General features: G+C 62.9%; 429 protein-coding genes, 4 tRNA genes and 1 pseudogene (2 of these 434 running past the window's edge). 180 read left to right on the forward strand and 254 right to left on the reverse strand.

What is annotated here, in order from left to right:
• Positions 1-107 carry the 3' portion of a VOC family protein gene (locus GJB56_RS12835; RefSeq protein WP_003945103.1) on the forward strand. The gene continues 304 nt to the left of window position 1, outside the view, so 107 of the gene's 411 nt are visible here — the last part of the coding sequence; its start codon lies beyond the left edge, outside the window; its stop codon occupies positions 105-107.
• A 72-nt stretch (positions 108-179) separates the two neighbouring features.
• On the opposite strand, the gene GJB56_RS12840 is transcribed toward GJB56_RS12835, so the two are convergent.
• Positions 180-1,154, reverse strand: a complete 975-nt coding sequence (locus GJB56_RS12840) for a sigma-70 family RNA polymerase sigma factor (protein ID WP_003945115.1) — start codon at positions 1,152-1,154, stop codon at positions 180-182.
• Between the two features lie 53 nt (positions 1,155-1,207).
• The gene (locus GJB56_RS12845) at positions 1,208-1,939 is read right to left on the reverse strand and encodes a GNAT family N-acetyltransferase (RefSeq protein ID WP_113683120.1); all 732 of its coding nucleotides are present in this window, start codon (positions 1,937-1,939) and stop codon (positions 1,208-1,210) included.
• 216 nt (positions 1,940-2,155) lie between these two features.
• On the opposite strand from GJB56_RS12845, the gene GJB56_RS12850 reads away from it, so the two are divergent.
• Complete coding sequence (locus GJB56_RS12850) at positions 2,156-2,926, forward strand: HD domain-containing protein (RefSeq protein ID WP_021344949.1); 771 nt, start codon at positions 2,156-2,158, stop codon at positions 2,924-2,926.
• Between the two features lie 508 nt (positions 2,927-3,434).
• Positions 3,435-8,918 (forward strand): ATP-binding protein, encoded by a 5,484-nt coding sequence (locus tag GJB56_RS12855; RefSeq protein ID WP_046379971.1) that lies wholly within the window; start codon positions 3,435-3,437, stop codon positions 8,916-8,918.
• A 69-nt stretch (positions 8,919-8,987) separates the two neighbouring features.
• Here the strand turns inward: GJB56_RS12855 and GJB56_RS12860 are convergent, their stop codons facing one another.
• The 3 genes from GJB56_RS12860 to GJB56_RS12870 are packed head-to-tail and all read right to left on the reverse strand — an operon-like array spanning position 8,988 to position 13,824.
• Complete coding sequence (locus tag GJB56_RS12860; RefSeq protein ID WP_021344953.1) at positions 8,988-9,269, reverse strand: hypothetical protein; 282 nt, start codon at positions 9,267-9,269, stop codon at positions 8,988-8,990.
• A gap of 11 nt (positions 9,270-9,280) precedes the next feature.
• Complete coding sequence (locus GJB56_RS12865; RefSeq protein WP_113683121.1) at positions 9,281-13,399, reverse strand: cation-translocating P-type ATPase; 4,119 nt, start codon at positions 13,397-13,399, stop codon at positions 9,281-9,283.
• Positions 13,399-13,824, reverse strand: coding sequence for a hypothetical protein (locus GJB56_RS12870; RefSeq protein ID WP_020908416.1), 426 nt, complete (start codon positions 13,822-13,824; stop codon positions 13,399-13,401). Before GJB56_RS12870 ends, GJB56_RS12865 begins: the two co-directional genes overlap by 1 nt.
• 183 nt (positions 13,825-14,007) lie before the next feature.
• On the opposite strand from GJB56_RS12870, the gene GJB56_RS12875 reads away from it, so the two are divergent.
• Entirely contained in the window at positions 14,008-14,955 is a 948-nt protein-coding gene (locus tag GJB56_RS12875; protein WP_007732210.1) for an aldo/keto reductase, read from the forward strand.
• Between the two features lie 2 nt (positions 14,956-14,957).
• Here the strand turns inward: GJB56_RS12875 and GJB56_RS12880 are convergent, their stop codons facing one another.
• Positions 14,958-15,728, reverse strand: coding sequence for a hypothetical protein (locus tag GJB56_RS12880; protein WP_019749294.1), 771 nt, complete (start codon positions 15,726-15,728; stop codon positions 14,958-14,960).
• Between the two features lie 136 nt (positions 15,729-15,864).
• Positions 15,865-17,094 (reverse strand): hypothetical protein, encoded by a 1,230-nt coding sequence (locus GJB56_RS12885; protein WP_113683122.1) that lies wholly within the window; start codon positions 17,092-17,094, stop codon positions 15,865-15,867.
• 104 nt (positions 17,095-17,198) lie between these two features.
• On the opposite strand from GJB56_RS12885, the gene GJB56_RS12890 reads away from it, so the two are divergent.
• Positions 17,199-18,545, forward strand: a complete 1,347-nt coding sequence (locus GJB56_RS12890; protein WP_113683123.1) for a DUF5691 domain-containing protein — start codon at positions 17,199-17,201, stop codon at positions 18,543-18,545.
• A gap of 57 nt (positions 18,546-18,602) precedes the next feature.
• Here the strand turns inward: GJB56_RS12890 and GJB56_RS12895 are convergent, their stop codons facing one another.
• The 5 genes from GJB56_RS12895 to GJB56_RS12915 form a co-directional block, all read right to left on the reverse strand.
• Complete coding sequence (locus GJB56_RS12895) at positions 18,603-19,733, reverse strand: acyl-CoA dehydrogenase family protein (RefSeq protein ID WP_113683124.1); 1,131 nt, start codon at positions 19,731-19,733, stop codon at positions 18,603-18,605.
• Positions 19,734-19,741: 8 nt separating this feature from the next.
• The gene (locus GJB56_RS12900) at positions 19,742-20,917 is read right to left on the reverse strand and encodes an acyl-CoA dehydrogenase family protein (protein ID WP_113683125.1); all 1,176 of its coding nucleotides are present in this window, start codon (positions 20,915-20,917) and stop codon (positions 19,742-19,744) included.
• Positions 20,918-21,024: 107 nt separating this feature from the next.
• On the reverse strand, positions 21,025-21,471 hold the full coding sequence (locus tag GJB56_RS12905; protein ID WP_020970172.1) for a hypothetical protein: 447 nt from the start codon (positions 21,469-21,471) through the stop codon (positions 21,025-21,027).
• A gap of 67 nt (positions 21,472-21,538) precedes the next feature.
• Positions 21,539-24,073, reverse strand: coding sequence for an ABC transporter permease (locus tag GJB56_RS12910; protein WP_019749299.1), 2,535 nt, complete (start codon positions 24,071-24,073; stop codon positions 21,539-21,541).
• A 4-nt stretch (positions 24,074-24,077) separates the two neighbouring features.
• Positions 24,078-24,851 (reverse strand): ABC transporter ATP-binding protein, encoded by a 774-nt coding sequence (locus GJB56_RS12915; protein ID WP_092763254.1) that lies wholly within the window; start codon positions 24,849-24,851, stop codon positions 24,078-24,080.
• Between the two features lie 260 nt (positions 24,852-25,111).
• On the opposite strand from GJB56_RS12915, the gene GJB56_RS12920 reads away from it, so the two are divergent.
• From GJB56_RS12920 to GJB56_RS12935, 4 genes are all read left to right on the forward strand, one after another.
• On the forward strand, positions 25,112-26,674 hold the full coding sequence (locus GJB56_RS12920) for a long-chain-fatty-acid--CoA ligase (protein WP_020908422.1): 1,563 nt from the start codon (positions 25,112-25,114) through the stop codon (positions 26,672-26,674).
• Positions 26,675-26,696: 22 nt separating this feature from the next.
• Positions 26,697-27,107 carry a YchJ family protein gene (locus tag GJB56_RS12925; RefSeq protein WP_113683126.1) on the forward strand — a complete coding sequence of 137 codons (411 nt, stop codon included), beginning with the start codon at positions 26,697-26,699 and terminating at the stop codon, positions 27,105-27,107.
• A gap of 56 nt (positions 27,108-27,163) precedes the next feature.
• On the forward strand, positions 27,164-27,754 hold the full coding sequence (locus GJB56_RS12930) for an AMIN-like domain-containing (lipo)protein (RefSeq protein WP_019749302.1): 591 nt from the start codon (positions 27,164-27,166) through the stop codon (positions 27,752-27,754).
• A gap of 92 nt (positions 27,755-27,846) precedes the next feature.
• Entirely contained in the window at positions 27,847-29,745 is a 1,899-nt protein-coding gene (locus GJB56_RS12935; RefSeq protein WP_113683127.1) for an ABC transporter ATP-binding protein, read from the forward strand.
• A gap of 101 nt (positions 29,746-29,846) precedes the next feature.
• On the opposite strand, the gene GJB56_RS12940 is transcribed toward GJB56_RS12935, so the two are convergent.
• Complete coding sequence (locus GJB56_RS12940; RefSeq protein ID WP_003945121.1) at positions 29,847-31,622, reverse strand: DEAD/DEAH box helicase; 1,776 nt, start codon at positions 31,620-31,622, stop codon at positions 29,847-29,849.
• A gap of 102 nt (positions 31,623-31,724) precedes the next feature.
• On the opposite strand from GJB56_RS12940, the gene GJB56_RS12945 reads away from it, so the two are divergent.
• From GJB56_RS12945 to GJB56_RS12960, 4 genes are all read left to right on the forward strand, one after another.
• Positions 31,725-32,552, forward strand: coding sequence for a carbon-nitrogen hydrolase family protein (locus GJB56_RS12945; protein WP_113683128.1), 828 nt, complete (start codon positions 31,725-31,727; stop codon positions 32,550-32,552).
• A 55-nt stretch (positions 32,553-32,607) separates the two neighbouring features.
• Complete coding sequence (locus GJB56_RS12950; RefSeq protein WP_029255786.1) at positions 32,608-33,234, forward strand: phosphoribosyltransferase; 627 nt, start codon at positions 32,608-32,610, stop codon at positions 33,232-33,234.
• Between the two features lie 126 nt (positions 33,235-33,360).
• Positions 33,361-34,059, forward strand: coding sequence for a hypothetical protein (locus tag GJB56_RS12955; RefSeq protein WP_019749306.1), 699 nt, complete (start codon positions 33,361-33,363; stop codon positions 34,057-34,059).
• A gap of 139 nt (positions 34,060-34,198) precedes the next feature.
• The gene (locus GJB56_RS12960) at positions 34,199-35,986 is read left to right on the forward strand and encodes an AMP-dependent synthetase/ligase (RefSeq protein ID WP_019749307.1); all 1,788 of its coding nucleotides are present in this window, start codon (positions 34,199-34,201) and stop codon (positions 35,984-35,986) included.
• Between the two features lie 56 nt (positions 35,987-36,042).
• Here GJB56_RS12960 and GJB56_RS12965 read toward each other — a convergent pair whose 3' ends face one another.
• From GJB56_RS12965 to GJB56_RS12975, 3 genes are all read right to left on the reverse strand, one after another.
• Positions 36,043-37,029: an NAD-dependent epimerase/dehydratase family protein gene (locus GJB56_RS12965; RefSeq protein WP_230091186.1), complete on the reverse strand. Its 987-nt coding sequence runs from the start codon at positions 37,027-37,029 to the stop codon at positions 36,043-36,045.
• Positions 37,030-37,116: 87 nt separating this feature from the next.
• On the reverse strand, positions 37,117-38,487 hold the full coding sequence (locus GJB56_RS12970) for an FAD-binding oxidoreductase (RefSeq protein WP_113683129.1): 1,371 nt from the start codon (positions 38,485-38,487) through the stop codon (positions 37,117-37,119).
• Positions 38,484-39,185, reverse strand: a complete 702-nt coding sequence (locus GJB56_RS12975; protein WP_113683130.1) for a FadR/GntR family transcriptional regulator — start codon at positions 39,183-39,185, stop codon at positions 38,484-38,486. The genes GJB56_RS12970 and GJB56_RS12975 overlap by 4 nt, the downstream gene beginning before the upstream one ends.
• Positions 39,186-39,277: 92 nt before the next feature.
• On the opposite strand from GJB56_RS12975, the gene GJB56_RS12980 reads away from it, so the two are divergent.
• Positions 39,278-39,895 carry a cysteine hydrolase family protein gene (locus GJB56_RS12980; RefSeq protein WP_020908430.1) on the forward strand — a complete coding sequence of 206 codons (618 nt, stop codon included), beginning with the start codon at positions 39,278-39,280 and terminating at the stop codon, positions 39,893-39,895.
• Positions 39,896-39,900: 5 nt separating this feature from the next.
• Here GJB56_RS12980 and GJB56_RS12985 read toward each other — a convergent pair whose 3' ends face one another.
• Positions 39,901-40,542, reverse strand: a complete 642-nt coding sequence (locus tag GJB56_RS12985) for an alpha/beta hydrolase (RefSeq protein WP_021344970.1) — start codon at positions 40,540-40,542, stop codon at positions 39,901-39,903.
• 84 nt (positions 40,543-40,626) lie between these two features.
• Between GJB56_RS12985 and GJB56_RS12990 the strand changes: the two genes are divergently transcribed.
• On the forward strand, positions 40,627-44,070 hold the full coding sequence (locus GJB56_RS12990; protein ID WP_113683326.1) for a TM0106 family RecB-like putative nuclease: 3,444 nt from the start codon (positions 40,627-40,629) through the stop codon (positions 44,068-44,070).
• 45 nt (positions 44,071-44,115) lie between these two features.
• Here GJB56_RS12990 and GJB56_RS12995 read toward each other — a convergent pair whose 3' ends face one another.
• Both GJB56_RS12995 and GJB56_RS13000 read right to left on the reverse strand, forming a co-directional pair.
• Positions 44,116-45,291 (reverse strand): amino acid deaminase/aldolase, encoded by a 1,176-nt coding sequence (locus GJB56_RS12995; RefSeq protein ID WP_113683131.1) that lies wholly within the window; start codon positions 45,289-45,291, stop codon positions 44,116-44,118.
• A 70-nt stretch (positions 45,292-45,361) separates the two neighbouring features.
• A complete protein-coding gene (locus GJB56_RS13000; RefSeq protein WP_020908434.1) occupies positions 45,362-46,009 on the reverse strand; it encodes a TetR/AcrR family transcriptional regulator in 648 nt (215 codons plus the stop codon).
• Between the two features lie 78 nt (positions 46,010-46,087).
• Between GJB56_RS13000 and GJB56_RS13005 the strand changes: the two genes are divergently transcribed.
• A complete protein-coding gene (locus tag GJB56_RS13005; RefSeq protein ID WP_019749315.1) occupies positions 46,088-47,401 on the forward strand; it encodes a D-arabinono-1,4-lactone oxidase in 1,314 nt (437 codons plus the stop codon).
• A 3-nt stretch (positions 47,402-47,404) separates the two neighbouring features.
• On the opposite strand, the gene GJB56_RS13010 is transcribed toward GJB56_RS13005, so the two are convergent.
• From GJB56_RS13010 to GJB56_RS13025, 4 genes are all read right to left on the reverse strand, one after another.
• Positions 47,405-48,370 carry an adenosine deaminase gene (locus GJB56_RS13010; protein ID WP_019749316.1) on the reverse strand — a complete coding sequence of 322 codons (966 nt, stop codon included), beginning with the start codon at positions 48,368-48,370 and terminating at the stop codon, positions 47,405-47,407.
• 7 nt (positions 48,371-48,377) lie between these two features.
• Complete coding sequence (locus GJB56_RS13015) at positions 48,378-49,139, reverse strand: crotonase/enoyl-CoA hydratase family protein (RefSeq protein WP_019749317.1); 762 nt, start codon at positions 49,137-49,139, stop codon at positions 48,378-48,380.
• A 35-nt stretch (positions 49,140-49,174) separates the two neighbouring features.
• Entirely contained in the window at positions 49,175-50,368 is a 1,194-nt protein-coding gene (locus GJB56_RS13020) for a class I adenylate-forming enzyme family protein (protein WP_113683327.1), read from the reverse strand.
• Positions 50,369-50,461: 93 nt separating this feature from the next.
• Positions 50,462-51,262, reverse strand: coding sequence for an enoyl-CoA hydratase/isomerase family protein (locus GJB56_RS13025; RefSeq protein WP_031332045.1), 801 nt, complete (start codon positions 51,260-51,262; stop codon positions 50,462-50,464).
• On the opposite strand from GJB56_RS13025, the gene GJB56_RS13030 reads away from it, so the two are divergent.
• The gene (locus tag GJB56_RS13030; protein WP_113683132.1) at positions 51,261-52,661 is read left to right on the forward strand and encodes an FAD-binding oxidoreductase; all 1,401 of its coding nucleotides are present in this window, start codon (positions 51,261-51,263) and stop codon (positions 52,659-52,661) included. The two genes, GJB56_RS13025 and GJB56_RS13030, sit on opposite strands and share 2 nt — an antisense overlap.
• Here the strand turns inward: GJB56_RS13030 and GJB56_RS13035 are convergent.
• Both GJB56_RS13035 and GJB56_RS13040 read right to left on the reverse strand, forming a co-directional pair.
• Positions 52,621-54,105 (reverse strand): DHA2 family efflux MFS transporter permease subunit, encoded by a 1,485-nt coding sequence (locus GJB56_RS13035; RefSeq protein WP_019749321.1) that lies wholly within the window; start codon positions 54,103-54,105, stop codon positions 52,621-52,623. The two genes, GJB56_RS13030 and GJB56_RS13035, sit on opposite strands and share 41 nt — an antisense overlap.
• 2 nt (positions 54,106-54,107) lie before the next feature.
• Positions 54,108-54,731, reverse strand: coding sequence for a PadR family transcriptional regulator (locus GJB56_RS13040; RefSeq protein ID WP_019749322.1), 624 nt, complete (start codon positions 54,729-54,731; stop codon positions 54,108-54,110).
• A gap of 144 nt (positions 54,732-54,875) precedes the next feature.
• Here GJB56_RS13040 and GJB56_RS13045 point away from each other — a divergent pair, with 144 nt between their 5' ends.
• Both GJB56_RS13045 and GJB56_RS13050 read left to right on the forward strand, forming a co-directional pair.
• Entirely contained in the window at positions 54,876-55,565 is a 690-nt protein-coding gene (locus tag GJB56_RS13045) for a GNAT family N-acetyltransferase (RefSeq protein ID WP_019749323.1), read from the forward strand.
• 35 nt (positions 55,566-55,600) lie between these two features.
• Entirely contained in the window at positions 55,601-56,635 is a 1,035-nt protein-coding gene (locus tag GJB56_RS13050; RefSeq protein WP_113683328.1) for a glutathione S-transferase family protein, read from the forward strand.
• Between the two features lie 10 nt (positions 56,636-56,645).
• Here the strand turns inward: GJB56_RS13050 and GJB56_RS13055 are convergent, their stop codons facing one another.
• The gene (locus tag GJB56_RS13055; protein WP_019749325.1) at positions 56,646-57,056 is read right to left on the reverse strand and encodes a VOC family protein; all 411 of its coding nucleotides are present in this window, start codon (positions 57,054-57,056) and stop codon (positions 56,646-56,648) included.
• 154 nt (positions 57,057-57,210) lie between these two features.
• Here GJB56_RS13055 and GJB56_RS13060 point away from each other — a divergent pair, with 154 nt between their 5' ends.
• From GJB56_RS13060 to GJB56_RS13080, 5 genes are all read left to right on the forward strand, one after another.
• A complete protein-coding gene (locus tag GJB56_RS13060) occupies positions 57,211-57,960 on the forward strand; it encodes a hypothetical protein (RefSeq protein ID WP_003945111.1) in 750 nt (249 codons plus the stop codon).
• Positions 57,961-58,028: 68 nt separating this feature from the next.
• Complete coding sequence (locus tag GJB56_RS13065) at positions 58,029-59,030, forward strand: ABC transporter ATP-binding protein (RefSeq protein ID WP_041815089.1); 1,002 nt, start codon at positions 58,029-58,031, stop codon at positions 59,028-59,030.
• Complete coding sequence (locus GJB56_RS13070; RefSeq protein WP_113683133.1) at positions 59,027-59,800, forward strand: ABC transporter permease; 774 nt, start codon at positions 59,027-59,029, stop codon at positions 59,798-59,800. The genes GJB56_RS13065 and GJB56_RS13070 overlap by 4 nt, the downstream gene beginning before the upstream one ends.
• A 36-nt stretch (positions 59,801-59,836) precedes the next feature.
• Positions 59,837-63,646, forward strand: coding sequence for an ABC transporter ATP-binding protein (locus tag GJB56_RS13075; RefSeq protein WP_113683134.1), 3,810 nt, complete (start codon positions 59,837-59,839; stop codon positions 63,644-63,646).
• Between the two features lie 175 nt (positions 63,647-63,821).
• Positions 63,822-67,583 carry a multifunctional oxoglutarate decarboxylase/oxoglutarate dehydrogenase thiamine pyrophosphate-binding subunit/dihydrolipoyllysine-residue succinyltransferase subunit gene (locus tag GJB56_RS13080; protein WP_019749330.1) on the forward strand — a complete coding sequence of 1,254 codons (3,762 nt, stop codon included), beginning with the start codon at positions 63,822-63,824 and terminating at the stop codon, positions 67,581-67,583.
• Between the two features lie 99 nt (positions 67,584-67,682).
• Here GJB56_RS13080 and GJB56_RS13085 read toward each other — a convergent pair whose 3' ends face one another.
• A complete protein-coding gene (locus tag GJB56_RS13085; RefSeq protein ID WP_007736130.1) occupies positions 67,683-68,312 on the reverse strand; it encodes a TetR/AcrR family transcriptional regulator in 630 nt (209 codons plus the stop codon).
• 71 nt (positions 68,313-68,383) lie between these two features.
• On the opposite strand from GJB56_RS13085, the gene GJB56_RS13090 reads away from it, so the two are divergent.
• The 3 genes from GJB56_RS13090 (at position 68,384) to GJB56_RS13100 (ending at position 71,790) form a co-directional block, all read left to right on the forward strand.
• Positions 68,384-69,958 (forward strand): flavin-containing monooxygenase, encoded by a 1,575-nt coding sequence (locus GJB56_RS13090; protein WP_113683135.1) that lies wholly within the window; start codon positions 68,384-68,386, stop codon positions 69,956-69,958.
• Positions 69,955-70,785, forward strand: a complete 831-nt coding sequence (locus tag GJB56_RS13095) for an SDR family NAD(P)-dependent oxidoreductase (protein WP_113683136.1) — start codon at positions 69,955-69,957, stop codon at positions 70,783-70,785. The genes GJB56_RS13090 and GJB56_RS13095 overlap by 4 nt, the downstream gene beginning before the upstream one ends.
• Before the next feature lie 63 nt (positions 70,786-70,848).
• Positions 70,849-71,790 carry an alpha/beta hydrolase fold domain-containing protein gene (locus GJB56_RS13100; RefSeq protein WP_113683137.1) on the forward strand — a complete coding sequence of 314 codons (942 nt, stop codon included), beginning with the start codon at positions 70,849-70,851 and terminating at the stop codon, positions 71,788-71,790.
• A 51-nt stretch (positions 71,791-71,841) separates the two neighbouring features.
• On the opposite strand, the gene GJB56_RS13105 is transcribed toward GJB56_RS13100, so the two are convergent.
• On the reverse strand, positions 71,842-72,726 hold the full coding sequence (locus GJB56_RS13105; RefSeq protein ID WP_113683329.1) for an ABC transporter substrate-binding protein: 885 nt from the start codon (positions 72,724-72,726) through the stop codon (positions 71,842-71,844).
• A 203-nt stretch (positions 72,727-72,929) separates the two neighbouring features.
• Here GJB56_RS13105 and GJB56_RS13110 point away from each other — a divergent pair, with 203 nt between their 5' ends.
• Genes GJB56_RS13110 through GJB56_RS13125 form a run of 4 tightly spaced genes read left to right on the forward strand, consistent with a single transcriptional unit; the run spans position 72,930 to position 76,392 of the window.
• Positions 72,930-73,868 carry an ABC transporter substrate-binding protein gene (locus GJB56_RS13110; RefSeq protein WP_020908448.1) on the forward strand — a complete coding sequence of 313 codons (939 nt, stop codon included), beginning with the start codon at positions 72,930-72,932 and terminating at the stop codon, positions 73,866-73,868.
• A gap of 4 nt (positions 73,869-73,872) precedes the next feature.
• Entirely contained in the window at positions 73,873-75,018 is a 1,146-nt protein-coding gene (locus GJB56_RS13115; RefSeq protein WP_020908449.1) for an ABC transporter ATP-binding protein, read from the forward strand.
• A 4-nt stretch (positions 75,019-75,022) separates the two neighbouring features.
• Complete coding sequence (locus GJB56_RS13120) at positions 75,023-75,706, forward strand: ABC transporter permease (protein ID WP_019749338.1); 684 nt, start codon at positions 75,023-75,025, stop codon at positions 75,704-75,706.
• Complete coding sequence (locus GJB56_RS13125) at positions 75,703-76,392, forward strand: ABC transporter permease (protein WP_069146313.1); 690 nt, start codon at positions 75,703-75,705, stop codon at positions 76,390-76,392. The genes GJB56_RS13120 and GJB56_RS13125 overlap by 4 nt, the downstream gene beginning before the upstream one ends.
• A gap of 70 nt (positions 76,393-76,462) precedes the next feature.
• On the opposite strand, the gene GJB56_RS13130 is transcribed toward GJB56_RS13125, so the two are convergent.
• From GJB56_RS13130 to GJB56_RS13145, 4 genes are all read right to left on the reverse strand, one after another.
• On the reverse strand, positions 76,463-77,656 hold the full coding sequence (locus GJB56_RS13130; protein ID WP_003945072.1) for an NAD(P)-dependent malic enzyme: 1,194 nt from the start codon (positions 77,654-77,656) through the stop codon (positions 76,463-76,465).
• A 433-nt stretch (positions 77,657-78,089) separates the two neighbouring features.
• Complete coding sequence (locus GJB56_RS13135) at positions 78,090-78,464, reverse strand: hypothetical protein (RefSeq protein ID WP_020908450.1); 375 nt, start codon at positions 78,462-78,464, stop codon at positions 78,090-78,092.
• Positions 78,465-78,467: 3 nt separating this feature from the next.
• Entirely contained in the window at positions 78,468-79,082 is a 615-nt protein-coding gene (locus GJB56_RS13140; protein ID WP_164490628.1) for a MarC family protein, read from the reverse strand.
• A complete protein-coding gene (locus GJB56_RS13145; protein WP_070797635.1) occupies positions 79,079-79,933 on the reverse strand; it encodes a PHP domain-containing protein in 855 nt (284 codons plus the stop codon). The genes GJB56_RS13140 and GJB56_RS13145 overlap by 4 nt, the downstream gene beginning before the upstream one ends.
• A gap of 158 nt (positions 79,934-80,091) precedes the next feature.
• On the opposite strand from GJB56_RS13145, the gene GJB56_RS13150 reads away from it, so the two are divergent.
• Together GJB56_RS13150 and GJB56_RS13155 are read left to right on the forward strand one after the other, a co-directional pair.
• Positions 80,092-81,162 (forward strand): magnesium and cobalt transport protein CorA, encoded by a 1,071-nt coding sequence (locus GJB56_RS13150; protein WP_019749341.1) that lies wholly within the window; start codon positions 80,092-80,094, stop codon positions 81,160-81,162.
• Between the two features lie 133 nt (positions 81,163-81,295).
• Positions 81,296-81,742 (forward strand): SRPBCC family protein, encoded by a 447-nt coding sequence (locus GJB56_RS13155; protein ID WP_007736117.1) that lies wholly within the window; start codon positions 81,296-81,298, stop codon positions 81,740-81,742.
• Between the two features lie 25 nt (positions 81,743-81,767).
• Here the strand turns inward: GJB56_RS13155 and GJB56_RS13160 are convergent, their stop codons facing one another.
• The gene (locus GJB56_RS13160) at positions 81,768-82,352 is read right to left on the reverse strand and encodes a suppressor of fused domain protein (protein ID WP_019749342.1); all 585 of its coding nucleotides are present in this window, start codon (positions 82,350-82,352) and stop codon (positions 81,768-81,770) included.
• Positions 82,353-82,423: 71 nt separating this feature from the next.
• On the opposite strand from GJB56_RS13160, the gene GJB56_RS13165 reads away from it, so the two are divergent.
• On the forward strand, positions 82,424-83,122 hold the full coding sequence (locus GJB56_RS13165) for a metallophosphoesterase family protein (RefSeq protein WP_113683138.1): 699 nt from the start codon (positions 82,424-82,426) through the stop codon (positions 83,120-83,122).
• Positions 83,112-83,975 carry a hypothetical protein gene (locus tag GJB56_RS13170; protein WP_003945080.1) on the forward strand — a complete coding sequence of 288 codons (864 nt, stop codon included), beginning with the start codon at positions 83,112-83,114 and terminating at the stop codon, positions 83,973-83,975. Before GJB56_RS13165 ends, GJB56_RS13170 begins: the two co-directional genes overlap by 11 nt.
• Here the strand turns inward: GJB56_RS13170 and GJB56_RS13175 are convergent.
• Entirely contained in the window at positions 83,968-85,074 is a 1,107-nt protein-coding gene (locus GJB56_RS13175; protein ID WP_080910906.1) for a winged helix DNA-binding domain-containing protein, read from the reverse strand. The genes GJB56_RS13170 and GJB56_RS13175 overlap by 8 nt on opposite strands.
• Positions 85,075-85,084: 10 nt before the next feature.
• Positions 85,085-86,350 carry a sensor histidine kinase gene (locus tag GJB56_RS13180; protein ID WP_031331091.1) on the reverse strand — a complete coding sequence of 422 codons (1,266 nt, stop codon included), beginning with the start codon at positions 86,348-86,350 and terminating at the stop codon, positions 85,085-85,087.
• A 126-nt stretch (positions 86,351-86,476) separates the two neighbouring features.
• Here GJB56_RS13180 and GJB56_RS13185 point away from each other — a divergent pair, with 126 nt between their 5' ends.
• The gene (locus tag GJB56_RS13185) at positions 86,477-86,713 is read left to right on the forward strand and encodes a hypothetical protein (RefSeq protein ID WP_007736112.1); all 237 of its coding nucleotides are present in this window, start codon (positions 86,477-86,479) and stop codon (positions 86,711-86,713) included.
• 3 nt (positions 86,714-86,716) lie between these two features.
• Here the strand turns inward: GJB56_RS13185 and GJB56_RS13190 are convergent, their stop codons facing one another.
• The 6 genes from GJB56_RS13190 to GJB56_RS13215 all read right to left on the reverse strand — a co-directional run bounded on the left by GJB56_RS13190 (position 86,717) and on the right by GJB56_RS13215 (position 92,812).
• Positions 86,717-87,886: an ABC transporter ATP-binding protein gene (locus GJB56_RS13190; RefSeq protein WP_019749347.1), complete on the reverse strand. Its 1,170-nt coding sequence runs from the start codon at positions 87,884-87,886 to the stop codon at positions 86,717-86,719.
• Positions 87,887-87,890: 4 nt separating this feature from the next.
• Positions 87,891-88,721: a carbohydrate ABC transporter permease gene (locus GJB56_RS13195; RefSeq protein WP_019749348.1), complete on the reverse strand. Its 831-nt coding sequence runs from the start codon at positions 88,719-88,721 to the stop codon at positions 87,891-87,893.
• 1 nt (position 88,722) lies between these two features.
• Entirely contained in the window at positions 88,723-89,604 is an 882-nt protein-coding gene (locus tag GJB56_RS13200) for a carbohydrate ABC transporter permease (RefSeq protein ID WP_044480569.1), read from the reverse strand.
• Positions 89,605-89,684: 80 nt separating this feature from the next.
• Positions 89,685-91,022, reverse strand: a complete 1,338-nt coding sequence (locus tag GJB56_RS13205; protein WP_029538448.1) for an ABC transporter substrate-binding protein — start codon at positions 91,020-91,022, stop codon at positions 89,685-89,687.
• A gap of 226 nt (positions 91,023-91,248) precedes the next feature.
• Positions 91,249-91,743 (reverse strand): general stress protein, encoded by a 495-nt coding sequence (locus GJB56_RS13210; RefSeq protein WP_003945065.1) that lies wholly within the window; start codon positions 91,741-91,743, stop codon positions 91,249-91,251.
• Positions 91,744-91,849: 106 nt separating this feature from the next.
• On the reverse strand, positions 91,850-92,812 hold the full coding sequence (locus tag GJB56_RS13215; RefSeq protein ID WP_020908461.1) for an HpcH/HpaI aldolase/citrate lyase family protein: 963 nt from the start codon (positions 92,810-92,812) through the stop codon (positions 91,850-91,852).
• 72 nt (positions 92,813-92,884) lie between these two features.
• On the opposite strand from GJB56_RS13215, the gene GJB56_RS13220 reads away from it, so the two are divergent.
• From GJB56_RS13220 to GJB56_RS13240, 5 genes are all read left to right on the forward strand, one after another.
• A complete protein-coding gene (locus tag GJB56_RS13220; RefSeq protein ID WP_019749352.1) occupies positions 92,885-94,171 on the forward strand; it encodes a magnesium transporter MgtE N-terminal domain-containing protein in 1,287 nt (428 codons plus the stop codon).
• Positions 94,168-94,710, forward strand: coding sequence for a DUF1003 domain-containing protein (locus tag GJB56_RS13225; protein ID WP_003945067.1), 543 nt, complete (start codon positions 94,168-94,170; stop codon positions 94,708-94,710). The genes GJB56_RS13220 and GJB56_RS13225 overlap by 4 nt, the downstream gene beginning before the upstream one ends.
• Positions 94,711-94,825: 115 nt before the next feature.
• Complete coding sequence (locus tag GJB56_RS13230) at positions 94,826-96,247, forward strand: lytic transglycosylase domain-containing protein (RefSeq protein WP_230091187.1); 1,422 nt, start codon at positions 94,826-94,828, stop codon at positions 96,245-96,247.
• Between the two features lie 145 nt (positions 96,248-96,392).
• On the forward strand, positions 96,393-97,256 hold the full coding sequence (locus tag GJB56_RS13235) for a lytic transglycosylase domain-containing protein (protein ID WP_003945171.1): 864 nt from the start codon (positions 96,393-96,395) through the stop codon (positions 97,254-97,256).
• Positions 97,257-97,280: 24 nt separating this feature from the next.
• On the forward strand, positions 97,281-98,417 hold the full coding sequence (locus GJB56_RS13240; protein ID WP_003945178.1) for an Mrp/NBP35 family ATP-binding protein: 1,137 nt from the start codon (positions 97,281-97,283) through the stop codon (positions 98,415-98,417).
• A gap of 62 nt (positions 98,418-98,479) precedes the next feature.
• Here the strand turns inward: GJB56_RS13240 and tatB are convergent, their stop codons facing one another.
• From tatB to sigE, 4 genes are all read right to left on the reverse strand, one after another.
• Positions 98,480-98,872, reverse strand: coding sequence for a Sec-independent protein translocase protein TatB (tatB, locus tag GJB56_RS13245; RefSeq protein WP_113683141.1), 393 nt, complete (start codon positions 98,870-98,872; stop codon positions 98,480-98,482).
• Positions 98,873-98,946: 74 nt separating this feature from the next.
• Positions 98,947-100,425, reverse strand: a complete 1,479-nt coding sequence (locus GJB56_RS13250) for a S1C family serine protease (RefSeq protein ID WP_113683142.1) — start codon at positions 100,423-100,425, stop codon at positions 98,947-98,949.
• A 97-nt stretch (positions 100,426-100,522) separates the two neighbouring features.
• Positions 100,523-100,882 (reverse strand): hypothetical protein, encoded by a 360-nt coding sequence (locus tag GJB56_RS13255; protein ID WP_020970204.1) that lies wholly within the window; start codon positions 100,880-100,882, stop codon positions 100,523-100,525.
• 52 nt (positions 100,883-100,934) lie between these two features.
• Complete coding sequence (gene sigE, locus GJB56_RS13260) at positions 100,935-101,531, reverse strand: RNA polymerase sigma factor SigE (protein WP_029255812.1); 597 nt, start codon at positions 101,529-101,531, stop codon at positions 100,935-100,937.
• Positions 101,532-101,861: 330 nt separating this feature from the next.
• Here sigE and GJB56_RS13265 point away from each other — a divergent pair, with 330 nt between their 5' ends.
• A complete protein-coding gene (locus GJB56_RS13265; RefSeq protein WP_007736091.1) occupies positions 101,862-102,497 on the forward strand; it encodes an O-methyltransferase in 636 nt (211 codons plus the stop codon).
• On the opposite strand, the gene glgC is transcribed toward GJB56_RS13265, so the two are convergent.
• The gene (gene glgC, locus GJB56_RS13270) at positions 102,494-103,708 is read right to left on the reverse strand and encodes a glucose-1-phosphate adenylyltransferase (RefSeq protein WP_003945185.1); all 1,215 of its coding nucleotides are present in this window, start codon (positions 103,706-103,708) and stop codon (positions 102,494-102,496) included. The genes GJB56_RS13265 and glgC overlap by 4 nt on opposite strands.
• 132 nt (positions 103,709-103,840) lie before the next feature.
• On the opposite strand from glgC, the gene glgA reads away from it, so the two are divergent.
• Positions 103,841-105,013, forward strand: a complete 1,173-nt coding sequence (glgA, locus tag GJB56_RS13275) for a glycogen synthase (protein ID WP_070386685.1) — start codon at positions 103,841-103,843, stop codon at positions 105,011-105,013.
• A gap of 6 nt (positions 105,014-105,019) precedes the next feature.
• On the opposite strand, the gene GJB56_RS13280 is transcribed toward glgA, so the two are convergent.
• The 10 genes from GJB56_RS13280 to dapE all read right to left on the reverse strand — a co-directional run bounded on the left by GJB56_RS13280 (position 105,020) and on the right by dapE (position 113,467).
• A complete protein-coding gene (locus GJB56_RS13280; RefSeq protein ID WP_020970207.1) occupies positions 105,020-105,859 on the reverse strand; it encodes a putative RNA methyltransferase in 840 nt (279 codons plus the stop codon).
• A gap of 115 nt (positions 105,860-105,974) precedes the next feature.
• Positions 105,975-106,142 carry a DUF3117 domain-containing protein gene (locus tag GJB56_RS13285; protein ID WP_003945169.1) on the reverse strand — a complete coding sequence of 56 codons (168 nt, stop codon included), beginning with the start codon at positions 106,140-106,142 and terminating at the stop codon, positions 105,975-105,977.
• 151 nt (positions 106,143-106,293) lie between these two features.
• A complete protein-coding gene (locus tag GJB56_RS13290; protein ID WP_019749361.1) occupies positions 106,294-106,863 on the reverse strand; it encodes a DNA-3-methyladenine glycosylase I in 570 nt (189 codons plus the stop codon).
• Positions 106,863-107,240, reverse strand: coding sequence for a DivIVA domain-containing protein (locus GJB56_RS13295; protein WP_019749362.1), 378 nt, complete (start codon positions 107,238-107,240; stop codon positions 106,863-106,865). The genes GJB56_RS13290 and GJB56_RS13295 overlap by 1 nt, the downstream gene beginning before the upstream one ends.
• A 32-nt stretch (positions 107,241-107,272) precedes the next feature.
• Positions 107,273-108,214, reverse strand: coding sequence for a glucosyl-3-phosphoglycerate synthase (locus tag GJB56_RS13300; protein ID WP_113683143.1), 942 nt, complete (start codon positions 108,212-108,214; stop codon positions 107,273-107,275).
• Positions 108,211-109,110, reverse strand: coding sequence for a dihydropteroate synthase (gene folP / locus GJB56_RS13305; protein ID WP_037249509.1), 900 nt, complete (start codon positions 109,108-109,110; stop codon positions 108,211-108,213). Before folP ends, GJB56_RS13300 begins: the two co-directional genes overlap by 4 nt.
• 30 nt (positions 109,111-109,140) lie before the next feature.
• On the reverse strand, positions 109,141-110,913 hold the full coding sequence (locus GJB56_RS13310; RefSeq protein WP_113683144.1) for a long-chain-acyl-CoA synthetase: 1,773 nt from the start codon (positions 110,911-110,913) through the stop codon (positions 109,141-109,143).
• A gap of 112 nt (positions 110,914-111,025) precedes the next feature.
• Entirely contained in the window at positions 111,026-111,583 is a 558-nt protein-coding gene (locus GJB56_RS13315) for a TIGR00730 family Rossman fold protein (RefSeq protein WP_020908470.1), read from the reverse strand.
• Positions 111,577-112,380, reverse strand: coding sequence for a TIGR00730 family Rossman fold protein (locus GJB56_RS13320; protein ID WP_003945176.1), 804 nt, complete (start codon positions 112,378-112,380; stop codon positions 111,577-111,579). The genes GJB56_RS13315 and GJB56_RS13320 overlap by 7 nt, the downstream gene beginning before the upstream one ends.
• Before the next feature lie 16 nt (positions 112,381-112,396).
• Positions 112,397-113,467, reverse strand: a complete 1,071-nt coding sequence (gene dapE / locus GJB56_RS13325; RefSeq protein ID WP_195849605.1) for a succinyl-diaminopimelate desuccinylase — start codon at positions 113,465-113,467, stop codon at positions 112,397-112,399.
• Positions 113,468-113,516: 49 nt separating this feature from the next.
• On the opposite strand from dapE, the gene dapD reads away from it, so the two are divergent.
• The gene (dapD, locus tag GJB56_RS13330; RefSeq protein WP_019749368.1) at positions 113,517-114,470 is read left to right on the forward strand and encodes a 2,3,4,5-tetrahydropyridine-2,6-dicarboxylate N-succinyltransferase; all 954 of its coding nucleotides are present in this window, start codon (positions 113,517-113,519) and stop codon (positions 114,468-114,470) included.
• The gene (locus tag GJB56_RS13335; RefSeq protein WP_020908472.1) at positions 114,470-115,852 is read left to right on the forward strand and encodes an amino acid permease; all 1,383 of its coding nucleotides are present in this window, start codon (positions 114,470-114,472) and stop codon (positions 115,850-115,852) included. The genes dapD and GJB56_RS13335 overlap by 1 nt, the downstream gene beginning before the upstream one ends.
• Positions 115,853-115,861: 9 nt before the next feature.
• Here the strand turns inward: GJB56_RS13335 and GJB56_RS13340 are convergent, their stop codons facing one another.
• Together GJB56_RS13340 and GJB56_RS13345 are read right to left on the reverse strand one after the other, a co-directional pair.
• Positions 115,862-116,620, reverse strand: a complete 759-nt coding sequence (locus tag GJB56_RS13340) for an ABC transporter permease (RefSeq protein WP_047889712.1) — start codon at positions 116,618-116,620, stop codon at positions 115,862-115,864.
• Positions 116,620-117,594, reverse strand: a complete 975-nt coding sequence (locus GJB56_RS13345) for an ABC transporter ATP-binding protein (protein WP_113683146.1) — start codon at positions 117,592-117,594, stop codon at positions 116,620-116,622. Before GJB56_RS13345 ends, GJB56_RS13340 begins: the two co-directional genes overlap by 1 nt.
• Before the next feature lie 211 nt (positions 117,595-117,805).
• Here GJB56_RS13345 and GJB56_RS13350 point away from each other — a divergent pair, with 211 nt between their 5' ends.
• Complete coding sequence (locus GJB56_RS13350; protein ID WP_230091188.1) at positions 117,806-119,026, forward strand: HNH endonuclease; 1,221 nt, start codon at positions 117,806-117,808, stop codon at positions 119,024-119,026.
• A 15-nt stretch (positions 119,027-119,041) separates the two neighbouring features.
• Here the strand turns inward: GJB56_RS13350 and GJB56_RS13355 are convergent, their stop codons facing one another.
• The 8 genes from GJB56_RS13355 to GJB56_RS13390 form a co-directional block, all read right to left on the reverse strand.
• Positions 119,042-120,643 (reverse strand): substrate-binding and VWA domain-containing protein, encoded by a 1,602-nt coding sequence (locus tag GJB56_RS13355; RefSeq protein ID WP_113683148.1) that lies wholly within the window; start codon positions 120,641-120,643, stop codon positions 119,042-119,044.
• Between the two features lie 213 nt (positions 120,644-120,856).
• Positions 120,857-122,269 carry an acyl-CoA synthetase gene (locus tag GJB56_RS13360; protein WP_113683330.1) on the reverse strand — a complete coding sequence of 471 codons (1,413 nt, stop codon included), beginning with the start codon at positions 122,267-122,269 and terminating at the stop codon, positions 120,857-120,859.
• Between the two features lie 12 nt (positions 122,270-122,281).
• A complete protein-coding gene (locus tag GJB56_RS13365; RefSeq protein ID WP_113683149.1) occupies positions 122,282-122,965 on the reverse strand; it encodes a rhomboid family intramembrane serine protease in 684 nt (227 codons plus the stop codon).
• A gap of 64 nt (positions 122,966-123,029) precedes the next feature.
• Complete coding sequence (gene dapC / locus GJB56_RS13370) at positions 123,030-124,133, reverse strand: succinyldiaminopimelate transaminase (protein WP_019744514.1); 1,104 nt, start codon at positions 124,131-124,133, stop codon at positions 123,030-123,032.
• Between the two features lie 5 nt (positions 124,134-124,138).
• Positions 124,139-124,462, reverse strand: a complete 324-nt coding sequence (gene fdxA, locus GJB56_RS13375) for a ferredoxin (RefSeq protein ID WP_003945248.1) — start codon at positions 124,460-124,462, stop codon at positions 124,139-124,141.
• A gap of 146 nt (positions 124,463-124,608) precedes the next feature.
• Positions 124,609-125,367 (reverse strand): hypothetical protein, encoded by a 759-nt coding sequence (locus tag GJB56_RS13380; RefSeq protein WP_020908480.1) that lies wholly within the window; start codon positions 125,365-125,367, stop codon positions 124,609-124,611.
• Positions 125,367-127,925, reverse strand: coding sequence for a bifunctional FO biosynthesis protein CofGH (locus GJB56_RS13385; RefSeq protein ID WP_020970220.1), 2,559 nt, complete (start codon positions 127,923-127,925; stop codon positions 125,367-125,369). The genes GJB56_RS13380 and GJB56_RS13385 overlap by 1 nt, the downstream gene beginning before the upstream one ends.
• Positions 127,926-128,043: 118 nt before the next feature.
• On the reverse strand, positions 128,044-128,232 hold the full coding sequence (locus GJB56_RS13390; protein WP_003945217.1) for a hypothetical protein: 189 nt from the start codon (positions 128,230-128,232) through the stop codon (positions 128,044-128,046).
• Between the two features lie 82 nt (positions 128,233-128,314).
• Here GJB56_RS13390 and GJB56_RS13395 point away from each other — a divergent pair, with 82 nt between their 5' ends.
• Positions 128,315-128,818: a PH domain-containing protein gene (locus tag GJB56_RS13395; RefSeq protein ID WP_020970221.1), complete on the forward strand. Its 504-nt coding sequence runs from the start codon at positions 128,315-128,317 to the stop codon at positions 128,816-128,818.
• On the forward strand, positions 128,815-130,386 hold the full coding sequence (locus tag GJB56_RS13400) for a PH domain-containing protein (RefSeq protein ID WP_113683150.1): 1,572 nt from the start codon (positions 128,815-128,817) through the stop codon (positions 130,384-130,386). The genes GJB56_RS13395 and GJB56_RS13400 overlap by 4 nt, the downstream gene beginning before the upstream one ends.
• On the opposite strand, the gene GJB56_RS13405 is transcribed toward GJB56_RS13400, so the two are convergent.
• The 6 genes from GJB56_RS13405 to typA all read right to left on the reverse strand — a co-directional run bounded on the left by GJB56_RS13405 (position 130,346) and on the right by typA (position 136,742).
• A complete protein-coding gene (locus GJB56_RS13405; protein ID WP_019744520.1) occupies positions 130,346-131,191 on the reverse strand; it encodes a uroporphyrinogen-III synthase in 846 nt (281 codons plus the stop codon). The two genes, GJB56_RS13400 and GJB56_RS13405, sit on opposite strands and share 41 nt — an antisense overlap.
• 51 nt (positions 131,192-131,242) lie before the next feature.
• Positions 131,243-131,659: a hypothetical protein gene (locus GJB56_RS13410; RefSeq protein WP_019744521.1), complete on the reverse strand. Its 417-nt coding sequence runs from the start codon at positions 131,657-131,659 to the stop codon at positions 131,243-131,245.
• A 92-nt stretch (positions 131,660-131,751) separates the two neighbouring features.
• Positions 131,752-131,910, reverse strand: a complete 159-nt coding sequence (locus GJB56_RS31390; protein ID WP_019744522.1) for a hypothetical protein — start codon at positions 131,908-131,910, stop codon at positions 131,752-131,754.
• 107 nt (positions 131,911-132,017) lie between these two features.
• Complete coding sequence (gene mshB / locus GJB56_RS13415) at positions 132,018-132,902, reverse strand: N-acetyl-1-D-myo-inositol-2-amino-2-deoxy-alpha-D-glucopyranoside deacetylase (RefSeq protein WP_113683151.1); 885 nt, start codon at positions 132,900-132,902, stop codon at positions 132,018-132,020.
• Positions 132,899-134,683: an ABC transporter family substrate-binding protein gene (locus tag GJB56_RS13420; RefSeq protein WP_019744524.1), complete on the reverse strand. Its 1,785-nt coding sequence runs from the start codon at positions 134,681-134,683 to the stop codon at positions 132,899-132,901. Before GJB56_RS13420 ends, mshB begins: the two co-directional genes overlap by 4 nt.
• A 151-nt stretch (positions 134,684-134,834) precedes the next feature.
• Positions 134,835-136,742, reverse strand: a complete 1,908-nt coding sequence (typA, locus tag GJB56_RS13425) for a translational GTPase TypA (protein ID WP_019744525.1) — start codon at positions 136,740-136,742, stop codon at positions 134,835-134,837.
• Between the two features lie 324 nt (positions 136,743-137,066).
• Here typA and GJB56_RS31395 point away from each other — a divergent pair, with 324 nt between their 5' ends.
• Complete coding sequence (locus GJB56_RS31395) at positions 137,067-137,243, forward strand: hypothetical protein (protein WP_019744526.1); 177 nt, start codon at positions 137,067-137,069, stop codon at positions 137,241-137,243.
• On the opposite strand, the gene GJB56_RS13430 is transcribed toward GJB56_RS31395, so the two are convergent.
• Entirely contained in the window at positions 137,221-137,646 is a 426-nt protein-coding gene (locus GJB56_RS13430; protein WP_113683152.1) for a (deoxy)nucleoside triphosphate pyrophosphohydrolase, read from the reverse strand. The two genes, GJB56_RS31395 and GJB56_RS13430, sit on opposite strands and share 23 nt — an antisense overlap.
• 16 nt (positions 137,647-137,662) lie before the next feature.
• On the opposite strand from GJB56_RS13430, the gene GJB56_RS13435 reads away from it, so the two are divergent.
• The 3 genes from GJB56_RS13435 (at position 137,663) to GJB56_RS13445 (ending at position 139,459) form a co-directional block, all read left to right on the forward strand.
• Entirely contained in the window at positions 137,663-137,965 is a 303-nt protein-coding gene (locus GJB56_RS13435) for a 4a-hydroxytetrahydrobiopterin dehydratase (protein WP_019744528.1), read from the forward strand.
• 270 nt (positions 137,966-138,235) lie between these two features.
• Positions 138,236-138,979 (forward strand): Rv1157c family protein, encoded by a 744-nt coding sequence (locus GJB56_RS13440; protein ID WP_029255827.1) that lies wholly within the window; start codon positions 138,236-138,238, stop codon positions 138,977-138,979.
• 78 nt (positions 138,980-139,057) lie between these two features.
• Positions 139,058-139,459 carry a hypothetical protein gene (locus GJB56_RS13445; RefSeq protein WP_021332779.1) on the forward strand — a complete coding sequence of 134 codons (402 nt, stop codon included), beginning with the start codon at positions 139,058-139,060 and terminating at the stop codon, positions 139,457-139,459.
• Here GJB56_RS13445 and GJB56_RS13450 read toward each other — a convergent pair.
• Positions 139,450-139,914, reverse strand: coding sequence for a MarR family winged helix-turn-helix transcriptional regulator (locus tag GJB56_RS13450; protein WP_024487315.1), 465 nt, complete (start codon positions 139,912-139,914; stop codon positions 139,450-139,452). The two genes, GJB56_RS13445 and GJB56_RS13450, sit on opposite strands and share 10 nt — an antisense overlap.
• Positions 139,915-139,994: 80 nt before the next feature.
• Between GJB56_RS13450 and GJB56_RS13455 the strand changes: the two genes are divergently transcribed.
• Positions 139,995-141,440, forward strand: a complete 1,446-nt coding sequence (locus tag GJB56_RS13455) for an MFS transporter (protein ID WP_019744532.1) — start codon at positions 139,995-139,997, stop codon at positions 141,438-141,440.
• Between the two features lie 235 nt (positions 141,441-141,675).
• Positions 141,676-142,176: a nuclear transport factor 2 family protein gene (locus GJB56_RS13460; protein ID WP_007726289.1), complete on the forward strand. Its 501-nt coding sequence runs from the start codon at positions 141,676-141,678 to the stop codon at positions 142,174-142,176.
• Here the strand turns inward: GJB56_RS13460 and GJB56_RS13465 are convergent.
• Positions 142,163-142,945 (reverse strand): DUF1906 domain-containing protein, encoded by a 783-nt coding sequence (locus tag GJB56_RS13465; protein WP_069146332.1) that lies wholly within the window; start codon positions 142,943-142,945, stop codon positions 142,163-142,165. The two genes, GJB56_RS13460 and GJB56_RS13465, sit on opposite strands and share 14 nt — an antisense overlap.
• Positions 142,946-143,833: 888 nt before the next feature.
• Here GJB56_RS13465 and GJB56_RS13470 point away from each other — a divergent pair.
• The gene (locus tag GJB56_RS13470) at positions 143,834-144,064 is read left to right on the forward strand and encodes a PLD nuclease N-terminal domain-containing protein (protein WP_029536799.1); all 231 of its coding nucleotides are present in this window, start codon (positions 143,834-143,836) and stop codon (positions 144,062-144,064) included.
• Here the strand turns inward: GJB56_RS13470 and GJB56_RS13475 are convergent.
• From GJB56_RS13475 to GJB56_RS31920, 8 genes are all read right to left on the reverse strand, one after another.
• Positions 144,052-144,993: an antibiotic biosynthesis monooxygenase gene (locus GJB56_RS13475; RefSeq protein WP_113683153.1), complete on the reverse strand. Its 942-nt coding sequence runs from the start codon at positions 144,991-144,993 to the stop codon at positions 144,052-144,054. The genes GJB56_RS13470 and GJB56_RS13475 overlap by 13 nt on opposite strands.
• Before the next feature lies 1 nt (position 144,994).
• Positions 144,995-146,395 carry an amidohydrolase family protein gene (locus GJB56_RS13480; protein WP_113683154.1) on the reverse strand — a complete coding sequence of 467 codons (1,401 nt, stop codon included), beginning with the start codon at positions 146,393-146,395 and terminating at the stop codon, positions 144,995-144,997.
• A gap of 69 nt (positions 146,396-146,464) precedes the next feature.
• Entirely contained in the window at positions 146,465-147,163 is a 699-nt protein-coding gene (locus GJB56_RS13485) for a CPBP family intramembrane glutamic endopeptidase (RefSeq protein WP_020908494.1), read from the reverse strand.
• 168 nt (positions 147,164-147,331) lie between these two features.
• The gene (locus tag GJB56_RS13490) at positions 147,332-148,294 is read right to left on the reverse strand and encodes an ABC transporter substrate-binding protein (RefSeq protein ID WP_230091189.1); all 963 of its coding nucleotides are present in this window, start codon (positions 148,292-148,294) and stop codon (positions 147,332-147,334) included.
• A 110-nt stretch (positions 148,295-148,404) separates the two neighbouring features.
• Positions 148,405-148,884, reverse strand: coding sequence for a VOC family protein (locus GJB56_RS13495; protein WP_042952467.1), 480 nt, complete (start codon positions 148,882-148,884; stop codon positions 148,405-148,407).
• A gap of 85 nt (positions 148,885-148,969) precedes the next feature.
• The gene (locus GJB56_RS13500; protein ID WP_230091190.1) at positions 148,970-149,956 is read right to left on the reverse strand and encodes an alpha/beta hydrolase; all 987 of its coding nucleotides are present in this window, start codon (positions 149,954-149,956) and stop codon (positions 148,970-148,972) included.
• On the reverse strand, positions 149,953-150,957 hold the full coding sequence (locus GJB56_RS13505) for an alpha/beta hydrolase (protein WP_113683157.1): 1,005 nt from the start codon (positions 150,955-150,957) through the stop codon (positions 149,953-149,955). The genes GJB56_RS13500 and GJB56_RS13505 overlap by 4 nt, the downstream gene beginning before the upstream one ends.
• A 330-nt stretch (positions 150,958-151,287) precedes the next feature.
• Complete coding sequence (locus GJB56_RS31920) at positions 151,288-151,413, reverse strand: hypothetical protein (RefSeq protein WP_019744544.1); 126 nt, start codon at positions 151,411-151,413, stop codon at positions 151,288-151,290.
• 272 nt (positions 151,414-151,685) lie between these two features.
• On the opposite strand from GJB56_RS31920, the gene GJB56_RS13510 reads away from it, so the two are divergent.
• Positions 151,686-152,807: a winged helix DNA-binding domain-containing protein gene (locus tag GJB56_RS13510; RefSeq protein WP_113683158.1), complete on the forward strand. Its 1,122-nt coding sequence runs from the start codon at positions 151,686-151,688 to the stop codon at positions 152,805-152,807.
• Positions 152,808-152,921: 114 nt separating this feature from the next.
• Entirely contained in the window at positions 152,922-154,619 is a 1,698-nt protein-coding gene (locus GJB56_RS13515; RefSeq protein WP_003945198.1) for a fumarate hydratase, read from the forward strand.
• Between the two features lie 60 nt (positions 154,620-154,679).
• Here GJB56_RS13515 and GJB56_RS13520 read toward each other — a convergent pair whose 3' ends face one another.
• The 7 genes from GJB56_RS13520 to GJB56_RS13550 all read right to left on the reverse strand — a co-directional run bounded on the left by GJB56_RS13520 (position 154,680) and on the right by GJB56_RS13550 (position 159,352).
• The gene (locus GJB56_RS13520) at positions 154,680-155,030 is read right to left on the reverse strand and encodes a hypothetical protein (RefSeq protein ID WP_020908500.1); all 351 of its coding nucleotides are present in this window, start codon (positions 155,028-155,030) and stop codon (positions 154,680-154,682) included.
• A 52-nt stretch (positions 155,031-155,082) separates the two neighbouring features.
• Complete coding sequence (locus GJB56_RS13525; RefSeq protein ID WP_113683159.1) at positions 155,083-155,646, reverse strand: mismatch-specific DNA-glycosylase; 564 nt, start codon at positions 155,644-155,646, stop codon at positions 155,083-155,085.
• Positions 155,647-155,666: 20 nt separating this feature from the next.
• Entirely contained in the window at positions 155,667-156,995 is a 1,329-nt protein-coding gene (locus tag GJB56_RS13530) for a WS/DGAT domain-containing protein (protein WP_113683160.1), read from the reverse strand.
• A 32-nt stretch (positions 156,996-157,027) separates the two neighbouring features.
• Entirely contained in the window at positions 157,028-157,522 is a 495-nt protein-coding gene (locus GJB56_RS13535) for an SRPBCC family protein (protein ID WP_019744550.1), read from the reverse strand.
• 75 nt (positions 157,523-157,597) lie between these two features.
• A complete protein-coding gene (locus GJB56_RS13540; RefSeq protein ID WP_019744551.1) occupies positions 157,598-157,963 on the reverse strand; it encodes a VOC family protein in 366 nt (121 codons plus the stop codon).
• Entirely contained in the window at positions 157,960-158,346 is a 387-nt protein-coding gene (locus GJB56_RS13545; protein WP_019744552.1) for a phage holin family protein, read from the reverse strand. The genes GJB56_RS13540 and GJB56_RS13545 overlap by 4 nt, the downstream gene beginning before the upstream one ends.
• Before the next feature lie 40 nt (positions 158,347-158,386).
• Positions 158,387-159,352: an L-lactate dehydrogenase gene (locus tag GJB56_RS13550; RefSeq protein ID WP_019744553.1), complete on the reverse strand. Its 966-nt coding sequence runs from the start codon at positions 159,350-159,352 to the stop codon at positions 158,387-158,389.
• A 107-nt stretch (positions 159,353-159,459) separates the two neighbouring features.
• On the opposite strand from GJB56_RS13550, the gene GJB56_RS13555 reads away from it, so the two are divergent.
• Both GJB56_RS13555 and GJB56_RS13560 read left to right on the forward strand, forming a co-directional pair.
• Positions 159,460-160,329, forward strand: coding sequence for a PE-PPE domain-containing protein (locus GJB56_RS13555; RefSeq protein WP_113683331.1), 870 nt, complete (start codon positions 159,460-159,462; stop codon positions 160,327-160,329).
• Between the two features lie 95 nt (positions 160,330-160,424).
• A complete protein-coding gene (locus GJB56_RS13560) occupies positions 160,425-161,489 on the forward strand; it encodes a glycerophosphodiester phosphodiesterase family protein (RefSeq protein WP_113683332.1) in 1,065 nt (354 codons plus the stop codon).
• Between the two features lie 300 nt (positions 161,490-161,789).
• Here the strand turns inward: GJB56_RS13560 and GJB56_RS13565 are convergent.
• A tRNA-His gene (locus tag GJB56_RS13565) sits at positions 161,790-161,862 on the reverse strand.
• Positions 161,863-162,049: 187 nt separating this feature from the next.
• Here GJB56_RS13565 and GJB56_RS13570 point away from each other — a divergent pair.
• Positions 162,050-163,012: a pseudouridine synthase gene (locus GJB56_RS13570; RefSeq protein ID WP_113683161.1), complete on the forward strand. Its 963-nt coding sequence runs from the start codon at positions 162,050-162,052 to the stop codon at positions 163,010-163,012.
• 16 nt (positions 163,013-163,028) lie between these two features.
• On the opposite strand, the gene ychF is transcribed toward GJB56_RS13570, so the two are convergent.
• Entirely contained in the window at positions 163,029-164,108 is a 1,080-nt protein-coding gene (gene ychF, locus GJB56_RS13575; RefSeq protein WP_019744568.1) for a redox-regulated ATPase YchF, read from the reverse strand.
• Between the two features lie 70 nt (positions 164,109-164,178).
• The gene (locus tag GJB56_RS13580; RefSeq protein WP_113683162.1) at positions 164,179-164,682 is read right to left on the reverse strand and encodes a CD225/dispanin family protein; all 504 of its coding nucleotides are present in this window, start codon (positions 164,680-164,682) and stop codon (positions 164,179-164,181) included.
• An 89-nt stretch (positions 164,683-164,771) separates the two neighbouring features.
• Between GJB56_RS13580 and GJB56_RS13585 the strand changes: the two genes are divergently transcribed.
• The 3 genes from GJB56_RS13585 (at position 164,772) to GJB56_RS13595 (ending at position 168,946) form a co-directional block, all read left to right on the forward strand.
• Positions 164,772-166,349: an FMN-binding glutamate synthase family protein gene (locus GJB56_RS13585; protein ID WP_029255844.1), complete on the forward strand. Its 1,578-nt coding sequence runs from the start codon at positions 164,772-164,774 to the stop codon at positions 166,347-166,349.
• Between the two features lie 111 nt (positions 166,350-166,460).
• Entirely contained in the window at positions 166,461-168,743 is a 2,283-nt protein-coding gene (locus GJB56_RS13590; RefSeq protein ID WP_113683163.1) for a carbon starvation CstA family protein, read from the forward strand.
• Between the two features lie 2 nt (positions 168,744-168,745).
• Positions 168,746-168,946 (forward strand): YbdD/YjiX family protein, encoded by a 201-nt coding sequence (locus tag GJB56_RS13595; protein ID WP_019744572.1) that lies wholly within the window; start codon positions 168,746-168,748, stop codon positions 168,944-168,946.
• Positions 168,947-168,952: 6 nt separating this feature from the next.
• Here GJB56_RS13595 and GJB56_RS13600 read toward each other — a convergent pair whose 3' ends face one another.
• Positions 168,953-169,357, reverse strand: coding sequence for a hypothetical protein (locus GJB56_RS13600; RefSeq protein ID WP_113683164.1), 405 nt, complete (start codon positions 169,355-169,357; stop codon positions 168,953-168,955).
• Between the two features lie 152 nt (positions 169,358-169,509).
• Here GJB56_RS13600 and GJB56_RS13605 point away from each other — a divergent pair, with 152 nt between their 5' ends.
• Positions 169,510-170,703, forward strand: coding sequence for an AI-2E family transporter (locus GJB56_RS13605; RefSeq protein WP_003945249.1), 1,194 nt, complete (start codon positions 169,510-169,512; stop codon positions 170,701-170,703).
• On the opposite strand, the gene GJB56_RS13610 is transcribed toward GJB56_RS13605, so the two are convergent.
• Positions 170,704-173,682 (reverse strand): AAA family ATPase, encoded by a 2,979-nt coding sequence (locus tag GJB56_RS13610; RefSeq protein WP_113683165.1) that lies wholly within the window; start codon positions 173,680-173,682, stop codon positions 170,704-170,706. It abuts the gene before it with no gap.
• Positions 173,679-174,854: an exonuclease SbcCD subunit D gene (locus GJB56_RS13615; RefSeq protein WP_113683333.1), complete on the reverse strand. Its 1,176-nt coding sequence runs from the start codon at positions 174,852-174,854 to the stop codon at positions 173,679-173,681. The genes GJB56_RS13610 and GJB56_RS13615 overlap by 4 nt, the downstream gene beginning before the upstream one ends.
• A 217-nt stretch (positions 174,855-175,071) precedes the next feature.
• Between GJB56_RS13615 and GJB56_RS13620 the strand changes: the two genes are divergently transcribed.
• A complete protein-coding gene (locus tag GJB56_RS13620) occupies positions 175,072-176,028 on the forward strand; it encodes a DUF6542 domain-containing protein (RefSeq protein WP_113683166.1) in 957 nt (318 codons plus the stop codon).
• A gap of 67 nt (positions 176,029-176,095) precedes the next feature.
• Here GJB56_RS13620 and GJB56_RS13625 read toward each other — a convergent pair whose 3' ends face one another.
• Positions 176,096-177,109, reverse strand: coding sequence for a 4-hydroxy-3-methylbut-2-enyl diphosphate reductase (locus GJB56_RS13625; RefSeq protein WP_003945273.1), 1,014 nt, complete (start codon positions 177,107-177,109; stop codon positions 176,096-176,098).
• A 153-nt stretch (positions 177,110-177,262) separates the two neighbouring features.
• Here GJB56_RS13625 and GJB56_RS13630 point away from each other — a divergent pair, with 153 nt between their 5' ends.
• From GJB56_RS13630 to GJB56_RS13640, 3 genes are read left to right on the forward strand one after another with little or no spacing between them, the layout of a single operon-like run.
• Complete coding sequence (locus tag GJB56_RS13630) at positions 177,263-177,862, forward strand: lipid droplet-associated protein (protein WP_113683167.1); 600 nt, start codon at positions 177,263-177,265, stop codon at positions 177,860-177,862.
• On the forward strand, positions 177,859-179,124 hold the full coding sequence (xseA, locus tag GJB56_RS13635; protein WP_113683168.1) for an exodeoxyribonuclease VII large subunit: 1,266 nt from the start codon (positions 177,859-177,861) through the stop codon (positions 179,122-179,124). Before GJB56_RS13630 ends, xseA begins: the two co-directional genes overlap by 4 nt.
• Positions 179,121-179,339 (forward strand): exodeoxyribonuclease VII small subunit, encoded by a 219-nt coding sequence (locus GJB56_RS13640; protein WP_003945276.1) that lies wholly within the window; start codon positions 179,121-179,123, stop codon positions 179,337-179,339. The genes xseA and GJB56_RS13640 overlap by 4 nt, the downstream gene beginning before the upstream one ends.
• Before the next feature lie 21 nt (positions 179,340-179,360).
• On the opposite strand, the gene GJB56_RS13645 is transcribed toward GJB56_RS13640, so the two are convergent.
• Positions 179,361-179,930 (reverse strand): DUF4245 domain-containing protein, encoded by a 570-nt coding sequence (locus tag GJB56_RS13645; RefSeq protein WP_113683169.1) that lies wholly within the window; start codon positions 179,928-179,930, stop codon positions 179,361-179,363.
• 180 nt (positions 179,931-180,110) lie between these two features.
• On the opposite strand from GJB56_RS13645, the gene glpX reads away from it, so the two are divergent.
• The gene (gene glpX / locus GJB56_RS13650; protein ID WP_019744581.1) at positions 180,111-181,145 is read left to right on the forward strand and encodes a class II fructose-bisphosphatase; all 1,035 of its coding nucleotides are present in this window, start codon (positions 180,111-180,113) and stop codon (positions 181,143-181,145) included.
• A 101-nt stretch (positions 181,146-181,246) separates the two neighbouring features.
• Positions 181,247-182,650, forward strand: a complete 1,404-nt coding sequence (locus GJB56_RS13655) for a class II fumarate hydratase (protein ID WP_019744582.1) — start codon at positions 181,247-181,249, stop codon at positions 182,648-182,650.
• Between the two features lie 49 nt (positions 182,651-182,699).
• Here the strand turns inward: GJB56_RS13655 and GJB56_RS13660 are convergent, their stop codons facing one another.
• Both GJB56_RS13660 and GJB56_RS13665 read right to left on the reverse strand, forming a co-directional pair.
• Positions 182,700-183,371, reverse strand: a complete 672-nt coding sequence (locus GJB56_RS13660; protein ID WP_230091191.1) for an NADPH-dependent F420 reductase — start codon at positions 183,369-183,371, stop codon at positions 182,700-182,702.
• Positions 183,372-183,478: 107 nt separating this feature from the next.
• Entirely contained in the window at positions 183,479-183,934 is a 456-nt protein-coding gene (locus GJB56_RS13665; protein WP_020908518.1) for a nitroreductase family deazaflavin-dependent oxidoreductase, read from the reverse strand.
• A gap of 340 nt (positions 183,935-184,274) precedes the next feature.
• Between GJB56_RS13665 and GJB56_RS13670 the strand changes: the two genes are divergently transcribed.
• From GJB56_RS13670 to GJB56_RS13690, 5 genes are all read left to right on the forward strand, one after another.
• Positions 184,275-184,841, forward strand: a complete 567-nt coding sequence (locus tag GJB56_RS13670; RefSeq protein ID WP_003945239.1) for a TetR/AcrR family transcriptional regulator — start codon at positions 184,275-184,277, stop codon at positions 184,839-184,841.
• A gap of 97 nt (positions 184,842-184,938) precedes the next feature.
• Positions 184,939-186,510, forward strand: a complete 1,572-nt coding sequence (locus GJB56_RS13675) for an MFS transporter (RefSeq protein ID WP_113683171.1) — start codon at positions 184,939-184,941, stop codon at positions 186,508-186,510.
• Positions 186,511-186,607: 97 nt separating this feature from the next.
• Positions 186,608-188,221: a serine hydrolase gene (locus GJB56_RS13680; protein WP_113683172.1), complete on the forward strand. Its 1,614-nt coding sequence runs from the start codon at positions 186,608-186,610 to the stop codon at positions 188,219-188,221.
• Between the two features lie 17 nt (positions 188,222-188,238).
• On the forward strand, positions 188,239-188,664 hold the full coding sequence (locus GJB56_RS13685) for a limonene-1,2-epoxide hydrolase family protein (protein WP_019744587.1): 426 nt from the start codon (positions 188,239-188,241) through the stop codon (positions 188,662-188,664).
• 30 nt (positions 188,665-188,694) lie between these two features.
• On the forward strand, positions 188,695-189,099 hold the full coding sequence (locus tag GJB56_RS13690; protein WP_019744588.1) for a carboxymuconolactone decarboxylase family protein: 405 nt from the start codon (positions 188,695-188,697) through the stop codon (positions 189,097-189,099).
• Positions 189,100-189,159: 60 nt separating this feature from the next.
• On the opposite strand, the gene GJB56_RS13695 is transcribed toward GJB56_RS13690, so the two are convergent.
• The 5 genes from GJB56_RS13695 to GJB56_RS13715 form a co-directional block, all read right to left on the reverse strand.
• Positions 189,160-190,527, reverse strand: a complete 1,368-nt coding sequence (locus GJB56_RS13695) for a PhoH family protein (protein ID WP_003945274.1) — start codon at positions 190,525-190,527, stop codon at positions 189,160-189,162.
• Positions 190,528-190,802: 275 nt separating this feature from the next.
• Positions 190,803-191,519 carry a helix-turn-helix transcriptional regulator gene (locus GJB56_RS13700; protein ID WP_113683173.1) on the reverse strand — a complete coding sequence of 239 codons (717 nt, stop codon included), beginning with the start codon at positions 191,517-191,519 and terminating at the stop codon, positions 190,803-190,805.
• 26 nt (positions 191,520-191,545) lie between these two features.
• Complete coding sequence (locus GJB56_RS13705; RefSeq protein ID WP_019744590.1) at positions 191,546-192,979, reverse strand: amidase; 1,434 nt, start codon at positions 192,977-192,979, stop codon at positions 191,546-191,548.
• 151 nt (positions 192,980-193,130) lie between these two features.
• Positions 193,131-194,438 carry a serine hydroxymethyltransferase gene (gene glyA, locus GJB56_RS13710; protein ID WP_003945195.1) on the reverse strand — a complete coding sequence of 436 codons (1,308 nt, stop codon included), beginning with the start codon at positions 194,436-194,438 and terminating at the stop codon, positions 193,131-193,133.
• A 76-nt stretch (positions 194,439-194,514) separates the two neighbouring features.
• A complete protein-coding gene (locus GJB56_RS13715; RefSeq protein ID WP_113683174.1) occupies positions 194,515-195,711 on the reverse strand; it encodes a DUF885 domain-containing protein in 1,197 nt (398 codons plus the stop codon).
• Between the two features lie 172 nt (positions 195,712-195,883).
• On the opposite strand from GJB56_RS13715, the gene coaA reads away from it, so the two are divergent.
• Positions 195,884-196,816, forward strand: coding sequence for a type I pantothenate kinase (coaA, locus tag GJB56_RS13720; protein ID WP_003945270.1), 933 nt, complete (start codon positions 195,884-195,886; stop codon positions 196,814-196,816).
• 6 nt (positions 196,817-196,822) lie between these two features.
• Here coaA and GJB56_RS13725 read toward each other — a convergent pair whose 3' ends face one another.
• Complete coding sequence (locus tag GJB56_RS13725; protein ID WP_003945211.1) at positions 196,823-197,590, reverse strand: isoprenyl transferase; 768 nt, start codon at positions 197,588-197,590, stop codon at positions 196,823-196,825.
• A 172-nt stretch (positions 197,591-197,762) separates the two neighbouring features.
• On the opposite strand from GJB56_RS13725, the gene trhA reads away from it, so the two are divergent.
• Positions 197,763-198,431, forward strand: coding sequence for a PAQR family membrane homeostasis protein TrhA (gene trhA / locus GJB56_RS13730; RefSeq protein ID WP_020970260.1), 669 nt, complete (start codon positions 197,763-197,765; stop codon positions 198,429-198,431).
• On the opposite strand, the gene GJB56_RS13735 is transcribed toward trhA, so the two are convergent.
• Genes GJB56_RS13735 through mca form a run of 3 tightly spaced genes read right to left on the reverse strand, consistent with a single transcriptional unit; the run spans position 198,398 to position 201,634 of the window.
• Positions 198,398-200,425, reverse strand: a complete 2,028-nt coding sequence (locus GJB56_RS13735; RefSeq protein ID WP_021332752.1) for a thioredoxin domain-containing protein — start codon at positions 200,423-200,425, stop codon at positions 198,398-198,400. The genes trhA and GJB56_RS13735 overlap by 34 nt on opposite strands.
• Before the next feature lie 19 nt (positions 200,426-200,444).
• Positions 200,445-200,759 carry a hypothetical protein gene (locus GJB56_RS13740; RefSeq protein ID WP_007726381.1) on the reverse strand — a complete coding sequence of 105 codons (315 nt, stop codon included), beginning with the start codon at positions 200,757-200,759 and terminating at the stop codon, positions 200,445-200,447.
• Positions 200,756-201,634: a mycothiol conjugate amidase Mca gene (gene mca / locus GJB56_RS13745; RefSeq protein ID WP_020908526.1), complete on the reverse strand. Its 879-nt coding sequence runs from the start codon at positions 201,632-201,634 to the stop codon at positions 200,756-200,758. Before mca ends, GJB56_RS13740 begins: the two co-directional genes overlap by 4 nt.
• A gap of 303 nt (positions 201,635-201,937) precedes the next feature.
• Here mca and GJB56_RS13750 point away from each other — a divergent pair, with 303 nt between their 5' ends.
• Together GJB56_RS13750 and greA are read left to right on the forward strand one after the other, a co-directional pair.
• Positions 201,938-202,363: a DUF4307 domain-containing protein gene (locus GJB56_RS13750; RefSeq protein ID WP_020970262.1), complete on the forward strand. Its 426-nt coding sequence runs from the start codon at positions 201,938-201,940 to the stop codon at positions 202,361-202,363.
• Between the two features lie 227 nt (positions 202,364-202,590).
• Positions 202,591-203,085, forward strand: a complete 495-nt coding sequence (greA, locus tag GJB56_RS13755) for a transcription elongation factor GreA (RefSeq protein ID WP_007726385.1) — start codon at positions 202,591-202,593, stop codon at positions 203,083-203,085.
• 86 nt (positions 203,086-203,171) lie between these two features.
• Here greA and GJB56_RS13760 read toward each other — a convergent pair whose 3' ends face one another.
• Positions 203,172-204,272, reverse strand: coding sequence for a C40 family peptidase (locus GJB56_RS13760; RefSeq protein ID WP_019744596.1), 1,101 nt, complete (start codon positions 204,270-204,272; stop codon positions 203,172-203,174).
• 205 nt (positions 204,273-204,477) lie between these two features.
• Between GJB56_RS13760 and GJB56_RS13765 the strand changes: the two genes are divergently transcribed.
• Positions 204,478-204,723, forward strand: a complete 246-nt coding sequence (locus tag GJB56_RS13765) for a hypothetical protein (RefSeq protein WP_153211881.1) — start codon at positions 204,478-204,480, stop codon at positions 204,721-204,723.
• Entirely contained in the window at positions 204,720-205,514 is a 795-nt protein-coding gene (locus tag GJB56_RS13770) for an FAD:protein FMN transferase (RefSeq protein ID WP_069146353.1), read from the forward strand. Before GJB56_RS13765 ends, GJB56_RS13770 begins: the two co-directional genes overlap by 4 nt.
• 6 nt (positions 205,515-205,520) lie before the next feature.
• Here the strand turns inward: GJB56_RS13770 and ilvA are convergent, their stop codons facing one another.
• The 3 genes from ilvA to GJB56_RS13785 form a co-directional block, all read right to left on the reverse strand.
• Positions 205,521-206,684, reverse strand: a complete 1,164-nt coding sequence (ilvA, locus tag GJB56_RS13775) for a threonine ammonia-lyase (RefSeq protein ID WP_223257899.1) — start codon at positions 206,682-206,684, stop codon at positions 205,521-205,523.
• A 135-nt stretch (positions 206,685-206,819) separates the two neighbouring features.
• Positions 206,820-207,992 carry a cystathionine gamma-synthase gene (locus tag GJB56_RS13780; protein ID WP_007728802.1) on the reverse strand — a complete coding sequence of 391 codons (1,173 nt, stop codon included), beginning with the start codon at positions 207,990-207,992 and terminating at the stop codon, positions 206,820-206,822.
• Between the two features lie 44 nt (positions 207,993-208,036).
• Positions 208,037-209,422: a cystathionine beta-synthase gene (locus GJB56_RS13785; RefSeq protein WP_003943292.1), complete on the reverse strand. Its 1,386-nt coding sequence runs from the start codon at positions 209,420-209,422 to the stop codon at positions 208,037-208,039.
• Between the two features lie 71 nt (positions 209,423-209,493).
• Here GJB56_RS13785 and GJB56_RS13790 point away from each other — a divergent pair, with 71 nt between their 5' ends.
• Together GJB56_RS13790 and GJB56_RS13795 are read left to right on the forward strand one after the other, a co-directional pair.
• A complete protein-coding gene (locus GJB56_RS13790) occupies positions 209,494-210,465 on the forward strand; it encodes an SGNH/GDSL hydrolase family protein (protein ID WP_046378939.1) in 972 nt (323 codons plus the stop codon).
• Between the two features lie 121 nt (positions 210,466-210,586).
• Positions 210,587-211,804: an acetyl-CoA C-acetyltransferase gene (locus tag GJB56_RS13795; RefSeq protein WP_019744600.1), complete on the forward strand. Its 1,218-nt coding sequence runs from the start codon at positions 210,587-210,589 to the stop codon at positions 211,802-211,804.
• Positions 211,805-211,870: 66 nt separating this feature from the next.
• Here GJB56_RS13795 and GJB56_RS13800 read toward each other — a convergent pair whose 3' ends face one another.
• From GJB56_RS13800 to GJB56_RS13835, 8 genes are all read right to left on the reverse strand, one after another.
• Entirely contained in the window at positions 211,871-212,626 is a 756-nt protein-coding gene (locus GJB56_RS13800) for an enoyl-CoA hydratase/isomerase family protein (protein ID WP_113683175.1), read from the reverse strand.
• A 128-nt stretch (positions 212,627-212,754) separates the two neighbouring features.
• Positions 212,755-213,612 carry a Bax inhibitor-1/YccA family protein gene (locus tag GJB56_RS13805; RefSeq protein ID WP_175413833.1) on the reverse strand — a complete coding sequence of 286 codons (858 nt, stop codon included), beginning with the start codon at positions 213,610-213,612 and terminating at the stop codon, positions 212,755-212,757.
• A gap of 177 nt (positions 213,613-213,789) precedes the next feature.
• Positions 213,790-214,926: a class I SAM-dependent methyltransferase gene (locus GJB56_RS13810; protein WP_019744603.1), complete on the reverse strand. Its 1,137-nt coding sequence runs from the start codon at positions 214,924-214,926 to the stop codon at positions 213,790-213,792.
• 73 nt (positions 214,927-214,999) lie between these two features.
• The gene (locus GJB56_RS13815) at positions 215,000-215,686 is read right to left on the reverse strand and encodes a nitroreductase (protein ID WP_020908534.1); all 687 of its coding nucleotides are present in this window, start codon (positions 215,684-215,686) and stop codon (positions 215,000-215,002) included.
• Between the two features lie 68 nt (positions 215,687-215,754).
• The gene (locus GJB56_RS13820) at positions 215,755-216,660 is read right to left on the reverse strand and encodes a TIGR03619 family F420-dependent LLM class oxidoreductase (RefSeq protein ID WP_113683176.1); all 906 of its coding nucleotides are present in this window, start codon (positions 216,658-216,660) and stop codon (positions 215,755-215,757) included.
• Positions 216,661-216,663: 3 nt separating this feature from the next.
• Complete coding sequence (locus GJB56_RS13825; RefSeq protein ID WP_021332745.1) at positions 216,664-217,515, reverse strand: SDR family NAD(P)-dependent oxidoreductase; 852 nt, start codon at positions 217,513-217,515, stop codon at positions 216,664-216,666.
• Positions 217,516-217,561: 46 nt separating this feature from the next.
• Positions 217,562-219,952 (reverse strand): putative bifunctional diguanylate cyclase/phosphodiesterase, encoded by a 2,391-nt coding sequence (locus GJB56_RS13830; RefSeq protein ID WP_113683177.1) that lies wholly within the window; start codon positions 219,950-219,952, stop codon positions 217,562-217,564.
• Entirely contained in the window at positions 219,945-222,248 is a 2,304-nt protein-coding gene (locus tag GJB56_RS13835) for a putative bifunctional diguanylate cyclase/phosphodiesterase (RefSeq protein WP_230091192.1), read from the reverse strand. Before GJB56_RS13835 ends, GJB56_RS13830 begins: the two co-directional genes overlap by 8 nt.
• A 297-nt stretch (positions 222,249-222,545) precedes the next feature.
• Between GJB56_RS13835 and GJB56_RS13840 the strand changes: the two genes are divergently transcribed.
• The 3 genes from GJB56_RS13840 to GJB56_RS13850 all read left to right on the forward strand — a co-directional run bounded on the left by GJB56_RS13840 (position 222,546) and on the right by GJB56_RS13850 (position 224,943).
• The gene (locus tag GJB56_RS13840; protein WP_007728823.1) at positions 222,546-223,223 is read left to right on the forward strand and encodes a TerD family protein; all 678 of its coding nucleotides are present in this window, start codon (positions 222,546-222,548) and stop codon (positions 223,221-223,223) included.
• A gap of 290 nt (positions 223,224-223,513) precedes the next feature.
• Positions 223,514-223,708, forward strand: a complete 195-nt coding sequence (locus tag GJB56_RS13845; RefSeq protein WP_113683178.1) for a hypothetical protein — start codon at positions 223,514-223,516, stop codon at positions 223,706-223,708.
• Between the two features lie 548 nt (positions 223,709-224,256).
• Entirely contained in the window at positions 224,257-224,943 is a 687-nt protein-coding gene (locus GJB56_RS13850; protein WP_113683179.1) for an ammonium transporter, read from the forward strand.
• Positions 224,944-225,038: 95 nt separating this feature from the next.
• On the opposite strand, the gene GJB56_RS13855 is transcribed toward GJB56_RS13850, so the two are convergent.
• From GJB56_RS13855 to GJB56_RS13880, 6 genes are all read right to left on the reverse strand, one after another.
• A tRNA-Leu gene (locus GJB56_RS13855) sits at positions 225,039-225,115 on the reverse strand.
• Positions 225,116-225,149: 34 nt separating this feature from the next.
• Positions 225,150-226,115, reverse strand: a complete 966-nt coding sequence (locus GJB56_RS13860) for a Ppx/GppA phosphatase family protein (RefSeq protein WP_020970277.1) — start codon at positions 226,113-226,115, stop codon at positions 225,150-225,152.
• The gene (locus GJB56_RS13865; protein WP_020908542.1) at positions 226,112-226,657 is read right to left on the reverse strand and encodes a DUF501 domain-containing protein; all 546 of its coding nucleotides are present in this window, start codon (positions 226,655-226,657) and stop codon (positions 226,112-226,114) included. Before GJB56_RS13865 ends, GJB56_RS13860 begins: the two co-directional genes overlap by 4 nt.
• Positions 226,654-227,385 (reverse strand): FtsB family cell division protein, encoded by a 732-nt coding sequence (locus tag GJB56_RS13870; RefSeq protein WP_031333701.1) that lies wholly within the window; start codon positions 227,383-227,385, stop codon positions 226,654-226,656. The genes GJB56_RS13865 and GJB56_RS13870 overlap by 4 nt, the downstream gene beginning before the upstream one ends.
• Positions 227,386-227,405: 20 nt before the next feature.
• Complete coding sequence (gene eno, locus GJB56_RS13875) at positions 227,406-228,692, reverse strand: phosphopyruvate hydratase (protein WP_019744628.1); 1,287 nt, start codon at positions 228,690-228,692, stop codon at positions 227,406-227,408.
• Between the two features lie 214 nt (positions 228,693-228,906).
• Positions 228,907-229,719, reverse strand: a complete 813-nt coding sequence (locus GJB56_RS13880) for a lytic transglycosylase domain-containing protein (RefSeq protein WP_031333703.1) — start codon at positions 229,717-229,719, stop codon at positions 228,907-228,909.
• A gap of 140 nt (positions 229,720-229,859) precedes the next feature.
• Between GJB56_RS13880 and efeU the strand changes: the two genes are divergently transcribed.
• The 3 genes from efeU to efeB are packed head-to-tail and all read left to right on the forward strand — an operon-like array spanning position 229,860 to position 233,188.
• Positions 229,860-230,762, forward strand: a complete 903-nt coding sequence (efeU, locus tag GJB56_RS13885; RefSeq protein ID WP_021345071.1) for an iron uptake transporter permease EfeU — start codon at positions 229,860-229,862, stop codon at positions 230,760-230,762.
• 14 nt (positions 230,763-230,776) lie between these two features.
• Positions 230,777-231,907, forward strand: a complete 1,131-nt coding sequence (gene efeO, locus GJB56_RS13890; RefSeq protein WP_019744631.1) for an iron uptake system protein EfeO — start codon at positions 230,777-230,779, stop codon at positions 231,905-231,907.
• The gene (gene efeB / locus GJB56_RS13895) at positions 231,908-233,188 is read left to right on the forward strand and encodes an iron uptake transporter deferrochelatase/peroxidase subunit (protein ID WP_113683180.1); all 1,281 of its coding nucleotides are present in this window, start codon (positions 231,908-231,910) and stop codon (positions 233,186-233,188) included.
• A gap of 15 nt (positions 233,189-233,203) precedes the next feature.
• On the opposite strand, the gene GJB56_RS13900 is transcribed toward efeB, so the two are convergent.
• Positions 233,204-234,490 (reverse strand): hypothetical protein, encoded by a 1,287-nt coding sequence (locus GJB56_RS13900; RefSeq protein WP_195849607.1) that lies wholly within the window; start codon positions 234,488-234,490, stop codon positions 233,204-233,206.
• Between the two features lie 141 nt (positions 234,491-234,631).
• Here GJB56_RS13900 and GJB56_RS13905 point away from each other — a divergent pair, with 141 nt between their 5' ends.
• Entirely contained in the window at positions 234,632-236,470 is a 1,839-nt protein-coding gene (locus GJB56_RS13905) for a serine aminopeptidase domain-containing protein (RefSeq protein ID WP_162793421.1), read from the forward strand.
• On the forward strand, positions 236,467-237,699 hold the full coding sequence (locus GJB56_RS13910) for a lipase family protein (RefSeq protein ID WP_113683183.1): 1,233 nt from the start codon (positions 236,467-236,469) through the stop codon (positions 237,697-237,699). The genes GJB56_RS13905 and GJB56_RS13910 overlap by 4 nt, the downstream gene beginning before the upstream one ends.
• Here GJB56_RS13910 and GJB56_RS13915 read toward each other — a convergent pair whose 3' ends face one another.
• The 7 genes from GJB56_RS13915 to GJB56_RS13945 all read right to left on the reverse strand — a co-directional run bounded on the left by GJB56_RS13915 (position 237,700) and on the right by GJB56_RS13945 (position 247,518).
• On the reverse strand, positions 237,700-239,085 hold the full coding sequence (locus GJB56_RS13915; RefSeq protein ID WP_230091193.1) for a glycoside hydrolase family 71 protein: 1,386 nt from the start codon (positions 239,083-239,085) through the stop codon (positions 237,700-237,702).
• Positions 239,086-239,338: 253 nt separating this feature from the next.
• Entirely contained in the window at positions 239,339-241,120 is a 1,782-nt protein-coding gene (locus tag GJB56_RS13920) for a polysaccharide biosynthesis tyrosine autokinase (protein ID WP_113683185.1), read from the reverse strand.
• Positions 241,117-242,532 (reverse strand): hypothetical protein, encoded by a 1,416-nt coding sequence (locus tag GJB56_RS13925; protein ID WP_113683186.1) that lies wholly within the window; start codon positions 242,530-242,532, stop codon positions 241,117-241,119. The genes GJB56_RS13920 and GJB56_RS13925 overlap by 4 nt, the downstream gene beginning before the upstream one ends.
• A complete protein-coding gene (locus GJB56_RS13930; protein WP_113683187.1) occupies positions 242,529-243,332 on the reverse strand; it encodes an SGNH/GDSL hydrolase family protein in 804 nt (267 codons plus the stop codon). The genes GJB56_RS13925 and GJB56_RS13930 overlap by 4 nt, the downstream gene beginning before the upstream one ends.
• Positions 243,329-244,765 (reverse strand): hypothetical protein, encoded by a 1,437-nt coding sequence (locus GJB56_RS13935; protein WP_029255875.1) that lies wholly within the window; start codon positions 244,763-244,765, stop codon positions 243,329-243,331. The genes GJB56_RS13930 and GJB56_RS13935 overlap by 4 nt, the downstream gene beginning before the upstream one ends.
• A complete protein-coding gene (locus GJB56_RS13940; protein ID WP_154606686.1) occupies positions 244,762-246,066 on the reverse strand; it encodes a hypothetical protein in 1,305 nt (434 codons plus the stop codon). Before GJB56_RS13940 ends, GJB56_RS13935 begins: the two co-directional genes overlap by 4 nt.
• 192 nt (positions 246,067-246,258) lie before the next feature.
• Positions 246,259-247,518 (reverse strand): hypothetical protein, encoded by a 1,260-nt coding sequence (locus GJB56_RS13945; protein ID WP_133727854.1) that lies wholly within the window; start codon positions 247,516-247,518, stop codon positions 246,259-246,261.
• A gap of 382 nt (positions 247,519-247,900) precedes the next feature.
• Here GJB56_RS13945 and GJB56_RS13950 point away from each other — a divergent pair, with 382 nt between their 5' ends.
• From GJB56_RS13950 to GJB56_RS13975, 6 genes are read left to right on the forward strand one after another with little or no spacing between them, the layout of a single operon-like run.
• Complete coding sequence (locus GJB56_RS13950) at positions 247,901-249,292, forward strand: glycosyltransferase family 4 protein (protein WP_223257898.1); 1,392 nt, start codon at positions 247,901-247,903, stop codon at positions 249,290-249,292.
• Positions 249,289-250,326: a GDP-mannose 4,6-dehydratase gene (gene gmd, locus GJB56_RS13955; protein WP_113683189.1), complete on the forward strand. Its 1,038-nt coding sequence runs from the start codon at positions 249,289-249,291 to the stop codon at positions 250,324-250,326. The genes GJB56_RS13950 and gmd overlap by 4 nt, the downstream gene beginning before the upstream one ends.
• Positions 250,323-251,303: a GDP-L-fucose synthase family protein gene (locus tag GJB56_RS13960; RefSeq protein ID WP_113683335.1), complete on the forward strand. Its 981-nt coding sequence runs from the start codon at positions 250,323-250,325 to the stop codon at positions 251,301-251,303. The genes gmd and GJB56_RS13960 overlap by 4 nt, the downstream gene beginning before the upstream one ends.
• Entirely contained in the window at positions 251,300-251,836 is a 537-nt protein-coding gene (locus GJB56_RS13965) for a putative colanic acid biosynthesis acetyltransferase (protein WP_113683190.1), read from the forward strand. The genes GJB56_RS13960 and GJB56_RS13965 overlap by 4 nt, the downstream gene beginning before the upstream one ends.
• Complete coding sequence (locus GJB56_RS13970) at positions 251,833-252,954, forward strand: glycosyltransferase (RefSeq protein WP_029255882.1); 1,122 nt, start codon at positions 251,833-251,835, stop codon at positions 252,952-252,954. Before GJB56_RS13965 ends, GJB56_RS13970 begins: the two co-directional genes overlap by 4 nt.
• Positions 252,955-252,987: 33 nt before the next feature.
• A complete protein-coding gene (locus tag GJB56_RS13975; protein ID WP_029255883.1) occupies positions 252,988-253,542 on the forward strand; it encodes a YdcF family protein in 555 nt (184 codons plus the stop codon).
• A 14-nt stretch (positions 253,543-253,556) separates the two neighbouring features.
• On the opposite strand, the gene GJB56_RS13980 is transcribed toward GJB56_RS13975, so the two are convergent.
• The 11 genes from GJB56_RS13980 to GJB56_RS14030 all read right to left on the reverse strand — a co-directional run bounded on the left by GJB56_RS13980 (position 253,557) and on the right by GJB56_RS14030 (position 268,123).
• A complete protein-coding gene (locus tag GJB56_RS13980; RefSeq protein WP_113683191.1) occupies positions 253,557-255,038 on the reverse strand; it encodes a sugar transferase in 1,482 nt (493 codons plus the stop codon).
• 320 nt (positions 255,039-255,358) lie between these two features.
• Positions 255,359-256,195 carry a MazG family protein gene (locus tag GJB56_RS13985; RefSeq protein WP_019744645.1) on the reverse strand — a complete coding sequence of 279 codons (837 nt, stop codon included), beginning with the start codon at positions 256,193-256,195 and terminating at the stop codon, positions 255,359-255,361.
• Between the two features lie 7 nt (positions 256,196-256,202).
• Complete coding sequence (mfd, locus tag GJB56_RS13990) at positions 256,203-259,829, reverse strand: transcription-repair coupling factor (protein WP_031331022.1); 3,627 nt, start codon at positions 259,827-259,829, stop codon at positions 256,203-256,205.
• 128 nt (positions 259,830-259,957) lie between these two features.
• Positions 259,958-262,543 carry a glycosyl hydrolase 2 galactose-binding domain-containing protein gene (locus GJB56_RS13995; protein ID WP_113683192.1) on the reverse strand — a complete coding sequence of 862 codons (2,586 nt, stop codon included), beginning with the start codon at positions 262,541-262,543 and terminating at the stop codon, positions 259,958-259,960.
• Positions 262,544-262,545: 2 nt separating this feature from the next.
• Positions 262,546-263,532: a DUF1839 family protein gene (locus GJB56_RS14000; RefSeq protein WP_070385479.1), complete on the reverse strand. Its 987-nt coding sequence runs from the start codon at positions 263,530-263,532 to the stop codon at positions 262,546-262,548.
• Complete coding sequence (locus GJB56_RS14005) at positions 263,532-264,488, reverse strand: amino acid--[acyl-carrier-protein] ligase (RefSeq protein WP_031333718.1); 957 nt, start codon at positions 264,486-264,488, stop codon at positions 263,532-263,534. The genes GJB56_RS14000 and GJB56_RS14005 overlap by 1 nt, the downstream gene beginning before the upstream one ends.
• Positions 264,485-265,675 carry an acyl-CoA dehydrogenase family protein gene (locus tag GJB56_RS14010; protein ID WP_042952515.1) on the reverse strand — a complete coding sequence of 397 codons (1,191 nt, stop codon included), beginning with the start codon at positions 265,673-265,675 and terminating at the stop codon, positions 264,485-264,487. The genes GJB56_RS14005 and GJB56_RS14010 overlap by 4 nt, the downstream gene beginning before the upstream one ends.
• A complete protein-coding gene (locus tag GJB56_RS14015; RefSeq protein WP_113683193.1) occupies positions 265,672-265,914 on the reverse strand; it encodes an acyl carrier protein in 243 nt (80 codons plus the stop codon). Before GJB56_RS14015 ends, GJB56_RS14010 begins: the two co-directional genes overlap by 4 nt.
• Entirely contained in the window at positions 265,907-266,353 is a 447-nt protein-coding gene (locus GJB56_RS14020; RefSeq protein WP_113683194.1) for a holo-ACP synthase, read from the reverse strand. The genes GJB56_RS14015 and GJB56_RS14020 overlap by 8 nt, the downstream gene beginning before the upstream one ends.
• Before the next feature lie 285 nt (positions 266,354-266,638).
• The gene (locus GJB56_RS14025; protein ID WP_003946317.1) at positions 266,639-267,280 is read right to left on the reverse strand and encodes a ScbR family autoregulator-binding transcription factor; all 642 of its coding nucleotides are present in this window, start codon (positions 267,278-267,280) and stop codon (positions 266,639-266,641) included.
• Positions 267,281-267,469: 189 nt separating this feature from the next.
• Positions 267,470-268,123: a TetR/AcrR family transcriptional regulator gene (locus tag GJB56_RS14030; protein WP_019744652.1), complete on the reverse strand. Its 654-nt coding sequence runs from the start codon at positions 268,121-268,123 to the stop codon at positions 267,470-267,472.
• A gap of 154 nt (positions 268,124-268,277) precedes the next feature.
• On the opposite strand from GJB56_RS14030, the gene GJB56_RS14035 reads away from it, so the two are divergent.
• The 6 genes from GJB56_RS14035 to GJB56_RS14060 all read left to right on the forward strand — a co-directional run bounded on the left by GJB56_RS14035 (position 268,278) and on the right by GJB56_RS14060 (position 274,388).
• A tRNA-Gln gene (locus GJB56_RS14035) sits at positions 268,278-268,348 on the forward strand.
• A gap of 90 nt (positions 268,349-268,438) precedes the next feature.
• On the forward strand, positions 268,439-269,893 hold the full coding sequence (gene glmU / locus GJB56_RS14040) for a bifunctional UDP-N-acetylglucosamine diphosphorylase/glucosamine-1-phosphate N-acetyltransferase GlmU (protein ID WP_113683195.1): 1,455 nt from the start codon (positions 268,439-268,441) through the stop codon (positions 269,891-269,893).
• Positions 269,894-269,965: 72 nt separating this feature from the next.
• Positions 269,966-270,946 (forward strand): ribose-phosphate diphosphokinase, encoded by a 981-nt coding sequence (locus tag GJB56_RS14045; RefSeq protein WP_020970292.1) that lies wholly within the window; start codon positions 269,966-269,968, stop codon positions 270,944-270,946.
• A 239-nt stretch (positions 270,947-271,185) separates the two neighbouring features.
• Entirely contained in the window at positions 271,186-271,842 is a 657-nt protein-coding gene (locus GJB56_RS14050; RefSeq protein ID WP_024487329.1) for a hypothetical protein, read from the forward strand.
• 78 nt (positions 271,843-271,920) lie between these two features.
• Positions 271,921-273,501 (forward strand): SLC13 family permease, encoded by a 1,581-nt coding sequence (locus GJB56_RS14055; RefSeq protein WP_113683196.1) that lies wholly within the window; start codon positions 271,921-271,923, stop codon positions 273,499-273,501.
• Positions 273,501-274,388, forward strand: coding sequence for a cyclase family protein (locus GJB56_RS14060; protein WP_113683197.1), 888 nt, complete (start codon positions 273,501-273,503; stop codon positions 274,386-274,388). The genes GJB56_RS14055 and GJB56_RS14060 overlap by 1 nt, the downstream gene beginning before the upstream one ends.
• A 3-nt stretch (positions 274,389-274,391) precedes the next feature.
• Here GJB56_RS14060 and GJB56_RS14065 read toward each other — a convergent pair whose 3' ends face one another.
• The 7 genes from GJB56_RS14065 to GJB56_RS14095 form a co-directional block, all read right to left on the reverse strand.
• Positions 274,392-275,597: a PQQ-dependent sugar dehydrogenase gene (locus GJB56_RS14065; RefSeq protein ID WP_113683198.1), complete on the reverse strand. Its 1,206-nt coding sequence runs from the start codon at positions 275,595-275,597 to the stop codon at positions 274,392-274,394.
• A 108-nt stretch (positions 275,598-275,705) separates the two neighbouring features.
• Entirely contained in the window at positions 275,706-277,247 is a 1,542-nt protein-coding gene (locus tag GJB56_RS14070; protein ID WP_113683199.1) for an HNH endonuclease signature motif containing protein, read from the reverse strand.
• Positions 277,248-277,346: 99 nt separating this feature from the next.
• The gene (egtD, locus tag GJB56_RS14075) at positions 277,347-278,318 is read right to left on the reverse strand and encodes an L-histidine N(alpha)-methyltransferase (protein ID WP_029255892.1); all 972 of its coding nucleotides are present in this window, start codon (positions 278,316-278,318) and stop codon (positions 277,347-277,349) included.
• On the reverse strand, positions 278,315-279,061 hold the full coding sequence (gene egtC, locus GJB56_RS14080) for an ergothioneine biosynthesis protein EgtC (RefSeq protein ID WP_020908572.1): 747 nt from the start codon (positions 279,059-279,061) through the stop codon (positions 278,315-278,317). Before egtC ends, egtD begins: the two co-directional genes overlap by 4 nt.
• A gap of 1 nt (position 279,062) precedes the next feature.
• A complete protein-coding gene (egtB, locus tag GJB56_RS14085) occupies positions 279,063-280,370 on the reverse strand; it encodes an ergothioneine biosynthesis protein EgtB (RefSeq protein ID WP_046378957.1) in 1,308 nt (435 codons plus the stop codon).
• Positions 280,367-281,590: an ergothioneine biosynthesis glutamate--cysteine ligase EgtA gene (gene egtA / locus GJB56_RS14090; RefSeq protein WP_113683200.1), complete on the reverse strand. Its 1,224-nt coding sequence runs from the start codon at positions 281,588-281,590 to the stop codon at positions 280,367-280,369. The genes egtB and egtA overlap by 4 nt, the downstream gene beginning before the upstream one ends.
• Positions 281,591-281,668: 78 nt before the next feature.
• Positions 281,669-282,943 (reverse strand): APC family permease, encoded by a 1,275-nt coding sequence (locus GJB56_RS14095; protein ID WP_113683201.1) that lies wholly within the window; start codon positions 282,941-282,943, stop codon positions 281,669-281,671.
• A gap of 14 nt (positions 282,944-282,957) precedes the next feature.
• Here GJB56_RS14095 and GJB56_RS14100 point away from each other — a divergent pair, with 14 nt between their 5' ends.
• Both GJB56_RS14100 and GJB56_RS14105 read left to right on the forward strand, forming a co-directional pair.
• On the forward strand, positions 282,958-284,139 hold the full coding sequence (locus GJB56_RS14100; RefSeq protein WP_113683202.1) for an aminotransferase class V-fold PLP-dependent enzyme: 1,182 nt from the start codon (positions 282,958-282,960) through the stop codon (positions 284,137-284,139).
• 82 nt (positions 284,140-284,221) lie between these two features.
• Positions 284,222-285,682, forward strand: coding sequence for an FAD-dependent oxidoreductase (locus tag GJB56_RS14105; protein WP_113683203.1), 1,461 nt, complete (start codon positions 284,222-284,224; stop codon positions 285,680-285,682).
• Here the strand turns inward: GJB56_RS14105 and GJB56_RS14110 are convergent.
• Positions 285,679-286,884: a GAF domain-containing protein gene (locus tag GJB56_RS14110; RefSeq protein ID WP_230091194.1), complete on the reverse strand. Its 1,206-nt coding sequence runs from the start codon at positions 286,882-286,884 to the stop codon at positions 285,679-285,681. The two genes, GJB56_RS14105 and GJB56_RS14110, sit on opposite strands and share 4 nt — an antisense overlap.
• 290 nt (positions 286,885-287,174) lie before the next feature.
• Between GJB56_RS14110 and GJB56_RS14115 the strand changes: the two genes are divergently transcribed.
• A complete protein-coding gene (locus GJB56_RS14115; RefSeq protein WP_020908579.1) occupies positions 287,175-287,783 on the forward strand; it encodes a 50S ribosomal protein L25/general stress protein Ctc in 609 nt (202 codons plus the stop codon).
• A 105-nt stretch (positions 287,784-287,888) separates the two neighbouring features.
• Positions 287,889-288,461 (forward strand): aminoacyl-tRNA hydrolase, encoded by a 573-nt coding sequence (gene pth / locus GJB56_RS14120; protein ID WP_003946229.1) that lies wholly within the window; start codon positions 287,889-287,891, stop codon positions 288,459-288,461.
• Between the two features lie 3 nt (positions 288,462-288,464).
• Here the strand turns inward: pth and GJB56_RS14125 are convergent, their stop codons facing one another.
• Positions 288,465-290,099 (reverse strand): fatty acyl-AMP ligase, encoded by a 1,635-nt coding sequence (locus tag GJB56_RS14125; protein WP_113683204.1) that lies wholly within the window; start codon positions 290,097-290,099, stop codon positions 288,465-288,467.
• A gap of 353 nt (positions 290,100-290,452) precedes the next feature.
• Here GJB56_RS14125 and GJB56_RS14130 point away from each other — a divergent pair, with 353 nt between their 5' ends.
• Positions 290,453-292,057, forward strand: a complete 1,605-nt coding sequence (locus GJB56_RS14130) for a peptide chain release factor 3 (RefSeq protein WP_135000451.1) — start codon at positions 290,453-290,455, stop codon at positions 292,055-292,057.
• Positions 292,057-292,707, forward strand: coding sequence for a nicotinamide riboside transporter PnuC (gene pnuC / locus GJB56_RS14135; RefSeq protein ID WP_019744670.1), 651 nt, complete (start codon positions 292,057-292,059; stop codon positions 292,705-292,707). Before GJB56_RS14130 ends, pnuC begins: the two co-directional genes overlap by 1 nt.
• 93 nt (positions 292,708-292,800) lie before the next feature.
• Here pnuC and GJB56_RS32080 read toward each other — a convergent pair whose 3' ends face one another.
• On the reverse strand, positions 292,801-292,992 hold the full coding sequence (locus tag GJB56_RS32080) for a hypothetical protein (protein WP_306490524.1): 192 nt from the start codon (positions 292,990-292,992) through the stop codon (positions 292,801-292,803).
• A 55-nt stretch (positions 292,993-293,047) separates the two neighbouring features.
• Between GJB56_RS32080 and GJB56_RS32085 the strand changes: the two genes are divergently transcribed.
• The gene (locus GJB56_RS32085; protein WP_283301934.1) at positions 293,048-293,356 is read left to right on the forward strand and encodes a hypothetical protein; all 309 of its coding nucleotides are present in this window, start codon (positions 293,048-293,050) and stop codon (positions 293,354-293,356) included.
• 15 nt (positions 293,357-293,371) lie between these two features.
• Here the strand turns inward: GJB56_RS32085 and GJB56_RS14145 are convergent, their stop codons facing one another.
• From GJB56_RS14145 to GJB56_RS14175, 7 genes are all read right to left on the reverse strand, one after another.
• Positions 293,372-294,046, reverse strand: coding sequence for a pyridoxine/pyridoxamine 5'-phosphate oxidase (locus tag GJB56_RS14145; protein WP_060939776.1), 675 nt, complete (start codon positions 294,044-294,046; stop codon positions 293,372-293,374).
• A gap of 25 nt (positions 294,047-294,071) precedes the next feature.
• Entirely contained in the window at positions 294,072-294,572 is a 501-nt protein-coding gene (locus tag GJB56_RS14150) for a nuclear transport factor 2 family protein (protein WP_020970307.1), read from the reverse strand.
• A 97-nt stretch (positions 294,573-294,669) separates the two neighbouring features.
• Complete coding sequence (locus GJB56_RS14155) at positions 294,670-295,311, reverse strand: TetR/AcrR family transcriptional regulator (RefSeq protein WP_019744674.1); 642 nt, start codon at positions 295,309-295,311, stop codon at positions 294,670-294,672.
• Between the two features lie 21 nt (positions 295,312-295,332).
• A complete protein-coding gene (locus GJB56_RS14160) occupies positions 295,333-297,069 on the reverse strand; it encodes an ABC transporter ATP-binding protein (RefSeq protein ID WP_069146389.1) in 1,737 nt (578 codons plus the stop codon).
• Positions 297,066-298,931, reverse strand: a complete 1,866-nt coding sequence (locus GJB56_RS14165; RefSeq protein ID WP_230091195.1) for an ABC transporter ATP-binding protein — start codon at positions 298,929-298,931, stop codon at positions 297,066-297,068. The genes GJB56_RS14160 and GJB56_RS14165 overlap by 4 nt, the downstream gene beginning before the upstream one ends.
• Positions 298,928-299,797 (reverse strand): ABC transporter substrate-binding protein, encoded by an 870-nt coding sequence (locus GJB56_RS14170; RefSeq protein WP_230091196.1) that lies wholly within the window; start codon positions 299,795-299,797, stop codon positions 298,928-298,930. The genes GJB56_RS14165 and GJB56_RS14170 overlap by 4 nt, the downstream gene beginning before the upstream one ends.
• Positions 299,798-299,852: 55 nt before the next feature.
• Positions 299,853-301,235, reverse strand: a complete 1,383-nt coding sequence (locus GJB56_RS14175; RefSeq protein ID WP_113683337.1) for an MFS transporter — start codon at positions 301,233-301,235, stop codon at positions 299,853-299,855.
• Between the two features lie 84 nt (positions 301,236-301,319).
• Here GJB56_RS14175 and GJB56_RS14180 point away from each other — a divergent pair, with 84 nt between their 5' ends.
• Together GJB56_RS14180 and GJB56_RS14185 are read left to right on the forward strand one after the other, a co-directional pair.
• A complete protein-coding gene (locus GJB56_RS14180) occupies positions 301,320-301,958 on the forward strand; it encodes a TetR/AcrR family transcriptional regulator (protein ID WP_047890214.1) in 639 nt (212 codons plus the stop codon).
• A gap of 71 nt (positions 301,959-302,029) precedes the next feature.
• The gene (locus tag GJB56_RS14185; protein WP_113683206.1) at positions 302,030-303,004 is read left to right on the forward strand and encodes an ABC transporter substrate-binding protein; all 975 of its coding nucleotides are present in this window, start codon (positions 302,030-302,032) and stop codon (positions 303,002-303,004) included.
• Between the two features lies 1 nt (position 303,005).
• On the opposite strand, the gene GJB56_RS14190 is transcribed toward GJB56_RS14185, so the two are convergent.
• From GJB56_RS14190 to GJB56_RS14210, 5 genes are read right to left on the reverse strand one after another with little or no spacing between them, the layout of a single operon-like run.
• A complete protein-coding gene (locus GJB56_RS14190; protein ID WP_113683207.1) occupies positions 303,006-304,046 on the reverse strand; it encodes an ABC transporter substrate-binding protein in 1,041 nt (346 codons plus the stop codon).
• A complete protein-coding gene (locus GJB56_RS14195) occupies positions 304,043-304,894 on the reverse strand; it encodes an ABC transporter ATP-binding protein (RefSeq protein WP_044479581.1) in 852 nt (283 codons plus the stop codon). The genes GJB56_RS14190 and GJB56_RS14195 overlap by 4 nt, the downstream gene beginning before the upstream one ends.
• A 23-nt stretch (positions 304,895-304,917) precedes the next feature.
• Positions 304,918-305,967 (reverse strand): iron-enterobactin ABC transporter permease, encoded by a 1,050-nt coding sequence (gene fepG / locus GJB56_RS14200; RefSeq protein ID WP_019744683.1) that lies wholly within the window; start codon positions 305,965-305,967, stop codon positions 304,918-304,920.
• Positions 305,964-307,091: a Fe(3+)-siderophore ABC transporter permease gene (locus tag GJB56_RS14205; protein WP_020970315.1), complete on the reverse strand. Its 1,128-nt coding sequence runs from the start codon at positions 307,089-307,091 to the stop codon at positions 305,964-305,966. Before GJB56_RS14205 ends, fepG begins: the two co-directional genes overlap by 4 nt.
• Complete coding sequence (locus tag GJB56_RS14210) at positions 307,088-307,975, reverse strand: siderophore-interacting protein (RefSeq protein ID WP_020970316.1); 888 nt, start codon at positions 307,973-307,975, stop codon at positions 307,088-307,090. The genes GJB56_RS14205 and GJB56_RS14210 overlap by 4 nt, the downstream gene beginning before the upstream one ends.
• A gap of 258 nt (positions 307,976-308,233) precedes the next feature.
• Between GJB56_RS14210 and GJB56_RS14215 the strand changes: the two genes are divergently transcribed.
• The gene (locus GJB56_RS14215; protein ID WP_230091197.1) at positions 308,234-309,892 is read left to right on the forward strand and encodes an ABC transporter ATP-binding protein; all 1,659 of its coding nucleotides are present in this window, start codon (positions 308,234-308,236) and stop codon (positions 309,890-309,892) included.
• A complete protein-coding gene (locus tag GJB56_RS14220; protein ID WP_113683208.1) occupies positions 309,889-311,646 on the forward strand; it encodes an ABC transporter ATP-binding protein in 1,758 nt (585 codons plus the stop codon). The genes GJB56_RS14215 and GJB56_RS14220 overlap by 4 nt, the downstream gene beginning before the upstream one ends.
• 43 nt (positions 311,647-311,689) lie before the next feature.
• Here GJB56_RS14220 and GJB56_RS14225 read toward each other — a convergent pair whose 3' ends face one another.
• Positions 311,690-312,514 carry a helix-turn-helix domain-containing protein gene (locus tag GJB56_RS14225; protein ID WP_003946247.1) on the reverse strand — a complete coding sequence of 275 codons (825 nt, stop codon included), beginning with the start codon at positions 312,512-312,514 and terminating at the stop codon, positions 311,690-311,692.
• A gap of 139 nt (positions 312,515-312,653) precedes the next feature.
• Here GJB56_RS14225 and GJB56_RS14230 point away from each other — a divergent pair, with 139 nt between their 5' ends.
• Positions 312,654-314,144 (forward strand): acetyl-CoA acetyltransferase, encoded by a 1,491-nt coding sequence (locus tag GJB56_RS14230; RefSeq protein ID WP_113683209.1) that lies wholly within the window; start codon positions 312,654-312,656, stop codon positions 314,142-314,144.
• A 66-nt stretch (positions 314,145-314,210) separates the two neighbouring features.
• On the opposite strand, the gene GJB56_RS14235 is transcribed toward GJB56_RS14230, so the two are convergent.
• Entirely contained in the window at positions 314,211-315,449 is a 1,239-nt protein-coding gene (locus GJB56_RS14235; RefSeq protein ID WP_113683210.1) for an HNH endonuclease signature motif containing protein, read from the reverse strand.
• 273 nt (positions 315,450-315,722) lie between these two features.
• Between GJB56_RS14235 and GJB56_RS14240 the strand changes: the two genes are divergently transcribed.
• Positions 315,723-316,220 carry a TetR/AcrR family transcriptional regulator gene (locus tag GJB56_RS14240; protein WP_019744692.1) on the forward strand — a complete coding sequence of 166 codons (498 nt, stop codon included), beginning with the start codon at positions 315,723-315,725 and terminating at the stop codon, positions 316,218-316,220.
• On the opposite strand, the gene GJB56_RS14245 is transcribed toward GJB56_RS14240, so the two are convergent.
• The 4 genes from GJB56_RS14245 to GJB56_RS14260 form a co-directional block, all read right to left on the reverse strand.
• Positions 316,217-318,025, reverse strand: coding sequence for an ABC-F family ATP-binding cassette domain-containing protein (locus tag GJB56_RS14245; RefSeq protein ID WP_003946255.1), 1,809 nt, complete (start codon positions 318,023-318,025; stop codon positions 316,217-316,219). The two genes, GJB56_RS14240 and GJB56_RS14245, sit on opposite strands and share 4 nt — an antisense overlap.
• A complete protein-coding gene (locus GJB56_RS14250; protein WP_113683211.1) occupies positions 318,025-318,960 on the reverse strand; it encodes a 4-(cytidine 5'-diphospho)-2-C-methyl-D-erythritol kinase in 936 nt (311 codons plus the stop codon). The genes GJB56_RS14245 and GJB56_RS14250 overlap by 1 nt, the downstream gene beginning before the upstream one ends.
• Before the next feature lie 81 nt (positions 318,961-319,041).
• Positions 319,042-319,818, reverse strand: a complete 777-nt coding sequence (locus tag GJB56_RS14255) for an ABC transporter permease (protein ID WP_019744694.1) — start codon at positions 319,816-319,818, stop codon at positions 319,042-319,044.
• A gap of 37 nt (positions 319,819-319,855) precedes the next feature.
• A complete protein-coding gene (locus tag GJB56_RS14260) occupies positions 319,856-320,851 on the reverse strand; it encodes an ABC transporter ATP-binding protein (protein ID WP_113683212.1) in 996 nt (331 codons plus the stop codon).
• 96 nt (positions 320,852-320,947) lie between these two features.
• On the opposite strand from GJB56_RS14260, the gene GJB56_RS14265 reads away from it, so the two are divergent.
• Positions 320,948-321,916, forward strand: a complete 969-nt coding sequence (locus tag GJB56_RS14265) for a helix-turn-helix transcriptional regulator (RefSeq protein WP_029255909.1) — start codon at positions 320,948-320,950, stop codon at positions 321,914-321,916.
• A 97-nt stretch (positions 321,917-322,013) separates the two neighbouring features.
• On the opposite strand, the gene GJB56_RS14270 is transcribed toward GJB56_RS14265, so the two are convergent.
• Entirely contained in the window at positions 322,014-322,217 is a 204-nt protein-coding gene (locus GJB56_RS14270) for a cold-shock protein (RefSeq protein ID WP_003946232.1), read from the reverse strand.
• Between the two features lie 314 nt (positions 322,218-322,531).
• Between GJB56_RS14270 and GJB56_RS14275 the strand changes: the two genes are divergently transcribed.
• The 3 genes from GJB56_RS14275 to GJB56_RS14285 are packed head-to-tail and all read left to right on the forward strand — an operon-like array spanning position 322,532 to position 325,924.
• Complete coding sequence (locus GJB56_RS14275; RefSeq protein WP_003946267.1) at positions 322,532-322,741, forward strand: heavy-metal-associated domain-containing protein; 210 nt, start codon at positions 322,532-322,534, stop codon at positions 322,739-322,741.
• A gap of 7 nt (positions 322,742-322,748) precedes the next feature.
• Positions 322,749-323,663 (forward strand): hypothetical protein, encoded by a 915-nt coding sequence (locus tag GJB56_RS14280; RefSeq protein ID WP_113683213.1) that lies wholly within the window; start codon positions 322,749-322,751, stop codon positions 323,661-323,663.
• The gene (locus GJB56_RS14285; protein WP_113683214.1) at positions 323,663-325,924 is read left to right on the forward strand and encodes a heavy metal translocating P-type ATPase; all 2,262 of its coding nucleotides are present in this window, start codon (positions 323,663-323,665) and stop codon (positions 325,922-325,924) included. Before GJB56_RS14280 ends, GJB56_RS14285 begins: the two co-directional genes overlap by 1 nt.
• A 58-nt stretch (positions 325,925-325,982) precedes the next feature.
• Here the strand turns inward: GJB56_RS14285 and rsmA are convergent, their stop codons facing one another.
• From rsmA to GJB56_RS14300, 3 genes are read right to left on the reverse strand one after another with little or no spacing between them, the layout of a single operon-like run.
• Positions 325,983-326,882 carry a 16S rRNA (adenine(1518)-N(6)/adenine(1519)-N(6))-dimethyltransferase RsmA gene (gene rsmA / locus GJB56_RS14290; RefSeq protein ID WP_113683215.1) on the reverse strand — a complete coding sequence of 300 codons (900 nt, stop codon included), beginning with the start codon at positions 326,880-326,882 and terminating at the stop codon, positions 325,983-325,985.
• 9 nt (positions 326,883-326,891) lie between these two features.
• Entirely contained in the window at positions 326,892-328,019 is a 1,128-nt protein-coding gene (locus GJB56_RS14295; protein WP_020908607.1) for a transglycosylase family protein, read from the reverse strand.
• A 33-nt stretch (positions 328,020-328,052) separates the two neighbouring features.
• Entirely contained in the window at positions 328,053-329,177 is a 1,125-nt protein-coding gene (locus GJB56_RS14300; RefSeq protein WP_113683216.1) for a resuscitation-promoting factor, read from the reverse strand.
• A gap of 236 nt (positions 329,178-329,413) precedes the next feature.
• Between GJB56_RS14300 and GJB56_RS14305 the strand changes: the two genes are divergently transcribed.
• Together GJB56_RS14305 and GJB56_RS14310 are read left to right on the forward strand one after the other, a co-directional pair.
• Positions 329,414-330,862 (forward strand): amino acid ABC transporter substrate-binding protein/permease, encoded by a 1,449-nt coding sequence (locus GJB56_RS14305; protein ID WP_019744701.1) that lies wholly within the window; start codon positions 329,414-329,416, stop codon positions 330,860-330,862.
• Entirely contained in the window at positions 330,859-331,626 is a 768-nt protein-coding gene (locus GJB56_RS14310) for an amino acid ABC transporter ATP-binding protein (protein WP_019744702.1), read from the forward strand. The genes GJB56_RS14305 and GJB56_RS14310 overlap by 4 nt, the downstream gene beginning before the upstream one ends.
• Positions 331,627-331,662: 36 nt before the next feature.
• Here the strand turns inward: GJB56_RS14310 and GJB56_RS14315 are convergent, their stop codons facing one another.
• Both GJB56_RS14315 and GJB56_RS14320 read right to left on the reverse strand, forming a co-directional pair.
• Positions 331,663-332,088: a DUF6578 domain-containing protein gene (locus GJB56_RS14315; protein WP_113683217.1), complete on the reverse strand. Its 426-nt coding sequence runs from the start codon at positions 332,086-332,088 to the stop codon at positions 331,663-331,665.
• A gap of 189 nt (positions 332,089-332,277) precedes the next feature.
• The gene (locus GJB56_RS14320; protein WP_113683218.1) at positions 332,278-333,105 is read right to left on the reverse strand and encodes a TatD family hydrolase; all 828 of its coding nucleotides are present in this window, start codon (positions 333,103-333,105) and stop codon (positions 332,278-332,280) included.
• 21 nt (positions 333,106-333,126) lie between these two features.
• Here GJB56_RS14320 and metG point away from each other — a divergent pair, with 21 nt between their 5' ends.
• Positions 333,127-334,725, forward strand: a complete 1,599-nt coding sequence (metG, locus tag GJB56_RS14325; protein WP_113683219.1) for a methionine--tRNA ligase — start codon at positions 333,127-333,129, stop codon at positions 334,723-334,725.
• An 81-nt stretch (positions 334,726-334,806) separates the two neighbouring features.
• Positions 334,807-336,054 carry a DUF2786 domain-containing protein gene (locus GJB56_RS14330; RefSeq protein ID WP_230091198.1) on the forward strand — a complete coding sequence of 416 codons (1,248 nt, stop codon included), beginning with the start codon at positions 334,807-334,809 and terminating at the stop codon, positions 336,052-336,054.
• Here the strand turns inward: GJB56_RS14330 and rsmI are convergent.
• Positions 336,051-336,881 (reverse strand): 16S rRNA (cytidine(1402)-2'-O)-methyltransferase, encoded by an 831-nt coding sequence (gene rsmI / locus GJB56_RS14335; RefSeq protein ID WP_113683220.1) that lies wholly within the window; start codon positions 336,879-336,881, stop codon positions 336,051-336,053. The genes GJB56_RS14330 and rsmI overlap by 4 nt on opposite strands.
• 23 nt (positions 336,882-336,904) lie before the next feature.
• On the opposite strand from rsmI, the gene GJB56_RS14340 reads away from it, so the two are divergent.
• The gene (locus tag GJB56_RS14340; RefSeq protein WP_113683221.1) at positions 336,905-338,464 is read left to right on the forward strand and encodes a dolichyl-phosphate-mannose--protein mannosyltransferase; all 1,560 of its coding nucleotides are present in this window, start codon (positions 336,905-336,907) and stop codon (positions 338,462-338,464) included.
• 54 nt (positions 338,465-338,518) lie between these two features.
• Here GJB56_RS14340 and GJB56_RS14345 read toward each other — a convergent pair whose 3' ends face one another.
• The 4 genes from GJB56_RS14345 to GJB56_RS14360 form a co-directional block, all read right to left on the reverse strand.
• Complete coding sequence (locus tag GJB56_RS14345; RefSeq protein ID WP_019744709.1) at positions 338,519-340,153, reverse strand: BCCT family transporter; 1,635 nt, start codon at positions 340,151-340,153, stop codon at positions 338,519-338,521.
• Between the two features lie 84 nt (positions 340,154-340,237).
• Positions 340,238-340,669: a DoxX family protein gene (locus tag GJB56_RS14350; protein WP_020908616.1), complete on the reverse strand. Its 432-nt coding sequence runs from the start codon at positions 340,667-340,669 to the stop codon at positions 340,238-340,240.
• A 48-nt stretch (positions 340,670-340,717) separates the two neighbouring features.
• Complete coding sequence (locus GJB56_RS14355; protein WP_020970329.1) at positions 340,718-341,077, reverse strand: GntR family transcriptional regulator; 360 nt, start codon at positions 341,075-341,077, stop codon at positions 340,718-340,720.
• 25 nt (positions 341,078-341,102) lie between these two features.
• Positions 341,103-341,786: an SDR family oxidoreductase gene (locus tag GJB56_RS14360; RefSeq protein WP_020970330.1), complete on the reverse strand. Its 684-nt coding sequence runs from the start codon at positions 341,784-341,786 to the stop codon at positions 341,103-341,105.
• Positions 341,787-341,880: 94 nt separating this feature from the next.
• On the opposite strand from GJB56_RS14360, the gene arsC reads away from it, so the two are divergent.
• Positions 341,881-342,234 carry an arsenate reductase (glutaredoxin) gene (gene arsC / locus GJB56_RS14365; RefSeq protein ID WP_020970331.1) on the forward strand — a complete coding sequence of 118 codons (354 nt, stop codon included), beginning with the start codon at positions 341,881-341,883 and terminating at the stop codon, positions 342,232-342,234.
• A gap of 10 nt (positions 342,235-342,244) precedes the next feature.
• On the opposite strand, the gene arcA is transcribed toward arsC, so the two are convergent.
• Positions 342,245-343,462, reverse strand: a complete 1,218-nt coding sequence (gene arcA, locus GJB56_RS14370; RefSeq protein ID WP_019744713.1) for an arginine deiminase — start codon at positions 343,460-343,462, stop codon at positions 342,245-342,247.
• 99 nt (positions 343,463-343,561) lie between these two features.
• Between arcA and GJB56_RS14375 the strand changes: the two genes are divergently transcribed.
• Positions 343,562-344,050 carry an FABP family protein gene (locus GJB56_RS14375; protein ID WP_019744714.1) on the forward strand — a complete coding sequence of 163 codons (489 nt, stop codon included), beginning with the start codon at positions 343,562-343,564 and terminating at the stop codon, positions 344,048-344,050.
• 5 nt (positions 344,051-344,055) lie between these two features.
• The gene (soxR, locus tag GJB56_RS14380) at positions 344,056-344,535 is read left to right on the forward strand and encodes a redox-sensitive transcriptional activator SoxR (RefSeq protein WP_113683222.1); all 480 of its coding nucleotides are present in this window, start codon (positions 344,056-344,058) and stop codon (positions 344,533-344,535) included.
• Here soxR and GJB56_RS14385 read toward each other — a convergent pair.
• The 3 genes from GJB56_RS14385 to GJB56_RS31400 form a co-directional block, all read right to left on the reverse strand.
• The gene (locus GJB56_RS14385; RefSeq protein WP_019744716.1) at positions 344,521-345,003 is read right to left on the reverse strand and encodes a DUF2505 domain-containing protein; all 483 of its coding nucleotides are present in this window, start codon (positions 345,001-345,003) and stop codon (positions 344,521-344,523) included. The genes soxR and GJB56_RS14385 overlap by 15 nt on opposite strands.
• A gap of 48 nt (positions 345,004-345,051) precedes the next feature.
• Positions 345,052-345,897 carry an SDR family oxidoreductase gene (locus GJB56_RS14390; RefSeq protein WP_019744717.1) on the reverse strand — a complete coding sequence of 282 codons (846 nt, stop codon included), beginning with the start codon at positions 345,895-345,897 and terminating at the stop codon, positions 345,052-345,054.
• 142 nt (positions 345,898-346,039) lie between these two features.
• On the reverse strand, positions 346,040-346,183 hold the full coding sequence (locus GJB56_RS31400) for a hypothetical protein (RefSeq protein ID WP_162267916.1): 144 nt from the start codon (positions 346,181-346,183) through the stop codon (positions 346,040-346,042).
• 492 nt (positions 346,184-346,675) lie between these two features.
• Here GJB56_RS31400 and GJB56_RS14395 point away from each other — a divergent pair, with 492 nt between their 5' ends.
• Complete coding sequence (locus GJB56_RS14395; protein WP_003946231.1) at positions 346,676-347,092, forward strand: helix-turn-helix domain-containing protein; 417 nt, start codon at positions 346,676-346,678, stop codon at positions 347,090-347,092.
• Between the two features lie 42 nt (positions 347,093-347,134).
• Here GJB56_RS14395 and GJB56_RS14400 read toward each other — a convergent pair whose 3' ends face one another.
• Together GJB56_RS14400 and GJB56_RS14405 are read right to left on the reverse strand one after the other, a co-directional pair.
• Positions 347,135-348,136, reverse strand: a complete 1,002-nt coding sequence (locus tag GJB56_RS14400) for a hypothetical protein (RefSeq protein ID WP_060939738.1) — start codon at positions 348,134-348,136, stop codon at positions 347,135-347,137.
• On the reverse strand, positions 348,133-348,633 hold the full coding sequence (locus GJB56_RS14405; RefSeq protein ID WP_003946241.1) for an ImmA/IrrE family metallo-endopeptidase: 501 nt from the start codon (positions 348,631-348,633) through the stop codon (positions 348,133-348,135). Before GJB56_RS14405 ends, GJB56_RS14400 begins: the two co-directional genes overlap by 4 nt.
• 178 nt (positions 348,634-348,811) lie before the next feature.
• On the opposite strand from GJB56_RS14405, the gene GJB56_RS14410 reads away from it, so the two are divergent.
• Both GJB56_RS14410 and GJB56_RS14415 read left to right on the forward strand, forming a co-directional pair.
• A complete protein-coding gene (locus GJB56_RS14410; RefSeq protein WP_154606688.1) occupies positions 348,812-349,498 on the forward strand; it encodes a hypothetical protein in 687 nt (228 codons plus the stop codon).
• Complete coding sequence (locus GJB56_RS14415; RefSeq protein WP_195849608.1) at positions 349,498-349,803, forward strand: hypothetical protein; 306 nt, start codon at positions 349,498-349,500, stop codon at positions 349,801-349,803. Before GJB56_RS14410 ends, GJB56_RS14415 begins: the two co-directional genes overlap by 1 nt.
• A gap of 292 nt (positions 349,804-350,095) precedes the next feature.
• Here GJB56_RS14415 and GJB56_RS14420 read toward each other — a convergent pair.
• The 5 genes from GJB56_RS14420 to GJB56_RS14440 all read right to left on the reverse strand — a co-directional run bounded on the left by GJB56_RS14420 (position 350,096) and on the right by GJB56_RS14440 (position 354,243).
• A tRNA-Ala gene (locus GJB56_RS14420) sits at positions 350,096-350,171 on the reverse strand.
• Positions 350,172-350,287: 116 nt separating this feature from the next.
• Positions 350,288-351,022, reverse strand: a complete 735-nt coding sequence (gene sepX, locus GJB56_RS14425) for a divisome protein SepX/GlpR (RefSeq protein WP_019744722.1) — start codon at positions 351,020-351,022, stop codon at positions 350,288-350,290.
• Positions 351,023-351,289: 267 nt separating this feature from the next.
• Entirely contained in the window at positions 351,290-351,925 is a 636-nt protein-coding gene (locus tag GJB56_RS14430) for a GNAT family N-acetyltransferase (protein ID WP_007727523.1), read from the reverse strand.
• A 21-nt stretch (positions 351,926-351,946) separates the two neighbouring features.
• A complete protein-coding gene (gene glp, locus GJB56_RS14435; RefSeq protein ID WP_003946353.1) occupies positions 351,947-353,206 on the reverse strand; it encodes a molybdotransferase-like divisome protein Glp in 1,260 nt (419 codons plus the stop codon).
• 125 nt (positions 353,207-353,331) lie between these two features.
• On the reverse strand, positions 353,332-354,243 hold the full coding sequence (locus GJB56_RS14440) for a UTP--glucose-1-phosphate uridylyltransferase (protein ID WP_019744725.1): 912 nt from the start codon (positions 354,241-354,243) through the stop codon (positions 353,332-353,334).
• 59 nt (positions 354,244-354,302) lie between these two features.
• Between GJB56_RS14440 and GJB56_RS14445 the strand changes: the two genes are divergently transcribed.
• From GJB56_RS14445 to mscL, 4 genes are all read left to right on the forward strand, one after another.
• Positions 354,303-354,881, forward strand: a complete 579-nt coding sequence (locus GJB56_RS14445; RefSeq protein ID WP_113683223.1) for a 5-formyltetrahydrofolate cyclo-ligase — start codon at positions 354,303-354,305, stop codon at positions 354,879-354,881.
• 111 nt (positions 354,882-354,992) lie between these two features.
• A complete protein-coding gene (locus tag GJB56_RS14450; RefSeq protein WP_003946378.1) occupies positions 354,993-355,304 on the forward strand; it encodes an FmdB family zinc ribbon protein in 312 nt (103 codons plus the stop codon).
• Between the two features lie 77 nt (positions 355,305-355,381).
• Positions 355,382-356,128: an SAF domain-containing protein gene (locus GJB56_RS14455; RefSeq protein ID WP_181447528.1), complete on the forward strand. Its 747-nt coding sequence runs from the start codon at positions 355,382-355,384 to the stop codon at positions 356,126-356,128.
• A gap of 99 nt (positions 356,129-356,227) precedes the next feature.
• Positions 356,228-356,650 (forward strand): large conductance mechanosensitive channel protein MscL, encoded by a 423-nt coding sequence (mscL, locus tag GJB56_RS14460; RefSeq protein WP_019744728.1) that lies wholly within the window; start codon positions 356,228-356,230, stop codon positions 356,648-356,650.
• A gap of 59 nt (positions 356,651-356,709) precedes the next feature.
• Here mscL and GJB56_RS31405 read toward each other — a convergent pair whose 3' ends face one another.
• The 9 genes from GJB56_RS31405 to mrf all read right to left on the reverse strand — a co-directional run bounded on the left by GJB56_RS31405 (position 356,710) and on the right by mrf (position 363,706).
• Positions 356,710-356,886, reverse strand: coding sequence for a hypothetical protein (locus GJB56_RS31405; RefSeq protein WP_020908628.1), 177 nt, complete (start codon positions 356,884-356,886; stop codon positions 356,710-356,712).
• A gap of 6 nt (positions 356,887-356,892) precedes the next feature.
• A complete protein-coding gene (locus GJB56_RS14465; protein ID WP_176720912.1) occupies positions 356,893-357,390 on the reverse strand; it encodes a MogA/MoaB family molybdenum cofactor biosynthesis protein in 498 nt (165 codons plus the stop codon).
• Between the two features lie 80 nt (positions 357,391-357,470).
• Positions 357,471-358,970 carry a S1C family serine protease gene (locus GJB56_RS14470; protein WP_230091199.1) on the reverse strand — a complete coding sequence of 500 codons (1,500 nt, stop codon included), beginning with the start codon at positions 358,968-358,970 and terminating at the stop codon, positions 357,471-357,473.
• A gap of 226 nt (positions 358,971-359,196) precedes the next feature.
• Positions 359,197-360,576 carry a HAMP domain-containing sensor histidine kinase gene (locus GJB56_RS14475; RefSeq protein WP_020908630.1) on the reverse strand — a complete coding sequence of 460 codons (1,380 nt, stop codon included), beginning with the start codon at positions 360,574-360,576 and terminating at the stop codon, positions 359,197-359,199.
• 65 nt (positions 360,577-360,641) lie between these two features.
• The gene (locus GJB56_RS14480; protein WP_003946387.1) at positions 360,642-361,328 is read right to left on the reverse strand and encodes a response regulator transcription factor; all 687 of its coding nucleotides are present in this window, start codon (positions 361,326-361,328) and stop codon (positions 360,642-360,644) included.
• A gap of 70 nt (positions 361,329-361,398) precedes the next feature.
• Positions 361,399-362,010, reverse strand: coding sequence for a trimeric intracellular cation channel family protein (locus tag GJB56_RS14485; RefSeq protein WP_003946409.1), 612 nt, complete (start codon positions 362,008-362,010; stop codon positions 361,399-361,401).
• 18 nt (positions 362,011-362,028) lie between these two features.
• Positions 362,029-362,202 (reverse strand): 50S ribosomal protein L32, encoded by a 174-nt coding sequence (gene rpmF, locus GJB56_RS14490; protein ID WP_007727540.1) that lies wholly within the window; start codon positions 362,200-362,202, stop codon positions 362,029-362,031.
• A complete protein-coding gene (locus tag GJB56_RS14495; RefSeq protein ID WP_003946367.1) occupies positions 362,202-362,456 on the reverse strand; it encodes a type B 50S ribosomal protein L31 in 255 nt (84 codons plus the stop codon). The genes rpmF and GJB56_RS14495 overlap by 1 nt, the downstream gene beginning before the upstream one ends.
• Positions 362,453-363,706: a ribosome hibernation factor-recruiting GTPase MRF gene (mrf, locus tag GJB56_RS14500; RefSeq protein WP_021345156.1), complete on the reverse strand. Its 1,254-nt coding sequence runs from the start codon at positions 363,704-363,706 to the stop codon at positions 362,453-362,455. The genes GJB56_RS14495 and mrf overlap by 4 nt, the downstream gene beginning before the upstream one ends.
• Positions 363,707-363,810: 104 nt before the next feature.
• Here mrf and rpmB point away from each other — a divergent pair, with 104 nt between their 5' ends.
• From rpmB to GJB56_RS14535, 7 genes are all read left to right on the forward strand, one after another.
• Positions 363,811-364,047 carry a 50S ribosomal protein L28 gene (gene rpmB, locus GJB56_RS14505; RefSeq protein ID WP_020908631.1) on the forward strand — a complete coding sequence of 79 codons (237 nt, stop codon included), beginning with the start codon at positions 363,811-363,813 and terminating at the stop codon, positions 364,045-364,047.
• A 4-nt stretch (positions 364,048-364,051) separates the two neighbouring features.
• The gene (rpmG, locus tag GJB56_RS14510; RefSeq protein ID WP_019744734.1) at positions 364,052-364,216 is read left to right on the forward strand and encodes a 50S ribosomal protein L33; all 165 of its coding nucleotides are present in this window, start codon (positions 364,052-364,054) and stop codon (positions 364,214-364,216) included.
• 2 nt (positions 364,217-364,218) lie between these two features.
• On the forward strand, positions 364,219-364,524 hold the full coding sequence (rpsN, locus tag GJB56_RS14515) for a 30S ribosomal protein S14 (protein ID WP_019744735.1): 306 nt from the start codon (positions 364,219-364,221) through the stop codon (positions 364,522-364,524).
• A gap of 9 nt (positions 364,525-364,533) precedes the next feature.
• Positions 364,534-364,791 (forward strand): 30S ribosomal protein S18, encoded by a 258-nt coding sequence (gene rpsR / locus GJB56_RS14520; protein ID WP_003946414.1) that lies wholly within the window; start codon positions 364,534-364,536, stop codon positions 364,789-364,791.
• 112 nt (positions 364,792-364,903) lie between these two features.
• A complete protein-coding gene (locus GJB56_RS14525; protein WP_019744736.1) occupies positions 364,904-365,839 on the forward strand; it encodes an AEC family transporter in 936 nt (311 codons plus the stop codon).
• 19 nt (positions 365,840-365,858) lie between these two features.
• Positions 365,859-366,323, forward strand: a complete 465-nt coding sequence (locus tag GJB56_RS14530) for a hypothetical protein (RefSeq protein ID WP_007727550.1) — start codon at positions 365,859-365,861, stop codon at positions 366,321-366,323.
• 152 nt (positions 366,324-366,475) lie between these two features.
• Entirely contained in the window at positions 366,476-367,837 is a 1,362-nt protein-coding gene (locus GJB56_RS14535) for a flavin monoamine oxidase family protein (protein ID WP_007727552.1), read from the forward strand.
• A gap of 36 nt (positions 367,838-367,873) precedes the next feature.
• Here GJB56_RS14535 and GJB56_RS14540 read toward each other — a convergent pair whose 3' ends face one another.
• Entirely contained in the window at positions 367,874-369,391 is a 1,518-nt protein-coding gene (locus tag GJB56_RS14540; RefSeq protein WP_020970344.1) for a PucR family transcriptional regulator, read from the reverse strand.
• Positions 369,392-369,560: 169 nt separating this feature from the next.
• Between GJB56_RS14540 and GJB56_RS14545 the strand changes: the two genes are divergently transcribed.
• From GJB56_RS14545 to GJB56_RS14555, 3 genes are all read left to right on the forward strand, one after another.
• Entirely contained in the window at positions 369,561-370,991 is a 1,431-nt protein-coding gene (locus GJB56_RS14545; protein WP_021345160.1) for a gamma-aminobutyraldehyde dehydrogenase, read from the forward strand.
• A gap of 90 nt (positions 370,992-371,081) precedes the next feature.
• The gene (locus GJB56_RS14550) at positions 371,082-371,981 is read left to right on the forward strand and encodes a universal stress protein (protein WP_029255928.1); all 900 of its coding nucleotides are present in this window, start codon (positions 371,082-371,084) and stop codon (positions 371,979-371,981) included.
• Positions 371,978-373,504, forward strand: coding sequence for an APC family permease (locus GJB56_RS14555; RefSeq protein WP_020970347.1), 1,527 nt, complete (start codon positions 371,978-371,980; stop codon positions 373,502-373,504). Before GJB56_RS14550 ends, GJB56_RS14555 begins: the two co-directional genes overlap by 4 nt.
• Here GJB56_RS14555 and GJB56_RS14560 read toward each other — a convergent pair.
• Entirely contained in the window at positions 373,501-374,118 is a 618-nt protein-coding gene (locus GJB56_RS14560) for a TetR/AcrR family transcriptional regulator C-terminal domain-containing protein (protein WP_019744741.1), read from the reverse strand. The genes GJB56_RS14555 and GJB56_RS14560 overlap by 4 nt on opposite strands.
• A 149-nt stretch (positions 374,119-374,267) precedes the next feature.
• Here GJB56_RS14560 and GJB56_RS14565 point away from each other — a divergent pair, with 149 nt between their 5' ends.
• Both GJB56_RS14565 and GJB56_RS14570 read left to right on the forward strand, forming a co-directional pair.
• Positions 374,268-375,215, forward strand: coding sequence for a nitrilase-related carbon-nitrogen hydrolase (locus GJB56_RS14565; protein ID WP_113683225.1), 948 nt, complete (start codon positions 374,268-374,270; stop codon positions 375,213-375,215).
• Positions 375,212-376,237, forward strand: coding sequence for an agmatine deiminase family protein (locus tag GJB56_RS14570; RefSeq protein WP_113683226.1), 1,026 nt, complete (start codon positions 375,212-375,214; stop codon positions 376,235-376,237). The genes GJB56_RS14565 and GJB56_RS14570 overlap by 4 nt, the downstream gene beginning before the upstream one ends.
• Positions 376,238-376,248: 11 nt before the next feature.
• On the opposite strand, the gene GJB56_RS14575 is transcribed toward GJB56_RS14570, so the two are convergent.
• Genes GJB56_RS14575 through GJB56_RS14585 form a run of 3 tightly spaced genes read right to left on the reverse strand, consistent with a single transcriptional unit; the run spans position 376,249 to position 380,043 of the window.
• A complete protein-coding gene (locus GJB56_RS14575) occupies positions 376,249-378,186 on the reverse strand; it encodes a VWA domain-containing protein (protein ID WP_097387065.1) in 1,938 nt (645 codons plus the stop codon).
• Between the two features lie 9 nt (positions 378,187-378,195).
• A complete protein-coding gene (locus tag GJB56_RS14580) occupies positions 378,196-379,572 on the reverse strand; it encodes an ATP-binding protein (protein WP_020908640.1) in 1,377 nt (458 codons plus the stop codon).
• Between the two features lie 54 nt (positions 379,573-379,626).
• Positions 379,627-380,043, reverse strand: a complete 417-nt coding sequence (locus GJB56_RS14585) for a VOC family protein (RefSeq protein WP_019744746.1) — start codon at positions 380,041-380,043, stop codon at positions 379,627-379,629.
• 101 nt (positions 380,044-380,144) lie between these two features.
• Between GJB56_RS14585 and GJB56_RS14590 the strand changes: the two genes are divergently transcribed.
• From GJB56_RS14590 to GJB56_RS14600, 3 genes are all read left to right on the forward strand, one after another.
• Entirely contained in the window at positions 380,145-380,717 is a 573-nt protein-coding gene (locus GJB56_RS14590; RefSeq protein ID WP_046378988.1) for a DUF4126 domain-containing protein, read from the forward strand.
• A 27-nt stretch (positions 380,718-380,744) separates the two neighbouring features.
• Positions 380,745-381,713: an alpha/beta hydrolase family protein gene (locus GJB56_RS14595; protein ID WP_113683227.1), complete on the forward strand. Its 969-nt coding sequence runs from the start codon at positions 380,745-380,747 to the stop codon at positions 381,711-381,713.
• Between the two features lie 451 nt (positions 381,714-382,164).
• Positions 382,165-382,386, forward strand: a complete 222-nt coding sequence (locus tag GJB56_RS14600; protein ID WP_003946391.1) for a hypothetical protein — start codon at positions 382,165-382,167, stop codon at positions 382,384-382,386.
• A gap of 78 nt (positions 382,387-382,464) precedes the next feature.
• Here GJB56_RS14600 and purH read toward each other — a convergent pair whose 3' ends face one another.
• From purH to GJB56_RS14620, 4 genes are all read right to left on the reverse strand, one after another.
• Positions 382,465-384,024 (reverse strand): bifunctional phosphoribosylaminoimidazolecarboxamide formyltransferase/IMP cyclohydrolase, encoded by a 1,560-nt coding sequence (purH, locus tag GJB56_RS14605; RefSeq protein ID WP_003946407.1) that lies wholly within the window; start codon positions 384,022-384,024, stop codon positions 382,465-382,467.
• Positions 384,017-384,736: a phosphoribosylglycinamide formyltransferase gene (purN, locus tag GJB56_RS14610; protein WP_019744749.1), complete on the reverse strand. Its 720-nt coding sequence runs from the start codon at positions 384,734-384,736 to the stop codon at positions 384,017-384,019. Before purN ends, purH begins: the two co-directional genes overlap by 8 nt.
• Positions 384,737-384,742: 6 nt before the next feature.
• Entirely contained in the window at positions 384,743-386,287 is a 1,545-nt protein-coding gene (locus tag GJB56_RS14615; RefSeq protein WP_019744750.1) for a cell division protein PerM, read from the reverse strand.
• 121 nt (positions 386,288-386,408) lie between these two features.
• A complete protein-coding gene (locus GJB56_RS14620; RefSeq protein ID WP_019744751.1) occupies positions 386,409-387,461 on the reverse strand; it encodes a DUF5336 domain-containing protein in 1,053 nt (350 codons plus the stop codon).
• 86 nt (positions 387,462-387,547) lie between these two features.
• On the opposite strand from GJB56_RS14620, the gene GJB56_RS14625 reads away from it, so the two are divergent.
• Entirely contained in the window at positions 387,548-388,183 is a 636-nt protein-coding gene (locus GJB56_RS14625; protein WP_019744752.1) for an IMPACT family protein, read from the forward strand.
• A gap of 41 nt (positions 388,184-388,224) precedes the next feature.
• Here the strand turns inward: GJB56_RS14625 and sucD are convergent, their stop codons facing one another.
• The 3 genes from sucD to GJB56_RS14640 form a co-directional block, all read right to left on the reverse strand.
• A complete protein-coding gene (gene sucD / locus GJB56_RS14630; RefSeq protein ID WP_003946432.1) occupies positions 388,225-389,127 on the reverse strand; it encodes a succinate--CoA ligase subunit alpha in 903 nt (300 codons plus the stop codon).
• Between the two features lie 15 nt (positions 389,128-389,142).
• The gene (gene sucC, locus GJB56_RS14635; protein ID WP_019744753.1) at positions 389,143-390,312 is read right to left on the reverse strand and encodes an ADP-forming succinate--CoA ligase subunit beta; all 1,170 of its coding nucleotides are present in this window, start codon (positions 390,310-390,312) and stop codon (positions 389,143-389,145) included.
• A 179-nt stretch (positions 390,313-390,491) separates the two neighbouring features.
• On the reverse strand, positions 390,492-392,333 hold the full coding sequence (locus tag GJB56_RS14640) for a hypothetical protein (protein ID WP_230090975.1): 1,842 nt from the start codon (positions 392,331-392,333) through the stop codon (positions 390,492-390,494).
• A 232-nt stretch (positions 392,334-392,565) separates the two neighbouring features.
• Between GJB56_RS14640 and GJB56_RS14645 the strand changes: the two genes are divergently transcribed.
• The gene (locus GJB56_RS14645) at positions 392,566-393,588 is read left to right on the forward strand and encodes a M23 family metallopeptidase (protein WP_020970357.1); all 1,023 of its coding nucleotides are present in this window, start codon (positions 392,566-392,568) and stop codon (positions 393,586-393,588) included.
• 78 nt (positions 393,589-393,666) lie between these two features.
• On the opposite strand, the gene pcrA is transcribed toward GJB56_RS14645, so the two are convergent.
• Positions 393,667-396,159 carry a DNA helicase PcrA gene (gene pcrA / locus GJB56_RS14650; protein ID WP_113683229.1) on the reverse strand — a complete coding sequence of 831 codons (2,493 nt, stop codon included), beginning with the start codon at positions 396,157-396,159 and terminating at the stop codon, positions 393,667-393,669.
• Between the two features lie 316 nt (positions 396,160-396,475).
• Here pcrA and GJB56_RS14655 point away from each other — a divergent pair, with 316 nt between their 5' ends.
• Positions 396,476-396,802 carry a chorismate mutase gene (locus tag GJB56_RS14655; protein WP_019744757.1) on the forward strand — a complete coding sequence of 109 codons (327 nt, stop codon included), beginning with the start codon at positions 396,476-396,478 and terminating at the stop codon, positions 396,800-396,802.
• A 74-nt stretch (positions 396,803-396,876) separates the two neighbouring features.
• Here GJB56_RS14655 and GJB56_RS14660 read toward each other — a convergent pair whose 3' ends face one another.
• Positions 396,877-398,331 carry an NAD-dependent succinate-semialdehyde dehydrogenase gene (locus GJB56_RS14660; RefSeq protein ID WP_024487185.1) on the reverse strand — a complete coding sequence of 485 codons (1,455 nt, stop codon included), beginning with the start codon at positions 398,329-398,331 and terminating at the stop codon, positions 396,877-396,879.
• A 92-nt stretch (positions 398,332-398,423) separates the two neighbouring features.
• On the opposite strand from GJB56_RS14660, the gene pgi reads away from it, so the two are divergent.
• Positions 398,424-400,079 carry a glucose-6-phosphate isomerase gene (pgi, locus tag GJB56_RS14665; protein ID WP_021345178.1) on the forward strand — a complete coding sequence of 552 codons (1,656 nt, stop codon included), beginning with the start codon at positions 398,424-398,426 and terminating at the stop codon, positions 400,077-400,079.
• Position 400,080: 1 nt separating this feature from the next.
• On the opposite strand, the gene GJB56_RS14670 is transcribed toward pgi, so the two are convergent.
• Positions 400,081-400,893, reverse strand: a complete 813-nt coding sequence (locus GJB56_RS14670) for an FAD:protein FMN transferase (RefSeq protein WP_020970361.1) — start codon at positions 400,891-400,893, stop codon at positions 400,081-400,083.
• Between the two features lie 891 nt (positions 400,894-401,784).
• Between GJB56_RS14670 and GJB56_RS14675 the strand changes: the two genes are divergently transcribed.
• Positions 401,785-402,228, forward strand: coding sequence for a helix-turn-helix domain-containing protein (locus tag GJB56_RS14675; RefSeq protein WP_019744761.1), 444 nt, complete (start codon positions 401,785-401,787; stop codon positions 402,226-402,228).
• A gap of 13 nt (positions 402,229-402,241) precedes the next feature.
• Here the strand turns inward: GJB56_RS14675 and GJB56_RS14680 are convergent, their stop codons facing one another.
• The 3 genes from GJB56_RS14680 to GJB56_RS32090 are packed head-to-tail and all read right to left on the reverse strand — an operon-like array spanning position 402,242 to position 404,181.
• On the reverse strand, positions 402,242-403,060 hold the full coding sequence (locus tag GJB56_RS14680; RefSeq protein ID WP_113683230.1) for an ABC transporter permease: 819 nt from the start codon (positions 403,058-403,060) through the stop codon (positions 402,242-402,244).
• Complete coding sequence (locus tag GJB56_RS14685) at positions 403,020-403,871, reverse strand: ABC transporter ATP-binding protein (RefSeq protein WP_113683231.1); 852 nt, start codon at positions 403,869-403,871, stop codon at positions 403,020-403,022. The genes GJB56_RS14680 and GJB56_RS14685 overlap by 41 nt, the downstream gene beginning before the upstream one ends.
• 1 nt (position 403,872) lies before the next feature.
• A complete protein-coding gene (locus GJB56_RS32090; protein WP_230090976.1) occupies positions 403,873-404,181 on the reverse strand; it encodes a MarR family transcriptional regulator in 309 nt (102 codons plus the stop codon).
• 292 nt (positions 404,182-404,473) lie between these two features.
• Here GJB56_RS32090 and GJB56_RS14695 point away from each other — a divergent pair, with 292 nt between their 5' ends.
• Positions 404,474-404,977 carry a COG4315 family predicted lipoprotein gene (locus GJB56_RS14695; protein WP_047888490.1) on the forward strand — a complete coding sequence of 168 codons (504 nt, stop codon included), beginning with the start codon at positions 404,474-404,476 and terminating at the stop codon, positions 404,975-404,977.
• Positions 404,978-404,980: 3 nt separating this feature from the next.
• Here the strand turns inward: GJB56_RS14695 and GJB56_RS14700 are convergent, their stop codons facing one another.
• Positions 404,981-406,303 carry an NAD(P)/FAD-dependent oxidoreductase gene (locus GJB56_RS14700; protein ID WP_065455340.1) on the reverse strand — a complete coding sequence of 441 codons (1,323 nt, stop codon included), beginning with the start codon at positions 406,301-406,303 and terminating at the stop codon, positions 404,981-404,983.
• Positions 406,303-407,055, reverse strand: coding sequence for an SDR family oxidoreductase (locus GJB56_RS14705; protein WP_019744767.1), 753 nt, complete (start codon positions 407,053-407,055; stop codon positions 406,303-406,305). Before GJB56_RS14705 ends, GJB56_RS14700 begins: the two co-directional genes overlap by 1 nt.
• A gap of 82 nt (positions 407,056-407,137) precedes the next feature.
• Between GJB56_RS14705 and GJB56_RS14710 the strand changes: the two genes are divergently transcribed.
• The 3 genes from GJB56_RS14710 to GJB56_RS14720 are packed head-to-tail and all read left to right on the forward strand — an operon-like array spanning position 407,138 to position 411,575.
• The gene (locus tag GJB56_RS14710; RefSeq protein WP_113683339.1) at positions 407,138-408,547 is read left to right on the forward strand and encodes a dihydrolipoyl dehydrogenase family protein; all 1,410 of its coding nucleotides are present in this window, start codon (positions 407,138-407,140) and stop codon (positions 408,545-408,547) included.
• 29 nt (positions 408,548-408,576) lie between these two features.
• Complete coding sequence (locus GJB56_RS14715) at positions 408,577-410,106, forward strand: carboxylesterase/lipase family protein (RefSeq protein ID WP_113683233.1); 1,530 nt, start codon at positions 408,577-408,579, stop codon at positions 410,104-410,106.
• Positions 410,103-411,575 carry a carboxylesterase/lipase family protein gene (locus GJB56_RS14720; RefSeq protein WP_113683234.1) on the forward strand — a complete coding sequence of 491 codons (1,473 nt, stop codon included), beginning with the start codon at positions 410,103-410,105 and terminating at the stop codon, positions 411,573-411,575. Before GJB56_RS14715 ends, GJB56_RS14720 begins: the two co-directional genes overlap by 4 nt.
• A 7-nt stretch (positions 411,576-411,582) precedes the next feature.
• On the opposite strand, the gene GJB56_RS14725 is transcribed toward GJB56_RS14720, so the two are convergent.
• Positions 411,583-412,008 (reverse strand): hypothetical protein, encoded by a 426-nt coding sequence (locus GJB56_RS14725; RefSeq protein ID WP_003946354.1) that lies wholly within the window; start codon positions 412,006-412,008, stop codon positions 411,583-411,585.
• Positions 412,005-412,595: a helix-turn-helix domain-containing protein gene (locus GJB56_RS14730; protein WP_019744771.1), complete on the reverse strand. Its 591-nt coding sequence runs from the start codon at positions 412,593-412,595 to the stop codon at positions 412,005-412,007. Before GJB56_RS14730 ends, GJB56_RS14725 begins: the two co-directional genes overlap by 4 nt.
• Positions 412,596-412,759: 164 nt before the next feature.
• Here GJB56_RS14730 and GJB56_RS14735 point away from each other — a divergent pair, with 164 nt between their 5' ends.
• The 6 genes from GJB56_RS14735 (at position 412,760) to GJB56_RS14760 (ending at position 418,749) form a co-directional block, all read left to right on the forward strand.
• Positions 412,760-413,545 carry an aldolase gene (locus tag GJB56_RS14735; protein WP_113683235.1) on the forward strand — a complete coding sequence of 262 codons (786 nt, stop codon included), beginning with the start codon at positions 412,760-412,762 and terminating at the stop codon, positions 413,543-413,545.
• A 33-nt stretch (positions 413,546-413,578) separates the two neighbouring features.
• The gene (locus GJB56_RS14740) at positions 413,579-414,481 is read left to right on the forward strand and encodes a dihydrodipicolinate synthase family protein (RefSeq protein WP_019744773.1); all 903 of its coding nucleotides are present in this window, start codon (positions 413,579-413,581) and stop codon (positions 414,479-414,481) included.
• Between the two features lie 59 nt (positions 414,482-414,540).
• Positions 414,541-415,401 carry an SDR family oxidoreductase gene (locus tag GJB56_RS14745; protein ID WP_113683236.1) on the forward strand — a complete coding sequence of 287 codons (861 nt, stop codon included), beginning with the start codon at positions 414,541-414,543 and terminating at the stop codon, positions 415,399-415,401.
• Entirely contained in the window at positions 415,401-417,194 is a 1,794-nt protein-coding gene (locus GJB56_RS14750; protein ID WP_113683237.1) for a DEAD/DEAH box helicase family protein, read from the forward strand. The genes GJB56_RS14745 and GJB56_RS14750 overlap by 1 nt, the downstream gene beginning before the upstream one ends.
• A 241-nt stretch (positions 417,195-417,435) precedes the next feature.
• Positions 417,436-417,912: a nitroreductase/quinone reductase family protein gene (locus GJB56_RS14755; RefSeq protein ID WP_041815139.1), complete on the forward strand. Its 477-nt coding sequence runs from the start codon at positions 417,436-417,438 to the stop codon at positions 417,910-417,912.
• A gap of 57 nt (positions 417,913-417,969) precedes the next feature.
• Positions 417,970-418,749 carry a DUF427 domain-containing protein gene (locus GJB56_RS14760; protein ID WP_029255945.1) on the forward strand — a complete coding sequence of 260 codons (780 nt, stop codon included), beginning with the start codon at positions 417,970-417,972 and terminating at the stop codon, positions 418,747-418,749.
• A gap of 47 nt (positions 418,750-418,796) precedes the next feature.
• On the opposite strand, the gene GJB56_RS14765 is transcribed toward GJB56_RS14760, so the two are convergent.
• Positions 418,797-420,029 carry an MFS transporter gene (locus tag GJB56_RS14765; RefSeq protein ID WP_113683238.1) on the reverse strand — a complete coding sequence of 411 codons (1,233 nt, stop codon included), beginning with the start codon at positions 420,027-420,029 and terminating at the stop codon, positions 418,797-418,799.
• Positions 420,030-420,101: 72 nt separating this feature from the next.
• On the opposite strand from GJB56_RS14765, the gene GJB56_RS14770 reads away from it, so the two are divergent.
• A complete protein-coding gene (locus GJB56_RS14770; RefSeq protein WP_047888496.1) occupies positions 420,102-420,977 on the forward strand; it encodes a LysR family transcriptional regulator in 876 nt (291 codons plus the stop codon).
• Here the strand turns inward: GJB56_RS14770 and GJB56_RS14775 are convergent.
• From GJB56_RS14775 to cobF, 4 genes are all read right to left on the reverse strand, one after another.
• Positions 420,970-421,836 carry an Fpg/Nei family DNA glycosylase gene (locus GJB56_RS14775; RefSeq protein ID WP_019744780.1) on the reverse strand — a complete coding sequence of 289 codons (867 nt, stop codon included), beginning with the start codon at positions 421,834-421,836 and terminating at the stop codon, positions 420,970-420,972. The two genes, GJB56_RS14770 and GJB56_RS14775, sit on opposite strands and share 8 nt — an antisense overlap.
• Before the next feature lie 40 nt (positions 421,837-421,876).
• The gene (locus GJB56_RS14780; RefSeq protein ID WP_020908671.1) at positions 421,877-423,052 is read right to left on the reverse strand and encodes a GGDEF domain-containing protein; all 1,176 of its coding nucleotides are present in this window, start codon (positions 423,050-423,052) and stop codon (positions 421,877-421,879) included.
• A 43-nt stretch (positions 423,053-423,095) separates the two neighbouring features.
• Entirely contained in the window at positions 423,096-424,262 is a 1,167-nt protein-coding gene (locus GJB56_RS14785) for a GGDEF domain-containing protein (RefSeq protein WP_020908672.1), read from the reverse strand.
• A 75-nt stretch (positions 424,263-424,337) separates the two neighbouring features.
• Entirely contained in the window at positions 424,338-425,078 is a 741-nt protein-coding gene (cobF, locus tag GJB56_RS14790) for a precorrin-6A synthase (deacetylating) (protein ID WP_060938206.1), read from the reverse strand.
• An 86-nt stretch (positions 425,079-425,164) separates the two neighbouring features.
• Here cobF and GJB56_RS14795 point away from each other — a divergent pair, with 86 nt between their 5' ends.
• The 5 genes and pseudogenes from GJB56_RS14795 to GJB56_RS14815 all read left to right on the forward strand — a co-directional run bounded on the left by GJB56_RS14795 (position 425,165) and on the right by GJB56_RS14815 (position 429,311).
• Complete coding sequence (locus tag GJB56_RS14795) at positions 425,165-425,965, forward strand: thymidylate synthase (RefSeq protein ID WP_113683239.1); 801 nt, start codon at positions 425,165-425,167, stop codon at positions 425,963-425,965.
• Between the two features lie 2 nt (positions 425,966-425,967).
• Complete coding sequence (locus GJB56_RS14800) at positions 425,968-426,459, forward strand: dihydrofolate reductase (RefSeq protein WP_113683240.1); 492 nt, start codon at positions 425,968-425,970, stop codon at positions 426,457-426,459.
• Between the two features lie 84 nt (positions 426,460-426,543).
• Entirely contained in the window at positions 426,544-426,876 is a 333-nt protein-coding gene (locus tag GJB56_RS14805; RefSeq protein ID WP_003946336.1) for a cupin domain-containing protein, read from the forward strand.
• Between the two features lie 19 nt (positions 426,877-426,895).
• On the forward strand, positions 426,896-427,591 hold the full coding sequence (locus GJB56_RS14810) for a hypothetical protein (RefSeq protein ID WP_113683241.1): 696 nt from the start codon (positions 426,896-426,898) through the stop codon (positions 427,589-427,591).
• 27 nt (positions 427,592-427,618) lie between these two features.
• A pseudogene (locus GJB56_RS14815) lies at positions 427,619-429,311 on the forward strand (GAF domain-containing protein).
• A gap of 2 nt (positions 429,312-429,313) precedes the next feature.
• Here GJB56_RS14815 and GJB56_RS14820 read toward each other — a convergent pair.
• From GJB56_RS14820 to cycA, 7 genes are all read right to left on the reverse strand, one after another.
• Positions 429,314-429,952, reverse strand: coding sequence for a response regulator (locus tag GJB56_RS14820; RefSeq protein WP_019744786.1), 639 nt, complete (start codon positions 429,950-429,952; stop codon positions 429,314-429,316).
• A 76-nt stretch (positions 429,953-430,028) separates the two neighbouring features.
• The gene (locus GJB56_RS14825; protein ID WP_029255952.1) at positions 430,029-430,922 is read right to left on the reverse strand and encodes a universal stress protein; all 894 of its coding nucleotides are present in this window, start codon (positions 430,920-430,922) and stop codon (positions 430,029-430,031) included.
• Between the two features lie 358 nt (positions 430,923-431,280).
• Positions 431,281-432,321 carry an LLM class F420-dependent oxidoreductase gene (locus GJB56_RS14830; RefSeq protein WP_007727670.1) on the reverse strand — a complete coding sequence of 347 codons (1,041 nt, stop codon included), beginning with the start codon at positions 432,319-432,321 and terminating at the stop codon, positions 431,281-431,283.
• A 175-nt stretch (positions 432,322-432,496) separates the two neighbouring features.
• Positions 432,497-433,390: a universal stress protein gene (locus GJB56_RS14835; protein WP_020970378.1), complete on the reverse strand. Its 894-nt coding sequence runs from the start codon at positions 433,388-433,390 to the stop codon at positions 432,497-432,499.
• 141 nt (positions 433,391-433,531) lie between these two features.
• Positions 433,532-435,037, reverse strand: a complete 1,506-nt coding sequence (locus GJB56_RS14840) for a glutamate-cysteine ligase family protein (protein ID WP_021345194.1) — start codon at positions 435,035-435,037, stop codon at positions 433,532-433,534.
• 125 nt (positions 435,038-435,162) lie between these two features.
• A complete protein-coding gene (locus GJB56_RS14845; protein WP_003946431.1) occupies positions 435,163-435,933 on the reverse strand; it encodes a M23 family metallopeptidase in 771 nt (256 codons plus the stop codon).
• Between the two features lie 122 nt (positions 435,934-436,055).
• On the reverse strand, positions 436,056-437,519 hold the full coding sequence (gene cycA, locus GJB56_RS14850; RefSeq protein WP_019744791.1) for a D-serine/D-alanine/glycine transporter: 1,464 nt from the start codon (positions 437,517-437,519) through the stop codon (positions 436,056-436,058).
• A 142-nt stretch (positions 437,520-437,661) separates the two neighbouring features.
• Between cycA and GJB56_RS14855 the strand changes: the two genes are divergently transcribed.
• Positions 437,662-438,378, forward strand: coding sequence for an HAD family hydrolase (locus tag GJB56_RS14855; RefSeq protein WP_020908678.1), 717 nt, complete (start codon positions 437,662-437,664; stop codon positions 438,376-438,378).
• Positions 438,379-438,385: 7 nt separating this feature from the next.
• On the opposite strand, the gene xylB is transcribed toward GJB56_RS14855, so the two are convergent.
• From xylB to GJB56_RS14870, 3 genes are all read right to left on the reverse strand, one after another.
• Positions 438,386-439,783 carry a xylulokinase gene (gene xylB, locus GJB56_RS14860; protein ID WP_113683243.1) on the reverse strand — a complete coding sequence of 466 codons (1,398 nt, stop codon included), beginning with the start codon at positions 439,781-439,783 and terminating at the stop codon, positions 438,386-438,388.
• A gap of 24 nt (positions 439,784-439,807) precedes the next feature.
• Positions 439,808-440,125 carry a WhiB family transcriptional regulator gene (locus tag GJB56_RS14865; protein ID WP_003946343.1) on the reverse strand — a complete coding sequence of 106 codons (318 nt, stop codon included), beginning with the start codon at positions 440,123-440,125 and terminating at the stop codon, positions 439,808-439,810.
• 69 nt (positions 440,126-440,194) lie between these two features.
• Positions 440,195-440,425 (reverse strand): DUF3263 domain-containing protein, encoded by a 231-nt coding sequence (locus GJB56_RS14870; RefSeq protein WP_020970382.1) that lies wholly within the window; start codon positions 440,423-440,425, stop codon positions 440,195-440,197.
• 194 nt (positions 440,426-440,619) lie between these two features.
• Between GJB56_RS14870 and GJB56_RS14875 the strand changes: the two genes are divergently transcribed.
• Positions 440,620-441,807: an ROK family transcriptional regulator gene (locus GJB56_RS14875; protein WP_021332277.1), complete on the forward strand. Its 1,188-nt coding sequence runs from the start codon at positions 440,620-440,622 to the stop codon at positions 441,805-441,807.
• A gap of 266 nt (positions 441,808-442,073) precedes the next feature.
• A complete protein-coding gene (locus GJB56_RS14880; RefSeq protein WP_113683244.1) occupies positions 442,074-443,375 on the forward strand; it encodes an MFS transporter in 1,302 nt (433 codons plus the stop codon).
• A gap of 46 nt (positions 443,376-443,421) precedes the next feature.
• On the opposite strand, the gene GJB56_RS14885 is transcribed toward GJB56_RS14880, so the two are convergent.
• The 9 genes from GJB56_RS14885 to GJB56_RS14925 form a co-directional block, all read right to left on the reverse strand.
• The gene (locus GJB56_RS14885; RefSeq protein ID WP_070795862.1) at positions 443,422-444,222 is read right to left on the reverse strand and encodes a crotonase/enoyl-CoA hydratase family protein; all 801 of its coding nucleotides are present in this window, start codon (positions 444,220-444,222) and stop codon (positions 443,422-443,424) included.
• Positions 444,223-444,287: 65 nt separating this feature from the next.
• Entirely contained in the window at positions 444,288-445,214 is a 927-nt protein-coding gene (locus GJB56_RS14890; RefSeq protein WP_230090977.1) for an LLM class F420-dependent oxidoreductase, read from the reverse strand.
• A gap of 88 nt (positions 445,215-445,302) precedes the next feature.
• Entirely contained in the window at positions 445,303-445,704 is a 402-nt protein-coding gene (locus tag GJB56_RS14895; protein ID WP_021332273.1) for a nuclear transport factor 2 family protein, read from the reverse strand.
• Positions 445,701-447,422, reverse strand: coding sequence for a class I adenylate-forming enzyme family protein (locus GJB56_RS14900; protein WP_113683246.1), 1,722 nt, complete (start codon positions 447,420-447,422; stop codon positions 445,701-445,703). Before GJB56_RS14900 ends, GJB56_RS14895 begins: the two co-directional genes overlap by 4 nt.
• A gap of 13 nt (positions 447,423-447,435) precedes the next feature.
• Positions 447,436-448,719: an ABC transporter substrate-binding protein gene (locus tag GJB56_RS14905; RefSeq protein WP_113683247.1), complete on the reverse strand. Its 1,284-nt coding sequence runs from the start codon at positions 448,717-448,719 to the stop codon at positions 447,436-447,438.
• A gap of 58 nt (positions 448,720-448,777) precedes the next feature.
• Positions 448,778-449,866 (reverse strand): branched-chain amino acid ABC transporter permease, encoded by a 1,089-nt coding sequence (locus tag GJB56_RS14910; protein WP_019744802.1) that lies wholly within the window; start codon positions 449,864-449,866, stop codon positions 448,778-448,780.
• Positions 449,863-450,759: a branched-chain amino acid ABC transporter permease gene (locus GJB56_RS14915; RefSeq protein WP_019744803.1), complete on the reverse strand. Its 897-nt coding sequence runs from the start codon at positions 450,757-450,759 to the stop codon at positions 449,863-449,865. The genes GJB56_RS14910 and GJB56_RS14915 overlap by 4 nt, the downstream gene beginning before the upstream one ends.
• 3 nt (positions 450,760-450,762) lie before the next feature.
• On the reverse strand, positions 450,763-451,476 hold the full coding sequence (locus GJB56_RS14920; RefSeq protein WP_020970388.1) for an ABC transporter ATP-binding protein: 714 nt from the start codon (positions 451,474-451,476) through the stop codon (positions 450,763-450,765).
• Positions 451,473-452,276, reverse strand: a complete 804-nt coding sequence (locus tag GJB56_RS14925; RefSeq protein ID WP_020970389.1) for an ABC transporter ATP-binding protein — start codon at positions 452,274-452,276, stop codon at positions 451,473-451,475. The genes GJB56_RS14920 and GJB56_RS14925 overlap by 4 nt, the downstream gene beginning before the upstream one ends.
• 114 nt (positions 452,277-452,390) lie before the next feature.
• On the opposite strand from GJB56_RS14925, the gene GJB56_RS14930 reads away from it, so the two are divergent.
• The 4 genes from GJB56_RS14930 to GJB56_RS14945 are packed head-to-tail and all read left to right on the forward strand — an operon-like array spanning position 452,391 to position 456,422.
• A complete protein-coding gene (locus GJB56_RS14930) occupies positions 452,391-452,978 on the forward strand; it encodes a nuclear transport factor 2 family protein (RefSeq protein ID WP_113683248.1) in 588 nt (195 codons plus the stop codon).
• Complete coding sequence (locus GJB56_RS14935) at positions 452,975-453,745, forward strand: SDR family oxidoreductase (RefSeq protein WP_020970390.1); 771 nt, start codon at positions 452,975-452,977, stop codon at positions 453,743-453,745. The genes GJB56_RS14930 and GJB56_RS14935 overlap by 4 nt, the downstream gene beginning before the upstream one ends.
• Positions 453,742-454,797, forward strand: a complete 1,056-nt coding sequence (locus GJB56_RS14940) for an NAD(P)H-dependent amine dehydrogenase family protein (RefSeq protein ID WP_019744808.1) — start codon at positions 453,742-453,744, stop codon at positions 454,795-454,797. The genes GJB56_RS14935 and GJB56_RS14940 overlap by 4 nt, the downstream gene beginning before the upstream one ends.
• The gene (locus GJB56_RS14945) at positions 454,794-456,422 is read left to right on the forward strand and encodes a long-chain-fatty-acid--CoA ligase (protein ID WP_113683249.1); all 1,629 of its coding nucleotides are present in this window, start codon (positions 454,794-454,796) and stop codon (positions 456,420-456,422) included. Before GJB56_RS14940 ends, GJB56_RS14945 begins: the two co-directional genes overlap by 4 nt.
• A 74-nt stretch (positions 456,423-456,496) precedes the next feature.
• Here the strand turns inward: GJB56_RS14945 and GJB56_RS14950 are convergent, their stop codons facing one another.
• The 3 genes from GJB56_RS14950 to GJB56_RS14960 are packed head-to-tail and all read right to left on the reverse strand — an operon-like array spanning position 456,497 to position 460,018.
• Positions 456,497-457,228 (reverse strand): hypothetical protein, encoded by a 732-nt coding sequence (locus tag GJB56_RS14950; protein ID WP_047890091.1) that lies wholly within the window; start codon positions 457,226-457,228, stop codon positions 456,497-456,499.
• Positions 457,225-458,742 (reverse strand): carotenoid oxygenase family protein, encoded by a 1,518-nt coding sequence (locus GJB56_RS14955; RefSeq protein WP_019744811.1) that lies wholly within the window; start codon positions 458,740-458,742, stop codon positions 457,225-457,227. The genes GJB56_RS14950 and GJB56_RS14955 overlap by 4 nt, the downstream gene beginning before the upstream one ends.
• A 43-nt stretch (positions 458,743-458,785) precedes the next feature.
• The gene (locus tag GJB56_RS14960; protein ID WP_021332263.1) at positions 458,786-460,018 is read right to left on the reverse strand and encodes an acetyl-CoA acetyltransferase; all 1,233 of its coding nucleotides are present in this window, start codon (positions 460,016-460,018) and stop codon (positions 458,786-458,788) included.
• Positions 460,019-460,141: 123 nt separating this feature from the next.
• On the opposite strand from GJB56_RS14960, the gene GJB56_RS14965 reads away from it, so the two are divergent.
• Positions 460,142-461,353 (forward strand): acetyl-CoA C-acyltransferase, encoded by a 1,212-nt coding sequence (locus GJB56_RS14965; protein ID WP_047890093.1) that lies wholly within the window; start codon positions 460,142-460,144, stop codon positions 461,351-461,353.
• Positions 461,350-461,373, forward strand: partial view of an SDR family NAD(P)-dependent oxidoreductase gene (locus tag GJB56_RS14970; RefSeq protein WP_021345227.1) — the start only. 900 nt of this gene lie beyond the right edge of the window; the window shows 24 of its 924 coding nt (coding positions 1-24); it begins with the start codon at positions 461,350-461,352; the stop codon falls past the right edge of the window. The genes GJB56_RS14965 and GJB56_RS14970 overlap by 4 nt, the downstream gene beginning before the upstream one ends.

Consider the following 461,373-nt stretch of genomic DNA (forward strand, 5'->3'; position numbering starts at 1 on the left):
AACCCCAGGATCACGGCTTCATGTACGGACGCGCGTTCCGCGACCTCGACAATCACGTCTGGGAGGTCATGTGGATGGACCCGGCTGCGACTGTTCCCCAGCAGTAACGCAGAACAACAGCAGTAACGAGTAGGCGCGCGGGTCCCTCCATACCGGAGGGCTCGCGCAACTCCTTGCCCCTACAGCTCTGCAGGCAATCCGAACCGTGCGAACAGACTCAGATCGAAGAAACACGTCACGTGCGAGATCCCGGACTCGGTGACATCGAGAACGTGCAACTGGAAAGCACGGTGAACCCCATCGGGCTCGCGCATATAGAGGCCGAACGCCGGCTGGCCGTTGGCGGCGGTCGGTAGCAGCCGCATCGCTCCTGGTCCGTCGGCCGGGCATTTGGTTCCGATGAGCTGCCCGATTGCCTCGGGGCCCTGGTACCAACCCTCGAACGGAGGCATCTCCCAGATGGCTTCCCGCGTGAACAGCTCAACGATTGCCTCGACGTCGTAGCTTTCGAAGCTGTGCACGTAGTCGCGGAGCAACTTCCGGGCAGCCTCGGTAGTCGGTTCCACGAGATCGTCCTCAGTGGGCCCGATGTGATTGATCTGCGCGCGAGCCCGCTGCAGCAGGCTGTTCACCGCAGTGGTTGTGGTGTCGAGGGCCTCCGCAACTTCTGACGCCTTCCACTGCAGAACGTCACGCAGAACCAGAACCGCACGTTGGCGGGCGGACAAGTGCTGCAGCGCGGCAACCAGCGCAAGCCTGACCGAATCGCGATTGACCACCATGACGGCGGGATCATTGACGTCGCCCAACGCCGAATCCGCGATCGGTTCCAACCAGGCAATCTCGTTGCGCTCGATCAAATCGTCGGCCGGGTCCGAACTAGGTGCACCAAGGCCGGTCGGCAGTGGACGCCTCGATCTCCCTTCCAACGCGGTCAGGCACGTGTTCGTCGCGATGCGATAGAGCCAGGTCCTGAGCGACGACTGGCCTTTGTAACCGTCGAACCCGCGCCAAGCCCGGATGAACGTCTCTTGGACCTGGTCTTCGGCGTCGTGAATCGACCCCATCATGCGATAGCAGTGCGCCAGCAACTCGCGGCGGTACGGATCAGCAAGAGTGAGGAAATCACTGTCCAACGCCTGATCGACTGTCATTTGTTCAGACTAGTGGCCGAGCGCCCGAAACACAGGCGTCGGCGAGAATTCGATCAGGCAGGCGCCTGCACCGCGGTCAACCGGGATCTCTTCCTAAGAACGAACCCCAGTGATTCGTAGAGTCTGATTGCATTCGTATTCGATTGCACTGCATGGAGAAACGGCAGCTCGCCGCGTTCGCGAATCCCGGCAGCGACGGCACGGATCAGCGTCGTACCCAGGCCTCGACCTCGGAAGTCGCTGTCGGTGCACACCGCACTGATTTCCGTCCATCCCGGAGGGTGCAACCGCTCCCCCGCCATGGCAACAAGTCTTCCGTCGACGCGAATGCCGTAGTAGCTCCCCATCTCGACGGTACGAGGAAGAAACGGTCCGGGCTTGGTGCGCTCGATCAACGCCAGAATTTCGGGAACGTCGCCCCTTCCGAGAAGTTCGACCGACGGATCAACGGAGACTTCGAGTGCGGAACCGTCCATTTGCACCGAGCCGAACTGATCCACAACGCGCCACCCTTCCGGCGGCTGATGATCAAATCCTCGTAAACCTACTGTGGCGCCTGGACCTACGAGTGTGCGTAGGTTCTCCCAGTCTTCGGCGTCCAACTCGGGCGGATGACCGACAAACGGAGCGACTGTCGGGTCGTATCGCGCAACTCTCCCTGCCCAGCGAGCGAATTGCGCATGATGTCCGCGAAGACCTTGTCGCACAGGATCGTCCAGTGGATGGATGTCGACATCCGTGTCAACAGTCTCGACAAACGACGCCAGGGTCGCCTCCGTGGTCATCGAACCTCTTCCTACCCAAGTCTTCCAGTGATGGAGGCGACCGAAACTCCCCGCCCACCTCGATCACAACGCTAGGAACACTTGCTGTCGTAGTCGCCGGATAGAATCAAGATGATTCTGACTTCCGCCCCACGTCCGGTGACGACCACGGTTCGAGGGCAGATTCTCATAAAGACTTTCGTCGCGACACCTACACCAAACGAAAGGCTGTTCGCCATGAGCCACTCCGACCCGATCAGATCTGCATTCGACCAGCTACCCCTGAAGGAAATGGACGCCGCGACGCTGGTCTTCGCGATCGAGAGCGCCGTCGACGAGATGGCACTCCCGGGTGAAACCTTGCGACTCGCCATGGAGGTCGCGACCCTCGCGCACCTCGATCAGTTCAGAAAGAACGGGATCAAGTCCGACGAGGATCCCTACATCGTTCATCCCCTACGAAATGTGTTGCGGCTGCTTCGGTACGGGTGCTCCGATGTCGAGATCCTGAGCGCAACCGCGCTTCACGACACGGTCGAGGACCGACCACACGCCGTCATCGCACTCCTCGGTGGCCGGACTGCGGACGACATGTCTGCATCCGAAGCGCAAGAACGTGCGTCCACACTCATCGCCTCGCACTTCGGCCATAGAATCTCCGAACTTGTTGAGGCAGTGACCAATCCAATCGACTACCCGCACGACAACACCACCGGCTACCAGGATCACGTCATCCGCGCGATCGCGGATCCCGCTGTGTTCCTCGTGAAGTTCAGCGACTTCGTCGACAACGCGGGAAGCGTGAAGTACCTGAGCGAGACCGACAGGCTGAGGCTGGTCACGAAGTACGAACCACTCGTGGAGCACTTCAAGCGGGCTTCGCTTGCTCTCGCCAACGCATTGCAGCTCCCTCCCGCAGGACTCGACGCGATCGCACAGCACATTGCAACCATCGAAGGCGATTTCTCGAATACAGTCCGAGGGGACATAGAAAATACTCGCCAGTAGTACCGATCAGTAATAATCGAGCAATCGGGAGAATTCTCCGAATACGCGATTTTGTTACCAGTCAGTATTCACTTTCTTGCCAATTTCATTACCATCGTGATCCGTGTCACAGGGTCGAATTCCATTGCACTGCAATGATTTAACGCCATACGTGTAACCGTGGTTCACGTTGACTAATATTCTTCAATTCGCCCAGGTGACATGAGCGTCGACATACTGCATTCTTAGATAAACCAGGGATTCCCTGGAAGCAGACACAATATGTTGCTGATTCGTGATTGGAGCGGTTCTGAGTCCACGCCTGCAGGGTGGCGTACAAGGCACGCCGTGCCTGAGCGCAGGGGACTCTACGAACCGGAAGGGCAATCACTTGCCGACGCGCAACCGGGGGAAACACAGCGCATCGCGGCGTAGTTCACGAACCAGGTAATCCGGGTATGTGGGACACGGTCGGCTCATATCGCAACGTACGTGACGAAGAATCTCATCAAGGACGGTGGCAGTGACAATGTTCAAACGAATCGCAGTGGTCAATCGAGGTGAGGCCGCGGTCCGGCTGATCAGGGCTGTACGCGAACTGAACGCCGAACACGACTACGGCATTCGCGTCATTGCACTGCACACCGAGGCCGAGCGCCGCGCCATGTTCGTCCGCCAGGCAGACGAGGGTGTGACCCTGCGCAGCACCGGCACCGGCAGCCCGTATCTCGACTACGCCGAACTCGAGCGAGCACTCCTCGCGGCCAAGGCCGACGCAGTCTGGGTCGGCTGGGGCTTCGTGGCCGAGGATCCCGCCTTCGCCGAGATCGTCGCGAAACTGGGCATCACGTTCATCGGCCCGAGCGCCGACGCGATGCGCCTGCTCGGCGACAAGGTTGCCGCCAAGATCCTGGCCGAGAAGGTCGGCGTACCTGTCGCCCCGTGGAGCGGCGGACCGGTCGAAACGCGCGCCGACGCTCGTCGTCATGCTCAGTCCATCGGATATCCCCTGATCATCAAGGCCCGAAGCGGCGGCGGTGGACGCGGTATCCGCAAGGTCTGGGCCGAAGACGAACTCGAAGTTGCACTCGAGCGCACGCAGGGCGAAGCAGAGCGGTCCTTCGGCGACCCCGTCGTCTTCCTCGAACGGCTTGTCACCGATGCACGCCACGTCGAGGTACAGGTCATCGCCGACAACCACGGCAATGTCTGGGCTCCGGGCGTTCGCGACTGCTCGATTCAGCGTCGCAACCAGAAGGTCATCGAAGAATCCTCCTCCCCCGTCCTGACCGAAGAACAGTCTGACCACCTCAAGAAGGTGTCCGCCGAATTGGTCAAGGCAGCCGGATACCAGGGCGCAGGCACGGTCGAATACCTCTACCAGCCCGAGAACAAGCTCTTCACGTTCCTCGAGGTCAACACCCGTCTGCAGGTCGAGCACCCGATCACCGAGGTCACCACCGGAATCGACCTCGTCAAACTGCAGATTCTGGTCGCCAGTGGTGACGAATTGGTCGGTGACTGCCCGCCCGCATTCGGCCACGCCGTCGAAGCCCGCCTCAACGCAGAGGACGCGGACAACGATTTCGCGCCGGCACCCGGCACGGTTCAGCTCCTCAAGTTCCCGCTCGGCTCCGGCATCCGGGTCGACACCGGCATCGCTGCCGGGGACGTCATTCCGCCCGACTACGACTCGATGGTCGCGAAGGTCATCGCCTGGGGCCGCAACCGCTCCGAGGCACTTGCGCGCCTGCGTACCGCCCTTCGTGAAACCACAGTCGTACTCGACGGCGGCACCACCACCAAGTCGTTCCTCCTCGATCTACTCGATCGCGACGAGGTCATCTCGGCATCCGCGGATACCGGCTGGCTCGACCGCACGGGCGCCCTCACCGGCACCACTCGTCGCGCGGACGTCGCACTGATCGCCACCGCCATCGATGCTTACGACGCCGAGGAGTCCCTCGAGCGTGCGGCCTTCCTCGCCTCGGCACGTGGCGGCCGTCCCCGCGCCAATCACGCGATCGGCCGTACCGTCGAGCTCAACTACCAAGGTCAGGCATACAAACTGACCGTCGGGCGTATCGGCCCGCACCGCTACCGCGTCGACGGAGACGCCGGCGACATCGAGGTCGACGTCGATCGTCTCGGCGACTTCGAGTCACGGCTGGTGATCGGCGATCGGCGCTTCCACGTCGTTTCCGTCGTGAGCCCGGCTCGCTATCTCGTCGAGGTCGACGGCATCAGCCACCAGATCAGCCAGGACGACGCCGGAGTGGTCCGCGCGCCGGCTCCCGCCGTCGTGGTGGCTGTACCGGTCGCGGTCGGCGACGACGTCGAAGCCGGCTCCACCCTGGTCGTGCTCGAATCCATGAAGATGGAGACCGCAGTTCGCGCACCGTACGCGGGCAAGGTGCGTGAAGTTCTCGCTACCGTCAACTCTCAGGTCGATGCCGGCGCGCCGCTCCTGCGCGTCGACCAGGTCAGCGAGGAAGCTGTCACGGAGAAGGCTCCGCGAGTCCAATTCGATCTTCCGGCAGCAACTTCCGGTTCCGACGCCCGCGACGACGCGTTGGCACAGCTCGAAGCACTGACCGCGATGATCAGTGGCTACGACGTCAGCGGTAAGCACGCAAACGCTGTTCTGGCCGAGTACGACGCACTTCGCAGCGCACTCGAATCCGAGGACCGCGAACTGGTACAGGCCGAACTGGCTGTGCTGACCACCTTCGCCGACATCTGCGAACTCTCGCGCAACAAGCCCACCTCGGGTGAGTCCGCGAAGGACGAATCCGTCCACAGCCCCCGCGAGCACTTCCACACCTTCCTGCACTCACTCGACTCCGAGCGCGAAGGTTTGCCGGCGTCGTTCCGCACGAGACTCGAACGGGCACTTCGCCACTACGACGTCACCGATCTGGAAGATCGCCAGGCCGTCGAGGAAGCGGTGTACCGACTCTTCCTGGCTCTGCAGCGCATGGAAGCCCAGATCCCGGTCATTGCAGCACTTCTCGAAGGCTGGCTCGTCGGCGACAAGGCTCCCGGTTGCTCGGCTCAGGAGCTCAACGAGGTTCTCGATCGACTCATCGTCGCGACGCAGGTCCGCTACCCCGTCATCGGCGACGTCGCCCGCAACCTTCGTTTCCGGTTCTTCGACGAGCCGCGCATCCGCAAGGTTCGCGAAGACGTCTACGACGGAGTACGCGGCAACCTCGCCTACCTCGAAGAGCAGCCGGACGCTGCCGATTTCGACGAGCGAATCGCCAACCTCGTCGCCACTCCCGAACCGCTCCTGGACCTGTTGGGTCGAAAGATCGGCCTTGGCAACCGCGATGGCGGCCCTCTGCTCGAGGTCATCACGCGTCGCTACTACAAGATTCACTCCTTCGAAGACGTCCGCGTTTTCGAGCACGTCGACCGCCGTTTCGTGACCGGTAACTTCGACCTCAAGGGCGACGGGCTACATCTAGTCTCGACGGTGGCCGAATTCGACGCTCTCGGAACGGCTCTCGACGATGTCGCCACAATCGCGCAGGATGCTCCATCCGGTCGCGGCCTGGTAGTCGACATCTACCTCGACTGGCCGAATCAGCCCGCCGACGGCGACACGCTCGTCGAGACGCTGCGCACCGAACTCTCGCGCAACGAGACGATCACCCGGTCCCGCCGCGCGACTGTGATCATCTGCAATCCGAATGGGGAGCCGGTCCGCTGGGTCACCTTCCGCCCGATCGACGGTGAACTGGTCGAGGACAACATCATCCGCGACATGCATCCGCTCACGGGTCAGCGTCTGGACATGTGGCGCCTGAAGAACTTCAACGGCAAGCGTCTGCCGGCTCCGGAGAACACCTACCTGTTCCACCTCTCCGCCAAGGAGAACCCGAAGGACGAGCGCCTGATCGCTCTCGCGGAAATCCGTGACGTGACACCGCAGCTCGACGACGAAGGCCAGATGGTTGCGCTTCCGGCCATCGAGCGCACACTTGCCGCGTGCCTCGACGGCATCCGCCGTGCGCAGTCTCAGCGCGGCGACAAGCGTCGACTGGCAGCCAACCGCGTCGTGCTCTACGTGTGGCCGGTCGCCGACGTTCCCAGCGAACGCTTCTCCGTGATCGCTCAGAACGCAGCCCGACTGACCGTCGGCGCCGGGCTCGAAGAGATCACACTCATCACCCGCCTGAAGGACCGAAAGGGCGGCGCGCCCAAGGAAGTTGCGCTGCGATTCTCCTACCGCGCAGGTGCCGGTGTGGTCATCAACAAGACCACGCCTCCCACTGAACCGCTGCTCCCCCTCGACGCGTACGCCCAGAAGGTCCAGAGTTCGCGGGCACGCGGCACGGTGTACCCGTACGAGCTGATTCCGCTCCTGACCGGCACCAAGGGCACCTTCGTCGAGCACGACTTCGACGAAGCGGGCGTCCTCTCACCTGTCGAGCGTCCGTACGGGCTCAACAAGGCCGGCATCGTCGTCGGCCTCGTGAACACTCCGACGCCGCGCTATCCCGAGGGAATGACCCGTGTCGCGCTCTTCGGTGACCCCACCAAGGCGCTCGGTACCGTGGCCGAGGCCGAATGCTCACGCGTGGTCGCTGCCATCGACCTGGCCGAGAAGTTGAACGCTCCGGTCGAGTGGTTTGCACTGTCCTCGGGTGCCACCATCTCGATGGAGAGCGGCACCGAGAACATGGACTGGGTCTCCCGTGGCCTGCGCCGGATCATCACCTTCACCCAGAACGGCGGCGAGATCAACATCGTCGTCACGGGAATCAACGTCGGCGCTCAGCCCTACTGGAACGCCGAAGCCACCATGTTGATGCACACCAAGGGCATTCTGGTGATGACCCCGGACAGCGCGATGGTGCTGACCGGCAAGCAGTCTCTCGACTACTCCGGTGGTGTGTCGGCCGAGGACAACTTCGGTATCGGTGGTTACGACCGCGTCATGGGCCCCAACGGCCAGGCGCAGTACTGGGCCCCCGACCTCACTGCGGCGTGCGAGATCCTGTTCCGTCACTACGCACACTCGTACCTCGCTCCCGGCGAACGGTTCCCACGCCGCGCAGCGACGACGGACCCAGTCGATCGCGACGTACGTAGCTTCCCGCACACCCACCCGTCGAGCGACTTCGAGACGGTCGGCGACATCTTCTCCTCGGCGAAGAACCCGGATCGCAAGAAGCCCTTCGACATTCGCACCGTGATGCGTTCGGTGGTCGACCAGGACCACTCAGTTCTCGAGCGTTGGGCCGACATGGCCGGCGCCGACACCTCGGTCGTTCTGGACGCGCACCTCGCCGGACATCCGGTCACAGTGGTGGGCATCGAATCCCGCGCGATCCCGCGTAAGGGTCACTTCCCCGCCGACGGTCCCGACACCTGGACGTCGGGAACGCTGTTCCCGAACTCGTCGAAGAAGACGGCCCGCGCGATCAATGCGGCGAGCGGCAACCGTCCGATCGTGGTGCTGGCCAACCTGTCCGGCTTCGACGGTTCACCGGAGTCACTGCGCAACATCCAGCTCGAGTACGGCGCCGAGATCGGCCGCGCCATCGTCAACTTCGACGGACCGATCGTGTTCTGCGTCGTTTCCCGCTACCACGGCGGCGCGTTCGTCGTATTCTCCGGTGCGCTCAACGACAACATGGAAGTTCTTGCTGTCGAAGGTTCGTTCGCCTCGGTACTCGGCGGCGCCCCCGCCGCCGCAGTGGTCTTCACCCGTGAGGTAAACACCCGCACCAACAACGACCCGAAGGTGCAGCAACTGGAAGCAGACTTGGCAGCAGCCAAGGACGACACGGAGAAAGCACACCTGCGCGTCGAACTGAACGCTCAGCGCATCGCCGTCCGCTCCGACAAGCTCGGCGAAGTGGCATCCGAATTCGAAGCGATCCACAACATCCAGCGGGCCCGAGAGGTCGGCTCGGTGGATGAGATCGTCCCTGCCGCAGAACTGCGTCCGCAGATCATCGCAGCAGTCGAACGCGGCATGAAGCGCGCACTCGCGCAGTAAGTTTCTCCGCACGTCGAGCGGTCCCGCGAAATGCGGGGCCGCTCGATTTGTGTCCGCACCGCGCCGGCATCAGACGCCCTCGAGCGCCTCTCCGATCTCTTCGAGGACGTGATTGTGCTGCTCTGTTGCGAGCAGATGCCCCGCCGCGATGGTGACTGCCACGGGCCACTCGATGATCTCGAACGCAACCATCAGTCCCATCACCGCAAAATAGGCGATCTGCTCGGGTCTCGGAACCGGAATGGCACCGACGATCGGTAGCTCCAACTCGAAGCTCCGTGCCGAACGGACGGATTCCACTACCGCGCGGTGATCGACGGGGTTCCTTTGGTCGACGGTGTTCTGGGACATGTCACGATTCCTCAGGATTCATCTCGGGTCGCCCGGGAGTTCGGCGACGTGTCACTTCCAGCAGCGACGCTCACAAGCGTGTCCGATTCACCGGTTTCCGCTTCTTTGATTTCCGCTTCGCTGATTTCCACGCTGTCGCGAGCGCTGACTCCCCCGGTTCGGGAGGTGTACGCGGTGCTCGTCCGCGTCGGGATCTTGCGAATCGTCGACTGACCTTCCGCGCTCTCCTCAGTTCCAGTCTCCTCAGTTGCGGCGATCCGCTCCAACACCCGCGGAGCCAGCGCCGCCAGCAGCGTCGCTGCCGACGCACAGCCCACTGCTTGTCCCCACCCAATCGGACCGAGCGGCGTGCAACCGAGAAATTGGCTCACCACCGGTGTGCTGACGAGCGTCGCCAGCGCCGCAGCGGACCCGGCAACTGTTGCGACCACCAGCGGACTGCGCGATTCGAGCAGCGTCTGCCCCAGTTGGGTGCCCACCAGGGCAACCAACGCCACCGTCGACGCTCGCCGCCGCCTGCCGCTCGTCCGGGCCAGAAGCCACGCTGCCAGCGCACCGATTGCCGTGGCAGTGCCGCGGACAGCGATCGTCTGCCACAACGCATGAGTGTCCATCTGTTCGGACTTCTCGGATCCGTTCTCGGACGGGGTGCTCACCGCAAGCGCAGCAGCGGGCAAGGCGTCCGTCATCAGATTGACCAGTAGCAACTGCCTTGCGTTGAGCGGTGATTCGCCGGACAGCGCAGAACCGATCAGAGCGAATGCGACTTCACCCGCGTTGCCTCCGAGCAAAACCCCCACCGCTGATCTGACCCGCCGCCACAATTGACTGCCCTCGTCCAATGCGTCGGTCAATCCGCCGACACGGCCGTCGAGGAGCACGATGTCTGCGGCGCCGCGCGCCGGATCGCTGTCAGTCGACGCCACCCCGATTCCCACGCTGGAAACTCGGATCGCCGCAGCATCGTTCGCGCCGTCACCGACCATGGCGCACACGCGCCCGTCAGTCTCCAACGCTTGCACGATCTCGACCTTCTGCTCGGGTGTCACGCGCGCAAAGACGCTGCTGCCGCGGACGGCGTTCCGTCGTTCTGCGCGAGAGAAGTTCTCCCAGTCCGGACCGGTGACCACGTCCTCGCGCGCCACATCCATCCCCAGTTCGGTGGCGACCGCCGCCGCTGTTGTCGGATGATCCCCGGTCAGCACGCGCACTTGCTGTCCGTTGCCTTCAAGTTCTCGAACAAGTTGCGTTGCTTCGGGTCTCAGCGTGTCCGAGAGTCCGAGAAGGCCGACCGCTTCCAACCCCTCGGAGCAACACTGTTCGAGAAATTCCGAGTCCTCCGCAGCGCGTCGCGCATCGTGTTCCGACAACTCGCGCTGTGCGACGGCAACCACCCGCAGTCCGCGTCCGGCCATGCTCTGAACGTGGCTCGCCGACACAGCATTCGGATCCCGCCCTGCCTCCGCCACGAATTCCGGTGAACCCTTCAGTGCGATCCGTCTGCCCAGTAGGGCTGCCGAGTACGGCCGCCCAGACCTGAACGGAACGAGGTTGAGCGCGTCGGCATCACCGAAAACCCGAGCCTCGTCCAGAGCTTGTTCGGCTGCATCGACGACGGCGGCGTCCGTCGAATGAAACACGCGATCGTCGCGACTTCCCAGAGCACTGCGCGCCGCAACTTCCAAAATCTCACTTTCGCCCCAACCGTCGACGCGTTCGACCGCGGCCACCCGTAGCTTGTTCTCGCTGAGGGTTCCGGTCTTGTCGAAGCAGACCACGTCGACACGGCCGAGCGCTTCGATCGAACGTGGAGCACGCACCAACACTCCTGCTGCAGTGAGCCTTCGAGCTGCCGCCTGCTGAGCCAGGGTCGCAACCAGAGGCAATCCCTCCGGCACGGCGGCCACGGCAACGGCCACGCCTCCGGTGACGGCGCGGCGCAGACCGGTACCACGAATCAGACCCGCGACTGTCACCAACGCTCCGCCGCCGATACTGGCCGGTAGAGTCGCCCTGGTGAGTTCGCGCAGTCTGTTGGTCAGGCCCACAGCAGGTCCGGATCGGGATACACCGACATCGGCGCGCCTGGTCACCGTACGAGCTCCGGTGGCCGTGACCACGCCACGACCGGAGCCGGCAAGCACTGTTGTCCCGGCATAGGCCATGCACCTTCGCTCGGCCAGGGGCATCCCCGGGGTCGGGTCGGTCTGCTTGTCGACGGGCATGGACTCTCCCGTCAACGACGACTCGTCGACTTCCAGCGATTCGGCGCTCAACAGTCGACAATCGGCGGGCACGATGTCCCCGGACTCGAGGGCCACGACGTCACCGAGTTCGAGCGCGTCTGCCGCAGTCTCGACCTCGCCAGCGTTGGTTACTCGCCGAGCTACCGGATCCTGCATCTGCAACAGTCGCTGCACTGCGCGTTCCGAGTGCAGTCGTTGAACAGCGGACATCGCGGCATTGCCGACCAAAACCGAACCGACCAGGACGGCGTCTACCGGTGAACCGAGGACTGCACTGGCCGCCGAGCCGGTTGCCAACACCGGCGTGAGTGGATCCGCCAATTCTGTTCGCAACGCCGACAATCCGTCACGGATCAACCTGAAGCGTGCGGGCACTCGCACACGAGTATCGGCGCGCTGCGGCGTATGCCGGACGGATTCGGCGAGTTCGCGAACGACAGAATCACCGTCCATCTCATGCCAGCTATCGCTCGGAGCACCGACAGGGGCGGGAGCCTGAATCACAGATCGGGACAGGGTGTATCCGGTCCACAGTCCCGCGGCCGAACCAGCCGTGACCGGCCCCGGCCCAGCCCCTCGAATTCCCGGAAGCATAATCAAGGCACCCAATGCCGAAGAACCCGAGGAGAGTTCGACGCCGCGCCTCGTCGCTGTTCGGGCAGCCGAGAGCGCATGGACGACCCGCCACGCCCCGGCCAAGTCGGTGTGGATGTCGGCACTCACGTGCTCGCCACTCGGTGGTGAAATCCCGATGCGTAGCACTGCCTGCCCCGCTATCGCCCTACTCGACACGATCGCAACTGTCCGACCCTCGGCCACCAACGCCGAGAGAGCTTCGCGCAGGCCGGCTTCGGGAGTCGATGGCGCCGGATAGAGCTCGTCGAATCCGCTTCGCAGTGATCCGAGCCCGTCGTCGTCGATCGTGGCCGCTGCGACTCCGCTCGCGCGTATCTCACCTATCAGTGATTCCGCCAACCCTTTTCGCACCGGTCTTACGACAACTTCGGCGCCGTCGATGCGGTGTCTTCCGACCCCGAGCGAGCCGGCGTCAAGCGCTTCCCTGGCATGTGCCCACACCACGACGCGGTCCGACTCGGACACCTCTCGTATGTCGGAAACCCGGAGCGCGTCGTCGAAAAGGACACTCGGATCGACGAGGACGGTATCGACACGATCGAGCATGCGTAGAGACGCGGGGTCCGAAACGGCGACGTGGTGCGTCCGCCACAGACCGTATGACAAACCAGCAGCGAACGATTCGCGCGACATCCGAAGCGGCCGCGGCGCCGAAACCTTGATGCTCGTCGCAACGGTGTCACCGCCGGCAGACACGGTAGCCAGTGCAGCCGCAGCCGCCAACTGAACCCCAGCGATCCTGTCGGCATAACGCTCCCCCGGACCACTCGGGTCACGCCTCGTGGGAGCACCGCGACCGCCAGATTCGAATGGCCACACCCGACGAGAGTTTCGCGCCGCCAGAGTTTCGCGTAGCAGCATCGTCCGCAGCCCGAAATCCACACCCAATGACGCAGGCGCATAGGTCAGAACATCCGCGAACGACGTCGCCGACTCCAAAGCGAAGTCGGTGAGCGAACGGCCAAGGCGCTGTTCGATTCGCCGACGCACCCGGGGTTGATAATTGATCGCCGACGCCGCCGCCGAGACATAGGCGGAACCCGGCATTCGCGGCGCACGAAGAATCGATCCCGCTGCTGCAGGAATCATCCCGACGCCCGCCAGCGCAAGAGTGCCAGTCCGCAGCGCCACGTCACTGACAGCGGTTCGCGGAATCGTCGAACCACCGACCAACGCCAGACCCGACAACGCCAGGCGCGGCGGCAAAGTTGCCACCGACACCGCACGCCGGGCCATCGCTGAGAACATCAGGAAGTGGATCGAGTGTGCGAAGAACTGTGAGTTCGATCCTGCGACCGACTGGCCGCCTTGTGGGAGTTTCCGCTCGATTCCTTCTTTGCCGGTTCCGTCTTGGTCGCGCGCCCAACCGCCTTGACCGCACGATCGGGCCGCGCGCTCTTGCGATCCCATTCGTGAAGTACCAGGGCCGTGCCGCCGACCGCCAAGAGCACCGGCCACTCCACCAATCCCGCCGCGCCGACGGCGGCCATCGTGAGAACCGCGGTCGGCGTCGAGGAACTACCCGCACGAATTCCGTCTCGGACGCCCTCCGCCGTTCCGCGTATCCCGCCCGTCACTCCACCGATCACTCCACCACCGACGGCTCCAGCCACCGTCGTCGTTGCGTCTGCCACACCACGAACGACCCGGGTGGCTTCGTCGACAATCATCATCGGACGCTCCTATCAGCAGTCCATCGAAGAATTCAGTATTTGAGGCCATACCCAACACCGACGGCGGCAATCACGATCCGATACATTTTTCGGCGAACCTGGCGAGGGCGCGCCATCGTCAGCGCCGTGAGAGGGTACGGTGCGGGATGCAGCGACCACCTTCATCGACGGGAGTTCCACACAGTGGCGATCATCGGAAATTCGGACCTCGACATCTTCCGACTTAGCTTGGGCGGCAACCCTTTCGGATGGACAGCAGACGAGAAGACGTCCTTCGAGATCCTCGACTCGTTCGCCGAAGCCGGTGCAAACTTCATCGACACCTCCGACTCGTACACGGCGTCGGCTCCCGGCAATTCCGGCGGGGAATCCGAAACGATCATCGGGAAATGGATCACCGATCGGGGACTGCAGAACGACATCGTCGTCGCCACCAAGGTGGGTAGCCATCCCGATTTCAAGGGACTGAAGGCCGACAACATCGCGGCCGCAGCTGAGGCGTCGCTGCAGCGCCTGCAGACGGACTGCATCGACCTGTACTACGCACATTTCGACGACCCGCAGACTCCGCTCGAGGAAACTCTCGAAGCCTTCAATGCGTTGGTCGTCGCGGGCAAGGTTCGCTATCTCGGAATCTCCAACTACAGCCCCGACCGCGTCCGGGAGTGGCTGCGGATCACCGAGGAGAACGGTTACGCCGCGCCCATCGCGCTGCAACCGCACTACAACCTGGTGCACCGCAAGTCGTACGAACCCGAACTCGCGCAGATCGCCACCGACAACAACATCAGCGTCTTCCCGTACTTCGCTCTCGCTTCCGGCTTCCTGACCGGAAAGTACAAGACCCGCGCGGACATCGAAGGCAGCTCCCGCGAACGGCTGACCGCCGGATACTTCAGCGACGCCGGACTCGACGTCGTCGCGGAACTGGCAACAATCGCGCAGGCACACGACAGCGAGATCTCGACCGTCGCGCTGGCCTGGCTGCTGACTCGACCTGGCATCACCGCACCGATCGCGAGCGTCAGCCGGCCGGAGCAGCTCCCGGCGCTACTGGACGCCCCGAATCTGGTGCTGTCGTCGAATGAACTGGACACTCTCGAACGGGTGTCGGCGGCAGTCGGCGCCTGAAATCAGGCAGTTTTGAGATGAGCGCCGAGGGCCGTGTTGTTGATCGTCCAGAACGACCAGCCGTCATGGCTCTCGGTGTCGCCTGAAATGTGACCGGTCACGGCATTGGCGGCCGCGGTCGGATCAGGGAATCGGCGGCCTTCCATCGGTCCGCGCATGATCTCGACGACCTCGGTGCTTTCGTCGAAGCGTCCGACCCAGCGGTATCCATGGCAATCAGCCGTCATCTCGAGGCGATTGTCGACAACTTCGATCTCCTCGACACCGCTGGCGCGACGCTTCTTCGCGGCGACCGGCGACGTCTTGCGCTTGGTCGCAACCGGGGCCTCCACGTAAATGCTCGGATCCTTGACCGCGGCCAGGCCCAGCGCATCCCAACGATCGTGACCGTGTACGACGCGTCCGCGCGGAATCGCGTGATGTCCGGTGCGATTGCGTCCGGGGCTGTCCATGATCCACAGGTCGACCTCGGCACGGATGTCGTCCGCGACCTCGTTGGAGGGCAGCATGAAGAACTCGTGCGGGTCTGCAGCCAGGTCGACGAATACCCAGAACTCGGAGCGCGTGTCGTCGCTCTCGAGCGACTCGTCCTGACGCCTGGCCTGCCAGTCACCGTCGAGCTTTGAACGCACTCGGACGATTCGGCTGATGCCGTCTGCGCCCGTCACCTCGACGGGATTACGACGTGAGTGCGTGAGGCGGACAGCCTTGCCCCCACGCTGCGTAGCTTCGGAAATGAACGCATTGATGCCGCGGCTTGCGGTGTCTTCCATGATCGACCTGTCTCGAGCGGGTACGCCCGCATCACCGGATCGGCATCGGGGTCGAGCAAAGAGCGAATTCTCGGCCTGTTCTTCGATCGTGCGGCCGGTCAGTACCTTCGACCTTACAGCTCCGGCGACAGCCTGACTACGGCGCCCGACGCTCGTTCCCGGAGGTCAGCAGTGCAATGTCCCCGTAAAGAGCCGCCCGGTGAGCGAACATCAGTTCTTCCACACCGTCGAATTGATCCCCGACGTAGTGCGTGTTGGCAGCCGAAAGTTCACGTGAACCAGAGCGCGCGAGGAGGTCGTCGATCCGGCTGTCGAGGCTCGCTGCATGCGCAACCGCACGCTGCGAACTCAACTGATCCTCGGCCCGTGCGACCAGGTCACCGATCCGCGCGAGCGCCGCGACGCGCTCGACCAGCTGGTCCCAGACCGTGCCGAGCGCTTCCCTTCGCGAAGCGATTCCGGCTCGCGTTCCCTCGTCGCGTGCCAGCGCAGCCGCGTCGTCCAGCTCTGCGAGTATCGAACGCAGCGCTACGGTATCGACCGCGATCTGCGTGATCTCGTCTGCCAAGTCCAGTTGATTACGTTGAATGACGAAGTGATCGGAATGCCACGCGCTGGAACTCTCGATCCGGTCGAAAAGATTCCCGGCTAGGTAAAGCAGTGCGTCGTACTCACCGGCGCGTCCTTCGGGTTCGGAATCGACCAGTCCGTCGAGGACTTCCGCGATACGTCTTCCGGCATCGGCGATGACACCGGTTCCCTGGACCTTCCCGAACTGGGCGGCGAGTTTGTCGAGTGCTGCGTTTCCACTGCTGGCCACGACACCGAGACCCACCGGCAGCTTGGCCGGAACCGGCGTGCGGGTGAGCCCGGCAAAGAGAGCCTCGCGCTGCTCGACGTCGAGATGGAGACCGTCGCGGCGATCCTTGCGGATGGCACGGACGCTGCTCGCGAAATGACGATTGGAATGCACGATCGCCGATCGCATCGACTGAACGCGCTTGTCCAGCGTCTGCACCCGCCGTTCGAGGACAACCTGAACGGGACCGATGCGTGTCGCGAGCAGTCGACGCCTGGTGCGGGCCAGCTCCTCGGTGAGATACCTCAACTCCGAAAAGCCGCCGATCTCGGGGAACGAACGTCCGACACTGCGCCGGTTCGCCAGGATCGACCGCGTCGACTCGTCCGCATAGCCGCCGGCGATCAGCAATGCGACATCATCGGACAACTCCGGCCGGTTCGACTCGACGGTCCCCGCCGCACACCACTCCCTGACTCGGGTGGAGATGAGCGTTCGCCGTTCGGTCACCGACGCCACGACAAAGACGTCGCCATTTCCGTCTGCCATCTCACGGCCATCCGTCATCTCACGCCTCCTGCTGGGTGCCGGTTACCACTGTTCCAGAATCTGCCGACACGCGCCCGACCCCTGCTCCCGAAGCCGACGCACCTCTGCCATACCGTAGGCGGGTGACCTCCCTGCGATCAGACGCGCAAGCAGGTCACTCGCGCGCACCGCGGACTCCTCCAGCGGTTCAACCACTACTTCCCGATCTCGCGATCGAACAACTCCAGTCGTTGTTGCAGGTACGTTCCTGGACTCTCGCGGAATGGTTCGCGATGGCCGACCAACGCGGATTCCTCGCGCCCGCGGCCAGTGTTCCGCTCTTCATGGAAGCCGCGCTGAAGTATCCCGAGCACCGCGAGGCGCTCCTTCGCCTCGCCGGTCGACGCGGGCAGTACCTGGCGGAGCAGAATCCCGATTGGGCCCAATTGCGGCGGATCGGGTCACGCCGGGACGAACTGTGGCTATCGCCCGATCCGAACGACCGTACGGCCTGGTTCGATTACATACGTACGGTCGACCCGGAACTGGCGAGCGAGGAGCTCGAGATCGCCTGGGACGACGAGCCCACCGCAAACCGCCTGCACTTCCTCGATCACCTCGAGGTCGGACTGGGTGAACACGATCACACCCTCCTCGAGCGTGCACTCGACGATCCAGCCGTGCGGGTTCGTGACCGTGCAATTCAACTACTACGGCAACTCCCCCGATCTCCTTTTGCCTCTCGCATGGCTACTCGAGCTAAGTCGTGGGTCCGGCTCGAGACGAAGCCGTTGCGACCGCGCCTTGCCGTCCGATTGCCGGGCTCGCTCGACGACCTCGCATTTCGTGACGGCATCGAAGACGTCCACTACAAGAACAAAGGCATCCGGCGCTGGTGGTTACGGCAAGTCGTGACCGCCACTCCACTGACGCTGTGGGAATCGATGGCCGGTTCGCCACGCGAGGCCCTCACCATCCCCATCGAGAAGCAATGGCGCACCGTGATGATCGAATCATGGACTGCTGCAACAGTTCTTCAGAAGAACACAGCGTGGGCGTCGGCATTTCTGGAGCGGGACGGGCGCACGACCGACCGGAGAATCGTCGCCATCGCGGACCCACGCGAGCGCGTCGAATACATCGTCGCCGGCCACGCGGACGAATACCTTTTGGGCGTCGACGGCAGCGCACTACTCGACGGCATCGACCGTCCATGGCCCCTGGCCGTCGCCAAAAAGTTGTTGAACGCCTTGGAGAACGAAGCGATGGAGCATGCTGCGACGGGTGAGGACTTGGGCATTCACTCGCGACACAGTCACTTTTCCACTCTGCGAAGCGTGCAGGCGCGCTTCCCTTTCGAGGCGATACCACTGCTCCGCAGCGCCGCGTCCAGAACGAGCGACCCCGGCTGGCAACAAGCGTTCACCGACAGTGCGGTCAACATCGAGCAGCGTCGACTCCGCTTGGACGTCTTACGCTCTCACCGCTGAACGACGAAGGGTCGCACTCCGCGAACGGAATGCGACCCTTCGGTTGATCGTGAAAGATCAGACGACGCTGACCATCTCGTGATCAGCCACGCCGGCGGCCAACACCCGGAGATGGTCTTCGGTGCTGCCGAGGGTGTGCTCGATGGCGACGAGGCGACTCACGTAATGACCCACCGGGTATTCGGCGGTCATACCGATACCACCGTGCATCTGGATCGCTTCCTGGCCGATGAGCCGAGCCGAGCGCCCGATCTGCAACTTCACCCGCGAAGCGATCACCGGATCCACGACGCCGTCGGCAAGGGACATCGTTGCGTACAGACTCATGCTGCGCGCCAACTCGAGCGAGACGTACAGATCGGCGGCACGATGCGTCAATGTCTGGAACTTTGCGAGCGGAACACCGAATTGCTTACGCGTCTTGAGGTATTCGGTGGTCAGACGCAGCGCCTCTTCCATTGCTCCGACAGCCTCGGCGCACAGCGCGGCCTGCTCACGGATCTGTGCGGCCTGGATCAGAGCAGAAGCGTCTCCGCCCTCACCGAGCGCTTCGGCGGGAGTATCGGTGAACTCGATCTGCGCCCCGCGCAAACCGTCGTGAGTGGCGTAGGACTTGCGTACCAAGCCCGAGGCATCACTCTTGACGAGGAACAGTCCGACGCCGCCATCCGGGAGCGCAGCGCTCACGACGAGGATGTCCGCCGTCGCGCCGTGCCCGACCGGATTCTTGATGCCGGTGACGGTCCAGCCGCCGTCGACCTGGGCCGCCGCGGTGGCCCGTTCGGTTGCCGGCCAACGGATTCCGGGTTCCTGATCGGCGAACGCGAGGAACGTGGTGCCCTCGGACACTCCGGGAAGAATCGACGAGCGCTGCTCTGCACTGCCGCCTTCGGCTATGAGCCCGCCCGGCGTCACGACCGCGTCGAGTAACGGTTCGGGTGCCAAGCGTCGACCGATCTCGGTCATGACCGCACCGATCTCCACCGGGCCCGCGTCCATGCCGCCGTCGTCCTCGGAGAACGTCAGGCCGAGCAAGCCGACCTCGGCCAACTGCTTCCAGACCTGCGGACTCCACCCTGGATCGGAGTCGATGATCGCGTTGCGCTTTTCGGCGTCGTAGCTACGCGAGAGGAGGTCCTTGGTGGTGTCGCGGAGAAGCTTCTGTTCGTCGTTCAGTTCGAAGTCCATGCCACGCCTCACAATCCGAGGATCGAGGAGGCGATGATGCTGCGCTGCACTTCGCTCGATCCGCTGTAGATGGATACCTTGCGGTAGTTCAGGTACGTCGGGGCAGTGTGCTGCGCCCAGCTCGCGGAGGCGATGTCGCTGCCCGCGTCGTACGGCAGTGAATCAGGGCCGGCCACGTCCATCAGCAATTCGACGCTCGCCTGCTGCAATTCGGAGCCACGAAGCTTGAGCAGAGACGACGCCGGGTTCGGCTGGCCGTCAGCGGAACTGGCGACCACCCGGAGCTGAGTGAGCTCGAGGGCAAGCAATTCGTTTTCGAGTTCGGCGAGGCGAGCAGCGAAGAGCGGATCTTCGAGCAGGGTCCCGCTACCGACCTTGACCTCGGCAGCGCGGGCCTTGGCCTGGGCCAGACGAACCTTCGAGAAACCGACGCGGGTGACACCGGTGCGCTCGTTGCCGAGCAGGAACTTGGCGTAGCCCCAGCCCTGGTTCTCTTCACCGACCAGGTTCTCTCCCGGAACGCGGACGTCCTCGAAGAACACTTCGTTGACCTCGTAGCCGCCGTCGATCAGCTTGATCGGGCGGACCGTGACTCCAGGCGTCTTCAGGTCGACCAGAATGAACGAGATACCTGCCTGGCGCTTGGGCGCATCGGGATTGGTACGCACGAGGCAGAAGATCCAGTCGGCGTACTGTCCCAGCGTCGTCCAGGTCTTCTGACCGTTGATGACCCAGTCGTCGCCGTCGCGGACCGCGCGGGTCTTGAGCGAAGCGAGGTCGGAGCCGGCCTCGGGTTCGGAGAATCCCTGGCACCACCAGATGTCGAGGTTCGCGGTCGCGGGAAGGAACTTCTCCTTCTGCTCCTGCGAGCCGAAGGCTGCGATGACCGGACCGACCATGTTGGCGTTGAACGCCAACGGTTCGGGGACCGACGCAAGCTGAAGTTCGTCGAGCCAGATGTTGTGCTGGACCGGGGTCCAGTCCTTGCCGCCCCACTCGACCGGCCAGTGCGGTACCGCCAGACCGTGAGCATTGAGGATCTGCTGCGCCTCGACCATACGGTCGCGCCCCAACTCCTCGCCGTGGGCGTACGCCTCCCTGATGTCCGCGGGGATTTGCGTACGGAAGAACGTCCGCATCTCGTCGCGGAACGCTAGTTCCTCGTCGGTCAATGCCAGGTTCATCGGGATTCCTTCGCACTCGAAACCGGATTCATGTTCGGTTCGACCGTACCCCGACGACCATGGAGGCGGAACAGGTACCGCGAAAGACGGCACTCAGGGCCGACCTTCTACACGGTTTTGAGGACCAACAGGTAACCCCCGCCCGCGGCGTCGATGCTCGTTTCCACGTTCAGCGACGGAGCCAAACGTGACAACCGATCGATCAGCCAGTCCGACGCTTCCTGGGCGTCGTCTTTGCCGGGGCAGCGAGCGACGGCGACGCGGCCACCCTTGCGCTCGAGTTGCTCCACGACCCCGATGATCGGAGCTGGATCCACGACGAACAGCCGATCCGGCCACTCCACAACAGGTTTGACCGCACCCTTCTTGGTGTTGCACGCGCGGTGCGCCAAGCGTTCGACGCCACCTTTGGTCTTGCCACCCTTTTTCGCGGTGTTGATGCTGTCGATACTCGGGCCGCGCGGATCGTTGACGGACATGTCGGGATCGACCGGTTCGTCACACAGCCAGCAGCGCCAGGATTCACGTTCGCCGACTTCTTGAAGGGTGCTCATGTGGCAACGGTACCGTGCGCACTTTCGGCTGCTTCCGCTACCAAAAGTGCGCACGGGGCCGAAGGCCCTACATGTCTGCAATCGCCTCCAGCGGCTTCGTCTTGGCCGCTCGGTTGGCCGGCCACAGCGCCGCCAAGACACCGACCACACCCGAGCCGATCAGCATTCCGACCACCTGACCCCACGGGATCGTGATCTTGTCGAGGCCCTGATCCGCGAGAGTGCTCACGAAGGCCCAACCGAACGCGATGCCGAGAACAACTCCGACCGCCGCGCCGTACACCGCGATGAGCACCGACTCGAGGTAGATCGTGCGTCGCATCTGTCCGCGCTGCATGCCGACAGCTCGCAGCATTCCGATTTCTCGTCGCCGCTCGACCACCGACAGTGCCAAGGTGTTGATGATGCCCAGGATTGCGATCACGACCGCGAGTGCAAGCAGTCCGTAGAGGATCGCCAACAAGGTGTTGATCTGCTGGCCCTGAGTTCCCTTGAACTCCTCACGATCCTGCACCTGGACGACGACGTACTTCTCCGTGGCCGTTTCCAGCTCGGATCGCAGCGTGGTCAGATCCGCACCCGGCTTCGCCTTCACCAGCACCACGAAGTCCGGGAGACTCTCGGCCGGCATCAGTTTCCGGTACGCCTCGTCCGAGACGATCCACGAGCCGATCAGCTGGTTGTCCTCGAACACTCCCGCGACAACGGTCTGGTACTCGACGCCGCCAGGACCGGTCAACGTCTGGGTCGAGCCGACAGTCCAGCCCTTGTCATCCGCAGTCGACTTCGAGACGAGCATGTTGTTGCCGGTCAGATCGACCGTGCCCTCGAGGATCTTGTACTCGAGCACGCCTTCGATCGGTCCGTCGAACGAAGCACCCTGCTCGTCCTCACCGTCGACCTTCGCGCGCACCCCGTGCAAGGACGTCGCGCTCTGTACGTCGGGTACCTGCCGGACCGCGTCGGCCGCACCTCGCGGCACACCGATCGCGTTGGGACCGGTCAGGATGTAGTCGGCCGAGACACCCACGTCCACAAGAGCATTGATGCTCGCCTTGGCCGAGGAACCGAACACTCCGATGACCGTCACCAGCATGAGACCGAGAGTCAGCGCGAATGCCGTTGCGGCCGTGCGGCGAGGATTACGCACCGCATTGGTACGAGCCAATCGCCCGATGGCGCCGAACGGCTTGGCGAACACGGCACCGAGCGCGCCGACGATCGGCCGCGACAGCGCCGGAGCCCCGAGAAGAACCGCGATGATCAACGAGAACGCACCGAGACCGACGATCAGCGCCGCGCCGCCGCCGGTACCGCGAGAGCCGAACACGAGCAGTGCCACACCGATCACGCCGAGAATCGCACCGATCAACGTCCGCACTCGCAGTGAGTCACCGGTAGAGGCGAACTCCTCACGCATGGCCGCTACCGGCGGGATCTTCGACGCACGACGAGCCGGGGCGTAAGCGCTGAGCGTCGTGACGACGACGCCGACCACCAACGCGACGATGATCGTGCGGGCACCCACCTGGAGCGGGCCTTCCGGCAGACCGACGTCGAATGTGTTGAGCAGACTGCGCAATCCGTAGGCGAGACCGATACCGCCGAGCAGACCGATGATGCTGCCGATGAGTCCGACCACGAGCGCCTCGGTGACCACCGAACGGCCGACCTGCGCTCGGCTCGCACCGATCGCACGCAGCAGCGCCAGCTCACGAAGACGCTGCGCCACGATCATCGAGAAGGTGTTGTAGATGATGAACGTTCCGACGAGCAGAGCAATCGCGCCGAACGCCAACAGGAAGTAGTTGATGAAGCTCAGCGCCGAGTCGACCTCGGCCTTGGTCTCCTCACGAACCTGGTCGCCGGTCTGCACCTTGAGATCGGGGAAAACCTGCTCGACGCGTTGCTGTAGTTCCGTCTGCGACACCCCGTCGCCCGCGACGTCGATGTACTCGACGTGTTGGCCGTCGGTGAAGAGTCCACGGGCCTGCTCGTCGGTGAAGAGCGCGCCGATGAACCCGCCGGTGTCACTACCCGCCCCCTCATAGATGCCGGACAACGTCACGTCCACGATTCCGCGGGCCGGTGCCAGAACCTTGGCGGAGTCCCCCACCTTCAGTCCGGCTCGCTCGGCGGCGCTGGTGTTCAGCGCGACCTGACCGGTCTGCGTCGGAGGCGCGCCCTCGACGAAGGTGTCGGGTTCGGCAATCGCCTGGCCCGGCGGTAGGTAGGACTGCCCGATACTCGGCGCGCCGCCGGTCTGAACAGCGCCGCCGTCTGCGTTGATCAGGACGATCTGTCCACTGACGGCCGGGGCTACCGCTCGGACGCCGTCGACCGCCGCAAGTTTGTCGACATCCTCCACCGGAACACCACTGGTGTTGCGTTCTTCCATCGATACCCGGACGTCGACGCCCTGGGCGGTGTTCTCGAAGATCGAATCGAAAGTCTTCTGGAGGGTGTCGGTGAAAACGAACGACCCCGCGACAAAAGCCGTGCCAAGCACCACGGAGAGAACCGTCAGCGCAAGTCGCACCTTGTGTGCCGCCAAGTTGCGCAGGGAAACCTTGCGCATCGGCGAGTTGCTTACCGAAGCCATGTGCTCAAGCCCCGGCTTCCACGTTCACGACCGCCTGCGGAGCGTCCAGACGCTTCATCCGGTCGAGGACCGAATCCGCCGTAGGCTCGCGCAATTCGTCGACGATCTTGCCGTCCGCGAGGAACACCACCCGGTCGGCATACGCCGCTGCCCGCGGATCGTGCGTCACGATCACCACGGTCTGGTTGAACTCGTCGACGGCCGCCCGCAGGATCGAGAGCACCTCCCCGGAGGACTTCGAATCGAGGTTTCCGGTCGGCTCGTCGCCGAAGATGATCTCCGGCTGACCCGCCAGGGCACGCGCACACGCCACACGCTGCTGCTGACCACCCGAGAGCTCTCCCGGCCGGTGATCGAGGCGATCCCCGAGACCCAGCTTGGTCAGGACGCTGTTCAGCCAGGTCTGGTCCGCTTTGCGTCCCGCGATGTCGAGCGGCAACGTGATGTTCTCGAGCGCCGTCAGCGTCGGCACCAGGTTGAACGCCTGGAAAACGAAACCGATGCGATCGCGTCGTAATTGGGTCATCTGTTTGTCGGAAAGCGTCGTGAGTTCCGTGTCGCCGATGAGAACGGAACCCGAACTTGCGGAATCCAGACCGGCGAGGCAATGCATCAGCGTCGACTTACCGGAACCGGACGGCCCCATGATCGCCGTGAACTCACCGCGGGCGAAATCTGCGGACACCGAACTGAGTGCGTGCACCTGGGTATCTCCGGTGCCGTAGGTCTTGGACAGGCCGACTGCGCGGGCCGCGACATCCTGGGCGTGCGAACTCATGATCGCCTTTCCTGTTCACTTCGGTACTACTTGTGGGCGTGACGGGCGCCCGTGAAAACACGGACGCCCGCAATGGTTGGTTCCATCCTGTCGGGTGTCGGGCGCGCTCGCCATCGGGGACCACCCTGATATCTGCAGCCGAGCCGGTCAGGGTCGCGGGAATGTGCTCTTTCTGCTTGTGCGCATTGACGCGAAACAGCGATACGAAGACCGGGCGCACATTAATCTTGTGACACCAATCACACGAGAGAGGCGGCCGAATGTCCGACGCCACCGCTGGAATCATTTTCGATCGGCTAGAGCACTGGGCGACGGTCAAGCCTGATCAAGCAGCGATGACCTTCCAAGGGACCGAATACACGTGGGCCCAGTGGCGAGACCGCATCTTGCGTATCGCCGCCGCCCTCGCTGAATCCGGCATCGGCGCCGGCGACACTGTCGCGTTCGTCGACAAGAATCATCTGTCCTGCCTCGAAGTCACCTACGCCGCCTCACTGCTCGGCGCCGCGAATGTCATTCCCAACTGGCGACTTTCGGGCGAAGAGCTGGATTACGTCCTCGCGGACTGTGGCGCTCGCATTCTGTTTGTCGGCAGCGAACTACTCCCCCAGATCGTCGCCATGCGCGACCGCTTGACGGCCGTCGAATCGATCTTCGCCGTCGGCGGGGAACACGACGAGTTCGAACCGTGGATCGACGAGGTCACACCGCTGCACTCCCGCCCCGAGGTGAGCCCCGATGCCACCGCTCTGGTTCTCTACAGTTCCGGGACGACCGGTCGGCCCAAAGGCGTACAGCTCACGCATCGAAACCTGTTCGCGCACAGCAACAATGTGCTCGAAATCCTGCCGGCCCACGAGGATCACCGATTCTTGATCGCGATGCCGATGTTTCACGTCGGCGGAACGTGCTACGCCATCATGGCAATTCACACCGGTGGGCGCTGTTACTTCACGAGAGAAGCCGACGGACCGTCGATCTTCGCCGGTCTCGCCGCCGGAGCCAACATCGCCTTTCTCGTCCCACCGGTCATTGCCGGAGTCCTGGCCGCAGGCGAGCAGGCCGTCGCCGCCTTCAAGGCATTCAAACGCATTACCTACGGCGCCGCCCCCATGCCCCTTCCGTTGTTGCGAGCAGCACTCGCGGCTTGGCCGGACACCGAATTCGTCCAGGTCTACGGCATGACCGAAATGGCAGGTGTCATTACCGCGTTGATGCCGGACGTTCACCGCGACGAGTCGCAGGTCGAGCGCATGGCATCAGCAGGCACGGCGATCCCCGGCGTCGAGATGCGTGTGGTGGACCCCGTCACGCTCGAGGACGTGCCCACCGGAACGACCGGCGAACTGTGGTGGCGATCCGAACAGTGCACCCCCGGATACCTGGGCAAGCCCGAGGCGACGGCCGAAACGATTACCGCAGATGGGTGGCTGCGTAGCGGCGACATGGGCCGCGCCGACTCCGACGGCTTCGTCTTCATCGAGGACCGCCTCAAGGACATGATCATCACCGGCGGCGAGAACGTCTACTCCCCCGAGATCGAACGAGTACTGGTGGAGCATCCGGCAATCGCCGAGGTCGCGGTCATCGGCGTTCCCGACGACCGTTGGGGTGAAACCGTCAAGGCAGTCGTGGTTCTCACTGCCGAAGCGCAGATCGACGAAGCCGAACTGATCACCTACACACAGGAACGCCTCGCAAAGTTCAAGTGCCCGACCAGTATCGACGTCGTCGAGATCCTTCCCCGCAATCCCACCGGAAAGATCCTCAAGCGCGACCTCCGCAAACCGTACTGGGACAACCGCGAACACAAACTGGTCTGAGTTCGCGTGCTGTAATGGGGCGGTGACTTCGCGCCGCCCCACCACACCCAATCCGACCGATCCGTGCCCGTGCGGCAGCGGCAACGCGTTGGCCGAATGCTGCGGAAAGTACATCAGCGGCGAAGCGCACGCACCGACTGCCGAAACCCTGATGCGTTCGCGTTACACGGCCTTCGCTGTGATGGACGACGAATATCTCACGCAGACTTGGCATCCCGACCATCGCCCCACCGAACTCGATCTCGACCCCGACCAGACATGGCTCCGGTTGGAGATCCTGGACACCGAACGGGGCGGGCTGTTCGATTCCGACGGCGTCGTGGAATTTCGCGCTCACTACGCATTCGGGCGCGAGCGGGGAATGCTCCACGAACGCAGTCGATTTGCGCGAACAGAAGGCAAGTGGCTCTACGTCGACGGCGATATCGGTTAGGTAACTCCGGGCACCGCCGCCGCGGATCCCGATAACGCGAGCCCTACGATCGAGTCATGACAACGAACCGGACGAGATCATTTGCCGCTGTCGCTGCCATCGCAGTGGGCGTGAGCCTGACTGCCTGTTCGCAGGACGCGGAGACCACTCCCACGGCAGCCACCTCGGCCGTCACCTCGACCTCGAGTGCAGCAGCGTCGACCACAGAACCAGTCCCGACGGACAGCTCCGACAAGACGTCGGCTGCGGGCACCGAATCCAAGCTCACCGTCGTCGACATCCGAGTGGGCGAGCACGACGGATTCGATCGCGTCGTCTACGAAATGGGCGGAACCGGCACACCCGGATGGCGCGTCAAGTACGTCGACGCGGCGACACAGGAAGGCAGCGGTAAGCCCGTGGACATCAAGGGTGCCGCAGTGATCCAGGTCCTGATCGACGGTTCCGCCTATCCCTTCGACAGCGGAGTCGAGCAGTACTCCGGCCCCAACCCGGTCCCCGGCGTCGGCGGAGTCGTGACCGAGGTCAACGGGTCCAACGTCTTCGAGGGAGTCACCCAGTCGTTCATCGGCGTGACCGAGAAGCAGCCGTTCACGGTCACGACGCTCAGCGACCCTCCGCGAGTGGTGGTCGACGTGGCCCGCTGAGGCCGCACTTGACCTGAAGTTTGGTTGAGGTTCTACCTTCGTGTCGTACCGGCCACGTAATCTTCGTGGCCGGCGACCGGAGGGGCGAAGTCATGAGTATGGAAGTCACCGCGTGGAACGCGATGTACAACGCGATGCACGCGCAAGAAGATCGGCGCCCGTTCTCGAAGGCGACACTGAAGCGGATCGCGACGTTCGCAGTTCCACAGAAACGCAACCTCAGCTGGTACCTCGTACTCAGTGTCGTCACTGCTGCGCTTGCCGTGGCAACACCCGTCCTGGCCGGGCGTGTGGTCAACGCGATAGTCGGCGGCGACGCCGTCGACGTGGTCGTCAAACTTGCCGCCCTGATCGCACTGGTAGCACTTCTCGAAGCCGCTCTGGGCCTGTTGACCCGGTGGCTCTCGGCCAGCATCGGCGAAGACCTGATCCTGCATCTGCGCACCACCGTCTTCGATCACGTCCAGAAGATGCCCATCGCGTTCTTCACCAGAACTCGAACCGGAGCACTGGTCAGCCGTCTCAACAACGACGTCATCGGCGCTCAGCGCGCCTTCAGCGACACCTTGTCCGGAGTGGTCAGCAACCTGGTCACCCTGGTGATCACGCTGATCGTCATGCTCGGGATCTCCTGGCAGATCACCGTCCTCGCGCTGCTACTTCTCCCGATCTTCGTCATCCCCGCACGGCGCATGGGCGCAAAACTTGCAGCACTCAATCGTGAAGCAGCCAACCATAATTCGCTCATGAGCACCCAGATGACGGAGCGGTTCTCCGCTCCCGGCGCGACTCTGGTCAAGCTGTTCGGCCGCCCGTCGCAAGAGTCGGCGGAGTTCGCGGTTCGCGCCAGGCGTGTGCGCAACATCGGAGTCCGGACCGCAATGCTGCAGTCCGTCTTCGTCACAGCGCTGACGCTGGTCTCGGCCCTTGCTCTTGCCCTCGTCTACGGACTCGGCGGCTTCTACGCGCTGCGCGGACAGTTGGACGCAGGCGCCGTCGTGGCGATGGCATTGTTGTTGACGCGGCTGTACTCGCCGTTGACCGCACTGGCCAGCGCCCGGGTCGATGTCATGAGCGCCCTGGTCAGCTTCGAGCGGGTATTCGAGATTCTCGATCTGGCGCCGCTCATCACCGAGAAGCCCGATGCACGCACGGTGCCGCAGGGCCCGGTGTCCGTCGAGTTCAAGAACGTCACTTTTGCTTACCCGTCTGCCGACAAGGTGTCACTAGCTTCTCTGGAGGAAGTCGCGATCCTCGACACCCGCGGCGGCGAGGACGTGTTGCACAACCTGTCTTTCCGCACGGAAGCAGGGCAGATGGTCGCCCTGGTCGGCACGTCCGGCGCCGGAAAGTCGACCGTGGCGCAGATGATTCCGCGCCTCTACGACATCGACTCCGGTTCGGTCGAGTTGGGCGGCGTCGACGTCCGCGACCTCAGTGCCGATTCCATCCGCGAGACCGTCGGCATGGTCACGCAGGACGGGCACCTGTTCCACGAGAGCCTTCGATCCAACCTGCTCCTTGCGCGACCGGATGCCACCGAAGAAGATCTGCGCGAGGTTCTGGAGCGAGCACGGCTCACCGACCTGGTTGCGTCGCTGCCCGACGGACTGGAGACCGTGGTGGGTGAACGCGGTTACCGCCTCTCGGGCGGCGAGCGTCAACGCCTGACCATCGCACGACTGCTCCTGGCCCAGCCTCGCGTCGTCATCCTGGACGAGGCCACCGCGCATCTCGACTCGACGTCGGAAGCCGCGGTTCAGGAAGCACTCGGCGAAGCACTCGCCGGGCGGACTGCGGTGGTGATCGCTCACCGGTTGTCGACGATCCGTTCCGCCGACCTGATCCTTGTCGTCGAAGCAGGCCAGATCGTCGAGCGCGGCAACCATGAGGAACTGCTCGCGCGCGGTGGCCGCTACGCCGAGTTGTACCGCACGCAGTTCGACACCAACGCCCGGAAGAACGGCGCCCTCGCACCGACGCCGATCTGATACCGCGCGGCGCCTTGCCCTCCACACAGAAAACAGGCGCTGTCCTCCTCGCGGAGGGCAGCGCCTGTTTCAGTCTTTATGTCAGTCGTTGAAGCTGTAGGTCAGTCGTTGTAGCGATCGCGTCCGCCACCGCGGCGGTCGTCACGTCCACCGCGATCGTCCCGGCCACCACGGTCGCCACGGCCACTCGGACGTCCCTGCGGCGGGCCGAAATCAGGCTGCAACTGGATCAGGACGCCGGAGATGCGTGTGCGACGCAAAGCTTCGAGAGTCTCGTTGGAGAGGTCGGCCGGCAGCTCGACGATGCTGTGATCCGGGCGAATGCTGATGTGCCCGAAGTCGCTTCGACGAAGTCCACCCTCGTTGGCGATGGCACCGACGATGGCACCCGGAACGACGCGGTGACGCTTGCCGACTGCAATGCGGTATGCGGCCAACTCCTGGCCCTCGGGTCCACGCGAGCGAGGAGCCGGGCCGTCGTCGAAACGACGAGGGGGACGCGGTTCACGCGGCTCGCGCTCACGACGCGGCGGTGCCGGCGGCTCGGGAGAAAGCAAGAATGCTTCGCCGTCGCGCGACTGCAATGCCAGAGCGGCAGCAATGTCGATGAGCGGAACATCGTGTTCCTGGTCGTAGTCCTCGATCATCTTGCGGAACATCGCGAGATTCTCCGAGGCCAGGCTCTCGGTGATGGAGTCACCGAACTTGGCCACGCGCTGGGCGTTGACGTCGTCGACACTGGGAAGCTGCATCTCCGCAAGCGGCTGACGCGTCGCCTTCTCGATGGACTTGAGCAGATGACGCTCACGCGGAGCGACGAACAGCAACGCGTCACCCTGACGACCGGCGCGGCCGGTACGACCGATGCGGTGAACGTACGACTCCGTGTCATGCGGGATGTCGTAGTTGACGACGTGGGAGATTCGATCGACGTCGAGGCCTCGAGCGGCAACGTCGGTCGCGACAAGGATGTCGAGGGCGCCGTTCTTGAGCTGACCGATGGTCCGCTCACGCTGTGCCTGGACGATGTCGCCGTTGATCGCGGCGGCCGAGTGCCCGCGGGCCCGCAGCTTCTCCGCCAGGTCTTCGGTGGCCTGCTTGGTACGGACGAAGATGATCATCGCCTCGAATGCCTCGACCTCGAGGACTCGGGTCAGTGCATCGAGCTTGCGCTGATGAGCAACCTGAATGTAGCGCTGCGTGATGTTCGAGGCGGTCGACGTCTTGGACTTGACGGTGATCTCGACCGGATTGTTCAGGTACTGCTTCGAGATCCGGCGAATCGAGCCGGGCATCGTTGCGGAGAACAGGGCGACCTGCTTGTCGCCGGGGGTGTCGCGGAGGATGCGCTCGACGTCCTCCTGGAACCCCATCTTGAGCATCTCGTCGGCCTCGTCGAGAACGAGGTACTTGAGATTGGTCAGATCCAGGGTGCCCTTTTCGAGATGGTCGATGACACGACCCGGGGTACCGACGACGACGTGTGCGCCGCGGCGCAGGCCCGACAGCTGGACGCCGTAGCTCTGGCCACCGTAGATCGGCAGCACGTTGAGTCCGGGGATGTGCGCGGAGTACTTGCCGAATGCCTCGGCAACCTGAAGCGCCAGCTCACGCGTGGGAGCAAGCACCAGCGCCTGGGTCTGCTTGATCGACGTGTCGATCCGCGACAGGACTGGAACTGCGAAAGCTGCGGTCTTGCCGGTACCGGTCTGTGCGAGACCGACGACGTCCTTGCCTTCGAGCAGCGGCGGAATGGTGGCAGCCTGAATGGGCGAGGGCGACTCGTAGCCCACGTCTGACAGTGCCTTCAGTACCCGATCATCGATGTCGAGGTCGGCAAATGTTGGGGGTTCGGGGTCACGCTCAATATCACTCATTTGACCAGCAGTTTAGCGGATAGAGTATAGACACGACGACATACCGGGGGTGCATTTACGACAGATCCACCCTCCCAGCGGGTTTCGCCTAGCGTATGGAGCATGACCGAAGCCACCGTTGCCACCCCCGCCCAGACCGTTGTCGCGATTGCCCAATTCGCCCCGGGGACGGACAAGAAAGCCAACCTCGAATCACTGCGATCACTGGCTTCCGAGGCAGCAGCACGGGGCGCGAAAGTTGTCGTGGCGCCGGAATACTCGATGTTCACCGCACCGAAGACGGATGAACGACTGATCGAGTCCGCGGAGGACCTGGACGGCGAATTCGGTTCGGCACTGGCGGCGGTCGCCGCGGAGTTCGGAATCTTCCTCGTAGCGGGAATGAACGAGCGGATCGACGACGTGAGCAGAATCTCCAACACCCTCGTCGCGATGGACCCGAACGGCGAACTGGTGGCGACCTACCGGAAGCTGCATCTCTACGACGCATTCGGTTACCAGGAGTCGGCCGTGATCCGTGCCGGCGACATCACGGAACCGCAGACTTTCGGGTGCGACGGCCTGACCTTCGGCCTACAGACCTGCTACGACCTGCGCTTCCCGGAAGTCACCCGGCGCATCGTCGACGTCGGCGCGGACATCCTGCTCCTGCCCGCCCAGTGGGTGCCCGGGCCACTCAAGGAAGACCACTGGACCACTCTCGTACGCGCCCGGGCCATCGAGAACACGATGTACATCGCAGCGGCTGACCAGAGCGCGCGCGGCGGCGCGGGTGCCAGCATGATCGTCGACCCGATGGGCGTCGTGATGTGTTCACTGGGCGAGCAGGTCGGGGTTGCCGCCGCGACTGTTTCGGCCGCTCGCATCGCCGAAGTACGCGAGAAGAATCCCGCTCTCGCGCTGCGGAGGTTTACTGTCTCGTCGCGGTGACCTGCAGCGGGTAGCGTCGAACAGGTCGGGGTTCGAGCTTCTCGAGGACAACGCAGTGACCCAGTATCGGGATCGATCTTCCGCCGGCAAATTTCTGGCCGGGCGGCTCGAGTCTTTGCGTCTCGACAAGCCTGTCGTTCTCGGACTCCCACGCGGCGGAGTACCGGTCGCAGCCGAGGTGGCTGCGGCACTGAACGCTCCGCTGGACATCGTGGTGGTGCGCAAGCTCGGCAGTCCGTACAACCCGGAACTGGCGATGGGCGCCATCGGTGAGGGTGGCGTGCGGGTCCTCAATCACGACGTCATCGCAGCGGTTCGCGTCTCGAAAAGTGAACTCGCCGCCGTCGAACGCGACGAACGAACCGAATTGGAACGGCGAGCGCGGCTCCTGCGCGAGGGACGGACCCCGGTTTCCCTCCACGGACGCACAGCAGTGATCGTCGACGACGGAATGGCCACGGGTGCGAGTGCAGCCGTTGCCTGCCGCTGCGCGCGCACCGCGGGTGCTGCCTCCGTCATCGTCGCTGTCCCAGTTGCCTCCCCTGAAGCAATGAGAGTGATCGCGTGCTCAGCCGATCGGGTCGTCTGCCCCTTCGTTCCTGCCCTGCTGGGCGGCGTCGGTGCTGCATTCGAGGACTTTCATCAACTCAGCGACGACGAAGTGCTGACCTTCCTCGCCTGAGAGGACACCCCTCCAGCCTGAGCGCAGTCCAAGAGATCTCTGAGAATTTGTGATGTGTGCAACATTTCGCTCCTCGGTGCCGATAGCCCAAATGGAACAAAAAGAATTCGGCTTTCTGGAGGAACCGTGACCATCTCGACCGATACCGTCGACGCCGTCGCAGCTGCGTGCCGTGACCGCCTGGGCGACCCTTCCGCCTGGGTTGCGTCAGACGCTTATCGACAGAGCCTCGCCCTGTGCATCATCGAATCCGTTCAGTCCACGTCGGGTCACAGCGAAGTGACCGTCGTAGATCGCTACCTGGCCTACCGGAAAGCCCGCGAAGACAAACCCGTCACGGACGGCGCACGCGAACTACTCCGCACCTTCGAGGAAGCCGGGAGTTCGGACCAGTGGGCAGGCAAGATCGGCTCGTACAAGCGTCGCTACACGGCGACGGGTGTCCCGATCGAGGCACGTCACATCCAACAGGTCGCCGAGAAACTCCATCACTTGCGGATCAACAGCGTCGAGGACCTGCTCTCTGCTGCCGATTCCGACAACGCTCTCGATGCGGTTCACCTTGCCTGGGTGGACGCCTGCGGAGACGGTTCCGAAGTGACCTGGGCACACCTGTTGATGTTGGCCGGAATTCCACACACCGATCTGGGTACCGCTGCCGACACGTTCATCAGCGCAACACTCGGCACCACCGAGTTGCCAGGAGACACCTCGGAGATCCTTGCAGCTACTGCAGAGCAACTCGGAGTGGATCCGGACCGATTGGACTACGCAATTCGCCGGTGGTTGTCCGTGCACGGCCGCATGCTCCAACACGTCGCCTGAGTACCTGTAAACAGGCGGTCACACTAAACTGCAGGTCAGCGCCCGACCAGTTCTACCGAATAGTAACGACAGTGCAAAATGACGACTAATGTGATGCAATGCACATCAGAAATGTCAGTAGTCACTGGAGGGGTCAATAGTGCGCGAGTTCTCAGTTCCACAGTCGTTCTCAATTCCGGAGAACGTATCCATGGCCGACTCCGTGTTCCGTCACGCCGAAGAAGACCCCACATTCGTGCCGTTCAAGAGGCCGTCGAACGGTGGATGGGTCGACGTCACTGCAGCTGAATTCGCGAAGCAGGTCTCCGCAGTTGCCAAGGGCCTGATCGCTTCGGGCGTCGAGCTCGGCGACCGCGTCGCTATCCTGTCAGCAACTCGCTACGAGTGGGTCGTTCTCGACTACGCCATCTGGACTGCCGGCGGATGCACCGTCGCGATCTACGAGACCTCCTCCCCTGATCAGGCGCAGTGGATCCTCGAGGATTCCGCGACAACACTTCTGGTCGTCGAAACGGCCAAGCACGCGGAGACTCACAAGGAAGTCACCGACGGTGCAGAAGCCCTCCGCGAGGTTCTGGTCATCGAGTCAGGTGCTATCGACGAGCTGTCCAGTCGCGGTTCGGCAATCACCGACGAAGAACTGCACACTCGTCGTCACCAGGTCACCGCTGCCTCGCCCGCGACCCTGATCTACACCTCCGGAACCACCGGACGCCCCAAGGGCGTCCAGCTGACGCACTCCAACTTCTACGCCGAGTCCAACGCCTGCCGCCTGGCGATGCCGGAGTCGATGGTCCCCGGCAAGAAGACGCTGATGTTCCTGCCGCTCGCCCACGTATTCGCGCGAGCGATCTCCTTCGGCGCTTTCGACGCCAAGGTCACCGTCGCGCACACGTCGGATCTGACGACGCTCCTCGAGCAGTTCGCCGGTTTCAAGCCGAACTTCATCCTCTCGGTACCGCGCGTGTTCGAGAAGGTGTACAACTCGGCTCGCCAGAAGGCAGTCGACGGCGGTAAGGGCAGCATCTTCGACAAGGCTGCCGCCACTGCCATCGAATACAGCGAGTCCCTCGAAAAGGGTGGCCCCGGGCTGGCACTCAAGCTCAAGCATGCGGTATTCGACAAGCTCGTCTACTCGAAGTTGCGCGCAGCTCTGGGCGGCGAGTGCGAGCGTGCAGTCTCCGGTGGCGCAGCCCTCGGCGCGCGTCTCGGCCACTACTTCCGCGGCGTCGGCATCCCGATCTACGAGGGCTACGGACTCACCGAGACCAGCGCCGCAATCACCGTCAACACCTCGAGCGCGCAGCGCGTCGGCACCGTCGGCAAGCCGATCAACGGCCATGCAGCACGGATCGCCGAGGACGGCGAACTCCTCCTGCAGGGCCCGGTCGTCTTCGCCGGCTACTGGCACAACGACAAGGCGACGGCCGAATCGATCGTCGACGGCTGGTTCCACACCGGCGACCTCGGATCGATCGACAACGAGGGCTACGTCTCCATCACCGGGCGCAAGAAGGAAATCATCGTCACGGCCGGAGGCAAGAACGTTGCACCGGCAGGCCTCGAGGATTCCCTGCGTGCGCACGCTCTGATCAGCCAGTGCCTCGTCGTCGGCGACGGTCAGCCGTTCATCGGTGCACTGATCACCCTCGATCCGGAGACTCTGCCCGGTTGGGTCGAGCGCAACGGCCTGCCCGCCGGCACCGCTATCGCAGATCTGGTGAAGAACGCCGACCTGATCGCCGAGATCGACTCGGCCGTTGCCGACGCGAACAAGAAGGTCTCCAACCCCGAGCAGATCAAGAAGTACACGATCCTCGAGGTCGACTTCACCCAGGAGACCGGTGAATTGACGCCGACGCTCAAGCTCAAGCGCAACATCATTCACGAAGCTCACAAGACCAAGATCAGCGATCTGTACGCCTGATCGATCGTCTTTCACGAGTCTGGCCCGGTTCGAATGCGAACCGGGCCAGACTCGTTTCACTCTCCGGCGGAGAGTAGTTCCTTTTCGATCTCGGATGGAAGGCCGTGCACCGCACGATCCTCCCGCTGGGTCGGCAGAGTTTCCCGTTGCATCCATTCCCAGGTATCGCGCACGGTGTCTTCGACGGGACGGCACCGCAACCCTGCCCGCGCCGCCTTGGCAGTGTCGGCTTCGAGGAAACCCGCGAACTCGCCCTCTTGCGGGACCCAACACGGCAGTTGTGTCCACGGTTGCGCTCCCTCTGCTGCAAGTCGGTCCTCGTCGATCCACACCAACTCCGCACCCGAACCGGTGGCGTCCACGCACGCCTCGAGGAGCCCGGAGGTAGTGGTGTGCCCGGACGCACTGATGACGTCGTACGTCCCGCTGATTTCGGCCGCCAGTCCGGACAGGACAAACAACGCGATGTCGCGGGCATCGACGTACTGCAACGGTCTGGTCGGCGCTCCGGGAGCAACGACGCGTCCGCCCTCAGCGATGCGCTGCAACCACCACGGCAACCGCCCGATGTCCTCGTGCGGGCCGAGGATCAACCCTGCCCTCGCGAGCAGCGCGTCCGGGAAGGATTCCAGGACAGCGAGTTCGGCCCCGCGTTTGGCGGACGCGTAATCGCTGTAGTCATCGGACGTCGCAGATGCGGCAACCACCGGCGAGCCCTCGTCCACGTGCAAGCCCCATTGGTAGACGGATCCACTGGAGATGTATGCGTACCGGTCGACGTGACCGTGCAAGACGCGTGCATTCTCACCGACCACTCGGGGGCTACCCGACCAGGTGTCGACGACAAAATCCCATCGACGATCACCGAGCGCCTCAACCATCGCCCGCTGATCGGTGCGATCCGCGAACAGAACCTCCGCGGCAGGTGGTGGCGCTCCGGTGAGCCCCCGATGGAGCACTGTCACTTCCCAGCCCCGTGCCAGGGCGTCGTCGACGAGGGCACGGCCGAGGAACCGTGTTCCTCCGAGCATCAGCAGCTTCATGACGGCCATCGTCACTCGAAAAGCGTCGTGCAGCAACAAGTTCGTCTGGTAGCGCAATTTCCGACGAGTGAGGGTCGGAAGAAGCGCTCAGATACCCCGTCCGGGATTGAGAATGCTCTTCGGATCGAATGCGGCCTTCACCGCAAGCATCAACTGGCGTTCGGTCTGGCCGACCATGTCTGCCATGTACGGCGCTTTGAGAACCCCGATACCGTGTTCACCGCTGATCGTTCCGCCCAATGCCAGTGCGCCGGCAACGATATCGTCGAAAGCTCCGCGCGCACGATCCTGCGCTCCCGTTTCGGCAGCGTCGAACACGATGGTCGGGTGGAGATTGCCGTCGGCGGCGTGGCCGAAGGTTCCGATCGTGACACCGTGGCGATCGGCCGCTTCACGAATGCATCCCAACATGGACGGCAACGCCGGCACCGGCACCGCGACGTCGTCGAGAAGTACCGTGCCCAACGCCTCGAGAGCTGGCAACGCCATCCGGCGGGCGGCAGTGAACTCTTCACCTTCCACCGGATCGTCGGTGTGGAAAACCTCTCGAGCCCCGGCACTTTCGCACGCCGCGGCGCAGTCCGCTGCCTCGGCGGCCGCCGACCTACCGTCGCACTGGATGAGCAGCATCGCCCCGGCCGATTCGTCCAGCCCCATCTTCGTCAGCCGATTGACCGCGCCCATGGTGACGTCGTCCATCAACTCCATCTGACACGGTTCGGCCACTGCCGACACGGCGAGGACGGCATCGATCGCGGACTCCGCGGAATCGAAGAAGGCGACGACGGTGGTCGCGGCAGTGGGCGCCGTACGCAACCGCATCGTGGCTTCGACGATGACCGCGAGCGTTCCCTCCGAGCCCACGAGCAGATGTGTCAGGTCCAGCCCCGCAACATTTTTGCGCGTCCGTGCACCGGTACGGATCACACGCCCGTCGGCGAGTACCGCCGTCAGGGCCGCGACGTGATCACCGGTGACGCCGTACTTGGCACAACAGATGCCGCCTGCATTTGTCGCCAGATTGCCGCCGATACTCGAGATGGACCGGCTTCCCGGATCCGGTACGTACCAAAGACCCTGCTGTGCAGCAGCTTCCGCCAGGTCACCATTGATCACTCCGGGCTCCACCGTGGCGGTGCGCGCGGCAGGATCGATCTCGAGAATGCGATCCATGCCCGCGACGCTCAAGACGATGCACCCGTCGAGCGCATTGGCAGCGCCGGCCAACCCGGTACCTGCCCCTCGTGTCACCACCGGAACGGAGAGTTCGTGCGCCACCGTCATAACCGCGACGACGTCGTCGACCGTCTTCGCCTTGAGCAGCGCGGCGGGCCTTCCGGCTGCAGTGAGCAGTGATTGATCCCGGACGTACGCGCCCATTCGGTCGGGATCGGTTGTCGCCCTGTCCCCCACCGCTTTCTGCAAGCGTTCACCCAACAGATCGATACTCGTGGTCATTCCGTTCGTCCTTCGTAGAATCCGCGCACATGGCGCTCGACCAAATCGGCGGCCTCGTCAGCTGCGCCGCGCTCGATCGCGTCGGCGATACCCTCGTGCTCGGCCAGCAGTGCGCCGAGCGTGGCCGCCGAGTTCTCGCGCGAGTCGAGTTCGCTCAGCAGGTAGCCGGCGATGCTGTCGCGGAGAACCGTCATGACCAACCCGAACGCCTTGTTTCCGCCCGCTCCGGCGAGCGCAACGTGAAAGTCGACGTCGGCGTCGTGGAATGCGACCGAGTCGTCGGCCCGGGTTGCGATGCGCATTCGCTCGATCGCAGCCCGGGCGCCCTCTGGCACGGCGGTGACGGTTCGTAGCGCAGCAGCTTCGAGCAGCACTCGCAATTCGACAAGATCGCCGAGCGGAACCGCGCCCACTTGCAGTGCCGTACTGAGAGCGGTGGCCGCAGAATCGGCGGTGTGCTCGTGCGTCACCCGAGGCCTGGCAGTAGAGGTGGTGTCCGCGCCGGTCAACAATCCCTGTGCTTGCAGGACACGAAGTGCCTCGCGCACCGTCGATCGACCCACCGAGAAGGTCTGCGCGAGTTCCTGTTCGGTCGGCAACGCCTCGCCGACGGGAAGCGAGCCGTCGAGTATGGCAGCACGGATTCTTCCCGACACGGCAAGGCTGAGCGGCATGCGCGACAACGGAGTCGTATCCATGCCGCGACGCTACCACCCCTTGCCTGCTTGTCTGACAAACTGTTTAATTGAGGAGATTCGTGACCCGGACCACAACAGACAAGGTGTCGACCATGACCGACAAGCTCGAATTGGATCCAGCAACCACAGCCGTCGTGCTCATCGAGTACCAGAACGACTTCACCACCGAGGGCGGTGTTCTTCACGAGGCCGTCGCTCCGGTCATGGAATCGAACGGACTCCTCGCGAACACCACTGCGCTGGTCGATGCGGCTCGGGCGGCAGGTGTCACCGTGATGCACGCACCGATCACCTTCGCCGAGGGGTACAACGAAATCACCTCGCATCCGTACGGCATCCTCAAGGGCGTCGTCGACGGCAAGGCTTTCGTGAAGGGTTCCTGGGGAGCTGCGATCGTCGACGAACTCGCCCCGAAAGACGGCGACATCGTCATCGAGGGCAAGCGTGGACTCGACACTTTTGCCAGCACAAACCTCGATTTCATTCTGCGCAGCAAAGGAATTCGCACGATCCTTCTCGGCGGCTTCCTGACCAACTGCTGCGTCGAATCGACCATGCGCACCGGATACGAGAACGGTTACCGGGTCATCACACTCACCGATTGCGTGGCAGGCACTTCGGTCGCCGAACACGAGAACGCGATCACCTACGACTACCCGATGTTCTCGCACCCCGTCACGTCGAAAGAGGTGCTCGGCGCGCTCTCCTGAGAGGACTACCTGGAATGCGCGAGAAGGAATTCACGGCTGACGTTGGTGACACTGGCGTGAACCTTCTCGTGCAGCAGGTCGTGACCGGCGTCCTCGAACTCGCGCATCTCGACGTTGCGCAGCGTCCGCGCCCAGTCCCGGACGGGATCAACCGGGGCGATCCGGTCGTCGGTACCGTGAACGACCAGGACTGGGATGCCCGCGTCGGAGAGTTCCGCCCACCCGTGTTGCTCCACCGCGCTGCGCGGGATGCCGCACAACACGGCGGACGCGAATTCGTGATCGCGATGAGCCAGCACCGTCAGCGCAGTCACGGCACCTAACGAATGACCCATCACCGCCTGCGGAACTTCGGGCAGTTCCGCCAAGGCGATGTCAGCCAGCGCGGCTGCATCGGCAGCAAGATCGGAGAGCGGAGCCCCGACTCCCGGATCACCCTCCGACAAACCGTGCCCGGTGTGATCGATCGCCCACACGTCGATCCCCGACGCCGTCATTGCGCCCGCGAAACGGTGATACTGCCCGCTGTGCTGACCGAGGCCGTGCAGAAAGACCAAAGACACAGTGGGCACTGCGCCCCCTGCCGCCGGCCAATGCCGAAAGTGCACCTGACCGGTTCGTCCGTCGAAGAAGGGCATGGTCGTCATTCTGCACTCTCCTACGGGTATCCGCGGGCGGTGGGCGATTACTGGCGGGGTTGCCTTGTCGGTGAGCGATGGCACAATCTCCGTGTGTTCCTACTCGATGATCAGATCGTCTACAGCGCCAGTGACCTCTCGGCCGCGGCCTCGTGCGAGTTCGCACTGTTGCGGCAACTCGACGCCCGCACCGGTCTGATCTCAGCCGAGGCGGCCGAGGCGGATCCGATGCTCGAGCGGACGTCGAGCCTCGGCGACTCGCACGAGCGCGAACAGCTTCAGAAGTTCATCGATCAACACGGAGACGGCGTCGTCGTCATGCCGCGACCGGAACACTCACGCGCAGGCCTGACCGCTGCCACGTTGGCCACCGTCGAGGCAGCACGATCGGGCGCGCCAGTCATCTATCAGGGAACCTTTTTCGACGGCCGATTCCTCGGGTTCTGCGATTTCCTCGTCCGCGAAGGCAACACCTACGCGGTCTACGACAGCAAGCTCTCCCGGCACGCCAAGGTATCGGCACTTCTACAACTCGCCGCATACGCGGATGCGTTGGAGCGCAATGCAATTGCCGCCTCCGATCAGGTTCATCTACTGCTCGGCGACGGCAGCACGTCGTCGCACGACATCGGAGACATCGCGCCGGTATTCGCAGCACGCAGAGCTGAACTCGAACGCGTCCTCGACGAGCACCGTGCTGAGGGGAAACCGACACAGTGGCTCGACGATCGGTACCTGCGTTGTGGTCGATGCAACACCTGCAGCGTCGAAGTCGAAAGTCATCGGGACCTGCTGCTGGTTGCGGGCGTCCGCGGCAATCAGCGTGAACAACTGATCGTCTCGGGGATCACGACAATTGACGAACTCGCCGCGAGCACCGGACCTGTCGAGGGAATTCGACGGGAAACACTCGACAAACTCCGTGCACAGGCCGCGGTTCAACTTCGTCAGGAACAATCCGGCGACGCCGAATTCGAGGTCTACGAACCCTCGGCGCTCGGCGGACTACCCGTCCCCGACGACGGCGACATCTTCTTCGACTTCGAGGGCGATCCCCTCTGGGCCGAGGACGGATCCACCGACTGGGGGTTGGAATACCTTTTCGGTGTGGTCGAAGGACCGGCGGACGACTACGTGTTCAAGCCGTTCTGGGCACACGATCGCGACGGTGAACGCCAGGCACTCCTCGACTTCCTCGACTACGTCACCGCGCGCCGAGAAGCTCACCCCGGCATGCACATCTATCACTACGCCGCGTACGAGAAATCGGCGCTGTTGCGCTTGGCCGCACGTCACGGTGTCGGCGAGCAAACGGTGGACACGCTGCTCAGCGAGAACGTGCTCGTGGACCTGTACCCGATCGTCCGCGCCTGCCTGCGGATCGGACAACGCTCGTACAGCATCAAGAAACTCGAGCCGCTCTACATGGGTGAGCACGGCCGCGACGGCGACGTGACCAATGCCGCCGCTTCGGTTGTCGCTTATGCCGACTACTGCCAATTGCGCGACGGAGGACAAGCCGACCAGGCCAGGGAACTTCTTCAGGGCATCTCCGACTACAACGAGTACGACTGCGAATCCACTCTGCGCCTGCGTGATTGGCTTGCCGAGCGCGCCGCAGAACACGGCGTCGAACTTCGTGAGCCGACCGGGCAGATCAAGATTCCACTCGAGGAGCTCACCGAATCGGAGATCGCGCTCCGCGAATTCGCAGGACACAAGGCAGGTTCGGCGCGTACCCCCGATCAGCAGGCAGCTGCTCTACTGGCTGCTGCGGTGGGGTACCACAATCGTGAGCGGAAGCCGTACTGGTGGGCCCACTTCGACCGATTGGTCACACCGATCGAAGACCTGGTGGACATCCGCGACGTCATGGTGGTCGAACAGTCCGAAATCGAGGCGGACTGGCACAAGAGCACCCCACGTCAGAAGAAGTTCCGTCGACACATTCAGCTGACCGGAAGTTTCGGCACCGGAACGTCTTTGAGCCCGGGCAGTGATCTGTTCGCTCTCTACGCAACCCCCTCCCCCGATGCTGTTGCAAGCGAGAACCCCACCCAACGCGGCACCAGCAGCGTCAAGGTCACGGCCGTGGTCAAGTCCGAAGGACTCGACGTGGTCACCGTCGAAGAACTGCTCGGCGGTGACGAATACCTCGATGCTCCAGTCGCATTGGCACCTGGTCGTCCGATTCCCACCGGACGCATGGAGAAGTCCATCGCCGCTGCCGCATCCGGCGCCAGCGAGATCCTGCCCGAACTGCCACCCGTAGCAGCGGTCGACATTCTCCGGCGCAGCACCCCGAGGACACGCTCGGGTTCACCGCTCCCGCCCGTCGGCACCGACAACAACTACGCGGACGCCATCACCGCCGCACTTCTCGACCTCGATGATTCCTACGTGGCAGTACAGGGTCCCCCTGGTACGGGCAAGACCTACACGGGTGCTCGTGTCGTCAAGACACTGATCGAACAACATCAGTGGCGAATCGGAGTCGTGGCTCAGTCACATTCGGTGGTCGAGAACATGCTCGGCGGCATTCTGAAGGCCGGCGTGGACCCTGCACTGGTCGCGAAGAAGGGCAGCCGCAGCAAGACCGCAGAATGGCAGGACATCGCATCCGAAGAATATGCGGGATTCATCGCCGAGGCCGAAGGCGTCGGCTGCGTCATCGGCGGCACTGCGTGGGACTTCGCGAACACCGATCGTGTTCCGGCGGGCAGCTTGGACCTGCTCGTGGTCGACGAGGCGGGCCAGTTCGCGCTCGCCAACACCATTGCCGTCGCGATTTCCGCGCGAAACCTGTTGCTGCTGGGCGATCCGCAGCAGTTGCCGCAGGTGAGCCAAGGTACTCACCCCGAACCTGTCGACGAATCGGCGCTCGGTTGGCTCGCCGAGGGACACGGCGCACTGCCACCCGAACTCGGCTACTTCCTCGAGAAGACTTGGCGGATGCACCCGGATCTGTGTGCGCCCGTGTCCGCACTGTCGTACGAGGGCAAGCTCCATTCTCAGGAAACCGTGAGTGCGGCAAGGAAACTCGACGGACTCGCTGCCGGAGTGCACACAGTGTTCGTCGATCACCGCGGCAATTCCACGTACTCCCCGGAAGAGTCCCAGGAAATCGTTCGCCAGATCCAGGGCCTTCTCGGTACGCCATGGACCGATCCGAGCGAGTTCGAGGGAACCCGGCCCCTGGAGCAGTCGGACATCCTCGTGGTCGCGGCATACAACGCCCAGGTCGGTACCGTCGAGCGCGATCTCACCGAAGCCGGTCTCACGGAGGTCGAGGTCGGGACCGTCGACAAGTTCCAGGGCCGCGAGGCCGCGGTGGCAATCGTGTCGATGGCCGCATCTGCCGTCGAGGACGTCCCGCGAGGAATGTCGTTCCTCCTGTCGCGGAACCGCCTCAATGTTGCTGTCTCCCGCGGCAAGTGGTGCGCGATCATCGTCCGATCACACGCGTTGACGCAGTACATGCCGAGCACGCCCGCAGGATTGGTGGAGCTCGGCGCGTTCATGAGGTTGACGAGCTAGCCGAATGTTTTCACACCCAAAGCCTGTCCTACCCGAAACACTGTCCTACCCGAAACACTGCCCTTCGCCGCGGTAGGTGGGAACCGAGGTTCGGGTGCCGTCGGCTTCGACCACATACACGCGGTCGAAGCGCTCGCACAGCTCGCCGGCCTTGGCGTGACGGAACCATACGCGGTCGCCGATCGCGATGTTTCCGGCTTCCTTCCCGGTGACCGGTGTCTGGACTTCGCCGGCTCCTTCGTTGCGGAGCAGTCTGAGGCCAGCGGGCCAGACCGGTGACGGAACGCGGGTGGCTCCGGCAGGTCCCGACGCGATGTATCCGCCGCCGAAAAGGGTCGTGACGGACGGCGTCGGCTTGCGCACGGCCGACAGTGCGAAGAACAGCGCCGGATCGGGACGGAAGGCACGGTAGCGGTCGAACAGGGTCGGTACGTACAGTCCGGAGCCTGCTGTTACCTCGGTCACCACAGGATCGGCCGAGCTGACCTCCAGCGACCCCGTACCGCCGCTGTTGACGATCTCGAGTGCACCCACGGCATCGGTGACGGCCGCGACCACAGCGCCCCTTCTGGACGCCAGTTCGCGGGCAGAGGCCTTCTTGACCCAACCGATCGGAGCGCTGGTGTCCGGGAGGCCGGCGATCTGGGCTTCGTAGAACATCACTCCGACGACGGAGAATCCGCGCTGACGAGCACGCGCCGCGAGTGCGGCGACCGCGGCAGGTTCGCGCAGCGGCGAGCGTCGTACGCCTAGATGGATCGGACCGATCCGCAGTGACGCATCGACGTCGAGACATACCCGGACAGGCGCATCTCCCGTCGACGCCGAACGAATGAGATCCAACTGCGCATCGTCGTCGACCATCAAGGTGATCGATTGGAGGGCGGTGTCATCGGCAGCGAGATCCGCGATGGCGCCACGATCGGCGGTCGGGTATCCCATCAGGATGTCCCGTGCGCCGAGCCCGACCAGCCACAGAGCCTCGCGCAGTGAGTACGCCATGATTCCGCGGAACCCGCCGGATGCAGTCAGTGTGTCACCGAGAGTTTCAGTCAGAACCGTACGACAACGAACCGATTTGCTCGCCACTCGCACCGGGGTTCCACCGGCGCGGCGCACCAGGTCGGCTGCATTACTGCGCAGTGTGGTCAGATCCAGAGCAGCCAGAGGCGGGTCGAGTTCTCGCGTGGCAGCAGTGAGTCGATCGAGGGTCCTGGTCACAGATGATCCAATCGTCGCGGCGTGCGACCAGTCAATCACCAATCCTGGACGTATGTCCAGGATGGCGGTTCTACTGAGGCGCGACCACTGCTTTATTGGCGATTACCTGAACCATTTCTCCGAACTCGGCAATGGTCGCGTCGGAGTCGCGATCGACCAGCCATCGCAGAACAAGACCGTCGATCATTGCAAGACTCAGTCGCGCAATCGAACTCAACGGCTCCGTCCACACCGTGCCCGATATCTTGGCGCACTCTTCGAGAAACGACACCGCGAGCTCATCCATGATTCGGTACTGCTCAAATGCAACTGCCCCAGCACGTTCGGCTCCGAGATTGCGACTACGCAGTGCCTGCGCGGTAATTTCGTAGGTCAACAACTGGCGATCCGGGGTTGCTTCGATGGTCGGCCACATTCCGGTCAGGCCGATATGCAGCAATTCCCTGAGCCCCTGCACGCCACTGAGATCCGGCGCATGGCGGACCTGCGCGAACGCATACTGCATCGACGCACTGAGCTGCAGAATGAGCGTTTCACCCATTGCCGCGATCAGCGCTTCCTTGCTCTCGAAGCAGTAATGAACGACGCCGAGCGATACGCCGGCCTCCTCTGCCACCGCCCTTACCGTCACAGAACTGACACCGCGCTGTTCCGCAATAGACAAAGCGGACTCGACCAATTGTGTGCGGCGTTCGTCCGCCGGAAGCCTGTTCAGCATCCAATGATCGTAGAACGCAAATGACAAAATCTTCGCGCAATACTTGCCTGGACGACCGTCCAAGTACATTATTGCGTAATGGCTTCGGACACTTGGCAGAACTGGGCGGGCACTCAAAGTGCCGCGCCGCGTCGCTTTGCGACGCCGACAAATACCCGTGAACTTTCGTCGTTGGTCGCCGAGGCCGCGGCGCGCGGCCAACGCGTGAAGGCCGTCGGCGCCGGCCATTCGTTCACCGGTGTCGCGGTCACCGACGGTGTCCTCGTCAGCCTGGACAACTTGAGCGGAATCGACTCGATCACGCCGACCGACGACGGTGCGCTGGTCACTGTTTTTGCAGGCACTCGCCTTCATGCTCTCAACGACGCCTTGTGGCAACGCGGATATGCGATGGCCAATCTCGGCGACATCGACGTCCAGTCACTGGCCGGCGCGACGTCCACCGGCACACACGGCACCGGCGCACGATTCGGCGGTATCGCCACACAGATTCGCGGAATCGAGATCGTTCTCGCCGACGGATCCGTCGTTACCGCAAGCGCAGACGAAAACGTCGAATTGTTCGAAGCAGGCCGCCTCGGATTGGGCGCAATCGGCATCATTTCGAAGATCACTCTCGCCTGCGTCCCGCGATTCACACTTCGCGCAATCGAGGAACCCGACACGCTGTCTCACATACTGGACACCCTCGAGAGCGATCGTCTGGGCTTGGACCACTTCGAGTTCTACTGGTTTCCGCACACCGACCGTGTCCTGACGAAGAGCAATACGCGACTGCCCGGAGATACCGAACCCGATCCAGTGGGCAAGGTCCGCGCGTTCGTCGACGACGAACTCCTCTCGAACACACTCTTCGAAGGTGTCAACCGCGTTGCCACCCTGGCACCGGCCGCGATCCCGAGAATCAACAACGTGTCGTCTCGATTGCTCGGCGCCCGGGAGTTCACCGATCGCAGCTACCGAGTATTCGCGTCTTCGCGCCGGGTGAAGTTCAAGGAGATGGAATACGCGATTCCCCGCGAACACGTCACCGAGACACTCCACGAAATCGACCGCTGGATGAAGAAGTCCGGAACTAACGTCGCGTTCCCCGTCGAAGTACGTTTTGCTGCCGCCGACGACCTCTGGCTCTCGACTGCTCACGGACGCGACACCGCATACATCGCCGTACACCAGTACCACCGACGACCCGAAACCGAATACTTCGCCGCAGTGGAAGCCATCGCCCGCGCCGTCGACGGCCGGCCGCATTGGGGAAAAATGCACAACCGGACCGTCGACGACCTGCGTCCTACGTACGACCGACTCGACGACTTTGTCGCCGTGAGAGACAAGTACGACGCGAATCGTGTGTTCGACAACGAATACTTGCGTCAGGTACTCGGCGACTGACGGTCAGCGCCGCAGCAGTTCCGCTTTTCGTGCATCGCTCGCAAACGAGGCTTTGATCGAGTTCCGGGCGAGGGTGTCTCGCTCGGCCTCGGTCAGACCCAAGGCTCGGCCCAGTTCGGTGAAATTGTCGTCGACGTATCCCCCGAAGTAGGCCGGGTCGTCGGAGTTGACCGTGACGATCAAACCCATCTCGAGCATCGATCGAAGCGGATGATCCGACAGCGAATCGAACACCCGCAGACGAACGTTCGACAACGGGCAGACCGTCAGTGGAATCTCCTCGTCGACCAGACGCTCGATCAGGGCAGGATCCTCGAGTGCCCGGACTCCGTGGTCGATCCGCTCGGCGCCGAGAATGTCGAGTGCCTGCCAGATGTACTCGGGCGGTCCCTCTTCACCGGCGTGAGCGACAACGTGCAAACCCTCGGCACGCGCACGGGCGAACACGTCCTCGAACAGTGACGGTGGGTTGCCTACCTCTGCGGAGTCGAGCCCGAGCCCGACGATCGGAGCCTGCAGGCGAATTATCTCGGAGAAGATCTCCTCGGCGTCCTTGACGGGCTGATCTCGGAGGATGGCGGCGATTGCCGCGCTGCTGAGCCCGAACTCGCGCTCGCTCGATGCCACCGCATCCATGATCCCGTCCAGGACCTCGGTCAGCGGAACACCACGGACTACGTGCGCCTGTGGATTGAAGAAGAACTCGGCATGCGCGACGCCGGCCGCAGCCGCCCGGCGGAAGTACGCTCGCGTCAGGTCGGCAAAATCCTCCGCGGTGCGCAGGACGGCCATGTTGGCGAAGTAGAGATCGAGGAACGACTGCAAGTCGGTGAACTCGTACCTCGACTTTAGATCGTCGATGTCCTTGTACGGCAGATCCATTCGATTGCGCTCGGCAAGTCGGTAAATCTGTTCGGGCTCCAGAGAACCCTCGATGTGCATGTGCAGTTCTGCGACAGGTGTAGCCATGTCGGTGTTACCGCCCCTTCCAGACCGGGGCGCGCTTCTCGGCGAACGCCGTCGCACCCTCGCGTGCATCTTCGGATGCGAATACCGGCGCCATGACCTGCAACTGCTTCGCGAAAGCTTCATCGTCGGACCAACCGCCGGCCTTGACGATGATCTCCTTGGTGACCGCTACCGCGAGCGGTCCGTTGCGGGTGATTCGATCAGCCAGCTCCAGTGCGCCGTCGAGCGCCTTGCCCGGTTCGGTCAACGTGTTCACGAAGCCGTAGCGGTATGCCTCCTCGGCGGTGAAACTGTCGCCGGTCAGCGCCAGTTCCAGAGCCTTCTGGTACGGAATCCGCTTGGGCAGGCGCAACAATCCGCCGCCACCTGCAACCAGTCCTCGCTTGACCTCCGGGATACCGAACTTCGCTTCGGACGACGCCACCACCAGGTCGGTGGCAAGCACGAGTTCCGTGCCGCCTGCCAACGCGAAGCCCTCGACCGCCGAAATGATCGGCTTACGCGGTGGCCCTTCCGTGAATCCGAGACCGCGTCCCGGCACGAGGACGTTCTCGCCGGCCACGAATGCCTTCAGATCCATACCGGCACAGAAGTTTCCGCCGGCTCCTGTCAGCACGGCCAAGGACAGATCGTCGTCCGCATCGAGCTCTTCGACCGCCGCGGCCAACGCGTGACTGACCGCCGAGTTGATGGCGTTACGCGCCTCGGGCCGGTTGATGGTGATGATCAGTGTCCGCCCGCGCCGCTCGGTGAGAACCTCGTCCGCCATGATGTCCCTCTCGTTTGTCGACCACGCTCGCGTGACTACGCGACGTTGCGTTCGACAATACGGACGAAGCCATCGGGGTCGATCTGCGCGGTGTCGTGAGTGCAGAACCACCCCTGGGTGAATCTCGTCGAGGTCGCTTGCGGCGAGTTCCAATACCGACGCGTGACACTCGGTCCACGGCACAACAACTCGCCGAAACCACCTGGAGCATCCGGGCCGTACAACGCCACTTCCATTCCACCGAAAGCGATTCCGACGCTTCCGAGGTGGGTGGGCGCCGACTCGGTTGGCAGAATGAGACCAGCCCCACAGGTTTCGGTTTTACCCCACCCGATCACATGCCGAGCAGCCGGGAACAGAGTCAGCAGCTTGGATTCCTGTTCGGCCGTGATCGGCGACCCGCTGCAATCGATCCACTGCACCGACCTCGAACCGGCACGCGCCGCCGGTCCGAGCGTGAGCAACCGTGGCTCGAGCAAGTCCTCGGGCCGCCCGGTCACGATGTCGACGGTATGTACACTCTCACGCCAGAAGTCCCCGGCGAGGACCACCGTTCCACCGACCACCAACGTCGCGAGCACGTGCACGAACTGCCGCACCGACTTGAAGTCGTTGTCCACCAGCAGATTCCGCACACCTTCGACGCCGTAGTCACGCGAGTGCAGAATTCCGACGATGGCAGAAAGCACGTTCTCGTTGCTCAACTCGACGCCAAGCATCTCGCCCGAAGAATCCGCGGTGTACGCGAGGATCGCCATCTCGTCCGGGGCGGCGCCGTCGTCGATGAACGGAACACCGTGCGGGAGTTCCCCATCGAGCACCAACACCGAACCACTGTCCGCGATGACGAAGTCCGCCGCACCATCACTCAAGTGCACACCGACGGAGACCGGAACGCCGCCGGCGAGGATGACACCGAGGCACGCCTCCATCCATCTCACCCCAGCTGCGACACGAATGGCCACACGGTCACCGATCTCGACGCCTCGCGACTTCAGCCCTCCCGCGACCCGCGACGCCTCGGCCCACAGCTCCGCGAAGGTGACCTGCTCGCCGTCGACCTCCTCGACCGCGACGCGCGAGGAGAACCGATGGACGGCGATGTCCAGTAGTTCGGACAACGACGGGTCCAGTTGGCTGTACCGAAGCACCCCGTCACCGGCGCGGGTGACGCGGGCGTCGGCGAGGAGCTGATTCGAACACGGGTATTCCACAAGCGTCGACCGCATCGATACCTCCACGTCACTGACAACCCACCGGCCATTCGACTATATGACGTGGATCACAGTTCGTGGAGGTCTCTGGCGATAATCGTCGCAAACTTACTTTCCGGAGTAGACCGCTTTGCCCGGTCCGACGTCGAGGAAACTGCGGACAGCGCCGCGTAGGTCATCGGTGGCGAACAGCGCACCGGACACTCCGGGAGTCACCGAATCCGCATGAGCGATCCCGCCGGAACGCCAGGCCGCGACGATCTGCTTGGTGGCGTCGTGGGCTCGCGTGGGTCCGTCCGCCAGCCTGGTCGCCAGGGCACGCGCCGCAGCATCGACATCGTCGTGAACTGCATTGACGACGCCCCACGAGTGCAGGGTTACGGCGTCGTAGAGATCGCCGGTCATGACCAACTCCCGAGCTCGTCCGGAACCGGCACGCTCGGCCAAACGCTGCGGTCCACCCATGGACGGCGTCAGACCGACCACTGTCTCGACCAGTCCGAACTTCGCCTTGGGCGCCGCGAGGATGATGTCGCAAGCCAACGAGATCTCGAATGCAGCAGTCAGCGTCAACCCGTGCGCCGCATAGATCACCGGGCACGGCAATGCCTCGAGCGGATGGCAGATCTGGGCGAACAGTTGGCGCCACAACTCCGCGCCCTGCTCCGGGTCGAGGCCGTCGAACACATGGACGTCGACGCCGGCCGAGTTGACCTTGCCCTCGGCGCGCAGAAGCACCGCGCGCGGTGGGTTTTCGGTCAGCGTCGCAACATCGGCGATGACCGCGTCGAACATGGCCTGATCGAACAGATTGAGTGGTCCGTGTGCGAACGTCAGGACAGCTACCTCGGCACCACCATCGGTGGTGAAGCGCTCGAGACGGGTGGGATGCGATTCGGGAGCAGTCATGCCGCCACACTGCCACATCGAACCGGCCTACGATCGTCGGGTGGACGGACTGAGAAATGCGCTCGCGGACGTTGTGGGACACCGGTTCGTCGTCACCGACGCCGACGTGTTGGCGACCCGTTCCACCGATCAGACAGGGCGGTACACGGGCCGTGCCTGCGCCCTGGTCCGACCGGCCGATACAGCCGAAATCGCTGCACTGCTGAACGTGTGCCGCTCCCGCGGTGTACCGGTCACCGTTCAGGGCGGGCGAACGGGCCTGGTCGCCGGCACGGTGCCAGAACACGACGACGTCCTGCTCTCCACCGAACGCCTCGCGGCGATCGGCGACGTCGATCTTGCCGCCGGGCGGATCACCGTCGGGGCGGGAGTGACACTCGCGCAGGTACATTCCGCGGCGGCCGCCGCCGGTTTGAAGTTCGGTGTCGACATAGCCTCGCGGGACACTGCGACGATCGGCGGCATGGTGTCCACCAATGCCGGTGGCCTTCACACGGTTCGATACGGGAACATGGCCGAACAGGTGCTCGGCCTCGAGGTGGTACTCCCCGACGGAACTACTGTGCGTCGGTCACCGAAAGTGCTGTCGGACAACTCCGGATACAACCTGCCCGCACTGTGGGTCGGTAGCGAAGGAACTCTAGGGGTGGTCACTTCCGTCGACCTGAAATTACGGAAGATACCGACCTACCGCGTGACGTCGCTGACCGGTTTCGACACACTCGAAGACGTCGTCGAGGCGGGGCGAGTGTTGCGCACTCTCGACGGCGTCGACGCACTCGAATTGTTGGACGGGCGCGGTCTCGAACTGGCCGCACGCCATTTGAACGCCGCGGTTCCGACGGGGCGACCGTGGTACCTCCTCGCCGAGGTGTCCGCGGCCCACGATCCGCTGGAAGACCTGGCCGAGCTGCTCGAACGCATCGGCCCACCGCAGACCCCGGCCGTGGCGGTCGACGCCCACGGCTCGACGCGCTTGTGGGCGGCACGCGAATGCTTCGCCGAGGTGGTCGGATTGTTCGGTCCCCCACTGAAATTCGACGCGGCGCTACCGCTGGACTCGCTTGCCACCTTCACCGAGGACGCAACGGCGGTGATCGCGAGCCGAGCGCCCGAGGCAATTCCGATCCTGTTCGGACACGTCGCTGAGGGAAACATCCACCTCAACGTCCTGAACTGTCCGAACGCCGACATCGTGTATCGCAGTGTCCTCGAACTGGTTCGCGATCACGGCGGAAACGTCAGTTCCGAGCACGGGGTGGGCTCGCTCAAACGCAACTATCTGGACCTGGCCCTCTCGGCGCAGGACATAGCCACGATGTGGGCGATCAAGCGAGCCCTTGACCCGAGCGACTATCTCAATCGCGCAGTGATGTTTCCCGACGCGCTTCGGCACTGACGGCCATCGCGTCGTCGTGCGCGTCCCCGCGTAAAGGCCGGGCGAAGCACACCGACGCGACGAAACCGATGAGCAGCACACCCGCAGGTAGCCAGATCGACTCCGACATCGCCGTGCTGAACGGTTCACGGACGAACTCGGGGAGGTGACCAACGCCGGCTTCCGAACTGCCGCCGGTCAGTCCCTGAGCCGCCAATCGTGCAGTGATCAGAGCGCCGATCGCAGCGCTGCCGAGAACCGCACCCACCTGCCGGGTGGTGTTGTAGACGCCGGCGCCCGCGCCCGCCTGCATCGGAGGCAGGTTGTGTGTGGCGGTGGCCGCGAGCGGAGACCAGATGCACGCGTTGGCGAAGCCGATCAGGCCGATCGGCAGGAGCAGTTCCCAGATCGCGACGTCGGGAGACATCACCAGTGCCAGCCAGCCCAAGGCGACGGCGAACAGCAGGAAGCCGGTGCCGGCGATGTAGCGCGGATGTGTCTTGTCGACGAGCTTGCCGATGATCGGGGCGAAGATACCGGTCAGCACTGCCATCGGAACGAGCAGCAACGCCGACTGCGTCGGGGAGAGGCCACGAACTGCCTGTGTGTAGAACATCAGCGGAAGGACCATCGACGTGATCGCAAAGCCCATCGCGGTGATGGCGACATTGGCGAGTGAGAAGTTGCGATCCTTGAAGAGTTCCAGGGGAAGCAAGGGTTCGTTCTTGTTGCGCGACTGGTAGAACACGAACACCGCGAGCAACACCACACCGGCGCCGATCAGGCTCCAGACGAATCCGTTCCAGTCGTACGAACTGCCTTCCTGGATTCCGAACACCAGAAGGAACATGCCTGCGGCGCTGAGGATCACGCCGGGGATGTCGAATTTGTGCTCGCTGGTCGGCAACGACGGAACGAGCTTCCAGGCGAGCAGGAAGGCGATGACACCAACCGGGACGTTGACGATGAAGATCCATTCCCAGCCGAGATTGTCCACCAGGACGCCACCGGCAAGCGGACCCACCAGGGTGGCAACACCGGCAACGGCGCCCCACAGACCCATTGCGGCGCCACGCTTGTTCGGCGCGAACGTGCGTGTGATGACGGCCATCGTCTGAGGCGTCATCATTGCAGCACCAAGACCCTGGAAAGCCCTTGCGACGATGAGCATCTCGACGCTGCCGGACAGACCACACCACAGTGATGCGCCGGTAAACAGTACGAGGCCGATCATGTACAGGTTCTTCGGACCGAACCTGTCACCGAGTCGGCCCGTGACGAGCAGCGGCACCGCGTACGCCAGCAGGTACGCGCTGGTGACCCAGACGACCTTGTTGATGTCGGTGCCGAGGTCCTCCATGATCGCGGGGTTGGCGACAGCGACGATGGTGCTGTCCACCAGAATCATGAAGAACCCGATACACAGCGCCCACAGCGCGTGCCAGGGATTGACCTGCTTTTCCATCTTCAGTCCTTAGGTAGTGCGGACGAGCCTGCGGAGCCGGCCAGCCGGTCGAGAAGTTCTTGTGAGAGCCAGGGCATTTCGCCGCTCTCGATGTCTGTCACCAACGCGCCGATCCACTCTCTTTCGGCGACGGTCAGTGCGTGGGCGTAGTCCGCGCCCACCGTGAAGATTCGTGGTTTCTCCGCGGCCTTCACCGCTTCGTAGTCGACCTCGAATTTCGCAATCGTCTTGTCGAGGTGCGCGAGACGGATCCGAAGCATCTGACACGCAGTCGATGCGGAGAGGTTGTGCATCTCGGCAAGCGCGAGTGGCAACCGCGGATACTCCCGCACCGGAACCGCCAACATCTCGCGTAGTTGATGTTCGAGGGCATCACGGCCGCGGGCAGTGATCTCGTACGTCGTCCGCTCCGGGCGGTTGCCCTCACGATCGGTCCCGATCGAAGCCAGAAGTTCCTGCTTCTCCAACCGGGAAACCGTGTGATAGAGCGATCCCGGCTTGATTTTCACCAGCTGATCGCCCCGCCGCACCGAGGCGAGTTGGTACATCTCGTACGGGTGCATCGAACGCTCGGACAGCAGGCCCAGCACGGTGATTCCCAAAGGCGTCAGTGACACGTCACCCATGAGTCCCCCTCCCTGACAAGCCGCAGTTGCCTGACGAACCCTAATTGACCATTTCTTGACTATTCCACCCGAAATAGTCCACATGGAATATACGACCTCTGTCCGTCTCGATCAACCCGTTCGAATCGGACTAGCCTGTAGCGAGTGGACGATCATCACCTCGACATCATCCGACTTGCCTGGGCGCGTGAGCTGGGACTCGGCGACTCGGCACTGCGTCCGGCGCACACGGCCCGGGTCGTCGGCGACGACATCCACGTTCTCGATCTGGCAGGCTCCGGTGCGATCGTCGGGCCACAGTGGTTCATCGAGCGCACAGAGGGCATCTCCGTCGACGCACTACTGCAACCGACACGTCTCCTCGAGATCGCCGGCGATCACGGCGGGCGAATCACCGGTCCCGTCGATCTCGCTTTCCTCGGCGACTACACGGACGCGCCACCCGACGAGCAACTGCTGATTTCCCACGAGGTCGACGACGCCCTCGCCGTCGCTGCGCTGTGCCCACCCGACGACAGCACCACGGCCGACCTCGAGAACCGGACGCGGTGGTTCACCGCCGTCACCGATTCCACCGAGGTGCTCGGATGCGCGGCATACTCCGAATTTCAGGGATTCGTGGCAGATCTCACGACCCTGACTGCTCCTGCGCATCGCCGTCACGGAATCGGCTGCGCAGTAACGCTTCTCGCTGCGGAGGACGCTCTCGATTCCGGGTTGATCCCCCAGCTACGCACGAGTCGCGGCAGCGCGATCGCCGCGACGCTTCCACGTAAAGCCAAATTCGACGTTCTGGGGGCATACGCTCGGGTACACGTGCACCTGCCCAGTTGACACTCGAAATGACACTCGAACGAGAGGGACCGCAGATGAGTACGGAAGACGGCGCGAGCGAACCGACATTCGTCGAAGAGGGTCGTGAATTCAAACGCGACACCAACTACATCCCGACCCGGATCACCGAGGACGGTCGCGACGGTTACCCCGTCGAACCGGGGCGATACCGGTTGATCGTGGCACGTGCCTGCCCGTGGGCAAACCGCGCCATCATCGTCCGCCGCCTGCTCGGCCTCGAAGACGTACTGTCGATGGGCATCTGCGGTCCGGTTCACGACAAGCGAAGCTGGACTTTCGATCTCGACCCGGGCGGCGTCGATCCCGTACTGAAGATCCCGCGACTAGAGGACGCGTACTTCGCCCGAGATCCCGAATACCCCAGGGGAATCACGGTGCCCGCCATGGTGGAGATCGCGACGGGCAAGGTGGTCACGAACGACTACCCACAGATCACCCTCGACTTCTCGACGCAATGGAAGAAGTACCACCGCGAAGGCGCACCGGATCTGTACCCGGAGCCTCTGCGAAACGAAATCGACGAAGTGGCCGAGTACGTGTTCCGCGACGTCAACAACGGCGTCTACCGCTGCGGTTTCGCCGGTTCACAGCAGGCGTACGACGAGGCATACGACACGCTGTTCGCCCGCCTCGACTGGCTCACCGAACGTCTTGCCCGGCAACGCTTCCTGGTGGGAGACACCATCACCGAGGCCGATGTGCGCCTGTTCACCACGCTGGCGCGATTCGATCCCGTCTATCACGGCCACTTCAAGTGCAACAGAAGCAAACTCAGCGAGATGCCGGTGCTGTGGGACTACGCACGCGATCTGTTCCAGACTCCCGGATTCGGTGACACCATCGACTTCACACAGATCAAAGCGCACTACTACATCGTGCATTCCGAGATCAATCCCTCCGGAATCGTGCCCAAGGGACCGGAATTGACGCACTGGCTCGAACCGCACGGCCGCGAACAGTTGGGTGGCCGACCGTTCGGGGACGGCACACCGCCTCACCCGCCCATCCCGTCGGAAGTGGTTCCAGCAGAGCACTGGGCCACCAGATAGGTCGCGGCGGCTACTCCCCTGCGTACGTGCCGAAACTCCAGTACACACCTTCGGGATCACGGCAGGTGAACCCCCGCGAACCGTAGTCCTCGTCGCGCAATCCCTGCGTGATCGTGGCGCCCGCCGCGACAGCGCGTTCGTGGAGTGCATCAGCTGCGTCCGCGTCGTCCACGACGATGTACACCGAACCGATTCCAGGCGGCAGGCCCGCGATCGCCGAATCGGTGCGCGGCGAACCCAGCATGATGCCGCCACCGCCCGGCCAGTCGAGTTGGGCGTGGTCCACCACGTCTCCCTCGCCGTAGACGACCTTCTCCACGAAACCGAAGGTGCTCACCAGAAAGTGGATTGCAGCCCGGGCGTCGAGGTAGCGCAGTGTCGGCCAGATGGTCGTCGAACGAGATTCCGAAGTGGCGGTCATAACACTCGAACTCCTGCCTGGGAAAACTCACGAAGAAAACCGAGTCTCGTACGAGCCTATGGCCCCTGCGATCACCGCCGCTACCGAAAACTTCACCTATTCTCGAGATACGGTCCACCTCGCTTCAGAGGAGGACAACTGTGGAGGGGCAGCAATGAGCAAGTCGACGAACAACGACAGCGGGCGTATCGAGAAGGTCCTCGTTTCCGTTCTCGACAACGGAAGCCGCCTGCAAGCGCCCGCAGTAGCCAAATACGTCAACCACGTCCGTAAGGCGCACCCCGACGAGTCACCTGCTCAGATCGTCGAGCGGATGGAGAAGATGTTCATTCTCGCCGTGACCGGAAGCGGCAGTGCCGTCGGCGCCACGGCCGCGGTGCCGGGCGTCGGAACAGTCGCGTCCATCGCTGCAGTCGGTGCGGAATCGGCTTTCTTCCTCGAAGCGTCGGCGCTGCTCACATTGGCAATAGCGTCTGTCCACGGAATCTCCGTGCAGGATCATCAGCAACGACGTGCCCTGGTACTGGCAGTCGCACTCGGCGAATCCGGCATGGAGATCGTCCAGAAGGCCACCGGGATCACGGCCAAGAACTGGGGAACGGCAATCACGAGCAAGATTCCCGGACCCACGATGAGGGGAATGAACAGCACCCTCGTGCGGAAATTCGTGACCAAATACGCCGCCAAGCGCAGCGCACTGATCCTCGGCAAGCTCGTTCCCGCCGGAATCGGTGCGGTCATCGGCGGTGCGGGTAACCGAGCCATCGGCAAGGGCGTCGTCAAGAATGCGCGCGAAGCCTTTGGACCCGCACCGGCCAGGTGGACCGATCACCTGATCGTGATGCCTGCCGACGATGCCGCAGTGCTTCCCCAGACGGAGACACGCCGGGCCATCCGCAGATAGCCGTCCGGGCCGTAGGCTCGCATCACGTATTCGCCGCCGACCCGGGAGCAGCATTGACGAACACCGCAATGGGATCCTTCTCTGCCCCCATCGAGATTCGTGGGTTGACGAAGACGTTCAAGGCGGCGCGCGCGGTCAACGACCTGAGCTTCGACGTTCAGGCGGGCTCGATCACCGGGTTTCTCGGCCCGAACGGTTCGGGCAAGACGACCACGTTGCGGATGCTCCTCGGACTGGTGTCACCGACGTCGGGATCGGCCACGATCAACGGCACTCCGATGCGTTTGCTGTCCAACCCGGCCCGGACCGTCGGCGCAGTACTCGACGTCGGCAGTCTCCATCCGAAACGAACGGCGCTCGGACACCTCGAGATCTACGCGGCCGCTATCGGCACGCCGACTCAGCGCGCGGCGCAGGTGCTGGACATGGTCGGTCTGAGTTCGGTCGGAGCCCACAAGACCGGCACCTTCTCGCTCGGGATGCGCCAACGCCTGATCCTTGCCACCGCGATGCTCGGTGATCCCGAGATCCTCGTGCTCGACGAACCCGCGAACGGACTCGACCCCGAGGGCATGGCGTGGCTACGTCAGTTCCTGCAGACCTTCGCCGGTTCCGGCCGAACGGTTCTGATCTCGAGTCACGCGCTTCGTGAAGTGGAAGCGACCGTCGACAGCGTGGTCATCGTCAGCGCCGGCTCACTCGTCTACCAAGGGACCATGGACGAACTTCGTCGCTCCCAGCGCAGTCGACTTCTCGTCTCGTGTTCCAACCCAGCGCTCCTCGCCACGGCACTGGCCGCTCGGGGAATCATCGACGCCCAGATCACGCAGGACGGACGGCTCGCCGTGGGCGGCACCGACACGTCGGTGCTCCCACCGGTGGCGTCGGCGGCCGGTGTCACGATCTTCGGTGTCGCGACCGAAGGCGCAGATCTCGAGCAACTGTTCCTCGCGATGACAACACCGCAGTACGCGGTTCCCCAGGTCGGATACCACCGCCCACCCGGTCCCGGTTCCGGACCGGGCTATTACGGCCCTGCCGCATACGGACCTTCCGGAGGACACAGATGACCACGCTCGTGCGCGCGGAGACACTCAAAGTTCTCACCCTGCGCTACTGGTGGGCACTGGCTATCGCACCGGTGGTCGTGGCCGTGCTGATTGCTGCCTCGACTCGGACGTTCGTCGAAGTCGTGGCCGATTCGGCCGACACCAATTTCGACGTCGATGTCGTGTCCACCGGCGTCAGCCTCGGTGTCTCCAACACGCTTGTCCTGGTGTTCGCGGCCGTCTTCGGAGCACTCACCGCCGGATCCGAATTCGGCTACAAGACTCTCACCACGACGTTCCTCACAGCTCGTGGCCGCGACGGAGTTCTCGGCGCAAAACTTGCCGTCGTCGCGGTATTCGCCGTCGGCTACGCACTGGCGGTCGAAGTAGTCAGCATCGGCGCGATGTTGCTCTTCGGCCGGGACTTCAGCTTCACCACCGATCTCTTCGCCATCTGCGCCGCAGGCATCCTGGCGTGTGCGCTGTGGGCACTACTCGGCGCCGGGGTGGCCCTGCTCACCGGTTCGTCGATGGCCGGTGCCCTCTCGGTCATCCTGTGGTTCGTCTTCGGTGAATGGATCGTCCGCGCCGTGCTGCTCGCGATGGATCTCGGTGGGATCGGGGCCGCGCTTCCGGTGTCGGCCACGATCGGCACCATGGTCAATGCGGCACCGTCGATCAACGTCGACGCGTTTGCGTCCTGGCCGAGCGGCCCGATGATGCTGGCCGCTTGGGTAGTTCTGTTCTGCGGGCTCGGTTGGCTACGGACCAGGACCCGCGACATCACCTGAAAAAGCTGTCTGGGGCCGGGTCTACCGTGGATCTCGATGAACACGATCAACACGGACAGTCCGGTAGCTGGAGAGGTGGATCGAGCTCCGGGCTGGATCCGCCGCTTGGCCCACGCATGCTGGTTGCACCGAAGAGTTGCGATCGGCGCGCTACTCGTTACGGTCATCGCCTCTGCGATCGACATCTCGTTTCCTCTCCTGACCCGCTATGCGCTCGACGCCGCAAGCCAGGAGAACCCGGGCAAGGTGATCGGGTTCGTCGCGTCGGCGATCGCGTTGCTCGCGATCGTCCGCTTCGCGTGCCAGTACGGCCGACGGATGCTTGCCGGCCGACTCTCGCTCGACGTTCAACACGACTTGCGGCTCGCCCTGCTCGGTTCGCTGCAACGCCTCGACGGACGCGGGCAGGATCAGATCCGCACAGGCCAGGTGGTCTCCCGGTCCATCACGGATCTGCAGCTCGTCCAGGGTTTACTCGCGATGGTGCCGATGTCCGCGGGAGCGCTCCTGCAATTCGTGCTGGCGATCGGCATCATGGCGTGGCTCTCGCCGCTGTTGACTCTCGTCGCTGTCGCCGTCATCCCAGCAGTAGGGCTGGTGGTGTTCCTGATGCGACCGATGCTCTTCGCCGCAACATGGTCCGCGCAGCAGCGGGCCGCCGACCTCGCCCAACACGTCGAGGAAACTGTCACCGGCGTTCGCGTCGTCAAGGGATTCGGGCAGGAACAACGAGCCGTCGACCAGCTGGAGAAACACAGCCGCACGCTGTACTCCGAGCGCCTTCGCGCCGCGTGGTTGAACGCGAAATTCGCGCCAACCATGGCCGCCTTGCCCCAGCTCGGGCAGGTGGGAGTGATCGCTCTCGGCGGGTATCTCGCACTGCACGACAAGATCACCGTGGGAACGTTTCTCGCGTTCGCCACCTACATCGTGACGATGACCGGAGTCACCCGAACTCTGTCGTCGGTCATCGTCATGGCGCAGCTGGCGCGCGCCGCTGTAGAGCGTGTCTACGACGTCATCAACGCTCAGCCGGACATCGCCGATCCAGACCATCCGGTGGACCTGCCCGACGGTCCTCTCGGAGTCACCTTCGACGACGTGGCATTCGGATTCGACACCGAACGCGACGTCCTGACCGGGCTGAACCTCCGCATAGAACCGGGCGAGACCGTCGCCGTCGTGGGTCCGGCCGCGTCGGGCAAGACCGCGTTGTCCTTGCTTCTCCCGCGGTTCTACGCACCGACTTCGGGTGCGGTGACAGTCGATACCGCCGGCGAGACGTTCCCCATCGGCGAACTGCGCAGTGAGCAACTTCGTGCCGCCGTCAGCCTCGTCTTCGACGAGCCCTTCCTGTTCTCGGACACCATTGCCGCCAACATCGCACTTGGCCGCGAGGACGCCTCCGACGAGGACATCCGCGACGCAGCAGCACTGGCACAGGCAGATTCGTTCATCGAGGCACTCCCGGACGGATACGACACCGTTGTCGGTGAACGAGGTCTGACGCTGTCGGGCGGCCAGCGTCAGCGCATCGCACTTGCCAGGGCACTGCTCGTCGACCCACGGATCCTGGTCCTCGACGACGCGACCTCCGCAGTCGATGCGGCTACCGAAGCCGCGATCTTCGACGCGTTCCGGGCCAGACGGCGCCAGACCACGCTCATCCTCGCTCACCGGCGGTCCACCCTGACGCTCGCAGACCGGGTCGCGGTTCTCGACGGCGGACGGATCATCGACTCCGGAACCGTGGACGAACTGGAAGCGCGATGTCCGCTCTTTCGTGCTCTGTTCTCCTCGCCGCCGGAACTACCGGCCGAACTCGACGATGTCGACTCCGATGCTTTCGGACGTGACCGCAGCGAGCCGACAACCGAGCAGTTGTGGCCGCAGGCACCGGAATCCGAAGCCGACAGCACAGCCGCTACGACGCAGGGTGCGGGCGGACCGATGGCCGGAGCGCTCAGCGGAATCGCGGTGACGCCGTCCCTGCGGGCAGCAGTCGATGCTCTCCCACCCGCACGCGAAGACCCCGGAATCGCTCCTGAGAGCCTGCGCGAATCGAATCCACAGTTCTCACTCCGACAGATCTTGACGCCGGTCCGCTGGGTTCTACTGGCGGTTGTCGTGTGCCTTGCCCTGGACTCCGCAGCGGCGATCGCATTTCCCTCCCTCGTCAGATACGCGATCGACCACGGAGTCGTGACCGCGGACAGCAGCACGCTCTGGATAGCGACGGCATTCGGCGCCCTCCTGGTCGCCGCGGACTGGGTCGTCGTCGCGGTCATGACGGTGCTCACCGCCCGGGCCGGCGAACGCGTGTTGTTCGGGCTCCGCGTACGCAGCTATGCACACCTACAGCGTCTGGGTCTGGACTACTACGAACGTGAATTGTCCGGGCGCATCATGACGCGCATGACCACCGACGTCGACGCGCTGTCGTCGTTCATCCAAACCGGCATGTCGACGGCGATCGTGAGCGTCCTGACCGTCGGCGGCATTTCGATCGCACTCCTGGCGACCGACGTGACGCTCGGGCTGGTGGCGCTGGCCGTCATCCCACCGCTCGTGGTTGCGACCGTGATCTTCCGCAAGATCTCCTCGGTTGCCTACAGCCAGTCCCGCGAACGGATCTCGCTCGTCAATGCCGACTTCCAGGAGAACATCGCCGGTCTGCGAGCGGCTCAGGCCTACCGCCGCGAAGAAGGTGCGGCGCGTAGGTTCGCAGAACGCTCCGAGAGCTACCGCCGATCGCGGATGCGGTCGCAGCGAGCCATTTCGATCTACTTCCCGTTCATCTCGTTCCTGTCCGACCTCGCGTTGGCCGCAGTGGTGTTCGTCGGCGCGCACCAGATCGCCAACGGGTCGACGTCACCCGGCGTACTGATCGCGTTCGTGCTCTACCTCGGCCTGCTGTTCGGACCGATTCAGCAACTCTCACAAGTGTTCGATGGTTACCAACAGGCAAACGTCGGATTGCAACGAATCGGTGACCTTCTGCGTACTCGGAGTTCGATCGAAACAGCCGACAGCGAGGATCTGATCGCGATCTCCGGACGGCTCGACGGCGCCGTTTATCTCGACGGGGTCGGGTTCCGGTACTCGGGTGCGGACGTCGACGCCCTCTCCGATTTCGATCTGCAGATTCCGCCGGGCACGACGGTTGCCCTCGTCGGCAGAACTGGTGCCGGGAAGTCGACGGTGGTGAAGTTGCTCGCCCGCTTCTACGACCCGACGTCCGGATCCGTCGACGTGGACGGAACCGACATCCGGAACTTCCACCTCTCGCAGTACCGACGTCGCCTCGGCGTGGTCCCGCAAGAGGCGCATCTGTTCACCGGCACGGTCGCCGACAACATCGCGTACGGGAGGCCGTCGGCGTCGCGCGCGGAGATCGAGGAAGCGGCGCGTTCCGTCGGCGCACTGAATTCGATAGCCGACATGCGTGGAGGCATGAATCATCCCGTCGGCGAGCGCGGCCAGGGGCTCTCGGCGGGCCAACGCCAACTGATCGCATTGGCCCGTGCCGAACTGGTCGACCCGGACCTTCTGCTCCTCGACGAGGCGACCGCGACGCTCGATCCCGCGACCGAACGAATGGTGCTCGAAGCAAGTCGGTCGGTCACCCGGAAACGGACTTCCGTCGTCGTAGCTCACCGCCTCGCGACAGCTGCCCGAGCGGACCTCGTTGTCGTAGTTGACCGGGGACGTATCGTTGAATACGGCCCGCACGATGTTCTGCGGTATGCCGGTGGTCACTACTCGGGACTCTGGGATGCATCGCAGGCGCGTGAGGGGAATAATCTGACGTCGAGAACTGTCATCGAAGGCAACCCCGTCGCGTGACAGTCGGCACGGATTTGTACCGCCGAGAGGTAGTGCGCGATCGCAAGATCACGGACTTCCGTGAGACAGCTCACAAATTGTGTGCCGCACAATTGCTCGTCACACGCTCGGGCTAATCTCATATATATAGGCGCTCTGATCGGGTACCGAAATAGAAACGAGGCGAACACCTGCCGTGAGCAGCAGTTCTACATCCCAATTCGGACAGAACCAGTGGCTGGTTGACGAGATGTACCAACGCTTCCAGGACGATCCGTCGTCCGTGGATCCCAGTTGGCACGAATTCTTGACCGATTACTCGCCGGACTCGGCGAACACGGGAGGTGGAAACGGGACTGCCTCGAACGGCAACGCGGCTGCACCCGCCGCTGTTGTAGCTCCGCCTGCTGCTCCCAAGGCCACGCCTCCCGCCCCCAAGACCGCACCTCCTGCGCCGCCTGCCAAGGCGGCCGCACCGGCCCCCGCGAAGACGGCAGCGCCCGCCGCGAAGGCCGCCCCCGCCAAGCCTGCAGCAGCCAAGCCTGCGGCCGCTCCCGCGAAGCCCGCTCCCGCCGGCGGAGCCGAGGAAACCAAGGTTCTCCGCGGCGCCGCAGCAGCAGTCGTCAAGAACATGTCGCTCTCGCTCGAGATTCCGACAGCAACCAGCGTGCGTGCCATCCCCGCGAAGCTGATGTTCGACAACCGCATCGTCATCAACAACCACCTCGCGCGTACCCGCGGCGGCAAGATCTCGTTCACCCACCTCCTGGGTTACGCGATCGTCCAGGCAGTCAACGCGTTCCCCAACATGAACCGGCACTTCGCCGAAATCGACGGCAAGCCGAACGCGGTCACCCCCGAGCACACCAATCTCGGACTCGCGATCGACCTTCCCGGCAAGGACGGCAACCGCTCACTGGTTGTTGCCGCCATCCGGAACACCGAGTCGATGAACTTCGTCCAGTTCCACGCGGCGTACGAGGACATCGTCCGACGCGCCCGTGAAGGCAAGCTCACCGGCGAAGACTTCACCGGCGTCACCATTTCGCTGACCAACCCGGGCGGCATCGGCACGGTTCACTCCGTTCCTCGCCTGATGAAGGGCCAGGGCGCCATCATCGGTGCCGGCGCGATGGAATACCCCGCCGAGTTCCAGGGCGCCAGCGACGAGAAGCTGGCCGAGATGGGCGTCGGCAAGTTGATGACTCTCACCTCGACCTACGATCACCGCATCATCCAGGGTGCCGAGTCGGGCGATTTCCTGCGCACGATCCACAACCTGCTGATCAGCGACGAGTTCTACGACGAGATCTTCCACGCGCTCGGCAACCCGTACGAGCCGGTGCGTTGGCGCAAGGACGTGCCGGAAGGCGCTGTCGACAAGAACACCCGTGTTCTCGAACTGATCGCTGCATACCGTGACCGCGGCCACCTCATGGCCGACACGGACCCGTTGCAGTTCGTCAAGGACAAGTTCCACAGCCACCCCGACCTCGACGTCATCAGCCACGGCCTGACGTTGTGGGATCTGGACCGCGAGTTCAAGGTCGGCGGCTTCCACGGCCAAGAGAAGATGAAGCTGCGCGACGTGTTGAGCGTGCTGCGCGACGCGTACTGCCGCCACGTCGGCGTCGAGTACACGCACATCCTCGAGACGGATCAGCGTCAGTGGATCCAGGACCGCGTCGAGGGCCATCACGCCAAGCCTTCGGTCGCTCAGCAGAAGTACATCCTGAGCAAGCTCAACGCCGCCGAGGCCTTCGAGACGTTCCTGCAGACCAAGTACGTCGGCCAGAAGCGCTTCTCGCTCGAAGGCGCCGAAGCCGTCATCCCGATGATGGACGCCGTGATCGACCAGGCCGCCGAGCACCAGCTCGACGAGGTCGTCATCGGAATGCCGCACCGTGGCCGTCTCAACGTGCTTGCCAACATCGTCGGCAAGCCGTACTCCAAGATCTTCACGGAGTTCGAGGGCAACATGAACCCGGCAGCCGCTCACGGCTCCGGCGACGTGAAGTACCACCTGGGCGCCAGCGGAACGTACATCCAGATGTTCGGTGACAACGACATCGCTGTCTCCTTGACCGCCAACCCGTCTCACCTCGAGGCCGTCGACCCGGTTCTCGAAGGCCTGGTCCGCGCAAAGCAGGACATCCTCGACAAGGGCGAAGAAGGCTTCACCGTCCTGCCGCTCATGCTGCACGGTGACGCTGCATTCGCCGGTCAGGGCGTTGTCGCCGAGACGCTGAACCTCTCGCTGCTTCGCGGCTACCGCACCGGCGGCACCGTACACATCGTCGTGAACAACCAGGTCGGCTTCACCACCGCTCCGGAACATTCACGCTCGTCCGAGTACTGCACCGACGTCGCGAAGATGATCGCCGCACCGGTCTTCCACGTCAACGGCGACGACCCCGAGGCGTGCGTCTGGGTTGCTCAGCTGGCCGTCGACTTCCGTGAGAAGTTCGGCAAGGACGTCGTCATCGACCTCATCTGCTACCGCCGCCGCGGTCACAACGAGGGCGACGATCCGTCGATGACCCAGCCGGCGATGTACGACGTCATCGACACCAAGCGCAGCGTTCGTAAGAGCTACACCGAGTCCCTCATCGGCCGCGGTGACATCTCGCTCAAGGAAGCCGAAGACGCACTTCGCGACTACCAGGGCCAGCTCGAACGGGTGTTCAACGAGGTCCGTGAACTCGAGAAGTTCCAGCCCGAACCGTCCGAGTCCGTCGAACTCGACCAGACTCCCCCGGCTCGCCTGACCACGGCTGTCGCTCCCGAGGTCCTCGAGCGCATCGGTGATGCGTTCGTCAACGTCCCCGACGGCTTCACCGTTCACCCGCGCGTCAAGCCGGTTGCCGAGAAGCGCCGCGAGATGGCCCGTGAGGGACATGTCGACTGGGCGTTCGCAGAATTGCTCGCGTTCGGCTCGTTGGCCGAGCAGGGTGCCTTGATCCGCCTCGCCGGTCAGGACTCCAAGCGTGGAACGTTCACGCAGCGTCACTCGGTCCTCATCGACCGCAAGACCGGCAACGAGTACAGCCCGATCGCCAAGATCGCTGCCGACGCCGAAAACGGCGGCAAGTTCATGGTCTACGACTCCGCACTCACCGAGTACGCAGGTCTGGGCTTCGAGTACGGATACTCGGTGGGTAACCCCGACGCTCTGGTCCTGTGGGAAGCGCAGTTCGGTGACTTCGTCAACGGCGCGCAGACCATCATCGACGAGTTCATCTCTTCGGGTGAGGCCAAGTGGGGTCAGCTCTCCGACGTCGTGCTGCTCCTGCCGCACGGTCACGAGGGTCAGGGTCCGGACCACACCTCCGGTCGCATCGAGCGTTTCCTTCAGCTGTGTGCAGAAGGCTCGATGACCGTTGCGGTTCCGTCGACTCCGGCCAGCTACTTCCACCTGCTGCGTCGCCATCACCTAGACGGCATCCGCCGTCCACTGGTGGTCTTCACGCCCAAGTCGATGCTGCGTAACAAGGCTGCAGTCAGCAACGTCGAGGACTTCACGACGGGCAAGTTCCGTTCGGTCTTCGAGGAGCCTGCATTCGAGAGCGGCGAAAGCGCCCGCGAATCGGTCAAGCGGGTTCTGCTGGTCAGCGGCAAGCTGTACTGGGAGCTTCTGGCGAAGAAGCACAAGGACGAGCGTGACGACATCGCAATCGTGCGCATGGAGCAGCTCTACCCCGTGCCGAAGCGTCGTCTCAAGGAGACCCTGGACCGTTACCCGAATGCGGATCAGTTCCGTTGGGTTCAGGAAGAGCCCGCAAACCAGGGTGCGTGGCCGTTCCTCGGACTGGCTCTGCCGGATCTTCTGCCGGAGACCTTGACCGGCATCAAGCGCATCTCGCGTCGTCCGATGTCCGCTCCCTCTTCGGGATCGAGCAAGGTGCACGCGGTGGAGCAGCAGGAGATCTTGGACGAGGCGTTCCTGCCGACCAACTGAGCAGTGGCGTTCCTGCCGACCAAGTAAGCAGTGGCAGTACCCAAAGGCCGGGCCCCACATTCCGCAAGGAGTGTGGGGCCCGGCCTTTCTGCGTTCACGTCAATTCGATTGCAGCAGACCCAGATCCGGCCCGGCATCGAAGCCGACGGCGGCCAGTGCCAACGCGGGCAACGACTGAACCGTCAGGTCGATCAGTTCCTCGCGGGTGATTGCGGGCGCGCGGAGCCAACTGATGGTGGCTTCCTCGACAAACGCGATCCAACCTCGAACGGCCAACTCCACCTGAGGCGTTCGAGTCAGGCCGATCTTGGGGAGCTGATCGAGGGTTCTCTTGGCCATGATGTCGCGAGTCTGCTCGAACACCTCACGCATCTGCGGATCCCCGCTGGCGGTCCCCCGGAGCAGCGAGACGTAGGTATTGCGGTTCTCGGTCACGTAGTCGACGTACGACGCCAGCACCGATCGGAGGGTGAGCATCGGATCGTCCGACTCGCTCGGCTCCGTGCGCTGGAGCATCTGTTCACTGCTGTGTCGGACGATGGCGAGATGGAACTCGCTTTTCGACGCGAAGTAGTGGAACAGAAGCCCACGCGACACCCCCGCTTGATCGGCGATGTCCTCGACGGAAATCTGCTCGAGCGGCCGTTCGGCCAGCATGCGCGCCCCGAGGTCGATGAGTTGCGCTCGGCGTTGCGCAGGGTCGAGCCGCGTTCGCTTTACTGCGTCCATGCCCAATAGACTACTGAATATCCGTCAATAAGCTATTGACCATGACTCAATAAAGGCATATCGTTCCCTACATGAGTCTTCCAGTTACAGATACCTCAGCACCTGCCGCGGATACTCGCCACGTCGGCACACTGATCATCGGCAGCGGTTTCGCCGGTCTCGGTGCGGCGATCAAACTGGCACAGGCCGGCATCACCGACTATGTCGTTCTCGAGCGCGGCAACGACGTCGGTGGAACCTGGCGTGACAACAGCTACCCGGGCGCCGCGTGTGACGTGCCGTCGCATTTGTACTCGTACTCTTTTGCACTCAATCCGGAGTGGACGCGCTCCTTCTCCACCCAGCCCGAGATCTACAAGTACATCCAGTCGGTGGCCAACCGCCACAAGGTGCTCGACAAGCACATCTTCGACTGCGACGTTCTCTCAGCCCGATGGGACGAGTCGTCGGCTCAGTGGCACGTCAGCACCAACAAGGGTGAATTCGTCGCAAAGATCGTCGTCTCGGCCGTCGGCGCACTGTGTGAGCCTTCACTTCCGGACATCAAGGGCATCGACGGATTCAAGGGCGAGATCTTCCACTCCTCGCGCTGGAACCACGATGCCGATCTGACGGGCAAGCGCGTGGCCGTCATCGGAACCGGCGCCTCCGCCATCCAGATCGTGCCCGCTATCGGCAAGAAGGTCTCACACCTCGACGTGTACCAGCGCACGGCGCCGTGGATCCTGCCCCGCGCAGACCGCGAGTACACCAAGATCGAGCATCTCGCGTTCAAGTACCTCCCCGGCTTCCAGAAGTTGTGCCGCACCGGTATCTACTGGATGCGAGAGACGCAGGTCGTCGGCCTGGCCAAGGCGCCGGTCTTCATGAAGCCGCTGCAGTTCGCCGCCGAGCGTCACCTGAAGGCTCAGATCAAGGACAAGGATCTTCGTAAGAAGGTCATGCCCAACTTCCAGATCGGCTGCAAGCGCATGCTGATCTCGAACAACTACTTCCCCACCCTCGCCCAGGACAATGTCGACCTGGTGACCGAAGGCATCGAGGAGGTCACCGCCAGCGGGATCGTCTCGAAGACCGGCACCACCCGTGAGATCGATGCCATCGTCGTTGCGACCGGATTCCACGTCACCGACTCCCCCACCTTCGCGGGAATCTTCGGCAAGGACGGACGCTCGCTCGCCGAGGTCTTCGAAGAGACCGGCATGCAGGGATACAAGGGCGCGGCAGTTGCCAACTTCCCCAACATGTTCTTCCTGGTCGGCCCCAACACCGGCCTCGGACATTCGTCGATGGTCTTCATGATCGAGTCGCAGATCAACTACCTGGTCGACGCGATCGCCACCATCGACAAGTACGACATCGGCACCATCGAGGTGCGCAAGGACAAGCAGGACAAGTACAACAAGGACCTGCAGGCAGCTATGTCCAAGAGCGTGTGGAACAACGGCGGTTGCGCCAGCTGGTACATGGACAAGCACGGAAACAACACCACCCTGTGGCCTGGCTTCACCTTCCAGTTCCGCAATGCCACCAAGCATTTCGACCTCGCGGCATACCGCAGCGTCGCCACCTCGGATCTCGGCGCCGTCGGCACCGCGACCACTTCACAGATCGACCTCGACGACGAGAAGGCAGTAGCACAATGAGTGATTTTGCAGGCAAGGTCGTAGTCATCACCGGAGCGGGATCGGGCATCGGTCGCGCACTCGCACTGAACCTGGCCGGCCAGGGCGCCAAGTTGGCGATCTCCGACGTGGACACCGTCGGGCTCGCCGAGACAGCACGTCTGGTGGAGGCCATCGGCGCCGCGGTGAAGTCGGACCATCTCGACGTCACCCAGCGCGAGGCGGTTCTCGAGTACGCCGACGCGGTTGTCGCCCATTTCGGCAAGGTCAACCAGATCTACAACAACGCCGGAATCGCGTACCACGGCACCTTCGAGAAGTCCGAGTTCAAGGACTTCGAACGTGTCATGGACGTCGACTTCTGGGGAGTTGTCAACGGCACCAAGGCATTCCTTCCCCACGTCATCGCCTCCGGTGACGGGCACATCGTGAACGTGTCGAGCCTCTTCGGTCTGCTGTCGATGCCGGGTCAGAGCGCCTACAACTCGGCCAAGTTCGCCGTTCGCGGTTTCACCGAGTCGCTTCGCCAGGAAATGCTGATCGCCAAGCACCCGGTGAAGGTGACCTGTGTGCACCCGGGCGGAATCAAGACCGCCATCGCACGCAACGCCACCGCAGGTCCGGGCGAAGATCTTGCGGTCTTCTCCGAGTTCTTCGACCGCAAGCTCGCGCGCACCACTCCGGAGGACGCCGCCAAGACGATCGTCAACGGTGTTCGCAAGAGCAAGCCGCGAGTTCTCATCGGGATGGACGCAATCGCACTCGACGCCTGGGTTCGCCTCGTAGGATCGGGCTACCAGCGCATCGTCGCGATCGTCGCCGGCCGAATGATGCCCAAGTCCAGCTGAGTTCGTTTCACAGCGTCGTTCGTTTCACAGCGCAGTTCGCATAAAGAGTCAGGAGCCCTGCCGGTGAGCACGTTCACCCTTCCGCTGCCCGTGGTCGCATTCTTGTTGAAGCCGTACTTCCGTCTGGCTTTCAACTCGCGGCTGCCGTATCGGATTCAACGTCTGCTGCTCGAGGCCGGGGCACCGCTACAGCAGGTTCCAGCGGGCGCCGTCGTGCGCCCGCTGGAGCTGGCTTGCCGACCGGCTGAGAAGATCACCGTCGGCGCAACCGAGCGCCCCACCGCAGTTCTCTACCTGCACGGCGGGGCGTACACGCTGGGTTCGCTGGCCACACACCGTTCTCTCGCAGCTCATCTCGCCCGTGAGTCGTCCAGTGCGGTCTTCACCTTGGACTACCGTCTCGCGCCGGAGAATCCGTATCCCGCCGCTCTCGACGACGCGGTCTCAGCCTTCATGCAGTTAGTCACCGAGTTCGACTATTCGGAAGACCGCGTTGCCATTGCCGGCGATTCGGCCGGTGGCGGTTTGGCCGCGGCGACCGCTCTGCGTCTGATCGAGCGTCACGGCGTGACCCCCGGCGCGCTCGCACTGATCTCGCCGTGGGTCGATCCCGGCGATCGGGGTGCTACCAAAAAGGCCGACCTGGTGGTCAACACAGCTTGGTCCTTCGATGCCGCCGACGCTTACCTTGCCGGCGGCGACCGTACTGATCCTGGCTACGCGCCGACGCACGGCAAGCTCGACGGGTTGCCGCCCACCAGGATTCACGTCGGTTCCGAGGAGGTCCTCTACCCGCAGATCATGACGTTCACCGACAAGCTCTCCGCTGCCGGCGTCGACGTGTCCCTGGTGGAGTACGCACGACTGTGGCATGTGGCTCACGCACAGGCGTCACTGGTGAAGGAAGCAGCAGACGCCGTTGCCGACCTCGGCCAGTTCATCGCATCGAAACTGATTCGTGCCAAGGATGATTCGAGTTCAGCAGTGGGATCGAACAGTCACTGACGGGTGGCCCACTCCGTCCATGTCACTGACGGGTGGCCCACTCCGTCCATGTCACTGACGGGTGTCCCACCAGGTTCGGGCCACTTCCGGGGCTGACGTCTTGCCAGTCCGCACCTGCTCGATCATTGCGGCGAGATCAGTGGTGGACAGTTCACCCGCAACGACGCTGAGCGCCTTGACAGCCGAATCTCCCAGTGCGCCCGCCCGAAAGAGCGGAACGACATTCTGCGCAGCCAGAACGTGATTCGAATCAGCGAGCACTGTGACGGCGTCGGATTGTGCCAGCGCTGACAGCGTCGTGGTTCCGAATACCTGTGCACCGGGTACGTCTGCCGGCGTTGCCTGATCGACGCCGGCGAAGACACACTCGGCGCCCTCGGCCAACTGTTCCACTGCCCCGTCCTCGACGAATCTCGCGGAGACGAGCGGCGTCGCCGCGGCGCACGAAGGAGCAAAGGCTTCTATCGTCTTCACTCCCAACGACTGTGCGTATGCGGTGTCGAGTGCGAGGACCGCACGATCTTCGGCCATCGCATAGTCGGAGACCGAAAGACCCTCCGGCAGAGAGCGACTCAAGGCTTCGAAGACGTCGTCGGCCTTGCGGGCCGGGGATGACGGGTCGTAGTGATCGAGCAGCGCACCGGTGAACTCGGGCACCAAGGTGACTCGCGCTGCGTCCAGAGCCTCGAGTGATTGGGTTCTGCCTCCACCCACCGATTCGACGCGAGCCGACAGACCGGAGGATGAGAGCACCGTCGAATACACCTCGGCCAACACCGAACTCTCCACTGATGCGTCAGCAGCCACCACGATCTGGTCACGAGACTCCGCTCCGGCGCTCTCTACCACCGAATCACCGTTTGCGCATCCGCTGAGAATTGGCAGGACCATCAGTGCTGCAACAACAGTCGAATACTTCGTGCGTGTGCTCTTCACCGAAATCCTCACATCCAATCCCATGGATCGAAAACCGTGCCATGTCGGTACCTATCGTTACACTTGTCGGGCGATGCGCGGTAACCAGTCCTGACGCAGCCACTCGGTGGCGGCGCCGTCGAAGCCACTCGGGTGGCTTCGCCACAAGGGGATGGTTTCCGACGCCCGAAACACGGGACGCCCGAAAAACCGGAAGGACGCTCATGCGCACCTCACGATTTCGTTCCAACCGTTGGCTCGTAGCCGCGGCAACCGTTGTCTCTCTCACTGCACTGACAGCGTGCGGTAGCAGTGACGGTGACTCCAACAGCGATCCCAACGCGGTCGTCGTCGGCTCCGCCAACTTCACCGAATCCGAGACGATCGCCAACATCTACGCCGAAGCACTGCGTGTCAACGGGTTCGATGTGTCCACGTCGTTCAACGTCGGCAGCCGTGAGGCGTACATTCCGGCGCTCAAGGACGGGTCGATCAGCGTCATTCCGGATTACACGGGAAATCTCCTGCAGTACTTGGATCCCGACAGCACGGCCACCAGCTCCGCTGATGTCCTCGCCGCTCTTCCCGCAGCTCTCGGGTCGGAATTGGCAATTGCGACGCCTGCATCCGCCGAGGACAAGGACGCCGTCGTCGTCACCAAGGAAACCGCTGAGAAGTGGAACCTGAAGACGATCGCCGATCTGGCTCCGCATTCCGCCGAGGTCAAGTTCGGCGCTCCGGCCGAGTTCCAGGAACGTCCAGCCGGATTGCCCGGTTTGAAGTCCAATTACGGTCTCGACATCTCGGCAGCCAACTTCGTCCCGATCGCCGACGGCGGTGGACCGGCAACAGTGAAGGCTCTCTCGTCCGGCGACATCACGGCGGCAAACATCTTCACGACGTCTGCCTCCATCCCGGCAAACAACTTCGTGGTTCTCGAAGACCCGAAGAACAATTTCCCGGCTCAGAACGTGGTGCCGGTGCTGCGCGCGTCGAAGTCTTCCGACAAGTTGAAGACAGTCCTCGATGCGGTGTCCGCCAAGCTCACCACCGAAGAGTTGTTGGCACTCAACGTCCAGGTGTCCGGCGACACCAAGACGGAGCCTGCAGCGGCGGCCAAGGCGTGGGTGACGGCGCAGGGCCTCGACAAGCCGGTCTCGTAGTCACGTGATCACATTCGAGGGCGTCACCAAGCAGTACCCGGACGGCACCACCGCCGTCGACCGTCTCGATCTCACCATCGAGGCCGAGTCGTTCACGGTGTTCGTGGGGCCGTCCGGGTGCGGCAAGACGACGTCGATGCGCATGATCAACCGGATGATCACACCGACGTCGGGCAAGATCTTCGTCGACGGTCGTGACATCGCCCAGACCGACGCGGTGAAGCTGCGTCTCGGCATCGGGTACGTCATCCAGAACGCCGGCTTGCTTCCGCATCGCACCGTGATCGACAACGTCGCAACAGTTCCGGTACTGCGCGGTGAGTCCCGCCGCGCAGCGCGCAAAGCCGCGTTGGGGGTACTCGAACGAGTCGGTCTGGACATCTCCCTTGCCACCCGCTATCCCGGGCAACTCTCGGGTGGGCAGCAACAACGTGTGGGAGTTGCGCGAGCATTGGCTGCCGATCCGCCGATCCTGTTGATGGACGAGCCCTTCAGCGCCGTCGACCCGGTGGTGCGTGAGGATCTGCAGACCGAAATGCTCCGTCTTCAAAGCGAACTGAAGAAGACGATCGTCTTTGTCACCCACGACATCGACGAGGCAGTCAAACTCGGTGATCACATTGCCGTCTTCGGTCCCGGCGGGCGGCTTCAGCAGGTTGCGGCACCTCGCGACGTGTTGGCCGCACCGGCAACGGATTTTGTCGCCGGATTTGTCGGACGCGATCGCGGATATCGGGGATTGTCGTTCCGCGCTGCCGACGAGGTTCCGTTACACCCCGTACGCACGGCCGTCGAGAACGAATTGAAGGCTCTGCGTCTCGAATTGGGCGAGTGGGTTCTCGTGGTCACGGACAGCGGAAGTCCACAGGGATGGATCGACGTGACCGGCGTCGAAGGCCTGCGCTCGGGACGCACTCTCGCGCAGTCGACGTCGGCCGGTGGTTCGTTGTTCTCCCCCGGCGGTGATCTGCGCCAAGCACTCGATGCGGCAATCTCGTCCCCTTCCGGTATCGGCGTTGCCGTCGACGGCGAGGGAGCGGTCATCGGCGGGATCCTCGGGTCCGAAGTCGTGGCGAAATTGGCAGATCAGCGTCGACGCGAGGACGAGGAACGCAACCGAGTCGCCTTCACCGAGGGATTCGGGGCGTAGCGGCATGCGCTGGCTCATCGACAATTTCTCGACGGTCGTGGACTACTCGAAGACCCATCTGTATCTGGCGCTGCTGCCCTTGTTGATCGGTCTCCTGATTGCTGTTCCGGTCGGAACAGCGATCCGCAACGTCAGATGGCTGCGCCGAATCACGTTGACCCTGGCGAGCATTGCGTTCACGATTCCGTCGCTCGCGCTGTTCGTCACCATCCCCCAGCTGTTCGGACTCAAGACCCTTGATCCGCTCAACGTCGTGATCGCACTGAGCGTCTATGCGACGGCACTGCTCATCCGGGCCGTGCCCGAAGCACTCGATTCGGTGCCGGACAACGTCATCGACGCTTCCACCGCCGTCGGGTTCACACCGCTACGACGCGCCCTGACGGTCGAGTTGCCGTTGGCACTGCCGGTGATGATCGCGAACATCAGAGTTATTGCCGTTACCAATATTTCGCTGGTTTCGGTCGGATCGCTGATCGGAATCGGCGGGCTGGGAGTTCTGTTCAAACAGGGCTACGACCGCGACTACCCGGACCAGATCGTTGCCGGCATCATCGCGATTGTCGTGCTGGCCCTGGCGCTCGACCTGATCCTGTATCTGATCGGCCGATTCCTGACCCCGTGGACCAGAACATCGACCTCGTCGAAGGTCCCCGCCGTCGTGGCTGCCGAGGGGGAACCCGTATGAGCATCTTCACCGGAGCCTGGGACTTCATCGTCGATCCCGGAAATTGGAGCGGCGACACCGGAATCGGCACCCGCATCCTCCAGCACCTCTGGTACAGCGTTCTGGCCGTGGCGCTTTCGGCTGTGATCGCGGTGCCCATCGGATTACTCATCGGCCATCTGCGCCGCGGTGAGATCGTGGTCGTCAGTCTGGTCAACGCACTGCGGTCGCTGCCCACTCTCGGCCTGCTGACCTTCCTCGTTCTTCTCATGGGCCTGGGAGTGATGCCGCCGATTCTCGCCCTCGTCATCCTCGGCATTCCCCCACTACTCGCCGGCACGTACGCCGGAATTGCCAGCGTCGACCGCGGCGTCGTCGAGGCCGCGCGGGCGATGGGTATGACCGAACTCCAAGTGCTCTTCCGCGTCGAGATACCCAATGCGCTGCCATTGGTTCTCGGCGGACTGCGTAACGCGACACTGCAGGTGATTGCCACGGCAACGGTCGCCGCCTACGTCAACCTCGGCGGCCTCGGCCGGTACATCTTCGACGGTCTCGCGCTCTACAAGTACGACCGAGTGGTCGTCGGCGCAATCCTGGTCGCGGTTGTGGCTCTGGTCGTGGACGGCTTACTGGCGCTGGTGGTCTGGGCATCGGTTCCCGGGACCGGCAGGCTGCGCCGAACACCCGACCTCACTCGTCTGTAGATCGGTACATACGAAAAGCCCCGATCGGAACCTTGTGTGCGGGTCCCGATCGGGGCTTTCGTAGTCCCTCTTAGCTGGTCACGCCCTCAGCATGCGCTGCGGCCGCGACGGCTTCCGCTACTGCGGGTGCCACGCGAGGGTCGAGTGGGCTGGGGACGATTTTGTCCGCCGCCAACTCGTCGCCGACCACCGACAGGATTGCCTCGGCGGCAGCGAGCTTCATACCTTCGGTGATGCGACGGGCGCCGGCGTCGAGCGCGCCCTTGAACACACCGGGGAAGGCGAGAACATTGTTGATCTGGTTCGGGAAATCACTGCGACCCGTAGCCACGATCGCCGCGTACTTCGACGCGGTTTCGGGGTGAATCTCCGGGTCCGGGTTGGAGAGCGCGAACACGATCGACTCGGGAGCCATCGAAGCGATGAGCTCCTCGGGGATCTTGCCCGCCGAGACACCGAGGAACACGTCGGCACCTTCGAGAGCCTCGATGGCACCACCGTGCAGGTCGCGGGGATTGGTGCGGGCCGCGAGTTCTGCCTTCACGTCGTTGAGGTCGCTGCGCTCACCCGAGATGATGCCCTTCGAATCCAGCACGATGACGTCGCTGATTCCGGCGGCGAGCAGGATGTTCGCGCAGGCAACACCCGCAGCACCGGCGCCGGAGATGACGACCTTGAGTGTGGTGATGTCGCGGCTCTGGACCTTCACGGCGCCCTTGAGGGCAGCGAGGACCACGATGGCGGTTCCGTGCTGATCGTCGTGCATGACGGGGCAGTCGAGGGCTTCGATGACGCGCTTTTCGATCTCGAAGCAACGCGGCGCCGAAATGTCCTCGAGGTTGACCGCGCCGAAGCTCGGGCGCAGACGGATGAGCGTCTCGACGATCTCGTCGGGATCCTTGGTGTCGAGAACCAGCGGAATGGAGTTCAGTCCGGCGAAGTTCTTGAACAGTGCCGACTTGCCCTCCATGACGGGCAGCGACGCGCGGGGGCCGATGTCGCCGAGTCCGAGAACCGCGGTTCCGTCGCTGACCACGACGACGAGTCGGTTGGTCCACGTGTATCGATCGGCGAGGGTTTCGTCTGCAGCGATGGCGCGGCTCACCTGAGCAACACCCGGCGTGTAGGCGATCGAGAGGGCCCGCTGCGTATCGAGCGGCGCGGTGGTCTCGACCGAGAGCTTGCCACCGACGTGAGCGGCAAAGATTTCTTCGTCGGTCAACTCGACCTTGGGTACGTTGATGGCTTCAGTCACGAGGGACACGATGACACTCCTGATTAGTCCAGCCTCAAGCGGGGCTGGGTTACTGGGAAGTAATCCTTCGGACCGCTGCGAAACCACGTTCACAACGGTCAGAGATCATTTCTTCCGCGAACGACTACTGAGAAGAAGAGCATTCGGCGTGCGCGAGAAAGTGGGCCGCAATACATCCGAAGCGTCATGGTGTGGGGCGGGTGAGCCCTGGCGTATCCATGCAATCTAGGTTTCGGGAGAAATTCTGACGAAACCTGCACTTCGGGGCCGGGCTGTGGCGCCGCCTCGAAGTAACTCCAGTTTGCCACCAGAGTCGGATCACAATCAAATCCTCCAAGCGGTCGGATTCCTCACCACACTCGAACCCGAGCCGTCATCCCCACCGTGTCATCCCCACCGTGTCATCCCACCCAGTCATCCCCACCGTGTCATCCCCACCCAGTCATCCCCACCACTGCGTCACCAACAACAGCCCCGCCACCACGAGCACGACCACCGATCCGGCAACTGCCGCGATACCCCGCCTGCGGTCGCACCAGATCTGCGCGGCCAAAGCAACCACCGAGGCCGCAATGTGCGCGGTGATCGACGTTGTTCCCGGACCCGGGAATCCGCGGTTGCCGCCCAGATATGCCGAACCGATGATCACGAGTGTCAAGACCACGATTCCGGCCGCCACGGTGCCGCTCAGGGCGCGTAAAGCGCGAACCAGCAGCCATTGTCGTTTGTCGGCGGGATAGTCGTAATCGTCTTCGTACTGATAGTCCTGATAATCCTGGTACCGGTAGTCGTCCTCGTACCTGTCGTCGTATGTCATCTCTTACGCTCCCGCGACGAATCCGCGGACTGATTCCGCAATGAGTTGAACTGCGATGGCGGCGAGCAAAAGACCGGCGATGCGTGCCAGCAGGCTGATGCCACCCTCACCCAGTATCCGGATCAGTGCCGTCGAGAAGCGCAGGACCACGAACAGCACGAGGTGGATGGACAGAATCGCCAACGCGATCGCCAGATACGACGCCGCTTCACCATCGGCCTGGGCGACAAAGACGATGACAGCCGCAATTGCACCGGGACCGGCCATCATCGGCGTTCCCAGAGGAACGAGTGCGACGTTGACGTCGTCGGCTCCCTGCGGACGGTTGGAGGCCTTTCCGGTCAGCAGTTCGAGTGCGATGAGAAGCAGGAGTAATCCGCCTGCGCCCTGCAATGCCGGAATGCCGATGTGGAGGTAGTTGAGGATCGCCTGACCGCCGATGGCAAAGACCGAGATGACCGCAAGGGAGACGGCGGGGGCCTGCCATGCCGCTCGGTTGCGATCTTCACGGCTTTTGCGGCCGACCAGTGACAAGAACACCGGGATGACTCCGGGCGGGTCCATGATCACGAACAGCGTGATGAACACGGTGAGGTAGAGCGTGGTGTCGAGCATCAGCGCCCAAGTACCTCCACGCCGGTGGCAGCCGAGACGAGTTTGTCGAACTCGGCCTCGTCCGTGAGCTCGTCGCCGAGTCCGATCGTCTTGTTCTCGCCGTGGTAGTCCGAGGATCCGGTGACTGCCAAGCCCAGGTCGACGGCCAGGCTGCGCAGGACGCCACGATCGTCGCTGCGATGGTCCGGGTGATCGACTTCGAGACCCCCGAGACCCAGATCGGCCAGATCACGGATGTGGTCGAGCGCAAGCAATCCGCCGCGCGAACGGGCCCGTCCATGCGCAAGGACAGTTACTCCCCCGGCCGCTGCCACCAGTTCGACGGCGTACTCGAGCGGAGTGTCGTACTTGGGAACGTCGTATCGCCCTCGACTGGACAACAGGTCGGAGAAAGCCTCACTGATGCTCGACACCACTCCCGCTCGCATCAGGGCCGCTGCGACGTGCGGGCGTCCGACGGACGGACCGGCGTCAGCCAGGATCTGATCGGGATCGACGGGCAGACCGTCGCGCGCCATCATGGTCGTCATCACCCGGATACGTTCGACGCGTTCGGCGCGCAGTCGCTCACGTTCCTTGGCGAATTCGGGGTGCGTCGGATCGAACAGGTACGCCAGAAGATGAACAGCGACCGGCCAGCCACGCTCACCTCGACCTTCGCACGACATCTCCATCCCACGAACCAGGCTGACGCCGGCCGGCAAGGCGTGCGCCGCCTCGGCCCAGCCCGAAGTCGTGTCGTGATCGGTGATGGCGACGACGTCGAGTCCGGCGTCGGCTGCGGCGCGCATGAGGGCAGCCGGGGTATCGGTGCCGTCCGATGCGTTGGAGTGGGTGTGAAGGTCTATTCGCACTGTTCCAGTGTGTCAGCAATCGGCAACTTCATCGCGCTCCGGTGGGCGAGCCGGAAGCTGACGTACGATTACGCCGCAGCGGCAGCGCAATTCGATCACGTGTCGCTGCAGTGCCGTTCCCCTGCACTACAGACCGAGAAGGAGCGAGCGTGCCAACCATGCCGTCACTGCCGAATTGGTCGAACGGCAAATCGACGCAAGCCGATGCGCCCAAGATCCCCGTTCCGGCAGCCCGCGCGATCGTCGACTGCGCGGTCTACGTTGACGGCGTGCGGTTGCCGGGCAAGTACACGCACCGCGCCGCGTTGGCCGAGGTCCGTAGTCGAGACAACGCGTTCGTCTGGGTGGGCATGCATGCACCCGACGAAGGCCAGATGCAAGATGTCGCAGCAACTTTCGGACTCCACGAGTTGATGGTCGAGGATGCCGTCCATGCACACGAGCGCCCGAAACTCGAACGCTACGACGACGTCATGTTCCTGGTGCTGCGCACGGTCGTCTACGTACCGCACGAGTCCGTGGCGACGGCGAGCGAGATCGTCGAAACCGGCGAGATCATGGTGTTCGTCGGTCCCGACTTCGTGGTGACCGTCCGGCACGGGGATCACTCCGAACTGGCAAGCGTGCGCAAGTCACTCGAGCAGAATCCCGAGCGCCTCGCCATGGGCCCGTTCGCGGTGCTGCACGCGATCACCGACCACGTCGTCGACAGCTATCTCTCCGTCATTCAACTCGTCGAGCAGGACGTCGACAGCATGGAAGAGTTGGTGTTCAACCCGCGGAACACCGTTGCCGTCGAGCATATCTACCTGCTCAAACGTGAAATCGTCGAACTACGACGCTCGGTCACTCCACTCGGATTGCCACTGCTCCAGCTGACCCAGCCCGCGGGCGGCCTCGTCCCGAAGGAGATCCGGCGATACTTCCGTGACGTAAGGGATCACCACACGATCGTGGCCGAACGTATCTCGGAATACGACGAGGTGTTGAGCTCTCTGGTCGATGCCGCACTCGCGAAGATCGCGGTGCAACAGAACACCGACATGCGCAAGATCTCGGCTTGGGTCGCTATCGCCGCCGTGCCGACGGGCGTTGCCGGTATCTACGGAATGAACTTCGAGAACATGCCGGAACTCGGTTACAAGTACGGCTATCAGTCCATCCTGTTCCTCATCGCGTCGGTGTGTGTCGGCTTGTTCTTTCTCTTCCGTCGCAACAACTGGCTGTGAACCTCGCACGCTGACTCCCTGTACTTGCCACCGTCGCAGGCGGACAATGGATATGGGTACGCATTTTCATTCCGTTCCCGAAATTCATTTTGCGACAAGCAAATTCAGATCCAGGAGAGATGGAGGAACAACCATGCCTACAGTCGAGCAGTCTGTAGAGATCGCGTTGCCACCCAAGGACGTCTGGGAGTACATCGCCGTCGCCGAGAACTGGCCCAACTGGGAGAATTCGATGGTCGAGTGCAAACAGATCACCGACGGCCCGATGGGCGTGGGAAGCCGTTGGCACGGCGTCTCGAGAATCCTGGGCAAGCGCCTCGAGTGGACATCCGAATTCACCGAGTACGACCCACCGAGATCGTCGAAATCGACGTCCGTCGAAAGTCCGGTCAGCTTCTCGCAGACCACGACATGCGAAGAAGTCGGTGACGGCACTCGGGTCACCTACCGACTCGACAGCGAAAGCGGACTAGGAGGCGTATTCGGCAAGATGGCCGACCCGATCGTCACGAAAGCATTTTCACGGACGGTTCGGGTAAGTCTCGAGAACTTGGCGGACATACTCGTGCACGCCGAATGATCTGACGGACAAAGCGCCGGCGCAGCTAGAGCGAGGCAGCGGAACGGTGCGGATCGCGAATGTCGATCCCCGCCTCGGTCCACGCTTCCCGCAGCGCCTCCGCGCCGCGCAGACGCACCCAGGCGGCTTCGGTACCGGTCAGGGGGACCACGCCGAGGAAGCGCACCGGATCGAACGGCTCCGGCAGCGTCAGGTCGGCGATCCCGCTGTCACCGAGAAGCACCGCCGTGAACGCAGTGTCCTTCCACAGCGGCTCGCCCAGGTCCAACAGTGCGTCCTCGAGCAGCACGACGCCTTCGACGGACGGCGCCGCAGCCAGCACCGCGAGCGTCCTGGCCACACCCGACGCGACACCCGTGCCACCGCGCAGGGTGAGCACCAACTCGGCGCGAGGACCGCGTGTGGGGTCTGCGACCAGTTCATTGGGGTCGCCCATCGGATGACGCGAGCACCCCAGTGTGACGTAGCGGACCAGGCCGTCGGGTGATTCGAAACGCAGCACGTCCAGCGGTTCGACACCGAGGAACGTCACTGAGGCCGCGGTGGGGTCCGGCCCCTCGATACTGCTGACGAGATGGGCCCGGACGGAAGATACGACGCTGTCTGACACTCGTCCATCTAAACACCGTGCCCGCGAGGTTCGCAGCGCAGATACCTCGCGGTGGCGGTAGCGTCGTCGAAATGGTCTCCGTTCTCGCTGTCAGCGACGAGACCGTCGAATTCCTGTGGAGCAGTCAAGTTCGTTCACTCGGAGTCGACGTGATCCTCGGCGCGGGCGACCTGCCGTTTGCGTATCTGGAGTACCTGTCTGACCAACTGAATGCGCCGTGCGTGTTCGTTCCCGGAAACCACGACGTCGATCTGTCCGGATATTCGAACAAGAGATCCGGTTGGATGCGGGCGGGTATGCCGGCGCAGTGGCCCGGCCCGACCGGCGCAGTCAACGCAGACGGACGCATCGTGACCGTCGCCGGTCTGCGGATCGCGGGCCTCGGTGGTTCCATCCGATACAACACGGGTCCCAATCAGTGGTCCGAGCGCCAGCAGAGCCGACGCGCCCGCTCGCTCACCTGGCGAAACGCCTGGCAGTCGCGGCTTCCCGGCGGCCGGGCGGGCGTGGATGTGCTGCTCACCCACAGCCCCGCCCGCGGTGTCGGCGACGCCGAGGATCGGCCACATCGTGGGTTCGAATGCTTCACCCCCTTGATCCACACCCTCGATCCGACGGTCATGATTCACGGACACATCCACCCGCACGGGCGAACACCTCTCGATCTGGAGGTAGGCCGGACTATCGTGCTCAATACCGTCGGCTTCACGCTGATGGAGATTTCCCCAGGTACTCCGCCGACGATCGTGAGGCGCCGACATGGCTCGTGACACCGGATTTCCCACAGCCGACGCGGAAAACGACTTCGCTCGTCAGCGTCGACGCGCCGACGTTGCCCGTCTGGTCAGTTGGCTACGACGCGAACCGGACGACGTCAACGCGATCCTGCCGTTCGACGAGGTTGTCGCAGCGCTCGGCAAGGTTGGTGAGAAGTCTCTGGGTCTACAGGTCGTCACCATCGAATCGATAGTCGGAAGTGTCGACCGCACAGGTGATTTCGACAGGTACTTCCGTCCGACGTCCACTCATTCGCGCGCTCGTTGGGAGCGACTTGCGGTGGCGCAACGACGCGGCGAATCGGTGCCACCCGTTCAGTTGTACCGTGTCGGCTCCATGCATTTCGTGATCGACGGACACCACCGAGTGTCCATTGCGTGTGCGATGCACCAGAAGACAATCGACGCGTACGTCACCGAGATCATCACGCGCATCTCGCCGGAAGGCATCACTCAGCGCGCCGATCTGCTCATCAAGGACCATCGCCGACTCTTCCTCACTCGCGTTCCGCTGCAGGGTTCACAACGCGAAGCTGTCCAGGTCACCGACCCGTGGGAGTACGCCGAACTCAGTGAGTGCGTGGAGGCGTGGGGTTTTCGGCTCATGCAGGAAAAGGGTGAGTTCCTCGGCCGAGACACGGTCGCCCGGCGCTGGTTCGGCGAGGAGTTTCTCCCCGTCGTGCGAATGCTGAGGGGCGCAGACATGTTGCCCGAGCACACCGACGCCGAGGCGTACTTGTGGATCGCCCGGGAGCGGTACCGACTGGTGCGGCGGCACATGTGGAATGACGAGATCGTGGCCGAACTACGCGATCGAGCACCGCGAAAGCACAAGCCTGCTACGTAGCGACAGCGAACCGCACCTCTCGGGTCGGGATCTTCGGGTGCATGAACTTCAGCAACGAACGCGCTTCTTTCTCGATGGACGCGAGCGCGGTCTTCGGTTGCTGCGCAAACAGAGTCGCGCTCAACTCGACGGTCTCCTTGGCCGGCGTCACCGTCGCGAATCCCACCACCTTTCCGCGCACCAGGATGGCGGGCTTGATTATGCCGTTGACGGTGAAGACGCGAGTTCGATACTGCTCGTCCATAATTCGCGAGCGGTCGGCGTGCGAGAGCAGGATGTTGTCGAACGGAGCAAGGATTCTGACCGGCGGTGTTCCGGAGGTCGGTCGTGGCGCATCCGGCAGGTCGAACACCTCGGCCCCTTTCGCGTTGACAAAGGTGATCAAGCCCGGACGTAGCCTCTCGAAGACTTCGGCGAGTCTCGTGAGCCCCGACCACGCTTGCGCATCCTTCACGCTCGCGGGCCCGAAGGCAGCCAGATAGCGCAGCACCATCGCGTCGGGATCTGGAGTTGAACTCACCTCTGCGCCAAGCCAATTCTCCAACGTCGTCAGTGCCGGTGCTCCGGATCGTCCCCACAGACCTCGCGGTGGGACCTGCACCATCGGCAGAAGCCCTCGAACTCCGTGCGCCAGTCCTTCGGCCGCGTGGCCGGGAAAGCGCTCTGCCAGTATCGGTCTCATCTGCATCTGAGTAAGCGGCCCGTCCGCTACCAGGTCACGCCCCGCCTGCGCAAGCGCGTCGAGATCCAACCCGGTGAGCGCCGCACGCTGAGTGCTGTTGGTGTGGAGATCGCGTTCCATGATCGTCTGAACCGTGGCCCGGAAGGGACCCGCATCGGCGGCCGAGAGGGCAAAGACCGTGCCCCGCATGGCAACCAGCCGCACCACCTGGCGCTTCTCGACAAGGGTGGAGAGGTCTTCTGCCGCAAAGTTCTTCAGCCGCGCCCACAGTGCCAGGTAGGGCGGATTCGGCGCCTGGGCCTGCAGACCTGCCAGGTGCTCGATCGCATCCAACGCGCTGACCTCGGCCCGCCGCAGCAGGAACTGCCGCGCCAGAGTCGCCAGGTTGAGCTCGCGATCAGTGATCAGTGCAGCCATCGACAACTCCTCAACGATCGTGGTCAGGGGCGGTGACGATCTCGAACGGTATCTCGACTCGCGCGAGGGTTCCGGACTCTTCACCCGGTCCGACCGAGAACGAGCCACCAGCGGCAACCACACGCAGTTCGTGCGAGAGCAGTCCGATGTGCCCGGCGGCCCGTCGTTGGGCAATCCGATCGGCGCTGATCCCCCGACCGTCGTCCGAGACCACGAGCACCGCACGGTGGTCCAGTCGTGCAAGCTCGATCCGGACGTTCTGCGCGCCGGCATGTTTGACGACGTTGCCCAGAAGTTCTCGGGTGGCGCCGAACAAGACCTCGTCGGCAGACGTGCGTAAATCGTCGTTCCAGCCCGAAGTGTCGACGTCGACCACCACTCCGCCGCGTCCCTGCGCCGAGCGCGCGAGGTCCCCGATCGCGCGGGCAAGGCCAACGTGGACGAGAACTGTGGGATGCAGTTCCGAGACGGACGACCTCAGCAGCGTTGTCGCTTCACCAAGCGCTTTCCCAGCTCGCGCCAATGCGACGGGTTCCGCACTGCCTGCCAATTCGTCGAGATCCATCCGCGCCGCGAGAACGTACTGGAGCGCCCCGTCGTGCAGTTGCTCGGACAGTTCTGTGCGCTCACGCTGCTCGAGCCCCATGAGTTCGGCCAGAAGACTCGTGCGGTGGCCGACGAGGTGCCCGATGGTCAACACTCGTGATCTTTGAATCCGAGTCAATCCGATTGCGCCCGCACCCACCCCGGCCAAGGCCATGGTACTCAGCAGGATCGACGGCCACGGCTCGGAATTCGAAGTCATCGTTGCCCAACTGGAAGCAAAAAACACACCGATCGTGCAGGCAACGACGCCGACACACACGTCCGTCCGCAGTTGCGTACACGCAAGAACCGGAATCACGAAGAGCCCGTTGCTCAAGATGTCGGCGGTCCAACTCTGCTCGGCTGCGAGACCGGTCAGCAATGTCAGAGTTGCGAGCACGGCGAGGTCGACGAACAAGCCGAGCCAGATCATCGTCACCGGGCCGGTGCCGCCTCTGCGGATCCACAGCGCCACGGCTGCCGACCAGAGGGCATAGGCGCCCAGAATCGCGAAACACCATCCCGCGTCGTTCATCGGCGGGACGAAGATCAGCGTCAGGGCGATGAACAGCACCAGAGCGCCGCGCACCGTCAGTTGGAGGTACGCACCGCGGTAGGCGTGTTCGCGCATGATCCGTTCGAGGTCCGGGCCGCCGGGCAGGTGCTCGGTTCGTACCGAGGATTCGTTCATCTGTCCTCCTGTGCCGCCCATCCCAGTTCCCTGTGAATGAGCTTCGCACACGAGATTTCACAATCAACCCGCAATACCGTGAATGGCACAGCATTCACCGAACCTCGAAACCACGCAGGAGTGCGCATGATCTCGACCCGAGCAAGCAAGCGCCGCATCGCCACTCGATTTGCCGTCGCCGGCGCCCTGGCAGCGGCGCCGATCGCCGTGGTCGCCGGAACAGCGCAAGCCGCCCCGGCCTCCACCCATCACGAACAATTCGGCCGCCTGGTCCCCCTACCCGAGCCGGCCGACGCAGCGCCCGGCCCCGAACAGGTACCGCTCCCCTGGGGAGCGACGTATTCGGTCACCTTGCCCGGGTAAAGGTCACAGCAGCAGATTGGCTCCCGTACCGCCGTCGAACACTGCGATCTTGGCGGGATCGAACCACAGATCGATAGACCTGCCCTGGGCCACCGTGGACTCGGACGAGAGCCTGGCAACCAGTTGACCGCCACCAGCGACGGCCGTTCCCGAATCGGCGGCGAGTTCCTCGAGTTCACGAGAATTGACGGCGGGGCCACCAGCGAGGAAATACGCGTACTTGTCGGAACCCATCGATTCCAGCACGTCGACGTCGACGGTGAACGTCCCACCGTGTGGCTTCTGCGCTGCATCGACCAGCGCCACGTCCTCGAAATGTTCCGGCCTGATTCCGACCACCACGTCCTTGCCCGAGCCGCTGCCCGAGATCTTCGACTGCGCCGCCGCGGGCAGGCGAACATCGCCGATCGGCGTGCTGACGCCGTCCGCCGTCAACTGTCCGGGGAAGAAGTTCATGGACGGGGACCCGATGAACCCCGCCACGAACAGATTGTTCGGACGATCGTAGAGTTCCTGCGGCGCACCGATCTGTTGCACGATTCCGCCGCGCAGCACGACTACCCGATCGCCGAGCGTCATCGCCTCGGTCTGGTCGTGGGTCACGTAAATCGTTGTCGTACCGAGTCGCTGCTGCAGACGGGCGATCTCCGTCCTCATCTGAACGCGCAGTTTGGCGTCCAGGTTGGAAAGCGGCTCGTCCATGAGAAACGCCTTCGGGCTGCGCACGATTGCGCGTCCCATCGCGACACGCTGACGCTGACCGCCCGACAGGTTCGCCGGTTTGCGATCGAGATGCTGAGTGAGGTCGAGCACCCGCGCTGCGTCGTCGACCTTGGCGTTGATCTCGTCCTTGGACATCTTCGCCAAGGTCAGTGGGAACGCGATGTTCTGGCGCACCGTCATGTGCGGATACAGAGCATACGACTGGAACACCATCGCGATGTCGCGGTCCTTGGGGGCGCGTTCGTTGACGCGTTCACCCGCAATCCTCAGCTCGCCGGTCGAAATGTCTTCCAGCCCGGCAATCATGTTGAGAGTCGTGGATTTTCCACAACCGGAGGGGCCCACGAGAATGATGAATTCTCCGTCGGCGATGGTGATGTCGACATCACTGACCGCCTTGGCTCCGTCCGGGTACAGCTTGGTCACCTTGTCCAGCACGATCTCGGCCACGGGCTTATCCCTTCACTGCGCCGGAAGTAAGCCCGGCCACGATACGACGTTGGAAGAACAGAACAAAGATGATGATCGGAATGGTGATGACCATGGCGGCCGCGGCGATCGACCCGGTGGGCTCCTCGAATTGTGAAGCGCCGGTGAAGTTCGCGATGGCCGCAGGGGCGGTGATGGAGCGTTCGGTCGACGTCAACGAGATCGCGAACAACAGATCGTTCCAGCAGAAGATGAAAACCAAGATGCCCGCAGTGACGATACCGGGCGCGGCCAGTGGAGCCACCACCTTCCGGAACGCCTGACCCGGCGTCGCGCCGTCCATCTGAGCCGCCTTCTCGAGTTCCCACGGAATCTCTTTGAAGAACGCCGAGAGCGTATAGATCGCCAACGGCAACGCAAAGGTGATGTACGGCAGGATGAGTCCAGCCCAGGTGTCGAAGAGTCCGAGCCGTCGTTCGATGTCGAACAACGGGCTCACCAATGAAATCTGCGGGAACATCGCGATCAGCAGTGCAACACCCACCAGCAGCTTCTTGCCCGGAAAATCCAGGCGCGCAATGGCGTACGCTGCCATGGTCCCGATCACCACGGCGATGACCGTCGAGATGAGTCCGATACCGATGGAGTTGATCAGAGCACTGGTGAAGGCGCTGGTGTCGAAGATTCCTCGGTAGTTGTCCAGGGTCCACTTCTCCGGAATGAACTTGCCGTCCTTGATCGTTCCGGCCGGTTTGAAGGACAGGCTGGCGATCCACAGGACGGGAACCAGCGCGTACAGCAAGACCAGAAGGTTGACGACGGACCAGCTGATCTTGAGTCTGGGAGTCACGGTCATGTCAGCGTCCTTCCGTATCGGATCCGGGAGCCGAAGCACCGAAAAGTTTGATGAAGATGAACGCGATCACGGCCACACACACGAAGATCAGCACGCTGATCGCGGATCCGATGCCCAGGTTGAACGCTTTGAACAGATTGTCGTAACCCAGAATCGACACCGACCCGGTGTCGTTCGCTCCCTTCGTGAGCACGTAGATGTTGTCGAAGATGCGGAACGCGTCGAGTGTGCGGAACAGCAGAGCGACGAGGATGGCGGGCTTCATCAGCGGAAGGATGATGCGTACCAACCGGGTCCACGCGCCAGCGCCGTCCACCTGAGCCGCCTTGAGAAGGTCATCGGGCACGAGCGCCAAGCCGGCCAGCAGGAGCAGCGCCATGAACGGCGTCGTCTTCCAGACCTCGGCAAGGACGATGATCGCGAGCGACGGGATCTGGTCGGTGAGCGGCGCACTGCCGTCGGGCAGGAGATTGGCGAGGTAGCCGGTCCCCGGCGTCCACGCGTAGTACCAGCTGTATGCCGCCGCGACGGTGACGATGCCGTACGGGATGAGCACAACGGTGCGGACGAGCCCCTTACCCACGATCGTTCGGTGCATCACCAGTGCGATGGTCAGTCCGAGAACGAACTCGATGACGACCGAGACGACAGTGATCGACGTCGTCACCGCGAACGCTTGCCACCAGTAACCGTCGGTCAGCACCGACACGTAGTTGTCGAACCACACGAACTTTCGTTGATCCGGGAAGCGCAGGTCGTAGCGCTGCAAACTCAGCCAAACGGCGTAGACCACCGGATATGCGGTCACCGCGATCATGAGAATCGCGGCCGGGGCCACCAGCCAGAGACCCAGGCGACGCTCGGCCGCCTTTCCGTCCGACATCTTCGACTTCGCGGAGTGCTTCGGCTCCGGCGAGGGCGTCGCGACTGTTGTTGCAGCTCCCGAATTTTCGCTGTCGATCGTCACGGAATCAGCCCCTCGGAATTGACTGCCTTGCGTACCTGCTCGGCAAGATCGTTCACGGTCGATTCCGGATCGATGTTTCCTACAGGGTTCAGCGTGGCAGTGATGAGCGTCGAAATACTCTGATAGGCAGGAGAAACCGGACGAACCGAAGCGGTGTCCAGGCTGTCGCGAACCTCACGCCACGCCGGGTACGCCTCCTGGAACGCCGGGTCGTCGTACAGGCTCTCGAGAGTCGGCGGAACGCCACCGGCTACCGCGTTGTTGCGCTGATTCTCCTCGTTACGCAGACAGGTGAGCGCCTCGAACGCGAGGTCCGGATGCTGGCTGGTCTTGGCCACCGCTACGTTGAAGCCGCCGATCGTGACCTCGGCCGGCTTACCCTCGATCACCGAGGGATACGGAGCGGCAAGGAAATTCCGTTCTCCGTTCACCGTGAGCACCGTGTTTCCGGTGTTCTCACTGGTGACGTTGCCCTTGTCGTCGATGTACGGCAGATCGCCCTTCTCGGCGTTCTCCATGATGCCGGGCAGCACGAACGGCCAGTTGACCTGGAAGGCAGATTTGCCGCTCTCCATACCCAGTCGCGACGACGCTTCATCCCCCTGCGAGATCGAGGGATCCGCACCCTTCGCGGTAGCGACGCGCTTCATGACGGTCAGCGCCTGCTGGGCAGCATCACCGTCGGCCACCGTCACGGTTGTTCCGTCGGGCCCCACCACCGATCCGCCGGCACTGGCGAGAAGGGTGTTGAACCAGACCATCAATCCTTCGTACTGCTTGCCCTGCACACCGATCCAGCTGGGGCGCCCCTCCGCGGCCAGGCCTTCGGAGATGTCGATCATCTGATCCCAGGTTTGGGGTGGTTGCCCGTCCGGCATCAAATCCTTTCGATACCAGAGCAATTGGGTGTTGGTGTTCAATGGCGCCGCATAGAGTTGGTCCTGCCACTTCGCCGACTCCAGCGGACCCTCGAGAGTCCCGTTGCTGACCTCGGCCGCCACGTCGTCAGGAAGCGGCAATGCCCATCCGGCTTCGGCGAATTCGGCAGTCCACACCACGTCGAGCGTCATCAGATCGAGTGACTTGTCATTGCCGGTCAGACGCCGGGCCAACTGAAGTCGCTGGTCGTCGGCACCCTTGGGCAGAGTTTTCTGCTCGACCCGGTACGCGCCGTTCGACGCCGCCGAACAATTGGCGGCGGCCTCCGCATACTGCTCGGCGCCGTCGGCGGCGGTGTAGAAGGACAGCACCACGCCGTCGTCATTGTCTGATCCACACGCACTGAGCAAGGGCGCCAACAACAATGTCGCCGCGCCGAGCAGCCCCACCCTCAATTTCTTCTTCTGCCCCGCCTGCAATCTCTTGTTCTGCACAGCCGTCCTCCTCGGGCGGCGAGACGGCGCAGTCGATTCGGCTGGCCGACGCACCACACATCGGCACTTTTGCCGGAGAAGGGACCTATTTCCTTGTCCGGCAAACGGTCACGGGAAGGAGTACTGCCTCGCCCGCGTGTACATAAAGTAACCGAGATCACACAAGTTGGCAGCCCGAGCGAGAATGTCAGATGGCGAGCTTGGCGAGCAGGTCGCGCGCCGACTCCGCCGTCTTGGGCTCGCACAGTACGTCGTAACGTCCGGCGACCAACTGCATCGTCGAGGCGAAGTCCCGCTGCCCACGCGTCGCGGCGTACGGGATGGTCGTGGAGATGACACCGAAGATGATGCCGCCCACGATGCCCGCGATCAGCGGAGCGAGGAACCCGCCTGTGACGATTCCGAGCACCAGGCCGAAGAAGACACCGAGCCAGGCACCGGAGACGATGCCACCACCGATCACCTTGGCCCACGTCAACCGGCCGAGAACGCGCTCGACCTGCATCAGGTTCACGCCGACGATTGTGACGTCCTGAACCGGGAATTCTTGATCGGAGAGATAATCGACTGCGCGCTGCGCCTCGGCGTACGTGGGATACGACCCGATGGGCCATCCCGAAGGCGGTGTCGGCAACGCTCCACGGCGCGACCCATTCGACGATTGACCGAGCGGATTGGACATGGCTGGCAGCGCTCCTCTTTTCGGGCACGTCATCCACGCGGATGACGCAAGTACATCTACCCCTATTGTGCCCTTTACAGACCTGATTCGTTCGGCTATGCGAGCGTCAGGCGTGTTCGGGCGGCGTGAATTCCGACGTGCGCGTCATCCCCGCGGCGCGGCCCTTGGCCGAAATCACCAGTGCCATCTTGCGACTCGCCTCGTCGATCATCTCGTCGCCGAGCATGACGGCGCCCCGCCCTCCTCCGGCGGCCGAGGTGTGGAACGCGTACGCGTCCAAGATGAGTTCTGCACGGTCGTAATCGGATTGGCGCGGACTGAACACCTCGTTGGCCGCCTCGATCTGCGTGGGATGCAGAACCCACTTGCCGTCGAAGCCGAGCGCTGCCGTCCGCGCCGCCGACCGAGTGAAAGCCTCGACGTCGCGAATCTGGAGGTACGGACCGTCGATCGCCTGGACGCCGTGTGCACGTGCGGCCATCAAGATGGTCATCAAGATGTGGTGATACGCGTCACCGCGGTCGTAACCGTCCGGTTGCTCACCGACGACCAGAGTTCGCATGTTCAAGCTCGCCATGAAGTCGGCCGGGCCGAACACGAGTGCCTCGACGCGGGGACTCGCGGTGGCGATCGCGTCGATGTTGGTCAAGCCGATCGCGTTCTCGATCTGCGGCTCGATTCCGATCTTGCCGACCTCGAGACCGTTGGCTTTCTCGACCTGCGTCAACAACAAATCGAGTGCCTGGACGTGACTCGCGTCGGGAACCTTGGGCAGCAGAATGGCGTCCAGATGCGCTCCGGCGCGGCCGACCACCTCCACGACGTCGGCATACGTCCATTCGGTCGTCCAGTCGTTGACCCGGACGACCTTGACCTGTTTGCCCCACCCGTCCTCGGCCAACGCGTCGCCGATCGACTCTCGTGCCGCCTGCTTCGCCAACGGCGCCACCGCGTCTTCGAGGTCGAGGAAAATCTCGTCGGCGGGCAATCCCTTCGCCTTGTCGATCATCTTCCGACTGCTGCCGGGAACTGCCAATACCGATCGACGGGAACGGTTGCGTGAAGTCATTGCGGACTGCCCTTCTCGATTTTCGGTGGCGCCGTTGCAGATTTTGACGCTGGACGAATTAGCCTTGCAATCATGGCAGCAGCAGGCAAGGTATTTGCAGCCAGGCTTGCCGGCCTGGTTGTACTCGGCCCGGACGGCGAATCGATCGGTCGTGTGCGCGACGTCGTCATCACGGTCCGTATCGGACGCCAGCAACCGCGGGTTCTCGGTCTGGTGATCGAAATGTTCACGCGCAAACGCATTTTCGTTCCGATGCTCCGCGTGACAGCCATCGAGCCGAGTGCGGTCACCCTGACCACGGGCAACGTCAGTTTGCGGCGCTTCAACCAGCGGCCGGGTGAAGTACTCGCGCTGGCGCAGGTACTCGATTCGCATGTGCGCGTGGACGACCCGGAACTCGAGGAGCTTCACGGCGTCGACACGATAGTCGTCGACCTCGGGATCGAATCGACGCGAACGCGAGACTGGGTCGTCTCGAAGGTCGCCGTTCGCGGCCATCGCGGACGCCTCGGTCGACGCGCGGCGATTCACATCGTCGACTGGCAGCACGTCGCCGGCCTCACCCAGAGCGATCTCTCGCTCCCCGGCCAGGGCGTAGCTCACCTCCTTCTGCAGTACGAAGGGATGCGACCCGCCGATGTGGCCAACGCCATGCGGGAACTGCCGGAGAAGCGCCGCCACGAACTGGCCGTGGCACTCGACGACGAACGCCTCGCCGACGTCGTGCAGGAACTGCCGGCGGACGACCAGACCGATCTGCTGATGCACCTGGAAGTCGAACGTGCCGCCGATCTACTCGAAGCGATGGATCCCGACGACGCCGCCGACCTGTTGGGCGAGCTGCCCGAGACCGAAGCCGAATCACTGTTGCAGTTGATGGACCCGCAGGATTCCGAACCTGTTCGACGCCTGCTCGAGCACTCCCCGGACACTGCCGGTGGTCTGATGACGCCCGAACCGGTGGTACTGACGGCCTCGACGACCGTCGCCGAGGCCCTTGCCCGCGCCCGCAACTACGACGTGACCCCGGCGCTGTCGAGCATGGTCTTCGTCGTACGTCCGCCGACGGCGACTCCGACCGGGCGGTATCTCGGCTGCGTCCACTTGCAGAAGCTTCTCCGCGAGCCTCCCGCCAGCCTGGTGGGCGGAATACTCGACACCGACATGCCCCGGTTGGCGCCGGACGACTCGCTGGCGTCGGTCACCCGATACTTCGCGACCTACAACTTGGTGTGCGGGCCGGTCGTGGACGACGAGAACCACCTGATCGGGGCCGTGACAGTCGACGACGTGCTCGATCACCTCCTGCCGGAAGACTGGCGTGAGGACTACTCCGACGACGAGGAACTACTCCGATGAGCGAACGGGCGTCGAGCACGACCGCACGGCAACGACTGGAAACGCCTCGCGGAAGCCGCCGGTTCAATCTCGATTTCGACGTCGAAGCTGTCGGACGCGTCAGTGAACGCATCGCCCGCTTCCTCGGTACCGGGCGTTATCTCGCGATCCAGACGATCATCGTGATCGTCTGGATCCTGATCAACGTGTTCGCGGTGGCTCTGCAGTGGGACCCGTATCCGTTCATCCTGCTCAACCTCGCCTTCTCCACCCAGGCTGCCTACGCGGCGCCGCTGATCCTCCTGGCCCAGAATCGTCAGGAGAATCGCGACCGGGTCTCGCTCGAGGAGGACCGCTCACGCGCCGAGCAAACCAAAGCGGACACTGAATTCCTCGCTCGCGAACTCGCAGCGCTGCGCATCGCCGTCGGCGAGGTCGCCACCCGCGACTACCTGCGGCGGGAGCTCGAGGAGATCAAGTCGATCCTTGCCGCCGACGGCGAACCGACCCCGAAGAAGAAGCACCGTGACTCGAATACTGCGAAACAAAGTCACAACTAGCTGAGCGTTCGCTGAGTTTTGCTGCACGCACCGTGACCGATATGTAACGTAAGTCACAGCAGGATGGATTATCACGGTGGGTACTCCGAGGCGGGAGCACCAGCAAAGGGGAATCGTGCGAGTACGCGGAATGATTGCAGCATCCACACTGGTGGGGGGACTGCTTGTCGTAACAGGTCCAGCAGCCCTCACGGCCGGAAGCGCACCATCCGGCGGGTCGCAGGTCCCCATTGCCCTTGCAGGCTCCGCCTCCGTTGCGCAGCCGGACTCTGTCGACTTCCTCCCGACGCCCCGCACCGTCCGAACGCAACGATCGGCCCCACCCAGCGATAGGGTCGCCGGCGCTCCGGCAGCGCCCAACGCTGCGGCCGTCGTCCTCACTTCTCTGGGCATCCCCGAGATCGTTCTGAACGCGTACCGATCCGCCGAACTGGTGATGATGACCGAGGCGCCGGGCTGCGGCATCCCTTGGCATCTCCTGGCCGGCATCGGACGCATCGAATCCGGTCACGCCAACGGCGGCAAGACGACGTCGGTGGGTACGACGGTCACCCCGATCCTCGGCCCCGTCCTCGACGGACGGTTGGCAGGCAACGAAGTCATTCGGGACACCGACAAGGGCGCGATCGACGGAGACCCGACCCACGACCGCGCTGTCGGGCCGATGCAGTTCATTCCGGCCACCTGGGCCGGTTATGCCAGCGACGGCAACGGGGACGGAATCAAGGACCCCAACAACGTCTTCGATGCGGCGCTCTCGGCAGCGAAGTACCTCTGCAGCGGCGGACTCAACCTGCGCGATGTCGCCCAGGAGACCAAAGCTGTTCTGCGGTACAACAACTCGGCCGCCTACGCGGCAAACGTGATCATGTGGTCGACGGCATACAAGAACGGTGTCATTCCTTCCGGCCAGCTCCCGTACACCACCGGCATCAACACCGGCAGCTCGGCGATCAACGCCGCCGCCTCGGCAGACTCCGCCGCTTCGGCCGTTCTCGCCGCTGCTGCAGCTACCGACCCGGCGGCAGGCGACAAGGAATCTGCGTCGACGACTCCGACCACCACCCCCCCTCTCTTCCCAGGCCTGCCCGACATGCCCGCGCTCTCACCCGAGATCCAGGCACTGATCCCGCCGGGAGTAACGCCGACCAGCCCCACTCCGGGACCCAACGCCGCCCGGAACGCGGCTCCCGGTCCGATCATCCCGCTCCCCGCCCTCACCTCACGGGGTCTCGTCTGGCCGATTCTGACGGCTGAGGGATGGCGCTGGCCCGACGACATGTGCGTGATCCTTCCGGATCCAGCAGCACTCGACGCCTTGCAGGACGGCATCCTTCTGCCGTGCACGGTCCCAGGAATGGCAGTAGCCGCCACGGCACCCGCCACCACCGACGCAGCGCCCGCGGAATCTTCGCCGCCGGCTGCCCCGTCGCCTGAGCCCGCTCCGTCACCCGCACCGGCCCCCGCACCGGAACCGGCCCCGGCTCCGGCATTCGCGCCGTTCTTCCCGGGCCTTCCCGGCATGCCCGCTCTGTAACCAAAAAATCACGAAAGAACAGTGCATATGCCCCAAACTGCCCTTCCAGATCACGGTTGAATAACGGAAGCGCAACAAATCAGGTAGCCTCGACTCCGTCAGTTGAACGGAAAACCTCCTCGCGGAGGTTCAGGAGGCATACACAGTGGGTCGGCACAGCAAGAAGACAGATTCGCACATCCGTCGAAATTCGGTCATCGCGCTCACCGGACTCATCCCTATCGGACTCGTCACCGCAGCCAACACGGCCGGCGCCGCTCCCAAGGTTCCGTTCTTCAACACCAGCTCCGCCGAAACGGTGGACACTGCCGCGCAAGCCACGCAGGAACCGCAAGCGCAGATTCTGCCCGCCGTCGAAGCAATCGCCGAGCCCGCTCCCGCCCCCGCGCCGGAACCCGCGCCGTTGGCTCCCGTGCAGGCGACTCCCCCGCTCCCAGCCTCCATGGCCGAGGGCGCACTCGGAATCCCGAGCGTGAGCGTCGCCGCATACCAGAACGCCGAGCGGATCCTCGCCGTCGAGAAGCCCAACTGCAACATGCACTGGACACTCCTCGCCGGTATCGGCCGCGTCGAATCCGGCCACGCCAACGACGGCAAGGACGCCGACGCGAACGGCAACCTCTACAAGCCCGTGATCGGCCTGCCACTCAACGGCAGCCTTCCCGGCCAGGCCGTCATCATGGACACCGACGGCGGCGCCCTCGACGGCGACACCGTCTACGACCGCGCGGTCGGCCCGATGCAGTTCATCCCGTCCACCTGGAACCAGTACGCCGGCGACGGCAACGGTGACGGAATCGCCGACCCCCAGAACCTCTTCGACTCCGCACTGACCACCGGCAAGTACCTGTGCGACGGCGGACTCAACATGCAGGACGTAACCCAGGTTGCCTCCGCGATCCACCGCTACAACAACTCGGCCGCCTACGTTGCCAACGTTCTGGCCTGGTCGCTCGGGTACTCCACCGGCATCGTGCCCGCCGCATCGGACCTGCCGCGCATCCACTGACCTACCTGGACTTACCATGGAGTCATGTCTGTACTGACCGAGTCCGACGTTCGCTCCGCGCTCGCGCGAGTTCTGGACCCAGAGATCCGCAAACCCATCACCGAGCTGGGGATGGTCAAGGGGATCTCCCTCTCCAGTGACAACAGCGTCGACATCGGCATCTATCTCACGACCGCCGGTTGCCCGATGCGCACCGAGATCACCGAACGCGTCACCAAGGCCGTCGCCGACGTCGCCGGGGTCGGTGCGATCCGCGTCGAACTCGACGTCATGGACGACGCCCAGCGGACCGAGCTCCGCAAGTCGCTTCGCGGCGATTCCGCCGAACCCGTCATCCCGTTCGCCCAGCCGGGTTCACTCACCCGCGTCTACGCCGTAGCCTCCGGCAAGGGTGGCGTCGGAAAGTCCAGTGTGACAGTCAATCTCGCGGCAGCAATGGCCGCGCGCGGGCTGTCTGTCGGCGTACTCGACGCGGATATCTACGGTCACTCGATCCCCCGCATGCTCGGCACCGACGCCAAGCCCACTCAGGTCGAGCGCATGATCATGCCGCCGGTTGCACACGACGTGAAGATGATCTCCATCGCGCAGTTCACCCAGGGCAACACTCCTGTCGTCTGGCGCGGACCGATGCTTCACCGCGCGCTCCAGCAGTTCCTCGCCGACGTGTTCTGGGGCGATCTGGACGTGCTGCTTCTCGATCTGCCGCCAGGCACCGGTGACATCGCCATCTCGGTGGCTCAGCTCATCCCGAGCGCCGAGATCCTGGTCGTCACCACACCGCAGCAGGCCGCTGCCGAGGTCGCCGAGCGAGCGGGCGCCATCGCCCTGCAGACCCGCCAGCGCGTCGCCGGCGTCGTCGAGAACATGTCGTGGCTCGAACTTCCCGACGGCACCCGCATGGACGTCTTCGGCGAAGGCGGCGGGCAGACCGTCTCCGATCGCCTCACGAAGGCCGTCGGCGCCAAGGTTCCGCTTCTCGGACAGATTCCGCTGGACCCGTCCGTCCGCGAGGCAGGTGACGCCGGGACGCCGATCGTCCTCAGCGCTCCCGATTCACCCGCAGCCATCGCGCTCAAGGACATCGCCGACAAGTTGGCCGTCCGTCAGCGCGGGCTGGCCGGAATGTCGCTCGGTATCAATACGGTTCGCAACTTGTAAACCCCGCATGCGAAAGGGCGCCTGTCACCGATCGGTGAGAGGCGCCCTTTCGTATGTCGAATCTAGGTTGCGTCGAAGTCCACAGGAGGACGTTCGCCCGCGATGAGTGGCTTGTCCTTCGACAGCGTCTTCGGCTCCTGCACTCCGCTCTGCGGCTTCTTGTCGAAGTTGCCTGTGAAGATGGAGTCGTCGCCGTCGAGGAGGTGCTGGGTGATCACAGCGCGCGGCGTCATTCCGCGCAGCTTGTTCAGATCTGCGAGTGGTTTACGCAGATCCTCGAAATCGGTGCCCAGTTCTTCCTTGAGCTGATTGGAAGCGCCCGAAGCATATTCGCGCACCTGCCTCAGGGACTTCGTGACCCAGGAGACCGCACCAGGAAGCCGCTCAGGTCCCAAGATGACCAGAGCCGCTACGAGGAGGATCATGAACTCGCCCCAACCGATGTTGCCAAACACAGGGTCAGCCTACTGTGTGCTCGCTCGGTGCGCGCATGTCCGGATCAACCTCACAGGAAGATCGCAGGGTCCGATCAGTCGGACACAGGCGTGACCGAAATGTCGACCTGCCGTCCGTCGCGGATCAACTGGACGTTGACCGGCTGATCGACGGTCGTCGCGTTGACCGCAACCACCAGTTCGTCGGCACTCGTCACCGGTCGGTCACCGACCTTGACGATGACGTCACCCTCGACGATCCCCGCACGTTGAGCTGGGCTGCCGTCGCGGACGTTGGCCACCGCAGCACCGCTGGTCGCGTCGTTGACCGCGGTGCGGGCATTCACGCCGATGTCGGGGTGATGAACCTTGCCGTCGCGAATGATGGTCTGCGCCACCTCGGTGACCGTATCGATCGGAATCGCGAAGCCGAGCCCGACCGAACCACCGGACTCGCTGAGCATGGCCGTGTTGATACCGATGACGCGGGCTTCGTCGTCGACGAGTGCACCACCCGAGTTGCCGTGGTTGATCGCCGCATCGGTCTGGACAGCGTCGATGACGGCGTTGGTGTCGGTGCCTTCACCCGACAAACGCAGAGGCCGGTTCAGCGCACTGACGATTCCGCGGGTGACGGTCTTGCTCAATCCGAGCGGTGAGCCGACGGCGACGACGTCGTCGCCGACCTGAACATCCTCGGATTTTCCGAGCTGAGCGACCGTCAGATTGTTGGCCGACACCTTGAGCACCGCGAGGTCTGTCTTGACGTCACGTCCGACGATCTGGGCATCGGTCTTGGTTCCGTCGGAGAAGATCACCTGGATCTTCGCGTCCTGAGCGGGCGGTACGGCCGAGGAGATCACGTGGTTGTTGGTGACGATGTATCCGGCGCCGTCGATGACCACACCGGAACCCGTACTGCCCTGGTCACCGACGGCGACCTGAATCGACACCACGGAAGGCAGCACTGCGTCGGCGACCTTTGCCACCTGCGACTCCGGCTGTTCCCCGCCGCCGGATTGAACGAGCGTGACACGTGAGCTGGTGAGTGAACTGCGATCGGCGGTGATGACAGTGGCGAGCAAGCCACCGACAAGAGCGATGACAAGTGCCATGCCCGCAAGCGCGGCCAGTGCTGAGGGGGCGACCTTGCGACCGAACAACAGCTCACGCACGTCGAGCTTCTGGGCGGGAGGCAACTGCACCGGCGCCTCGGACTCTGCAGGCTTGCCCAGCGAGACCTCGGATTCAGGATCGCGCCACGGATCACGCGGGGGTTCTTCGTCGGGTGTCTTGTTCGCCGACGCCTCGGGATCGCGACCGATTGATGCGGTGGCGTCTGCGGGTCGACCGAACGCTTCGGCCAGAACCGGGTCCGGATTCCCGATCACGACGTCGGAAGACGGGGTCGATCGCGTGGCAATCGGAGTGAACGAGCCCTCGACTCCACTCGGTCGACCGAACACCTGGCGCGAGGCCGGATCGATCTGAGGTCGGTACACCGGCCGGGGGTCGAGCACCGGCGCATCTGCCGGTCGATCCGCCGAACCGCTTGCCGAAGAATCCGAGCTCACTCCGGAGTGCCCCCTCTTTCCGTCAGTCACGTTGTCCAGTATCACTGATCCGTGCCGGGAAGCTGGCGCGCGGCGTCATTTGCGCCAGCGCGCGGTGTCATTTGCGCCAGCGACGGGACAACCGCTTGCTGATGGTGGAAAAGCCTGCGGGCTGATTACCGACGGAACCGTCGGCGTTTTCCGAATTGGGTCCGGTGGTCGGACTGTTGCACGAGGGAATCTGACTGAGAAGTCCCACCAGGGACAACGGCATCGTCATCTCGCCGCTTCGACGCAGCGCACCACGTGCCTGCTGCTGAGCATCGACGGCCGCAGCGCACTCGGCGCAGATCGAGATGTGATGCGAGGCCCGCAAGTAGGCCTGCATTCGGAGTTCTCCGTCGACGTAGGCAGCGATTGCCTCGCTGGCCAGATGTTCGGTCGAACCGAACTGGCGATGTGCCCGCGCCTCCGTCATTCGTCCCTCCAGGTGATTGACCACGTCCCGCTCTGCAGCTCGAACCCGACCGTCAGAAACCGACGAGTTCGGATTCGGCTGCGCGCTGCGCTGCCAGATGATCACGAATCGCCTGTCGCCCACGATGGATACGGCTACGAACCGTTCCGAGCTTCACTCCCAGTGTGGCACCGATTTCCTCGTACGACAGACCTTCGATGTCACAGAGCACAACAGCGGCGCGAAATTCAGGTGCGAGTGAGTCGAGTGCGGCCTGCAGACCTGCGTCGAGGCGCGCGTCGTGGTAGATCTGCTCGGGGTCCGGACCGGGTGAGGGAACGCGGTCGTAGTCCTCGGGCAGCGCTTCCATACGGATGCGGTTGCGTCGGCGAACCATGTCGAGGAACAGGTTTGTGGTGATGCGGTGCAGCCAGCCCTCGAAAGTTCCGGGCTGATAATCGGAGAGCGAGCGGAACACCCGAATGAAGGTGTCCTGCGTCAAGTCCTCGGCGTCCTGGGCATCGCCTGACAACCGGTAGGCCAGGCGGTACACCCGGTCACCGTGCTGACGCACGAGTTCATCCCAAGACGGCATGGAGGACTTCTCACCAGTTGCATCGAACACAGCAGTGCCGATCAATTCGGAATCCACAGCCGATTCCGTCGTCAAAACTTCCGACTCTCGAGGGCGAGGCTCGTCGTTGACCTGGTAAATAAGTTGATCCTCCTGCTCGGGATCGCGTAGTTCGATCACCGCGTTGTCCGAATCACGAAATGCGCGATATTCGGGAGAACCAGCCGTTGCTGTGATTTGTTCCCGATCACCGAGCTGCGAAAGACCAACTTGGTAAAAATCGATACCGCCGTGCGATCTTCGATCCGGCGATGTATACACCTTTTCTCATCGCGGTGTGCACGCCATATGAGGAGCCTGAGGGATTCCTGAGAATCCTGGTGACTGCGCGCCTTGCAGCGACAATCCGAACCGCCCGATAACCTCATGAGCGTGACCCACGCCGAACAGATACTCCGCCACGTCGAGGACGTAGTTTCCGAGGACGAGATTTTGACCGCGGCGCGAGATCGAGCGCTGGATCTCGGAGCCCATCCGGTGACGCCCGCCGTCGGTGCGACGCTCGCGATGTTCGCGAGGATGCTCGACGCGAAGACGGCCGTCGAGGTGGGTACCGGAGCCGGCGTGAGCAGCCTGTGGCTTCTGCACGGAATGCGCGACGACGGCGTCCTGACCACGATCGACAGTGAACCCGAACACCAGCGGGCGGCCAAGCTGACCTTCCGCGAAAGCGGAATCGCTCCGGCACGCACTCGCCTGATCAACGGACGGGCTCTCGACGTACTTCCCCGGCTCGCAGACGGCGGCTACGACCTGGTGTTCGTCGACTGCGCCGCGATCGACCACCCCCACTACGTCCGCGAAGGTGTCCGCCTGCTGCGCTCCGGCGGTGTCATCGTTCTGCACAACGCCCTGGCCGACGGCCGCGTTGCCGACAGCTCCGCTCGCGACGCGACAACGGTTGCGGTCCGAGAAGCAGCAAAGGCCGTGACCGAGGACGAGCGACTCATTCGAGTCCTCCTCCCCCTCGGCGACGGCCTCCTCTGCGCGAGCAAGCTCTAGATCCAGACGCCCTTACCGATGGCGACGACGCCACCCTGACTGACGGCAAATCGTTCGCGGTCACGTTCGAGATCGACGCCGATGATTTCGCCGTCACCGACCACGACGTTCTTGTCGAGGATCGCGCGCCGCACGACGGCGCCCTTGCCGATGCGCACACCCGGCATCAGCACGCTGCCCTCGACGGTCGCACCGTCCTCGATCATCACGTTGGAACTGAGTACCGAATTGCGCACGGTCGCCGCGGACAGGATCGACCCCGCACCGACCACTGATTCCTGAGCGAGTCCGCCCTTCACGAACTTGGCGGGCGCGAGATTCTCGGTGGCGCCGCGGATGGGCCAGCGACGGTTGTAGAGATTGAAGATCGGGTGCACCGACACGAGGTCCATGTGAGCGTCGTAGAAGGCGTCGAGGGTACCGACGTCACGCCAGTAACCGCGGTCTCGATCGGTAGCGCCGGGAACGACGTTGTCCTTGAAGTCGTAGACCGACGCCTCACCCGCCGCGACCAAGGCGGGAATGATGTCTCCGCCCATGTCGTGGTCGGAATCGGAGTTCTCGGAATCAGCCCGGATGGCGTCCACGAGCACTTTGGTGGTGAACACATAGTTACCCATGGACGCGAACGTGGAATTTGGGTCGTCCGGTGTGCCGGGAGGATGGGCGGGCTTTTCCAGGAACTGCGTGATGCGTCCGGACTCGTCACTGTCGATGCAGCCGAAAGCGAAAGCCTCACTTCGCGGTACACGAATACCCGCGACCGTCACGCCTGCCCCGGATTCGATGTGGTGCTGCACCATCTGTTCCGGATCCATCCGGTACACGTGGTCGGCACCGAAAACCACGATGTACTCGGGGTCCTCGTCGTAAACGAGATTGAGCGACTGCAGGATTGCGTCGGCGCTGCCGGTGTACCAGCGCGGCCCGAGCCGCTGCTGGGCCGGCACCGGAGTGATGTACTCACCCGCGAACCCGGACAATCGCCACGTCTGCGAAATGTGACGGTCGAGTGAATGTGACTTGTATTGCGTCAACACACAAATACGCAGATATCCCGCGTTGACAAGGTTGCTCAACACGAAGTCGATAAGTCGATATGCACCTCCGAAGGGCACTGCGGGCTTCGCTCTGTCCGCGGTCAGCGGATACAAGCGTTTGCCCTCGCCCCCGGCGAGCACGATTCCAAGCACATGCGGCTGGCTTCTCACACCGCTAACCTATCCGCACTGGTGAACTCCCGCTAGCGAAGCAGTCCGAGAGGTCCGATCGTGTCCCCCTCCGAACGGTCGGGGATAACGCGATCGGTAGCCGGATCGACCACGGGCGGTTAGGTTTAGCGCGTGCGAGTCGCAATGATGACCAAGGAATACCCGCCGGAGATCTACGGCGGTGCAGGAGTACACGTAACCGAGCTCGTCGCTCAGATGAAGCGGTTGTGCGAGGTCGACGTGCACTGCATGGGCGCCCCGCGCGAAGGCGCGATCGTCCACTCTCCCGACCCCGCTCTCGCCGGATCCAACCCAGCCTTGACGACGCTCTCCACCGAGCTGCGGATGGCGGACGCCGCGGCCGGTGTCGACATCGTCCACTCCCACACCTGGTACACCGGACTGGCCGGGCATCTCGCGTCGGCTCTCTACGACGTGCCGCACATCCTCACCGCGCACTCACTCGAGCCCAGACGCCCGTGGAAGGCCGAACAGCTAGGCGGCGGCTATCGGATCTCGTCGTGGTCCGAACGCAACGCCGTCGAGCACGCAGACGCGATCATCGCCGTCAGTTCAGGTATGCGACTCGACGTCCTCGACGCGTACCCCGCCGTCGATCCGAGTCGCGTTCACGTAGTGCGCAACGGAATCGACACCGAGGTATGGCATCCCGGGGGATCTGCGCCGGGAGCGCCGTCCGCACTCGCGTCGATCGGCGTCGACCCCGCAAAACCCATCGTGGCCTTTGTCGGACGGATCACGAGGCAGAAGGGCGTCGGGCACCTCGTCGCGGCAGCACACCACTTCGACCCGGAGATTCAGCTCGTGCTGTGCGCCGGCGCTCCCGATACGCCGGAGATCGCCGCCGAAACGGAGAAGGCAGTGGCCGAACTCGCCAGACATCGGGGCAATGTCTACTGGGTGCGCGAGATGCTCCCGACCGAGCAGATCAGGGAAATACTCTCGGCAGCAACGGTATTCGTCTGCCCTTCGGTGTACGAGCCCCTCGGAATCGTCAATCTCGAAGCCATGGCGTGTGAGACCGCCGTGGTCGCTTCCGATGTCGGCGGTATCCCCGAGGTGGTCGCCGACGGCGTCACCGGTCGACTCGTGCACTACAACGCCTACGAGCCGAACGCATTCGAGGAATCACTCGCTGCCACCGTCAATGCCGTTGTCGCCGACCGAGAAGGCGCCGACGCGATGGGTCGTGCGGGCAGAATCCGTGCTATCGACGAGTTCTCCTGGGCCGAAATCGCCAAGCAGACGCTCGAGGTCTACGCGGACGCCGTCACGAGACGCTGATCCGCGTCAGATCTTGCGATAGGTCGAGACCGTCGCCGACGCGGTGACGGTGCTCGGCTGCGGCAGCTTCGCCACGGCGGCAGCCAGATCGGCGGGCGTCAGGTGCCTCGCCGACGGTCCCATCCCCACCAAGTCGAGGACGTCCTGGTGTGAGAGTGACATCGTGAACTCGACCTCGTCGCTGCTCACGCGCTCGAACAAGCCGGCCATTGACGATTCGAGACGTTCCACCTTGCGATCGTCGACCTTGACCATCTCGAGAATGTCGATCAGCTCGCGCAGATGCCTGTCGGTGGGCGTCAGGACCACTAGAACGCCGTCATCGGCGAGAACTCGATGGGACTGCGGACCGTTGCGTGGAGCGAACACACAGAGCACGTGGGAGAGCACTCCGTCTCGAATCGGAAGTGGTTGCCAGACGTCCGCGACGATCGAGCCGATCCTTTCGTGGATCTTCGCCGCTCGCCGTGCCGCGAACTTGGACACGTCCAAGGCTATTGCCCGAGAATCAGGCAGCGAATCCACGACGTGTGCGAGGTATTGTCCTGTGCCTGCACCGATTTCGACGATCCGCGCAGGATCCGCCCCTGCCGTCGTCGCGCAGGCCCGGGAAACGGCATCCATCAGCGGGCCGAAGTGGCCGGCGCCGAGAAGTCGTGCACGCGCGGCGATCATCTCGGCACTGTCGCCGGTGAACTTCGTGGCACCGCCACTGATCAGGCTCACGTAACCCTGGCGAGCGACGTCGAATCGATGTCCGCGATCGCACTCGGCGGCGCCGTCCACCAATTCCAGCTCTGCGGCGCACTGCGGGCAGGACAGTAGATCGACCACGGCGGCAAGCATTGATCCGTCCTTTCGGCTACCGGCGGTGCGCACACTTCAGGCCCCGTACCGAAACGGATACGGAGCCTGCGTGCAATCACGTGCTGTTGTTCGTACTGCTACAACCTGGACCCGACTAGCTGGTGACGTTCGTGAGTTCCACACCGAGCGCTGCAGCTTCATCCGGGGTCAGCTCGACGACGAGGCGTCCGCCACCCTCGAGTGGAACCCGCATGACGATTCCTCGTCCCTCTTTGGTTGCTTCGAGGGGACCGTCCCCGGTCCGGGGCTTCATGGCCGCCATCCTCTGCTCCCTCCAGATCTGCGCTGCATTGCTCTGCGCCTCGACTAACGGTGCGCCCCGCCAACAATCAGCGAGGCTCGTACCCTCCATTGTTCCCTATGGATGCAGGAACCGGGAATCTGAGTCACATTTAGGGGTGTTCAGTCGACCGTCACACCTGCGCCGGAACCCAGCAATCAGCCACGTGATCGTCGACCATTCCGGTAGCCTGCATGAGCGCATAAGCCGTGGTAGGACCCACAAACTTGAACCCGCGTCGCTTGAGTTCCTTAGCCATGGCAGTCGACTCGGGAGTGACCGCCGGAACCTCTGCAATTGATGTCAGTCGTCTGGTGCGTCGAGGCGGCGAGAACGACCAGAGTAACGAATCGAGGTCCAGATCGGGTGAATTCACGAGCACTCGGGCGTTGGAAATCGTCGCCTCGATCTTCGCGCGATTGCGGACGATCGCGGCATCTGAGAGCAATCTCTCCACATCCGCAACTCCGTACGCTGCGACCTTGTCCGGATCGAACCCGTCGAAGGCTTCGCGGAACGCCTCGCGTTTGCGCAGAATCGTGATCCAAGAAAGCCCCGATTGGAATGCTTCGAGGGCGAGCCGCTCGAACAGTTCGTCGCGCCCGTGCAGCGGACGCCCCCACTCCTCGTCGTGATAGTCGCGGTACAGCGAGTCACCGGGCGTCTCGACCACCCAGCCGCACCGAACCAGTCCGTCTGCCATCAGCCCTGGGAATCCTTCGCTTCGGATTCGGTCTCAGGCGCCTCCTGCGTTGCTTCGGCCTTGGCCGGAGCATCCGCCTTCACCAGAACCTCGGACTTCTCGTCACGGCCCAGTTGCGCACGCAGAGAATCGATTTCCAACCCGAGGCGATGCAGGGCCCAATCCACTTCACTCGCCTTGTATCCACGCAACACCTGCTGAAAACGAAGAGCGTCGACATCCGCCCCGGTGACGTCCTCTGCCGGGAGTACGGTCGCCGTCGTGCCAGGAGGCAGCGGCGGCAGCTCTTCCGAGCGCCCGAACACAGCGCTGGCGGCGAGGAAGATCATCGCGCCGACCAGTGCCATGACAATCAGGTACAGGAGGATCGTCATCATGAACCGATACTCCCATACCCGAGTGTGAGCGGTCAGACCCCCGCGGTGCGCACTATCGAATTCATCGGGGGTCGATCGAGTAGCGAAACCTCAGTGGTCTCGGGCACGAAAGAATCGCCGTCGACCAGGAATTGGGTCAACCCGGCACCCGAATCCTCGATCCCGCACCGCCGGAGCATCGTTCCGATGATCTGCCGGCTCATCACGCCGAGGTCGGCGAGCGGCCGGTTGCGATGCTTGCGCACACCGAGATTGACCTGACCGATCGCCGCCAGCCCCAACGTGTCGTACGTGTCGAGCAGAAGGCCGATCTCGACGCCGTAGCCGGGCGCAAACGGAACAGCCGACAGCAGCTCACGGGTGCCCGCGTATTCACCGCCCAATGGTTGCAGTACCGACGTGAGTTCGGGCCGCAGCGCAGCCAACATGGGCCGCGCAACCAATTCCGTGACTCGTCCGCCGCCGTTGGCGTCCTCCGTGCCGCTCACGCGCAGCGGACGGCGGTAGTAGCCCTTCACCAGATGGATGCCGTCCACCGTGAGCAGCGGCCCCAGCAGTTTGGGCACGAACGCCGGATCGGGATTGATGAGATCGGAGTCGACGAATGCGATCAGATCGCCGGTCGTTGCGGCGACCGAACGCCACAGCACCTCACCCTTGCCCGCGGTCGGCGGGATGGACGGGACTGCGCTCTCACGACTGATCACCGTCGCCCCCGCCGCGCGAGCACGCTCGGCGGTACGGTCGGTCGAACCGGAATCGAGAACGATCAACTCGTCGACCAAACCACCGAGCAACGGGTGAATGGTGTCGACCACCGCAGCAACGGTGTCCTCTTCATTGAGCGCGGGCAACACCACCGAGACGGTTCGGCCACGCTTCGCCCGTTCGAGTTCGGCGACCGTCCAACTCGGATGGTCCCAACTGTTGGCTTCTGCCCATACGCGGGTCGGGCCCGCACCGGTGATGCTCATGCCAGACCTCGAACCGTACGTACCGGGGCACGGCGTCCTTGGATCGCGGCCACCATGTCGACTACTCGACGGGTGGACGCCACCTCGTGAACACGGAACACCCGGGCGCCGCCAGCCGCGGCCATTGCTGTCGCTGCCAATGTTCCCTCCAACCTCTCGGAAAGCTCCACACCAAGAGTCTCCCCGATGAAGTCCTTATTGCTCAGCGCCATCAGCACTGGCCACCCGGTGTTTACAAGAACGTCCACTTTTCGCAACAACTCGAGCCCGTGGAAGGTGTTCTTACCGAAATCGTGAGTGGGATCGATCAGAATCGCGTCACGCGGCACTCCGAGTGCCAGGGCGCGTTCTGCCGCCGACACGACCTCGGTGACCACATCTGCGACGACGTCGTCGTAGCGGACACGGTGCGGGCGGGTGCGCGGAACCGCACCACCCGTGTGCGAGCAGACGATCCCGGCACCAGTCTCGGCGGCAACCACAACGAGTTCCGGATCCGCACCCGCCCACGTGTCGTTGATCAGGTCGGCGCCTTCGCCGCGTGCCAACCGCGCGACGCCGCTCCGCCAGGTGTCGACGCTGATGATCAGCTCGGGGTACTTGGCTCTGATCGCGGCGACGAACGGAACCACCCGCCTGACCTCCTCGTCGGCGTCGACGAGGTCACCTGGCCCGGCTTTCACTCCCCCGATGTCCACCAGATCGGCGCCCTCGTCGACGGCCCTGTCGACGGCAGCCATCGCTGCCGAATCCGAGAACGTCGCGCCCTGGTCGTAGAAGGAATCGGGAGTGCGGTTGACGATCGCCATCACCAATGCACGGTCGACCGCGACCGGACGCCCACACAGGGTGGGCGCCGGACCTGGCTGCGCGGTCGAACCGGAGAGTGAAGACATGCCACTCATACTGGCATGACGGAACTCGGTCTAGCCCTTGGGTACCGAGCCTGCCGCGACCTTTCCGACGTATTCGTCGTACGAGTCCACGTAACCACCCTCGCGGCCTTCGAGAACGTGCAGAGTGTCGGCGCCGACGTCGTAACCCTCGTTGCGCAATTCCACCTTGCGCGACTTGAAAGTGCTGGTGTGTTCGAGTGAGTCCACGATGCGGATGAACAGCGGGACCGCGTAGTTGGGGAGCTTGCCGTAGAGGTGAGCCGCGACTTCGCTGCCCTCGAAACTGTGACCGTCCCGTAGCTTCACCGCCGCCATGCCCGCGCGACCGTCGGTGCCCGGAATCTCGACGCCGTAGACAACCGCTTCCTCGACGGCCGGGTGCGAACTCAGTGCGCCCTCGACCTCCGTGGTGGCAACGTTCTCGCCCTTCCAACGGAAGGTGTCGCCGAGACGGTCGACGAAGGCGACGTGGCCCCATCCCTGCTTGCGCACCAGGTCTCCGGTATCGAACCAGGTGTCGTCGTCCTTGAATCCGCCGCGCACCAGCTTGCTGTTGCTCGCGGCTTCGTCGGTGTAACCGTCGAAAGGCGCTCGGTCGGTGACCTTCGACAGCAGGAGCCCGACCTGACCCGTGGACACCTTGCGAAGGCGACCGTCGGCTCCACGCAACGCTTTTCCGGTGTCCTCGTCGAACTCCACGACGGCGTGCGGCAACGGACAGATGCCGGCCGTCTTGTCGACGTTGAGTGCGTTGACGAACGCGATGTTGCATTCGCTGGCACCGTAGAACTCGGCGACGCGGGGAATGCCGAAGCGCTGGGTGAATTCGGCCCAGATCTCCGGGCGCAGACCGTTACCCACCATCAGCCGAACCGCATTGTCGCTGTCGGTCGGTTTGACCGGCTGGTTGAGCAGATAGCGGCACAGTTCGCCGATGTAGGTGAACGCGGTCGCCTTGTTTAGTGCGATGTCGTCCCAGAACCGCGAGGCGGAGAACTGACGACCGATCGCGATTGTCGCGCCGGACGCGAGCACCGAGGACAGCGAGACCGTCAACGCGTTGTTGTGGTAGAGCGGCAGGCAGCAGTACAGAGTGTCCGAGCCGCGCAAGCGCACACCCATCAACCCGAGGCCCGACATCGACTTCAGCCAACGGAAGTGAGTCATCAAGCTGGCCTTGGGCATTCCCGTGGTACCCGAGGTGAAGATGTAGAACGCCTTCTCCTTCGCGAGCACCTCGGCGGTGACCGCCGGGTTGGCGGCATCAGCCGTCTTCGCCAGATCCGCGAGTTCACTGACGAGAAGTTGATTCGGTCCGGTAAACCCCGCCGGCAAGGATTCGAGGGCCTCTTCGCACTCGTCGGCGACCACCAGGACGCGCGCGTCGAGCAGCGTAAGGCTGTGTGCCAGAACGTCGTCGCGCTGGTTGTAGTTCAACATGCCCGCAGCCGCGCCGAGTTTGACGGCGGCCAACGCGATCAGCAGGGCTTCGGGGGTGTTCTTTGCCAGCACTCCGACGACGTCTCCGCGATCGACTCCTCGTCCGCGGAGGACGTCGGCGAAGCGGTTCACCAGTTCGTTGGCCTCCGCGTAACTGGTCGCGTGGCCCTCGAACCGGATGAACGGGCGCGACGGGTGCGCGTGCGCGGCCTTCTGGAAGATCAACCCGATCGATTCCTTGGCCGAAGGCTTGCGGGTGAGCCCGGCGGCCCCCCGCGCCAGGATCGGCACCTCGGTGATCATCGACGGCAGTTTTGCCGCCAGATCCAGCAGGCCGACGGTCGAACGGGCTTCCGAACTCATGGCTCCCCTAACACGTATCCGGCGCCCATTCGGCCGCCCAGTCTGCGGCCACCTTACTGCACGGTAATAAAGCCCGCCATGCCCCAGGTCAGGGTTTCACGCAGGCGTCTGATCAGGATCTGACGCACGCGTCGAGCGCAGCCTCGACGTCCGTCCGCACCAACAGAGTGTCCAAAGCCTGACGCCCGACGAAGCCGGTCCCGTCGAGCTTGTTCAACCACTCGAGCAGGCCGGTGAAGTGCCCGACGGGATCGAGCATCACCACTGGCTTCTCGTGCATTCCGAGGTAGCCGGCGGTCCACGTCTCGAACAGCTCCTCCAGCGTCCCGATTCCACCCGGCAGCGTGATGAACGCGTCGGCGTGATCTTCCATCAGCTTCTTGCGCTCGCGCATGGTGTCCGTGACGATCAGCTCGTCGGCATCGACGTCGGCTACTTCCTTGTGCACCAGGGCCTTCGGAATGACGCCGACGGTCCAGGCGCCCGCCGCGCGAGCGGACTCGGCGACAGCGCCCATCATCGAGACGTTGCCACCGCCCGAGACCAACTGCCATCCGCGTCGACCGATCGCGGTTCCCACCTCGGCAGCCAATGCCAGGAACGATTCGTCCACCGGACCCGACGCGCAGTAGACGCAGATCGAGTACTTCTTGTCGGAATCGGTCACCATTCTTCTTCTTTCCCCAGATCTGCGGCCTCGTCGACGCCCTTGTCGGCGTTGAGGACGATTCGTACTGCTTCTTCCACACTGTCGGTGACGTGCAGCAAGTTCACGTCGCCCTCGGAAATCTTGCCGTCACGCTCGAGGGTGCCGCGAATCCAGTCGACGAGTCCGGACCAGTACTCGGTACCGAACAGGACGATCGGGAAGCGCGTGACCTTGTGGGTCTGCACCAGGGTCAGTGCCTCGAACAGCTCGTCGAGTGTTCCGAAGCCACCCGGCAGGCAGATGAATGCCTGGGAGTACTTCACGAACATCGTCTTGCGTGCGAAGAAGTACCGGAAGTTGATTCCGAGATCCACCCACTCGTTGAGTCCCTGCTCGAACGGCAGCTCGATGCCGAGACCGATCGAGTATCCGCCCGCCTCGCTGCAACCGCGGTTGGCAGCTTCCATGACTCCCGGTCCACCGCCGGTGATGACGGCGTATCCGGCTTCGGCCAAAGCCGTTCCCAGCTCACGGCCGGATTGGTACTCGGGATGATCGACCGTGGTGCGTGCCGAACCGAACACCGTCACCGCACGCGGGACCTCGGCGAGTGCGCCGAAACCTTCGATGAATTCGCTCTGGATACGCAGCACACGCCACGGATCGGTGTGTACCCAGTCCGTGGGCCCGCGCTTGTCGAGCAAGCGCTGATCGGTCGTGGTCTTCTCGTCTTTGCGCTTGCGTCGAAGCTGAACGGGCCCGCGGTGCTTGATCGACGAGCTCTGCTTCTTCGAAGCCGAATTCTTCTCTGGTGCCATGCGGCAAGGCTAACGGTCAGGCCGACAGATACTTCCTCAGCACGGCCGCGACGTCGGTGATCTGCTGCACCGGAACGTGCTCGTCGCGCTTGTGTGCGAGGTTCGGATCACCCGGTCCGTAGTTCACGGCAGGAATGCCGAGCGCCGAGAACCTGGACACGTCGGTCCACCCGTACTTCGCACGGAACTGACCACCGGCCGCCTCGATCAGGGCGGCAGCGGACGGGTTCGCCAAGCCAGGCAGCGCGCCGGGTGAGGAGTCGGTGACCTCGAATCCGAGGCCCAGACCGTCGAACACTTCGCGCACGTGCGACTCGGCTTGCGCCTCGCTGCGATCGGGCGCGAATCGGAAGTTGACGTCCATCTCGGCTTCGTCCGGGACGACGTTTCCGGCGACCCCGCCAGAAATCCGCACCGCCGACAAACCTTCGCGGTAGCCGCAACCGTCGATGTCGACCGAGCGCGGCTGGTAACTCGACAACCGCTCCAACGCACCGCCGAACTTGTGAATGGCGTTGTCCCCCAGCCAGGACCTGGCCGAATGTGCGCGAGTTCCCGAAGCTGTCAACCGAACCCGCATCGTGCCCTGGCACCCGGCCTCGATGAAACCGGCCGTCGGCTCACCGAGAATTGCGACGTCGGCCGCGAGCCATTCCGGGATCTCGCGTTCGATTCGTCCCAGGCCGTTGTACGTCGCGGCGATCTCTTCGCAGTCGTAGAAAACCAGGGTCAGATCGTGGGCCAGGTTCTCGATGGTGGCCGCCAGGTGCAGAAAGACCGCATCGCCCGACTTCATGTCCGCGGTCCCGCAGCCGTGCAGGATGTCGCCGTCACGCCGCGAAGGAACATTGTCCGCGATGGGCACCGTATCCAGATGTCCGGCGAGCATGACGCGACTGGGCAAACCACGCGAGGTCCGCGCCAACACGGCGTTGCCGTTGCGGATGATCTCGAAGCCCGAAGTCTGCTCACGCAGCGCATCCTCGACGGCCTGCGCGATGACGGATTCGTCGTGCGAGACGCTGGGGATGTCGACCAGGGCGGCCGTCAAGTCGATGGGGTCCGAAGCAAGATCGAGGATGCTCACACGCACCAGCCTAGGCCGGTGCACCCACCACCCAGTAATCTCTAGTCCCGTGAGCGCACAGGGAGCAACAGCAGTAGGTATCGCCAACGTGACCGCGGACGGAACCGTCCTCGACACCTGGTTCCCGGCACCGGAGCTGGGAACATTCGACAAGACCGGTACCGAGAACGTCGAGGGAACAGACATTCCTTCCGATCTTGCACTGCTGGCAGGCACTGACGACGCTCGCGAGGTCTCGCAGGTCGTCGTCCGCACCACCATCGCCGATCTCTCCAAGGCACCGGTCGACGCACACGACGTCTACCTGCGCCTCCACCTCCTCTCGCACCGTCTCGTCGCACCCCACGGCGTCAACCTCGACGGCCAGTTCGGCCTGCTCAGCAACGTCGTGTGGACCAACTTCGGCCCGTGCGCCGTCGAAGGCTTCGAGCAAGTTCGCTCACGTCTGCGCATCCGCGGCGTCGTGACCGTGTTCAGCGTCGACAAGTTCCCCCGCATGGTCGACTACGTCGTGCCGTCCGGAGTGCGTATCGGTGACGCGGACCGTGTCCGACTCGGTGCGCACCTCGCCAGCGGAACGACCGTCATGCACGAAGGCTTCGTCAACTTCAACGCCGGCACCCTCGGTAACTCCATGGTCGAAGGCCGCATCTCCGCGGGCGTCGTCGTCGACGACGGATCCGATGTTGGCGGCGGCGCCTCCATCATGGGCACCCTCTCCGGCGGCGGCAAGGAAACCATCTCCCTCGGCAAGCGCTGCCTCCTCGGCGCAAACGCCGGCCTCGGCATTTCGCTCGGCGACGACTGCGTCCTCGAAGCGGGCCTCTATGTCACCGCGGGCACCAAGGTCACCGGCCCGGACGGCACCGTCGTCAAGGCCAAGGAACTCAGCGGCAAGTCGAACCTTCTCTTCCGTCGTAACTCGGTCTCGGGTGCCGTCGAGGTCGTGCCGTGGAAGGGCACCGGCGTCGAACTGAACGCTGCTTTGCACGCCAACGACTGATGACTGACACCGACGTCTCCGACGGAACAACCACTGCTCTCGGCCACGGTCTCAAGGTCCGCCATCTGACGATGATGGGCCTGGGCTCGGCCATCGGCGCCGGCCTGTTCCTCGGAACCGGTGTCGGTATCGCCAAGGCCGGCCCGGCCGTCCTGATCTCCTACATCCTTGCGGGCGCCGTCGTGGTGTTCGTGATGCGCATGCTCGGTGAGATGGGAGCTGCGATCCCGGCGAGCGGTTCCTTCTCTCACTACGCCCGCCTGGGGATCGGCGAGTGGGCCGGCTTCGTGATGGGCTGGCTCTACTGGTTCATGCTGATCATGGTGCTGGGCGCCGAGATCACCGGAGCCTCGGCGATCGTGAACGACTGGGTGCCGTCGATCCCGCAATGGGTTGTCGCCCTGGTATTCGTGGTGTTCTTCGCCGTGGTGAACCTGGCGAAGGTCAGCAACTTCGGTGAGTTCGAGTTCTGGTTCGCCGCAATCAAAGTCACCGTCATCATCGCCTTCCTCGTCATCGGCGTCCTGCTGGTGTTCGGCATCCTCCCCGATACCGATCCGGTCGGTACGAGCAATCTGTTCGGGCAGGGCGGCTTCATGCCCAATGGGTTGTCCGGCATTGCCGCAGGACTGCTCGTCGTGGCGTTCGCCTTCGGTGGGATCGAGATCGTCACCATCGCCGCAGCCGAATCCGAGAATCCGGAACGCTCCATCGCCGTCGCTGTCCGCTCCGTGGTGTGGCGCATCAGCGTCTTCTACATCGGTGCCATCTCCATCATGGTTCTGGTGCTGCCCTGGAACGACCCCGAACTCGAGAGCGGCCCGTTTGTGGCCGTCTTGAACAAGGCGAACATTCCGGGTGTTGCCGGGTTCATGGAACTCGTCGTAGTGGTGGCGTTGCTTTCCGCCTTCAACGCCAACATCTACGGCACCTCCCGGATGGCGTTCTCACTTTCGCGCCGCGGCGACGGACCCGCTTTCATGGCGAAACTGTCGAGCACCGGAGTTCCGACCAATGCCGTTCTGCTGTCGGTGTTCTTCGGCTTCGTCAGCGTCCTGCTCAACTGGCTGCTCCCCGACGACCTGCTCGGCATCCTGCTCAACGCAGTCGGCGCCGCGCTGCTCGTCATCTGGATCTTCATCGTCGTCTCGCATCTGCGACTGCGTAAACAACTCGAAGCGTCGGGCAAGCTGACAGTTCGTATGTGGCTGTTCCCGTATCTGAGCTACGCGACCCTCGCGATGCTTGGCGTCTTCGTCGTCCTCATGCTCTTCGACGCCGATGCCCGTGCACAGTTGATCTCGACCACCGTGTTGTTCCTCGTGATCGCGGCATTGGGTTTCCTGAACGCCCGCTGGCGTAAGCAGAATCAGCCCGCCTGATCCGTGTGCCTATGCATCCCGCCTGTTCACGACGACGATGCTGAGGCCGAATACGACGAGCACGAAGAGGGCGAAGTAGACCAGGCTGCCCCAGGGTCCCCAGTGGAAGTCGACGCTACCGCCGGAACCGAGAAAGTTGTTGGCGTTCATGAACGGCAGGAACGGCATGATCTTCTCGCCGATACTTCCGAACAGGTTGAAAAGATTCTCGATCAGCAAGGGCCACAACAGCAGTAATGCGATCGCGCCTGCAGACTGCCGGAGCAACGCGCCCACTCCTACGGCTAGAACTACGCAGAAGAACGCGTAGATCGGTGTTCCGTAGACGACCCGCCAGCTATCGTCGCCGGACAGAGTCAGGAATCTTCCGGCGTCACCTGATGTGGCCTTCGTGAGAGCGAAAGCGCCGAACGACAATACGAGAGTCAGTACCGCTCCGAAACCACCGATGAGGCCCGCTTTGGCGATGAGCACCGAAGCGCGGTTCGGAACTGCCTGGAATGTTGTTCGGATTGTCCCGAAGCGATATTCGCTGGTGATCGCGAGAGCCGCCATGATCATCAGAACCAACACACCGAAGCCGGTCACTCCACTGAGCGCCCCCGACACTGTCGGCATCATTGCACCATTGGGGCTACTGAGCGACGACTTGGCGCTCAGTCCGAAAACCGTAGCGAGTCCCAACCCGAGCACGATGATGATGATCGTGCACCACAACGGTGATTTGGTCGTGGTGATCTTGATACGTTCAGCACTGAGAACAGCCATTACAGTGCACCTCCCATAGCGTGCTGTGTGTTTGCATTCTGAGTTTCGGGGGCTGCTTCGATATCGGATGCGTGGTACTGGACATCGTCTCCGGTCAACTTCATGAACGCATCCTCGAGCGACCCCTGCACAGACGCCAACTCGTACAACACGATTCCCTGCGAACCAGCCAGACCCCCGATCACATCAGTGGTCGAATCCACGACCACCAACACCGGCTCCGATCCTGAATGCTCCTCGCGGACAGTCAGTCCGTGGGCAGTCAATGCGGCATGGAGAGCGTCCAATTGTGGGCTGCGCACGCGCACCGTCGACTCCGACGAGCGATCCACGAACTCCGCGACCGTCGAATCCGAAATCAACCGACCCCGACCGATCACCACCAACTGCTCCGCCGTCAACGCCATCTCCGAGAGAAGGTGACTCGACACCAGCACCGTGCGACCCTCGGCCGCCAACCGCTGCATGAACTTACGAATCCAGACGATGCCCTCCGGATCGAGACCGTTGACCGGCTCGTCGAACAACAACACCTTCGGATCACCCAACAACGCACCCGCCAACCCGAGACGCTGCGACATACCCAACGAGAACCCGCCAGCCTTCTTGCCCGCCACCTCGGACAACCCGACCAACCCGAGCACCTCGTCGACGCGGGACTTCGGGATCCCGTTCGAAGCAGCCATCCACTGCAGATGCGCCCGCGCACTGCGATTGGGATGCACCCACTTCGCATCCAACAACGCGCCGACAGTCCGCAGCGGCGTCTTGAGCTCGCGGTACGGCTTGCCGTCGATCAACGCCGCACCCGACGTCGGCTGATCCAAACCCAGGATCATCCGCATCGTCGTCGACTTACCCGCACCGTTGGGGCCCAGAAAGCCCGTCACGATGCCCGGCTTGACCGTGAACGACAAATCGTCCACCGCTTTCGTCGGTCCGTAAACCTTGGTCAATCCCGTCAACTCGATCATGAGGACCAGTCAACCATGAAAACCGAACTGTCGGAACTTTCGGACGCCAACAGAGAAAGCCGTTGCGTGCGTTCACCGTCGGCGCTAGTATCGAATGTATGTTCGACACTACCGGGGGGTAAAAGTGACGACGAAAGTATCTGAACAGGCGATATCCAATCAGACGATATCCGAAGAGACGATCGGACAATTCCGAGCGTCACTCGTCAGCATGGATCGTTCCATCGACAACGCAGCTCGCGTGGATCTACTACGCGCACTGGAAGAGCTGAAGGCCAGTTGCGCTGGGGCCCAGGCATTGCTGGCTGCCGATCTCGACACGGTAACCCGCAAGGACCGCGGCGAACGGGGAGTTCCGCGCCCATACCAGGGCCGTGGAATCAACGCGCAGATTGCCCTCGCACGGCGAGAGTCGGCATGGTTCGGAACTCAGCATCTCAACCTGGCCCGCGCACTGAACGACGAGATGCCGCACACACTTCGACTACTCGTCCGTGGCTCCATCAGTGAGCATCAAGCGACAATTCTCATGCGTGAAACTGCGTGTCTCACAGTCCAGGATCGCGCTGCATTGGATCGCGAGTTCTGCTGCGACGCTGCAATCTTGGACGGATGTGGCACCCACCAACTGACAGAAAGAATCCGCGCACGCACTGCGGAAATAGACGCCGACAGTGTTGCCAGACGAGCACGCAAAGCCGTACGAGACAGACGTGTGACGTCTCGGCCTGCGCCCGACACGATGTGCTGGCTCAATGTCCTACTTCCCGCTGCCGCGGGTACCGTCGTATATGCCACGCTCGGCCGCGATGCAGATTCCGTACTTGCCGGCGGGGACGAGCGCACGCGAGCTCAGATCATGGCTGATCTCCTGGTGGAGCGAGTCACCGGAATCGGCCGCGCCACACCGACACCCGTCACGGTGAATCTGATTGTCTCCGACCAGTCGCTACTCGGCGACGGTTCCGACCCTGCCCACGTCCACGGGTACGGACCTGTTCCAGCAGCCATCGCACGTGAATGGATCACCTTGTCCGGCGAGGACTCCGAAACCATGACAACGGTTCGAAAGCTCTACGCACGCCCCGACACCGGCGCACTGACCGCAATGGAATCCACGGCGAGGACCTTCCCGAAAGGACTGGCGCGATTGATCGAACTTCGTGATCGAAGCTGCCGCACTCCGTGGTGCGACGCGCCGGTTCGCCACCGCGACCACATCCGCGATCACTCCAGGGGTGGCCTCACCAGCGCAGCCAACGGTGCCGGGTTGTGCGCGGCATGCAACTACGCGAAACAGGGCTCGGACTGGTCTGCCGAACCTGTACCAGGTACCCGGCACACCTTCACCACGACGACATCTACCGGGCACCGATATTCGTCTGAGGCTCCGCCACTTCCGACGCCCTGGGCCGGTCCCGACGCGGCCTGAGGTCCTCGGCGTGGCTCACGATCCTCGGTGAGCAAGTGCGTTCACAAACACCTCGGAAATCTCCGAGGGGTCTCGAGCGATGTACGTCGAACCGCCCGTCACGCGGGAGATCTCGGCGAGTGCCGCCGCATCGGCGTCATCGGTGATGCCGATGGTGACGATGATGACCGGACGCGCCGGATCCTGCTCGCGTGCAAGAACATCGAGCAGCTGTTCACGGCTGATGCTGTCGGGATCTTCGTTGGCACCGTCGGTCAAGATGATGACGCTGTTGACCGCTCGCGGATCGTACGATTCCTGCACCTTACGGAAGGCGGCCAGAGTCGTGTCATACAAACCGGTGGCGCCACGCTTGAGCTCGGTGAGACGGTTCGCCTGATCAGCCATCAACTTTCGCTGAGTCATGCCGTCGACGATGGTGTCGTAGCGCCTGATCGGCACCAATTCCTGAAAGTCCTGGGTTCCGTTCATACCTTGGGAGAACGCCCAGAGACCGGCAGCGACACTGTCCGGGAAGACCTGATTGCCGGCGAGAGCAGCAGCAGTGGTCAACTGCATGCGCGTCTTGCCGCCTGTCGCCGGGTAGTCCATCGACGCAGACACGTCGATCGCAACGAGTGTCCGGATCGGCTTGGCCATCAGAGCCCAAGCGCCCAGCGTTTGATCGGCCACCGACTGTTCGGAGACCGTCAAGGCCGTCACGTCACCAACTCCGCCTTCGACAGCCCCACCGGCGGAGGTACGGAAACCGCTGCGTGTCAGCACTTCCTGAGCAGATTCACTGTGCAACAGCTCAGCGATGGCGTCACTCTTCTTCGCTGCCGCGTAGTGCCGATCCGGTGCCGACGCACTGACCACCAGGGGGTAATCCATGATCATGGTTCCCGTCGCCGGTACTGTCGCGGAAATCTTCGACTCGGCTTTCGTGAACTCGACTACCTGCTGCTCGGTCGAAACACCGACCTTCCCGGAGCTGACCAATTCGGTGAGCATCTTCTGCCCTACCGGCTGATCTTCGGTACGAACGCTCTCTGCTTGGGCATGGGGTACGAGTGCCGCTCGAACCGATTCGGAGGTGGCCCCGGTCTCCGCAAGGGCTCCGAGAATGGGCGCCGACGCAACCCCGGTGAACAACGGATTGCCCAGCGCGAGATCGGGAACCTGAAGCGCCGTGAGCCAACTGGCAAACTGCTCGCCACCGCCGGACGCGAGGACGACAGGCGAGGTGGCGATCGAACCGCCGGCGGCAGCGACCGGTCCCTTGGCCGTCAGTGCAGCTTTGCCAACCCACGCTGTCGAATCCGGTATCCACATGTCCGGTGCGTCCACGCCCTTGCCCAAGGTTCCCGCTACGTCGCCTGGCAACGCAGAGGTGACCGTGATCCGTGAACAGCCTGTCTGCTCCGGCGACGATTCTGCGAGGATCTCCGTGACTGCAGGCGCGATCGCAGGATCTGCTGCCAGCGAGTACTCGTCGACGCTCTCGCAGGAATCGGACTGTGTTGCCTTGAAGACCACCACCCCGGTAGCGACTACCGCGACGGCAACCAACCCACCCACTGCGTAGAACCCGATCGATCGCCCGCTGTCAGGACTCGAATGCCGTCCGCCCGCCATGAAATCTGCCCTTCCGAGGCCACTCGCACTAGGACATACCGACGGCATGCGTGCGACTGGAGCTATCCCTACCGGGCGGTAGTGTAGCCAAGAACACAGAAATTCCAACTAGCGCTGAATCGTCGGAGAACCGACGAGCCCATATTCCGGGACAGTCCGACCGAAGTCACGAACCTTCAAGCGTCACAGCGACTTTTCAGCAAACCACTCTTCTCAGAAGAGCTCGCGCTTCTGGACCTTGCCCATCGCGTTACGCGGCAGAGTCTCGGCGAAGCGAACCTCACGGGGACGCTTGTGCGCCGACAACTCAGCCCCGACCAACTCGACCAATTCAGCTTCGGTGACCTCGGGGCTCCCGGGCTTACGGACTACGACGGCGATGATCCGCTGACCCAGATCGGCGTCGGGGACACCGATCACCGCAACTTCGGACACCGAAGGGTGCCCGAGGATGGCGGTCTCGATCTCGCCGGCGCCGACTCTGAATCCACCGGTTTTGATCAAGTCGAGGGATTCGCGGCCGACGATTCGGTGGAACCCACCCTCGTCGATGACGGCGACATCACCGGTCTTGAAGTAGCCGTCCTGCGTCCAGGACTCGGCGGTTGCGACTGGACGGTTCAAGTAGCCGTCGAAAAGCATCGGCCCACGTACCTGTAGACCGCCGATACTCTCGCCGTCGTGTGGCACGTCGTTGCCCTTCTCGTCACGAAGACGAGTCTCGACTCCGCGCAGCGGCACGCCGACCCACCCTGGGCGTCGCTCGCCGTCGAAACGTGTGCTCAAAGTCAGCATCGTCTCACTCATGCCGTATCGCTCGATGGGCGTCAATCCTGTTCGGTCCCGCAGCTTTTCGAAGACAGGCACAGGAAGCGGCGCACTACCGGAAACCAGAAGTCGGGCACCGGACAACGCGCGGGCAGCTTCTTCGTCTTCGGCGATACGCGACCAGACGGTGGGAACACCGAAGTAGAGGGAGCCTTTCGCCCGGGCGTAATTTTCCGGCGTCGGCTTGACGGTGTGGATCACCCGGCTGCCGATCCGGAGGGGGCCGAGGATTCCGAGGATCAGTCCGTGCACGTGGAAGAGCGGAAGCCCGTGCACGAGCGTGTCTCGCCACGTCCAGTCCCAGGCCTCGGCGAGCGCGTCGATCCCGGCTGCGATGGCCGAGCGACTGAGCAGAACGCCCTTCGGTGGGCCAGTGGTTCCGGACGTGTACAGGACGAATGCTGTGGACTGCGGTGCCGGTTCGGGATAGCTGTGCCACGAGCGAGCGTGCAACCGGACGGGAACTACCGGCAGAGTGTCGCAGTGGTCGTCCGTTTCACCGAGCCACGCCTGAGCACCCGAGTCACGCAGAATGTGCTCCCGCTCAGCCTTCCCCGAGTCCGGCGGGACCGGCACAACGGTGACACCGGCAATCAATGCCCCGACGACGGCGAGGATCGTTTTTGCTGTGGGAGTTGCCAATACGGCAACCCGATCGGCCTGCGCCACTCGTTCCGCGACCGAGGTCGCGGCACCGAGAATGGCACTCCGCGAGAGAACCGTGTCACCGATCGTCACGGCGGCGTCGAGGTCGTCACCGCGGGCGACAGCAAGGGGGTTCAGTGATCTCAGCAGCACCACGACAGCATCTCACAGCGCCGATGGTCGCAAACTTTCTCCTGCCCGACGCGCATCTATCGAGTGCGGAGGGAACAGCGTCACCAGCGCCGCCCCCAAGAGCGCCCCGGAAAGAACGGCGAATCCGTGCGCGTCATCGACCGTCACCAGGGTTGCGCCGCCGACGACAATCACGGCCGTCAGAACAATCTCAGGCATTCGCGGGCGCACCAGAACACCGATCCCCGCGGCCGCCGCTGCCAGAGCAAGTGTGGCACCGGAGTTTCCTGCGCCGGTCGACGGAAAGACTGCGGTGGTGAGCAAACCGAACAACAGTTCACCGAGCAGAAAGAGAGCCCAGCCGCGTGCGGCGCCCCAGAGCCGAAACGCAGGCGGTGCAACCACGGCCAGCGTCACGAGATTGGTGACGGTTCCTGCGACCCCTCCGTCCTGGACGAGCACGGAGGTCAGAATGCGCCACCATTGACCGTCGCGAATCAATGCGGGATCACGACGAAACATCTCGAGTAGTCCTGGTATCAGAAGCGCCTGCAGGATGGACGGCACTGCAACCATCAGCCAGAGGAGAGCTGCCGAGAGTGGGAATTCTCCGAAAACTCGACGACTTTTCAACCACACGAGCATCAGTGCAACCGAGGCAACAACGACAGCAAAAATCAGTACCGCGTCCAAGCCGCCGGTCCCTGAGGTGGTCACAGCGCGACCTTACATCGGACCGATACCGACATCAGGGAACCTGACACCTGGGAAAGCACACGGTTCAGGCGGAGAGGCGCTTTGCTGCCGCGGAGATTCGTTCGTCTGTTGCAGTGAGCGCGATCCGCACGTGCTTGCTCCCGCTCGGACCGTAGAACTCACCGGGGGCAACGAGAATCCCACGATCGGCGAACCAACTGACCGTCGCTCGACATTCCTCGCCGCGCGTCGCCCAGAGGTACAGACCCGCCTCGGAATTGTCGACGGTGAATCCGGCGCCTCGAACAGCTTCGATCAACACGCTGCGACGCTCGCGGTACCGCTCGCGCTGGATGTTCTCGTGTTGGTCGTCGCCCAAAGCTGCGGTCATCGCCGCCTGGATCGGCAGCGGCAGGATCATGCCCGCGTGCTTACGCACCTCGAGCAGTTCCGACACCAAAGCCGGATCACCGGTGACGAACCCCGCGCGATAGCTCGCGAGATTGGACGTCTTCGAAAGCGAGTGGACCGCAAGCAAACCGGTCAGATCGCCGTCGTTGACACGGGGATCGAGAATGGAGAGTGCATCCGCTTCCCACGTCAATCCGAGGTAGCACTCGTCGGAGACGACGATCGCGCCGCGCTCGCGCGCCCAGGCCACGACCTTCTGCAAGTGCTCGAGGCCGAGCACCTTGCCGGTGGGGTTCGAGGGCGAGTTCACGAAGATCATCGCCGCCGACTCGGGACCGAGCTTGTTCAAGCCGTCGGCGCGCAGGACGCGAGCGCCTGCCAGCTTCGCCGCGACCTCGTACGTCGGGTATGCCAACTCCGGAATGACCACCAGATCGTCGGCTCCGAGACCGAGCAATGTCGGCAGCCACGCGATCATTTCCTTCGTGCCGATCGCCGGCAGGACCGCTGCCGGATCGACGTCGGGAATGTTGTAACGGCGATCGAGTGACTCCGCTACGGCCTCGCGAAGTGCGAGCGTGCCGTGCGTCGTCGGATATCCGGGTATCTCGGCAACAGAGGACAAAGCCTCCTGGATCACCGGATCAACGGGATCAACCGGCGTTCCCACGGACAGGTTCACGATGCCGTCGGGATGAGAGTGCGCCTTCGCCGTGACGTCGGCGAGCGAATCCCACGGAAAATCAGGAAGCCCAGCGGCCACCGGAGTACGAGACAAGATCTCTATTCCTCACCCATGGGAGGCAGCGCCTTGATGAACGGCGTGTCGTAGTCGACCTTGCCGAGCTTGGCCGCTCCACCCGGCGAACCGAGATCGTCGAAGAAATCGACGTTGGTGCTGATGTACGCGTTCCACTGGTCCGGGACGTCGTCTTCGTAGAAGATGGCTTCGACGGGACAGACAGGCTCACACGCGCCGCAGTCGACACACTCGTCGGGGTGGATGTAAAGCATGCGTCCACCCTCGTAGATGCAGTCGACAGGGCATTCTTCGATGCACGCCTTGTCCATCACATCTACACACGGTTCAGCAATCGTGTAGGTCACTGCCGATCTCCCTGCCTTCCTGTCGTGCATCGCCGCCGCAACACGCAGTTGCAAGGGGCCGAAAATCCGATACGACTCTCACGTACCGCGGGAACAGCCTATTATCCCCCTGCCAACCGACTCTGAGCAGGCGGGGGTAACACATTTCAGCCTACTGCGGTGATGTTCCTCGACCGAATCGCGATCCACTTCTCCCCCGCGGCAGCCGCGCGGACCAAAGCGCCGCGCTCACCGAGATAATCCGCCACGACGCCGACCACCGGAATCTTGCCGAAAATCTCGTACGGTTTTGTCCGCGACGGCCGCTTGTGCAGCTCGTCCGTGATGGCACGAAAAGTCTTGGACGTGCGCCACAAGGTGCCGATGAGCGCGAACGGGCGCCAGGTCTCGTCAGCACCGCTGACCGACTTTTCGGCGAAATCCTCACCGGCGAGCAGATCTCGGGACTTGGTCTCACGCCGGCACAGCACCGACGCCAGGAGGTCCACCTGCTGATCCCGCTCCGTCACTCCGTGTTCACGGGCAACCGCAACGAGCACAACGGCCTGATTCGCAAATGCCAAGAGGTCCTGGATCGGCAGCCGATTGAGGAGGACGCCGAAGATGCCAGGGAACGCGACGGCAACGGTGTTGAGTGCACCCAACCGAGTCGTCCACCACTTCGAGCGCTGCTCGTCGGTCATCACCGACCACGCCGCCGTCCCGGGGAACTTGACGACGTCGAGGACCCAGGCCGCCGCGTCCAACACCATCGCTGCGGCATTTCGCTCGGGATCGGTCGGCTCGAAGGTCCGACGCTTGATACCGAGCGGATCACTGTAGGCGAGATCGAGAACCGGATTGATCCCCCATACCGCTCGATCGAGAACCTCGACGACCTTGCGGTCCCCCAGAACATCGGCCATCAGGCAATCGCTCCTTCGCGTCGTGCATGTGTGGTGGTTCGTTCGCGCGCCGGGCGTCCGATTCCCTCGGCGATGGCGCGCAGTTCTGCGACGGTCTTCTCGGACCCGTGTTCGGAGCCTGCCATCCGCGAGATCGTCTCCTCCATCAGCGTCCCACCGAGGTCGTTGGCTCCGCCGTTGAGCATCATCTGCGTTCCGGTGATCCCGAGCTTGACCCAGCTGGTCTGGATGTTGGGGATGCGACCGTGCAGCATGATGCGTGCCAGTGCGTGCGCAGCGCGGTTGTCCCGGTTGGTCGGCCCTGGCCGTGAAGCGCCCGCCAGGTACAGCGGCGCGCTCTGGTGAACGAACGGCAGCAGCACGAACTCCGTGAATCCACCTGTACGGTCCTGGATTCCACGAAGAACGTTCAGGTGCCCGACCCAGTGGTGCGGCTGATCGACATGCCCGTACATCATCGTCGAACTCGACCGCAGTCCCACCTCGTGGGCCGTTGTGACCACTTCGATCCACTCCGCCGTCGGCAGTTTGCCCTTGGTGAGGATCCAGCGCACCTCATCGTCGAGGATCTCCGCTGCCGTACCGGGAATGGTGTCCAGGCCCGCCTCACGCAGAGCGGTCAGCCAATCCCTGATGCTTTCACCGCTGCGCGATGCACCGTTGACGATCTCCATCGGCGAGAACGCGTGGACGTGCATCGACGGCACGCGCTTCTTGACGGCCCGGACCAGGTCGGCGTAACCGGTGACGGGAAGTTCCGGATCGATACCGCCCTGCATGCACACCTCGGTCGCGCCGGCGACGTGCGCTTCCCACGCACGGTCGGCGACCTGCTCTGCCGACAGCGTGAAGGCGTCGGCGTCGCCCTTGCGCTGCGCGAATGCACAGAACCGGCAGCCCGTGTAGCAAATGTTGGTGAAGTTGATGTTCCGGTTCACTACGTAGGTGACGTCCTCGCCGACGGCATCCTTGCGTAGCGCATCCGCCAGTGCCACAACAGCTTCCAGGCCCGGGCCCTCCGCCGTGGCAAGGGCCAGGTATTCGTCGTCGGAGCATCCGGCCGGGTCGCGTTCGGCACTGCGCAGCGCAGCCAGCAGATCGGTGTCGACGCGAATCGGAGCACTCAGCTCGAGGACCTGTTCGCGCACGGTCTCCCAGTCGCCGAACGCACTGCCCAGGTCACTGCGGGTCTCGGTGTTGCGCCCGTCCGTGTCGATCTCGGTATTGAGATCGACGCGTCCGCTCGATTCCCACGACTCGTCCGGTTCCTGCCACGGCCGACCCACCGGCTTGGTGTCGGGCAGGGCGAGGCCGGTTTTGGGGTCCGCCAGTGCCTGCACGTGGCCCGCAATGCGCGGATCGATCCACGGAGCCCCGGCCAGGACATATGCCGGCTGAGCCGCAGTGCGTTCGGTCAGGGTGAAGCCGCCTTCGGCGCTGATCTCCGCCAAGGTCTCGAGATTCGGCCACGGACGCTCCGGGTTGACGTGATCGGGGGTCAACGGTGACACCCCGCCCCAGTCGTCCACACCGGCGCCGAGCAGCGCGAGGCACTCGCTGTTCGAGACGAGATTCGGCGGACTCTGAATCCGCATCGTCGGCCCGAGCAGCAGGCGTGCGACGGCGATGGCCGCGAGAAACTCGTCGAGTCCTGCATCAGGGGTATCGCGCATCGCGGTATCAGGTTTGGCCAGGAAGTTCTGGATGATCACTTCCTGGATGTGCCCGAACGCCTTCTGCGACTTGCGTATCGCCATGATCGATTCGGCACGCTCGAGGAAGTTCTCCCCGATGCCCACAAGAATTCCCGTGGTGAACGGGATGTTCAGTCGGCCTGCGTCGGTCAGGGTGCGTAGCCGAACCGCCGGGTCCTTGTCCGGGCTGCCGTAGTGGCATTCGCCCTTGTCGGTGAACAGGCGGGTTGCGGTCGTCTCGAGCATCATGCCCATCGACGGCGCAACGGGCTTGAGCCGCGAGAGTTCCTGCCAGCTCATCACACCGGGATTCAGATGCGGGAGCAGTCCGGTCTCCTCGAGTACCCGGATCGACATCGCCCGCACGTAGTCGAGGGTGGAGTCGTAGCCGCGTTCGTCCAGCCACTGCTTTGCTTCCGGCCAGCGTGCCTCGGGGCGATCACCCAGCGTGAACAACGCTTCCTTGCAGCCCAATTCGGCGCCTGCCCTGGCAATGTCCAAAACCTCGTCCGGCTCCAGGAACATGCCGTGCCCAGCGGCACGCAGTTTCCCGGGCACCGTGACGAACGTGCAGTAGTGGCACTTGTCCTGGCACAGACGGGTCAGCGGAATGAAAACCTTCCGCGAATACGTCACGGTGTTCGGCCGACCCGCTGCCAGCAGCCCGGCATCGCGAACCTTGGCTGCCGAGGAACACAGATCGGTCAGATCGGTTCCCCGCGCCTGCAGCAGCGTTGCCGCCTCGTCGACGTTCAGGGTTGCTCCATCGCGTGCGCGACGGAGAACTCGCCGCATCGCCGACGCTGACGGGCCGGGCGACGGACTGGACGAGGCGGACGCGGAAATACCTGGCATCGGAAGCATGGTGGGTTTGCCGGAGTCATCACCAGTTCGGTTCACCTAGCGATCATGCGCCATGTGGGACGACTAGTGCCACCCGGTGCCAGAAGTAGGAGGCCTTACCGCCCCGACACGGCCTCGATCACGACGGCCGGTAGTCGTCGTCGACCGCGACCTCGACTCGTTGATCCACCACGTCAGCCACTGGCGCGTCGAGTGGAATGTCGGTCAGATCGGGTTCTTCGGGGGCGTTCGGATCTACGGGTGTCGATTGTTCGAGCGCATCTGATTCCGGAGCCTCCGGGTCGAATGTCGCATCTTGTTCGGTCATCACGTGCTCCCTTCGCAGTCGCCACACTCCACGATAGGGCCGATGTCGACAGATCGCCCCTCACTCGACCAAAGTAGTGCCCATGACTGCCCCGCAACCGCTGACCATGGCCGACCCGTTATGGCGACCCAGCGCCAAAGCCCCGAGGCTGTGGGCAATCACTGCCTCGCTGTTCTGGGTACCCGTCATCGTCGCCGAAATCGTCTGTGCCGTCTTGATACCCGGAATCCCGTCCTGGGTGGTGGGCCTGGTCTTCGCAGTCACCGTCCTATTCGCGGCCACCTACATTCTGATGGTTCCGGCGTGGCGGTATCGCGTCCACAGATGGGAAATCAGTGACACTGCGGTGTACACACGCACGGGGTGGTTCACCCAGGAACGACGGATCGCACCGATATCGCGCGTGCAGACCGTGGACACCGAACGCGGACCGATCGACCGCATGTTGGGTCTGGCAACCGTGACCGTCACTACGGCGTCGTCGGCCGGGGCTGTGAAGATCTCCGCGCTCGACCAGGAAATCGCCGACCGCACAGTGGCCCAACTGACGGAGATCGCGGGCACCAACGTGGGAGACGCAACGTGAACGAGAAGCAGTTGGGCGACCCGACCGCGATCGAAATCCCGGTCGAGGCGGAAACGGCAGCTGCCGAGGCAGCCGAGGAGGAACAGCCATGGCTCCGCCTCGACCGCCGCATGCTTCTGGTCCACCCCGTCAACGAAGTCGTCAAACTGCTCCCGGTCCTGCTCGTCTCCGTAGTTCTCGGCAGCCAATCCGGAAACCACTGGTGGGGACTCGGCGTCGTCACTCTGCTCGTCGTCTTCGGTCTGTTGCGGTACTTCACCACCACGTACCGAATCGGGCCCGTTCACGTACAACTGCGCACCGGGGTATTCCAGAAAAAGCTGCTCTCCGTCCCGCGTAGCCGCATCCGATCCGTCGACGTCGAGGCCGGGGTCATGCACCGACTGCTCGGGCTGTCGATCGTGCGCATCGGGACCGGCCAGCGCGCCGGGATCGGCCACGATTCGAACAAGTTCGAACTCAATGCCCTCTCGACTGCCCTGGTTCCGGACCTACGTGCCGCACTGTTGGCCGGCGCGCAACAGGCACGGCGACTGGAAACCCCGGGCACACCGGTCGAGAACATCGCCGAACCGGTCGACACCGAGATCGGTCACTGGGAGCCCAGTTGGGTTCGCTACGCTCCCTTTTCGTTCACCGGAATCGCCATCATCGCAGCGATCATCGGCATCTCGTTCCAATACGGCATCGGCACTGCCGTCGCGAAATCGTCGGCAGTAAGCGACAGCTTCGACTCACTCGAGAGCCTGGGCATCGCGCTGATGGTCGTCATCGCACTCGTCGTGCTGCTGGTGCTGTCGAGTGCACTCGCCTGCGTCCAGTACCTGATCGCGTTCGGCAACATGAAACTCACCGACAACGGCCGCATCCTGCATGTCAGTCACGGCCTGTTGAAAACTCGGCAAACCACACTCGACCGCGCCCGCCTCCGCGGCACGACGCTCAAGGAACCGCTTCTACTGCGATTGGCCCGCGGCGCGCGGCTCGACGCCATCATGACCGGGGTCAGCGCCGAGAAGAAGGAATCTTCGCTGCTGCTCCCGCAGGGACCACGCAGGGAAGCCGAGCGAGTGATGGCCACCGTCATCGGTGACTCACGTCAGGCGTCCGCCCCGCTGATCCCGCACGGCCCGGCCGCGCGGCGTCGCCGGTACACCAGGGCACTGTTTCTCGCGACAGTAGCGTTTCTGGTCTGCATGGCGTGCGCGGCTTCTGGTCTGGATGTACCGATCTACGCGTGGTTCGGGGTCGCCGTACTCGCCATCGCTGGCGTTGCCCTCGCCTACGACCGATACAACGGCCTCGGCCACGCAGTCCTGCCGGGATGGTTGATCACCCGAAGCGGCTCGCTCGATCGCCAGCGTCACAGCCTCGAATCCGAAGGTGTCATCGGATGGACGGTGCGCGAGACGTTCTTCCAGCGACGCGCAGGCGTGGCAACCGTCATCGCCGCGACGCCCGCAGGCACCGGAAGCTACGAGGTGATCGATCTCCCCGCCGAGAACGCGTGGGCATTGATCGAAGCCGTCACTCCGGGCGGTGGCGACGTTTGGGCAGGTCGTCGATGATGAGCCGCGCCAGCGAACCGAGACGCGATCGCTCCGGCTGGATGGTCGGAACACCGAGGAGTTCCAGCGGGGCGGCCGTCACCGGTCCGACGCAGTAGGTCGGTACCGGTCCGCGCATAGCTGCGACGAACCGCTCCAGCTCGCCCATCTCTTTTGCCGTGCTGAGCATCGAGGACACCGCGGGGGCACTGGTGAAGGTCAGCGCGTCGATTGCACCGGAACGAACTGCAGCGACCAACGCGCGGACTGGCGACTGATCCGGCGGCCGGATCCACCGATAGACCGACACCGGGGTGACAACCGCGCCGATGTCGGCGAGGGAGGCGCTCAGGTCCGTCAACGGCTCCCATTCGGTGATGGTGCCGTGCAACTGGACTGCGACGCGTAAGCCTGCCACTCCCTCGCTTCCGAGGTGCGCCAGAACTTCCTCGGACGACTCACCCGAAGGCGACCATTCCTCGCGCAGTCCGGCGCCCCGGATGGCGCCCGTCGCCTTGGGGCCGCGGGCGATGATGCGCGTCCGGGCCAGAGCTCCGAGGAACTCGTCGGTCAAACCCCACGACGCGACGGCGTCGAGCCAACCCCGAAAGCCGATTCCGGTGCTGATCACGACCAATTCCGGCGGATCGGCAATCAACGCGGACGTCTGAGTGCGCAAGTCGCGATCGTCCACCAACGGCAGCACATGGATCACCGGTGTCCGCACGATCTCCGCGCCTCGACGTTCGAGGAGCGTCGCAAATTCTTCGACACGCCGTTCTGCGGTCAAGGCGATAGTCGCGCCCGCCAGATCATCTTCAGCCACAGGCTGAGTGTCCCTTATGGATGGGTTACTTTCCTACGCGCGCGCCGAGAACTATTGCGAACTGAGGGTGGCAAGCCTGTTGATCGCTACTTTGAAGAGGAAAACCGCGGCCGGAGCGATCGCGCCGACCAGCAGCAAGAACGTCAGAGGGGACGAGAGCACCAGCACGTCGCCGCCCGGACCGCCGACCATGCACACCAAGAACCCGACGATCCAACCGGCGAGCGGCAATGCGGCCATACCCGGCGTCGTAACCGTGCGGGCGGCGATCACCAATACGAGGTTCGCGGTCGCTGCCACGAGAATGCTGATCGGAAATGCCGTCGTACCGAGATGAGTCGGCAAGAACAGGACTGACAACACCGCGCACAAGAACCCGTCGAAAATCAGGACACCGAGGATGATGGGGTCGAGCCACGACAGCGACGTTTCTGTCGAAGCGTCTGTGTTGTTCTCGGCCGTGATCATGGTTTTGATAGTGGTCTATCGACGGCCAACGCGCGAGCGCGGGGTCCCTCCCGACAAGCACCCCGGCTCGCGCCCGAAAAGCACGAAGTCGATCAGGGAACCGGCGGGAACCCGAGCAGCGTCAGCAGATGACTTTGCTGATCTGCAAATGCGTAGAGCGATCCGTAATACATGTCGTGGTAGTAACCGGCCATCGGACGCAACGAATCAACGAAGGCGACGATCTGGTTCTGCAGGTCCCAGTTGTACATTTCTTCAGCCCCCAGGCTTTGCTGTTACCGAAAGGACCACCCATCCGGTGACACGCATCACACACCACTACGGCGTCGATCGCAATGCCTGTGAGCCGACGCCCAGGTCAGCTGTGCAGCCCGCCGAACAGATCGCGCTCGCGACCGTCCTCACCCACCGGACCGAGCGTGCCGGCGGCCAATACGAAATGCTCGACCGTCAGGATCGGTTGGACCACGTTGTTCGACAACGCGAACTCGGCTCCACTCGGGGCTACCGTCACCTGAGTGGCGTGGGCGCTCAATGCCCTCGCCTTCGCATCGACGACGCCTCGAACATCGATTGCCGTCGTCACGTCTGCGTCCTCGACGCTCGGCAATTCACCGGGCTCGGGCAGACGCCAGTTCTCCGGGAACTCGGAAATCGCAGCGATGCCGCGTTCGAGTCCGCTGCGCTCGGTCACGGTCCAGTAGAACTTCGGAGTCGACCACGGCTCGCCGGTCTCGGGATATGCGGTCGTTGCTGCAGCTTCCACGGCCGCAGTCGTGATCGCGTGTGCCTGGATGTGATCCGGGTGCCCGTAGCCTCCGTTGGGGTCGTACGTGATCACGACGTGCGGCCGAATCTCACGAATGACGGCGACCACCGCGCCGACTGCCTCGTCGAGTCGAGCATTGACAAAGGCACGGCGATTGGCGGCCGAAGGTGTGCCGATCATTCCGGAATCGCGATACCGACCGGCACCGGCGAGGAAGCGAGGAGCGGCACTGCCCAAAGCCGACAAAGCAGCGCTCAATTCGGCGATCCGGTAGCCCCCGAGTTGATCGGCCTCGGCAGCCACGAGCCCTGCCCACGCGTCACCGATCACTTCGCCTTCCTCCCCCAACGTGCAGGTGAGGACCGTGACGTCGGCGCCTTCGGACGCGTAACGCGCGATGGTGCCACCGGTGGTGATCGTTTCGTCGTCCGGATGTGCGTGCACCAACAGAAGTCGCTTCGCCGACGCGGTCACTTTGCCACCCTCACCCAGTCCGTAGCGTTTCCGAATATCCCCACCTGCACCGGCCCGTCGAGGACCACGCCCTCGACTCCGGTCCCGACTGCAACCAGCGCTCGGCTCTGCACGATCGGCAAAACCGCCGCAAGATCCCACAGCTTGGGTTCCGCATCGGCGATCAACGACCCGAGATCCCCGATGCCACTGAGCGCTTCGTCGATCCGACCTTGCAACGCCGGATCACACAGCCCGGACAGGTTGCTCGGAGCCTCGACGCTTGTCGTTCGGACAGGCTCCGGAGACTGCGACGGCGTCGGTGTGGGCACCGCCGAACCTGTCGCAGGAGTGGAAGGCGCTGTCGGGCAACTGAACCGGGAGGCCAGTGAAGTTGCGGTGTCAGCGCCTGCTCGGCTCCAACCGACGATCATGTCGACGCGTCCTGTGGTCAGATCCTCGCCGTAGAGCTCCTCCGGCGGCACCGATTCGACGGTCGCCAGGATCCCCACGTCACGCAATTCGTCGGCAGCGGTGTTTGCCACGGCGATCGCGATGTCGTCGTTTTCGGGAGCGCCGATCAGCAGCGTCAACTGAGCGCCGTCCCGGACGATCGATCCGACCGTTCCAGTGCCAGTGACGATTCCGGTTGGCGGTGCTGTCAAGTAACCGGCTGCGGTCAGCTCGCCGAGCGCCTGCTCTCTGGTCGGTTTCGGCGGCGCGGTTGGCGCATATCCCGGATCCGACGGAGCGAGGATCTGAGCTTTCACCGGGGCCGACGCCGATTCACTCCCGGCCGCCACTACGGCGAGCAGGTCCGGATCGAGCAGTCCCAGAACACCTTTACGCACCCGAACGTCCGCGAAGTTCTTGCTGCGCCCATTGACGTTGATGTCGAGAGTGCGCGGAACGTAGGAGAATGCAGTACTGACACCCGGGATTGCAGAAAGCTGAATATCCGTGGCACTACCCGAATGAACTTGCGCCACTTGAGCATCGTCGGTACGCAGTGCATCCGCCAATTGCGAAGCCGTTCCTCCGCGTCGCAGAACTATCTGATCCGGATCTGAAGGCTTGCCCCAGAATCGGTCGTTGCGTTCCAGCACGATTTCGTCTCGACCACGGTCGACCGAGCGCACGTGAAAGTGGGCTCCAGACACCGGAATCCCCTCACTCAAACCGGTGCTGAAACCGCCGGGAGTGTCCTTGATCAGGTGGGATGGAAGAATATCGGTGAACAACTCTCGCCACGCCGGATACGGCGCACGCATCACGACGTTGACCGTCTTGCCACCGCCGGACGAGTTCACGTCGTCGATCATCTGATAGCCGGCGGGGTTGACCACACCGGGAACCGAGATCATCTGCTGCCAGAGGTAGCGAAAGTCCTCTGCCGCAATGGGAGCGCCGTCCGACCATTGAGCTTCGTTGCGCAGTTGGTAGCGAATAGTGAACGGAGCCTCTGACGTCACTTCAGCCGAAACGAGAAAAGAATCGTCGATCGCCCACTCCGTCGCACCAGGCTGCGTCGGCGAATTGATCGGGCGAAACGCACTGGGCAACACGAGGTTGCCGACTGCGGAGTTGACCGGCGACTGATCCGCGAGCAGGTGCGGGTTGAATCCGCCTCCTACCTCGTCGATCGCCACAGTGACCTGCTTCATCGCCGGAACAACCGGAGTCGGTGTGGGCTTGACGGTTTCGGTGCTCTCGACCGGAGGCGGCGGATCGGCCGTACACGCAGTCAGCGACAACGCCGTCACTGCCACTGCCAACGCCAGGTAGCGACGTCCTGAGGCCACAGACAATTCCTTCCGTACGGGGCCGCGTCGCCCCTTCGCACTCGACTTCCGGGCAGAACTTTCGCCCGGAAACCATGAAGGCGAATGTACCTTTCCGCCGAAAACTCGGCTGAAAGGCACATCCGCCTGTCAGGTGGTAACCGACGAAAGACTACAGAGCAGCCTTGTCGCGAGACTTGCTACGCGAACGCTCGCGAGCGCGCTCGGTTGCATTGAGATGCACCTTGCGGACGCGGACGTCCTCGGGGGTGACCTCGACGCACTCGTCGCCGGAGCAGAATTCCATGGCCGCTTCGAGCTCGAGCTTGATGGGCTTCGCGAGGGTCTCCATCACGTCTGCGGACGACTGACGCATGTTGGTCAGCTTCTTCTCGCGGGTGACATTGATGTCGAGGTCTTCCTGACGGGGGTTGATACCGACGACGTGACCCTCGTAGGTGTCTGCGCCGGGCTCGACGAAGAAGGTTCCGCGGTCAGCCAGCTGGATCATGGCGAACGGCGTCACTGTGCCGGAACGGTCCGACACGAGAGAACCGGTGTGGCGTGCACGAATCTCGCCGGCCCAGGGGCCGTACCCGTCGAAGACGGCGTTGGCGATGCCGGTTCCGCGGGTATCCGTGAGGAATTCCGTACGGAAGCCGATAAGACCACGCGAAGGAACGATGAACTCCATACGAACCCAGCCCTGACCGTGGTTCGACATCTGAACCATCTTGCCCTTGCGGTTGGCCAGAAGCTGAGTGATGGCACCGAGGTACTCCTCGGGGCTGTCGATGGTCAGCTCTTCGAAAGGCTCGTGGATCTTACCGTCGACAGTCTGAGTGACCACCTGCGGCTTTCCGACGGTCAGTTCGAAGCCTTCGCGACGCATCTGCTCGACGAGGATGGCGAGCGCGAGCTCTCCACGACCCTGGACCTCCCAGGCATCGGGACGTCCGATGTCGAGGACCTTGAGCGAGACGTTACCGACCAGCTCCTGGTCCAGGCGAGCCTTGACCATGCGCGAGGTGAGCTTGTGACCCTTGACGCGGCCGACCAGCGGTGAGGTGTTGGTACCGATCGTGACCGAGATAGCCGGCTGATCGACAGTGATGCGAGGCAGCGCAACCGGGTTGTCGAGGTCGGCGAGCGTGTCGCCGATCATGATGTCCGGGAAACCCGCAACAGCACAGATATCGCCGGCAAGCGCAACCTCGGCGGGAACACGCTCGACACCGATGGTGGTGAGCAGTTCGGTGATCTTGGTCTTGGTGATGACGGGCTCGCCGTCGACCTCGCGGCACCAGGACACGGTCTGGCCCTTGCGCAGCTCGCCGTTGTGGATGCGAACCAGCGCGAGGCGACCGAGGAATGCCGACGCGTCGAGGTTGGTGACGTGAGCCTGAAGCGGCGCGTCGACCGTGCCCTTGGGGGCCGGGACGTACTCCATCAGAACCTGGAACAGAGCGGTGAGGTCCTCGGCGTCGGGAGCCTGACCGTTCTCGGGCTGCACCGTCGAAGCCTTGCCCTCGCGGCCGGAGGCGTAGAGAACCGGCAGCCCGAGCGCAAGCTCGGCAGCTTCGGCGGCCTCGTCGGAGAGATCGGACGCGAGGTCCAGGAGCAAGTCCTGAGCCTCGGAGACAACCTCTTCGATGCGAGCATCGGGACGATCGGTCTTGTTGACAACCAAGATGACGGGCAGTGAGGCAGCAAGTGCCTTACGCAGCACGAAACGCGTCTGCGGAAGCGGGCCCTCGGACGCATCGACGAGCAGGACGACGCCGTCGACCATGGACAGACCGCGCTCGACCTCGCCACCGAAATCGGCGTGGCCCGGGGTGTCGATGACGTTGATGACGGTGACCGAACCATCCTCGTTGCGCTTGTGCACCGAGGTGTTCTTCGCGAGGATCGTGATGCCCTTCTCGCGTTCTAGGTCGCCGGAGTCCATGACGCGATCGACCAGCTCGGCGCGCTCCTCGAACGCGCCGGACTGACGAAGCATGGCGTCGACGAGGGTGGTCTTGCCGTGGTCGACGTGTGCGACGATGGCAACGTTACGGAAGCTGGTGGTGGTCACGCGATGGCTCTCCTGGCTGAGTTGATTCGGCCACGCGAAAGTCAAGTCGCACGGCTCTTCTGGTGGCCGCTGCACGAGTGTGTGATCCGAATCAGGGCACGAATCGCCTGAATAGGCACCGCGGCCTAGTAAATACTACTCGCTCCGAGCGGATACTCCTGCATTGTGCGGCCTCTATCACCGCCCCCACCAGCCAATAGTGATCTGCACCACGCTGAAGCGAGTAGGATTACGACCTGGAGAAACAAGGTGTTTAAGGGTACGCTAACCTCGTTCCAAGAGCGGGCTCTCCGCCGTAGTGAAACAGGAAAGCCGCAGCGTCACATGGGAAAAATCAAGGCAAGCAAGGTCTCGAAGCTCAAGCCGAAAAAGAAGTGCTGCCGGAAGAAGACACGGTGCATCAAGTGCCCCGTCGTCATCATGCGGATGAAGAAGCTCGAGAACGAGGGCGCATCCAAGAAGGAACTGAAAGCCGGTCTCAAGAAGGCCCGCGCGGCGTAAGCGCCCTCAACTCCTCGAGCAGCTCGGGGATCCAGGCTCGATCGTTGTCGACCAGATCCATCGACAAGAGTTCATCGGCATCGACCCATGCCAACTGAGCGTGGTCGAGCGCGACCGGTTCGCCGGACACCAACTCCGCCCGGTACGCCCGCAGGACCAACGCGGCCGACAGTTGCACATCGACGCCGATTCTTGTTCCGCATCGAACCTCTACCGCAAGCTCCTCGCGCAACTCGCGGGCCAACGCAGCCTGCGGCGTTTCGAACTCCTCGACCTTCCCGCCCGGCAGTTCCCAGCGACCGGCCAACGCCGGCGGACTCGTCCGCTGCGCGAGGAGCAGCCTTCCCCCACGGAAGATCGCACCGGCGACAACTTCGCGATCCCTTGCAGGCACATCACTCATCGCACCATGATGGAGTATGGCCACTTTGTTGTCCGACTCCGCGATCCAAAGCGCTCTCGACGAACTGCCAGCCTGGCAGCTGTCGCCAGGCTCGATCACTCGTACCGTCGATTCCGCGACTTTCCCGGATGCGATCGCGCTTCTTCAACGCATCGCGGCAGTCGCCGAGGCCGCAGATCATCATCCCGACATCGACGTTCGCTGGCGAAAGGTCACGTACACGCTTTCGACACACTCGGCGGGCGGTCTCACGGAACTGGACTTCGACCTTGCTCGTCGAATTGACGTACTCGTCGACGATTCGGTCCGTTTCGCCTGATCTCCGAGTGAACAAACCTCGCAATCTGACGTAACAGTTGCATCAACTTTCACATAGATCACTTCAGTCACAGGTATGGTCGCCGTAAATCACGATCGAGGCCGGTCATGCCATAGACTCCCCCGGTGCGTAGCTGCTCAGCAACTGAACAGCTGTACAACCCGGGGGCTCTGTACATAGAGTGACCCCTCGAGCCGTCAAACGCGGAGCTCGCCTAGGCGCCCGCGCGGTATGACTAAGGATGGGGAAACAGTGCTTCGAACCCGAGGTATGCGAAAGGCGTTCACCGCCGTCGCTATTGCCGCAGTAGCAGGACTGGCATTGCCGGCGCAGGCAATGGCCGATCCGGCAGCACCGCCCGCACCCGAAAGTGTGCCGATCGAGTTCCTCGCATCGTTTGCGCCCGCCATCATCGGCGCCGCTGCAGGTCCGGCTGACGTCGCCGGCGGCCCGCAGCAAGCGTTGCTCGACCAAGCTCGCGCGATCCTGAACTCCCCCGGCATTCCGCCCGAGATCAAAGCCACCCTCGAGAAGGTCATCACCTTCCTCGACGGCAGCGGCGGCGGCGGACCGGAAATCCCGAACGAGAACGCCCCCGTCATCGCGCAGTTCCTCTACCCGACGCTTGGCAAGGGCTGCATCTCGGCCACCGCCGATTCGGTCGGAACCGCGCTTGCTGTTCCGGGCCCGGCTCACCTGCCTCCTCCCGGCCCCGCTGCCGGTCAGGCTGGATTCGTCTTCACCGCTCTCGGAACGGCTCCCGCCGTCGACGACCAGCCGGTGCCGATGACCGTGACGTGGGTCAACATCGACAACCAGCGCAGCGCCACCCAGAACCTGACCAACGCGTCGCGCATCAACCCGGATGGTCCCGCCACCTTGTCGGCTATTGCCGATACAGGTCCGGGACGCGTCCTCTCGGTGATCAGCGGTTCGCTGACCACCCAGCCGGAAGGCGCAGATCGCATCACCTGCAGCTTCCTCCCGACCGTGGGTATGTTCGCGGTCGCTTGATCGAAGTCTCGTGAAAGGGACCCGCCGAATTTCGGCGGGTCCCTTTTGCATCTCCGATCACCGTGATAGACCCGATAGATGGGACATCTACGAGTGGACATCACGCATGGCCGTCCAGACAAGGCATCGAGCCCAGACGACCAGTCGATACGGTCTCACAAGTCGAGTCGATCGATACTGTCCATCCGATCCGAGGGGTCCATTCTCTCGATCGGATCGGCGTATTCGATCCTCTCGATCGGTAGCGTCGGCTCTTTCCTCTCCATCGGAAGCATCGGGTCTACGGCGTCGGTGCTGAGTTCGGGCTCGTTCGCCAGCCTCGGGTCGGCACTGTCCGGCCTCTCACGCTGGTCACTACTCTCCTGGCGTGGAAATCACGCAGCACCTGAGGAACATCCGAAACTTGTTGTCATTGCGCCGGAATCGGATTCGAGCGATCCGGATCGATCGCTGCGGTCCGTCTCGCACTCTCAGACCTGATTCGGTCGCGGCCAGTCGCGGCCTTCCAAGGACTCGACCGAGGTATTGAATTGCCGCAGTAGGTCACCGAGCGCGAGGCGCTGCTCCGGCGTCCACTCACGCAAGACCTTTTCGACGCCGGCCGTCGAATGTTCGCGATCTGCACGAAGTTTCGACAGACCCTGCACCGTCGGCCGAACCTTTCGCGCCAGCCCACCGTCCGGATCCTCCACTCGCTCCACCAAGCCCTGACGCCTCAGCGCGCCGATCTGCCGGTTGATGGTCGAGATATCGAGCGAGAAGGCACAGGAGAGCTCCTTGAGGCTCATCGGTTGTTGCAATTCCAGTCGTCCGAGCAGTAGATACGCGGACCGGTCCAGATGAAGTTCCGCCCGTTGAGCGAGCGCGTGATAGCGCGAGAGCAGGGTCAACTCGTACTCGATATTCACCAGTTCGGGTTCCCGATCCACACTCATATTGTGCAGAATACACACGATGTGTAGCGTGCACACTGGGGCGAACGCACCGAAACCGAACACGCCATGGCGGGAGCCGAATGTCCGTTCACGCAGATTCGTCGAGCGTCGACGAGAAATCCCCGGACAAGAAAACCACGGCCACGAACTACGCCCCTTCTGGTCCCGTACTCACTGTCCTCGGGCTGTGCGGAATCGTCGTCGCCTTGATGCAGACGCTGGTAGTCCCCATCATTCCGCAGTTGCCTCACCTGCTGAACTCCACTCCCGCCGACACCTCGTGGGCGGTCACCGCAACGCTCCTCGCCGCCGCGGTGATCACGCCGATCAGCGGGCGCCTCGGCGACATGTTCGGCAAGAAGCGAATGCTGCTCGTCAGTCTCGGGATGGTCGTTTTGGGCTCGGCCATCTGTGCGATCGCACCTTCACTGATCGTGCTCGTTGTCGGCCGCGCTCTTCAAGGAGCATCGGTCGGGGCAATTCCATTGGGCATAGCAATCATTCGTGATGTTCTTCCACCGAAGAAAGTGGCCGGAGCTATGGCGGTCATGAGCGCCACCCTCGGCGTCGGCGGTGCGATCGGACTGCCGATCGCTGCGGTGATCGCTCAGAATGCCAACTGGCACTTCCTCTTCGTCACTTCGGCAGCGTTCGGGTTGATCTGCATCGCACTGGTTGCGTTCGTGATTCCCGAATCGACGGTACGACGCCCGGGACGCTTCGACTTCGTCGGAGCGTTCGGCCTCACCGTTGGTCTGATCACTCTGTTACTCCCCATCACCAAAGGCGGAACCTGGGGATGGGGCGACCCGAAAACCCTGGGCCTCCTGGCAGTTTCCGCTCTCAGTTTCCTCGTCTGGGGATGGTGGGAACTTCGACGCAGCGCACCGCTGGTAGACCTCCGCGTATCGGCCCGGCCTCAGGTTCTCTTCACCAACTTCGCCTCGATCGCCGTCGGTTTTGCCATGTACGGCAATTCCTTGACGCTGCCCCAACTCCTCATGGCACCGACGTCCACCGGCTACGGACTCGGACTGTCCATGGTCGCAGCGGGACTCGCACTGGCCCCCGGTGGACTCGTCATGATGGCACTCTCACCCGTCTCCGCTCGCATTTCGGCGTGGCGTGGCCCACGAATCACGCTGATGCTCGGCGCCCTCGTCATCGGATTGGGTTATGCCTTTGCATATTTCACGGTGTCGAGCGTCTGGCAGGTCGCCGTGGCCGGAATGTTCATCGGCGCGGGCGTCGGGCTCTCTTACTCGGCCATGCCCGCCCTGATCATGGGAGCAGTCCCCATCACGGAATCTGCAGCCGCGAACGGACTGAACTCCTTGATGCGATCGATCGGCACGTCGACGTCTGCCGCGATCGTGAGCGTCGTTCTGGCCGGAATGACCATCACCGTCGGCACCGCAGTGATCCCCTCGTTCGAGGCGTTTCGTGCCACGTTCCTGATTTCCATCGCCGCCGCCGCTGTGACGATGGTGTTCGCCGGGTTGATTCCCAAACAGAAAGTCACGTAAGGGAATCAACCCGGCAGAGGACTCACTTCTCCGAAGAGCCTTCGATGCTGCCAGTCTGCAACTTCGACAAAAGTGTGTAGATGAAATTGATGATGATCTCCACGTGGTGCCCTCTCACATAATGGGTCCCCGACCCGTCAACGACGGTACCGCAGAACTCTTCTGCATCGAATCACCGACAATCAATTCTGCAACGTGTTCTAATCTGAAGCGACGACAAACCGAGGAGCCCTTCATGACCTGGACGCGTACCGAACTCGAAGACGCCTTCGCGGGGTACCAGAACACCGTTGTCGAGTGCACTCGTTCCGGCGATTGGAACGCCTTCGCGGACATGTTCACCGAGGACGTCGTCTACGTGGAACACGCTTTCGGAACCCTCAATGGCCGAGAAGCTGTACGCAAGTGGGTCACTCGCACGATGACAGAGTTCCCGGGGCACCGCATGACCGAATTCCCGGCCAACTGGTTCGTCGTCGACGAGCAGCGCGGATGGATCGTGTGCGAGATCGACAACCCGATGGAGGATCCGGGCGACGGATCCAAGCACGGAGCCGCCAACATCACGATCCTGCATTACGCCGGCAACGGATTGTGGTCTCGCGAAGAAGACGCCTACAACCCGATGAACTTCCTGTCGATGGCAAAAGCATGGTGCCTCGCCGCCGAAGCGGCGGGCACCCTCCCCGATGACGCCAAGGCCTGGCTCGCCAAATTCGGCGCTATGGTGCGATAGATCCTGTCGGTAACGAGGAACCAACCGGTTGGGCCGGCCCGACCGAGCCGGCCAACGACCACTGCCCGTAGTCGCGAGTGAGGATCGAGTTCAGATCCACGCCGACGCCGTCGACCTTGCGCTTGTCGATCTCGAACTGGTGCAGGTTTGCCCTCGGGTGCACATATCCTGCGGGTGAACCCCAATTGTGCTGCCAGAACCAGGTTCCGACGCCGGCGCTGATCATTGCGTCGATCACGCGCGTGTTTCCGTAGATACCGAGTGCTCCGTTGCCGACGACCGAGGCCCACCCCTCGAGGTACGGCGAGATCAGTGTAGTGATTTCGGTACTGGTCGGGTTGTCGTCGATCGACGCGTAAATCGGCCGACCGGACGGCCCACCAGCCGCAGCGTGTAGTTCGAGGCCACGGGAAGCATGACGCTTGCCTGCCTCGCGAGCCCCGCGCCAGTCCGCCGTTCCGCCCTTGCCGAATTGATAGCAGGAAACGACTTGGAGTCCGGCCGCCGTCAACGCGTCGGTTTCCCGCGCCAGTACGGGCTTGCCGACCATCCAATCGGCTCCCGGGCGCCTATCCGAGACATATCGAATGGCGCCTGCATACCCGGCGGCCTTGATTGCCTGAGCGGACGGCACACCGGCGGCGTAATCGAGCAGGGTCCCCAGCGAACCGGCATTGGCCACCGACGTCGTACCGCTCAATGCAGCGAGTCCGGCAGCTGCCGATCCAGCCGCTGCGTACTTGAAGAGGTTTCTTCGCGAGACGTGCACAAAGCTCCGATCATCGGCGTGTCCCGCTGGAAGTGGCGGGCAGGCAAGCTATCTTCTTTCGCTCGCATTCCACCACAGTCACATCAACCCCGCCATGCACTTGGCCAACAATGCTCACATTGTCACCAAATTGGACGCTAGACAGATAGTCAGACAGACAACAGTGGCCCCCGAAGACATCGTCTTCGGGGGCCACTGAGTCGGCCTAGCGGCCGGAAGCTATCAGCTGAGCGAGGTGAAGAAGCTCAGAGCGCTGAAGAGATCAGACGCGTTGCTGAAGAAGTCGTTGAGGAAGGTGAAGGCATCCGAGAATTCTGCGCTGCTCATGCGATGTGCTCCTGTCGAAGATACGGTCCAGAGGATTGCCGCCACGTGAGTGGCTGCTGGCGATAAGAGTAGAGGTCTTCCGTTACTTCCGCGACACCAAATGTGTCCGGGACGTTACATTTCGACCCCTTCGGGACACGGACATACACACAGGTGACGCCCACCGGCAGTGATCAAACTGTCACCTACGGACGATTTATTGACGTATTCCGAACATCGTTCCCGATAACAGCTATCTCGCAGCATCAAACCTGTAGGCGGACCACAAGATTGGCAAGCCTTACTTAACAGAGGGGGCGTTGCTCCCGCTAGAGCGCGTACCAGCAGATTGGCCAAATCCCTCGCGGCAATGTGGCCACGCGAGCTTAGTCCGGGCGCAAACATTCAGCCACAGTTCGAGTTAGCGAGATCTTTACGCCGAAAACGACCATCCCGACTGACCGCGGGACCGTACCTAGCGGTCATCATGGTGACGCTATTCACACCGATTTGCGGAACTCCAGGCACCGATAGCAGCCCTATCTCGACACCAATCGGACGTTCGAGGGCACAGTGGAGTTCATGAACCTCACAAAAAAGAAATCCTGGAGTGAGCTGTCACCCGCGCAGCGCCGCGTCGCCGCCCTGCTCGCAACGATTCAGTCCCTGTTGGCGATCGCAGCGTGGACCGACCTGGCGCGACGCCCTGCCAACACGGTCAACGGCAGCAAGAAGAAGTGGGCGGCGATCATCTTCGTCAACTTCTTCGGACCGCTCACCTACTTCCGCCGAGGCCGGATTCAGTCGAAGTAGTCCCAGAACTGCAGCCACTTCACGGAGGCGAAGAGCGTCAGAGTCACGACGTACACCGCAATTACCGCTGCGCCACCGCGCCAGTTGGTGCGGGGAACGGCGCCGTCGACCGGGTCGAGCCAGTGGCGGAACCACCTGGTGACCGTCGGCATCAGGAACCACGTCATCGCGCCGACGCTGACTATCTGGCTCAACCACATCGACAGCCATGGAGGCGCTCCGATCCCGTCGAGCAGCGGACCGAGAAATCGCGACAGCGTCATCACTGTCGGATAGAGAACGAGCAGGATGATCATCGCCGTTTTCCAATTCGGCGTCGCACGGGTCTGCCCGTTCTCCGTGCGCAGAATCGTGCCGAACGGTGTCGACCGCGTGGTCTCGGTGAAGTCCTCGGCCAACTCGGCTCGCAGTTTCGGCAGTGCCGCGGCCCTTTCGGGCGACGCCATCCACTCCGCCAATTGCTGCTCGGTCCGGAACCGAAGGACGGACTTCCACTGGGTGGAGTCGGTGACCGACCGCAACAACATCACCGATTCGTAGCCGGAGAATCGCGAACTGAGATCGATGAGATGGCGTTGCGTTCGCAGAAACTCGTTCTCCTTACCCACGACGACGACGTGGTCGTACACGCCGATACCGGGCGGCGGCAGAACTCCGTCGACGAGGACCAGATCACTCGTCTGTGCCAGAATTCCCGTTGCCGCAGCAGCTCTTTCGAGATCGCGGCGATCACCCGACTCCAGCCAGCGGTGAAGATCGTCGGCACTGTCGAATGTGACAGACATGCCGTGCGACACCGGTTCCGGTTGATCACTGATGCCACAGCTCAGGTAGCCGTCGAATCGACCGGCGGTCTCGGCCGCACGCTCGACCCACGCCCGGAATCCCGAACTCGTTCGGTGATACCCGGTGATGGCGGTTGCGGACACGTCAGCCCGACACCCGGCGCCCTTGCACGTATACGTGCGCAATCGCGGGCTCGCGCATCGCCATCAGGAGGCCGAAGAGCGTCTGGTCGCGGGCGAGTATCGGATCATCCGAACGCGTTCCGTGGTTGACGAGCCCGGCGAGCGGCGGCCACCCGTAGGGATCGATCACCAGGAAGTCGGCCTCTTTGCCCTCGTCGAAGTTACCGATCCGGTTCTCCATGTCCAGCGCGCGAGCACCGGCGAGTGTTCCGGTGAACAGCAGTTCGGCGGGGTGCATCGACACTCCGTCGTCGCCGGCTTCGGAGATATGAACCTTGAAGGCGTCGCCGAGGACTCGGGTGAGCAGGCACTCGTCGCCGCCGCCGAAGTCCGATCCGATCGCGATGTTGACCCCTGACGCAACGGTTCGCTTCCACGGCATGGTGCCTGAGCCGAGAAACTGCTGGGACGTCGGGCAATGTGCGATCGAGGTTCCGGTCTCGGCCATTCGTGCGAGTTCGGAGTCCTGGCAGTGCACCGAGTGCGCGAGTATCGCGCGCGGACCCAGAAAGCTCTTTCCGCCGACCTGTGAGCCGGGGAGGAACTTGCCGTCGTACGTGTCGAGATAGGTCTCGACCTCGTACTCGGCAAGTGTGGTTGCGACCTCGCCGGTTCCGGGCCGATTGTTCTCATTGAGGTGACTGTGGAAGTAGACGCCCCTGTCACGGACGGAGTCGTACAGCTCCCCCAAGTCTTTCAGCGTCCGTGTTGTCACCGCGAGGGAGAAGCGGGGAACCACTGCAACGTGAATGAGTGCGGTGTTCACGTCGCCGGTGTCGGCCGCGTGCCACTTGTCGATCTCCTCGCGGGTGAGTCTGATCGCGTCCTCTTCCGAGGTGATCAGCGCGGCAGCGGAGGCCGGGCCGGTGGTCTGAATCCCGCGGCCGCTGACCACTCGAAGGCCGCGTTTCAGAGTTTCCGAGAACAACGCGTCCTGTGCATGCGGGAAGGCCGATCCGAACACCATCGCGGCCGTGGTTCCCGTGGCGATTCGGCGAGCGCAGAAGGCCTCGGCAGCGTGCTGGGCGAACTCCGGATCAGCGAATCTCGATTCGGAGGGAAAGACGCACAGGTCGAGCCACTCGAGGAGTTGGCCGCCGCCGTACGCATCGCCGGCGTAGGTCTGAGGGAAATGAATGTGGGCATCTACGAATCCGGGCAGCAGGAAACCCGGTCGATGATCGTGAATTTCGCCGCCCGCGAGGTCTCCGGGGAGCAATTCGAATTCTCCGCAGTAGACGATCGTTCCGGCATCGTCGATCGCCAAGACGCCGTCGGGGATCGAGACGAGCGACTGCGCCGCATCCTCAACCGTCGGACGACCGGAAATGTGGAAGACATGGCCTCGATGAAGGTGCGTCACTTACTGAGCAAAGCACAAAACTACCCGGCGCCGCGCGGCGAATGCTGTCCTTTTTGTCAGATATTGGGATCAAGCAAGAGTTGCATGCCAAACAAGAGCCGCAGCCAGTGCACCTGCACCATTCAACGACCAATGCAGAGCAATCGGCGCAATCAGGCTGCCGCTGCGATGACGAAGCCAGGTGAATACGAGACCGGCCGCAGCGGTGGCGAGAACAGCTCCGAGGATGCCGGCGACCTGGCCGACGACTCCGGTACCGAGAAAGCCGGACAGCCCTTCGTTACCACTGGTCAAACCCATCGACGACGCGATGTGCCAAAGTCCGAACATCAGAGAACCGGCAGCGGCGACGCCGCGGAATCCACTGACCCGGTTCAACGTGCCGTGCAGGACGCCACGGAAAGCCAACTCTTCGGGAATGACGGTCTGCAGCGGGATCACGATCATCGACGCGATGATCGCGCCGGAAATAGTGGCGTAGCGATCCGCCATGAAGAAAGGACGTGTGAGCGGAAGCAACGCGCCGACGGCGACAACCGTCAGGACCAGGCCGACGGCGGCAAGCGCGTACTTCGAACCTCGCCGCAGGTCACGAGGGGACAGCCCCAATTCCGCCCACCCCATTCCCCGGCGCTTGGTGAGCGCCAACAGGACGAGAGCAGAGATGGGTACCGTCGCGATGCTTGCCCAGGCGGTAGTGAAATGCGCGATCAGATTGGTTCCCACCAGCACCACGATCACAACAGCGATATCCACGTATGCATGCATCCGCGGAAAACGAGGAGCGGTCGCTTCGATCTCCACTGGAGCGATCTCCACTGGGCCGCCGCTCGTTAGCTGAAAGTTCACTTTTTCCAGTGTACTGACGCATGAGAACTGCCCGCCACTGTTTGCGAACACGCTCACAGTGACGGGCAGGTCCCGAAACACCTCTGATCAGGCGCCGAGCGTGCTCGCAAACTTCGGAACGGCGTTGTCGATTGCGTAGGTCAACCCCGGTACCGAGCCACTCGAGAACGCATTGACGAGTGCCGGGTCATCGAGGATCAACAGATGTCCCTCCTGGGCCGACGGGATTGCGCGCAGCAGCGGATCGTTCGCAAACGCACTGCTGTCGAGGAAGATCGGAAACAGAACCGTGAGATCCGCGTCGAACAAGTTCAGGTTCTCGTTGGCGACCGGGATGTAGAAGTTTCCGGTGGCTTTTTCGGTGATCGCCGTCGGGATCGTGAAGCCGAGGCGCGTCATGAAGTCTGCGCGTGCGTCGCCGGGTACGTACGCGCCGTAACCGTCGGAACTGTAGGCGCCGACGGCCGCTGTCTTACCCGCAAAGCTCGGATTGGCGGCAATTGCAGCGTCGAACTTGGCGTCGAGGCCGGACAGTAGCGCCTTTCCTTCTGCTTCCTTGCCGAGAGCCTTCGCGACGAGTTCGGTCTGCTGCTCGACCGTCGTCCCGTACGCAGTGGCCAGACCCGGCGGCGGCCCGACCGTCGGCGCGATGGCGCTGAGCTTGTCGTAGGTGGCCTGGGTGTTGTCGCTTCTCGTCCACAAAATCAGGTCCGGGTCGAGAGCAATGACGTCCTCGACGCTCAGGTCCATGGTTCCGAGGATCTTCGGGTCTGTGGTGAACTCGTCCGCAATCCAGGGTCCGACGCCCTTGCCACCGAACGCCATCCAGTCCGCGACACCGACCGGCTGTGTTCCGAGGGCAAGTGCCGTCTCGGCGTCCGACCAACCGAGCGCGACGACGCGCTGCGGGTTGGCCGGGACCTCGACGTCGCCGAACATGGTCGAGACGGTTGCTCCCGCCTCCGCGGGTGCGTCAGCGCTGTCACTGCTGCAGCCGGCAAGCCCGGCGACGGCGAGCGAGGCCGCCAAGGCCGTGACTGCAATCTTCATTCGAGAGACTTTGATTCGCATGGTTACCAGCACTCCTCCAACGCTCCAGCGAGAATTAGGGAAGGCTAGCATCAGCTAACGAAGACTGTCGCCCATCGGCCAGATCGTGTTCAGGATGCGCCTGCGGCCCGTTCGAGCTCCGCGATGTCGATCTTCTTCATCTTCATCATCGCGTCCGTGGCGCGTTGTGCCTTGGCCCGATCCGGATCCTTCATCAGTTCGAGAAGACGATTCGGGACTACCTGCCAGGACAATCCGAACTTGTCCTTGGCCCATCCACACGGGCCCTCTTCCCCACCTTCGGTCAGCCTGGACCAGTAGTGATCGACCTCAGCCTGATCGACGCACGGAATCTCGAACGACACTGCTTCCGAGAACGTGAACATCGGTCCGCCGTTCAATCCGGTGAATCGCTGACCGCCGAGCTCGAAGCTGACGGTCATCACCGATCCCGCCGGCATTCCGGAAGGCGATCCCTCGACGTATCTTTCGATTCCCAGGATCTGCCCGGAACCGAACACCGAGATGTAGAAGTTCGCTGCTTCTTCTGCTTGGTTGTCGAACCACAAACAGGGAGTGATGGAAGGCATGTTCTGTCCTTGTCGATGAGGTTACGAATCAGGTGTACAGGGTTATAGACCCGGCCCGAAGCGGAAACTCATCGCAAGGAATTACTCAAGCCGACAACGCAGAGTCGAGCATCGGCCAGGAGCGAACGAGTTCGTCGCGCCAGTACGGCCAACCGTGCGTCCCCACCGGTTGAGCGCTGCGGGTGACATCGACTCCGCGATCGCGCAACACCTGCGTGATCTGGTCGGTGCACAGGTTCGATCCCAGTTCCATGACCCCGCCAACGACCAGTACCCAGCCCAGGGCAGGAGTATCGAGAGTTTCGTGCGGGCCTGGTAGTCCCGATCCCGAGGCGAGATACACCTTGGTGCCGCGCAGCTTGTCGGCATTGGCGAAAATGTCGTGCTCTTGCCAAGCCTCACTGCCTGCCGGACCCCACATCTGCTCCGAACGGGCATTCCCGTTGATGACCACAAGATCGGTCAACGCCTTGCCGAATCCTCCGACGGTTGTGTAGCAGCCGCTGTAGCCCGCGACCGCGTCGTACAACCCGGCCGAGCGTTGGGCCAGGATCAGCGCGGCCTCTGCACCCATCGAGATCCCGCCGATTGCGTTGTGCCCGTTGGTTGCGAACCTCGTGTCGATCAGTGAGGGAAGCTCTTTCGTCAGGAACGTCTCCCATTTCAGACGACCGAATTTCGGGTGGTCTTCCTGCCAATCGGTGTACATGGTGCCGGTTCCACCGATGGGGAGTACGACGTTCACGTTTTTGTCGGCAAAGAACGGGACGATATCGCCGTTAGCCGGAGCCAGCCAGTTGTTCTCTTCGATCTGCCCGGAATTGCCGTCCAGGAGATACAGCGTCCCGCGCGGTTCCGAGCGGTCGGCAGGAAGCAGTACTTTCACCTGCATGGTGCGCCCCATGGCGGGACTCGCGACGTCGAGAAGAACCAAGCGCGAAGACAGTTCGGTGACACTTGTTATCTTCGGGGTCTCGTCGGCGAGCGCGGTCGAGGGCAACGCAAGTAGTGAAATCAAGGCGAGCGCGCCGACGAGAACGACGCTTCGAAGGCTTGCTCGATGGGGCCTCACACGCCGAGCGACGCGGCGATCATCGGCCACGAGTCGTGTAAGTCGTCTTCCCAGTATCCCCATGAATGCGTTCCTGCCGGCTTGAAGTTGTAGCGAATGTTGTTCATACCCAATGCGTTCGTCCTGTCCGCAAGCTGGGTGGTGCAGTAGTGAGTTGCCGCCTCGATTCCGCCACCGAGTACAAGCTGCAACGCCAAATCTCTGACGTCGTTGTCGATCCGTGGATCGGCAAGCGTGTCGTACGGACCCGGAATCCCGGTTGCGGTAGTGATGTACATCGGGATTCGAGTTAGCTTGTCCGCGTTGACAACCGGATCGTGAGCCGGCCAACCCGGGCCATCGTACGGACCCCACATGTTCTCCGCGTTGCCACCACCCACTGCGACCACGAGTTTCACGAAGTCCTGACCGATGCCTGGACTCGTCATCGCACACCCGCTGAAGGACCCGACACTGTTGTACAGCGCGGGCGCCGCCATAGCCAGATCCAGTACCGACGTGCCTGCCATCGACAAGCCGGCAAGTGCGTTCTCGCCGGTCGTCCCGAACGTCGAATCAATGACTGGCGGTAGTTCTTCCGTCAGGAACGTGGTCCACATGTTGACCCCGTTGTTGTTGCCGGATTCCGCGAGGCCGGGGTCCGGCCGCTCCCAATCGGTGTAGTAGCTGAATGCTCCACCGAGAGGGGTGACCACGTTGACGTGCTTGTCCGCGAAGAACTTCGGTGCATCGGTCCGCACCGACCACGTCGCGTCGTCTTTTCCTCCGTCCACTCCATTGAGTAGGTAGAGCGTCGGAGCGGGCGTGGAGGTATCAGCCGGCCGCAAGACCTGCAACGGAATGTCGCGCCCCATCGACGGTGAGTACACCGAGATGTCGACGAGCCTGCTGTCCACCGACTGAGCGTGACCCGGTGCCGTGAGGAGCTGGAGCCCACATACTGCCGTGGCCAACGCCACGAAGACGCGGAAAACCGTTCGCAAAGCACGAGTCTCGATCATCCGGGTCACTCTCTTCGGCAGCGGAACCTTTCGAACGGTACCGGCTGAAAGAGGCAAACCCGACGTGATCGGAAAAACTCGATTCGGTCGACCTAGTTCCGATCGACGCGGAAAGGCTCACGCACCGAGTGCGTGAGCCTTTCTCGTCAGACGACGCTTACTTGGGCGTAACCGTGCCGCCGCTGAGCGTGGTCAGTGCGTCGACGAGACGCTGACCGAGGTTGTTGACGCTTCCGATGGCTTCACCGAGAGATCCCATGAGTTTCCTCCTGCAGTTTGTCGAAATTGAAGTAACTACACCCGGAGCGGGCGTGGCAAAGTCGCGCTGAATTAGGGGGTGGGGTCTTTGGAGATGGTCTCTACCGATCCCATGAAGGTCTTGAGCAGACCGTCAGCGCTGAACAGTGATCCCAGGCCCTGAACAACAGCGCCGAGAATTCCTTCCATTGAACCCATGTGAATCTCCTTGAGAGGTCAGAGGTCAGCTGCCGAAAAGCACCCGACAGTGCTGTGACAGCTGCGTCACATCTGTAATGTATCCGTGACGTGGGTAACAGTAATCATACGAACGACCAGTTGGCAAAGGATTCCGACAATGGGGTCATTATTTCGACTAATAAGGTCTGCTACTGAAAAAATTCCGGACAATCGGTCGAATTTCACCGATTCTGTCGTCGCATTGATCAACTGCCCCAAATCCTGCGGTTACCCATCAGTAAACTGAAATCATGTCTAGCGCAACCTCACTCACGCAGGTGGCTAATTTCCGGTGGCACCGCCATCAACTCGACCGAGCGGCTGCCGGTGACGCCGATCACAGCGATTGCAGCATTCTCGATCTCGGGATTCAGAACACCGGACCTGACGGAGCCGCCTGGGCCCTGCGGATCCGCGGCGTCCGCGGCGACGTCACTGAGCTCGCTCTCGCCTGGACGTTGCGCGGCGCTCCCCACTATTACCGTCGGGGCGACCTGCCTGCCATCGCCGTCGCCACGTCGCCGTTCAGCGAGGCTGATGCAGCCAAGCGCATCTACGACGCGAATCGGCCCCTGAAGGCCGCCGGCATCCCGACGCTGAGTGCCCTGCAAACAGTTGCTACTGCGATGCGGGACATCGTCTCGAAACCAACCGTCAAGGGCGAGATGTCCGCGCAATTGACCACGCGGGTCACCGAGCCCTATTTGAGATTCTGCCGCCCGTGCAACGCCACTCATCTGTACGAGATGCCGTTCCGGCTCGCGGCACTCCAGGCAGGCCTCGAGCTACAGCCGGGCACATCTCCGCCAGTGCTCGAACGCATTCCGGGTTGGCGCCGACGCCCGTACACAGCCTCAGGTTCAGACGCCGATCCCCGCTTCGACGTGATTCGCGGGTATCTGCGCTTCTACGGCCCCGCCACTCCTGCTCACGTCGCGTCGTTTCTCGATGCCCCGGTCAAGGACGTCAAAGCCCACTGGGCCATCGATGCCGAGGAGATCGAGGTGAACGGCGAGAAGCGGTGGATTCTCGAACAAGACCGCGAAGACTTGCTCGGCTCCCCCTCCGATTCGAGTACGCGGTTGCTCGGGCCTTTCGATCCGTATGTACAGCTCAAGGATCGGGAGACCCTGGTGCCCGATCCGGCCGCCCAGAAGACGGTGTGGCCGACCCTCGGGCGACCGGGCACGGTGGTGGTCGGCGGCACGATCACCGGACTGTGGCGACCGCGGGCGTCCGGAAAGAAGCTGAAGGTCGCGATCACCCCGTGGGGAACGTGGTCACGATCGGCCCGTGCAGCAGTGGCCGAGCAGGCCGAAATACTTGCCGAATTTCGCGGCGTCGAGCTCTCCGAACTGGTCGAAGTATCTTGATCGAGCCAGTGGCATCCGGATAATTCCAGCTCACACCCGCCCCGATTCGGAGAAGGAAACCCCCAACGATAACCTGAATGCGACCTTCGCACGCACCCTTGTTCAGGAGAGATGATGGCCGACTTCCTCTATGAGGACCTGTTGCCGATCGGTGATGACACCACCGAGTACCGATTGCTCACCACCGAAGGGGTGTCGACAGTCGAGGGACCGGACGGCCGCACCTTCCTGCAGGTCGAGCCGGAAGCGATGCGCTTGCTGACCGAAACGGCGCTGCACGACATCTCTCATTACCTGCGCACAGATCACCTGACGCAGCTCGCGAGCATCCTCGACGATCCCGAAGCGTCGAACAACGACAAGTTCGTCGCGCTCGATCTGCTCAAGAACGCCAATATCGCCGCTGCCGGCGTTCTGCCGATGTGCCAGGACACCGGAACCGCCATCGTCATGGGCAAGCGTGGACAGCATGTGCTCACCCCCGGCGACGACGAGAAGTCCATTGCCCGCGGTGTCTACGACGCCTACACGCGTCTGAACCTGCGCTACTCGCAGAACGCCCCCATCACGATGTGGGACGAGAAGAACACTGGCAACAACTTGCCCGCGCAGATCGAGCTGTACGCCGATACTGCTGCCGGACATGAGAACTCGTACAAGTTCCTCTTCATGGCCAAGGGCGGCGGCAGCGCCAACAAGTCCTACCTGTACCAGGAAACCAAAGCGATCCTGAACCCCGACTCGATGATGCAGTTCCTCGAGGCAAAGATCCGCTCGCTCGGTACCGCTGCCTGCCCGCCGTACCACCTTGCAATCGTCGTCGGCGGCACGTCGGCCGAGTTCGCGATGAAGACAGCCAAGTACGCGTCCGCGCACTACCTCGACGAGCTCCCCACCGAAGGCGCCATTACGGGCCGCGGCTTCCGCGATCACGAACTCGAGAAGAAGGTCTTCGAGCTCACGCAGAAGATCGGCATCGGCGCACAGTTCGGCGGTAAGTACTTCTGCCACGACGTCCGCGTCGTTCGACTCCCCCGCCACGGCGCTTCATTGCCCGTCGCCATTGCGGTGTCGTGCTCGGCCGATCGACAGGCGAAGGCCAAAATCACGCCGGAGGGCGTGTTCCTGGAACAGCTCGAATTCAACCCGGGCCGTTTCCTGCCCGAGGTCACGGACGCTCAGCTCGACGAAGAGACCGATGGCATTTCGGGTACCGGCAAGGGCGCTGCGGTCAAGATCGACCTCACCAAGCCCATGGCCGAGATCCTCGCCGAGCTGTCCAAGCACCCGGTGAAGACTCGTCTCTCCTTGACCGGTCCGCTCGTCGTGGCACGCGACATCGCGCACGCCAAGATCAAAGAGCGTCTCGACGCAGGCGAAGAGATGCCGCAATACCTCAAGGATCACCCGGTGTACTACGCCGGCCCCGCCAAGACACCCGACGGTATGGCGTCCGGTTCGTTCGGCCCGACCACAGCCGGCCGTATGGACTCGTACGTCGAGCAGTTCCAGGCCGCCGGTGGCTCGATGATCATGCTGGCCAAGGGAAACCGCTCCAAGCAGGTCACCGACGCCTGCAACACCCACGGCGGTTTCTACCTCGGATCCATCGGTGGACCGGCAGCACGCCTGGCACTCGACTGCATCAAGAAAGTCGACATCCTCGAGTACGCCGAACTGGGGATGGAAGCCGTCTGGAAGATCGACGTCGAGGACTTCCCCGCGTTCATCGTCGTCGACGACAAGGGCAACGACTTCTTCGCCCATACCGGTGAAGTGACCCTGACGATCGGTAAGCGTCCAGGCCTGTAGACACGTCAACAGCAAAGAGCCCCGGCGAGTTTCGATCGCCGGGGCTCTTTTGTGTCTTTGTCAGGTCCAGAGCGCGGCCACGAATACGGTCACGATCGACAAACCGCCGACGACGTGTACCAGATTCGGATTGGGCTGGCCCTTCTTCTGCTTCGCCCGGGTGATCTCGGCAAGCGCCACGATGACCAGCGAAAGCACCAACTTCACAGCGATTTTCGCGTGAATGTAGTTCTTGTCCAGGGCGCCTTCGCCCAACCCGACGATGATCAGGCCGGACACGAACTGCATCCTGGCACCCCACACCATGACCTCGGTGATCGAAGGAGCCTTGAGGACGGTGAAGTAGCTGCCGACCAGGGCAGCCATACCGAGTAGGTGAATCACTACAAAGATGTTGTATAGAACAGACATGCAAGCACCTTAACTTGTACTTTGTTCTGGCCGAACGGAACTGCGACTTCTCTCAGAGAATTCCGGCTTCGGATGCGGCGGAACGATACTTCGCTGCCAATGTGTCCACCGTCTCGTGTGCGTTGAGGCCACTGGGATTGGGCACGATCCACAGTTTTGCCCCCTCGAAATCACGGTCTTGGCGCCCGGCCTTCGCCTTCTTGTCACCGAAAGCTGTTCGATAGGCGGTGATCCCGGCGAAGGCAACGACTACTGGTTTGGTTGCGCGCACGATGTTTCGGACCCGGACTCCGCCTGTTGCGAGCTCCTGCGACGTCAATTCATCTGCGCGCGCAGTTGCCCGCACCGCCAAGTTGGTGATCCCCACTCCCCGATCGATCAGATGTTGTGTGTCAGCGTCCGACATACCCGCGGAGGGATCGATCGCATGCTCGATGATGCCTGCCCGCAGCAGTGCCGGATAGAACCGATTACCCGGCCTCGCGAAATGCGCGCCCGTCGCGGCAGTCCACAGTCCCGGATTGATACCGACGAACAACAGCCGACAATTCGGCCCGATCAGATCCTCGATCTCGGCGTCTCGGAAAGACTCCAGCTCGGCGCGCGTGAATCCCATGCTCCCAGTACATCAGGCCGTCACGACAGCGCCTCGCGCACCTCGTCGATCGCGTCGTGCATCATCTGCTCGTACACGTCGATGTCCGCGATCGAGGCCGGACTGCTGGTGATGCTGATCGTCACCGTGTCCCCGATCCCGTGTACGCCGTGGGTCAACGACATGACCGGTGACAAACTCGGGAAGCCGGCGGTGAACCGAACGACGCCGCCTCCGAGCATCAGATCCGCGTCACCGCGCGCGACGCTCGACACCACGGTGTTGCCGGTGACCTCGTCGGGCACTGCCGTGAAATCGTATTGCTGCACGCCCCAACGGACCAGCGGGCCGGGAACCGCGTTCAGCGCGAGATCCGAAGCTGCGCTGGACGGATGGGATGCCCGTGCGCGGCGCTCGTCCATCGACTCCTTGATCAGTTGGGCTCGCTCACGGAGGTCATCGAAGTCCGGAAACAGTCCGACACCTGCATTGCGGAAGTGGTTGCGCGCCGTGGGTGTACCCGCCTTGGCGATGGTCACCTCAGCTCCCAGTTCCGGCGGTACCGAGCCGTCTCGCTCGGTGAGGTAATTCGCCATCGCTAGCGAGATGGCTGTCATCGCTCCGACTGTGACGGATACGCCGTCGCCACGGAAATCTGCGCTGTCCCGCACGACCATGCGCACCAGTCGGTGAGATCCAGGCGGGATGTTGGAGCGCACCTTGGGACGGCTCGCCGCCTGCGGCGCAACAACTCCCGATTCGGTGTCCGCCTGCAGCTGTAACTGCGCTCGGTGCCCCGCCCGGCCGTCGCGGAACAGCGAAACAAGTTGACCCGGAAGGCGCAGGGCGGCGCGGCCCAGAATCTCGGCTGATCCGCTACGCCGCACGTCCGTCTTCTGCTGCGCGGGCGGTTGCGGCGAGAACAGCTGGCGAGCAATCGCCGACGCGCGTTTGCCGTCCGCCAGAGAATGAGCGACCTGCAGAACTGCGATCAGCGCCGGGCCGCTACAACGCGGCGCGCCGGTGACGCCGTGGAACAGGTGAAGCGTCCACGGGGACTCACGCGGGTCGACGTGGTTTTCGAGAAGCTTTTCGATTCCGTGAATACACGATGGCCACGAGTCATCCGGCAGCTCATGCACTCTCACCAACGAGGCATCGACCGGCATGGGATCCCAGAGCGGATAGTCGAGATGCCACGGTGATTCACGAATCCGAACATTGAGATCCGGAATGAGCGACGCTCGTTCCACCACCGAGCGTCGTAGCTCGTCGATCGACTGGCTCTGCCCGTCGAAACAGTAGAGCAGTAGTTGATCGTTGGGGATCTTCTCCGAAATCCAGAAGGTTTGGGCATCGGTGGGCGTCATCCGTAACACCGGGAGACGGTACCACCGGCTCGTCAGCCCTTTTCGGCAGCAGCTTTCAGCTGGGACAGGCCCTTCTCGAAATCCTTTCCGACGAGCTTGTCCATGCTGAAGATGAAACCGAAGATCTTGAAGAACAGATTCTTCTTTCCAGTCATCTTCCACGTCACCTGAACTTCACCGGCATTGGGAGAGGCACCGGCATTCGGAGAGATGAGAAAGGTGGTGACGTTCTGTGCCTTGAACGGCTTGAGGAAGGCCAGGTCCAAAACTACGCGTTCGTCTGGGACGGATTCGGTTATCACCATCGAACCGGAGCCTGCCTTCTTGTTTCCGGCCCAGGCGTACGAAGCCCCGACGCCCGCGTCAGGACCCGCGTACGTGCGCTGCATTGCCGGGTCGAGACCTTCCCAGGGCGACCACTGCGTCCACTGGTGGAAATCGTTGATCAACGCGAAGACGACCGATGCTTCTGCCTTGACGATCGTCGTACGTTCTACCAGGAATTCGTCGGAATTCTGCGAAGCCATCGTCGATCTCCAATTCTCGGGCGTGACAAGTGTTCGGAATTATCCACGGTCGACGAGATCGGGGCGAGTCGACACTCAGTCGCGCAGACACAGGCAGAAGTGGTGACCGACTGGGTCGCGGTAGACGCGGAAAGTCTGATGCTCCGGGATGCCGGTCACCCGCTGCGCACCCAGGCTGATCACCCAAGCCTCCGCGGGGTCGAGAGAATCGACGAGCAGATCCAGATGGATTCCGACGCCGGATGTCGGCCAGTCGACCGGAACAAAATCCGGAGCAAGCTGAAACGCGAGCCGCTCGCCGGCGGGTCCTTCGATCACGTGCCAATCATCTTCGTCCCGAACGCTTTTCCAGTCGAGGACCTGGACGTAGAAGTTGGCCAATGCAGCCGGATCCGGGCAGTCCAAGACTGAGTAGTCCATACCGATGTTCGGACGCGTCACTGAGCCTTCTTCTCCTGAACTTTCTTACGCACGAACAACAACGGAAGCACCAGCGTCGCAAGTGCTGTTACCAGCCACACGACGACTGTTCCCAGAATCCACGTCGAGACACCGGAGATCGACAGATTGGAGAAGAGCGACGCCACCAACAGAGCGACAAACGTCGACACCAATCCGATTCCGCCGAGAAATGCTGGTGCGTGGCGCTTTGCCACTGTCGCGATGAACGGCGCCAGGACCGACTGCGCTATCGCAAAGATCACGACCGCAACGATGAATCCGGATGTGGGCGCCGAGAAGCCCGAAAGAATCAACGACGCAACAAGAAGCCCGACAGCGGCAGAACCCAGGAAGATCGCGGCGCGAATCAGGAAGCTGATCATTTGTTGATCCTATATGTCGGAAATCGAGCAGAACAGATATTCACAATCCCAGAGATTCCTGCACCTCTCGCAATGTACGGGCCGAAGATCGGAGCCCCGAAGCCTCTTTTTCTGAAAGCGGTACCTCGAGGACTCGACCGGCACCCGCACGACCAACCATCGTGGGAAGGGACAGGCAAACGCGCTCGAGTCCGTGGACACCGGTCTGCAAGGTCGATACCGGAAGAACCCGTTGTTCGTCCCGCAACACGACTTCCGCGATGAATGCGCTCGACAATCCGATGGCGAGGTTGGTCGCACCCTTTCCTTCGATGATCTCGTAAGCACTCTCGACCACAGACTTCGCGACATTCGCGCGTAAGTCGGGGCCGAGGACGCCGCCCGACGGTCCCACGAACGAGGTTGCCGGCACCCCGCCGATGGTTGCGCTCGACCAGAGCGGAATCTCGGAGTCCCCATGCTCGCCGACGATGAAGGCATGGACGTTCTCGACCGCGACTCCGAGTTCGGTGGCCAGCAGGAATCGCAATCGGGCCGTGTCGAGCACCGTCCCCGATCCGAAAATTCGGCTGCGGTACGACGGTCCCGCAGCCTGGATCGCTGCGTAGGTCGCCACGTCGACCGGGTTGGTGACGAAGAGTAGAACCGCGTCCGGTGACACCGCCAATAGTTGTTCGGTCAGAGTCTGTGCAATCTTGACGTTCACCGCGGCAAGTTCGAGCCGCGACTGGCCGGGATGCTGTTTTGCGCCCGCGGTGACGACGACCAAGTCGGATCCCGCGGTGACCGAGATGTCATCACCTCCCTCGACGGTGCACGGCGGTGTGAACTGGGTGCCGTGGTTGAGATCGAGAACTTCGGCGCGGACCTTTGCACTGTTGGTGTCGTAGAGGGCGAGCGCGTCGGCTGATCCGCGTATCAAGCACGCGTACGCAATCGCAGTGCCGACGCTTCCCGCACCGACAACGGACACTTTTCGCCTGGATGAACGATTCGGCGTCGTCATGGGTAAATGGTGCTCGCTCGATAACGATTTCGCAGCACAACGGATTGCCAGTCTCTTCTCAGGGTTTGGAAGCCGACCTCTCAGAATTGACGTGGATCATCGCTGGCATGGCTGAGGTAACCGTTCTTGCAGTTGGCGGCACCGGCGAATCCCACGTCGGCGACCACGGCGACCGTGTGCGCGGACTCCTCAGTGCCGTCACCGACGAACTCGACAGTCGATTCGATTCTCGCTGGGTCGCCTATCCCGCTTCGTACGGCCCAGTCGCCGACGGCGGCCTGAGCTTTCGGCACAGCACCGCGATGGGTGTGAAGGCCCTCTCGACCGCAATCGCAGAGACAGACGGCCCAGTCATGCTGATCGGATACTCACAGGGATGCACCGTGATCCGCGCGGCTCTTCCGACATTTACTTCTCCGACGACTTCTCCGACGCTGAACGGCGCCAACATCATCGGAGTCGGACTGATCTCCGATCCACAACAACCGACCGGCGTCATCGAAGGTTGCGAGGGACACGGAGTTGCCGGCGACGGACCCGAAGTCCAGCCGTGGATTCCGGTCAAGTGGATCGGGCACCCACAGGACATGATCTGTAATGCCAGCGACGACAGCTACATTCGCGACATCGCAGACTTGACGCGCTGGATGTCCTTCTCCCAGGCACGCGTGTGGGCACAAAAAGTTTGGGAACTACTTCGTAGCAATGCTTTCCAGAATGCGCAGAAGACTCGTTTCAGTCCGAAACAATGGCGCACCGATCTACGACGCATTCGCACCGCGTTCCTCGAAGTCCTCGGCTATCTGCCGACGCGGTTGAACCTGAACCGCTTTCAGCTCGAGAACCCTCGCGGCGGTAGACACATCAGCTACGCGATCGAACCTCTCGACGAGAGCGGACTGACCGGGTGCGAGCTTCTGGCGTCGTGGATGAAGGTCCAGGCGAACGGCGTCGAGCAGCGCGTTCACGCAGCCTGACCTTTACCGTTAGTTTACCTAACGAACCCCGGCGAGCCATTCGACGCCCTTACGTTCCTTTCATGCAACTGAGCAGAATATTGTCGTGTGCCGCCGTGACCGTCGCACTCCCCCTCACCGCCCTGGCGACCCCGGCCGGCGCATCGCCAACCGGCAGTCTCGACTGGTCCGGTTCGTTCGGTAGTTCAGCACCCCAGCCGGTTTCGACGTTCGACGTCCAAGCCCACCGCGGCGGGCTCGGCCTGTACACGGAGAGCAGCCTGGCCGCGTTCTCCAATGCTCTCGAAATGGGCGTCAGCACACTGGAACTCGATACCCAGATCACCGAAGACGGGATCGCTGTCGTCACGCACGATCGTAAGATCTCGAACAAGAAATGCCTCGACACCGAGCCCGCCACTACCGGCGACCCGGAGTTCCCGTACGTCGGCAAATTCGTCAACACGCTGAGCCTGCAACAGATCAAGACCATGGACTGTGGCACGCTCCCCCTTGCCGGATACCCTGAGCAGCAAAATGTTCCGGGAGCGAAAATGCAGACACTCGAAGAAGTGCTCGCTCTGGTGAAGTCGTACAACGCACCCGGAATCAAGCTCAACATCGAGACCAAGGTGGAAGCGGGAGCGCCCCACGAGACCGCCCCGCGTGAGCAGTTCGTCTCTGTAGTCCTCGATACGATCCGGGCAGCCGGATTGTTGGACAGCGTCACCATTCAGAGCTTCGACTGGGGCTCGCTCATGCTCACCCGTCAACTCGCGCCGAGTGTGCCCGTGGTCGCGCTCACCAACGGTGACTTTCTCCAGGTAGGCAAGGACGGAGCGTCACCGTGGCTCGGCGGTCTGGACATCGATGATTTCGGTGGCGACGGCATCGCGGCGGTGGCAACCTTCGGCGCCTCCGCCTACTCCCCTGTCCAAGGAACTCCCCAGGGTGGAAAGGTCGGCGACCCCGGCTTCGCCTTGTACCCGACAGCCGACATGATCGCGAGCGCACATGCGCGTGGCATGAAGGTCATCCCGTGGACCGTCGATGATCCCGCCACCATGCACGCCCTCATAGACCTGGGTGTCGACGGAATCATCACCGATTACCCTGACCGTCTCCGCGCCGTCCTGTCCGAGCGCGGTATGCCGCTACCAGCGCCTGCGGTCAAGAAGTAACCTCCACCGCGCACCGAAGCAGGTACCTGAACAGGTACTTCGGCCGATGTCCGCGGGGTGTCGCCGGACGCATCCTGGACAGGTACTTGCTCGGGTGATCGGAGGTGAATTCTGATGATGTCTTTGAAGGATCAGTTGGACAACTGCGAATACCTACTTGCCGACGCGGAAATGGCGGGTGACTGGAATGCTGTTCGGCGATTCAGGGAATACCGGCTGAGGCTCGTTCGACAACTGTGCAGGCAAAGGGCTGCCGGTCTCTGCGCCTAGAGTCCTCACGTCAGCCGTATCTGAACTGAGTCCCTCTGGGCGGTTACGATCCGCCGTCGCCCGAGTCACAGTCGGGTGCTCTCACCAATTGAGCTACAGAAGGTATGGACCGCAGTGCTTTTCGACTGCGATCTTTCTCTGCCGAACCATACGGGCCCACATCTCGCCTGCGCTACTGATTTTCGACTCGACGATCTCTGGTGATCACCGCTCCGAGTTGGTCCCCACGTCCCCGCGGGGACGTCTCCGGCCAGGCCGCACCGAATCACCGCTGACCAGCAGTCGATGGGATGATTACCTGTGTGTCCATGTCCCCACCGCTGCCCGTCAAGAACGGGGTTGGCCCGACGCGTCTACGCATCCCGCTCTCTGGGCCATGGACGACGATCGCCGAGTACGTCGTAGCCAAGTTCGACCATCTGGACGCCGAAAACCTGTATCGGCGGTTCGATGACGGCGAGTTCGTGGGTATCGACGGCCACCCGATCTGCCGGAGCACCGAGCTCAGCGCGCACCGGTTCGTCTGGTACTACCGCGAGTTACCGGCGGAGGACCCGGTGCCGTTCCGCGAGGAGATCCTGCACCTCGACGACGATCTCGTCGTGATCGACAAACCACATTTTCTCCCGACCACCCCCAGCGGGCGTTACCTGCGCGAGTCGGCGCTCGTCCGACTGCGGGTCCGCCTCGACAACCCAGATCTGACCCCGATCCATAGACTCGACCGCGGCACCGCAGGGGTGGTGATGTTCTCGGCCCGCCCCGCGACGCGCGGCGCGTACCAGTCACTGTTCGAGAAGCGGCAGGTCACGAAGGTCTACGAGGCGGTGTCGGCGCGACCGTCCCGGTGGGGCCAGGATGCGCCAGCGCTCGACGTCCCTCTCGTTTACCGCAACCACATCGAAGCTCGACGCGGCGAGTTGCGGGTCGTCGTCGACGACAGCCGTGAACCCAACTCCGAGACCACGATCGAGGCGCGAGGGATGGGCGTGAGCGCCTCCGGACGTGCTGTGCTGCACACGGTTCTACGTCCGCAGTCCGGACGGATGCACCAGTTACGGGTGCATCTGGCAGCTCTCGGCGCCGGGATCCTGGGCGACCGGCGATACCCCGACCTGCTTCCCGACGCCCCGGACGATCATTCCCTCCCACTCCAATTGCTCGCGAGGGAACTCGAATTCACCGACCCGTTGACTGGGAGAGCGCGGCGGTTTGTGACACGTCGGACGCTCAGCGAGTTGCCCGTGGGGTGAGGACCAGAAGCCGGATTTAGACGTTGAAGCGGAACTCCACCACATCGCCGTCGGCCATGACGTATTCCTTACCCTCCATGCGGACCTTGCCTGCAGCCTTGGCTGCGGCCATGGAACCCGCCTCGACGAGGTCGTCGAAGGACACGATTTCAGCCTTGATGAAGCCGCGCTCGAAGTCGGTGTGAATGACGCCGGCAGCCTGGGGCGCGGTGTCACCCTTGTGGATGGTCCAGGCGCGAGCTTCCTTCGGACCAGCCGTCAGGTAGGTCTGCAGTCCGAGGGTGTGGAAGCCGGTGCGCGCGAGAGCGTGCAGGCCCGGCTCGGTCTGACCGATCGAGTCGAGCATTTCCTGGCGGTCTTCCTCGTCGAGCTCGAGGAGTTCCTGCTCGACCTTCGCGTCGAGGAACACAGCGTCGGCCGGTGCGACGGATGCGCGCAATTCCGCAACCTTCGCTGCGTCGGTGAGCACAGACTCGTCGGCGTTGAAGACGTACAGGAAGGGCTTGGTGGTGAGCAGGCTCAGTTCACGCAGCAGCGAGAAGTCGAGCTTGTCCTTGACGCTGAACAGCGTCGTGCCCTCGTTGAGGAAGGCCTGAGCCTTGAGTGCCTCGTCGTGGGCCGGCTTGAGCTCCTTGTTCTTGCGAGCTTCCTTGTCCAGACGCGGGAGCGCCTTCTCCAAGGTCTGCATGTCGGCGATCACGAGCTCGGTCTCGATGACTTCGATATCGGAGGCCGGGTCGACCTTGCCGTCGACGTGGATGACGTCGTCGTCGGCGAAGACGCGAACTACCTGGCAGATGGCGTCCGCTTCACGGATGTTGGCCAGGAACTTGTTGCCAAGGCCTGCGCCCTCGGACGCGCCCTTCACGATTCCCGCGATGTCGACGAACGACACGGTCGCGGGGAGGATGCGCTCGGAGCCGAAGATCTCGGCGAGCTTCTGCAGCCGCGGATCGGGCAGCTCGACCAGGCCGACGTTGGGTTCGATGGTCGCGAACGGGTAGTTCGCTGCCAACACGTCGTTGTTGGTCAGTGCATTGAAAAGGGTGGACTTGCCGACGTTGGGCAGTCCGACGATTCCGAGGGTAAGGCTCACGGTCTGTGGATTCTACGGCCTCGCGGCGACGTGACGGGTACTCGCCCCACCGTCACGTCGCGGCAGGTGATCAGTTGTAGGTATACGAATCGACGGACGACACGATCGCAACCAGGAAGATGACGTAGAACGCGATGAACAGCACCCAGCAGATGACGGCTATGAGGAGCGAGATCTGCCCGAGCTTCTTCACGCGCTCGGACGCGTACTGCGCGCCCTGGTGATCGCCCATCGCCCACTTCGGGTAGATGTCGTGGAGATGGTTGAACGCGGCGAACGCGATAGGCCAGAAGAACAGGATCGACGCGACGGCCCATCCCGCGTTGGACTTCGGCGGACCGTACTGAGGCGCCGTGTACGTGGGTGCGGCGCTGTACTGCTGGGTCGCGCTGTACTGCTGACCGGTCGGATACTGCTGTCCGGCTGAGTACTGCGGGTCGGTCGGGTACTGCTGGCCCGTCGGATACTCCTGGCCTGCTGAATATTGCTGACCGGCTGAATACTGCTGGCCCGCCGGATACTGCTGCTCCTTCGGATCCTGCGGGTCGGTCGGATATTGCGGTTCGGTCATCATTCCCCCAAAGAGTCGGATTCGGTTCTCTATCGCAGAACCTAGTGGAGACTTACCGCTGCCGTGTCACAGTGGGCGCCTACGCTCTCGAGGTGACTCGGATGCTGATCGTGCTCTTGATATGGATAGTGGGTCTCGGCACCGCCGCGCTCGCAATTGTCGCCTCGCCCGGATGGTGGGTGATCGCTGTCGTCACTCTCGCGCTGGCGGCGATGGGCACCTATGACCTCACTCAGAGGTCCCACAGCATCCTCCGTAACTATCCGGTCCTGGGGCACGCGCGATTCCTCCTCGAGAAGATTCGACCGGAGATCCAGCAGTACTTCGTCGAATCATCCACCGATGGAATGCCATTCGATCGCGAAACGCGAGATCTGGTTTACGAGCGCGCAAAGGGAACACTGGCGGAAGAGCCCTTCGGGACCGAGCGCGACGTCAATGCGATCGGCTACGAGTTCATGACGCATTCGATTCGCGCACGGACCGCCCCCGACACCGTTCCGCGAGTTCGCCTCGGCGGACGCGATTGCACGAAGCCGTACGACATCGCTCTATTGAACGTCTCCGCGATGAGCTTTGGGTCGTTGTCCGCCAACGCAATCGAGGCCCTCAACGCCGGCGCCGCCAAAGGCGGCTTCGCCCACGACACCGGCGAAGGCGCGATCAGTCCGTATCACCGCAAACACGGCGGCGATCTGATCTGGGAAATTGCCTCGGGATACTTCGGATGCCGAACCGAGGACGGCCGATTCGATCCTGACCGGTTTGCCGAGCGTGCCGGCCTCGATCAGGTGAAGGCCATTTCGATCAAGCTCTCGCAAGGTGCGAAACCCGGGTTGGGTGGCGTGCTTCCCGGAGTCAAGGTCTCACCCGAAATCGCCGAAACCCGCGGGGTACCCGTCGGCCAGACCGTGATTTCGCCACCCGCGCACACCGCGTTCAGCACTCCGGTCGAACTGGTCGATTTCATCGCGACCCTGCGAAAACTGTCGGGAGGCAAGCCAGTCGGTATGAAACTGTGCGTCGGCTCGCGTCGTGAATTCCTCGGAATCTGCAAGGCGATGATCGAACGCGGCATCACGCCCGACTTCATCATCGTGGACGGTTCCGAAGGCGGCACCGGCGCAGGTCCGGTGGAATTCGAGGACCACATGGGCATGCCGTTGACCGAAGGCCTGATGCTCGTGCACAACGCCTTGGTGGGAACCGGTCTGCGCGCTCTCGTGAAAGTCGGCGCTTCCGGAAAGGTGGCGAGCGGTTCCGACATCGTCAAACGCATCATCCAAGGCGCAGACTTCACGATGGCTGCCCGCGCAATGATGTTCGCAGTGGGCTGCATTCAGGCCCAGATGTGCCACACAAACCGCTGCCCGGTCGGCGTTGCCACTCAGGATCCGGCACGCACCCGCGCACTCGACATCCCCGACAAGAGCGAGCGCGTCTACCGCTTCCAGAAGGCAACTGTCGCCAGCGCACAACAGATGATCGCGTCGATGGGCATCGATTCGTTCGACCAACTGCAACCGGGAATGCTCAACCGCCGCGTCGACGGTCTCACCACGCGTACCTATGCCGACCTGTTCGACTGGCTGATGCCGGGCGAACTGCTCGACTCCCCGCCGCAGAGCTGGCTCACCGATTGGATCGACGCCGACGCTCACCGATTCTGACGCCGGTCGACTCCCGCGCCACAGATCGCGCGGATTCACCCGTCTGGTCCTACAGTGACAGATGGCCCGCTGTGACGGCGGCCACACTGCACTAGTGGACGGAGTTCGACGATGAGCTTGACGACTGCGCCGGAACCAAATGTCGAGTACCTGAAAACCGATCCTGACCTGCCACCTGTCGGCGTCATCGACAAAACACCCATTTCCACCACTGCGCGCGTCGTCTTCCTCGTTCTCGGACTGGTCGGCGCGGGCTCCTGGTACATGATTGCGATCGTCCGCGGTGAACACATCAGCGCCGTGTGGTTCGTGTTGGCCGCAATCTGTACCTATCTGATCGCCTACCGCTTCTATGCGCGGTTGATCGAACGCAAGATCGTCAAGCCCCGCGACGACGTCGCAACTCCCGCCGAAATCATGGAGAACGGCGCCGACTACATGCCGACCGACCGTCGGGTGCTGTTCGGTCACCACTTCGCGGCAATCGCCGGTGCCGGTCCCCTGGTCGGACCCGTCCTGGCCGCGCAGATGGGATATCTTCCGGGAACGATCTGGATCATCGTCGGCGTGGTGTTCGCCGGGGCGGTGCAGGACTTCATGGTCCTGTGGATCTCGTCGAAGCGCCGCGGGCGCAGCCTCGGTCAGATGGCCCGCGAAGAACTCGGCCTCGTCGGCGGCGTCGCCGCATTGATCGGCGTGTTCGTCATCATGATCATCCTCATCGCGGTGCTCGGACTTGTGGTCGTCAATGCGCTCGCCGAGTCCCCGTGGGGTGTGTTCTCGATCGCGATGACCATCCCCATCGCCCTGTTCATGGGCGTGTACCTGCGGTATCTGCGGCCGGGCAAGGTTTCCGAAGTCTCCCTGATCGGCGTCCTCCTACTCCTCCTGGCCATCGTCTCCGGTGGTTGGGTAGCCGATACCGGTTGGGGCGCAGACTGGTTCACACTCTCGAAGGTCACCATTGCGTGGCTGATGATCGCGTACGGATTCGCCGCTTCGGTGCTGCCGGTCTGGCTGCTCCTGGCACCGCGCGACTACTTGTCGACGTTCATGAAGGTCGGCACCATCGCATTGCTGGCCATCGGAATTCTGGTCGCACGACCCGCGCTGAACATGCCTGCAGTGACGCCGTTCGCCTCCAACGGCGAAGGCCCGGCCTTTGCCGGTTCACTGTTCCCGTTTCTGTTCATCACCATTGCCTGTGGCGCACTCTCGGGCTTCCACGCGCTGATCGCGTCCGGCACGACACCGAAGCTGCTAGAGAAGGAAAGCCAGACCAAGATGATCGGGTACGGCGGCATGCTGACCGAATCGTTTGTCGCGATCATGGCTCTGGTCACCGCCTGCATCCTCGATCAGCACCTGTACTTCGCACTCAATGCTCCCGCGGCGCTGACCGGTGGAACACCGGAAACCGCAGCCGAATACGTCAACAATCTGCCCCTCGGCACCGCCCCCATCACACCGGACGTGCTGACGCAGGCAGCCGAGGCCGTCGGGGAAGAATCGATCATCTCGAGAACCGGCGGCGCCCCGACCCTCGCGTTCGGCATGTCCGAAGTGCTCAGCGACGTCTTCGGCGGTGACTCGCTGAAATCGTTCTGGTACCACTTCGCGATCATGTTCGAGGCTCTCTTCATCCTCACCACGATCGATGCCGGCACTCGCGTCGCTCGATTCATGCTCTCGGACTCGCTCGGCAACTTCGGCGGTCCGGCAAAGAAGTTCAAGGACCCGTCGTGGCGCATCGGCGCGTGGCTGTGCTCGCTGATCGTGGTCGCTGCGTGGGGCGCAATTCTGCTCATGGGTGTCACCGATCCGCTCGGCGGAATCAACACGCTCTTCCCGCTCTTCGGCATCGCCAACCAACTTCTGGCCGCGATCGCACTGACGGTGGTCATGACGATCGTCATGAAGAAGGGCCTGTTCAAATGGGCCTGGATCCCCGGCGTGCCATTGGTGTGGGACCTGGTCGTGACTATGACCGCGTCGTACCAGAAGATCTTCTCCGACAACCCCGCGATCGGTTACTGGGCTCAGCACAACGTGTTCAAGGATGCGAAGGCCGCAGGTGAGACGGCGCACGGTTCTGCGAAGACTCCGGAGGCCATCGATGCCGTCATTCGCAACACCTTCATTCAGGGCACGTTGTCGATCATCTTCGCGTCACTGGTGATCGTCGTGGTCATCGCCGGGATCATCGTATGTGCCAAGGCAATCCGGGCCGGTGGGCTGCCGACCACCGAGTCCCCGGAGGAACCGTCGAAGATCTTCGGTCCCGCAAGCTTCATTCCGACGCCCGCGGAGAAGGAAATCCAGAAGGAATGGGACGAGCTCATCAAAGCCGGGAAAGTCCGGGCACCCGGCGCCGCGCACGGAGGTGGGCACTGACCATGACGATGACGGCAAAACTCACCACAGCGTTCCGCGGAACGCTGTGGTGGGTTCGCTCGGTGATGGGTGATCTCGACTATCAGCGCTACGTCGAGCACACCCGACGCCACCACGCCGACTCACCGGTGATCAGCGAACGAGAGTTCTGGCGCCGCCGGCACGCAGCAGCCGACGCCAACCCGGGCGCCCGCTGCTGCTGAATCCGGTCAGGGGCAGGTGGCCTTCGCGAGGTCGTAAATGTGGCCGGCCTGCTCGTCGGTGGGCTTGTTGCCGTTGTTCTCGGCCAGGTCGGTGATCTTGGACTTGACCTCCGCCTCGTCTGTGCCGTTGGCGACCTCGTTGCACGTGGTCGTCAAGATCTCCTCGATGTCTGCGTCGTCGCGGTTCTCCGCCAATGGTGCGTAAGCCCCACGGAAGGTGGCGACGAACAACGCCGTCTTGCCCTGGTCGATGGCGTTGCCCGCTGACTGCTTCGCCGTCTCGAGCGCCTGTTGCCCGCTCGTGACTGCCTCGCTGATCTTGTTCTGCGCGTTGTCCTGGTCCTCGGTGCTACACGCGGTGAGCCCGAGAACGACGATTGCTGCTGCCCCGACTGCTGCTGCGATTCTCATGACGGAAATGTTAGTCCGCCTGGCATGCTTCAAAACACAGTATTGAAGCGCAACACACGAGTTATCGCATGCAGTCGTTACGATCAGCTCAGCTAGATCACCGGATTCGCACATCGGCGAGGAGATCCCTGCGCCGACGGAAAGGACGATCAGTGAGCGAGCAAGACAAGGGGACGTCCGCAGGGGTGCGAAAGCGCGACCGCGGCGAGATCATCGGGCAAGGGGGTATGTGGCTCGCAAAGTGGTCGTTGGTGTTGGCATCGATTTCGCTGGGCGCCTGGATTTTCGGTTGGCTGATCGAAAAGCTCTGGGTCATCATCCTGCCGGTGGCTCTGGCAATCGTCGTTGCGACAGTCATGTGGCCGCCGACCCGCGGAATGATCAAGCGCGGTATGCCACCGGCCGCGGCAGCCGGCATCACCCTGGTCCTCTCGATCGGAATCTTGGCCGGTGTGATCGCAGGCATCGTTCCGTCAGTGGTCAGCCAGGCCCCCGAGCTCGCGAACAAGACCACCGAGGGCATCAATCAGGTTCAGGACTGGCTCCAGGGTCCGCCACTGAATCTGAAGGACGACCAGATCGACAACGCAGTCCATGCCGTCATCACGAAGGTGCAGGAAAGTGGAACCGCCATCGCTTCAGGCGTTTTCAGCGGTGTGAGCACGGCGAGCTCGTTGTTGGTCACGCTCGGTTTGGTCCTGATTCTCGCCTTCTTCTTCATCAAGGACGGACCGAGGTTCATCCCCTGGCTGCACGCTGTCGGCGGCGGCCGCGCCGGTCGGCATCTCGAAGAGGTCCTCACCCGCATGTGGGACACGCTCGGCGGATTCATCAGGACTCAAGCACTGGTGAGCCTGATCGACGCGGTCTTCATCGGCGCCGGATTGCTCATCCTCGGGGTCCCGCTGGCACCGGTGCTGGCAATTCTGACGTTCATCGGTGGATTCATCCCGATCGTCGGTGCGTTTGTCGCCGGCGCCCTGGCCGTGTTGGTTGCGTTGGTGGCAAACGGCCTAACCACCGCCATCATCGTGCTGATCATCATCCTGGCCGTTCAGCAGATCGAAGGAAACGTCCTTCAGCCTGTGCTGCAGAGCAAGTCGATGAAACTCCACGCCGTCATCGTGCTGCTTGCCGTGGCCGCCGGTAGCTCGCTGTACGGCATCGTCGGCGCCTTCCTCGCAGTGCCCGTCGCCGCTGTTGCAGCAGTTGTCATCCGCTACATCGGAGAGCAGATCGACGAACGCGCAAGCGACAACGAGCCGATGCCCGCCGGCGATGCCTCGGACATCCTCGAAGATCAAGACGACGACGCCGAGTCAGAGGTAGAGAATAAAAAGGCCTGATCAGCCCGCGATCACCTTCACCGAGGAGCCTGCACGTCCGCGAATGACGTGCAGGCGACTCGGGATTCGCTGCCTCATCTCGTCCACGTGACTGACGATGCCCACCACTCGTCCTCCGTCGCGAAGCTCGTCCAACACAGCCATCACCGAGTCGAGGGTGTCGGCGTCGAGGGTGCCGAATCCTTCGTCGATGAACATCGTGTCGAGAACGATTCCGCCGGACTCCGCCGCAACCACATCGGCGAGTCCGAGCGCCAAAGACAATGACGCCAAGAATGATTCACCGCCCGAGAGCGTCTTCGCCGAGCGAACGACGCCCGTGAAGTCGTCCCGGATGTCGAGTCCCAGACCGCCGCGGCGACCCCGAGATCCTGCCTCGTCACTGTGCACGAACTCGTACCGTCCCCCGGACATCCGCTGCAGACGAACCGATGCCGACACGGCGATCTCTTCCAACCGCGAAGCGAGCACATACGCTCGCAGCGACATCTTGCGACTGTTCTGACCTTTACCGGCGATCACGTCTGCGAGGGCAGCGAGTTCGTCGTGCAGTTCACGCTCAGGTGCAACCGCCTCGTAGGCCTTCTCGAGTTGTCCGCTGAACCGTTCGAGATCCGACACACGGTTCTCGGCCAGGGAAGCGGCCGCAACAGCGGAGTTCACCACCTCGGCGCACTGAAGCGCGAGGCCGCGAGGGCCGTTCACGTCGACGGTCTCGACTTCACCCACCGCAACAACCTCGGGGTCGTCGAGGACAGTCCGGGCGGCAACCTCGAGGTCACGCGCCTTGGCGAGTTCCGTTTCGATCGCCGCGATTCGGGCAGGCGATCTCACCCCTCCGATCGCAGCCTCGACCGAATCGAATCCGGCAGCGGCCGCAGCAGCGGACAGTTTGGCCGACAGTTCCGCCGATCGGGCCTGCGCACGAACGGCGTCGTCGCGCATTTCGGACGCCGCCGTGGCAGCGGATGCAAGGCCTTCGAACCGCGAGCGCCGAGCAGCGATGGTCGAATCTTCTCCCACCGCAGCAACGATCGCCGCTCGAATCTGCTCGACCGTCGCTGACAGAGTCGTCCTACGCTCGGCAAGTGCCGCCAATTCGGCTGTCAGAGAAGCGGATTCCTGTTGCAGTTCGGTGTCACGCCCATTGAGTTGCGCAAGTTTTTGTGCCAGCACTCCAACCTGACCGGCAGAGTGTGTCGCCTCGTCGACGGCGTTCCGTGCCTCGGCGCGGAGCCTGTCGAGTTCTTCGGAATCGCCGTCTCCGCCGCGCGCGATCACCCGGTCGATGTCACGTTCGACGGTTACCTGGCGATCGGCCACCTTGCTGAGGGCTTTCTCGGCCGCACGCTCGGCCGCTGACGCGGCTTCCAGATCGGGCTCGGTGACCGTGACGACATCCGACTGAGCCAGCGCAGGGTGTTCACGCGAACCACACACCTGGCATGGGTCACCAGGCGCGAGTGAACTCGCCAACTCCGCCGCCATGCCCTCGATACGCTTTTGCACCAGGTCGAGCCAGCGCCCGCGAGCACTCTGATGGGCGTCGCGCGCATCCAACACCTGCACACGAATCTTCTCGGCTTGCGCACGCAGAGAAACGATTTCATGGGCCGCCGTCGCAGCATCCGACGCTTTTACGAGTGCAGCCTCGAGGCCAGGCAGAGCCGCGTGCGCGCGTTGCGCATCCTCCAGTCGTTGGCCGGCCGAGCGCACCAGTTCTGGCAGTTGTGTGCGTTCAACCGCGATGGCATCGATGCGCTCGGACAGGGAGTCTCGCCGAACTCCGAGTTTCTCGATCTCGGCTTCTGCCGCATCGGCTCGGCGAGCGTCCTCCGCCATTGCGTCCAGGCGAACGATCTCGTCACGCCAGGTCCGGATCCGAGCTACGACGCGTTGCCGCTCATCGTCGGTGGGTGGCCACACCTCCGGCACGAAAATCTCCGGACCGTCGAGTGCGGAGTAGGTCGACATCGCTGTGGTCATCGATTCGAGTGCGGCAGCGAGGTGCAAGCCGGCAGCGTCCACATCGCCGGCGACAGCGGCCACCGGCAGTGCGCGCTTGGCGGTCTCGAGTTCAGCGCCGATCACAGCTCTTTGGGCGGCGCCCGTATTGAATGCTGCGAGCTCAGCGGTCGCACGATTACGGCGCGCTACCAGATCTGCGGTTCGCTGCGCTGCCGACAGAACCCGATTAGCCTCGGCTGCTGCATCTTTCGCGGTCACCAGCTCCGCGAGACTTGCATCGCGGGTGTCCTGAGCCTCGGCGAGGAGTTTGCGCGACCATTCCAGTGGGTGTGCCTCGGCGCCCACCTCGAGTCCCGCAGCTGTCTCGACCTTCGCGAGCAGCAGTCGCACGGATTGCTCCCTGGCCGCGAGCGCGGTCGCACTTGCCTTTCGTTTGGCGTCGAACCATGCCTCGACGGAGACAAATCGCTTGGTGTCGAACAGACGCTCGAGCAGTTTGCCTCGCTCGTCGCTTTCGGCACGCAGGAATTTGGCGAACTCACCCTGTGGCAAGAGCACCACCTGGAAGAACTGATCAGCGCTCATGCCCATGAGGCGGTTGATTTCGTCACCGATATCAGGGATGCGCGATAGGTTTTCGCCGCGGCCGTCCAACCACGTCAGTGTGGCCTTTGCATTCTCTGTGATCGAACCGGTGCCACGCTTCTTCGGGCGCGAATACTCTGGACTACGAACAAGTTTGATTCTGCGACCACTGATGGTCGCTTCGAGTTCCACGCGCGGCACCGAACCGGCAGGCGCATGATCGGACAGTAGCCGTTTGCCCTCGTTGCGCGCACCCGGAACCCGCCCGTACAGGGCAAAGGAAACCGCGTCGAGGATCGTGGTCTTGCCTGCACCGGTGTCGCCGTGCAGAAGGAACAGCCCGTCTGCACCCAATCGGTCGAAGTCGACCTCGACAGTGTCGGCAAAGGGCCCGAAAGAGCTGACTTCGAGTTTGTGAAGCCTCACGCGGTTTCACTCAGTTCTACCGTGGACTCCTCGGCGCGCGCGGCAGCGCTGAGCGCTTCGGCCATCAACGTGACCTCCCGCTCGGACGGGTCACTACGCACGGCCGAGACAAAGCCACGGGCGATCTCCATGTCGGTTCGACCCCGTACCGCGTCGCGATACTTGAGATCCGATTGTCCTTCCGGCCTTTGCCATTCGAGGTGAACGGCAAAGGGGAAACGTGCCTGGAGCTGCCTCATGGCATCGACGGGACGAACCGGATCAGTGAGCAAAGCGGAGACGTAGCACTGCTCGGAATCGGCGTACTTCGACTCGGTGAGAAGTTCCTCGAGAGTTCCCGTCACCTGGCTCAGCCCTCGAATCACCGGAAGATCGAGGCGCTGCACCGACGACAGACCGGCTGTGTCGAGTTCGATCAAAAGCGCAGCCTTGCGGTGGCTGCGCTCACCGAACGAATACGGCAACGGTGAACCTGAGTAGCGGACACTCTCCGAGAGCATCTGGGGCGAATGCAGATGCCCCAGCGCAACGTAGTCGACACCGGCAAACTCGCCCACTGCGACGGTCTCCACTCCGCCGACCGAAATGGAGCGTTCCGATTCAGACGCCTCACCGCCCACGACAAAGGCATGCGCGAGCAGTACCGACCGTGTCGACGGGTCGGTAGTCGTTCGTTCGGCGAGATCTCGCCGAACACGCGACATTGCCGCACCGAGGATGTCGGAATGAGTACGAGCCCGGGGCACGTCCAACTCGACGCGCGTGATCTCCGGCTCGAGATACGGAATCCCGTAAAACGCGACAGGCCCGAACTGATCACTGAGCATCACCGGAGTACCGATCTGGCCGACTCGGGTGATCAAGTGCAATCCGCCGGCAGCTGCAAAGGACGCCCCGGCACCGAGCCGCACCGCGGAATCGTGGTTGCCGGACGTGGCGACGATGACCGCTCCGGCCGCCCGGATTGCCTCGAAGCCTCGATTGCACACCGTGACCGCGTCGGAACTGGGAATTGAGCGGTCGTAGATGTCACCGGGCACGACCACGACGTCAACACCGTGTTCGCGGACGGAATCTGCGATGGAACCGAGCACACTCGCCTGATCGGCCAACAGATCGACGCCGTGAAAGGTGCGACCTATGTGCCAATCGGAGGTGTGCAGAATCTTCATGAATCCGACGGTAGAGCAGCCCACCGACACTGCCGATCTCCCACGCTGACGGCTTCGACGGTGTGCCCCAACCCACGAACGTCCGGTGACCCTGCACACAATCCGTCCGGTTCGTTTGGCGAAGAACCCGAAACCATCGCGCCATCGCGCCGATAAATGCGCCAGCCACGACCCGCACAAACACGGCCGACAACGCAAGAACCGCTAATGTCGTTATGTGTCTGCAACCCAACGTGCTCGCTCCGGGGTACCGCTGGACAAGCGATCGCTCATCGTGACCGTCCCCGGCCTGCCCTGGTGGGGAGTGATCCTGCTTGCTGCCGGTGTCACCGCCGTCGGCGTACTGATCGATGCAACCGGAGGCGGCGGCGAGCTCACCGCGGTGTTCTCGACGTTCTACTTCCTGGGCTGTCTCTTCGCTGTGGTTGCCGCTTCGAACAAGGCTCTTTTCACCGCGATGGCCCAACCTCCGTTGCTGCTCTTCGCTGCGGTGCCGATCGGGCACACGCTCATCGGCAAGGACAACAGCACCGCACTGCGCGACATCGCGATCAACATCGCGTACCCGTTGGTCAACCGCTTTCCGATCATGTTGGCCGCAACCGTCGTCGTGCTGATAATCGGCGGTTTCCGGTACTTCCTGCTCAATCAGCGTCCCACCGGGCCTGCGCGCTCGACCCGCTCCCGCCGCTCGGCGACCGCCACTCGAGAATCCTCTGCGGCTGCCACGCGAGAACAATCCGCGCCCGAGACCGGGCGTCGCCGCAGAGTCTCGGACGCGCCCGTCCCCGGGCCCCCGCGTCGCCGCGCCCCCGAGGTGGACGAACAGCCCGCTTACCGAAGCGCTCCCAGGCGCGAACCGATCGAAGACGATCGCCCGCTGCCGCCCCGGAGAAGCCCACTGCCACCCAGGGTCGATCGCACGCACCAACCGCCTACGCGTCGCCCTCAGCCGGACAGTAGACCGACAGCAGACGACGACTACCCGTCGTACGGTCGCCGCCGTGCGCCCGAGCCCACTCCGTCGCCCAGGCGTGAGGAGCGGATGGAGCCCTTCTTCGCTTCGGGTGACGACGTATCACCGCCGCTGCCCCCTCGGCGCCGCCCACCCGGAGTCGATCTTCCGGCGTATCCGCCGCCGCGAGTTCGGTACCGCGATCGCGAAGAGCCCTGACAGACGAGCCCAGTAGCAAAAAATGCGGGGCACCTTCCATCTGGAAGGTGCCCCGCATTTTCTTGTTCTAGGACGTGCGCGCTGCTCGCAATTCACGGGGAAGAGCGAACACCAAGGTCTCGTTGGCTGTGGTGACGGGCTGAACGTCGTTGTATCCGTGCTCGGCAAGAAGTTCGATCACGCCGCGCACGAGCACCTCGGGTACTGATGCACCCGACGTGATGCCGACGGTCTGGACACCCTCGAGCCACGCGAGATCGACCTCACGGGCGTAGTCGACCAGGTACGACGCGGCAGCGCCCGCCCCGAGTGCGACCTCGACGAGGCGAACCGAGTTGGACGAGTTCCGCGAACCCACCACGATCACGAGATCGCACTCGGGGGCCATCGCCTTGACCGCGACCTGACGGTTCTGCGTGGCGTAGCAGATGTCGTCGGACGGCGGGTCCTGCAGATTGGGGAAACGCTCACGCAGGCGCGCGACAGTCTGCATCGTCTCGTCGACGCTCAGTGTGGTCTGGGAAAGCCAGATGACCTTCGACTCGTCACGAACCGTGACCGCGTCGACCGAATCCGGGCCGTCGACGATGGTGACGTGATCGGGAGCCTCACCTGCGGTGCCCTCGACCTCCTCGTGGCCTTCGTGGCCGATGAGGAGAATGTCGTAATCGTCGCGAGCGAATCGCTTTGCTTCCTGGTGCACCTTCGTGACCAGGGGGCACGTAGCGTCGATCGTGCGCAGGTTCCGCTCGGCGGCCGAGTCGTGGACGGCCGGAGACACACCGTGCGCCGAGAACACGAGGAGTGATCCTTCCGGAACCTCGTCGGTTTCGTCGACGAAGATCACGCCTTGATCTTCGAGCGTCTCGACGACGTGGCGATTGTGGACGATCTCCTTACGCACGTAGATGGGTGCGCCGTGCTTCTCGAGCGCCTTCTCGACGGTCTCGACCGCGCGGTCGACGCCGGCGCAGTAGCCGCGAGGCTCGGCGAGGAGCACGCGCTTGGCGCTGCCCTTGCGGGTGGACGGCGAATCAGCCGAGTGCGCGATACCGAGATTGAGAGGAACAGCCGAAGACATGTGACCAGCCTACTGGCACCTCGAACGTGAGACACTCCGGCAAACGTGAACACCTCGGTTTCGGGCTCCGATCGAAGGTTCCGAAGTAAACGAGTACGGCCGTCACAGGCAAGTCGGCTACCGATTGTCGGAGCTTTGCGGCAAGCTGTGGGAATGATCCGACCACCGTTCGTGGCGCGCGTTGCCGCGGGACTCGCCGTCACCGCGATGGAAGAGGCAAAGAAGTTGCCCACCACCGCTGTCGCCCTGCCGATGACCGCCGTGAGCCAGATGCTGCAGACAAGCATGCGCGTGCAGCAGTCGATCACCTCGTTGGCGATCAAGGGCGATCAGGCATTTGCACTGATCAACTGGTCTTCCGAGGACGAACAGCCCGAGTGGGCGGTCTTCGACGAAGACGCCGACGCTCCCGCGGACTCGGCGTCTTCCACCGGGTCGACCACCGCTGACACCCCGACCAATGCCGGACGCTTCGCGCTCTACTCGCTCGAGCCGACTGCCCCCATCGAGGAGCCCGCACCCGGCGCCGAGTCCGAATCCGCGGCAGCTACGACGGACGGACCTGCCGAAGAGCCCGAGATCGTCACCGAACTCGACTACCCCAACCTCACACTCGCACAGCTCCGTGCGCGCATCCGGACGCTCAGCATCGACGAGCTGACCGCCGTCCTGGACTACGAGAATGCGACGCTCGCCCGCGCACCGTTCCAGACCATGCTCACCAACCGCATCACCACAGCCAAGGCAAAGTGACTTCCGCAACGCCCCCCGCTTCATCGCAGCGATCGTCCGGCGCCAGCAGCGCTGAACAGCCGTGGCCGGTCCGCACGGTTTCCGCCAAGGTCGCCGGCTGGATCGATCGACTCGGCAGCATCTGGGTCGAAGGTCAGATCACCCAGATCAATGCACGCCCCGGTACCCGAACGGCCTTTCTCGTTCTGCGTGATCCGTCGGCAGACATGTCGCTGTCGATCACATGCTCACCACAGTTGTTGCACAACTCTCCGGTGCCGTTGACCGAGGGCTCGCGTGTCGTGATGTTCGGCAAGCTCTCGTTCTACACCGGACGCGGAACGGTGTCGTTGCGTGTCACCGAGATTCGCGCCGTGGGTATCGGTGAGCTGCTGGCCCGCATCGAGAGACTGCGCGCCTTGCTCGCCGCGGAGGGCTTGTTCGATCCGAGACTCAAACGGCCTCTTCCGTTTCTGCCCGGCACGATCGGCCTGATCACGGGCCGAGCCAGCGCGGCCGAAAAGGATGTCGTCTCGGTCGCCCACCGTCGTTGGCCCGCAGTGGCTATCGCGGTGCGTAACACCGCGGTGCAGGGCCCGACTGCTGTTCCCCAGATCATCGAAGCGCTGAAGGAACTCGACGCCAACCCGGTAGTCGACGTCATCATCCTCGCTCGCGGCGGCGGTAGCGTCGAGGATCTCCTGCCGTTCTCCGACGAGGCGCTGTGCCGCGCCATCGTGGCCTGCACGACGCCGATCGTCAGTGCCATCGGCCACGAGCCGGACAGCCCGCTCAGTGACCACGTCGCCGACCTGCGCGCAGCCACACCCACCGACGCGGCCAAGCGCGTCGTACCCGATGCGGTTGCGGAAGCTGCTCTGGTTGCCGATCTTCGTGACCGCAGCGCTGCGGCACTGCGCAGCTGGGTCAAGCGTGAGTCTCACCTGATCGAACAGTTGCGCACTCGACCGGTCATGGCATCACCACTGCTCGCGGTGGGCCGTCGCGCCGAAGAGGTCGAAAGGCTCCAGGCCGCCGGGCGACGCGATGTGACTCGGTTGATCGACTCCGAGTCCCGAACGATCGAGCATCTGCGCGCCCGGCTCACCACTCTCGGCCCCGCCGCGACGCTGGCCCGCGGGTACGCAGTCGTGCAACGTGTTGTCGCCGACGGCGATCCGGAGGTTCTGCGCTCGGTCGAGGACGCGCCACCCGGAACCCAGATTCGAGTTCGACTTGCAGACGGCGCCGTTCGCGCCGCAGTGATGGGAAGAGAAAAATGAGCAACGCCACCGACACCGACATCAACGAACTCGGCTACGAAGCAGCCCGCGACGAATTGGTGAGCGTCGTGAAGATTCTCGAACAGGGCGGCCTGGACCTCGACGCGTCACTCTCACTGTGGGAGCGAGGCGAAGCGTTGGCCAAGCGCTGTGAAGAGCATTTGGCCGGCGCCAGGGCTCGCGTCGAAAAGGCTCTGGCCGAAGCGGACGAGTAACGTCCGCTCCGACCGGAAATCCTATGGCGTGATCGGCTGCGCTGCGCCGACCTTCTCGGCAAGAATCCGGAACTCTTCCGGCGTCGCCGCGCCCGTGAGCAACAGGCGAACATCCCCGACGTCCGTGACCCAGATCGACTCGACACCTTCGCCGCCGAAGACGTTCCACGTGTCGGCACTGACGGTCTCGACTCCGGTCGCGAATCGCTGTCCACCGGCAACGTGTGACACCAACGGGAATTCCTCGGCGTTGCTCTGTGTCAGCTGAATGTAGCGACCGCTGGTCGTGATGAATCCCACAGTGCTCGAATCTCCACCACCGTCGCCGGAGATGATTTTGCGACTGCCGGAGTTCGGGGTCCACCCGTCCGGAACACCGGGATTACGGATCGGAAATCCGAGTTCCTTCGCGTCGTAGTTCAGAGCTGCGTCCACGTCGACGCTCGGGATAGGCCCCTGCGTCGGGCCGCCAGGACTGAACGTGCACTGGCTGGCGATGCCCGCAATGATGATGCAGAACAGCACCAACGGTACGAGAGACCAGACCATGTCTTTGTTGTCTTCGAGAATGCGGGGTTTCTTCGATGCCACACCCCCAGTATCCAGGTACTGCGCAGTAGATACGATTCCCGGTCCCCTTCGAGCGAGACAAAACGTCGCAGCGGCGACCCGACAGCGCACGTAGCCGCTCCCATCTGGGACAATGACGCCTGAAGAAACCACTGCGTCGACACACCCCGTCGACCGCGACCGCGCCAGGAGGCACCGCACATGACGGCCAGCAGCACTCATCGTGAGACCCCGGACCGTAACCTCGCACTCGAATTGGTCCGAGTCACCGAAGCCGGTGCTATGGCTGCCGGCCGCTGGGTAGGCCGCGGCGACAAGGAAGGCGGCGACGGAGCAGCCGTCGACGCTATGCGTCAGCTCGTCTCCTCCGTCTCGATGCGCGGCATCGTCGTCATCGGTGAGGGCGAGAAGGACGAAGCGCCGATGCTGTTCAACGGCGAAGAGGTCGGAAACGGCGACGGCCCCGACTGTGACTTCGCCGTCGACCCGGTCGACGGCACCACCTTGATGTCCAAGGGCATGCCCAACGCGATCTCCGTTCTGGCTGTTGCCGAGCGCGGCGCGATGTTCGATCCGTCGGCCGTTTTCTACATGGAGAAGATCGCTGTCGGACCGGATGCTGCAGATGTCATCGACATCAGCGCACCGATCGCCGAGAACATCAAGCGCGTCGCCAAGGTCAAGAAGGCGTCGGTCTCCGACATCACGATCTGCATCCTGGACCGCCCGCGTCACAACCAGCTGATCCAGGACGTGCGCGACACCGGCGCCCGTATCCGTCTGATCTCCGACGGTGACGTTGCCGGCGCCATCGCCGCAGCGCGTCCCGAGTCCGGCACCGACATGCTCGTCGGCATCGGCGGAACGCCTGAGGGCATCATCGCCGCAGCAGCCATGCGCTGCATGGGTGGATCGCTGCAGGGCAAGCTCGCACCCACCGACGACGAAGAGCGCCAGAAGGCCATCGACGCCGGTCATGATCTCGATCGGATCCTGACCACCGAAGATCTCGTCTCCGGCGAGAACGTATTCTTCTGCGCCACGGGCGTCACCGATGGTGACCTGCTGCGCGGTGTCCGCTACTACGGCGGCGGCGCCAGCACGCAGTCCATCGTGATGCGTAGCAAGTCCGGCACCGTTCGCATGATCGACGCGTACCACCGTCTCGAGAAGCTGCGTGAGTACAGTTCCGTCGACTTCGACGGCGAAGAGGGCGCGGTTCCCCCGACGTTCTGATCGGCTCCGCCCCGTGAGTGGTTAGGGAGTCCCTGCACTCCTTAACCGCTCACGGGGGACGTAGTCCCCTACCCGCCCTCCAAAAGTGGCAATGTGGAGCCATGACGGAGAGCAACGATCAACAGTTCCGAATCGAACACGACACCATGGGCGAAGTTCGGGTGCCCATCGACGCGCTGTGGCGGGCACAGACCCAGCGTGCAGTCGAGAACTTCCCGATCAGCGGGCGCCCACTCGAGCGCACCCAGATCCGCGCTATGGGCTTGCTGAAAGCAGCGTGTGCGCAGGTCAACAAGGACCTCGGACTGCTCGACGCGGACAAGGCCGACGCAATCATCGCCGCCGCGAACGAGATCGCCGAAGGCAAGCACGACGATCAGTTCCCCATCGACGTCTTCCAGACCGGCTCGGGAACCAGCTCGAACATGAACGCCAACGAGGTCATCGCGTCCATCGCGAAGGCCGCCGGCGTGGACGTACACCCCAATGATCACGTCAACATGTCGCAGTCCTCCAACGACACCTTCCCCACCGCCACGCATGTCGCAGCTACCGAAGCAGCGGTCACCGATCTTGTTCCGGCACTGGAACATCTGCATGCTGCGCTTGCCACGAAGGCGTCCGAGTGGAAGACCGTCGTCAAATCCGGACGCACCCACCTGATGGACGCTGTGCCGGTCACGCTCGGTCAGGAGTTCGGCGGTTACGCACGTCAGATCGAGGCCGGCATCGAGCGCGTCAACGCAACACTCCCCCGCCTCGGCGAGTTGCCGATCGGCGGAACAGCAGTCGGCACCGGTCTCAATGCTCCGGATGGATTCGGCCCCAAAGTTGTTGCCGAGCTGGTCAAGTCGACAGGCGTCGACGCACTGACTCCGGCGAAGAACAGCTTCGAAGCACAGGCCGCGCGTGACGGACTGGTCGAAGCATCGGGCGCGCTGCGGACCATCGCAGTCTCACTGACGAAAATTGCCAACGACATTCGGTGGATGGGATCGGGTCCGCTGACCGGACTCGGCGAGATCGCACTCCCCGATCTGCAGCCGGGTAGCTCGATCATGCCCGGCAAGGTGAACCCGGTCCTGCCCGAGGCAACCACTCAGGTTGCGGCTCAGGTGATCGGAAACGACGCCGCCATCGCGTGGGGCGGCGCTGCCGGAGCGTTCGAACTCAACGTCTACATCCCGGTCATGGCACGCAACCTGCTGGAGTCGTTCACCTTGCTGGCCAACGTCTCTCGACTGTTCGCCGACAAGTGTGTCAGCGGACTGGTCGCGCACGAGGAGCACCTCAAGACACTCGCCGAATCGTCACCGTCGATCGTGACGCCCCTCAACTCGGCGATCGGTTACGAGGAAGCCGCGGCCGTCGCGAAGCAGGCGCTCAAAGAGAAGAAGACGATCCGCCAGGTCGTCATCGAGCGCGGACTCGTCCCGGACAAGCTGAGCGAGGAAGAACTCGACAAGCGTCTCGACGTTCTGGCGATGGCGAAGGTCAAGGACTGAACAAACAACAGAGTGGCGGTTTCCACTTCGGAAACCGCCACTCTTTTCCCTACACCGTAGTGGTTGCGCGCCATTCGTCGGTGCGATCGGGGCTCGCCTCGGCCAATGCCTTCAACGTCGCTTCACGATCGAAGTCCTTGCCGTACACCGGAGTTCCCGGCTGCTGACGCCAGGAATCGTCGATCGTTCCCGCATCGACAGGATCGAAGCCCAACTGATTGATCAGATCGAACACGACCTGCTTGTTCGCGTCGTCGTCGCCGGCGATGGGTAGCGCAATGCGCCCCTCTGCACCCTCGGGAAGCCCCTTCTCGAGGAGATGCTTCCACCAGATTCCGTTGAACGCCTTGAATACCGGTACACCCAGGCTCTCCTGCACCCATCCGCTTTCGGTCTGTCCGTCCTCGATGGCCGAGATCAGACCGTCACGCTGTTGCGGGTAGTAGTTGTTGGTCTCGATGACCGGGGCACCGGCGACCGCACCGCTGAGGATCCCCGCCGGTAGATCGACCACGTTCTTCTGCGGAATGCTCACGATGACCAGCTCGGCGCCCTCGGCGGCCTCGGTGCTGCGGACTGCCTTCGCGCCCGTCTCCGCTTCCAGTTCCGCAAGGGTGTCCGGTGTCCGCGAATTCGAGACGCGCACGTCGTGACCGAGCGCAGCGAGCCTACGTGTGAGCGTGCCACCGATCTGACCGGCTCCGATGATTCCGATGCGCATGACCCTGCTCCTTCGTCGTGTGCAGTGGCGATCGCGCCACCGCTGCATTCGTCAACGACGAGAACGCACCGGGTCATTCCGTACCGACTACTTCAACTCCCGTTGATTCAATCGGTTGACGGATCGAGTTCGAGCCTGATGCGAACACTGACCGGATCGGTCTGCAATCCGCGAAAGGCAGAGGCCGTCAGCGCCGATCTGAACTTCCCCGACGTGAATGTCTTCACCCGCGCCGGGACGTCGTCGTCCGGCATGATCTGGGCCTGTCCGTCCACCCACTCGCCGCGGCGACGGATCCGAACCTTCGGCGTCGCAGAGATATTGGCGCCCCAACCCCTGTCGATGCCGTGCTGCGCGATGACCCACGCCTCGTCGCCGTCGTAGGTGATCGCAACGGGCACTCGGCGGGTCAGACCGGTTCGGCGTCCAACCGTCTCGATCTCGGTCATCAACGACGGCATCAAACCGATCCGATTCAATCCGGTGACCAGCGGATTGGCGAAATACTTCCCGACTGCGACTTCGATTCTTCGTTTTCGTGCAACTGACGTCGGTACCGGCATGCCGTTTCCTCTCCTCCGGAGCTGGCGCTCGAAGTAACAGCTCTATACCGCACGATATAACCACTGATCCGGGAGTTTTGCCACCATGAATATCGATCAATACCCACTACCTGCACACAACACTTGACTGTGTCTGTCGGTTACATCTAGTCTCAGATTCGTTCCTATACCGATCGACATACTGGGAGGCAGTGATGAACACACCTCGAGACACCTCGTTGCCATGACCGGCCCGCAGACGCGTTGTCCGATCGCCGCAGCGCGTCGCAAGTGGGGAGTACCAAGAGAATCAGCGGCACCAGATGAATCGAACAGCTCTGCGATTGCATACGATGGCGGGATGGCCGACTCCGATTCCCGCACTCTGATGCTGGTCGGCGCCATCAATGCCTTCCGTGAACACGGGATCGCGACGACCTCGCTCACCGAGATCGTCGAACGCTCGGGAGCTCCCCGCGGGTCGGTGTACCACTACTTTCCCGAAGGCAAAGGACAGCTGGCCGGCGAAGCAGTTGCCTACTTCGGCCGAGGCGTCAGCGCCGCCATCAGTTCGATGATCGCTCAGTCTTCCCCACCGGAGATCATCGACGCGGTTGTCACAATATTTCGAAACAGCTTGGTAGAGAGCGATTTCACCTCCTCCTGTCCGGTCGCCGCCGCGGCGGTGGAGGGCGCGTCGACGCCGGCGGCATTAACTGCTGCGGGCGAATCCTTCACCTCGTGGGAATCGCTTCTCACATCGTTCTTCTGGCAGCAGGGACAGCCGTCCGAGACTGCAGCACAGTGGGCAACCGTCGTGATCGCGTCGATCGAAGGCGCGACTCTGATGGCAAAAGCTCAGCACACCACCGCGCCTCTCGATCGGATCGGCGCGCACCTCAAGGCTCTGGTCTCGGCCCCGAGCTGACCAACCCCTCTACTTCCAACCGCTGCTGCCGTCCGCGCAGGAGCAGAGATGGCGTACAAACATGTCTCACACACTTGCACCGGCGCCCTCGGCGCCTATGATGACCAAGTCCCGTCGATTCACTGCGCTGATCTTCATCTGCCTCGCCGAACTCCTTGTCGTGCTGGACAACACAGTGGTCAACGTCGCACTGCCGACGATGAGCGTCGACCTGTTCGCCAGCGTCAGTGACCTGCAATGGATCGTCGACGCGTACACGTTGACCTTCGCCGGGTTCCTACTCACTTTCGGCCACCTGGGTGACCGCTTCGGACGCCGCCGAGTGATGATCATCGGTCTGATCGGCGTCGGCGCGATGTCGCTCGTCGGCGCTTTGGCTTCCAACCTCGAACAGGTGATCATGGCGCGCGCTGCCATGGGTGTCTTTGCCGCAGCAGTCTTTCCGGCAACTCTGGCCATGATCACGAATATCTTCACCGACGCCAGAGAACGCGCCATCGCCATCGCTGCCTGGACCGCAATGGCCGGCTTCGCGATTGCCATCGGCCCGACGGCAGGCGGTTGGCTTCTCGAGCACTTCTCCTGGCACTCGGTGTTCTGGATGAACGTTCCGGCTGCGTTGCTGGTCATCGTCGGTGTGCTGCTGGTTGTTCCGGAATCGAAGGCGCTTCACGTCGGCCGATTCGATTTCGTCGGAACAATCTTGTCGCTCCTCGGCATCGTCATTCTGGTGTGGACCATCATCGACGCGCCACATCGCGGATGGGTGTCGCCATTCAGCATCACGGGATACCTCTCTGCGACAGTGTTGTTGGCGGCATTCGTCGCATGGGAACTGCGCACCGATGCGCCGATCCTGAACATGAATCTCTTCCGAATCCGGCGGTTTTCATTCCCCGCCTTGGCTATTGCGGTCAGCTACTTCAGCATGTTCGGGTTCTTGTTCCTGATCACGCAGTACTTCCAGGGCGTTCGCGAATACTCGCCACTCGAATTCGGCATCCACTCTTTGCCTTTCGCCGCCGCTGTTGCGGTGGGCGCTCCCGTCGCCACCTTGGCGGCACAGAAACTCGGCACGACCGCAGTGATGGTGTTCGGCCTCCTCGTCCTCAGCGGCGGCATGTTCCTGGCCGGCCAGACGACCGTCGAGACGCCCTACCTCGGACCCGTCGTGATCTCGATGGTTCTCATGGGTCTGGGCCTCGCAATTGTCCAGGGACCGGCTACCGACTCCATCATGTCCTCGGTGCCCCTCGACGAAGCCGGCGCAGGCTCGGCAGTCAACGACACGACGCGTGAACTCGGTGGGACCCTGGGCGTCGCCGTCATCGGCTCGATCGTCGCCTCGTATTACACGTCCAAGGTGGCTCCGATCGTCGACGCCATTCCCGACGCCGTGATGTCGGCACAGGAGAAGGGCTTCGCTCGTGAGTCGGTGCTCAGCGTCATCGAGATCCGCTCGCGCGACATCAGTCCGCTCTTCGAGCAGCAGAAGGACAGTCTGATCTACACGATGAAGACCGCTTGCCTGGAAGGCTTCGCCATCGCGTCGTACTTCACGGTCGGCGCAGCACTGATCACCGCGCTGCTGGTCGCGTTGTTGCTCCCCTGGAAGCCGGTCACAGAAGGCTCCATTCTCGGCAGTCTGGCGACCAAGGCCCCGAAGTAGCTACAAGGTTTCCCGATTTGTCCGTATCTCAGCCCGCCGTTCCCCGATACTGGATTGACCGAGTGGTACCGACGACAGCCCTGCTAGGGAGAATCTCGTGTCCATCACCAGTAGAAACAGCTCACGACTGTCGGCTGCGGCGGTTCCGGTAGTACTGACGGTCGCCCTACTCGCCGGATGCTCGTCCGATTCAGACACCACCTCAGCGCCCGGACCGGTCGTCAGCGACGCCAGCCCCGGTCTCGACGCCGGGGTGCCGATCCCGGACGGGCAAATCGACGACGCGGTCGGAAAGCTCGACGGCCTCGCGAACGATCTCATGGCAAGTTCGGGCGTCCCCGGCATGGCTGTGGCCGTGGTGCACGGCGGTAAGACTGTGTATGCAAAGGGATTCGGGGTTCGCGAGTTGGGTAAGAGCGCCACCGTCGATGCCGACACCGTGTTCCAACTGGCATCGGTGTCGAAATCGGTAGGAGCCACGGTGGTCGCCCACGAAGTCGGAATCGGGACCGCCGACTGGGACACTCCGGTGATCTCGAAACTGCCGGGGTTTGCGCTTGCCGATCCGTGGGTGACCGACCACCTCACGATCTCCGATCTCTACACGCATCGGTCGGGATTACCGGACCACGCCGGCGACGGACTGGAGGACCTGGGCTACAACCGGGCCCAGGTGCTCGAGAAGCTACGCCAACTACCGCTCAATCCATTCCGAATCACATACGAGTACACGAACTTCGGCGTCACAGCCGGCGCTGAGGCCGTTGCAGCTGCAGCGGGCACCGATTGGGAAACGCTATCGCAGAACACAATCTACGGCCCGCTCGGTATGACATCGACGTCTTCGCGGTTCGCCGATTACCAGGCCCGAGAAAATCGAACAGTGGGCCACATCCTCGAAGACGGAAAGTACAAGGTAGGGCCGGTTCGGGACGCCGACGCCCAATCCCCCGCCGGTGGAGTCAGCTCCTCGGCGAACGACATGGCCAAGTGGTTGGACATGGTGCTGTCCGGCGGTCAGTATCAGGGGCAGCAGGTCGTTCAGACGGATGCGCTCGTGCCCGCAGTGAACCCGGAGATCGTCTCGCGCCACGCGCAGCAGATCGGGGAACGCTCCGGCTTCTACGGCTACGGGTTCAACGTTTCCGACAGCGCCGCTGGCCGTGTCACCGCCAGCCACTCCGGCGCTTTCCTGGTCGGAGCCGGGACAAATTTCGTGACGATTCCCTCCGCTGACGTCGGCATCGTCGTTCTGACCAACGGCACGCCCACCGGCGTCGCGGAGACCTTGACCGCCGAGTTCGCCGATCTGGTGCAGTTCGGGAAGATCACCCGCGAGTGGCGCCCGCTGTACGAAGCGGCGTTTGCCTCACAAGCCGATCCCGAGGGCGAACTTGCCGGGAAGACACCGCCGGCCACTCCCGCTCCTGCCCCACCGACAAACCAATTGACCGGCGACTACGGCAACCCGTACTGGGGTCCCGCACTCGTGACGCAGCAGAACGGTGCGCTGACCTTGACGATGGGTCCCGCAGCGGTGACGTATCCGCTGACCCACTGGGACGGAAACACCTTCACGTTCCCGCTCAGCGGCGAGAACGCACCGGCCGGGACGGTCTCGAAGGCCACCTTCGACGGAAACTCGCTAACCTTGGAGTACTTCGATCACGATCATCTCGGTACCTTCATCCGGGCAACACCGGCCGAATAATCAGCCAAGGACACCCCATGAGTAGTTCGACAGCCACGGTGAACGCAATGTTCGCGGCCCTCACCGATTTCGACGTGGACGCAGCAGCCGAATTGATGACAGACGACATCGTCTGGCAGAACGTCTCGCTCCCCACACTGCGAGGCAAGAAGACCGTCGTGCGAGCGCTTCGTCTGGTCACCAAGCCTTCACTGAAATTCGAGGCCGAGATGCACCACATCGTCGGTGACGAGTCCACGGTGCTCACCGAACGCACCGACATCCTGACCGTCGGGCCGCTGCGCATCGAATTCTGGGTGTGCGGAACTTTCGAACTGCGCGACGGCAAGGTCTCCGTCTGGCGTGACTACTTCAGTCTGCGAGACGTCGCGTGGGGTGTGGTGACCGCGGTCGGCCGTGCAGTCGTCGGGAGCGGGACACGAAGTAGGCTTGCTCCGGCCTGAAATCACCTGCCGAAAGCGAGCGAACCTGCCATGCCCGAGAACACCACGCCTGACTCCTTCGACGCCGGCTTGGCTGTGCGCACCGAAGTCATGGGGGCCGATTTTGTCGACGCCGCCTTCGAGCGCACCCGCGGCACCGACAGCGAAGAACTGCAGAACTTCGTGACGGCCAACGTCTGGGGTTCGGTATGGACGCGTCCCGGACTGGATCGCCGCAGCCGCAGTCTGATCAATCTGGGGATGCTGATCGCGCTGCGCGCGGAGAACGAACTCAAAGGCCACGTACGCGGAGCACTACGAAACGGCTTGACGCGCACCGAGATCGTCGAAACCGTGATCCACGCGAGCGCGTACTGCGGCGCGCCGGCGGGGCTGGCGGCAATGCGTGTGGTGCAGGAAGTTCTCGACAACGAACTCGGACCGCTGCAAAACTGAACTACTGAAAACCCAAGAATCTCCCCGTGCAGACCGAAGTCCGCACGGGGAGATCGCTTCTCAGGAAGTAGGGCCGAACTCCTCGAGCATGTCGGTCACCAACTCGGCGATCGGCGACCGCTCACTGCGTGTGAGTGTGATGTGCGCAAAAAGCGGGTGCCCCTTGAGCTTCTCGATGACGGCCGCAACTCCGTCGTGCCTGCCCACTCGCAGGTTGTCACGCTGCGCGACGTCGTGCGTGAGAACCACCCGCGAGCCGGTTCCCAGACGAGAAAGCACTGTCAGCAGAACATTTCGTTCGAGTGACTGCGCTTCGTCGACGATCACGAACGAATCGTGCAGCGACCGACCGCGAATGTGCGTCAGCGGCAACACTTCCAGCATTCCGCGGGCGAGAACCTCTTCGAGAACCTCCGGGGAAGCCAACCCGTCGAGAGTGTCGAAAACGGCCTGAGCCCACGGGCCCATCTTCTCGCTCTCACTACCGGGAAGGTAGCCGAGTTCTTGTCCGCCAACGGCATACAGCGGACGGAAGACGACAACCTTGCGCTGGGTGCGGCGCTCGAGAACGGCTTCCAAACCTGCCGTCAGAGCCAAGGCCGACTTACCGGTGCCTGCCTTGCCGCCGAGAGAGATGATGCCGATGCTCTCGTCCATGAGGAGATCGAGCGCAATGCGCTGCTCGGCCGAGCGGCCGTGCAGTCCGAACGCCTCACGCTCACCGCGCACCAACTGGATGCGCTTGTCGGGAGTCACCCGACCGAGGGCGCTCGACGAGCCACCGAGCAGACGAAGACCCGTGTGACACGGCAGATCTCGTGCTTCGTCAAGGTCCAGGAAACCCTCGTTGAACAGCTCGTCGATGTCCGTCGAGGCGACGTCCAGCTCGGTCATGCCCGTCCATCCCGATGGCACGACGTCGTGAGCGTGGTACTCGTCGGCAGGTAGTCCCACCGCGCCTGCCTTCACACGAAGCGGTATGTCCTTACTGACGAGGACTACGTCCTTGCCCTCCGCCGCAAGGTTCAGCGCGCACGCCAGAATCCTCGAATCGTTACTGTCCGTGCGGAATCCGACGGGTAGGACCGCAGGGTCGGTGTGATTGAGTTCGACCTGCAGTGTCCCGTTCTCGGTGCCGATCGGTACCGGACGGTCGAGGCGGCTGTATTCGATCCGGAGATCGTCGAGCATGCGGAGCGATTCTCGGGCGAACCATCCCAGTTCGTGGTGGTGTCGCTTGCCTTCGAGTTCGCTGATCACGACCAGTGGCAGTACCACGTGGTGTTCGGCGAATCGAGTGACAGCCCATGGATCGGACAGTAGTACCGAGGTATCCAAGACGTACGTGCGAAGTGCATCTCCCGAATGATTCCCGGCTGATAGATCAGCCCGGGCCGAGTGGGCAGAGACGGAGCGTGATGCAGTCACGTTGGGCTCCTAGGTCTGCGCGGCACCCGCGCAAACTCAGCTCGCTGGGCCGGACGGCTCTGGTGTCAGGTGACGCTGTGTCAGCTGAAACAAGGGCCGGGCGCCGGCCCTCTCGTACTGAGTGTTTCAGTCACGATCAGAACCTCCCGCACAAGTAACTTCTGGTTACTCGTTACTGCCGACGGTACTGCGGATCGGACACTCGCGCCACGGAACGAGCCGCACATCTGGTGAACGCCAGGTAACAAAATGCCACTCGTGTGATTCAGCGTCACTCAGGACTCGATCAGACCCCACTTCGCGGCGCGCACCGCTGCCTGAACCCGCGAATTGGTTCCGGTCTTGACGAAGATGTTCTCGAGGTGGGTGGCGACGGTGCGACGGCTGACGAACAACTCCTCGGCGATCTCGACATTGCCCGCGCCCCTGGCCACCAATTGCAGTACCTGGATCTCCCGTGGGCTCAGATGGACACGATCGAGCGCCACCTGGTCCCCCACGACGCGCGAGCAGGCCACGCTGGACGCCGCCACCACCTCGCGCACGCGATCGACGACGCCGGAATCCGCGAAGCTCATGTGCAGCAATCCGGTCACCTCACGGCCGGAGAACCCCAATGCGACCGACGCGCCCTCGGCGTACCCGGACGGCCGCAGAACATCGGTAACCATCTCGACCTGCTCGAATCGTGGCACGTCCTGCCAGAACACTGGCACGCCCGAAGCCTCGCGAATGATGCCGAAGAGATTGCGATCGGCGACGAAGTCGTCGAGCAGGAACTCGAGCACCCTGGCGTCGTATCCGGAACTCGCCAGAGCCCGATGCCGTCCGCTCGACGGGTCCCGGTACGTGACCGCCGCAGCCGAGTACGCGAGTCCACGTGCGCGGAGTTCTTCGGCGCACAGGCCGAGAATGCCGTATGCCCCGGCCGCCGGCGATCGCGGCGCGAACATGTCAGGTCCAGCGCCGCGATCAGGCAGTACAGACGTCATCACACCAATCTAGCCAATCGTGTGAGCTAGGCCACCACCAGTGAATCGGCCGGCTTCCTGTCCGCCCACGGACGCACCGCTTCGAAGTTCGCGGCAGTCCGCAGAACCAGTGCGTCCTGGCGGTGGCGTGCGGCGATCTGCAGCCCCACCGGTCGACCGTCGGCGGTGAATCCGGCGGGCACGGTGATCGCGGGGTTGTTGAGCATGTTGTACGGGTAGGTGAAGAGCCAATCGAGCAACTGCTCACGCAGCGACGCGCCTTCGAGCCACGACGGCGCGAACTGACTGAGCGGGAACGTGGCCGAAGCCAAGGTCGGCGAGACCAATACGTCGTAGTCGTTCATGAACGTGGTCCACGTGTCCCACATGACGCCGCGGAATGCGTCGGCCCGCCCGACGTCGACACCGGTGAGCCGCTCGGCCTCGTGCATGATCTCGATCAGGTTGTCGTCGACCTCGCCGCGCTGGTTCTCCCAGTCGAGCAAGTCGTATTCGGAAGCGAAACCGGGAACCCAGATGCCGTTCCACATCGACTCCGACGGATTTCCCCACTGCGGGGTCGCCTCGGTGATCTGGGCACCCAATTCCTCGAATGCCGCCAGCGCGTCGAGGCACACCGCCAGCACCTCCGGATCAACATGGCCGAGGCCGAGATTCGTCGACCACGCGACGCGAAGCCCCTTCACGTCACCCTTCGCCGCTTCGACGTACGAGGTCTCCGCACGCTCGATCGAGAGCGGATCCGCATTGTCCGGCCCGGCCATGATGTCGAGCATCAGCGCGTTGTCGGCGACGGTCCTGGTGATCGGACCGTGGTACGCCCAGTTGTAGAAGCGCCCGGCCAGGATGGTCTGAGGAATCACGCCGGTGGTCGGTTTGAGCCCGACGACCCCGCAGAGCGCCGACGGGATACGCACCGATCCGGCGCCGTCACTGCCCTCGGCAAGTGGCCCGAGGCCTGCAGCCACAGCGGCCGACGCGCCGCCACTGGACCCGCCCGCGCTGTTGCCGAGCTTCCACGGGTTGTGCGTCGGCCCGTACAGGTGGTTGTCCGTGCCACCGTAGTAACCGCTTTCGGGAGTGTTCGTCTTTCCCAGGAACAGTCCGCCGGCGCCGCGCAGCCTGTCCACGACGACGGCATTTCCCGTCGCGATGTTGTCGGCCATCGGCTTCATCCCGAACGTGGTCGGCAGCCCGTCGACTGCCGTCAGATCTTTGATCGTGAACGGAACGCCGTGCAGCGGGCCGAGTTTCTCGCCCGATTCCTGTTGCCGTGAGAGTTCGGCCGCGTCGCGCGTGACCTGCTCGCGATCGAATTGCACTATCGCGTTGATCGACGGATTGACTGCGTCGACGCGCTGGATCATCGCTTCGGCAATCTCGTTGGGCGAGAGACTGTTCGACGCGACCGACGCCGCCATCTCGGTAGCGGAGAGCCAATGCAGATTCTGTTCGGTCATGGGGTTTCCTTCGCCGGAGGGGTGATGCTCTCAGGCTAGGAAGCGCCGAACTCGGCCACCATCGGTCATGTGACCGATGCCACAATCCGCGACTGGCAAAAACCCGCGGCCCGGCCCCTCGAAAGGGACCGGGCCGTCGGTGAAGGAATACCTAGACGTTCTTGCTGAGCAGGCCCCAGTTCTCGAGACCGTCGTACAGCGGAAGGTCGAGGGCGAGCTTGGCGACGCGCGCACGCAGCGCCGGCAGATCCGCGTTGCCGGCCAGAGCGGTACCGATGATGTCGGCGACCTCGGTGAACTCGGCATCGCCGAATCCGCGGGTGGCCAACGCTGCGGTACCGATACGCAGACCGGAGGTGGTCATCGGCGGGCGGGGATCGAACGGAACAGCGTTGCGGTTGACCGTGATGCCGATTTCGTGCAGAAGGTCCTCACCCTGCTGGCCGTCGAGCTGTGAGTTACGCAGGTCCACGAGAACGAGGTGGACGTCTGTGCCGCCGGTCAGGACGCTGATGCCCTGGTCTGCGACGTCCTTGTTGCCCAGACGCTCGGCAAGGATGCGCGCACCGGAAAGGGTGCGTGCCTGACGATCCTTGAACTCTTCACCGGCAGCGATCTTGAAGGTGACGGCCTTGGCCGCGATGGCGTGCATGAGCGGTCCACCCTGCTGACCCGGGAAGACAGCGGAGTTGAGCTTCTTGGCCCACTCCTTCTTCGCCAGGATCAGGCCGGAACGCGGTCCACCGAGTGTCTTGTGGACGGTCGAGGAGACGACGTCCGCGTACGGGACGGGCGACGGGTGCAGGCCTGCGGCAACCAGTCCGGCGAAGTGCGCCATGTCCACCCACAGGTACGCCCCGACCTCGTCGGCGATCGCACGGAACGCCGCGAAGTCCTGCTGACGCGGGTACGCGGACCAACCGGCAACGATGACCTTCGGCTTCTCGGCGAGGGCGATCGAGCGCACCTCGTCCATGTCGATGCGGTGATCTTCCTTGCTGACGCCGTAGGACGCGACGTCGTACAACTTGCCGGAGAAGTTCAGCTTCATGCCGTGCGTGAGGTGACCACCGTGGGCAAGGTCGAGGCCGAGCAGCTTCTCACCCGGGTTCATCAGTGCCATCAGAACAGCAGCGTTGGCCTGTGCGCCCGAGTGCGGCTGAACATTCGCGAACTCTGCACCGAAGAGTTCCTTCGCACGGTTGCGCGCCAGATCCTCGATGACGTCGACGTGCTCGCAACCGCCGTAGTAACGACGTCCCGGGTAGCCCTCGGCGTACTTGTTGGTCAGGACGCTGCCCTGAGCCTGCAGAACCGAGCGGGGAACGAAGTTCTCCGACGCGATCATCTCGAGCGTGTCGCGCTGACGAGCCAATTCACCAGCCATCGCCTCGGCGACTTCGGGGTCGAGTTCGGCGAGTGATGCAGAGTTGACGTCGGAGCCGGGCACAGCGGTCATCGAGGAATCTCCAAGCTGGATGCGGAAACGAATGCGTCCAGTCTACGAAGTTCGCTCCCGCCGTCTCCACCCGGCACTAGGCAGCACGCAGAGAGCTGGGGACCAGCGGCTCGTCGAGCAGCCTGCGGAAGCGTTCGGTGCGCTCTGCGCCCACCGGCACCTCGTCCAGCCAGCCCCCGAGCAGCCGGTATCCCTCGACATACGTGCTGGTGTACGCCCGCCACAGCGGTGAAGACAGGAACTTGAGCGATTGGCGAGCGCGTTCCGGCGTCGACAGCGACCACCGTTCGAGGAACAGTGCCACGTCGTCGAGGCTGCGCCCCTCGTCGTGCAACATCAGAGCGGCATCCTGACGAACACTCAGCAGTTGCCCCGACGCGGCGGAGAGCCGTTGCGCCTTTTCCCCGTCGAAAGACAAGCCGAGATCGGCGTAGATGTCCTGCGCCCACAAGCCCCACTCCGGACCGACGATCGCTTCCAGCGCCAGATCTGCGAGGCCTTCGGCCATGATGCACTGCGGCGTGTTGACCAGGAACAGTGTCTGCTCGAGCTGACCCGAACCGACCAGACCGGCTTCCTTACGGCAATGCTCGGTGTGATGGCCGGGGTAGGACTCGTGCGCGATCAGCCGCGGCAGGTTGGCCATGAACTGCGGCAGATCCGAATTGATCGCAACCTTGGAGCGGTAGTCACCAAGGTAGTAGTTGAAGCCGGACCACGGCTTGTCCCCCACCACTTCGTATTCGACGGTTTCCGACGCCGGAAGCCCGAACGTGCCGCGGGCCAGATCGCGCAGCGCACTCGACATTGCCTCGACGCACTCGTTCAGTCTCGCCGCGGGGATCTCGTCGGCCTTGCGATGCGCCTGCACTCGCTGCGCCAGCGGTCCCGGACCGGGCAGAACTTCACCCATCAACCGGTGCGCGTCGCTGTAGGCGTCCTCGTTTCCCTTTTCGATTCGTACGTCGAAGTACGCCTCCACCTCGTCCACGAAGCCGATGTCCTCACCCGCGAACTTGCGCCCGGAGCATTCCAGGGCGCGAAGGTGAACGTCGATGAAGTGAGCGCGCTCGGCATTCAGACCACTTCCGGCCAGCTCGCCCCGCAATTCACGTGCCGTGCGGGCAAGTTCACGCGGATCGGGCTTCGGGGCGCTCTCGATCTGCTTACGTAGCGCGGGGTCACCGGTGAACGCGTCGACGAACCCGTCTTCGAGACGGTCGAAACCCAGTCCGAGCAGCAGATATTGGCGAACAAGTGTGTCTGGATCCATAACGACCGAGCCTAGCCGCTCGCTCCGGAATGCCACCCGGCGAAAGTCCCGGACGTGGCACCGAGCACAATCCGACTATGCACTCGGATCGTGCGCACACGCGCCTGGCTTGCTCGCATAGCTGTTTCGTCCGCCGGGCCCCGGGTTCACTACATGCCGGTGAGCTGGGCTGATGGCGCGCACCAACGAATCGAGTCCCTACGTCGAGTTCGACCGCAAGCAGTGGCGGACACTGCGTAAGTCGACGCCGCTGGTGTTGACCGAGGACGAGTTGTACGGCCTGCGTGGTCTCGGCGAGCAGATCGATCTCGAAGAAGTTGCCGAGGTTTATCTCCCCCTCGCACGTCTGATCCACCTGCAGGTCGCGGCACGCCAACGGCTGTTCGCGGCCACCGCGACGTTCCTCGGTGAGAAGCATCCCGACCGTCAGGTGCCCTTCGTCATCGGTGTCGCCGGTTCGGTCGCGGTCGGAAAATCCACGACTGCTCGTGTGCTGCAAGCTCTCCTGGCCCGCTGGGACCACCATCCACGCGTCGACCTCGTCACCACGGACGGATTCCTCTATCCGACCAGGGAACTCCAGCGTCGGGGCATCATGCACCGCAAGGGTTTTCCCGAAAGTTACGATCGCCGCAAGCTGTTGCGCTTCGTCACCGAAGTCAAGTCCGGGGCGGAAGAGGTAGCGGCGCCGGTCTATTCGCATACGTCGTACGACATCATCCCGGGCCAGTACCACCTGATCCGCCAGCCTGACATCCTCATCATCGAGGGCCTCAACGTCCTGCAGACCGGCCCGCGTCTGATGGTCTCCGATCTGTTCGACTTCTCGATCTACGTCGACGCCCGCATCGAGGACATCGAAGCCTGGTACATCCAGCGGTTCCTCGCGCTACGCAACACGTCGTTCGCCGATCCGAACGCTCACTTTCACCACTACTCCGGCCTCTCCGACCGTGACGCGACTATCGCGGCGAAGGAAATCTGGAACTCGATCAATCACCCGAACCTGGTGGAGAACATTCTCCCCACCCGCCCCCGCGCAACCCTGGTGCTGCGCAAGGACGCCGATCACACGATCAACCGGCTCCGACTGCGCAAGCTCTGAGCCGGCTCAGGCGCCGAACCGGCGGTGCCGCGCCGCGTAGTCACGCAAGGCTCGAAGAAAGTCGACTCGACGGAACTCGGGCCAGTACGCCTCGGTGAACCAGATCTCGGAATAAGCGCTCTGCCACAACAGGAATCCGGAGAGCCGCTGCTCGCCGGAGGTGCGGATCACCAGATCCGGATCGGGCTGTCCCGACGTGTACAGATGACCGTCGATACCGTCGACCGTGACGGCCTGGATCAGTTCGTCTCCGCTCAGACCCGCACCGATCTTGTCCCGCAGGAGCGATTGGACGGCGTCGGCAATCTCCTGACGCCCGCCGTATCCGATCGCGACGTTGACATGTGTCCCGGTTCGGCCACTGGTCCCCGCCGCCGCTTCCCGCAAGCGCCTGGACTGCTCGGGGGGCAGAAGATCGAGAGCACCGACGATCTGCACACTCCAGTTCTTGCCGGGCCCGGAGATCTCTTCGACGACGTCGGTGATGATCTCGAGGAGCGTGTCGAGTTCTTCCGGCTCGCGGCGCAGGTTCTCGGTCGAGAGCAGGTAGATGGTTGCCATCTCGATTCCGGCGGCGTCGCACCACTCGAGCAATTCGGCAATTTTGAGCGCGCCCATGCGGTGCCCGTGACTGACATCGGTGAAGCCGTTCTCGCGAGCCCATCGCCGGTTTCCGTCACACATCACGGCTACGTGCCGTGGGTGCGCGAGACCGTCGAGATGACTGAGGAGCCGTCGCTCGTAGATGCTGTACAGCAGTCCGCGCAGATTCACCGTGACATCACCATGGTGTCAAAGACTACGCCCGGCAGTGACAGCCACATGCGAGCGCCGTCACGCTTTTTGTACGCGTCGAAAACCCGCAGGTAGGTTATGCTACTGGTGCGTAACCTACGGTACCGTAGGTTACGCAGTTCGCAACAGCACGGAACGAGAGGGGTTGCACATGACGGCATTCGGGCTCGACGAGCTTCCGGTCAAACCACGCATGCGCGGTTGGATCCATCTGTGGGCGCTCGGTGTCTCCGTCGTCGCAGGCATCGTTCTCGTCTCCGTAGCCGGCGCTCAGGTGGGCGCCAAGGCGGCTTGGGCAACCGCGATCTACAGCATCACGATCTGCGGCCTCTTCGGCATCAGCGCGACGTATCACCGCATCCAGTGGCAGACCGTCAAGGGCCGTACGTGGATGAAGCGTGCGGACCATTCGATGATCTTTCTCTTCATCGCCGGCAGCTACACACCGTTCGCCATGCTCGGCCTTCCCACCCACACCGGCAAGATCATTCTTGCGATCGTGTGGGCAGGTGCACTGGCCGGCGTTGCCCTCAAGATGCTCTGGCCCACCGCACCGAAATGGGTGGGGGTACCGCTCTACCTTCTCCTCGGCTGGGCGATCGTTCCCGTGGTCGGTGAACTGACACACCAGGTCGGTGTGGCGCCGATGGTGCTGCTGCTCGTCGGCGGAATCTTCTACAGCGTCGGCGCAATTCTGTACGCGACAAAATGGCCCAACCCGTGGCCGACGACGTTCGGGCATCACGAGTTCTTCCACGCTGCCACTGTCATTGCAGCGATCTGCCACTACATCGCGGTATGGCTCGTCGTGTTCAACTGATTCGCCAGTTCCACCACCGTCGTCACCGGCCGATCACACACGAATCCCCGACAGATGTACGCGGCTTCACCGTCGTCGACAAGGGGGCGATCTGCAAGCAGCGGTGAAGAATCCGGCGCTCCGCCGACAACCACTGCACCACCCGGGGCAAGCCGCCGGGCATCGGCCAACAGCGAACCTTCCCCGACGACGGCAACCTGTATCGGACCACGCAACGACGCTTCCGCCACTGTGAGCCAGTGTCCCGCCGACCGAGGCGCACGCTCGAGCGGCAGCGTGGCCCTCGCCAGCGCGTCCGCCGCGGCCTGGGCGTAACGAGAGGATCGATCGGCATCGGTCAACGCCGCCGCGGTCAACAGAGCCTCGGCGACGCTCGACGCACCGGACGGCGTCGCGCCGTCCAACGGGTCTCGGGGCCGTGTGACGAGGGACTCCGCGAAATCGGCCGTGTCGAACCAGCTTCCCGGCTCGGCCGGATCGGCGAAGTGGTCGAGCGTGACGTCGAGCAACTGCTGCGCCGCATCGAGCCACCGCGCGAATCCCGTTGCCTGGTAGAGAGCCAGGAGGCCGGTGGCCAACATTGCGTAATCCTCGAGCACTCCCGTCGGGGCGCCGACAGCCCCGCCGAGGGAAGCGCGACGCAAATGACCGTCCACCAGGTGAAGGTCGAGAAGAGCGCCAGCGCACTCGGCCGCCGCCGCGATCCAGTCGGGTCGATCCAGGGCAAGTCCCGCTTCCGTCAAAGCCGTGACGGTCAACCCGTTCCAGGCCGTCACCACTTTGTCGTCGCGGCCAGGCTGTGGACGCTGAGCCCGGGCGGCGCGTAGAGCGTCGGAGACCTTCTGCCAGCGCGACCAGTCGTCGGGGTCACGGAGCAATTGCAATACCGACGCACCCTCTTCGAAGGTTCCGGTATCGGTGACCCGGAACAAGTCCGCCGCCCACTGCGCGTCCTCCGCACCGAGTACCTCGACCAGCTGCGTCGGCGTCCATACGTACGTGAGGCCTTCGATGCCGTCGGTGTCGGCATCGAGAGCCGAAGCGAAGCAACCGTTCTCGGTCAGCAGATCGGAGAGCAAAAATCCTGCCGTCTCCTTGGCTATGCGGGTAGCCAGGTCCGATCCGGTCCGCCGCGCCCAGTGCGCGTAGAACCGCAGGAGCAGCGCATTGTCGTAGAGCATCTTCTCGAAGTGCGGAACCACCCACTCGGCATCGACCGAGTAGCGCGAGAATCCCCCGCCCAACTGGTCGTAGATACCGCCACGTGCCATTGCTTCGGCGGTGCGCTCGATGCCGCCGAGGATCTCGCCCGAACCCGTTCGCTCGAACTGTCGGAGCAGCCCCTCCAGTAGTGCCGACGGCGGAAACTTCGGTGCCCCACCGAATCCCCCGCGCGGGATGTCCTCGTCACCGAGGATCGATCGACCCGCCGCGTTCAGCAGCTCGGCGTCGATAGGCGCTCCGCCGTACGGAATTCCGCCAGACGCGCGCTGAAGTTCCGTGACGATCGACTGTGCCGCGTTGTCGACCTCGTCGCGCCGATTCGTGAAGGTGTCGGCTATCGCTTCGAGAAGCTGTGTGAACGACGGCATCCCGCCGCGAGGCGTCGGCGGGTAATACGTGCCGCAGTAGAACGGTGAACCGTCGGGAGTCAGAAAACAGGTCATGGGCCAGCCGCCCTGACCGGTCATCGCGACCGTCGCATTCATGTAGACGGCGTCGATGTCGGGACGCTCTTCGCGGTCCACCTTCACACAGACGAAGTTCGCGTTCATGACGGCCGCGATCTCGTCGTTCTCGAACGACTCGTGCGCCATGACGTGGCACCAGTGGCACGCCGAGTATCCGATCGAGAGAAGGATCGGCACGTTGCGCTCGCGCGCCCACTCCATCGCCTCTTCGCCCCACTGTTGCCAGTGGACCGGATTGTCGGCGTGCTGACGCAGGTAGGGGCTCGAGGACCCACCCAGGTTGTTCCGCAGCCGTGGGTCCATCGTCGCTACCTCGTTCGTCTCAGGATTCTTGCTTCGGCTTCTTCTCGGTAGAGACGTTCGGTTCCGCCGGGCTCGGAGCTGTGATCGCTCCCCGGTCGGTGCCTTCGTCTGCCTGCTGATCGAGTTCGGGATGATCCGGTTCGAACGTTTCCGGCAGCTTCTTGAGCTGGCGATTCATCGACCGAACCAAGAGGATCACACCGATGAGCAGCGCAAGAATCACCAGCAGGCCGACCGGAGACGACTTTCCGAACTCCGGACCGGATGGGTTACTCGGGGTCTGAGCAAGAAATTGTGTGGTGCCGAGAACTACCTCGGCGGACAGAGCATTCACTTTTGAGCGTCCTCTTCGAGACCTGCGAACAGGTCGGTTTCCGGAATGGACGTGGTGACCCGCGTCTTGGCGAGCTCGAATTCCTCGGTGGGCCAGATCTTCTGCTGAATATCGAGCGGCACAGCGAAGAACGAACCGTTGGGATCGATCTGCGTCGCGTGCGCACGCAGAGCGTCGTCGCGCTGGGGAAAGTAGTCGCCGCACGTGACCTGAGTGGTCACCCGGACCATCATGTCGCCGCGCTCGGTCTTCCACTTCTTGAGCCAGTCCGCCATCGGGAACGGCTCACCGCGACGCTCGTACTCCTCCTGGAAGAGTTCGAGGCGCTTACGGATGAATCCGTGCGAGTAGTAGACCTTCTTGATTTCCCACGGCTGACCGTCCTCGGGGAAGTACTCGGGATCGGCAGCGGCCTCGTAGGCAGCCATCGACACCTCGTGGCACCGGATGTGATCCGGGTGCGGGTATCCGCCGTTCTCGTCGTACGTCGTGACGACGTGGGGACGGAACTCGCGAATCACCTTGACCAGAGCGCGCGTCGACTCTTCGAGCGGAACGAGAGCGAAGCACCCTTCGGGCAGCGGAGGAAGAGGATCACCCTCGGGGAGCCCGGAATCGACGAAACCGAGCCAGCGCTGCTTCACGCCCAGGATGCGAGCGGCCTCGGCCATCTCCTCCTGGCGAACTTCGCTGATTCGATCGCGGACACCGGGAACGTCCATGGCCGGGTTGAGAATGTCGCCACGCTCACCCCCGGTGAGCGTCAGGACCATCACTTCGTGGCCTTCGGCTGCATAACGGGCGGTGGTGGCCGCACCCTTGCTCGACTCGTCGTCGGGATGGGCATGGACGGCCATGAGCCGGAATCCGCTCACGTGTTCGTTCACCTCAACTTCACCTGTAGCCGTTGCCGGCAGTTCACTTGTAGCCGTCACCGGCAGTTCACCTGTAGCCGTCACCGGCAGTCTTCGAGTCACACGCTGTGCACCGCTCGGATGACTCCGGGTGGTTGCCGTCAAACGTACCGACTGCCGACAAACCTACCGACGGCGCGACGGGACACGTCCTCTATAGTTCCACCCGAGAGTTCCTGGCGCAGCCGTGACCCCTTCGGTAATTCGGCGGGACACAGTCAGTTGCTGCACGACACGTGAACTCGAGTCTTCGAGAGCAGAGTGATGAGCAAACCGCTTCCCCAAGATCGGTACCCGAGCACAACTCGCACGGGCAGTCCCCGCAAGTGGATGGTGTGGGCTCTGACCGCACTCGTCATCGTCGTAGGCGGCGGAATCGCGTACTACGCGTACGGAAAATTTGCGGTCAAGGAAATCGAGACCGAGACCATCTCGTTCGACATCGCCAACGACTCCACGGTGAAGATTCGCTTCACCGTCACGCGCGACGACTCGTCACGTGACGCGATGTGCATCGTGCGCGCTCGCTCGAAGGACGGATCCGAAACCGGACGACGTGAGGTCTACGTCCCGTCCTCCGAGCATCAGACCCTCGAGTTCAACACCGAGGTCAAGACGTCCCAGCCGCCAGGCATGGCCGACGTCTACGGCTGTAGCTTCGACGTTCCGGAGTACCTGACCAAGAGCTGACCTCGGAACGCATCCACCCTGCCGGACGTTTGGCGCCGGACAGGGCGGGTAGTCATGCGTGATAGAATTGCCCGATACACGGTTCCGGGTGGAACCGTGTATTGCTGCATTGACGCAAGGTTTGACGGCAAGGTTGCATCCCTGGTGGTGCTTCCGAGTCGTTGTTCGCTGCTGTTGCAGCGATCGTCGAGGGAGCCCCCGGCTCCGACTACTAGGGAGTGATCGAGATGACCGAGACCCAGGTGACCTGGCTTACCCAGGAATCACATGACAGGCTCAAGAACGAACTCGACCAGCTCATCGCCAATCGCCCGGTCATCGCCGCCGAGATCAACGAGCGTCGCGAAGAGGGTGACCTGAAAGAGAACGGCGGCTACCACGCTGCCCGCGAAGAGCAGGGTCAGCAGGAAGCCCGCATTCGCCAGCTCCAGGAGCTGCTGAACAGCGCAAAGGTCGGCGAGGCCCCCACTCAGTCCGGTGTTGCACTGCCCGGATCCGTAGTCAAGGTCTACTACGACGGCGACGAGAGTGACACCGAGACGTTCCTCATCGCTACCCGCGAAGAAGGCGCACGTGACGCCAAGCTCGAGGTCTACTCCCCGAACTCACCGCTGGGCGGCGCGCTGCTCGAAGCCAAGGTCGGCGACACGCGTGAGTACAACCTGCCCAACGGCAGCACCATGAAGGTCACCCTGCTGAGCGCGGAGCCTTACCACAGCTGATCGGCTGTACCAGCTCTGAAAAGAAGCGCCACCCGACTCGGTCGGGTGGCGCTTCTTGCTCTGTCGGCGTTGCAGTTCCGGCCCACTCACACCACGCGGCGAGCCTTCATGCCGGCGAAGATCGGGCCGACCTTCACCACGTCACCGAATGTGGGTGCGTGAAGCATCTGTCCGTTCCCGACATAGATCGCCACGTGGCCGGGACCGCCTGCCTGCCAGTTGCCGAACAACAGGTCACCGGGCTGCGCCTGATCCAGCGGGATCTCGACGCCGACGCCCCACTGTGTCTCCGAGGTCCGGGGCAGAGTCACTCCGGTGGCCGCGTGGATCGCGTACGACGTCAGACCCGAGCAGTCGAACCCGCCCATCGAGGGCCCGTTGATGTTTCCGCCGCCCCACACGTACGGCAATCCGAGAAACTTCAGACCGGCCTCGACGACGCCGCCAACGGCAGCGGCGAGGTTGTTGTAGTCGAAGGGTGCGAGCATCAGAGCGAACGAGTCCTGCAACGATTTGATCTGTGCGACAAACGGAGCGGCGACCGCCTGCTCCGCGGGAACCTCGCCCGCCTTGTCGGCGGGGACGCCGCCCGCTTCGCGAACTGCGTCCGGCCCGACGTCGTAGGCAGCGAGCGCGAGGTCGACGGTATCGCCCTCGACCTCACCGGACTTCTGCCAGGACTGCGCTTGCTTCACGAGATCGCACAACCGGTATCCGGTTGTCATCACCGGATCGGCAACGCCCAGGATGTCCATCTTTCCGTCGCCGTCACCGTCCTTGCCGTATGCCGTCCACGCTGCGGTGGTGAAGCGGCCAGGCCCGCGCCCACCTTCCGGTGAGATGTCGGTATCGGGTCCGTACTTGAATCCGTTCTCGACCGAGTACAGTGAAGCGATCACCGCGGGCGTGATCTCCGAGCACAGAGCACCGGCCTTCTTGATCCACGGCGCGAACACCGCCACCGCTCCAACGGGCGCCAATGTCGCTCCCGGAAAGTTGGAGGGTACGGAAGGCACGATTCCCTCAGGTGTGTCCTGAGTTCGTGCCGGTCCGTTCCAGGCTGCAAGTGAGACTGCAGCATTCGAAGACTCGTTCTTCTCGACTTGTGCGGGCGCTCCGAGAGTTCCACTCATCACGCCCAGTGCGGTGCCGATCGACACAGCGATCGCCAGGACACCGACTGCCATCCGAACCTCCGATAAACCTCTGAAAATCTACGTACGTGGTCGTACCCGAAACTTGTCGGTGCGAACATCTACCCTTTCGAACATGCATTCGACACGGCTCAGTCTCGCGACTCCTGTAACCAATGTCTCATTTATCTCGGTGGGCGTTACGCAAATGACTACAGACACCAAGGCTTTTCTCAGGTTCGGCGTGCAAGCTGAGTGCATGAGCGACGATCGGCCACGACCCGCCCGGGGACGCACTACGGTGTATCGACCCGTTCGCCTCGCCCTCGCAGCCACGGCTGTGGCGGGAGCACTCGCAAGCGGCGGACTTTCACTCGTTTCTTCTCCCACTGCCACGGCACTCGCGCCGGACACCTCGGCTTCTCACACCAAGAATCCCGTAGCGAAGCGGCCCGTCGTGGTCGCCGGATTCGGAACCCCGGACGCCGTCTCCAACGGTTCGTGAGCACTCCGCGCTCGGCCTCCGAGTGGCTCACGTGGGGTGTGCAGGCCCGGGTCGTAGTCACCGACCCTGATGTCCTTCCCTCCGCGGCCAGCCTGGTTCGCGGATACCTCACCGCTGCCGACGCTGCCACCAATCGAGATCGTGCCGACTCCGAGATTCGTACCTATGTCAGCGCCGCGAGCAACGTCGACGGCGTCGCCGTGACTCCGATGTTCGCGCACTTCCTCGAAGACGCGTTGGCCGTCGCACGACTGACCGACGGCAAACTCACGCCGACGGCCGGGTCGGCAGACCCTCACTCCTGGTGGAAGATCCGCGTCGAGAACAACCGCGTGTACAGCCCGGACGACGTCGTTCTCGATCTGTCCGCGACGGCCCGCGCCAGTTCAGCGGACCACTGCGCGGCATCCACCGCCACGCTTCTCGGGTGCGGAGTACTGGTCGGCCTCGGCGGGGACATCGCGGTTGCCGGCCCGGCGCCGGAAGACAGCTGGCAGATTCAGGTTCAAGACCTGCCCGGCGACCCGACGTGCCAGGTAGCGCTTCCTTCCGACTGCGGGATCGCCACGGCCAGCACCGTCAAACCACTGCACCGCGAATCGACGGCGACGCCGATGTGGCGCACGGTGTCGGTGATTGCATCTTCCTGCGCCCAGGCCGCCGCATTCAGTCGGGTTGCGGTCGGCATGGGCGGTTCGGCCATCGACTGGCTACATCAACTCGACGTACCCGCCAGGCTGGTCGACCAGGAGTACCGCGTAACGGTTCTGGGCGGCTGGCCTGACGAGTAAGTCGCGTCAGTTCTGCAGTCGTACGGCGTAGCCGGCACGGTCGAAGGCGGTGAGAAGTTCCGCCTTGTTGTCCGGACCCCGCGTCTCGACGGTGAGGAAGACTTCCACTTCGTCGAGCGCGAGTTCGCCACCGGTACGGGAATGGATGACGTCGACCACGCTGGCGCCGTTCGCTCGAACCACTTCGAGCAACGAGACCAGTGCGCCCGGCCGATCGTCGATGGTGATGTGAACGCCGAGGAACCGTCCGGCCGCTCGCAGACCGTGCGAGATGACGTGCGTGAGAAGTAGCGGATCGATGTTGCCGCCGGAAAGCACGGCGCACACCGGCCCTGTCAGTCCCAGCTCCTCCGGAGAGCAGGTCATCAAGGCCGCAACGGCCGCAACGCCGGCCGGTTCGACGATGAGCTTGGCGCGTTCGAGGCACAGCAGGAGCGCTTTGGACAGCGCTTCCTCGCTGACCGTCACCACGGCATCGACATGGGCGGCAACTTCGGCGAACGGAACCTCGCCAGGGCAGCCAACGGCGATACCGTCTGCCATCGTGGACATCGACGCCAAGGCGGTCGGCTTCCCGGCTGCCAACGACGCCGGCCAGGCAGCCGCCGTCTCGGCCTGCACTCCGACGATGCGGACCTGCGGGCGTACAGCTTTGACTGCTGCGGCCACTCCGGCGATCAACCCACCGCCGCCGGTCGGGACGAGGATCGTGCCGACCTCAGGCAGTTGCTCGAGGATTTCGAGCCCCACAGTCCCCTGCCCCGCCACGACGTCCTCGTGATCGAACGGGTGGACCAGAACCGCTCCGGTCCGGTCCGCGAATTCGCGAGCGGCCACGAGCGCTTCGTCGACAGTCGAACCGTGCAGGTGGACCTGAGCTCCATATGCCTTGGTGGCCACCAACTTCGGCAGCGGCGCACCCGTCGGCATGAAGACGGTCGACTTGATTCCCAATTCTGTTGCAGACCAGGCAACTCCCTGCGCATGGTTACCGGCACTGGCCGCCACCACGCCCGCTGCCCGTTCCTCTGCGGAAAGATTGGCAATGCGGTTGTACGCACCGCGCGGTTTGAAAGAGCCGGTGCGCTGCAGGTTTTCACATTTCAAGCTCACGGCGAAGCCGGTGGTTTCGGACAACACTCGCGAGGCCACGACCGGGGTGCGTCGCATGACCGGGGCGAGCAGTTGCTGTGCAGCCTTTATCTGTTCGAGATTCACGCATGCCTCCAGAAAGTGCGCCTCCACACCCTCGTGAGGTGTGAAGGCGCACTGCAGATTCGAAGTCGAATTACTGTAGAGCGAAGATCAGGACAGCGCTTGCTCGATGTCGCCGACCAGATCGGAAGCGTCTTCGATGCCGACCGACAGGCGAACCAGATCGTCGGGAACCTCGAGAGCGGAACCGGCCGTCGAGGCGTGGGTCATCGCGCCGGGGAACTCGATGAGGGATTCGACGCCGCCGAGAGATTCTGCCAGCGTGAAGATCTCGGTGCGCGAGCACAGGTCGAGAGCTGCCGCCTTGCCGCCCTTGAGGCGGACGGAGATCATGCCGCCGAAGCGTCGCATCTGCTTGGCCGCGACCTTGTGTGACGGATGCGAAGCCAGGCCCGGGTAGATGACGCTGGCAACCGCGGGGTGGCCGTCGAGCAATTCGACGACCTTCTCCGCGTTGTCACTGTGACGCTCCATGCGCAGCGCCAGTGTCTTGATTCCGCGCAACGTCAGGAACGCGTCGAACGGGCCGGGAACGCCACCGGATCCGTTCTGCAGGAACGCAAACGCGGTATCCAGTTCTTCGTCGTTGCAGACGAGAGCGCCACCGACCACGTCGGAGTGTCCGCCGATGTACTTGGTCGTGGAGTGCAGCGCGATGTCGGCACCGAGCTGCAGCGGCTGCTGCAGGTACGGCGACGCGAAGGTGTTGTCCACCACGATCTTTGCGTTGCCCTCGTGGGCGACCTCGGCAAGGAGCTCGATGTCACCGATATTGAGCAGCGGGTTCGTGGGCGTCTCGACCCAGACCAGCTTGGTGTTGGACTTCATCGCCGCGCGCACCGCATCGACGTCGGACACCGGAGCCGGGGTGTACTCGATCCCCCACTGCGTGAACACCTTGTCGATGAGACGGAAGGTTCCGCCGTACGCGTCGTCGGGGATGACCAGGTGATCGCCCGGTCGAAGTACCGAACGGAGCAGGCAGTCGGTGGCCGCCATTCCCGAACTGAACGCTCGGCCGTAGGTTCCGGATTCGAGCGCGGCAAGGTTCGCCTCGAGCGGGCGACGGGTGGGGTTGCCCGTTCGCGCGTACTCGAAGCCACTGCGCATTCCACCGACGCCGTCTTGGGCGAAGGTGGAACTTGCGTAGATCGGCACGTTGACCGCACCGGTCAGCGGATCGGGTTCGTAACCCGCATGCACCGCTTTCGTGGAGAAACCCTGCCAGCTGATGTTGTCGGCCTTGCTGCGTTGCTCACTCATGGTCCCCAGCCTAATGGCGCCGGCACCGGCGCAGGAATCCGAACTCAGGAATCCGAACTCAGGAAACCCAGGAGATCGTGGCGCGTGATGACACCGACCGGCTTGCCGTCGTCGACGACCATGAGTGCGTCGGTGTCACCGAGCGCCTTCGTGGCAGCCGACACCGGCTCGCCGGAACCGATGAGCGGGAACGGCTTGCTCATGTGCTTCTCGACGGAATCCGCAAGGTGCGCACGGCCTTCGAATACCGCGCTCAGCAGATCTCGCTCGGACACGCTTCCGGCGACCTCGCCTGCCATGACCGGCGGTTCCGCACCGACGACGGGCATCTGGGACACGCCGTACTCGCGCAGGATCTCGATCGCGTCGCGCAGAGTCTCCGACGGGTGAGTGTGAACGAGGTCCGGCAGCTCGCCCGACTTGCCGCGCAGGACGTCGCCGACGGTGGGGACGTTGGTCTTGCCGTCGAGTGGGGTGCGCAGGAATCCGTACGACGCCATCCACTGATCGTTGAAGATCTTGGACAGGTAGCCGCGGCCACCGTCCGGGAGGAGGACGACGATCAGAGCGTCGGGGCCTTCGCGCTTGGCTACTTCGAGGGCAGCGACGACTGCCATACCGCAGGAACCGCCGACCAGCAGTCCCTCTTCGCGGGCGAGGCGACGCGTCATCTCGAAGGAATCGGCATCCGAGACGGCGATGATCTCGTCCGGGATGGACGGGTCGTATGCCGACGGCCAGAAGTCTTCGCCGACGCCTTCGACCAGGTACGGGCGACCGGTGCCGCCGGAGTAGACGGAGCCTTCGGGGTCTGCGCCGATGACCTTCACCTTGCCGCCCGAAACTTCTTTGAGGTAGCGGCCGGTGCCGGTGATGGTGCCGCCGGTGCCGACGCCCGCGACGAAGTGCGTGATCTTGCCGTCGGTGTCGGCCCAGATCTCGGGACCGGTGGTCTCGTAGTGGCTCTCCGGTCCGCCCGGGTTGGAGTACTGGTTGGGCTTCCAGGCGCCGGGGATCTCACGGGTGAGGCGGTCGGAGACGCTGTAGTAGCTGTTCGGGTTGTCCGGTGCGACGGCCGTGGGGCACACGACCACCTCGGCGCCGTAGGCACGCAGGACGTTGCGCTTGTCTTCGCTGACCTTGTCTGGGCAGACGAAAACGCACTTGTATCCACGCTTTTGCGCCACGAGTGCCAAGCCGATTCCGGTATTGCCCGAAGTCGGCTCGACGATGGTGCCGCCGGGCTTCAGTTCACCCGAAGCCTCGGCTGCGTCGATCATCTTGACGGCGATGCGGTCCTTGGAGCTACCGCCAGGGTTGAGGTATTCGACCTTGGCTGCCACCGTGCCGAAGTTTTCGCCCGTGACGGACGTGAGCTTGACGAGTGGGGTGTTGCCGATGAGGTCGACGACGTGTTCCGCGATGCGCATTCGTCCATGTTCCCAGATGAAAGAAAACGGTGCGCGCGGACGTCGGGCGAAGGTGGTGCAATCCGGCTAGATTGGCAAGTGTGAGTCGAACCGGACTGAAAGCGTCGGTGGCCACGGTGGTGGCCGGATCGAGTGCAGGCACGCTCTCCTGGTTGGGCTACAACTATCTGATGTCGCAGGCGGGGGCGGCCCGTGGGGTGATCGGTCGCAATATCGCCAAGCCACCCGAGGCGGACGGGGTGTACGCACCCGGCGCCGACAACCCGGAACTCTGGTGGCGGGCCGTGCCCTTCGATCTCCACTTGATGATCTTCGGCGATTCGTCGGCGGCCGGCGTCGGCGCGCTGACGGCGTCGGAAGTTCCGGGTGTGCAGGTCGCGAAGCTGCTTGCGAGTGAAACCGGGAAGCGAATCCGTTTGAGCACCAAGGCCATCGGCGGCGCCACCTCACGCGGGTTGAGTGGGCAGGTCGACGCCATGTTCGTCGCCGGCCCTCCCCCGGATGCTGCCGTGATCCTGATCGGCGCCAACGACGTCACGGCGAAGAACGCAATTCATGCTTCGGCAAAACGCCTCGGCGACGCGGTACGACGGCTACGCGAGAGTGGCGCCGTCGTTGTTGTCGGCACCTGCCCGGATCTGGGGGTGGTCACGGCTATCCCGCAACCACTGCGCTCCGTGGTGCGTGAATGGGGTCATCGTCTCGCGCTCGCCCAGGCGTCCGCGACCAGAAACGCCGGGGGTCATCCCGTTCCACTAGCCGACCTGCTGGCCAAGGAATTCCTGGCCTCGCCCGACACGATGTTCTCGGCTGATCGTTTCCACCCGTCGGCGGCCGGCTACGAACTCGCGGCGAAGCAGATCGTCCCGGTTCTCGCGTCGGCTCTGGGTGAGTGGCAGGGTGGCCCGCTACCCGAACTTCCCCACGTCTCGGAGGCGGCGCAAGCTCGCACCGTCGCGGCCCGACTGACGGCAGCGGCAACTCAGTGGAAAGCCTTCGCGAGACGCACCAAACCCGCAGTTCAGCGCCCCGACGTCAACTGAGTGAGACTGCGTGACCACCATCTGGGAGCGGCAACGTAAATTGTAAGTCGAAGCTGCATTCAACTTGCCCTGCTCGACGGCGTTTCAAGCCGCCCACGAGCAGTACACAAAAGGAGTTTTCATGCCCGAGGCAGTAATCGTCTCAGCAGTACGGTCGCCCATCGGCCGCGCAATGAAGGGTTCGCTCAAGGACATCCGCCCGGATGACCTCGCAACTCAGATGGTTGCCGCCGCGTTGGCAAAGATCCCCGAGCTCGACCCCACCGAGATCGACGACCTCATGCTCGGTTGCGGCCAGCCCGCCGGACAGTCGGGCTTCAACATCGCCCGCGTCGTCGCCGTTCAGCTCGGCTACGACTTCCTCCCCGGTGTGACGGTCAACCGTTACTGTTCCTCCTCGCTGCAGACCACCCGTATGGCACTGCACGCCATCCGCGCAGGCGAGGGCGACGTCTTCATCTCCGCCGGCGTCGAGTCCGTCTCCAGTTTCATCACGGGCAACGCCGACGGCCTACCCAACACCAAGAACCCGCTCTTCGACGCAGCGCAGGCTCGTAGCGCCAAGCTCGCCGAGGGTGGAGTCGCCTGGACCGATCCTCGCGAAGAAGGCCTGATCCCCGACGTGTACCTGGGCATGGGCCAGACCGCCGAGAACGTCGCTTCGGCCACCGGCATCACCCGCGAAGACCAGGACCGCTGGGCAGTTCGCAGCCAGAACCGCGCCGAGGAAGCCATCGCTCGCGGCTTCTTCGAGCGTGAAATCACGCCAGTCACCCTCGCCGACGGCACCGTCGTCTCCAAGGACGACGGCCCCCGCGCCGGCACCACCTACGAGGGCATCAGCGGCCTCAAGCCCGTCTTCCGCCCCGACGGCACCGTCACCGCCGGCAATGCCTGCCCGCTCAACGACGGCGCAGCCGCACTGGTGATCATGTCCGACACCAAGGCGAAGGCACTCGGCCTGACCCCGCTGGCTCGCATCGTCTCCACCGGCGTCTCGGGCCTGTCCCCCGAGATCATGGGCCTCGGCCCGATCCAGGCCGTCAAGAACGCCCTGAAGATCGCCGGCAAGTCGATCTCCGACATCGACCTGTTCGAGATCAACGAGGCATTCGCCGTGCAGGTCCTCGGATCCGCTCGCGAACTGGGCATCGAAGAGGACAAGCTCAACATCTCCGGTGGCGCGATCGCCCTGGGTCACCCCTTCGGTATGACCGGTGCCCGCATCACCAACACCCTGATCAACAACCTGCAGGAGCAGGACAAGACCTTCGGCGTCGAGACCATGTGTGTCGGCGGCGGACAGGGCATGGCAATGGTGATCGAGCGCCTCAGCTGATCCCCTGAGCACGTAGAAAGCGGCCGCCCGGCTTCTGCCGGGCGGCCGCTTTCGTGTGGTCGTGTTTCAGGTAGTCGTGAATTTCCGAGCAAAACTCCCCAACTCGCGAATCAACGCTCGGGCAGCGTCGTCCTCACGCTGCACAGCGGCGCGGGCTTCGTCGGCCCAACCGTGGCGGAGCAGTCGCTTGGCGGCAAGGACTGCCGGTCCGATGTTGGCGGCAATCTGCTCGGCACTCTCGCGGGCGCGTGCCTGTACCTGGTCGGCCGGTAGGGCAGCGGTCGCCAGTCCGTAGGCGGCAGCTTCGATGCCGCTGAGCCACCGGGCCGACAGGATCAGCTCGGCGGCGCGCTGCGTTCCGATCACCTTGGGCAGCAACCAACTACTGGCAGCTTCAGGAGCGGTACCCAGCGAAGTGAACGGTGCCCGCAGGCGTGCGTCCTCGGCAACGTAGACGACGTCGCAGTAAAGCAGCATGGTCAGGCCGATGCCGACGGCAGCGCCGTGCACCGCGGCGATCAAGGGCTTCGGGAACTCCACCAGCGCAACGATCAGCGGCGCGAATGCATGGCCGAAGTCTGAATTGTCGGTGCCTGGTTCGGCGAGTGCGCGTAGGTCGACGCCACTGGAAAATGCCTTGCCTGCGCCCTCGACGATCACCACGGCCACGGCTTCGTCCGACGCCGCGTCGTCAAGCGCCTTGGTCAACGCTCGAAAGCCGGCCGCATCGAAAGCGTTCAGGCGGCCCGGATTGTTGAAGGTCAGCGTTCGCACTGCTCCGGCATCCGCCACAAGCACGGGTTCGGTGGTGTTTGTCGACATTCGCTCCCCTTCGCTCCAAACCAAGCAGTTGCTAGGCATCCAAGCACCGTAACCGCCCACAGACGACAAAAGAAGGGCCCCTCGCGGGGCCCTTCTTTTGTCAGCGTCTTGCGAGTAGTACGGCGCTATCAGTCTCTGCTGAAGTAACTCAGAAGACGGAGGATCTCGATGTACAGCCACACGAGCGTGACCGTAAGACCGAGCGCTACACCCCAGGCCGCCTTCTCCGGAGCCTGTGCGCGGATCAGTTGATCAGCGGCGTCGAAGTCCAGTAGGAAGCTGAACGCTGCCAGACCAATGCACACGAGGCTGAAGATGATGGCAATCGGGCCACCGTCACGCAGTCCCAATCCCCCATCGATGAAGAAACTGGCCACGAGGTTACCGAGCGCCAGAACGACAACGCCGATCAATGCGCCGATGATCATTCGCGTCAAGCGCGGCGTAACGCGAATCGCGCCCGTCTTGTAGACGACCAGCATGCCGAAGAACACACCGAAAGTGCCGAGAACAGCTTGGGCGATCAGCGTCGAAGCCTCTGCACCGCCTGCAGCCTCGATCGGGAACGTGAACATGAACGACAGCGCGCCGAGAAAGAGGCCCTCGAATGCCGCATACGCCAACACGATAACCGGGCTGTCCATCTTGCGCCCGAACGTGGCCACCAACACCAGAACAAGGCCAACTAGTCCGCCGACAATCACGAAAGGTGTCGCGAGGCTGGGGTCGTTGTTCACAAGGAAGTACGAAATCAGCGCGGTCACTGACAGCACGCCGAGCGTGATGCCCGTCTTGGTGACGACGTCGTCGATCGTCATGGCCCGCGAGGTGGGACCGGTCTGGTACGGCTCGGCCGGAGCGTACTGCGGCTGACCGAACTGCTGGGTTGCCTGCGAGGCGCCCGCCGTCGCAGATCCGAACGAGGCGTATCCGTTGCCCTCTTGCTTGGGCAGATTGCGGAACACCGGGTTGCTGGTGGTGCGCACCGTGATCATCCCTTCATCGTGGTGGCCTACGACGGGTGCGTCGCGGGTTCGCCGTACGGATCCGAGTTTCCGACACGGTCCGTGTACCTAACTAAAAGTAAAGCACTCGTAATTTACAACGTCGAAGCGTCGGTTGTAGTTCCCGGCGCATTTCCGGAAGATCAACACTCTTCGATACTAGGACGGTTTGACCGACTTCATCACGATGAACTTCGCGTTCTTCGCCATCGCTTCGCTCGGTCCCACCGCGGCTTTCAGCGGTTCGCGATACCCCAGATGCGCGTTGTGAACAGTCCACAACTCGCCACCCGGACGCAGGACGCGACCGGCGGCTTCGAACATCTTGAGTGCTCCGCCGGTGTGCACCGCCGCGCCGACGTGGAACGGCGGGTTCAACAGAACCAGATCGGCACTCGCACTGGGCAACGAACTCACGGCGTCGTCGCGCAGGCCGCTGACCCGATCGCCGACGCCGTTAGCAGTTGCGGTCGCCAGAGCCGAAGCGACGGCTGCCGAGGACTGATCCGTTGCGATCACGTGGACATCCGCGAACTTCCGCGCGATCGCCGCCGCGAGAATGCCGCTGCCACAACCCAGATCGATCACGTCGCTCAGCGGATCGACCGCAATCTTTCCGAGGTTCTCCAGGAGCAACCGGGTGCCGATGTCCAGGCTCGCGCCGGCAAACACGGCGCCATGAGCAACGACGTCGAGGCCGAACTCGTCGAGGCGCTCGGCCATCGGGAACGTGACGACGACGTCAGCCTTCGGTTCCGACGCTTTGAGTACGCGGGACTTCTGACGCCCACGCGAGGCGCTGACGTCGGAAAACGATTCGCCGAGAACCTTGTTCATCGCCGGGGTGATGTGCTTGTCACGCCCACCGGCGTAGACACGAACCGCCGGGTCGGCGTGGAGCGCGATCAGCTGAGCGATCTCGGCAAGTTCAGCGAGGCTACGCGGCAATTGCATGAGCACGACGCGGGCGCCGCTGAGCAACTCCTCGTCCAGTCCGTGGGAGGTGAAGGCGTCACTGAAACCGAGTTCGCGCGCATTGTTCGCGAGGGCCAACTCTCCGGTGAGCGGATCCTGGTGAACCCGCACGCCGGCGATTCCGTGAACGAGCGCAACACCGGCGGTCAGCGCACCGTAGTGATCGCCGATCACGACGACGGTGCCCGCCGGTGCCGCGGCCAGAGCGTCGGCGGCCTCGTCGAGGATCAGACGATCAGCCGCGTCGACGGCAAAGAGATTGGGTGCCTCGACATCGGGGAATCGGCGCAGACGATCGAACAGTTCGGGTGTGTCGGACATGCCACCAGTCTTTCAGGTGAATCAGCTCAACACTCAATCCCTGGAAGTGCAGGTGATCAGTTCGACATCCACATCAGTTCGACATCCACTGCACGACGTTGTCGACGGTTTCGCGTTCGGTGCGGAATCCGTTCACCGGGTGGTCGGTGTCGGGGTACCCGAACGAGATCGCGCACACGACCTTGCGAGTGTCGTCGATGCCGAAGTGCTCGTGAATGAACTTGGAGCTACCCGCGAGCGCCGCCTGCGGAATGGTGGCCACCCCCAGGCTCTGGGCCGCGAGCAGGAAGCTGTTCACGTACAACCCACAGTCGACGGCGCCGTAGGTGCCCAATGCCTCGTCGGTGGTGATGATCGCGACGTGGGGAGCGCCGAAGAGCTCGAAGTTCTTCATCGTCTGTGCCGCGGAACCGGCGCGGTCACCGTGCTCGATTCCGACGCTCGAATACAGCGCCATCGCACAGTCGAACCGACGCGACTTGTAGATGCCCTGGTACTCGCGGGGGAACTCGAAGTCCGACTCCTGGGCGTTGGCCATCACGTATTCACCGAGCCCGGCGCGGAATCGCTCTGTGCCCTCCCCTTCGGTGATCGCAACCTGCCACGGTTGCGTGTTGCACCACGACGGCGTCTTCTGCGCCAGCCGAAGGATCTCCTCGATCACCTCACGTGGCACCTGACGGTCCTCGTAGGCGCGGCAGCTGATCCGGGCATCGAGCAACCCTTCCAGGCTCGTATCCACGACGATGCTCTCGGTCATGTGTTCTCTCCTCGATCAAGCTGCACTACAACACTTCGCACGATAGAACTATCGCTTCAACGCAATAGTCATCGGGTCACCTTTGCGAAGGCCGACACCAGCTCGCCGAACTCCGACATCGCCGTGTCCGGATCCGGATCAACAGCTGCGAGCGCGACCAGCACATCGGTAGCACCGGATTCGAGCAGCTGTTCGGCACCGATCATCGTCGCCGGGAGATCGATCGAACCGTCAGCCCCGCGAACAACGGTCAGTCGCCCACGGACCTGCAATTCCGCTGGATCGCGTCCGAGATCCGCCATGGCCTTCCCGATGACATCGATCCCTTCACGTAGGTCGTCGTCCGCGGCGCCCATGATCGGAATCCACCCGTCACCCCAGGTTGCGACGCGTCGTACGACGGATTTGGAGAGCGAACCGGATACCCAGATCGGGATTCCAGCGGCTGGACGGGGCGCGCAATACACGTCGTCGAACTTCAGACGAGGAGTGTCGATGCTCGCCGGCGCCGAACTCCACAGGGCCCGGCACACAGCGAGAGCGTCGTCGAGCAACGGTCCCCTCTTACCGAAGTCCATACCGACCGCGTCGTATTCGCGTTGCTGCCAACCGGTTCCGACGCCAAGGTCGAGGCGGCCACCGGACAGCAGATCGAGTGTCGCGGCAGTCTTGGCAAGTACCGCTCCCCCGCGAAGCACCGCGATGACGATTCCGGTCCCCAAGCGAATTGTCTTCGTCTGTCCGGCAACAAAAGCCAGGACGGTCAGCGGTTCGAGCCAGTTGGCGTCAGGCTCGGTGGGGAACGCCGACCACGTATATGCCGAGTTGTCCGAGCCCATCACCACATGATCGGTGACGAGGACCCGGTCGAAGCCGGCAGCTTCCGCGCTCTGACAGACCTGCACGAGTTTCCCGTAGGAGTTCTCCGAGAGAGTGGTGCCGAAATTAGGAACGTTCAGACTGAAAGTTGTCATGTGTCAAGCCTTTCGGGGCCGGTTGGTCCAGCCGCCTTCTTCGGTGGGGAACCAGCCTCCGGCAGCGTGCGAGCCGCCGTCGACGTGGATGACGGTTCCGGTGATGTATCTCGCCAGGTCTGAAGCCAGGAACAGCGCGGGGCCGGCAATGTCGACCGGCTGGCCCGGTCCACCCAGCGGCGCCCACCCCGGCCACTTGTCCCAGTCGTCGGCAGGGACGATCCTGCGATACGGCACCTGTACCGACTCGATCAGATCCGGGGCAATGGCGTTGACGCGCACTCCGGTTCGACCGATCTCCACACCAAGACTTCTGGTGAACTGCGTCAGCGCGGCCTTGTATGCCGAGTACATGGTGTGGCCCGGGATCGCTCGATGCGCCTCCACCGTCGTCAGGTTCACGATCGATCCACCGACTCCGCGATCGATCATGCCGGGAAGCAGGGCATGGGTCAGGCGCACGACGTGATCGAAATTGATGTTGCCCGCCTCGGACCAGAATCCTGGATCCGTACCGGTGAACGCTGTCGGCGGGTTCAGGAAATGACCCACATTGTTCACCAGAACGTCCGGCGCGAACTCGGTCAACGCGACGGGGACTTCCTGCGCACGCACGTCGTACTCGAGATGGTTGATCGAACCACCTGCAGCTGAGTCGAATTCGACCTCGCCCAGCGGTGCCATGTCCACAACCAGAACTGACGCGCCATGCGAGGCAAATGCTCGAACGATCGCTGCGCCGATTCCCTGGGAACCGCCTGTGACCACTGCCTTCTTACCCACCAACATCGGCCCTGGGAAGTACGCCGATCCGACCACCACGAAGACACCCTTCTGCAGTTCGATGTGAATCACTTCGGCGTACCGTCACACATCGATCGCCAAAACGGGCGCAAAGTTCTCACTCAGTGGTAGCCGCGACACCCAGCCTGCTCGGACCGCCTGGTCGCTCATTCAAATAGTCCGGAATCTCGGCTGCCCGTATCGGCATTCCCTCCAAGTACCCCTGGATCACGTTACATCCGCACTCCGTCACTATCGCGCGCTGCCTCTCCGTCTCCACGCCCTCGGCAACGGTGTCCAGCCCGAGAGATTTGGCAATCGCGATGACGGCTCGCAGGACAGCGAACCTCGAATTCGAGGGATCCGCGTCCAGCGGTGCGACGAACGCCCGATCGATCTTCAACCGATCGAGCGGCAGCCGGGCCAAGCTGGCAACCGAGGAGAACCCTGTACCGAAGTCGTCCATCGCAATCGCGATTCCGAGCGCCGAGAGCTGTACCAACACATCTCGGTCGGCGTCGTCGATGACCAGCGATTCGGTCACTTCGATCTCGAGTCGGCTGGGGTGGAGGTTCACCTCGTTCAGTGTCTGGCGTACCGATTCGACGTATCGACTCGAACGCAGTTGCACCTGAGAAACATTGACGGCAACCCGAATGTCCTCCGGCCACGTTGTCGCTGCCGTGCAGGCAGCCCGCAAAACACCTGCACCGATCGGCACGATCAAGCCAGTTTCCTCGGCGACCGAAATGAAGTCTCCCGGCGAGACGAGACCTGACGTCGGATGGTTCCACCGCAGCAGAGCCTCGAACCCGACAACAACTCCCGTCGCGGCTGAAACCTGCGGTTGATAGACCAACTCGAACTCTTCGTCGATCAACGCACGACGAAGATCCAACAGTGCTCTGGCCCTACCCGTCGCACGATCCCGCAAAGTCGCATCGAAGGCGCGAATCTGGTTCCGACCGCTCTCCTTTGCGTGGTAAAGCGCGAGGTCCGCAACAATCACCAGGTCTTCGAGGCTGTCGGCGTCGTCGGGCATCGAGCCGTACCCCAGACTGGCACGAATGCGAATCTGGTTGCCGACCAGTGAAAATGGTCGTTCGAATGAGTCGAGAATCGTTTGGAATCGTTCCTCAACCTCATCTGCACTCGCGATGTCGTCGAAGGCGGAGTCGTCGAAGGCGATGGCAAACTCGTCACCCCCCAGTCGCCCACAGATCTCGTTCGATCGCAGAACGCTGTGCAGCCTGCTCGCAACATCGCGAAGCACGTCGTCTCCGACGTGGTGTCCCAACCGGTCGTTGATCGACTTGAAGTTGTCCAGGTCCAGAATCGCCAACCACACTCTGCGTCCGTCCCGAAGCCTCGACGAGAGCTGAGAGTTGAAGCTGTACCGATTCCTGAGTCCGGTCAGCGAATCGACTTCCGCCAGTCGCAAGATATTTTGACGCTGGTGATAGGAGTGCGTGATATCGGATCCGACACCGCGCCACCCGTAGTCTGCCCCGTCGCCGCTGCCCGGGTGACCTGACATCGACCACCAGCGAGTATCGCCCCTTACGACAACTTGCATGGTGAGGTCCCGAAACGCCGTCCCGGCTTGAAAATTCGCGGTGAGAAGATCAAGGGACTTCCTGCCCGCATCTGTTCGAGATGCGCCGATCCCGATCAGGATCTCGTGCATGGTGCGGCCCCGAATCTGCGCTGCCGGTAAACCGACCTGCTCGGCAAATCGGTACGACACGGTACTGGCGATACCGCGCGAATCGGTTTCCCAGAGCCAATCCTGTGCTCCGTCTTCGAGATCGTTGAGCAACAATTCGACGAGATCTCGTTCGTCCTCGGCTACGAGTTCGGCGCGTAGCCGTCTCTCGAAGAGGTTGGCCAACAGCAAAGTTCCGCTGTAGAGCGAACCTACGAAGATGACCAGCACCCCGATCAGCACGAAACGCGATGTGCCCGGTTCCGTCCAGAACGCCCCGGCCAGCCCGACTCCCACCAGGCTGATCCAGACGACAGTGATTCCGCGAAACATCATGGTGGGAAACACGCCGACCGCGATCCCACCGATCAAGGTCGAGCTCAGTACCAATTCGTCACCAGGATCGAGCATCGGAAAGAGAACGAGAGCCAAGCATGCCAGGAGCACTCCCCAGACAATGATTTCGACTGTGAGCACCACCAATTCGGTGGTCTGGGACTCTGAGACTCCCATACGCGAGCGCCGGAGCCAATAGACACTGAACCCAGCGCTCGACAACAGCATGACACTCGACCAGGCGAAGCTGAACCATCCGGCATCCACCGGCAGGAGCACCACGATCGCTGACAACGCAACCGCTGCAGTCAGAAACGACCACGGAAGTACGCGCGCGGTGAACCGCAGGCGTCGATCGAGTAAGCGACGGCGATCGTAATCCGAGAGGTGTTGTTCCGTGCCGCTGCGACCGAGCTTGCGCACAGACGTCTCGACACGACGCCTACGGAGTGCCGCCGGGTCATCCATGTCGGCCTGCTACCGCCGCTGCGACCGCGTCGACCGACATGACCCCGCCGGCGATGTATCCCTGAACAGTCCTCACCCCTGCAGCGGCCACGGACTTCAAGTCCTCCTCACCGTCGACTCCCGAGACGACGACCTCCATTCCCAGCGCGTCGACCAGATCCACGACAGCTTCGAGAATCGGCCGTCCACCAGGCGCTGCACCCGAAATGGAGCGTTCTATCCGGACTCGAGTGAACGGAAGGCCGGACAGTGATGCGAGCGAGGAGAATCCGGCACCGAACTCGTCCACGGTCAGCGCGATTCCCATGTCCGCGATCGCGTGCAATGCAGACTTGGACTCGTCGGTGATCGCCGAGGATTCGTTGAGTTGGAGCTCGAGCTGATGTGCGCTGGCGTCCGATCGTCGAAGCGAATCCCCTATCGAGTCGACAAAGGAATCCGATTCGAGCTGACGCGTCGATACCGCGACGGCTACCCGCAGGTGATCAGGAAGACGCGACGCCGCCTCGCACGCCAGCTCGAAGACGGTCGTTCCTAGTGAATAAGCCAAACCGGTGTCGTCTGCGACGCTCATGAATTCGGCGGACGTCACAGCTCCGAGGCGGACGTTGTGCCAGACCACGCGGACCTCCACGGCCACGATCTCGCGGGAGAGCACGTCGATCCTGGGCAGCAGCTCGAGTTCGAGGTCCTTCTCCGCGACGGTGTTTCCCAGATCTTCAAGCAGGCGGGCCCGCCGATCGGCCACGGACTTCATCGAGTCTCGATATTCACGCACGGCCCCGCGCCCGGATTCCTTTGCAGCGAACAACGCGAGGTCCGCAGCGCCCATCATTTCGTCGGCGGAGGACGGCAGTTCGGCGGGGAGGTAGTACCCGATGCTGCATCCGATCTCCAACCGCGTGCCGGCCACTGTGATCGGCTCATGCAGAGTTTCGATGTAGCGGCCGAGCAGAGTACGAACTTGCGAACTGTCACCTACATCGGTGAAAAGAATCGCGAACTCGTCTCCACCCAGACGTGCGAACAACTGTGACATTCCGCCGGCTTCGGACAGGCGATCCGCGACCTCTCGCAGAACCGCGTCGCCAACGGTGTGACCCAGTGTGTCGTTGACCGATTTGAAGTTGTCGAGGTCGAGCATGGCCAACGCGAGACCACTTTCGCTTGTGTACGGATCGCGCAGCAGTCGCTCCAACTCGGTCCAGAAGCTGTGCCGATTCGGCATGCCGGTGAGTGCGTCCACCCGACCCATCCGCACGATCTCGTCACTCTGCAGTTTCACTTCCGTGACGTCGGAACCGACTCCCCGCCAGACGAACTCGTCGGGCGCGCGGCCGGGGCGCGGGCGTCCGGAGATCTGCCACCACCGGATTTCACCGTGCACTCGGACCGGAACGAGCACGTCGACGAATGCGGTCTTCGTGTGGCGGGCTTTCTGCAACTCCATGAGCGCATCGATTCCGCCGGGGATCCGTAGGGTGCCCAACTCCATGAACAGGTCCTGCCACGCCGTTCCCTGCAACTCGGTGGAGTCCAGCCCCGCTTCGACCGCGAGCCGCGTCGGGATTCGATTGAACTTGCCTTTCTGGTCCGTCTCCCACACGAAGTCCCCCGCGTTGCCTTCGAAATCCTCGAGAAGCATCTGCACAACCGATCGTTCCGACGCGGCGCTCAATTCAGCTCGGTAGCGAGATTCCAGGTTGCCCGAGACCACTATCGTGCCGCCGATCAGAGCTGCGCCGTAGGCGATCATTCCAATGAGAATTCGTTCGAACTCGGGCCCCGGTTGAAGCCAGAATGCCACCCCGAGGATGACCATATTGGACAGGATCCAGGTGACCCCCACCATCCGCAACATCGCGGTGGCCACGGCTCCGGCACCGGTGATGGATGTGGTGACCGCTATCAGGATCAGGTCGCCGGAATCGTCCAGGATCGGGTACAGAACCAGGGCGAGCGAGGAATACAGGATCCCGACTACAGCAAATTCGACGATGAGAAACGCGTAGGACATCCGGTACGTGGGTGCGATCAGGTTGAAATGAATGGCGAGACCGACGCACATCCCCACCAACCCGATCACTCCGGACAGGAATGGCCACAGACGCGGCAACGGTCCGCTGTCCGGCGGAATCACATACAACGTCAGCCCGAGTGTGACGACGAGGTGGACAGCAGCGGCCCACGGCAGCACGCCGAAGGTGACGGCTATCTGCTCACGAGTGACGTCATCGCGCTGCGCGGGCGTCAATCTTTCTCTCTGGTGGGGTTGCAGAAGAGACAGGACCGACATCACTTACCTCCCGCTCCCACGACGCAATTCGAATCGGACGTCCGACTCAGCAATTCTCTCGTAATTAGGCACTGCGGTGCCAACCATTACGTCCGACCTATTTCGGAGTCAGGTCTGCCCACAGACACAGTAATCAGCAAACTACTGGTCTGCCGGTAGTTGGTGCGGCAAGTTTGATGCCGATGGGTTGAAATCAGACATGAGGGACAATGGCCGGAGATCGCCGATCACGTCGGTGGAGATTCCTCGACGGGTAACACGATCGGACTCATTCGAGTTCAGACAAGGACTATCACGATGGCAATCGACTACACCCGACGTTCCGGCGAGTCCACTCCGTCGCAAGCACCGGTCAGCCTGAGCAAGATCACGCTCACCAAATCGGCACCGACAGTCAACCTCGCGAAGGCGGGTGAACGACAAGGCAATATGCGGGTGAACCTCAACTGGTCGCAGGGAGCACCACCGAAGAAGACCGGTTTCCTCGCCAAACTCGCCGGCGCAGGTTCTGGCGCGGTCGACCTGGACCTCGGATGCCTCTACGAACTTGCCGACGGGTCCAAGGGAGTGGTCCAAGCCTTGGGCAACAGTTTCGGTTCACTGACTTCTCCGCCCTACATCTCCCTCGACGGCGACGACCGCAGTGGTGCGAACACCGGCGGCGAGAACATGCACGTCAATCTCGGTGACCCAAGCGCTTTCCGGCGAATCCTGATCTTCGCGATGATTTACGACGGCGCCCCCAACTGGGCGGCCGTGGACGGCGTCGTCACCCTGTATCCCACCAACGGCCCCGAGGTGGAAGTGCGGCTCGATTCGGCCAGCAACCAGGAGCGGTTGTGCGCAATCGCTCTCATCCAGAGTTCAGGTCAGGGCGTGACGGTGACCCGCGAAGTTCAGTACATCAACGGCAGTCAGTCAGATCTCGATCGGGCCTACAACTGGGGAATGAAATGGGCGGCGGGACGAAAGTAGGTGTCACGGGCGGGGTGTCCCCCATCCGAATGACAATGTCCGAATCGTCCACAATGTCGCAAGTTACTGGATAGTGTCGAGAAGTGGGGTCGGACATGAGGGGTCACGCTCGACACCGATAGTGGGTCGGTGACGCTATGTGCTTGGCGACACCGACGTTCGACCGGAAAGGCCCTCGATTTCCCCCGAGATCGAGGGTCTTTTCGTATCTTGCGTCACTGTTCGGACCCCTTTTATTAGTTGATCGTTAAACTAGGCGTTCGTCCAACATGTACCGATGGAGAACGTGAATGTCCACGAATTCAGATCGACGCCCGCGCCTGCCCGTGAGAATCGCCTACCTCACCGCGGGAGTTCTCTTTGTCGCCGCCATGCTCCTGCTGGCAAGCGTCGTCAACCCTGACCGGGACCGCGATTTCTCCATGAACCACGTCCCCGCGGGGACGTCGGCGACTCCGGTCGTCGCCACCACTGACCTCGGCTAACGAAGGTACTGGTACGTAAGTGGCGCGCGTCACGAAGTGTGGGTACCTTCAACGCCAATGGTTCGCCGTAGGTCGGTATTGAGAGGGACGGCCAACCACTGCCCTGCCTGGTTGCCCCACCCAAGCAGGCAGGGCACCCCTTCAACTCCATCGACTTTTCTGCGGATCCACGCCGACACACTCTGGCGTCCGGACAGTTTCACCGCAGCGCCTGCAGTAATGGGTCCGATGCCCGCCATTCTCGGTCGAGGCACACCCGCACACCTCCCAGCCGACGAGGCACGTATTGGCCGTCAGCGGGTGTCCGTTCGGGCAGCGGTCCGGGGATCGCTCGGTTAGCCGCATCTCCACATTTTCGCACACATGTTCGATACCTTGGTACTGCACACTGCAAATTCGATTGCACCGGCCGCTTCCGGTCAGCCCGAGCGCAACTATCCCTTCTGTCACTTCGGTCTGCTTTAATACGAAGGCTTTGTCGGGGGTTTACCAATGTCCGAAGTTGTCGAGTTTCTGCGAGCACACGCAGGCGAACACGGGGTTGAACTATGGGTTTCTTCAAGAAGGCGGCTGTGACTGCTCTAGCGGTCGCTGCAGTCGGAGCATCAACAGGGATCGCATCAGCTGATCCGTCGACCGACGTGAACTACGAAGCGAAGATCGTCGACAAGTCGATCGTCACCACTATCGACGCCGGGCTGTTCAAGGTATCCGGCGACGGCCACTCCGTCGTCTTGCAGGACAGCAAGGGAGCCGACCTTGTTTCCCTGCCTCTCGCATACAACCTCGGGGATCTGCAGTTCCCCTTCGATCGCACGATCAGTGAAGACGGTAAGACCCTCACACTGACACCGATCACCGATTCGGCGAAGGCAACACCTCGACCCGAGAGTACGCCTGCGGCAAAGGAATGGACGCCGGTAGCTTCGCCCGAGGAGAATGATCGGGCGATTGCGCACTTCCAGAGTCAGCTCGGTCTCGGCACTCAGGTCGGCAGCTTGCTCGGCACCATCGTCGGCGCCGGAATCGGTTGCGCTGTCGGTGCTCCGCTGGGCTTGACCATCGTCGGACTCCCCGTCGCTGCGGCACTGTGCCTGGGTGGTCTCGCAACAGGAGCCGGAATCGGCGGTGTCGCCGGAACGATCCTCGGTGGCGGCGGCGCGGCTGTCGTAGCCGGCATCGACCTCGTCAACACACTGAATGCGCCTGCCGGAACGACCGTCTGGGCCCAGTAGCCACTTGGTGGGTCAGTCGTTGCTCCACGGAAAACCCCGCCCGTCCGTATGAGGACGAGCGGGGTTTTTCGATTCCACGGACAGGCGGATTTACTTGGTGCCCCCAGTCGGACTCGAACCGACACTTGACGGATTTTAAGTCCGTTGCCTCTGCCAATTGGGCTATGGGGGCCTTGACGCACCCGACTGGTCGGGTGCGTCGGGAATCAGACTATCGGGTGGGTCTGAGCTATCGACATCGCGATGCCGTCGAGGATGTCGTGTTCGCTGACAACCAGTTCGGTGATCCCGGCTTTGGCTTCGAATGTCTGAGCCAGCACCGTGGTGATGATCGCTCCGCCGCCGATGACGTCCACCCGCCCCGGATGCATCGGGCCGAAGGCGGCGCGATCAACCCGAGGCATGGCGGTAAGTCGCTCGCACACCTCGAAAAGTTGCTTGAACGGAATCCTCGACAGGTGCACCTTCTCGGCGTCGTACTCCGGAAGTTCCTGAGCAATCGCGGCCAGCGTCGTCATGGTTCCAGCGACACCCACCCAGGTGTGCGCCTTCTCGACGGGGACGGCCTCGAATGCCTCGGCCAATTTCGCGGTCGCAAAAGCCGTCGCCTCGGAAACCTGCTCTGCCGTAGGCGGATCCGACGGTAGGCACCGCTCAGTGACGCGCACACAGCCGATGTCGGTGGAGTACGCAGCCTGGACGCCCGACGCGTCGCCGAGGACAACTTCGGTGGACCCGCCGCCGAGATCGACTACCACAAAGGGGCCCTCGGACGGATCAAGTTCTCCCACAGCACCACCGAACGAGAGTCGCGCCTCTTCGTCGCCGGTGATCACCTCTGCTCCGGATCCGGGAATCACCGCACCGAGCACGTCCCGCGTCATCGTGAAGAAGTCTTCCCGATTCGCAGCGTCGCGAGTAGCCGACGTCGCGACCATTCGAACGGCGGTTGCTCCGGCATCGGCGATCATCGACGCGTACTCGACCAGCGCGACCCGGGTGCGCTCGATGGCCTCGGGCGCGAATGTCCCTGTCGCATCAACACCTTGACCCAGTCGCACGACGCGCATCTCGCGCCGGACATCGACCAGACGGCCGTCGGCGCCGACGTCGGCGATCAGCAGTCGAATGGAGTTGGTACCGCAATCGACTGCGGCAACACGGCGAGTCACCGGTCGGCGGTGTCGGCGTCGTCGATGCCAGGCCAGTCCGCGGGAATTGCAGTTCCGCGGAGCTTTCCGTGGCCGGCCAAGGCAACGGACTCGTCACCGAGCGGATTGACGCCGGGACCCTTGGCAAGCGAATGCGCCATCAGCACGTGCAAGCACTTGACGCGATCCGGCATCCCGCCACCGGCAAAGTCGGTTCCGAGAGATTCGATCGCGTCCCGCTCGGCAAGGTACGACTCGTATGCCCGTCGGTAGGCCGCGGCAAGTTCCGGATCCTGGGTCAGGCGTTCGGTCATTTCACGCATGACGCCGGCGGATTCCTGACGGCTCGCTTCGGCCGTCAGTCGCGGGTCGGTGAGGTAGTACAACGTCGGGAACGGTGTTCCGTCCGGAAGTTTGGGGGCAGTCTTGACGACGCCGGGCTGACCGTCCGGGCTGCGGTACGCGATCTCGATCACTCCGCGTGGCTCACGGCCCAATTGAGCGGCAACGGCGTCGAGATCCGCTTGTGAAACCTGTGGGGAATTTTCGGACGTGTTGCTCACCCGGTGGGTACTCCTTGTTCTTCTGGCTCTATCGGCGCCAACGGCATCGGGGCCGGTGTCGTCGTCTCGGGAACCACTGGCGGTTCCGAAATCGTTTGCCACAGATCGCGATACCACGGACCTGTCAGCGGTGTTTCCTTTTCCTGCTTCTTCTCGGGTTCCTTGTAGTCGCCGGGAAGCTGAACCTGAAACGGGGTCTCGCCCGGTTTGACGTACCGAAGGCGTTCTCGTGCAAGAGCTTCGATGTACGCAGGGTCGTCGAAGCGCGCGTTCTGGCCCTGCAGCTTTCGCAGTTCTTCCTCGAGCACCTGACGTTCGGCCGCCACCTGCGCGGCATCCGAACGCTGGCTGATGTACGTACGCAGCGGCACTGCCAGTGTCAGCGCCAGCATGAGCACAACCATCGCGAGCACAACGGCCCGACTGGTGGACAAGCCGAAAATGGTGTTGTCCGACTTCGGAAGCCGAGACCAGAACTTGTTGGTTCCGCTCTTCCCCCGGGCCGACCTCGACCCACGCGCCGACGCTTTCTCGGCGGAGACCCCCGGTTGCGCGGGGTCTGTCGCAGCGGAATCAACTGCTGCCGGATCGACCGAAGATGCCGGTTCCGACGCGCGTGGGCGTCGAGCGCTGTCACGACGCGCACGCGACGGTGTGTCCCCACGACGGGAACCACGACCCCCCGGACTTCCGCCGGGGGATCGTGGCTTACCGCGCTGTGCAGACACTACTGAATCTTAGATTTCGGTCAGGCCTCGAAAGCGAAGCGCGGGAACGCAACCTCGCCGGCGTAACGTGCTGCGTCGCCGAGGTTCTCCTCGATACGCAGCAGCTGGTTGTACTTGGCGACGCGCTCGCTGCGTGCCGGAGCACCGGTCTTGATCTGGCCGCTGCCGACGGCAACTGCGAGGTCGGCGATGGTGGTGTCCTCAGTCTCGCCGGAACGGTGGCTCATCATCGTCTTGTAGCCGTTGCGGTGAGCGAGATCGACGGCGTCGAGGGTCTCGGTCAGAGTGCCGATCTGGTTGACCTTCACCAGGAGTGCGTTTGCCGCACCCTTGACGATGCCTTCTTCGAGGCGCTCGGGGTTGGTGACGAAGAGGTCGTCGCCGACGAGCTGGACCTTGTTGCCGATCTGATCGGTGAGTGCGACCCAGCCGTCCCAGTCGTCTTCGTCGAGCGGATCCTCGATGGAAACGAGCGGGTAGGCGTCGATGAGCTCGGCGTAGAACGCCGCCATCTCGGCCGCGGTGCGGTTCTTGCCCTCGAACTTGTAGCCGGTGCCGTCGGTGTAGAACTCGGTGGCGGCGACGTCGAGAGCGAGCGCGACGTCGGTGCCCAGCTTGAGGCCGGTCTTGTTCACGGCGATCGTGATGAGGTCGAGTGCTTCCTTGGTGCCCGCGACGTCGGGAGCGAATCCGCCTTCGTCACCGAGACCCGTGGAGAGGCCCTTCTCCTTGAGGACCGACTTCAGGGAGTGGTAGACCTCGGCACCCCAGCGCAGCGATTCCTTGAAGCTCGGTGCGCCGATGGGAGCAACCATGAACTCCTGGACGTCGACACCGGTGTCTGCGTGCGCGCCACCGTTGAGGATGTTCATCATCGGGACAGGGAGAACGTGAGCGTTGGGGCCACCGACGTAGCGGAACAGCTCGAGGCCCGAGGACTCGGCAGCGGCGCGAGCCACGGCAAGCGAGGCACCGAGCAGAGCGTTTGCGCCCAGACGCGACTTGTCCGGGGTGCCGTCTGCGTCGAGCAGCGCCTGGTCGACCGTGCGCTGCTCGGTTGCGTCGATGCCGATGATGGCCGGAGCGATCTCGCCGAGCACAGCCTCAACGGCCTTCTCGACGCCCTTTCCGCCGTAGCGTGCGCCACCGTCGCGCAGTTCGACGGCTTCGTGCTCACCGGTGGAAGCACCGGACGGCACCGCAGCCCTGGCGAAACTTCCGTCTTCGAGCAGAACCTCGACCTCAACCGTGGGGTTGCCACGTGAATCAAGGATCTCGCGAGCTCCGACCTGCTCAATACTGGCCACTGTGTGGTTCTCCTTCGAATGGGCTTCGCATTGGGGCACGCTCTGCGTGCTTGACACTTGGGCTCCGACCCCTCCGGTCGAAAGAGGACCACGATCGCGGCTGGGCCTCTGCAGTGCCAGCACCTCTGTAGTGCCAGCACACAGCCTAACCGCACGGGCCGAAGGCTTCTTTATCGACGCGCGGTCACGGGCCCGACCTGCGGATCGATCGCCGTCAGTCCGGCCGTACCCCGACTGAATACGCCGACGCACGATCACGAACGAGCGCGAGATAGTCGCCCGAGAGGTTGTACGCCATGAGCGCCTGCTGCCACCCGGCAGCGGCAGTGAGGTCTCCCCCGCGTGCACACAGGTAACGAGCGGCGGTGAGGGCAGCGTCGTCGATGTTGTCCGGGTCCACCCGGCCGTCGCCGTTGGCGTCGACTCCCCATTTGAGCCACGTCTCAGGGATGAACTGCATGGGCCCCATCGCACGGTCGTGCACTGGATCGCCGTCCATCGCCCCGCCGTCGGTGTCGGGGATCTCGGCAACTCCCGGGCCACCGTCCAGAGGGATTCCCCGAATCGTCGGGGCGACCTGGCCGAACGCATCGACCGACGAACCGTCGTAGGTCCCGTGGCGGCTCTCGACGCTGCCGATACCGGCCAATGTCGTCCACCCGATTCCGCAGCTGGGAAGCGTCTCGGCCATGACCGCAGCGGCGTACCCGTATGCCTCGAGTGCCGTCGTCCCGATCCCGATGTCGTCCGACAATCCCGCGGCCCAGTCGGCGAGTTGATCAGCACTGCGGCCGGGGGCATTGATGTCGATCGGCGGCGTCGGAGAGCCTGTACCTGGGGGTATGCCCTCCGGAATGGCTACTTTCGGTTCGTTCGATCCACACGCCACGATGCCTGCGCCCAGCAAGGCTGTTCCGGCAGCTACTGCGGCTACGACTCTCGAGAGACGCCGGGGACTTCTGCGGGCTGCGGGAGTTCGGTACACCCTTCCATCATCCACATGCGAGCGAAGTACTCCCGAACCCATTGGTAAAGAACAGCAAAAGTACAGGTCAGGGCGTGGTTCACCACCGATTGTGGAGTATCTTCTTCTGAGTTAAGGCTGGCCTAGCCTCATAAGTTCGTCAGAAGCTGTCGCACTCACTCAGTCAGGAGTCGCCCGTGCCCGTGTCGGTACTCGCTGCCGCGAGCACACCATCAGTTGCCACCCAGTTATTCGGCAGTGGCCTGATCGGTCTGCGCGAAGGCCTCGAAGCGGGCATCGTGGTGATGATTCTCGCTGCCTACCTCGTGAAAGCTCAGCGCAGGGATGCACTCAAATGGGTGTGGCTCGGCGTCGCGATCGCCGTCGCAATGGTGGCGATCATCTTTTTCGCGATCCACTACGGAACGTCGACGGTCGACGGCCTGACCGCAGAGATCATCGCGGGCGTTGCCTCCCTGGTCGCCGTCGTCATCGTCACGATCATGGTCCTGTGGATGCGCACGGCTGCGAAGAACATTTCCGGCGATCTGAAAGCGGGGATGGAGAAGGCGTTGATCGCCGGCCCCGTCGCCATCTTGTCGCTGTCGTTCTTCGCGGTCGGTCGTGAAGGCGTCGAGACAGCGTTGCTCATGGTCGGTTACGCCGAGAACACCGCAGGCAGCTCCTGGCCGTTGGTCGGACTGCTCCTCGGAATTCTCCTGGCCGCCGTCTTGACCGTCGCCATGTACTTCGGCGCCCTCCGGCTCAACCTGACGACGTTCTTCCGGTACACGGCGATCTTCCTCATCGTCGTAGCCGCCGGAATCCTCTCGTACGGTGTTCGCGCTCTACAGACCGGAAATGTGCTTCCGGGCGGTTCGAATCTCGCGTTCAACCTGACGCCCGGCTACGACCCGTCGACCTGGTACGGCACCGTCCTCGCCGGAATCTTCAACTTCCGCCCGGATCCGACGGTCCTGCAAGCCGTCGCGTGGGTCGTCTACCTCGTAGTCGTCCTAGCGCTCTTCCTGCGTCCCCTTCCGTCGAAGCCAACCGAGCCGACGGCCCCGCCTGCGCACGACACACACGTTCCCGAAAAATCCTGAGAGGCATTGCCGACATGCGTAAATCCACCCTCGTACTGGCCACGGCTGCGGTACTTCCCTTCTCCCTCGCCGCGTGCACCGAGAAGACGACGGCGAGCGACGGCGACATCGTCGTCACGGCCACCGACGATTCGTGTGACGTCAGTGCCACCACCGGGACCACTGGCAGTTCGACGTTCCAGGTGACGAACAACGGCTCGAAGGTCACCGAGTTCTACGTCTTCGCCGAGGGTGATCGAGCGATGGGCGAAGTCGAGAACATCGGCCCCGGCCTTACCCGGCAGCTGATCGTCTCTCTCCCCGAGGCTGCGACCTATCAACTCGCGTGCAAGCCGGGCATGGTCGGAACCGGCATCCGCCAGGACTTCGTCGTCACGGGCGATTCGCAGGCGGCCACCGACGAGAGCGGACAACTCGCCGAAGCTGCCGACGGCTACCGGCGGTACATCCGCAGCCAGATCGTCGCGCTGCAGGACACCGCAGCTCAGTTCGTCGCCGCCGTCCAGTCCGGCAACGTCGACCAGGCGAAGGCACTGTTCCCGATCGCACGTACCTACTACGAGCGCATCGAGCCCGAAGCCGAGAGCTTCGGCGAACTCGATCCCAAGCTTGACCTGCGCGAAGCGGACCTGGAGCCCGGTCAGGTCTGGACGGGATTCCACCGCCTCGAGAAGGATTTGTGGGTTACCGGACTTCAGCCGGATACCAACGCAGTCGCCGATCAACTGCTCGAAGACATTCAGTATCTTGCCGACCAGGTGAACGCCGAGGACTACACGATCGATCCAACCAAGATCGCCGGCGACGCCCAAGGACTGCTCGACGAGATCTCGACTTCCAAGATCACCGGAGAGGAAGACATCTTCTCGCACACCGACCTGTGGGACTTCCAGGCCAACGTCGACGGCTCACAAGCGGCGATCGCGGCACTGAACCCGATTCTGCAGGAACGTAATCCCGAGCTCGCCCAGCGCATCGCGGACCGCTTCGCCGACCTCGACGCCGCTCTGGCGCAGTTCCGCGTCGGCGACGGATTCGTGTACTACGACACCGTCACCGAAGCGCAGCGTCAAGAACTCTCGCGTAAAATCGATGCTCTGTCCGCCGAGGTCAGCCAGGTCCAGGAAGTAGTCGCGGGACAGTAGATGACTGATTCACCAGAAGGCACACCCGCTGCGGAAAACGCAGCACCGCATGCGGTCTCACGGCGCCGACTGTTCGGCGCCGTGGGGGCCGGCGCCGTCCTGGCCGGTGCCGGTGCCGTCATCGGGCGGGTGACCGCCGACGAGAATTCCGGCACCGATCACGCAGACGTGGTGGCATTCCGCGGCGAGCATCAGGCAGGCATCACGACGCCGGCCCAGGATCGCATGCACTTCGTCGCTTTCGATGTGACGACGAAGTCGCGCGACGAACTGATCACGCTGCTGCAGACGTGGACGGCGATGGCCGAACGAATGACGGCGGGTCAGGAAGCAATCGAGGACGGAGCGACCGGCGACGGTCCGTACGCGCCACCGAGCGATACCGGTGAGGCACTCGATCTCGCGCCGTCGCAACTCACCCTGACCATCGGATTCGGACCGTCACTTTTCGACGACCGTTTCGGGCTCGCAGACAAGAAACCTGCTGCCCTGCTGGATCTCCCCCACTTCCGCGCGGACAACCTCGATCCGAATCGCAGCGGGGGCGACATCGCCATCCAAGCGTGCGCCAACGATCCCCAGGTTGCCGTCCATGCGATCCGCAACCTCGCGCGAGTCGCTTTCGGGACCGCGTCGGTCAAGTGGTCACAACTCGGGTTCGGGCGAACGTCCTCGACCTCGACGACGCAGGCGACACCACGAAATCTGTTCGGGTTCAAGGACGGAACAGCCAACATCAAGGCGGAAGATCCAAACGCACTCGCCCAGCACGTCTGGGTTGATCCCACTGACGATCAGGCCTGGATGGCAGGCGGCTCATTCCTCGTCGCCAGACGAATCCGCATGCTGATCGAGCAGTGGGATCGCGCAGTACTCAAGGAACAGGAAGCTGTCATCGGCCGCTCCAAACGCAGCGGAGCGCCACTCGGCGGCAAAGACGAGTTCGACGAACTCGATCTCGATTCCAAAATGGGCCACGACTTCGTCATCCCGGAGGATTCACACGTGCGCCTGGCCTCTGCCGAGGAACTCGGTGGGATTCAGATCTTGCGCCGCGGATACAACTTCACCGACGGCTCCGACGGCTTCGGCCACCTCGACGCGGGACTGTTCTTCGTTGCGTACTGCCGGAATCCGGTCGAGCAATTTGTTCCGATGCAGCAAAACCTTTCACGACACGATGCGCTGAACGAATACATCCAACACGTCGGTTCTGCCGTCTTCGCGTGCCCCGGCGGTCTCGCCGACGGCAAGGACTGGAGTTCCCAGTTGTTCACCTGATGCGCGTCTCCGGGTTCAGTATCTCCACGAACGCACCAAATTGACCGGTGCCCGATTCCGCTCGGTCAGTGGATCGATTGCCTTGGTCGTGGTCGGCGGCAACAACTCGGCGGTAGGTACCGGCGCGACAATCTCCGTTGTTTGGGTCAGCGGTGGTTCCGCCTGCGCAGGATCCGAGAACGGGCGCAGCACCGCCCACGCGAGGAAGCTGGTCAGTGCAACCAGCGAGAACCCAACGCCCACAAGGATTTGCATTCTCCCAAGCCCACTAGAGGGCAGCGAATCCGATTCCGTGCCTTCCTCGGTTTCACCGACACTGCGCACAACGGCCTGATCGGAAGACATGTCTACCGCATCCGTTGCGATTTCCGAGTCGGAGACGCCCGAAACCGAGACTTCCGAAACCGCGACTTCCGAAACCGCGACTTCCGAAACCGCGACTTCCGAGCTGAGGTGCTCCTGATGTAAGACCTCGGCTATCAATGCTGCACCCTTGGCCGAGGCGAGCTCGGGCTCGGCCGGCCTGATCACCGGTACCGAAAACTCCCGCTCGAGTATCTTCTCCACCAGTGAAATTCGGGCGCCTCCTCCGACGAGAACCAAAGCGTCAGGGACACACCGGGCTCGAGCCGCAACTTCTCGGATCACCATCAGCGTGTCTTCGACTTCCCGCGTGACAACCGAATCAAAACGGATGCACATGGATTCGGGAACGGGCATCACCTGCGCACGACGGGAGCCACTGGCGAGGTATTCCTTGACTTCGCGGGCGTCGAACGCTGCATCAGCGTCGAGGGTTGCATCAGCCGTGGTTGCGGAGAGTAACTCCACGACTACCCCGTCGAGTCTGTCACCAGCGAGCGCCGTCGACCGCGTGGACGCGATAGTTGTCGCGGTTCCGATCTCGATCATCGAGACAGTCACCCCGGTTCGACCGATATCGAGAACTGTCAGTAACCGAAAACCTTCGGCCGCACCCGAAGTCCGTACCAGCGCGACAACGGCCACCGCTTCCGACACCGTGACAGCACCCTCGATACCTCGGGCACGCAGTTCTGATTCGAGCGCCACGTTCTGCCGCTCGTCAGGAACCGCGATGACCATCCGTGACGTGTCCCCGCGAACCGCAGCAACTAGGTGAATCGCGGCTGTCCTCACCGGAGAGGCGTCGTATGCGTCTACCGTCCGAGTCAGGAATCGACCGCTCGCGGATCCGGTTTCCGGCTGAGAGTCGGCCCGAACAATACGAACCGATGCAGCGCCCAACGACGCACCGAACACTGGATCCATCGCTGTACGCACCCCCATATCCAACTCTTGCACTGCTTATTCGTCGCAAAACATACTTGCGGTATGTTATCCGTAGCGGGAAGTTTACCGGATCCTCGGGAAACCGGAGAACTACGCGAAACTGGCAGGCTGAATCAATGTGTGGAGAGGTCCTTGAACAAGTCGATGGCCAACATGACAAGCGCGATGTCCGCACTACACGTCCCTCATCTCACCCCGCTGGAGACCACCCCTCGACACTTCCGCCACCGCCAGACACCGACCGGGATTCGCACGATTGACACGTGGATTCCAGGCCCAGGCGATAGGGCTCTGTTCGCCTCGCTTCACCTGCCTTCGGATGGTGCCGTGCGCGGCGCCGTCGTCATATGTCCACCCCTTGCGAAGGAACATATCAGCGCTTACCGGGGACTACGCCAACTCGCCCAAGAACTTGCCGAGTACGGATTCCTCGCGCTTCGTTTCGACTATGCAGGACAGGGTGATTCATCCGGCTGCCAGGATGACCCGCTCGCAGTTGCGCAATGGCAAGCCAGCGTTGCGGCAGCCGTTGCGTACGCGCGGCGCGCGGGCATCGAGTCCGTTGCCGTCACAGGTTTGCGCGCAGGGGCACTGATCGCGGCGGCCACCGTCGATACGCTTGGCGACCTACATGCGATGGTCTTGTGGGATCCGGTCATATCCGGTCGGTCCTACGTTCGCGAACTGACTTCGCTGTACCGCGTTTCGGTCGACGACAACCCTCACCACGACGATTGCACATCCATCGTCGGCGGCGTGCTTGATTCCGCTGCGGTGAAAGACCTTTCCGGACTCGACCTCAGCACCTTCGATCCGGGTTCCTCGACGAAGGTCCTCGCCGCGATTCGCCCTGAATTCGCTGCTTCGCCCCGCACTGTTCGGATGCTCGAGCGATCCGGCGCAGAACGCATGTTCGTCGAACGCCAGAATCAGTTCGTATCCCCCAGCAGTTTCGTACTCTCGGTGCCAACGCACGACATCAAACAGATTTCGAGTTGGGTGTCACGTCAATTCGGCGAGGACAAGACTGTCGTCGATCCAGAGATCACGTCGGCGGCGCATGTCGCGACGGCTGACGACGGCGAAGAAGTCTGGGAAACCTTGGAAAGACGGTCCACCGGATCACTCTTTGCAATCTCCACCGCCTCCCGCACGACTAGAAGTCACGCTGCCACTGCGGTCTTTCACAGCACCGCGAACGAACACCGGATCGGGCCGGCCAGGCTGTGGGTCGAGTCCGCTCGAACTCTCGCAGCGCACGGCATCCGCTCGGTTCGCTTCGACAGGATGGGCACAGGAGACAGCGGAACTGTCCTCACCGACGAGAACACCCCCATCGTGTCTCCGGAAGCGCGCCGCAATGTGTTGGATCTGATTGACACCCTCGACGTACCGCCGTCCCGCCGGATGCACGTCGGAATGTGTTCCGGCGCATGGATGGGTGCCTACGTGGCAAGCCAGCGCGGCGCACGGTCCGTGGTGCTTCTCAACATCGTGAATTGGTCGATCAACAATCGACGACCACCAGTGAAGAAAGCACATGTCGATGCAATGGAGTCTGACGTTGCAAACCGAATTTTCGTCGTGGCCAGAACAATTCGCAACGCCGGACGACGAGCCCAGCGGTACGTGCCTTACCCCGTGTGGCTCGGTCTCGGCTTCCTCGGACTGGTCAACGCCCCTGAGTCGATGCTTCGCACCTTGACCCGCCGCGGGACGAAGACCGCAGTGTCCCTCGCGCCTGAAGACGAAGCGTGGTTCGAGGCGAACAGAGGCAGACAAGGTGTCACGCGTCTTTCGAGGTCGAAGAATCCCCCGCACGTCTTGTTCTCAGGCTCCGGTGATCACAATCTGTTCCATCGCAGTTCTCGAGAACGCGTCGGCCGGTTGATAGTTGCCTCTGCACTCGATGCGTTCGGAGACCGAAGACTCGCCGTGTCGAAGCACGACAAGGAGGGACTCGGAGCATGATGCGCACGTCTACCCGGGACGGAATTCGAACGTCGTCCTACGTATTCGTAGTCGTTGCAGCGACAACCGCGGCGCTTCTGACCGGTTGCGCTTCCGACACAGCGCCCGCCGAACCGGCTCCGACGTCCGCACCTCTTCCTTCGATCAGCGCCGACGCCGTCGCGGCCAGAGGCAAACTCGAAAGCACGTCCGCGTTCGACAACGTCGATCCACTGATAACCGGCGTGGGCGCGACTGCCCACCAGATCACGTACCGATCAACCTCAGGCACGGACGGAAGCTCAACGATCGTCTCTGGAGTCGTCTTCGTTCCGGAAGGCGATCCACCACCCGGCGGGCGGTCTGTTGTCACCGTCGGTCACGGCACAACGGGAGTGACTGCGGAGTGCGGACCTTCGATGCACCCGGATCTCCTGGGCTACGCGAGTACGATCGTCCCTTTGATGAAACTGGGATTCGTGGCAGTCATGACCGACTACCAAGGGTTGGGTCCGGCAGGCGGCATCACCCCGTACCTCGATCCGAACACCAGCGCGTTCAACCTGATCGACGGAGTTCGCGCGGCGCGAGAAATGGTCCCGGACACGTCCGGGAAATGGGCAGGACTCGGCGTGTCGATCGGTGGGCAAGCCACATGGGCGGCGGCAGAGTTGTCCGGTTTCTACGCGCCCGAATTGAATTTTGTCGGATCGGTAGCGCTGGCTCCGGCCGCAGATCTTTCCAAGCTCGCCGACTTGGCCCAGTCGCAGTGGCTGACGCATGAACAGCAGATCATGATGTCGTACGTAGTATCTGGGCTGACCGTCGCTCGACCCGGCACCGATCCAGGCAACTACCTACACGGTGCGCTGTCGAGTAACTCTGAGATGTGGTTGGCATGTGCGGGCCCGGCGTTGAAAGAACGCGGCGAACAAGCATCACGACTGAATCCCGCCGATACCCTGCCGAGCTCCGACGAGGCCGGAGCAGTCCTGCGCGACTGGCTCACATCGATCGCCCTTCCGCAGCGTCCGGCCGGAGGACCACTCCTGGTCATCAACGGCGACGCTGATCAGACGATCCGCCCGCAGTGGGTGCAAGAGGCCGTCGACAATGCCTGTGCGTTCGGCGATTCGGTGCAGCACATCGTCAGGGCAGGCCAAACTCACAACAATCTGGATCCGGGGTCCGAGACCGCAGTCTGGCTCCAAGCGCGCTTCAGAGGCGAGCCACCGCCGTCGGACTGCTGACTATCGTCGAAAACTCGAATCGACCAGGTACTCCATGTTCTGAACCGCAGGAGTGGATGCGACGTCGGCATGTGTCTTCGCCGAAGACACTTCCGTCCCGTTCCGAACCACGCTGACCGAGACGGCGCCGACTGCCGATGGAACCGTGCAGATGTCCATCCCTGTATCGGCCCTGCACGTGGTCGTCGTACCGCCGACCGTAACTTTCACTTCGGCACCATCGACCAAGAAGGTCAAAACCTCGATCGTGTCGCGAACCGGGGACGACCCCGCACGCAGAATCATCGGCGATACCGAGGGTAGTGCGGGTTGCGCGGACGACAGCTGGTTCCGATAGGTGACGTACGCGATATCACGTGTAATCGCCGGTGCCGTTCCGGTCTTGAACCAGTCGACAAAATATGCGTTCAGATCGAGCAGCGCACGACCGTGCCCCTCGCTCGGTGCAAACGCCGTACCTTCGCTGTAGTCGTTCCACGAAATTAGTTGCACCCATTCGCTATCCGATTCGCGCGCAATCTGCCAGGTGTTTCGGAGATTCCCAGTGTTCTGCGCTTCGTCGAAAACCGATTGGCTGGGACGCGCATCCTGGAACGAGACCGACTGCATCCATATCTTGCCGAGAGCGTGCGCTCGGTTCACCTGATCCAGTGGCGAGCCGATCCCGGTGTCCGTCACTGGATTGAAGGAAGGGTTACGTCCACCCCACGTCGACATTCCGTAGCTTATCGACGCGAATGAATCCATATTCGTGGTGGAGTTCAGGAAGAGTGGAACGAAGGCCACCTCGATCCCGTAGCGGGCCTTCATGATTTCGAGAAACTGCGACCACCACGCCGGGTCGTGTTTCTCGGCAAGAAACGGCGAAATCACCACCCGGTTGTCCGTCAATCGAAAAACCGACGGCGATGACGCGTACTGCGACAACTCGCCTGCCAGATTCGCGGGGTCCAATGTGCCGAGTTCGCCGTTCATATCCGGCATCAGCATTATTTCGAACGCAGGATCAACCGCAGCCGAAGCAGCGAGAAGTTCGGACGGAACGGACGAAGACCACAACGGGTTCGACGACTTCGTCAGAATGTCAACCGAGAACCCACTGATTCCTGCGTCGATTGCCTGCCGCACTTCATCTTCGAGATCTCGCTGCCTCCACTGTGGGTCAGCTGAAACGGGCCGTGGTTGCGGCCGGTCTCGAAGAAACCCTCCGAATGCGGCGTATGAACCTCGTTCACCGTTCGGATTGAGATACTGAGTGGCGTAATAGTCTTCGCCCGACGGTAGGTTGTCGATCGAAAGGGGATACGGCGGGAAGTAGTGCGCAAAGACCATTTTGCCGGTCGACTGTCCGTTGTCCGGAAGCTCGACGGCGGGATGTGATGACACCGCCACGTCAACCCTCGCGTTTGGGTCCACCCCACCAGAGAGCCTGAGGCCGGACGCTACGAGAAGCGCTGACGACACCAGCGCAATGCCGATTGCAACTGCACGAAATTTCCTGCCCCGCGAACCTTCGATACTCACCCGTTTCCGTTTTCGAGCATCGGCGTTCACCGAATCAGCCACCCCTTCTCACACACGGCCTTACGACGCAATGTCCGGTGAGTTGACATCCCGAACCTGGAAATCGAATTCCAATTCAATTCTGCTGCACAGAATCCGAAGCTTGCGTGGGGTGACTCGACATGGAATCGGAATCGCCGCTTTCACCAGGTGATCTTACCTGCCGCTCATCGGTCGGCAACTCGTCGCTCGACCGGTTTACCTTCGGCGCGACTTTCGTCCGGAGCATCGAGCGCGGGATCGCCACCGTGGGACTGTCCAGATCACTCCGCGTGTAGCGCTCTTCGGTCTCTGCCGGCTCCCATTCGTCGAAATCGATTCGCACACCGTCGGCAATAGATTCACCGGAATCGGCCGAATCATGCTTGTCCACTTCATTCTTCCCGGTCGAGCCCATGCCCGGTTCTGTATGGACCGAATGCGCAGCGGCTCCCCGTTCGACGGGGGGCCACGCGCCGACTCGTTCATTCGATGCATCATTAACCGGAGGCTCGCTCGGCGAAGGCTTGTCGACCACGCTCACTCGGCTGCGGCCCTTGACCGAGCCACTACGTCCGGCACCCGTCAGCACAGCACCCAACAAGTTCGCGCCGGTAGCGCGCAGAGTGGCCACTGCCCCTTCCACCTCGTCCACCGACGAAATACTCTGTGTTGAAACAAGAACCACACCGTCGACGACTGAGCCGATCACAGTCGAATCGGTATAGAGCGATAAAGGTGGGCCCACGACGATCGTGTACTCGAAATTCTCGGTGACCTCCAAAAGCACCTCGCGTGCTGAGACCGATGCGATGGCGTCACCGGAATCGGATCGTATCGAGCCGGCGGGCAGCAGGGTCAATGAGCGACCAGGTACCTGAACGAGCGCGTCCACGAGCGGAATTGCGCCGGCAAGAACGTCGGAAAAGCCGGCTGCCGGTTTCATCCCCAAGTATGAATCCAAGCTCGGCGACCTCAAGTCACCGTCCACCAACAGTACTCGACGTCCCGCTTCGGACAGGACAACCGCGAGATCGGCTGCGATGCACCCCGCAGGCTCCGAGTACCGAGGCGAGGCGATAAGGACCGAACGGATCGCGTCGGCACTCGGGCCGGCGAACTCGATACCTGTCCTGAGCTTGCGTATCGACTCGGCATAGGCGGTCGCGCCGTCGGCGGGGAATGTCAACGCGTGAGATCCCCGCGAAGCCGATTCCGGAACTGTCGCCAAAATCGGTACACCCGCAACGGCCGAGAGCATGGAAGCGCTTCGAACGGATCGATCGAGCCGCCCGAGGAGCACCCGGACGCCGACGCCGACGACCAGGCCACCGACGAGGCCGAACAGGGACGTCATCACGAGATTCGAACCCCCACTGGCATCTTCAGCGTTCGCCTCGGTGACCACCTGGACAGACGTATTCGGACGTCCACCACCGTTAGGGGTCTCCAACTGCCCGACATATTGTGCAAAATTCTTCGCATACGCATTGGCGATACCAGCCGATCCTTCGGCCGTCGAATCCGTGACAGAGACCTGCAAGAGCACAGTTTTCTCCACTGCTGCCGCCGAGACCTGCGAGGCCAACTCGTGTCCGCTCATTGGAAGACCCAGGTCGTCGATCACCTTGACCGCGAGATCGTCGCTCGAAAACAATTGGGCATAGGTCGCCGCTCGTTGTTGAGAAAACAGATCGCCCTGATAGGCACCGGCCGAGTCGGCGCTGATCGGCGAGCCGATGAACAGCACAGTTGTCGACGTGTACGAAGACGGACTCGAAATGGCCATGAAAGCACCGAGGATCAAGCCGAACATCGCGAAGACAGGTACTGCCCACCCCCGCCTCAGGATTCGCGCGGCAGAGCTGAGTGCATTCATGTGTTCGCCTTTCTTGGAGACCGCTGTGTGCGTGTGTCTCCGTCGCGCCGTGGCGTGTGACTTGCCACCGAGTCAGTTGTTTCGGGCCGACCGCCGGGCAACACTGCCCCTCGCCGCCCTCGGCGTGTGGTGGTCAGGAGGACCGAACCTTCGATTTTCGCACCTGCGATTTCCAGATCGTGAATCTTCGTCATCAAGTCCTGCCTGTTCGTCGAATGAGACTGAACGACAAGGATTATCGAACGACACACCTTGGCCAATCGGCTCGAGTCAGCGTACTGCGTCCCGCCGGAGTCGAAGACAACCACAACGTCGAACCTGGCACTCAGATCTCGCAACATGCGTCCGAACGACTCCGACTCGAAGACTCGCTCGGGAGTTTCGGTCGGCGAACCGCTCCGGAGGAGAGTCGGCTGCAGCGGTGTCGAGATCAGAACATCGTCGAGGACGCTGTCCGACATGACGATGTCGGTGACCCCCAACTCGATATGAGCACGCGAGGATCGGAAGTTGCAGTCGACGAGAACCACCGAATACCCCAGAGCGCAAGCAGCATCGGCGATACCGCCAGCTGCGAACCTGCTGATCTCCCCCTCGTCGGCAGCGGTCACGAGCACAGGTGATGCCGGCGTGCCTGACCCGATGAGATCTCGGTTGAACTGCAGTCTCTCGAAAGAACTTCTCGATGCCGACTGAGCACCTTCCTCGGCGGACAGTCCCCTGTCACCGAGGTACGGGATGGACTCGAGCACAGGTAGACCCGTCCAGGCCGCCAATTCGTCGACACCCTGAACTGCTCTCGACCTCGCAGCAGCCAAGATCACACCAGTCACTCCAACCATCGATCCGACGACCAACCCCAGAAGAAGGTTCGGAATCGTCTGCGGGCCAGACGGGCTCGTCGGTGCTGACGCCGTGACGACAGTCAGCGGCTGAACCGTCGGGATCAAAGTCCCACTCGGCGTCTCGAGCCGCCGGATCGTCTCGTTCATCTCATCCGAAGCCGCGTTCGTCAGTTGCAGCGCCCGATCTGCACTGTCGGCGGTCCCAGAGATTTCGAGCAACACGGTGTCGGGCACAACGCGAACCGAAATGCTCTCGACGTCACGAAGACCACTCTCGCCCAGACGACTTGCGACACGGGCCGAGAAGTCGGCACCTTCCGCCAGACGCGTGTACGTACCGGCTCGTTGCTGCGAGAACTCGTCACCTTGGAAAGGGCTCGAATCGGCATTGCCCAGAGTGGTCGGTGTTCCCCACCCTGGCGTGGTGAGAAAGAGTTCGGTCGAGGACTTGAAAGTGGTCGGAGTGAGCATTGTCAACAGAACGCCTACCAGCAGGCCGAGCACTGTCGAGATGCCGACGACAATCCACCTGTCACGAAGGACTTCGAAGAAACGGGACGGGTTCATCGGAGAATCCCACCATTGGGCGCGCCGTCGCGAATCACACCGGAGGCAGTCAGCGATTCCACCAGCTTCTGAGCAATCACTGCATTCCCCACTGCATTCGGATGTACACCGTCCTCGAATTTCAGTGATTCGAGGACGACGTCGGCGTACCAACCGTCTGCAACGGGATCGATCACGGTCGCGGCAACCGATTCCCCGTAACTTCGCAGCGCTGACACGAATTGCTCGTATCCTTCGTACGGCACTGGTGTGACGTATGTCGGCACGATGATCACCAGACGCGCATCCGGCCATGCATCCCGGACGGCGTCGATGTACGACGTCATGACGGGAAACAAATCCATCGGACTCATGTGCAGATCGTTTCGCCCACCGTCCACGAAAATGATGTCCGCTCGATACCGCTCGATCGACACCGGTAGTCGATTCGCGAATCGTGTTGTAGTTCCCTGATACTCCGGTGCGCCGTCGTTGGCGAAACCGGTGCTTCCCTGTGCATCGACATTGCAGTCCCACCCCATCCGGACGCAGATGATTCTCGGGTACGCCCCGAGCCCGATTCCGTTGATGCCCGCAGTGAAGCTGTCGCCGAACCACATCGATGCCGGCGCTGTGTCCGGCGGCAACTGAGGAACCGTGGTCGCTGAGGTGAGGGCGGACCGGCCGTTTTCGGCAGCCGAATTCTGACGCACGGCCAGCGTCGTCGCACAGACGACCAATACCACCAGTAGAGCAAGACCCACGAGTTCCAGCGGGCGACGGGCAGAGATTCTCGACGAGAATCGGCTCGTCCGAGTCATCGAGTCGCCTCCCGTCGTGAGACGAAGAATGCACAGCCGATGATGACGAGGAAGTACGACATCGCTTGCAGCAGTGACCCTCTGAGAAGAATGATCAGGTAGAAGGGCAGGATGCAGGCAAGAATCGTCGGCGCCCTGGACTGGCGCAGCGACATTTCGATTCTTCTGTCCTGAATCCCTGCGATCAGGCCCAGAGCAACCATTCCGGCTATCAACGCGATCCACCCACCGTTGACGAACAACTCGGACCACAACGGCGCAGAAAGGTTCTTGACCGTGTAGTTGCGGCTCTCCGCGAGCAGGATGCCCGTGTCCGTAGCTTTGCCGGGCCAGATGGTCCGCGGAATCCAGAAAAGAACAACTCCGAGTGCCTGCTTGCCATCGGTAACCCCGTGCGTATTCACAAAGTTGACGGTGTTGTTGACCTGCGCAAATGCATCGTAGTCCGGAGACGTGAGCGATTCGAGAGGCGAGCTTGTCTTGAACTGTGCCGACGTGCTGTACCTGAACGCATCGGCGAGCGGAAAGACCAGGACAAGTGCCGCCACGGCAAGCAGGGCAACCACACGGAATCGAACGCGGGTCGCGAAGAGTCCGAAAAGTGCCGCCACGGCGAGTGCTGCAGTACCGAACAGATACCTCGCACTCGAGATCGGATTGAACGTCAACAACAACACGGCTCCGAGCACGATGGCGCAGAGAAGAAACAGACGATCCGCTCCGGGATTCTGATCACGGTATTTGACCACCGCGATGAATGCGACGAGCAAGGACATCATCGCGACGGCGCCGATGATGCTGGCGACCGTGGATTGCCCCAGCGAAGCACTCGCCTGCTCCACCACGGCACTTCGGCTCGACAGAAGCGTCCCTACACCGAGTTTCTTGATGTAGTACGCGTTGGCGACCAGGGCGCAACCGGCAAGAATCAAAACCCGAACGGGATCCACACGCACGCTCGTGGCGTTTCCCCATCGCGTGTCTCTGATTCGACGCCAGACCGCACCGGAGAACACTAATCCCACCAGGAAGCCGACGATCCCCAGAAGGACGATCGAGACCGCCGTCGAGTTGAGGGACGGATCCACTCGCGGCGTCGTAGGAGGAATCTCTCGCAGGCGGAGCTGAGCAAGTGGGGCAAGACCCATGAAGACATAGGTGAAGACCCAGAACGACATCTCGACGAGCCGACGAAAGCCCTCGCCGACAATCCACGCGTAGCGCAATCCCGAAATCGTGGTGACGGCAAGTACCGCCATCCACACGCGCCCTGGGGGTGTCGGAGTGAACTCGACGACTGCGAAAGGCACGATGATCACCATGATCACCGCGGTCCAGATCGCAATCAGTGGTGGCATCAACGAGTCTCGCCGACTGACGTCGAATTCCGCGAACTCGTGAGGCTTTGTCCGCCCGCTGGAAATTGTTTTCACGTGGTCGTCCCGGCCAGTGCGCCTGTTCGTGTTCGGCGCAGGTCGCCGGGTTCGGAACGATCAACAGTGGACGGCACGATCGCAGGGCTTTCGCGGCCAGAGTGCTTCCGTTGGGCAGCAACCACCAGGCAGACTGCGACCAAGATGGATGAGAGCGCCAGTCCGATCGCGACTCCGACCGCGGTTCCAGTGAGGGCTGCAGCCGCACTGCAGATGACAATTGCCGTGAGACTCTGGACGATTCGCAGTTTGAGCAGTCGTCCACTGGCTCCTTGAGTGCGGTAAAGATTGTAAACGCCCGCTATCCAACAGATCGCCGCGTACTCGAGTCCGAGAAACGGCAGGACATGGCGCGCCTCGGCCCAGGACTCTCCGAGAACGACCCGGCCGAGTGCATCTGGAAGGAAGGGAGCGGCAAATCCGATCGTTGCCGCCATCGCGGATGTGAGCCACGCTGCATAGCGCAGTGTGCTCCACACCTGGCGCGCGGTGTGGCCGGCCCGAACGGATTCGGGAATGACGATCAGTGGTAGCGAACTGATCAGCACGGCGAACGGACCCAGAACGGTCACTGCTCCGCGCAAAGACGCGGCAGCCACCGTTCCGATGAAGGCTGTGGACACCGCGACGATCACGATTGCGGCCAGTTGGTCGATACCGCTCTCGAATCCGAACCGGATTCGATGGGTCCAGAACGACGTCCACCAGCGATACAGACCAGTCAGTCGCGGTAGCGTCTGTACGCGAATCATCAGGTAAACGAGTGCAAGCGCTCCGGCGAGGGACCACAGCCAGATCATCTCAGCGATCGAAAGTGCCTCTGGTCGAAGCCAAGTTACGACAAGCACACCGAACGCCACACTGGCCCACAACGCGTCGCTGAAGAACGCATGTTCCGGTTCTCCCATCGACATCGCGGTGAACCGCAAGGCATCCTGCGCGAGGACAACCGGTGCGGCGACGGCGTATGCAATCCCCACCTGCGGTTCGTGCAGGAAAACAGAGACTCCGAGGGCAACGATCCCGACTACGATTCCGAAGAAGGCCGCACCCGAGATCGCATGTCTGCTCTCCGTGCGAATCCTGTTGCGGCTGTATGCACTCATCAACAGCAGCGGTGTGCCCACTGCGCCTCGAACGAATCCGAGCGCAGCCGTGAGGATGGAGAAAACGAGGATCGCCAGACCGAACTCACTCACGGACGACGGGCCTGCCATCGCGAACAGAATCAACGCGTTGCTGACACTGGACAGCACCTGATCACCCGCGCTGAACAGCACGCGCAGTTTGAGACCCGCCACGTCTCTCACCTCCCCCCTTGCGCTCGCCGCATTCCAAGACTTCGATGTTCCGCGACCGAGATTTCAAGACCTAGATCAATTTGAAACCATCGGTCGGCTCAGTTCACTCAAAACAGTCTATAGGATTGTTTACTGCGAAGTAGCCGAGGAGTACGAAGCGCCTGCAGACGCACCGTGGGACGCAGGTTTCCGCTATCGCTCGCCGAAGTAAAATCCTGTTTCCATCGTGACGTCGGCACCCGACAGGCCAGCGGCAGTCTTCACCGCCGCCATCAGTGAGGCCTTCGCGACATGTCCACCGGAATGACTGAACGTGCAATCGGAGACGTTCCCAGTCGCCCGAATGTTGATCGACAGCGCGTTCGGGGCGTAGGTCTGCATGCCACCGGAGTACACGAGTCGGCCATCCAGCTTCGCATACGGTCGATCGGCTGGGAGACGAAAACACGACATACTGGTGGTCAGAGGCTGTTCCACAATCTCGTCACCTTCGCCGGACCCACCGCTGGATCCGTGCCTGTAGTCAGCTGTGCGCGCAACCACCTCGCCTACTGATCGACGGATCAGCGCCTCACCCGACCGAATTCGCGACGACAGTTCACGCGCTACGTCCGCAGGGTCATCGACCGACCAATCGGCCCGAAATGGTATGTGACTGAACGCATTCCCATCGGTGAGCCCGAGAACCGGGGAATACGAGCGAAGGTCCGCCACCACGTGATGACTCTCGTGAGCCCCACGTCGCAACGCGGCGAGTAGTGCGCAGTAGAAGTAGACCGACGGCAATTTGCGATCAGTACTGCCCTCGAGCCGGGCGAAATACCACCACGCGCGCGAATCCAATGCATCAATGCCCGACTCGTCCGGGCGAGCAACAGGACGCGGAACCTCCTTCCGCATAGCGACAATCTGCCGTATCGCGCCGAAAGATGCTTTGGGACGAGCGACGGACATCCGAAGTCCGCCCTCGACGATCCTGCGCGCAGTCAACGGCCGCCGGTCCTGACGATCGGGCGCATAGTCAGGACTCAACCCACTCAATGCCAGAAAGAGTCGTTCCGACTTCGGCATGAACACGGTCTCGTCACCGAATCGGTGCGAGTAGATCAGTCCGAGCATTCCGGCACTTACAACCAACACGATTGTCGACGGGTCGACGAGGCGACTGTTGTGGAAGAAACTCACGAAGACCTTGTTGAATTCGTCGACATCGACGGTGTCGAACTCGTCGGGGAGATCGCCTGCCACGTCGTCGAGCACCAGATGCTCGGGTTCGATTTCGGATTCATCGACTCGGCGCACCAGCACGACGCGCACACGGATGTCGTCCGCGGGATCGAAAACATTGCTGATCCACACCGAAATCGCGTCGTCGACTACTGACGGTACAACTGTCGCAAACGCCTGCTGAGTATTGCAGCAGTAGATGTTCCCCCACGGATCAGACCTCATCATTTCCCCTCTGCCGCTGAATACACAACAAACCGCAAGACGGTCAAAGTGCGATCGAACATTCACGCAGACCATTGCATGAGCACAGAATTGCACATGGTGCGAGAGCGCAGAATCTGGACCCGCCCGGACGCACACCACCCACCTCGACGCAACTATCACCAGAATCACATCCATCCAGTTATTTTTCGGCTAAATCAGTCGTCCAGACGGTTGCATGTCGGAATCCACCAGAGCGATTCGCCCATTTTGTCGAGTCCATCCAGCTGACCAGGTTGATAAACCGCCCTACTGGCGCTTAAATAGCTTGAATAAAACCGTTTGACTGTTTAACGCGCATTTTCCCAACCGGAGGTTCGTCATCAGTACACAGACCGACCAGATGCACGAGCACCCTGTCGACGATTCGGCGATTCCCGAGTTACCGACAAGTGCCACTGTCGGCTCGCTGAACATCACAATCCTCGGCATCAACTACGCGCCGGAAACCACGGGGATAGCTCCGTACATGACGGACCTTGCCGAATCGCTCGGTGAGCGCGGACACGAGGTGCACGTTGTCACCGGGTACCCGCACTATCCGGCATGGGAAATCGACGCTTCGTATCAGGGACGGTCGATAGACGAGGTCGTGAACGGCGTTCATGTTCACCGACGCCGCCACTTCGTGCCGAACCCACCGAACGCATTGGGACGAATCAAAATGGAGCTGAGTTTCGGCGCACGTGCCGCCAGCTCCGGGTGGAACACACCTGATGTGATCGTGTGTACCAGTCCGGCATTGCTGGCCACTGCGATGGTCCTCGGACGTGCTCGGCTGACGCCCAAACGTCCGGCCATCGGGGTCTGGGTCCACGACTTGTACGGACAAGGCGTCGTGGAGACCGGCGCGATGACAGGCCGCAGTGCCCGCGCAACGTCGAAGCTCGAGGCGGCTGTCGTGAAGTCCGCCGACGGAATCGCCGTCGTCCATGACCGTTTCGTCGACCACGTCGTCAACGAACTTCACGTCCCACGCGAACGAGTCACCGTCGTTCGGAACTGGACGCATGTGGCACCGATCGATGTGGACGATCTCACCGCCGCACGCACCAGATTCGGGTGGTCGCCCGACGAAACCATAGTTCTGCACACCGGAAACATGGGCGTGAAGCAAGGTTTGGAGAATGTGGTGGAGGCGGCTCGACTCGCCGACGAGCAGAATCTGCCCATCCGATTCGTTCTGGTCGGCGACGGCAATCAGCGACCGAACCTCGAAGCCGCGGCAGTGGGAGTCAATCGAATCGACTTCGTCCGTCCACTCGACGACCAGGACTTCCGTACTGCCATGGCCGCCGCTGACGTTCTACTGGTCAACGAGGCACCCGGAATCGTCGGGATGGCAGTGCCGAGCAAGTTGACGTCGTACTTCAGCAGCGGTACCCCGATCGTCGCCGCGACCGACGTGGCATCCACGACTGCTGACGAGATCCGTGCTTCCGGTGCCGGCGTCGTCACGCAGAACGGCGATCCCGCCGGCCTGCTCACCGCGGCCCTACAACTCGCGGGCGACGCGGAGACCTCCGCCAGGCTTGGCGCCGCCGGGGTCCGGTACTGCGCTACCGCGGTCGGTAAAACCGCGTCCATCGACAAATGCGAACAGTGGATCCGCGACCTGGTGGCCGGCCGGAGTCAGCACGCGAGCCACTCGGAACAACACGTCACACATCTCGACGCACATCTCGACTCGGATCCGAAGACGACGAACACAGACAAGGCAGCTGACGCTCGATGACCAAACGCGCACTCATCACAGGGATCACCGGACAGGACGGTTCCTATCTGGCAGAACTGTTGTTGGCCAAAGGTTATGAAGTACATGGATTGATCAGACGCGCATCAACTTTCAACACGTCACGCATCGATCACCTCTATCAGGACCCTCACGAACAGGGCGCACGGCTGTTCTTGCACTACGGTGACCTGTCCGACGGCGCACGACTCGTCACGCTCTTGTCGAAGATCGCACCAGACGAGGTGTACAACCTCGCTGCGCAGTCGCACGTGCGGGTCAGCTTCGACGAGCCCGAACACACCGGCAACACAACCGGAATCGGGTCTATTCGTTTGCTCGAAGCAGTCCGCATGACGGGATTGCAGTGTCGCTTCTACCAGGCTTCGAGTTCGGAAATGTTCGGAGCCAGTCCGCCTCCACAGCACGAGGACACTCCGTTCTATCCTCGGTCGCCGTACGGTGCCGCAAAGGTGTACTCGTATTGGGTCACCAGGAACTATCGCGAGGCCTACGGAATTCACGCAGTGAACGGGATCCTCTTCAATCACGAGTCACCCCGCCGCGGTGAAACATTCGTCACGAGAAAGATCACGCGTGCAGTCGCACGGATCCAGGCCGGGATCGAAGATTCGCTGTACCTGGGCAATTTGGACGCGGTAAGGGACTGGGGCTACGCACCCGAGTACGTCGAGGGTATGTGGCGGATGCTTCAAGTCGACGAACCAGATGACTACGTGTTGGCCACTGGAGGAAACTTCACGGTCCAGGATTTTGTCGTGGCCTCATTCGAACACGTTGGTCTCGACTGGCAGAAGTACGTCAAATTCGATCCTCGTTACCTTCGCCCGACAGAGGTGGACGCTCTGGTCGGCGACGCAGGCAAAGCCGAGGACAAATTGGGCTGGAAAGCGACAGTACAGACCCCAGAATTGGCTCGAATCATGATGGACGCCGACATCGCAGCATTGGCACATGCCGGCACACCGTGGATCGACACGCCACATCTCCCTGATTGGAAGATCTCGCTCTCATGATCACGACGAAATCGATTGCACCTCTTGATCGCAGCGCCCCGACATACATCGCCGGACACAAGGGGCTAGTGGGATCCGCGCTGTGGCGCAAGCTCGAGCAGAGTGGCTTCACCGACCTGATCGGCCGCACATCTGCCGAACTCGATCTGCGAAACCGCGCAGACGTGTTCGCCTTCTTCGAAGCCACCACACCGTCGTGCGTTGTCTTGGCTGCCGCGAAGGTCGGGGGAATCGTCGCGAACAACACATATCCGGTCGACTTCATCTCCGACAACCTCCAGATCCAGACCAACGTGCTCGACGCAGCGCTGCGGCACGGCGTGCGTCGATTGCTGTTCCTCGGGTCCTCGTGCATCTACCCGCGCCTGGCACCACAGCCGATCACCGAAGATCAATTACTGAACGGCCATCTCGAACCGACCAACGACGCATATGCGATCGCCAAGATTGCGGGAATCATCCAGGTCCAGGCCGTTCGCAGGCAGTTCGGGTTGCCCTGGATCTCGGCGATGCCGACAAGCCTGTACGGACCCGGCGACAACTTCTCGGAGAATGTTTCGCACGTACTTCCTGCGATGATCCGCCGTCTCGACCAAGCCAAGAAGGATGGAGTTGAATCCGTCACGAACTGGGGTTCTGGGAGCCCACGTCGAGAATTCCTCCACGTGGACGACTTGGCCGACGCACTCCTTCACCTACTCGACACCTTCGACGAGTCCGGACACATCAACGTCGGTACCGGTCACGACGAAACCATCAAAGATCTCGCAAACATTGTGGCCGAAGCAGTCGGATACGAAGGCCGAATAGACTGGGACACAAGCAAGCCCGATGGTGCACCGCGCAAACTACTCGACGTGTCCACACTGATGGCCACCGGTTGGCAACCACAGATCACAACCCGCGAGGGCATCGAGTCGACCGTTGCCTGGTATCGCGAGCACGTACGGGACTCGTCTGCAGCGGTCCGACTGTGAGCACAATCCGCACTCTGTCCGGATTCACCGGTGCCGGATACGACAAGGGACGCGGTCCGCTGGTTCAAATCTCCTGGCTCGTGATTTCCGGTGTACTGCTTTCTCATTGGTGGTGCCCCAACGGGATACGCGTTGCAGTTCTCCGGCGGTTCGGTGCAGACATCGCCGACGGGGTCCTGATTCGGCACCGCGTCCGTATCCACTGGCCGTGGAAGCTCACGGTCGGAGCAGACTCGTGGATCGGCGAGGGAACCTGGATACTCAATCTCGAACCCGTCGCGATAGGGGCGAACACGGCTATCTCGCAGGATGTCCTCCTGTGTACGGGCAGTCATGATCACCGAAGTCCCACATTCGAGTTCGACAATGCCCCCATCGTCATCGGCGACCAGGCATGGATCGCCGCCCGCGCGACGATACTCCGAGGTGTAACGATCGGGGACCACGCAATCGTCGGCGCGACGGCTTTGGTGACGTCCGATGTTTCCGCCGGAACCACGATGTTGGCGCCACGGGCCGGCACTGCACGATGAAGATACTGCAGATCGTCACTCTCTTCTCACCGGACGCCGCTTACGGAGGGCCTATCCGGGTCGCCCTCAATCAGTCGAAAGCATTGCAGGACAATGGCCATGACGTAACTATCGTCGCAGGTGAGCGTGGGTACGCGGTGCCCCCGACACGCGAGCAGGGTATCGCTCTGAAATTGTTTCCGGCGCGAACCGTGATCCCCAAGATCGGGTACGCGGGAATCGGCGCGCCGTCGATGCTTGTGTGGCTTCGCAAGCACATCCGAGAATTCGACGTCGTGCACATTCATCTCGCGCGCGACCTGGTGACCCTTCCTGCCGCCAAGTTGGCTCTTGCATACGGCATTCCAGTTTTCGCACAGACTCACGGGATGATCGACGAAACAGACAAGCTGCTGGCAAGACCGTTGGACGCTGCTCTCACGATCCCGGTCCTCAAACGCGCACGGACAGTGTTCTATCTCACCGAACGAGAACATGCAGACCTGCAGTCCGTTGTCGGAGACGGTCGCCTCAACTTGGTGGAACTCAACAACGGGATTCCGGAGGCGGAAGACCTCGAGTCGCCGCCTGTGGACAGATGCGACCCGCCCGAGGTCCTGTACCTCGCACGATTACAGGCAAGAAAGCGACCCCAGGTCTTCGTCGAAGCCGCAAAAGAGTTGTTGGACAGCGGACACACGGCGCACTTTTCGATAGTCGGACCGGATGAGGGCGAAGCAGAAGCCGTCAACCGACTGATCGACCGCTCCGGGCACAGCAGTGTCATCCGGTACGAAGGCCCACTTCCGTTCGACAAGTCTGCCGCACGATTTCGTCAAGCCGCGGTATACGTCTTGCCCTCCGTGAACGAGCCGTTCCCAATGTCCGTACTCGAAGCGATGGCCGCTGGACTGCCCGTAGTCGTCACCGACACGTGTGGCCTCGCACCACTGATTCGCGACGGTCGCTGTGGCCTCGTGATCGACAACGCCACCGAGTCACTGACTGCGGCGATCTCGTCGCTCTTGAAGGATCCCGTCGTCGCAGCAGAGATGGGCGCCCGCGCGCGAAATGTTGCTCGCGAACGACTAGGAATGCCTGCCGTTCGTGCGGTGCTCGAAACCCAGTACGGGCTCTGAGCGGCTCCCACATCTGCACTACAGGAAGTAATTGTGAAATCCACTCGCCCCAAGGTCCGTCGACGCATACTCGTTCTCAGCGGGATTGTCGGCGGACTTACTGCAATCACTGCCGCCGGCTGGCCGGTCTACGTCGATCCGGTGATCGACACACCCGAAATGGCCGACGCGATAGTTGTTCTCGGCGGTGATCACGACGGCAGAGAAGAGTACGGACTGTCCTTGGCCGAGCAGGGCTACGCGCCCCAGATCATCTTTTCGAATCCGTATCGAAGCAATGATCCGAAGATCAACGCGATATGCGAGGGAACCTACGACTTCGAGGTCAGCTGTTTCAAGCCAGATCCGTCGACCACGCGTGGTGAAGGACAGGAGATTCGGCGTCGCGCAGAGGCACAGGGATGGAAGCGCGTCATCGTTGTGACCTTCGTTCCCCATGTCTCTCGCAGTCGCTACATCATCAACCGCTGCTGGGACGGTGACATCGACGTAGTCGCGGACCCCCGACCACTTCCGGTCTGGGTCTGGGCCGCGAACTACGTGTGGCAAACCGCCGGGTATGTTCGCGCCCAGTTCCAGGAATGCTGACCGCCTCTGGCCGGTCAGTACGCTCCGTCACTCCTGAGCACTGCGGATACAGTCTTGGTGATGATCGAGATATTCTGCGCCGCAGACCAATTCTCCACGTAGGAAGAGTCCAGTCGAACAGATTCTTCCCACGAGAGGTCACTGCGACCACTTACCTGCCAGAGACCGGTGATACCAGGCTTGACCAGCAGGCGTCGGGCAACCTCGTCGTCGTACATCTCGACCTCACGCCGCAACGGCGGCCGCGGACCGACAACGCTCATCTCGCCGCGAATGACGTTGAAGAACTGTGGTAGCTCGTCGATGCTCAATCGACGAAGGATCTTGCCGACGGACGTGATTCGTGGATCCTCCCGCATCTTGAACAACACGCCTCCCGCGCCTTCGTTGTCCCCCATCAGATCGACAACCTGCTGATCGGCGCCTTCCACCATGGTACGAAACTTCAACATAGGGAACGGTTTCCCGTTGAGGCCGATGCGTTCTGCCTTGTAGAACACCGGGCCTTTCGACGTGAACTTGACCGCAGCGGCGGCGGCGACCATGACCGGCGCCACGAGGAGGATCATCAGCATCGAGAACACCGCGTCGAAAACAGCGGGCGCAAGCCGGTTGGCGCCCTGGTAGCGCGGTCGCGCAACGTGAATCAACGGGAGTCCTGCCGCCGGGCGAAACATCAAGCGAGCCTTCGACACGTCGGCTACGACCGGTGAAACCACCATGTCGACGCCCTCGGCTTCGAGGTCCCACATCAGCTTGCGTATGCCCACCTGCCCGAGGTCTTCGGTTCCGGTGACGATGACGGTGTCTGCGCCGCTTGCGCGCATCGCCTCGACCACCTCGAACTCGTTGCCCAATACCGGGACCGCTGCGCCGTCGACGACGATGTGATCGTCCAGCGCGGTCGCCCGACGCGGAATACACGCTCCCACAACGTCGTAGCCTGCCGAGGAGTCCCGCACGAAGGCTCGCGTAGTAGCAACGACGGACGCGTGTCCACCGACCAACAGCACCGAGTTGCGGCACTCCCCGCTCGCACGCTTCTTTCGAATGTCGCGTCGCCAGAGGTAGCGCCCGAGAAGCAGCGCAGCGAGCCCGACGGGCAGTGCGATCATGAGATAGCTACGCGCGATTCCTACGCCGAGAATGATCCCGGCCAAGGCGCCCACTCCGAAGACTTGGCCGGTAGCGAGCAGCACCTTCTCGTACTCGTCGCTGCCCTCGCCCAGCATCGACTGATGACGGCTGCGTCCGCGTGCGAGCGCGATCATCCACAGCCCTCCCAGCGCTGCAGACGCAATCACCTTGAGTGGTGTCAGCCACTCGATGGGATGCGGCCACATGCTGCCGATCTGTGCGAGCGCGATCACGAACAGAACCGTGATCGAATCGCTCACGGCAATCCGCTTCCGGTATGCCCGACGCCAGTCGGTGCCGACATGAGCGGAATCCTGCAATGCTGCCGACCGGCTCTCCACCTCAGCATGAACGCTCATTTGCCATCAGTCCTTCTAGTCATTCGAATGACTTCAGCGGGTCGAACGGATTCAGCGGATCGCTGATCGGTAGCCACTGCGAGCCTCCAGGTACGGCAACACCCCGCCGGTTGCCGTACCTCGCTGCTCGCAGTGCAGAAACGAACCGTCATCGGACCCCCCTACATAACTGCCGATCAAGGGCCACTTCGTGCGATAAAACGACCCAGTGTTGCTCATTTCGTACGTAAACATACCTTAGGTTTGTTTCAACTGCACTCACCGAGTCCAGGCTATTTCCCGGTTGCCAGATGATTACCGGGCAATTACGTCAAAGTGGGCTAATCCTCCACGTTTTGGAAACGTCTTCCCTCACGAATCCGAATGTCGGCGATCAGCATGTCCAGGGCGCCCAGGAGTGCAGTGTCGGCGCGTCGGCACTGTTCGATCAAAGCTTCCAGATCAGCTTCGTCGGCGCTTTCGATCACACCGGCTTTGGTGGCCCGGCTCAGTACTTTTTCGGCGAGGAGCAACGGCGGCTGCGACCGAGCGATGCCGTCCATGGACGACGCGCGCGCCTTCTCGGCAGCCTTCAAAGCGTCCCACGCCCGCTCTTGCTCAGCGATGTCGACCACTCCGGAACTGACCAGGTGCGGGCTGCGGTGCACAAGTTTCGCGATCAATGCGCCGGCCACGTCGTCCAATTCGAAAACGTCGTGAGATTGAGCGATCCGCGAGTGGAACAACACCTGGAGCAACAGATCGCCGAGTTCCTCACGGAGATCGCTCTCGTCGTCGCTTCGAATCGCGTCGAGTACCTCATAGGTCTCCTCGACGAGGTAAACCGACAGGCTCTCGTGCGTCTGGGTCGACTCCCAACCGCCGCGATTCCACAACCGGTCCATGATCGACGCCGCTTCCACCAGTCGATCGCCGTGAATGGGTTCGGCGCGAATCATCTTTACCCCAGCGGCAGACAACGCCTCGATCTTCGGCTCGGCGGTGTCCATCATCACAGTCACCGCGGCGCCGGGTGTCGTGGCCGGCAATGCGCCGCGTACCGAGTCGGGAACGTCCGGGTCGATATCGATCGCGCCGGACAGGAACGGGAGCGCCTCCAGCGGAAAGACATGCGGCCGCAGAGGATCGAGCAGTACGACGACGGGCGATTCGTTCACCGTGTGCTCACGCCTCGACCAGGACGGCACCGGCGGCGCGCCCGTCTATCGCCAGGATGAAGTCCGCGATGTACTGAAGTAGTTCGACGTCCCGCAGGCGATCCGAGCCGACTCCGCCGGTGCGAGGCAGCGGGAGTTGCACGAGCCCGGTCGTTGCCCGGTACTGCGCGCTCGGATAGATCCTCTTGAGCCTGATCTGTTTGGAATCGGGCAGTGACATCGGCGAGATCTTGAGCTGAGTTCCGGTGACGGCGACTTCCTCCAGTTGGTACTCGCGGCAGAGCAGTCGAAGCTTGGCCACCGAGATCAGCCGTCGAACCTCTTCGGGCAGTGGGCCGTAGCGATCGACCAGTTCTTCGACTACGGCAGCGATGCCGTCGGAATCAGTTGCCGCAGCGAGCTTGCGGTACCCCTCCAACCTGAGCCTGTCACTGGTGACATAGTCGGGCGGGATGTGCGCGTCCACCGGTAGGTCGATCCGGACTTCCTTCGTGCCCTCGTCCATGGTGATCGGTTTGCCGTCGGCTGCAGCCCGGAAGGCTTCGACCGCCTCACCGACCAGCCTGACATACAGATCGAACCCGACGCCCGCGACGTGGCCGGACTGCTCTGCGCCCAGAACGTTTCCGGCTCCACGGATTTCGAGGTCCTTCATCGCGACTGCCATACCGGCGCCGAGGTCCGAATTCTGCGAAATCGTTGCCAGTCGGTCGTATGCCGTTTCCGTCAACGGCTTTTCGGCCGGGTACAGGAAGTATGCGTATCCACGTTCACGACTACGCCCGACGCGTCCGCGAAGCTGATGCAACTGCGAGAGGCCAAGCGAGTCCGCACGTTCGACGATCAGTGTGTTCGCGTTCGAGATGTCCAGACCGGTTTCGATGATCGTGGTACAGACCAACACGTCGAAGTCGCGTTCCCAGAAGCCCTGCACGGTCTTTTCGAGAGTGTCCTCGTTCATCTGACCGTGCGCGACGACGACGCGAGCCTCCGGGACGAGTTCACGGATCTTCTTGGCTGCCTTGTCGATCGAGCTGACACGGTTGTGTACGTAGAAGACCTGACCGTCGCGCAGAAGTTCACGCCGGATGGCCGCGGCAACCTGCTTGTCCGCATACGCGCCGACGTAAGTGAGGATCGGATGACGTTCTTCCGGTGGTGTGAGGATCGTGGACATCTCGCGGATCCCGGCCATGCTCATCTCGAGAGTACGAGGAATCGGGGTAGCCGACATCGTCAGGACGTCGACGTGGGTGCGTAGTGCCTTGATGTGTTCCTTGTGCTCGACTCCGAATCGCTGTTCCTCGTCGACGATCACAAGCCCGAGGTCTTTCCAGCGAATACCGGTCTGCAGCAACCGGTGAGTACCGACGACGATGTCGATCTCGCCTTCGGCCATGCCGGCGATGATTTCCTTCGAGTCCTTGGCGTCGGTGAAACGGGACAGCCCTCGCACCTTCACCGGGAACGACGCCATTCGTTCCGTGAACGTCTGAAGATGTTGCTGTGCAAGCAGAGTCGTCGGGACCAGTACCGCCACCTGCTTGCCGTCCTGGACTGCCTTGAACGCGGCACGAACGGCGATCTCCGTCTTGCCGTACCCGACGTCACCGATCACCACCCGGTCCATCGGAACCGGCTTCTCCATGTCGGCCTTGACCTCACTGATGACGGTCAACTGGTCGATGGTCTCGGTGAAGGCGAATGCGTCTTCGAGTTCCTTCTGCCACGGCGTGTCCGGGCCGAACGCATGCCCCGGGGCCGCCTGACGCGCAGCGTAGAGCTGAACCAACTCACCCGCGATCTCACGAACCGCCTTGCGGGCCTTACGCTTGGTGTTTGCCCAGTCGGATCCACCGAGCTTGCTCAGCGCAGGCAACTCTCCACCGACGTACCGGGAGAGTTGATCGAGCGATTCCATCGGGACGAACAGACGATCACCCGGGTGACCACGCTTGCTCGGCGCGTACTCGATGACCAGGTATTCACGACGCGCCCCGCCGATGGTGCGTTCGACCATCTCGACGAACCGGCCGATACCGTGCTGATCGTGCACGACCATGTCCCCTGCAGACAGCGCGAGGGGATCGACCTGATTGCGGCGCTTGGCCGGCAAGCGCTTTCCGTCGCCGACCGCAGCAACGCGGTTGCCCGTCAGATCGGACTCGGTGACGATCACCATCCCCGGCGTCGAGTCGTCGCCGGCGAGTACCAGTCCGTCGTGCAGAGACCCGCGGAGCACCGCGACCTGTCCGCGGGCAGGGGTCGCTCCGCCATCGAGCATCTTGGCGGGCACTTCGGCTTCACCGAGTCGCTCGACGACTCGGCTTGCTGTGCCGGCGCCTGCCACCACGATCGCCGCGCGACCGCCCGTGCTCACATGTGCCCGGAGGCTGACGAACAGCTCGGCCAACAGGTCGTCGGAACCACGTACCTGCGGTGCCGCCTGAACCGGGATTTCCAGTTCTTCACCATTTCCCGACGCCAGCGGGCTGACCGTCCACCACGGACGGCCGGCAGCTTCGGCAGATTCGCGAACATGACGAAGCGACCGGTATGCGGAGGCACCGAGATCGACTCCCCCGCCGTTGAGGATCGACGTGTCGAGCGGTGCAGCGCCGCCGATCGACGCCGCCGTCCACGATGCTTCCAAGAATTCCTGGCCGGTGCGCACCAGGTCGGTGGCGCGGGTGCGCACCTTCTCCGGATCGCACAGAAGGATGTGTGCCCCTACCGGAAGGACATCGGAAAGTAGTTGCAGTTCACCGGGTTTGAGAACCGGGAGCAGAGCTTCCATCCCCTCGACGGGGATGCCTGCCGAGATCTTGTCCAGCATCTCGACCAACGACGCGTCAGCCTGATTCTCAGCAGCGAGTGCCGCAGCTCGATCGCGAACATCAGCTGTCAGAATCAGTTCACGACACGGCGGCGCGATCACGGAATCGACGTCGACGTCCGGTAGCGAACGCTGATCGGCGACAGAGAAGTACCGAAGCTCCGATACCTCGTCACCCCAGAATTCGATACGTACCGGATGATCCGCCGTCGGCGAGAACAGGTCGAGAATGCCGCCGCGGACCGCGAACTCACCACGCTTTCCCACCATGTCGACACGGCTGTACGCCATCTCCACCAGGCGAACCAGAACAGAATCGAAATCGATCTCGGTGCCGACGCGCAACGTGATCGGCTCGATCTCGCCAAGACCCGGCGCCATCGGCTGAACGAGAGAGCGCACCGTGGTCACGATCACCCGAAGAGGCGAGCCGTACGAGGCGTCGTCTGGTCTGGCGAGTCGGCGCAGTACCTCCACCCGTCGCCCGACGGTGTCCGCGCTCGGCGACAGTCGCTCGTGCGGCAATGTTTCCCACGACGGGAACTGCGCGACGCCTCCACCGAGCATCTCGGTGAGTTCTGACGTCAGATCGTCGGCTTCGCGACCGGTGGCCGTCACCAGCAGCACCGGAGTGCGCGCGGCAAGTGCAGCGGCGATGAATGGTCGAGCCGGCTTCGGCGCCACGATGTCCAGGGCAGGCGCACCGATCGAGTCGATCACTGGAGTGAACGCGGCGTCTGCGAGGGCGACCTCGGCGAGTCCAGCGAGCGCAGTCTGGGCAGAGGACAAGGAAGTCAACGAACGCACTCCTGAACAGTGATGACGGGTTGCGGACGCACAGCCCGAGCGCAAGATCTCCACCGAGGCAGAGTTGTGCGCCGGTTCGATTCTATCGGTGCGCGATCTCGCAGCGCAGTCCGATCCGTTCAGTTTCCCGTAACGCTCGGCTTCTTCGTCGTCCGCTTGGCCGGTGAAGATCGGGTGGCCGGTGCGCTCGGCGGTGCCACAGCCACGCTGGTGTGAGAGTTGAGCGCCCGAACCCGGCCGATTACCTTCGTTGCCTGGCTGGTTCTCCGTAGACATACAGTCCTGCGACCGTTCGGCGCGAGGTGGAACCAGGAGTCTTCGGGCTCGAAGCCCTGCAGTTCGAGGGCAACGTATTGGGCGGAAGCATCCGTCGAGACGTCGACTACCCACTCTTCGTCGCCGACGTTGCGCGCCGTGGCGACAAGTCCGACCGACCGCTCGAGGGGCCGTGCCGGACTCCCCAGGAGGTGCACCACTTCGTCCACCATCTCGCCGTCTTCGTCTTCGAGCGTGACGGTGACGGCGTCGTATGTCCGCGCCCCGAACTGAAAGACGTGAGTGAGGTCGGTGAAACGGCCGACAAGGCTGTCCACGGACCAGGTCAGACTCGAGTGCGATTCCACCTTGACCGGTAGCGCGACGTCGACTGGGACGACACCTGACCGACTGTGCGCTCGAAACCTGATCTCGCCGACGACAGGTTCGGCAGTCTCGTTGATCGCGTCGAGCCTCAGTCCGTCCATACCGTCGTCCGTGACGAGGAGCGCGATCGGTTTGGCGCTCCTACGGAGCACGAACCACGGAGCCTTGGGGCTGCCGCTCCAATCGAGGACCCCCCATCCCGGCCCGGGCTCCAGGTCTCGCAGTGCGAGTGTCAAGGCGCCGTCGCACCGAGAATCCGGGCGACGCCAATAGCCGAGCGTCGAGGCGAACGCCTCACATACGGCTGCTCGCCCCAGGTCGAGATAGCGTTCCGGGTCGGACCACCGGACTTCACGAGCGTCTTCGCCGAAAAGCGCGTGGACGTAGTGATCCCGAACATCCTCGAAATCCCACGACGATCCGTTGTCCCGCGGCACCGCGGCTTTCCATGCCGGGTGGTGCCCTGCGACGGCGAGCGAACCGAATTCGTTCTCAATCACGGCATTCGACGGTGGAATCGAAAATGCCAATGATTCGGTCGCAAAACGTACTCGCGCGCTGAGCACGTCGGCCAGTGGACGACGATAGGCACCCACCCCGAAGTAGTGAGCGACCCCGCTTCCGACATGCGTTGCCAATTGCTCTCCCCCGCGAGGCGCCGAGGGCGACGACGTCACGTATTCGAGTTCAGGTGCCACCGCCGAGATCAGCTCCGGCAGTCTCGAATGAATGAGCGGGATGTGTTGATCGACCAAGCCCAGCATGGTCGGCTGCTGTTCGGTCTCGCTGCCGCCGCAGAAGACTGCCAAAGCGGGATTTCCACGCACTCTGTGCAAGAACGCGGTGACCTCTGCTGCGACGAGTTCGAAGAATTCGTCGGTATCGGGCGGATCAAGCGTCGCCAACATCATGTCCTGCCACACGAGAATGCCCAGTCGCGCGCATTCCTCCCAGAAGTGGTCGCTCTCGTAGACCATCGTCCCCGGGATTCGAATCATGTTCAGGCCCGCCTCAGCCAGGCGTTCCAAGACACGAGTGGTGCCGGCGTCGTCTTGAAGCGAGATCGGGTCGGTCGGCACCCACACCGAACCACGGCAGTACACCCGGATGCCATTGACATTCAAACGGAATCCACCATCGGATCTGTCGGCCTCCACCGTCCGGAAGCCCACTGAACCGAGATGCTCGGAGACTCCGATCGTTTCTATCGTCACCGGATACGTGCGAGGAGCGCCATGAGTGTGCGGCCACCACAACTGCGCGTCCGGCACTTCGACGACGCCGGACACCTCGAGGAATCCGTCCGGTCCGGCAATTACAGCCAATTGTCGCGAGTGTTCGCCGACGCGCACGGTCACGTACTCCAGCGAGGCCGGCAATCCGGTGAGCCGAGCGCTGACGGCAACGTGACCGGTTGTGCCGTCAACACTCGCGTGCTTGACAGCCGAGACTACGGCGGCAACTCCCTTGTCCAACAACCGGATACCCCGCCACGGTCCCACCGGTACCGGAACGCCACTGAATACGGGAGCCATACCGAGCATCGTGGTTCGGATCCACCGAAGACCCTGTTCACGGACCATCGACGAGCGCCAACGTCCTCGAGGACGCCTCGATCTCAGAATCGCGGACAGAGAATGAAAATGAATAGCGACCTGGACGCGTTTACCAGCGCCGACTACGGCCGGAATGCTCACTTCCCCAGGCGTGAACATGGATTCAGTGGACGCGACATGGACGCCGCCGATCCAGACATCGGCAAACGCCGTCACACCGTCGAACTGGAGCAGCCACGACCCCTCACCGGTCGTGGCCACGGTAGTCACGAACCACCAGTCCGATGATGCAACAGACGATGATGAAACCGACGACGATGCAACGGACTTCGTGCGTCCGGCGTCCGTTTGCGCCGCCTGTATCGCACCAACGACTGTCCCAGGCACAGACGCTGCGACCCACTCGGTCACGGTTTCGAGGGCATCCGGATCAGATATGGATCCGGGTTCGGTTGCAGCGCATCGCCATATCGCGCCGGCCAGCAGGTCTGCTGACGAACGAGGCACTGTTAGACCAACCTCAAGTGTCGATGCGAGTCGACGCCGATTGTGTCGGCAACGACTTCCATCGCTCTCTTCCACGACACGGCCATCTCGTCGAGTTGCTCACGCGGGTCCACCGCGCGGCCCCTGGAGGCACGCGCCATCTGAAACTGCACGCTCTTGGCCCCGGACGCCACTTTGCGGAAATCTGGCGCAGCTTCGCCTGTCCCGGAGAAACCTGCAGTGTCCAAAAACTCGCTGGCGTCGGCTGCCAGCTCCGCGCTGGCACCACACTGACGAAGTAGCCCGAAGGACCAGAGGTGAAAGGCATCCATACCCGCCCCCTGCACCCATTCGAGGTCGTCGATCACCCGGCGTCCCAGCTCTCGCACGGGATTACCCGCGGCTCGAACCGCTACGTTCCGCCGAGCCACTTCGGCGATGTTTCCGGCGTTGGTCGCGTGAACCGGATTCAACCTGATCTGTTCGACGTAGGGCACGAACGAAGGAAGTGAGGAACGATCGAGATCGAAGACACCGGAGAAATCGTCGCCTCGCAGCAAGTAGTACCCGCTGTTGTGGAAGTATTCGAGCTCGCCGGCAACGCGATCGATCCGATTGGGCACGATCGTGGTCTTGGTGTGCCCCTCGTGATAACTCGTTCCGAGAGTGTCGGGAAGCCAGTATCCGTCGACTTCAACCGTCGACAGCATCCCAACCGCGAGGTTGTCCTCGACATGGATCAGCGGGGCCCGCCAGACGTTCATCTCGGCGACTTCGATTCCGTACAGCGCGTAGATGTCCTCGGCCTTGAGCTTGAGGAACGTCCACTGAGTCCCGTCGAACCGCGATGAGAAGGCACATGCCAGCGCCGGGACGGGGTCCAATCCCAGCGAATGCAACACTTCGATCCACAGATCCGTATAGCAGTTGGTCTGCGCCCACACCCGGTCGTCCTGGTGCAACGAATGGGGTTGGTAGCGATCAGGTGAAATGTCGATGAGCCGGGACATCAGATGCCCATTCGTTCGCGTACGGAGGTTGGCCACGCAGCCACATCAAGACCATGAGTCCGCAACAAGGACAACGCGATTCGCTCCATCCCGAAGCCGACGCACGAGCTGTGCGCCACCTCCCCCTCCGCCGTTCGGATGTCGAAGTTGACACCGAAATGGTCGAGATGGTTGTTCGAGGACACGATCGCCGTGCCCTCGTCGAGATCTCCGTAGAGCCGAACCGTCAGTTCCGTCTTGAGATTCTCTTCACGCTGGTTGGCTGCAAGCATCTTTCCGGCGCGTCCGAAGAAAGGATCATTGGCAATCACCGGGGTGGCGTCGAGTTCGAGCCGGCCGAGCACCTCGAGCCCCCGCTCGATCCAGTGCTCGCGATGCGCTCGCGCTGCCGCGGCGTCACCGATCGTCACGAACTCGTGCATCCGAAACGCTTGCATGCGAGCCGGATCGATCGCCGGTTCGTGCCGGAAGCAAAAACCGTAGATGTCCAGCAGCACCCCGCCTTCGGGGAGAACTCCGGTGTATCGCGCATAGGCAGGATGGCACGCTGCGGAGACGAGCATGGTCTCGGTCGGCTCGAGGTGGCGATCCCACGATTGTCCGTCGGCGCGATCGGCCAGCAGTCGCGCGTGATCGCGATTGGAACCAGCGAAGGTGTTGATGGCGCCGGTGAGGTTGGGAAACGAAGCGATGTAGTCGGTGCGCTCGAAACTGCTACGAGGGAACACCGGCGGGAACCGCAGCCGAGTCGCGGCGTCGCCTGGCCCCGCTGCAACCACCACTCGGTCGATACCGTCGACGATGTCCTCGAACACGCCGGAACGCCCGTAGAGTCCCGGTACCTCTGTCTCGACTAATAGTCCTTCGACGAGCAGTTCGCGTTGAAATGCAGCCCGAGCCCGATCCAGATCGGTCTCGCCTGTCACAGTCTCGGTTGTCACATTCTCCGTCGTCATAGCGTTCCCCGGTATCCGATAGCCATGTGCGCTGAACCTGCCATGATTCGATCGTTGTTCACCATCACCGCTGCGCCGTGCGCGTCACGAAGGTGCCGACCGAGCGAAAATTCGGTGTCCTCGCGATATCCCGAGATGCCACAGATCAGCATTGTCTGCCCCACGATTTCCACCACCGCGGTGGAGGCTGTGACTTTCAGGTTGTTCATCGCGAGCGAAAAGCCCACCGCTCCTGTCGCCTCGAAATCGGCGGCGCCTTCCGCAGCGTGGACTGCGCGGTCGTACCTGCGTGCAGAGGCGTCGACGAGATCGGCGAATTGTTGTGCCGAAGCAGCAACTTCGGCGAGCCGCAGCGCTCCGGGGGAAGTGACTCCGGGCTGCTTGCGTGCGGCGGCACGCACGTACTTGCGTGCCTTCTCGACTGCAGCGTCGGCAATTCCCAACCACACCGAGCTCCAGACGACGTGCGAGACCGGAAGCATCGTATGGGTGGAGATATCGGAATACGGTACGTCGGCGACCATCTCGGGCGTCGAGGTGGCCCGAAGGATGTAACCAAGACTGCAAGTTCCCCTGAGTCCCAGCGTGTTCCACTCGGTGGTGCGTTCGAGCGTCAGGTCTGGGGTACGACACACAACGAGAACCTGATCGTTCGGCTGACTCTCCGGGGTTCGCCGAGCCGTCACGACTATCGCGTCGGAGTGTTCGCCGTACGAAATGACAGGCGCGTTCTTGATCAACAGCAGATGACCGCCCAAGTCTTCGACCGCGCAGTAACTCCGGCTGACGTCACCACCGATTCCCAGCTCAGTGGTTGCCGATGCCAACAGCAGTTGCTTGTCGACCGTTTCTTCGACAAACCCGCGTAGCGCTTCGGTGTTGCCGTGCTTGACCAACGAGTAGATCTGCGTCTGATGCATCGCGAAAATCATTCCGCTTGCTGCACAGCGTGTTCCGATCACACGGGCGATCTGCGACACTTCCTGCAGCGAGAGTCCTTCGCCGCCTAGTTCCCTCGGCACAGCTACCGACAGCAGCCGTTCGCTTCGCATGGCGTCGACAGTTTCACGCGGAAACCTTGCCTCGGCATCGACTTCGTCGGCCCACACCGCTGCAACTTCGTCGGCCAGCCGTGTGGCCCGCTCGAGGGCTGTCCCGGTGGCGCACTGCGATTGCGGAGCGTTCATGCAGCACCCAACTCCGTCAACGCACCCTCGATCGCCTTGACGCTTGCGAAAGTACTCTTCCGCAAGAACTCGTCAGGGAACTCGATGTCGAACGAATCCTCCAGCGCCAACATGACATTCACGCTCGCGTGCGACGTCAAACCCAACTCGTAAAGATCGGCCTCTCCATCGATCGTGCTCACGTCGACTGCCAGCCGACCGTGCTCGACGAGCACTTTCCGAATTGCCTGATCAATCATCAGCGATGTCGTCCTTCTTTTCGATGCGAGTGCCCGAGCGTGTTGCGATCACCATTGCGATGGCCACGTCCGCTTCGTGCGAGATAGATACTTGAAAATCGTGCAGATCCTGGGCCCGCGCGAGTTCCGCGGCATTGCCGGACAGCGTCACCCCACAACCACCCCACTCGGCCCGAGTGATTTCGATGGAATTCCACGGGACGGGAACGTCACCCGGCCTGAGCACCTTCACAACAGCCTCTTTGGCGGCGAAGCGTGCAGCCAATCGTTGATCCCGCGCCGGCCCGGCGCACGTCTGCAATTCGTGCGGGGTGAAGGTCCGATCGAGATACCTCCGCCCGAAGAGTTCGATACTTCGAGTGACATCCACGACGTTCACTACGTCACAGCCGATCCGCGGGCCGATATCGAGCATCGGCGTCGGCGCAGTGTCACCCATCTGTTGACTCCCCATCTGGGGTCGTACACGCCGGGCAGCCCCCTATGCTGCCCGGTGCGCCGACGCCGTCACCCTGCCCTGACAAACCTTCATTCTCAGCAATTCTTCAGCTACCGGTAGAACATACCGCAATCCGAAGATGATGGGCAAGATCAGACTTCCAGATTCCCATCAACACCATAAACATACTCTTAGTTTGTTTCGAATGCAGAACAAAGAGAACAATGTCGCTACCAGGACATTTGCAGCAAACTGGCCAAGGAGCAGTGCGGAGAGTCAGTGATTTCAGTGATCGCTGGCAAGGCGGCGGGCCGCGAATTGCCTGAAGTACTCCACTTTCGATTCCGGGACCACGATCGGAAGTATCAGGTTCCACGATGCCTTCATGGAGTCCGAAAGCTCACGAACGGTCCCGGTCGCGGCTGCCATCAGCCGAACTCCGGACGCCACTTCCAACAGGAAACGAGCAATGTCAGCAGAATCCGCGTCCGAACGCAGATCACCTTCGTCTGCCGCACGGCTGGCAAGTTCACGGTAAATATCGAGCCACACGTCCAGAGTCGCCGGCCCGGAGCCCCGATAGTCCCCGATCTCGACCAACAAGCGGAACGTTGCTCTAACCATGGCGTCATGCGCACCGATGTCGACGATGACCGACGAAATACCGATCAGCGACTCGAGTGCGGGAGTGCGACGGTCCAACCAGAGCTCACATTTTGCGTCGAAACGCGCCGAACCCTCGTCGATCACCGCCCGCGCGAGTTCTTCCTTGGACCCGAAATGGAAGTACAGCGCGCCTTTGGTCACCTGCGACTCAGCGATGATCTCGCTCAAGCTGGCATTGGCATAACCCAGGCGCAAGAACACACCCGCTGCTCCGCGCAGCACCGAATCACGGGTGGCTTCTGCCCGCTCTTGCCTCACCATCGATCCGGCCTCCAATCACCACACATCGAACGAATCCTTGGTCTTACCCGTTCACAGCGTCAAAATGGAAGGCACGGTTCGGCATTCAACCCACCCTGCAAACAAATGAGACATTTGCCCATCAAACGATCGTGATACAGCGAACACAGCTTAGACCGCGATCCATCTCTGCGCGGCAGGCGCGCCTGGTTAACCCTCCAATTGTGGGTCGGCTTCCAGATTCGTCAGCCCATTCCAACACAAATTCACAAGGTGAGCGGCGACAACTTCCTTCGACGGAGTCCGTTCGTCGAGCCACCAAGTAGCCGTAGTGGACACCATGCCGACAAGCGCCTGTGCGTACATCGTTGCTAGTCCGGGGTCGAAACCGCGTCTGGAGAAGTCCCCCGCAAGCAGGTAGCCCACCTGACTGATCGCATCGTTGAGCAAGCTCGAATACGTCCCACTGGGCGCAACAACGGACGAATCGCGCACGAGTATCCGAAATCCGTCAGTGTGCTCTTCCACGTAGGTGAGCAAAGCCAACGCAACCCGCTCGACTCGAACTCTCGAGCGATTTTGCGAGAGCGAAGACGTGATCATCTCGAGGAGTCGCGACATCTCCCGGTCCACTACTACGGCGTACAGCCCCTCCTTGCCGCCGAAGTGCTCGTACACGACCGGCTTGGACACGTTTGCTCGCTGGGCGATCTCCTCGATCGACGTCGCTTCGTATCCCCGTTCGGCGAACAATGCCCGCCCGATCTCGATCAGTTGTTGCCGACGTTGGGTACCGGTCATCCGGATCCGTGTCACTCGTTCGGGAACTGGATCCCCGCCACCCGAACCGGACACCGCCGCCATTGTCTTCCTCTCGCCGACACACAAATTACTGCTGTGGACGCTCAGCCTATCGGGACTTCGGGGACCCAATCAGAGGAGCGGTTCGACCTACGGCGGGTCGGCATGCGATTATTCTTGCGCGCGTTCGGCCGCAAGGCTCGGCAATGCGTGGCAATCCGCCGTGGTGTAATGGCAGCACCTCTGATTTTGGTTCAGATAGTTCAGGTTCGAGTCCTGGCGGCGGAGCTGGTGAACAACATGCATTTTCCGAGCGGAAATGCGTGTCTTGATCGACAGCTTGATCGACAGTTTGATCGACAGAGGGAGCTCAAACCAGTGCAGACCGCCGTGATCGTTCTCGCAGCGGGTGCCGGTACACGAATGAAGTCGAAGACTCCCAAGGTCCTCCACACTCTTGCCGGACGCAGCATGCTGGCACATTCGCTTCACGCGGCAACCTCACTGAACCCCACGCACCTGGTTACCGTCGTCGGTCACGATCGTGAGCGTGTCACCGAAGCAGTCAACGCAGTCGCGGGTGAACTGGGCCGGCCCGTCACCGTCGCCGTTCAGGACGAGCAGAAGGGCACCGGGCACGCCGTCAGTTGCGGACTCGAGGGTCTGCCGGTCGACTTCGCCGGAACCGTACTCGTGACGGCCGCCGACGTGCCGCTGCTCGACGGCAAGACCATCGCAGACCTCCTCGCTCAGCACACTGCCGCTCCCGCGGCCGCGGTCACGGTGTTGACGTCGACTGCCCTCGACCCCACCGGCTACGGACGGATCCTTCGTACGACGGACGGCGAAGTCAACGCCATCGTCGAAGAGAAGGAAGCCACCGATTCGCAGCGCTCGATCACCGAGGTCAATTCAGGTGTCTACGCCTTCGACTTCGAGACTCTGCGCGATGCGCTGGCGTCTCTCGACTCCAACAACGCACAGCACGAGTTCTATCTCACTGATGTGATCATGATCGCCCGTCGCGCGGGCAAGCGTGTTCGCGCGCAGCACATCGCGGATTCGGTTCTCGTCGCGGGCGCCAACGACCGCGTGCAGCTCTCGACGCTCGCCCGCGAGATGAACCGTCGGATCCTCGAGACCTGGATGCGTGCCGGCGTCACCGTCGTCGATCCGGCGAGCACGTGGATCGATTGCGGCGTGCACATCGCACAGGACGTGACGCTCCTGCCCGGAGTTCAGTTGACCGGCACAACGTCGGTGGGCGAGGACGCCGTGATCGGCCCCGACACCACCTTGGACAACGTGAGCGTCGGGGAGCGCGCGCAAGTCGTCCGCTCCCACGGGACCGACTCCGTAATCGGAGCCGACGCGACCGTCGGTCCTTTCGCCTACCTGCGGCCGGCTACACGCCTCGGTGACCACGGGAAGATCGGCGCATACGTGGAAACGAAGAACGCGGACATCGGCGAGCATTCGAAGATTCCGCATCTTACCTACGTCGGCGACGCCACCATCGGCCATCACAGCAACATCGGGGCTTCGAGCGTCTTCGTCAATTACGACGGCGTGAACAAGAGCCGTACTGTGGTGGGGTCGCATGTGCGAACCGGTTCCGACACGATGTTCGTCGCCCCGCTCACCGTTGGTGACGGCGCATATACCGGGGCCGGAACCGTTCTGCGAAACGACGTACCGCCAGGGGCGCTTGCCGTCTCCGGTGGTTTGCAGCGCAACATCGAGGGCTGGGTCCAGAAGAATCGTCCCGGCACGCCCGCGGCCGATGCTGCAGCAGCAGCAGCTGCACAACCTGACGGCCCTGCAACAACCTGACAGCCCTGCACTACCTGACAGCACAGATCACCACCAGATCGACCGGCAAGTACAAAAGGATGGCATGAACCAGTGACTGCGAATTGGATCGACAACCAGAAGAACCTGATGTTGTTCTCGGGTCGCGCACATCCCGAGTTGGCGGAGCAGGTGGCGAAGGAACTCGACATCAGCGTCACCCCGCAGACCGCGCGCGACTTCGCGAACGGTGAGATCTTCGTTCGATTCGAAGAGTCGGTTCGCGGCTCCGACGCGTTCGTCCTGCAGAGTCATCCGGCACCGCTGAACACGTGGGTGATGGAGCAGCTCATCATGATCGACGCTCTCAAGCGTGGATCGGCCAAGCGCATCACTGCCGTTCTTCCGTTCTACCCGTACGCCCGCCAGGACAAGAAGCACCGCGGACGCGAGCCGATCTCCGCTCGCCTGATCGCTGACCTGCTCAAGACCGCCGGCGCCGATCGCATCATCACGGTCGACCTGCATACCGATCAGATCCAGGGCTTTTTCGACGGCCCCGTCGATCACATGCACGCACACAGCCAGTTGGCCAACCATATTCGCGCGGGCTACAACCTCGAGAACATCACGGTGGTCTCCCCCGACTCGGGCCGCGTTCGCGTCGCCGAGAAATGGGCCGACTCGCTCGGCGGAGCGCCGCTGGCGTTCATTCACAAGACGCGCGATCCCTTGGTACCCAACCAGGTCAAGTCCAACCGCGTCGTCGGTGATGTCGAAGGTCGCACCTGCATCCTGATCGACGACATGATCGACACCGGCGGAACCATCGCCGGCGCGGTCAAGGTACTCAAGGAGGCCGGAGCGGGTGACGTCGTCATCGCTGCAACCCACGGCGTCCTCTCCGACCCTGCTGCCGAGCGTCTGTCGACGTGTGGCGCAAAGGAAGTTGTTGTCACCAATACACTTCCGATCGACGAGTCGAAGAAGTTCCCGACGCTGACGGTGCTGTCCATCGCACCGCTGCTGGCTCGCACCATCAAGGAAGTTTTCGAGAACGGTTCTGTGACTTCGCTGTTCAACGGCAGCGCCTAGTCTCACGCTGTTCTACGGGCGCGTACCTGTGACTTCACGGTCACTGGTACGCGCCCGTCGTCGTCTTCGTGAACACCACAGAAACAGACCACCCGGTCATCATGAAACCACCTGTGGGACACACGAATACCACCGAATACGGCATTCAGCATGATCTTGATCACGCCCACGACCAGAAACCCAGGTCGATGTTGGGGCGGTGTTCACCGCGCCGCAATCTTCGCCTAGTGTGGCTCGTCGTGATCGACGCGCAAACCCTGGAATCCCGGCCCGAATCTCATTCCCTGAATTCATCAGTTCCGACGATCCGGCGGTGGCGCCCAGGATCTTGTGTCTGGTGCGGAGACGACAACTCCGTGGACATGTTCCGCAACGAACCCCGCTGTGGAAAATGTCGTGAAAACGAAGGCATCATCGACGACGCGAAGCGCTTCCTCGGTATGTACGGTCTGCGCCCGCTCGGCGGCACGCTGCAGTCCGACGACGACGAAGAGCGCGAGTACCGCGTCAACGCTCGCGAGGCTCGCCGAGTTCTGAACGAGATCCGCATGGACGTCCTTCCCGATGCGGCCGCCGTTCGCAAGGCAATTCGACCCCGTGCCGCAACGGTTGTCGCCGACACGTCACCCGCACGGGCTTCCCGCCCCGCCAGCACGGGCACAGCGACGCGCGTTGCCGCTCCGGTCAAGACGGACACCGTGGACATCGATACGCTCCAGGCTCGCGTCCTAGGGCTTCTCGATCAGCTCGGTTCGATCGACGAGCAGATCAAGGTCGCCGAACTCGCACAAGGGTTGCCGGCGCGCGCGCGACTGAGCGATCTCAACAAGCAGAAGGCCACGGTTCTTCGCACGCTGGCCGCTCTCGAGAAGGCTCGCATCGCCGCCTCCAACTAATTCCTTCGCGTCCGTCCCACGGCCCCGTCTCCCTTGCGAGACGGGGCCGTTCTGTATGAGCAGGTACCTTTACGAATCGTGAATGACATCACCATCACCTTTGTCGTGCTTGCACTGGTCGTGGCGCTGTTCGTGTTCGGCCGAATCCCGGTCGGCATCATCGCGATCGGCACTGCCCTGGCGCTCTACGCCACCGGTGTCATCACGATGGAGCAGGCGCTTGCCGGATTCGGCGATCCCACGGTGGTGTTCATCGCCGCGCTCTTCGTCGTCAGCGAAGCCCTCGACGCCACCGGTGTCACCACGTGGGCGGGCGAGAAACTACTGGCGAAAGTCGGCGAATCCCGTGTCCGCCTCTTGAGTGCGATCATGTTGCTGGTTGCCGCGTTGACCGCATTGATCAGCGTCAACGGAGCCGTAGCCGCGCTGGTGCCGATGGTGGTCGTCTTGGCAGTGCGTCTCGGTAAGTCGACGTCACAACTGCTTCTGCCGTTGGCATTTGCCGCCCATGCCGGTTCGATGCTCACCTTGACCGGATCACCGGTCAACATCATCGTTTCCGAAGCCGCCGAGGAATCCGGGGCCGGTGCTTTCGGGTTCTTCAGTTTCACCTTGGTCGGCGCGCCGCTCGTTTTGGGAACGATCGCGATCGCCGTACTTCTCGGTCCTCACGTCCTCCCCCATCGTGCGGGGACGTCAATGTCGCCTGACCTGAGCCGGCATGCCAAGACCCTCGCGAAGCAGTATCAGTTGATGGGCAAGGATGCGCCGTCCGCAGAGCCCTTGATCACCAAGCACGACGGTGTGGTCGAAGTGATAATCCCGCCGCGCTCGGAAATGATCGGCGACAGGGCTTTTCCCGGCATGGTGACCGGCAGTGGCGATCTGGTGATCCTCGCGGTCCAGCGTGCCGGTGAGGACTGCGGCCCGAAGGGCGTCAAGTTGGCGGCAGGTGACACGCTCCTCCTGCAAGGCAGCTGGGACGATCTCGACACCCACACCGCGGTCGATCCGAATGTCCTCGTGGTCGACGCACCTGGTCAGATCCGTAAGCAGGCAGCGCCGTTGGGAACTCGCGCGGTCATCGCCCTCGTCGTCGTCGCGGCGATGGTCGTGTTGCTGACCTTCGGATTGGTGCCGTCGGCGATAGCCGGACTCCTCGCGGCGTGTGCGATGGTTTTGTTACGAGTGATCAGCGTGGAGCAAGCGCATCGGTCCATCTCGTGGACCACGTTGATTCTCGTCGGCGGAATGATCCCGCTCTCGACCGCGATCCAGCAGACCGGCGCAGCCGAGAAACTCGCTCATGCCTTCGTCGACGTCGTCGGTGGTGCAAGCCCGTATGTCGTCGTCGCCGGACTCTTCGTCGTGACGGCGACGCTGGGTCAGCTGATCAGCAACACCGCGACCGCGCTGATCATCACGCCGATCGCCATCTCGGTCGCCGGCGAACTCGATATCTCGGTGCTGCCCCTTCTGATGACGGTGACTGTCGCTGCCGCAGCCTCCTTCCTGACGCCCGTCGCCACTCCTGCGAACATGATGGTGATGGGACCTGGCGGATACAAGTTCGGCGACTACTGGAAGCTCGGACTCCCGATGTTGTTGTGGTTCCTGGTAGTTGCGACGGTGTTGATCCCGGTGATCTGGAGTTTCTGATGTGCTCGCCGAAGGTGTTGTCGGAGGTCTACGAATCGATCGGACGAGAGGGCAGGAAAGTCAGCCGACGATCGATGTTCGCGGCGCTCGGCACTACTGCGCTCGGCGCGACCGTCGTGGCCGGCGCGGTGCAGCCCACTGCGTCGGCAGCGCCATCGGGTCGGACCATCGTCGATCTGACCCATGTACTGACCCCGGATTTCCCGGTGTGGCCGGGCGCGCGCTCGTTCGAGATGAGGAACCTGGCGAAGATCGCCGACGCCGGCGGGTCCATGGGCTCGCTCGGGTCCGCTGGTTTCGGCGGAAACTTCTACCTCAACGAACTCCGCCTCGAGGAACACACCGGTACGCACATCGACGCGCCCGCGCACGCCAGTGCGGACGGAATCACTGTCGAGAAGATTCCAGTCACCGACCTCGTCGTACCGATCGCGGTCGTCGATATCAGCGCCCGAGCCGCCGTCGACCCTGACGCGTTGCTCACCCGTCAGGACATCCTCGATTGGGAAGCCGTCCACGGGACAATCTCTCCTCGCAGCCTGGTGGCGATGAACTCGGGTTGGGATACCCGGGCCGGTGCCGGCGGAGCCTTCACGAATCGAGATGTACACGGCGTGCAACACACTCCGGGATTCGCCCCCGAAGCGATCGACTTCCTCGTCCGCGAGCGCGACATAGTGGCCGTGGGTTCGGACACCCTCAGCATCGACGGGGGCCGAAGCACCACCCACGGGGCTCACCGAAGCGCTTTGGGCTCAGGAAAGTACGCAGTCGAAGCCCTCGCGAACCTGTCCGCACTTCCGGCCGTCGGCGCCACGGTGATGGTGGGAGCGCCGACGCATGCGGGTGGTTCGGGTGGTCCGTGCCGGGTCATCGCCTGGTATTGAAGATCAGGGCGTTGGCGTCACCCGCAGCACCTTGTCGCCTGCTCCGTTGTCGGTGGTCACCAGGAGCGAGCCGTCCGGCGTCGGAGTCACCGAGCGCAAGCGCCCGAACTGGTTCACCAACCCGAAGGTCTGCGCGTCGACCGAGCGTCCGTCGGCACTGAGGCGGAGGAAGATCAGTTCCTTGCTCTTGAGACCACCCATTACGAGCGCACCGTCCCAGGCACCCCACGCGGCTCCGCCCGTGAAGGCAGCGCTGGCGGTAGCCAACGTGGAGCTACCCGAACGCCACACCGCCGCAATTGCTCCCGGCACTCGCACCGGATCGGTCATCGGCACGGATTCGTCGTACGTTCCGGGAAGCCGATCCGGGCGGTAGCCGTAATTTCCGCCGGGGGTAAGCAGATTGACTTCGTCGTCGACGCTTGTGCCCTGTTCAACCGAGTAGACCCGGCCGGTTCCAGGTTGCACGGCCAAGCCTTGGACGTTGCGATGCCCGAGCGTGTAGACGGGGCTGCCTGCATTCGGATTCCCCGCTGCTGGAGATCCGTCGGCGTTGATGTGCAAGACCTTGCCGCCCAACGAATTCGGATCCTGCGGAACCCTCGGCGTCGCGGTGTCACCCGTCCCGACGAACAGCGTTCCGTCCTGCGCCGCAAGAATTCGGCAACCCCCGTGACGCCCGGACGAGACCGGGATTCCTGGCAATACGGTTCCGGTTCGAGTGAGGGCGGTCCATCCGGCGTCGACGGTCCACGAGATCACTCGAACGTCCGTGACTCCCCCAGCGCTGAATCCCTGGCAGGTGTAGAGGGTGCGCGACTGAGCGAAGTCACGGGCAAGCGCGATGCCCATGAGCCCGGTTTCGGACTGAGCGTAGAGATCCGAAAGGTCAGCAGAGACTGGACCTGTCGTGTTGTCGCCTCGGCGAACGAAGAATCCGCCGGACCGTTGTCCCGTCAGGATCGCGCCGTCCGGGGCTGCCACGACGTCCCAGGGGTGATCGAGTCCGTCGACGAGTGTGGTGACCGAAAGCTGCGGGAGGGTGTTCTCGATGGGGATGTCAGGGTCGTCACCGCCCAGCGATCCGGTACTGCCGTTGCCGAAACTGCCGGGGTCGAAGGGGAAGGGTTGAGCCACGCTCTGCGTTACCGGCATCACCAGTACTGCAGTCAGGGCCACGGTCAATGCGGCGAGCTTCGGATGACGCACGCGTTCTCCTCGGGTCGGAAACCGTTCTGCGCCTCACTATAAACAGACAAACACCATTTTTCGGGCCCTCTCGCTATACCCGCAGGCCACAGGAGAAACGAAACCCCTTCAGAAGTCGGCAAACTCCGGCAAGGCGTTCGCCAGTGGGGACGCGTTGCGTCTTGATGCAGATCGTGCCTTCCGCCAACCGGGCACACTCCAGTCCAGGAGGTATTCAAGATCCGCTTCCACTCCCCTGTCCCGAAGTCCGAAACGTCGTTCCAGCGCATCGTCGTCCGTCAAATGCAGTCTCGCCGCGTCGGGCACTCTCAGTTCGGGGTCACAGAATGGGCCTACGGGCGCGGTAACCGTTCGTCGTCCTGACGGATCTTTCCACTCCAGAAGACCACCTCCGATTTGCTTCACTGTCCACCTGCCAAACGTCTTCAATCGGTGATGTTTTCGACACAGACAGGCCAAGTTCCGTTCTGCAGTAGGCCCTCCCTGAGCGGGGTTGCCGTGATCGAACGGCACCGTGTGATCGATATCGCAACTATCAGAACGCACAACACAATTCGGAAAGCGGCACGTACCGTCTCGCGTCCTTACAATCGTCGCCAACGCCGCGGACGGCTGGTACGTGGATTCACCGCGCCGCGAACCACTGTTCCTTCTCGAGCGATTATCCCTTGCCGCAGCGGGCAATATCTCCGGTGAGCGCATCGACCGACCCACGCCGAGCACCGGTCCGACTGCCCCCGCAGTCGAACAATGTTGCACCTCGGACGGTGCAAGGGTGAGGACTCTCTGCCACGTGGCGTCCGCGGCGATCGCGCGCGCAAGGTCGGCATCGATGTGGCCGTACCCCTGCAAATAGCCTGGCAGGTCGTCGAATCCGAGCAGGGTGGAAGCGTTGACACCCACAAGAATTGTCGCAATCGGGAGCGCGGAGGTCTTCGTATCATCCCTACGGGTGCAATCGCCGTCGCACTGACAATCCAACGACGTCTTTCCTTCCGCCAATGCGATCAGTGCATCGGCACGACGTTGCCCGAAAGTTCTCGGATCGGAACCACACACCTGCATCGACATCGCACGGAGCCTGGTGGCCAAAGTCTGAGCGCCGACCGCTGGAAGCATTCCGTCCAGAGTCGACATACCGTCGTGCGACGCGCACGTTCGAACGTCCCGATCCGCCTCCGCACGAACTCGCCTGGCACGCACCCCATCAGGGTCGTACCGAGCAATGAGACCTCGTGCGCGCGCCTTCAACTTGTTACCGGTTGCACGGCAGGCACCGTCCACGAGGAGTCGCTCGATCTCATCGAGCGCGTGCTCGGAAACGTTGGCGAGAGCTTCGGACAGTGCCGTCGCTTTGGCCAGATCGATGTCACCGCAAGCAAAAGCGGCCGCCACCCGCGGAAGTCGCCAGCGCAGGTCACATCCCAGTGCAATCATTTTCTGCGCGGCGTACTCCGTAATGCTCAGTATCGACGCGATCTCCACGTGCGCGAATTGACCCCGAAAAGCCTCATTGACTCCAACCGCGGCATCCTCCTCACAACGGTCCAAGTACAGCGCAGTGACCGCGTCGATCTCGAGGAAGTGGGCGCGCGCGATTTCCGCATGCTGCCGAAACAGCGCGCCCGCGGAAGTCTTCGATTCGAACATATGAGCGATTCTACGGGCGCCCACCGACAAGTTTTACGCAATCCCGGGGTATTCACCGATCCCCTAGGAGGAGACCGCATCCTCTGACAAGCGCCCACTTCACGCCCGCTGCGCGCACAACAACGCGAAGCGCTGATCCTGATCTGTCCACACCTTCCGTACCCCGAAGCCCGCGGACGCGAGCTCCGCGGCAATCCCGTCCTCGGTGAACTTCGCCGAGATCTCGGTGCGTAGCTGCTCGCCCGCTGCGAAGGTGATCTCCAGATCCAGGTCGTCGATATGCACCGAGAGTTCACGAAGTGCTTCCAACCGCATTTCGATCCACTGGTTCTCGGCATCCCAGAGCGCGACGTGACGGAAGTCTTCCAAGGGAAAGTTCGCTCCCAGTTGCTTGTTCAGGACCGCGAGAACGTTGAGGTTGAACTGGGCAGTCACGCCGGCAGCGTCGTCGTAGGCGGGCACGAGAACCGCCGGATCGATCACCAATCCCACTCCCAGGATCAGGTTCTCCCCCGGAGCGAGCACCGCTGCGATCCCCGAGAGGAACTCGGCTCGTTCTGCGGGAACGAGATTACCGAGAGTTCCGCCGAGAAAAGCGACCGCGCGCCGTCCACCACCGGGCAGATGATGCAGCGAACCGGTGAAGTCGCTGACCACTCCGAGCACGTCGATTCCGGGAAACTCGGCACCGACTTGCTGCGCCGCGCCTTCGAGGGCCGTCACCGAAACATCCTGCGGTACATACGTTCGCAGAGTTCCGCGAGCCGTCATCGCGTCGAGGAGTAACCGCGTCTTCTCCGAGGAACCTGAACCCAGTTCGATCAGGATCTCGGGTTCGGTCAACGCCGCGATCTCGTCGGCGTACTGCGTGAGCAGGCCGCGTTCGGTACGGGTGGGGTAATACTCGGGTAAGGCCGTGATCTCCTCGAACAGTTCACTTCCACGCGCGTCGTAGAACCATTTGGGCGAGAGCCACTTCGGCGTTGCGCTGAGCCCTTCCCTGGCCTCGGCTCGCAGTGCGTCGACCGATTCGGCCGGTGTCAGATAAACCTCGAGCGTAGGGGTTTTCATTTTTCTCCCATCGGGATCGGGGTGATGATCACATGGCCGGGACGCGCGCAGACGATGTGCCGGTCCGGCACCTGCTCCCAGTCCGGGGATCGATCGAACGGTTCGGAAACGATCAGGGCCCGCGACTCGTCGACCCGCGTGTACAACGTGTGGCCCCAAGCCGTGGCCCACAGTTCCTGCCCGTCGCCGAACAGGAGGTTCAATCGTGAATCCGGCGCCGCCGCAGCCACATCGTGAACGAGGCTCGTCACGGCGACCTCCGCGGGCTTCGACTTCAACCGATGCCGAAGCACTGTCCACAACAAGGCAGCATCCGTCGGGGCGGGCATCTTCAGCAGTTCGACGGCCGGAACTTCTGCCGCCAAGTCGGCAAGTGATCCAGGCCAACCGGATACCGCTCCGTTGTGACTGAAGGCGTAGGTTCCGTCGACGAACGGTGCGCAGGCACCGATCTCGACGGCCATCCCCTCCGTCGCGGAACGCACGGCGGCGAGGACGGCTCCGGAACCGATGTGGGACAACGTCTCGTCGACTGTCGGGTCCGACCAGATCGGCGAGATACTGCGGTACCGCCCCTGTCTTCCACCGTTCCACCACACCGCACCGAATCCGTCGGCATTGATGGTCCCGCCGCCACGCATCTCGCGAGGTGCCCACGACTGTCGCATCAGTGAGTTCTCGCCGTCGTGGATGAGTTCACGAACCGAACGTGGCGGCCCGAGATACCCGAGGTGCCGACACATGTCAGGGTCTACCCGAAATCGTTCTGGCGCAACGAAAACCAGAGAAGATCTGGCGCCTGATCGGATGGTCCCAGTTACGGAACGTCCCACGACAGGCAACGCTGTCGGTCCCGAACGATCCCCCTCGCAACACCTTGTAGTCGCCACCGAAGAATACCTCCGAGTACTCCCGATACGGGAAAGCCCGGAAACCCGGATACGGATGGAAACCCGAAGACGTCCACTCCCATACGTCGCCGATCAACTGCTCGACACCCGCTGCTGACGCCCCTGCTGGGTAAGAACCGACGCCGGCGGGGCCGAGATGGCGTTGACCGAGATTGGCGAGATTCTCGTCTGCGGACGCGTCCCCCCACGGGAACCGTCGTGATCTTCCGGATTCCGGATCCCAGCGCGCGGCCTTTTCCCATTCCGCCTCGGTGGGAAGCCGTTTGCCTGCCCAGCTGGCGTAGGCCTCGGCCTCGTAGTAGCTCACATGCACGACCGGCTTGTCCGGCGGAACCGGAGCCTCGACGCCGAAAGTCTCGTGCCACCAACCCGAATTGTCGTGCTCCCAGAACAGGGGTGCACGAAGTTTCGCGTCGACGCGATGCCGCCAACCGTCGCGAGACCACAGTTCCGGTCGGGAATACCCGCCGTCCTCGATGAATTCGACGAACTGCCCGTTGGTGACCGGGAATCTGTCGATCGCGAAGTCGGTGACATAGACCTGATGCGCAGTGCGCTCGTTGTCGAGTGCCCACGGTTCGTCGTCGGTCCCCATGACGAAGGGGCCGGCCGCGATGGTGACCTCGTCGAGTTCAGGCATGCGGGCCGCTTGCGGAGCGGGAGTCGCAACGAGTGCCGTGGGCCCCGAACGCAATTGGTGGGTCGCGAGCATGGTCTCGGCGTGTTGCTGCTCGTGCTGCGCGATCATCCCGAAGGCAAAACCGTCCACGTCGAGTTCTGTACGACCGAACGTGCTGGCTTCGAGCACATCCCAGACCTTCCCACGGACCGTACGTACGTATTCGCGCGCCTCGGCCGGGTTGAGCAGGGGAAGTGTGGGTCTCGACGATCTCGAATGCTTGAAAGCGTCGTACAGCTCGTCTATGTCGCTACGCACCGGATCGCGGCCACCGACATCACGCACCAACCAGAGTTCCTCTTGATTACCGATGTGCGCCAGGTCCCACACGAGTGGACTCATCAACGGGGAATGCTGAGCGATCAATTCGGTATCGTCGACGCAGTCGGTGAGCAGCGTCGACCGCTCACGCGCTCGCAGAAGTACGGCCTCGACCGCTTCCTTGGTGATCTCCCCCGTCATGTGTCGCTCTCACCGGGCACGATTGCGCGACAACACCGTTCGGCTGCGGCATCGAGAAGACGAACGAACTGCGGCTCTGGCGCGTACGACGCGGCGAGCGACATCAGAGAGGTTGCAGCCGAACGCAGTTCGACATCGTCCAATCCGTACTCCGCCGCGTCTCGCCACCGCCCGGCCGTAGATGCTGCAGCATCACTGGCCTCCCTCATCACGGCAGGCCCGGACAGCAACGCGTCGATCGCTGCTACCGGTACTCGCCACAGATCTCCCGGCTGCGCATCGATGTAGCGAACCTCCAGATGCCCGACGGCGCGAACCGGCGGGAACAGCGTAGACAGGTGATAGTCCAAGTCTGCCCAGACGGGTCGGCGTCCGATCTCGGCATCCACAGCGCCGTCTACCCAGTCTCCGAAAGTGGCACCCCGCGGAGCCGTCCAATCGTCACCCTCGTTTCGCACACACATCAGCGGAACATCGAGCGCCCAGCCGGCGTAGTCCTGCACTTCCGGGACTGCGACCGTTCGCCAGGAATCGAGTTCGAGCCACGTCCGCATGCGTTGGGACGCCCAATCTCCCTTCGGAACCCCTTGCAAGCGTGGAGAACACGCAAACGCCGCGATGAGAGCCGGGCCCATGTCCCCGAGGAGCCGCCAACGCTGGGCGATGGACTCCGGGCTGCCGCCGGCATCGATACTGATCTGTACTGCCGCGGTATTGCACATCATCAAGGTGCCGTACGGTCCTATCCCGGCGAAGCGGGATTCCATTGCGCAATAACGCGGCAGCCGGAGAATCCGGGAAGGTGGGCGGGCGACGTCGGCCGCCGCCGAACTGATTTCGATGGAGTACGGCGCGAGGAGTGTTTCGAGAGTACGACGGTCGTCGTCGAGGCAGTCACACAGTTCGCGAGCGGACGTGCGCGGCGCTGAGGAGAGTTCTATTTGTCCGCCAGGTTCTACGGTGACGAGGCTGCCACGCGGAAGCGGTGCCGCCGGTGAATCCGGGTCGATACTGGTGGGTGCATGTCGCCCGAGTGCCCTTGCCAGAGTCGCGGCTGACGGCCTCTCTCCACCGGGAACGTGGCTGGTCAGCCACTCGAGCTCAGCTCCTACCAAGCGGGGTGGCCCCTGTTTGAAGCACACACCACCGACGTAGGCCTCGGCCGCAGGACGCGAATCCACCTGCGTGGTCTGTGCTGCTGTCAACGCTGCTGTCACCATTCGACTTCCCCTTCGGGCGGTCTTCGCGGTCGCTACCGACGATAGAACGCCAACGTCCGAGATGCACCCTTTGTGGTGTTACGTGTCGTTGAATTTCTTCAGTCGTATCCACCGGTACCCACAACCGGCCAGAACAACACCTACCCCGGAAACAACCGCAATCCACGGAAGTGTGACCACCAGAACGACACAACCAGCCGCGCCGACCGCTTGCAGCCACTTCGGATACATCCGGTCCACCCCGCGCTGGCTGTACGCACTCACGTTCGCGACGAGGTAGTAGAGCAGCACTCCGAACGACGAAAAGCCGATCACCCCACGAAGATCGGTTGTCGACACCAAAACGATCACGACAGCACCGACCACAAGTTCCGCATGGTGAGGTACCTCGAACCGTGGGTGGACGGCTGAGAGGGCAACCGGCAGATCACGCTCGCGTGCCATCGCCATCGCCGTACGGCTCACCCCCGCGATCAGAGCCAGCAGCGCCCCCGCCGACGCCGCCGCGGCACCGATCACCACTACGGGAACTGCCCAGTTCCACCCGGTCGCGCCCACTGCATCGGCCAAGGGCCGTGCCGAGTTCGCCAGCCGATCAGGTCCCAACGTCACCAACAGCACCACTGCTACCAGTGCATAGAGGATGACGGCGACGGTGAGAGCAATCAGGATCGCCCGCGGAATCGTGCGGCGCGGATCGCGCACTTCCTCCCCCAGCGTCGCGATCCTGGCGTAGCCGGCGAAGGCGAAGAACAGCAGCCCCGCCGATTGCAGGATTCCGTACCACGACCCGAACGCGAGATCCGGGAGCTCGCGCACTGCACCAGGACCGACGACGGCAACCAGCAGCGCTACGCACAGTGCAGTCGCCGACACAGCGACGATCACCCTGGCCATGTGCGCCGTCCGTGTCACTCCGCGGTAGTTGACTGCAACCAGCACCGCCACCACCAATACCGCGACGGGAACACGCCAGGCGGTAGGCGCAACATACGTCGCGAAAGTCAGGGCCATTGCCGCGCAACTCGCGGTCTTCCCGATCACGAACGACCAGCCTGCGGCAAACCCCCACCAGGGTCCGAGCTGCTCACGTCCGTAGACGTAGGTCCCACCTGACGTGGGGTATCTGGCCGCAAGCTGCGCCGACGACGTCGCGTTGCAGAATGCGATGAACGCTGCAATCGCCAGGCCCACAAGCAACCCGGTACCGGCCACCGCGGCAGCGGGCGCGAACACCACGAAGACTCCGGCGCCGATCATCGCGCCGAGGCCGATCACCACGGCATCGGACGTGCCGAGTCTTCGCTCCATCGGGACAGCTTCGTTCACAGGTAGTTTGAACCACACCGACATGAACGGAAGGTGCCATGTTCGATCTCGACACGATCCGCCGCGACACTCCCGGATGCCTCGACAAGGTGTTCCTCGACAGCGCGGGATCCTCGCTCCCACCCGAGCCTGTGCTGACCACGATGATCGAGCACCTACGACGTGAAGCCGACGTCGGCGGATACGTCGCAGCTGCTCGTCAGAGCGGCGCCCTGGCTGCTGTTCCGCATTCGCTGGCCCGGGTCATCGGCGCTCAGGCAACCGATATCGCGTTGACGGACAGCGCGACCCGCGCGTGGAACGACTTCTTCGCTTCGGTTTCGCTCGGACCTGGTGATCGAATCCTCATCAGCGGAGTCGAATACGCGAGCAACGCCATCGCCGCGCTGGGTCGGGCGCGTTCGACCGGCGCCCACGTCGAGATCATCCCGAGCGATCAGTACGGACGCATCGACCTCGACGCACTCGAGAACATGCTCGACGATCGGGTTCGCCTCGTCTCCGTCGTCCACGTCCCCACCAACGGCGGCCTGATCAACCCAGTCCGCGAGGTCGTCGAATTGGCCAGAGCCCATGGCTCTCTCGTTCTGCTCGACGCGTGCCAGTCCTTCGGCCAGTTGCCCATCGACGTCACCGAACTCGGCATCGACGCCCTCAGCGCCACCGGCCGCAAGTGGCTCCGCGGGCCACGCGGAACCGGATTCCTGTACGTCCGCCCCGGACTCGTCGACGCGCTCGAACCCGCTGCGATGGACCTGCACGGAGCGGAATGGACGAGCGAGAACAGCTTCGTCCCCGCACCGGACGCAACACGATTCGAACTCTGGGAGACGAGTGTCGCTGCGCGCCTGGGTCTTGGCGCCGCCGCCGATTATCTGCTCTCGATCGGCACCGACACGGTGTGGGCACAGATCGAATCCAGAGCAGTCGCGCTGCGGCAAGGGCTGGCATCGATTCCCGGAGTCGACGTCCACGATCGAGGAACCCAGCTGAGCGGCATCGTTTCCTTCACCGTCGAAGGTATTTCCGAGCACCTCGTGCGGGATCAGCTTGCAGCACAGAACATCACCGTCACCGTCAGCGGTCGCGGGTCCACGCTCCTCGACATGGATGCACGCGGGCTCGACGCCGTGGTTCGCGCATCGCCGCACTACTTCGTCGACGAAGCAGACCTGGACGCATTCCTGGGCGCGGTCAGGAGATTACAAACCTCCCGTTGACCGGGACCACGCCTGATCCGCGGACCTCGAAACTGCAACTGTGTGGCGATCAGTAGTTTCGTCTTCCGAAAGGACGCTTCGCATGGCCGACCCGACCGTCAGACCGATCTCCGCTGCAGACATCACCACCTGGGACTACGAGGCCGACGTCGTCGTCGCGGGATACGGCATCGCCGGCGTCACCGCTGCGATCGAAGCAGCGCGTGCGGGCGCCGAGGTGCTCGTCCTGGAGCGGACGGGCGGTTGGGGCGGAGCCGCGTCACTGGCTGGTGGATTCATCTACCTGGGCGGTGGAACGCCGTTGCAGAAGGCGTGCGGGTTCGAGGACTCGGTCGAGAACATGAAGACGTTCATGAAGGCAGCGCTCGGCCCCGGAACCGACGACACGAAGATCGACGCGTACTGCGAGGGCAGCGTCGATCACTACAACTGGCTCGTCGACGCCGGGGTCCCGTTCAAGGAATCGTTCTGGGGTCAGCCCGGCTGGGAACCGCCGTACGACGACGGCCTCATGTACTCGGGCGGTGAGAACGCTGCACCGTTCAACGCGCTCGTCGATCCCGCGCCCCGCGGACACGTCCCGCAGATGAGCGAGAAGAAGACCGGCGAGCAGGGCGGCGGCTACATGCTGATGAAGCCACTCGTCGAGACGGCCGAAAAGCTCGGCGTCCGTGCAGAATACGATCTGCGTGTCCAGACTTTGGTGGTCGACGGCGATCGGGTCGTGGGAGTTGTCGCCAAGCGCTACGGCAAGGACGTCGCGATTCGTGCCCGCAAAGGCGTCGTGCTTGCGATGGGCAGTTTCGCGTACAACAACGAGATGGTGCGCTCGAACGCACCGCGTATTTTCGGCCACCCGGCGGCCTCGATCGAAGCGCACGACGGCCGCGCAATCCAGATCGGTCAGGCCTTGGGCGCCGACACCGCACACATGGACGCCACCGAGGTCGCGTTCTTCTGCGACCCACAGTTGATGGTGCGCGGCATTCTTGTCAACGGCCGTGGTCAGCGATACATCCCCGAAGACACCTACCCGGGCCGCATCGGACAGGCAACACTGTTCCAGCAGGACAACCAGGCATTCCTCGTGATCGACGAAGCTGCGTATGACGAAGGCATGAATGCCGAATCGTCCAGTGCGCAGTTGCGGGCGCAGCCGACCCTGGTGGCGGAAACCGTCGAGGAACTCGAAGCCGAGATGGGGCTTCCCGCCGGATCGCTGCAATCGACTGTCGACCTCTACAACCGTCACGCGGCTGAAGGGTCCGACCCGGTGCTCGGCAAGAAGTCCGAGTGGGTCAAGCCGATCGTCGGCCCGTTCGCGGCAATCGATCTACGTGGCCGCACAGGCGGATTCACGCTGGGAGGATTGAAGACAACCGTCGATTCCGAGGTTCTGCACGTCTCGGGTGCGCCGATCCCCGGACTGTTCGCGGCAGGCCGTTGCACGTCCGGTGTCTGCGCAGGTGGTTACGCCAGCGGAACCAGTCTCGGCGACGGCAGCTTCTTCGGACGTCGTGCCGGAATCAGCGCAGCGCGCTAGGTCACCACAACCCGCACGCCGTCGGCAAAGCGGTACGGCTGAGTCTGCAGAACCGCGCCGAGGTGTTTCCTCAATCTGGACACCTCGGCGCGCACTGCCACTACATGCTCGCGATCACCGAAGAGCACTTCGCTCAGGCCTGCGGCATCCACGCCAGCCGATCCCACGGCTGCCAGCGCACGCAAGATCTGAGCGTGACGCGGCGAAAGCGCGCGCGTCCAGTTTGCATCACCACGCACCGTCACCTGCGGCGATGCACCGAGCGACAGCTCGAGCTCGATCACCGGCCCGCCGACGCCGGTGCGCAACAGCCAGCCGTCACCGAGCGGCTCAGGCAGACACATCCCGAGACCTGGCACGATGACGGGCTTTCCCGCACTGGGTGCCGCCACCCGGTCAGGCGCGGCAATCCCGCTGGCGCCGGCCACCCAGCCGAACTCGTCGACCACCAATGCCGGACCCGTGCCCGCCGCGAACAATGGCGCCGCCCGCGAGCGCAGGCGATCGAGCTGAGCTGCATGCTCGCGCCACAGCGTCGCCTCCGCGAGGCGAACCGCGGTGCGAACCAGCGCGACAGTGGTGGGATGCACCGAGGCTGCGGACCCGCTGATGTCCACCACACCCAGGATCTCGTCTGTCCGGGGGTCGTGCACGGGCGAGCCTGTACATGACCAATTGTGATGCGTCGGCGCATAGTGCTCGGCCGAGAAGAGTTGCACCGCAGAATCTTCGATCAGCGCGGTACCGATCGCGTTGGTACCCACCGACTGCTCCGACCAGCGCGCGCCTTCGGCGAACCCGAGTGCGTCCGCCGCACGTTTGACGGTCTTCGCCCCTTCGCGCCAGAGCAGGACACCGTCGGCGTCGGCAACGACCACGATGAAGCCCGCGTCCTCGGCGACCTCGGTGAGCGTGGTTCTCAGTTCGGGCAGAACGCTGCGCAGCGCGGTACGCGAACGCCTCGACTCCAGCTCGGAGAAATCGGCGACAGCGGACGCGCCGCAATGATCGGGCGCGAGCCCACCCGCGGCCACCCGCGACCACGACCGCGCCACGACGGTCCGCGGCTGCGCCGGTGGTTCCTGCCCCGAGAGAACTGCGTCGTGCACCCGGCTCAGTAGGCGCGCATGCTGCGACAGGTCGGTACCCGGCACGACGGCACCGAGCCGACTGCCTTCGGGAGCGCTCCCCACGGTGGTCACTCCGTCAGGCTACCGCTTTCGATGTGACGCGAACCACGTCCACACGGCCAGGTCCCCACCACCTGCGATTAGCGGCGGGGAGCAAACTCCGGTAACGTATCCAAAGTTGTCTCGGCGAGGGTGAATCGCAGCAGTTCCACACGTTGCAGGTTTACCGTGATCGACGCGGCTACGGCTCAGCTCGAGCGTTTCGCTCCTGGCCGTGTGCGCGCCTGTCCGCCTTGCCGCAGGCAAAACCACACGTCAGTAAACCGAGCACGAACCCCGTGAGTTGTAGGAGCCGTTTCATCATGTCTGAAGAAAACAACCTCGTCGCCGTCGTCCGCACCGAATTCGGCAAGGGCGCAGCTCGCCGCGCACGTCGCGACGGCCAGGTCCCCACGGTTCTGTACGGCCACGGCGAAGATCCCCGCCACCTCAACGTGCCGGCTCGCGACTTCGCTCGCATCCTCCGCGCACAGGGCACCAACGCCATCCTCACCCTCGACATCGAGGGCACGGAGCAGGTTGCACTGACCAAGTCGGTCGTCGTGCACCCCATCCGCAGCTACATCGAGCACGCTGACCTCCTCGTCATCAAGAAGGGCGAGAAGGTCACCATCGACGTTCACGTCGTAGTCGTCGGTGACGCTGCTGCAGGCACCATGGTCGCGCAGGATGCATCGACCATCTCCATCGAGGCAGACGCCCTCCACATCCCCGAGCAGATCGAGGTCTCGGTCGAGGGCCTCGAAATCGGCACCCAGATCCTGGCAAGCCAGCTCGAACTGCCCGCCGGCTCCGTCCTGCAGGCTGACGCCGACACCCTGATCGTCAACGTCGTTGCTGCACCGACCGAGGCTGACCTCGAAGAGGGCGCAGAAGCTCCCGCCGCCGACGAGGCTGCAGAAGAGGCCTGATCCTCTCGGTTCCAACAGAACTCACTGCGCGCGGCGCGTCATTCCGATTCGGAGTGACGCGCCGTTCGTGCGTAGCAGGAAAAACAAGCCAGAAAGTAGCGTCCGTTGAGCACAGATACCGCCCTCGTCATCGGCCTGGGTAATCCCGGCCCGCAGTACGAGAAGACCCGGCACAACGTCGGCTTCATGGTCGCCGGCACCCTTGCCGGGCGCATGGGCGGAAAGTTCAACGTACACAAGAAGAGTGGCGCCGAAATCGTCGAAGGTCGCCTCGCCGGACGACGCGTGATTCTCGGAAAACCACGCTCGTACATGAATCTCTCGGGTGGCGCGGTCGCCGGTCTCGCGCGATTCTTCTCGGTCGATGCCGCGAACATCATCGTCGTCCACGACGAACTGGATCTCGATTTCGGGACCATCAGACTCAAACTCGGCGGCGGCGAAGGCGGACACAACGGTCTGCGGTCCATTTCGAGTTCGTTGACCACCAAGGACTACCTGCGCACGCGCGTCGGGATCGGTCGCCCGCCGGGCCGCATGGACCCGGCGGACTACGTTCTCAAGCCGTTCTCGTCCACGGAGCGAAAAGAACTCGATCTCGTGTGCGAAGAAGCTGCGGATGCAGTCGAGCTACTGCTCGAACTCGGGCTCGAAGCCGCACAGAACCGCTTGCACTGACAGTCAGTTACCCAGCAGGGCAGCCGAATTGGCGCGGCGGAGCTTTCCCGACGACGTCTTCGGAATACTGCCGGGGCCCAGAACCGCAACGGCGCGAGGCCGGACACCGACGTCGGCAACCACGGCGTGGACCACTTCGCGCTCGATGCGCTTGACCTCTTCCGGATCTTCGAAAGCGTTGGTCTCGACGGCGACCGCAAAGCTCTCACGCTTCTGGCCGGCATCGAGACGGATTGCGACGGCATTTCCCGGGCGCACACCGGCAACGCTTCCGGCCGCCCGTTCGATGTCTGTGGGGTACACGTTCCGGCCGCCCATGATGATGACGTCCTTGACTCGCCCGCACACCACGACCAGTCCTTCTTCGGTGAAGTACCCGACGTCACCGGTGTCGAGCCAACCGTCGGAGTCCTGCGCCGGCTTGTGACCTTCCACCGTGACGTAACCAGGGGTCACTGCCTTGCCGCGAACCTCGATGATTCCGACGCCGCGGGCCGGAAGCACCTGGCCGTCGCGGTCGACGATGCGTCCCTCGAGGTCAGGCACCATCTTTCCGAGTGTGGCGAGGGCACGAGCGTTGGGGCGATTGGACGGCACCGCCCGAGACATCGACTCGAGGAAGTCGGGATCGACGTAGTCGAGGATCTGACCTTGATCGGGATCCGGAATCGACACGGCGAGCGTGGTTTCCGCCATTCCGTACACGGGAGCGAGCGCGGTCGGGTTCAAACCGAAACGCGCACCGGCCTCGGCGAGGGCATCCATCGTGTCGGGATCCACCGGTTCGGCGCCGTTCCACATGTATCGGACGCTGGACAGGTCGACTGCCCCGTCTTCTGCCTGTGCGAGTCGACGAGCCAAGAGCGAATACGCGAAGTTCGGTGCGGCGGTGACAGTTCCGCCGTACTTGCCCATGAGTTCCGCCCACAGCACCGGGGTGCGCAGGAAATCCATCGGCGTGATGCTGATGACCTCGGCGCCCACCTGCATCGGAACCGTGAGGAAGCCGACCATGCCCATGTCGTGGAAGAGCGGAAGCCAGCTCACCATCACGTCGTCCTCGATGGAGAACTTGATGCGGTTGATCATCGCGTACGCATTTGTGTAGAAGTTCTCGTGCGTGATCTGCACGGCCTTGGGCGAACCGGTGGAACCTGACGTCAACTGTTGGAGTGCGATATCCGATTCGGCCGTCTCCACGGGATCGATCGACGTTCCGCCACGAAGCTCGTCCACCGTCACGACGGTGATGCCACGCTCTTCGAGGAGCGGCTTGGCCGCGTCGAATGGTGCACCCAGAATGACGGCTTTTGCGGAGATCATGTCGATCACCGTCTCGGTGTCCTGAGCCCAGATGCCCAGATCCGTTCGGGGGGTCGGCTGATGCAGCATCGTCACCGACGCACCGCGCATCCACGTCGCCTGGCAGGCAGGCGCGATGTCGACGGGCTGTCCGGCGAGAATGCCGATCGCGACGCCGCGATCGATGCCGACCTCGGCCAGGCCACCGGCCATGCGCCGAGCTTCCTGGTGGATGTCGCCCCAGGTCTGACGGAAAGCGTTGTCGGGCTCTCCCGTCACCAGGCCGCGGTCGGTGACTGCGGCGGTCGCGTACATCTCTTCGGTGAACTTGCTCAACGCAACTCCTCGGTCAGTGTCACTCTTCGATTCAGTGCAACTCTTCGCAGGACACAAATGGCTGTGTGTTCGAACACACACATACATTGATAATCAGCGATCGTTCGCCGAGTGTTACGCCGCAGTGGCTACTGCCTCGTGGTCTGCGAGTATCCTTTCTCTGTTGTGCTGCCGCACTCTCCACCTGTCCGCGCACCGGCACGTCGCCGGCACCGACGCCCACTTCGAGAGGTTCTTCGTTGACTACCCCGTCCGACTCGACCGTCCCTTCCGACTCGACTGTCCAGTCCGACACCGAAGGCCCCGATTCAACCGAGAGCGGGTCGGTCGCGGTCACGACGACGACCAAGGGCTTGTCCGCCGAGGCGGAGCGTCGCCGCACCTTCGCCGTCATCTCGCATCCTGACGCCGGTAAGTCGACACTCACCGAAGCGCTGGCACTGCACGCGAAGAAGATCTCCGAGGCAGGTGCCGTCCACGGCAAGGCCGGCCGCAAGTCGACGGTCTCGGACTGGATGGAGATGGAGAAGGCCCGCGGCATTTCCGTCAGTTCCACCGCACTGCAGTTCAACTACCACTCGTCCGAGACCCCGGACGAGCAGATCAACGTCATCAACCTCGTCGACACCCCCGGTCACTCCGACTTCTCCGAGGACACGTACCGCGTCCTGACCGCCGTCGACGCAGCCGTCATGCTCATCGACGCTGCCAAGGGCCTCGAACCGCAGACGCTCAAGTTGTTCCAGGTGTGCCGTCACCGCGGCATTCCGGTCATCACGGTCATCAACAAGTGGGACCGTCCCGGCCAGACTCCTCTCGAACTGCTCGACGAGATCAGCGAACGCATCGGCCTCACGCCCACTCCCCTGTACTGGCCCGTCGGCATCGCCGGCGACTTCCGAGGACTGTTGCGGCGCGGCGAAGACGGTGAGGCTCGCGAGTACGTCCGCTTCACCCGTACCGCAGGCGGCGCGAAGATCGCCCCCGAAGAGGTCATGGACGCCGACGCGGCGCTCGCCAAGGAAGGCTCCGAGTGGGAGACCGCGGCCGAGGAGAGTGAACTGCTCTCCGCTACCGGCCAGGACCACGATCAGGAGATGTTCCTCGCCGGTCAGACGTCCCCGGTGATCTTCGCGTCCGCGATGCTCAACTTCGGTGTCCGCCAGATCCTCGACACTCTCGTCGAATTGGCGCCGCCGCCGCGGGGCCGCGAAGACCTCAGCGGCAAGCCGCGCGAGGTCACCGATCCGTTCAGTGCGGTCGTCTTCAAGGTGCAGGCCGGTATGGACACCGCGCACCGTGACCGTCTGGCGTTCATGCGCATCGTCTCCGGCGTGTTCGAGCGCGGCATGGTTGTCACACATGCTCAAACCGGCAAGCCCTTCACGACCAAGTACGCGCAGACGGTATTCGGCCGTGAACGTTCCACCGTCGAATCCGCGTTCCCCGGCGACGTCGTCGGCCTCGTCAACGCCACCGCACTCGCACCCGGCCACACGCTGTACACCGAGAAGAAGGTTGAGTTCCCGCCGATCCCGTCGTTCGCGCCGGAACACTTCTCGATCCTGCGCGCCGAAAGCGCCGGCAAGTACAAGCAGTTCCGCCGTGCAGTCGATCAACTCGATTCCGAGGGCGTCGTCCAGATTCTCCGCAACGACATCCGCGGCGACGCCTCCCCCGTCATGGCTGCTGTCGGCCCGATGCAGTTCGAGGTCGTCGCAGCGCGCATGAAGGCCGAGTTCAACGTCGAGGCCAAGATGGAACCACTCGGCTACGCATTGGCCCGCCGTACCGACGCCGCGTCCGAGGTCGAACTGAACCGTCAGCGCGGTGTGGAGGTCTTCACCCGATCCGACGGTGTCCTGCTCGCCCTTGTCAGTGACAAGTGGCGCCTGCAGTACATCCAGAAGGAACTCCCGGATCTGACGCTCGAACCCCTCGTCGCTGCTGCGGACTGATGAGCCTGATCGAGGCGCTGTTCGACGCTGAACTGCACATCGGCAGCGCCACGATTCTCTGGCGAGAGATCATCGGAAACGCGTTCGGAATAGGCTCCGCGATCGCGGGCGCGCGACGCTCGGTATGGGCGTGGCCTGTCGGTATAGCCGGAAATGCCTTGTTGTTCACGGTCTTCATGGGCGCACTTTTCCACACGCCGCAAGAGCTCAATCTCTACGGCCAGGCCGGCCGTCAGTTGTTGTTCATCACCGTCAGCGTCTACGGGTGGACCCAGTGGCGACGTGGGGCACGTGACTCCGGTCGCGCAGTCCTGCCCCACTGGGCGACAACTCGCGAGCGAGTCGCCATGATCGCCGTCATGGCAAGCGGCACAATCGCTTTCGCCTGGATATTCGACCTTCTCGGCTCGTACGGAGCGTGGGCGGAGGCCTGGATCTTCACCGGCTCGATCCTCGCGACGTACGGGATGGCACGCGGCTGGACCGAGTTCTGGCTCATCTGGATCGGCGTCGACGCTGTCGGCGTTCCCCTTCTATTCCGGGCCGGGTACTACCCGTCGGCAATCCTCTATCTGGTCTACGCATTCTTCGTATTGTGGGGCTTTGCGATGTGGCTACGTATTCAGCGCCGGACTCCACAAGGGGTATGACCGTAAACGAACTCCTGGTATGTTTGCGTCGATTAAGCAAACCAGCGGTCTGTTTACGGGCATCAGGAGCGAAACAATGGAAGACAAGAATTCTCACGGAATAACGGGCGCCAACGGTTCCGGCAACGGATCGAGAGCCAGTAGTTCCGCGAGTAATGGTTCTGCGAGCAACCTTTCCACGGGTAACGGTTCTGCGAGCAACCTTTCCACGAGCAACGGTTCCAGCAGTGCCACCGCCACAGCGGATTTTCTGTCGACCGCACCCAAGCAATCGGATGCATTCACGTTTCCGCTTCCTGCCCGAACCACGGCCGCACACAGCAGCGGAGAGGACCTTTCAGTGCCAGCTTCAACACGCGAATCATCGAGGACACTCGAGACTCGGAGTCGCACCGTCGTACGGCGCGACGCGATGGGCGTAGCCGCCGTTCGAGTGGCCGGTCGACTCACCCACACCGAACTCATCGCGAATCAGGCCTCACCCTCGAGCACGCATTCCTCCGATCCCACGATGGATCTGGACGAGTTGCTCACGATGCTCGGCAGCTACCTGTTGTCCTCGGGGTTCGAACATCCCGAAATCCACGCCAAGCTCGGTGGACAGTCGATCGTCGTCAACCTCGTGTCGCCGGAGATCAGCGCCAGCTGAGCTCGACCCAGCTGTTCAGGGCCACAGCACTGCTCGTGTCCATGCTCGGTCCGAGCCGCGCCGGTACAACCATCGCTGATGCCGACGCCCGGAGTCTGCCTGCCAGAACTCGACAGACTCCGGCTCGAGGCACCACGCACGCCAGTCCTCCGACACGAACCCTGGGTCGTCACTGATTCTTGCTTCCGCAGCCGCCACCGAGGCGTCGTACGCCCCTAAGTCTTCGAGCACCTCGCTCTGCTTACTTGCGGTCGCCACCGCTCTCGCAGTGACGGAGCGTTCGACGAAGTCTCGGCTTCGAAGTGCGTCGTCGCCCTCGCGAACCAACCCGCGGATCCGGACCTGCTGGCCCGTCTCACGCCAGTAGAAGGCGAGCGATGCTCGCGGATTTTCTTTCAGCTCAATGCCTTTCGGCGAAGCAGCTGAACCCGAAAACCAGAACCCACCCTCGGTCACGTCCTTGAGGATGAGGAAGCGGGAATCGGGCATACCGTCACTGTCGACGGTCGCGAGCGCACATACGTGTGGCTCGACGACGCCGAAGGCCACGGCCGCACGGAGCCAGTCGAGGAACAGCTCTCCCGGCTTTTCCGGAAAATGTTCAGGCGCGGGCGGCGGAGTTCCGGTCAGTGCGGGGATACCGCGAATCCACGTCCGTACGTCAGGCAGCGAAAAATCTGCATCAACCATGAGCCGACTCTAATCGCGGGCGGCCTCAGGAGACGTTGCGAACTACCGAGTCGCCGAACGACGGTTGCTGCAGCAGCGCCCACTTGTTGGACGTCAATCGGAAACTCGGCATGTCGGCGAGCGCCACCACCGATTCCCAGGTCCGCTCGTAGCTCGTGTGGGAGATTCGCCATTCACCGTCGCTGCAGCGGGTGTATCTGTCGTGATAGAAGGCCGATCCGCGAAGAAGCATGCCGTCTTCGGGGATCACCACAGTGTCCGCGAGGCACCAGATCCCGGTTGCGGTGTCTCCGTCGACGTCGATCTCGGGTTGCCCGCACTGATGTTCAGTGATGACGTGTGATCCGAGGGTGTTCTCGAGGAAGGAGACGAACGAATCTCGGGAATCGAAACTGAGTTGTTCTCCGTAGATCGCGGTGGCGTCGACGGTCAGAGTGTCGGCGAATTCGACCCACGATTTGGTGTCCAAGGCGCGTGCGTATCGGTACTTGAGTCTTTGGATGAGAACAATCGCTTCGAGATCCATGATCCCCGCCTCCCGGTGCAGCAACCACCCGTCCTATGTGTGCACATTAGCCTGTATCACGCCGAAACGGGCATTACTCTCAAAGCTAGTAGAAATGTCAGCCGATAACACGCTTTTCCAGGCCGTCGAGCATGATCGTGATCTTCTCGTCCAACCAACCTCGCCCGTGCCACGTTGATTCGTCGCCGATCCCCTCGACCAACGACTCCGACGCATTCCAACTCTCCTGATACGCCTGGCGCGCAGAACGCGAATCCGCGGAGCTCACGGTCTTGTCCATCGCCGCCATCATTGCGAACTGCGTCATGGTCACCTCGGAGATGAAGTCCACGGCCAGGACCGCGTCATGTGGTGTGAAACCCTGCGCAGTCAACGAACCGACCAGTTTCTCCACGATCTCGATTATCGCCGGTGGCGTGCCCGGAACTGCGAGACCGACCTGGGCTAGACCTGGATAGCGCTCGAACGAGGACCACAGAACGTCGCACAAATCCGTCAGAAACTCACGCCACGGACGATCCGTGTCCGGCCATACAGTCTGACGCACAACGTGATCCGCACAAGCCCGCAGCAGCGCTTCACGGTCCGCGAAGTAGCGATAAAGTGCAGAATGGCTGACGCCCAGTCGTTTTGCCACACTCGGCATGGTCAATTCACTCAGATCACCAGCCAGGGCGGCCTCGACGATGTCCACTGTCGACAACGTCGGCGGCCGCCCCGTCTTCTTTCCGGTTTGCATTCTGCTCAGCCTGCCACCTGCTCAGCCCGCTACCAACCGCCATCCCGACGCACGGTGGCGCTGGTTCCAGAACGCGGCGTAGTTCCCACCGGCTGCGAGCAGAACTTCGTGGGTTCCCACTTCGACGATCGATCCGTCGTCACCGAGCACGATGATCTGGTCTGCGGCCACGACGGTAGACAGTTTGTGAGCGATCACGAGCAGTGTGCTTTCACTGGCGAGTTCCTGCATCGCACGCTGTACATGGGCCTCGTTCTCGGGATCGAGCGCGGCCGTCGCCTCGTCGAGCAGAACGATAGGCGCGCGTTTGAGGAGTGCGCGCGCGATGGAGACCCGCTGCCGCTCTCCACCGGACAGTGCCGTCCCGCCCTCACCGACGCGGGTGTCCCAACCCCGCGGAAGTCGCTCGACGATTTCCGCGACGCCCGCGATCCGAGCCACGTCGAAGACCTCATCGTCCGTGGCTTCGGGGCGACCGAGGCGGATGTTCGCGATCAACGTGTCGTCGAAGAGGTACACGTCCTGGAAAACCAAGGACAACTGCGACATCAGATCGGCACTCGTGAGGTCCCGCACATCGACGCCGCCGACACGTACCACCCCCGAGTCGACGTCGTAGAAGCGCGAGATCAGCCGAGTGACGGTGGTTTTGCCAGACCCTGACGGACCGACCAACGCCGTCAGCGACTTCCGCGGCACCTCGAAGGAGATGTCCCGCAGCACCTGCCCACCGTCCGCGTAGCCGAAGTCGACGGCGTCGAACTGCACGGCCGTCTCCCCCGTCGGCTGCCCGCTGGTATCGGGTTCTACCAATGGTTCCACTTCGAGGATCTCGGACATCCGACGGATTTCGTTGCGTGCCATTCTGATTGCACCGCCGAACTCGCCGATCTCACCCAGCGGCTGGATGAACCGTGCGGTCAGGCCGAGTAGCGCGATCAACGTGACAGGGTCGATGTCGCCGCCGAGCGCGAGGAATGCACCCAGGATGATCACTGCAGAGAAGACGAATTGCAGGGCGATCCCGTTGACCACGGACCCGATCACCACGAACCACAGTTGTGAACGACCCGCAGTGTGTTGCGCTTCGATCGCGTCGTCGAGCGGTTCGTACACCCCGTGTGTGCGTCCGAAAGCACGCAGGACCGGTTGGCAACGAGCGTATTCGAGCACTCGATTGTTCGATTCGACGGCTGCGGCATGTGCCCGATCGTCGGCCTTGGCAGTCATCGTCGAGGCAAATCTTGCTGCCGCGAACAGAATCGGAACGCTGACCATCAGTGCCAACCCGAGCCGCCAGTCGAAGAACAGCATGCACACGACAATGGTTGCCGGGCTGGCAATTCCGGAGATGATCGGTGTCATCAGGTGCGCAGCCGCCCCCATCACCGAGATGGTGCCCTTGCTGGCAACCTGCGATACCTGGCCGAGTCGGCCGGCACCGAACCAGCCGAGCGGCAGAGTGACGAGATGATCTCCCAGGCGCAGATGCATAGTCCTCAGCAGCGTGAGGGCCGACTCGAATCCCTTCATCGCCTGCAGGTAATGCGCAATCGAACTGATCACGGCGCACACGGCCATTGCGGCGAGCCACCGAAGGAAACTGCCCCAGTCCTGATCGAACAGTGCCTGCACCGCCGGGACCAGTAGCGCCACTGCCAAACCTTGCATCACGCCGTACAACACTGCCCACACCAAGAACTCGCGATAGCGGCCCTGATTCTGCGGGCCGAGTATCCGGAAGAGGTCGCGAATCATGAGTTGGCCTTTCCTGCTGCGTCAGACGTACCAGCGATGCTGTCGGCCCGACTGTGACTCGCCCACATCCGGGCATAGGTTGAACCACTCGCCACAAGCTGATCGTGTGTGCCCTTCTCCACGATCCGTCCGGCGTCGAGAACCACGATCTGATCGGCGCTCACGATCGAAGCCAACCGGTGCGCGATCACCAGCACGGTGCGCCCCACCGTCAAGCGCGACAACGCCTCCTGGATATCGGCTTCGGACTCCGGATCGGCGAAAGCGGTTGCTTCGTCGAGCACGAGAACAGGAGTGTCCGCGAGAATCGCACGCGCAATGGAGACCCTTTGGGCTTCACCACCCGAGAATCTGGCGTCGACCCCGACCACGGAGTCGTAGCCTCTCGGGAGCGCTTCGATTCGGTTGTCGATCTGCGCGGCTGCGGCAGCGGCCTTCACCTCGGCCGAAGTCGCCTGCGGTCGGGCAAGCCGAATGTTGTCGAGCACGGTCGCTTCGACCAGCTGCACGTCCTGCAGAACGAATCCGACGTGGCGGTACAGCTCGTCGGTCGCCACGTCCCTGACGTCGGCACCACCGATGGCCACGGATCCGGCACGCACGTCGTGGAACCTCGGAACCAGCGTTGCCAGCGTCGACTTACCCGAACCCGAAGGTCCGACCAACGCCGTCACCGTGCCCTCCGGCAGCGTCAGATCGATGTCGGTCAGAACGTCGGCGCCGTCGTCGTAGGCGAAAGAAACTCCGGAGAATCGAACTTCATTCCCCGCGGGACTTTTCGGATGATCGGTTTCCGGCAGCGCCTCGGTCGAGAACAGCGCAATCAGTCGCGCCGCAGCGGCGGCTGCCTCTCGGCGAGCCTGCATACCGAAACCGATGGTCGTCACCGACACCGGAATCACCATCGCGACAAGAGAACTGGTCAGCACATCGATGGGTGACACCCATCCGGAGTGGACGAACCACGAGCCGAGGCCAAGGTTGACCACCAGCACTACCGGTGCGCTCAATGCAATCGAGGCCAGCGCCTCGGTCCGGAGCATCGGGCGAACCCAGCCCTCGTACGAGAGTGCAAATGCCTTGGCGGCGTCGCGGTACCGGGAGTGTGACTGCTTGTCCTGACCGAAGGTCTTGACCACTGCGATACCGGTGACGAACTCGACGATGGTGTTGCTGATGGCCGCGATGCCCTCATTCATCCGGCTCATCTTGACGGCCATGTCCTTGGTCATCATCGCGTAGGCGATCATGTAGATCGGGAGCGTGGCAATCGCGACCAATCCCAGACGCCAGTCGATCGAGATCACGTAGCCGAGTCCGACGAGCGGCACTGCGATGGCTCCGGTGGTCTCGACGGCGCTGTGCGCAACCAGGTAATGGAGATCGGAGATGTCGTTCTGCGCGGCTTTGCGCACGGTTCCGGACGAGTGGGAGGTGAACCAGCCCAAGGGAAGTCGACCGAGAGTCGCTGCGATTCGACGCCGCAGCACCGCCTGCAGATTCACATCGGCGAAGTGCGTCACGATCAACGCACCGCCTCCGAAGAACGCACGCATACCCAGACCGAAGACGACCACCCACACGATCGTCCAGACACGGGACGAGTCGACGTCACCGCCCACGATCAGCGTCTTACCCAGTTCGGCGATGGCCACGTACGGCACGATGGCGGCGACCGCGGCGATCACCTGCATCACCATCGCGATGGTGGTCCGCGTGCGCACTGGAGCAAGGAGTTCGCGAAGCGCGCTCTTGTGCTCCGCCGCTTCAGCTTTGGCTTGCGAGGCTTCGGCCGCCGCTCCTTGTGATACGTCGGCCTCTTCAGATGAAATGTCTGCTTTCGTGGCCTGTGTCGTCGTCATTTCGAGAACGCCTTCCATCGGGTAACTGCGTCGGCGTCGGATGCGATGCGTCCTTGGAGCTCCGCGCCGGTGAGTGTGCGATCGGCAAGTGCCTCGAGGTCTTCGAGGATCCAGTAGACCGCGAAGGGATAACTGCCGAACCAGAGTTCGCCGCTGACGTCTGCCGTGCGCCCGGCCTGCACCGCAGGGATCTCGTTGAACAACGGATTTGCGTGTACCAGTGCGCTGTCGTAGATGTTTCCCGAGGTCACGACCATCGCGTCCGCCGCGTGCTGCCCGACCTCCTCGCCCGACACCGAAGACGTGGCAACACCTGTGTTCGGTCCGATCTTCGCGTCGAGTTCGGCTTGTGGACGCCTGAAACCGGCTTCCTCGATGATCGAGGACATCGGCGACTGTGGGATGACGGTGTAGATGCCGCCGGAGAATCCCACCAGCACGGACAACGTCTGCGGTTGCGCCTCGACCGTTCCGGATACTTCGGCAAATTTGGTCTCGAGCCTCGACACGATTTCGCGAGCTTCGGACTCTCGACCCAGAGCAGTCGCCGCGGTATTCAGAACTTCGCGCCACGGCGCCGCATAGGCGAGCACCGTCGTCGGGGCAATCTCGTTGGCCTGAGCCGTGATCGACGTCAGCGACCCGACGTCACTGAGCAGGATTCTGTCAGGATCGACTGCTGCGATCTGTTCGACGTCGGGTGACTCGAAGAACGTCGGTTTGTCGATGACCTCTACGCCCTCGCTCTGCAAGATCTCCTTCGCCGCCTGTGATTGCAGGGTGGCAAAGACCGTATCGGGCTTGACCCCGAGCGTGAGCGCGTTGAGTGCTGCGAACTCGTCCAGTGCGCCCCACTGCTGCCGCATCCTTCTCTCCCCGCTTTAGTTACACACTGTCTCGATTAGGGGAGCCTACAATAACTCAGGCCGTTTGTGCAGCCCTCGTCACCGGAAGTGCAAACGCCGGCAGACACGCGACAACACTGATGACTGCGCCCATCACGAACGCCGCCCCGAACGAATCACCGGAAATACCGATCGCCAGGACTGCTGTGGTCACCGGCGCACCCACCGCCGATCCCACGGTCCTGATCACGCTGTTGACACCACTGGCCGCTGCCATCTCCGATGGCGGGACGATCGAAGCAACCAACAGAGCACAGACCGCGAACCCCACGCCGTTCCCCAACCCGACGAGGGAGAAGAACAGCACGATCGCAACCACCGAACTCGGCCAGATTGCAAGTCCGATCGCGCCCGTCGCCATGAGTGCCAGCGCTGTCACCGCCGGTACTCGCGGCCCGTATCGCCGCGCGAGAGCCGGCGTCAAACGCCCGCCGAGAAAGACGAGTACAGCGGCAGGCAAGAGCGCCAACCCGGTCTGCACGACAGTGAATCCGCTTCCGTACGTGGACGTGTCCGGCGCCTGGAGGATCCGCGGCAGGCAGAGGTAAAAGATGTACGGCACGAATCCGAACACCAGAGTGAGTGCGCTGGTGATCATCATCGGCTTGTCCCGAAAGACTCGCATGTCGCCAATCGGCGCGTCGTGGCGGGAATCGACGGCAATCAGTGTCGCGAACGAAACTAACGCGATCACAACCAGACCCCAGAATCCGAGCGACAGAACTCCCCAGTCGGAGGCTTTGGTGATCGCCAGGAGCAGGCTCACCAACCCGAACGCCAGTGCTCCGGCACCGGCCCAGTCCGTCGGCATACCCGGCCGGCGATGCGAACCCGGAACCACGGCCACCACCGCGACCAATGCGAGCACGATCAAGATCCCGGTGATCACGAACAACCACTGCCAACTGAGATACTCGAGAATGACACCGCCGATCACCAGTGCACTTCCGGCACCGATTCCCAAAGTCCCAGCGAGCCAACCTATCCCCGAAGACAACTCGGCGCCCACTACCGTTCTCCGCAGCACTGCCATCGCGAGCGGGAAGCTCGCCATACTCACTCCCTGGACGGCCCGAACGACGAGCAGCACCCCGATGTTCGGCGCTGCCGCGGCGGCGAATGTGGCGAGGGCAAAGATGATCAGAACGATCACCAGAACTCGCTTGTCGCCGAACCGGTCACCCATTGCCCCGACGATCGGAGCCATCACCGCGGCCGCCAACAGATAGGACGTAAGAATCCACCCGGTCACCGCCACGGACGTGTCGAAATGCTCACCCAACACCGGCAACGCCGGTACCAGCATGGTCTGCATGAGCGAGTAGACGAGTACCGCTCCAGCCAGGGCTGCGATCACCCGGCTCCCGGATCGCGTGGGCGCCTCTGCCAAGGTCGTCATCGACACCTTCCTCCAATCATGAATCGAATCGGAACGGAACACTCCGTTCCGATTGAGTAAACCACGCATTGCTAGCCTGTGGGAATGGCGAAAGAGAATGCGAGCCTCCCCGGACGCGCCCGAGAAGCCGCAGACAACGACGTCACCGTGCTGCGAGCAGCGCGCGAGATTTTTGCCGAACAGGGTTGGAATGCACCGGTATCGGCGATTGCCGCACGGGCCGGAGTGGGCGTCGGCAGCATCTATCGCCGATACCGAGGCAAGGAGGAACTGGCGCAATCCCTGCGCGTCTGGGCGATCGATCACCTCGCCACCCTTGCCCGAGAGTGCGTGAGCACCGCGAAAACCGATGAAGCCGTATTGAAGACGTTCTTCTCGCGATATCTCACCGAATCGGTGGGACCGCTCATTCCGGTCCTCGGCGGCAGGTTGCCTGAACACGCCGAAGTCACTCGTGCCGCCGAAGAATTGGAGGCCGCCTTGCAATCCATGGTCGACGTCTGCGTCGACGCTCGCGAAGTCCCGCCCGGCTTCACTGCTGCAGACGTCATGCTCATGACAGTGCATCTGCGGCCGACTCTGCCGATCGAGGGCGATCGAGCCACCGAAATACACACGCGTTATCTCGATTTCATGCTCGACGGACTTCGTGGCGGAACACCTCAACCGTCGATCACTCCCCCATCCTGGAGCGAATGGCTTCAGATGTGGCAGGGCGCCTGACCCGGAGAACACCCGAACGAAACATCAGGTTAGGCTTACCTAGCTTAGTTCGCCATGTTCGGAAGGTTTTCATGAAACTCACCCGCCGGTTCGCCGGATTCGCCGCACTACCCGCCGTCGCCGCACTCCTGCTCACCGGTTGCGGAAGTAGCGACGCATCACCTTCTACCGAGACCAGGTCCGCCGACCAGTCCTGGAGTTACACAACGGGATACGGAAACACGATCACCCTCGATCACGCCCCGGAGCGGATCGTCGTCGACGCGTATTCCGCTGCTGCGCTGTGGGACTACGGTATTCGGCCGGTCGGCATCTTCGGTTACGGCGTCGGCAATCCCGACGTCACCGATCATGCCGACGAGTCGACCATGACGGTCGTCGGCCGTGAAGGCGAACTCAGCGCGGAAGCACTTGCGGCACTGGACCCCGACCTCGTCATCGGGTACGGCAACAGCGACGACCCGACGCGATGGACTTGGTGGGACGAGCCGATGGGCAACACCGTCAACAATGTTGCACCGTTTGTCGGCGTCAAGTTCTCCGGAGCCTCGACACCGGACGTGTTGAGCGAATACGCCTCACTCGCCGAAGCTCTCGGCGGGAACACCGGCGCAGCCGCAGCACGCGAGGGCAAGGAAGCATTCGAATCCGGTGCAGAGCGAATCCGAACTGCCGCGGCCAAGTTCGACGACATCGAAGTCCTCGCCCTGAACGGTGACAGCTCCGAGTTGTACGCAGGCACAACGGCGCTCGCCCAGTTCGGCTATCTGAAGGAACTCGGTGTGAAGTTCACCGGACCGGGAGGCGACAAAGGCTGGGCCGATCTAAGCTGGGAGCAGGTGCCGGATTACCCGGCGGACATCGTGTTCCAGTTCGCGAAGTCGGCAGAAGCATTCGCAGCATCACCCGTGTTCGTCAAGCTGCCCGCGGTGACCGCGAACCAGGTGATCGACTTCGACGACAAGCGTCCCAACACCTACGCCAATTACGGCGCCTGGTTCGAGCAGGTTGCACAACTACTCGACCAGGCCCGCAACGTCGCCTGAATTACTGCCCAGCAGTGATTCGCCCGGCCGCTTCCTCGAGAACGTCGAGGAAGATGGCCGCGGTGAGCGCAAATCCTTGGTTGTATCGCGCGTCGCTGGTCAACACGTTGCCCGCTTGAACTGCAGGCAACCGCTGCCACGTCGGCTGCGACTTGATCGCGTCGAGCGCTTCCTGATCGCGAGCTTGGGCGATGATCACATCCGCCGGAGCCAAGGTGTCGAGTTGCTCGAACGACAACTCGAACGAGTTCTCTGCATTGTCGTCGTCACGGAAAAGCACGTCCAGGCCGGCATCGATTGCAACACTGATCCGCAGATTCCGCTGATGCACAAGGAATCCGGTCGGCGTCTGAACACCCAACACGATCTTCTTTCCGCCCAGCTTCTCCTGCAACATGGGTCGCAGTCTCGCGAGCTTGTCGTCGTACTCCGCGATGGAAGCCTCGGCGATTGCCACACGGGCGAGTTGGCTCGCCTGCGCCATCAGCGCACCTCGCCAGTCGACCGGGTGTCCGGCGATCGGTTCGACGTCGTCGCCGACCACCAACAGTGGCGCGATCGAAGACAAGCGCTCGGTGCCGTACCAGTCACTCGTGTAACCGATCGCAGTGATCACGATCAGATCGGGTTCGAGAGCGAGCAGAGCCTCGAAATTGGTGGAGAAATCGCCGGCTACGTTGACGAAGCTCGCGTCCTCGATGGTGCGGCCGGGAAACTGGAATCCTGCCTTGGCATCGGGGAACCAGAAGTTCCCCGAACCGACGATCGGGTAGTCCATCATCATCGCGAATTCGAGGTCGACGCGTCCGTCCAGCACCACAACGCGCTTGGGGTCGCGCGGAACGTCGCCGCTGAACTCGCCCCACGTGTACGGGAGAGTGTCACTGGCCGAGTCCGACTCGGCATCGGAAGTTCCACACGCACTCAGCGCCAGTGCTGCAGCCACACCGGCTGCGCCACCGAAGAATCGGCGCCGTGAAATGCGGTCGACGATCTGAGCCCACTCCGAATCGGTGACCTGCGTATCCAGGACGAGTGTCATACCTTTGCTCCTTCGATGTTTCGCTGACGCTCGCGTCCCAGCGGAATGACAAGTGGTGTGTGGGAAACCGGATCGTCGATGATGCGGCACGCCATGCCGAACACCTCCTGCACCAGTTCTTCGGTGATGATCTCCGCGGGCGGGCCTTCGGCGACCACGGCGCCGTCCTTCATCGCGATGATGTGAGTTCCGTAGCGGCACGCGTGATTGAGATCGTGAAGCACAGCCACCAGCGTGTGCCCGTCGTTCTCGTTCAGATCGCGGCACAACTCCAGAAGCTCGATCTGATGCGCGATGTCGAGGAACGTCGTCGGCTCGTCCAGCAGCACCAACGGAGTCTGCTGCGCGAGAACCATCGCGACCCAGACACGTTGGCGCTGACCACCGGACAGTTCGTCGACCGGCCTTGCCGACAGATCCGTGACCTTGGTTGCCTCCATCGCCTTGATGACGGCGGCCTCGTCCTCTCGCGACCACTGACGGATCAGCTTCTGATGCGGATAACGTCCTCGCGCAACCAGATCGGCGACCTTGATACCGTCCGGGGCGATCGACGTCTGCGGCAGAAGCCCGAGCCGCCTCGCAACTTCCTTGGCCGGGTACGACGTGATCGCTTTGCCGTCGAGAAGAACCTTGCCGGTGGTCGGCTTGAGCAACCGGGACAACGCACGCAGAAGTGTCGACTTGCCGCAGGCGTTGGGACCGACGATGACGGTGAAGCCACCGTCGGGGATCTCGACATCGAGGTGCTCCGAGATGACGCGCTTGTCGTACCCGATCGTGACGTCCTCGGCGCGAAGCCGATTCGTCTTCTCAGCCACGACGCCCGCCGCACTTGCCTCGTTCACGCTGTTCCTCGTTCCTTCACCGATCACTGCTTACGGGCCTCTCGCGCGAGAAGCCATACAAAATAGATGCCACCGATGGAGACGGTGACGACGCCGACCGGCAACTGTGTCGGTGCAAAAGCTCGCTGCGCCACCCAGTCGCTGACCATCAACAACGCGCCACCCATTGCTGCCGACGGCAGCAGGGTCACTCCGGCACTACCGGTCAATCGCCTCACCAATTGCGGAGCCGCCAGCGAGACGAACCCGATCGGTCCGGCCGCTGCTGTCACCATGGCCGTCAGAGCGACACCCAGAACAACCAGGGAAAGCCGCGTGGGTTCGGCCCGGACGCCGAGCGCCTTGGCGGCGTCGTCGCCCATCTCGAGCATCTGCATCCGCCTGCCCAACACCAGGATCAGCGGAACGAGGATGGCCAGCACGACGACCACCGGCCACACCTGAGTCCAGCCGAGACCGTTCAACGAACCGGCACCCCACACTGCCGCGGCCATGGCGTCGTCAAGCTTCGCCTTGAGAATCATCCAGGTGTTGACCGAGCCCAACATCGCACTGATGGCGATACCGACGATGATCAACCGGAATCCCTGCACACCACGCTTGTACGCAAGGAGGTAAACAACTGCTGCGGTCGCGATTCCGCCCACCAGAGCACCGACTGCGATCTCGTAGTAAGTACCACCGATGAGGAGGATGACCACAAGAGCGCCCGTGTACGCACCGGAGTTGAAGCCGATGATGTCCGGGCTACCCAACGGGTTCCTGGTGAGCGACTGGAAGATTGCACCACTCATGCCGAGTGCCGCACCGAGCATCAGCGCCAACAGAACTCGGGGCAGACGCCATTCCACGACGACCATGTGGATACGCGCGGGCGCTTCGCCGAACAGTGCGCCGAGAACGTCCCCGATCGGCACCTGGTAGTCACCACTACCGAGGGCGATGACGCCGATCGCCAGTGCAAGCGCAACGAGGATGAGACAGACCGTGACCGTGCGGACGTCGATCCGCGCGGACCAGCCTTCTTTGGGTGAGCGCACCACCGTGGTGGGGCGCCCGAAATCGATGCTCACAGACCGCTCACCTTGCTTCGACGCACCAGCATGATCAGCACCGGAGCTCCGATGAATGCCGTGACGATGCCGACCTGAAGTTCACCCGGGCGCAGCACGATTCGGCCGACGACGTCGGAGAAGAGAAGCAGAATCGGCGAGCACACCAACGTGTACGGGAGAATCCATCGCTGATCCGGTCCGACGAACCATCTCGCGACGTGCGGAACCATCAGACCGACGAATCCGATCGGGCCGGCCGCAGCTGTCGCTGCGCCACACAGCAAGGTCACCGCGATGACACCGAGGATACGAGTGCGAGTGATGTTGGCACCGAGCGAACGTGCCAGATCGTCACCCAAGGCCACGGCGTTGAGTTGGCGCGCCAACGCGAGCGCCAGGAATAGCCCGATGAGGATGAAGGGCGCAACAGCCAGAACGATTTCCAGGGAACGTCCGCTGAGTGAGCCGGCATTCCACTGGCGCATCTGGTCGAAGGCGGTCGGGTTGAGCAAGGTGATGCCGGACGAGATGCCGCCGAGCACGGAGCCGATGGCAACACCGGCCAGCGTCAGCCGAATGGGCGTCGCACCACCTCGGCCGATCGAGCCCAGCGTGTAGACGATCGCCGTGGCTATCACCGCTCCGAGGAACGCGAACCAGATGTACGACCAGATGCTGGTCAGGCCGAAGACCGCGACGGCAACAACCATCGCAAAGCCTGCGCCGGCATTGACACCGAGAATTCCGGGGTCAGCCAAGGGATTTCGTGTCATCGCCTGGATGAGGCCACCGGCCACGCCGAGCGCCATGCCGACTATCAGACCGAGCAGAGTACGCGGCAGCCGCAGGTCACGGATGATCACGTGATCGTTCGAGTCGTCGTAGTTCACCAGCGCGTCGATCACGGTCCCGAACGGAATGGTCTTCGATCCCACCGCGATACTCAGAAGGAGCACGGCGGCGAGCACCACCAGGCACACCAGAAGACCCGCCATACGACGAGAGTTGGTCGATACCAGGCCGTCCGGTTGCTTTTGCTTCTCTTGCAGCGACTCGTCGATCAGTTCTTCGGTGTGTTTGTCGACGGCTCTCTCGTCAGCCGCACTCTGGTCGACGGCACTCTTGTCTAATCCAACGGTCACAAGCCGGCGCTCTCTAGAGTCTTCTCGACCTCGTCGCGGATCTCTTCCTCGTCGCGGTCCGATTCCCAGGCCGCATCGAGTGCCGCGCGGACACTCTCGTCGAGGGCCTCGTACTTCGCGTTCCAGACCTCGGCCTTGTACGTCCAGTAGCCGATGACCTTGTACTGCTCACCCGGCAACTTCAGTTCGTGGCGAAGGTACTTGCGGATGTCACGGAGCATCGTGCTCTCGCCTGCAACCCACACGTATCCGAGTTCGGTGGGCAGGTTCATCGCGCGAACCGCGTCCGGCAGCTTCGACGGTGCAACACCGTTGCCACTGCCGACCAGCCAGATGAACTCGACGTCGGCGTCCGAGGTGATCTGCTGCTTGTGCGACTCGTCCACCACCTCGACGATCGCCTTGGCCGACATACCGGCCGGCAACTGTTCGATCAAACGACCGAGTGCGGGGAGTCCGGTTGCGTCGGCGACGAACACCTGCCAGCGTGCGTCGGCCGGCGGCTCGTAGAGGCCACGAGACTCGCCGATCGCCAACTTGTCACCGATCTCGGCTTTCTGCGCCCAGTCGCTGGCGATTCCGCCCTCGTGAACGACGAAGTCGATTGTCATTCGGCTGGTTTCGGCATCGAACCGTCGCACGGTGTACGGCTGGCACGGGGATGGTTCCTCGCCCTCCGGGTACCGCCAACCGCGCGGTGCGTCCGGATCTTCCGCCGGTAGAACGAACTCGCCTGTAGCCGGGACCGGGAAGTGGAGGCGCAGGTATTCGTCACCGGTACCGGTGGTTTCGAAGGCGGTCAGCTCCTCCCCTCCGAACACGATACGAACCATTCCCGGGGTCACGTACTCCTTGTGAAGTACCTCGCCGAACACAAGACTCACAACAATCTCCAACATCGATGGAACATGAACCGGACCCGAACACGAGGATCAAATCCGACTTCCGGACATAGTTAACCCGCGCTAAGTAAGGTAGACCTTAATTTATTGCAGTGTTGTCGATGAGTCGATGCCTTCTCAGCTGCAACGGGGCCAACTACTATCGCAATTCGGCCAACGCAATACATATGGCCTGTTCACGACAAGTATTGGCACCGGTGTGACTTCTGACTACCGCCCACGATCCCTAGCGTGGACCCAGTGCCTTCGACACCACTTCTTTCGGCCGAGACAAACGGTCCCCCAACCGGCCCGGCGATCACGCCGCGCCAGGTAATCACTCGCGCGATCGCTTCCGAAGGTCGCGGAGCCAAGCTGGCGGCGGCGTCCGTCGGCTTCACCGGCCACCAGGTCGCGGAAGCGTTGGTGCCGGTAGTGATCGGTGCGGTGATCGACCGTGCTGTCGCGACCAGCGATGCCGCCGCACTCGGAAAGTGGATCCTCGTTCTCGGAATTCTCTTCACCGGCTTGTTGCTCAGTTGGCGCTTCGCTGCACGCATCTCCGATTCCGTCACCGAGCACGGTGCACATCGCTTGCGGATGGACATCGCGCGCCGAGGCCTCGATCCGCACGGCATGTCGCCGCGGCGCATGCCTGGCGAGGTCTACTCGATTGCAACATCCGACGCGGGTTCGGTGGCCGGATTCACCCACACGCTGAGCACAAAACTTGCGGCCGCCTGCGGAGTGCTGACCGCCGCGATCTCGCTGCTGGTGATTTCGGTGCCACTCGGCCTGCTCGTCATCCTCGGCACTCCCCCGGTGCTGGCTCTCATGCAGTTGGTCAGTCGGCCGCTCGAACGCCGAGCCGAAACCGATCAATGGCAGGGCGCCAAGGCCGGTGCCCTGGCCGCAGATCTGCTCTCCGGACTCCGAATCCTCTCCGGCATCGGCGCCGGAGATGCTGCAGCGCAGCGGTATCGGGGAGCCAGCCGGACTTCGTTGGAAGCAACCCTTCGCGCACAGAGATACCAAGCGATGTACTCCGCCGCCAATGTTGCGATCGCCGGCGCTTTCCTCGCTGTCATCGCGTACGTGGGTGGACGGATGGCAGCGTCCGGGAGCATCTCGGTCGGTGAATTCGTTGCCGTGGTTGGTCTGGCACAGTTCCTTCGCGGTCCGTTGATCGACATCATCTACTTCGGCGCCGGCCTGGCACGGGCGCGTGCTTCCGCCAACCGCGTCGCAGCACTTCTCGGGACCACCGAGGCTGTGACTCCCGCGGGTGAACCTGTGCCCCTGAATCACTCCGAGTTCCTGACGCTGCGCGACGTCGTGTTGGCCGGAGCGTCACCAGTCGATCTCGACGTCAAACGCGGCGAGATCATCGGCATCGTCACCGAGAATGCCGCATGGGCGGATGCGTTGGTCGACGCACTGGCGCGTCGAATCGAGCCTTCGAGCGGAACAATTCATCTCGGCGACAACGCCATTCACGAGCTGCACATCGACGAACTTCGCACTCACGTTCTGGCAGCACCGCACGACGCGGCACTGTTCATCGGCACAGTCGGCGACAACATCGACGCCCTCGCACCGATCGGTCGCCGCAACGACGAGGCCATCGCCGCTGCCGCCGCAGATCAAGTGATCTCGGCGCTGCCGCTCGGCCTCGCCACCCGAGTCACCGAGCAAGGGAATTCTTTGTCCGGCGGACAGCGTCAGCGCATCGCGTTGGCGAGGGCACTGGCGAGCGAAGCGCCCGTCCTGGTGCTGCACGATCCCACCACTGCCGTCGACTCCGTCACCGAAGCGCGCATTGCTCGCGGGATCGCCGAGGTACGCGGGGCGCACGCCACAATACTCCTGACCAGCAGCCCCGTGCTGCTCGATATCTGCGATCGGGTGATCGAGCTGTGAACGAACTACTCCCCACCGCAACACCGAAACAAGCTCGCCGCGCGGCACTTCGGTTGATGGGACCCCACCGGATTTCCGCGATCGCAGCAGTCGTCACCCTGACCGCCGCGACCGCGATCGGTCTGCTCACACCGCTGGTCCTCGGCGCCATGGTCGACGCCGTGACCGACGGAGACGGCGACGCTGTCTCTCGCATCGGCACACTGACTCTCGCGGTGGTCGGCATCGCGGTTGCCTCATCCCTTCTCGTCGGAGTGAGCAACTACCTGCTTGCCGGTGTCGGTGAACGTGTTGTCGCCGACCTGCGCGAAGAAGTTGTCGTCCGGGTTCTCGATCTTCCCCAGAGCGACGTCGAACGCGCCGGGCGCGGAGACCTGGTCTCCCGCATCACCGGCGACGTGCGGTTGGTGACTCGGGCCGTATCCGAAGCACTTCCGGTTTTTGCCACCGCGGCACTGACCATCGTGTTGACGCTGATCGGATTGGGTAGCCTCGATTGGAGATTCGCCGTCGCCGCGGTGATCGCGGCACCCATCCAGATCCAAGCACTGCGCTGGTACCTCTCGAGGTCGGCACCGGTCTATCGCGAGGAGCGAGAGGCGGAAGGTGCACGTGCGCAACAGCTCCTGGACTCGCTGAGCAACTCCGACACCGTCGGATCGCTTCGCCTGGCCCAGCCGCATCTCGAACAGATCGAATCTCGATCGATGGCCGCCGTCCGCCTGAGCTTGTTGACCACGCGTCTACGCACCAGATTCTTCGGCCGGCTCAACATCGCGGAGTACATCGGCCTGTCCGCTGTGCTGATCACAGGCTTCTGGCTGGTGAAAGACGGTCAGATCAGCATCGGCGCCGCCACCGCCGCCGCCCTGTTCTTCCACCGCCTCTTCGATCCGGTGGGCGCAGTTCTCAGCGTGTTCGACGAATTGCAGGAAGGCACAATCGCGTTGGCTCGCCTGGTCGGAGTCACCCTTGCGCCCGTGCCATCCGCACCGACCGATCCGCAGGAACCTGTCGACAGCTCGGCGTCTTTGGAACGCGTCACATTCTCGTACCGAAGCGGCGACGCTCCTGTTCTGCGAGACATCCACATCACCCTTCCGGCAGGAACCGTCACGGCACTCGTCGGCGCTACCGGAGCCGGAAAATCGACAGTCGCAAAACTGGTCGCGGGGACCTACGAACCGACCGAAGGCGTCGTGAAGATCGGGACGGTGCCCCGGAACGAACTGCCACCGTCGACCTCTCGGAGCGCGGTGGCCCTCGTGACTCAGGAGGTCCACGTCTTTGCCGGCACGTTGGCCGAGGATCTGCGGCTGGCCGACCCGTCGGCAACCGACAGCGACATCATCGCAGCGCTCGAAACCGTCGGCGCCTCCGATTGGCTGCGGGCACTCCCGGACGGACTCGAAACCGTGGTCGGAGACGGTGGACACCGGCTGACCGCAACACAGGCCCAACAACTTGCGTTGGCAAGAATCGAATTACTGGATCCGCCGCTGCTGATTCTCGACGAGGCGACCGCCGAAGCGGGCAGCGCCGGAGCCAAGGTCCTCGACGATGCCGCTCTGGCTCTGACCCGGGGTCGCACTGCTGTCACAGTGGCACACCGACTCTCACAGGCCGTCGACGCAGATCAGATCCTGGTGATGGACGACGGCCGCGTCGTCGAGCACGGCTCTCACGACGAGTTGGTCAACCTCGGGGGTCGGTACGCGGAACTGTGGGAAGCGTGGTCCGCGCCGCGGCGTTGACCGCGACAGTTGCACCGGGCACTTCCGCCCGGTGCAACCCAACTCAAGCGTGCAGGAGATACGGCACCGATTCGGGAGCCACGCTCCCCTTGTTCATCATGCTGCCGGGTGTCCGGCCGGTGACCCGGCGGAACACTGCGACAAAAGCACTCGGAGTTTCGTATCCGACCCGCCTACTGACAACCGAAACCGGCACGCCAGCAGCCAGGTACGTCAGTGCTGCGCGGACTCGAACCTGAATTCGCCACTGCGCAAAAGTCATTCCCGTGCCCTGAGCGAACACACGCGTCAGCGTACGGACGCTACCGCCAGCCGTCAGCGCCCATTCGGACAGCGACCGCTGGTCTGCCGGATTGGCGACCAATGCTTCGGCAACGAACAGCGCTCGCGGATCGGTCGGCATCGGAACCTCCACCGCAGCAACTTCGAGCGGCTGCAACATGTCGAAGGCCACCCGCTCGGCGCGACTGCGCGCCTCGTCGGGCATGTTCCGCCGATGCATGTGCAGGAGTACCTCACGCAGCAGAGCGCTGACACCGAACAAGCCCGGAACACCCGACGGCGCGGCGTGCGCCTCAGGCCGGAAGTACGTGCAGAAGAACTCGGTACCTGGGCCCGCCTTCACGGCATGCAACGCCCCGGCAGGCAGCCACAGTCCGGCCGAAGGCGGCACCTCCCAGGTGATGCCGTCAGCGACAACCGTGAGCATTCCACCGGAGTTTCCCCAGATCAGCTCATGTTCAGGATGACGATGCGGGGCCCACTGCCGCTGATGAGAGAGCTTCAGAGTCACCGTTGTCATCGAGTAGGGGTGATCGATGGAACGCGGCCCCACGGGCACCGAAATTCTCTCTGCCACAGCTGTCATGAAGACGAGTATAGGACTTTCGTTAGGCATACCTAAATAGGAACCCGAAAATTGTTCACTGTGACCCCAGAGTTACACATACCAGGGTCCCCGATATCGTGACTGCAACTCCCGGCTACGGGTCGGCAACGAGAGGTACATGATGGTTGACGCATCACGAATCCCGGTCATCGTCGGCGTCGGCGATCTGCGCTGGAATCCTGCCGACGGGCACCGCGAACCTCTTGACTTGATTCACGACGCCACCGTCGCCGCATTGAACGACAGTGGACGCGCTGAGCTGGGAACACAGATCGATTCCGTGTTCGCGATCAAGACGGTCAGCTGGTCGTACGACGATCTCCCCGGGCTGCTTGCCTCACGATTAGGCGCGACTCCCACTGTCACCTCTACCTCGCCGATCGGTGGCCACTGGCCGGCGGCACTCCTCGATCGGATCGGCGCGGCCATCGCTCGCGGTGAATCCTCGGCTGCTCTGCTCGTGGGCGGCGAATCGCACGCCAGCAGCACCGCGCTGCGAAAGTCCGGAGTCGCTCCCGACTCGATCGGGTGGACCGCTGCGCCCGGTGGGCCTCCCGGATTCGATCCGGCCGACCTGGGAAGCCCTGAAATGCAGCGCGCCGGTTTCATCGTGCCGACGCGCGTCTACCCGCTCTTCGAGAACTGTTTCAGTGCTGCCGACGGCCACGGCGCCCGCGAATCGCTCGCCTGGTCCGCGAAGATGTACGCCGCCTTCTCGGAACTGGCATCGAAGAATCCCGCCTCCTGGACGTCGGAGATCCGATCGGCAGACGAGATCGGTACCGTCGGACCTGGCAATCGGATGGTCTCCGAGCCGTACCCACTGATGCTCAACGCCATGCCCTTCGTCAATCAGGCTGCGGCCGTTGTCGTCTGCTCGTTGTCGACGGCCCGCGAGTTCGGGATCGATGAAAGCAAACTGGTGTACCTCTGGGGCGGCGCTGGTGCGAGTGACCCGTTGGACATCCTCAGCCGCAACAGCTTCGACAGCTCGGCCGCGATGCATGACGCCGTACATCGCACACTCGATGGTGCCGGAGTCGGCGCCGACGCACTCGACATCGTCGATGCCTACAGCTGCTTCCCGATCGTGCCCAAGCTGTTGATCCGCGAACTCGGACTTCCCGATACCGCGATCCCAAGCGTCACCGGAGGTCACTCGTTCTTCGGCGGACCGCTCAACAGCTACACCCTGCATTCCGTCGCTGAAGTCACCAGGCGAATTCGCGACGGCGCGAACCTTGCCCTCGTCCACGCCAACGGTGGATTCCTCACATACCAGCACTGCGTACTGCTGTCGGCCGCCGCTCATGCCGACGGGTACGTCGGTGACCCCGACGCACGTGCCTTGACCGCGGAAGCTCCGGAACTGATCACCGATTACCAGGGCACTGCGGAAATCGTCACTGCCTCTGTCGAATACGGTCGCACTGGCGAACCTGAGATCGGGTTCGTGATTGCAACAACGCCGGACGGCGGCCGTGTCGCCGGTCACACCGGTCCCGAGAATGCCGCCGAACTGACCCAGCTTCGCGGTGACAACCCGGCGGCGATCGGGCGGACCGTTCATATCAGCGACGAGAACGGGAAGCTCACGCTCACGTTCTGACGGTCGACAGCCGTGAGCACCGGGGCATGTTTGTGCCCCGGCGCTCACGTCTTCAGTTGTCGCGATTCACGCCGCGGTGGGCGGACTGTTCCCGCCGATCGGATGCTGGTGCGGATCAACCGACATCGGTGGGTAGAACACCGTCTTCCGATCCGGGCCGATCTCCACCCGCCACTCCGTGTGGTGCAGCGTCCGATGATGATGACCGCACAACAAGATCAGATTGTCGAGATCTGTTGGGCCACCATCGTTCCAGTGAACAATATGATGGGCATCGCACCACCCCGACGGCGTCCCGCACCCCGGAAACGCGCACCCGCCATCACGCACCGCAAGAGCCCGTCGCTGCGGAACCGTCGCCGTTCGCACTTCCTTACCGCAGTCGAGCGGAACACCATTCTCATCCAACAAGATTCGGGTGACGGTGCAGTCGCAGGCGAGCATCCGGGCGGTGTCGATACTGATCGGGCCCACCCAGTCCGTCCACGCGAACCCCAACTCCTCGGTGGACGGCAACAGGTCTTTCAGAACTTTAAGGTCCGTCATGTCTTTCGCGGACGCGGTCACCGTGATGTGCGGTTTCACGCCGCCCTCGATCGGACCCAACCCCGCCCGCTCATACCGGCGCAACAATTCACAAAACCCGTCCGCACGCCGTAATGCCGGAGTACGCGTGTCCTTGACACCGTCCTTCTCCGGCGTCGGCGCCGACAAACTCGACAACAACGTGATCAGACGGGCCCCGTTCACAGCATCCAAGTCGCCCTTCACCGTCACTCTGCCGTACAGGCCTTTAGAGGCGTAGAACTCGTTACGTTCGGAATCCTCGCCGACCGGGACGCCATCCTCGCGTTTTCCGTACTGCTTCTCGATCCTCCGGATCGCTGCCCGCACCGCATCACAATCCGCAATGTTCTTCGATGCCAGATCAAGCAGAATCCCGCGGGCCTTGTCCACGTCCGCCAGGGTCATGTTCTTCGGCGGATGCTGACAAAACGACGCCACCTGACGCGCCTTCAACGCATCCACATCACCACGGTGAAACGCATCGCCCACAACAGGTTCGAGCATCAACAACCGCGCCAACCCGACCAGCAGACTGCACTCACCGATCTCCAAATTCGTCGAACCATGCAACCACTGTGCGATCGCCCGAAAACCCTTCCCGCCGAGAACCTCACGGGAAAACATCTCCACGATCAGCAACACCATCCGCGACTGCAACTCGTGCCGGACACGCACCAGATCCAGAACCTCACACTTGAGGCCCTCACCATCCAGCTGCCACGCATCCCGACTATCCATACCGAAATCTTAATCGAACATACTTTCGATATCCAGAGACAAAGCGGACAACTTCAGGAACATGAAGACTCGAGACCTGTTGAAGTACATCAACATTCACCTAGTCGTCCAATATCACGCGATAGAAGACATACCCCGCAAAACACACAATCGCAACAACACACAGCACGAGCAGGATGTCGAAAAAGACGACCATGCTTCACCCCCAGTGAGTTCAACCCAGTTCAAGAACTTCTCCACGCGGAGAAGAACGTATCACGGTATCTTCTCTGCGTGGAGAAATCGACGCGAGAAGCACTTCTGGACGCCGGGCTCGACCTGCTGGGCCGGGTTGGGTTTCGAGCCTGGTCGATGAGAGGCGTCGAAGACGAGGCAGGCGTGCCACACGGCAGCGCACGGCACTACTTCGCAAATCAACGTGGACTGATAGTCGAGGTGGTGCGACACCTTCTGGACGGCGATCTTCCTCGCCCAGGCGAGACGCCGAAGCAACAAGTGGCCCGGTGGCTGGGGCCTGAATCCGGCCGCACCCGGGCGCGTTACGAACTGATCATCGCGTCATTCCACGATCCCGACCTCGCAGTGGAACTGGTGCGTGGTCGGGATCGGTTTGTCGACATCTTGGTCGAACGCGGCATGACATCGTCCGATGCAACGGAGTTGGTCGCAGCACTGGACGGGATCGTTCTGGACGCGCTGCTACGCGAGCAAGCACCGGAGAGCGTGGATCCAGAGCGAATCTTCAAGAAATTCGGAGCGAAGTTCCCCTAGCCGTCCAGCTCGGCGAACAGCTCCATCCACTGCTCCTCGGCGGCTTCCTTGTCCGCGATGACCTGCTTGAGTTCAGCCCCGAGCTTCTGCAGCTTGTCCGGGTCGGTGGCTGCGTCGGCGAGGGAAGCGTGCAGCTTCTTCTCGCGGTCGTCGAACTTCGCAATGGACCGCTCGAGCTTCGAAAGTTCCTTGCGTGCAGCGCGATCCGCGGCACCGTCGCGGACCTGCTTGCTCTTCGACGCACCACTCGCGGTCGAGGCCACTGACGGGTTGTCGCCATCCCCCATCGCTGCGCGTCGACGCAGGTAGTCCTCGATACCACCCGGCAGGTTGGTGAGCTTGCGATCACCGAAGAGAGCCCAGGTGGTGTCACAGATGCGCTCGATCAGGTACCGGTCGTGCGAGATGACCACCATGGTGCCCGCCCAGCCGTCGAGCAGATCCTCGAGTTGCTGAAGCGTGTCGATGTCGAGATCGTTGGTGGGCTCGTCGAGAAGCAGAACGTTGGGCTCGGCCATGAGAACACGCGTCAACTGCAGACGGCGGCGCTCACCACCGGACAGATCACCGACGGGGGTGCGCTGACGCGCCGGTGTGAAGCCCAGCCGCTCAGCCAGCTGACCGGCTGACACTTCCTTGTCCCCCAGCGTGATTCGCTCGGCTACGTCCTTGACCGCGTCGAGTACACGCATGTCGGTCGGCAGATCGTCGAGTTCCTGCTTGAGCCAACCGATGTGGACGGTCTGCCCCTGAATGCGCTTGCCTGCTGCGGGCTCGAGTTCACCGGCCAGCGTCCGCAGCAGAGTCGTCTTGCCCGAGCCGTTGACACCGACCAGGCCTACACGCTCCCCCGGAGCGAGCCGCCAGGTCAGATCCTCGACGAGTACGCGGCCGTCCGGGGTCTCCAGACGCGCGTCTTCGAGTTCGATGACAACCTTGCCGAGTCGACGCTGGGCGAAGGACGCAAGTGCCACCGCGTCACGAGGTGCCGGAACGTCGGCGATCAAGGCCTCCGCGGCCTCGATGCGGTACTTCGGCTTCGATGTACGGGCCGGCGCACCGCGGCGAAGCCATGCGAGTTCCTTGCGCGCAAGGTTGCGTCGACGCTCTTCGGAAGCGTCGGCCTGACGCGAACGCTCGGCGCGGGCGAACACCCAGTCGTTGTAGCCACCCTCGTAGCTTTCGACGCCGCCACCGACAACCTCCCAGGTGCGGGTGGCGACGGTGTCGAGGAACCAGCGATCGTGGGTCACGACGACAAGCGCGCTGCGACGCGAGACGAGGTGCTCGGCCAACCACTGAACACCTTCGACGTCTAGGTGGTTGGTCGGCTCGTCGAGCACCAGCAGATCGAGGTCCTGAACCAGAGCCGCAGCGAGAGCCACGCGGCGACGCTCACCGCCGGACAAGCCGTCGACCTTGGCGTCCAATGCGGACCGCTCGCCGCCGGCGCCCAAGTTGTCGATGCCGATACCCGAGAGCACCGAACGAATGCGCGCGTCGCCGGCCCACTCGTGCTGAGCCACTCCGAGCGGCCCCAGGACCACTTCACCGACCGTGGAGCCGGGAGGCAACACACCGCGCTGCGTCACGACGGCCATGCGCAATCCGCCGACGCGGCTCACGCGTCCCGAATCCGGCTGCTCCACACCCGCGAGGACTTCGAGCATGGTCGTCTTGCCGCCACCGTTGAGGCCGACGACACCGATGCGCTCGCCTTCCTCCACGCCCAGGGAGACCCCGTCGAGCAACGGCTTGACGCCGAAAGACTTCGACACGTTTTCCAGATTGATCAGATTCGCCATCAGTGCTGTCCCTTTGCCGCATTGTCGAGTATTCGTGCTCCGGGAACGGGTCCGCTCGCCACGCGAACGGTGCGGCACACCCCCGCTCCCGCAAGTTCTGCGCTCACTTCCACCGCGGACTGTGCGTCGGCGCAGAGAAAGGCGCACGTCGGTCCGGAGCCGGAGACGATGCCGGCCAAAGCTCCGGCTTCGACACCCGCTCGCAGCGTCCGTCGTAGATCCGGGTTGAGTGAGAGTGCTGCCGCCTGCAGATCGTTTCCGAGCAGCGGGGCGAGCACATGAGGGTCACCGGTGGTGAGCGCGTGAATCAACTCGTCAGCGTTACCCAATCGATTCGGTGTGCCTTCGGCGCGAAGCTTGTCGAGTTCCCGGAAGACAACCGGCGTGCTCAAGCCTCCCTTGGCCAGCGCCAACACCCAGTGAAAGGTGCGGCGCGTCAAGACGGGGACAAGTTGTTCACCGCGACCGGTCCCGAGGGCAGTGCCACCGTGCAGCGAGAACGGAACGTCACTCCCGAGACGTGCCGCGAAGGCGTCGAGATCAGGCCGCGAGAAGTCGAGTTTCCACAACGAATTGAGCGCAACCAACGCGGCTGCCGCGTCGGCGCTCCCGCCGGCCATACCGCCTGCGACGGGAATGCCTTTCTCGATGACGATCTCGACATTCGGGGCCACGCCACCCTCGGCCGCCAGCATCTCGGCGGCACGCCACACGAGATTGGTGCGATCGGTCGGTACGGCCGCGGCGTCGTCGCCGATCACCCGCACGGTCAAGGTGTCCGCAGGCGCCACCGTGACGGTGTCTGCCAGCGACAATGCCTGAAAAACGGTCGTCAGTTCGTGATAGCCGTCGTCTCGCAGGTCCCCGACGGCAAGGTGGAGATTCACCTTGGACGGGGCCCGGACAACTACGGGGCGAGGAACGACAGAGAGCACAAGGAACAACAATAGGCGCTGCGAACACCTGGGCGAAAACCTGCGACCGCCGCACCCCATCCGACAGCAAGCACACCCACGCTATTTCACCGCGCGCACGCCTATCCCCAGCCCGACCACAGCCACGCTGACGGCAGCGAAGATTCCTGCCAGAACGCTGCCCGACGCGAAGTCACCGGCAAAGAGAGCCCGCTCGGCGTCTACGACGTAGCCGAGCGGATTGATGTTCACGAGGACCTTCATCCAACCTGGTGCGTCGTCGAGCGGAAGCATGGTGCCCGACAGGATCAGGAGCGGGAACATCAGCGTCTGCTGAACGACCCAGAACATCCAATCCTGCTCCCGCACAGCCAGAGCGAGAGCGTACGAGAGCGCACCGAGTCCGACGCCGAACACTCCCAGCAGGACGATTCCGAGCGCGGCGCCCGCTGCATTGACGTCCAATCCGAGCGGTAGCGCAACAAGGATGATCAGAATCGCCTGCGCCGCAAGCGGAACCATCTCCTTGCATGCCCTCCCGATCAACAACGAAGAGCGTCTGAGCGGAGTCACCAACATTCGCTCGTGGGATCCCTGCTGCATCTCCATCAGAAGGTTGGAACCGGTCATCGTCGTGCCGAAGATCGCGATCATCACCAATACACCGGGGATGAACCAATTCCACACGCCGTCACCGGTACCCGGGACCCCTTTGAGCAGAGGCCCGAACAGGGCCAACAGGATCAGCGGCTGGATGAGGCTGAAGATGACGCTGACCGGGTCACGCAACATCGGTCGCAGTTCACGGCCCATCACGATCGCGCTGTCTCGAACAATGTTGCCGTGCGCGCTACGTGGGGTATCGAGTGTGATTGTCATGGCGGATTCCTGTTCGTCGTAGTTCTTCGTCGTAGTTCTAGGAAGCAACCGCGGCGGCGCTCTCGCGCAGGCTGCGGCCGGTGAGAGTGAGGAAGACGTCGTCGAGAGTCGGCCTGGTGATGTCGGCAGTGACTGCGCGGGCGCCGCGGGTATCGGCTTCACGCAGCAATACCGGTAGCGTCGAATCACCCTCGCCGGCACGGATACTCACCGAGCTTGCCTCGACCGTGACGTCACGCACAGTGACAAGTTGCTCGGCCACCGACGCCGCGATGGCGGCAGCTTCGGCACTGTCGAAGGTGAGCAGAAGATGATCCCCCGCGAGATCCGCTTTGAGTGCGGCAGCGGTGTTGTCCGCGATGACAGTGCCTTCGTCGATGACGATGACCCGCTCTGCCATCGAATCCGCTTCTTCGAGGTAGTGCGTGGTCAGCACGATCGTCGTGCCCATCTCTCGCCGCAACCGCAGGATGTGGTCCCAGAGGTTGGCCCGACTCTGCGGGTCCATGCCCGTGGTCGGCTCGTCGAGGAACAGGAGCGGTGGGCGATGGACCAGGCCCAGAGCGATATCGAGCCGCCGTCGCTGCCCGCCGGACAGCGTACTGACCTTTCGAGTACCCAACTCGGTGAGTTCGAGATCACGCAGCAATTCGTCGGCCCGGACCTGCGACTCGCCCTTGGGCATTCCGTAGCACAACCCCTGCGTCACCAACTCGTCGCGAACCCGCTGGTTGTGGCCGGCTCCGTTCCCCTGTCCGACGTATCCGAGGCTCGAGCGCACCTCGTTTCGTGCCGCAGCGATGTCGAATCCTGCGATCCGCGCAGTACCGGAAGTGGGCTCGAGCAAGGTGGTCAGCATGCGCAACGTCGTCGATTTTCCGGCACCGTTCGGCCCAAGCAAGGCAACCAACTCGCCCTCCGCTACGTCGAGAGTGACTCCCTTGACTGCTTCCACGAGTTTCTTGCCCTGGGCGAAGTGCTTGGTGAGCGCCTCCGTCTCGATCATCGGTCTGCCGTTGTTGATGCGACTCATGATGTGCCCCAATTTCTTCTCGACTGGTCGGATGAGGACCAACCTAAATTCAATTGAGGACGCATTGGGTCCTAAATGTTTGGCAGACTTCTTGCCATGAAGGAGACATCGGCTCGCCTACTGCGGTTGCTGTCACTGCTCCAGACACGTCGAGACTGGTCCGGTGCCGAACTCGCAGACAAGCTCGCGATCACCCCGCGCACAGTCAGACGTGACGTGGACCGCCTCCGCGATCTCGGCTACCCGGTCGACGCGACGGTCGGCGTCGGCGGTGGATATCGCCTGGGAGCGGGCGCGGAGATGCCCCCGCTACAGCTCGATGACGAAGAAGTGCTCGCGGTGGCGCTCTCTTTGCAGTCCGGAGCGACCGGCTCTGTGGTCGGCATCGGCGAGGCTTCGATGCGCGCGCTGGCGAAGCTGCGGCAGATCATGCCGTCGAGGCTGCGGCACCGTCTGGAGTCGCTGTCGATCGACGTCGTGCCACGCGAGCCCGCCGCGAGCGCAGTCGATGCGTCGGTACTGTCCGCCATCGCGTCCGTATGCCACAACCACGAGCGTTTGAGATTCGACTACAGCACTCACGACGGCACCCAGAGCCGACGCGAGGTGGAACCGTACAGGCTCGTGCGGTCGGGTGTTCGGTGGTATCTGGTGGCTTGGGATCTATCTCGCGAAGACTGGCGGTCGTTCCGCGTCGACCGGATGGAACCCAAGATTCCCACCGGTCCGCGGTTCACGCCGCGGGAACTACCGGCCGGTGGCGCGGCAGACTTCGTTTCGCGCGGCGTCGCCCGGGCTTATTCCTCCACGCGCGCAACAGTTCTACTGCATGCACCCATCGAGCAGATAGCACCAATGGTCAATGAGCAGTGGGGATCAGTGGAGTCCACCGACGAAGGGCGTTGCGTCATAGTGCTTTCGGGCACTACCCTACGGTCGATCGCAATGTGGCTCAGGGCTTTCGACGTCGATTTCACCGTTGTGAATCCACCCGAACTCCGCGAGGAATGCCGCGCGATCGCAGCCGAAACGGCAGTGGCCGCTCAGCGTTATCTCGGTGCGTGAGAGCACTTTTCACCCAAAATGCAACAAGACCCCAACTCCGAAGAGTTGGGGTCTTGTCAGTACGTCATGCGTCGGTTGCCCGACTCACATGGACGTCTTAGACGATGGTAACGCCGGTGGCCTGCGGGCCCTTGTTGCCCTGACCGATCTCGAACGCCACGCGCTGGTTCTCCTCGAGAGTGCGGAAGCCGCCACTCTGGATCTCGGAGTAGTGAACGAAGACGTCAGCACTGCCGTCTTCGGGAGCGATGAAGCCGAACCCCTTCTCGGAGTTGAACCACTTCACGATGCCCTCTGCCATGTAAATCTCCTCTAACACAGTGTCAACAGGCAGTCGCTTCGACCGCCCGGGTCACTTACTACGACCGTTCTGAGACAAATCCGTGGAGGATGTCCAAACGCTCGCAACCTAACCATTTGCGAGCGTGGAAACACAAACACAAACACTTACGACCAACACAAGTAGACCACACATCCGCCCTGTTGTCTTCCCTGAGGCCTTCGTCACTGCCCAACCCGTTGACAGGCATACCCCCTGGGGGTACCTTCAGTCCCAGGGAGATACCTACACCGGGTATCCGTAAAATGAGTTTTACACAAGCGAAGGGATCTGCGATGACCACCGCCGAATACACCGTTTCCGGAATGACCTGCGGACACTGCGTCGGATCCGTCAAGGAAGAGATCGGCAACATCGCGGGCGTAACCGCGGTGGATGTCGAATTGGCGAGCGGACGCGTCGTTGTCACCAGCGATGCCCCCGTCTCCGCAGCCGACGTCGTCGCAGCAGTCGACGAAGCCGGCTACGCAGTCGTACCAAGCTGAGTCAGCCGTGCGCACCTCGACAACACTTGCCACCTACGCCGTAGGGTTGGTCGCCGTCTTCGGCGCCGCCCTCGGCGTGGGGGCCGCAATCGGAAGCCCGATAGACATGTCCACTACCCAGCACAGCACCCACGAATCAACCGCTGAATCGATGCCAGGCATGGATTCGGCGACACCCGCAGGGCTCGAAGTCTCTTCCGGCGGATACACACTCACCGACGTGACCGCACCCGGTCGAGCTGGGGAGCCGGGAACCTTGACCTTCCGGATTCTCGACAGCACCAACAAGCCCGTCGTCGATTTCGACCTCCTGCACGAGAAGAAGCTCCACCTCATCGTCGTCCGAAACGACACCAGCGAATTCCGCCACGTACATCCTTCTCTCGCCGCAGACGGCACCTGGTCGATCGACTGGACCTGGCCCGTCGCCGGCACCTACCGAGTCTTCGCGGACTTCGATCCCGCCGACGGCACCCAACTGACGCTCGGCCGAAACTTCGACGTGGCAGGCGAATTCACTCCTGCGCCGCTGCCCGCGAAGAGCGCGACCGCAACCGTCGACGGATACACCGTGACTCTCGACGGTGATCTGACCACTGCCGGCGGCCCGATCACGCTGAGCGTTGCTCGCGACGGAGCCCCGGTCACCGATCTCGATCCGTACCTCGGTGCCTACGGTCATCTTGTTGCGCTTCGCACCGGCGACCTCGCCTACCTGCACGTTCACCCCGAGGGTGAACCGGGCGACGGCGTCACTTCTCCCGGTCCTGAAATTTCCTTCCACGCACAGGCGCCGAGCGAAGGCACATACCGACTGTTCCTCGACTTCCAGCACGAGGGCGTGGTTCGCACCGCCGAATTCACTGTTGATGCAGGCACTTCCGCAGCTTCAGTTCCAGACAATCACGAGGGAGGGCACTGATGACGTCACCGACTGCGGTCGACAATGCTGCCAACTCGAGCAGCGTCGAACTCGCGATCACCGGAATGACCTGCGCCTCCTGCGCGTCACGAATCGAGAAGAAGCTCAACAAGATCGACGGCGTCACAGCCACCGTCAACTACGCGACGGAAAAAGCCAAGGTCACCTTCCCGGACGGGGTACCCGTCGAAGATTTGGTCACCGCCGTCGAGAATGCCGGTTACGCTGCCGCGCTCCCGAAACCGCCCAGCGCGCCAGACACCGTCGACCCGGATGCGGAATCCCCGCAGGATCGTGATCTGCGCGAGCTTCGTACCCGCCTGATCATCTCGACTCTGCTCTCCGTGCCGGTCATCGCGATGGCGATGATTCCTGCGTTGCAGTTCGACAACTGGCAGTGGCTCTCCCTCACGCTGGCCGCACCGGTCATCGTGTGGGCGGCCCTTCCCTTCCACCGGGCTGCCTGGGTCAACCTGCGTCACGGCGCCGCAACGATGGACACGCTCATCTCGCTGGGCACCATCGCAGCGTTCGTCTGGTCGCTGTATGCACTGTTCTTCGGCACCGCGGGCGAAGCGGGAATGAAACACGCGTTCAGACTGACGGTCGACCGGATGGACGGCAGCGCCAACATCTACCTCGAGGTTGCCGCGGGCGTCATCACGTTCGTGCTCGCCGGACGCTACTTCGAGCACAAGTCGAAGCGCACGTCCGGCGCCGCACTACGCGCGCTCATGGAACTCGGTGCAAAAGACGTCGCGGTATTGCGAAACGGCATCGAAGTACGAATCCCCGCCGAAGAACTGGCAGCGGGCGACTCGTTCATCGTTCGGCCCGGCGAGAAGATCGCCACCGACGGCATCATCACCGAAGGCCGCTCAGCCGTCGACATGAGCATGTTGACCGGCGAATCCGTGCCGGAGGAGGTCGGTGTCGGAGACACCGTCGTCGGCGCCACCGTCAACGTCGGTGGAACGTTGACCGTCGAGGCCACCCGCGTCGGGAGCGACACCCAACTCGCCCAGATGGCGGCACTGGTCGAAGACGCCCAGAACGGCAAGGCCGAAGTTCAGCGCCTCGCCGATCGGATCGCCGGTATCTTCGTACCGGTCGTCATCGCGATTGCCGTTGCGACACTGGGCTACTGGCTCGGTACCGGCAACCCCATCGAGATGGCATTCACCGCTGCGGTCGCCGTCCTGATCATCGCGTGCCCGTGTGCTCTCGGATTGGCAACGCCCACAGCTCTGTTGGTGGGCACCGGCCGCGGAGCCCAGATGGGAATCCTCATCAAGGGACCCGAGGTGCTCGAATCGACGCGCGCAGTCGACACCGTCGTGCTCGACAAGACGGGAACCGTCACCACCGGTCAGATGACATTGCTGGACACCGTGGTGGGCGAAGGAACAACCGTCGACGAGGTGCTTCGGCTGGCCGGCGCCCTCGAACATCGCTCCGAGCACCCCATCGCCGCAGCGATCGCGAAGGGTGCGACCGACGCAGTGGGCGAATTGCCTGCGGTCGAGGATTTCGTGAACGTCGCCGGTCGCGGCGTGCAGGGAATGGTCGACGGTCATGCCGTTGTTGCCGGCCGAGACGCGCTGCTCGCCGACTGGTCGATGCCGTTGCCGGAAAATCTCCGTGACGCGAAAGCTGAAGCAGAGAAGGCCGGGCGCACCGCAATCGCGGTGGGCTGGGACGGCAAGGCGCACGGCGTCCTCGTGATCGCCGACGCGGTCAAGGACACGAGCGCCGAAGCAATCGCGCAGTTGAAGGCACTCGGCCTCGAACCGGTTCTGCTGACCGGTGACAACGCCACCGTTGCCCGCACCGTGGCGGATCAGGTCGGGATCAGCACCGTCTTCGCCGAGGTCATGCCGGCGGACAAGGTCGACGCCGTCAAGAAGCTGCAGGCGGAAGGACGCGTCGTAGCCATGGTCGGCGACGGCGTGAACGACGCGGCGGCCCTGGCTCAGGCCGATCTCGGTCTGGCGATGGGCACGGGCACCGACGTTGCGATCGAGGCCAGCGACATCACCCTGGTTCGAGGTGACCTGCGGTCGGCAGCCGATGCAATTCGACTGTCCCGCAAGACGCTGAAGACCATCAAGGGCAACCTGTTCTGGGCGTTCGCCTACAACACGGCAGCGATCCCGCTGGCTGCGGCCGGCCTGCTCAACCCGATGCTCGCTGGTGCCGCAATGGCATTCAGCAGTGTGTTCGTGGTGAGCAACAGCCTGAGGTTGCGGCGGTTCAAGTAAGGGGGCAAGCCCCTGTGCGCGGTTAGGGAGTCCCTGCACTCCTTAACCGCGCACGGGGCTATTTGCCTCCAGCCAGCCGAACGAAGGCTGCTGCGTCGAGCATCTCGCCACGCGTCTGTGGCTCGATGCCGGCAGCGAGGAGCCGTCGCTCGGCCTCGGCAGGCGAACCTGCCCACCCGCTGAGCGCGGCACGCAAAGTCTTGCGGCGCTGCGCGAATGCGGCATCGATCGCCGCAAAAACCTGCTTGCGGTGCTTCTCGTCCATCGGCCACGGCGGCTCCGCGTACCGGTCGATACGAACCAGACCTGATTCCACCTTCGGCACCGGCCAGAACACGTTGCGTCCGACGGCACCGGCGCGGCGAACCTCGCCGAAGAAGTTGGCCTTGACGCTGGGAACGCCGTAGATCTTGCTTCCCGGATCAGCCGCCAGGCGATCGGCAACCTCGGCTTGCACCATCACGAGTGCGGTCCGCAGACTCGGGAGCGATGCGAACAGATGCAACAGCACCGGCACCGCGACGTTGTACGGCAGGTTCGCAACCAGTGCGGTCGGCTCGCCGGGAATCTGTGAAGGCAGCACACGCATCGCGTCCGCTTCGACGACGGTCAGTCGATCGGCCAACTCCGGCGCTCGCTCGGCGACCGTCTTGGGAAGGCGAGCCGCAAGGTTGGGATCGATCTCGACCGCGATCACACGATCGACGACGTCCATCAGCGCCATCGTCAGCGAACCGAGACCCGGCCCCACCTCGAGAACGACATCGTCACGAGTGACGCCTGCCGTGGTGACGATGCGTCGCACGGTATTGGCGTCGTGAACGAAGTTCTGCCCCAACTGTTTCGTGGGCCGGACACCGAATTCCTCGGCAAGAGCGCGCACCTCGACCGGACCGAGCAGGGCTGCCTGCCCGCGCGGAGTAGCGATGGGTTCGTTCGATTGTTCGGCGTCTGACACCAGTAGAACTTATCCCAGTCCGAGGCGACCCGAGCACGACGGCCATGCGCCCCAGCCCTGAGTGCGCTGCGTTTGCGTCGCGATCGCGATCTGCTCTTCACGGGTTGCGAGGTCGGCGCGAGGCGCATACTTCAACCCGCCCTGCCGTTCCCACGTGTTCTGGTCGAACTGCACGCCGCCGTAGAAACCGTTGCCGGTGTTGATAGCCCAGTTGCCGGTGGCCTCGCACTGTGCGAGCGCGTCCCACGTCGAACCGTTCTCCACGGGCGGCACCTCGGTGCCCGGCTTCGTTCCCACGCGCACGACCTTCGGCTGCGCCGGTGTGGTGATCGTCTCCGATACCTGTGTACGTCCGGCCTCGACACCGTTGACGAGATTCACGGCGAACGTCACGTCACGCACGCCGGGAACGCCCGGATTCTCGACGATCGTGCGACTCTGGTTCATCGTCGGATCCTCGATGCGCTGATCCGGCGGATCGAGCGGCAAGGTCTCGACTTTGTTCTCGGTGCGGTTGCGCGTCACCGTGACCTCGAGGCCCTCGGTCAGCGGAGCGTCGGCGGCGGGAACCACCGTGTCCGACTGCTCGAGCGGAGTGCCGTTGGCCGTAAGGAACTCGCCCACCGTCGGTGCCGCGATACGCACGTCGGCCGCCGCGTTTGCGCCGTCGACCAGTTTTGCGACGACAGGTGTCAAGACGTCGAGCGCGGCGCCGTCGAGCGGGAGACGCTGCGAGCGCGACGCCGACACGTGCACATCCGCTGAGACATCCAACTGCTTGAGCGCGTCGTCGACGGTCAAGGCTGTGGTCCAGAGCTTCTGCGGCTGACCGTCGACCGTCAGCGTGATCTCACGAGCACGACGGAGCACCACGGTGTCGCCGTCGGACAGCGACGCGTCGGCCGCGGGAGCAACCGCATCCTTGTCACCGATCGGGTAACCCGCGTCCTCGAGAGCGCCGTCGACGTTGGTCGACATGGTGCTCAGGTGAATCTGCTCACCGTCGACGTCGAGGGTGATGGTCTTGTGCCGGACGACGGCCAGAACGCCACCCACGAGAACCGTCAGGAGAAGAGCGGCGATCGCCGAGTACAACAACGGCGACCTGGTCGAGTTGATCTTGGCGAACGGTGACATGGGTTCCTGAGTTCTGTGTGGAGTGTGGGCGCGTCAGCGCAGGCCCAATTTGCTGGTGCAGGACGGCCACGCACCCCAGCCCTGACCGGCGCGGACCTTCTCGCCGATCGCGATCTGCTGTTCACGTGATGCGAGGTCGGCGCGCGCTGCGTACTGACCGCCGCCGAATGCTTCCCAGGTGCTCTGGGTGAACTGAAGTCCTCCATAGAAACCGTTGCCGGTGTTGATGGCCCAGTTTCCGGTCGCTTCGCACTGAGCAATGGAGTCCCACGTCGACGCGTTGGACACAGCGGGCGCGGAAGTCTGCTTGGTTCCGACCTTCACCACTGCTGCGACCGGTTCCTTGATCACGGTCGCGGACAGTTCGGTTCGTCCGGCCTCGACGCCGTTGACGGTCTTGACCTCGACGGTGGCCGTGCGCTCGCCGGCAACACCCGGGTTTTCGACGACGGTCTTGTCCTTCTCGAGCTCGGGATCTTCGACCTTGTTCTCGGGCGGCGCGATCGGCTGCGTCTCGACGCGAGTGTCCGTGCGGTCGCGGGTGACCTGGATGTTCAGGCCGTTGGTAACGGGTGTGTCAGCGGTGGGAACCACCGAGTCGGCCTGCTCGAGCGGCGCATTCTTGGCCGCGAGAAGATCACCGACGGTTACGGCGGCGAGCTTGATCTCGGCCGCCGGAGCACCACCGTCGCTGACGCTGACGGTCTTCGGGCTGACGACGTCGAGCTCGGTGCGTTCGAGGGGCAGACGATGCGAGCGCGAAGCCGAGACTGCGAAGTCGTCGGAAACATCTACCTGCTTCAGTGCCTCGTCGACCGTCAATGCCGTGGTCCAGATGGTCGTCGGCTGACCGTCCACGGTCAGCGCCAACTCACGGGCACGGCGCAGTACGACGGTATCGCCGTCGGACAGCGAGGAATCGGCGCTCGGAGCGAGCGCGTCCTTGGGATCGACCGGGTATCCGGCGTCCTCGAGAGCGGTACCGACGCTGCTCGACATCGTGGACAGCGAAATCATGTCGCCGTCGACGTCGAGGGTGATCGTCTTGTGCCGAACCACGGCGAGCGCACCTCCGACGATGAGCGTCAGAAGCAACGCACCCACCACTGAATAGAGAAGTGGTGACTTCGTGGAGTTGATCTTGGCAAAAGGCGACACAGGAAATCCCAAGGCAGACGACGTTCGATCACAATACGGTAACGACCGAGCGTTGCATCGGCAACCAAATCACAACGAAATGCGACTTTTGTCACGGAACGGCAACGGCGTGTCGTGTGTTCTGCACTTTCCGGCTCCGATACCCGTGTATCGATTCAGCTCTGGGCGCAGTATGTTCTCGTCTGGTTCAAAGCAGTCCGGCGATCCCGGGCGCGACAGAAGAAAGCTGGGCGATAGTGCGAAGAAGATTCGACAGACCACGTAATGCCAGGTGGCCGATCCTGGCCATCCTGCTGGCGCTGATCGCAGCGCTGTTCGCCCCCGGAATCGCGAGCGCGCAACCCGGTCGCACCTACACGATCGCCACCGATCTGACATTCGCCCCGTTCGAATTCGAGAACGAAGACGGCAAACTCGTCGGCATCGACATCGATCTCCTCAACGCGATCGCCGAGGACCAAGGTTTCAAGGTCGACATCAAGCAGCTCGGCTTCGACGCTGCGCTTCAGGCCGTGCAGGCCGGGCAGGCCGACGGCGTCATCGCCGGCATGTCCATCACCGACGCCCGCAAGCAGGTTTTCGACTTCTCCGACCCGTACTTCGAGTCGGGCGTGCAGATGGCGGTCCTCGAGACCGACAACGACGTGAAGGCGTACGAGGATCTGAAGGGCAAGCGCGTCGCCGTCAAGAACGGCACCGAGGGCGCCAGCTTCGCCGAGTCCATCAAGGACCAATACGGCTTCACCACAGTCTATTTCGCCGACTCCGCCAGCATGTACGACGAGGTCCGCACCGGAAACTCCGTCGCAGTCTTCGACGACTACCCCGTCCTCGCCTACGGCATCACACAGGGCAACGGCCTCAAGACGGTCACCGAAAAAGAGGTGGGTGCGAGCTACGGCTTCGCAGTCAACAAGGGCCAGAACGCCGAACTGCTCCAGATGTTCAACGCTGGACTGCAGAACCTGCGCGACGACGGCCAGTACGACGAAATCGTCTCGACCTACCTCGGTCAGGGCGCGTCGACGTCGGACAACTCCATCATCGGCTTGATCAAGAGCACCTATCCCCAGCTCCTCAAGGGCCTGTGGTTGACGATCGTTCTCTCGGTCGTCTCGATCGCGATCGCTCTGGTCCTGGGTGCGATCTTCGGTCTCTGCCGCGTGTCCACCAACATGTTCGTCCGAGGTATAGGCACGACCTACGTCGACATCTTCCGCGGCACACCGCTGTTGGTGCAGGCGTTCTTCATCTACTTCGGCATCCCGGCAGCCCTGCATTTCCAGATGTCCGCCTTCACCGCAGGCATCATCACGCTCTCGCTCAACGCCGGTGCGTACATGGCTGAAATCGTCCGCGGCGGCATCTTGTCCGTCGACAAGGGACAGATGGAGGCGTCACGAAGCCTGGGCATCAGCTACATGAAGTCGATGCGAAAAGTCATCATGCCGCAGGCAATTCGCACGATGATCCCGTCGTACATCAACCAGTTCGTCATCACCCTCAAGGACACGTCGATCCTGTCGGTCATCGGACTCGCCGAGCTCACTCAGACGGGGCGCATCATCATCGCGCGCAACTTCCAGTCGTTCAACATGTGGCTGATCATCGGCGTCATGTACTTCATCATCATCATGGCGCTCACCAAGCTGTCGAACCGCCTCGAGAAGAGGATCAACAAGTGACCGAAACAGCCGTCAACATGGGCAAGTCCGACACCGAGGTCAAGATTTCGGTCAAGGGACTGAAGAAGTCGTTCGGCGACAACGAGGTCCTCAAAGGCCTCGACGTCGACATCAAGAGCGGTGAAGTGGTCTGCGTCATCGGGCCTTCCGGTTCGGGTAAGTCCACCTTCCTGCGCTGCCTCAACCGCCTCGAAGACATCACCGCCGGCTCCGTGCGCGTCGACCAGTTCGACCTCACGAACAAGGACGTCGACATCGACAAGGTGCGCCAGCACATCGGGATGGTGTTCCAGCACTTCAACCTGTTCCCACACATGAGCGTCGTCGAAAACGTGATGCTCGCCCCGGTGCAGACCGGGCGATCGACCAAGGATCAGGCTCGCGAGATCGCCGTCAAACTGCTGGGCCAGGTCGGTCTCGCGGAGAAGGCAGATGCCAAGCCCGCCAGCCTGTCCGGTGGGCAGAAGCAACGTGTGGCCATTGCCCGCGCACTGGCGATGAGCCCGGACATCATGCTCTTCGACGAGGCCACCAGCGCCCTCGACCCGGAGATGGTGGGAGAGGTTCTGCAGGTGCTTCGTGACCTCGCAAAGCAGGGCATGACCATGGTCGTCGTAACCCACGAAATGGGCTTCGCCCGTGAGGTTTCCGATCGAGTCATCTTCATGGCCGATGGATACATCGTCGAAGAAGGCAAGCCGGAGAACCTGTTCGGCAACCCCCAGCAGCAGCGCACCCAGGACTTCCTGGCGAAGGTCCTGTAGGGGCAAGCCCCCTGTGCGCCTTTTTGGTAGTGGGGACTACCGGAAAGGCGCACGGGTGGTGGCCAATTCGACAACCAGCCCGGTCTCGATCCGATTCTGCGGCTCGAAGTCGAAGTCGCCGAACCTTCGGAACCACCGAGGACTGGCCTCGACCCTTCGATAGTTCTCACTACCTGCGACGGGCAACCACATGCGTGGACTTCCGACCTCTGCGTAGGTCGTCGTCACCACGAGAATCCCGAGCACCACACCCGTGGTCACGACTCCAGACGCCGGCATCCCGCCGTGAACCCAACCGTCGAACGCGTCGTCCTGCGATCGCGGTGCCAATGTCCACGAGCATGATTCACCGACCACCGGAAACGGCCCGCAGCACTCGACTTCGACCGCGTCGACATGAACGCTGACGATCTGGACCGAAGAGTCGACCGGCGTCGGCTCAGCGAAGCTGTGCGCCTTCATTCCCTCCCGGGATTCGAAAAATTCGCCGCGCTCGAGCCGGATCGCGAGGACTGCTCGGCTGTGTGTTCGACGTCGTCGGGATAGACGTCGGAGGGATAGATGGAGTCATTCATCTGAATACTCCGCGCAGTAGACGGACCGGGACACGACGATCCCGGGCGCGGAGTTACCTGTCGAACCAGAATAGCGTCAGATCTTGTAGACGCGCTCCGCTGTCGCCGTGGACGCCGCTGCCAGGGCCTGCGGATCCTCGCCGCGGATGTCTGCGAGTGCACGCACTGTGTATGGCAGGCAGTACGACTCGTTGGGCGCACCGCGGAACGGGTGCGGCGTCAAGAACGGCGCATCCGTCTCGACGATCAGCTGATCCGACGGCACCAACAGCGCGGCCTCACGAAGCGCCTTCGCATTCTTGAAACTCACGGTTCCCGAAAAACTCAACACGTACCCGGCGGCGATGCACTCCCGCGCCATCTCCGAATCCGAGGAGAAGCAGTGGAACACCACTGTCTCCGGCGCGCCTTCCTCGTTCAGCACCCGCAGCAAGTCCTGGTCGGCTTCGCGGTTGTGAATCATCAGCGTCTTACCGAGACGCTTCGCGAGGTCGATGTGCCACCGGAAACCGTCGACCTGCTCCTCGATCGTGGCGCACCCTTCGAGCTTGCCTGGCCAGTAGAGATCCAGCCCGGTCTCCCCCACCGCGACGACCCGCGGATCGGACGCCAACCGTTCGATCTCGACCCTGGTGTCGGCATCCAGGACGTTCGCCCTGGTCGGATGGATTGCGACGGCTGCGTAAACCCTCGAATCCCAGTTCGCAGCGTCGACGGCAAAGCGTGCAGCATCGAGGTCGTCGGCCACCGTGACGACCCGTCCGACGCCGACGGCCTCGGCTCGATCGACTATTTCGGCCACGGTCGCAGCGTCATGTGCGCCACACGCGTCGAGGTGCGTATGGGCGTCGATCAGAGGCGACAAGGGCTCAGGGGCATCGGGGGCGGGACGGTCTTTGCTCACGCCCGATAGAGTAAGCCCACCATGACTGTGCCTGCCTCACCCTCCCAGACCCCGCGCCCGGACTCCGCCGCCCCGGAAGGCGCGGAACGATCGCCGTTCTACATCACGACAGCGATCGCGTATCCCAACGGCGCTCCGCACATCGGCCACGCGTACGAGTACATCTCCTCGGACGCGCTCGCCCGCTTCAAGCGTTTGGACGGTCATGAAGTGTTCTTCATGACCGGTACCGACGAGCACGGTCTGAAGATGCAGCAGACAGCGATCAAAGAGGGCATCGACGTACGCGAACTCGCGGCTCGCAACTCCGACGTGTTCCAGAACCTCGACAAGGTCCTGAACATCTCGTACGACCGGTTCATCCGCACCACGGACGCTGATCACCAGGTCGCCAGCAAGGCGATCTGGGAGAAGATGGCCGCATCGGGCGACATCTACCTCGACACGTACTCGGGTTGGTACTCGGTTCGGGACGAGGCCTTCTACACCGAAGCCGAGACCACGCTTCTGGAGGACGGCACCCGTCAGTCCACCGAGACCGGCACCCCGGTGGAGTGGACCGAGGAGTCGAACTACACCTTCCGCCTCTCGGCGTACGGGGAGCGTCTCCTCGCGCTGTATGAAGAGCACCCCGAATTCATCGCCCCCGCAACACGCCGCAACGAGATCGTCAGCTTCGTCAAGGGCGGCCTCAAGGACATCTCGATCTCGCGCACCACGTTCGACTGGGGCGTCAAGGTCCCGGGCGACCCGGACCACGTCATGTACGTCTGGGTAGACGCCCTCACCAACTACCTGACGGGCGTCGGATACCCGAGCGTCGATTCGGAGGAGTTCAAGAAGTTCTGGCCCGCGAGCCTGCACATCATCGGCAAGGACATCACGCGGTTTCACACCGTGTACTGGCCGGCATTCCTCATGTCTGCCGGCATCGAACTGCCGGAGCGGGTGTTCGTCCACGGCTTCTTGTACAACAAGGGCGAGAAGATGTCGAAGTCCGTCGGCAACGTCGTCGACCCCATCGCGATGGTCGATCAGTACGGCCTCGACGCGGTCCGCTTCTTCTTGCTCCGCGAGATCTCGTACGGTCAGGATGGCAGCTACAGCCACGAAGCGATCGTGACGCGCATGAATGCTGATCTCTCGAACGAACTCGGCAATCTCGCGCAGCGTTCGCTGACGATGGTCGCGAAGAACTGCGATGCCCAGGTACCCACCCCCGGTGAGTTCACCGAGGACGACCTGGCGATGCTGGCATCGGCGGATGCCCTGCTCGCCAAGTGCCGCAGTGAGTTCGACGTGCAGGCTCTACACCTCGCGCTGGAAGCCATCTGGGGCGTGCTCGGCGAGACCAACCGGTACTTCTCCAAGCAGGAACCGTGGGTTCTGCGTAAGACCGATCCGGCACGCATGGCGACGGTTCTGTACGTGACGCTCGAAGTGGTCCGTATCGTCGGGCTTCTCGTTCAGCCGGTGATGCCCGACGCGGCGTCACGCATCCTCGATCTGCTCGGCCAGAGTGAAGAGAACCGGCAGTTCGCCGACATCGCGGTACGCATCGACGCGAACCGGAAACTGCCTGCTCCGGCGCCAGTTTTCCCCCGCTTCGTCGAGGAATGAGCTAAGCGAGAGTGCCGCACGTGGGGTCCGAGATATCCGGTTACAGGCGGATGTGTCGGACCCCACGTGCACACTCCAGCCATGACGACGAATAGAACATACATTCGAACCAGCGCTTCGGCGCAGACACTGCCATGGAACGGAGCGCGGGTGTCCACTCAGGAGGTCAGCCCTCAATCCGTTTCCGCGGTGCGAGATCTCGTTTCCGAACTGTCCGCGGCGTACGACCGCGGATGGCAGCCGGCGGATCTGATTCATCTGGCGCGTCGAAGCAAAGAAGCGTCCGACGCCGATCTCGCCGCCACCACCATCCTGTTCGATGCGAAAGCGTCGCGCGCCTCCGATCGCGCACCGCTCGAATGGGTGGGGCAGTTGCAGACGATCGGCGAACAGTATCCGAAGTCTCGGCACATCGCTTCTCGAATCACCGTGGACGACGACGTTTTTCGCTCCCTCGCGGCCGGCCTTCTGTTCCAGGATCCCTACTTCCTTGTTTCGCAGATCGTCGACGTCGCACGATCCTGGATGCGCCTACCTCAGTGGACGGTGTTGCTCGCGCCACCATCCACCTGGCCGTCGCAACGGACCGACACCACCTATGCCGGCGTCGGTGATACCGAGGTCGACGCCAAGGTACTCAAGCGAATTCGTGGATTACTCGCCAAAGCCGAAGCCACCAACTTCGCGGAAGAAGCCGAGATTTTCACCGCGAAGGCTCAGGAGTTGATGACCCGGTACGCCATCGATTCCGCGCTGCTCCACTCTCGCGCCGGGGTCACCGACACATCCGTGAATGCCCGACGCATTCACATCGAGAACCCGTACGTGAAGGAAAAGGTTCACCTCCTGACCGAGATCGGCGAATCGAATCGAGTCAGGACTGTCTGGTTCAGCGACATTGCACTCGCGACCGTCGTCGGCACTCCGGTCGACCTTCAGCAAGTCGATATGCTGTTCACTTCCTTGCTCGTACAGGCAACCCGTGCAATGCAATTCGCCGACTCGAGCAATCGTGGCGGCTCACGCACCACCTCGTTCCGCAAGGGATTCCTGGCCGGGTTCGCCAGCCGCATCGGACACCGCCTGCGTGACGCCGGCACCAAAGCCACCGCCGAAGCGGCCGACGCGGCATCGATGGACGTCGCGGATCTTCTGCCGATCCTGGCCACCACTTCCGAGGCCGTCGACGCCGAATTCGATCGATTGTTCCCGACAACCCGCAAAACTCGCGGACGGTCCGTCGACGCCGAAGGCTGGCACGCCGGCCAGGCCGCAGCCGACGACGCCAACCTGCGTCCCGGCGCACCCGCCGTGAACCGCTCTCGCTAGTCCTTTCGAGCGGCCAGGACCGTCTCGTACAACTCACGCTTGGAGACTCCGGCCGTTGCGACCAGAGCACACGCGTCCTTCAATCGTGCTCCCCCCGCGACCAGCCTTTCCACCTCGTCGACCAGATCGGCAGGATCAGATGCCACCAGTACTGCGCCTTCGAGCACCACCGTGATCTCTCCGCGAACGCCCTCGGCCGCCCAAGTAGCTAACTCTCCGAGAGTGCCGCGCTTCACTTCCTCGTAGGTCTTGGTCAATTCCCGGCACACGGCCGCGCGGCGATCGGGCCCGAGAACTTCCACAGCATCTGCGAGGCAGTCGGCAAGGCGATGGGGTGCTTCGAAGAACACACACGCTCGCTGCTCGGTTGCCAGGGCCGAAAGCCAGGTCTTGCGCTGCCCCTGCTTTCGCGGCGGGAATCCGTCGAAGCAGAACCGCTCCACCGGCAAACCCGAGAGTGCCAACGCCGTCGTGACCGCCGACGGGCCCGGGAGACACGTGACGGCGAGGTTCTCGGCTACGCAGGCGGCAACGAGGCGATATCCGGGGTCACTGACCGACGGCATGCCTGCATCGGTGACCAGCAGGACGGTCTTGCCTTCGGCCACGTCGGCGACCAACGCGGGCAGCCGCGAAATCTCGACCTGGTCGTAGAAACTGACGATCTTCCCGGTGATGGTGACGTCGAGCGCGGACGCCAGAGACTTGGTGCGTCGTGTGTCCTCCGCAGCGACGACGTCGGCGGTTGCGAGAGCAGACCGAAGACGCGGGGACGCGTCACCGACATCTCCCATGGGTGTTGCGGCGAGTACCAAACGACCAGTCATACCTGACAGCCTACGATTGCCAGGTGACTGTGCAGACGGACGAGCGGCCAACGCCCGCCACGAGCGATCGGGTAGTGCGTAGTCCCGGCCCGCTGGTACCGGATCCTGATTTCGGCCCGACCGACAGATTGCGCGGCTGGATCGTCACCGCTTTCATCACCGCCATCGCGGCGATCACCCGCTTCACGATGCTCGCCTACCCGACCGACGCCGGCACACCTGTATTCGACGAGAAGCACTACGTTCCGCAGGGCTGGCAAGTTCTGACCGGCGGTGGCATCGAGGACAATCCCGGTTACGGATTGGTGGTGCACCCGCCGATCGGTAAGCAGATGATCGCGATCGGCGAAGCACTCTTCGGTTACAACGGTTGGGGGTGGCGATTCTCGTCAGCCCTGGTCGGGACGCTGATGGTCCTGCTGATCATCCGGATCGTCCGCCGCATGACGCGGTCCACGCTGATCGGGGCGATTGCCGGAATCCTGCTCATCGTGGACGGCGTCACCTTCGTCTCCTCACGCCTCGGGATGCTCGACATCTTCCTGGCATTCTTCGTCCTTGCGGCGCTCGGATGCCTGGTGGTCGATCGCGACCAAGTCCGCGAACGAATGGCGAAGGTGTACGAGGAAGGTCGAATCGGCGATTCCGCCTGGGGTCCACGGCTGGGTTTCCGGTGGTGGCGGTTCGGCGCCGGCATCCTGCTCGGTCTGGCATGCGGAACCAAATGGTCCGGCATGTACTTCATTCTGTTCTTCGGATTGCTCAGTGTTGCCTTCGACCTGTCAGCGCGCCGCGCATACCGCGTGCAGCGCCCCTGGGTCGGCACCGCAGTTCGCGACATCGGTCCAGCTCTGTATGCGCTGGTGATCATTCCCCTCGGTGTGTACCTCGCGAGCTACTGGGCCTGGTTCACCAGCGAGACCGGCGTGGACCGTCACGCCGTCGGTAACGAGATCGGTGAGGGCGGCACGTGGAGCTTCATTCCATCCGCACTGCGTTCACTCTGGTACTACAGCGGAAACGTTCTCCAGTTCCATGCCGGGCTGACCAACTCCGCCGGAAACCACCACCCGTGGGAGTCGAAACCGTGGACGTGGCCGATGGGGCTACGACCGATGCTCTACTACTACGCCGACGGCGAGCAGGTCACCGGTTGCGGGGCCGCCAGCTGTGTCAAGGCCGTGATGCTGATCGGCACACCGGCGATGTGGTGGCTGGCCCTACCGATGTTGGCGTGGGCGATCTGGCAGACGTTCGTGCGCAGGGACTGGCGATATGCCGTGGTCCTGACGGGCTACGGCGCCGCTTACCTTCCGTGGTTCGCGACGCTCGACCGCCAGATGTACTACTTCTACGCAGTTGCACTCGCCCCGTTCATGGTCATGGGATTTGCGCTGGTCCTCGGCGATGTTCTGGGCAAGGCGAGCGCGTCCGTCGAGCGTCGTACCACCGGACTTCTTGCCGTCAGTCTGTACATCGGTCTGGTCGTGGCCAACTTCGTCTACCTCTGGCCGATACTCACCGCCATGCCGATCACGCCGGAATCGTGGCAGAACCATCTGTGGCTGCCTAGCTGGAAATAGTGGGACAGACGAAGGAGGCACCGAACCTGGTTCGGTGCCTCCTTCGTTTCACGATTACTCTGTCGGCTTACCGACGCGACGTCCCCGCCTCGGGCGTAGGAGAGCACGTTTCTGCTCCTTCGCCGCAATGATGATCGGGTCGTGCGAAAGATCCTTGTACAGCGAGAAGCACAGTCCGATCATGACCAGCACGAACGGCGCCGCAGCGATGATCGTCATGGTCTGCAAGCCGTCGAGCGCTTCAGAGCCACCGGTCCACAACAGAAGCGCCGCGACGCCACCGGTCAACATGCCCCAGAAGACCACAACCCAGCGACTCGGTTCGAGCGTTCCGCGCTGCGAGAGCGTCCCCATCACCATCGACGCAGCGTCTGCGCCGGAAACGAAGAACACTGCCACGAGCAGCATGACGAGGACAGTCGTCACTCCGGCCAACGGCAGATTGTCGAGCATGCCGAACAGTTGAGCCTCTTCCGAGCCTCGGCCGGACAAGCCGATTCCGTCACGTTCCTCGCCGATGCCTGCGCCGCCGAAGATCGCGAACCAGAGCAAGCTGACAGTCGTGGGAACGGCGATGACGCCGACGATGAACTGGCGGATCGTGCGGCCGCGGCTGATGCGTGCCAGGAACATGCCGACGAACGGCGTCCAGGACACCCACCATGCCCAGTAGAAGATCGTCCACGACGAAAGCCACGCGCCCGTTTCAGGATTCGACGATGCACCCGTGCGGGCGGACATCTGGGCGAGGTCGGAAACGTATGCGCCAATGGTCGTCGGGAGCAGATTGAGAATCAGCACGGTCGGCCCGAGAACGAACACGAACAGCGCCAAGATCAGCGCGAGCACCATGTTGATGTTGGAGAGCCACTGAATTCCCTTGGCCACACCGGAAACTGCCGAAGCGACGAATGCCAGGGTCAGCACCGCAACGATGGCCACGAGCAGGAATACGCCGGCTTCTTCCATCCAGCCGACTACCTCGAAACCGGAGCCGATCTGAAGTGCGCCGAGCCCCAAAGATGCTGCGGTACCAAAAAGTGTGGCAAAGATCGCCAGGATGTCGATGACCTTGCCGATCGGCCCTTCGGCCTTGCGACCGAGCAACGGAATGAAGGCCGAACTGAACAGTTGCTTGCGTCCTCGGCGATACGACCCGTATGCAATGGCAAGGCCCACAACGGCATACATCGCCCAAGGATGAAGACCCCAGTGAAACATGGTGGTGGCCATGGCAGTTCCGACGCCACCGTCGGTGCCGGGAGGCGGAGTCACGTAGTGCGCAAGCGGTTCCGCGACACCGAAGAACATCAGGCCGATCCCCATGCCGGCGCTGAACATCATCGCGATCCAGCTGACGGTTCGGAACTCGGGCTTCTCACCGTCCTTGCCCAGCGGAATGTCGCCGAATCGACTGACCGCGAGGTAGATGGAAAACAGCACGAAAGCCGAAGCTGCGAGTACGAAGAGCCAGCCGATGTTCGTCACCAACCAGCCGAGAACACTTCCGGTTACCGAATCGAGGTTGTCGGGAGCTACGAGGCCCCACACGACAATAGCCAGCACCGCTGCGGCCGCCACGGAAAACACCACGTAGTCGGTCCGAACGCCTACTCGAGTAAAGCCCGTCTCCGGGCGCTCTTCGTTGGCCCCGGAATCTTGTTCGGATCGATCAGATTTCGTCACCATAGATGACTACGTTCGTCACTTTATGGGCCAAAAGCAAGCCGGAAGGCGGGCTCAACGTCCGTTGAACCCGCCTTCTCACCCCGATCAAGCTGGGGTTTTAACCCAACCGTTGCCCTTGCCGATCAATCCGTCGATGCTGATGCGTCCTGCGCCGATCACAGCGATCAAGAGCGATCCGACACCGAGTGCGACGACGAGTTCGTAGCCACCGTTGTCGATGAAGACACCCTTGTCCGCGTGCACGATGAAGAACGCGCCGACCATGTCGAGGAACAGCAGCGCGCCGACGAGCGGGGTCAACAGACCCGCGATGAGCAGGATTCCGCCGCCGAGTTCGATGGATGCAGCCACAACCGCAGAAATCTTGGGGAGCGGGGCGCCCATCCCTTCAAACGCGGCCTGCGTTCCGGCGATCTTGTAGGTGAAGAACTTCTGCCAGCCGTGGGCGATGAAGATGATCCCGAGGCCGACACGGGCGATGAGGAGTCCGAGGTCACGAGCAATCGACGAATTCATGAGCCAAGACTGACAGCTTTAAGTTGAAGCGTCAACTTAAACATTGTGTCATGCACCTCTCAATGCCGACTCCACCATGGCGACGATCTCACTGTCGGAGTACCCGAGCGAGCGGACCCTATGCGCAAACGCGGTCGCCGCCTGCTCGGCCTGCGCCTGCACCGGATCGGTCCCCGAAGCGATGAATGTCCCTTGCTTTCCCCTCGTTTCGATGACGCCCTGATCGCTGAGCGCGCGATAAGCCTTCGCGACGGTGTTGGCCGCCAATCCCAGCTCCGAGGCCAACGCTCGCACCGTCGGAATCTTGGTTCCCGCGATCAATCCGCCACCGTGAACCTGCTCGATAATCTGTTGCCGCAGTTGGTCGTACGGAGCTGTGGAGGAATCGTGTTCGATTGCGATCTTCATCGTCACCCTCGTCGTATCTTCTCGGTCACAGGCCCTCGATCGCCTCGCGGATCGTATGCGGGCCGGAGGTCAGAACCAATGTCTTGCCGACGCTGGACGGCGCATCGATGAGCGCTTCGACGACCGCGGCGACATCGGCTCGAGGCACAGAGCCTCGATCGACGGGCGGCTGCGCAAGCAATACTTCACCGGTCGGGTCGTCGTCCGTCAGAAGGCCTGGCCGAAGAATCGTCCAATCCAGCGAAGACCTTGTCTTCAGGTCTTCCTCCGCTGCCGTCTTCGCCCGCAGGTAGGCGGCAAAAACCTCGTCGGTGTTCTCCGGTATTTCGTCACCAGCACCCATGGCGCTGATCTGAATGAACCGACGTACTCCCGCTTTCTCGGCGGCATCGGCCAACAGCACCGCCGCAGCTCGGTCGACGGAGTCCTTGCGCTCGATCGAGCTACCAGGTCCGGCGCCCGCGGCGAAGACCGCGACGTCGGCACCGTCGAGTACCTTCGCAACTTCCTCGACCGTGGAGGATTCCAGATCGATCACCACGGGGAACGCGCCGAGTGTGCGGACCGCACCCTCGTGCGCGGAGTTGCGGATCAGCGCTACCGGCCGATCACCATGTCCTGCCAGCAGGTACGTCAGGTGCTGCGCGATCTTGCCGTGCCCGCCGGCAATGACCACGCGTCGTTCGTCCACACTTCGATGTTCCGTCATCGTTTTCTCCTCACACGTCGGTACTTCAAGTGCAGCACTCCGGAGCGGCCCGTTGTTCCCCTGTTTGTCCCACGAGTTCGGACGCAGAGGCAGAATGACGAACATGGCATCTGCAACCATCTTCCACAATCAACGGTGCAACACCTCGCGGACCGTTCTCGGGCTCATCCGGGAAGCCGGCATCGAACCCACCATCGTCAAGTACCTCGATACTCCGCCTACCCGATCCGAGCTGGAAAAACTCATCGCCGACGCCGGCCTCGAGCCCAGTCAAGCGGTTCGCAAGCGCGAAACGCAGTACAAGGACCTCGGACTCGCCGACGCTTCCGAATCCGAGATCCTCGACGCGATGATCGAGCACCCAATTCTGATCGAACGCCCATTCGTCGTCACTGACAAGGGCACGGTGCTCGCGCGTCCGGCAGCCAAGGTGGAAGAGATTCTCTGACGTCTACCGCTCACAGCGGATCGCGGGCGATCGGGCAGGACATGCAGCGAGGTCCACCGCGACCGGAGCCCAGTTCGGAACCCGCGATTCGCAAAACCTCGATACCCGAGGCCTCCAGCCTGGCATTCGTTTCGACGTTGCGCTCGTAAGCGACGACGACGCCCGGTTCGACGGCCAACGTGTTGTTGCCGTCGTCCCATTGCTCACGCTCGGCAGTGACCGTGTCGAGTCCGGTGTCGATCACTCGAAGTTTTCCGATTCCCATGGCGTCGGCTGCCGCTTCGAGGAACGGCGTCGCACCGCGAATACTCACCCCGTCGTCTTCCTTGCGAAGGGTGAACGCTGCCAATGTGTCCTGAATGGCCGGATACATGACGACCGCGTCGGCCTCGACCATGGTGCAGACCGTGTCGAGATGCATCGACGCTCGGCGTTGCTCGATCGGAACAACCAACACCGTGTGGGCGAGACCGTCGTCGAACACGCTACGCGCCAATGCTTCTGCGCCGGCGGGTGATGTACGTTCACCGACACCGATCGCGATCACCCCCGGCGCGAGAAGCAGCACGTCACCTCCCTCGACAGGAGCCGTGTGCGACTCGTACGCGCGGCGCACGCCTTTGAATCGAGGGTGATGCGCGTAGACGAGATCCGTGATCGAGGATTCGCGAGCTCGCGCTGACAACGCCAAGGACGTGATGATGACCCGTGGCCCGACCCAGAACGACGAATCGCGGGTGAAGAGCAAGTTGGGCAGCGGGTCGATCACGAAGTCACCGCCGTGATGCATCCTGCGCACCAACGAGGTCGAGCCGGCGTCGATCGGCAGCTCGTCGAACGTCATTCCGGCAGTAAGGATCGACGACAGCTCCTTCGGCTCTACCTTTCGCAGGTACGCAGCCAGGTGTTGCCCGAGCGCGTGGCCGATCTTGCGTGCGTCGACGGCGGCCGCGATTCCCTGGATCCTCGCTGCGCCACTGACCTCGAGCGCCTCGGTGAGGAGATCGGACAAAAGCAGTACCTCGACGCCGCGCTCACGAAGGACGGTCGCAAACTGATCGTGTTCTTCCTGCGCGCGGTCCACCCACGGCAACGCGTCGAACAGCAGCTCGTCGTTGTTGCGCGGAGTCAATCGTTTCAACTCGTCGCCCGGACGATGAAGAATGACCGATCGCAATCGGCCCACCTCGGAATCGACACCGAGGGGGACGGAGCCAGAAGCGTTCATGAGTGAACACTAATCCCGTAGGCCCCACCCAGCAGGGATGAGCAGCTGCCATATCTTCCCGCGTAACGTCTGATCCGACGCAGGCGAGAGGACCACGCAATGAGTAGTACGGATCAGGCGGCGCTGGGTGGCGCCGGAATCGACAGGTTCACCGGGCGCTGGATCGGCGCTGGAGCCGGACATTTCCCCACCATCGACGACTTCGAGTACTCCGAGGAGATCGAGTTCGCTCCGACTCCGAAACCGTTTGTCACCTACTCGTCGCGCACTCGTGGGCTCCCCGACGGCCGACCACTTCACATGGAATCGGGATACCTGCGCCCGACACCTGGTGGTGAGCTCGAACTGCTGGTCAGCCAGCCCACCGGATTTGTGGAGATCCATCGCGGCACCGTCGACTCCGAAGGCACTCTCGCCTTGACCCGTCTCACGCTCGCAGCATCGCCCGACGCAAAACCGGTTCACGACGTCCGGCGAGTCATGCGCGTCCAAGGCGACACCCTGTCCTACGACTTGTGGATGGCGCACGGCGACACCCCGCTGACGCATCATCTCCACGCCACCCTCCACCGGGCGACGGACCGGTAGTCGCCATGGAGATGCCGTCGTGGAAAGCCAAGGAACTTACGCCCGGCCAGCTCTCCGAGCGCAGCGGAGTCGCCGTCTCGGCCCTGAATTTCTACGAACGAGAAGGCCTCATCGTCAGTCGCCGGACCAGCGGCAACCAGCGTCGATACCAACGAGACACGCTTCGACGTGTCGCCTTCATCCGAATCTCGCAACGCGTCGGCATTCCACTGTCGGAAATCCGGGAAGCCCTCGGCACACTTCCTGAAGGCCGTACCCCGAACCGCGCAGATTGGGAACGGTTGTCGACCGGATGGCGGCGCCACCTCGATCTCCGCATCGAGCAACTGGAACGACTACGCGACAATCTCACCGGTTGCATAGGTTGCGGGTGTCTCTCGCTGGAGGGATGCGCCCTCGCAAACCCTCACGATCAACTCGCTGCCGCCGGCCCAGGTGCACGCGTTCTGGAGGTGGATTTCGGCGCCGACTCAGGCGAGAAATGACTCGACAGCGTCCCGATCGCGCCCCAGCAAGTCCTCGACGGTCTTCTTCAGCAACTTCTCGATCTGGCCGCCGATGATCGGCATCTTCACTTCGGCCGTTCCGTCGACGACCAGTCGCGTGCAGGACTCGGCGGCGGTGAGGTCCAGCGTCGTCTCGATTCGTATCGGCAGTCCGTGCGCGATTCCGGTGACCGACCCTGCGGCCTTCCCGTCAGACAGAGGCCCCCAGTGGTCCACCCGTGTCAGACCGAGTCGACTCGGCGCAACCTTGGCGACCAGGTTAGGGAGGGAGGCGGAGTCGATTTCCTCGGACACGGATACTTCGATCGATCCGTCTCCAACTTCGATGTCCGAGGTGGCATAAAGGTCTCCGAGTCGGACTTTCCAATAACTCGGGTCAGTCAAAGTTCGATGCACGTCGTCGATCGGATATTTGAATTCGATATCGAAGTGAAAACTCTTCGGCATGACTTTGGTCCCTATTCGACTAGATAAAAGTCCCGTCGGAGTTAATGCTCATCGCTTGAGCAATTTACTGAACTGGTCGTTCGCTTTTTGCATCACGAACTCGTAAGGCGGGGCGAATTTGCGGGCCCACCAGTATCCGAATCGAATGTCATTGGACGTATACACGAGGTACGTGTTCTTCTCGATTCCCCGCAGAATGCACGAGGCCACCTTCTCCGGGGAGACCGCGCGCTTCTCGAACCGGTGCGTGAGCTTTTTGACCCGCGGGTCATCCCGGTCGATACCCGCGATCTCCACGGTTCCCACCAAAGGCGTCTTCACCCCACCAGGCACAACCAGACTGACGCCGATTCCGTGCCGCTTCAGATCGAATCGCAGCACCTCGGAGACCCCGCGAAGGCCGAACTTGCTCGCACTGTAAGCGGCATGCCACGGCAGTGCCAAGAGCCCAGCGGCCGAAGAAACATTGACCAGGTGCCCACCCTTGCCGGCGCGGATCATGGGCGGAACGAACGTCTCCATGACATGGATCGGTCCCATCAGGTTGACGTCAACCATCGACTTCCAGTGCCGATGCTCGAGGTTCTCGATAGTTCCCCACGCTGAAATGCCGGCGATATTCATGACGACATCCATCGGAGAGAATTGAGTGTGAATCTCGGTACCGAATTTCACAACCTCGTCGTAATCCGAGATATCGAGTGCCTTGGCCAAACTGACCGTGCCGCCTCCGGCACCAACCATTGCGGCAGTCTCTTGCAATCCACGGTCGTTGATATCAGTGAGAAACAATTCGGCTCCGGCCTCGGATGCCCGCAGTGCAGTTGCGCGTCCTATCCCACTACCAGCGCCGGTGATCAGGCATTTCTTACCCTCGAGCGACCTTACTGACATGGATCGACACTCCCCCGCACTCGTACTGTGGACATGCGGGAAAGTCTACGCACGCGTTGTGCGGCCGCCCCGAAACACGCATTGCGGCCGTGAGCATGCCAGAACCCACGACCTCGGCGGCAGCCGCCGAACCCACCGACAGCTACAGACGCTGAGCCATCTGCTCTTGATAGCCCCTGACCGTACGGTCGAGTTCTTCCGCCGCTACATCGTCCCCACGCTTGCGTGCGTCGTGGGCTCGATCCTGGATTTCACGGATCGCGCGGCGCAGTTCGTCATCGCTCATCGTGTGTTTCATATCACAATTCTGCACCTACGCAGGGGGTTTAGCTAGCTCAGATTGCATTCCGGCAAACCGTTCAAGGTTCAACCCCGAAGTGATTCGAGCAACATCGCGAACAGTCGCCATAATTGCAACCGCATCACTCCACACCGTCACTGAACTGCGGTTTTCCTTTCGGAACACATATGAAAAACCAGGCTAACGCTTAGCTAATATCGCCAAAACGGGTAAAAGGTTTGATACTGGGCACATTAACCAAGTAATGGAAGGTTCGAATAGCGCGACCGTAGCTGCACAATCTTCGTGCGGCCGATACTCAATGTGCGCTGAGACATAGCTGAGCACTCAATGGCCGAACGAATCGAATCTCGGACACATTTGACAACTGGTCCACTAAACAGACTACGGTGAGCTACCGATCGGTTATCCGCGTGATACCGTAGGATTCACTGAACGGACAATTGCTAGCTAGAGAGGATTACGGGGCGGTTCACAATGGCTGACTTTGCAGAACGATTGAACAAACTGTTCGACAGTGTTCATCCTCCGGGGCGCAAACCCCACACCAACGCCGAGGTTGCGGCAGCGCTCATCGAAGACGGCCATCAGATCTCCAAGCCGTACATCTCGCAGCTCCGCTCGGGACAGCGCACCAACCCCTCGGACGAGACAGTCGCTGCGTTCGCCCGGTTCTTCAAGGTGAAGCCCGACTACTTCTTCAACGACATCTACGCTGCCAAGATCGATCACGACCTCGAACTGCTCTCGCAGCTCCAAGGTTACGGCCTTCGCCGCCTCTCGAGCCGCGCATTCGACCTGTCGGAAGAATCGCAGAATCTGCTCACCACGATGGCTGAAAAGCTCCGCGCGAGTGAGGGTTTGCCAGAGGTTCCGCCCGACGCGTCACGCTGATGCAAATGTGCTGAAGCACTGAATTGACATGGAGTAGGTCGACTACGAACGTCGACCTACTTTTGTCGTTTCATCGAGTTCCTTCGCCAACAACAACACCCATCGGCGCGCCGACATCTTCTCAGGTGGCGCAATCCATCTGGTGTCCAACACATCCGAGGCCAATGGATCCGCGATCCACCCCGCAAGTATTCCTGCATGGGCGGTAACTGCCCGGGGTGGTTCCTGACCACCGACGTCGAACATCCCGGCGCCGGACTGTATGTACATCGCATCCATGATCTGGGCGATCATGTCCGATGCCCGGAGTACTGACGTACTTCCGGCACTGTCCGCGTCGACAACCTCGGGGAATCGCTTGACGAGAAGCGCGTGCATCCGCCGCAGCCGGTACAGATCTCGTCGGGCACGTAACCAGGTCTCGAGAAGCACCCACGTGATGCCGAGCGCTATCAGAACACTCGAGGCAGCGATGAACCACACCCCTGCGCCCGTCCAGATATCCGATTCGAGTGCGCTGGTGCCACCGATCGATTCGACCAGCATCACGACGACCACGACAAGCAAGACCGACGAACCTGTCACGATCAATGCGATTCCGCGCCCCAACGGCGCCCAGGCAACGTGCCGTAGCCCCGTCGAAATGACAAGGGACAGAGCGACGATGATAAAGATCAGAGCCGGCGCTGGGTATCCGAAAAGAACCGCGATCGCCACCAGCAGCCCCACCGAGTACAGCACCGTGGCGAGGCCGCGCATGGCTGGACGCGACATCACCGGCCAGGCAGACACAGCGCCGACTGCGCTGGCCGCGGACAACGCGGTCCACAAGACGATGACGATCATCGCTGCGGCATGTTGCTCCGGCGCAATTCGATCGACGATGTCCCACACCGCAGGCACCATGACCGTCGACGACAATGCGACCGAGAAGCCGGCGAAGACCATCGACATTCGCAACGGCGTCGCGGTGCGCGCGACAACTCGACCCAGTCTCGCGCCGGCTGCAACCCAGACGAGAAGGGCCACAGCCCAAAAGATCATCCGATCGCCTCGTCGTACCGCAACACCGACAGCGGTGTCCCACGGCCACTCATCGTTCGCAGACGCATGATCAACATCGACGCGAACGTCTCGGCTTCCCACTCCGCGATGTCATCCATCGGCACGGGTTCGTTGCGCCGCAGAGAACGTTGACTCAACATGTAGGCGATCAAATCGTCACTGACCTCGAGCGTCGCCTCGGCGATCTCGGCACCCTCGTGCCGAAACACTATGTGCCCCAACTCATGTGCCAGAGTCCGCTCGACATTGGGTAGTCCGGGAGCCAAAACGATGACGTCGTGGTCGTCGTAGGCCCGGCGCTGACCGCACACTCCGGTGGCGAGCGGGGTTTCCAGATCGATCTCGATCGGGCGCCCACGCTCTCGGGCGACTGTCTGCACCACCGTAAGCAGTGACACAGCCTCCGACGACGCTGCTGCGTCACATACGGCATCCACCGCGGCCAGAACGCGGCGATGTGAACGTCTGTCCGGCACGACTCACGCACCTCCCTGTGATCCGGGTGCCAGGAATTCGGCACGTGCGGCAGCCAAACGTGCCTTCTGCAACGATGCTCCGCGGAAAGTCATTGCTCCCGCACCGGCCGCTACGACTGCCATTCCGCCCACACCGCCGGCGACGGCGGCAGCGTTGAGAATCGGTGGAAGGCCTTGAGTGAACGCCGTCGGGAATGCCTGCGGGTTCTCACTGGGACTCGCGACGTTCGGAGCGTTCGACGGTACCTGGGGAGCTACGGGTGCCGGTGCGGCCAGAACCTCGGGCGCGGACGGTGCTGCGACTGCGCCCGGCGCAGCGTTCGCCGGTCCACCGGCAGAGGGTGCAGGTGCTCCGCCGCCCGCTGACGGCCCCTGCGGATCAGACGGTCCAACCGGCGGAACCGCGGCCTCCGAGGATGGCTCGGAACTCGACTGCGACTCGGAAGGGGACTGCGTCGTCTCGGAGGCTGCTTCGCTAGATGAACTCTCAGTCTGCGAAGTTGCGTTGGTCGCAGGGGAAGCGCTGCTGCTCGGACGTTGCGACGCCGAAGGGTTGGTCGAGGCCTCAGTCGTCGTGGGCTCAGTCGTCGTGGTCGGCTCAGTCGTCGTGGTCGGCTCAGTCGTCGTGGTCGGCTCAGTCGTCGTGGGCTCAGTCGTCGTGGGCTCAGTCGTCGTCGTGGGCTCAGTCGTCGTCGTGGGCTCAGTCGTCGTCGTGGGCTCAGTCGTCGTGGGCTCAGTCGTCGTCGTGGGCTCAGTCGTCGTGGGCTCAGTCGTCGTCGTGGGCTCAGTCGTCGTCGTGGTTTCAGTCGTCGTGGTCGGCTCAGTCGTGGTCGGCGTCGGAATTACCGTTGTACCGCAGTTGTGATGGTGGCAATGCCAGCCGTAGTTGCCGTTGCCGTTGCCGTTGTTACCGCCACCGTTGTTGCCGTTGTTGCCGTTGTTGCCGTTGTTGCCGTTGTTGCCGTTGTTGCCGTTGTTGCCGTTGTTGCCGTTGTTGCCGTTGTTGCCGTTGTTATTGCCGCCGTTGTTGCCGTAGTTGCCGTTTCCGTTGCCATTGTTTCCACCGCCACTGTTGCCGCCAGGTTGGGCGGCGACGATGGCAGGGAAGACCGATACGGCAAGGACGCCGATACCCATCAGGCACATCACAGCAACAAGCATCATCGCTAGCCGTCGTGGCTGGCTCATCGACATTCCTCCCCGACACATACGTCCGACCTGCGGAAAACTGCGGCAGACTCATCGTGCCTATCGCACCGGACACACCCTCGTTACATTTCCGGCAAACATGTATCCGCCCAAGGATCATCCCTCACTTGGAAGCTCAACGGTCCGGATCAGCGGTCGCAATCGTATGAAACGGCGCACACTCGAGCTAAATCTTCACAATTCGGGCAGGCTCTGAAAATGCAGGAAAGGGCCGTTCAACTTTCGTTGAAAGACCCTTTTTGCTGGTACTTCTTGGTGGAGCTGAGGGGAATCGAACCCCTGACCTCTTCGATGCGAACGAAGCGCGCTACCAACTGCGCCACAGCCCCGTGCCACCGCCTCAGCGGTGCTCGGCAACTCTAACAGGAACGAATACTCCCGTTGGAATCACCCGACACGAACTTTCGGCCCGACAAGATCTGCCCAGAAGATCGACCGAGATAGGTCACTGACCGGACGCGCGACGCATCTCGGTGTGCCTGATCTCTTCTTCGTAGTGATCCAGGTGATCGAACGCCGGATCTTCGTCGTCGACCTCGAGGACAACCGCTCCTGGTCGGCGCAGTCGCGCCGGAATCAGGCGCAACTCTTCGTCGGTGTGCGATTCGACTCCGAGTCGCGATCGATTGAGGCGTTCGGTACGACGGCGGCGAATCTCCTGCTCGATCCGAACCTGCCGACGTAGGTACGCCATGTACCCACCGAGGCCGCACACGGTCAGCACAAACAACCACCACACCATCGGCGAGATGATCAATGCGAGAGCGCCCGAGAGAATCGCGACGAATGCCAGGCCCAGCAATGTCCGCTGACGGAATGCGTACCGCGCCTCCCGGGCGATGGCATCCGCCTCGGGGTCGAATCCGCCTCGGCCGCGCCGAACGGGAACAAATTCTCCGACCGGTGCACGACCGCCGGTGTAGTCGTCTTCTGCGTGAGTGTCCATCTGGTCCTCCGCGTCGTAGCTGCTGCGCACTGGTTCTGGTTGCCAGTTCGGATCGCTTCGATGTCCTGCTGCCGGCCCGCGCTGAACAGGGTTGCTGTCGCCGCGGTGGAGTACTCGAGTCGCGAGCGCCGCGTCACTCGTCTGCCGGATCCTGGGGCGCTTGTTGACAAGCATCGGCACCAGGACGAACAGCCACACGGCCACCAGCCCGATCCACACGAATGAGCTAGGCATGCCGCGGCCTCCTCCCGATCACCTACCAGCACCTATGCCAGCCGTTGACGAGTCAAGGTTAACGGCCGACGCCCTCGCATCGTTGCCGACGCGCCGAACCCCACCATACTCATGTGTCACACGCGTACCGAACTGAACTTCCGGTTCAGTCCCAAAAGTCTCAAGTTCTGGTTGAATCAAAAACCACATTTTTCCGGCCGAAAGTAGGACTACTCAGCGGTAACTGTCGTTTAGCTCGCGTTTCTCACGCTCGTGGCGCCGTATTGGTCACACCCACGAAGCGCGTCCGGACCGCACCAATCTGTCGACGACGGTGGTGGGTACTTCCTCGATGGTCATTCCGACCAGAAGATGATCACGCCATTGGCCGTCGACATCGAGATAGCGCTTGAGAAGACCTTCCTCCCGGAACCCAACATTTCGTAGGACTGCGCGACTCGATGCGTTCTCCGGCCGAACGGTCGCCTCCACTCGATGCAGACCGACCTTCGAGAATGCGTGATCGAGTGTGAGCGCCACGGCCGCTGTGGCTACGCCCCCACCGGTGACGTGCGAGGCGACCCAATAGCCCACCCAGGCGGACCGCAGAGCGCCGCGCACGACATTTCCGATGGTGACCTGCCCGCAGTACTTCCCGTCGAGTTCGATCACCAAGGGAAGGATCCGGCCCTTGCGCGCCTCGGAGCGAAGATTCCCGCACAGGGACGGCCAGACAGTGATGTGGTGGCGAGCATCCCAGGGCGACTCTCCGGTGGGCTCCCACGGCTCCAGGTGCTCGCGATCGCGAATGCGGAGGCGACTCCACACAGCAGCGTCACGGAGCTTCACGGGGCGGACGGTCACCACTCCCGCGGGCACTCGCAGTGGGCCGAGATCTTCCGGCCATCCTGGATGGACTGACATCACACCCCACTCGGGTCGGCGTTACCCACGTTGGGCGAGAAAAGCTACGTCGACTTCTTCACCGATGTGCACTTCGGTGACGTCTCGATCGACAAGAACCAAGCAATTGGCTTCCGCCAAGGTCGCGAGGAGATGTGAGGACGCACCGGGCGCACCCCCGAGTGCCTGCACCAGGTACTCCCCCGTCGCTTCGTCACGCATCAGCTGACCACGCAGGAAACCCTTGCGATCGGCAATCGACGTGATCGTTCCCACCGTGCGCGCCTTCACTACTCGCCGCATCGGTTGGCGGCGTCCGAGCGCGATTCTGATCAGCGGGCGAACCATGACTTCGAATACCACCAGTGCGCTGACCGGGTTGGACGGTAGGAGAAAGGTCGGAACCTCGTCTCGTCCCAGCTTGCCGAAGCCCTGCACTGATCCCGGATGCATGGCAACGCGCTCCACCTCGAGTGTCCCCAGGTCGGCAAGCGCCTCACGAACCTCGTCGGACGCTCCGCCGCCCACGGCACCGGCGATGACAACGATTTCCGAGCGAATCAGCTGTCCCTCGACTACTTCGCGAAGACGGCGCGAGTCGTTGCCTGCGATTCCCACACGGTTGACGTCGGCGCCGGCATCGCGCGCTGCGGCGGCGAGGGCATACGAATTGACGTCGTAGACCTGACCAGGCCCCGGCGTGCGATCCACGTCGACAAGTTCTCCACCGACGCTGATGACGGAGAGACGCGGACGCGGATGGACGAGCACTTTGTCGCGACCGACCGCGGCAAGCAAACCGACCTGCGCGGCTCCGATGATGGTGCCTGCCCGAACGGCCACGTCGCCCGGCTGGACGTCGTCGCCTGCACGGCGAACGTAATCGCCCGAACGCACCGGCTCGAAGATCCTGACGCGAGCGCGACCACCGTCGGTGTTCTCGAGCGGAAGAACTGCGTCGGCCAGCGTGGGCAACGGCGCGCCCGTGTCGACTCGCACGGCCTGACGCGGTTGCAACCGGATCGGTTGGCGTGAGCCCGCCGTCACCTCGCCGACCACCGGCAAGCTGAGGTCCGTAGGCTCGCCGTCCTCGCCGCGGAGGTCGGCTCCAGCGCCGGCGACATCGACACTGCGAACCGCGTAACCGTCGATGGCAGCTTGATCGAATCCCGGCAATGGGCGTTCGGTCACCACTTCCTCGGCACACAGCAGTCCCTGCGCCTCCGAGATGGCGACCCGAACCGGACGGGGTGCCACTGCAGCAGCGGTAACCCTGGTCTGCTGCTCCTCAACCGACCGCATCTGGTCCGCGTCCTCCTGTGTCTGGAAATTCGGTGATATCCGTCAGCTCATGATGCCTTGCCTTCGAAAAGGGACAAGCACATTGATACTGCGTTATCGGGCGATCAACCACCGTGGCGACACGCTCAGCGGTCGAGCCGATCCGCGAGCCACTTACGCAAGGACGGACCGTAATCGTCGCTGTCGAGTGCCAGGTCAACCGAAGCGCGGAGGTACCCGCCGGGGTTGCCCAGGTCATGACGCGTTCCGCGGTGCACGACCACGTGAACCGGATGACCCTCGGAAATCAGGAGAGCGATGGCGTCGGTGAGTTGCAACTCACCGCCGGCTCCCGGCTTGATGCGGCGAAGTGCGTCGAAGATCGCACGATCGAGCAGATAGCGACCCGCAGCGGCAAAGGTCGACGGCGCGTCTTCCACAGCCGGCTTCTCGACCATGCCGACGACCTTGAGGACGTCGGGATTGACCGCGTCGGGAACGATCTCGACGTCGAAGACGCCGTAAGCGCTCACTGCGTCCTTGGGAACGTCGATTGCACAGAGAACGGATCCGCCGCGCTTGGCCCGAACTCGCGCCATGATCTCCAGGACGCCACGCGGGAGTACGAGATCATCGGGCAGAAGGACCGCGATGGCATCTTCGTCGTCGTCGAGAACCGACTCGACGCAACCGACTGCGTGCCCGAGGCCGAGGGGCTGCTCCTGAATCACGGAATCGACTTCGAGCAAACCCGGCGCTTTGCGCACCTTTGCCAGGGCAGCAAGTTTTCCGCTCGCTTCCAGCTTGCTTTCGAGCACGAGATCCTCGACGAAGTGCGCAACCACTCCGTCTTTGCCCGGGGACGTCACGATGACGAGCCGCTCGGCTCCCGAGTCCGCAGCTTCACCCGCCACCAGTTCGATACCCGGTGTGTCCACGACCGGCAGCAATTCTTTCGGAACCGTCTTGGTGGCAGGCAGGAAACGCGTACCAAGTCCGGCTGCGGGAACCACGGCCGTACGGAAGGCCCTCGTGCTGCTAGCGACAACGTCTGTCATGCCAACACCTTAGCCGCCGCTTGTTACCGCTCGGTCAGCACGACGAATATCGTTGCGGGGTGACACCTCAGACAAAAGCACAATGGCGACAAATCGCACTCGCAGCACGTGATGCAGTCTCCGAGCACACTCGAAATACGGAAACTGCGGCGTTGATCACGCACATACGTTCAGTGATTGTCGACGGCTCAACCGTCTGTGCGTACGTCCCCACCCGCACCGAACCAGGATCCACCGACTTGCTCGACGCCGTTGCCGAGATCGCGCAGCGTGTACTACTTCCGATCACCGGAGAACCCGGACCGTTGTCCTGGGTTCAATACAGCGGTGCCGACGGTTTGTGCCCCGCGAAGTACGGCATTCGGGAGCCCGTCGGACCCGTCCTACCACCGGAAACCCTGTCCGACGTGGAATGCATGCTGGTCCCTGCTCTCGCGGTGGATCTTCGTGGAACACGCCTCGGCCGCGGCGCAGGCTTCTACGACCGGACGCTCGGGTCGGTCGGACCGCAGACTCGGCTCGTGGCAATTGTCAGAGACTCCGAACTCGTCGAGACCTTGCCTGCCGACGACCACGACATTCCGATGGGATGGGCATTGACGCCGAGCGGCGGTCTCACGCGGCTCCAAGGCGATTGATCTGCGGGAATAGATCCCTGATTAGCGCTGTTGGCACTGTCACTTGTAGAGTGCTAAAGGCTGCGGTGTAAATACGCGGCTGCTCGAACATCACAGTGCGGAGGAAGCCCGGTGCCCACCTACTCATACGCATGTACGGAATGTGACAACCGTTTCGACATCGTCCAGTCCTTCAGCGAAGATTCGCTGACGGTCTGCCCAGCTTGCTCAGGCAAGCTCCGCAAGCTGTTCAACTCTGTTGGCATCGTGTTCAAGGGCAGCGGCTTCTACCGCACCGACAGCCGCGGCGGCTCCGGGACTGCGAGCGAGCCCGCCAAGAGTGATTCGGCACCCGCTGCGAAGTCCGAGTCCAAGTCGGACTCCTCTTCGACATCGAGTTCGTCGACCAGCACGCCGGCGCCCGCGAAGGCTGCCGCAAGCTGATTTCCACAACCTCCGGGTTGTCCACAGTTTCACATCGTTAGGGCCGGAAGCACCGCTTCCGGCCTTAACGTGCATGAATGCCGTCAGCACGTTCTCGCTCGCCGAGGCGCTCCGATCCACTGCGCGCCCAGCTCGATCTCACCCCGAGCACCTTCGATCGCGTCGTCGAACTGACGCGCGGCACTCGGTTCCGCACGGCGACAGTCCGCAAGATCGCAGCCGTTGCCCTGGCCGCACTCGGCGTCGTTCTCTTCTTCCGAGGCGATCCCGCGACCGATACGGTCGCCGTAGTTGTCTCGAGTCGCGATCTCACTCCCGGACAGGTGATCGCGGATTCGGATGTCGAGATCCGAGAGATCGACTCGAAACAACTTCCCGAAGGAGTTGTCTCCGATACCGACCTGGTAGTCGGGAGAACCGTTGCCGGCCCGATTCGCTCCGGAGAAACCGTCACCGACGTGCGCGTTCTCAGCCCACGGCTGGCCGGGTTGTCGGTAGGAACCGACGACGCCCGTATCGTCCCCGTTCGATTGGCCGATGCAGCCGTCGCGGACATGTTGCGCAGCGGGGATGTCGTCGACGTCCTGACCGTCGGCCCTGACACATCCCGCACTGACACATCCCGCCCCGACACACCCAACGAATCAATTGCCGACAAGGCCCCGCAGATTCTTGCGGCGGGAGCAGTAGTCGCTCTGGTCACCACGTCGGAAAGTACACGTAACCAGCAGGAACAGGTGATTCTGCTGGCTCTGCCGACACCGGCAGCCAACGTCGTTGCCGCGGCATCCCTGTCCAATGCGATCACCGTGACATTCCGCTGACCGCACAAAGCGTCCGAAGCTCCTCTAGGATTTTTCCAGTCGGTTCGGTATCAACGGACCATCTGGCACTTGCCATCGGAGACTCGAGGGGACACCGACATGCTCAAGGGATTCAAGGATTTCCTGCTTCGCGGAAACGTGCTCGACCTGGCCGTCGCAGTCGTCGTCGGCGCAGCCTTCACCGCCATCGTCACGGCATTCACCAGCAACATCATCAATCCGCTCATCGCCGCAATCGGCGGTTCAAACGAGTTGGGCTGGGGCCGCGAGATCATCTCCGGCAATCCGGAAACCTTCGTGAATATCGGCGCTGTGGTCACCGCGATCATCAACTTCATCATCATCGCGGCGGTCGTCTACTTCGTGCTGATCGTTCCCGCGAATGCGGCGAAGAAGAAGTTCGTCTCCGAGCCCGAGGACAAGGAAGCCAGCGAAACCGATCTGCTCATCCAGATCCGCGACATCCTCTCCGCCAACGCCGGTGGCGCCGACACAGGAGCTCACGCCAAGACGCTCGAATAGGCAGCGCTCACAGAACAAATCAGGCCCTCGGACATTTGTCCGAGGGCCTGATCTACTTCTCAACCGCCGTGGTGCGGGGGCCGCTGACTGCGCAGCCAGTCGTCGTCCGAGGATCGCGAGGAACCTTCAGGACCCCGCTCGTCCGACGTCGTCTCGGGAAAGACGTCCCCGAAGATGTGCGCCAGGCGCTTCTTGTCGACTGGCGGCTTCTTCGGGGTATCTGGTTGCTCCGACAAGCTGACTCAGCCCTCGAGGCTGGACAGCTCGGCGATGACGTGACTCGCCAAAGCCGTCAGGGTTGCCATGCCGTCGCGAATTGCCGGCCTGGTCGACGCCAGATTGGCGACCACGGTGCTTCCCGAAACCCCGACGAGGCCGCGGGACAAGCCTGCTTCGAGCGATCCGGCCGACAGACCGGAAGCGCGAAGTGCTTCGGCAATTCCCGGGATCTCGCGATCGAGAACCTCTGCGGTCACGTCGGGAGTGACGTCACGCGGGGATACCCCGGTACCGCCGACCGAGATCACGAGGTCGACGCCACCGATGACTGCGGTGTTGAGAGCGTTGCGGATCTCCACTTCGTCGGCGGCGACGGCGACCGTCGCATCGACGAGAAAACCCGCTTCGTTCAGCAGTTCCGTAACCAGTGGACCGATGGAGTCGGTGTTGTCGCCGTGGGCTGTGCGATCGTCGACGATGACGACCAGAGCGCGGCCGGCCGATGTGGCTTCGAGTTCCATGACACCTACCGTAGTGTCCGATCCCGACGCCGTTGCGATCTGGCCGAAGATCGGGTCGATCGTCTGCTGATCGCCGAACATCATCGGCCGCCCTGCGCTGCCGCGGTTCCCAACGTGACGTCGACGGTCTTGGTCTGCCCGCCGTCGCTGTACGTGATCGAGACCTTGTCGCCGGGAGCATGTGAACGCACTGCCGCGATCAGCGAATCACCATCTGCGACAACACGATCGTCGACCTTGGTGATGACTGCACCCTTCGGGATACCGGCCTTGGCGGCCGGCCCGTCAGCAGTGACATCCATGACGGTTGCGCCGTCGGCGTTGTCCTGCGACGGTACGGTCACGCCGATCATGGCTTGAGTCGCCTTGCCGGTCTTGATCAGTTCGTCGGCGACGCGGCGTGCCTGATCGATCGGGATGGCGAAACCGAGGCCGATGGAACCGCCCTGGGTACCCGACGACGCTCCGAGCGAGGCGATCGCCGTGTTGATGCCGATCAGCTGGCCGTCCATGTTGACGAGGGCGCCGCCGGAGTTGCCGGGGTTGATCGCTGCGTCGGTCTGCAGAGCGTCGATGACGGTGTTCTGGTTGCCGGACTCGCCGCTCGTGGACACCGGGCGATCGAGTGCGGAGATGATGCCTTCGGTGACCGTGCCGGCAAGGCCGAGCGGGGACCCGACGGCCACAACCTGCTGTCCGACCTGAACGTCGCCGGAGTTCCCGAAATCGATGGGGGTGAGGTCGTTGCGGCCGTCGACCTTGATGACGGCGATGTCCGAGACGGGATCGGCACCGACAAGGGTGGCCGAGGCCTTGGTTCCGTCGGAGAACGCGACGCGAAGTTGCGCTCCCTGAGCACCGGCAACGTGGTTGTTGGTCAGGATCAGACCGTCGGAGGACAGGATGACACCGGAACCCTCACCGCCCTGTCCCTGCGCGGTGGCCACCTCGATCTGCACGACGCTCGGCACCACCTTCGAGGCAACGGCCTGAACCGAGCCGGCGGGAGCATTGGACGTGTTGGTCGCAGTGGGCTTCGGGGCGTTCAGAGAGTTGGTGACCGTCGCGGTTCCACCGTTGCGGTCCGCGACGACGGCACCGACCACGCCACCGACACCACCACTGACCAGAACCAGCGCCAGAGCACCGGCAACCAGCGCCATGCGTCCCGACTTCGGCTTTGTGGTGGTCGAACCGGAGTTCGGCCCCTGTAGCGGTGCGGGGATCTGATTGTGGCCGCCCGGACCGTTCGGGCCGCCGGGGCCACCAGGGTTGGGTGCGCCGTACGGGGCGCTCTGCTGGTACGCGGCCTCATGGGCACCGTGCGGGTGGCCGAAAGCCTGCGTGGGCTGCTGCGGCGCCTGCCCGAAGGCTTCGGTGGGCCGGCCTTCGGTGGGTCGGCCTTCAGTGGGTCGGGCAAAGGATTCGGTCGGCTGGTACGGCTGCTGAGGCGCCTGCCCCTGAGGCTGCTGCGGCGGCACGGGAGGCTGCGCCTGAGGTGCTGTCGGCTGCGCTTGGGTGGTGGGCTCGCTGTTGGGCTGCTCGGGCCGGGTCGGCCCGACGTTACGGTCCTCGGTCATCGGCTCGCTTTCGTCTACGGTGACCACCGGACGGGCAGTCACAACTGTTCTGCCGACAATGCTGCCTTGCGCTGCTGAGAAGGCGCTGAGACGTGCCTGTCACTTTACCCAGAGTTCGACGTGAAAATCCGGTGTTGTCGGCTCGGCCCGAAAGACTCTCGGGCCGAACGCATTAACTCGTGACGTCAGTCACCGAAGCACGGGACCAACGGGTCTACAGAACACGCTACTCGGCGCTCGGCCCTGGTTCGCCGGGAAGCACGATACGAACAAGCGCTCCCCCACGATCGGATTCGTCGATCGCGATGGTGCCGCCGTGCTTGACGACAACCTGACGCACAATCGCAAGTCCCAGACCCGATCCCGGCATCGAACGTGCCGCGGTCGACCGGTAGAAACGATCGAACACCAACTCCCGATCCTCCTCCGGAATGCCAGGTCCCGCATCACTTACGGTCAATTCCAACAATCCTTGGCCGACCGGACGCATTTCGACGCGTACCTGTTCGCCCTTCGGACTCCATTTCGCAGCGTTGTCGAGGACGTTCAGCACCGCACGCGACAGGCCCGCTTGATCTCCGTAGACGTACCACGGAGTGGTGACCGCTTCGAACTCGATTTCGTTGCGCCTGCGCCGCGCTCGTTCGAGCGCACGCTCGACGACGTCGCTGACGTCTACGCGCTCGTACACGGTTTCGGGCGCGTCTTCGCGGGCCAGATCGACAAGGTCACCGACCAGAGTCGACAGTTCCTCGATCTGCGCGACGACGTCGGCACGAAGTTCCGCCATGTCCTCGTCGGGAATCTGCGGCGCACCGGGGCGACTGGACGCGATCAGCAATTCCATGTTGGTACGCAACGAAGTCAACGGTGTGCGCAACTCGTGTCCGGCGTCCGCGACGAGGCGCGACTGACGCTCACGTGACTCGGCGAGCGCCCGCAGCATCGTGTTGAAACTCTCTGTCAGGCGCGCTAATTCGTCGCTGCCGGTAACGGGGATCTGCGTCAGATCGTCAGTCCGGGCGACTCGTTCGGTGGCGGCAGTCAGCCTGGCGATGGGTCGTAAACCGGTGCGGCCCACGGTAGTACCCGCCACCGCAGCAAGTATGACGCCACACCCGCCGACCACGAAGAGAACCCAGGCCAGCCGATCCAGTACCGCAACGGTCGGCGCGAGCCGCTGACCGATCACCAAAGTGCTTCCGTCATGCGTCCGTTGAGCCAGCACTCGCTGACCGTCGACGGTTCGCAGCGAAGAATCCGATTCGCCACGCGCTACGGCATCTTCGGCTTCACCGATCGGCACGTCGGAACCGGGCGGCTGGTACGTGCTCAGGTCCGAGAAGATCAGGGCCACACTGATGTCGGTGGTGTACAGCGTCGCACCGGAGATGTAGCGAGGATCGAATCGCACGACATTGCTGTCGATGAGCACCGCCGCCCTGGTACGCAACTGGTGATCGACGTCCGCGTAGAGCGCACGCGAAACCACCGCGTACGCCGCGATCGCCATGACTGCGACGGCAATGGCCACCACCGACGCAGCGAGGAGCGTCACACGCCAACGCAATGACACCGAACGGGTCAGTGGCATCGGCGGGCGCATTTCGACGGACGCTTGGGTGGTGGAGGATTTCTTCGGTTCGGCATTCTTGCCGAACGGAGCGGTGATCACGGAGGCGTCTCCCGCAGGACGTAGCCGACTCCGCGGACGGTGTGGATCAACCTCGGTTCGCCGTCGGCTTCCGTCTTGCGACGCAGGTAGCCGACGTACACCTCGAGCGCATTGCCGGACGTCGGGAAGTCGTACCCCCACACCTCTTCGAGAATGCGTCCACGGGTCAGCACGCGACGCGGGTTGGCCATGAGCATTTCGAGGAGGGAGAACTCGGTGCGGGTCAGGCTGATCGATCGTTCACCGCGCTTGACCTCACGGGTGACCGGGTCGAGTGTGAGGTCCTCGAACGCCATCATTTCGGAATCGGCGTCCAGATCGGGCGCGGTGCGACGCAGTAGTGCACGCAACCTGGCAAGCAACTCTTCCAAAGCGAAGGGCTTGGGCAGGTAGTCGTCCGCTCCGGCATCGAGGCCGGCGACTCGCTCGCTGACCGAATCGCGGGCGGTGAGCACGAGGATGGGTAGGTCGTCGCCGGCACTACGAAGACGACGGCACACTTCGAGTCCGTCGAGTCGCGGCATCATGACGTCGAGCACGACGGCGTCTGGCCGGTTGGCGAGGATCTTCTCGAGTGCGTCGAGCCCGTCGACCGCGAGCTCGACCGTGTAGCCGTTGAAGCTGAGCGACCGCCGAAGCGACTCGCGAACCGCCCGGTCGTCGTCGACCACCAAAATACGCATACCGACAGTTTGGACTGAAGTGCTGAGATGCGGCTGAGAGGGTCCGATTCCGGCCTCCGGCGTGTCGCGGTCAGTCCCGGGTTCGCCTGGGCCCGGGCAGGCTCCAATGACGCCATAACGCAAGCAGTCTGAACACCGCGGCGAACGCCGTGCCGCACACCAGCGCGGCGTTGGTGGACAGTCCGGCTTGCGAGACTGTGACCACCAACGCAGCGCCGAGCAGTGCGGGAACCGCGTACAGGTCTTTGTGCAGAAGCAGCGGTACCTCGTTGACGAGGACGTCGCGGATCACTCCGCCGCCGATCGCCGCGGTCGCACCGATCAATGTCGCCGCCAGCGAACTGGCGTTGTTGTCCAGCGCGATGACGGCGCCGGTACTCGCGAACAAGCCCATCCCCAGTGCGTCGAGCGCCAGGATTTCACGACGCAGCCGATTGAGCGGCTCGTGTAGGTAGAACACGGCGAGTGAGGTGGCGGCGGCCGTTCCGAAGTACGGCCAACTGCTCAGCGAACTGGGCGGATGGACGCCGAGAAGGACGTCGCGGACGATACCGCCGCCGATGCCGGTGAACACACCCACCGAGCACACCCCGAAGATGTCGAGTCGCTTGGTGACGCCCACCAGGGCACCCGAGGCCGCGAACGCCACGATGCCCACCAGTTCGAGGATCCTCAGCAGCACCGGCCAAGGATCGCACGGTCAGATGCGGCTCGGGTCGATCACCCCGAGTCGAACTGCTTTGACCAGTCGCCGAGGAACCCGGTGGGTCTGGCCGAAGGCCGTGACCTCGACCAGATCGGGCGCCGTCGCCTTCCACTGGGCACGGCGACTGCGGGTGTTGGAACGCGACATCTTCCGCTTGGGAACGGCCATCAGAGTGCCTTGCGCTTTCCGTAGCGACGCTCGAACTTCTCGACGCGTCCGGCGGTGTCCATCACTCGTTGTGCTCCGGTCCAGAACGGGTGCGAGTCGCTCGTGACGTCGACGACCAACAGCGGGTATGTGCCGCCGTCTTCCCATTCGACGGTGCGCTCACTCGTCACGGTCGACCGGGTCAGGAAGCTCTTGCCGGTGCTGGCGTCCTGGAACACCACGGGGTGATAGTCGGGGTGCATCTGCTTCTTCATTCGTTTCCCTCTCGCGTTGATTCGGTTTCGGCATAAGGTGATTCGGATTCGTCGCACGGGTCTTCGTGGAACTCTCCGAACGGGTCTTCCCAGGTGGTCCACGACGCTTCGTCGGCCAACTCCTCGTCGGTGACCAGGGCGTGCTGCAGTGTTCGGTCGATCTCGAGCGGGTTCGCACCGCACGTCAGAACGACCATCGAGGTGTCACGGTCGCCGAAACGCTCGTCCCATTTCAGGGCCGCGAGCGCACGGCGCTCGGCTGGAACGCGCTCGCGTTGCTGCGGCGTCATCGCGGCCAGCCAGGTGTCCGCGCTGGCAACTCGCAGGCCACCGCCCGCCGATTCGAGCCAGAGCGCTTCGCCCGGTTGAGTCGCCACCCAGACGCGCCCGCGGGAATAGACGACACCTTCGAGCAGGACGTCGATCGCCTCGTGCAGACGCCCGGGGTGGAACGGCCGGTTCGCGGTGAACTCGACGAGCATCACTCCGCCGTCGTCGTCGAGCGGCGGCTGACGACGCAACAGCGGTGAGTGAGCGTCGGCCAGCTCACCGCGTCGCGCATCCGCAGGCACCTCGAGGAGCAGTGCCTCGATGTCGTCTCCCTCATCGAAGACGGGTACCCGCGGAGCAATGCGCGCGAGAACCGCGTTCAAGCGGGACCGCTGCCAGCCGTCGAGTCCATCGGACCCGCGCAGTACGAGAGCGTCGGCGAAGTCGACCTGCCCGACGACGACCTGAGCCAGGGTGCGGTCGTCGTCGAGGGCTTCGTCGCCGGTGGCGTCGGCAAGCCAGGTCTGGGCGTCGATGCACGTCACGACGGCGTCGACGCGGCAGTCACGCTGCGCTGGTCCGTCCAATTGGCCGACGACGCCGGTCACGACGACATGCTCGATCGCCCAGCACAGCGCTTCGGGTTCGAGTTGGCGGTCAAGCAGCAAGACGATCCGCTGGACCGAACTGTGCGAGTGAAGGCGACGCAGCAGCGGCAGCAAGTCTTCGCGCAGGGTGCAGGAGACGCAGCCGTGCGCGAGCTCGAGGATCGTCTCGCGTTCGGACACCGTGCCGGCAGACCCGGTGCCCCCGGTCATCGAGGTGACCGTCCGCCGGACCACCCCTTCACGGACGTGGCTCAGGTCGTGGTGAACCAGAACAGTTCCGGTTCGCAGCAATGCTCGTGCGGTGTGTGGAGTGGATTCGCTCATGCCGGCGACCAGGACCAGCGGAGTCCTGCCGTCCAGGATCGTGTTCACAGCGGGCCTTTCTGGGAATGATTGTCATTACCGAGGTTGAACGCTACATTGATCTCACCGCATTGTCGAAAACGATTGTCATCTGCAAGTTGAAAGGAACACCCATGTCGGCTCACTGCCAAGTGACCGGACGTGTGCCGGGGTTCGGAAAATCCGTCTCGCACTCCCACAAGCGTTCGAATCGTCGCTGGAACCCGAACATCCAGCGCAAGACATACGTATTGCCCAGCGAGGGTCGTCGAATCACGCTCACCCTCTCGACCAAGGGCATCAAGACGATCGACCGCGACGGCATCGAATCCGTCGTCGCCCGGATCCGCGCGCGCGGCGAGAAGGTCTGAGCAGATGGCACGAAACGAGATCCGCCCGATCGTGAAACTCAAGTCCACGGCAGGCACCGGGTACACGTACGTGACCCGCAAGAACCGTCGCAACGACCCCGATCGACTCGTACTGAAGAAGTACGACCCCGTGGTGCGCAAGCACGTCGATTTCCGAGAAGAGAAGTAGGCATGGCCAAGAAGTCCAAGATCGCCAAGAACAACCAGCGACGGGTCATCGTCGAGCGATACGCGGAGCAGCGATCGGCGCTCAAGGAGGCAATCCGCTCCCCGAAAAGCTCACCCGAGGAGCGCGCGAAGGCCCAAGCGACCCTGCAACGTCTACCACGCGACGCCAGTCCGGTACGATTGCGCAATCGAGACGCTGCGGATGGACGTCCGCGCGGCCACCTGCGGAAGTTCGGGCTCTCCCGGATTCGCGTGCGAGAAATGGCGCACCGTGGGGAACTGCCTGGCGTACACAAGTCGAGCTGGTAAGGAAGTCGGATGGCAGTCAAGCGTTCACCGTCGAAGAAGCCACGCCCCGTAGAGGGTCGTAAGCCCAAGAAGAACCCGTTGTTCGCAGCGAAGATCACGCATGTCGATTACAAGGACATCAACTTGCTTCGCACGTTCATCTCGGACCGCGGCAAGATCCGCAGCCGTCGCGTCACGGGCCTGACCCCGCAGCAGCAGCGTCAGGTCGCCGTTGCAGTGAAGAACGCACGCGAAATGGCGTTGCTCCCCTTCACCGCCGCACGGTAGTCACACGTAGAAGTACCGAAGAGGTCGCGCAGTCAATCGGCTGCGCGGCCTTTTTGTTGCCCGGACTAAGATTTCCCGAAGTTATTCATTCCAGTCGAGAGGTGCCCGCAGCGTGTCGGGAGTTGTTGCGGGTTTCACCGTCATTTTTGTCGTCATCGCGGTCGGGTATCTGCTCGGCCGTCTCGGCACCCTCGGTAGCCAAGGACAGTTCGTTCTCGGTCGACTCGTCTTCTTCGTCGCGACGCCTGCCCTGCTGTTCACCACCCTCGCGTCGTCCGATCTGTCGGTGATCTTCTCGCCGACGCTCGCGGTTGCGTCGGCTACTGCCTTTGCCGTCGGCGCTCTGTACGTCGTCGTTGCAAAGATCTGGCTCAACCGGCCGCTGCCCGAACTGACTATCGGCGCGCTGTCGGCGTCGTATGTGAATTCGGCCAACCTCGGAATCCCGATCGCGGTGTTCGTGCTCGGCGATGCCACGTTCGTCGCGCCGCTCCTGCTCTTCCAGATCGTCGTGTACTCCCCGATCGCCTTGACGATCCTCGATCTCACGGCATTGCGGGGCGAAGCCGAAAAACTGTCACTGATCGACACTGTCACCGCTCCGTTCAAGAATCCGATCGTGCTCGCGGGCGCTGCAGGGTTGATCGTGGCGTTGATCGGTTGGGTACCGCCGAGACCCTTGATGCAGCCTTTCGAATTGATCGGCGCCACGTCGGTCCCCGGCGCACTGCTGGCATTCGGGCTCTCGTTGTACGGCGTACGAGTGCTCGAGAAGGGCTCCAGTCCGCGCCGCGACGTCGCGCTTGCGTCGACCCTCAAGATCGTCGTCCAACCGGTGCTGGCTTACCTGATGGCGCACTTCCTCCTCGGCATCGACGGCCATCAGTTGTTCGCCATCGTGGTCGTCTCGACGTTGCCGACGGCACAGAACGTCTTCATCTATGCAAGCCGATATCGGCGCGGAATGGTCCTCGCCCGAGACAGCGCCTTTGTCACCACTTTGGCGTCGATACCGGCGATTGCGCTGGTCACGGCGCTACTCGCTTGAGCAGGGTTACGGTGGATTCATGCGTGTACTAACCCTCGCCGTTCTGGCCTGCCTTGCTGTGGCCGGATGCTCCGTCGGGGCCCAGACAACGGGGCCGGTTGCTGCGCCGAATCCGATGGCGGCCAACGAAGCAAGTCCCGCCGACTGGTCGCTCGGAACCCCCGTTCCCGACGAGGTCGACGACAGCGAGATGGGCACGGAGTTCGACAGCCGCACCGACATCGTGGGTGCGACGGCCACCATGTTCGAATCGTGGTCCGAGGTCGACGATCACACGGTGGCAGTCCACTTCGTGACCGGCACTCCGGAGTGCTACGGCGCGTACGCAACCGTCGAAGAGACTGATACGACGGTGATCGTCACGCTCCGAACCGGAGCATTGCCGGAGGCCGCGGACAAGATGTGCATCTTGGTTGCCGTGTTCGGCAGCCTGGACGTTCCGCTGAGCCGACCGCTCGGCGATCGCCACGTCATCAACGGCTAGCCGCGCCTAAACGGCACAAGATCACCGATCGAACACTCCGTTTCGTCAGGTGTGGTGTGCGTCTCCTCGGGACAGACTGAAAACCGACACCCGTGCACTCGCTCGTCGGCAGCTTTCGACTCGAGCGGTGCTCAACATGAAGGAGCTCGCAAGTGCCTACTCTCCAGAGAGACGTTGCAATCGTCGGCGCCGGCCCCTCTGGCCTGGCAGCTGCAACCGCGCTGCGCAAGGCCGGTTTGACCGTCGCTGTGATCGAAGCGCGCGACCGCGTCGGCGGCCGCACGTGGACCGACACCATCGACGGAGCAGTTCTGGAAATCGGCGGCCAGTGGGTCTCCCCCGACCAGACCGCGCTGATCTCCTTGCTCGACGAACTCGGCCTGAAAACTTTCGAGCGCTACCGTGAGGGCGAGTCCGTCTACATCTCGTCGGCAGGTGAGCGGACGCAGTACACCGGTGATTCCTTCCCCACGAACGACACCACGAAGAAGGAGATGGACCGTCTCATCGACGAGATGGACGATCTCGCAGCACAGATCGGCGCCGAGGAACCGTGGGCACATCCCCTCGCCCGCGATCTCGACACAGTCTCCTTCAAGCAGTGGCTGATCAATCAGTCCGACGACGCCGAGGCACGTGACAACATCGGCCTCTTCATCGCCGGTGGCATGCTCACCAAGCCCGCCCACTCGTTCTCTGCCCTGCAGGCCGTACTCATGGCCGCTTCCGCAGGCTCGTTCTCCCACCTCGTCGACGAGGACTTCATCCTCGACAAGCGAGTGATCGGCGGAATGCAGCAGGTATCGATCCGCATGGCGGAGGCCCTCGGTGACGACGTCTTCCTCAACGCACCCGTGCGAACGGTGAAGTGGAACGAGTCCGGTGCAACGGTGTTGGCGGACGGCGATGTTCGCGTCGAGGCAAGCCGAGTGATCCTGGCCGTACCGCCCAACCTCTACTCCCGGATCTCGTACGATCCCCCGCTGCCGCGTCGTCAGCACCAGATGCACCAGCACCAGTCCCTCGGCCTCGTCATCAAGGTGCACGCGGTGTACGAGACGCCTTTCTGGCGCGAAGACGGCCTCTCCGGCACCGGCTTCGGCGCGTCCGAGGTAGTACAGGAGGTGTACGACAACACCAACCACGAGGACGATCGCGGCACCCTGGTCGCTTTCGTCTCCGACGAGAAGGCCGACGCGATGTTCGAGCTTTCCGTCGAGGAGCGTAAGGCCACGATTCTGGCCTCACTTGCCCGCTATCTGGGCCCGAAGGCCGAAGAACCGGTTGTGTACTACGAATCCGACTGGGGCTCGGAGGAATGGACCCGCGGTGCGTACGCGGCCAGCTTCGACCTCGGTGGCCTGCACCGATACGGCGCGGATTCCCGCACACCCGTCGGCCCGATCCACTTCTCGTGCTCCGACATCGCGGCCGAGGGGTACCAGCACGTCGACGGTGCTGTCCGGATGGGGCAGCGAACCGCCGCCGACATCATCGCCCGCAGCAAGGCCTGACGGCCGCTTTGCCAAGTCTCGATCGTTGCCCGGCAGTCACGACTGCCGGGCAATGATCGAGAGCAGCAGTTCCGCACGAACTCTCGCTACCTCGAGTCGACAGTCGATCAAGCTCTCCACCTTCGCCATTCGGCTTCGCAGCGTGTGCCGGTGGACGCTCATCGTGATGGCTGCCGCTTCCCAGTGCCCGTTGGCCTCGAGGAATGCCCGCAGCGACGCCAGCAGTTCGGTGCCGTTGTCACGGTCGTAGTCCTCGATCGGTGTGATCATCGTTTCCGCCAGCGTGTTGAGTACTTCACGCGTCGAATCGAAAGACAGCAGCACACTTCCGGTCAGCGCCGCGAATTCCAAAGGCTCGCCACCTATTTCCGCCGCAGACGCACACAGCTGGGACTGTTCGACGGCGACCGCCAGCGCTGCGACCACGCGCCGCGCACTCAGGCCCACACGAAGTGAGCGAAGATCCGACCTCGATACCCCGCCCAGTAGCTCTCGGGCGAACTGGACGTCGTCGGTTCCACGCAGCAGCACCGTGACGCGAGTGTCGTTGATTCGCGAGAACAACTGCCGCCCTGCCTTGTTCATGAACTCGGCAATCTCGACTCCGACGCGTCCCGCTACGTCGGACGTGTCGGCAAGAACTGTCAACCCTCGGATCATTCCCTCGCCGTCGGCGGCCTGCCGGATCTGTTGCCACGCCGGTGCCGGGTCGCGGTCTTCGGTGAGCAGCAGCCCGAGGGCGTGCGAATTCAACTGATCCTGAGTGGCGCGCAAGCGCGCAGGTTTCTCGAAGTCCAACGCCAGCAACGAGTTCGCGTGACCGAGCAGTATCTGATCGACGTAGCTGAGCGCCGAAGCACTGATCACCGCCAGGTATCCGTACGGCGTTCGCCCGACGCTGATCTGCTGCACCGCGATCGACGCTCCAGACCTTGCAAGCGTCACGCTGCTGGATGCGCCGCCCCCGAGAGTTGCTCGCAGTTCGTCGATCACGTCGTCCGTCGGCAGTTGAGGTGAGCTCTCGAGAACTCGTCCGGCGACGTCGAGAAGAAGCACCGTCGCCGAGGTTGCGATCGCCAGTTCACGCACGGTTGCGGCAGTTCCGCCGGAAATGACGGCACGCGTCATCCGCGGTTGCGCCCGCGACGCCCGGAGGACAGCTTCATATTCCTGCTCTGCCAACCGGCTCATCACACGCTTGACGACGGCAGCAAACGGCGTCGGCAGCGGCACCTCGATCAGCGGGAGTCCGATCTCGTCGGCGACGGCCACCAGATCGGCCGGGACCTCGGGGTACGACAGCCCGGTTCCGAATCCCACCGCCGCCACACCCGCCGCATCGAGCATCCGGAGATAGCGGCCGCGCTTTTGCTGAGTGGACGGCAATCGGATGCCGGTGGTGAGGATGAATTCGCCGCCGGTCAACCATCGAAACGGGTCGAGCAGCTCCGTGGCGTGCGCAAATGTGATCTCGCGACCGACACCCTGCGCCCCACCTTTGAGTTCCAGCGCGAGATCCGGCTGCGCCAACATCCACCGCACAGCGATCGTCATGGGCAGGACTGTACAACTCGGCGCGTCGGGGATCAAAGATTTCACCTTTTTGGCAGCTGCCTTTACTTGTGAGTCAGCGCACACTTGCTCACACACGCCCCACAAAGTGCGAGTTCCGTGCTGATCACCTCGGCCGGAACTCGTTCGACCTCGAGAGGAACCGGTACCGATGTCGATCGTCGTACTCGAGAACTACATCAACGGTGAATTCGTCGCCTCGGCCGCGACGGAAACACTCGACCTGATCAACCCCGTGGACGAGAGTGTGGTCGGGCGTACGCCGGTCTCCACCAAGGAAGACGTCGACGCCGCCGTCGAAGCAGCACAACGCGCATTCGAGACCTGGGGTAAGACGACACCAAGCGTGCGGCAGGCCGCACTCCTCAAACTCGCCGACGCCATCGAAGCGCACAGCGACGAAATCGTCGCAGCCGAAAGCGCCAACACCGGCCAGGCCCACCAGATGATCGCCGACGAAGAGGTCAAGGTCGGAGCCGATCAGATGCGGTTCTTCGCCGGAGCCGCACGACTTCTCGAGGGCAAGGCGGCCGGAGAGTACATGGAGGGTTTCACCTCCTACGTCCGTCGTGAGCCGATCGGCGTAGTCGGCCAGGTCACTCCCTGGAACTACCCGTTCATGATGGCGCTGTGGAAGATCGGGCCCGCCCTCGCGGCCGGCAACACGATCGTCCTCAAGCCCAGCGACACCACACCAGGCAGCACGCTGGTCCTGGCGAAGCTCTCGAAGGGCATCCTGCCGGACGGCGTGTTCAACGTCGTGCTCGGCAACGGCGGAACCGGCGCGACGTTGGTGGAGAACCCGGCCCTCGGTCTCGTCTCGATCACCGGTTCGGTGCGGGCGGGCATCGCTGTCGCCGTGTCCGCAGCGCAGCAACTCAAGCGCGCGCACCTCGAACTGGGCGGCAAAGCGCCGGCGATCGTCTTCGGCGACGTCGACATCGAGAAGACCGCCACCGGCATCGCCGAGGCAGCGTTCTTCAACGGTGGCCAGGATTGCACCGCGGCCACTCGCGTGCTCGTCCACGAGTCCATCCACGATCAGCTCGTCGAAGCCCTCGTCCGGAACGCCGAGAAGCTGCGCCCCGGCGCGCCTTCCGATCCTGATGCCTTCTACGGCCCGCTCAACAACATCAACCACTTCAACGCCGTGAGCGACAAGATCGCGAACCTGCCGGCGTCGGCCAAGATCGTTACCGGCGGAAAGCGTTCGGGCGAAACCGGATTCTTCTTCGAGCCGACCGTCATCACCGGCGTCGCGCAATCGGACGACATCGTGCAGGAAGAGACTTTCGGTCCCATCCTCACCGTCCAGAGCTTCTCCGACGAGAAGGAGGCGATCACGCTTGCCAACGACGTTCGGTTCGGCCTGGCCTCGAGCATCTGGACCAAGGATCACGGTGTCACGCAACGCGTCTCCGCCGCTCTCGACTTCGGTGCGGTGTGGATCAACTGCCACATCCCACTCGTTGCCGAGATGCCGCACGGCGGCTTCAAGTACTCCGGCTACGGCAAAGATCTCTCGGCCTACGGAGTCGAGGACTACACCCGTCTCAAGCACGTCATGAGCTCGCACGACTGAGTTGCCGCCCCTCTTGCTGTGCGCCTTTATTAACCCCCCGCGGTTAATAAAGGCGCACAGCAGATTCCTCCAATCCGGAAAAGAGCCACCATGCGCCTTATCGTCGGATACCTCGCCACACCCAGCGGTAAAGACGGGCTGGTCCTCGGGGCCCAGCTCGCGCGCAGTCTCGGCGCGCAACTCGACATCTGCATGGTCCTCCCACCGGATCGGTCACTGCCGGCCAAGGTTCCCTCGGAAGCCGGCTACGACGACATTCTCGCCGCACGTGCACACGACTGGCTCGCCGAGGCGAAAGCATCGGTGCCCGAGGACATCCAGGTGGAAGTACACCTGAGCTTCCACGAGTCGTTTGCTCAGGGCCTGCTCGACGAGGTTGACCGACTGAGCGCGCTGGCGATCGTGGTGGGAGCTTCCGGCGACGGTCTGCTCGGCCGTCACGCGATAGGTTCGGTCTCGACCGAACTGCTGCACTCCGCCCACGTCCCGGTAGCACTGGCGCCTCGGGGAACGCGGCATTCGGCGGCTACCGCAATACGAGAGGTCACCTGCGCGCTCGGTACCCGCGTCGGCGCCGACGTCGTCTTGAACACCGCCGTACGTACCAGCGAACTGATGCAGGTTCCGCTGCGACTGGTCTCGCTCGTGGCACTCGACCCCCAGAACGATCTGCGCGATCACCGCGACACCGCCGAGTCGGCCAGGGAACGTGCACGAAACCACGCTCGGGACACGCTTGACATCGCAAGAGCGGCGCTCCCCGCCGAGTTCCCCATCGAGGTCATCATCGCCGACGGTTCAACAGTGGAATCCGCAGTGCGTCAACTGGACTGGCAAGACGGCGACCTCGTGATGGTCGGTTCCAGCCGTCTCGCGCAGCCCCGCAAACTTTTCCTGGGCTCCACCGCCGCCAAGATGCTGCGCGTGCTGCCCGTTCCCATGGTCGTAGTGCCCAAGCACGAATTCACCCAGCCGGAGGCACTGTCATGACCAGCACCGAACTGAGTTCCAAAGGCCTCGCCACCGGCAAGATCGGCATGATCTCAGGCGCAGTACTCGGAATCTCCTCCGTGGCACCGGGTTACACCCTGACTGCGAGTATCGGATTGATCGTCGCAGCGGTCGGCCTCAAGATGCCCGCCATCTTCATCGCCGGCTTCATCCCGATGTTCCTCACCGCGTACGCGTACCGCGAACTGAACTCCGACACACCTGACTGCGGCGCGTCATTCACTTGGTCCACCAAGGCATTCGGGCCGTACGTCGGTTGGATGTGCGGCTGGGGCATGGTGATCGCCACCATCATCGTGCTCTCGAACCTTGCTGCCATTGCCGTCGACTTCTTCTATCTGTTCATCGCGCGGGTGGTCGACAATCCGTCGATCGCCGATCTGCCGGGCAACAAATTTGTCAATGTCGGCACCACACTCGTCTTCATCGCCCTGGCCACGTGGATAGCGAGTAGAGGAATCACCACCAGCGAGCGCGTGCAGTTCGCGCTCGTCGGCTTCCAGATGGTGCTGCTGGTCGTCTTCGCCGTCGTTGCACTGGTTCACGTTGGCGCCGGCGATGCCCCGGCCGGATTGTCCTTCGACCTGAGTTGGTTCAACCCGTTCAGCGGACTCGCCATCGGTGCGTTTGTCATCGGACTCACCGGATCGATCTTCGCGTTCTGGGGCTGGGATACCTGTCTCACGCTGGGCGAGGAGTCGAAGAACCCCAAGAAGACCCCGGGCCGCGCCGGTTTGCTCTGTGTCGCAACCATTCTCCTGACCTACCTGCTGGTCGCCGTTGCCGCGATGATGTACGCCGGCGTCGGCGAGGAAGGCCTCGGTCTCGGCAATCCCGACAACTCCGAGAACGTCTTCGGCGCTCTGGCCGACCCGGTCCTGGGCAACTGGGGCGGAATGCTCCTCTTCCTCGCAGTCTTCGTCTCTTCCGTTGCGAGCCTGCAGACCACGTTCCTGCCCGCCGCACGAACCATGCTCGCCATGGGCGCATACGGAGCTTTCCCCAAGAAACTCGCCGAGGTCTCGCCTCGATTCCTGGTGCCGTCGTACGCCACCGTCGTGGCCGGCGCGGTAACCGCGGTGTTCTACAGCGTCGTCACGTTCCTCTCCGAAAGTGCGCTGCTCGACACGATCGCCGCACTCGGCATCATGATCTGCTGGTACTACGGCATCACGGCATTCGCGTGCGTGTGGTACTTCCGCAAGACGCTCTTCGAAAGCGTACGAAACTTCGTCTTCCGGCTCGCGTTCCCACTCATCGGTGGTCTCATGCTGCTTGCGGTGTTCGTCATTTCGGTCCAGGAGAGTATGAATCCGGACAACGCCAGCGGAGCATCCATCGGCGGCATCGGCCTGGTCTTCTTCCTCGGCTTCGGAATCCTCATCCTCGGCGCGGTACTGATGATGGTCATGCGAGTGCGCAATCCCGAGTTCTTCGAGGGCAAGACCCTCAACCGCGACACGGAGGCTCTGCGCGACGAGAACGACCTCAGCGTGCCTTAGGAGACAGTAGGTTCGGGGGCCTGCGCGATCAGGCCCGCCATCAATACACGCAAGCCGAATTCGAAGGCGGCGTCGGCACGTTCGGGATTTTTCCCGGATGTTGCCAACGCCGCCTTCATCGCGTCGTTAGCCTCGGGCCCCGACGCCCACTGGACATCCGGCGCCGCCAGATCCAACGCCGAACCGAGAACAAAACTGTCGACGGTTGTGATTGCGTGCAGCGTTTGAGCCGGGTCGAAGCCACCATCGGCGAATGCCTGCGCTAGCGCGTTGTACAGGGTGAACGCCACACCGGCCTGCACCGTCTGGGCGGTGAAGAGCGGAATCAGGCGAGGATGTGCTGCGTAGCTTCGCCGGTACTCGGCTGCCAGCGCAGAGACGGTCTCGCTCCAGGATCCCGAGGCCGACTCCACGTCGATTCCCGCCATCAGCTGAGCCCTCATCAGTTCGACGATCTCGGCCCGTCCGGAAACGTGGTTGTAGAGCGACGACGGTCGCACCTTCAGTCGTGCGGCGAGTCCCGGCATGGTGAAGTCGCCGGATTCGTCCACCGACTCGATCGCTGCCTCGGTGATGATCGCCGGTGAGAGCAGTCGTTGCGATGGCCGCGGCATATGTCCTCCTGTAGTGATCCACACCGTTCGGGGCGCCGCAAAAAACAATTCCTCGAAAGTCCTTGATCAATCAGCGCTCACCCACCATACTTAACGAATTGCATTCGTTTTACGTTGAACGTCGAATACCCGAGCACCGAGGAAACCCCATGCTGACGATCACCGCCCTCACCCCACCCGAGTCTCTGGCCGCGACTACGCCGTCCACGTCCACACCTCTGCGTGTAGGTCTCGTGCAACATCGCTGGCACGAGGACCAAGACGACCTCTACACCGAATTGAGCGAGGGCATTGCGTCCGCAGCGAAGCTGGGCGCTTCCGTGGTCTTTCTTCCGGAGCTGACGCTCAGCCGCTACCCCGCCTCCACCCCGGCCGGCGACAATCCCGGACGCGAAGCGGAAGACCTGCTCACCGGACCCACTCTCGCCTTCGCCGCCAAAGCCGCCGCCGAGAACCAGGTCCTCGTCCACGCATCGCTGTACGAGCGCAGTGAGGCCGAGGACGGACTGGGATTCAACACCGCGATCCTCGTCTCGCCCGAAGGTGAGCTTCTCGCCAGAACCCGCAAGCTCCACATTCCGGTGACGGCCGGATACTACGAGGACACGTACTTCCGCGGCGGTCCGGCGCAGGACGCATACCCCGTCCACGAGGCACTCGGCGCGAAGTTCGGCCTCCCGACATGCTGGGACGAGTGGTTCCCGGAGGTCGCACGTGCATACTCCCTCGCCGGTGCCCAGGTTCTGGTGTACCCGACGGCGATCGGCTCCGAGCCCGATCACCCGAACTTCGACACCCAACCGCTGTGGCAGCAGGTGATCGTCGGAAACGGTATCGCCAACGGCACCTTCATGGTTGTTCCCAATCGCCACGGCAGTGAAGGTCTCATCACCTTCTACGGTTCTTCCTTCATCTCGGATCCGTACGGACGCGTCCTCGTTCAGGCTCCCCGCGACGAATCAGCAGTGCTGGTCGCCGATCTCGATCTTCGGCAACGTGAAGACTGGCTTGCACTGTTCCCGTTCCTGGCCACTCGCCGACCCGACACCTACTCGGCTCTGACCGCACCGGTGAACACTGTGGGAGCCAACCGATGACCTGGCGAATGCCCGCGGAAAGTGAACCGCACGAACGTACCTGGATGGCGTACCCCAGCGCCGGATACTCCCTCGGCGACACCGCCGACGAACAGCACGAAGCGCGCTCGACGTGGGCGGCCGTCGCCCACGCCGTCGCCGAATTCGAGCCGGTCACCGTCGTCGTCGATCCCGCCGAAGTCGAAGAAGCACGAAAGTATCTGTCCGAGAAGGTCGACATCGTCGAGGCACCTCTCAACGACGCGTGGATGCGCGACATCGGGCCGACGTTCGTCCTGTCCGACGAAGGCCGTCTCGGCGGAGTCGACTGGGTGTTCAACGGCTGGGGCGCACAGGAGTGGGCGCAGTGGGACAAGGATTCGAAGATCGGCGCATTTGTCGTCGAACAATCCGGTGCCCAGTTGATCGACTCACCAATCGTCAACGAGGGCGGCGGTATTCAGGTCGACGGTCTCGGCACCGTCTTGGTCACCGAAACCGTCCAACTCGATCCGGGACGCAATCCCGACCTGACGAAGGCCGACATCGAGGCCGAACTCGCCCGCACCATCGGCGCCAAGCACGTGATCTGGCTTCCCCGCGGGTTGACTCGCGATCAGGAGACCTACGGAACGCGCGGACACGTCGACATCGTCGCTGCCATCTCTTCCCCCGGAGTGGTACTCGTCCATGACCAACGCAATCCGGTGCACCCCGACTACGCCGTCAGCAAGACGATCATCGAGTTGTTCGAAAGCTCGACGGACGTCGGCGGCCGGCCGTGGAAGGTCATTCGGGTGCCTGCACCCGAAATCTTGCGCGACGACGAGGGATTCGTCGACTACAGCTACATCAACCATCTCGTGGTCAACCGTGGAGTGATCGCCTGCAGCTTCGACGATCCGGCCGACGCCGAAGCGGCCCGGATCCTGTCAGCCGCTTACCCCGGACGCACTGTCGTCACCGTCGACGCCAGACCGCTGTTCGAACGTGGCGGCGGCATCCACTGCATCACCCAGCACCAGCCCGCTGAACAAGACTGACGGCGGCAGAATTAGCGGCGACCTCGCATGTAGTCACTCACGACGGCTGCGCCGAGGCCGTCCAGGTCCGGTGCGATGACGCGTCCACCCACCCGGTGCGCCATCCGGTCGACCACCCTGGCCAGACCTGGATCCTCACCGAGGCGGAAGAACGTGACCTTGGCGCCCAGCCTGGCCACGGCGTCGAGTGCTCGAACCGTCAAACCGAGGGTTCGCGCACTCGGCGGGTAGTCGAACCTGGCTTCTCCGTCCGCTTCGAGATGAGCCGTCGGCTCACCGTCGGTGACGATCAACACCACCGGCTGCGCATTGGAATGGCGTCGAAGGTGTCTGGCCGCCAACAACAGTGCGTGGTGCAGGTTGGTTCCCTGGTCCCACGCGCCGTCCAAACCGGCGAGCTCCGACGGGCTCAGTACGTGCGCGTGGCGTCCGAAGGCGATCAACTGCAGCTCGTCGCTGCGAAACCGCGTGCTCACCAGATGATTGAGTGCCAGAGCGGTGCGCTTCATCGGCACCCAGCGATCCTCCATCACCATCGAGAACGACGTGTCCACCAACAGAGCCACCGCAGCCTGACTACGCTGCTCGGTTTCGGCCACCTCGACATCGACGACGCTCAGCCGCACCGGCATTCGGCCAGGGTCACGTAGGACGGCGTTGGTGATGGTTCTCGTGACGTCCCAGGGTTCGGTGTCCCCGAACTCCCATTCGCGGGAAGCTCCGGTCGGTTCGCCCATCGCACCTGCCCGACGCGTATCGCGTTGACCGGTTCGCGACGACAGTTGCCCGGCGACGTCACGCAGAGCGGTCTGTCCGAGCTGTCGCATGGCTTTGGGCGACAAGCGCCATTGACCGTCTGGTGCGCGATCGAAGAAACCCTGTTCCTGCAAAGCCTTTTCGAGATCGGCCAGGGTGCGAGCATCAGCGGCCGCTTCGTCGCCGAGTTGCCGCGCGAGTAGCTCGGGGTCGATGTCGTCGAGCGCTGCGCCTGCATACTGCTGCGACAGTTGATCTGCCAGCGATTCCAGCTCGGCGATATCCTGCAGGGCACCGGTCCCCTCACCCAACCCCATTCCGTTGTCGCCGCGGAACTGTTGCGAACCTTCCCAGTCCTCACCCGGCCGAGCCGCCTGAAGGAACTGGTCGAGTTGACTCAGCTCACTCATCAGACTCGGATCACCGAACGCCTGCTGCGCCAACGCATCCAACTCGTCACGCTGCTCCTGCGAGAGCGAGTTACGCAATCGTTGTGCGGCCGCCGCGCGCTGCGCCAACGAATCCAGAAGTTCGTCGACGTTGCGCGGGTTGTCCGGGAAATACTGCCCGTGCTTGTCCATGAACTCCGCAAACTGCTCAGGAGTGTCGACGCCCCGAGAGTGCGCATCGAGCAGTTGATTCAGATCTGCCAGCATCTGGCGAATCTGCTCACGATCCTCGTCGGTAGCGTCCTCGAGTGCCTGCTTCATTCCCGAGAAGCGTTGATCGAGGACCTCACGTCCGAGCAGATCACGAATCTTCTCGTAATCCGCGCGAGCCTGTTCGCTGCGCCAGTTGTAGTCGGCCAGATCTTGCACGGCCTGAGCTGTCGACGGTGGCAACTCCTCGATCCGCATTTCGTTGAATCGTGCGTCGTCGTCGAGAGCACGTGCCAGTTCTTTGCGCTCTTCGAGCACCGCCTTGTCGAGAAGCTTACGAACCTCGTCGAGCGTTCCGTCGAGATTGTTGCGGCGCAGCAACTCACGTCGACGCCGGTTCGCCTGGGCAGCAAGGTCGTCGAGCCCGCGCATGTCTCGGTTTCCGCGGCGCAGGAGCTCCCGGAGGGCATGGCGCGGCGACGTGCCTGACAACACGTCGTCGCCGATTGCTGCCAAGGCCTCGCGCAGATCTACCGGAGGCGCCAGCGGATCGGGACCACCGTCGTACGGCCCGTACCGCGGATTGTGGATCATCACTGCCCCTTACGAATACACCGAGCGGCCGCCCGGGCCTTGATCTTTGGAGATCCGGCGCGCGAGGTAAAGCCCTTCGAGGGCAAGTTCGGCACCGGCGGCACGCTCGCCGTCGGATTGCGCGCCGAGGCGTTCGGCTACTTCGTCCAGGACCTCGAGATCCGGAAGCTCGTCGAGAAACGCCTTGGCCGTGACAGATTCACCGGTGACGATCGTATTGCCCGTCTCCACAGCAGCAACCAACATCCCGAGGTCGATTCCGCCGAGTCGTACCCGAACCGTATCGGCGGTCGCGCGACGCAGCAGGTGCTCGAGCACCTCCAGTTCCCGTCCCTCTTCACCGGATTCGAACTCGACCTTGCCGCGAAGAACCTCGACCACGGACTCGAGATCGACGGGCCGTGCAACAGGATCGGCCTCGCCGAGCACCGCCGCGCGTCGTACCGCCGCTGCACTGACGGTTTCCGCGCCGGCGACGGCAAATCGTGCCGACACACCCGATCGCTGATCCACCGAGGTGGATTCGCGTAGCAAGCGCGTGAACCTGGCAAGAATTTCGAGAAGGTAGTCAGGCACCTCCGCGGCCAGGTGCGCCTCCTGCTCGATCACCGCGATCTCACCCGCCAACTCGACGGGGTAGTGAGTGCGGATTTCGGCGCCGAAGCGGTCCTTGAGCGGTGTGATGATGCGCCCGCGGTTGGTGTAGTCCTCAGGATTTGCGCTCGCGACCAGAAGGACGTCCAACGGAAGCCGAAGCGTGTACCCGCGGACCTGGATGTCCCGCTCTTCCATCACGTTGAGCAACGAGACCTGGATGCGCTCGGCGAGGTCGGGAAGCTCGTTGATCGCCACGATTCCGCGATGCGCGCGGGGCACGAGACCGAAGTGAATGGTCTCCGGATCGCCGAGGCTCCTACCCTCGGCCACCTTGACCGGGTCGACATCTCCGATCAGGTCGGCGACCGAGGTGTCCGGCGTTGCCAGTTTCTCGGAGTACCGCTCGCTGCGGTGTCGCCAGGCGATCGGGAGGTCGTCACCCAGTTCCTTGGCTCGACGTATCGAAGCCGGTGTGATCGGCTCGTACGGGTGCTCCCCCAGTTCCGAGCCTTCGATGACGGGCGTCCACTCGTCGAGCAGGAGCCCGAGAGTACGAAGCAACCTCGTCTTTCCTTGACCTCGTTCGCCGAGCAGAACCACGTCGTGGCCGGCGATCAGCGCCCGCTCGAGTTGCGGGGCGACCGTGTCCTCGAACCCGACTATCCCGGGCCAGGGGTCACGGCCGTCCCGCAACGCGGCGAGAAGGTTCTCTCGTAGTTCTTCCTTGACACTTCGCTGTACGTGTCCGGAGGCGCGTAGCTCTCCGAGGGTTTTTGCGACAGTCACCACTCCACGCTACGAGTGTTTGCGGGGTTTCGCCTCTCGCCGAGGAAGTTCGGTCGCTCAGCCCTCGATGTTCTCGGGATTCATCCAGATGATTTCCCAGATGTGGCCGTCGGGATCCTGGAAGCTGCGGCTGTACATGAAGCCGTGATCCTGCGTCGCGTTTCCTTCGGAACCGCCGGTCGCGAGTGCCTTGTCGACGAGGGTGTCGACGGCCTCACGGGTCTCGGCCGAGAGACCGAGCAGCGCTTCCGTCGACGTCGAGGTGTCGGCGATGCCCTTGGTGGTGAAGGTCTTGAAGAAGGGCTCGGCCAACAGCATCACGACGATGGTGTCACTGATGACCATCGACGACGCATTCTCGTCGGAGAACTGCGTGTTCTTGGAGTATCCGAGGCCCTCGTAGAAGGTGGTGGCCTTGCCGAGGTCCTTGACGGGCAGGTTGAGGAAGAACATCGGCTGCGGGTTTGTCGCCATGAAAGGTCCTTTCCGAGACTTTGCTGTGCGCCTTTATTAACCGCCGGCGGTTAATACCGCCGGCGGTTAATAAAGGCGCACAGTAGACCTAAACTCCACCCATGGATACCTGGGTGTTGCCCGCCATGCTCGGTCTCGGACTCGCCGCAGCGTCCGGAATGCGAACCTTCCTGCCGCTGCTGATGCTCAGCGCTGCCGTCCACTTCGAACTGTTCGGGATCACCGTCGGCGAGTCGATGCGGTGGGTCGGATCCACCGGCGCGCTGGTGGCATTGGCAATAGCCGCGGTGGTCGAACTGGGTGCCGACCTCATTCCCTTCGTGGACAACGCACTCTCGGTGATCGGGAACGTCACCGGGCCCATCGCCGGAGTGATCGCGGCCTGGGCGGCCTTCAGCCATCTCGACCCTGCGATGGCCGCGTTGGCGGGCATCATCGTCGGAGCGCCGACGGCGCTGACATTCAGCGCCGCCCAGACCGGCACTCGCGCGGTCAGTACGGCCACTACCGGTGGACTGGCGAATCCCGTCGTCTCCGTCATCGAGGATGTGCTGACTTTCTTCACCTCCTTGATCGCGATGATCTTGCCGCTCCTGATCATTCCGCTGCTCGCCGCACTCTTGTGGTTCAGCTGGCGCGGATGGCGACGTGTCCGGAGTCTGCGCACCGCCTGAACCTGCGGACCTGGTAGACAAGTCGTCATGTCCGACACCGAGATCTCGTTCCAATCCGGCGACGTCACCCTGTACGGGAGTCTTCGCCTGGCAGCCTCACCCGACTCCCCGGCGCCGGCCGCGCTGATTCTGGCCGGCAGTGGCCCCACCGATCGCAACGGCGACAGCGCCCTCCTCGAAGGCGACATCGGAACTCTGCGGTTCATCGCGGATCTTCTTGAAAATCAAGGCATTTCAAGCCTGCGTTACGACAAGCTCGGCAGCGGCGAAACCGCCCTCGGCGACTACGAGATCGAGGACATCGCCGATCTCGGCTTCAACACATTCGTCGACGCCGCCTCCGACGGACTTGACTACCTCGCCGGACAACCCGGCGTCGATCCCGAGCGACTGTTCGTCGTCGGACACAGCGACGGCGCCGTCGTCGCGCTGGCACTTGCCACCGCGAAAGAGGGCACAAGAGTCAGCGCCCTCGCACTGCTCGAGCCACTGAGCGTCAGGCTTCTCGATCTACTCACGACGCAGATTCACCGCCAGCTCGACGCCGTCGTCGGCGCCGGACAGTTGCCGGTCGAACTGGCTGACGAACTGCGCGTCGCGCTCGCCGACGCCGTCGAGTCTCTTCGGACCGAGGGCACGGTTCCGGATGATCTACCCGAACCGCTGCAGAACGCGGGACTCGTTCACGCCAATGCCAAGGCACTCGCCGAGGAAGACGCACTGGACCCGGTTGCGCTCGTAGCGGCGCTGCCGGCAGGCATGCCCGTTCTCACCAGCTGCTCGGACAAGGACATCCAAGTAATTCCCTCCGACGTCGCGGCACTCGACGCCGCGCTCTCACATACCGCGCTGACTTCAGTGCGGATGCGCAACGCCAACTTCGTACTCAAGGACATCGGCAAAGAACAGTCCACCGGGGCCGACTACGTCGCGCCGCTTCCGTACTCGGCAGAGTTCGCGGAGCCCTTCACAGCGTGGGTCCGCTCGTTCTCCTGATCATGTACAGACCGAACGTCCTCTTTTTCGGGTAGAAAGTTCCCTCCGCGAACCATCGCGGAGGGACTTCTGCTTTCTACGCCTGACCTGCAACAAAGGCTCTCTCAATCCAGCGAACCCGGGGACAGAAGTCACCCGGAGTTTACGTTCGCGGCGCTTTTTATTGGTGCGAACCCTCGATCCGTGCTGTACGGTCATCCATTAACCAGCAACGCCACACAGAAAGGAACGGACGTCATGTCGCTACACCCGAACTTTGCATCCGTACCTTCGTGGCGCAGCTGCACCGCAGGCAAGCACATTTTTTCGGCCGCAATGTCGGCCAAGCACATGGGCAACAAGCGCGGTGTACCCCGAGAATGATCCCCAGTTTCACCGGATTCGTTCTCGGGCACCCAGGGCAAACACCTCGGGTGCCTTTTCTTTTACCTTTCACACGCAGGAGCACCATATGAAACTTCGAGTCAACCAACTGTCCATCGCGCCGCCGTATGTCGATCTGCCCGGTGACCTCACCGGATACGCCGTCACCCTGGATCTTTCGCACTCCGATGCTGCCCACGAAGCCACCCTCGGCGCACTGATCAGCGAGATCCGCAGTCGCGGAGCCTCACGCGTGGTCATCACCGGCTCACCCCGCGAACTCCAGGGCACCCACAGCAGCGCAGCCTGAAAGAACCGGGCCGGCCTGAATGCAGAACGGGCCCCGAACTCCCGTTGAGGAGTCGAGGCCCGCTACCGAGGCAGGGAATCAGTGCGCGAAGTGGCGCGCACCGGTCAGATAAAGAGTGACACCGGCTTCCTTGGCCGCGGCAATCACCTCGTTGTCGCGAACCGAACCACCCGGCTGCACAACAGCCTTGACGCCGGCGTTGAGAAGAACCTGCAGACCGTCGGGGAACGGGAAGAACGCGTCCGAGGCCGCAACCGACCCTACGACGCGGTCACCGGCTCGCTGAACAGCAAGATGCGCTGCATCGACGCGGTTGACCTGGCCCATACCAACGCCGACGGACGCGCCGCCGGAGGCCAGCAGGATCGCGTTTGACTTCACCGATCGGCTGGCACGCCAAGCAAATTCGAGGTCTGCGAGAGTCTCGGCATCGGCAGCCTCACCGTTGGCGAGAGTCCAGTTGGCCGGGTTGTCGCCGTCAGCGTCCAGAACGTCGCGCTGCTGGAGCAAGGTACCGCCAGAGATCGGACGCAGTTCGATTCCGGTAGCGGTCGGAGCGGCAGCCTTCAGAACACGAATGTTCTTCTTACGCTGCAGAACCTCGACAGCCCCGTCTTCGTACGAGGGCGCGATGACAACCTCGGTGAAGATATCGGCGATCTGCTCTGCCAGTTCGACGGTGACCTCACGGTTGGCTGCGATGACACCACCGAATGCACTGACCGGATCGCAAGCATGCGCCTTGCGGTGGGCGTCGGCAATGTCGGTCCCGATGGCGATGCCACACGGGTTGGCGTGCTTGATGATTGCGACGGCCGGATCAGTGAAGTCGTAAGCTGCACGCCACGCTGCGTCGGAGTCCGTGTAGTTGTTGTACGACATCTCCTTGCCGTGCAACTGCTCCGCCTGAGCCAAACCTGCAGGCGCAGCCGGGTTTTCGTACAGCGCGGCGTCCTGGTGCGGGTTCTCGCCGTAGCGAAGGACAGCGCTGCGGTTCCAGGTAGCACCGACCCAGGCGGGGAACAGCGAACCGTCCTCGTCAGCTGCGATCGTGCTCGTCATCCAGCTTGCAACAGCGACGTCGTACGACGCAGTGTGCTGGAACGCCTGCGCCGCAAGCACAGTGCGCTCACGCAAGGTGAATCCGCCACCGGCAACGGCAGTCAGGACATCGGCGTAACGAGCCGGATCGACCACGACGGCAACCGACGGATGGTTCTTGGCTGCAGCACGCACCATCGACGGGCCACCGATGTCGATCTGCTCGACGCACTCGTCCGGGCTAGCGCCCGAGGCAACCGTCTCGGTGAAGGGGTACAGGTTCACGACGACCAATTCGAAGGTCGCGATGCCGAGTTCCTCGAGCTGAGCGAGGTGATCCGGCTTGCGGGTATCGGCGAGAACGCCGGCATGGACGCGCGGATGCAGCGTCTTCACGCGGCCTTCGAGGCATTCCGGGAATCCGGTCAGAGCCTCGACCGGCGTCACGGGGATTCCGGCGTCGGCAATCTTCGACGCGGTCGAACCGGTCGAGACCAACTCGACACCGGCCTCGTGCAGGCCCGTGGCCAGCTCGATCAGACCACTCTTGTCGTAGACGCTGACAAGTGCACGGCGCACAGCCTTGCGTTCACTCACTGGGGATCACGGCCTTTCGTCCATCGGAAACCACTCCGCGCGTAGCAACAGCGGCGATGACGTCCGCCAACAACCGTCGCTCCACAATTTTGATGCGTTCATGCAACGAAGACTCGGTGTCGTCGTCATGCACCGGCACAGCTTCCTGCGCCAAGATCGGCCCGGTATCAACTCCGCCGTCGACGAGATGCACCGTGGAACCGGTGACCTTCACGCCGTACGCCAGAGCGTCGGGAACCGCGTGCGCGCCGGGAAAGGCAGGCAGCAACGCGGGATGAGTGTTGATGATTCGGCCGCCGAAACGCGCGAGAAAGCTGGGGCCGAGGATTTTCATGAAGCCTGCACTGACCACGAGATCGGGTTCGTGCTCGGCCACCGCTGCTGTCAGCGCCTCGTCCCAGGCGGCACGATTTTCATAAGTCTTGATCGAGACCTTGAAGGACGGGATCTTCGAATCCGCAGCGTGCTCGGCGGCGAGGCAGTCACGATCTACCCCGACGGCAACGATCTCGGCCGGGTATCCCTCGGCGTGCGAAGCCTCGATCAGCGAAGTCAACAGGGTTCCCGCGCCGGAAGCGAGTACGACTACCCGCGCGATCGAGTCGCGAAATTGGACCCCGTCGGGCATTGTCGGCTGCGGATTGTCGGCCGAGGCAGTCAGCGCACTACTCCTGAGAACTGGAAGATGATGCGGCCGGAGTATCGGCCGCATGACAGCCTAGTCGCTGGACTTCTGCGGCTTCGAGGGCAGGTCGGTCTCCGGCTCGGCCCCGGCTGCGGAGTCGGCTGTGGGGTCCGCCTCGGGTGCCGCGACAACCTCGGCGTCGACTACTTCGATCTCGACGGTTTCCTCTGTCACTACCTGCACGGGTTCGCCTGATTCCTCGACGATTTCCGCTTCGACGACCTTGGTGACAACGACCGCAGATTCCTGGGCCAGCACTTCGCCCGTGTTCTCGTCGTCCTCGTCTTCCGGTGTGGCCGCAGCCGTGATCGCAAGTTCGGGCTCGACTGTTCGAGCCGGTTCAGCCGTCGGGGGCGCAACCTCGTCCTTCATGTGTCCGCGGTGTGAGAACCACATCGCGAACAGCGCCGAGACCGTTCCGAACAATCCCAGCCACGCAAAAGTCAGAAGACCGAAGCCCCACCACAGGACCTCCACGGTGCCGAACTGCCCGAGGTCTCCCCCGGCAGCAAGAGCGAGCAGCGCCATGACGACGCCGGCACCGGCAGCTGCCGTCAGCACTGCGAGCACGCTGTCCTGCCCGGCGATGCGTCGAGCGCAATCACGGCCGAGCATCATGCCCACCGCTGCCGGAACGATCAACAACACGGGCCAGATTCCACCGGCGACGCCTTCCGGAATCGCTCCGAGAAGGGGCAAGGGTGGCAGGTCACCGCCGATGTTGCCGAACACGCTGATGGAGACATTGCCGAAATCGGCCGTCGATCCCGTCATCACCGCGGCTGCGCCGACCACGAGGTTCGGCAGGTAGAGCAGCGACAACACCGTTAATCCCAGTACGCCGACAAACCCGTTGCCGCGCGCGAGTAGGTCACCGACCGTCGACCACGACACGAGTAGTGACACCACGACGGCCACGGCGCCCGCAGCCAACAGCGCTGCCGACGCAGCCGTTGCCGGTCGAAGAGCGGCAGATGCCCACGGCGGAATCTCGGCGACGACGCGATCCCAGTGCGCAGCAGCAACACCGACGGACGCGGCGATCAGGTGAATCCCGGCGACCCAGCCGAAAGCGGCCAACGTGTTGGGGCTAGACAGCGGAATGGCTGCGGAGGCGTCGGCGACCACGGCGAGAGCGATTGCCGTGATAGTCAACGGTCCGGCCACCGCGGCCCCCACCAGGCGGAGGGTGTCGTCACGGGAGTCGGTGTGCACCGCAGTCGACGCGCATCGGCGTGCAACCACCCACATCATGACGGCCGTCGGAAGCAATGGCAGTACACCGAGTTGGACGCCGCTGATAGTCGCCGGCACCTGGTGGATGACCAACCATGTGGTGGCAATGGCGCCGAAGGTTCCGGTCAGGTCGCTGCTCGCCGATACCAAGGTGACCACAACGACAGCCGCGATCAGCAGCATCGTCAGACCCGACGGCCGGAAGGCGACCGTCAGCAGCTTGCGCGCCAGGTCCGGGTTCGGTGCCGGGCGACCGCCGCCGACGCGGCCGCCGCCAGTACGACCACGTCCGGGTCGTGAGGACGCGGGACGGGACCGGGTGCCATCAATCAAAGAACTCATCCCCTCGAGGGTTTCACTCGATAGTGCGCCGCGCACTCAGGCGCGCCGTCGGGCTCACGGAATGTGGCCTCCACCCGCAGCGGGTCGGAGGCCACATTCATGTTCGTGAAACGAAGTAGTACTACTGCTGACGCTCGTCGGGGTTCTGCGACCCGAAGACCTTGGTCTCGGCCGCGGAATCGCTGCTGCCCTGGTCAGGCTCAGCAGACGGCGTCGGCGCTTCGAAAGTGGGCGGCTCGAAGCCCGTCGGCTGCTCGGTCGAGCCAGTCTGCTGCTGGTTGTACGGCTGGCCGTAACCGCGCGGGGCGGTGAACTGATCCGACGAGTAACTCGGGTTCGGCTGACTCGCGGGCTGCGAGGTCAGCGGATAGTAAGACGACGTCGTCGCGGCCGAGTCGGTCTGTGCGGGATTCTGCACCGGGTTCTGACCGTAGGGAGACGCAGTCTGGCCGTAAGGCTGCTGCGAAGCAGTCGGGTCGGCGGGGGCGGCGTGCGCTCCCCCGTATCCCTGCTGCTGCGCCTGCCCGTACTGCGGATTCTGCTGGTACTGGCCCGGCTGCTGAGCCTGCTGCGGCTGGCCGTACTGAGCCTGTCCGTATCCCTGTGGCTGACCTGGCGCCTGCCCCGGCGCCTGGCCCTGGGGCTGGCCATAGCCCTGCGGCTGACCGTACTGCTGAGCTACCGGACGCGGCGCGGGAGCCTTCAGGATTCCGATCTCGAACAACAACGCGGCGACTGCGACGACCGTCTGCACGAACGAGAGGATCAGCACGATGATCAGACCCCAACCGAGGCTGATGTCGACGTAGTCGCTGGTACCTACGGAGAACGCGGCGAACACCAAAGCGAAGAAACCCGTGAGGGTGAGCGCTGCGGCAATACCTGCATACGACTGCTTCGGGAGGAGCGATACGCCTGCGACCACACCGCCGGCGAAAACGAATCCGAGGCCGTAGATGCTCGACTCGAAGAAGCTCGAACTGGTGTCCAGACCGCTACCGATGCCGCTGCTGCTTCCACTGATCGACGTGAAAGGCGCAAAACCGAGTAGGAAATTGATCAGGCCGAGTGCCGCGACGGCGATGAGCAGGATGAATCCGAGATTCTTGGTTCCACCGCCCGCTGCCGGCTGATTCGGTGGCCCGAAGCTGGGCCCTTGCGGCGTGAACGTCATGACTTCTCCTCGTAGACGGTCTTCGATGGTTACCAGCGTATGTGTCTCGACTTCGCACGCTAACACCGACAGGAGACAATGGGCAGATGCCCTTCACCCTCGCGCCCGGCGCCGACCATGTCGTCGAAACCGAGGTGAAGCACTCACGATTCATCGCCGCGCTTCGCCGGATCGACGACGCCGAAGCCGCCACGGAGTTCGTCGCGGAGCAGAAGTCGCTGTATCCCGATGCGCGCCATCATTGTTCGGCTTTCGTGATCGGATACGAAGCGAACTCACGCGTCGAGCGTGCACACGACGACGGCGAACCAGGCGGGACTGCCGGGGTGCCGATGCTTCAGGTTCTCAAGTCTCGAGATCTGGTCGATGTGATTGTTGTCGTCACGCGCTACTTCGGCGGAATCAAGCTCGGCGCCGGTGGATTGGTCCGCGCGTATTCGGGAGCCGTCTCGGTTGCTCTCGATTCGGCCGAGCTTGTGGCCAGGGAGAGGAAGATCCTGCGCACTTTGGCGATCCGGCACTCAGAGGCCGGTCGGGTGGAAGCGGAGCTGAGAGCGCGGGGCGTCTCGGTGCTCGGAACTGCGTATGGATCGAAGGCGGTGATGACGCTCGCCGCCGGTGACGCCGACGATCTCGACTCGATCGTCGCATCCATCACATCCGGTGCCGGGCAGTTGGAACCTGCCGGGTCGATGTGGGTCGATACCACTGTGCGTGGTTAAGGAGTCCGGAGACTCCCTAACCACGCACGGGGCGAAGCCCCTTACAGGGACTGAAGAATCTCGCGAGCGAGAGCAGCAGTGGCGGACGGCGTCTTGCCGACCTTCACGCCTGCAGCTTCGAGAGCTTCCTGCTTTGCCTGAGCCGTTCCCGAGGATCCGGAGACGATGGCGCCTGCGTGGCCCATGGTCTTGCCTTCGGGAGCGGTGAAGCCAGCCACGTAGCCGACGACCGGCTTGGTGACGTTGGCCTTGATGTAATCGGCTGCACGCTCTTCCGCGTCGCCACCGATTTCACCGATCATCACGATGACCTTGGTCTCGGGATCCTTCTCGAACGCCTCGATGGCGTCGATGTGGGTGGTTCCGATGACCGGGTCGCCGCCGATGCCGATGGCGGTGGAGAAGCCGAAGTCACGGAGTTCGTACATCATCTGGTAGGTCAGGGTGCCCGACTTGGAGACCAGGCCGATGGGGCCGGTGCCTGCAATGTTGGCGGGCGTGATGCCGACGAGGGCCTCACCCGGGGTGATGATGCCGGGGCAGTTCGGTCCGATGATGCGCGTCTTCTTGCCCTTGGACTCGTTGTACGCCCAAGCGTAAGCGGAGTCCTGAACCGGGATGCCCTCGGTGATGACCACGAGGAGCGGGATCTCCGCGTCGATGGCCTCGACGATGGCGTCCTTCGAGAAGGCCGGGGGAACGAATGCGATGGAGACGTCTGCGCCGGTCTCCTTGATTGCCTCTTCGACCGTCGCGAAGACGGGGAGCTCGACAGGGGAACCGTCAGCAGCAACGTGCGAGACCGTGGTGCCGGCCTTGCGAGCGTTGACGCCGCCGACGACCTGGGTGCCGGCCTTGAGCATCAGAGCGGTGTGCTTGGTGCCCTCGCCGCCGGTGATGCCCTGGACGATGACCTTTGAATCCTTGGTGAGGAAGATTGCCATTGTTCTGTGAGTCCCTTACTTCGCTGCGTGAGCGAGTTCGGCGGCCTTGTCGGCGGCCTCGTCCATGGTTGCGACGACCGTGACCAGCGGGTGGTTGGCCTCGGCGAGGATGCGACGACCCTCTTCGACGTTGTTTCCGTCCAGGCGAACGACGAGCGGCTTGTTGGCCTCGTCGCCCAGGGTCTTCAGTGCGCCGACGATGCCGTTGGCAACTGCGTCACACGCGGTGATGCCGCCGAAGACGTTGACGAACACGCTCTTGACCTGTGCGTCGTTCAGGATGACGTCGAGGCCGGCAGCCATGACTGCAGCGGAAGCTCCGCCGCCGATGTCGAGGAAGTTGGCGGGCTTGACGCCACCGTGGTTCTCGCCGGCGTATGCGACGACGTCCAGGGTGGACATGACCAGGCCTGCGCCGTTGCCGATGATTCCGACCTCACCGTCGAGCTTGACGTAGTTGAGGTCGTTTTCCTTGGCCTTGAGCTCGAGGGGATCGGTAGCGTCGCGATCCTCGAATGCCTCGTGGCCGGGCTGACGGAACGCTGCGTTCTCATCGAGGGTGACCTTGCCGTCGAGGGCGAGGATCTGATCGTCAGGCGTGCGAACGAGGGGGTTGACCTCGACGAGGAGTGCGTCCTCGTTGATGAAGACCTCCCACAGCTTCTGGATCGTGACGGCCGCTGCGTCGAGCACCTCTGCGGGCAGCTTTCCTGCCTCGGCGATGCTGCGCGCGAACGCGAGGTCGACGCCCTTGACTGCGTCGACGGGGATCTTGGCGAGAGCGTCGGGGTTCTCCTCGGCGGTGACCTCGATCTCGACGCCACCCTCTACCGAGCACATGGCCAGGTAGGTGCGGTTGGTGCGGTCGAGCAGGAAGGAGATGTAGTACTCCTCGGCAATGTCACTTGCCTCTGCGACCAGCAGCTTCTTGACGACATGGCCCTTGATGTCCAGGCCCAGGATTGCCTCGGCGTTTGCCACTGCGGCATCCACGTCGGGCGAGTACTTGACGCCACCGGCCTTGCCGCGGCCGCCTACCTTGACCTGTGCCTTCACCATCACGGGCTTACCGATTTCTTCGGCAATCTCGCGTGCGCCGGCGACTGTGTCTGTAACACGTCCAGCCGAAGTCGGCACTCCGTGCTTGGCGAAGAGTTCCTTCGCCTGGTATTCGAAGAGATCCATCTGCTCACCGTCTCGTCTGCGTTGTCACCCGCTCGAGGGGTAGGAGCGGGTCTGTTCTGGACTTTAACCAGTTGCCGCGTTCGGTTTGCGCCCGCACTGATGCTATGTGGCCCAAGTCACGCGCAAATGCGCAATGAGGCACGCCTCACCGATCGAGCAAGGTGGCCACACCGAATTTGTCAAGCATCAGTCTCACTGATTCTTGCGCTCGAGAACGCTGCAACGAGAAGCAACACTATGCCCGTGGCCGCTGTGATCGCACCCACCCCCACGGTTGCGTCCGATATGCGCGATGACGTGAGCGGCCACTCACTGACGTACACCAGAGCTGCCACGGCAGATCCGATCAGCAATGCCGCGCCTCGAGCCGGCCGCGCAGACGCTGCGATCGCAGCGGCGATCACGACGGTGACGCCGACGAGCAGTTGCCCCCAGACGTCAATTCCCCACGGCCACTCCAGAACTGACGCCGCTGTGTAGGCGTCACCCCGATAGAGGGGAAGCGCGGTCCCGATCAGGACTGCGACTGCGCCGATCCCACCGACGAGAAGCACCAGCCCTCTCGAACCTCCGTCTACCGACGTGTCGACGTCTTCACGTTCTGCGCTTCCCGCCAGCCAGACGAGCAGTCCCGTCGCCGCAGCGAGGAGAGCCGCGCCACAAAGCACGAAGGCGCCGGCACCTAACCCGACGCCTGGTACGTCCGTCGCGATGACCGCCGACTGCATGACAGCCGCGACGCCCATCACGACGGTGGTCCACAGCACTCCGACGGCCGGACGCACCACGGCGGCGCGGCCCGGGGCAAACAGGCCCAGCGCGGCGAGGAGCAATACGGCAGCCGCGAGCAGGACAACTCGAGACGACAGCATCGACGGCTCCGGGATTCCATCCGGCAACGACAGGACAGGCAAAGCCGAGCCGACGCCCGCAACAGCCGCAGTGACGATTGCGGCGGTACCGGCAACGCGGTGAAGTCTGTTCACCCGCGCTTGCGCCGCCCGGGACTGAGCCACCATCGCTGCCTTGAGCGCACCCTTTGTTGTCTTCGCAGGCGCGCGGACCACACTTTCAGCGGGAATCGCATCCGTTTCACGCCTGGATGCGAGGTAAGGCGCTGAAACTCCGATCACGACGATGACCACGGCGGCCAGTGCCCCGACCACGGATCCCGAACCGACGCCGATCCGATCGCCGGCCGCGAACCCAGCCACCACCCTGGTTCCACTGACTGCGAGTGCGCCGAGACCAACACCGATCAGGGCGCCGCAGCCCACCGGCAGCGAGATGGACGTCAACGCCGCCGCGACCGCAACGAGCACCGCGACGCCCACCAATCCTGTACCGACGGCGGTGGCCGACACCGAGTCGACGAGCGGTTTGACCAGAAAGATCGGATCCTGCGAACTGAAGGAAGGACCGAACAGGGAGAGCACGAACACCACTGCGGCCAGAATCAGCAGCGCTGTCGGCCACGCGCCGATCCGTCCGCCAACCGATCGCCCGTCGAATTCCGCGGCGCGAGCGCTGCCGTATCCGTCCCGTTCCGATTCACGATGGACAGCGACAAGTCCGAGCACCCCGGACAGGACAAGAAGGCAGTGTCCCGCGAGCGCGAGATAAGCGCCCGGACCCGCATCGATCGAACCCGCCGAAATCGGACGGAAAAGGTCCAAGCGGTTTGCATCGATTGCGTCGACGAACAACTGGACGTCGAGAATTGCCGCTCCGAGCGACACCGCTCCGATACCGGCCAGGAGTCCACCGGCCAAGGCGGGCCTGCGGCCCGAGGTGAGCACTGCAACCAACGGCACGATGATCGTGCAGACGGCCGCGAAGAGAGCGGCAGAAGCAAGAGCCCCCGTCGTGTCGACCCCGCGGCCACTCCCGACTCCGACGACGGGGCTGGCCGCCACTCCGACGGCACCGAGCAGTCCGATTACCGCCGCGAGTGGCGCCCCGGACTTCACTCCGGGGTCGTCGAAACGCGCCTGCGACGTAGTTCCAGGTGTTGTGGACACTCGATCGACGGTAGTGCCTGAATGGACCGGTGATCCGGTTGTGACACGCGTGATCACGAAACGAGATGATTCGTCCGTTTTGCCCGTATCGACATATTCCCAGGTCAAGCTGTGAGGCACGTCACATAATCGGACAGGTTTCCGCTACGGCTTGCGCCCATCGCAATCATTTCGTTACCGTCAGTCGGTCTAAGTCACGGGCTGATCACGAACTCGAGGAGAGAACCGGCATATGCATCACCGCAGCCAGTTCACCGCTAGTAGGTTCTCGAACTCAGCTCCAGACGAGGTCACGACCACTTATCCAACGCACTCGGCCAGGCGTTACACCGAGACCAAAAGTTCTGAGATCTCTACCGATATGTTCACTCGAAATTCATCCTCCACGTCGTCAGATTCCGACTCTCACGAGTTCGTCGAGTCCGACGTGATCAGCACCCCCACTTACGCCTCTTCCGCACCGACAGTCGATGTCGAATCTCCGGTTCGCCGCAGCGGTGCTCACCGACTCCCCACCCCTCCCTCTGCTCTCAAGGGCCGCGCCGCCGTTCTGGCAGTTGCAGCCGGCGCAGTTGTCGCCGCGGGCCAGGCAGTTGTCAACGACGGTTCCTCTTCCGCCGCCGACCACTCGGAAGTTGCACTCGCCAACGAGTCCTCCGCGATCGGCACCACCGCAGAACCGCAGGCCGCTCAGTTCGCTCCGGCCACCTCCACGGCAGCCACCACCGAGGCCGACGCTCCCCAGGTCCTCAACGTCGCAGCACCGACCGACCTCTCCCAGTTCAGCAACCTGCTTGCCAAGGGCCAGCGTTTCAGTGACGAGCGCGCAGCACGCGAAGCAGCTGCCCGTCGCCCGCTGTTCGTCCTGCCGGCAGTCGGCACGTTCACGTCCAACTTCGGCACCCGCTGGGGCACCCTGCACGCCGGCGTCGACATCGCCGCCCCGATCGGGACGCCCATCGTCGCAGTCGCCGACGGCAAGGTCATCGATTCAGGTCCGGCTTCCGGATTCGGCATGTGGGTACGCCTACAGCACGCAGACGGAACGATCACCGTCTACGGCCACATCGACACGTCCACCGTCACCGTCGGTCAGCAGGTCATGGCCGGCGACCAGATCGCCACTGTCGGCAACCGCGGCTTCTCCACCGGCCCGCACCTTCACTTCGAGGTTCACCTCGCCGGCGAGAACAAGATCGACCCCCTCCCTTGGCTCGCATCACGCGGCATCAGCCTCGGTATCGAGCAGGACTGACCGCAAGCCCAACGCTTCTGACAAAAACTTCCGGCCCGCACCTTTCCAGGTACGGGCCGGAAGTTTTTTGTCTGTCTTCTACAGCTTGACCATCGGCACACCGCCGATGAGCATCAACCGCACCTTGCCCGCGCTACCGAAGTCGATGGTGACCGTCGCGGTGGGTCCGGTGCCCTTGGTTTCCAACACGGTGCCCAGACCGTACTTGTCGTGACTGACGCGGTCACCCGTGGCAAGGACCAGAACGTTGTTGCGGCCACGCGCGGCACCGAAACTGGGAGTCGACGCGGCCTTGCCGGCCCCTCCCCCGTAGTTCTGCCCGCCACCGTATCCCTGGCCGCCCTGGCTGCCGTAACGACTTCCGCTGCCGTAACCCGGCCTGCCGCTTCCGAATCCACCACCGGTGCCCGGATCCTCACGGCGCCAGTTGATCAGGTCCTCCGGGATCTCCTGGATGAACCGCGACGCCGGGTTCTGGATCGGTTGTCCCCAAGCCGAACGCATGATCGCGCGCGTCAGGTACAGGCGCTGCCTGGCACGGGTGATGCCGACGTAAGCGAGTCGACGCTCTTCGGACAGCTCTGCCGGATCACCGAGGGCGCGCATGTGCGGGAACTGCCCGTCCTCCCAACCGGTGACGAAGACGACCGGGAACTCGAGGCCCTTGGCGGTGTGAAGCGTCATCATCGTGACGACGCCGTCGTCGGAGTCCGGCAGTTGATCGGCGTCGGCGACAAGTGATACCCGTTCGAGGAAGGCGGCGAGCGAACCCGGATCGGGTTCGCCTTCACGCATTGCTGCGGTTTCCTCGTCGTCCGGATCGATCAGTCCGGCCGCGTTTCGTGCGTCGGAGCTGAATTCTCTTGCCACGCTGACGAGTTCGTTCAAGTTGTCGAGTCGCGCGCCGTCCTGTGGATCGCTGCTGGCCGCAAGCTCGGCGCGGTAGCCGGTTCGCTCGAGCACTGCCTCGGCGACCTCACCGATGTCACCGAGTTCGAAGGGTTCGTCCTCGTCGGCGGCCGGTGTCGGCAGCAGGGCCCGCAGCCCGTCCATCATCTCGAGGAACGACGCGATGGCCTTCTGTGACCGCGTATTGAGCAGCGCCACTTTGCCTTCCGCGCCGTCGCGCAGTGCGGCGGCGAAGCTGATGTTGCGATGCTCGGAGTGCACGGCGACGCAGGCTTCGGCTCGATCACCGATACCGCGTCGTGGCGTGTTGAGAATGCGTCGCAGGCTCACGGTGTCGTCTTCGTTGGCGAGGACGCGCAGATACGCGACGATGTCCCGAACTTCCTTGCGCTCGTAGAAGCGAACGCCGCCGACCACCTTGTACGGCACTCCGAGTCGAATGAAGATCTCCTCGAGCGCGCGTGAGGAGTTGTTGGTCCGGTAGAACACCGCGATGTCGGCGAACTTGGTCTCGCCCTGGTCCACCAGCCGATCGATCTCCGAGGCGACAAAAGATGCTTCGTCGTGCTCGTTGTCTGCAACGTAGCCGACGATCAGTTCACCTTCACCCGAATCGGTCCACAGACGCTTTTCACGTCGGCCGGTGTTCTTGGAAATCACGGAGTTGGCCGCAGACAGAATGTTCTGCGTCGAACGGTAGTTCTGTTCGAGAAGGATGGTCCGAGCGTCCGGGTAGTCGCGTTCGAACTCTTCGATGTTGCGGATAGTGGCTCCGCGGAATGCGTAGATCGACTGATCGGCGTCACCGACGACGCACAATTCGGCCGGGGCAACGGCATGGTCGGACTCTCCGGCACCGCCGACCAGTTCACGCACCAGCATGTACTGCGCGTGGTTGGTGTCCTGGTACTCGTCGACGAGCACGTGACGGAAGCGGCGGCGGTAGTACTCGGCAATCTGGGGAAACGCCTGGAGAAGCGCAACGGTCTCACCGATGAGATCGTCGAAGTCGAGTGCGTTCGCCGCACGCAACCGCTGTTGATAGTGGCCGTAGACCTTGGCGATCAGTCGCGGCAGCTCGGCCGGATCCTGATCGGCTGCGACAACCGCCTCTTCCGGTCCGACGAGTTCGTTCTTCAGGTTGGAGATGTGAGTGGCGAGAAGCCGCGCGGAGAATCGTTTGGTGTCGAGCTCGAGGTCCTTCGAGATCATCGTCAGCAGTCGACGCGAATCGTCGGAATCGTAGATCGAGAAATTCGAGTTCAAACCGGGCAGGAGCGCCGCCTGTGCTCGCAGGATGCGCACGCAACTGGAGTGGAACGTCGATACCCACATGGCGTTGGCACGCGGTCCGACAAGAGCTGCCACACGCTCGCGCATCTCGGCCGCAGCCTTGTTGGTGAACGTGATGGCCAGGATCTGACCGGGGGTGACACCCCGTTCGGCCAGCAGATAGGCGATGCGACGCGTCAGCACTGCCGTCTTGCCCGAGCCGGCGCCCGCGACGATCAGCAACGGCGAACCGGCATGGACCACGGCCTCGCGCTGTTGCGGGTTGAGACCCTCGAGGAGGGCGTCCGAACCCGCGCCATGTCCCCGCGCGCCGCCCCCGTCGTGCTGGGAATGTCCGTCGTGCTCACCGAGTGCTGGGTACGTGTTCATCGCCTGTCCACGCTACCGGCGTCCACCGACACGGTCGTCAGTGCGTCCACCTGCTGGTAGAGGCACTTGGATTACCTGTGTCGAGCATGGCAAACTGGACGCTATGTTCAGCATTTCCGTTCGCGACAACACGGCCGACCCCGTCGGCCCGCTGTGGCGTTACTTTACGTGCCCCGGACCTCGGTGCACGTGATCTGAACAGCTCACCCGCCCCTGGTCCGAATCGGATCCGGGGCATTTTCGTCAGTGTGCCTGGATCGGTAACGACCCGAGCCGAGACCACGATCCACGCAGTAGGAAGAGGAGACGAATAGCAATGAGCACCCAGGCTGCAGCCCCCAATGGAAATACTGTAAATACTGTAAACACTGCTCCGACAGACGTCGAGATCCCCCAGAGTGAGGCGGAGATCGACGAACTACGGAAAGAAATCGACCGTCTCGACGCCGAGATCCTCGCGGCCATCAAACGCCGCTCCGAGGTCTCCCAAATCATCGGCCGTACCCGGATGGCATCGGGTGGTCCGCGTCTGGTGCACAGCCGAGAGATGAAGGTCCTCGAACGGTTCAACGAGCTGGGCCAGGAAGGCCACACCCTCGCGATGCTGCTCCTGCGCCTGGGCCGCGGACGCCTGGGCCACTAGCGCACACCCAGATCACTTGCGAACGGCTACATCGGATGCCTCTGGCAGTCCCGATGTAGCCGTTCGTGTGTGTATCAGTTCTCGAGCGCGATGTACTTCGTGTTCAGGTATTCCTCGATCCCCTCGGTCCCGCCCTCGCGGCCGAATCCGGATTCCTTCACACCACCGAACGGCGCTGCCGCGTCCGAGATCACTCCGCGGTTGACGCCGATCATTCCTGATTCCAGTGCGTCGGAGACCCGAAGCGCACGGTCGAGATCCCTCGTGAAGATGTACGCAGCCAATCCGAACTCGGTGTCGTTGGCGGCCGCGATGCCTTCGGCTTCGGTGTCGAAGCCGGTGATCGCGGCAACGGGTCCGAACACCTCTTCCTTCAGTATCCGCGCGCTCGCCGGAACGTCGGCCAACACCGTGGCCGGATAGAAGTACCCCTCACCACCTGGCGCTTTACCGCCCAGTCGAACCTTCGCCCCGGCATCCACCGCATCTGCAACCAACTCTGCGACCGTGTCGAGCTGGTTCTGGTTGATCAGCGGGCCGAGCTTCGTCTCCGGGTCGGTACCCGGTCCCATCGTGAACGCCGCCATCTTCTCGGTCAGCTTGGTCGTGAACTCCTCACGCACGGCGTTGGCGACATGGAACCGGTTGGCGGCGGTGCAGGCTTCGCCTCCGTTGCGAAGCTTGGCCAGTACCGCACCCTCGACCGCCTTGTCGACGTCCGCGTCGTCGAACACGACGAAGGGTGCGTTGCCACCCAATTCCATCGACGTGCGGAGCAATCGCTTCGCGGACTTCTCCACCAGCATCTTGCCGACGCCGGTGGACCCGGTGAAGGTGAGCTTGCGCAGTCGAGGGTCGTCGATGAGAGGGCCGGTCACTTCACCGGATTTCGATGTCGGCAACACCGAGAGGACTCCATCGGGCAGCCCTGCTTCGGCCATGAGCTGAGCGAGTAGCAGCATCGTCAACGGGGTCTCCGAGGCGGGCTTGACGATGATCGTGCAGCCGGCGGCCAACGCCGGTCCGATCTTGCGGGTGCCCATCGCCAACGGAAAATTCCAGGGAGTGATGGCCAGACACGGTCCGACCGGCGCCTTGGTGACAAGGATCCGGCCGTTGCCCGCCGGCGCCGGCGTGTAGCGCCCTCCGATGCGAACGGCCTCCTCGCTGAACCACCGGAAGAACTCGGCGCCGTATTTGACCTCGGCACGGCTCTCGGCGAGTGCCTTGCCCATTTCGAGGGTCATCAGCAGCGCCACGTCCTCGGCGCGCTCGGTGATCTTCTCGAAGACGGCTCGCAGAATTTCACCACGCTCGCGCGCAGGTGTGCTCGCCCACTTCGACGAGACGGCCACGGCTTCGTCGAGAGCGCGCAGCGCGTCCGCGGGGCTCGCATCGGCGACGTCGGTCAACGATTTTCCGGTCGCCGGATCCGCCACCGGGAAGGTCGCGTTGTTCTCCGCGGGCACGAACCGGCCGCCGACGAACAACTGGGTGGGAACTGATCGAATGAATTCGAATGTGTCCATGGGTTCCATGATGCTCGTCGGAGCCGCGTCCGTCTGCCCGCCAGCGAGACTCACGCGGAAGTTTCCAGCTTGTGCCACTAAAGTCGATGATCGTGAGCACTGACATCACCGGAACCTCAGCCTGGCAGAAACTGCGCGCTCATTACGCCGACATCGAAGGCGTTCACCTGCGAGAACTCTTCCAGGACGATCCAGCCCGCGGGCGAGAGCTGACGATCGACGCCGGTGATCTTCACATCGACTACAGCAAGCATCGCGTCAGCCGCGAGACTCTCGCGCTACTCGTCGAGCTGGCCCGCGAGGCCGGCGTCGAGGCACGACGCGACGCGATGTTCGCGGGCGATCACATCAACAGCTCGGAAGACCGCGCCGTGCTGCACACAGCACTGCGTCTGCCGAAGGATTCTGCTCTGACCGTCGACGGTCAGGACGTCGTCGCGGACGTTCACGAAGTTCTGGACGCGATGGGCGCTTTCGCGGATCGGGTGCGCAGTGGCGAGTGGACGGGCGCCACCGGCAAGCGCATCCGCACCATCGTCAACATCGGCATCGGCGGTTCCGACCTCGGGCCCGTGATGGTCTATCGCGCGCTACGGCACTACGCGGACGCCGGGATCAGCGTTCGGTTCGTCTCCAACATCGACCCGGTCGACCTGGTCGGGCAGCTCGACGACCTCGATCCGGAGACGACGCTCTTCATCGTCGCGTCCAAGACGTTTTCCACCCTCGAGACGCTCACCAACGCGACGGCGGCAAAGCGTTGGCTGTTCGCCGGTCTGGGCAGCGAAGACGTCTCGGCCGTAGCCAAGCATTTCGTCGCAGTCTCCACCCATGGTGATCGCGTGGCGGAGTTCGGCATCGACACCGCGAACATGTTCGGATTCTGGGATTGGGTCGGCGGGCGCTACTCCGTCGACTCGGCGATCGGCTTGTCGGTCATGTGCGCCGTCGGACCCGTTCGTTTTGCCGAATTCCTCGACGGTTTCCACCAGATCGACACGCACTTCCGAAACCAACCGCTCGAGCAGAACGCGCCGGTTCTCCTCGGGCTCATCGGGCTCTGGTACTCCAACTTCTTCGGCGCTCAGTCCCGCGCAGTGCTGCCCTACTCCAACGACCTGTTGCGCTTTCCCGCGTACCTGCAGCAGCTGACCATGGAGTCCAACGGCAAGTCGGTTCGCGCCGACGGCTCACCGGTGACCACGTCCACCGGTGAGATCTTCTGGGGCGAGCCGGGGACCAACGGCCAACACGCGTTCTATCAGCTCCTGCATCAGGGCACGTGGCTCGTGCCCGCCGATTTCATCGGCTTCGCGGAATCCACCGACGATCTGCCGACGGCGGACGGCACCGGATCCATGCACGATCTGCTCATGAGTAACTTCTTCGCTCAGACAAAGGTTCTCGCGTTCGGCAAGACCGCCGAAGAAATCGCTTCAGAGGGCACGGCCCCGGAGTTGGTGCCGCACAAGGTGATGCCAGGCAACCGGCCTTCGAGCACCATCCTGGCCAAGGAATTGACGCCCTCGGTCGTCGGTCAGTTGATCGCACTCTACGAGCACCAGGTATTTGTCGAAGGTGCTGTGTGGGGTGTCAATCCGTTCGATCAGTGGGGCGTCGAACTCGGCAAGACGCAGGCACTGGAACTGGGACCTGCACTCTCATCCGAAGAGGCACCCGGCGACCTCGGCGACACGTCCACCGACGCACTCGTGCACTGGTACCGCAAGGAGCGCGGACGGGCCTGATTCACGCGGCAGCAGGGCCGAACCAACTCTCCGTCGCGTACACACGTCCGGATCGGTCGACGAGCCGAGCGCGAAGCTCTTGCTGTTCAACCCATTTGATGGCGCTGATACCCCGGATCAACGCTGCTTCGCTCGCGGCGTACGCCCACACCGCGTCGTCCGCGATCACCGAGACTTGCGCCCATTCCGTGGAGGGACGCTCCTGGTTCGGCTCCCAGGAGGGCAGCTCTACCGCCCGCGCCGTCGCCATCGCGGTTCCGTTGATCAGTTCGACTTCCTCGCTGCCCGGTACCGGAATCTGCCAGCCACCGGCCGGTGCATGGCCGGCCGTGGCGATCACGTCGCCGATCCGTACGGCAACACCACATTGCAGTTCGGCAGCCACGATCTGCGCGGCGCGATCGACGGTGTCTGCCTTGGCAACTCCGGTGATGTCGAACGACGCACCCCAGGGCGCGTACACCACGTCGCCGTCGAGCTGTACGTCCTCGAACGTCGGGGTCGGGTGGACCGGAGGGATGGACTCGTCCTCGGAGTAGTTGTCGGCAAGCGGATTGACTGCGCCGCCGGTCATACGAGCCGCCCACAGCGCCGACCGCAAGAGAGCAGACATACGCCGAGTCACTTTGACCGGAGTTCCCTGAGCGAGGTTGACGGCGTGAATCTCGGCGTCGCCCCGGCGAAGGTCGCACACCGCCTCGGTCTCGTCGATGGCAGCTGCGATCAACGCGTGCGCAGTGGGCAGCGCAGCGCCTTCGGTGACGTCCACCTCCACGGCGGAATCCCACATCGCCCACTTCTCGACACTGACCATGTCAGTCCTGCCCTTCGAACACACCGCGTTGTAACCAGTATGCGCCGGTCAGCAAGCCCCGTGCCATAAGCCGCTTCCGAGGCCGAGGCACGCATCCTGCAGGAGGAGCAGCGCACGGCAGGGGCTGATGGTAGATCTGTGCGACAGAATTGCCGCCCTCCCTGTGCAAGCCGCGTAGTCCTTCGAAGGGTCCTGACACGCACCCGATGTCGACGGACGTCGACTACTACCGGCGCAGCGGGCTATTCCGATCCGAAAGACGCAGAGGCGACGCTCGACATGTCGTGCCGGGACGCTGCGCCTCGAGCTCGGTCTGCCGCAAAACACGTCCGGGCGACGCTGATATCACCGCAGGAGATAGCGGCGACTGACGAGAAGCACTGTGTTCCAACGTCGATGACATACCAATCGGCCGCTTTCGACGCGCGCCACTTTCGACAGGTCGACACACCTGCCCGCTCACTCTCGACTGCCGAGAAAATACGCGCCCATCACTACGTGCGAGCGTCGAGCAGAGCACCGAGAAAGAGTTCCGAACACGCGGCGCGCCAACCGCCGGAGAGAGTGACGCCCGGCGCCCGGCGACAGTGCTCGCACGTTACAGACAGGGCCACAATGCATCGACGCAGCTACATAGGACCGGCCGAAAGAACCTGCAGCACAACGGCGTAACCACCGACATTTTGCTTATACGCCACCCGCACGCCCGTTGGCAAAACGAACGGTCAGTACGCGGCGTAAATCACATACTTTACAAAGTCTTTGGAATCTCTCCGCGCCAAATATCCGCAGGTGAAAGGACTTTCGACCGGAGTCCAGAATAACCGTGTCGTCTACTATGTGAAAACTGCGAAGTAGCTGTGACGCTGGGTCACGCTCGAGGGAGGAATTGTGACCGATTCATTCAAGGACCGCTTGAACGCCTTGTACCCGGCCACAGCCCCGAGACTCACCAACGCACAAGTTGTGGAAGCCCTTTCACAACGCGGATGCAAGATTTCGACACCGTACCTCTCTCAGCTCCGGAGCGGTGTGCGCACAAATCCGTCAGAGCAAGTCGTTTTGGCATTGGCCGATTACTTCGGCGTAGCAGCAGAGTACTTCTTCGGCCCGACGCCTCGCCAAGATCCCGAACTGATTCCGGAAGAAGACCGTTCGGTTGTCGAAGAGTTCCACGACAGCGAATTGCGTTCTCTGGCTATGAAAGCGGTCGATCTCTCCCCTGAATCGCAGGACCTACTCTCGTCGATTGCGGAGAAACTTCGCTCGTCCGAAGGACTCCCGGCCGTACCTCCGGATTGCAGCACGTACGCCCCACCGTTCACTCGTGACTGATCCAGTGCGAAGATCAGCGAGTCAAGCGGCCCAATAGTGCCGAGGCGGTGACGATTCCGAGCAGCGCTGCCCCGATCAGCACGCCGAAGTCGACGACATAGTTGGTCGGCAGTCCGATGAGTAGACCGCGTAGTGCTGACACCTCGTAGCTCAGCGGGTTGATGCGGCTGAGCCACTGAACCCACGTCGGCATGAGTTCGACCGGGTACAGCGCGTTGGACGCAAAGAACAATGGCATGGTGATTGCCTGCCCGATGCCCATCAATCGATCTCGTTTGAGCACGATTCCCGCGATCGCGACCGACAAGCAGGCAAAGAACGCGGAACCCAGGACAACGACCAATACGACCCCGAGCAGTTTGAGCGGGTTCCACGTCATACTCACCCCCAACAGCGCCGCCACGATGACGACCACCATTGCCTGGGCGACTGCGCGGATCCCGGCGGCAAATGCCTTACCTGTCACCAATGCTGCGCGCGGCGTCGGCGTGACCATCAATTTGGTGAGGACTCCCGCGTCACGCTCCCAGATGATCTGGATTCCGTAGAAGATCGCAACAAAAAGAGCGGACTGCGCAATGATGCCGGGCGCGAGAAAGTCGAGATACGGTACGTCGCCAGTGGGGATCGCTCGGATATGGCTAAACGTCTGGCCGAAGATCACCAACCAGAGGATCGGCTGGATTGCGCGCGTAACCAATTCAGATCGGTCGTGCCGCAACTTCTGAACTTCCACGAGGCAGAATGTGTAAATTCTCGAGAGCAATCGAGCGAAACCGTTGGTAGTGGGATCAGCCCAAGCGGCGCGCTGTGCGACGGGCACTGCGGACATCGCGGAGACCTCCTGACTTGTCGCCGGTGAGATCGTCGCCGGTGTAGTGACGGAACACGTCTTCGAGAGTGGCCTCCGGCCCCAGTTCGGCGGCCAACGCGCTCGGCTCGCCCACCGCCCGAAGTTCACCGTGATGCATCAACGCAACACGATCACACAGCTCCTCGGCCTCTTGCATGTAGTGCGTCGTCAGCAGCACAGTCATGCCGTACTGCTTCTGCATCTCCGCCACTCGCTGCCAGACGGATTCGCGGGCAATGGGATCCAGCCCCACCGTCGGTTCGTCGAGTACCAGCAGCGACGGTCGGTTCACCAGCGCCTGTGCAAGTTCGAGCCGTCGCACCATACCGCCGGAGAAACTCGACGCCAGGCGATCGCCTGAATCGAGCAGGTCCACCATCTCGAGCGCCTGGTCGACGCGCTCGCGTCGTTCGGACCGCGGAACGTCGTACAGTCGCGCGAACCAGGTCACGTTCTCGCGTGCGGTCAATGCGCTTTCGATCGAGAGCTGTTGTGGCACGTATCCGAGGTAGCGCCGAATGGTCATCGCCTCGGTACGAACTGAGCGACCGAGAATCCGAATATCACCGTCTTGCAGAGGAAGTAACGTGTTGAGCAATCTGATCGTCGTAGTCTTTCCTGCACCGTTGGGACCGAGCAGGCCGAAGCACTCCCCCGCGTTGATGACCAGACTCAGGTTGTCCACCGCGCGGTGGTCGCCGAACTTGTATGTAACCGAGTCGATCTCGACCGCGTGTGCGCCGGGGTCGGGTGAACCTGCCGCTCGGCTCTTCCACCACTGTGTCAGCATCTCACTGCCCCTCACCTTCTGATCCGGCTGCTGCCAGAGCGCTCGCCAATCGCGACAGGGCTGGTAGCGCAGCCTCGATCCTCGCCCTGTCTTCTCCGGTCAGACTCGACAATGCCTGACCGACACTCACACTCCGGCGATCACGCCACACTTCGACGCGGGCGCGCGCCTCGTCCGAGAGGACCAATCGCGCGACGCGTCGATCAGCCTCGTCGGCAACCCGTTCGATCACTCCATCGTCGACGAGCTGCCGAACCAGGGTGGACACCGTGTTTGCCGCGACACCCAATCGCCCGGCAGCCTCAGCCACCGACAGACCCGGGTTGCGCCGTAGCAGCCTGACGAGTTCGATTTGGGCGCCGCCGAGCGGTCGTTCTGCAAACGGTCGCCCCGATGCCTTCCTCGTACCCCGGCGCAATTGCCCGAGCGTCTCCAGGACGTCTTCCGAAAGCCTGTGATCTGTTCCGATTTCATCCACACCTCACAATAGCTCTGTAACAGAGCTATTGTCGAGGAATCCGGACGCCCGGCGTTTTCAGCTCGTCCGCAACGGGTATCCCCGATTGCTTGTCCCGAGCACTCCCGCCCAGAACGGAGACGTCATGCGCAGACAGTGGTTGTTCGCGACGGTTGCGAGTAGCGCCCTGATCCTCACCGGTTGCTCGCCCGACGCCCTCGATTCCGGGGACAGCGCAGACAACGTCACTGCCATTTCGACGTCGCTGTCGCCACCCGCCGCCGCTGATGCACCCCTGCTGAAGACCGCCGACTCCCCACTCGGGACGATCGCCGTCGACGGCGAGGGCATGACCGTCTACGTCTACAACCCGGACGAGGAGAACTCACAAGCCGGGTCGTGCGACGAAGCGTGCCTGCGTTACTGGCCGGCGGTCACCTCGGTCACGGATTCGCCGATCGTCGAAGGAATCGACGCCGTCATCGACACTGTCGACGGGCCGGAAGGATCTTTCCAGATCACCGTCAACGGCAAGCCCGTCTATCGGTACCTCGACGACAAGGTTCCCGGAGACATGCTCGGACAGAGCGTCGGCAGCCTGTGGTGGATGATCGACGCCGCCGGAAACCCCGTGTTCAAGACTGAGTAACCCTCAGTTGTACGGCTGCCGCGCGGTTTCGGGGTCGCCGTACGTGATTGCCCGTTCCCGACGCGTTTTCGACGCCAGAGTTGCGCCCCAGTTCAGCACCGTGCTGGCGCGATTGCGGAACCCCGCGAGGAACGCGATGTGGATGATTCCCCATGACACCCATCCGATGAACCCGGACAACTGGACCGGCCCTGCCTGAAGCAACGCGTGGCGTCGCGAAATGTAGGCCGCGGTTCCAAGATCGCGGTACTTGAACGGTTTTCGGCTGGGCACGCCGTTTTCCACGGTTGCAGCGATCCGGGCACCGGCGTGCCGACCACCCTGCATCGCGACCTCGGCCACCCCGGCAAGTTTGTCCCGCGACATGAGGTCGCCCACCACGTAGACGTTCGGGTGGCCGGGAACGGTCAGATCGGCTTCCACCTCGATGCGGCCACCGCCGACCTGCTTCACACCCAGCGCCGTGGCCAGTGCCTCGGCGAACGGCACTGCTTCGACGCCCGCGGTCCACAGAATCGTGCGGGTCTCGTACTGCCGCTTCTCTTTTGTCTTCTTGTCCGTCGTCTCGATGCTGGTCTCGCACACGTCGGTGACGTGCACGCCGAGGTGAGTCTCGACGCCGATCCCGTCGAGAGTACGTTTGGCGGCGGCCGAGAGCTTGCGACTGAACGAAGGGAGCACCCGATCGTCGCCGTGGAAGAGCAGCACCCTTGCCTCGTCCGGGTCGATGGACCTGAACTCGTTTGTGAGCGCGTGCATTGCCAATTCGCGGATCTGTCCGGCTAATTCGACGCCGGTGGGTCCGCCGCCCGCCACGGCGAATGTCAGCCACGGTCGACGTTCTTCCGCTGTCGGGAGCGATTCGGCCATCTCGAACGCAGCAATGAGACTGCGTCTGATCGCCAAAGCGTCGTCGAGGGTTTTCATGCCGGGCGCCCATTTGATGAACTCGTCCTGACCGTGGTACGACTGGCGCATTCCAGCCGCCACGATCAGGTAGTCGTACGGCAATTCGAAGGTCGACCCGTCGAAGCGACTGGCAGTCAGTGTTCCGGCGTCGGCGTCCACCGACTTGGCCTCGCCCAGAACGACGTTCGTGTTCTTGTTGTCCTCGAGCAGATGTCGCAGCGGACTTGCGATCTGCCCTTCGGAGAGCAGACCCGTGGCGCACTGGTAGAGCAGTGGCTGGAAGACGTGGCTGGTCCCTCGGTCGATCAGAACCACCTCGACGTCGGCCTTCTTGAGTCGTCTCGCTGCGTACAGTCCACCGAAACCGCCACCGACGATCACTACGCGGGGCTTACCGTTCGAGATGTGGATGCTCATCAGACAAACCTCGCTGTCACGGAGTTGGGCAGGAATCGTAGGGCCGCATCTATCCCTTGCCACTTGAGGCCGGGTAGCGCCGCTCGGGTGGTTTCCTTCTCGATGGCGTCGACCATGGCACTGACGCCTTCGTCCAAACTGGCCATGAGCGCTGCGTCGTCGCCGGCGCCGGCGGACATGTCGGTCTTGATGAAGCCCGGCAGCAGGGTGGTGACGCGAATAGGTGTGCGCGCCAACTCGATACTGAGCGCCTCACCCAGAGCCGCTACCCCGGCCTTGCTTGCCGAATAGGCCGCTTTTGGCCCTGGCAGCCCCCGATCGGCGCTGATCGAGGACACGAGAACGAGGTGTCCGGCGTCCTGCGCGCGGAAGATCTCGAGCGCAGCTTCACACTGCGACAGCGCGCCGACAAAATTCGTCTGCGCTGTTGCAAGATTCGCGTGCGCTTTTCCGGTTCCGATCTTGGCGCCCTTGCCGAGCCCGGCGTTCACGATCACCCGGTCCAGGCCACCCAACTCGTCGCGCAGCTCACCGAAAACCCGGACGACGGAATCGTGTTCGGTCACATCGAGTTCGCGCACTGCGACGCTGATCGACGGGTACTGCGCCACCAGCTCCCCACGCAGCGTGTCGAGACGATCCGTCCGCCGGGCACACAACGCGAGGTCGCGACCGGCCGCGGCGAATCTCCTGGCCATCTCCTCACCCAGACCCGAACTGGCACCGGTGATCAAAATCTTCTGCCGCGTCATGGGTGCAACTGTAGCCATCTTCGAGTTCTCGTACCCGGCGGTAACCGAGCGAACTCGGACCGATCCGACATACCGTGGAGGCATGACCGACGAATTCGATGTCATCGTGATCGGCGGTGGGCCCGCCGGCGAGAACGCCGCCGCGTACGCCATCGCCGGAAGTAATCGCACCGCCGCAATCGTGGAACACGAGCTGGTCGGCGGTGAATGCTCGTATTGGGCCTGTATGCCCAGCAAGGCGCTACTGCGCCCGGGGCAGGTCCTCGAGGCGGCCGACGCTTTGCCCGGGATCCCGGCCGGACCGCTGGACGTCGAGGCCGTCCTGAAACGGCGCGACTCGTTCACCCACAACCACGACGATTCGTCCCAGGTCGACTGGGCCACCTCCGCGGGAATCACCGTGATCAAAGGCCACGGGGTGATCGACGGCGAGCGCGCTGTGACCGTCGACGGGACCCGTAAGCTCCGCGCCCGCCAAGCCGTTGTACTCGCCACGGGCACAACTGCCACTGTCCCGAAGACGCCGGGGTTGCGTGAAGCACTCCCGTGGACGTCGCGCGATGCGACCAATCTCCACGAGGTTCCGTCGCGGGTGGCGGTCATCGGCGGCGGAGTCGTCGCAACGGAGTGCGCAACGTGGTTGTCGTCGTTCGGCGCTCACGTGACACTGCTCGTGAGAGGCGATGCTCTGTTGAAATCGGCAGAACCGTTTGCCGGAACGATGGTTGCCGAAGCACTCGGCGCCCGCGGTGTGGACGTTCGACTGAGCACCGCCGTCAACTCGGTGTCGCGACCCGACGCCAAGGACACCGGTGAGGGCCACATCCACGGTGGACCCGTCAGCATCGAGACCTCTTCCGGTGTGATCGAGGTCGACGAGGTCATCGTCGCGGCGGGCCGCGGGCCGACATCGGCCGATCTCGGCTTGTCCGTCATCGGCCTCGAGGACGGCAAGTACGTCACCACTGACGATCACCTCTGTGCCCAAGGTGAGTGGCTCTACGCCGTCGGCGACATCAACGGTCGCTCTCCCCTCACCCACATGGGCAAGTATCAGGCGAGAGTCTGCGGAGACGTCATCGCCGCGCGGGCCGAGAGCCGCGGACTCAGGGGACCTCGGTACACGGCGTCGGCGGACAACGGACAGGTCCCCCAGGTGGTGTTCACCTCACCCGAAATCGCCTGGGTGGGACGCACCGAGAAGAAAGCTCGCGACGACGGCTGCGACGTCGAAGTCGTGGAGATCGAACTGGCCGTCGCAGGATCCTCGCTGTTGCGCGACGACTACTCCGGGCGCGCGAAGTTGGTCATCGACAAGGCCACCGAGGTGATCCTCGGCGCTACTTTTGCCGGGCCCGAAGTATCCGAACTGGTGCACGCGGCGACAATCGCGGTCGTCGGCGCCGTCCCACTCGAAACTCTCTGGCATGCGGTGCCCTCGTATCCGACGGTCAGTGAGGTCTGGCTTCGATTGCTGGAGGCTCGCCGCTGACGCGATCCCGAAGTACGTATAGTCGCGACATGGCGTCCGACATACTTGTGACAACGGCCGACGGCACCCTACGCGGCCGCCGGGTGGGAAAACTTCGTGCCTGGCGCGGAATTCCCTACGCCCGGCCGCCGGTCGGAACACTGCGTCTGACGCGGCCACAGCCGGTCACACCATGGACCGGAGAACGAGACGCGACCAGGTTCGGCGACGCCTCGGTCCAGCACAAGAAGGGGCTGCTGCTTTCGCCCGGGAAGTACCAGCCGAGCAGCGAGGACTGTCTGACACTCAACGTGCTCGCTCCAGCGAACGCCGGTAACACCCCGCTTCCGGTCATGGTCTTCATCCACGGTGGGGCAAACACCATCGGGACCTCGGCTACCGGCTTGTACTCCGGTGCGTCCCTCGTCGAACGCGGCGACATCGTCTACGTCTCGATCAACTACCGCCTCGGTGCTCTGGGGTACCTCGATTTCACACCCTTCTCCACGGCCGAGCGGGCATTCGATTCCAACCTCGGACTGCGCGATCAGGTCGCGGCCCTGCAATGGGTGCAGCGCAATATCGCGGCCTTCGGTGGGGATCCTGAAAAAGTCACGATCTTCGGTGAATCCGCCGGAGCCACTGCCGTCACCACCTTGATGGCTACTCCGGCTGCCAAGGGACTGTTCGCTGGTGCGATCGCCGAGAGTTCGGCTCCTGATCTGGTCTCGAGCACGCAGCGATCGCACGCCTGGGGCGCGCGTTTCGTCGAGATCCTCAATTCCGGTCTACCGCCCGCGAAGGCTTTGACCTCGGCGACTGCCGTCGAATTGGGCCGAGCAGGCAGCAGACTCGGTGCCGAGGTACTGGCGAACACGCCTGGACTACATCCCTTCGGTCCGGTCGTCGACGGCGACTTCCTGCCGCGCTCCCCCTTGGACGCATTCAATGAAGGATCGGCACACCAGGTGCCGATGATCATCGGCACCAACAGACGGGAGGGAACGCTGTTCCCGAAGGTGCTCGACGCACTCCCGACCAACCCGTCGCGCATCGACACCATGTTCGCTCTCACCGATCCCGAGGCCGGAAAGCGCATCCTCGCAACCTATCCCGGCTATCCCGACGAGCAGTCCGCGATCGATGTCGGTGGAGACGTCACGTTCTGGCACCCTTCAGTGGAGTTGATGCAGGCTCACGCACAATCGGCGCCGACGTACGCCTACCGATTCGACTTCGCGCCGACGATGATGCGTTGGCTCGGCCTCGACGCCACTCACGGTTTCGAGATGTTCGCGGTCTTCGGTATCGGCGACACCCTTGTCGGGCGCGGCCTCACCCTTCCCGGCGGTCGGCGCGGACTGCGCGCAGTCACCGAATCCGTTCAGGGACACTGGCTTCACTTCGCCAAGCACGGCTCGCCGCGTGGGTCGTGGCCGCGTTACGACGCGCAGGAGCGTAGGACCATGATCTTCGACGAGATCGTCCGCGTCGAGAACGATCCCAGACGTGAACAACGCTTGGCCTGGTCGGGATACAGCGGTTACCGTAGCCACGGCACCGACATCTCCCTACCGTGACGAGCCCCCTCGAGATCACTCTCGATTCCGGGGTCGTACGCGGGCGCCTCGATCGAGGACTGCGCACCTGGCGAGCAATCCCCTACGCAGCGGCCCCGACCGGCCGCTGGAGATTTCGCGCACCACAGCCGGTCGAGGCTTGGAATGGTGTCCGCCCGGCGGAAGCATTCGGCTCTCCGTCTCCGCAGCGCAAGAGCCACTTCGACGAGAACTCACTCTTCGTCAATGTCGTGGCCCCGCAGGTACCGTCGGATTCGTTGCGACCGGTCATGGTCTTCATTCACGGCGGCGCGTACAACGGCGGGAATCCGTCGACGCCCATGTACCGCGGAACGAGCCTGGTCGAACGTGGCGACATCGTCTACGTCTCGATCCAATATCGTCTCGGCGCGTTGGGCTACCTCGATTTCAGTGAGTATTCCACTGCTGAACAATCATTCGACACGAACCTCGGATTGCGCGATCAGATCGCCGCGCTGACGTGGGTCCAGCGCAACATCGCCTCTTTCGGTGGCGACCCGAACGCCGTCACCGTCTTCGGTGAATCGTCCGGCGCCAACGCTGTCACCACTCTGATGGCAACGCCCGCGGCCCGAGGGTTGTTTGCTCGGGCCATTGCTCAAAGTCCGCCGGCTGCTTCGGCATACGGAAAGGATCGAGCGCAGCGATGGGCGCGCGAGTTCCTCGAGATCGCAGACGCACCGGAAACCGATCCTGCCTCGTGGCTGCGCTCCGCTTCGGTGAAGGAACTGGTCGACGCCGGCGAAGAACTTGCGCGACGCGGCGCGGACGAAGAACCCGGAACACGGGCATTCGCCCCTGTAGTGGGTGACGACATTCTTCCCGAACACCCGCTCGACGTGTTCGCCGCCGGACGGGCCCACCCCGTTCCGCTGCTCGTCGGTTCGAATCTCCATGAGGGGCGGATCTTTCCGCGCGTTCTCGACATCTTGCCTACCAACCCGGTTCGGATCGAGAAGATGTTCTCCCACACCACCCCTGAAGTGAAAGCACGTGCGCTCGCGGCGTATCCCACGTATCCGCATCGTTTCGCTGCCGCCGATCTCGGCGGCGACATCACCTTCTGGGAACCGGCAATACTGTGCGCACAGGGCCATTGCCAGGTAGCTCCTACCTACAGTTACCGCTACGATTTTGCGCCTCGCCTGCTCAGACTCATCGGCATGGGCGCTACCCATGCCACCGAATTGCTTGCGGTCTTCGGCCGTTCGGATGCACTCACCGCGGCCTTGACCGCGGTCGGTGGACGTCGCGGACTGGCCGCGGTGACCTCCACCGTGCAGCGCCACTGGATCCATTTCGCCCGACACGGAGTGCCGGACCAGAATTGGCCCGCCTACTCCCTCCCGGAGCGGCAAACGATGATCTTCGACGAGACGTCCAGAGTGGAGAACGACCCGATGGGTGAGCGTCGACGCGCCTGGATCGGCTACGAGCACCGACGCTGAAGCCCGGTCAGAAGAACTGGCCTTTCACGAAACCTGCGAGCAGGACCGCGAATCCGCCCACCTCACCGAGAATCAGCAGGAACATTCCGAGGTGCAGGGGCGGACCGGCGGACTCGAACTGATTGTCGGTGTCCTTCATCGCACCGTGAGCGATGTAGCTGAAAATCGCTGCGAGAAAGAAGAACACGACCACTGCGGCACTGGTCAGGTTGATCCACGTCGGCCACGCACTGAGTTCGACGAACACCGCGATCAGCAGCGTCGCAAACGAGTACATCAGGGCAGCGCGGTGGGCGATGTCGACATACGGATGGGCGAGGTGGTTGTCCGAGGTGGCCATCTGTCGGTACTTCCAGATTCCCAGGCACAGGGAGAGAAGGAAGATCAGACCGGCCGCGAGCAGCGTCAGTGTCGTGTCGATCCCCAGGGTCATCTGCTCACCCCGCAGTGCGCTTCCAGTGAGTCACCGCTGGGTGATCCAGTCGAAGGCTTGTCGTAGACGACAACCAGCACCACCGCACGATCTGCCGACACCGATCGCATCCGGTGTGGCGTATTCGCGTCGAAATACAGGCTGTCGCCGGCGTCGAGGTGCATCGTCTGTCCGGGGATTTCGAATTCTACGGATCCGGAGTGCACGAACACGAACTCCTCTCCCGTGTGGTCCATGAACTTGGGACCCATCACCGACGCCGGATGAACCACGAACGGCTGCATGGCCTTTCCGACCATGGAGGGCGCGATCGGATCGTAGACGGAAGACTGCACGGAGGAAGCCGGGTCGATCACGCGGTCCTTGGCGCGCACGATCGTCATGGCATTGCCCTCCATACTGTCCGAGAACAGTTGTCCCACATCGGCATCGAGCACCCGTGCAATTTTGAGCGCCACCGCGATCGACGGGGTACTGATACCCCGCTCGACCTTCGAGAGATAGCTCTTCGTCAGACCGGTCTGCTCGGCCAGGCCCTCGAGCGTCAGACCGGCGCGACGCCGATGTGTTCGCAAAAACGCTGCCATTCGGTTCCCCTCACGAGACTTTGTGTCATCACCCTACCAACACATTGAACTGCGACGATCAGCGACGCTCGTACTGAGGGTTGCACATTTCCGTCCTATATGACACTTTGTGTCCTATAGTGACTGAATGTCATTGATTCCGGGCCCCGAGAAAGGCACACCCCATGACCGACACGATGCATGCGAGCAAGCAAGAACTCATGGCCACCGCCGAGACGAAAATGCTCACCGAAGTAACCACAGGCAGTTGGACACTTCGACAGAAGATCGCACTGACCTGCCGCGCACTGTCGGACGCCGGCCACGATTCCGGTCTCGCCGGCCAGATCTCCGCCCGCGGTGAGCAGCCTGGCACGTTTGTCACCCAGCGACTCGGCCTCGGGTTCGACGAGATCACCGAGGACAACCTCCTGCTCGTCAACGAGGACCTCGAAGTCCTCGACGGGGAGGGCATGCCGAACCCCGCCAACAGGTTCCACAGTTGGATCTACCGCGCCCGACCCGACGTCAACTGCATCGTCCACACACACCCACTGCACGCGACGGCGTTGTCGATGCTCGAGATTCCCCTCGTCGTCTCCCAAATGGACATCGCGCCCCTCTACGACGACTGCGCATTTCTCGCCGACTGGCCCGGAGTTCCCGTGGGAAACGAAGAGGGCGAGATCATTTCGGCTGCGCTCGGCGACAAGCGGGCAATTCTGCTCGCCCACCACGGCCAACTCGTCGTCGGCAACACGGTCGAAGAAGCATGCTCCCTCGGGCATCTGATCGAGCGGGCCGCGCGGCTGCAGTTGCTGGCAATGGCTGCCGGCGACATCAAGACGCTTCCGCCTCGCCTGGCGAAGGAGGCTCACGATTGGACACTGACCCCTCGGCGCAGCGAGGCGAACTTCGCGTACTACGCCCGTCGGGCTCTCCGCAATCATCCCGACGCACTGACCAACTGAATTTCGTTTCCCACCAACAGAACAGAGAACCCCATGAGCAGCACAATCAAGGGAATCGTCGCCTACCCCATCACCCCGTTCGACAGGGACACCGGAGCATTCGATCCCAAGCCGCTACACACGCTCCTCGACAGCATGATCAGCAGTGGTGTCGACGCGATAGCCCCACTCGGCAGCACCGGCGAGAGCGCCTATCTCGACGACGCCGAATGGGAGTCGGTCGCCCGGGAAACTGTCGACTACGTCGACCGACGAGTCCCCACCGTCGTCGGAGTGTCGGATCTGACGACGGCGGGAGCACTCCGCCGAGCATCGATCGCGGCAGACGCCGGTGCCGACGCAATGATGATCCTCCCCACGTCGTACTGGCATCTGGGTGAGCAGGAGATTCGTGAACACGTCAGTGCGGTCGCCGATTCCGTCGACATTCCCACGATGATCTACAACAATCCCGCGACCACAGGGATCGACATGTCGCCGGAGTTTCTCGTCGACCTCGTCTCCACCGTCGACGGCATCACGATGATCAAGGAATCCACCGGCGACATCACCCGCATGAACCGCATCAACGAACTGAGTGGTGGCACGATTCCCTTCTTCAACGGCAGCAATCCTCTTGCACTGCAATCTTTCTCTGCAGGCGCAAGCGGATGGTGCACGGCAGCACCGTGTCTGGCCCCCGAACAGGTGGTGCACTTCTGGCGTCTACTCGAATCCGGTGATCGGTCGGGTGCCGCCGCTGTGTTCGAACAGATCGAGCCACTACTGAAGGTCCTCGTCAGTCGCGGACTGCCGTCGACGGTCAAAGCCGGGTTGGAATTTCTCGGCGTCGACGCCGGCCTCCCCCGCCGGCCCCTGCTGCCCCTCGACGACAACACCAGGACAGCTTTGTCCGACGCTCTGTCGGTGGCTCGCGGTGTAATCGTCGCGTCGTGACCTGACGTGGGAGTGGGTTCCGGCAAGATGGGATGCACACCGACCGAAGGAGGGGCACCATGTCCGTAGATTCACGGTCAGCGAGGATCGCCGTCACCGGCGCTACCGGCCATATCGGCGGACTGGTGGCCCAGTCGTTGGCCGACGCCGGTGTCCCACAGCGGCTGATCGCGCGTTCGGTCAACCGATTGCCGCAGCTCCCCGGTGCCGATTCGGCCGAGACTACGTACGGGGATCAGGAGAGCGCTCTCGCGGCTCTGGCCGGAATCGACACCCTCTTCATGGTCTCGGCGGCCGAAAGCGCAGATCGTCTGGATCAGCACCGCACCTTCATCGACGCCGCAGCGGAGGCCGGGGTCAGGCACATCGTCTACACGTCTTTCCTCGGTGCCGCTCCGGACGCGACGTTCACGCTCGCTCGCGATCATTGGGTCACCGAGGAACATATCCGCGCTTCCGGACTCGCATTCACCTTCCTGCGCGACAGCTTCTACCTCGATTTCCTACCCGCTCTCGCCGGTGAAGACGGTGTGATCCGCGGACCCGCAGGTGACGGTCTTGTCGGCGCGGTAGCGCGGTCCGACATTGCTGCCGTCGCTGTGTCGGTTCTGCAGGATCTGGATTCTCATGTCGGACAGACGTACAACCTGACCGGACGCGAGGCACTGACGCTCTCCGAGGCCGCGAGCATCATCACCGAGATCACCGGCAAGCGGACCACGTACGTCGAGGAAACGCTCGAGGAAGCCTACGAGTCGCGGGCGTCGTACAACGCACCCGATTGGGAGCTCGATGCTTGGGTGTCGACGTACACCGCAATCGCGCAGGGTGAATTGGCGATGATCACGAGCACCGTGGAGGACCTTGTCGGCCGGCCTGCGCTCACGCTGCGTGAATTCCTCACAGCAGAAACCGCCTGATGCCACCACGCAAAGCAACCACGGCACGCAAGGCTGCCGCAAAGAAGGCTGCACCGAAGAAGGCTGCTCCCAAGAAGAGTGCAACCAAAAAGACCGCCGCAAAGAAGACTGTCGCAAAGAAACGATCACGCGCTGTGATGCCCGACGTTCCGACAGCTGCTCCGGGCGAACGAGTCTGGCTTCTCGACGTACCCTTTCGGACGCCGGCGCCTGGTGCGCAGTTCGTCAAGAAATGGAAGAGCTACGCGTGGGTCGGCACGGAGTTGCCTGTAGAACTCGCTCCGTTCAAGGCACTCCCCTTCTCATATCAGCAGTGGGTCGAGGACGACATCAATGACAGCACCGGCGAACGCCCGGTTGCTGCACCCAAAATTCCTCGGCCCGAGCAGGTTTCGGGGGCTGCGGCCGTCGTCGACGCTGCTCGGGCCGGCAAACGCGGATTTCTGTTGGCAGACAATGCCGGCCTGGGTAAGACGCTGATCGCAGTGATGTCGGCCAAGACGATTGCCGAGGAACGCGGCGAAACCAACATCCTCGTCCTCGTCGATCGACCCGCACAGATCACCATTCCGCATTGGCGCTATTCCATCGCCTCGGTGGGCGACGGCGGATTCCGCTGGCTGATCATGTCGCCTGACCAATTGAAGAAGCTGATCGCGCGGAACGGCCGTCCCAAGTACACCTTCGGTGTGGTGATCGCGGACGAGGCCCAGCTGTACAGCAACGACACACAGCGCACAGCTGCCTTCGAGAAGGTTGCGCGCTTTTCCAATTCACACGAGCAAGCGCCGTTCGTCCTGTCCGTGACAGCAACACCGGGACATACGCCGGCAGATCAGCGTTACCTGGCGCCGCTTTTTGCGCAGCTGCATTCAGAACCTTCGGAGTACTGGTCCGACCTGGGTGCCAGGCTTGTCGAGTCCGGCATTCCGCTGGACAAGTCCTACGGGAAGTGGACGTGGAGCGCAGAGGCGAAGGAATCAGCGACCCTGCAATCCCAGGCGCTCGAGACCGTGCGTGGATGGATGTCGAACAGCAAACCGCCCTTGATGATTCATCGACCGACTCCGTGGGGACCCGTTCCGCTCGACGGTATGCCGATCGACCTCACGCATGCCCAGCGCGCCGAGTACGAGACCGAGTGGGCCGAGTACGCCTACGAAATGGGATTGGCCCGCAAGAGCCGCAACATCGCGCGGGGCCGTGCGCTTGTTCTGCGCTATCGACAGAAGGCGGGCATGATCCGCGCCGAATCGACGGCCCAGTGGGCGCAGGCGCAGGTCAAGGCAGGCAAACAGGTGTTGGTGGCCGTCGAATTCGTCTCCACGGCAGGCGATCCACTGGTCGAGATGATCGAAGACGCCGGGATCTCGGTGGCAAAACTGTTCGGCGCGGTGCCGGACAAGGAGGGTCAACGTCTGCGGTTTCAACGCGGGGATGCACCGGTCATCGTCTTCAATGTCACGACCTCGATCTCGCTCCACGCCAACGAAGCACTCCCCGACGGCACTCACGCGTCCTCGTTGCCACGGACGGGAATCTTTCATCAACCGCGATACTCAGGGATCGCGGCAGAACAGACATTCGGTCGGTCACACCGCGACTACCAGACGTGTCCATGGGTCATACCCTTCGGCGTGGGCACCAAGGAAGAGGACGTCGCCACGGTTATGTTGCGCAATCTCAATTCGGTCACAGGTCTGAAAGGTGGTGATCGATCCGGTCTGCGGTCGCTGTCCGAACTGCTCGGCGTCGAATGGCTAGAGCCCGATGTCTTGACCTCGGAGACTTGACCACGGCGGCTTGACCTCGGGGGCTTGACCACGGCGGCTTGACCTTCCAATGGCCGTCCAACGCGCGCACACGAACGGTTTCGGAGGTATGCCCCAATTCCGCTCCACCAAAACCGAATTCGGCTGACCGCTTCATTCCTTTCGGGACCTTGGGACTCAGGTATCTGTGACCTGACGTGGCAGACTCTTTCGAGTCGAGGTGCACCAGCCTCGAAACAGTGCCGAGAAACCGAGGGGTCCTATGCGCAATATCTACCGGTCATTGATGCGCAATGTCGGCCATACACAATGGTTCTCGGATCTCGGCAAGGATCTGGTTCCGCTCGATCGAGCAGTGCAGAGAGCGTCGGGCGGCAAGCTCTCACTCGTCGGCGAGAACACCGTGACCCAACTACTGCTCACCACCACTGGCCGCAAGACCGGCCGTTCTCGCACTACGCCACTTCTGTACGCACCCGACGGCGATGCGTTTGTCGTCGTCGGATCCAACTGGGGGCAGGATACGCATCCAGCGTGGACACTCAATTTGATGGCAAATCCCACCGCAATCGTGACAGTGAAGGGCGTCGAAATACCGGTAGGTGCGAGTCTGGCGGAGGGCGCCACGCGTAAGAAGCTGTGGAAGCTCGCGACCACCACGTGGCCACCGTACGAAACCTATGCCGATCGAGCATTCGGGCGCCAGATCCGCGTATTTCGACTCCAACCTGTCAAATAGCTGCTGCCGGGCGCAGGATGGGAAGGACCACCCTGCCGATCTCAGGAGCATTCGCGAATGTCCACAGCACTGACTCACGCAGAAGACACACAGATCACAGCATCCAACGGGCGGATCGCACTGGAGCCGAACCCCCGCCGCATTCGAGCATTCTTCGCTGGTCACGCCGTCGCGGACACCACTCGTTCGGTGTACCTTTTCGAACGCGGCCGCCTGCCGATGTACTACATCCCTCGCGCGGACGTTCGCACCGAATTCCTCGTCCCGACGTCGACGACCACCCATTGCCCCTGGAAAGGTGACGCCACCTATTGGACGATCGAGATCGGGGATCGCCGGGCCGAGGACGCCGTCTGGTCCTACCCCGAACAGTTCGACGGTTCCCTGGACCTGAGTGAGTACGTCGCGTTCTATTGGGATCGCATGGACGCCTGGTACGAGGAGGATCAACAGGTCTTTGTCCACGCCCGCGATCCATACGTACGTATCGACGCACTCCCCTCGTCCCGACACGTCCAGGTTTTTGTCGGCGACGTACTGGTCGCCGAGACGACACGACCCAGACTGCTGTTCGAAACCGGACTGCCCACGCGGTACTACATTCCGAGAATCGACGTTCGCAGCGAGTACTTTGTGCCGTCCCCGACCACCACGGCCTGCCCGTACAAGGGCACTGCGTCGTATCTGTCCTTCACCGGCACAACCGAACTCGCACCGATCGAGGATCTGGCGTGGTTCTATCCGTTCACCACCGCCGAAGCGTCCGGGATCGACAACCACGTGTCGTTCTATCCCGAACGCGTCGGCAAGATCTTGGTGGACGGTACCGAAATCTGACAGGCGCCGAAATCTGACAGGTGCGGGATCCGAGAAGGTGCGGGTGCCTATCCCACCGAGACAAGGGATTCCGGGATTCGCAGTTCAGCCTTTTCCAGCCGGCGATCGTGCATCCACACCAACGCCGTTGCAACGGAGAAGACCAACCCGGCGATACATACTCCGTTCCAGCCGTACGACTTCCACACCATCGACCCCACAGCCGAGCCCACGGCGGCACCCACGAAGTAGGTGGTCATGTACACCGAGTTCACACGCGAACGCGCTTCGGGGACAAGGGCGTAGATCACGTTCTGGTTGCTGACGTGCACTCCCTGCAGCGCGAGGTCGGCAAGAACGATGGCAACAAGAAACCACACTATATGCGTGGCACCGGAGGCAAAGGGAAGCCACGACACCAACAGAATCGCGATAGCTCCGCCCGTTGCCACCTGACCCAATCCCCGATCGGCCAGTCTGCCCGCCACGGTCGCCATCAACGCTCCCGCCACGCCGAGTAGTCCGACCAGGCCGATTTGAGTATCGCTGTAGCCGAATTCGCCGGAGAGAAGAAAGGCCATTGTCGTGAAGACTGTGCTGACGGCAGCAAAAGCCAGCCCGCCCATGGCCGATCGAGTTCTCAGGCGAGGCAAGGTCGCAGCCAACTTCCCTACCGACACGAGCGTTGCGCCGTAGCTTGCCTTCGGTCGATGGGCGGAATCGGAAGGCAGAGATCGCCACAGTGCCACGGCCATCACCACCATCAGAACCGCCGCAACCTTGTAGACCGTCGACCACCCTCCCAGTCCGGAGAGCACGCCGGCAACACTGCGCGCCAACAGGATTCCGATCAGCAGTCCGCTCATGATCGTTCCGACTACCTGACCGGACCTCTCAGGTTCGGCCAGTGATGCGGCAAACGGAATCAGCACCTGGGCAGCAACCGAAAAGACCCCTGCCACTGCGATTCCCACTGCCAGGGTGGCAAAGTTGGGCGCAAATCCGCTGACCGCTTGACCCGTCGCCGCCAGCAGCATGAGCCCTACCGTCAGCTTGCGTCGGTCGACCATGTCGCCTACCGGAACCAGAAGTATCAATCCGAGTGCATACGCGACCTGTGCAATGGTCACCGTCGCGGCCGCTGCGGAGGCCGAGACGTTCAAGTGATCCGAAATGGAATCGAGAAGTGGCTGATTGAAGTAGTTACCGCCCGCGCACAGACCCGTCGCTGCAGCCATCAGCAGCACTATCGGTAGTCCGAGCCTCGGACGCGCGTCGCTTGAAATCATGTCGTCAAGCATGACCGCCCACACCGACGTGCGTCCAATAGATAGATATGCATGATCTATCTCCAGAAGCGATAGATTTGTGCAATGGAACTACGTCACATCCGCTACGCCCTGGCAGTCGCGGAAGACAGACACTTCAGCCGTGCTGCCGCGCGGTTGCACGTTTCACAGTCCGCGTTGAGTGCCCAGATCAGAGACCTCGAAAAGGAACTGGGAGTCGAATTGTTCAACCGCAACAGTCGAAACGTCGGCCTGACTGCTGCCGGGGAGGTTTTTGTCGCCCGCTCTCGTGAGGTGCTCGGCGCCGTGTCGAGACTGGTCAGTGATGTCTCGGCACGGAGCAACGAGCAAGTGCGGCTGACGGTCGGCACCATCACCTCGGCGGGGCGCGTCGACGTCGGCCGTGCGCTGGCAGATCTGACACGCCGCCACCCTGCAATCAACATCACCGCGCGACCGTACGGCAGTGAAGTAGTTATCGAAGGAGTCCGGTCCGGCGCAATCGACGTCGGCATCGTCGGATTGGCCGCAGGCCGCTTACCCAGGAGCTTTGCCGCCGCACCGTTGTGGAGTGAACCCACCGCAGCGTTTGTTGCTCCCGACCATCCCTTTGCCCAGGCCTCGTCGATCAGACTCGAAGACCTACGGGATCACACTCTCGTGGACTTCGCCTCCGGCAGCGAGGCCCGTGTCCAAACCGACCAAGCCTTCGCCGAATCACAGGTCCCACGCGGAAAAACGCTCGAAGCCAACTCGGTGGACCTGATCTGTTCACTGACTGCCAACGGCCTGGGTGTCGGTTTGCTCCCCCAGTCCATGAGCGCCCTACATCCCGAACTGGTCTGTATTCCGATCACCGATGCCCCGCATCGGATCGTCCACGCAATTACCGAACCCACCCATTCGTCGGCGCTCGCCCGCGAATTCGTCGAATTACTCGCGGCGCAGTTCGCTACTTGAGCAGTTTCGACATTCGCCTGTCCGCCAACGGCTTACCGCCTGTCTGGCACGTCGCACAGTATTGAAAAGAACGCTCCGCGAACGACACCTCGCGTACGACGTCACCGCACACCGGACAAGGAAGTCCGGTGCGCGCATGTACTCGCATTCCCGAGCGTTTCTCACCTTTGAGCCGCGCCGCGTCCTGACCTTCCGAACGCTCGATCGCGTCGGCCAGCGTGGACCGCATCACGGCATACAGCGTCGAAATCTGCTCCGGCGTCAGCCTCGACGAGGTCGCGAAGGGCGAAAGTTTCGCGGTGTGGAGGATCTCGTCCGAGTAGGCGTTCCCGATGCCGGCGATCAGCGACTGATCGACTATCGAGTTCTTGATCCGCGCCGACGTCCCGCCCAGAATCTCTGCGAACTCAGCTTCTGTCACAGCCATCGCGTCCGGCCCCAACCGGGCGATGCCCGGAACCTCCTGCGGATCGTTCACCACCCACACGGCGAGACGTTTCTTGGTGCCGGCTTCGGTGAGATCGAATGCCGGCGTCAACCCTTCAGGTGTGAAGAAATGAACGCGCAGCGCCAACGGCCCCTTCCCCGGCTTCGGCGGCGTTGGCGACGGATTATCGAGCCACCGCATCCAACCGGCACGGGAGAGATGCGTGACCAACCACAACCCGTCGCAATCCAGAGCCAGATGTTTCCCGAAGCGGGCGGCGCCCGTGACGTCACGCCCTTGCAAAGCCGTGATCGGCGGATCGAAGGTCTTGAGCACACTCAATGCAGCGATATCGACGCGTCCCACCACTGCGCCGACCGCGTGCTGACGAAGGAATCCTGCCAGCGCTTCCACCTCGGGTAGTTCAGGCATGGCATCAGACTAACGCCGACCACGGACACTCACCGTGTGCTCAGTCCGTTTCGGTCAGCAGAACCACCGAGTGTCCACCGCGCGCCTTCGCTGCGTACATCGCGCGATCTGCACGTCGCAGCAAAGTGGGATAGGCGATGAGTGCATCGTCCGGCGATTCGAAAGGACCTGCGACCTTCGCGATTCCGACGCTCAGGGCCACCTCGGAATGGCCGGGAGCAGTGACCGTTGATCGCTGAAGTTCTTGTTCGAGTCGATCGACCGAGCGTTGATCGCCCGAATCGACGATGATGAACTCGTCACCGCCGATCCGTGCGATCAAGGCCGCCGGGCCGGCGCATTCGACCAGTCTCGATCCGACCTTCTCGATCACAGCGTCCCCGACTGTGTGCCCGTACTCGTCGTTGATGGTCTTGAATCGATCGATGTCGACAGCGGCGACAACGACAAGCGCCGAATTGGCGTACGACCGCTCCAGTAACAGTCGCACCTCGTCGGCCAGTCCCCTCCTGTTGAGAAGTCCGGTCAGTGGGTCCAACTGCGAATTCAACGCATCGGTGCCGAGAATGGAGAAGATGAACTGACAGGCAAAGGGGATCACGTAGATCGCCGCGCCGACGAGAACTGTCAAAGCGACCAGAACCGGAACATCCGAATAGTTCTCGACAACGGAAATGCGCGTCACAATGCCGATGACTACGACGAATACCCACAACATGTGAAGGCTCTGTATTCGAGCATTGTGGAAGAACGCGATGTATCCGCCGATCACCGAGAACATCACGGCATGTGCCAGTGCCGCAAGTGGATTGGAATACAACAGCATTGCGGCCGCTATTCCCACTTCCGAATAGAGCACAAAGGCGTATGACCAGGAACGGGAGAGGTTGCGCCTCGTCGAGAGGGCGACAGCCATCATCACGGTTATGACGATGATGACTGCGTTCGCGGTGCGCGCGTGCGGAGTGGTCGGTCCCTGTGGACTGAAGCGAGTCAAGAACATGATCACGGTGACCAGCACCAACGAGCAGACGACAAGAAACCGCGAGGCGACGGTCAACCCTTTGTCCGCGAGATAGCGATTGAAGGTGTCGAATTGGTCCGGACGCCGATACCAATCGACAAGTTGAGAAGAGATCAGCCGGAATGCGGGACCCGAGAGCGGCCGTTGAGACGCGACGGCGTCCGAACGCTCCACACTCTCGGCAGATTCCATAAGGTCAGGGTAATCCAGTCAACTCCCCGCAATCAGACAATTCTCACTCTTTGCCGTCCCACATCACAACCCGATCGCCGCCGGCTGCCTTCGCGCGGTACATCGAGGCGTCTGCTACTCGAAACAGTTCCGTCAACTCCTCGTCGGAAATGATCGAAGACCATTCGGCAGAGGTGATCGCGACTCCGACGCTGGTCGTCACCGCCGGATCACGATCGTCGATTCGCAGGTGCCTTCGCAGATTGTCCTCGAATGCGGGCGCTGCACCGACGTCGATCGTGTCCACCAAGACGAACTCGTCCCCACCGAATCTGGCGAAGAGCGCCTTCTCGCCGCCGCACCACCGCAGTCGATCAGCAATCTGACGAAGTACGAGATCGCCTTCTTCGTGCCCCCGCGAGTCGTTGACGCTCTTGAACGAATCGACATCGACGATCGCGACGACATACGACGACTTGCTCGACGCATGCCCCGTTGCCCCCATTTCGACAACAGCTCGCTGCAGCCCGCGCCGATTCAGAAGGCCGGTCAACGGATCCACATCCGAACTGTCCGCGTCGGAGCCGAGAAGTGAGAGGACGAACTGGCAGGCGAACGGGATGACCACGATCCCGGTGGCGATGATCAGACACAGTGCGGTGGCCAACGCAGGATCCGCGTAGACCGCGACCTTTCGGCCGACCACTGCCAGAACCACGATGGACAGGGCGATGTGAATCGCCTGGAGTCTCGCGTTGTGAAAATACGCGATGTAACCACCGATCAGTATCAATAGCACGCACTGGATCAACCCGATGAAGGGGTCGTTGTTCAAGAACACACCGACAAATACGCCGACCTCGCAGTAGGCGACAAAAAAGTACGACCACCGACGCGTGATTTCGGGCAGAAGGCAGAAGAGCACGATCACCGCGACCGTGACTCCGATGATGACGGCGTTGACGACGCTGGTGACGTGGTTGTGCACGCCCGCGTCGCTGAAGCGCAGCAGAGTCATCGCAACGATGACCGTCGTCAGGGAACCGATGACCAGCAATCGGACGGCTAGCTCCAGGCCCTTCGTGGCGAGGTATCGATTGAAACTGTCGAATTGATCAGGACGCCGATACCACTGAACGAGAAGGTCGAAAGCCGACTTCACAGCTGATTTTTCACGGCCACGCGGAGCGGGCAGAATCGACTGCAGTCGGTCCTGCCCGAACGATGTCATGCGCAGATCATAGGTGCGCAGACCGTCGTTCGGGATCAAGAGCGCAGGATCGAGGCCGCGAATCCGCGGTCGGTGTCAGCGCCGAACGAGGTACGTGTCCATGATCCAACCGTGCTTCTCGCGCAGCTCCGCCCGGCGCGCGACGATCCGATCTTCGACGTCGCGCAGGTTGCCGGAAATCAACTCCTCGTCCGCGGTTCCGAGGTATGCCCCCCACCAGATTTCGGCATGGGCTTCGGCCACCTGAGTGAAGGTGCAATGCGCGTCGAGCATGACGACGGCGTTGTCCACGCCGTCGGGCAATCCCTCGGCCAGTTTGCGGCCGGTCGTGATGTGGATGGGTTCGCCGATTCGGTTGAGGACGATTCGGTGCTGTGCAGCCAACGACTGCACGCTGGTGATTCCCGGGATGACGGAGTAGTCGAACGTCACTTTCCCGCGAGCGAGCACGCGCTCGACGATCCGCAGAGTGCTGTCGTAGAGGGAGGGATCACCCCAGACGAGAATCGCTCCGACGCCAGGTTCGGCCGCGAATTCCGCTTCGAATTTCGCGGCCCGACGCTCGTGCCAGTCCTCGACAACCCCCTCGTAATCGGTCGGGGTTCGGTCCCGCGGCGGGTCCGTGATCTCGACCACCTTGTAGTCGAGGTGAACGTGCTCGTCGAGGATGCCGGTTCGCAAGTCGACCAGAGCCTGCTTCTCGTCACCCTTTCCGATGATGAAGAAGGTATCGGCCCTGTTCATAGCCTTGATCGCCTGAACCGTCACCTGGTCGGGATCACCCGCACCGATACCGATCACCAAGAGTTCGCGCATGTGCCGAGGCTATATTGCCGTGCGCCTTTATTAACCGCGGGAGGTTAATAAAGGCGCACGGCAAGGCAGGCCCTAGACTGATTCCCGTGACTGTCTCCACTGCGTACGAAGACCTCCTCCGGCTCGTCATGGAGACGGGTACCGCCAAATCCGATCGAACCGGAACCGGCACCCGCAGCATCTTCGGTCACCAGATGCGTTTCGATCTTGCCGACGGCTTTCCGCTCGTCACCACCAAGAAGGTCCACCTCAAGTCGATCGTCAACGAGCTCCTGTGGTTCCTGCGCGGCGACTCCAACGTGGCGTGGCTGCACGAGCACGGCGTCTCCATCTGGGACGAGTGGGCCGACGAGAACGGCGAACTCGGCCCCGTCTACGGCGTCCAGTGGCGTAGCTGGCCCACCCCTTCGGGCGAGCACATCGACCAGATCACGCAGACCGTCGAGACCCTGCGCTCCAACCCCGATTCGCGGCGAATCATCGTCTCGGCGTGGAACGTCGCCGACATTCCGCAGATGGCGCTGGCTCCATGCCACGCTTTCTTCCAGTTCTACGTCGCCGACGGCAAGCTCTCCTGCCAGCTGTACCAGCGCAGCGCCGACATGTTCCTCGGCGTTCCGTTCAACATCGCCAGCTACGCGCTGCTCACCCACATGATGGCCCAGCAGGCCGGACTCGATGTCGGCGAGTTCGTCTGGGCCGGCGGCGACTGCCACATCTACGACAACCACGTCGACCAGGTCACCGAGCAGCTCGGTCGCGAGCCCCTTCCGTTGCCGACCCTGAAGCTGAACAAACGCGACTCCATTTTCGACTACACCTTCGAGGACGTCGAGATCGTCGATTATCAGCACCACCCCGCGATCAAAGCGCCGGTAGCGGTCTGACGATGACCGATCGCACAGTCACCCTCATCTGGGCGCAGGCCCACGACGGCGTCATCGGCGTCGACAACACGATCCCGTGGCGCGTGTCCGAGGACATGGCTTACTTCAAACGCGTCACCATGGGACATCCGGTGATCATGGGACGGCGCACCTGGGACTCCATTCCACTGAAGTTCCGGCCGTTCAGCGGGCGTCGGAACATCGTCGTCACGCGCGATCCGCAATGGCAAGCCGAAGGCGCCGAGGTAGTCCACAAGCTGGACGACGCCCTGGCGCTGCCGGACGGTGACGTATTCGTCGTCGGAGGCGGGCAAATTTATTCGGCTGCACTGCCATTCGCGACGCATCTCCTGGTGACCGAGGTCGACCTCGACATCGCCGGTGATGCCTTTGCTCCCGAGATCGGCCCCGAATGGAACCTGAAGTCCGACGAGCCCTGGCAGACCTCGGAGAAGAGCGGGCTGCGCTTCCGCTGGCTGGAATACACGCGCTGACCGACTTCCGCCGATAACGAGGCACCTCGCGAGTGAGTCGGTCATACTCCAAGAACGACATTCACCGCTTCCGAGAGGTCTTCGATGGACAAGAAGTCACTGACCGCTCTCGCTCGCCAACAGTTGAAACTGGCGGGCTCGGCGACCAGCGGTCGCAGTTCACAAACCGTCTACGGCGGCCACCAGCGCAGCCTGCGACAGACGGTGATCGCCCTGAGCGCCGGCAAGAGCCTCGCCGAACACGACAGTCCGGGCGAAGCCACACTGTTGGTCCTGAGCGGGAAGCTGAATCTTGTGTGTGGGAGCGACCAGTGGAAAGGATCCACCGGTGATTTCCTCACCGTGCCGGCCGACCGCCACAGCGTCGAAGCGCTCGAAGACGTTGCATTTCTGCTCACCGTCGCTATGAAGGGTTGAAGTCGGTACCGTCTTCCGGGTGAGCGAAACCGTGATCGAAGTGTCCATCGTCGCAGCCCCGTCCGTTTTGTGGCCCGCCCTGCGCGACCCGTCGCTGATTCGTCGTTGGTTCGGCTGGGAGTACGACGGTCTCGACGACGAAATCGCCCAGATCTACTCCACCGCTGAGGCCGATCCCGAGGCACTGACGCTGAAACTCGGAAACGGTGACCGCTTCTCACTTCTCGAACAAGACGGCAAGACGGTCGTCCGCATCGATCGGCCGGCCAAATCTGCCGACGACGACTGGTACGACGACATCACCGAGGGATGGACGACGTTCCTCCAGTTGCTCAGATTCGCAGTGGAGCACCACGGACTCGCTGAGCGAAGAACCATCTATCTCGACGGCCTGCTGCTCCCTGGCGAGAATGCGGCAACCGTCCTCGGGCTCACCGAAATCGGTTTGGAAGCGGGAAGTCGGTACGCGGCGACAATCGCTCCCGGCGACTATTTCGAAGGCGTCGTCGACTACGTCACCGATCACCAATTCGGGTTGACAGTCGAAGATCTCGGTCCTGGTCTACTCTCTGTCGCGACCCAGTCGGTGACTCCGCAGCGGCCAGACGGAGGCATGTCCATCCTGCTGACCACCTACGCCCTGAGCGATGACGAGTTCGACGAAATCAAGCATCACTGGTCGTCGTGGTGGGAAGGTCGCCGTCAGGAGGGCTGACGTCCCGCGAAGCGATATGCTTCGACCATGGTCGAAGCATCGGGTCACAGTCCGGCACGCACGTTCGGCGAGTTGCTCGACCGCCTGGGCGATTCCAATGCAGACATACCGACACTCCACCGTCTGCTCGAGGCGGTCCTGGTGGTCGGTTCAGGTCTGGATCTCGACCTGACTCTCCAACGGATCATCACTTCTGCGACAACGGTTCTGGATTGCCGCTACGGCGCCCTGGGGGTTGCGGCGCCGGGGGGGCGGGCTCTCGGAATTCGTGTACGAGGGAATCTCCGGGTCCCAACGCGCGACCATGGGACATTTCCCCGAAGGTCATGGCGTTCTGGGTGTTCTGATGAATCACCCGCAGACTTTGCGTGTGGCGCATCTCGGCGACCATCCCGAATCGGTGGGATTCCCCGCGAATCATCCACCGATGGAGAGTTTCCTCGGGGCGCCGATCATGATGCGAGGAAAGGTGTTCGGAAGTATCTACCTGACCGAGAAGCGCGGAAAAGCCGAGTTCACCCAAGAAGACGAGGTCATTCTCGAGGCCCTCGCCATCGCAGCCGGCATCGCTGTGGAAAACGCTCGACTGTTCGAGCAGTCACGAACTCGTGAAAGATGGCTCACCGCAACATCTGCCATTCGCTCGCGGTTGCTGGCCGGTGACTCGCTCGAGGACGGCCTGCAACTTCTTGCCAGTCGCGTTCGGGACCTGACCGGCGTCGACGACGTGATCGTGGTGATCTGCGAGAACGGATACGCACAGGTTCACGCTGCGGCCAGCGCCCGAACTACGTCACGTGGAGTCAGAATTCCAGCGACGACCTATCCGTTCGACGTGGTACGGAGCACTCGAAAGCTACAGGTACTCACCACTTTAGGTGCACTCGCCGAACTGGTGCCGTCGGCCGGAAGTGCGGTCGTGGCACCGATGTGCGTCGCCTCGGGTGTAGTCGGCGCGGTCATCGTGGCGTCGAACTCGACCAACACGCACTGGGATCACGACGAACTGACCCGGATCGAGTCGATGGCCGAACTCGGCTCCGTTGCAATCGAGTTCGACGAGAAACAAAAGGCGCAACGCCTGTTGTCGGTTCTCGCGGACCGCGACCGCATCGCACGAGACCTGCACGACAACGTCATCCAGCGACTGTTCGCGAGCGGAATGAGCCTGCAGAGCACGCTTCCGGACGAGACCCTCCCGGAGTCGGCGCGCGCGATTGTCAAACGATCCCTCGAACAGCTCGACAAGACAGTCCGCGAGATTCGGACAACCATCTTCGATCTGCAAACTCCCACAGCCACCGATTCGTCGAGCCTGCGCCGCCGCCTCCTCGATGTCATCGGCGACGCCACCGCACAGTCCGCCGTGACCCCCAGCGTCCAATTCTCCGGCGCCATCGACACTCTGGTGAATCCCGGGATCCACCAGCACGCCGAAGCTGTGCTGCGTGAGGGGCTGAGCAACGTCCTTCGGCATGCACACGCACACCACATCACCATCGCAGTCACCGCGGACGTCGAATTTGCGATCACGATCGAAGACGACGGCGTCGGACTCCCCTCCGACTTCCACAAGAGTGGACTTCACAATCTCGAGCGCCGTGCCGAACATTGCGGCGGTACGTGCACGATCGTCAACCACGATCCGAGCGGTGCACGCCTGCTCTGGCGAGTACCGCTCGGTCGCACCAACTCGAATCGACCGAAGTCCGGTCGGTAGACCTATCGACTGCCGCTGCGGATTTCGGTGGCCAGCACCGCAGCCTGAGTGCGACGCTGCATGCCCAGCTTCGAGAGCAGACGCGTCACGTAGTTCTTGACTGTCTTCTCCGCGAGGAACAATCGCGCTCCGATCTCCCGGTTGGTGAGCCCCTCTCCGATGAGGTCGAAGACTGCTCGCTCCTGATCGGAAAGTTCGGCCAACGGATCAGCTGTGCGGTCGCTACGGATCCGCTGCATCAGCGCCTCCGTCGCCCGACTGTCGAGCAGTGAACCGCCGCGCCCGACTGTGCGGACCGCAGCGACCAGATCGGTTCCGAGAATCTGTTTGAGGACAAATCCCGAAGCGCCCGCCATGATCGCGTCGAGTAATGCCTCGTCGTCCGCGTACGACGTGAGCATCAGGCAGCGCAGGTTGGGCAGCATCGAGCGCAGTTCGCGGCACAGTTCGACGCCGTTGCCGTCCGGCAGCCGTACGTCCAGAACCGCGACGTCGGCATTGCTCTGCGGTACCGCAGCCAATGCTTCTCCCACGGATGCGGCCTCACCCACCACCACGAAGTCTTCGACCCCGCCGAGTAGGTCGAACAATCCGCGTCTGACGATCTCGTGATCGTCGACCAGGAATATCCGCGTTGTCATCGAACCCCTCCAAAAGACATCTCACGTCGAACGGTACCGGAGATGGTGGACTCAAAAGTCATTGAATGCATTCTCTTCACTTGTTGACGTGCCGGACGATGAGAACCGGGCAATCCGCAGTATGGAGCAGTGCCCGACTGGTCGATCCGAGGAGCATTCCCGCGAATCCGCCGCGCCCACGGCTGCCGACGACGATCAATTGCGCCGTCTCCGCGTATTCGCTCAGCACTCGGACCGGACGGTCACGCGCGACGACTCTCTCGACGACGACGTCTGGGTAACGCTCGGTGAAACCAGCCAATTGCTCGGCAAGAACAACTTCCTCACCTGTCTGGATGCTGCTCCACAGTGGATCGTCGGGGGTGGCGCCGAGGGAGGGCTGCACGCTCACATCGCTCCACACGTTGACGGCGATCAATGTTGCACCCCGAGCGGATGCCTGTTCGAAAGCATGCTCGACTGCCTCGATGCTGCTTTCGGATCCATCGACGCCGACGACGACAGGACCTTCGGTCGGCGGTCGACCATCAAGCGTCCGGCCCCGGACTACCGCCACCGGAGATTCGCCGTGCGAGACGACCGACACCGTCGCGGAACCGACGACCAATCCGGTGAATTCACCATGCCCGCGGGGCCCGAGCGCAATGATGTACGCGCCCTTGGACAATTCGATCAGGCGATCGGAGACGCTGCCGTCGAGTAGTTCGGTGACGATCTGGAGGTCGTCGTCGATGCTTTGCCGCGCGAGGATCTGCGCGCTGTCCAGACGAGCGGTGGCAGTGCGGCGAAGTTCGTCCTTGAAGCTCTCGGCGAGGTACGGCTCGGAGTAGTAGAAAGCGGGGATGTGCACCACCGTCGCGATGTGCAGCGGACGACCGAGCGCCACCGCCGTTCGAGCGGCCCAGACGACAGCCGACGACGCCGATTCCGAGCCGTCCACTGCTACGACTACGGGTTTGGTTGCACTCATGTTCGTCCCTCCACGATCGACCAGAGAATCTCTTCGCCCTCACACTATTGCCCAATGACGGCAAAAAGGATTCATCAGCCGACGCGAGTCCCGAATCGGACATTCCGAGTTCGGGTGGACTGCGGCAACGGCCCCGCCAACATCCCTTTCGGGCGTCAACGAGGCCACCGGTGCCGGATTCGCACGCAAACCCTGGCTACTCGATCCACGTTAGGCGAAGAACCCGACCGGTCAGAAGTGAAAAAAGTCCCATATGAAAGCGCCGAAAATCGGGTTTCGTGCGCAAGAGATCCCGAATCACCCGATCTGCTGTGCGCCTTTATTAACCGCCGGCGGTTAATAAAGGCGCACGGCAGGGTCAGTCACAAATCTTGCGGAACTTCTCGATCAGCTGAACACGGCCGTTGCGATCGGCCGCCAACGGCGTGACGTTGAGCGTCGTGACGCCGGCTTCGGCGAAGGCTGCGACGCGTTCCTTGACGTAGCTCTCGGGACCGATCAACGACACGGCGCGAACCAGCTCGTCCGGGACCGCTGCTGCGGCCTCGTCCTTCTTGCCCGCGAGGTAGAGATCCTGAATCTTCTCGGCGGCCTCTTCGTAGCCGTATCGCACCGCGAGGTCGTTGTAGAAGTTCTTGCCCTTGGCGCCCATACCGCCGATGTAGAGCGCAAGGCTCGGGCGTACCCAGTCGAGCATGTGGTCGACGTCGTCACCGATGGCCAGGGCCGGCGACGCGTACACCTGAAGCTCGCCGAGGCTCGGATCGCGCTTGGCCTTGCCCTTCGCAATCGGCTCGCCCCATACGCTTGCTGCCTTTTCCGGATGGAAGAAGATGGGTTCCCAGCCTTCGGCGATCTCAGCCGTCAGTTCGACGTTCTTGGGTCCGAGCGAAGCGATCAGGATCGGGATGCGCTCACGCACAGGATGATTGATCAGCTTGAGCGGCTTGCCCAGTCCGGTGCCCTTCTCGGCAGGGAGCGGAACCTGGTAGTACTTGCCCTGGTATTCGACCTTCTCGCGGCGCCACACCTGACGGCAGATCTCGACGACCTCACGCGTGCGTCCCAACGGAGCGTCGTACTTGACGCCGTGGAATCCCTCGATCACCTGCGGTCCGGAAGCACCCAGGCCCATCACGAAGCGACCGTTGGAGACGAAGTCCAGGCCCGCTGCCGTCATGGCGGTCAACGAGGGCGTACGGGTGTAGATCTGGAAGATTCCCGAAGCGAGTTCGATGGTGGACGTCTTGGCCGCCAGGTAACCGAGCTGGCTGACCGCGTCGAAGGAATACGCTTCCGGAACGAAGGCGATGTCCAGGCCCGCCTTCTCCAGGTCACCGACCTCTTCGACGGTTTCGGCGAACCCGCCGCTGTAGTTCAAACCCATACCGATACGCACGTTGTAACCCCAATCCAGACGATTGCCGCCGTGTGCGACGCGCACACAGCCTTGGTACTCCCATCGAACACTTAACTCACATCGAACACTACGGAACATGAGTCCGCATTCATGTGACTACCCCGTTCGTATTCGATGACCGAAACGAACGGGGTAGCGGGAGAACCTGGAGAGGTCAGGATTCTTCGGGGCGAACCACCATGACGGGGCACTTGGCCGAAGCGATCAGAGTATTGCTGGTCGAGCCGAGGAGCATGCCACGGAATCCACCACGTCCACGGCTGCCGACTACAACAAGCTGCGCTTTTGCCGACCAGTCCAGCAGCCGTCCTCGTGGGTTGTCGAGGTATACCTCGCGCCGGACCTTCACGTCCGGGTACTGCTCGGACCAACCGGCCAAGCTCTCGCTGAGTACGGCGTGCTCTTCCTCTTCGAGAGACTGCGGGGCAAGCGCAGCTGCCCTCGGGTCTTCGAATGCCGCGCTGCCGAGGTCACTCCACACGTGCAGCGCCACCAACTCGGCGCCGCGGAACGCTGCTTCCTCGAATGCCGCGCCCACCGCTTGCGCGCTGAGCGCACTGCCGTCGACGCCGACCACGACGGGTCCCTCCGAAGGCACTGCGCCGTCGCGGTCCCGCACGACGATGACCGGGCACTTGCCGTGACTGGCAACACCGACCGCTGTATTGCCGAGAACTGCCGTCGCCGCCTTGCCTGAAGCGGACGCTCCGACAACGACCCGCCTGGCCTGCGCCGAACTCTCGATCAACCACTGAGTTGCGCTGCCGATGGCGATTTCGGTGTGAACTTCGAGTTTCGGATCGATCTCACGGGCGAATTGTTCCGCCTCTGCCAAGATCGCTTTTCCCGCCTCTTCGACCCATTCGTACACCCCACCCGCGTCGACGTACGGTCCGCCGAAACCGTAAGGCGCGAAGTCGAGAGCGTGGATGATGTCGAGTCGCAATTCGCGCTGGGCGGCGATTTTCGCGGCCTCGCGGAGCGCAGTGGACGCAGTGTCCGAACCCTCGACTCCGACAACAACACTGTTATGTTCGCGTGAACTCATGTGCCCACCTTCCTGAAGAAGTAACCGAGCCACTTTCACTCTAACCATCCCACTTGTCCGGCTTTTTTGGGGTCGCCCCCTCTTCATTTCGGGGACTTAGGTCCCCGAAACTGTTGACGGATAGGAGAATTAGCAGAGCAATCAGGACCAGGTGTGAACGGGATCTCCCGCCCGCATGTTCTCGACGTAACCGCGGAGCATTCCGGTGAGCGCAGTCGAGCGGTCCGCGCCCGAGGCCTCCGCGCGCGCCACGTGCTCTCTTTGCCAGGCGGCACCGGTCTGCCGATTCAGGCACCGCCCCTCGATGACGCCGAGATACCGATCGCGGGCCGCGGCGGACAACCCGAAGTCCGCCAAACCCTCGTCCGCCAACGGCAGCAGCCTTCGCAGGACCAACTCGTCGGCACCGACCCAACCGATCTCCGGCCAGTACAAAGTTGCGTCGAGTCCGTACTTGGCGCCGATGTGCAGGTTCTCTTCTGCCGCATGGAACGACATGTGCGACCACAGTGGCCGCTCCGCGTTCACCAGCGCCCGAACTGTGCCGTAATAGAAGGCCGCATTGGCCATGATGTCGACGACAGTCGGTCCGGCCGGCAGCACTCGATTCTCGATACGCAAGTGCGGCTTGCCATCCGAGCAGTCGTACACCGGACGATTCCAGCGATATACCGTGCCGTTGTGCATCTGAAGCTCGCTCAACTCCGGAACCCCGCCCGCCGCGAGCACTTCCAGTGGATCGATGTCCGACACGTCAGGCAGCAGGGCCGGGAAGTACCGCGAGTTCTCTTCGAACAAGTCGAGCACCGAGTGGATCCACCGCTCACCGAACCACACCCGCGGCCGCACACCTTGGTTCTTCAGCTCGAAAGTTCTTGTGTCCGTGGCCTGCTCGAAGATCGGGATGCGCGATTCGTGCCAGAGCGCCTTGCCTGCCAGGAAAGGAGAATTGGCCGCCAACGCCACCTGTACGCCGGCCAGACACTGCGCGGCATTCCAATGCGCGGCAAACTCTTCCGGCGCAACGCGAAGATGCAACTGCATGGACGTACATGCCGCCTCCGGGACTACCGAATTGGTATCGGCCCGAAGAATTTCCACGTCGCTGCCAGGTAGCGCGACACCTTCGACGTCGAGTTCGATGTCCTCGCCTCGAGCGGTGAAAATTTGCTCATTGAGCAATTCGTAACGCGGGTTCGCGGTGATCCACTCTCGATCGAGATGCTCGAGTTGCAGGGTCGGCAGCATCCCGATCATCACCATCTCGGCGTCGTGCGCATGGATTCGCGCGTCTGCGACGTCGAGGGAGGCGCGCAGTTTCTTTTCCAATTCGAAAGTTGCATCACCGGTGAGTGGGCCGGGTTCGACGTTCATCTCGACGTTGAACTGTCCGAGCTCGGTTTGGAAAACCGCAGCGTCGTCGATGGATTCGAGCACTTCACGGTTGGACATCGCAGGAGCCATGTCCCCGTTCACCAGGTTGAATTCGATCTCCATGCCCAGCAGCGGCGCCGGTTTGTCGACGGCGTCTCGGAAGTCACCACCGTCGAGCATCTGCTTCATGGCGTCGACGCATGACCGCACTTTCTTGCGAAAGAGCCTACGGTCCGCCCGCGTGAATTCTCGCGCCGTGACTTCTGCACCCATCGCGCATTCCCCCTTCGACGATCAACGTCACTGAAGGCTATCCGGCCGGTGTCACCGACAAACGAGAACTGCGGTGGCACCAGGAAGAATTTCCCGACGCCACCGCAGTTCTCCGAAAGTTTCTCTTACGAGTTGTCTACCCAGGTGACAGCCACGCCGCGAGCCTGCAGCCACGCTGCGGGATCGACCTTTGCGCCGTTCTCGGCAACTTCGAAGTGCAGGTGCGGGCCGGTGGACTGTCCACGGTTACCCACTGTGGCGATCTGCTGGCCAGCATTGACGCGCTGGCCGACGTTGACCTGGTAGTCATTGACGTGGCCGTACGTGGTGACGGTGCCGTCGTCGTGCTGGACGCGAACCCAGAGGCCGAAACCTGACGCCGGGCCGGCGTCGATGACCTGGCCGTCGGCTGCAGCCAGAATCGGCGTACCGATCGGAGCCGCGATGTCGAGACCGCCGTGGTGTGCTCCCCAGCGCGAACCGAAGGTGGAGGTCAGCGTTCCGGACACCGGCTGCACGGTGCGAGCAGAGGTGCCGGGGTTGATCCCCGCGAGGAACTGCTGTGCCTGCGTGTTGAGATCGGCAGCAAAATCGGGAAGCTCGGGAATGTCGAGAGCGGGAAGTGCCGCCAATTCAGCCGGAACGACAACGCCCTCGGGGAGCAGACCCTGCGGGATTTCGATGCCGGCGATGGTCTGTGTTGCCGGCGCCGCAGCAGCGGTTCCTGCACCCATCTGGCCTGCACCGACGAGGAGTGCACCGGTAGCCGCAGCTACGACACCCGCCTTGACACCGGCACCAGGGCCAGCCGACGGGGTGCGGTGGCGGCCGCTTGCTGCCTCGGGATCGATCTCGAAGACAACATCGTCATTGCCCGTGCGGTGGTGGTTTCCCACAGTGTGTACTCCGTCAGTCGTCGGCGTGCAGCGTCCTTCTGATGAAGCCCGCTCCTCTGTCTGCCGAAGAATGTAACAGTTTGATCAAGGCGGCCGCCACCGTTACCCGATCTTGACCAAAACTATTTCTCGCCGTTCTGTCGGCTGGCGTCCAGTTCTGACTTGAATGCGTCGTATCGTGCCCGGTGAGCGGGTCGGCGACGAATGATCGCCCACGCGATACCCAGAACCACGAACCAGATCGGTGTGACGACAAGTGCCTGCAGGGTGTCGTCCTTGGTTGTCAGCGCCCAGAGGATGAAGACGAAGAACGCGAGCACGACCCAGCACATCACGATGCCGCCGGGCATCTTGAACTTCGACGCCTCGTGCAGGTGCGGACGACGCTTCCGGTACACCATGTAGCTCGCCAAAATGATCGTCCACACGAACATGAACAGCAGCGCCGAGATGGTCGTGACGACGGTGAAGGCCTCGATCACGGAATCGCCCGAGAACAGCAGGATCAGCGACGCCAGCAAGAAGATGCAGGAGAACATCAGGGCGTTCGCGGGGACCTTGCGCGAGTTCAGCTTGCCGAGTGCCCGCGGTGCGTCGCCCTCCTGCGCAAGGCCGAACACCATGCGCGAGGTGGAGTAGATACCCGAGTTGGCCGAAGACGCAGCGGAGGTCAGCACGACGAAGTTGATGACAGATGCAGCGATGCCGAGGCCGGCGAGTGTGAACATGGCGACGAACGGACTCTTGTCTGCGCTGATTTCGCGCCACGGAGTCACCGCGATGATCACGGTCAGTGCAACGACGTAGAACAGCAGGACACGAATGGGGATGGAGTTGATGGCCTTCGGCAGGTTCTTCTCCGGGTCCTTCGCCTCGGCGGCGGTGGTGCCGACCAGTTCGATGCCCACGAAGGCGAACACGGCGATCTGGAAGCCGGCCACGAAGCCCATGAATCCGGTCGGGAACATGCCGCCGTCGTTCCAGAGGTTGTCGATACCCGAGGTGGCACCGTTCGGCGCCGTGAACCCGGAGACGACCATGACGATGCCGACGATGATCAGGCTGACGATGGCGACGATCTTGATCAGCGCGAACCAGAACTCGGTTTCACCGAAGGCGCGAACGGTCGGGAGATTGAGGAGCAGCAGCGCCGCGATCGTCAGCAAAGCAGGTATCCATGCCGCGAGACCTGGCCACCAGTATTTGAAGTATCCGGAAATCGCGATGACGTCCGCGATGCCGGTGACGATCCAGCAGAACCAGTAGGTCCAGCCGGTGAAGAATCCCGCCCAAGGGCCCAGCAGATCCGCGGCGAAGTCGGAGAACGACTTGTACGCCATGTTCGAGAGCAGCAACTCCCCCATCGCCCGCATGACGAAGAAGAGCATGAAGCCGATGATCATGTACACGAAGATCACGGAAGGCCCGGCAAGCGAGATCGTCTTGCCCGATCCCATGAACAGTCCGGTGCCGATGGCACCACCAATGGCGATCAGCTGGATATGCCGGTTGGACAGCTGACGTGAGAGGTGGGGGTCTTCGCCGGACGGCTTCGTCAGGTCTGGTGTATTCGCGTGGTCGGACACGGAGGATCCCCCTCGTCATACGGTTCATCCGGGGCATCGAAATCGTGCCCGTCGGGGGAACCTCGGAAAATGTGCTCTCTCAAAGTACGCGTGCACTGGCTCACATCAAGCATCGGAAAGCGGACGCCGATAACCTGTCGAGGTGAACACTGACAGCACGGCCCATCAAGACGGACATATCGCCGCGACGCTGTTCGATTTCTCCGGAACCCTCTTCCGTTTGGAGGAGAGCGACGATTGGACCGAGCACCTCGTCGATCATCAAGGCGATCCGCTCGACGTGCACGCTCAAGCCGAGTTGATGCGTCGGATGACCGCGCCGGTGGGCAGAACCGTCGAGATGGACGAAGCCGGGATCTACGCGTGGGAGAACCGCGACCGGGATCCGAAGTTGCATCGTCAGGCTTACCTCGACGTGTTGAGTAAGTCCGGGGTGCCCGATCCCGTTCGAGCCGAAGCTTTCTACGCGCTGCTGGTCGATCCGGACCAGTGGTCGCCGTACCCGGATACCGGTGAGGTCCTGAAGTCATTGTCGGAGAAGGGCGTACGCACTGCCGTCTTGAGCAACATCGCCTTCGACATCCGTCCGGCGTTCGTCGACCGCGGCTGGGACGTCTGGGTCGACGAGTTCGTCCTGTCGTTCGAGGTGGGTGCAGTCAAACCGGAACCCGCGATCTTCGAATACGCCCTGGCACAGCTGGATGTGGATGCGGCGCAGACCCTGATGATCGGTGACAGCGACGTCGCCGACGGCGCGGCCCGAGACGTCGGTTGCCAGTTCGCACTCGTCGATCCCCTGCCGACGACCGAACGCCCGCACGCGCTACTCGACGCAGTGCGGAAGTTCGGGCTTCTGTAGGGAGCGCTCAGACGCCTTCGGTGAGTTCGCGCAACGACGCGTAGCGCTCGCGCACGTGGGGAGCTGGTTCGGCGTCGAATCGTCGCTCTTCCGGTTTCGGCCACACCGGCGGCTGCGTGTCCCCGGACAGTGCCCATGCTGCTTGCCTGCATGCCCCTTCGGCGACGTACTCACCCGGAGCAGGGATTACGACCGGAACTCCGAGAATTGCCGGCGCAATCTCACAGAGAGCGCGAGACTTCGCTCCGCCTCCGACGAGGAGAACTCGCTTCACCTCGACGCCCTGACGAACCAGATCGTCGACGCCGTCGGCCAAGCCGCACAGGAGCCCTTCGACTGCCGCGCGCGCGAAATGCGCCGGCGTCGAGTTCTGCAGCCGGAAGCCGTGCATTGCTCCCGTGGCGTCGGGGCGGTTGGGCGTCCGCTCGCCCTCGAAGTACGGAATCATGACCAGTCCGTCGTTTCCGAGGGGCGCGGTCAACGCCAACCGGGACAGTTCGGCGTGATCGACACCGAGAATGGACGCTGTCGCATCAAGAATGCGCGCGCCGTTGAGAGTGCACACCAGCGGCAGGTGCAGGCCGGTTGCGTCCGCGAATCCTGCCACGTTTCCACTGGGATCGTGTGTGGGGGTGGCCGATACAGCCGACACGACGCCGGATGTTCCGATCGAGATCATCACGTCACCGGGGACTGCTCCCAAACCCAGTGCGGCTGCGGCATTGTCACCCGTACCCGGTCCGATGATTCCCCCGGAGTCAGTGCTTCCGATCTTGTCGTTCGGCGATGCAACTCGGGGAACATGGGGGGTGCGATCGCGAAATGCCAACGCCAGCAAGTCGGTACGGTATTCGCGCGTCGAGGCAGCGTAATAGCCGGTTCCACTTGCGTCGCCCGCGTCTGTGGCGAGCTCCTCGATTGAACCGGACCCGCCCAATTTCCAGGACAGCCAGTCATGCGGAAGACACACCGCGGCAGTGCGATCGGCGTTGCCTGGCTCGTGATCTGCGAGCCATCGAAGCTTGCTTGCCGTGACCGCGGCGACCGGAACTACGCCAACCGCGTCGGCCCACGCCTTCGATCCGCCGAGTTCTTCGACCAGATCCGTCGCAGCCTTCGCCGAACGAGTGTCGTTCCACAGCAGCGCCGGCCTGACGACCTCGCCGCCGCTGTCCAGACACACCATGCCGTGCTGTTGAGCTCCGACGGATACCGCTGCGACGTCGCCGAGCCCACCCGCCGCGGCGATTGCATTGTCCATCGCCTCGAGCCAGCATGTCGGATCTATCTCGGTACCGACGGGATGGGCCGCCCGTCCTTCTCGTACCAGTTCTCCCGAATCGGCATCACGGACAATGACTTTGCACGACTGGGTAGACGAATCGATACCGGCTACGAGGGTCACACTGGCGTCCTTTCCGAAGGACCGTCAGCTCGCGTTGGCGACCGCGGGCATCCGGTTGCTGCGCTTACGCAGCGATCGCACATATTCTGCGCGCTCGGTCTCCGTCATTCCACCCCAGATGCCGTACGGCTCGTGGACGGAGAGTGCGTGTTCGCGGCACTGCTGGAGCACGGGGCACGTCGCGCAGACCTTCTTGGCGTTGCGTTCACGGTTCTCGCGAGCGTGTCCACGCTCGCCGTCCGGGTGGAAGTACACCGCGGAATCGTGCCCACGGCACGCTCCCTGCAGCTGCCAGTCCCACACTTCGGCGGTCGGGTACGGCATCGGAAGGTGCTTGTGCATGATGGCGACCTCAATTCCTTACTCGGGTGAAACGGATTCGGGGGACTCTGGGCTGACGCCGGGTCGGGCTTATCGACGCCTGGCCGATTGGCCGAGTCGATGTGCACAGACCGTTGCGAGTTCGCCGGTGACCGGCGGAGTCAGCGCTACGACGCCGTCGTCGAGAATTGCCTGCAGCCTGCGGAAATACTCGTCCGGGGCGAGGCCGAAGGTTACAAAGATCTCTTCGTCAGGTCCACCGTCGAACTGCTGCCACTTACGTGCGAACTCGACGATCTCTTGTGTATCGGTGCGGCTCATCAGGTTCTCCCCTGTTTGTGCGCCCTGCTTCACAGAAACTGCGACTCGTCTCCTCGGACGCCCGTGGCAGTGAGTCAAGACACAGACTATGCCTACTTCTGCTTTTTCACAAGACCTACTTACGTCTTTTTGTGGACAAAGTATGCGAACTTTCGCACGCTGAAGTTACCGACGAGGAATGCTTGAATAGGACAATGACCCGACCGTCCACGACTCCGGCTACCGCGGGAGAGGTATTCACGCTGATACGCAGCGGTTCCGCGACCACGCGCAGCGAGATCGGGAAGCTCACCGGCCTGTCCAGGACGGCGGTATCGGCCAGGGTTGCAGCACTTCAATCGCTTGGTTTGATCGCCGATGACGACGAGGGCCCGTCGACGGGCGGCCGGCCGCCGTCCACTCTCACCTTCGCGAACTCGTCCGGCGTGGTTCTCGTCGTGGCAATCGGTCGATCGCGGGCACAACTTGCCGTCACCGACCTGGCGGGCACGATCCTCGCCGCAGAAGACATCGACAAGTCGGTCGGGGTCGGCCCCGACGAACTGATGCCCGAAATTGCCGAGCATCTTTCGTCACTACTGGCCCAGGTCCAACGCGCGTCTACCGAGGTCATCGGAATCGGACTGAGCATTCCCGGAACGGTCGACGTCGCCGCGGGAGCGAGCCTCGACTCTCCGATGATGGCGGGATGGGACGGCGTCGCTCTTGCCCCCTATCTGGCATCGGTGACCACGGCGCCACTGTTTGCCGACAACGATGCCAACGTGATGGCCCTGGCCGAATTGAGCGAACGACGCGAGAGCGCGCCCAACCTCCTGATGATCAAGGCGTCAACCGGCCTCGGCGCAGGAATCGTCATGGGCGGAATCCTCCAACGCGGTTCACTCGGAGCGTCCGGCGAGATCGGGCATACCAAAACCGCTGCAGCGCGGGGCATGAAGTGTCGCTGCGGCGATGTCGGCTGCGTCGAAACCGTCGCCAGCGGTTGGGCTCTCGTGCACGCCCTCCGAGATCAGGGCCGAAGCGTCGGGCACGTGCGTGACGTCGTCCGCCTCGCCCTGGACGGCGACAGCGAAGCCCGCCGGCTCATCAGAAGCAGCGGCCGACTGATCGGCGACGTCATTTCCGGCGCGGTAAACCTCCTCAATCCCGAGGTCCTGATCATCGGCGGCGACATGGCCGAGGCAGACGAGCTCTTCCTCGCCGGACTCCGGGAGTCCGTCTACGGCAACGCAACGGCGCTTGCCACCCGAAAACTTCAGATCGCTTCGGTCAGCCACGGCGCACAATCCGGGATCCTCGGTTGTGCGGTTCTCGTCCTCGACCATCTGCTCAGCGCCAGGGAAATCGATCTGCGGATCGCCGCGTCGCTCCACACCTGAGCAACTGAGTTCTCGCATGCTCTGCGCCAAATAATCAGACCTTTCCGGCACCCCTTGTGTTGACGCTCACACTTCTGCATAATTCATTACCTACCGATCATTCGGTTGCCAATATCGACAATGAGATCGCGCAGGAACGCTCCGAGTCAGCCAAAAGCATGCACCGAGCACACCGGCAACGTCGCAGATCGAACAGCGTTTCTCCCCTGTTCCGACTTCGCAGTTCACCGCGCCGGTGAACCACGTGACTGGCAGAAAGTAGCTCGATGACCACAACCAGAACTGGCACCAAGCCCGCCGCGAAGCAGTACGACCGCGCCGCGATGGCGTCGATGGTCGGCACCACCGTCGAGTGGTACGACTTCTTCATCTACGCCCAAGCCGCAGCCCTGATCTTTGCCGACCTGTTCTTCAAGCCGATGGGCTCGGCAGGCCAGATCGTCTCCTACGTCACGGTCGGCATCAGCTTTGTCTTCCGTCCTCTCGGCGCCATCGTGGCCGGATATCTCGGCGACAGACTCGGCCGTAAACGTGTCCTGGTCGCGACGTTGGCGATGATGGGGGCCGCGACGGTTCTCATCGGCGTGCTGCCGACGTATGCCTCGATCGGCATCTGGGCGCCGATCCTGCTGATCCTTCTCCGAATCGTGCAGGGATTCTCGACGGGCGGCGAATGGGGTGGGGCTGCTCTTCTTGCCGTCGAACACGCACCCACCAAGCGTCGAGGATTCTTCGGAGCGTTCGTCCAGATGGGCGTACCGCTCGGAATGTTGCTCGCCACCGGCGTTTTGGCACTGTGCACGTTCACCCTCACGGACGAACAGTTCACCACCTGGGGATGGCGAGTGCCGTTCCTGCTCAGCGTCGTGCTGATCGGCGTCGGCTTCTACATTCGAAGCAAGGTTAGCGAGTCACCCGTGTTCGCCGAACTCAAGGAACGCCGCACCGAGAGCAACACGCCTATCCGAACTCTGTTCAAGAAACACCCGAAGCAGGTCGTACTCGCGGCCCTCTCCTTCATCGGCACAAACGGCAACGGCTACATGGTGATCGGCGGATTCATCGTCGCGTACGCAACCAAGACCTACGGCCTGGGTAAGACCGAACTACTGATTGCCACGCTCGCAAGTGCAGTCACGTGGGGCGTTTTCACCATGATCGGCGCTTACTGGTCGGATCGGCGCGGCCGCACCACGGTGATGAACGTCGGCAACCTCGCAATGATCCTCTTCGCGGTGCCGTTCTTCCTCCTCATCGACACCGGCAATCTCGGCTGGATCTACGTGGCAATGATCCTGTTCTCGGTCGGACTCGGACTGTCGTACGGACCTCAACCGGCATTGTTCGCCGAACTGTTCCCAGCTTCGATCCGCTACAGCGGCGCGTCGATCTCCTACGCCGTCGGCACCATTTTCGGCGGCGCCTTTGCTCCCACCGTCGCCCAATGGCTCCTCGGCAAGACCGGTGGCACTCTTGCCATCTCGATCTATCTCGCCCTGTTGGCCGCAGTGTCGTTCGTCGCCACGATGCTCATCAAGGACCGATCTGGACGAGATCTGATGGTGTAATCGGCCTGAATGAGAACGCCCCACGGCGACGCGATGCCGGAGTTTGTCAGCCGAACTTTCGAATGGCGAACTCCGGCAACGTCTTCGCAGTATTCGCGGAGCGTACGATCTTGTGGTTCTTGCCTCTCATCAGCGCCAGTTGGATCCGCGATTCGATCCAGAACGCACCGCGTGGCGATCGGTTCCAGGTCTTGTGCAGCAACGTCTTCGTCGCTGCGACGGCGTCCGGCGAGCGAGTCATGATCTGCAACAACAGTTCCTGTGCCGGTTTGATCGGATTGTCACTTACTCCGCTCACGAACCCCCACTCGAGAGCCTGATTTCCATCGAACAGTTCAGCAGTCATGGCGAGGCGTTTCACGACGTCCATCGCCGCGAGTTCGCGCATCGTGACCGTTCCGGTCATGTCGGGGATCAATCCCCACTTCGCCTCCATCACCGAGAACGTGCAATCAGGGGTGGTGAATCGAAAGTCTGCGGCGAGCGCCAATTGCAGTCCCCCGCCGAAGCAGTGGCCGTGAACGACCGCGATGACCGGCACGGGCAATTCGCGCCACACCCAGCACGCACGTTGAAAGAGGTTGGTCTTCTGACCGGGAAATTTCGCAAAGGCCTTGGCCATCCGGCTCGGCTGCTTGCCGGCAGAAGCGAAGTCCAATCCGGCCGAGAATGCGTCGCCCGCGCCTTGCAGAACCACGCCCCGGATCGAACGATCAGTTCTGATCGTTCGGGCCGCGTCCACCAGCGCGTCGAGCATGTCCAGATCGAGACCGTTGAGTTTCTCCGGCCGGTTCAGCGTCACGTACGCCACCGACTGCACTACCTCGACACGAACACGATCACTCACGGCAACTCCTTCGATTCGACATATCCCCGACGAACTTACCTGAGAGTAAGTTCGTCGGGGATTCGTCATACCATCTCGGCAAGAAGTTCCATCGTCACTTGCCCGGCCGGATCCGAATCAGTGGATGAAGGCACGGCCACGACGGTGTCCACGCCCACCGCTCGATACGCCTCGAGTTGCTCGCGCGCATCGGCCGCGGTTCCCACGATTCCCACCGTCGCGACCATCGCGTCCGAGACCTGACTCAAGATCTCTCGAGGCGCGGTCCCGGCCCTGGCTTCCTCGATCACGGATGCAAACCCTGCTCGCACGAACATGTCCGAGTACCCGGGGGCAGCGAGATACGGCACAAGCCCACGTCTGAGCTGATCGATCGACATCTGAGTTGGGCCTTCGGTTGCCACGGCCGCCGGCGCCCAAACCGACACCTGGGGCATTGGCGTTTCCATTTCAGCCGCGATTTCCTTGCACCGTGCGATCAGGCGCCCCGCTTGCTCCGGGCTGACCAGATTGAGCACCAGTTCGTCGCCCAACTCCACCGCGGCGCGAAGGGCCTTGTCTCCGAAAGCTGCAACGATCAGCCGCCCACCCGGCGGCTGAAGTCGCAGCCGATATCCGCTGGTCCGCATCACCGTTCCGGCGACTTCGCCCCGCTCGCCGTTCATGAGCGCTCGCACACCGCGGGCGGACTCCGCGAGTGCACGTGCTGCCCCGGATCTGCTTCGCCCATGCCATTTTTCGACCACGACAGCGCTGGACGTGCCCAACGCTATCGACACGTGACGCCCGGTCAGGTCGGCTACCGACGCCGCCCCGATCGCGATCATCGCCGGATCACGAACCGTCACCGCAAGCGGGCCGACCACCAACTCGGAGTGCTCGAAGCCGGCGCCGACTGACGTCGCCAGAGCAAAGGCGTCGTACGTCGCCATCTCCCCCACCCACACTCGGCCGAACCCCAGTTTGTCGGCGAGGCGTGCAGTAGTGGTCACCTCCCGCGGCGGACGGTCCTGCCACAAACCCAAGGAGATGTCGATCGTCGGCAGTCGGCTCCTCGAAATCCCGCTTTTCGAAATCCCGCTATTCGAAATCGGAGACAAGACCCATTCCCTTCAAGAGTGTCGGACGGTCGTAGTATTCGAGCCACTCTGTGACCAGGCCGTCTGCCATGCTGAGGATTCCGACAACAGGAACGACGCCGTGGGTCCCGTCGAAGTGGAAATCGTCCACTCGCTGTACAAAAACCCTGCCGTCGATCACGCCGAGCGACTCGATCTTCAGGGTGATCCGTTCACACTTGCTTGCCAGCAATGCAATTCGGCCCGCTACAGCCTCCTTGCCGACAAGAGGTTCCTGCATCACGCTGTGGAGCACACCGCCTTCGGCGAACAGATCGACGACGCGTGCCCAGTCCATGACGTCCCACGCCTGGAACATCTCACGCGCCAACGCAAGCTTGTCACTGTCGTTCATCACACTCATGCCACACTCTTCTGTCGAAGCTCACGCTTGAGGATCTTTCCGGTCGAATTGCGCGGCAGTTCTTTCCGAATCTCCAGCCGCTCGGGAAGTTTGTACGACGCGATGCGCTTGTCTTTCAGGAACGCAACCAGAGCATCGAGTTCGAGTTCCGTCTCGGGTCGAAGTGTCACCACTGCTGCGACGCGCTCACCGAGCACTTCGTCGGGGTCGCCGATGACGGCCACGTCCGCGACGGCCGGATGCTCGGCGATCAACCCCTCCAATTCGGCCGGAGCGATGTTCATTCCACCGCGGATCACCAGGTCCTTGCCGCGATCCAGGTACCGGAGGAATTGTCCGTGATCACCGGCAATCTCGAAGATGTCTCCGGTGCACAGGAATCCGCGCTCGTCGAACGGTGACGGCCGATCGCCGAGATAGCCGGCAAAGACCGTCGGTCCGCTGATTCGCAACTCACCCGGGTGCCCGACTTCCGTGATGTCCTCGCCAGTGACCACGTCGACCAAGCGAACGTCCATCCAGTCCGAGATCCTGGTGCTCCAGCGAAAGTTCTCGACACCGAAACGAGGGAAGTACCGTGCGCGGTCGTCCGGATCCGGCATGTCCGCAGGCGAGGAGAGCAGACTGATGCCTTCGTTGGATCCGAAGAAGTTGATGACTCCGATTCCATATCGCTCCTGCCATCCCCGCACCATCGGAGGTTGCAGTGGCACAGAACCCGAACCGATCCGCGTCAAGCTCGACAGATCGACCGCCGCGAGCATCGACTCGTCGGCAAGCAGCATCCACAACAGAGCAGGCGGCGCTACCGTGTATGTCACCCGCTCGGCCTCGATCTGTCCGAGGAACACTCGAAGGTCGAACGGGTGGTGCTGTACCAGTACACATCCCGTGCGGAGCCAGGGCAGGAACATTCCGTTGATTCCGGCCATGTTGACCATCGGGAACGGGTTAAGCAGGACGTCGTCGACGACGATGTCGGGAGCATCGATCGTGGCCCAGCAGATGGCCAGCCACTCGTAGTGCGAACGTGGGACCCCCTTCGGCTCGCTTTCGGTTCCGGAGGTCCAACAGATCGTCATCGCGTCGTTGGGGTCGTTCGGATCTTCGGTGTTTCGTCTGGCCAGAGCACTTCGCTGCGATTCGGTGGCTGCGCGAGGACTCAGCCCCACGACGCCGGTGGGAAGCTCAGCCGGAAGCTCTGATTCGGGAGCGTAGACGAATACCGATCTCAGAGAGGCAATCCGGGATCTGATTGCAGCGATCTCCGTAGCCGGGAATCTGTCGCCGAAGCTGGGCACGGTGACAAATGCTGCAAACGCCGCCTGGTTGGACATTCCTTCCACTTCACGTTCGCGGTACTGCATGGGCAAGGGTGAGACCACGATCCCCAGCGACCACGCTGCAAGGTAGACCTCGACCAGTTCGACGGTGTTAGGCATCTGAACGCCCAGAACGTCTCCCCGGCCCAAGCCTGCCTCGGTGAAGCGCGCAGCGAGCGAGATGACTTCGCTCTCCAGTTGGTTCCAACTGAGGCGTCGTGGATCTCCGCCGGACAACTCGCTGCGGTTCGCCGGATCAACTACGGCAAGCTCGTCCCCTCGGGCCCGCACCTGCGCCCGGAACACGTGATCGATCGTCTCGTCGGACCACCACCCTTTCGAGGTGTATTCGTCCACCTTGACGCGAGGATGCAATCCCCTGTGTGTCTTGTTCATTCGCGCACTCGATTCAGTTCTCGTAACGGCCGGAAATGTCGATCACGTCGCCCTGCTTCTCGAACGCCTGAGTAGCGGCATTCCACTCGAACGGCTGAAAGGCCAGGATTCCCAACGCATGGTCCGCGGTCATCGTGAACTTGATTCCGTCGATGAACATCGGCGGGTGGTAGTCCTGCGTTCGCGCGGCACTCATGATGGTGGCACGCGAGAGTCCGTCGGATGACTGAGAGGCCCGAGTGAAGTTGTCCACCAACAGGTCACCGATGGCCCAGCCGTTCACGGTGTAGCTGTTGGTCGGGGAATCTGCACCGTGAGCCGCTGCACCGGCGAGATAGTCGCGCACCGCCGCGTCGTCCTTGTAGAGAGCGTTGTTGGGATCCTTGAGCCACACCATCACCTGCTGCCCGTCGGCAGCATCACCGGCGGGTGCATACAGGGTCGCACCGTCGACGCAGTTCGACGGCTGAATCACGGTGTCGGGCTTCCATCCGACACGTCCGATCGCCTGAGTGATCGCGAGGCAGTCGGTAGTGACACCGGCGACCACCAAAACCTCGGCGCCGCTGGCCTTGAGAGTCGAAGCCGCCGTCTTGGGGTCGGTCAGCGCCTCCTCCGCCGCGATCTCGAAGTTGGTTCCTTCGATCGCGGACTTGAAGCCGTTGGCGATTCCCTGTCCGGACTCGGTCTGGTTCGTGGCCAGTGCGACCTTGGCGCCGTTCGGATACTTCTTCTTCAAGCTCTCGACCACTACCTCCATCTCGACGCCCGGATCCGGTAGATACTCCGTGGTCCACGGGAAGTCTTCGATGACCCGAAACTCGGGCATGCCTGCCTGCGCGAAGAGCAACGGCACGCAGGCAGTGGTCTGATCGTCCGCGATGGCGTTCAACTGCCCGGCCCCGAAGGTTCCCAGAACGTCGACCTTGTCCTTCTGAATGAACTCTCCGACGTTGGCTTTGGCGCGCTCCGGGGAGAATGCATCGTCCTTGACCACGACGTCGAGCTTGACGCCGCCGACGCCGCCGGCCGCGTTCTCCACCTCGAACCGTGCTCGCATTCCTTCGATCACGTTGCCGACGGCATCGGCGAGAGGGCCGGACGTCGGCCCACTCCATCCCACCGTGAGATTGTCGGTGATCGGCGCTGCGGCACCGCTGGGATCACTGCAGTCGTCGACCGATACTGCGCCGGCCGATGTCGACGTGTTGCTCTCTGCGTCGGAGCTACCTCCGCAGGCCGAAAGGAGTAGTGCCGCAGCGGCGATGACTGCGGGAATCGTGGTCTGCCTTTTCATATCGTCCAGTTCCTTGCTGTGAGTTGAGGGAAACGAGAGTGGGCGAGGGAGACGGCGCTCAGGTGCGAGGTTCACCCTCGCGATACTTGGGATGATCTGCGGGAACCACGAGGACGAACCGTCGGAGCACGCTGTTGATCCGTCCGACGATTCCGTCCGGCATCAAGAACACGATCGCGATCAGCACCGCGCCGAACACCACTCCCGACACGGGGCCGTCGGTGACGCTTCCGGTGTAGTACGGCAAGAACACCACTGCCGTTGCCCCAACGATCGGGCCGAATTGGGTTGCGATTCCGCCCAACACCAGTCCGGTGATGAACTCGATCGACTTCATCAGCGAGAAGGATTCGGGTGAGAGCGCGCCGATGTACATCGTGAACAGTGAACCTGCCAGGCCCGTGATCGCGCCGGAAAGCCCGAAAGCGAGAATCTTGACCCGCGCGACGTTGATGCCGTTTGCGCTCGCCGCGATCTCGTTGTCACGCACCGCGACCATAGCCAGACCGAATCGACTCTTGACGAGATTGCGAATCAGGAGCATGACGATCGCCAGAGTCACCACCGACACCCAAAAGATCCAGAGGTAGGTGTCGGCTCGGGTCAACCCCGTCCATTTCGGCGGAACGAGCAGATTTGCGCGAACCACCATTCCGGCGGCACCACCGGTCAGATCCCCGGTCTTGCGGATCACCTCGGGAAATGCAACAGCGACGGCGAGTGTCACGAGAGCCAGATACAGCCCCTTGATCCGCAACGAAGGAAGACCGACGAGAAGCCCTAGTACAAAACACAATACGACCGCCATCGGGATCGTGGTCAACGGCGAGTATCCGCGATCGACGATCAGAACGCCGGTCGTGTACGCGCCCAGGCCGAAGAAGGCAGAATGGCCGATCGACAGAAGTCCGGTGTATCCGCTGACGATATTGAGTCCCGCAATGGCAATCGCGATGATGAAGACGCTCGTGAACTGCCCCACGCGAAACGGCGCGCTCTGTGACGCGAGAAGCAACGCACACACGGCAGCCACCAGCAGAACCAACTGGAGTATCCGGTACGACGTCGATCCGGCGACCACTACCCGCGGTCGCCTGACTGCCTTTTCGGCGACGGTGGGTTCATTTCTCTCGGCAAGCGTCGTCATACCCGCTCCAGTTTCTTGGTACCGAACAGTCCATTGGGTCTGACGAAGAGGATCACCACGATGATCAACAGGGCGGATGTCTGCTGCAGCGAGCCGCCGATGACCGAAATGTAGCCGCTGAGCATCGATTCCAGGACACCGATCGTCAACCCGCCGACCACGGCGCCGACGAGACTGTCCAGGCCGCCGAACAGCGCTGCGGCGGATGCTGCGATGAAGATCGGGAACATGGTCGTGAGACCGAGTTGTTGCGGCGAGAGCGGAGTGACCAGGACACCGGCCAGGGCACCGATGGCAGCTGCTACTCCCCAACCGATTGCGAGTATCCGGCTGGTCGGAACTCCGGCGAGAGTGGCAGATTCGGCATTGTCCGCGACGGCACGCATGTGCAGACCGACTCTCGTCTTGCGAAAGAGCAAGGACATCAACACAAGTAGGACAACGAGCGCCACCAGTACGCCCAGTGCGTCGCCGTAAACACGCGCACCCCCCACCGAGATGTAGTCGGTCGGACCGTTGGGGAACGGGCTCGGCATTATCTTGGTATCGCTCCCCCAGAGCATTCCGGCCAACGAGTTGAGCCCGGTGAACAATCCCAGTGCCACGATCAGCACTGCCATGTCGCTTCGACGCTGAACCGGACGGATGAGCAGACGCTCCATCAATGCTCCGAGCAGGAACCCCAAAGCCAGGGCCGCTCCGATCGCCGACCAGATCGGCCAGGACATCGTCGTTAGCCACCAGGCGACAAAGGTTGTGAACAGGGCCAACTCGCCCTGAGCGAAGTTGATCGTGCCGGTGGCGCGAAACACCACCACTAGTGCCAGCGCGAGAATTGCGTAGATCGATCCGTTGGTCAATCCGGAGATGAGTCGTTCGAGAAAGAGTGTCACCGTTTACTCCTGGTACCCGAGGTAAGCGCTGCGCACGACGTCGTCGGAACGAAATTCCTCGGGCGTTCCGGCAGCGACGATGGTGCCTACGTCGAGCAGGAAGACCTTCGACGCGAGTTTCATCGCGAGATCGGCGTTCTGTTCCACGATCAGCAGTGCAGTTCCGTCGCTGCGGTTGATCGCACCGAGCGTGTCGAACAATTCGGCAATGACGATGGGCGCCAGACCCAGGCTCGGTTCGTCGCACAAAAGAAGGGTGGGACGGCTCATCAATGCCCGTGCGACCGCGAGCATCTGCTGTTCACCGCCTGACAGCGAACCGGCCAACTGTGTGGACCTCCTCGCGAGCACGGGGAATGTCTCACACCACCGCTCGATGTCGGCTTCGATCTCCGCCTTGTCCTTACGAAGGGCAGCGCCGACGAGCAGGTTGTCACGCACCGACAGTTGACCGAGAGTTCCGCGGCCCTGTGGGACAAGGCTGACGCCGGCGGCCACGGCGCGTTCAGGTTTGGATCCCAACGGCGAACCGTTGAAGGTGATCGTTCCCTGATGCGGGATCAATCCGGCAAGCGCGCGCATCATGGTGGTCTTGCCTGCACCGTTCGCGCCGAGAACGACAGCGACCCCGCCGGGTTCCACGTCGAGCGAAATCCCGTGCAGTACATTGCCTCGCCCGTAACCGGCATGCAGATCGTCGACGCTCAGCAGGGTCATGCCGCACGCCCCAGATATGCGTTGATTACGGCGTCGTCCTGCTGGATCTCCGCCGGGGTTCCCTGGGCAATTTTGTGGCCGAAGTTCAGGGCGACAACGTGATCGGAGATCCCGAGCACCAATCCCATGTGGTGTTCGACCAGAAGCGCGCCGAAGCCGAAGTCGTCGCGGAGCGAGACGATCAGTTCTCCCAGTTCTTTGACTTCACTGTGCGTGAGCCCGCCGGCAGGTTCGTCCAGCAGAAGCAGCGAGGGCTCGGACATCAATGCCCGTGCCAGTTCGACACGCTTGAGAGTTCCGAACGGTAGACCGGACGCGGGTGCATTCGCGACGTCGACGAGTTCGAGACGTTCGAGCAGGTACCAGGCCTTCTCTCGAAGTTCTCGGACTCGGGCACGCGCCGGAGGCAGGCCGAGAAGCCCACTCGCGAGCCCGAAGCGACCTCGCGACGATCCACCGACCATGGTGTTGTCGAAGACACTCATGCCGCCGAACAGCGCGAGATTCTGAAAAGTTCGAGCGATTCCTGCAGATGCCAACGCATAGGGACGCAATCCCAACAGGTCGGTTCCTTGCCAGGTGATGACACCGCGACTCGGTTCGTAAATCCTTGTGATGCAGTTGAACAGCGTGGTCTTACCAGCGCCGTTCGGCCCGATGAGTCCGCAGATCTGTCCCGCGCGGACGTCGAAGCCGACGGCGTCGAGAGCCGTGACTCCGCCGAATTCGATCGACACATCGGAAAGCGTGAGTACGACCGGTGCATTCCCAGGTTGTGCGGGTGGTGTGTTTCCAAGCATTGGTTTCACCTCCTCGTGACACTTCAATTAACAGTGTGATAGAGATTACTACAGTAAACAGAGGCACTCCGTCAACGTGCGGCCCCCGATCCGGAGCCGAGAAGGGACATCATCGTGAGGTCCAACAACATTCACGCAGTCGACAGCGGCGGGGGCCCAGACGTCAGGGACTACAGCCCGGTCGACGCTCTCGTCGCCAAGCAGGAAATCTACGAGGTTCTGGCTCGTTTCCTCCGAGCCGCAGACCGCGGCGACGTCGAGGACGCCAGGCGGTGTTATCTGCCCGGCGCAACCGAAGACCACGGGGGTGTCTTCACCGGCACCGCCGACGACTACATCGACCACATCGCCGGGGCCATCACCCACCCACGATCGCTGACCACCCACGCAATGACCAACGTCTTGGTCGAACTCGACGGGGATACAGCACACGTCGAGTCCTACGTGCTTGCCTTCGCACGAATCAAGACCTCGGACGGAATAGCCGACACACTCACCGCGGCGCGCCTGATCGACCGCTTCGGTTTCGAGGACGGCAAGTGGGGAATCCGCCACCGCGCACTGCGGTGGGACTGGAACCACGACATGGCCACAGCCGAAGGCTGGATCTTCGGGATGCTCGCGCCTGAAACGTCATTGAAGAAGAGCAAGAAATTCCCCGACGACCTCATCTACACCCGACAGACACAGGAGAACTCATGACAACCTTTCGCGGAACTCCGGTCGAGGGTGCGACCGTCCTCGTCACCGGCGCCAATCGAGGCCTCGGGTTGGCCTTCGTCCAACAGGCGAAGTTGATGGGCGCAGCCAAAATCTATGCGGGGGTGAGAAATCCCGACGAGGTGCCGGCCGAACTCCGAGCCACCGGTGCGCACATCGTCGAACTCGACGTCACCGATCCAGGACTCGTCGACACTGCCGCCGGGGCGTGCGGTGACACCACGGTCGTCGTCAACAACGCCGGGCTGTTCACCGGGAATCGGCTGATCGAGGCCGACGACCGAGAGGCCGCTCGAGCCGAGATGGAGGTCAACTACTTCGGACCGCTGACGATGATCCGAGCCTTCGCGCCGGTCCTCGCCGCCCGCGGCGGAGGATCGATAGTCAACGTCTTGTCAGTCGCCGCAATCGCACCCACCGCCTTCATGGGCGGCTATTCACCGGCCAAGGCGGCTGCACTGTCGCTCGGCGGCATCGCCCGTGCCGAACTCGAACCGCACGGCATCACCGTCACCTCGTTGATCGTCGGCAGTGTCGACACCCGCATGGCTTCACACGTGCAGGGCCACAAGGAAAATCCCCTCGACATCGCCGCGACCGGACTCGCCGCCATGCAACGCGGCGAGTGGACGTGCGACACCGATTTCATGGCAATCGACGCCCGTGCGCGTCTGGCTCGAGACCCGATTCGGTACGAACGCGGACTGGGCAAGCTCCTCTTCGCCGGCGAACTGACCACTCGATCATGAGCGATCCGATTCGTGTTGCGCAGTGGGCGACCGGCGCCATCGGCAAGACCGCGCTCCGCGGAATCATCGATCGTCCCGACCTCGAGTTGGTTGGCCTGTACGTCTACAGCGACGCCAAGGCCGGGCGCGATGCCGGCGACATAGCCAGACGCGCACCGACGGGCGTGATCGCCACACGAGACGTGGACGAGATCATCCGCTCGCGCCCCCAGGTTCTCATCCACAGTCCGCGTTTGCAGATTCCGTACGAACGCCACGACGACGATTTGTGCCGTCTGCTGCGCGCCGGGATCAACGTGATCACGACGGCCGGGCAGCACTTCCCCCGCGCACACGGCACCGAGCGCGAGCACATGTTCGCCCAAGCATGTAAGGAAGGCGATTCGACGCTCTTCGGCGTCGGAGTGAGCCCGGGCGTCATCGGTGAGCGATTGGCGTTGGCTCTGACGGGAACATCGATCGAACTGGACCGCATCACGATCGACGAGGTGCTCGACGCTCGCGGCATGCCTGACCCCGACTTCGCATTCACCGTCATGGGAATGGGCTCGCCCCCGGAGGAACTGGACGGAACCGGGCCGTTGCCCTCGCTGTACGCGTCGCTGTATCTGGAGACCATCGCGTTCATGTGCGAACGTCTGGGGATCACCTACGACGAGGTCGTATCCGATCACAGGGTCGTTGCGGCGCGAACGGATCTCGACGTGGCCGCCGGACGCATCGCCGCCGGAACCGTCGGAACCACCGAATGGCGCTGGCACGCAATGGTCGACGGAAAGCAGTTCCTCACTCTGGCCATCATCTGGACCATGGAACCCGATCGTGAGGAATACGCGGGGCGCGATCAGTGGGAAGTCCACCTGTACGGCAAACCCGAGATCGTGATGACCGTCAATCTCGTCGAACCACAAGATCCGAACAGCCGGACAACCGCCGGTCAGTTCATCACTGCGGGCCCGGCACTGCGCGCCGTCGAGCATGTACTCGCTGCTCCCACAGGCATTTTCGAACCCCCTGTCTTTGCCCCCTTCAGATTGGAGCATTCAGCATGACCACTCAGCCGACGGCCGTAGGTTCGACTGCCACCCGTGAACCCGCCACCCGCGAACCTTCTGTGAACGCGCTCCTACCCGATGGTCGCCCCGTGCAGAATCTCGAAGACTTGCTGCGCAGCCGGGCGATTGCCAGTCCGGAGAGCACCGCCGTCATCTCCGATGACGGCCGTACCAGTTTCCGCGAGCTGGACATCGAAGCAAATCGTGTCGCGAATGCACTTCTGCGCGATGGTGTTCGAACAGGTGACCGGGTGGCGTACATCGGCGCCAATGCACCGTCTTTCCTCTCCGTCCTGTACGGATCTTCGAAGATGGGCTCGATTCTGACGGCCGTCAACAATCGGCTGGCACCGGGCGAGGTCGACTACATCCTGAGCAACAGCGAGCCGACCGTCGTCGTACTCGGAGCAGGCGATGAGGGCCTCTCCGACGTCGCGGCGGCGGTCGGTAGCGTCCGGACCGTCGTCACGGTGGACGGTTCCGCAAACTCGGTCTCGTGGAGCGACTGGCTCTCCGATGCCGGGGACGACGACCCAGGAGTGTCACGCCTTCCCGACGATACCGCGCTGATCTTCTACTCGTCGGGAACCACCGGTCACCCCAAAGGAATCGAACTCACCGGCGCGAACCTCGGCCGCGCCCTCGCGACCATGTATCACCTGCTCGATCTCGACACCGATTCCGTGGCCATGTGCCCGGTCCCGTTCTTTCATGTGGCCGGGCTGGGTCTCGCCCTCGTCACGACGCTCGGCGGTGGCGCTTTACTTCTCAAGACCATCGCCGGTCCGCTGGAGCTGGTGGCGCTGATGCAGGAGTACCGGGTGACTCATGCGGTCGCTGTTCCCGCGGTGATCAGCGTCCTCACCTCCCTTCCTGCTGTACGCGAGGCGGATTGGAGTGCCCTGCAGTTCCTGGTCTACGGAGCGGCGCCCATGCCGCTACCCCTGCTACAGGACGCCACCAAGGTTTTCGGATGCAGTTTCCTGCAGGCCTACGGACTCACCGAGTCGACTGGCGGCGTCACCATGCTGACCCCCGAAGATCATCGGGCGACCGACGAGTCGACCGCGCATCGGTTGAAGTCCGTCGGGCAACCGATGTTCGGCGTACCCATCCGCATCGTCGATCCCGTGACGCTCGAAGACGTCCCGGTCGGTACCCGCGGCGAGGTGGTCATCGGCGGCGCTCACGTCATGAGGCGCTACTGGCGCAACGAGGCAGCCACTGCGGCCACCATGTTGGACGGCGACTGGCTCCGAACAGGAGACGGCGGATCGTTCGACGAGGACGGGTATCTCTACCTCCACGACCGCCTCAAGGACATGATCGTCTCCGGCGGTGAGAACGTCTATCCCGCCGAGGTGGAGAGCGTTCTCTTCGGCCACCCCGACATCCGGGAGGTCGCGGTAGTCGGCGTTCACTCCGATCGGTGGGGTGAGACTCCCATTGCGGTGGTCGTTCGTTCGGGCGATTCGGCTGTCACCGAAGCGGAGATCATCGAGTGGTCACGCGAGCGACTGGCGCACTTCAAGTGCCCCAGTGCAGTTCAGTTCATCGAGGAACTGCCACGCAACGCGAGTGGGAAGCTTCTCAAGACTCGTCTGCGACAGGACTTCGCTTGAGTCCATGACAAGAATTCGGGGCCGGTCGCGTTGAGCGATCGGCCCCGATTTCTGTCGTTCGATGTGAAGCTCGCTCAGCCTGGGTGAATCCGGAATTCGACGCCGCCGACGATCAGGCCGGGCTCGACGGTGTTCGCTCCGATCGACGCCGCCAGATCGACCGCACTGAGCATCGACCGCTCGCCCGGAACGAACGACACGGCGCGCGACCCCAGCGCAATCGAGAGTGATCGCGCCGAATCCAGTTTCTTGCCGAACACTTCGGCCCACAGCGCCGCCGTCTTGGCCGGATCGGGAGAGGACACGTCGACGCCGAGAATGTCGTCGACCCGTGGATCGAGTGAAACCTCCTTCTCCGTCTGGTCCCAGAACCACTCGTCGGCGTCGGGAATCTCGTCTAGTTCTACGAGCAGTCCGAGATCACCGGGATGAAGTTGGACGATCCGGTGACCGTAGGCCTCGAGATCTGCCACCGTCCGAACATCGGCCGCAGCTGCACGTTCCAGATAGGGCTCGATGTTCGAAACCTGGATCGAGAGTGCATAGCCGCCCTCCCCTCCGCCCTTGCGGATCCATCTCGCCAGCGAGACCGTCTCGTCGAGCGGTGCGACGATCTCGAGAAATGCCTGCGGCCCGACGGCCAAGGTCTCGTCGGCCAAACCGATGTCTTCGAGCAGTGGATCGGCGAATCCTGGTGCCAGATTCAACGCTTCACGTAATTGTTGACCGGTCTTGTCCAGGTCTCGTGCACCGATCACCACCTGCCGCAGGATCTCCCACGTGCCCGCGTCGTGCGTGCCCGTCACAGTCCGACCGCTTCGGCTGCGGTGTCGGCACTCTGCCAGCGTCGGAGCTCGGCACCCGGCGCCCACGTCGAGTGGGTGCCACTCGAAATCCGTTCGGGAAGGCGAAGTTTGCACAATGGTCCGTCTCCGACGCGGGCAGCGTCGAAGATCAGGCAGAAGGACGCGTCCTCGTTCATGTCGGTGGTCAACGTGATGAGATAGCCGTCGTCTTCGGCGGTACCACCCACGCGTGGTGCCATCGAGGTCTCGCTTCCATACACGCCGTCACCGAAGGAGAATCGTTCCTCGTTCCCCGTCAGCAGGTCGTGTTTGACCAAGCCGTCGAACAGGAACCACGACGGCTTACCAGAAGCCGCATAGGCGTATCGGTACTTCTCACCCGCGAAATTGCCGTTCATCATGCCGAATTCGGTGATCGAGTCACTGAGTTGCTCTTCACGCGTGGCTCCGGTGACCAGGTTCAAACGCCAGCGGTGAAGCCGGGTCTGCATGCGATCGAGAGCGAGGAAACGGAAGGCGCGCTCCCACTGATTGCCCATACCGTTGTCCGACGGCTCCGGATCACCTTGGTAGAAACCGTCCAGAACAATCTCGTCCCCCTCTTCGTAGGCGTTCACGAAGTGCAGGACGTAGGTCGGATCGGCCTCGAACCACTTGATGTCAGCGGTGTTTCCGCGGCGTGGGATGACTCCGAGACGGAGCGGGATATCGGGATGGAAATTCGCGACGTGCGCGCCCTTCTCCAGTAGAACCGGATCCCAGAACAAGGGGCAGTCGTTGAGGATCGCGTAGTTCTCCGTGAAGGCCATGTCGTGTGGTAACCGCGGACCGGGAAGCGGGACGTCGACGTAGTGGACCAACTCGTTGGCCGAGTCCACGACGCCGTAGTGCATGTACGGCGCTTCCTTGCTGTAGTTGAAGAACAGCATTTCTCCGGTCTTGTCGTCCACCTTCGGATGCGCGGACACACCCCATTCGAAGGGGAACTTGCCGTTCCAGCTTTCCTTTCCGAGTGTCTCCGCCGACATCGGATCGAGACGATACAGATCTCCGCACTGGTAGAAGCTGGTGAGAGCAGTCCCCCGGTGAACGACGACGTCGGTGCTGGACGCGTCCTTCATCCGGGTGCGCGCACCCTTGCCGCCCTCGGGGCGACTGAGTTTGGGAGACTCGGCGAGTCCGGCCCACAAGGCGCCGCCGGCATCCTGCTCGGCCGCCAACCCGTCAGTTCGTACGAATCGATTGCGGTAGAACGACTCTCCGTCACGAAAGCCCACGATGTGAATCATTCCGTCGCCGTCGAAGGGATGATAAGCCTTCATCGAGGGATGGAGCGGATTTTCGGTGTTGCGCAGGTAGACACCGTCGAGGTCTTTCGGAACCTCACCGAATACGACTTCGAGGTTGTCCGCTTTGAACTCGGTGGTCTGGGGTTGCCACGGGCCGGTGCGATACGGGTGATCGTCATCGGCGGGAAGGGTGGACAACAACTTGCCTACGATTTCGACGTCCATGGAATTCTCTTTTCGACTGATGGGGAAAGGCTGGGCTGCACTTTCAGGAAACTGCGTCGACGACAAAACTGACGGTGGTGGCCGTACTTCCACCGAAGTTGAGCGTCGCAAAGCGGCTCGCACCCTCGACTTGGAAACCGCCGGCCGTTCCCGTCACCTGATGGGCCGCGTCGAGAAGCATTCGAACACCACTGGCACCCACCGGATGACCACCGCCGATCAGACCGCCGCTGGGGTTGATCGGTAGCTTGCCGCCCATGGCGATGTCACCACTCTCGATGGCTTTCCACGACTCGCCGGGCGCGGTCAGACCGATGTGGTCGATCGCGAGATACTCACTCGCCGTGAAACAATCATGTGTTTCGATCCCGTCTATCCCGGCCAGGTCGACTCCGGCCCGGGAGAAGGCACCCATCACCGCATCCCGAACGTGTGGCATCACGTAGGGATTATCGGCGTCACGGGCCAGCTTCTGCTCGAGACCTAAACCAACAGTCCGGTGACCCCAGCCCGCGATCTGGGCCAGCGGAGTCGCCGCGGCATCAGGATGCTCACGGAGGTACTTGTCCGTCACCAGCACAACCCCGGCGCCACCGTCGGTCACCTGGCTGCAATCGAATCGTCGAACACCGCCTTCCACAACAGGATTGGTGGCGTCGTCGCCGCCTGCATTCCCGAGCAGATCGGGTACCGCCCAACCGCGTGTCTGTGCATTGGGGTTGTTCTTCGCGTTCGCGAAATTGATCTGCGAGATCGCGCGAAGGTGAGATTCGTCGATCCCGTAGCGCCGCCCGTACTCCTTCGACACACGATCGAACATGTACGGCCACATGAATTTTGCTTCCTGACCTTCGTGTCCGACCCAGGCTGCAGCGCCCAGATGTCCGGCCGCGTCATCACCCGGAACCGTCTTCTCCAGTTCGATACCCATCACCAGAGCCGCGTCGTAGTTGCCGGCGCGCAGGTCTGCCATCGCGGCGAGTACGGCGATACTGCCCGATGCGCACGCCGCCTCGTGCCGGGACGAGGGCACACCCCATAGATCTGGATGCACGGTGGCGGGCATCGCACCCAGCTGACCTTGGCCGGCAAACAATTGACCGAAGGCATTACCGACGTGGATCACCTCGATGTCGGCGGCAGGAACCTTCGCCGCGGCCAGGGTGTGGTTCACCACCTCTTCGGCAAGGTTCGCGAAATCGAGTTCCTCACGGGTGAAGTTCCGTGCGAAGTCGGATTGGTACCCGCCGAGAATCCAAATGTTCGAAACAGTCATGACCTCTCCCCTTGCCGATCCGGCATCGGTGACGTCACCGAGATACCCGTGCATCGGCGGTTGTAATTTCATCGCAACCGTACTACAACTAGCAGAGTAACTCTACTAATTGAAGGGTTGAAAATGACTGATGCTTTTGTCCTCGACTACGTGCGCACACCGCGCGGCCGAGCATCGACGCGAGGTGCCCTCCACGAACACAGCCCAGTCGATCTTGTCGTCCACCTGGCCAAGGCTTTGCAGGGTCGAACGAACCTCGCCGCAGAACAGATCGACGACGTCGTTCTCGGTTGCGCATCGCAGGTGGACGAGCAGGGCGCGAACATCGCGAGAACTGCCGCACTCCTTGCCGGTTGGGGCGATTCCGTTCCCGGCGCGACCCTCAATCGTTTCTGCGCATCCGGCGTCGACGCAGTCGGCCAGAGCGCAGCCCGCATTCGCAGCGACGACGTCTCCCTCGTCGTGGCCGGTGGCGTCGAAAGCGTCTCCCGCACTCCGATGTTCAGTGATCGCGGACCGCTGTGGATCGACCCGGCAACCATCGCGCAGATCGGCTCCATCCATATGGGTGTTGCCGCCGACTTGAATGCCACGATCGAGGGGTACTCCCGCGACGAGTTGGATGCGTACGGCGTCGAAACCCAGCACAAGGCTGCCGAGGCCTGGCGCAACGGCGCATTCGAGCGGTCCGTTGTGCCCGTTCCCGGCAGAAATGGTGAAGCCGGAATCGCGCACGACGAACTGGTCAGGGCAGAGACGACGGCAGAGGGACTCGCCGCGCTGCCTCCGGCCTTCGAAGGGCTCGGCGCCGCCGGTCAGGATGCACTCGCGCTCGCCGCCTACCCTGAGGTCGGCAAGATCGAACACCTGCACACCGTCGGATCCTCTCCCGCCATGGCCGACGGCGCAGCACTACTACTCCTCGGATCCGAGAAAGCCGCGGCCAGAGCCGGCCTGACCCCTCGCGCACGGATCATCGGATCCGCCTCGACTTCGGTGAATCCGGTTCTCATGCTCACTGCTGGTCAGAGCGCCGTGGAGGCAGTCATCGCTCGAGCCGGGCTTCGTCCACAGGACATCGACGTGTTCGAGTTCGCAGAGGCCTTCTCCGCGCTCTGCCTACGGTTCCGCCGCGATCTTGACGCCGGGCCGGACCGCATGAACCCCAACGGCGGCACGATGGCGATGGGCCATGCATTCGGCGCCACCGGAGCAATTCTCGTCGGCGCGTGCGTCGACGAACTGGTACGGAGCGACGGACGCTACGGTGTGGCCGCGGTCAGCGGCGCCGCCGGTGTCGGAGTCGCGGTGCTCGTCGAACGGATCGCCTCGTGACCGCCAGTTCACTCTCGGGC

This window comes from Rhodococcus sp. AQ5-07 (assembly GCF_009707305.1).
Taxonomy (GTDB): domain Bacteria; phylum Actinomycetota; class Actinomycetes; order Mycobacteriales; family Mycobacteriaceae; genus Rhodococcus_F; species Rhodococcus_F erythropolis.

What these genes read in the sequence shown, in the direction of transcription:
- GJB56_RS12840 (WP_003945115.1), bottom strand. Translation starts at nt 1,154, where the DNA reads ATGACAGTCGATCAGGCGTTGGACAGTGATTTCCTCACTCTTGCTGAT.
- GJB56_RS12845 (WP_113683120.1), bottom strand. Translation starts at nt 1,939, where the DNA reads ATGACCACGGAGGCGACCCTGGCGTCGTTTGTCGAGACTGTTGACACG.
- GJB56_RS12850 (WP_021344949.1), top strand. Translation starts at nt 2,156, where the DNA reads ATGAGCCACTCCGACCCGATCAGATCTGCATTCGACCAGCTACCCCTG.
- GJB56_RS12855 (WP_046379971.1), top strand. Translation starts at nt 3,435, where the DNA reads ATGTTCAAACGAATCGCAGTGGTCAATCGAGGTGAGGCCGCGGTCCGG.
- GJB56_RS12860 (WP_021344953.1), bottom strand. Translation starts at nt 9,269, where the DNA reads ATGTCCCAGAACACCGTCGACCAAAGGAACCCCGTCGATCACCGCGCG.
- GJB56_RS12865 (WP_113683121.1), bottom strand. Translation starts at nt 13,399, where the DNA reads ATGTTCTCAGCGATGGCCCGGCGTGCGGTGTCGGTGGCAACTTTGCCG.
- GJB56_RS12870 (WP_020908416.1), bottom strand. Translation starts at nt 13,824, where the DNA reads ATGATGATTGTCGACGAAGCCACCCGGGTCGTTCGTGGTGTGGCAGAC.
- GJB56_RS12880 (WP_019749294.1), bottom strand. Translation starts at nt 15,728, where the DNA reads ATGGAAGACACCGCAAGCCGCGGCATCAATGCGTTCATTTCCGAAGCT.
- GJB56_RS12885 (WP_113683122.1), bottom strand. Translation starts at nt 17,094, where the DNA reads ATGACGGATGGCCGTGAGATGGCAGACGGAAATGGCGACGTCTTTGTC.
- GJB56_RS12895 (WP_113683124.1), bottom strand. Translation starts at nt 19,733, where the DNA reads ATGGACTTCGAACTGAACGACGAACAGAAGCTTCTCCGCGACACCACC.
- GJB56_RS12900 (WP_113683125.1), bottom strand. Translation starts at nt 20,917, where the DNA reads ATGAACCTGGCATTGACCGACGAGGAACTAGCGTTCCGCGACGAGATG.
- GJB56_RS12905 (WP_020970172.1), bottom strand. Translation starts at nt 21,471, where the DNA reads ATGAGCACCCTTCAAGAAGTCGGCGAACGTGAATCCTGGCGCTGCTGG.
- GJB56_RS12910 (WP_019749299.1), bottom strand. Translation starts at nt 24,073, where the DNA reads ATGGCTTCGGTAAGCAACTCGCCGATGCGCAAGGTTTCCCTGCGCAAC.
- GJB56_RS12915 (WP_092763254.1), bottom strand. Translation starts at nt 24,851, where the DNA reads ATGAGTTCGCACGCCCAGGATGTCGCGGCCCGCGCAGTCGGCCTGTCC.
- GJB56_RS12920 (WP_020908422.1), top strand. Translation starts at nt 25,112, where the DNA reads ATGTCCGACGCCACCGCTGGAATCATTTTCGATCGGCTAGAGCACTGG.
- GJB56_RS12930 (WP_019749302.1), top strand. Translation starts at nt 27,164, where the DNA reads ATGACAACGAACCGGACGAGATCATTTGCCGCTGTCGCTGCCATCGCA.
- GJB56_RS12935 (WP_113683127.1), top strand. Translation starts at nt 27,847, where the DNA reads ATGAGTATGGAAGTCACCGCGTGGAACGCGATGTACAACGCGATGCAC.
- GJB56_RS12940 (WP_003945121.1), bottom strand. Translation starts at nt 31,622, where the DNA reads ATGAGTGATATTGAGCGTGACCCCGAACCCCCAACATTTGCCGACCTC.
- GJB56_RS12945 (WP_113683128.1), top strand. Translation starts at nt 31,725, where the DNA reads ATGACCGAAGCCACCGTTGCCACCCCCGCCCAGACCGTTGTCGCGATT.
- GJB56_RS12965 (WP_230091186.1), bottom strand. Translation starts at nt 37,029, where the DNA reads ATGAAGCTGCTGATGCTCGGAGGAACACGGTTCCTCGGCCGTGCCCTC.
- GJB56_RS12970 (WP_113683129.1), bottom strand. Translation starts at nt 38,487, where the DNA reads ATGACCACGAGTATCGATCTGTTGGGTGAACGCTTGCAGAAAGCGGTG.
- GJB56_RS12975 (WP_113683130.1), bottom strand. Translation starts at nt 39,185, where the DNA reads ATGGATACGACTCCGTTGTCGCGCATGCCGCTCAGCCTTGCCGTGTCG.
- GJB56_RS12980 (WP_020908430.1), top strand. Translation starts at nt 39,278, where the DNA reads ATGACCGACAAGCTCGAATTGGATCCAGCAACCACAGCCGTCGTGCTC.
- GJB56_RS12985 (WP_021344970.1), bottom strand. Translation starts at nt 40,542, where the DNA reads ATGACGACCATGCCCTTCTTCGACGGACGAACCGGTCAGGTGCACTTT.
- GJB56_RS13000 (WP_020908434.1), bottom strand. Translation starts at nt 46,009, where the DNA reads ATGCTGAACAGGCTTCCGGCGGACGAACGCCGCACACAATTGGTCGAG.
- GJB56_RS13005 (WP_019749315.1), top strand. Translation starts at nt 46,088, where the DNA reads ATGGCTTCGGACACTTGGCAGAACTGGGCGGGCACTCAAAGTGCCGCG.
- GJB56_RS13010 (WP_019749316.1), bottom strand. Translation starts at nt 48,370, where the DNA reads ATGGCTACACCTGTCGCAGAACTGCACATGCACATCGAGGGTTCTCTG.
- GJB56_RS13015 (WP_019749317.1), bottom strand. Translation starts at nt 49,139, where the DNA reads ATGGCGGACGAGGTTCTCACCGAGCGGCGCGGGCGGACACTGATCATC.
- GJB56_RS13020 (WP_113683327.1), bottom strand. Translation starts at nt 50,368, where the DNA reads ATGCGGTCGACGCTTGTGGAATACCCGTGTTCGAATCAGCTCCTCGCC.
- GJB56_RS13030 (WP_113683132.1), top strand. Translation starts at nt 51,261, where the DNA reads ATGCCGCCACACTGCCACATCGAACCGGCCTACGATCGTCGGGTGGAC.
- GJB56_RS13025 (WP_031332045.1), bottom strand. Translation starts at nt 51,262, where the DNA reads ATGACTGCTCCCGAATCGCATCCCACCCGTCTCGAGCGCTTCACCACC.
- GJB56_RS13035 (WP_019749321.1), bottom strand. Translation starts at nt 54,105, where the DNA reads ATGGAAAAGCAGGTCAATCCCTGGCACGCGCTGTGGGCGCTGTGTATC.
- GJB56_RS13040 (WP_019749322.1), bottom strand. Translation starts at nt 54,731, where the DNA reads ATGGGTGACGTGTCACTGACGCCTTTGGGAATCACCGTGCTGGGCCTG.
- GJB56_RS13050 (WP_113683328.1), top strand. Translation starts at nt 55,601, where the DNA reads ATGAGTACGGAAGACGGCGCGAGCGAACCGACATTCGTCGAAGAGGGT.
- GJB56_RS13055 (WP_019749325.1), bottom strand. Translation starts at nt 57,056, where the DNA reads ATGACCGCCACTTCGGAATCTCGTTCGACGACCATCTGGCCGACACTG.
- GJB56_RS13060 (WP_003945111.1), top strand. Translation starts at nt 57,211, where the DNA reads ATGAGCAAGTCGACGAACAACGACAGCGGGCGTATCGAGAAGGTCCTC.
- GJB56_RS13065 (WP_041815089.1), top strand. Translation starts at nt 58,029, where the DNA reads ATGGGATCCTTCTCTGCCCCCATCGAGATTCGTGGGTTGACGAAGACG.
- GJB56_RS13070 (WP_113683133.1), top strand. Translation starts at nt 59,027, where the DNA reads ATGACCACGCTCGTGCGCGCGGAGACACTCAAAGTTCTCACCCTGCGC.
- GJB56_RS13075 (WP_113683134.1), top strand. Translation starts at nt 59,837, where the DNA reads ATGAACACGATCAACACGGACAGTCCGGTAGCTGGAGAGGTGGATCGA.
- GJB56_RS13085 (WP_007736130.1), bottom strand. Translation starts at nt 68,312, where the DNA reads ATGGACGCAGTAAAGCGAACGCGGCTCGACCCTGCGCAACGCCGAGCG.
- GJB56_RS13090 (WP_113683135.1), top strand. Translation starts at nt 68,384, where the DNA reads ATGAGTCTTCCAGTTACAGATACCTCAGCACCTGCCGCGGATACTCGC.
- GJB56_RS13095 (WP_113683136.1), top strand. Translation starts at nt 69,955, where the DNA reads ATGAGTGATTTTGCAGGCAAGGTCGTAGTCATCACCGGAGCGGGATCG.
- GJB56_RS13110 (WP_020908448.1), top strand. Translation starts at nt 72,930, where the DNA reads ATGCGCACCTCACGATTTCGTTCCAACCGTTGGCTCGTAGCCGCGGCA.
- GJB56_RS13120 (WP_019749338.1), top strand. Translation starts at nt 75,023, where the DNA reads ATGCGCTGGCTCATCGACAATTTCTCGACGGTCGTGGACTACTCGAAG.
- GJB56_RS13125 (WP_069146313.1), top strand. Translation starts at nt 75,703, where the DNA reads ATGAGCATCTTCACCGGAGCCTGGGACTTCATCGTCGATCCCGGAAAT.
- GJB56_RS13135 (WP_020908450.1), bottom strand. Translation starts at nt 78,464, where the DNA reads ATGACATACGACGACAGGTACGAGGACGACTACCGGTACCAGGATTAT.
- GJB56_RS13150 (WP_019749341.1), top strand. Translation starts at nt 80,092, where the DNA reads ATGCCGTCACTGCCGAATTGGTCGAACGGCAAATCGACGCAAGCCGAT.
- GJB56_RS13155 (WP_007736117.1), top strand. Translation starts at nt 81,296, where the DNA reads ATGCCTACAGTCGAGCAGTCTGTAGAGATCGCGTTGCCACCCAAGGAC.
- GJB56_RS13165 (WP_113683138.1), top strand. Translation starts at nt 82,424, where the DNA reads ATGGTCTCCGTTCTCGCTGTCAGCGACGAGACCGTCGAATTCCTGTGG.
- GJB56_RS13170 (WP_003945080.1), top strand. Translation starts at nt 83,112, where the DNA reads ATGGCTCGTGACACCGGATTTCCCACAGCCGACGCGGAAAACGACTTC.
- GJB56_RS13175 (WP_080910906.1), bottom strand. Translation starts at nt 85,074, where the DNA reads ATGGCTGCACTGATCACTGATCGCGAGCTCAACCTGGCGACTCTGGCG.
- GJB56_RS13180 (WP_031331091.1), bottom strand. Translation starts at nt 86,350, where the DNA reads ATGAACGAATCCTCGGTACGAACCGAGCACCTGCCCGGCGGCCCGGAC.
- GJB56_RS13185 (WP_007736112.1), top strand. Translation starts at nt 86,477, where the DNA reads ATGATCTCGACCCGAGCAAGCAAGCGCCGCATCGCCACTCGATTTGCC.
- GJB56_RS13195 (WP_019749348.1), bottom strand. Translation starts at nt 88,721, where the DNA reads ATGACCGTGACTCCCAGACTCAAGATCAGCTGGTCCGTCGTCAACCTT.
- GJB56_RS13200 (WP_044480569.1), bottom strand. Translation starts at nt 89,604, where the DNA reads ATGTCGGACGGAAAGGCGGCCGAGCGTCGCCTGGGTCTCTGGCTGGTG.
- GJB56_RS13210 (WP_003945065.1), bottom strand. Translation starts at nt 91,743, where the DNA reads ATGTCCAATCCGCTCGGTCAATCGTCGAATGGGTCGCGCCGTGGAGCG.
- GJB56_RS13215 (WP_020908461.1), bottom strand. Translation starts at nt 92,812, where the DNA reads ATGACTTCACGCAACCGTTCCCGTCGATCGGTATTGGCAGTTCCCGGC.
- GJB56_RS13220 (WP_019749352.1), top strand. Translation starts at nt 92,885, where the DNA reads ATGGCAGCAGCAGGCAAGGTATTTGCAGCCAGGCTTGCCGGCCTGGTT.
- GJB56_RS13225 (WP_003945067.1), top strand. Translation starts at nt 94,168, where the DNA reads ATGAGCGAACGGGCGTCGAGCACGACCGCACGGCAACGACTGGAAACG.
- GJB56_RS13240 (WP_003945178.1), top strand. Translation starts at nt 97,281, where the DNA reads ATGTCTGTACTGACCGAGTCCGACGTTCGCTCCGCGCTCGCGCGAGTT.
- GJB56_RS13255 (WP_020970204.1), bottom strand. Translation starts at nt 100,882, where the DNA reads ATGACGGAGGCGCGGGCACATCGCCAGTTCGGTTCGACCGAACATCTG.
- GJB56_RS13265 (WP_007736091.1), top strand. Translation starts at nt 101,862, where the DNA reads ATGAGCGTGACCCACGCCGAACAGATACTCCGCCACGTCGAGGACGTA.
- GJB56_RS13280 (WP_020970207.1), bottom strand. Translation starts at nt 105,859, where the DNA reads ATGCTTGCCGCCGTGGTCGATCTACTGTCCTGCCCGCAGTGCGCCGCA.
- GJB56_RS13285 (WP_003945169.1), bottom strand. Translation starts at nt 106,142, where the DNA reads ATGGCGGCCATGAAGCCCCGGACCGGGGACGGTCCCCTCGAAGCAACC.
- GJB56_RS13290 (WP_019749361.1), bottom strand. Translation starts at nt 106,863, where the DNA reads ATGGCAGACGGACTGGTTCGGTGCGGCTGGGTGGTCGAGACGCCCGGT.
- GJB56_RS13295 (WP_019749362.1), bottom strand. Translation starts at nt 107,240, where the DNA reads ATGATGACGATCCTCCTGTACCTGATTGTCATGGCACTGGTCGGCGCG.
- GJB56_RS13300 (WP_113683143.1), bottom strand. Translation starts at nt 108,214, where the DNA reads ATGAGCATCACCGGTGCGGGCCCGACCCGCGTATGGGCAGAAGCCAAC.
- folP (WP_037249509.1), bottom strand. Translation starts at nt 109,110, where the DNA reads ATGTCTTCACTCTCCGGTTCGACCGCGCAGCCAGGTCCGGCGCCCACC.
- GJB56_RS13310 (WP_113683144.1), bottom strand. Translation starts at nt 110,913, where the DNA reads ATGAGTTCGGAAGCCCGTTCGACCGTCGGCCTGCTGGATCTGGCGGCA.
- GJB56_RS13315 (WP_020908470.1), bottom strand. Translation starts at nt 111,583, where the DNA reads ATGGTGACCGATTCCGACAAGAAGTACTCGATCTGCGTCTACTGCGCG.
- GJB56_RS13320 (WP_003945176.1), bottom strand. Translation starts at nt 112,380, where the DNA reads ATGGCACCAGAGAAGAATTCGGCTTCGAAGAAGCAGAGCTCGTCGATC.
- GJB56_RS13335 (WP_020908472.1), top strand. Translation starts at nt 114,470, where the DNA reads ATGACTGACACCGACGTCTCCGACGGAACAACCACTGCTCTCGGCCAC.
- GJB56_RS13340 (WP_047889712.1), bottom strand. Translation starts at nt 116,620, where the DNA reads ATGGCTGTTCTCAGTGCTGAACGTATCAAGATCACCACGACCAAATCA.
- GJB56_RS13345 (WP_113683146.1), bottom strand. Translation starts at nt 117,594, where the DNA reads ATGATCGAGTTGACGGGATTGACCAAGGTTTACGGACCGACGAAAGCG.
- GJB56_RS13350 (WP_230091188.1), top strand. Translation starts at nt 117,806, where the DNA reads ATGGATCGTTCCATCGACAACGCAGCTCGCGTGGATCTACTACGCGCA.
- GJB56_RS13355 (WP_113683148.1), bottom strand. Translation starts at nt 120,643, where the DNA reads ATGGCGGGCGGACGGCATTCGAGTCCTGACAGCGGGCGATCGATCGGG.
- GJB56_RS13380 (WP_020908480.1), bottom strand. Translation starts at nt 125,367, where the DNA reads ATGGCCGATGTTCTGGGGGACCGCAAGGTCGTCGAGGTTCTCGATCGA.
- GJB56_RS13385 (WP_020970220.1), bottom strand. Translation starts at nt 127,925, where the DNA reads ATGCTTCCGATGCCAGGTATTTCCGCGTCCGCCTCGTCCAGTCCGTCG.
- GJB56_RS13390 (WP_003945217.1), bottom strand. Translation starts at nt 128,232, where the DNA reads ATGACCGAACAAGATGCGACATTCGACCCGGAGGCTCCGGAATCAGAT.
- GJB56_RS13395 (WP_020970221.1), top strand. Translation starts at nt 128,315, where the DNA reads ATGACTGCCCCGCAACCGCTGACCATGGCCGACCCGTTATGGCGACCC.
- GJB56_RS13410 (WP_019744521.1), bottom strand. Translation starts at nt 131,659, where the DNA reads ATGATCACGGCCGAGAACAACACAGACGCTTCGACAGAAACGTCGCTG.
- GJB56_RS31390 (WP_019744522.1), bottom strand. Translation starts at nt 131,910, where the DNA reads ATGTACAACTGGGACCTGCAGAACCAGATCGTCGCCTTCGTTGATTCG.
- GJB56_RS31395 (WP_019744526.1), top strand. Translation starts at nt 137,067, where the DNA reads ATGGGAAAAATCAAGGCAAGCAAGGTCTCGAAGCTCAAGCCGAAAAAG.
- GJB56_RS13430 (WP_113683152.1), bottom strand. Translation starts at nt 137,646, where the DNA reads ATGAGTGATGTGCCTGCAAGGGATCGCGAAGTTGTCGCCGGTGCGATC.
- GJB56_RS13435 (WP_019744528.1), top strand. Translation starts at nt 137,663, where the DNA reads ATGGCCACTTTGTTGTCCGACTCCGCGATCCAAAGCGCTCTCGACGAA.
- GJB56_RS13440 (WP_029255827.1), top strand. Translation starts at nt 138,236, where the DNA reads ATGCGAAAGGCGTTCACCGCCGTCGCTATTGCCGCAGTAGCAGGACTG.
- GJB56_RS13445 (WP_021332779.1), top strand. Translation starts at nt 139,058, where the DNA reads ATGGGACATCTACGAGTGGACATCACGCATGGCCGTCCAGACAAGGCA.
- GJB56_RS13450 (WP_024487315.1), bottom strand. Translation starts at nt 139,914, where the DNA reads ATGAGTGTGGATCGGGAACCCGAACTGGTGAATATCGAGTACGAGTTG.
- GJB56_RS13455 (WP_019744532.1), top strand. Translation starts at nt 139,995, where the DNA reads ATGTCCGTTCACGCAGATTCGTCGAGCGTCGACGAGAAATCCCCGGAC.
- GJB56_RS13460 (WP_007726289.1), top strand. Translation starts at nt 141,676, where the DNA reads ATGACCTGGACGCGTACCGAACTCGAAGACGCCTTCGCGGGGTACCAG.
- GJB56_RS13470 (WP_029536799.1), top strand. Translation starts at nt 143,834, where the DNA reads ATGAACCTCACAAAAAAGAAATCCTGGAGTGAGCTGTCACCCGCGCAG.
- GJB56_RS13485 (WP_020908494.1), bottom strand. Translation starts at nt 147,163, where the DNA reads ATGCATGCATACGTGGATATCGCTGTTGTGATCGTGGTGCTGGTGGGA.
- GJB56_RS13490 (WP_230091189.1), bottom strand. Translation starts at nt 148,294, where the DNA reads ATGAAGATTGCAGTCACGGCCTTGGCGGCCTCGCTCGCCGTCGCCGGG.
- GJB56_RS13495 (WP_042952467.1), bottom strand. Translation starts at nt 148,884, where the DNA reads ATGCCTTCCATCACTCCCTGTTTGTGGTTCGACAACCAAGCAGAAGAA.
- GJB56_RS13505 (WP_113683157.1), bottom strand. Translation starts at nt 150,957, where the DNA reads ATGATCGAGACTCGTGCTTTGCGAACGGTTTTCCGCGTCTTCGTGGCG.
- GJB56_RS31920 (WP_019744544.1), bottom strand. Translation starts at nt 151,413, where the DNA reads ATGGGTTCAATGGAAGGAATTCTCGGCGCTGTTGTTCAGGGCCTGGGA.
- GJB56_RS13510 (WP_113683158.1), top strand. Translation starts at nt 151,686, where the DNA reads ATGTCTAGCGCAACCTCACTCACGCAGGTGGCTAATTTCCGGTGGCAC.
- GJB56_RS13515 (WP_003945198.1), top strand. Translation starts at nt 152,922, where the DNA reads ATGGCCGACTTCCTCTATGAGGACCTGTTGCCGATCGGTGATGACACC.
- GJB56_RS13520 (WP_020908500.1), bottom strand. Translation starts at nt 155,030, where the DNA reads ATGTCTGTTCTATACAACATCTTTGTAGTGATTCACCTACTCGGTATG.
- GJB56_RS13525 (WP_113683159.1), bottom strand. Translation starts at nt 155,646, where the DNA reads ATGGGATTCACGCGCGCCGAGCTGGAGTCTTTCCGAGACGCCGAGATC.
- GJB56_RS13530 (WP_113683160.1), bottom strand. Translation starts at nt 156,995, where the DNA reads ATGACGCCCACCGATGCCCAAACCTTCTGGATTTCGGAGAAGATCCCC.
- GJB56_RS13535 (WP_019744550.1), bottom strand. Translation starts at nt 157,522, where the DNA reads ATGGCTTCGCAGAATTCCGACGAATTCCTGGTAGAACGTACGACGATC.
- GJB56_RS13545 (WP_019744552.1), bottom strand. Translation starts at nt 158,346, where the DNA reads ATGATCAGCTTCCTGATTCGCGCCGCGATCTTCCTGGGTTCTGCCGCT.
- GJB56_RS13550 (WP_019744553.1), bottom strand. Translation starts at nt 159,352, where the DNA reads ATGACGACGCCGAATCGTTCATCCAGGCGAAAAGTGTCCGTTGTCGGT.
- GJB56_RS13555 (WP_113683331.1), top strand. Translation starts at nt 159,460, where the DNA reads ATGGCTGAGGTAACCGTTCTTGCAGTTGGCGGCACCGGCGAATCCCAC.
- GJB56_RS13570 (WP_113683161.1), top strand. Translation starts at nt 162,050, where the DNA reads ATGATTACCTGTGTGTCCATGTCCCCACCGCTGCCCGTCAAGAACGGG.
- GJB56_RS13580 (WP_113683162.1), bottom strand. Translation starts at nt 164,682, where the DNA reads ATGATGACCGAACCGCAATATCCGACCGACCCGCAGGATCCGAAGGAG.
- GJB56_RS13590 (WP_113683163.1), top strand. Translation starts at nt 166,461, where the DNA reads ATGAGCTTGACGACTGCGCCGGAACCAAATGTCGAGTACCTGAAAACC.
- GJB56_RS13595 (WP_019744572.1), top strand. Translation starts at nt 168,746, where the DNA reads ATGACGATGACGGCAAAACTCACCACAGCGTTCCGCGGAACGCTGTGG.
- GJB56_RS13600 (WP_113683164.1), bottom strand. Translation starts at nt 169,357, where the DNA reads ATGAGAATCGCAGCAGCAGTCGGGGCAGCAGCAATCGTCGTTCTCGGG.
- GJB56_RS13615 (WP_113683333.1), bottom strand. Translation starts at nt 174,854, where the DNA reads ATGAAGATTCTGCACACCTCCGATTGGCACATAGGTCGCACCTTTCAC.
- GJB56_RS13625 (WP_003945273.1), bottom strand. Translation starts at nt 177,109, where the DNA reads ATGTCTTCGGCTGTTCCTCTCAATCTCGGTATCGCGCACTCGGCTGAT.
- GJB56_RS13630 (WP_113683167.1), top strand. Translation starts at nt 177,263, where the DNA reads ATGATCCGACCACCGTTCGTGGCGCGCGTTGCCGCGGGACTCGCCGTC.
- GJB56_RS13640 (WP_003945276.1), top strand. Translation starts at nt 179,121, where the DNA reads ATGAGCAACGCCACCGACACCGACATCAACGAACTCGGCTACGAAGCA.
- glpX (WP_019744581.1), top strand. Translation starts at nt 180,111, where the DNA reads ATGACGGCCAGCAGCACTCATCGTGAGACCCCGGACCGTAACCTCGCA.
- GJB56_RS13655 (WP_019744582.1), top strand. Translation starts at nt 181,247, where the DNA reads ATGACGGAGAGCAACGATCAACAGTTCCGAATCGAACACGACACCATG.
- GJB56_RS13660 (WP_230091191.1), bottom strand. Translation starts at nt 183,371, where the DNA reads ATGCGCATCGGAATCATCGGAGCCGGTCAGATCGGTGGCACGCTCACA.
- GJB56_RS13665 (WP_020908518.1), bottom strand. Translation starts at nt 183,934, where the DNA reads ATGCCGGTACCGACGTCAGTTGCACGAAAACGAAGAATCGAAGTCGCA.
- GJB56_RS13670 (WP_003945239.1), top strand. Translation starts at nt 184,275, where the DNA reads ATGGCCGACTCCGATTCCCGCACTCTGATGCTGGTCGGCGCCATCAAT.
- GJB56_RS13675 (WP_113683171.1), top strand. Translation starts at nt 184,939, where the DNA reads ATGATGACCAAGTCCCGTCGATTCACTGCGCTGATCTTCATCTGCCTC.
- GJB56_RS13685 (WP_019744587.1), top strand. Translation starts at nt 188,239, where the DNA reads ATGAGTAGTTCGACAGCCACGGTGAACGCAATGTTCGCGGCCCTCACC.
- GJB56_RS13690 (WP_019744588.1), top strand. Translation starts at nt 188,695, where the DNA reads ATGCCCGAGAACACCACGCCTGACTCCTTCGACGCCGGCTTGGCTGTG.
- GJB56_RS13700 (WP_113683173.1), bottom strand. Translation starts at nt 191,519, where the DNA reads ATGACGTCTGTACTGCCTGATCGCGGCGCTGGACCTGACATGTTCGCG.
- GJB56_RS13705 (WP_019744590.1), bottom strand. Translation starts at nt 192,979, where the DNA reads ATGACCGAACAGAATCTGCATTGGCTCTCCGCTACCGAGATGGCGGCG.
- glyA (WP_003945195.1), bottom strand. Translation starts at nt 194,438, where the DNA reads ATGACCGCTGTGCCCGGCTCCGACGTCAACTCTGCATCACTCGCCGAA.
- GJB56_RS13715 (WP_113683174.1), bottom strand. Translation starts at nt 195,711, where the DNA reads ATGGATCCAGACACACTTGTTCGCCAATATCTGCTGCTCGGACTGGGT.
- coaA (WP_003945270.1), top strand. Translation starts at nt 195,884, where the DNA reads ATGGCGCGCACCAACGAATCGAGTCCCTACGTCGAGTTCGACCGCAAG.
- trhA (WP_020970260.1), top strand. Translation starts at nt 197,763, where the DNA reads ATGACGGCATTCGGGCTCGACGAGCTTCCGGTCAAACCACGCATGCGC.
- GJB56_RS13735 (WP_021332752.1), bottom strand. Translation starts at nt 200,425, where the DNA reads ATGGACCCACGGCTGCGGAACAACCTGGGTGGGTCCTCGAGCCCCTAC.
- GJB56_RS13750 (WP_020970262.1), top strand. Translation starts at nt 201,938, where the DNA reads ATGAGCAAACCGCTTCCCCAAGATCGGTACCCGAGCACAACTCGCACG.
- greA (WP_007726385.1), top strand. Translation starts at nt 202,591, where the DNA reads ATGACCGAGACCCAGGTGACCTGGCTTACCCAGGAATCACATGACAGG.
- GJB56_RS13760 (WP_019744596.1), bottom strand. Translation starts at nt 204,272, where the DNA reads ATGGCAGTCGGTGTCCTGGCGATCGCTGTGTCGATCGGCACCGCACTG.
- GJB56_RS13765 (WP_153211881.1), top strand. Translation starts at nt 204,478, where the DNA reads ATGAGCGACGATCGGCCACGACCCGCCCGGGGACGCACTACGGTGTAT.
- ilvA (WP_223257899.1), bottom strand. Translation starts at nt 206,684, where the DNA reads ATGCGACGCACCCCGGTCGTGGCCTCGCGAGTGTTGTCCGAAACCACC.
- GJB56_RS13780 (WP_007728802.1), bottom strand. Translation starts at nt 207,992, where the DNA reads ATGAGTGAGCAACGCAGCAAGGCCGACAACATCAGCTGGCAGGGTTTC.
- GJB56_RS13785 (WP_003943292.1), bottom strand. Translation starts at nt 209,422, where the DNA reads ATGCGCATCGCGGAACACGTCGTCGACCTCATCGGCAACACCCCACTC.
- GJB56_RS13795 (WP_019744600.1), top strand. Translation starts at nt 210,587, where the DNA reads ATGCCCGAGGCAGTAATCGTCTCAGCAGTACGGTCGCCCATCGGCCGC.
- GJB56_RS13800 (WP_113683175.1), bottom strand. Translation starts at nt 212,626, where the DNA reads ATGTCGACAAACACCACCGAACCCGTGCTTGTGGCGGATGCCGGAGCA.
- GJB56_RS13810 (WP_019744603.1), bottom strand. Translation starts at nt 214,926, where the DNA reads ATGTCCGACACACCCGAACTGTTCGATCGTCTGCGCCGATTCCCCGAT.
- GJB56_RS13815 (WP_020908534.1), bottom strand. Translation starts at nt 215,686, where the DNA reads ATGACCGAGAGCATCGTCGTGGATACGAGCCTGGAAGGGTTGCTCGAT.
- GJB56_RS13820 (WP_113683176.1), bottom strand. Translation starts at nt 216,660, where the DNA reads ATGACAACTTTCAGTCTGAACGTTCCTAATTTCGGCACCACTCTCTCG.
- GJB56_RS13830 (WP_113683177.1), bottom strand. Translation starts at nt 219,952, where the DNA reads ATGGATGACCCGGCGGCACTCCGTAGGCGTCGTGTCGAGACGTCTGTG.
- GJB56_RS13835 (WP_230091192.1), bottom strand. Translation starts at nt 222,248, where the DNA reads ATGTCGGTCCTGTCTCTTCTGCAACCCCACCAGAGAGAAAGATTGACG.
- GJB56_RS13840 (WP_007728823.1), top strand. Translation starts at nt 222,546, where the DNA reads ATGGCAATCGACTACACCCGACGTTCCGGCGAGTCCACTCCGTCGCAA.
- GJB56_RS13845 (WP_113683178.1), top strand. Translation starts at nt 223,514, where the DNA reads ATGTCCACGAATTCAGATCGACGCCCGCGCCTGCCCGTGAGAATCGCC.
- GJB56_RS13850 (WP_113683179.1), top strand. Translation starts at nt 224,257, where the DNA reads ATGGGTTTCTTCAAGAAGGCGGCTGTGACTGCTCTAGCGGTCGCTGCA.
- GJB56_RS13880 (WP_031333703.1), bottom strand. Translation starts at nt 229,719, where the DNA reads ATGGGTTCGGGAGTACTTCGCTCGCATGTGGATGATGGAAGGGTGTAC.
- efeO (WP_019744631.1), top strand. Translation starts at nt 230,777, where the DNA reads ATGCGTAAATCCACCCTCGTACTGGCCACGGCTGCGGTACTTCCCTTC.
- efeB (WP_113683180.1), top strand. Translation starts at nt 231,908, where the DNA reads ATGACTGATTCACCAGAAGGCACACCCGCTGCGGAAAACGCAGCACCG.
- GJB56_RS13910 (WP_113683183.1), top strand. Translation starts at nt 236,467, where the DNA reads ATGATGCGCACGTCTACCCGGGACGGAATTCGAACGTCGTCCTACGTA.
- GJB56_RS13920 (WP_113683185.1), bottom strand. Translation starts at nt 241,120, where the DNA reads ATGAATGCACTCAGCTCTGCCGCGCGAATCCTGAGGCGGGGGTGGGCA.
- GJB56_RS13925 (WP_113683186.1), bottom strand. Translation starts at nt 242,532, where the DNA reads ATGAACCCGTCCCGTTTCTTCGAAGTCCTTCGTGACAGGTGGATTGTC.
- GJB56_RS13930 (WP_113683187.1), bottom strand. Translation starts at nt 243,332, where the DNA reads ATGACTCGGACGAGCCGATTCTCGTCGAGAATCTCTGCCCGTCGCCCG.
- GJB56_RS13945 (WP_133727854.1), bottom strand. Translation starts at nt 247,518, where the DNA reads ATGAGGTCTGATCCGTGGGGGAACATCTACTGCTGCAATACTCAGCAG.
- GJB56_RS13950 (WP_223257898.1), top strand. Translation starts at nt 247,901, where the DNA reads ATGCACGAGCACCCTGTCGACGATTCGGCGATTCCCGAGTTACCGACA.
- gmd (WP_113683189.1), top strand. Translation starts at nt 249,289, where the DNA reads ATGACCAAACGCGCACTCATCACAGGGATCACCGGACAGGACGGTTCC.
- GJB56_RS13960 (WP_113683335.1), top strand. Translation starts at nt 250,323, where the DNA reads ATGATCACGACGAAATCGATTGCACCTCTTGATCGCAGCGCCCCGACA.
- GJB56_RS13970 (WP_029255882.1), top strand. Translation starts at nt 251,833, where the DNA reads ATGAAGATACTGCAGATCGTCACTCTCTTCTCACCGGACGCCGCTTAC.
- GJB56_RS13980 (WP_113683191.1), bottom strand. Translation starts at nt 255,038, where the DNA reads ATGAGCGTTCATGCTGAGGTGGAGAGCCGGTCGGCAGCATTGCAGGAT.
- GJB56_RS14000 (WP_070385479.1), bottom strand. Translation starts at nt 263,532, where the DNA reads ATGTCCCGGCTCATCGACATTTCACCTGATCGCTACCAACCCCATTCG.
- GJB56_RS14005 (WP_031333718.1), bottom strand. Translation starts at nt 264,488, where the DNA reads ATGACGACGGAGAATGTGACAACCGAGACTGTGACAGGCGAGACCGAT.
- GJB56_RS14010 (WP_042952515.1), bottom strand. Translation starts at nt 265,675, where the DNA reads ATGAACGCTCCGCAATCGCAGTGCGCCACCGGGACAGCCCTCGAGCGG.
- GJB56_RS14015 (WP_113683193.1), bottom strand. Translation starts at nt 265,914, where the DNA reads ATGATTGATCAGGCAATTCGGAAAGTGCTCGTCGAGCACGGTCGGCTG.
- GJB56_RS14020 (WP_113683194.1), bottom strand. Translation starts at nt 266,353, where the DNA reads ATGGGTGACACTGCGCCGACGCCGATGCTCGATATCGGCCCGCGGATC.
- GJB56_RS14025 (WP_003946317.1), bottom strand. Translation starts at nt 267,280, where the DNA reads ATGGTGAGGCAAGAGCGGGCAGAAGCCACCCGTGATTCGGTGCTGCGC.
- GJB56_RS14030 (WP_019744652.1), bottom strand. Translation starts at nt 268,123, where the DNA reads ATGGCGGCGGTGTCCGGTTCGGGTGGCGGGGATCCAGTTCCCGAACGA.
- GJB56_RS14060 (WP_113683197.1), top strand. Translation starts at nt 273,501, where the DNA reads ATGTGCTCGCCGAAGGTGTTGTCGGAGGTCTACGAATCGATCGGACGA.
- GJB56_RS14070 (WP_113683199.1), bottom strand. Translation starts at nt 277,247, where the DNA reads ATGTTCGAATCGAAGACTTCCGCGGGCGCGCTGTTTCGGCAGCATGCG.
- egtD (WP_029255892.1), bottom strand. Translation starts at nt 278,318, where the DNA reads ATGAAAACCCCTACGCTCGAGGTTTATCTGACACCGGCCGAATCGGTC.
- egtC (WP_020908572.1), bottom strand. Translation starts at nt 279,061, where the DNA reads ATGTGTCGGCACCTCGGGTATCTCGGGCCGCCACGTTCGGTTCGTGAA.
- egtB (WP_046378957.1), bottom strand. Translation starts at nt 280,370, where the DNA reads ATGACGGGGGAGATCACCAAGGAAGCGGTCGAGGCCGTACTTCTGCGA.
- egtA (WP_113683200.1), bottom strand. Translation starts at nt 281,590, where the DNA reads ATGGTGACAGCAGCGTTGACAGCAGCACAGACCACGCAGGTGGATTCG.
- GJB56_RS14095 (WP_113683201.1), bottom strand. Translation starts at nt 282,943, where the DNA reads ATGTCGGTGTGGTTCAAACTACCTGTGAACGAAGCTGTCCCGATGGAG.
- GJB56_RS14100 (WP_113683202.1), top strand. Translation starts at nt 282,958, where the DNA reads ATGTTCGATCTCGACACGATCCGCCGCGACACTCCCGGATGCCTCGAC.
- GJB56_RS14105 (WP_113683203.1), top strand. Translation starts at nt 284,222, where the DNA reads ATGGCCGACCCGACCGTCAGACCGATCTCCGCTGCAGACATCACCACC.
- GJB56_RS14115 (WP_020908579.1), top strand. Translation starts at nt 287,175, where the DNA reads ATGTCTGAAGAAAACAACCTCGTCGCCGTCGTCCGCACCGAATTCGGC.
- pnuC (WP_019744670.1), top strand. Translation starts at nt 292,057, where the DNA reads ATGAGCCTGATCGAGGCGCTGTTCGACGCTGAACTGCACATCGGCAGC.
- GJB56_RS14145 (WP_060939776.1), bottom strand. Translation starts at nt 294,046, where the DNA reads ATGGTTGATGCAGATTTTTCGCTGCCTGACGTACGGACGTGGATTCGC.
- GJB56_RS14150 (WP_020970307.1), bottom strand. Translation starts at nt 294,572, where the DNA reads ATGGATCTCGAAGCGATTGTTCTCATCCAAAGACTCAAGTACCGATAC.
- GJB56_RS14155 (WP_019744674.1), bottom strand. Translation starts at nt 295,311, where the DNA reads ATGCAAACCGGAAAGAAGACGGGGCGGCCGCCGACGTTGTCGACAGTG.
- GJB56_RS14160 (WP_069146389.1), bottom strand. Translation starts at nt 297,069, where the DNA reads ATGATTCGCGACCTCTTCCGGATACTCGGCCCGCAGAATCAGGGCCGC.
- GJB56_RS14165 (WP_230091195.1), bottom strand. Translation starts at nt 298,931, where the DNA reads ATGACGACGACACAGGCCACGAAAGCAGACATTTCATCTGAAGAGGCC.
- GJB56_RS14170 (WP_230091196.1), bottom strand. Translation starts at nt 299,797, where the DNA reads ATGCGGCAGCAGTGGGGCGCACTGGACGAGTTCGCAGCACTCAACGCG.
- GJB56_RS14175 (WP_113683337.1), bottom strand. Translation starts at nt 301,235, where the DNA reads ATGACGACCTTGGCAGAGGCGCCCACGCGATCCGGGAGCCGGGTGATC.
- GJB56_RS14180 (WP_047890214.1), top strand. Translation starts at nt 301,320, where the DNA reads ATGGCGAAAGAGAATGCGAGCCTCCCCGGACGCGCCCGAGAAGCCGCA.
- GJB56_RS14185 (WP_113683206.1), top strand. Translation starts at nt 302,030, where the DNA reads ATGAAACTCACCCGCCGGTTCGCCGGATTCGCCGCACTACCCGCCGTC.
- GJB56_RS14190 (WP_113683207.1), bottom strand. Translation starts at nt 304,046, where the DNA reads ATGACACTCGTCCTGGATACGCAGGTCACCGATTCGGAGTGGGCTCAG.
- GJB56_RS14225 (WP_003946247.1), bottom strand. Translation starts at nt 312,514, where the DNA reads ATGACAGCTGTGGCAGAGAGAATTTCGGTGCCCGTGGGGCCGCGTTCC.
- GJB56_RS14230 (WP_113683209.1), top strand. Translation starts at nt 312,654, where the DNA reads ATGATGGTTGACGCATCACGAATCCCGGTCATCGTCGGCGTCGGCGAT.
- GJB56_RS14235 (WP_113683210.1), bottom strand. Translation starts at nt 315,449, where the DNA reads ATGGATAGTCGGGATGCGTGGCAGCTGGATGGTGAGGGCCTCAAGTGT.
- GJB56_RS14245 (WP_003946255.1), bottom strand. Translation starts at nt 318,025, where the DNA reads ATGGCGAATCTGATCAATCTGGAAAACGTGTCGAAGTCTTTCGGCGTC.
- GJB56_RS14255 (WP_019744694.1), bottom strand. Translation starts at nt 319,818, where the DNA reads ATGACAATCACACTCGATACCCCACGTAGCGCGCACGGCAACATTGTT.
- GJB56_RS14260 (WP_113683212.1), bottom strand. Translation starts at nt 320,851, where the DNA reads ATGAGTCGCATCAACAACGGCAGACCGATGATCGAGACGGAGGCGCTC.
- GJB56_RS14265 (WP_029255909.1), top strand. Translation starts at nt 320,948, where the DNA reads ATGAAGGAGACATCGGCTCGCCTACTGCGGTTGCTGTCACTGCTCCAG.
- GJB56_RS14270 (WP_003946232.1), bottom strand. Translation starts at nt 322,217, where the DNA reads ATGGCAGAGGGCATCGTGAAGTGGTTCAACTCCGAGAAGGGGTTCGGC.
- GJB56_RS14275 (WP_003946267.1), top strand. Translation starts at nt 322,532, where the DNA reads ATGACCACCGCCGAATACACCGTTTCCGGAATGACCTGCGGACACTGC.
- GJB56_RS14285 (WP_113683214.1), top strand. Translation starts at nt 323,663, where the DNA reads ATGACGTCACCGACTGCGGTCGACAATGCTGCCAACTCGAGCAGCGTC.
- GJB56_RS14295 (WP_020908607.1), bottom strand. Translation starts at nt 328,019, where the DNA reads ATGTCACCGTTCGCCAAGATCAACTCGACCAGGTCGCCGTTGTTGTAC.
- GJB56_RS14315 (WP_113683217.1), bottom strand. Translation starts at nt 332,088, where the DNA reads ATGAAGGCGCACAGCTTCGCTGAGCCGACGCCGGTCGACTCTTCGGTC.
- metG (WP_113683219.1), top strand. Translation starts at nt 333,127, where the DNA reads ATGACTGTGCCTGCCTCACCCTCCCAGACCCCGCGCCCGGACTCCGCC.
- GJB56_RS14330 (WP_230091198.1), top strand. Translation starts at nt 334,807, where the DNA reads ATGACGACGAATAGAACATACATTCGAACCAGCGCTTCGGCGCAGACA.
- rsmI (WP_113683220.1), bottom strand. Translation starts at nt 336,881, where the DNA reads ATGACTGGTCGTTTGGTACTCGCCGCAACACCCATGGGAGATGTCGGT.
- GJB56_RS14345 (WP_019744709.1), bottom strand. Translation starts at nt 340,153, where the DNA reads ATGGTGACGAAATCTGATCGATCCGAACAAGATTCCGGGGCCAACGAA.
- GJB56_RS14350 (WP_020908616.1), bottom strand. Translation starts at nt 340,669, where the DNA reads ATGAATTCGTCGATTGCTCGTGACCTCGGACTCCTCATCGCCCGTGTC.
- GJB56_RS14355 (WP_020970329.1), bottom strand. Translation starts at nt 341,077, where the DNA reads ATGAAGATCGCAATCGAACACGATTCCTCCACAGCTCCGTACGACCAA.
- GJB56_RS14360 (WP_020970330.1), bottom strand. Translation starts at nt 341,786, where the DNA reads ATGACGGAACATCGAAGTGTGGACGAACGACGCGTGGTCATTGCCGGC.
- arsC (WP_020970331.1), top strand. Translation starts at nt 341,881, where the DNA reads ATGACGAACATGGCATCTGCAACCATCTTCCACAATCAACGGTGCAAC.
- arcA (WP_019744713.1), bottom strand. Translation starts at nt 343,462, where the DNA reads ATGAACGCTTCTGGCTCCGTCCCCCTCGGTGTCGATTCCGAGGTGGGC.
- GJB56_RS14375 (WP_019744714.1), top strand. Translation starts at nt 343,562, where the DNA reads ATGAGTAGTACGGATCAGGCGGCGCTGGGTGGCGCCGGAATCGACAGG.
- soxR (WP_113683222.1), top strand. Translation starts at nt 344,056, where the DNA reads ATGGAGATGCCGTCGTGGAAAGCCAAGGAACTTACGCCCGGCCAGCTC.
- GJB56_RS14385 (WP_019744716.1), bottom strand. Translation starts at nt 345,003, where the DNA reads ATGCCGAAGAGTTTTCACTTCGATATCGAATTCAAATATCCGATCGAC.
- GJB56_RS14390 (WP_019744717.1), bottom strand. Translation starts at nt 345,897, where the DNA reads ATGTCAGTAAGGTCGCTCGAGGGTAAGAAATGCCTGATCACCGGCGCT.
- GJB56_RS31400 (WP_162267916.1), bottom strand. Translation starts at nt 346,183, where the DNA reads ATGAGCGATGACGAACTGCGCCGCGCGATCCGTGAAATCCAGGATCGA.
- GJB56_RS14395 (WP_003946231.1), top strand. Translation starts at nt 346,676, where the DNA reads ATGGCTGACTTTGCAGAACGATTGAACAAACTGTTCGACAGTGTTCAT.
- GJB56_RS14400 (WP_060939738.1), bottom strand. Translation starts at nt 348,136, where the DNA reads ATGATCTTTTGGGCTGTGGCCCTTCTCGTCTGGGTTGCAGCCGGCGCG.
- GJB56_RS14415 (WP_195849608.1), top strand. Translation starts at nt 349,498, where the DNA reads ATGGTGGCAATGCCAGCCGTAGTTGCCGTTGCCGTTGCCGTTGTTACC.
- sepX (WP_019744722.1), bottom strand. Translation starts at nt 351,022, where the DNA reads ATGCCTAGCTCATTCGTGTGGATCGGGCTGGTGGCCGTGTGGCTGTTC.
- GJB56_RS14430 (WP_007727523.1), bottom strand. Translation starts at nt 351,925, where the DNA reads ATGTCAGTCCATCCAGGATGGCCGGAAGATCTCGGCCCACTGCGAGTG.
- glp (WP_003946353.1), bottom strand. Translation starts at nt 353,206, where the DNA reads ATGCGGTCGGTTGAGGAGCAGCAGACCAGGGTTACCGCTGCTGCAGTG.
- GJB56_RS14440 (WP_019744725.1), bottom strand. Translation starts at nt 354,243, where the DNA reads ATGACAGACGTTGTCGCTAGCAGCACGAGGGCCTTCCGTACGGCCGTG.
- GJB56_RS14455 (WP_181447528.1), top strand. Translation starts at nt 355,382, where the DNA reads ATGCCGTCAGCACGTTCTCGCTCGCCGAGGCGCTCCGATCCACTGCGC.
- mscL (WP_019744728.1), top strand. Translation starts at nt 356,228, where the DNA reads ATGCTCAAGGGATTCAAGGATTTCCTGCTTCGCGGAAACGTGCTCGAC.
- GJB56_RS14465 (WP_176720912.1), bottom strand. Translation starts at nt 357,390, where the DNA reads ATGGAACTCGAAGCCACATCGGCCGGCCGCGCTCTGGTCGTCATCGTC.
- GJB56_RS14470 (WP_230091199.1), bottom strand. Translation starts at nt 358,970, where the DNA reads ATGACCGAGGACCGTAACGTCGGGCCGACCCGGCCCGAGCAGCCCAAC.
- GJB56_RS14475 (WP_020908630.1), bottom strand. Translation starts at nt 360,576, where the DNA reads ATGCGCCCGCCGATGCCACTGACCCGTTCGGTGTCATTGCGTTGGCGT.
- GJB56_RS14480 (WP_003946387.1), bottom strand. Translation starts at nt 361,328, where the DNA reads ATGCGTATTTTGGTGGTCGACGACGACCGGGCGGTTCGCGAGTCGCTT.
- rpmF (WP_007727540.1), bottom strand. Translation starts at nt 362,202, where the DNA reads ATGGCCGTTCCCAAGCGGAAGATGTCGCGTTCCAACACCCGCAGTCGC.
- GJB56_RS14495 (WP_003946367.1), bottom strand. Translation starts at nt 362,456, where the DNA reads ATGAAGAAGCAGATGCACCCCGACTATCACCCCGTGGTGTTCCAGGAC.
- rpmB (WP_020908631.1), top strand. Translation starts at nt 363,811, where the DNA reads ATGTCGGCTCACTGCCAAGTGACCGGACGTGTGCCGGGGTTCGGAAAA.
- rpmG (WP_019744734.1), top strand. Translation starts at nt 364,052, where the DNA reads ATGGCACGAAACGAGATCCGCCCGATCGTGAAACTCAAGTCCACGGCA.
- rpsN (WP_019744735.1), top strand. Translation starts at nt 364,219, where the DNA reads ATGGCCAAGAAGTCCAAGATCGCCAAGAACAACCAGCGACGGGTCATC.
- rpsR (WP_003946414.1), top strand. Translation starts at nt 364,534, where the DNA reads ATGGCAGTCAAGCGTTCACCGTCGAAGAAGCCACGCCCCGTAGAGGGT.
- GJB56_RS14530 (WP_007727550.1), top strand. Translation starts at nt 365,859, where the DNA reads ATGCGTGTACTAACCCTCGCCGTTCTGGCCTGCCTTGCTGTGGCCGGA.
- GJB56_RS14540 (WP_020970344.1), bottom strand. Translation starts at nt 369,391, where the DNA reads ATGACGATCGCTGTGCGGTGGATGTTGGCGCAGCCGGATCTCGCGCTG.
- GJB56_RS14545 (WP_021345160.1), top strand. Translation starts at nt 369,561, where the DNA reads ATGTCGATCGTCGTACTCGAGAACTACATCAACGGTGAATTCGTCGCC.
- GJB56_RS14550 (WP_029255928.1), top strand. Translation starts at nt 371,082, where the DNA reads ATGCGCCTTATCGTCGGATACCTCGCCACACCCAGCGGTAAAGACGGG.
- GJB56_RS14555 (WP_020970347.1), top strand. Translation starts at nt 371,978, where the DNA reads ATGACCAGCACCGAACTGAGTTCCAAAGGCCTCGCCACCGGCAAGATC.
- GJB56_RS14560 (WP_019744741.1), bottom strand. Translation starts at nt 374,118, where the DNA reads ATGCCGCGGCCATCGCAACGACTGCTCTCACCGGCGATCATCACCGAG.
- GJB56_RS14565 (WP_113683225.1), top strand. Translation starts at nt 374,268, where the DNA reads ATGCTGACGATCACCGCCCTCACCCCACCCGAGTCTCTGGCCGCGACT.
- GJB56_RS14570 (WP_113683226.1), top strand. Translation starts at nt 375,212, where the DNA reads ATGACCTGGCGAATGCCCGCGGAAAGTGAACCGCACGAACGTACCTGG.
- GJB56_RS14575 (WP_097387065.1), bottom strand. Translation starts at nt 378,186, where the DNA reads ATGATCCACAATCCGCGGTACGGGCCGTACGACGGTGGTCCCGATCCG.
- GJB56_RS14585 (WP_019744746.1), bottom strand. Translation starts at nt 380,043, where the DNA reads ATGGCGACAAACCCGCAGCCGATGTTCTTCCTCAACCTGCCCGTCAAG.
- GJB56_RS14590 (WP_046378988.1), top strand. Translation starts at nt 380,145, where the DNA reads ATGGATACCTGGGTGTTGCCCGCCATGCTCGGTCTCGGACTCGCCGCA.
- GJB56_RS14595 (WP_113683227.1), top strand. Translation starts at nt 380,745, where the DNA reads ATGTCCGACACCGAGATCTCGTTCCAATCCGGCGACGTCACCCTGTAC.
- GJB56_RS14600 (WP_003946391.1), top strand. Translation starts at nt 382,165, where the DNA reads ATGAAACTTCGAGTCAACCAACTGTCCATCGCGCCGCCGTATGTCGAT.
- purN (WP_019744749.1), bottom strand. Translation starts at nt 384,736, where the DNA reads ATGCGGCCGATACTCCGGCCGCATCATCTTCCAGTTCTCAGGAGTAGT.
- GJB56_RS14615 (WP_019744750.1), bottom strand. Translation starts at nt 386,287, where the DNA reads ATGAGTTCTTTGATTGATGGCACCCGGTCCCGTCCCGCGTCCTCACGA.
- GJB56_RS14620 (WP_019744751.1), bottom strand. Translation starts at nt 387,461, where the DNA reads ATGACGTTCACGCCGCAAGGGCCCAGCTTCGGGCCACCGAATCAGCCG.
- GJB56_RS14625 (WP_019744752.1), top strand. Translation starts at nt 387,548, where the DNA reads ATGCCCTTCACCCTCGCGCCCGGCGCCGACCATGTCGTCGAAACCGAG.
- sucD (WP_003946432.1), bottom strand. Translation starts at nt 389,127, where the DNA reads ATGGCAATCTTCCTCACCAAGGATTCAAAGGTCATCGTCCAGGGCATC.
- sucC (WP_019744753.1), bottom strand. Translation starts at nt 390,312, where the DNA reads ATGGATCTCTTCGAATACCAGGCGAAGGAACTCTTCGCCAAGCACGGA.
- GJB56_RS14645 (WP_020970357.1), top strand. Translation starts at nt 392,566, where the DNA reads ATGCATCACCGCAGCCAGTTCACCGCTAGTAGGTTCTCGAACTCAGCT.
- pcrA (WP_113683229.1), bottom strand. Translation starts at nt 396,159, where the DNA reads ATGAACACGTACCCAGCACTCGGTGAGCACGACGGACATTCCCAGCAC.
- GJB56_RS14655 (WP_019744757.1), top strand. Translation starts at nt 396,476, where the DNA reads ATGAGCACCCAGGCTGCAGCCCCCAATGGAAATACTGTAAATACTGTA.
- GJB56_RS14660 (WP_024487185.1), bottom strand. Translation starts at nt 398,331, where the DNA reads ATGGACACATTCGAATTCATTCGATCAGTTCCCACCCAGTTGTTCGTC.
- GJB56_RS14670 (WP_020970361.1), bottom strand. Translation starts at nt 400,893, where the DNA reads ATGGTCAGTGTCGAGAAGTGGGCGATGTGGGATTCCGCCGTGGAGGTG.
- GJB56_RS14680 (WP_113683230.1), bottom strand. Translation starts at nt 403,060, where the DNA reads ATGTCCGCAGTGCCCGTCGCACAGCGCGCCGCTTGGGCTGATCCCACT.
- GJB56_RS14685 (WP_113683231.1), bottom strand. Translation starts at nt 403,871, where the DNA reads ATGCTGACACAGTGGTGGAAGAGCCGAGCGGCAGGTTCACCCGACCCC.
- GJB56_RS14695 (WP_047888490.1), top strand. Translation starts at nt 404,474, where the DNA reads ATGCGCAGACAGTGGTTGTTCGCGACGGTTGCGAGTAGCGCCCTGATC.
- GJB56_RS14700 (WP_065455340.1), bottom strand. Translation starts at nt 406,303, where the DNA reads ATGAGCATCCACATCTCGAACGGTAAGCCCCGCGTAGTGATCGTCGGT.
- GJB56_RS14705 (WP_019744767.1), bottom strand. Translation starts at nt 407,055, where the DNA reads ATGACGCGGCAGAAGATTTTGATCACCGGTGCCAGTTCGGGTCTGGGT.
- GJB56_RS14710 (WP_113683339.1), top strand. Translation starts at nt 407,138, where the DNA reads ATGACCGACGAATTCGATGTCATCGTGATCGGCGGTGGGCCCGCCGGC.
- GJB56_RS14715 (WP_113683233.1), top strand. Translation starts at nt 408,577, where the DNA reads ATGGCGTCCGACATACTTGTGACAACGGCCGACGGCACCCTACGCGGC.
- GJB56_RS14725 (WP_003946354.1), bottom strand. Translation starts at nt 412,008, where the DNA reads ATGACCCTGGGGATCGACACGACACTGACGCTGCTCGCGGCCGGTCTG.
- GJB56_RS14730 (WP_019744771.1), bottom strand. Translation starts at nt 412,595, where the DNA reads ATGGCAGCGTTTTTGCGAACACATCGGCGTCGCGCCGGTCTGACGCTC.
- GJB56_RS14735 (WP_113683235.1), top strand. Translation starts at nt 412,760, where the DNA reads ATGACCGACACGATGCATGCGAGCAAGCAAGAACTCATGGCCACCGCC.
- GJB56_RS14740 (WP_019744773.1), top strand. Translation starts at nt 413,579, where the DNA reads ATGAGCAGCACAATCAAGGGAATCGTCGCCTACCCCATCACCCCGTTC.
- GJB56_RS14745 (WP_113683236.1), top strand. Translation starts at nt 414,541, where the DNA reads ATGTCCGTAGATTCACGGTCAGCGAGGATCGCCGTCACCGGCGCTACC.
- GJB56_RS14750 (WP_113683237.1), top strand. Translation starts at nt 415,401, where the DNA reads ATGCCACCACGCAAAGCAACCACGGCACGCAAGGCTGCCGCAAAGAAG.
- GJB56_RS14755 (WP_041815139.1), top strand. Translation starts at nt 417,436, where the DNA reads ATGCGCAATATCTACCGGTCATTGATGCGCAATGTCGGCCATACACAA.
- GJB56_RS14760 (WP_029255945.1), top strand. Translation starts at nt 417,970, where the DNA reads ATGTCCACAGCACTGACTCACGCAGAAGACACACAGATCACAGCATCC.
- GJB56_RS14765 (WP_113683238.1), bottom strand. Translation starts at nt 420,029, where the DNA reads ATGCTTGACGACATGATTTCAAGCGACGCGCGTCCGAGGCTCGGACTA.
- GJB56_RS14770 (WP_047888496.1), top strand. Translation starts at nt 420,102, where the DNA reads ATGGAACTACGTCACATCCGCTACGCCCTGGCAGTCGCGGAAGACAGA.
- GJB56_RS14775 (WP_019744780.1), bottom strand. Translation starts at nt 421,836, where the DNA reads ATGCCTGAACTACCCGAGGTGGAAGCGCTGGCAGGATTCCTTCGTCAG.
- GJB56_RS14780 (WP_020908671.1), bottom strand. Translation starts at nt 423,052, where the DNA reads ATGGAATCTGCCGAGAGTGTGGAGCGTTCGGACGCCGTCGCGTCTCAA.
- GJB56_RS14785 (WP_020908672.1), bottom strand. Translation starts at nt 424,262, where the DNA reads ATGACATCGTTCGGGCAGGACCGACTGCAGTCGATTCTGCCCGCTCCG.
- cobF (WP_060938206.1), bottom strand. Translation starts at nt 425,078, where the DNA reads ATGCGCGAACTCTTGGTGATCGGTATCGGTGCGGGTGATCCCGACCAG.
- GJB56_RS14800 (WP_113683240.1), top strand. Translation starts at nt 425,968, where the DNA reads ATGACCGATCGCACAGTCACCCTCATCTGGGCGCAGGCCCACGACGGC.
- GJB56_RS14805 (WP_003946336.1), top strand. Translation starts at nt 426,544, where the DNA reads ATGGACAAGAAGTCACTGACCGCTCTCGCTCGCCAACAGTTGAAACTG.
- GJB56_RS14820 (WP_019744786.1), bottom strand. Translation starts at nt 429,952, where the DNA reads ATGACAACGCGGATATTCCTGGTCGACGATCACGAGATCGTCAGACGC.
- GJB56_RS14825 (WP_029255952.1), bottom strand. Translation starts at nt 430,922, where the DNA reads ATGAGTGCAACCAAACCCGTAGTCGTAGCAGTGGACGGCTCGGAATCG.
- GJB56_RS14835 (WP_020970378.1), bottom strand. Translation starts at nt 433,390, where the DNA reads ATGAGTTCACGCGAACATAACAGTGTTGTTGTCGGAGTCGAGGGTTCG.
- GJB56_RS14840 (WP_021345194.1), bottom strand. Translation starts at nt 435,037, where the DNA reads ATGGGTGCAGAAGTCACGGCGCGAGAATTCACGCGGGCGGACCGTAGG.
- GJB56_RS14865 (WP_003946343.1), bottom strand. Translation starts at nt 440,125, where the DNA reads ATGCACAAGCACCTTCCGATGCCGTACCCGACCGCCGAAGTGTGGGAC.
- GJB56_RS14870 (WP_020970382.1), bottom strand. Translation starts at nt 440,425, where the DNA reads ATGAGCCGCACCGATACACAAGAGATCGTCGAGTTCGCACGTAAGTGG.
- GJB56_RS14875 (WP_021332277.1), top strand. Translation starts at nt 440,620, where the DNA reads ATGACCCGACCGTCCACGACTCCGGCTACCGCGGGAGAGGTATTCACG.
- GJB56_RS14880 (WP_113683244.1), top strand. Translation starts at nt 442,074, where the DNA reads ATGACCACAACCAGAACTGGCACCAAGCCCGCCGCGAAGCAGTACGAC.
- GJB56_RS14895 (WP_021332273.1), bottom strand. Translation starts at nt 445,704, where the DNA reads ATGAGTGTGATGAACGACAGTGACAAGCTTGCGTTGGCGCGTGAGATG.
- GJB56_RS14900 (WP_113683246.1), bottom strand. Translation starts at nt 447,422, where the DNA reads ATGAACAAGACACACAGGGGATTGCATCCTCGCGTCAAGGTGGACGAA.
- GJB56_RS14905 (WP_113683247.1), bottom strand. Translation starts at nt 448,719, where the DNA reads ATGAAAAGGCAGACCACGATTCCCGCAGTCATCGCCGCTGCGGCACTA.
- GJB56_RS14910 (WP_019744802.1), bottom strand. Translation starts at nt 449,866, where the DNA reads ATGACGACGCTTGCCGAGAGAAATGAACCCACCGTCGCCGAAAAGGCA.
- GJB56_RS14920 (WP_020970388.1), bottom strand. Translation starts at nt 451,476, where the DNA reads ATGACCCTGCTGAGCGTCGACGATCTGCATGCCGGTTACGGGCGAGGC.
- GJB56_RS14925 (WP_020970389.1), bottom strand. Translation starts at nt 452,276, where the DNA reads ATGCTTGGAAACACACCACCCGCACAACCTGGGAATGCACCGGTCGTA.
- GJB56_RS14935 (WP_020970390.1), top strand. Translation starts at nt 452,975, where the DNA reads ATGACAACCTTTCGCGGAACTCCGGTCGAGGGTGCGACCGTCCTCGTC.
- GJB56_RS14940 (WP_019744808.1), top strand. Translation starts at nt 453,742, where the DNA reads ATGAGCGATCCGATTCGTGTTGCGCAGTGGGCGACCGGCGCCATCGGC.
- GJB56_RS14945 (WP_113683249.1), top strand. Translation starts at nt 454,794, where the DNA reads ATGACCACTCAGCCGACGGCCGTAGGTTCGACTGCCACCCGTGAACCC.
- GJB56_RS14955 (WP_019744811.1), bottom strand. Translation starts at nt 458,742, where the DNA reads ATGGACGTCGAAATCGTAGGCAAGTTGTTGTCCACCCTTCCCGCCGAT.
- GJB56_RS14960 (WP_021332263.1), bottom strand. Translation starts at nt 460,018, where the DNA reads ATGACTGTTTCGAACATTTGGATTCTCGGCGGGTACCAATCCGACTTC.
- GJB56_RS14965 (WP_047890093.1), top strand. Translation starts at nt 460,142, where the DNA reads ATGACTGATGCTTTTGTCCTCGACTACGTGCGCACACCGCGCGGCCGA.